This window comes from Micromonospora sp. LH3U1 (genome assembly GCF_028475105.1).
GTDB lineage: Bacteria > Actinomycetota > Actinomycetes > Mycobacteriales > Micromonosporaceae > Micromonospora.
The window spans coordinates 3,864,958-4,326,330 of the sequence record NZ_CP116936.1; the positions used below are offsets into that span (position 1 = coordinate 3,864,958).

A 461,373-nucleotide genomic window follows, 5' to 3' on the forward strand; every position below is an offset into this window, starting at 1 on the left:
ACGGCCGGTTGGCCACACGACCCCACCCGCCGGTGACGCCGGGTCCCACCGGGCTCGTGCCGATGACCGGCCCCGACGGTGGCCGGGTGGCTCTGGCGTACGTCCCGGAGCCGGCAGCCGACGCTTCGCCGTACCGGTTGGTGCTGCTCCTGCACGGTGCGGGCGGCTCGGCGCGGCAAGGGCTGGACCTGCTGCTGCCCGTCGCGGACGCACATCACCTGCTGCTGGTCGCTCCGCAGTCGTCGGCGGCCAGTTGGGATCTGATCGCCGGCGGCTTCGGGGCGGACGTCGGGCGCATCGACGGGCTGCTGGCGACCGTCTTCGACGGCTACCCGGTGTACGACGTGACGCTCGGCGGCTTCTCCGACGGCGCCTCGTACGCGCTGTCGCTGGGCCTGGCCAACGGCGACCTGATCGATGCGGTGGTGGCCTTCTCCCCTGGTTTCGCCGCGCCACCGGTCACCGACGGCCGTCCACGGATCTTCGTGTCGCACGGTGTGGACGACCGGGTGCTGCCCATCGACGTGTGCAGCCGCCGACTCGTCCCCCACCTGCACGACCTCGGCTACGACGTCAGCTACGAGGAGTTCCACGGCGGCCACGACGTCCCCACCCCGATCCGCGATGCCGCCACCACCTGGCTCACCACCCCACCCTGACCCGGTCCAGCCCCCACCCCCGCCCCGCCCCCGTCCCCATCCCCATCCCCGTCCCCGTCCCCGTCCCCGTCCCCGTCCCCGTCGATCATGGAGTTGTGGTGGGCGATTGACGGCCTTACGCGGCTTATGCGAGGCACCACAAGTCCATGATCGACGGCGGCGGGGCGGGGCAGGGGCGGGGCGGGGCGGGGGCGCGGGGAGGCGGGGCCTGGTCAGCGGCCAGGGCAGGCGCTGGGAGAGCCTCGCGTGGTCTTGGTCAGACGGCGGGGAGGCCCAGGGCTTCGTCGACGCGGGCGAGGACGGCGACGTCGTCCTCGGGGTTGACGCCACGCAGCAGGTCGATTGCCGTAGCCCGGACCTGACCGATGATCATGGCTAGTGGGAGGGTCTGCGTCGAGCCGAAGAGCTGCCCGGCGGTGTGCACGGCGGCCAGCGCCGATTCGTCGGCCCGGGTGGCGTGCTGGTCGGCGGTCTCGTCCTGCCCGTCCAGGTCGGCGGCGAGGGCGGCACCGGCCTGGCGGACCGCCTCGGCCAGCGACCGCAGGGCGGCGCCCAGTTCGGGCGGGGCCGGGGTGCGCAGCCGGCTGAGTGTCACACCGGCTCGGGCCAGCACCCGCACGTTGCGGACCGCGTAGTCGATCTGCCGGATCGACTCGTCCACCGACCTCAGCCGACCGATGTGCCGGCGCCGCCGTACGTTGAGCCGCAGCGCCTCACCGGCGGCCAGCACCCCGTCGCGCAGCCCGTCCACCCGGGCGTCCATCCCCCGGGCCTGCGTCAGCGCGGCGACCGCGGCGGCCTCGTCGCGGTGGTCCAGCGCGTCGGCGACCCCGCCCAGCAGCCCGGCCAACTCGTCGAAGGTCCGCCGTACCTCGGCGACAAGCGGTGCCAGCGGGCGTCGGGCGTCGACCAGCAGGCTGGCCGCGAGTGCTACCGCGCCACCGATGAGCGCGTCGACGAAGCGGAACGGCACCAACGACCCGTCCGGCGGTGCGACCACCACCAGGTAGAGCGCGGAGACCGCGGCCTGCACCAGCGTCACGCCGGTGGCGCCGAAGGCCACCGCGAGCAGGACGGTGAGCAGGATGACGGTGAAGACCGTCCAGGTGCTGCCCGGGCCGAGCGCCTGCACCACCAGGTCCGCGACGAGCACCCCGGCGGCGACCCCGAGGACGACCTCGACGGCCCGGCGGATGCGTTGGCCCCGGGCCTGACCGAGAACGATCAGTGCTGCGGCCGGCGCGAAGAAGGGCTGCGGGTGCCCGAGCAACCGGGTGGCCAGCAGCCAGGCCACGGTCGCGGCGACGGTCGCCTCCAGCACCGGCCGCCAGCCGTGTCGAAGCCGCCCACCGGCCGTCCGCAGGCCGCTGAACCGCCTCATCGCCACCCACCCTCCAACGCGCTGGCCGGTCTACCGCAACCCGGCCCGGCACCACGCCGCCAACCCACGGCACCCGAGGCGATCGTCTCCGATCACGCGACGGACCTGCTCACCGGGGGGCTGCTCCGCGCCCCGCCCGGCGTGCCAGCGACACGATCGCCAACCGGGCATGGCCCGCTACGCGGACTGGCGACCTCCGGCGGGTTGAGCCGACCCCGTGGGCGTCCGGCCGGTGACCGCCGCGGCGTACTCGGGTGAGGCGAGGAACTCGGTCAGCACCTCGACGGTGCCCGGAGTCCAGGCGCGGCCGTCGAGCACTTCGTCGCCGGCCACGAAGACCATCGCCGCGCCCTCACCGAGGACGACGTCCTCCTGCCGTGCCCGGGTGAGACCGAGGAAGTAGTGCTTCACCCGATCCAGTTCGGGCAGCGGTTGCACGGCGATCGGGTGCAGCGGCCCGTCAGCGTGCAGGCCGGTCTCCTCCCACAGCTCCCGCTCGGCGGTCTGCTCCGGCGTCTCCCCCGGCTCGCCGTGGCCGCCGGGCAGCCCCCAGACGTTCGGGTGGTGCGTCGCGTTGCCGTCGCGCAGTTGCAGCAGCAGTTGCCCGTCGGGATCCACCAGCATTACGCACGCGATCACGTTCATCCGATCACCCTACGGCCGACGAGGAACCGTCGTCGGCCCAAAACTCCAGAATAGCCATTCGGGCCTTCTTCGGGCTCATTCAAAGATGACAGTCCGTCGGTACAATCGGCGACTGCGTTGTGACCGATCGCTGACTGCTCATGGTGAAAGCGATCACACACACTGAGCCCATGAACAGGAGAGTCAACCGCGGTAAGGCACTCCGCGTCGCGGTGTGTCTTCTCCTTCTCGCCGCGCTGAGCGGCTGCATGCAACTCAACATGGGTCTCACCGTCAACGCCGATGACACGGTCGACGGGCAGTTGCTGCTGACGGCCCAGAAGTCCCTGCTGAGCTCGCGGAACAAGAACATCCCGGCGGCCTTCGCGGAGCTGCGGCAGAACATTCCCGCCCTGCCGGCAGGCGAAGAGACCGGCTACCAGGACGACAAACTCTTCGGCACCCAGATCGCTTACCGTAAGGCGCCGCTGGCAGGTTTCGACACGGAGAGCGTGAAACTGGTCCGGGACGGCGATCTGTATCGCTTCACGTTGCCGCTCGATCCGTCGAAATACGGCGGAAAGGTGGCGCAGCAGAATCCGCAGCAGCAGCAGGCATTCCTCAAGTTGATGTCGTTTGAGATCTCGGTGACGTTTCCCGGCCGAGTGATCGACAGCAATGGCACAGTCAACGGCCGGTCGGTCAGCTGGAAGGTGGACTCCAACCAGGACAAGCCGACCGAGCTGCGTGCCGTGGCCGAGGCGCCACCTCGACCGTCCGCCTCGCCGGCCGCCGCCGGCGACGGAGGCGGGTTCCCCTGGCTGCTCATCGTCGGCGGAGCGCTCCTCCTGCTGCTGCTCGCCGCGGTGGTCGTACTCCTGTTGCGCCGCCGTCACCCCGCGGCGCCGGCTGCGCCGGGACCGACCGCGCCGGGCCCGCCCGCCGGCGCCCCGGGGCCCGGCTGATCCACCTGGTGGCCGGCTCAGCCGGCCACGCCCGGCCCCGGCCGCCCCCGAGACGACGGCGACCGGCCCCGGTGCTCCCCGCCCGGAGCACCGGACCTCACCACCACCACATCCCGGTCGCACCATCGCAGAAAAGGGGGATCGCCGTGAACGATCTCTTCACCTGGGCAGCCCTGGGGAGCATCGCCGGCGCGAGCGCCGCCACCCTGCTGGCCACCAACGTCATCGGCGGGCTGATCGGCCCGAGCGGCGACAAGCTCCGCAAGTGGATCGCCATCGCCATCGCGCTCCTGCTGTCCTACGTGACAGCGGCGTTCGCCGACGACGCCGGCGGCGAGAAATGGGTCATCGCGTTCTTCAACGCGCTGGTCATCTTCTCCGCCGCGCTCGGCGTCAACCAGTTCCCGCCCGGCAACCGGCAGGCGACCCAACCGTCGCCGACGCAGGTCGCGCAGGGTCGTGAGCCCCGAGTCTTCCGTTCCTGGGTCTGAGGGGTGACGTCATGGTCTTCGGAATCATCAGCGCGGCGGTCCAGGTCGGCTTCGGCGCCCTGTTCGGCTTCCTCGCCGGCGGCCCGATCGGGCTGCTGATCGGCGCCGTCGTGGGCCTGCTGGTCGGCGCGGTCTTCGGCTGGTCGGTGGCCTCCGCCGGGGTGTACGCGGCGGACGCCCGCGGCATCTTCCTCTTCGTCGTCGACCACACCTGGAGCCTGCTCAACACGGTCGTCGGCGCCATCTACCTGGCCGTGCACCTGATCTTCGGGCACTCGCTGGACCGGCCCACCTCGTCCGGCAGCGGCCGGGTCAGCGTGGTCGAGGGGGTCTCGCCCCGCTACGCCACCACCATCGGCACGGTCTGCGCGGGCTCCAGCTCGGGCATCCAGCGGCACGAGGACGTGCACATCTTCCAGGGTCGTCTGCTCGGCCCGCTCTACATCCCGCTGGTGCTGGCCAACTATGTCCTGTTCACCATCGCCCCGGTGTGGCTGCTCTACCACGACCACACCAACGCCCCGATCAACCGGTTCACCCGGTACTTCGAGATCGGCGTCTACCCGCACGTGTGGAACGAGGCCATCGCGTACCGGATCCAGGGGACGCCGCCGCGATGACCACTGACGGGCGCGGACCGATCGAGACGGCCACCGCCGAGCTGGCCGCCTGGCTGACCAGCGCGGCGGGGGAACCCGTCCCGATCGGCCCGCCCCGCGCCGACGGCGACGCCGCCGGGCTCACCCTCTGGCCGATGGAGCTGCGCCCGGCCCGGCAGACCCGCTCCAGCGGCGCGGTCCGCGAACCGTACCGGTTCACGGTCCGCTATCTCCTCTGCGTCACCGGGCCGGCCGGGTTGCCCCGGCTGGACCGGGTGCTCACCGCCGCGACCAGCGACGGCAGCTACCCGGTCGTCCTGGAGGCGGGCGACCCACCACTCTGGACGGCGTTCGGCGCGACTCCCCGCCCGGCGCTGCTGATCGACGTACCCGCGCAGGTGGACCACCCGACCCCGGCCGCTCCGCCGGTGCTGCAACCGCTGCGGCTGCGGCAACTCGAGGTGCGCACCCTCAACGGCCGCGTCGTCGGTCCCGAGGACCAACCACTGGCGGCGATGCGGGTCGAACTTCCCGGCACCGGGTCCGCCACCCGCACCGACCCCGACGGCCGGTTCCTGATCGTCGGCGTCCCGCACGACCCCGAGCACCCGAGCCCGATCCGGCTCCGGCTGACCGGGCGCGGGCTCATCCTCACCGCCGACGTCGATCCCGCCGAACCCGACATCGTCATCGTCTGCGCGCCACCGACCCACTGACGCCCACCCGCACTGGAGGACCGATGCCCAGCTACTTCTCCCCCGGCATCTATGTCGAGGAGGTCCCCAGCGGCGCCCGACCGATCGGCCCGGCGAGTACCAGCATCGCCGCCTTCGTCGGCGTCGCCCCGGACCGCTCTGCCCAACTGGGCAGGGCGGTGCCGGTCAACAACTGGACGGAGTTCCTGCGGCTCTTCGCCGGCGGGGAGCGGGTGGAGAGCACCCCGTTGGCCCGGGCGGTCTTCGGCTTCCTGGACAACGGGGGCGCCCGCTGCTGGATCGTCAACGTCGGCGAGGGTGGCGCGATCACCGGCACCGGACAGCGGCGCGGCGGCCTGCAACTGCTGGAGGCCGTCGACGAGATCTCCATCATCGCCGCGCCCGGCTTCCACGACGTGGTGTCACACGAGGCTCTGCTCAGCATGGCCGAGCGCACCCGCACCATGGTCGCGATCTGCGACCCGGCACCGGACATCGACGACATCTCCGCGTTGACCCGGGTCGCCACGCCGTCCTCCGGCAAACCCCCCAAGCCCGCCGAGGGTACGGGCGGCGGTGCGGCCGGCGCTCCTGCCGGCTCGGGCGGCGGCTCGGCCGGGCCTGGCGGCTCGGGCGGACACGAGGGAGCGGCGTACCGGCCCCGGCAGTCCGAGTTCGGCGCCTTCTACTACCCGTGGCTGCGGGTCCGCGACCCGATCAGCGGCGAATTGGAACTCACCCCGCCGAGCGGGCACCTGGCCGGCATCTGGGCCCGCACCGACGCCCTGCGCGGGGTCCACAAGGCACCGGCCAACGAACCCGTGCGCGGTGCCGTCGATCTGGGCTACCTGGTCACCCGACCCGAACACGACGTGCTCAACCCCAAAGGCGTCAACGTGATCCGCTACTTCGCCGGCGAGGGCATCCGGGTCTGGGGTGCCCGTACGCTCGCCGCCGAGGCCAGCGAGTGGCGCTACCTCAACGTACGGCGACTCAGCATCGCCATCGAACAGGCCATCGCCAACGGCACCCGGTGGATGGTGTTCGAGCCCAACGACTTCACCCTCTGGCGCTCGATCCGGCGTGACATCGGGGCGTTCCTCACCCGGGTGTGGCGGGACGGCGCGCTGCTCGGGCGCAGCCCCGAGGAGGCGTTCTTCGTCAAGTGCGACGAGGAGACCAACCCGCCGGACGTCCGCGACGCGGGCATGGTGATCGCCCACATCGGCATCGCTGTCGTGAAGCCCGCCGAATTCGTGGTGTTCAAGCTGAGCCAGTGGGCCGGCGGCACCGAGACCGAGACGATCGGAGGCTGACATGCCCACCACAGCCACCCCACAGCCCGGCGCCCCGGTCGACCCGTACCGGGCGTACAACTTCCGGTTGCTCATCAACGGCGTCACCAACGGCCACTTCACCGAGATGACCGGGCTGGAGGTGAACATCCCCGGGCAGGCGTACCGGGAGCACGGCCTCGGCCGGATGCGGATGGTGCCCGGGCAGGCCGAGTACGAGCCTGTGACGCTGCACTTCGGCCTCACCGCCTCCCGCGAGCTGTGGGACTGGGTGAACGCCACCGCGCAGGGCACCCTCAACCGTCGCAACGTCTCGGTGGTGCTGCTCGACTCGGTCGGGACCGCCGAGGTGCTCCGGTGGAACCTGATCGACGCCTGGCCCACCCGGTGGCGCGGCGCGCACCTCAACACCCTCAGCCACGAGATCGCCATCGCCTCGTTGACCCTGCGCTACGAGGGCCTGGAGCTGGAGACCGGCGGTGCCACCGCGCCGACACCCGCGTAGCTGGCTGGCCGGCCGGTTGCGCTCGGCCGCCGGGGCCGTACAGCGCCTCGCCGGGCGGGTCGAGCCAGCCGGGCAACTCCCGCCGTCGGAGGCGCCCACGGCAGCACCCCGCCGCTTCGGGGAGCCCCCGCAGCACTGGCTGGACCTGGTCACCGCCCACGCGCCCGGCCTGCTGCACGACCTGGACCTCGACAGGTCCCCGGTCGGCTCGGACGACGCGAGCGTCCACGACGACCGGCCGGGCGGATCCGCCTCGATCGGTCCGGAGGGAGTGGATGCTGCGGGCCCAGCCACGGACCCCGCGTTCGACGGCACCGCCCGCGCGGACGGCACTGGCGCGGCCGGCGGGAGCGGTCCTGGTGCGAGCCGGGTCGGAGGGGCGGACGGGTCGCGCTCACCGGGCGCGACCGGGAGGCCGGGCCGCAGGTCACGGGCCGCTGACGGAGCCGACGGCACGAAGATCAGCAACGCCGGCCCGTTCGGCACGGGTGCGGCGTCACCGCCCGAAGCCGACCCACCGACCGGGCCGGACGCGACGACCGGGTCGGCGAGATCGGCACGGTCGGCGGGATCGGACGCGGCGGCGGGACCGGACGGATCGGTGCGACGGGGTACGGGGGACGACACCTCGGCCGTGGGCGGCGACGGGCCGCCCCGGGCAGGCGAACCGCCTCAGACAGTCCGCCCGCTGATCCGCCCCGCGAACCCGGACCCGCTCGACGCACCCACCAACCACCTCCTGCATCGCACCGACAACCTCGAACCCACCCGGATCACGCGGCGCGCGACCCGCGCACCCCGCAGCGGCCCTCCGGCCAGCACCGGTGCCGACGGGCTCTCGACTGATCGCGACGGACTCCGGGGCGGATCGGCGGACGGCCACACCTGGAGCAGGGACGGCCGGCCCGGGGCCACGGGCGACCGCCGCGCGGGTGAACCGGGCCGGGCGCGGACGTCGCGGCTGGGCGGGGCGACGGGTGCGGCACCGGATGGACGACACCTGGACGGGCCGAGCCTGGGCCGGGTTGCATCGGGGGCCGGCTCGGCTGGTGCGACGGTGGCAGCCGGGGGCACGACGATGAATCCACGCGGTGACCTGGCCAGCGCCACGGGCGGCGGACCCTGGCCGGCCCTGCCCGACGAATCGGCGCGGGTCGGGCAACCGGCCAAACATCCGGCCGGACATCCGGCCGGACCGCGAGTCACCGAGGCAGGCACGATCAGCGGGACCTGGGCCGATGAACGGCGGTCGGCGAGCACCCGGCCGTGGTCGTCCGTGATCGAGGCGAGGGTCACCGACCCGTGGCCGGCCCTGCCGGACGACGCGACGCTGTGGACCGTGCCGGGTGACGCGCTGGACGCTGTCCAGCTGAGCCGGCTGGATCGGGAACAGGCGGGCGACTGATGGAACGCGTCGCCTTCCTCATCGACTCCTCCGGCGAGCGGGTGGACTGTCTGCTCAACCCGGAGACCGTGCAGGTGACCCGGCTCGCCGGCGTACGCCAGCGGGGTGCCGCCGGCGGACAGCTCACCGGGTCCGGGCTGGCCGACGACCCGCTGGTCTTCACCGGCGGGGGCCGGACCGAGCTGGTGCTCGACCTGCTCTTCGACGTCGACTTCGTGGAGGCACAGGTCCGTCCGGCCGACGTACGGGTGCTCACCCGTCCCCTGTGGATGCTGGCGGAGAACTCCACCGCCGAGCATGGTTGGTTACGACCGCCGCTGGTCCGGTTGGTCTGGGGCAAGACCTGGAACGTGCCCGGCGTGATCATCGCGGTGGCGGAGCGGTTCGACGCGTTCACCGGCACCGGGTCGCCCCGACGTTCCTGGCTGCGGCTGAAGCTGGTCCGGGCTGCCGAGACGGCCGATCAGGCCGAGGCCGGCTTCGCCGAGGAGCTGGCCGCGGCGAGCACCCCGACCGCCGCACCGGGCAGCGCGGTGATCGCCGCCGGCGACGGCGCGGCAGAGCCGGGTCGTTCCGGTGTGCGCTTCGACCTGCTCGCCAACGACGCGCTCGGCTCGCCGCTGCGCTGGCGCCTGCTGGCCGAACACAACCGGATCACCGATCCCCTCGCCGTGCCGGCCGGGACCACCCTGGCCGTCCCACCACCCGGTGCCCCGGGCGGCGGTGGGTCGACAGTGGCGGGTGCGGTGGCCGGAGTCGCGCGGGCGGTGGCCGGCGCGGTAGGTGCCGGCGCATCGTTCGTGGGCGCCTCCATCGCCACCGCGCCCGCCGCCTGGGGCGCGTCGACCGGAGCGTCGACCGGGCCCGCACCGACCAGCACCAACCCAGGCCCCGGGGGTACGCCGTGACAAGCGTCGCGCCCCGAGCGTTGATCGTCCTGCTCGACGGCGCCGAACTGGCCGGTGCGGCCCGTCAACGGGTCCGCTCGCTGCGGGTGGCGGCGCGCCTCGACCAGCCCACACAGGCCGAACTGGTGCTCGCCACCACCGCCGGGGCGGGAGCGTTCGACCCGGCGGTCCGCCCCGGTACGACGCTCGACGTGCGACTCGCCGATCACACCGACGCCCTGTTCAGCGGGGAGGTCACGTGTGTGGAGGTCGAGTACGCCGCCGACGGGGCGGCGGTGCTGCGGCTGCGGGCGTACGACCCGCTGCATCGGCTGCGTAAGCGACAGGGGCTGCGGGTCTTCACCTCGGTGACCGCCGTCGAGCTGGCCCGGGAGCTGTGCGGCGAGGTGGGGCTGGACGTGACGGCGGAGGTCGACGGGCCCCGGCTGGAGCGGCTGCTGCAGCACCGGCACAGCGACCTGGAGCTGCTGCGCGAGGTGGCCGGCCGGGCCGGGCTGCACCTGGCCGCCGACGACGGCGGGGTCCGGCTGATCACGCTCGCCGGCTACGGGGAGCCTGTCCCGCTGGCCCTCGGCGCGAGCGTGCACACCCTGCGGCTGTCCACCAACGCCGACCAGGCCAGCGGTGCCAGCGCGGCGCTGGGCTGGCACCCCCAGCGGGCCGAGGTGATCAGCCAGCAGGCCGACGAGGCGCGCTGCGGACGGCCGGCGGGTGACCGCCCGGACCCGGCTGACGTGGGAGCCGACGGGGTCCGCACCGCCGTCGACCAGCCCGGCCGCAGTGACGACGAGTTGGCGGCGCTGGCCCAGGCGCGACTGGACACCCGCGCGGCGGCGCTGGTCACCGCCGAGGGCGTCGCCGCGGGTGATCCGGCACTACGACCGGGACGACGGGTCGACCTGAGCGGTGTGCCCGACCCGGTCGCCGGGGCGTACGTGCTGACCGAGGTGGTGCACACCGTCGACGGCAACGGGCACCTGACCCGGTTCTCCACGGTGCCACCCGCCGCGCCGCCCAGCGTTTCGAGCGCCGGTGCCGTGGTGACCCTCGGCACCGTCACCGACGTCGCCGACCCGGACGGGCTGGGCCGGGTCCGCCTGACCCTCCCCGCGTACGGGGACCTGGACGCCGGCTGGCTCGCTGTGCTCTGCCCCGGTGCCGGGCGCGGCAAGGGACTGGTGGCACTCCCCGATCCGGACGACACCGTGCTGGTGGTGCTGCCCGGCGGCGAGCCGGCCTCGGGCATCGTGCTCGGTTCGCTGTTCGGTGCCGTCGAGCCGTACGACGCGGGCATCGACGACGGCCGGGCGCGGCGCTGGACGTTGCGCACGGCCGGCGGGCAGTCGATCGTCGTCGACGACGTGCAGCGCAGCCTGCGGCTGGCCACCGAGGGCGGCAGCTTCCTGGAACTGACCCCCGATCTGGCCACGCTGCACGCGGCGTCCGACCTGGTGATCTCGGCGCCCGGCCGGGCCATGGTGGTGCGTGCCCGCAGCGTGGACTTCCTGCACGCCGAGTCGACCGAGGACCCGACGACCGCGGCGCGGCAGGCCCGTTCGCTCGCCCGCGCCCACCACGAAGGAGGCGGCTGATGCGCTGGATCCACCGTGACTCCGTGATCCTCTGCGATCACGACGGCCGGGTCGAGAACCGGCCCTCGCAGCAGTGGGTGACCGTCACCGAAGTGCCCGTGCTGGTGGACGACGACCCGGAGGGACGCAAGATCATCGCCTGCCCGAACTACGGCCCGACCATCAAGCCGTGCACGAAGACGCTGACCGTCCGGGTCGGCTACAGCGACTGGATCCGCGTCGACGGGCACCGGGTGGTGCTGTCGCACCTGGAGGGGTTCACCAACGGCACACCGCCGGGGCTGATCAAGCACACGGTGCGGGACCCGCGACAGCAGTTCCTGGGGGCGGACCGATGAGGGCCTTCCGCTTCGTCGGCGCCGGCTTCGACGCCGGCCGTGCCGGCGGGTTGGCGCTCACCGCGGCCGGCGGCCTGGCGATGACCGAGGGCGACGAGAGCGTACGACAGGCGCTGTTCCTGCTCTTGTCGACAACGCCGGGCGAGCGGCTGATGCGACCCGGGTACGGCTCCCGGCTGCACCGGCTGGTCTTCGCGCCCAACGACGACACCACAGCCGGCCTGGCCATCCACTACGTCCGGCAGGCCATCGCCCGCTGGGAGCCTCGGGTCGAGGTGATCGACGTGGACGCCGGGCCGGACCCGGACGACGCGTGGAGGCTGGTGATCCGGTTGGACTACCGGGTGCGGGCGAGCCTGACGCCCGGGCAGTTGGTCTTCTCCGTGGACCTGCTCGGAGTCGACGAGCCCGCACAGGGAGGACCGTCATGACGCTGCCCGTGCCGCACCTGGACGATCGCGGCTTTCTCGACCTGGTCACCGAGGCCCGGGAACGGATCCGGCAGTCCTGCCCGGCGTGGACCGATCTGTCGGCGCACGACCCCGGCATGGCGCTGGTGGAGGCGTTCGCGCACCTGACCGAGGTGATGATCTACCGGCTGAACCAGTTGCCGGAGAAGGCGTACGTCTCGTTTCTGAACCTGCTCGGGGTCGCCCGACACGCACCCACCGCGGCCTGGGCGGACGTCCAGTTCACCCGCAGCGGCACCGACCGCGCGGCGATTCGGATCCCGGCCGGTCTGCGGGTCGCGGCGGCCCGTGGCGCGGATCCCCGCCCGGTCGTGTTCGTCACCACCGAGCCGACGCTGCTGGCCGCCGGCGAGGCGTCGGTGACGGTACGGATGCACCACTGCGAACCGGTCGAGGCGGAGTTGCTCGGTGTGGGCACCGGCCAACCGGGTCAGGTGCTGCGGGCCGCCCACGCCCCGCTGGCGCACACCGCCGAACCGCTGGACCTGCTGCTCGGCGTGGAGGTGCCGGCCGGCACCGTCGAGTTGGGTGCGGCGGCCCGCGAGCACGACGGCCGCACGTTTGAGATCTGGCGACCGGTGGACAGCTTCGCCGGGCTGGGTCCGCAGGCCAAGGCGTACCTGGTGGACCGCTGCTCGGGCACCGTCACCTTCGCCCCGGCCCTCGACCTGCGACCGCCCGCCGCCGCGACCCACGCCGCACCGGGCGACGCCGCGCCCGAACCGGCCGCGGTGAGCGGCCTGGCGCCGGTGACCGTGGCGGCCGTGCCGCCGGCCGGGCGGCAGATCCGACTCTGGTACCGGGCCGGCGGCGGGCCCACCGGCAACGTGGCGGCGGGCACGCTGACCAGCCTGCGCGACCCACTACCGGGGGTACGCGTCGACAACCCCGCGCCGGCGGCCGGTGGGCGGGAGGTGGAGGCGCTGGAGTCGGTGCTGCTGCGCGGCCCGTACGAGTTCTTCGCCCAGCAGCGGGCGGTCACCGCCCGCGATTTCGAGGTCCTCGCGACCAGCTCAGGCGCGGTGGCGAGGGCACGGGCGTTCACCCGCGCCGCGGTCTACAGCTTCGCGCGGCCGGGCGAGGTCGAGGTGGTGCTGGTGCCGTACGTGCCTCCGGCGGCCCGACCGGGTGGCCGGCTGCCGGTGGCGGTGCTGCGCGAGCACGAGGTGCCCGAGGCGCGGCGCCGGGTGGAGTCCGACCTGGAGGAACGCCGGATGGTCGGTATCCGCTCCCGGGCGACCTGGGCCCGCTTCAAGGCGGTGTCGGTACGGGCCCGGGTGGTGGTCCGCCGCGAGGAGGACGTGGACGCGGTCCGTCGCCGGATCCACGACCGGCTGCACCAGACGTTGAGCCCGCTGCCCACCGCGCTCAACCCGACCGGCTGGCCGTTCGGCGAGCCACTGCGGGCGTCCAACGTCTATCGGCTGCTGGAGCACGCCGAGCCGGGTGTGCGCTACGTCGAGTCGGTCCGCTTCGTGGTCGACGAGGCGCCCGACGCGGAGGTACGCGCCCTCGCCGTCGACCAGTACCAGCCCCGCACCTGGTATGCCGGGCGCGGACCGGTGCTGTTCCGCTCCAGCAACGGCGGCGCGGGTTGGGAGCCGGCCGGCCGCTTCGACGGTGAGACGGTGCTGCGGGTGGCGCCCGCGCCCGCGCCGGTACGACCGGGCATCGTGGCACGCCCCGGCTCGGTGGCCGTGGTGACGCTGCGCGCCTCCGGCGGCTCCCGGGTGCACCTGAGCACCGACCTGGGCGAGACGTGGTCGCTGCTCACCGACCTGGACGCGCGGATCTCCGACGTGGCCTGGTTGGACCGCGACGGCGCGGGCGCGCTGCTGGTGGCCACCGACACGGGCCTGTACGAGGTGTCGCTGCTGCCCGGGGCGGTGCCGTTGCAGATCCTGGTCGACCCGTCCGACGCCGACCGGGGGTTCTACGCGGTGCGTGCGTTCGTCTCGGAACGGGGCGTGCCGGGCGTGGCGGTGGCCGCGCAGGCCAGCTTCGGGGTGTACCTGTCGACCGCTGGCGGGCGACCCGGCAGCTTCACGCATGTCGGCCTCTCCAACGTGGACAACCGGGTGTTGGCGGTGCAGTACGACGGCCCGGCCACCCTGCTGTGGAGCGGCGCGGGTGAGCCGGACCCGAAGAAGCCCGGCCAGGGCTGTCACCGCACCCGGCTGTTCGAGTCCGACGTGAAGTGGCAGTCGATGCAGGCCGGCTGGATCGGTGGCACCTGCCGGGATCTCGCGTTCGCCGGCCAACAGGCGGTGGCGGCCACGCAGAGCGGCGGGGTGCTGCGGCTGGACACCCTGGCCGCTCAGCCGCAGTGGCAGGCGGTGATGGTCAACTGCGGTTTGCCGCTGCGGGACCGGACCCGGTTCGTGCCGGTCGACGCCATTGCCGTGAGCGGGGGCGCGGGCGGCCACGCGACCGGCAGCTCCGGCGCGGCGGAGCGGCTGATCCTGGCCGGCGGCGAACGCGGCGTGCACCGCAGCGCCGACGCCGTCGACTGGATGCCCAGCGCCAACCAGGCCACCGCCGACGTGGTGACCGTCCCGGATACCTGGCTGCTCTGCTCCGGCGAGCACGACATCGAGGTGGTGCGCCAGGATGCGACGCTCGGCGATTGAACGGTTGCTGCCCGCCGCCTATCAGCGGGCCTGCGTGCCGGGCAGCGTGCTCTGGGCGCTGCTGGACGTGATGGAGGGGCTGCACGCCCCGGACGAGGCGATCCTCGCCGAGGTGGACGCCCTGTTCGACCCGTACCGGGCGCCGGACGGGATGGTCGTGCAGTTGACCCGCTGGGTGGCGATGGACCACGTGGTGGCCTCGCCCCGGCCGGACGCCCCGCTGCCGCTGCCGGTGGGCCGGCTGCGCGACCTGGTGGCCAACGCCGCGCTGCTGGCCCGGTGGCGCGGCACCCCGTACGGGATGCGCAGGGCTCTTGAGCTGGCCACCGGGATGCCCGGCTTCGCGATCGACGAACCGGCCGAGCAGCCCTTCCACGTCGTGGTACGGGTGCCGGCCGCCGCCGCCGGCCAGCTCGCCGTGATCACCCGCATCGTCGAGGCGGAGAAACCGGCCTCGACCACCGTCGAGATCGTCCTGGAAGAGGAGTCATCATGACCACCGAGTGGGCGGTCGTCGCCGCCGCCGAGCAGTTCACCCTCGACCCGCGCAACAGCGGCGAGCTGACCTTCACCGTCTCCAACCCGGGCAACGCACCGGACACGGTGGTGTTCGACGTGGCGCCCGGTGACGGCTCTCAGCGGGCGTGGTTCACCGTCGCCGAGCCGCAGCGGGTGGTCCCCGGCCAGGGTTCGGTGTCGTTCCTGGTCAAGCTCGCCGTGCCGGCGGGTACCCCGCCTCGCCGCTACGACATGACCGGGTTCGCGTACTCGGCGAACACCGCGCCGGAGGAGAGTTCCCGCTCCAGCGGGCGGGTCACGTACGAGGTGCGGGCGGTGGCGCCGCCACGGCGTACCCCGTGGCTGTGGATCGCCGCGGCGGCGGCGTTGGTGCTGGTGGTGGTGACCGTGGGGGTGGTGTTGCTGACCCGCGACGGCGAGCCGGCCCCCGGCGAGCCGCGGGTGGTCACCGTCGAGGCGGAGAGCCTGGTGGACGCCGCGGTGGTCGAGTCACCGCAGAGCAGCAAGGCGGCCGTGGGCGCCCAGCCCAACTGCTGCGGGGTGACCTGGTCCGAGAACAAGCAGTTGTTCTTCACGGGGCTGGCGATCGGCGATCAGGTCACCGTGACGGTGCAGATCCCGGCCGACGGCACCTGGCGGTTCGCGACGGTGCGCACCACGGCCCCCGACTACGCCAACACCGTCTTCGCCATCGACGGCAGCCAGATCGGCGGCACGTTCCTCGGCTTCACGCCGACCGTGCAGAAGACGGAGTTCCTGGACGTCGGCACGGTCCAGCTCACCAAGGGCGCGCACCGGGTCACGCTGCTGGTGGTCGGCAAGACGCAGGGCACCAGTTCCTACTTCGCCGGGGTGGACACGTTCCGGTTCACCGAGATCGTGGCGCAGGCCGTGGCGCGATGAGTGGCCGACAGAAGGCGCTGCTGGGGCTGTTCGCCGTCCTACTGGTGGCGTTGTTCGTGGTCGCGGTCGGCGCGGGTCGTGGCGACCGGGGCGATCCGGGTGCCCGGCACGGGTTCGTCGACCGGTTGGGCGCGCTGGGTGGCGAGCGCGCTTCGGTGGACCCGGCCACGGTCAGCGCCGACTGCTTCGAGGAGCCCGGTCAGCTGGTGTTCTCCGGCAGTTGCGTGCTGCGGGTCGCCGACCCGGGCGGGCTGCGCACCCTGGTGCTGCGCAGCCCGGCGCGCTTCACGGTCACCGCGCCGGCACCGGGCGATGCCGACCTGACCATCAGCGACGAGGTCGAGCCGGCGTCGGACGGCACCGGCGCGGTGGCGAAGGTCGCCGTCGACCAGGCCACCGAGGTCGCCGTGCGCTGTCCCGGCCTCGGTGGCTGCACGGTCACCGTCGCCGCGTCCTGAGGCGAGAAGCATCGAGAGGGAGGTGCCGACGTGGGAGACCTGCGCAAGCCGTTCCTGCTGCTGGCCATGCTCGCCATCGTCCTGGCGATCGGCGTGGAGCTGGGTGCCGGGCTGCTGCTCGGCGGCGCCGACGCCGGCGCGGCGCTGGCCGACAGCGCCGGAGCGCTGGACGTGGAGCTCGGCGACGTGGCCGGGGTCAGCGAGCCGTCCGGCCGGGGCACCGGCTACCTGGCGTTGATCGACGCGGTGGCGGTCTGGAGCACCGGGCTGTTCTGCCTGGGCCTGCTGCTGCCCGAACGCGTTCAGGGCCGGGTGCAGGGCGTCGCCAGCCTGATCTTCTCGATCATTTTGATCATCGTCGGGCTGATCGCACTGATCATCGCGTTCGTGGAGCTGATGATCATGGTCTCGCTGTTTCTGGCCGTCCCGTTCGGCACGCTGGCGTACCTGGCCCTGTGGGGGTTCTTCCCGGTCGGCGAGGCGGCGGTGCTGCTCGGGCTGGTGCTGCTGCTCAAGCTGCTCTGGGCCGGGCTGCTGGTGCTCGCCCAGCCGCGCTTCCTGCAGAACAAGGGTCTCGTGCTGCTGATCCTCACCACGCTGCTGTGCACGGTCGTGCTGGAGTTCCTGCACAACCTGGTGCCGGTGATCCTGGTCAGCATCGTCGACGACGTGGCGGCGCTGATCTTCGCGGTGATCGCCATCATCTGGGGGCTGGTGCTGCTGATCGGTTCGATCCCGGCGATCGTCAAGGCCATCCGGGTCACCGCCGCACTGCCCGCCCGTTGACGTTTGCGGTATCGGCAGCGGTCGGCGGGATTGTCTGTGACCCTGACGGCGTGGAGAGGACGCCGGAGCGCGACGCCGTGGAGCTGCGCGTACACGGCATCTCCGGAGTCACCGCGGAACGGATCCTCGACCACCCGATCGTGGTCCGCGTCGCGGGGGACGCGCGCGCGGGCTTCTTCCGGCCCCGGCCGGGGAGCGGCACCGCCGGCGGGGCCACGGCCGGGGTCGCCGTCGAGGCGTACCGCTGGGGTTCGCTGACCGCCGGGACGGCGGTACGGACGGCCTCGATGTTGCTGTTGCTGCCCTTCATGCTGAGCAACCTCGCGATCTGGCTACGACCGCCGGGACGCGACCGGTGGGGGCTGCTCAGCATGCTGTGCCGCCTGCTCGCCGGCACCCTCACGGCCACGTTCGTGCTGGCGATCGTCGGCGTCACCCTGGACCTCGTCGGCTGGCAGTGCGTGCCGTACGCCGGGTGCCGGGCCAGCCGCCCCTACCTGGCCTGGCTCTACGCGCTCCCGTCCGGCCCCCGGCTGGCACTGCTGTCGGTCGTCCCACTGCTGGCACTGCGGGTCGTCTGGGCCATCGGCACCCGGTCGGCGCGGGCCTTCGAGGGGTTCGGTCCTCCATCGGCGCAGCCGCCCGTCGGCGGCCGGACCGAGAACCTCGCCGACGCCGGCTTCTGGCACGACGAGCAGACCATCGGTTGGCTGCGTCAGATCCACGTGGCGCTCGGCATCGGGACGCTGAACGTCGCCCTGCTCGCCGGCGTCTCACCGGGCGGGGTCGGCGCGCCCGGTCAGGTCGCGCTGGTCGGCGTGGCCGTCGGGCTGCTCGTGTTCAACGTGGTCCTGCTCTGCCTACCCGTGCCGGCCGGCCCGGCGGGGGCCCGCCGGTTCCTGCGCCCTCTGTGGGCGGCCACCGTGGGGGTGAGCGCGCTGTGCCTCGGGTCCGCCACGCTCGCGGGCGCGGCGCCGTCCGGCTTGGGCAAACTGCCCGGGTACGAGGGCGCTGCCGCCGGGGTGGTCGCCGCACAGGGTGTCCTGCTCGTGGTGCTCACCGTCGTCACCTACAGCCATCGTCATGCTCGGAGCGAGGACCAACCCTTCCTGCGCGGGCTCGGAACCCCGATCATGGCAGCGGCGGCGGTGAGCGTCGGTGCGGCCTTCACCGCGACCCTGGTCTATCGCGTCGCCGACGCCCTCGACCACGGCGACATCCCCGACCCGATCCGACCCAACCCGCCGATCGTCGGCCCGCTGGAGCCGCCGGTCGCCTACTGGTGGGCCGCGCTCGCCGGGCTCGCCGCGTTGCTGATCGGCACGGCGGTGACCTCTGCGACCCTCCTGATGAGCCGGCGGCGGCGACGCCGGCTGGCAGCGCGCATCATCGAACGGGACTACCCGGATGTGCCGGCGGAGGACGCGGGCCGGCTGGGCCTGGTCCGGGAGACCATCGCCCGGTCCCGGATCACCGAGGAACTCGGGCCGGTGCTGATCGCGTTCCTGGTTATCGCGTCACTCGGACTGGCCACCGTCGCATTCGACGTGATCGGGATCGGTCCCACCCAGCTCGCCGCCCGGCTCGGTCGACACGGTGGCGAATTCGCCGTGCTCGCCGCCTACGTCACCGACGTGGGTGTCTGGGTGATCAGCCTCCTGGTCATCTGCCTCATGGTGCTCGGTTTCCGCTCGTACCGGTCGTCCCAGACCCGGCGGGTGGTGGCGGTGCTGGGGGACCTCGGCACCTTCTGGCCCCGCACGGTCCACCCGTTCGCGCCGCCCTGCTATGCCGCCCGCGCCGTCCCAGAACTGGCGAAACGGATCACCGGACTCACCGCGCGAGGGCCGGTGGTCCTCTCCGGCCACAGCCACGGCTCGGTGCTCGCCGCCGCCACCATCCTGCAACTGCCGCCGTCCGTGCTGGCCAGGGTCTCGCTGTTGACCTACGGCTCACCGCTGCGGCGCACCTACGCCCGGCTCTATCCGGCGTACCTGGGACCGGAGACGCTCTGCGACCTGGGCGGGCGGGTCGGGTGGCGATGGCGCAACCTGTGGCGGGACACCGATCCGATCGGCGGGCCGATCTTTCCCCGCGCCCCGGACGCTGGGCCGCCCTGCGCCGACCCAGCGGCCGGAGACGTCGACATCCGGCTCCGTGATCCCCGCAGCCTGACCATCGACCCGGCGGACACCGTGCCACCTCCGATCGAACGGCACTGGCCGTACCACAGCCAGGCCGCGTACCAGGTGGCGGTCCGTGAGCTGACCGACCGGTCCCGCTGAGTGCACCGCCCGGCCCGTCGGGGCGTACACGCGGGAGTCACGGCGCCGTCCCGACCAGCGCGGCGGCCCGGTCCCGGTCGAGGATTCCGTCGGCCACCACCACCGTGTACCGGCCGTGCCGGCTCTCGCCGGCCGGCACCACGGCAGGGCGGTCGAACGCGAACGCCACGCAGACCCCCGGATACATCCCGGTCCGCACGAACCACCGGTCGCCCCGGCCGAGGCCGGCGAAAACCAGGGTGTACGCCCCGCCGCCCGGCCCGGCTGCGGTCAGCGCGAGCCACGGCGCCGCGCTGCCGTTGACCGTCTCCTCCCCGGCGGCGTCGGCGGTGAACACCGCCGATTCGCCGTCGGCGGCAGCCCGCCAGAAGAACCCGCCGTAGCCGGCCCCGCCCGGGCGGCCGTTGGTGGCCGGGCTTCCCAGGCGCACCTCTCGATCGGCCGGGGCGGTCAGGACGGTATCCAGGTCGAGCCGCCAGGCGCCCGACGCGACCACCGACGCGGCGAGCCACCGCCGCTCGGTCAGCAGCACCTGGCCGGCTCGGTCGCGCCACTGGAGATCGTGCGCGTACCGGCCCGGGGAGCGCTCGACCTCCCCGGTGTGCGCGATGACGCCGTGGTCGTCGCGCCAGGTGTAACCGACGTCGCGGACGTAGGTGCGCCCGCCCCAGAGATTGGTGCCGTTGACGTCCTGCACGGCCAGGGACGCGCCGAGGTGCCACACGTGGTCGGCGGGCAGCTCGTCGGTGACCACCGTCCCGCCGAGGGTGCGCACCGGGTGCAGGTACGGCCGGGGCCCGTGCCGCGCGTCCAACGCCGGGTCGAGCACGTACCGGGCCACCTCAGTCCCGTCGACCGACAGCCGCGCCGGCTCGCCGGCGAGGTCGGCCGCGCGCCCCACGCTCACGGCAACTCCGGGTGGGCAGGGACCGGCCGGCGACGGCCGGCGGCGCGGGCACGGACCGGCCGGCGACGGCTGGCGGCGCGGGCAGAGGCTGGCCGGCGTCCGGCGACACCGTCATGGGCCGGCCGGCGGCGGCTGGCGGCGCGGGCAGGCCGGCCGACGACGGCGTGCAGGGCGGCCACGGTGTATCCGGCGAGGATCGGCACCGCGACCGGGGTGACCAGGACGGCGAGCAGCCCGGCCAGCACCGTCACCCCGGTGAGCGCGGCCCAGCGGGCGGGCGCGTCGAGGCAGGCCCGGGCGGCGGACCGGGCCGCCGCCCGCCACCGCCCGCCCCCGTTGCCGCCCACCTCGACGACGACCAGCCCCGCGTATCCGGTGAGGCCGGCCGCGACAAGTACGGTCACCAGCAGCGCGGGCGAGCCGCCCGGCACCCGGCCGGTGGCCAGCGCCGCCAGGTCGGCGGCGAGCAGCCCGGCCACGGTGAGCGTGAGCAGGCTGACCGGCACGCCGGGCAGCACCGAGCGGCCGAACCGGCGCACGGTGGCCCGCGCCGACGGCCAACTGCCGGTACGCGCCCAGTCGTGCACCGCCGCGCTGGCCGTGCCCGCCGCCGCGGCGGCGGTGAACAGGGCGCCGCCGCCAGCGTCAGCAGGATGCCGAGCAGCGCCAGGTCGGCGGCGTCGCGGGCGACGTCGCGCCAGTCCCGCCGCCCGCCGGTCTCGACGGGCTCACCCCTTGATGCCACTGGTGTTGATCCCCTCGACGAGCATCCGCTGGAACGCGACGAAGAACAGGAAGACCGGCAGCAGCGACAGCACCGACATGGCGAACATCGGTCCGACCGCGCTCTGGCTCGTCGAGTCGATGAACAGGGTCAGCGCGACCGGCACGGTGTAGTCCTCCAGTTGGGACAGGAAGACCAGTTGCCGGAAGAAGTCGTTCCAGGTCCAGATGAACGAGAAGATCGCGGTGGTGACCAGCGCGGGACGGCTCAGCGGCAGGATGATGTGCCGGAAGATGCCGAACGGGCCGGCGCCGTCGATCCGGGCCGCCTCGTCCAGCTCGCGTGGGACGCCCCGCATGAACTGCACCATCAGGAAGACGAAGAACGCCTCGGTGGCCAGGAACTGCGGGATGAGCAGCGGCAGGTACGGCCACTCGCCGCCGACCAGCCCGAGCGTCCGGAACAGGATGTACTGCGGCACGATCAGCACGTGTTGGGGCAGCAGCAGCGTGCCGATCATGACGGCGAACCACATGCCCCGCAGGCGGAACCGCAGCCGGGCGAAGGCGTACGCGGCCAGCAGGCAGGAGAGCCCGTTGCCGACGACGGTGAGCAGACTGACCATCGCGCTGTTGAGGAAGAACCGACCGAAGCTGACGTCGAAGTTGGACCAGCCGGCTGTGTAGTTGCCCGGGGTGAACCGCTCGGGCAGCAGCCCGACGTTGTTGACGATCTCCTCCTGGGACTTCATCGAGGTGCCGATCATCCAGATCAGCGGGTAGAGCACCACGGCGACGATCGCCACCAGGATGAGCAGCCGCAGCACCGACCGACCGCCGGGCCGGCGACGCGTGGTCGGCGCTGCTCCGGTGGGCGCGTCGGCCGTCGGGGTCGCCGTCACCATCACCGGTCCTCACCGTCGGAGTAGTGCACCCAGAACCGCCCGGTGCTGAAGAAGATCGCGGTGATCACCGCGATGGCGAGCAGGAACACCCAGGCCATCGCCGAGGCGTAGCCCATGTTGAGGTCGGTGAAGCCGGTGATGTAGAGGTTCAGCGTGTACATCAGGGTGGAGTCGACCGGGCCGCCGGTGCCGTTGCTGAGCACGAACGCGGCGGTGAAGCCCTGGAAGCCGTTGATCGTCTCCAGCACCAGGTTGAAGAAGATCACCGGGGAGAGCATCGGCAGGGTGACGTTGCGGAACTGGCGGAACCGGCCGGCGCCGTCGACCGAGGCGGCCTCGTACAGCTCGGTGGGCACCTGCTTGAGGCCGGCCAGGAAGATCACCATCGGTGCGCCGAACTGCCAGATGGCCAGCACCATCAGCGTCTCCAGGGCCCAGTCCGGGTCGTTGACCCAGGGCTTGCCCTGAATCCCGAAGAGGCTCAGCAGCGAGTTGAACGCGCCGTCGCGGTTGAACATGTTGACCCAGACGATGGCCAGCGCGACGCTGCCGCCGAGCAGCGACGGCAGGTAGAACAACCCGCGGAACAGCCCGACCCCACGCCAGGCGCGGTTGAGCAGCAGCGCCACGCCGAGCGCCGCGGCCAGCTTCAGCGGCACGGCGATCAGGGCGAAGGTCAGGGTCACCCGCACCGCGTGCCAGTACGACGGGTCGGCGGTGAACATCCGTTCGTAGTTGGCCAACCCCACCCACTCCACCTCGGAGAAGGGGGTGAGGATGTCGTAGTTGGTGAAGCTCAAATAGAGCGACAACAGCATGGGGACCGCCGTGACACCCATCAGGCCGATGAGCCACGGCGACAGGAAGACGTACCCCGCCAGACCTTCGCTGTGCCGGAAGCGTCCGGGCCTACGCCTCTCGGCATGGGCCCGGACGGATCCGGGGCCGCGTCGGGTCGGGTCGGGCGCCGTGGTCAACGCCACGAACAGCTCCTCTCCTCGCCTGGTGGGGCGGTCAGGCGATGGCGGACTTGCACGCTTCGATGAACTGGGCGGCGGCCTGGGCGGGCGTGGCCCGGCCGTACTGCGCGTTCTCGGCGGCCTTGATCAGCTCGGACTTGACCTTGCTGTGCCCCTTGATCGGCACCTGCGGTGACGTGCCGAACTTCTGGGTCAGCTCCGCCTCGACGGCGATGGACTGCTTCATGGCCGGGTCGGTGGCGTCGTCGCTGACCACCCGGCGCAGGTCCAGGTTGGACGGCAGACCGCGGTCGGTGCCGAGCAGTTTGACCACCTCCTGGTCGTTGTTCAGGAAGTTGATCACGTCGACCGCGACGTCCTTGTTCTTGCTGCCCTTGAACACCGACCAGTACATCGAGGCCCGGGCCCACTGCGCGCTCGGGTCACCGGGGTAGGCGACGACACCCAGCTCGTCCTTGGTGTTCTTCTTCAGGTCGGGCATCTGGTTGGCCCAGACCCAGGAGGTCGCCGACTTGCCGGTGACCACCAACTGCTTGGTGATGTCGCTGGAGTTGCCCTCGTGGATGACGTCGGCCGTCGGGGTGGCCTTCCGGTCCCGGGCGCCCTTCCACAGGTCGAACCACGTGGTCACGTCCTCGGCGGTGAAGCCCAGTTCCTTGCCCTTGTAGAGGTCCTTGCCCTGCTGGCGCAGCCAGACCCAGAACGCCTTGTAGTCAGCGCTCGGGTCCTGGGTGCCGGGCACCTTGGTCTTGGCGGTGACCTGCTCGGCCCAGGCGATGTGCTGCTCCCACGACATCCCGGTGGTCGGCTCGGGCAGGTTGTTCTTGGTCAGCAGCGTCTTGTTGTAGACCAGGCCCTGGGTGTTCTCCCCGGCAGCCAGCCCGGCGAGCTTGCCGTCGACCACGCCGTACTGCCAGAGGCTCTCGGGGAACTTGGAGGTGTCCAACTTTCCGGACTTCTGGTACGAGGTGAGGTCGAGCGTGGTGTTGCGGGCCGCGTACTCGGCGAGGTAGTTGTCGTCGATCTGGAAGAGGTCCGGCGGGTTGCCGCCGGCGGTGAGCGTGGCCAGCTTGTCGAAGTAGCCCTGGTTGGCCTGCCAGGTCTTCTCGAAGGTCACGTTCGGGTGCTTCTTGGTGTAGAGGGCCAGCGCGTCCTCGGTCAACTTGGCGCGGGCGTCGCCGCCCCACCAGAAGATGGAGAGCTTGACCGGCGCGTTCGGGTCGGCGGCGCCGTCGTCGTCTCCGCAGGCCGCGGCCCCGAACATCAGCGGCGCGGCGACGGTCACGGCGAGCAGGCCGCGCAGCAGGCGCCGCCGAGGCAGCGCGGTACGGTGGGTGCGCCCGACGGGCGCGTCAGTGGTGGGGGGCGTTGCGGGGTGCATGTGCGCTCACTCCTCGGCATTAGGAGGCGACGGCGTCACCGGTGGCCGCGGTCGGGATGCCCGGGCCCGCAGGGCAATGCGGGTCCGGGCTTTGCGGCGCGGTCAGGGGACGTGCCGGTCGGGCGTACGGGCCCGGGCCGGTCGAGTCGCGGATGACCAGGTCGGTCTGCAGCATTACCTGTGCGGTGGTACGACGAACGCCGAGCGCCGTGCCGGCACCGGACCCCCGCGCACCGCGCGGTGACTCGATGCCCTGTTGCAGCAGCATGTCGACGGCCGTCCGGCCGGCGGCCCCGGTGGGTGTGGCCACCGTCGTCAGTTTGGGGCGGGTGAGCCGGCTCAGGGCGATGTCGTCGACCCCGACGACACTCACCTCCTGCGGCACCCGGACCCCGAGCGCGTCCAGCCCTTCGATGAGGCCGATCGCCATCAGGTCGTTGTAGGCGAGCACGGCCGACGCACCGCTGCGCCGCACCTGCTCGGCGGCGGCCGAGCCGCCGATCTCGGTGGGCGGGTTCGGGCCGAGCACGGTCAACTCCGCGCCGCCAGCTCGGGCGGCCGTGCCGGCGGCTCGGCGCATCTCCCGGTTGGTCCAGGAGCTGCGCGGGCCACCGAGCAGCGCGATGCTGCGGTGACCCAGGCCGACCAGGTGCTCGATAGCCGCCCGGGCACCCTGCCCGACGTCCATCAGCACGCAGGGCAGGCCGGTCACCTGGCGGTTCACCACCACCAGCGGCACCTCGCGGCTGAGCTGCTCGATCAGGCTGTTGCTCATCCGAGGACTGCACAGCAGCACCCCGTCCACCTGTTTGGCCAGCGCGTGGACCAGCTCCTCCTCGACGGTCGGGTCCTCGTTGGTGTCGGCCACGAAGACGTGGTAGTCGCGGTGCCGGGCCTGACTCTCCGCCGCTTTGATCAGCGGCGGGAAGAACGGGTTCGCGATGTCCGCGATGATCAGCCCGATGTTGTGCGTACGACCGGTGATCAGGGCCCGGGCGGCCCGGTTCGGCCGGTAGCCCAGGTCCTCCGCACACGCCAGCACCCGGACCCGGGTCTCCGGGTTGACCAGGTGTGGAGCGGAGAACGTGCGGGACACGGTGGAGATGTGCACACCGGACGCTCGGGCGACGTCCCGGATGGTGACTGGCACGGCGGCCCCTTCGTCCGATGTGGCGGCGGTCACGTGGGTGTGGCCCATTAATGCAAACGGTTGCTCCAGTGTCAACGGTGAATGGTTACGGCTTCGTTGCGTCCACGCTCCCCTTGGTGATCTGCTGCCCCGCAAACACTGACATTTACCACCGATTGTGGTGTCGTCGTTGACGCGATCGGATCGATCGTGATTACTTCACTGCAAACCTTTGCAGGATCATCGGGGAGGCGACCGTATGTCACCGAGAGCCGACGGCCGGGTCCGGTACGCCGTCGTGGGCACCGGCGCGCGGGCGGAGATGTTCGTCCGGGCCCTGGTGCTCGACCACGCCGACACCGCCGAACTGGTCGCCTTCGCCGACGTCAACCAGGCCCGGATGGATGCGCACAACCGCTGGCTGTCCGAGCTGGGCCACCGTCCGCTGCCCACGTACCCGGCCGCCGACTTCGCCGCCATGCTGGACAAGGAACGCGTCGACGTCGTCCTCGTCACCAGCGTGGACGTCACCCACGACGAGTACGTGGTGGTCGCGCTGCGCGCCGGCCGCGAGGTCGTCACCGAGAAGCCGATGACCGTGGACGCGCCGCGCTGTCGACGCATCCTGGACGCGGTCACCGAGACCGGCGGTCGGGTGACGGTCGCGTTCAACTACCGCTACAACCCGTTGCACGAACAGGTCCGCCGGCTGCTCGCCGAGGGCGCGGTCGGCGAGATCGGCTCGGTGCACTTCGAGTGGCTGCTCGACGTCCGCCACGGTGCCGACTACTTCCGCCGCTGGCACCGCGAGAAGGCCACCTCCGGTGGGCTGATGGTGCACAAGGCCAGCCACCACTTCGACCTGGTCAACTGGTGGCTGGCCGCCACCCCCGTCGAGGTGTACGCGGCCGGCCGGCTCTTCTTCTACGGCGAGAGCGGCCGCCGGCACGGCTACGCCCGCGACTACGACCGGGCACACGGCTCCCCCGCCGCGGTCGACGACCCGTTCGCGTTGCGGCTGGACGCGCACCCCCGGCTGCGCGAGCTGTACCTCGACGCCGAGGCCGAGGACGGCTACCAGCGCGACCGCAACGTCTTCGCCCCCGGGGTGAGCATCGAGGACGACATGGCGGTGCTCGCCCGCTACTCCACCGGCGCCACGATGACCTACCACCTGACGGCGTACGCCCCCTGGGAGGGCTACCGGGTGATGGTCAACGGCAGCCGGGGCCGGCTGGAGCTGGAGGTCACCGAGAACGACTTCGTCGACCGGGGCACCGCCGGTGCGGTCAAGGGCGCCGCCCTGCACGGCACCGAGGCGCCGGCCGAGGGCGGTGGTGCGACGCTCACCCTGCGCCCGTTCTGGGCGCCGCCCCAGCAGATCCCGGTCGAGGGTCGGACCCGGCACGGGCACGGGGGCGCGGACGCCCGGATGACCGGCGTGCTCTTCGGCGGCCAACCCGACCCGCTGGACCGCGCCGCGACCGCCGATGACGGCGCGTTGGCCCTGCTCACCGGCCTGGCCGCCAACCGGTCCTTCGAGACCGGTCAACCGGTCCGGGTCGCCGACCTGCTCACCCCCCGCTGACACAGGAGACGAGGAGCCCATCCCCGTGCCGACGTTCGACCACACCGACCTGCTCCTGCCGCCCGAACCCGGCCAGCGCGCGCTGGCCCGGGAGCTGTACGCGCTGGCCGCGGCGCAACCCATCATCTCGCCGCACGGGCACGTCGACCCGGCCCTGCTCGCCGAGGACCGCCCCTTCCCGGACCCGGCGCAGCTGCTCATCGTGCCCGACCACTACCTGACCCGGATGCTGCTCAGCCAGGGCGTACCCCCGGCGGAACTGGGCGTGCCCACCCGCGACGGCAGCCCGGTGGAGACCGACGGCCGGGTGATCTGGCGACGCTTCGCCGCGCACTGGCACCTCTTCCGGGGCACCCCGTCGCGGCTCTGGCTGGAGCAGACCTTCCGCACCGTGTTCGGGGTGCAGACCCCGTTCGGCCCGGCCACCGCCGACACCCTGTACGACGAGATCGCGGCCCGACTCGCCGAGCCGGGCTTCCGCCCCAGGGCGCTGTTCGAGCGGTTCGGCATCGAGGTGCTGGCCACCACCGAGTCGCCACTGGACGACCTCGGCCAGCACGCCAAGCTCGCCGCCGACGGCTGGGGTGGGCCGGGCGGCCGGGTGGTCACCACGTTCCGCCCGGACGACGTGGTGGACATGGAGTTCGAGGGTTGGTCGACCAACGTGGACCGTCTCGGTGAGCTGGCCGGCGAGGACACCGGCACGTACGCCGGCTACCTGGCCGCGCTGCGGGCCCGGCGCGCCGCGTTCATCGCCGCCGGCGCGACGTCGTCGGACCACGGCCACCCCACAGCGCGCACGCTGGACCTGGCACCGGAGGAGGCCGAGCGGCTGTACGACCGGGGCCGGCGCGGCGCGGCCGACGCCGCCGACGCGGAGGCGTTCCGGGCGCACATGCTCGTGGAGTTCGCCCGGATGTCCCTCGACGACGGCCTGGTCATGCAGCTGCACCCCGGCGCGGTACGCAACCACAACCGCTGGCTGCACGCCCGGCACGGCCGCGACGTCGGCGGCGACATCCCACAGGCAACCGAGTACGTGCACGCGCTCGCCCCGCTGCTGGAGCGTTACGGCAACGACCCGCGGCTGCGGGTGGTGCTCTACACCCTCGACGAGGACACGTTCACCCGGGAGCTGGCGCCCCTCGCGGGTGGGTACGCGGCGCTGCTGCTCGGCGCGCCCTGGTGGTTCCTGGACTCCCCCGAGGTGCTGCGCCGGTTCCGGGAGACGGTCACCGAGAGCGCCGGTTTCTACAACACCACCGGGTTCGTCGACGACACCCGGGCGTTCTGCTCCATCCCGGTACGCCACGACGTGGCCCGCCGGGTGGACGCCGGCTTCCTGGCCCGGCTCGTCGCCGAGCGCCGGCTGCCGATGGACGAGGCGGCCGAGACCATCGTCGACCTGGCGTACCGGCTACCCAAGCGGGTCTTCAACTTTGGGCGGGCTGACCGGTGAGCGCGAGGAGTGCAGCGCAGCGGAGCCCCGCAGTCACGAACGAAAGGCAGGCTCAGTGACGGTGACCATCACCTCGGTCGAGGTGCACGACGTGCGGTTCCCGACCGCCGCCCGGGGCGACGGCTCCGACGCGATCAACCGCGGTGACTACTCGGCGACGTACGTGGAGCTGGGCACCGACGCCGGGCCGGCCGGCGCGGGGTTCACCTTCACCAACGGCCGGGGCAACGAGATCACCTGCGCGGCGGTCCACGCGCTGGCCCACCACGTGCGGGGGCGCACGATCGAGGAGATCGCGGCCGAGCCGGTGGCGTTCTGGCGCTCGCTCAGCGCCGACGTGCAGCTGCGCTGGCTGGGCCCCGAGAAGGGCGTCATCCACATGGCGACCGGGGCGCTGGTCAACGCGGTCTGGGACCTGCGGGCCACCCTGGCCGGCAAGCCGATGTGGCGGTTCCTCGCCGAACTGCCCACCGACGAGTTGGTGGCCAGCGTCGACTTCCGGCACATCACCGACGCGCTCACGCCGGCCGACGCGGCCGCCATCCTCGACAAGGGGCGCGACGGGCTGGCCGACCGGTTGGCCACGCTGGAACGTGACGGCTTCCCCTCGTACACCACCTCGGTCGGCTGGCTCGGCTACCCGGACGACAAGGTGCGCGCGCTGACCCGGCAGGCGTACGACGACGGCTGGCGGGCGGTGAAGATGAAGGTCGGCGGCCCGCTCGCGGACGACCTGCGTCGGGCTCGGATCATCCGGGAGGAGATCGGCCCGGACGCGCTGTTGATGATGGACGCCAACCAGGTTTGGGACGTCGACGAGGCAATCTCGGCGATGGCCACGCTGGCCGAGGTGGATCCGTACTGGATCGAGGAGCCGACCCACGCCGACGACATCCTCGGGCACGCCCGGATCGCCCGCGCGGTGCGCGAGCTGACCGACGGCCGGTGTCGAGTGGCGACCGGTGAGGTGGCGGCCAACCGGGTGATCTTCAAGCAGCTGTTGCAGGCCGAGGCGATCGGCGTGATGCAGGTCGACGCGTGTCGGGTCGGCGGCGTCAACGAGGTCCTGGCCGAGCTGTTGCTGGCGGCGAAGTTCGGGGTGCCGGTGTGCCCGCACGCCGGTGGTGTCGGCCTCTGCGAGTACGTCCAGCACCTGGCGATCTTCGACTACCTGCGGGTGGGCACCGGCCTGGACGGTCGGATGATCGAGTACGTCGACCACCTGCATGAGCACTTCGTCGATCCGGTGCGGACCCGCGGGGGCCGCTACCTGCTGCCGGAGCGGCCCGGTTACAGCGCCACCATGAAGCCGGCGTCGATCGCCGAGTTCCGCTTCCCGGACGGTCCGGCGTGGCGGTGACCGTCGGCGCCTCCCGGCTCGGCCTGGGCATGCTGCGCCGGCTGCCCGCCGAGGCCCGTCCCCTGATCCGCCCGGGGACCGTGCCGGCCGGTGTCGTGCATCTGGGGTTGGGCGCGTTCCACCGGGCGCACCAGGCCGTCTACACCGAGGCGGCGATCGGCGCGGCCGGCGGCGACTGGGGCATCGTGGCCGTCGCCCCGCGCAGCACCGCCATGGTCGAGGCGCTCACCGCGCAGGACAACCTGTTCAGCGTCAGCACCCTCTCCGCCGCCGGCAGCGCCACCCGGGTGGTGGGCGCCCTGAGCGGGGTACGGCACGCGGCCAGCGACCCGGACGCCGTGGTGGCGTTGCTCGCCGACCCGGCGGTGCGGGTGGTGACGCTGACCGTCACCGAGAAGGCGTACCAACTCGACCCGGTGACCGGTCGGTTGTCCCCGGATTCGGCGCTCGCCGCGGACCTGGCCGGTGGCCGTCCGCCGAGCACCGTGCCGGGGCTGTTGCTGCGCGGGCTGGCCGCCCGGGCCGCCGCGGACGCCGGGCCGGTGGCTCTGGTCAGCTGCGACAACCTCCCAGCCAACGGCCGACGACTGCGCGGAATGCTGGACCAGGCGGTCGGCCGGGCCTCCGGAGTGCCCGCCGGGCTGGTCGAGTGGGTGGCCGGCAACGTCACCTGCCCGGGCACCATGGTGGACCGGATCGTGCCGGCCAGCACGCCGGAGACGATCGAGGCGGCAGGCCGGGCGCTCGGCGTGACCGACCTGGCAGCGGTGGCCGCCGAGCCGTACGCGCAGTGGGTGATCGAGGACGACTTCCCCGGTGGCCGGCCGGGCTGGGAGCACGCCGGGGCGGTGCTCACCGACGACGCCGGCCCGTGGGAGCGGTTGAAGCTGCGCGCTCTCAACGGCGTGCACTCGGCCGTGGCGTACCTGGGTGCGTTGGCCGGTCGGGAGACGATCGCCGACGCGCTGGAGATCCCGCACCTGGGCGACGTGCTGCGTCGGCTGATCGCCGAGGACGTCGCGGCCAGCTTCACCCCGCCGGACGGGGTCCGGGTGGTCGACTACGGCGAGCAGGTCCTCGCCCGGTTCGGTAACCCGGCGATCCGTCACCGCACCCTGCAGGTGGCGATGGACGGCTCGCAGAAGCTGCCGCAGCGGGTCCTGCACACCATCGTCGACCTGCGCGCCGCCGGCCGCTCCGCGCGTTGGGGCGCACTGGTGGTGGCCGCGTGGCTGCGTTTCGCGCTGGGCCACGCCGACGACGGGCATCCGTTGCCGTTCCAGGACCCACTGGCCGGGCCGATCCGCGCCGCACTGGGCGCCGGCACGCAGAGCCCGGCGGGCGCGGTCGACGCGGTCTTCGCGCTGCGCGACGTCTTCCCGGTCGAGGTGGCCGAGGACGACGAGGTTCGCGCCGACGTGATCGCCTGGCTGACCGCGCTGCAACGGCACGGCGTCGAGGCCACCCTGGCCGGTGCCCGGTGACCGGGCCTGCGCTGGCCGGTGCCCGGTGACCGGGCCGACGTCGCCGCCCCGGGTGGCGGTGATCGGCGCGAACGGGCACGGACGCTGGCACCGGCGGGTGCTCGCGCCGCTGCACGCCGCCGGACGGTTGCGGCTGGTCGCCCTGGTCGACGTCCGGCCGGTGGAGGACGATCCGGCGGCGCCGGTGCCGCCCGGCGTCGAGGTGTTCACCGACCACCGGGTGATGCTCGCGGCCACCCGGCCGGAGGTGGTGGTGATCTGCACGCCGCCACACACCCACCTGGCGATCGCCCGCGACGCCCTGGCCACCGGTGCGGACCTGCTGCTGGAGAAGCCGCCGGTGCTGTCGCTGGCCGAGCACGAGGAGCTGACCTGGGCGTTGGCCGCCGCCGGCCGGGTGGCCCAGGTCGGCTTCCAGGCGCTCGGCTCGGCGGCCCTCACCGCGCTGACCGACGCGCTGGCCGCAGGCCGGCTGGGCACGGTCACCGGCATCTCCACCGTCGCCGCCTGGCAACGGCCGGACGCCTACTACGCCCGCTCCCCCTGGGCCGGTCGACGGAGTCTCAACGGTCGGCCGGTGCTGGACGGCGCGCTGGCCAACCCGCTCGCGCACGCGGTGATGCAGTGCCTGGCGATCGCCGAGGCGCTCGGTGGGGCGACGCCCTGGCCGGTCGCGATCGAGGTGGAACGCTACCGGGTCCGGCCGATCGAGGTGGAGGACACCGCTGTGCTGCGGGTCCTGTTCCGCGCCGGCCCACCCGTGCTGGTGGCGGTGACCCTGGCCGCCGAGGAGTTCGTGGCGGGCGAGGTGGTGGTGACCGGTTCGGCGGGGCAGGCGGTGCTGGAGTACCCGACCGACCGGTTGCGGCTGCCCGGGGACGTGGTGACCCGCCGCGTCCCGGGGCGGCAGGGGCTGCTCGAAAACCTCCTCGCACACCGGGTCGACCCGGTGGGGGTGCCGTTGATCGCCCCGCTGGCCCGTACCGCGCCGTTCACCGCGCTGCTGGACGCGTTACGGGCCGCGCCGGAGCCCCGACTGCTCGACGGCGACCTGGTGACCGCGGTGGGCGAAGGCGGGGACCGGGTCCGCCACCTGCGGGGCGTGGTCGACGTGCTGCGTCGGGCCGCCGCGCGGGGCGCGCTCCCGAGCGAACTGGCGGTGCCGTGGGCAGCCGCCGCGTACCGCGCCGAGCTGGCGTGATAGCAGAATGGAGAGAGTCGATGCGCAGAATCCTCACCGGCGCTACGGTGATCGCGCTCCTGCTCGGTGCCGCCCCGGCCACCGCCGCTGCCCGCCCCGACGTCCCGTCCGCCGATCGGCTCTCCTGGTTGGCCCGTCAACTCGGCCGGCAGGCCCTGCCCGAGCGCGACGGATGGGCGGCCGAGGGCCCCGGCACCAGCGGCGGCTCGGCGGCCACCCCCGAACGGACCCGGGTGGTGCACAGCCGGGCCGAGTTGGTCGCCGCGCTGGGCGGTGACAACGCCAGCAACGCCACCGACGCCACGCCGAAGCTCATCTACGTCGACGGCGCCATCGACGGCTTCGAGGGGCCCGACGGTGCGCCGCTGAGCTGCGCCGAGCTGGCCGACCCGGCGTACGGGTTGGACGCCTACCTGGCCGCGTACGACCCGGCGGTGTGGGGACGGGTGCCACCGAGCGGGCCACTGGAGGAGGCCCGGGTGCGCTCGGTGACCAACCAGACCCGGCAGACCCAGGTGAACGTCGGCCCGAACACCACGATCGTAGGGCTGCGGGGTGCTCGACTGAGCGGCCTCACCCTGATGATCGACCGGGCGTCGAACGTCATCGTCCGCAACCTGACCTTCGTCGACGCCCGGGACTGCTTCCCCGCCTGGTCACCGACCGACGGCGAGGCCGGCAACTGGAACAGCCAGTACGACCAGATCTCCGTACGCCGCAGCGAGAACGTCTGGGTCGACCACAACACCTTCACCGACGGCGACAACCCGGACAGCGCCCAGCCGGTCCACTTCGGCCGGCCGTACCAGGTGCACGACGGGTCATTGGACATCACGCACACCGCCAGCCTGGTCACCGCGTCGTGGAACCGCTTCACGGGACGCGACAAGCTGATGCTGATCGGCTCGTCCAACACGGTCGGACCGGACGTGGGGCGGCTGAAGGTCACCCTGCACCACAACCTCTTCGACAGCGTCCTGCAACGGCTGCCCCGGGTGCGCTTCGGTCAGGTCGACGTCTACAACAACCACTACCGGCTCGGTGGGGACGACTTCCAGTACGCGCTCGGCGTCGGCGTCCAGTCGGCGATCTACGCGCAGAACAACTTCTTCACCCTGGACGCGACGGTCGACCCGGCCGACCTGCTCTACGACTGGGGCGGCACCGCGCTGACCGAGCGGGGCTCCTGGGTGCGCCAGGGCGGCGGCCTGGCACGACCGGTCGACCTGCTGGCGGCGTACAACGCGACCCACGATCCCGACCTCGGGGCCGACGCGGGCTGGACGCCCGCCCTGCGCCGCGACCCGGTCCTGCCGGCCCCGTTGGTCCCCCTCCTGGTGGACCCTCTCGCCGGCGCCACCGTGATCAGGTGATCATCGAGCCGTTCTGGTAGTCGGCCGGAACTTGCGGTCGGGTCGGCGACGTACGGGCTCATCGATGTGGTGAAGATCGGCTATAAGTGACGCATGGACTTCCCGCCGCACCTGGGCAGCATGCCGATGCACGCGATCACCGAGATCCACGGCGAACCGGGCCTGCTGGAACGTTTCCGGTTGGAGGTCCAGCAGTTCGACGATGCCGCCCGGACACGGCTGACCGCCGCGCTCGACCTCGCCGCCGAGCTGCACCGTGACGACCGACGCGTTCGCGAGCCGTACCTCAATCACCTGCTGCGGGTGGCGATCCGGTTGATGCACCACTACCAGGTGCGTGACGTGGACGTGATCGTCGCCGGTCTGCTGCACGACGCGGTGGAGGACCACCCGGCCGAGTTGGCCGACGGCGACCCGGGGGCCGACCCGACCGGTGCCGCGCTGGCCGCGCTCGCCGCGCGGTTCGGGCCGCGGGTGGCCACCCTGGTCGCCGCCGTCACCAACCCGGTGTACGACCCCGAGCGGGACCGCAACGCGCAGTACCGGGAGCACCTGGCGGTGAGCCTGGACCGGGAGCCCTGGGCCCGGGTGATCAAGGTGTCGGACTTCACCGACAACGGCGTGGGGGTGATCCACACGGTCGGGCCGAAGGTCGTCTCGTCGGCCCGGAAGTACCGGCCGCTGGTGCCGCTCTTCCGGGACCTGATCGGCCGGCCGGACACGCCGTTGTCACTGGCGGTGAAGCGGCACATCTTCGGTCAGCTCGACCTTGCCGAGGAGCGGTTCAGCGCCATCCTGGACCAGCCCGCCCCGAACTGACCGACCCGGCGCCGCATCACCCGACCGGGTTCCGTGACAAGTTCTCAGATCTTCGAAGAAGCCTCCAGCATTACGGTTGGTTTGCGCCGAATGAGAGGGAAAGTCCCTCTTGGTTCACATTCTCGGCGTGACACCGATCGAGAGGATTCGACCATGCGCGACCTTTCTCGTCGCGATCTGCTCAGGGCGACGGCCGTCGGCGCCGGAGCGGTCGCTCTCCCGAGCATGATCGCCGGCAGTTCGGCAATCGCGGCCGATGGTCCCGCGTGGCCCTCCGACGCGAAGTACCCGCCGGCGGAGCTGACCGGCCGCATCGTCCGCCCCCAGAGCCCCAACTACGCGAGTGCGAGCCTCGGCTGGGACGAGCTGTTCGTTCACTATCCGCTGGTCATCGTCTTCGCTCAGGAGACCCGGGACGTGGTCAACGCCCTCACCTGGGCGCGGCAGAACAACGTCGCGCTGCGGGTGCGCAGCGGCCGCCACAGCCTTGAGGGCTGGTCGAACGTCGACAACGGCATCGTGATCGACGTCAGCGAGCTGAAGGATGCCCACATCGACCCCGCCAGCCGCACCGCCCGAGTCGGCGCCGGGCTCAACCAGTCGGAGGCGGTGACCGCGCTCGGGGAGTACGACCTGGCGGCGACGACGGGAACCGAGGGCACCGTGGGCCTGTCCGGCGCGACCCTCGGCGGCGGCTTCGGCTTCCTGACCCGCTATCTCGGCATGGCCTGCGACAACCTGATCGGAGCGGAAATCGTCGTCGCGGCCGGCGCCGACGGCGCGAAGGTGCTCGAGGTGGACCCGTGGAACCACTCGGACCTGCTCTGGGCGCTGCGCGGAGCGGGAAACGGCAACTTCGGGATCGTCACCTCACTGACCTACAAGGTGGCCCCGCTCAAGAGCGTCGCCTACCTGCAGGCGACCTGGGAGGGCCTCGACGACCTGCAGGGGGTCTTCGACTTCTGGCAGCGCAGCGCCCCGTTCGCCGACCCCCGCCTCGGCAGCCAACTCGAGGTCCACCCGAACGAGATCCTGCTGTTCGGGGTGCTCGCGGAAGGCTCGGAGGCGGAGGCCAGGAAGCTGCTGGCGCCGATCCTCTCGGTCGGCAACCCCACGGTGACGGTGCAGATCGGTGGTTGGAGCGACACCTACGCCGGCTTCCAGATTCCGACCGAGGACGAGCCCGCGAACTGGAAGTTCTTCTCACAGTTCACCCGCGAACCGTTCCCGCAGAAGGCGATCAGCGTGATTCGCGCGTTCATGGAGGACGCGCCTTCCGCCGACAGCAACTTCTTCACGCAGGCCTTCGGCACTGGGGCGCAAAGGCGGGAACCGTTCGGTGGCGCGGCGTTCCCGCACCGCGACGCACTCTTCTACTCCGAGCCCGGCGCCGGCTGGGGCACGCGCGGAGAGCCGGACAGCGGTGACGCCGTCACCCCGATCGCCCAGACCTGGATCGCCGAGTTCAGCCAGGCGCTGCGGCCCTACGTGGACGGCGCCTACGTCAACGTGCCGAACATCGGGATGGCCGAGTGGGAGACCGCCTACTGGGGACGCAACTTCGACCGGCTGCGCCGGATCAAGGCGAAGTACGACCCCCACAACGTCTTCCAGTACGAGCAGAGCATTCCGCCCGCAACGCACTGACCCGGGCGGTGGGCAAGGCGGGCCACCGCGCCGACCCCACCACCCACCACCCCCGGTCACCGCCTTTGCTCTGCTTCAGCGGAGGCAACACTGAGCGGCCCTTACTGTTGCCTCGGTTGAAGCAGAGCAAAGGTGGCGCGGGGGTAGGTCGGTCACGGATGCTGGGCTGCACCGCCGGCCATGCCGGCCCGCACCAGGTGCTCCAGCCAGGGGGTCGGGGCGACGCCCAGCTCCCGACCCAGGTCGGCGCGGAACAGCTCGAACCGTCGTACCGCCTCGTTGATGTTGCGCTCCGCCAGGTGCACGGCGATCAACGTGCGGGTGGCGCTCTCCCGCAGCGGCTCCAACTGCACAGCGGTCAGCGCCACCTGCACCGCCTCGCTGAAGCGGCCCTGCGTGGTGAGCCGCTCGGCGAGGGCCTCCAGCGCGTACAGCTGCGTCTGGCGGAGCCGTTCGCGCTCGGTCAGCACCCAGTCGTCGTACCAGCCGGGCAGCAGCTCGCCGGTTGCCAGCACCGGCACGCCGGGACCGCCGCCAACCGGTGACCCGCCAGCCAGCAGTGTGGTGGCCGCCGCGCCCAGGGTGGCCACGTCGCTGGTCACCCCGGCGGCCAGGGTCAGCCGGTCGTCCTCCTCCACCAAGGGCTCGGGGGTGACCCGGTGCAGCCGCCAGAGCATGGTCCGCAGGTTGGCCCGGGCCCGCTCCTCGTGCGAGCCGGGCCAGAGCGTGCCGGCGGCCTCAGACCGGGCACACCGCTGGCGTACGCCGAGGTAGGCCAGCAGTCGGCGAGCACCCTGCGGCACCGCCACCAGCCGCCCGTCGCGTTCCAACCCGAACCCGCCGAGCAGCCGCAACGCGTACCGGGGAGGCTGCCCCGCGTCGGTCTCCGGCGCCCCGGTGCGAAGCTCGTGCGTTACCTCGTGAACAGCCATGCATGCGCCCTTCGCACCGATCGCCCCGTGGCAGTTCCACGGTCGGGTGTGGACGATCGACACGCCAGCGCAGTGTCGTCACACCGACCCGGCGAACGGCGTGGATCAACCGTTCGCCGGATTCGGTACCGGCCGTTCAGCGCAGCTTGCTCAGCGTCCGGGCGTACCCGGTCCACTCGGCGGCGTCGCCGGCCTCGGCGCGTACCCCTGCTTCCTTCATGATGCCGAGCACCCGCTCGGCCGGCGTGTCGGCCAGCTTGCCGAGCGTGCTGATCCCGGCGCGGGTCAGCGCCGCTCGGGCCTTGGTCGGCACCCCGGCGAGCATGGCGATGTCGGCGTCCCCGACGTTCTCCAGCTCGGTCTCGATGCCGAGCGCGGCGGCGACCGCCGACTGGGCGCCGACAGTGGTCCGGACGATGGCCGCCTCCCGCTCGCTCACCTCGCCGAACATCGCGTCCACGCTCTGATAGGCGGTCTCCGCCGGCAGCACCTTGAGCACGTCGCGGACCGTCCGGCCGTCGGCCAACTCATCCTCGCCGAAGGAGCGGATGAACTCCGTCAGCTTCACCTCGCGTGGGAAGCGCTGCCGGACGTCCCCGTTCTCGGCCGCGTACCGCTCCAGATAGGCGGCGCCCCGGACCTTCGGGCCGGCGACCACGTCCACGCCGAGGGTCTCCACGGCGGGCAGCACGATGGTGCCGGCCTTGGTCTGCCAGATGCTGACCTTCTTGTCCAGGAACATCGTGGTGCCCATGTACTTCCCGAAGTCGAGGGTGCTCATGTAGTTGGGGATCTGTTCGATGTGCATCGGGCCGCCCTCGACCCTGTTCTCGTGCACCGTGGAGTGCAGTCGGTTGATCTCGGCGCGGATCTCGTCGAGCAACCGGCGCAGGCTCACCCGCATCACCGCCATGCAGGAGAACGCCTTGGCCAGGTCGGTGCCGAGGTGGTCCAGGTCGTGCTCGATGCGGTGGAAACGTTCGTTGAAGCCCTGCTCGCCGGGGGTCTGCCCGGCCTGCACCACATCCTCGCCGTCGACCCAGTCCGCGTGGGCGAAGGTGCGGGCGAACGGCGGCGGCGCACAGCCGGGCTCCACCGCCGGGAACGACTCGGCGTAGTTGAACACCCGCTTCGCGGTGCCCACGTTCTCGTAGATCCAGGACGAGACCAGCACACTGGCGTCCGTCTGCGGGATGCCGTGTTCGGTGAACATCCGGTAGAGCTCGGTGACGGTCAGCCCGTCGTAGTTGATCTCGCTCGCCATGATGATGTCCCTCTCAGAGCTGGTCGTACACGCCGCGGTGCCGGCGTTGCTGGAAGGTGCGGTAGGTCCGGGCCACCGCCGGGCGCAGCGGCTCGGCGGCGCCGTCGGCGTCGAGGTCGACGTGGTCACGGCGAATGCCGAACGTGTTGATCTCCACGCCGAGCGGGCAGACCCTCGTCAGCGCGTTCATCAGCCGCTCGTACTGCGCCAGGGTCAACGTCACCCCGTCGGGCAGTTCCACCCGGAACTCGTAGGGGTCGGTCAGGCCGGTACGCACATAGGCGAGCGCCACCACGGCGACCAACCCGGCGTGGGTGGGCCGCAACGTGGTCCGCGCGCCCACTGCCTTGATCTCCGCCGTGCCGCCGCCGAGCCCGACCGTGTACCAGCGGAACCCGGTGGCCCGGCGCTCGGACAGGTTCAGCCCGGCCTGCGGCAGACCGATGAGGCTGCACACCAGCAGCACCCGGTTGCCGGTGTCGACGAGCGGCAGCGCGGCGGCGAGGTGCTGGTCGCGTAGCAGCCCGACCAGCCGAGCCAGCCGGTCGCCGGCGGCCGGCTGCCCGGCGATCAGCGCGCTGGCCAGCGCCGCCGGCAGCTCGATGGTCTCCACCAGCTCGTCGGGAAGCCGGTTCAGCGCGGCCACCACCGGCGCCGGATCCCGTACCGCCGGCAGGCCGGCGGCGGCGAGCACCTGGTCCACGGGCTGCCCGGCCGGCCGGGTCGGCACCGCCGCCCACCGGGTCCGGGCCGCCGCGTCGGTCAGCTGTGCCCATCCCGGCTCGCCACCGCCGGTCCAGGCGGCCGCGGCTCCGGCCAGGGCGGACAGCAGCAGCGCGTTGCCGCCCGGGTCGCCCGGCGCGTGGAACTGCGCCTCGACCGCCGTGTCGGCGCCGACCGCGGCGCTCACCGGCGCGGTCACCGCCAGCCCTCTCGTGGGCAGGTGGGACAGGTACACCGAGGCGGTGCTGATCCGGTGGACGGTCTGCAACCCGCACACCTGCCACAGCCACGCCAGCGCGCCGTCGGCGCCGACCGTGGGCACGCCACGCGCGCGGGCGGCGGCGATCAACGCCTCGGCGGTACGGTCGTCGGTGGCCGCCCGGCCGGTGTCCAGCACACGGTTGCGCAGGTCGGTGGCTTGCGCACCGGTCGGCGGGGTGATGTCCACGCCGAGACCCAACTCGTAGCGGCTGGCACCGGCGTCGTCCTGGGCCCGGGTCACCTGCCACACGACGGACGAGCCGAGCGCCCGACAGACCCGCCCCGCCCGGTCCAGGGCGGCGGCCAGCGGCGGCGCGACGCCGTGCGCGCTGCCGAAGGCGTACGACTGGCGCAGGCTGGCCCGCAGCGCGGTGACCTCGGTCAACCGGCTGGCCGGTGACGCCCGGCCGGCGTGCACGGTGTTGTTCGGCGGTGTGTTCGCGGGCAGGACGAGGCGGTCCCGGCGCAGTTGGGCGAGGAAGTTGGTGCGGTGTTGCGGATCACCGGCGGCGACCAACCGGATCGCCACCGCGAACCGGTCGTCGTCCTCGCGCAGGGTGAACCGTGCGCCGCCGGGCAGGTCCGCGAAGAGCCCGGCATTCGGGTCGGTGTCCCTGCCGGGGCCGTTGAGCAGTTGGCGCACCGCACCCGGAGTGGGCAGCAGGAACCGCCGGTAGAGCCCGAGCCGGTGGGCGTACGCGGGGTCCGGCTCGCGGGCCGGCGGGGCCAGCCGGCGGGCGTAGACCTCCCCGCTGGCCGGCTCGTGCACCAGTTCGTCGACGAAGCGGGCCACCCCGACGTCCGCGCCGATGCGGTCCAGCGCGTCGCGCCGCGCGTGGGCCAGGGTCCGGTACGCGTGCACCTCCCGGGCCGCGCGGCGCAGCCGGTGCTTCTCGTACGACGTCAGGTAGAGCAACCGGCCCAGGTTGCCCTCCACCACGGCCAGTTCGACCAGGGCGGTGAGCGCCGCACCGGTGACCGCCGTGGCGGCGGCGGCGTCGACGGCGCGCTCGGCCTTCACGGCGACGGTGAACGACGCGACCAGCGGCTCATCGGCGGTGTCCGGCACGTACGCGGGCACCGACGCCCCGGCGGCCGACCAGGGCGCGAAGACCACCGGGGGCAGCACCCGCTCGGCGGTGCCGCCCGGATCCACGGTGACCGTCACCCGGACGGTCTCCTCGACGAGGTCGCGGCGCAGCACCACGGTGAGCAACGGGTGGCGGCTGGTCCAGTCCACCGCGGCGGCGCCGGTGGTGGCGATCGGCACGACCACCCGCCGGACGGTCCCCGGATAGGGGCCCTCCAACTGGTCGACGAGGTTTCGTTCGACGGACGGGTCGGCCCCGTCCACGGGTACCCGGATGTCGGTCATCGCGCCCCCGCTCAGACGATCCGGAACGGCCGGGGGTCGTCCCGGTCGACGTAGACGGGCACCTGGTTCGCGGCGAGCACCGCGTTGTCGCCGACCGGCAGCCGCTGCACCCCGTCGCCGGTGGGCACGCTGCCGGTCACCACCACCGCCGAGTCGGCCGGGAAGCGGACCAGCCGCAGCGAGCGGACGTCCGCGACACCCGGCTCGTTCATCAGCGTCCAGATCACCTCGGCGGCGCGGACCGGCTCGCCGAACGGCAGCTCGTCGACGTAGCGGCGCAGTCGGGCGTGCAGTCGGGCGCGCAGTTCGGTGGCCGCGGTGGAGGCGTTCACCGTCTCCTTCGAGCCGGTGGGCAGCGGCAGGCCACGGATCACCAGGTCGGCCTCGACGCCGATGCCCACCTCGTCGGCCCGGTCCACCGAGGCGAAGATGCCCACCGGGCGCAGGTCCTCGATGACCGACTCGACGGCGGCGTGCAGCCCGTCCGGGCCGTCCCAGATGGCCGCGGCGGTGGGCGCGACCAACACCGTGACGTAGTACGGGTTGCCCAGGTCGCGTTCGGTGCTGAAGACCCGTTCGATGAAGTTGAAATTGCCGAAGATGGACTGGTTGAGGTCCAGCCCGCCCCGCCCGTCGAAGACCTGCACCTGGCGTACGCCGGGCACGGTCGCGACGGCCAGGCCGATCGCCTCGGCCGTCCAGATGGAGCGGGGCGCGGCCAGCAGCAGTTGGCGGTAGCGGGCGTCGGGGACCTGCTGTTCACCCCCGGTCAGCGCGACGGTGTGGGTGATGTCCACCAGTTCCTTGCCGGCGGCCTGCTCGGCGTCGTCCAGGTCGGCCAGCAGGGTGTCGGCCCGGTTCCACCGGTCGATCTTCTGGCTGGGCTGGGCGGGGTCGAGGTTGTGCGCGGGGCCGGGGTAGAAGGCGGCGACGGCCGGCACGCGTTCGCCGACGGCGGCGGAGAGCACCACCGTCTCGTCCAGTGCCACGTGGTGCCCGCCGGGTGTGGACAGCCGGGCGCCCCGGGGCAGCGTGAGCTGGGTGCGGCCGGTGGGTAGCGCCGCCTTCAGTTTCAGCTTCACGGTGCCTCGCGCCGGCAGGTACGGCCGGGGTATGCCGAGTTCCTCGCCGAGGCGGGTCAGCGCGTCGGCGGTCGCCGACACCACGTACGAGTTGTCGTAGACCGCGCCGAGGGCCGCCCACAGCCGGGCGTCCTCCAGCGCGGCCAGTTCCAGCACCTTACGCAGCACGGCGCCGCTGGTCAGGTCGATGTCGTCGCCGAAGAGCAGTCGGGCGGTGGCCAGCTTCTCGGCGAGCAACCGGGCGAAGGACTTCGGCACGAAGCCGCTCTCGACGATGCCGAAGCCGGTCGAGCCGGTGGCCCGCAGCGCGGCGGCGTCGACGGCCAGGACGTCGGCCAGCTCGGCCGGAAGGGTGGGATCAGACACTGGGTAGCTCCCCGAGATGCACCGAGAGCCGGTCGTCGGTGATGGTTTCGAACTGGACCTGCACCTGCAGGGTGCGAGAGGCACGGAGTGCGGACCGGGCCGCGTCGTCGGTGCCGTTCGCGCCGAGCCGACCGTCGTCGAGGTTGACGTCGACGATCTTGCGGACGCGAGGGTCGCGGTCGAGCAGCGTGATGATGCCGATGCGCACCTGCTCGCGGATCAGGTTGGGCTCGATCTGCTCGGCGAGGGCGTTGAGACCGTCGAAACCGAACGTGGCGTCGAAGACGTTCGAGCCGCGCAGCGTGGTCAGTGCCACCGCGAGACTCTGGGCCACGTTCTCGGTGCCGGCGACGAGGGCCAGCACCCGGCCGTTCGGGCCGTCGTCGAAGACGACGTCGCGGGCCAGGTCCACGCCGGGCATGGTGGGTTCGAAGGCGAGCCCCCAGCCGAGGTAGCGGCGCTGGGCGGCCTGCCGTTCCCGCTCGGTCCGGTCCACCTCAGGCCGCCTTCAGCTTGCTCTGCCCGGCGCTGGCGGAGAGGCCGGGGCTGGAGCCGTCGGTGGCGCCGCTGAGCGAATCCAGTGCCACCCCGGCACCGCCGACCTTGAGCTTGCTGGCGGCTCCGGTCGCCGTGGTCACCGTGCTGCACTGCTTGGTGGAGTTGCTGGTGGTGATGGTGCACCCGGCCACCGACTTGCCGCTGATTCCGTCCGGCCGGGTCACCGCGATGTGGTCGACAGTCAGCTTGCCCTGCCCGGCCGGAGAGACCTTCCCCTGGTTGGGGCAGTGCACGTCGCTCGACGTGGTGAGCACGAAAGCCATGTCGCTCTCCTCAGTGGACGTTCATCGCGTTGCTGACCTGGACGTCGACATCGTCGGCGGCGATGTTGACGCTGCCGCCGCTGATGTTGACCGCGCCGTTGCCCGCGTCCAGGTCGATCTGGGTGGCGGTGATGGTGATCGAACCGTCCTGCTTCATCACGATCGACGACCCACCGGCGGCGTGCTCGATGGTGATGCTGTCGGCCTCGTCGGCGCGTTCCGGGCGGTGACCCCGACCCTGCAGCTGGGCCCGGCCCACCCGCACGGTCAGCTCCCCCAGCTCGATGACCCGGTTGCCGTCGCCGTCGGTGAGGTCGTGCGTCACCTTGCCGTCGTGGTCGGCGGGCACCACCGTGTCGCCGATCGACGAACGACTGTTGGTGGCCACACCCACCGGCAGGGACAGCCACCAGTCCCCCGGCTCGGAGACCGGGGCGTGCCCGGTGGGCCAGAGCGCGCCCACCTCGACCGGGTCGTCCGGCGCGCCGTTGCGGTAGGCCAACGCCACCCGAGTGCCCGGGTAGCGGGGCAGGATGAGCCCACAGCCACCCCAGGCGAACGGGGTCAGGTAGGTCACCCCGGGTAGCGGCGCGGGCTGCTCCCGGCGAACCGGCAGGCGGCGGGCCCCGTTGGGTCGGCCGTCCGCACGGGCCAGTCCCTCCCACACCGTCTCGGTCTGCGCCGGCGGCTCGACGGCGCCGCTGGCGTTGGTGGCCACCGCGCGTACCTCGCCGATCTCCAGGCCGCGTGTCTCGCCCCGGGCCGCGCGGGCCGCCCGACGGACCGCCTCGGCGGCGGCGACGCCGGGCGACGACGCCGGGCCGGCCGGCTCGGCGGTGCCCACGCCGGAGGCGTCACTCCAGCTGTCCCAGGCCTGGGTGCCCGACGTGACCTCGACGCCCTGCACCACCGTGACGAAACCGGCGGTACGCGACAGGGTGTGCCGGGCCGCGCTGAGGTAGAGCAGCTTCGCCCCCGCGCCCAGCTCCCCGGTCGACGGGGCGAACGGGGCGGCGAACGAGCCGAGCAGTGCCGCGCCGACACTGCCCAGCGTGGTGGCCTCGTCCACAGCCGGCGGGTCGAAACACACCAGGTCACCGGGCTTCAGGTCGGGCCGACCCTTGAGGGTCAGCGTCCACGCTCGACGGCGCGGAGCGGCCGTGCCGCCGGACTCGGTGGCCGCGTACGGGTCGGTGTCCTGGCTGCCGTTCTCGGTGCACGCCAGCAGGCCGGTGGCGAGGGTGAGCGGCTTCGGTTCTCCCTCCGGGTACGGGATGGGCCGCTTGCCGACGTGCACGGTGCCGTCGCGGATCAGCAGCATCCCCCGCCCGTACGCGTTGAGCGACTGCTGCAACGCGCCGCCGATCCGGTCCAGCGCGGCGCGGTAGAGCAGGCCGGCGCCGAAGGCGACCCGCTCGTCACCGGCCGCCTCGCTGGCGCCCCGGGTCATCGTGCCGTCCGGGTTGGCGCCCCAGGTCGCGATGTCCACTCTGCTCCGGTCGGCGACGGCTCGGATCGCGGCGGTGAAGTTCTCCGCCTCGAACCGCTCGGCCACCCGCTGCCCGAGCCGGGCGTACGCCTGCTCGACGAGGGTCAGCTCGGTGTCGTACGTCCGTTCCCCGGTGAGCCGGCGCACCTTCGTCACCCGCAGCACGGCGACCAGCGCCTGGGTCAGCTCGGCCGGTGACGGGCCGGCGTTGACGCCGACCAGGTTGGTGAAGAAGGCGCCGACCGAGGTGTTGGCGTCACGCCAGTACAGGTGCAGCTTCGCCACCAGCGGCGGTTGCCCCTCGGCGGTGCGCAGGGCGGCGAAGTGCTCGTCGATCAGCCCCTGCACGGTGATCGTGTACGCGCCGGGGCCCAGCCCGTCGGGCAGCGCGGCGTCGATGGCCGCGTAGTAGTCCGCGCTGGACAGGGTCAGCGCGGCGTCCTGACTCAGCCCGGTCGGGGTTTCCCGGTGGAAGGTCAGGGTCCAGCCGGCGTCGTTGCCCACCGCGCCCTGGCGTACCTGGCCGGTCTGGAACGGCGTGAGCGTCATCGCAGAACCCTCCGCAGCTTCTTGTCGAGCAGGTAGCGGTAGCGCAGCTTGCCGGGGCCCAGCTCGGATTCGACGCGCTGCGCGGGCGGGCGGCGACGCCAGACGAACTCGTTGATCGGCGGCGGCCCGAACTGGTCCACCGCGCGGTCCGCGGGCCGCCACGCGAGGGCCACCGACGAGCCGTAGTCACCGGAGCCGCGTACCGTCCCGGCGTGCAGCAGCCAGGTGAGCACCACCACCTCGACGGCGATCGGGGCGGCGCCGGTGGTGGTCGACGGTCCGGCGTCGGGGCAGACCCGGCGCAGGCCGGCGGCGAGCGGCACCGAGCCGAGGATCCGGGTGCCCTGGCGGACGACCAGGCGCAGCGGCACCCGACCGACCAGCGCCGGTGCCCGGGGCACGGCCGGGGGCGCGGGCCTGGGTGCCAGGTCGTCGGCGGAGCTGCTGACCACCGCGAGGGGGTCGGTGTCCAGCCACTGCCGGGCCAGCCCGGTGGGCAGGATCAGCACCGCGTGTACGCCGGCGCCCAGCTCGATGCGGTGCGGGAGGCCGGCGGTGAGGCTCTGCCGCACCTCGGTGAACCCGTCGGGCACCTCGATGGGTGTCTCCGGCAGCAGGTAGCGGTCGATCGGGAACGGTGGCATCAGTTCCCCAACCCGTCGGCGAGCGCGCCGACTCCGATGCTGGCCACGTCGAGCAGCTTGCCGAGCAGGCTGGGACGGGGCACGTGAACGAGGGTGATGGTGGTGTCCAGGACGTCCCGGCGGGCGGCCGAGGCGTTGAAGGTCAGCGACTGCACCTGCATGTCGGTGCGGATGGTCATCGAGGTGACGAGGATCAGCCCGCCAAACCTCCCACCGGAGTACGCCGCGAGGGCGGTGCCGCGTTTGCTCGCCTCGGCCATCGTCTCCAGGGCGAACTTCCAGGCGTACCGTTCGGGGCCGACCAGCACACCGGTGAGGGTGATGGTGTCGTCGTGGGTGGCCACGATGGCCTTGTGCGCGGTGGAGCCGATCGGCGGCAGGTGGTAGGTCTGGGCCAGGGAGATGGCGGTGACCGCCCAGATCGGGATCGGCAGGATTCCGTCGCTGATGATCGCGGACGGCACCGTGCCGTACCGCATGAAGCTGGTGGTGGCCATGCTCAGCGCCCTCCGGTGGGTGGCAGCGGCACCGGCGTACCGGTGGGTTCGACGGCCAGGCCGAGGTCGCGCAGCGCCTGGGTGATCTCACGGACCTCGCCGGCCGCGCTGGTCACCCGCAGCCGCAGCCGGCGCTCTTCGAGGGCCCGGCTGATCCGCGCCGGCCGGGTGGACGCGGAGCCGCGCCGGTTGATCCGGTCGATCTCGGCGGCGGCGTCCTCCATGCGGGAGATCGCGTCGAGGATCCGTGGGTCGGGGGTGAAGCCGGGGTCGTCGCGTTGCAGCCGGGCGATCGCGTCGCGGAAGTCGGCGGCGTCGCGGCGCAGGTTGGTGACGAGGTTGTCGGTGAGCGCGCTGACCCCACCGACGCTTGTGGCGCGGTGCGACTTGTCGTCGATCAGCCACACCCAGCCGTCGTGGCCGATGCCGACCAGGTCGGTGCCGGCGACCTTGACGTTGGCGTCCGGGCCCTTGAGGAACAGCTCGATGCTGCTCAGCGAGAACGCCGCGCTGTATTCCCCGAGCACACCCCGGCCGTAGGTGACCATGTCGTGGCGCAGGTAGGCGCGGAAGCCGGGGCCGTCGTCGGCGCGGCCGCCCCGGTCGCGGAAGCGCCGCCACAGGGTGGCCAGCGCCTCCGGGTTGTGCACGGCGAGCTGCTGGGTGAGCCAGACGTCGCCACCGGCCACCACGGCCCGCAGGTCCGGGTCGGCGATCCGAGCGAGAGCCTCGGCGAGTCGCGCCTCGCTCATCTGCAGGCCGCGCGAGCGGGCACGACCGAGGTCGTCGACGGCGGTCCGCAGCCGGGCCAGCTCGTCGGGGGTGAGCCGGCCCCCGAGCCGGGTTTCCAGGTCCGCCAGGGCGGTCCGTTTGCCGGCCTGCGACTCGGCGGCCACCGCGTGCCACAGCGCGGTCGGTTCCAGCTCGGCGGCACGGCGCAGCGCGGCCTGCCGGTCCGCCGGCATGGCCCGGAACGCGTCGCCGACGACGGCGGCGGGCTCCACGTGCCGGCCGCCCGCGCCGCCGCCGGCGTCGAACTCGCGCAGCAGCGAGTCGGCGTACGCGGCGGAGTCGTCGGCCAGCCGCAGCGGCGCGTCCCCGACGATGCCCTCGCGGGGTCGGCTCAGCTCCCGCATCTCCGTGTTGAGCTGGTCGAAGTACTCGCCGAGGGTGGCCACCCGCACGCCGTCGGGCAGAGTGCCGCCCTCCAGCACGTGGTCGAGGATGGCGGCGATGTTGTCGCGCAGCACGGCGATGCGTTCCAGCCGGTTGATGGCGTTGTTCAGGTGCAGGTCGGCGACGTCGTCGATCATGCGCCGGACGAGGTGTTCCAGCAGCCGCCGGGAGCGCACCTCGCCGGCCTCGCTGTGCGCGGCGACGGTCCGCATGAACCGTTGCAGCCGCGGGTTGGCGTCGGCGGCGGCGTGCACGGCGGCGGCGTCGAGGAACCGGCCGGCGCGGAACCGGCGCGGCCCGGTCACGGCCGCACCACCGGAACGCGCGGTCCGGCGGCGCCGCCGGGTTGCGAGTCGAGCACCATGAGGATGAACCGGGCGCCCTCCGGGCCGCCGACCGCGCCGCTGAGCATCGCCTCCCGTTCCACGTACGCGAGCACCGGCTCCATCAGCTTCTGCACGACCCGTTCCAACACCTCGTTGAGCAGGATCTCGGTGAGGAACGCCTGGAGCAGGTCGCGGGAGGCCGCCTCGATGATCTGCCGGGTGACGCGGCGCACCACGTACCCTCGGGCGGCGCGCAGCCCGGCGCGGACGCCGAAGCGCAGGGCGACCCGGCCGCCGCGCACGGCAGCGCCGCCGATGGTGCCGACCTCGGGGATCAACGACAACGCCAACCCGAGGTACGCGGCGAACAGCTCGACCTCGACCTCGGTGCGGGTGAGCACCAGCTCCGGGTCGAGCATCGAGGAGTACAGACGGGCGCGTTGGTGTGCGTGCGCCACGTCGACGGCGGCGACCGCGACCCCGACCACGAAGCCCAGCGGCGGGCAGAGCAGCGACAGGACGATGATCCCCACCATGATGCCGAAGGAGCTCAGCGCCTCCCGGCCCAGCTCGGTGCTGAACAGGTCGTCGACGCCGGTGGCGTAGTAGAGGTTGCCGCCGAAGAACTCGCCGATCTGCTGGTGGGTGACCAGGTGGATGCCCTGCAGGGCGAAGCGTCCACGGGGGATGGTGGCCGAGGGAATGTGCTCGCTGATCCGACTGGACTTGAAGGCGAACCGGGCGTCGGTGCGGGCGCGACCGAGCATCTCGGTGTTGTTGCGCCGCATGTCCTGCAGCACCCGCCACAGCTCGTCGCGGATCGCCGACCGGTTGCCGGCGAAGCGGGCCAGCAGGTCGGGCAGGTCGGTGATCTGCTTGACCAGCGGGTCGATGCCTTCGGCCTCGCCGCGTTGGATGACCAGGGCCTGTTCGATCTCGGCGAGGGTCCAGAGCACCGCGTGGGCGTCGCGGATCCGCGTGGTGCCGTCGGTTTCGACGATCTCGCCGGCCGCGCCGGGGCTGGTCAGGGCGGCCTCGGTGGCGAGGAACGCGCTGGAGATGGCCCGGGCCGCCCCGTACCAGGCGGTGGACGGGTTGGCCATGCTCACCGTGGCGAGGGTGCCGCCGCCGACGTCGGTGTGTTCGGCCGTCCACCGGGCGGCCTCGTGGCGGCGTAGTCGCTCGCGCAGCCCCTGAAGTTCGGCGTAGTCGGTGAGCTGGGAGACGATCAGCCGCTCGAAGATGGGCGCGTACTGATCGAAGTTGGTGATCCGGGCGTCGATGCCGGTACGCGAGGTGAGCAGCAGTTGCACCAGCATCGCCTGGCTGCCGACGATGAAGAGCTGCCCGACGGCGCCCTTGATCGCGCCGCTGAGCGCCTGGATGAAGTGCAGGTTCCAGGACGCCGACGAGTCGATCCAGCCGCCCTGGATCCGGGCGAAGTGCTCGGGCTGGCTGTAGCGGCCCATGACGAGTTGGGCGAGGTGGTCCAGGCGGGGCACCACCCCGGCCAGGTGGCGCAGGAACTGCACGGCGGGCGAGGCCACCGGCCGGAAGTCCAGCGGGCCGAGCCCTCCGGTGCCCGCCGGCACGGGCCGGCTGAACGCCTCACGCTCGGCGGCGCCGACCAGCAGGCTGATCGCCGCGGCCCGGCCGCGCAGCATGGAGGCGGCCTGGAGGCAGAAGTTCGCCGGATAGCGGCACGGCTCACCCATCTGCAGGCGGAACGCGATGTCGTCCATGAGCCGGCGCAGCTCGTCGCCGTCCGGGCCGAGCGCGGCCAGTTCCGGTTCGCCGTTGAACGGGGCGCAGGCACGCATCTCGGAGTGCTCGCCGGTGACGGCGGGAAACCGTCGACCCTCGCCGGTCGCTGGTGCGCTGGGGCTGCTCGGGTCGAAGACGAACCCGCCCCGCCGGGCGCCGCCGGTGCCGTCCCCACCGGTGCCACCGGCGCCACCACCCGGCCCGGTGCCCGTGCCAAGGCCGCCGGTGCCGGTGCCGCCCGGTCCACCGTTCGCGCCGGAGCCGGTTCCACTGCCGACGCCGGTTCCACTGCCGGTGCCCGCACCGGTTCCGGTGCCACCGCCGATGCCACCGCCGGGGGGTGCGTTCGGGTCCGGTGGGGCTGCCGGGTGCTGCTCGACGCTGATCGGCAGCAGGTTGGCCGTGCCGGTCCAGTGCATGGTGGCGTCGGTCTCCTCGGTGCCCACCAGCAGCAGCGACACCCCACCGATCTGGACCACCACCAGGCAGGTCGGCATCGCCCCGCCCACCGAGGCGAGGATCGCGTCGACCCGCCGGGTCACCTCCCCGTCGACGGCCCGCTCGATCTGCGCCTGGTACTCGTCCACGCTGGTCGTCTCGCCGCGCGGCTGGGCGGTCCGCAGCCGCTGCCGGATGTCGGCGCTGAGCTCCTCGTCCACCATGGCGACGAGGGCGCTCCGATCGGCGACGGGCCGCCGCTGCACCGTTCCGGGCTGCGGGCTGGGCACCCGCTCCTCCACCTCGAAGTGCGGCTGTGGGGTGGCCCGGAACACCGTCTCGCCGAACCGCTCGAAGGTGAGGACCGACCACGGTGTGGTGTTCACCAGGATCGCCCAGGCCGGGCGTCCGTCGGAGCCGACCACCCGGGCGATCACACCCTGCGGGGTGCCCGACGGCAGGCCGCCGTGCTGGCGTACCGCCTCACGGCCCAGCTCGGCGATGTGGTTCACCACGTAGGTGGCTGGGCGCAGCAGCCACTGGTAGGTCACCGGGGGCGGCTCGTCGCCGTCCACCGGCACCTCGGCGGCGTCCCCACCGTCGTCGTAGGACGGCACCCGGTAGACGGCCAGCAGGTGGCGCATCCGCTGCGGGTCGAACAGCTCGGTCGCCGGTCGGCTCAGCGGCGCAGCCACCCCGGGGGGCAGCCCCGGGTCCAGCCGTGCGGCGGTCACCATCTCGTCGATGCGCCGGCGCAGCCGGGCCTCGAAGGCCCGCCGGTCGTCCGGCGACACCCGCTCGCCGGCCGCGCCGGTCCAGCGGAAGGTCGGCGCTTCGGCGCGTACCTCCAGGTAGCCGCCGCGGGCGCGACCACCTCGCGCCGGGAGCGTTCCAGGGCGCGGGCCAGGGCCGCGCCGAGCGCCTCGGTCACCGCCTCCGGTCGCTCGGTCACCGACCGGGCGTCCAGCCGGATCCGCACCGGCACGTGCACCGAGATGGCCACCGTCAGACCCGCCCGTCCAGGTGCTCGGCGAGGCGGGCCAGCGCGAGGTCGGCGAGCGCGTCGGCGTCGACCGCGCCGCCGGCCGCGACCACCTCGATCTCCACCGGGAAGTGGTACGCGATGACCGCGCGGTCGTCCTCGGCCACCTGCTCGGCCTCCGCCTCGCTACCGGCCGCCGGCAGCACCAACTCACCCGCGTGCACCAGGGCCAGCCCGGTACGGGTGACCCGGGCGGCACGGCCAGCACCGGTCGCCATCTGCTACCTCCGGTTGATCGTGGACGGGCTGACGTTGGCGCGCTGTCGTTGACGGGTCAGGGCAGCACGGACTGGTCGCCGGTCTTCGGGTCGACCGTGGCGGCCAGGCTGAAGCCGCTGAAGGTGGCCGCCGGTGCGCCGGAGATGGTGGCGGTGGTCGGCGTCGCGCTGGTGATCATGCAGTCCTGGAGCACGAAGGACGAGAACGCCCAGTCGTCGCCGGTGTGCTCCAGCAGCGCGATGTCGAACAGCTCACCGTCGAGGGCCAACTTGGTGAGCCGGCCGGCGACGTCCCCGATCGCCTTGACGGTCATCGTGAAGTTCATCGACACCGGCGCGTGGATGACACCCATGTGGGTCACCTCGCACGAGTGCAGCGCCTCGACGTTGAGCGAGAAGGACGGACTGAACGAGTCGATCGGGCTGATCAGCACCGTCTCGGTGCCCTTGGTGTACTGCACCGCGAGGCGGGTCTTCCACTCCATGGTCTGGTTCCTCCGGGTCAGAACTTGGCCACGAGCGTGACCAGCAGGCGGCTCACGGCCGGGCCGTACGTGACGGTGACGACCAGGTCGACGGTGCGGTCGGCCCGGGCGGCGGTGACGATCGAGGTGTCGGTGGCGGTACGCGCGACCTCGGGGATGCTGAGGATGTCCAGCACCGGGATCTCGATGCGGTAGTCGTCGATGACCGACTGCCGCTTGAGGGGGCCGAGGATGCCGTCGACCTGGGTCTTCAGCAGGGTCATGCCCGGCTTGGTGATCCGGGCGTCGCCGACCAGGCCGATCAGGCCGGCGCGCAACATGAACTCGATCTGGTCGAGGGTGCGCACCAGGTCGACGTGCAGCAGGCTCGCGTCGGAGGTGAACAACCGCCCGTCGGCGAAGTGCAGGCTCTCCCCCGTGATCAGCGTGGGGTCGATGATCGGCGTCAGGTTGGCCTCGGAGAGGCCCTTGATCTCGGCCGGGCTGTACTGCTTGGCCACCGGCATGGCCACCCCACGGATCTTCTTCAACACGATGCTGTGGTGCACCGGCAGTCCGGCCACGGCGGCCATCGCGGCGGTGGCCGCGTCACCGTCCGCACCCCGAGCCGCGATCATCAGCATCCGGCTGGTGCTGCTCTTGAGCGGGTTCGCGGCGGCGATGATGTCCGCGACGTAGGTGGGCCCCTTCTCGGTGGCCGGGTTGACCATGGCGAAGCCGATCCGCCGCTGGCCGGCCGCGGACATCGTCTCCACGTGCGCCTTGAGCGCGTGCAGCCCGGTGGGCGCACCGGCACCGGCGGGATTGCCGACGCTCGACTCGTTGGCCAGCGACACCATGGTCACGTCGTCGGCGGCCTCCAGACCGCCGAGCGCGGCGGCGTAGTCGTCGCCGGACACCTTGACCCCGTACACCTTGGCCGGGCGTGGATCCTGCAGGAACGCCAACTCCAGCGAGTTGTAGAGGGCGTTGCGGACCACGTTGCCAGCCTGCCGCCGGGCGAAGTTGGTCACCGCGTCGTCGAGGGTCTCGATCCGGACCGGCGTGTTCGCCGGTGCCGAACCGCCGTCGGCCGTGGACGGCGCCTTGCCCACCACGGCGATGACGCCCGGCGAGCGCTGGGCCAGCGGCGCCGGTGGCGGCACGATCCGGACCTCGATGAACGGGAATGCTGCTGTCGGTGCCACGGGTCCTCCCGGACGAAGTTGCTGCTGTGGTCGTTGGGCGGCGCCCCGCCGCTGAGGTCGTTGGGCGGCTCCGCGCCGCTGGTGTCGTTGGGCGGCTCCCGGCCGCTGCGGCTGCCAGTGGCCGGGGGTCTCAGGTCGCCAGGGCGGCGAGCCCGATGCCGCTGCGGGCGAGCCACTGGCCGGCCCGGGCGAACCGGGCGGCCCGTTTCTGTGCGTCGGTGCCGGTGTCGCCGCCGGGCCACCCGTCGTCGTCGAACGTCTCGATGGGGACCACCCACACGGCGACGACCCGGTGCCGTCGCCGGACGTCGTCCGGTGCGGGCACGTCCAGCCCCAACTCCTCGGCACGGGCCCGCACCAGGCGGGTCTCGACAAGCAGGTCGGCCAGGGAGAACCCCTGGTCGCGAATCAGCACGGCGGCAGCGAACGGCAGTGGGCGCGGAGTGGGTGGGGCGGCCGGCGGGGCGGCGTAGCGCAGCTTCACGGTGGCACCGGCGGCCTGCCCGCTCATGCGCGTCACCAGGTCGCCGGCGTTCGCGGCGCCCACACCGGCGAGCAGCCGGTCCAGGTGCGCGTCGGTGAACGCGGCCGGCTGGTGCAGCCCGGCCCGCAGGCGCGCCACCAGCCGGGTCCGACGCTCGGTCTCCAACTGCGCCGGGTCCACCGGCAGCGCGCCCAGGTCGGCGACGATCTGCGGGTCCACGTCGAAGGCGGGTACCGCCACGTCCAGGTCCTCGACCCGGTCCCGGGCAGTGCTGGTCCGCACCACCAGGCTGCCCCGCCACAGGGCGTCGATGCGCAGCGCGGAGCCACCGAGGCCGTGCAGGCGTACGCGCAACTCGGTGCGGGTGGTGCCGCCGGAGCCCAGCCACTCCCCCTCAGCCAGGGTGACCGGGGCGGCGGCGAAGCCGAGGGTCAGCTCGTCGAAGACCGCCGCGTACGGCGGCGCGACCGGCATCGCCTCGGTGTCGTACGCGGCCTCGACCAGGTGCGCCAGCGACGCGTCATCGAAGAGCGCGGCGCGGGTGCCAGGATCGGCCAACCGCACCAACACCCCGTCGACGAAGTCCACCGCACGGCCTCCCCGCTGCCCGCGCCGGTGCACCCTGCCCGGCTCGGCACGAGGATCGCGAAGGGCCCGTCACCCGACCGTCACCGCCACCGTCACCGCACCCTCACGCTGCCCCGACTGTCGGGAACTGAGCACCCACACAGCCATCCGCTGCCGTCAGGAGGGCGTGGGGTCGTGGAGGACGACGCGGAGGGGGTGCGGGGCGGTGGTGGCGAGGTCGCCGAGCACGGCGAGCAGCAGGGCGGACTGACCAGCCGGCTCGTCGACGAGCAGCTGACCGGCGTCGTTGATCAGCAGGGTGAGCGGGCCGACGTCCAGCCGCTCCCGGAGCACGTCGGCGAGGGCGTCCCAGGTGTCCCCCAGGTACGTCGGCAGTGCCAGCGCGGCGGCCAACGCGGCGAAGAGCGCGGGCCGGGTCCGGGTCGCCGCACCGGTCAGCACCGCCGCGCCGGGCACCTCTGGGGCGCCGTCGCGGCACATGGTCAGCCAATCGGGCAACCGACCATTGTCCTCATCGATCATCATGTGCCTCCTGGTCTGCCCGACAGGCGGGGCCGACCGACCGCAGCCGGTCGGCCCCGGGTCGGTCAGAGCCGGTAGAAGTCGGTGTAGTGGTTGGGCGAGAACCAGGTGACCCCGGTGCTGCGGTTCACCACGATCCGGTACGCGTCCCGGGCGGCGCCCTGGGTACGCGGGTAGACGTCGTACTCGTAGTAGGTGGCGTTGGTGGGCAGTTGACCCTCGTAGTTGTAGAACCGGCCGCCCGCGAAGTTGGATTTGCCGCCACTCCAGGAATACCAGGCACGGCTGGTCGGAAAGCCCTTGGCGGACCATCCGGAACGGGCGGTGCGGGCGTCCGCGCATCGGCTGATGGTGCAGGAGCTGTAGACCGCAGCCGAGGCGGAGTCGGTCAGCCGGGGGGTCACCACGGACGGGCCGACCAGGGCCGCGGCGACCAGGGCGAGGAGCAGGGCGAGAGTGCTGGTACGCCGGCGGATCGCGCCGAGCGTGGCCAACGGGGACACGAGGGTGGACACAGGCTGCCTCCAGACCATCCGATCCATCGATCCGCGTCACTATCGGATCGGACCCAGTCTCACCGTTACGGGCCGGCGGCAACACCCCTCGGCACCTCAATTGCTCCAGAATGCTCGGTGAACCCCGGACGATCCCCTCCCTCGACAGTCTGCGCATCTGGGCAGGATGTCGCCCCGGCTGACCGGCACAGGACAGTCCGACGATCACCTAGCGACGGCGCGGTGTCGTACCGGCTCGGGCCGTACCAACCAGGCTCTGCCGGCGGCGACGGCGCGGTGGTCCGGTTCGCGTCGGTATGTGCGGTCGGTGACGGCGTGGCGGCGGGCATATCGGTCACCGGTTGTTAGCGTGAGACGCGGATCCGTGACCGTGGAGGGGTGCCATGACGGACGCCCCCGATGGGAGGCCGAAGCCCGCGGACCAGTGGCGGCACCGGGGCATTCGTGGGCTGACCATCGCCCGCGACGTCAGTGTGCGCAGTTGGCGGTGGTGGGCGCGAAGCTGGGATCGACTGGTCGCCGCGCTCCAGGACGAGGCGCCCGTCGGCTCCGCCGCCGCACCGTCGCCGTCCGGCCCGCTCGTCGAACAGCGCGACGCGCCCCGGCTGATCGCGGTCCCCGCACGCGGGTACGTGTACTCGTTCTACATCCGCGCCACCTTCGCCTGGTCGTCGCCGACGAGCATGCGGGCCGAGGTGCTGAGCTGGTACGTGCAGTACTTCCAGCCCAACGCGATCCAGCGCCTGACCCGGCTCGCCGCCGACGCCGCCCGGGACCTACCGCCGCACCGGGCCGGGGACCTGGAGTTGGCGTTGCAGCAGGCGCTCGCCGAGGACCCCCTGTGGCACTACCAGCGAGGCGAAATGCTCATCACCTGCCGCCCGGACGCCGCCGTCCGCCTCGACGAACGGATCATGCCGGCGCTTCAGCCGCACGTCGACCGCCTGGTCAAGCTGGAGTACCAGTTCGACGAGCAGCTCCGCAAGGCCCGGTACGCGGAGGAGCTGAGCCGTCAGTGGGCAACGATTCTCGGCGATAACGTCGACGTCGAAGACCAGGACGTCGCCGACGCCCGCGACCACATGCTCGCGGCGCAGAAGGAAGCGGCCCGCTGGATCACCGAGCTCCTCCGCCGCCACGCCGAGCACCCCACCGACTCAATGAGCGCACCCCCGATCCCGCCGCAGCAAACCCGCCCCAGCCCAGCCCCGCCGCGCCCGCCACCCTGAGTCGCCACCCCTCCCCTCCACCCTCCCCGTCCACCTCTGCCCACCATGATCAGTGGTTGAAAAGTAGGTCTGTGCGGCCTCTGAGACCTACTTTTCAACCACTGATCATGACCAACGGCGGCGGGCGGCGAGGATGGTGAGGGTTTCCTGGCGGACTTGAGCGGGATGCGCCGTGAGGCGGCGGTGCGTGAAGCGCACGACGAGGATGCCGATGGTGGCGAGCAGAGCGTCGCGGCGCAGGTCGATCTCGCGTTCGGTCGGATCGCCGTGGCTGGTCGCGCCGTCCAGCTCGATGTCGACCCGCTCCGCCTCGGCGAACATGTCGAGATAGGTCGTCCGCGCGCCGACCTGCACCCGCGCCTGCCGGGTGAAGGTCGGCATGCCCGGGCCGGTAAAAACGTGGTCGTGGCCCCAGATCTCCAACGGGCTGCGGCAGCCCGCGGCGAGCCGGTCCAGCAAACCGCGCAGTACCGAACGGTCGGTCATCCTCGGCACCTCGGCGAGAGCGGCAACGAGTCGCTGTGGGGTGGTCAGCCGGTCGTTGACCGCGCGAATGAGCAGGCCAGACCGGTCAACCGGCGGCAGCAGCGGCCAACAGTCCACCAGGGTCCGGTCGAGCCGGGTAACCGGCAGCCCGCCCCGCATCACCGCCTGCGGCGGCGCAACCGCGAAGCCGGCGCGACGGCGTACCACGAGATGTGGCCGAGCCCGCAGGCCCGACCGGCTGGGCAGGTCGAGATACACCCGCTCCCCTGGTAACTGGCGGCGTAGGCCCCACACCTCGAGCGCGGTCAGGCGACTGAGCGCCGCATGCCCGCCGGCGTACGCCAACGCCGCGCGGCGGGCCAGCTCGGGCTCGACCCGGGCCAGAATCGGCAGGTCGGCACTGGCATCGCGGATCAGCGCGGCGTCACCGTAGATCCCGGGCAGCAGCCGTACCAGCCGACCAGCCCGCCAGGCAGTCTGAATCGTCCACGCCGGCGCCACTCGCGTCAGGTCTCCTCGAGTGACCAGCCCATTGTCGCGCAAGAGCAGAGCGCGCAGCCTCGGGTCCACCGGCCCACCCTGCCTCGACCGGCCGCCGAGCGCTGCCCGCGCGGGGGCCGCTGTGGACAGCGGGAGCACCTGTGGACGGCAACCCACGCCGCCGTCGGTTGTGGTACGCCCGTCAGGTCCCGCGGTGCCGCGTCCGGGTCAACTCACCCTGGGCGTTGAAGGTCCGCCACTCACGGCTCCCGCATCCAGGTCCCGGGATCGGTGACGAACACGCCCTTACCCTGCTGTCGCCGGATCACCCGCAACGCCTCAAGCCGGGCGTAGGCCATCTGCACCGTCCCGTGGCTGACGCCGTAGGTCGCGCGCAGCTCGGAAATCGAGGGCAGCCTGTCCTCCGGCTTCAACTTCTTCGATCTGACGTCGGCGATCACATCATCGGCGATGCGCCAATAGTCCGGCACTTCTCGCATGGCACTCCTCGCGTGGCGATCCGATTCGATCACACCGCGACGCGCCTAACAAGCAGCGTTGACTCATCTGACATGTCTAGCTATGTTGATTCCGAGCCAGTCCTCGCGTGGCAACGAGTTCGGCTCATCCCCCGGTCGGGGCGGGTGCGTGTGCCCGTCCCGACCCTCCGGCCCAACTCAGAACCGTCCACGCTGCCGATTGTCTGAGAGAGGATCGCTGTGGCTCAGGTGTATCGGGGTGGCCAGCCCTACCCCGCTGGCTACCCGGCGCGGCTGACGCCGCACGAGGTGCGGACACGCGAGTTCGCCGGGTGCCGGCGCGGCGTCGACCCCGTTGAGGTGCGCGAGTTCCAGGCCCGGGTGGCCGACGAGCTGGCCACCCTGAACGAGGCGGTGCGGCTGCTCAACCAGGAAAACGGCCGGATCAAGCGGGCGCTGCGTGACTGGCAGACCATGCACGCGCAAGAGTGCCGGCAGCCGCAGGAGCGCCACGACAACTCCGGCCACTGGTGACCGCTCGCCCCTCACCCGGTGACCTGCTCGTCATCGACGGCCGCGCTTCGGTGCAGTTCCCCGGAGTTCGCGCCCTGACCCTCCGCGTCGTGTCGGTGTCCGACCAGCCGACGTATCAGGGCTGGATCTGGCTTACCGGCTACGTCCTCAACCGCCGAGGCGACGCCACCGCCAGACGCGAGGTCTACGTCCAACTCGCCGGCCTGGCACCAGCCGGGCCCGAAAGACTCGCTCAGTGCGGGTGAAGCGCCGTCAGGCGGCCTTGTAGACAGTGTCGAGGTGCCATTCCAGGAATTCAGCGCGCGGCCGATCACTGCGCCGCTCGGGAAGGGCGATCCGCTCGCCTGCTTTCGCGTAGAACTGGTCGCCGTTGCCGAACTCGGTACGAAGCCGTGGGCTGACCAGGAGCCGATGCTTCGGATCGACGCCCAGGTAACCCCGATCGAAGAGGATGTGCACGTCGGACTTGAGCAGCAGGCCATTGTCTACCCGATGCTCGCCACCCTTGGGCAGCGGACGGATGTGCGCGGCCTGCAGCACAGGCTGGACCCTGTTGCCGGTGATGGCACAACGCCGGCCGTAGGCTCCCAGGACCACCGCCTTGAATGACTGCTGCCCGAGCCGCTGAGGCACCAGTCGGGGATCGCCATAGACGGGACCAGGGCGGTGCCACGGCCCACTCAGATCCACCTCTGCCGTGGTCCCGAGCAGGCGGTGGATCAGCAGATCGAAGTACGCCGACGTGTTGGCGTCCGCCAGGTTGTAGGTCTTGCCCTGCACGACGTTCGACGCGAACCCGGGCGGCGGGTCGGCGGTCGAATCGTCGTGGAAGAAGGTGACGTCACGGACGAATATGCAGCCGATGACGGGGTCCTCGCCCGGGCCGATCGCCTGCTTGCGGTACCGCCCGACACTGTGCCGCATCTCGTCGATGCTCACAGCACCATTGGCCTCCCCGAAGAGTTCCCATGCCTCCGAGATTTTGAGCTGCGTGAAGCCGCTGAAGAAGCCGCCGCCAACGACCCGGTTCAGCGGAAAATGCGCCTTGAAGAGGAACGGCTCTCCTGGGGTGAGAGCGCGGAAGGCGCCGCCGGACGGCCGCCAGAAGTTGACCTCATTCAGCTCGGGACGCTCAGCGAGGAAGCGGTACCACCGCTCGTCCGTCACACCCACGAAGGCCTTCACATCGATCAGGTTCCGTGAAAGTTGATCTCAGCACCACTATCCGAACGGTCACCTGCACCCGTACCACGAAGGCCGCTGCTCTCAGCTTGCGCGTACGTCCGACGCCGGGGCGGACCGCTCGAGCAGCGCCTGCCGCAGCGCCGCGGACTGCTCCACCGACCCACCCCGGACGCCGAGACTCCGCCGGGCCGCCCGGTAGTAGCCGTCGCGGGCCTCGTTGACCCGGGTCAGCATCTCGGAGATGTCCGGTGGCGACTCGACGATCCCCCGGGCGAGTCTCTCGACCTGCCAGACCGCGTCCCGCCAACCAGCGGCGGCGACGACCGTCGGCTCGTCGCCGAGCAGCAGCAGGTTCTCCCAGACGATGGTGCGCCGCGCGTCCGCCTCAGCCAGCCGAGCCAGGCCGTCGTCCCGGTCGATCGGATGGCTGTGCGATCCCGGCCGGTGGTCGGCTGTCATCCGCAGCGCCACGGCGTGACTCTCCTTGATGGCGTGCGCGTATTCGACGTACGCGTCGAGCCGCCGTTCGTCCCAACGGACGTTCTGGCTGCGCCGCCACCGGGCCCGGTCGGCCAGCGAGGTGGCGAGGATCGTGCCCAGGGTGCCGACCAGGACGCCGAGGAGCGCCGGAAGCTGTGTCAGAAACGTGCTCACGCCGCCGAGGTTGCCACTACCGGGCAAGGCCGGTCAGGGCGTCTGGTAGAAGTTGACCAGCACGTCGAACGTGAGCTTTTCCAGCAACGCGGAGCGCGCCAGTGCGACGTCCACCCCGGCCTGACCGAGGGCGCTCGCCTCCAGGTCGAACGCCTCCCGGAACATGATCTTGAACTCCTCGGCGAGCTCCTCGTAGCCCTTGGGATCGAGCAACCACACCAACTCGTCGAACGTCTGGTCGCCGCCGGTGGCGTGCCGGACGAGATCCTTGCGCATCTGCCGGACTAGCTTCGCCCGACGCTCGGGGTCCAGCACCCCGCTCGGGTACGTCTTGATCTCCGCTTCCAGCTTCAGCACCAGCCGACGGACCATCCGGCCGTTCTCCACGGTCGCCTGGAGCTCGTACGCCACGATGTCGACGACCCGGCGCAGCTCGCCGACCTCGAAGCGCAGCCAACTGCCGGGATGGGTGTCGAGAATGCTCTTCGCCGCCATCAGCGAGCCGGCGGCGCCGGTGGTCCGACCGCCACCGCCGAAGAACTCCGAGATGACGGTGGCCAGCCCTCCGTCGGAGTACTGGATCCGGTGCCCGACCGCGCCGAGCAGATCCACCAGCAGCGCCACGGCCTCCTCCAGCCCGTCCTCGGCGAGGAACTCGGCCCAGGTGAACTGGGAGTAGTCCCTGCCGCCGCGGACCGGGGAGTGCGGCGGATGCTGGGAGAGCAGAAGCAGGCCCCGATACTGCTGGTCGGTGAACCCGTCAACGGCAGCCAGCACCTTGGTCAGGGTCTCCTTGCCGTGGTACAGGTCGGATTCGATCAGGTCGCGGAGGTCCTCGAACAGCTCCGGGGTCCGCTCCCGGGCCATCAGCCGGGTGAACTGGCCGAGCGCGTCCCCGCCGATGTCGTCGAGCATCGGTTGGAAGTACCGCAGGGCCGCGCCCGCCCGGTCCTCGATCAGCCGCACGATCTCGCGGGCGCCCTCCGTGTTGGGCAGCGCCGGTTTCATCGTCTCGACGAGAGTGAGAGCCCGGGTGGCCCGGGCGCTGCCCTTGGCCGCCATGCTCATCGTCGACGCGCCGGTGGCCATCAGGACGGCCTCCAGGAACGCTGGCCCGATCAGCCGGCCCAGCAGGTACAGGAACGGCACCCCGGTCGCGGCGTCGTGCAGCTTGCCCAGCGGTTCGGTGGCGAGGCCGGCCAGCCCGCGGCCGAGCGCTTCGGCCAGCGCGACCGCGCCGGCCTGCCAGGCCGACCAGAGCACGTACGTCAGGAGCGCGATCAGGACCGGTCCGGAGGAGAGCACCAGCACCAGGGCCACCAGTCCGACGATGTCGCCGACCACCGACTCCACGATGCCCACCACCATTCCGGCCTGGAGCACGGTGGTGGCGACCAGTGCGTGCTGGAGCATGCTGGCGGAGAACTTGTCGTAGATCTCGGCGTAGAAGCTCGCGCTGAGCAACCCGGCCCCGGTCAGCTCGTCGGTCATGCCGCGGACGAAGGCGTCCAGCGCGTCCCACGCCACCTGGAGCTCGGTCGGGTACTCGGTGATCGGCGGCAGCGCCGGGCCGTACTGGTCGAGCAGGGCGGTGGCGACGTCGGCGAGGACGGGTGCGAGCAGCCCGAAGGGCGCCAGGCCCAACCGCAGCGCTCCGGCCTCGGACCAGAGCCGGCCGGACATGGCGTGGTCGCTGAGATCGGTGGCCAGCTCGATCGCCTGGTCCCAGACCGACTGCAGCACCGCGGCCAGTGCCGCGGGTCGGGCGACAGCCCGGTTCGCAGCGCGGTCAGCAGCGGCGACAGGTCGGGCCGCCCGGCCGCCACGTCGCGCAGCGCGTCGGCGATCGGGTCGGCGAGGTCGTCGACGGTGAGTCGGGCCGTGTGGTCGACCGCCCCCGGGGGCAGCGAACCTGGTGGCCGCAACGCGTCGCTGACGGTGACGTCCACGCCCGCAGCGGGCGGTGCGGTGACGTCGGCGACCTGGGCCGCCCCGGTCAGCGCGGCGGTCGCGGTGACCTGGGCGTCGGCGGCCCGGACACTCGCGGCCATCAGGAGGTCGGCGCGGGCGTAGCGGGGCTCGGGGGGTCGGTCGGCGCGAAGACCGTGGCGTACCGGTCGGCCTGTTCGGTCGAGCCGGTGCCGACCACGTGCTGCGCCAGGCGCTCCCGGCTGTTGGCCAGCTCGGCGGCCTCGTTGGCGATGCGTCGCTCGCGCAGCGCCTCGTCCTGAAGGTCGCTGTTGTACGGGTCGAGCGCGAGCGCCTGCCCCAGCACCGCCTCCACGATGATGCCCTCGGTGCGCATCACGTTCTTCTGCACCGACATGATCACGCCCGGCACGGTGAACGACGTACCGGTGACCGGGTCGCTGTATTCGCTGACCCGCTCCCGGTTGAACTGCCAGACGGTGGTGACCGAGCCGTCCCGCTCCGGGTACCGGCTGCGCTTGAGCGCGTCGGTGACCGGCTCGCCGCGCCAGTCGAACAGGGTGTTGAGCGAGTGCAGGACCTCCTCCCGTACCTCGGTCTTCTTCGCCCGGTTGTCGACCATCACCTCGTCCAGCAGGGCGTCGAGTTCGGGCAGGGTGCGCTCCCGCTTCGACTCGGCGAAGTTGTTGAAGAAGGCCACCCGCACGTCCACCAGGTGCAGGAACGTGACGAATTCCTGGTTCATCTGGCGGAAGACGTAGTTCAGCGGCGCCGACAGGTTGATGTTGGAGATCTCCCTGGTGATGGCGGTCTCCTCGCCAACCTCGGTGGACACCTCGGAGCTGGAGTTGACCTGTACGTCCCGTTTCGACGAGGCGCTGGCGGCGTGCGTCTCGGTGGCCGAGGAGACGTTCTTGGCGAACTCCTGGCGCGAGGAGTTGGTCGAGCCGGCCACCCCGCCGGACACCTTGACCGAGCCGAAGCCCCAGCTCGCCGATGCCTCGGCCTCGGCGTTGTACTCGAAGCTCTTGGCGTAGTCGCTCTGGTCGGACTGCTCGGCCTGGACCGCCGTCTCGAAGCCGGTGGCGCTCTCCTCGGAGAAGGAGTCCAGGATGCTGGACGCCTCAGCCTGGGTGCTGCTCGACCGGGTGTACGTCTTGACGCTGATCGTGGTCTTCTCCCCCGGTAGCAACGTCATGGTCTGCACCACCCGACCCGCCCCGTACGCCCCGAGGTAGGTGGAGAGGCGGTACTCCTCCACCAGCATCAGCCGGGGTTCGGGCGCTGCGGGCTGGGGGACGAAGACCGGAACCTGGTTGCCCCACAGGTCGGTGTAGACGGCGACGCTCATCCCGGCCTGGATATGACCGGCGATCTCGAAGACGCTGTCGTCCGCCGGGGCGCCACCCCCGGATCCATTATGGCCCCCGCCGGAACCACCAGGCTCGTCCTCGACCGGGAGCTCGGGTTCGTCCACCTCGCCGGTCTGCGGGTTCCACTGCTTGGCGCTGCCGACGGTGCGAATGCGTGCGCCGGCCCGGCGGACTCGTGCCGCGCCGGAGAGCGCGTGGCCACCACCCTGGGCGAGCGGGAACACGCGCGGATCGAGGTAGCCGGTGGTCAGCGAGTCCCGCACGATGCCGATCACCTCACCGATCGGCCGGCCCTCGAGGGTCAACCGGTCGGGCGCCTGCGCCACCGCGGAGGTGAAGTAGCTCGCGTCGAAGGGCAGGTCGATGAGGTTCCGGCCGGGGTACGCGGTCGGCTCGGGCACGTTGTAGCTCAGGACGGTGGCCACCCCACCGGTCTCCAGGGCCACCAGTGGGCGGCGGTTTCTCTCGCCGGACGGCCGACTCACATCGACCTGCAACTATTCATGTCGCCACGCTAGACGGGGCTGACCAGTGACTCAATCAGATCGTGGACAACCCGATCCCGGACATCGGACAACGGTCAGGCGGCCAGGGTGGCGTAGCGGCCGTTGCGGTCCAGCAGGCTGTCGTGGGTGCCGGCCTCGACGATTCGGCCGTGGTCGAGCACCGCGATCTGGTCGGCGTCGCGGACCGTGGAGAGCCGGTGCGCGATGGTGATCGTGGTCCGCCCCTCGGCGAGCACGTCGAACGCGCGTTGCACGGCCCGTTCGGTCTCGGTGTCCAGTGCGCTGGTGGCCTCGTCGAGGACCAGGATGCGCGGGTCGCGCAGCAGCGTACGGGCGATGGCCAGCCGCTGCTTCTCGCCTCCGGAGAACCGGTGGCCGCGTGAGCCGACCGTGGTGTCGTACCCGTCGGGCAGGCCGGAGATCAGGTCGTGGATCTGTGCGGCGCGGGCGGCGTCCTCGATCTCCGCGTCGGTGGCGTCTGGCCGGGCGTAGCGCAGGTTCTCCCGGACGGTGGTGTGCAGCAGGTACGTCTCCTGGCTCACCACGCCGACGATCGCGGCCAGGTCGGCCAGGCGCAGGTCTCGCAGGTCTACTCCGTCGACGGTTACCCGGCCGCCGATCGGGTCGTGCAGCCGGCTGATCAGCCCGGCGAGGGTGCTCTTGCCGGAGCCGGTCTCACCGACCAGAGCGAGGCTGGTGCCGGCGGGAACGTCCAGGGTGATCCCGGCGAGCGCGGCGGTGTCGCTGCCCGGGTAGCCGAAGGTGACGTCCTCCAGGCGCAGGTGGCCGCGCACCCGGGTGGGGTCGACGCGGACCGGCTCGGTGGGGTCGGCGACGTCGACCGGCAGATCCAGGTATTCGAAGATCCGGGCGAAAAGCGCCAGCGACGCGGTGAGCGAGACGCCCACGTTGAGCAGCCCCATCAGCGGCCGGAACAGGCCGCCCTGCAGGGCGGTGAAGGCGACCAGGGTGCCGATGCTCAGCGTGCCGGCGGTGCCGGGAAGGCCGGCGGCGAGGTAGATGACCGCCGGTACGGCGGCGAAGATGATGCTCATCGAGGCCATGCGCCAGCGGCCGGCCAGCTCGCTGCGCAGCTCCAGGTCGACCAGTCGGGCCGACGAGGCGGTGAACCGGTCGATCAGCGCGGGGCCGGTGCCGAGGGTCTTGGCCAACTGCACGCCGCTGATCGAGAGCCCTTCCTCGACGGTGACGTTGAGGTCGGCGAGTTCGCGTTGCCGCTGGGCGGTGATCTCGCGGCGCATCCGGGCGACCCGGCGGGTCAGCCAGATCGCCGGTGGCAGCACCACGAGCGAGACCAGGGAGAGCTGCCAGGAGAGGGCGACCATGGCGACCGCGGTGGCGACCACGGTGGTGAGGTTGGACGCGACGGCGGTGGCGGTGGAGGTGACCACCGACTGCATGCCGCCGATGTCGTTGGTGATCCGGGACTGCACCTCGCCGGTGCGGGTGCGGGTGAAGAAGCCGAGCGACTGGCGCTGGAGGTGGCTGAAGACGTCGGTGCGCAGCCGGTGCATGACCTGCTGGCCCACCTGGGTGGAGATCCAGGTCTGTACGACGCCGAGGGCGGAGGTCACCGCCGCCACGGCGACCATGCCGAGGACCAGCCAGACCAGCAGGGTCACGTCGCCCTGCGGGAGGGCCTGGTCGATCACGGCGCGCAGCAGGAACGGACTGGCCATCGCGATGATCGAGGAGATCACGATGATCGCGGTGACGGTGGCCAGTGCGGGCCGGTGGGGGGTGAACAGGCGGCCGATGCGGCCCAGCGACACCTGACGGGCCTGCGTCTTCTCTTCGGCGCTGACGGTGCGGTGGCCACGGTCGCGGCCCATGGGGGTGGGTTCCAAGGGGGTACACCTTTCGCGGTGGGATATATGCTGAGGTTACCTCATCATGAGGGAACAACCGTATCGACTGCTACGGTATTCCGGTGACCGAGGACACCACCGACAACGCCGACCACGAGAGCCTGGCCGAGACGTTCTGGGCCGTGGCGTCCCTTTTACGCCGCCAGACGCGGGAGTCGTTGGCACCCTGGGACATCACCCCCAGCCAGTCCCGGGCGCTCGGCGTGCTGGGCCGGCACGGCGAGGTCCGTCCCGGCACGCTCGCCGAGCACCTGCGCATCGCACCCCGCTCGGCGACCGAGGTCGTCGACGACCTCCAGGCCCGTGGGCTCGTCGAACGCCGACCCGACCCCGCCGACCGGCGGGCCACCCTGGTCGCGCTCACCGAGGAGGGCGACCGCGTCAGCGCCGCCATCCGGACCGCCCGCCGGGCCGAGGCCGATCGCTTCTTCGGCCACCTGGGCGACGCCGACCGCGCCGAACTGGCCCGCATCCTGCGCACCCTGCGCGCCTGACGGGTTTGCCCACCCCAGGCACGGGTAGCCAGCGGCCCCGTCCGGTCGGCGGGACCGGCCGGTACCGGTCGGGGGCGAGGTGACAGGAGGCCCGGCTGATGTGCGGGATCAGCGGGGAGGCGCGCTTCGACGGCCGGTCGCCCGACGCGGCGGCGGTCACCCGGATGACCGAGGCGATGCGCTCGCGCGGCCCGGACGACGAGGGCCTGTTCAGTGACGACTGGGTGACCCTCGGGCACCGCCGGCTGACCATCATCGACCTGTCCGACGCGGGCGGGCAACCGATGGTCCGTGACGACCTGGGCCTGGCGCTGGTCTTCAACGGCTGCATCTACAACTACCCGGAGCTGCGCGAGGAGTTACGCCACGCCGGGTACGCCTTCCACTCCACCAGCGACACCGAGGTGATCCTGGTGGCGTACGCGCACTGGGGTGAACGTTTCGTCGACCACCTGGTCGGCATGTTCGCGATCGGGCTGGTCGACCGGGTGCGGCGGCGGCTGATCCTGGCCCGCGACCGGCTCGGCATCAAACCGCTCTACCTCGCCGAGACACCCGGGCGGCTCCGGTTCGCCTCCACCCTGCCCGCGCTGTTGCGGGCCGGCGACGTCGACACCGGCATCGACCCGGTGGCGCTGCACCACTACCTGTCCTGGCACTCCATCGTGCCCGCCCCGCGCACCGTGCTGCGCGGCGTGCGCAAACTGCCGCCGGCCACCCTGCGGGTGATCGAGGCGGACGGGCGCAGCCGCGAGGAGGTGTACTGGCGACCCGACTACGTGCGGGAGTCCGCAGACGCGGGGATGGACGCCGCAGACTGGCGGGCCGCCATCGGGGACGCGCTGCGCGCGGCGGTACGCCGACGGCTGGTCGCCGACGTGCCGGTCGGCGTGCTGCTCTCCGGTGGACTGGACTCCAGCCTCATCGTGGCGCTGCTCGCCGAGGCGGGCCAGCAGCATCTGCGGACGTTCAGCATCGGCTTCGACAGCCGCGACGGCGAGTCCGGCGACGAGTTCCACTACTCGGACCTGGTGGCCCGCGCGTACGACACCGACCACCACCGGATCCGGCTGTCCAACGGCGATCTGGTGCCCGCCGTGCGACGTGCCGTGCTGGCGATGACCGAGCCGATGGGCAGCCACGACGTGGTCGCCTTCCATCTGCTCTCCGAGCAGGTGGCGCGGCACGTGAAGGTGGCACAGTCGGGGCAGGGCGCCGACGAGGTGTTCGCCGGCTACGGCTACCACCAGCCGCTCACCGAGGCACCCCGGCACGGCGCCGCCGAGACGTTCGCCGCCGCCTTCTTCGACCGCGACCACGACGAGCTGCGCCGCATCGTCGGCCCGGCGTACGCGCTGGACCACGACGCCAGCCGGGACCTGCTCGCCGGGCACCTCGCCGCGCCCGGGGCACAGACCGCGCTGGACGCCGTGCTGCGCCTGGACACCCACCTGATGCTTCCCGACGACCCGGTCAAGCGGGTGGACAGCATGAGCATGGCGTGGGGGCTGGAGGTGCGCACTCCCTTCCTCGATCAGGACCTGGTCACCCTGGCCGCACACTGCCCGCCGGAGCACAAGGTCGCCCAGAACGGCAAGGGCGTCCTCAAGGAGGTTGCCCGGGAGGTGCTGCCCGCCGAGGTGATCGACCGTCCCAAGGGCTACTTTCCGGTGCCGGCGCTGCGCAATGTGGACGGCCCGGTGCGCGAGCTGGTCGCCGAGGCGTTGCAGGCGCCGGCCGCGCGCGAGCGAGGGCTGTTCCGCCCGGAGTACGTGGCCCGCCTGCTCGCCGAGCCGGACCGGGCCGAGGCGGCGGCCGGCAGCAACAAGCTGTGGCAGCTCGGGCTCCTGGAGCTGTGGCTGCAGACGCACGACATCCGCTGAGCCGCAACCGCGAGGCCGCGGGCCGCCGCGACAGTCGGTCAGCCCGCGGTCGTGCGGGCGGCCAAATCGTCGATGACCGCACGCAGGTCACCGGTACGCTCCAGCACCCGACGCTGTCGGGTCGCGCCCGTGCCGTCACGGCGTAGCCGGGCCAGTTGTGCCAGCACGTACCCCAGGTCGCCGTGCCGCAGCAGGGCCGGGGCGATCACCGCCATCAACTCGTCGACGAGCGCCCAGGCCGGTCGGGTGCCGCCGGCGCGCAGGTCGATCAGCTCGCCGTCGAGGCCGTCGTGGGCGGCCCGCCAGTGCGCCGCGGCGACCAGACAGTCGCGGGTAGGCGGGGCGGTCACCCCGGCGCGTACGTCGTCGGCGAGGGTGGCGACGAGTGACCGGACCAGCGCGGCGACCAGCACCGCGTCGTCCACGTCGGGGCACACGTCCCCCACCCGCACCTCCACGGTCGGGTAGGCCGACGACGGCCGGGCGTACCAGTAGACCATCGCGGCGTCGAGCATGATGCCGGCGGCGATCAGCTCGTCGACGGTCCGGTCGTAGTCGGCGGCGGAGTCGAAGTACGGCGTCGGGCCGATGCTGGGCCAGCGTTCCAGCTGCATGGACCGCCAGCTGGCGTGGCCGGTGTCCTGCCCGTCGTGCAGCGGCGAGTTGGTGGTGATCGCCTGCACCACCGGCAGCCACGACCGAAGGTGGTTGCAGACCTGCACGGCCAGTTCCCGGTCCGGCAACCCGACGTGTACGTGGCAGCCGCACACCGCCGGGTCGTGTGCCACCGGGCCGTACCGGCGTGACATCGCGTGGTAGCGCGGCTTGTCGGGCACCGTCCGGTGCGGCTCGGCTACCGGGGTGGCGCCGACCGCCACCAGCCGGGCCCCGGCCGCCGTGGCGGCCTCGGCGGCGGAGCGGCGCAGCGCCACCAGGTGCGCGCGTAGCTCGGTGAGGTCGGCGCAGACCGGCGTGACCATCTCCACCATGCTGTGCCGGAACTCCTGGCGGCTCTGGTCCCGGGCGGGGCCGCGCAGCGCGGCCAGCACCTGGTCGGCCACCGGCAGGTTCCGCCCGCTGTCCGGTTCGAGCAGCAGGAACTCCTCCTCCACGCCGAGCGTGAGGGTGGACAGGTCGGGCACGGTGTCGGCGATCGCCGGACGGTACGCCATGGCCACCTCCATCCGCTCCTACGGCCGAGGGTGGACCCACGGCCGGGGCGGCACGGTTTCCCGGCCCGACGCCGGGGCAAACGCGCGCTCAGGATGTCGCCAGCGCCGCCGCGCGGGCGGTGAGGAAGGCCCGTTCCGCCGCGTTGTCCGTCAACGCGACGGCCGTCCGGTACGCGTCGACGGCCTCCACGTCCCGGCCGAGCCGGGCCAGCAGGTCGGCGCGGACCGCGTGGTGCACGTGGTAGCCGTCCAGGTCGAGCCGATCCACCTCGGCCAGCGCCACCGCCGGCCCGGCCACCTCGGCGAGCGCGACGGCCCGGTTCAGCGCCACCACCGGACCGGGGGCGACCGCCGTCAGTTGGTCGTACAGCTGAAGGATCTGACCCCAGTCGGTGTCGGCGCCACGCGGCGCGGCGCTGTGCACGGCGGCGATCGCGGCCTGGATCTGGTACGGCCCGGGCTGGTCGCGGCGCAGGCAGCGGCGGACCAGCGCCTGCCCTTCGGTGATCAGCTCGGTGTCCCACCGGCCCCGGTCCTGCCGGGGCAGCGGCACCAGCTCACCGTCGGCGGTGGTCCGCGCGGCACGGCGGGACTCGGTGAGCAGCATCAGCGCGAGCAGGCCGAGCGCCTCGGGCTCGTCCGGCATCAGCGCGACCAGCAGCCGGGTCAGCCGGATCGCCTCGGCGCACAGCTCGGCGCGGACCAGATGTCGCCCGGCGCTGGCCGTGTAACCCTCGTTGAAGATCAGGTAGAGCACCGCGAGCACGGCGTGCAGCCGGTCGGGCAGGTCGGCGTCGCGCGGCACCCGGTACGGGATCCGCGCGTTACGGATCTTCGACTTGGCGCGGACCAGCCGCTGCGCCATCGTGGGCTCGGGCACCAGGAAGGCGCGGGCGATCTCGGCGGTGCTCAGGCCACCGAGCAGGCGCAGGGTGAGCGCGACCCGGGCGGTCGGGGCGAGCGCCGGATGACAGCAGGTGAAGATCAGCCGTAGCCGGTCGTCGCGCACAGGCCCCTCCTCGACGGGTTCGCGAGCGGCGAACAGCAGGGCCGCGTGGGCGTGCCGGTCGGCCCGGGACGCCTCGCGGCGCAGCCGGTCGATCGCCCGGTTCCGGGCGGTGGTGATGATCCAACCGGCCGGACTGGGCGGCGGGCCGGTGGTCGGCCACCGCGCCACCGCGACGGCGAAAGCCTCCTGGACGGCCTCCTCGGCGAGGTCGATGTCGCCGAGGAGGCGAACCAGGACGGCGACCGCGCGCCCGTACACCGCGCGGAACACCGCCTCCACATCCGGCACGGTCAGTCTCCGGCCGCACCGTGGAAGGGGCGGACCTCGATCGGCAGCGTGGTGGCCAACGCGTAGCGGCGGCCCCAGTCGAGGGCGGCGTCCAGGTCCGGCACGTCGATGATGGTGATGCCGCCCAGGTGTTCCTTGCCCTCGACGAACGGGCCGTCGGTGATCAGGACCTCGCCGTCGCGAGCGCGCAGCACGGTGGCGGTCTCCGGGCCGTGCAGACCCTGCCCGAAGACCCACGACCCGGTGGACGCCAACTCGTCGCGCAACTCGCCGAGTTGGCGCATCACCCCGGCCAGGAACTCCGGGTCCGGGGGTAGCTCACCCTGGGGCTGGTGAAGGCTGAGCAGGTAGAGCGTCATCGGTCCTCCTCGCCGGGTCGGTCCGTCGCCGACCTCTCATCCTCCACACGTTCGGCCCGTGCCCGGATCGACAGGCCGGCGCGAGAAATCTCGCGGGCCGCCGCCCCGGCCCCGGTGTTCGCGCCTCCTTTGCTCTGCTTCAGCGGAGGCAACGATGAGGGGGGTCGAGTGTCTCCTGGGTTGAAGCAGAGCAAAGGACGCGGGACAGGGGTGCGACCCCGCGCTGCCGTGGCGTGATCAGCCGTTCGATCAGCGCCGGGAGTCATGCGTCGGGCGGTTGCGGGTAAGCGGCGCCGTGACCGACGGCATCCGGGTGGTCGTGGTCGGCGCCGGCTTCTCCGGCCTTGCTGCCGCGCAGGCGCTCACCCGCGCCGGTGCCCAGGTGCGGGTGTTGGAGGCCCGCGACCGGGTGGGCGGGCGGGCGCTGACCCGTTGGCTGCCCGAGCTCACCCAACTCGATCTGGGCGCGCAGTGGATCGGCCCGACCCAGGATCGGATGTACGCGCTGGTCGCCGAGCACGGACTGGCCACCTTCGCGTCGGCGGCGGTCGGCGCGCCCACCCTGCTCTGGGCCGGCCAGCGCCGGGCCGAACCGCCGGCGCAGGCCGGCCGGGTGCTCAGCCTGCTCGACGAGTACGCCGCACGGCTGGACCCGGCCGCACCCTGGCAGACGCCGGAGGCCGCGCAGTGGGACCGGACGATCCTCGGCGGCTGGCTGGCCACCACGGCCGGCGACGGCGACACCGCCGACTACCTGGGGCGACTGCTCGCCGGAGGGCTGCTGGCCACCAGCGCGGACGAGCTGTCCCTGTTGCACCTGCTGTTCTATCTGCGCAGCGCCGGCGGGACCGGGCCGTTGCTGGGCATGGCCGGCGGCGCGCAGCAGGACCGGATCGTGGGTGGGCCGCCGGCGCTCGCCGAGCGGATGGCCGCCGCCCTGCCGCCGGGGACGCTGACGCTGGCCACACCGGTGCGGGCGATCGAACAGACCATCGACGGGGTGACGGCGTGGACCGACACCGGGCGCGTCGACGGCGACGCGATGGTGGTCGCGCTGGCACCGGCGCTGGCCGGCCGGATCCGGTACGACCCGCCGCTGCCCGCGCTGCGCGACGGGCTGACCCAGCGGATGCCGATGGGTACGGCGCTAAAGGTGCACGCCGTCTACCCGGAGCCGTTCTGGCGTGCCGACGGGTTCTCCGGCGTGGCCACCAGCAGCGCCGGTCCGCTCACCGAGACGGTCGACAACTCCACCCCGACCTCGCCGCTCGGAGTGCTGACCGGGTTCAGCTACTCCTCGGACGCCGCCGCGCTGCGCGAGATGTCCCCGGGGCAGCGTCGGCGGTGCCTGCTGGACGCGTTCGCCGCCCTGGTCGGGCCAGGAGCCGGCAATCCGATGGAGCTGGTGGAGTACGACTGGTCAGCCGAGGAGTGGACGCGCGGCTGCTTCTCCGGTGCGCTCACCCCGGGGACCTGGAGCACGTACGGCCCGCAGTTGCGGGCACCGGTGGGGCGGGTGCACTGGGCGGGCACCGAGACGGCGACCCGCTGGAACGGCTACCTCGAGGGCGCGGTGCGGGCCGGTGAGCGGGCGGCGGCCGAGGTGCTGGCGGTGTGAGCGGGCACGACCGAGGCCGGCCCGGTCTCGGCGGGACCGGGCCGGCTCGGCCCACGGTGGCGACCCGGCCAACCCGGTCGGTGGTACGACCGGGCCGGCGCGGGCGCCCCGGTCAGGGGTAGGTGGTCAGGTACACCTGCTGGTTCGCCGCGTTCGCGGTGCCACCGGCGTTGTTGATCACCCGATTGATGGTGCCGACGCCACCGAGCGAGACGGTGACCATGTTGGTGAACCGCACGTTCGGGTTGGTGGGCACCTCGAAGGCCCGCTCCTCGACCACCGCGGGGTTGACGTTGAAGTAGCTGTAGCTGCCCAGTCCCCACGCCTGGTGGCTGGTCACCGAATCCGCGACCTTGTACGCGGCATAACCCCGGGTCGACCCGTTCATCCAGGCCGCCTGGTTGGGCGGGTCGTACGGCAGTTCGTTCTGGTAGAAGTACGTCCGGCCGCCGTTGCCGTTCCAGATCGTCTGGTATTTCTGGTAGTGCTCGACGAAGAGGCCGTACATGGTGACGTTGTCGCCGTTGACCGTGAGCCCGGTGTCGGCGGTGTTCAGCGTCCACCCGGTGGGTACGCCGGAGGCGGCGTGGTCGGCCCGCCACAACCACATGTGGTCGCCGATCACGTTGTCGCTGTTGACGGTCAGCGTGTTGGTGGCCTTGCCGACGTGTGGCCCGCCGATGCGGAAGAACACGTCGTGCAGCGAGGTCGGGTTCGCGGCGTGGCTCGCGGACGAACCGGACGGCCCGACCTCCATCAGCACCGGCGAGTTGGTCGTGCCGGCCTCGAACATGAGGCCGGCCACCTTGACGCCGTCCACATCGGCCACCCGCATCGCGACGGTGCCGTTGTCGGCCTGGATGGTGGCCAGGCCGAGGCCGAGGATCACCGTGTCGGCCCGGTTGACCTGGATGGGCTCGGTGACGTGGTGCACGCCCGGGGTGAAGAGCAGGTGCTTGCCCTGGGCGAGGGCCGCGTTGATGGTGGCGGCACTGGTGCCGGCCTGGACGACGAAGAACTGCGACAGCGAGATGGACGAGCCGGCCGGGGTCTTGTTGTACCAGCTGGTGCCGACCGAGTTGGTCCGCAGCGCCGGCACGAAGACCCGGTACTCACCGGTGCCGTCGACGTAGAGGAACGGCTTCTCCCGTACCTGCGGGGTCTGGCCGATGACGGTGTGCGACGGGTTGGGGAAGCTCGGCGGCGGGGCGCCGGTGACGCCCTGGAAGACCATGTTCCACACCGAACCGGTCCAGCCGTTGCCGAACTCGCTGTTGCGGGAGTACCACTGCTGCTGCGAGCCGGAGACGACCAGGCCGTCGATGCGGGTGTCGGCCAGCAGACCACCGCTGGACCAGCCGTCGCCACCGTTCCAGAGCTGGATCTGGTTCTGCGCGCCGCGCAGGTGCATCCGCCGGTACGGCGCGGCCTGCGACACCGCCCAGCGTTCCACGGTCTGCCCGGCGGGCAGGGTGACCGAGAGGTTCTCGGCGGCCCGCCAGAAGTTCTGGGTGGCGTTGCCGCCCATCCAGAACGCCTCGGTGCGGACGTGGCCGTTGAGGTTGACGTCGTCCGGGCTCAGGCCGAGGCCGGCAACCTGGGTGAAGAAGCCGAGGTTGACGTCCGCGGTGTAGGTGCCGGGCTTGAACAGCACCGCGTAGCGCTGCGGCCCGAACTGGTTGGTCTCCTGCTGGGTGAAGAGGGTGTTCAGTCGGCTCTGGATGGTGGCGGTGGGCGTGCTCGGGTCGAAGACGAACGTGTTCGGCCCGAGGTTGGGGTTGCGCGGGTCGGTCGTGTCGACCGGGGGCTCGCTGGTGCCGCCGGTCGTGTTCACCGCCAGCTCCCAGAGTGAGTAGCCGTAGGCGGTTCCCCGCGCGGTGCCGTACATCCGCAGGTAGCGGCCGCTGCCGGTGACGGCGAGGGACTGCGTCCCACCGGTGCCGGTGGTGGTCGAGTAGATCGTGGTCCAGGTGGCACCGTCGGCCGAGGTCTGGAGCTGGAAGGCCCGGGCGTACGCGGCCTCCCAGGTGAGCACCACCCGGCAGATCGTCCGGGTGCTGCCGAGGTCGACGCGCAGCCACTGCGGGTCGCTGGCGGCGCTGGCCCACCGGGTGCCGGGGTTGCCGTCGACGGCGGCGGACGCCGCGAGGCCGGCATCCTGAGTGGATGAGGCGGTGGCCGGGCTGCCCTGGGCGACGTTGGTGCCGCCGCAGGTCGGCGTGCTGCCGCCGGTCTCGCCGTAAACCTGGAACTCCCAGAGCGAGTAGCCGTAGCCGGTGCCCCGGGCGGTGCCGTTCATCCGGACGTAGCGGCCGGCACCGGTGACGGTGAGGTTCTGCGTGCCGCCGGTGCCGGTGGTGGTCGAGTAGATCGTGGTCCAGGTGGCGCCGTCGTCGGACGTCTGAAGCTGGAAGGCGCGACCGTAGGCGCCCTCCCAGAGCAGGTTCACCTGGCTGATGGTGGCCCGGGCGCCCAGGTCGACCTGGAGCCACTGCGGGTCGCTGAACGCACTGGCCCAGCGGGTGCCGGTGTTGCCGTCGACGGCGGCGGCGGCTGGCGTGCCGGCGTTCTCGGTGGACGAGGCGGTGGCGGGGCGGCCCTGGGAGAGCAGGGTGGGCGCGGCCTGCGCGGGTGTGGTGGCGCCGGTCGGGGTGAGCGCCGCGACCAGGGCGACGGTGAGCCCGACGAGCAGGTGCCGGACTACCCGTCGGGGACGCGGGCGTACGGATGTAGCACGAGATGTCATGACATCGCCTGTCGATAGGGGGTTACGGATGCCGCGCGGGTGGGATCTGGCTCGCCCCGTGGTGCCGTGGGTGGTGCCGCCGATGCGGCGCAGCGGGTAGGAGAGCGCTCTCGTAGGAGTGTTGCGGCGAGATTGCGGCGGCGTCAAGACATCGATCTATAACACTGTTATTTATCCCGAGGATTCTTTTTGTGTAATTTGCCGTCAGCGCTGGCGTCGTTCCCGCTCAGCGACGGACGCCACCCTCGGTGAGAAACCGGGCGATCGGCAGCGTGGCGGCGCCCAACGCCACCGCGTCCACCCCGAGACGGCACAGCTCGATCGACGCCTGCGCGTACGGCTGGCGCAGCGCCTGCCGTCCGGCGGCCTCCCGGACGGCCGGCAGCAGGTCGCCCAGCGCCATCGCCGCCCAGCCGCCGAGCACCACCCGCTCCGGGTTGAACAGGTTGATCAGGTTGGCCACCCCCGCGCCGAGGTAGCCGGCGGTGTCGTCCAGCACCCGCCGGGCGGTGGCCGAGGTCTCGCCGGCGGCGACCAGCGCGGCGATCTGGGACTCCTCGTCCTCACCCGGCACCGCTCGACCCCGGCGCGCCTCCCGGTACCGGTCGATGATCGCCTCCGCACCCACGTACGCCTCCAGGCAGCCGCGCGCGCCGCACCGGCAGGCCCGGCCCCCGTACACCAGGGTGGTGTGCCCCCACTCCCCCGCGCTGCTGGAGGCGCCCCGGTAGGTGGCGCCGTTGGTCACCACCGACGCGCCCACGCCGCTGCCGACCAGCGCGAAGACCGCGTGTCGCGCGCCCCGGCCGGCGCCGAACCACATCTCGGCCTGGCCGAGGGTCTTGGCGCCGTTGTCGATGTGCAGCGGCACGTTGGTGCCGGCGCCGATGAGACGCTCCAACGGCACCCGGTCCCAACCGAGCGCCTGGGCGTCCACGACGGCCTCGATGCCCTGCTCGACCACCCCGGAGACGCCGATGCCGACGCCGAGCACGTCGCCCGTCGCCACCCCGGCCTGCCCGGTCACCGCGTCGATACCGGCCAGCACGTGCCCGGCCACCAGGTCGGGCTCGGTGCGGGCCGGGTCGAGCGGGTACTCGATGCTGGCGAGCAGGGTCATCGCGAAGTCGAACAGCTCCACCCGGACCCGGGTCTCGCCGACGTCCACGCCGATCACGAAGGCGAAGCGGGGCGCGATCCGCAGCATCATGCTGGGCCGACCGCCGTCGGATTCGGCAGCCCCGGCCTCGGCGACCAGCCCCTCGTCGATCAGGTCGGCCACCACGTTGCTGACCGCCGGCTGGCTCAGCCCGGTGCTGCGGACCAGGTCCTGCCGGGTGAGCGGGCCGTCGAGGAAGAGCTTGGTCAGCAGGGCGGACCGGTTGCGCAGCCGCACGCTGCGGTTGGTGGCACGCACCAGCTCCACTCGTCACCTCGTTCCCGTCGGCCGTCCGAGGCGACTGTAACCGCCTCGTGCTTGACGACCCACCAGCCAGCAACTTTAATGACGACATAATTTAAGCCGTGATGTAACTCCCGGGAAACGCCGACGGACCCCGACGGCGCACCCCCGAACCCTGTCCGCAGCCGGCCGCCCGTCGTCCCCGACCCCTATCGGCGACGGAGGCCGGCGGACCCCCACCACGCACCGGAAGGGCTGACCGTGTCGAGACGACACCTCGGGATATTCACCGCCGCCGTACTGGCCGCCGCCTCACTGACGGCCTGCGGCGGCTCCGGCGACGACTCCGCCGCAGCACCGAAGACGCTCACCTACTGGGCCAGCAACCAGGGCGCCAGCCTGGAGGCCGACAAGACGACCCTCCAGCCCGAGCTGGACAAGTTCGAGAAGCAGACCGGGATCAAGGTCACCGTCGAGGTGGTCCCCTGGTCGGACCTGCTCAACCGCCTGCTCGCGGCCGCCGCGTCCGGCAAGGGCCCGGACGTGGTCAACATCGGCAACACCTGGTCGGCGTCGTTGCAGGCCACCGGCGCGCTGGTCGAGTTCGACGACGCCGCGTTGCAGGCCGTCGGCGGCAAGGACCGGATCGTGCCCGCCGCGCTCGCCGCCGCCGGCGCCCCCGGGAAACCGCCGGCCGCCGTGCCGCTCTACAGCATGGCGTACAGCCTGTACTACAACAAGAAGGCGTTCGCCGACGCCGGCATCACCGCACCGCCGACCACGTGGGAGCAGCTCGCCGAATACGGCAAGAAGCTGAGCACCGGCGGCAAGTGGGGCCTGGCGATCGAGGGTGCCAACCCGTCGGAGAACGCCCACCACGCGTTCACCTTCAGCCAGCAGTACGGCGGTGAGTGGTTCGACTCGGCCGGCAAGCCGACCTTCGACACCCCGCAGAACGTCTCGGCGATCAAGCGCTACATCGACTTCATGGCCGCCGACAAGATCACCAACCCGAGCAACGCCGAGTACGCGCAGAACCAGTCGGTCTCCGACTTCGCCAACGGCAAGGCCGCCATGCTGCTGTGGCAGTCCGCCGGCTCGAACCTGAAGACGCAGAACATGCCCGCCGACGCGTACGGGGTGGCCCCGGTGCCGTTCCTGGCCAGCCCGCCGGCCGGCGGCAAGAAGGTCAACAGCATGGTCGCCGGGATCAACATGGCGGTCTTCAAGCACACCAAGAACAAGGACGGCGCGCTGAGCTTCGTGAAGTTCATGACCAGCGACGAGGAGCAGACGATCCTCAACAAGACGTACGGCTCGCTGCCGGCGGTGAAGACCGCGGCCTCCGACCCGGCGTTCAGCGCGACGGAACAGAAGACCATCCAGGAGACCCTGGCCACCACGGCGGCCCCGCTGCCGCAGGTGCCCGAGGAGAGCACCTTCGAGACCCTGGTCGGCACCGCGATGAAGGAGCTGTTCGCCGACGCGGCCAGCGGCAAGCCGGTCACCGAGGAGTCGGTGAAGGCCAAGCTGACCGACGCGCAGCAGAAGATGCGCTGACCCACGCGTCACCGGTGGCCGTGGTCGGGTGCTGAGCCCGACCACGGCCACCGCCTCCGAGAGGACCCCGATGGCAACCAGCACCACCGCGCCGGACGCCGACCGGCGCGAACCCCAGGCCGGGTCACCGGCCCGGAGGCCGGCCCGCCGGCCCCGCGGCCCCCGCCGCTCGCTCCTGCCGTACCTGCTGCTCGTACCGGCCATCGTGCTGGAACTCGCCATCCACGTCATCCCGATGGTGGTCGGGGTCTGGATGAGCCTGCTGGAGCTGACCCAGTTCCACATCCGCGACTGGTCCACCGCCCCCTTCATCGGGTTGGAGAACTACCGCGCGACGCTCGACCTGAACAGCGCCGCCGGCAAGGAACTGCTGCACTCGTTCTGGGTCACCCTGGCCTACAGCCTGCTCTCGGTCGGGTTCGCCTGGCTGCTCGGCATCTCGGCGGCAGTGGTCTTGCAGAAGCCGTTCCGAGGGCGGGCGATCCTGCGGGCGCTCTTCCTCACCCCGTACGCCCTGCCGGTCTACGCCGCGGTGATCACCTGGAGCTTCCTGCTGCAACGCGACACCGGCCTGGTCAACCACGTCCTCGTCGACCAGCTCGGGCTGCTGAACGAGCGGCCGTTCTGGCTGATCGGCGACAACAGCTTCTGGTCGCTGCTGGTGGTGTCGGTGTGGCGCAACTGGCCGTTCGCGTTCCTCTGCCTGATGGCCGGTCTGCAGAACGTGCCCGGCGAGCTGTACGAGGCCGCCGCGATCGACGGCGCCGGGTTCTGGCGACGCCTGCGCTCGGTCACCCTGCCGATGCTGCGGCCGGTGAACCTGGTGCTGCTGCTGGTGCTGTTCCTGTGGACCTTCAACGACTTCAACACCCCGTACGTGCTCTTCGGCGGCTCCGCACCGGAGCAGGCCGACCTCATCTCCATCCACATCTACCGCAGTTCCTTCAAGACCTGGGACTTCGGCTCCGGCTCGGCGATGTCGGTGGCGCTGCTGCTGTTCCTGCTGATCGTCTCGGCCGCGTACCTGCTGATCACCAACCGTCGGAGGGACGACCATGCGTGAGACCGCCGGTGAGCGTTGGGGCCGGCGCATCGTGCTGACCCTGCTCACCCTCTTCGTCGTCATCCCCCTCTACGTGATGGTCACCTCCGCGGCGAAGCCGTTGCAGGACGTGCAGAACGGCTTCACCTGGTGGCCCAGCCGTCCCACCCTGCAACCGTTCATCGACATGTGGAGCACCGTGCCGCTGGCCCGGTACCTGGTGAACAGCCTGGTGGTGTCGAGCATCGCGGCGGTCTGCTCGGTGGCGGTGGCCATCTTCGCGGCGTTCGCGGTCAGCCGTTACCGGTTCCGTGGCCGGGGCGTCTTCTCGGTGACGGTGCTGTCCACCCAGATGTTCCCCGGCATCCTGTTCCTGCTGCCGCTGTTCCTCATCTACGTCAACCTGGGCAACGCCACCGGCATCGAGTTGTACGCCAGCCGGACCGGCCTGGTGATCACGTACCTGACCTTCTCTCTGCCGTTCTCGATCTGGATGCTGGTCGGCTACTTCGACTCGATTCCCCGAGGGTTGGACGAGGCCGCGCAGGTCGACGGGGCCGGGCCGCTGCGCACCCTGTTCCAGGTCATCCTGCCGGCCGCCGTGCCCGGCGTCGTCGCGGTCACCGTGTACGCGTTCATGACCGCCTGGGGTGAGGTGCTCTTCGCGTCGGTGATGACCGACGAGGGCAGCCGCACCCTGGCCGTCGGCCTGCAGGGCTACTCCACCCAGTTCAACGTCTACTGGAACCAGATCATGGCCGCCTCGCTGGTGGTCAGCATCCCGGTCGTCGTCGGGTTCCTGGCCCTGCAGCGCTACTTCGTCGCCGGCCTCACCGCTGGCGCGGTCAAGTGAGTCATCCAACCCCAGAGGAGAACCAACCCGTGCCCGACCTGTCCAAGCTGCCACCCGACTTCCTCTGGGGCGTCGCCACGGCGGCGTACCAGATCGAGGGGCCGTCGACGTCGACGGCCGGTCGCCGTCCATCTGGGACACCTTCTCGGCGACCCCCGGCAACGTCGACAACGGCGACACCGGCGCGGTGGCCTGCGACCACTACCACCGGTGGCCGGAGGACCTGGCGCTGCTGCGTCGGCTCGGCGTGGACGCGTACCGCTTCTCGGTGGCCTGGCCCCGGGTGATGCCCGACGGCGTCGGGCGGGTCAACCCCGCCGGGCTGGACTTCTACGACCGGCTCGTCGACACGCTGCTGGCCGACGGGATCCGGCCGTTCGTCACGCTCTACCACTGGGACCTGCCGCAGGCCCTGCAGGACAAGGGCGGCTGGCCGCAGCGCGCCACCGCCGAGGCGTTCGCTGACTACGCGGCGGTGGTCGCCACCCGCCTCGGCGACCGGGTCGCCGACTGGAACACGGTCAACGAGCCGCTCTGTGTGTCCTGGATCGGGCACCTGGAGGGGCGGATGGCCCCCGGCGAGCGGGACCTCACCCGCGCGGTGCACACCTCGCACCACGTGCTGCTCGGGCACGGCCTGGCCACCCAGGCGATCCGCGCCAACGCCGCCCGACCGGCCTCGGTGGGACTGGTGCTCAACCTCAGCCCGATCGAGGCGGCGACCGACCGGCCCGAGGACGTCGCGGCGGCCCGACGGGCGGACGGGCACGTCAACCGGTGGTGGCTGGACCCGATCCACGGGCGTGGCTACCCCGCCGACATGATCGCCACCTACGGGGTCGAGCCGCCGGTACGCGGCGACGACCTGACGGTGATCGCCACACCCACCGACTTCCTCGGGGTGAACTACTACTTCCGTCAGCTGGTGGTCGACGACCCGGCCGGGCCGCCGCCGTACGCCCGGCAGGTGCCGGTGCCCGGCTCGGTGGAGACCGCGATGGGTTGGGAGATGTACCCGGCGGGCCTGGAGCGGCTGCTGGTCGAGGTGAGCGAGGAGTACCGGCCGGGCCGGATCATCGTCACCGAGAGCGGCTCGGCGTGGCCGGACGAGGTCACCGCGGACGGCACCGTGGAGGACAAGGAACGCACCGACCATCTGGAGCAGCACCTGGCCGCGTGCGCGTCGGCGGCGGCCCGGGGTGTGCCCCTGGACGGCTACTTCGTCTGGTCGCTGCTGGACAACTTCGAGTGGGCGTACGGCTACGACAAGCGCTTCGGGCTGGTGCACGTCGACTACGCCACCCAGCGCCGGACGGTGAAGGCGAGCGGCCTGCGCTACGCCGAGTTGATCCGCGCCCACCAGCGACTCGCCGGGGCGACCAGCACCGCCACGCAGGTGGCCTGAACGGGGGCCGGCGAATCCGGAGGCCCTGGGCGCCGTGTCGAGCGGCGCCCAGGGCGTTCCGTCCGCCGACCGGCGCTCAGTCCAGGACGCGGCGGGACAGCGACGGCGGCAGCCGACCGGCGAGCAGCCAGCCGGCACCGGCGGCGACCAACGGCAGCCCACCGGCGGTCGCGACGAGGTGGACGACCGGCACGGCACCGAGCGGGTCGAGGTCGCGGTGCAGGGCACCAGCCAGCGCCAGGTAGGCACCGGCCACGCCCAGCACGGCTCCGAGCAGTGCGAGCGCTCCGGCGGTGGTGGCGGTGAGGGTCCGTCGTACCCGCCTCGGTGCCCCGGTCGCGGTCAGCGTGCGTAGGTCCGCTGCCGCCTCGCCCCGGATGAGCCCGACGGTCGTCGCCAGCACGCCGAGTGCGAGCAGGACTCCGGCGCCGGTCGCACCGGTCCGCAGCGCGGTCAACGACTCCTGCTCCCGACGGGACTCGATGGTGAGACCGGCGGCGGCGGCCACCTCCCGGGCCGTGGCCAGCTCCGCGCCGGTGAGGGGGTGGTCGGCCGTGAGGAACCAGCCGACCCGGGCCGACTGCCAGCCGTGCCGGCTGAGCGCGGCGGAGGTGATCAGCGAGTCGGGCAGCCCGGTGTAGCCGGACCGGGGCAGGGTGCGCACGATCGGACGTACGCCGCGGGCGGGAATGTTCAGCAGCTCCAGCTCGCCGGTGCGGGTGCTGAGCACATCGGTGTCGGGGGCGACCGTCATTCCGGCCACGCCGTTCAGTAGGAGCAGCCCGGGATTGACGACGTAGAGCGGATAGGAGGTCGTAAACTCCCCGGCCGCAGCCGGTGCGCCGATCTCGACGGCGGGGTGACCGCTCGGTCTTCCCTCCCGGCCCGGCTCGAGGTGCGCGGCCACCACCGCCATGTCCAGCGGGATGACGGTTGCCGCACCCACGGCGGTCGCGATGGTGTCGGTCCGGGCCTGAAGCGCGGCGATCTCGGCCGCCGTTCGTTCCGGGATCACCGGATCCCGGTGACCGATCCTGATCACCAGTTGGCTGGCGGCGAGGTTGCCCAGCCCGGCCGCCTCCCGGCTGCGGTAGTCCGCTGCGGCGGAGCCCACCACGATCGCCGCCGACAGCCCCACCGCGAGGCTGATCGCGGCGAGCGCGGCCCCGGCCCGGACGCGGTACCGGGACAGATCTGCCAGGGCCAGCCGCACCGCCACCGGAAGGCCTCCCCGGGCCGCCGCCAGCGCCGGGATGGCCAGCGGACCGACGAACAGCACGCCGAGCGCGGTGCCGACGGCACCCACCCCGATGAGCAGCGGGTTCGACCCGTCGGAGAGCACCAACGCCGTCAGACCGGCAGCTAGCAGCACGGCGGCCAGCGCGGCGGTTCGCCGCGCGGGCGGCGGGATCGGCGGCCGGGCCGACAGGGCGCTCATGATCGGGGTACGGGCGACCGCGCGGGCCGGCCACCAGGCCGCGGCGGTGGCCGTGGCGACGGCCAGCAGCATGCCTGCGCCGATGGTGAGCCAGGGCAGGTCGAATCGGTCGATGCGATGCCCGGCGGAGGTTTCGACGAAGCCGGCGGTGACGAGCCAGGTGACGACCCCGACCGCGGTGCCGCAGACTGCGGCGACTGACCCGACCGCAGCGCCGTTGACCAGCAGCACCAACCGCAGGTGTCGACGGGTGGCGCCCATCGCCGCCAGCATGCCGAGCTGACGCAGCCGGCGCTGGGCCAGCACCACGAACCCGGCGGCGGCCACGAGAGACACCAGCAGCAGGCCGACGGTGGCCAGCGCCAGCGTGGCGATGGCGAGTGTGGTGCGCTCGGCCACCGGCCGGGACTCGCGCACCAGCGGGCCGTCGATGGTCCGGCGGAACTCCTCCAAGCTGTCGCGGTCGCCGGCCGCCAGGACGGTCACCGACTGCGGTCGGTCGGCGGACGCCGGGTCGGTGAGGGCGAACTCGTCGTGCAGGTCCGCCGGGTTCTCCACCACCCCGACGATCAGGCGGTCGGAGTCACCGAGCTGGACCCGGGTGCCGAGCCCGGCACGCAGGGCCCGCTCCACCCCGTCGGTGACCGCCACCTCGGCCGGCCCGACCGGATAGCGGCCCTTCCGGAGGCCGAGCATCGGGCCGCCGTACGCGCCGGCGGGGTCCTGGGCCCGGACATCGACCGGGTCGAACAGCCCCGGCACCGGCACGGGCCGGTGACCGATCACGTCGACCGTGCCGAACCACGCTCGTGCGGCGGCGACCTGGGCATCCAGCCCGGCCGGATCGTCGCCGGGGATCCGGAGGAGCTGGTCGGCGCGACCGAACGTGGCGTCACTCGACGCGGCCAGGTTCCAGGTGGCCGCCAGGCCGAAGGTGGTGCCGGTGACCGCGACGGTGAGCAGCGCGATGGCCAGCAGTTGCTGCCGCCACTCGCGACGGAACAGCCGTACCGCCCAGCGGATCATCGCGCGGCGGGCCGGGAGTCCGCCGCCAGCGGGCCGGGCGGTCATCCGGGTGCGGCCCGGGTCGGCGGTCACGGCGTCGGGTCCGGGGAGAGCAGGGCGTCCGGGCCAGCCGACGGCGCGGTCTGGTCGACCACCCGGCCGTCCCGAATGAAGATCACTCGGTCGGCCCAGGACGCGAGCTGGGCATCGTGGGTGACCAACACTCCGGCGATGCCGCGCTTACAGGCCGAGCGGAGCATCCGCAGGACGGCTTCGCCGTTGGCGGCGTCGAGAGCGCCGGTGGGCTCGTCGGCCAGCAGCAGTCGCCGGTCCCCCACCACAGCTCGGGCGATGGCGACCCGTTGGCGCTCGCCCCCGGAGAGGTCATCGGGGAAATGGCCGGCACGGTCGGTCAGCCCCAGTTCGCCGAGCACGTGCAGGGCGGCGGCCCTCGCCGGACGTACTGCCATGCCATCGAGCTCCAGTGGCAGGGCCACGTTCTCGACGGCGGAGAGGCCGGCGAGCAGGTTCAGGTCCTGGAAGACGAAGCCGAGCGAACGGCGGCGCAGCCGGGCGGTGGCGTCGGCGGAGAGCGTGGCGGGGTCGGACCCGCAGACCGTCACCTGGCCGGCCGTGGGCTCCTCAAGGGTGCCCGCGATGGTCAGCAGGGTGCTCTTGCCCGAGCCGCTCGGACCCATGATCGCGACCAGCTCACCGGCGACCACGTCCAGGTCGACCGCACGCAGGGCGTGCACGGCGGCGGCGCCAGTTCCGTACACCTTGGACACCTGCCGCAGGCGGAGCACGACGCTCATCGTCGGGCTCCTGCCGCGTCGTCCCGGGCTGGCTGGGCCGGGCGACTCTCCTGGCTGGTGGCCGGCGACGGGTCCGTGGGTGGTGCGGTGGAGGGCAGCGTCGAGTGACTACGCAGGCGCGCGTCCGCCGCGTCGAGCCAGCGGACGATCGCTTCCAGGCGGAACAGCTCGGCGTCGACGACGAGGCCGAGGCCGATGTCCTCCGGAGCCGCATCGGCCTTGAGGTGGGTGTAGCGCTGCATCTCCTCGACGATCCGCCGCCGGTGGGTCTGGAGGATCTCGGTGACGTCGACCTGGGTCAGGCGCATCGCCACCTGCACCTTCATCACGAGCTCGTCGCGGGGTGGCGGCCCGGCCTGGGGTGGCGTACGCAGCCAGCTGAGCAGCTCCTGTTCGCCGTCGGCGGTGAGCCGGTAGCGCTTCTGTGCGCCGTCGCGGCCAGCGTCGTCGGTCTCGACGTGTCCCTCGCGCTCCAGACGTTGCAGGGTGGTGTAGACCTGCCCGACATTGAGCGGCCAGACCTCCCCGGTGCGCGCCTCGAACTCCTGCCGGAGCTGGAGACCGTACTTCGGTGCCTCGGTGAGCAGCGCCAGCATGGCATGGCGAATGCTCACGATCCACTACCCACAGTCAGCATACTCGGTATAATACACAGTATTATCGAGATGGCACTCCCCCGTGCGACGTCCGTCCACATCGTCATTTCGTTCGGGCGAACCGCGGTGGCCGGATCGCGCCGGCGGTTAGCCTTCCCCAATGGCCGCAGCCCCCGACGAGGTCGAGCAGCCCGACACCGGGGCGCGGGTGTCCGGCATCGACCGGATAACGGCCTTCAGCGACGGTGTCTTCGCCATCGTCATCACGCTGCTGGTCATCGAGTTGCGGGTACCGGAATACCACGAGGGCGAGTTGCTGACCGGGCTGCTCGACGAGGGCGCCTCGTACCTCGCCTTCGTGGTGTCCTTCGTCTACGTCGGAGTGCTCTGGCTCAACCACCACGCGCTGCTCAGGCTGATCCGCGCGACCACCCTGCCGTTCAGCTGGATCAACCTCGGCATCCTCTTCGGCGTGGTGATCATTCCGTTTCCCACCGCGGTGCTGGCGTCGGCGTTCACCCATGGCGACACCGACGACCAGCGCGCCGCCGTCGCCCTGTACGCGCTGGCCGCGGCGTTGATGTCGGCCCCCTGGCTGATGTCCTTCGGCTACCTGCACCGACACCCGGCGCTGCTCCACCGCCGGGTCAGTCCCGAGTACGTGCGGACGCAACGACTGCGACCAGTCACCGGCCTGGTCCTGTACGGGCTCAGCGGTCTGCTCGGCTGGTTCGTCAATCCGGTGCTGGGCCTGATCGGTGTCATCGTCATGATCACCTATCACGCGGTGACCAGCGAGGGGCTGCCCCGGTGGCTCACGCGTCGCTGACCGTTCGCCGCCGCGGCAGGTCGACCGGGGTGTCCACGTCGACCGGTGAGCCGACGTCGTCGCAGGGCACCTCGACCACCAGATCCGGGCGGTCGCGCAGCAGGTCGCGGGCACCCCGGTCGCCGACGGCGTAGCCGTCCAGCAGCGGCCAGGTCTCCCGACCCAGCAGCACCGGATGCCCCGGGCGGCCGCCGTAGGTGGCGACCGCGACGACCGCGCCGTCGGCGTACGCCCCTCGCACCCGGCGGACCGCGACCGGGCTGAGCAACGGCTGGTCGACGAGGACCACGACAGCGGCCGGCACGTCGGCCGGCAGCGAGGCCAGGCCCCGGCGCAACGACGAGCCCAGCCCGTCGGGCCAGCGGTCGTGGCGAACCGGCACGGCGCCGGGCAGATCGGGCACCTCGTCGGCGCCCGCGCCGAGCACCACGTGCACGGGTGTGCAACCTCCGTCGCTCAGCAGTCGGATCCCCCGCCGCACCAGCGGCTCGCCATCCAGCTCGACCAGCGCCTTCGGTCGGCCGTACCGCCGCCCGGCACCGGCGGCCAGCAGCAGCCCGGCGGTCACCGGCAGGTCCAGCACCGGGGTCACCTCCCGCGTTATTCGCCCTCATTTGTACCGATAAAGCTAGTCTGGGCCGGTGCAGGGCGGACCGGAGAACGCGACGACGACCAACGAGCGGCACTCGTCCCGGGTGGCGTTCGAGGTCAACGGCACGTCACACGAGGTGACGCTCGACAACCGCAGCACACTGCTCGACACGTTGCGCGAGCACCTGGGCCTGATCGGGGCGAAGAAGGGCTGCGACCACGGCCAGTGCGGCTCCTGCACCGTGCTGCTCGACGGCCGCCGGGTGAAGAGCTGTCTGGTCTTCGCGGTCACGCTGGACGGCCGGTCGGTGCTGACCGTCGAAGGGCTGGCCGGGCCGGACGAGCTGTCCCCGTTGCAGGCCGCGTTCATCACGCACGACGCGTTCCAGTGCGGCTACTGCACCCCCGGGCAGCTCTGCTCCGCCCGCGGCATGCTCGACGAGGTCGCCCGGGGCTGGCCCAGCGCGGTCACCGACGACCTGAACGCACCGGCCGAGCTGACCGACGCGGAGATCCGCGAGCGGATGGCCGGCAACCTGTGCCGCTGTGCCGCGTACCCGCACATCGTGGCAGCCGTGCGCGAGACGGCGGCGACGCGATGAGGGCGGCCACGGCGTGAGGGCCTTCCGCTACCACCGACCGACCGACGTGGCCGACGCGGTCGCCGTGCTCACCGCGGAGCCGCAGGCGGCGTACCTGGGTGGCGGAACCAACCTGGTGGATCTGATGAAACTCGGGGTGCAGCGCCCCGACGTGCTGGTGGACGTGACCCGACTCCCGCTGGACGCTGTCGAGGAGCTGCCCGACGGCGGGCTGCGGATCGGCGCGACCGTCCGCAACAGCGACCTCGCGGCCCACCCGGTGGTGCGCCGGGACTACCCGGTGCTGGCCCGCGCCCTGCTCGCCGCCGCCTCCGGGCAGCTGCGCAACATGGCCACCACCGGCGGCAACCTGTTGCAGCGCACCCGCTGCGTCTACTTCCAGGACACCGGCAAGCCGTGCAACAAGCGTGAGCCGGGCAGCGGTTGCGCCGCGCTGCACGGTCAGAACCGCGACCTGGCGGTGCTGGACTGGTCCGAGCAGTGCGTGGCCACCCACCCGTCCGACCTGGCCGTCGCGCTGGCCGCCCTGGACACGGTGGTGGAGGTGTACGAGGCCGACGGCGCCCGCGACATCCCGATCGCCGCCCTGTACCGCTCCCCCGGCACGCACCCCGAACGGGAGACCACCCTGGCCCGGGGCGCGCTGATCACCGCCGTACGGCTGCCGCCGCTGCCGGCCGCGCGCCGCTCGACGTACCTCAAGGTGCGCGACCGGGCCTCGTTCGCCTTCGCCGCCGGCTCGGTGGCCGCGGTGCTGGACCTCGACGGCGACGTGGTCCGCGACGTGCGCCTGGCATACGGGGCGGTGGCGCACCGGCCGTGGCGGGCCTACCGGGCCGAGGAGGAGCTGCGGGGTCGACCGTTCAGCCCGGAGCTGGCCGCACGGGCCGCCGACGCGGAGCTGGCCGAGGCACGCCCGTTGCGGCACAACGGCTTCAAGGTGCCACTGACCCGGGCCATCACCGTCCGAGCGCTCAGCGAACTGGCCGAGGGGACGACGTCGTGACCGCCGACGCGGTCGGTCGGGCGTACCCCCGGCTTGAGGGTCGCGAGAAGGTCACCGGCACGGCCCGGTACGCGGTGGAGTACCCGGTCGACGGCGTCACCTATGGCTGGGCGGTGCCGGCGGCGGTGGTGCGGGGCCGGATCACCCGGATCGACACGACGGAGGCGCTCGCGTCGCCGGGCATGCTGGCCGTGCTGCACCACGGCAACGCGCCCCGGCTCGCTCCCGCCCAGGAGCCGGACCTGTGGCTGTTGCAGGAGCCGACGGTGCACTACCGGGGGCAGTACATCGCCGTGGTGGTGGCGACCAGCCTGGAGGCGGCCCGCGAGGGCGCCCGGCTGGTCCGGATCGACTACGACGCGGGACCGCACAGCACCGTGCTCACTGATGATCACCCCGGCCTGTACCGGCCGGACCACGTCAACCCCAGCTATCCGACCGACACCGCGGAGGGCGACTTCGACGCCGGGTACGCGGCCGCCCCGGTGCGGGTGGACGCCACGTACCGGACGCCGGCCTACCACAACAACCCGATGGAGCCGCACGCCACCACGGCGCAGTGGCGCGACGGACGACTGCTGGTGCACGACTCCAACCAGGGCGCCTCGTCGGTGCGGGCCACCCTGGCCGAGCTGTTCGCCCTGCCCCCGGAGGCCGTCCGGGTGGTCACCGAGCACGTCGGCGGCGGCTTCGGCAGCAAGGGGTATGCCAAGGCCGCGGTGGTGCTCGCCGCGCTCGCCGCCCGACACGTGGACCGACCGGTCAAGCTGGCGTTGACCCGCCAGCAGCTGTTCGGGCCGGTCGGTTACCGCACCCCCACCATCCAGCGGGTCCGCCTCGCCGCCGACGCCGACGGGCGACTCACCGCGATCTGCCACGACGCGATCAGCCAGACCTCGACCATCCGCGAGTTCGCCGAGCAGACCGCCGTCTACACCCGCAGCATGTACGCCGCACCCCATCGACGCACCACGCACCGGCTGGTCCGCCTGGACGTCCCCACGCCGTTCTGGATGCGCGCTCCGGGCGAGTGCCCCGGCGCGTACGCCCTGGAGTCGGCGATGGACGAGCTGGCGACCGCCGTCGGCATCGACCCGGTGGAGCTGCGGATCCGCAACGACGCGGAGGTCGACCCCGACCAGGGGCAGCCGTTCACCAGCCGCAACCTGGTGGCCTGTCTGCGCGAGGGTGCTCAGCGGTTCGGCTGGACGGACCGGGACCCGACGCCCCGCGCGCGGCGTGACGGACGGTGGCTGATCGGCACGGGGGTGGCCGGGTCGAGCTACCCGGCCCGAGCCAGGCCGTCGTCGGCCACGGCCACCGCCCGGCCCGACGGCGGCTTCCTGGTCCAGGTCAACGCCACCGACATCGGCACCGGCGCCCGAACGGCCATGTGGCAGGTGGCCGCCGACGCGCTCGGGGTGCCACCGGAGCGGGTGGAGATCCGCATCGGTGACAGCGACCTTCCGACCGCGCCGGTGGCCGGAGGCTCGATGGGCACCGCCAGTTGGAGCTGGGCGGTGATCCGCGCGTGTCAGGCGTTGCGCGACAAACTGCGGGACCTCCCCGGTGGGGTGCCGGCGGACGATGCGGTGACCGCCGAGGCGGACACCACCGACGAGGTGGGCGGGCAGCCCGCGCTACCTCGGTACGCGTACGGGGCCCAGTTCGCCGAGGTCCGGGTGGACGCGGACACCGGCGAGGTGCGGCTGAACCGGATGCTCGGGGTGTTCGCGGCCGGCCGGGTGGTGAACCCGACGACGGCGCGCAGCCAGCTCATCGGCGGCATGACGATGGGGCTGTCGATGGCGCTGCACGAGGAGGGCCTGCTCGACGAGCGGTACGGCGACTGGGTCAACCACGACCTGGCGACCTATCACATCACCGGCTGCGCGGACGTGGAGTCCATCGAGGCGTACTGGCTGGACGAGCAGGACGGCGAGCTGAACCCGGCCGGCGTGAAGGGCATCGGTGAGATCGGCATCGTCGGTGCCGCGGCGGTGATCGCCAACGCGGTGCACCACGCCACCGGCGTACGGATCCGGGACCTGCCGATCCGGTTGGACAAGCTCATCGGAGCATCAGCCTTGGCTTAAATAAGCCAGCAGTGATATAAAGATCGTCGTGCACGCCTTCGACGTGCTGGGCGATCCGGTCCGGCGCCGCATCCTGGAACTGCTCGCCAACGGCGAGCAGACCGCCGGCGCGGTCAGCGCGGCCATCCGCGACGAGTTCGGCATTTCCCAGCCCGCCGTGTCCCAGCACCTCAAGGTGTTACGCGACAACGGCTTCGCCACCGTGCGACCAGAGGGCACCCGGCGGCTGTACGCGGTCGACCCGCGCCCACTACGCGAGGTCGACGGCTGGCTGGAACACTTCCGCCGGTTCTGGACCCCGCCCCTGGCGGCACTCGCCACCGAGCTGGCCCGGGGCCGACGTGAGCGTCGGCTGCGCGGGCCCGCCGACCCACCCGACGAGAGGAACACCTGATGTTCGACGCGACCGAGCAGATCAACGCCGTCCAGCGGCAGGTCGGCAGCCGCACCTTGGCGGCCGGCGAGGCTCGGGTGACCACGATCAGCCAGACCTACCAGGCGACGGCCGAGGATCTGTGGGACGCCTGCACCAACGCCGAGCGCATCCCGCGCTGGTTCCTGCCGGTCTCCGGCGACCTGCGGCTGCACGGCACGTACGAACTCCAGGGCAACGCGCACGGCACCATCGAGAGCTGCGAGCCGCCGCACCGCTTCACCGCCACCTGGGAGTACGGCGACGAGGTGAGCTGGATCGAGGTGCGGGTCACCCCGGTCGGCGACGAGCGGGCCCGCCTCGACCTGGACCACATCGCCCACGTCGACCAGGACCGGTGGGCCCAGTTCGGCCCGGGCGCCGTCGGCGTCGGCTGGGACCTCGGCCTGCTCGGCCTAGCCTCCCACCTGGCCGGCGACGGCAGCGGCGTGACCCCGGAGCAGAGCGCCGAATGGAGCGCCTCCGACGAGGGACGACGGGCCATGGAGCTGAGCAGCCACCTGTGGGGTGAGGCGAGCATCGCCGCCGGCACCAACCCCGACGAGGCAAAAGCCGCCGCCACCCGCACCACAGCCTTCTACACCGCCACCCCCGAAGCCTGACCGCGCCCCGCCCCCGCCGCCCGCCCGCGCCCGCCGCGCCCCCGCCGCGCCCCCGCCCCCTTGCCCCGTCGATCTAGGGAGAATCGCTGCTAGTTGATCTACAAACACGGCGATTCTCCCTAGATCGACGGGGTAGCGTGCTGCGGCATGACCCGGACGCCGTACTCGCACTGCTCTTACTGCGGCGCTTCCTACCCGGTGGGGGTTGGGTGGCCGCGGGTGTGCGTGGTTTGCGGGGGGACCGTTTGGCGCAACCCCTTGCCCGTCGCCGTGGCGGTGCTGCCGGTCCGCACGGCCGAGGGCCTGGGCGTGGTGGTGGTCCGCCGGGACATCGAGCCGGCCCGCGGCCTGCTCGCGCTGCCCGGCGGCTTCATCGAGTACGGCGAGGAGTGGTCCGACGCGCTCGTCCGTGAGCTGCGGGAGGAGACCGGACTGATCGCGGCGGCCGAGGACGTCGAACTCTTCGCGGTGCACGGCGCACCGGCAGGCGGCACGATGATGATCTTCGGGGTGCTGCCCGAACGGGCGGCCGAGGACCTGCCACCGTCGGCGCCGACCGAGGAGGCGACCGAGTGGCTGGTGCTCACCAACCCGGCCGAGCTGGCGTTCTCCACCCACACCCGGGTGCTCGCCGACTTCCTCACCCTCGGTCGCACCGCCTGACCGCGCTGGCCCGGCTCCGCCGAACGGATGCCGCCGGGTGGTCACGGCGTCAGGGCGTCAGCTCGGCTGCCGGCGCTCGGCACGGTAACGAAGCCCGTCGACGAGGACGGCGACCGCGCGTCGGCCGTACTCGACACCTCCACCACGCGCGGGTTGACAGAGCAGGGCGACGGCGGTCAACAGGTCCTCGGCGCTGATGTCGGCGCGGATCTGGCCGGTCGCCGCCGCCGCTTCGAGCAGCGACCGGAGAGCGGGTTCGACGCGTTGCAGGAAGTGGCCGGGCAGAGCCTCAAACGCCGGATCGCCCGAGTGCAGGGCTGAGGCGAATCCCGGCTTGGTCGCCAGGAAGTCGATGTACCGGTCGATCCACTTCGCGAGTGCCTCTCCCGGCTCGTGCTCCACCACCAGGGTCCGGGCCGCGTCGGCGACGGCATCCATCTCACGGTGAAGCACGGCCACGATCAGGTCGGAGCGCTGCGGGAAGTGTCGGTACACCGTCCCGACCCCGACGCCGGCCAGATCGGCGATCTCCTTCGCGGGCGCGTCCACCCCCGAGGTGCCGAAGACTGCCTTCGCCGCATCGAGCACCGCATCGATGTTCCGCTGCGCATCGGCGCGGATCCGGCGCGGAGCGCGCTCGCCGGCACCCGTGCTCTCCGTCACCACACACCTCCCCCTTGCATAAGTGGAAAGCCTTTCCGTATGCTTCCGGAATAGCTTTCCGGTTATGTGAGCTTACGACATCGAAGGTGGGAAGCCCATGCAGTACCGCACCCTCGGCCGCACCGGAATCAAGGTCAGCCCTTACGCACTTGGCGCCATGATGTTCGGCACAGCGGCCGGCGTCGGCAACCCCGACCACGACGACTCGATCCGCATCATCCACAAGGCGCTCGACGCGGGGATCAACGTCATCGACACCGCCGACGTCTACTCCTACGGCGAATCCGAGGAGATTGTCGGCGAGGCGCTCAAGGGCCGTCGGGACAGCGTGGTCGTCGCCACCAAGTTCAGCCGCCCGATGGGTGACGACCCCAACCAGCAGGGCATGTCACGCCGCTGGATCATGAACGCGGTCGAGAACTCCCTGCGCCGCCTGCAGACCGACTACATCGACCTCTACCAGATCCACCGCCTGGACCCGTCCACCGACGTCGAGGAGACCCTCTCCGCGCTCACCGACCTGATCCGCAGCGGAAAGGTCCGCACCATCGGGTCCTCCACGACGCCCGCGTCCGAGATCGTCGAGGCCCAGTGGGTCGCCGAGCGGCGCGGCCTGGAGCGGTTCCGCACCGAGCAGCCGCCGTACTCGATCCTCAACCGCGGCATCGAGAGCGAGGTGCTGCCGATCGCGCAGCGCTACGGCATGGGCACGGTCGTGTGGGGTCCGCTCGCACAGGGAACGCTCACCGGACGCATCCGCAAGGGCCAGCAGACCGACCTACGCCGCGTCGCCTTCTTCAAACACATCAGCGACGAACGCCGGCTCGACGCCGTCGAGAAGCTCATCCCGCTCGCCGACCAGGCGGGAATGCCGCTGACACACCTCGCGATGGCGTTCGCGATCGCTCACCCCGGCGTGACCAGCGCCCTGCTCGGTGCGCGCACCATGGAGCAGCTCGACGACCTGCTCGGCGGCCTCGACGTCACGCTCACCGACGAGATCCTCGACCAGATCGACGAGATCGTCCCGCCCGGCACCGACGTCGGCGCGCTCGACCAGGCCTACGTACCTCCGGCCCTGCAGAGCCCGAGCCTGCGCCGCCGGCCGATCGGCGAACGCGCCGCCGTCTGACCTCCCTCGTCCCACCCAGCCCCGCCACGCCGAACACGCCACAGCGGGCGCCGCCCCGCCGGAGCCGCCTCGTACACCGCGAGGCCCTGCCCGCCGCGATCGGCACGCCGCCAAGATCGCGCTGCATCCCGGGTCGGGTCGGGCACGGCCGCGCGGGCTACCGGGTGTCAGCGGGGTGGCGCGTCTCGGTGCCGTCGAGGTAGCCGGCGGCCTGCAATTCGAACAGCTCCCGGTAGAGGCCACCGACCGCCATCAGCTCGTCGTGGTTGCCCTGTTGGACAAGGCGACCCCGGTCCATGACGAAGATCCGGTCGGCGTGTCGGACATTGGCCAGCCGGTGCGTGATCAGGACGACCGCCCGGTCGGGGCGACGGCGCAGGTGCTGGAAAAGGGCGTGTTCGGCGCGGGCGTCCAGGGCTGCCGAGGGTTCGTCACAGATCAGCAGGGCGGCGTCGCGGTAGAGCCCGCGGGCGGCGACCAGCCGCTGCCACTGCCCGCCGGACAGCTCGTGGCCGTCCTTGAACTCCCGGTCGAGCAGGGTGTCGTAGCCGTGCGGCAGGCCGACGATCATGTCGTGCGCGGCAACCGCGCCGGCCGCCTCCTGCACGCTGGGGCCGGATCGTTCCGGCGGGCGGTCGTGTCGGCCGACGCGGATGTTCTGCCCGGCGGTGAACGGGAACTTCCAGTATTCCTGGGTCATCACGGCCACGTGGGCGCCGAGGGCACGCGGGTCCAGCTCGGCGGCGTCGACCCCGTCCCAGCGGATCACCCCACCGGTCGGCCGGTAGAGCCCGGCGATCAGCTTGGCCAGGGTGGTCTTGCCCGAGCCGTTCTCGCCGACCAGCGCGATCACCTCGCCGCGCCGGACGGTCAGGCTGACCTGGTCCACCGCCGGGGCGTCCGTGTCCGGGTAACTCAGGCTGACCTCGTCCAACTCGATCGCGTCGACACCGTCGGCCACCCGGTCGCCGCCGCTCGGCACCCGGGCATGGGCGCGGGCCAGGAAGTCGCGATAGTCCTGGTAGTAGAGGGCGTCCTCGTACAGTGAGTTGGTGGCGATGACCGCCACGCCCAGGCTGGTCCGCGCGGACTGCAGGGCGAGCAGGGCGGTGGCCGCGGCCGCGAGGGCGACCATTCCGTTGAGCAGCAGCCCGCCGAGGACCGCGTACACCCCGAAGGTGGCCAGCCCCGCCACCGTCGCGCCAGCCACCCGCGTGCCCGTCTGTGAGCGGACCAGCCGCAGCTGGGCCCGGGTCTCGACGGCCATCACCCCGCGATACTCGGCAAGCAGGAAATCGCGCATCTGGTACGCGCGCACCTCGGCCGCGGTGTGCCGGTTGGCCATGAGGTGAGCCAGCATCCACATCCGACGCTGCCGGTTGATCCGGGCCAGCATCGCCAGGTACTCACGGCGAGCCATCCGCACCGCGGTGATCGCCTGGGGAATCGCAGCGAACAACAGGCAGGGCAGCAGCAACGGCTGGATGACCGTCACCGCCACGGCCGTTGCGAGCATCCCCACCACGCCGGTGACCAGGTTGACCGTGTGGTCGACGATGTACGCGGCCTCCGCCATCCCCCGGTCCCGCGCCCGGTCCATCTCCTCGGCGAAGCCCGCGTCGTCGAACGCGGCCAGCTCCACCGCGGTGGTGGCCTCGAACAGCCGCAGCTCCACCTGGTAGTTGATCTGCGGAGTCAGCCGGGCCTGTGCCCAGCCGGCGGCGATCGCCAGGCCGCCGCGCGCCGACACCGCCGCCGCGGCCACGATCAGCGCCGGCAGGGCCGCACGGACCCGGTCCGGCGTGGGACCGGCGGCGAACAACTCACGCAGCACGCTGGTCGTGGCCAGCAGACCGAACGTGGTCATCACCCCGGCGGCGATGTTCAGGCCGATGGAGGCGACCGTGTCCTGACGGTTGGTGGCCCAGGCCAGGCCGACCGCCTCCCGGACCAGCCGGGGCAGCCGGCGGGCCACCGCCCAGAAGCTGGTGTGCGCGAACTCCTGCGCGTGATGCAACCATTCGCGCTCCTCCAACTCCGGCAGCATCGTGCCGGCCGGCGGGTCGCCCGGTTGATCGTCGTCCTCGGCAGCGGTGCGCTGGCGGGCCATCGACTCCACGGACCCTCCTCGGGGGCGGGGATCACGGACGCCGCCCGAGACTACTGCCAGCAACCGCCTGATGTCTCCAGGTAGTCGGCGCGTCGTCTGGAGCATCAGGACGTCGTCGGCGCGCCCTCCGTGATCGGCAGCAGCACCCGGAAGGTGGTCCGGCCGGGCTCGGTCTCCACCCGGATGTCGCCGTGGTGCTTGTTGACCACGATCCGGTACGAGATGTCCAACCCCAGCCCGGTGCCCGCACCGACCGGCTTGGTGGTGAAGAACGGCTCGAAGATGCGCGGGCGCACCTCGGGTGGGATGCCGGGACCGGTGTCGGTGATCTCCACCGTCAGCAGGTCACCGATACGTCCGGTGCGGACGGTCAGGACACCCTTCTCCCCCATCGCGCCCAACGCGTTGTCGATCAGGTTGGTCCACACCTGGTTCAGTTCGGCCGCGTACGCCGGGACCGATGGGAGGTTGCGGTCGTACTCGCGGACCAGCTTGACCTCGGCGGGGATCTTCCCCTTGAACATGACCAGTGTGGCGTCGAGCAGGTCGTGCACGTCCACCACCCGGTGCGGCGCGCGGTCCAGCTGCGAGTACTGCTTCGCGGCGCCCACCAGGCCGGAGATCCGAGTGACAGCATCGCCGATCTCGCGCATCAGCAACTCGGTGTCGACGGTGTAGGTGAGCCAGCGCACCGCTGCCTCCAGGTCCGCGGCGCCGACCGCCGCCTTCACCTGCGCCAGCCAGGCCGCGTCGAGCCCGCCACCGACAAGAATCGGCGCCAGATCCCAGGCATTGCCGACCCCGTGCTCCTCCAGCCAGTCGGTGAGGGTGTCCTCGGCGTCGGCGGTGGCCATCGGGGTCAACTTCGGCGCGGTGGCGACCCGGGCGACCGCCTCCTCCTGCAACGCGACGAGACCGTGCAGGGCGGTGCCGTCGAGCCGACCGTCGGCGATCATGGCGAGCTTGTGCCGCATCCCGGCGACACGGTTGCGCAGCACCGACGTGGCCCGCACCGCCGCCGCGGCCGGGTTGTTCAGCTCGTGGGTCAGACCCGCCGAGAGCGAGCCGAGGGCCAACAGCCGCTCCCGTTCGCCGACGATGGTCTGGGAGGCCCGCATCCCGAAGAACAGCCCCTCCAGCAGGTGCGTGGGCATCGGGAACCACGACCGCAGGGCATGCGCGAAGTCCTCCGCCGGCAGCACGAAGAAGTCCGCGTCGGTCACCGCCCGCAGACTGTTGCGGTAGACCTGCTCGACCTGGTCACCGAGGTACGCCTGAACAGCCCCGCCGTACACCCCGCGCTGGTCGGTCCGGCTGACCTCGACCTCGTCGCCGTGCACCTGCCGGCTCAACGCCACCGCACCACGCACCAGCACGAAGAAGCAGGTCGCGGGCTCGCCCTCGCCGTACACGAGGGTGCCCCCGGCGCGCTGCTCGACCCGGCCATGCTCGGCCAGCCAGTCGAGCTGCCCGTCGTCGAGGGACTCGAACAGGAACAGGGTGCGCAGCTGCGCGGGTGTCAGCCGGTCAGACTCGATGCTCACTGGGCCTCCTTCATTCGCGACTGCGGGGCTCGCAAACCCGGCTCACTCCTCGCGCTCACTGGGCCTCCTTCGTTCGCGACTGCGGGGCTCGCAAACCCGGCTCACTCCTCGCGCTCACTGGGCCTCCAGGTAGCGGTGCACGAGCGAAACGGCCATCGCACCTTCGCCGACGGCCGAGGCGACCCGCTTGACCGACTCGGACCGCACGTCCCCGGCGGCGAACACCCCCGGCACGCTGGTCTCCAGGTGGTACGGGTCGCGCGACAGCGACCAACCGGCCGGCCGCCGCCCCCCGGCGAGCAGATCCGGGCCGGTGACGATGAAGCCGCGCCCGTCGCGGACCAGCACCCCGTCCAGCCAGTCGGTGCGGGGCTCCGCGCCGATGAAAATGAACAGCCAGGAGGTGTCGACCGAGCGGGCCTCCCCGGTGCGGGTGTCGCAGAGGGTGAGCCGTTCCAGGTGGTCCTCCCCCGCCCCGCCGACCACGGCGGTGTGCGGGTGCACGGTGATGCGGTCGATGCGTTCCAGCTGGTCGATCAGGTAACGCGACATCGAGGCGGTCAGGTCCGCGCCTCGGATCAGCAGGTGCACCCTCGACGCGTACCGGGAGAAGTGCACTGCCGCCTGGCCGGCGGAGTTGGCCCCGCCGACGATGTAGACGTCCTGCTCGACGCAGCTCGGCGCCTCGGTGGCGGCCGCACCGTAGAACACCCCCCGGCCGGTGAAGTCGGCCAGTCCGGGGGCGTCGAGAACCCGGTACGACACCCCGGTGGCCAGCACCACCGTGTGCGCCGCGATCTCGGAGCCGTCGCCGAAGCGCAGCAACCGGGCACCGCCGGCCTCGCTCAGACCGACCACCTCCCGGGCGCTGAGCAACTCGGCGCCGAACTTGACCGCCTGCCGCCGGGCCCGATCGGTCAACTGCGCCCCGGAGACGCCGTCCGGGAAGCCCAGGTAGTTCTCGATGCGGCTGCTCTGCCCGGCCTGCCCGCCGGTCGCCCGTCGCTCGACCAGCACGGTGCGCAGCCCTTCCGACGCGCCGTAGACCGCCGAGCCGAGGCCGGCGGGACCACCGCCGATCACGACCAGGTCGTAGAAGTCGGACGCGGGCACCACGGTCAACCCGGCCAGCGCGGCCAACTCGGCCTCGCTCGGGGCGATCAACGCCTTGCCCTCGGAGGTCACCACCAGCGGCACATCCGCCTCGGTGGCCCCGGCCGCGTCGAGCAGCCGGACGCCCTCCGGGTCGTCGGACAACAGCCAGCGGTACGGCACCAGGTTGCGGGCCAGGAAGTCGCGGACCTTGAACGACGGTGCCGACCAGCGGTGCCCGACGACCCGGATCTCGGCGCTCGCCGCGTCCGGGGTGACCGCCCACGCCTCCAGCAACCCGTCGACCACGGGATACAGCTTCTCCTCCGGCGGATGCCAGGGCTTGAGCAGGTAGTGGTCCAGGTCGACCACGTTGATCGCCTCGATCGCGGCGTCGGTGTCCGCGTACGCGGTGAGCAGCACCCGGCGGGCGGCCGGGAAGATGTCCATCGCGGCCTCGAGGAACTCGACGCCGGTCATCTCCGGCATCCGGTGATCAGCCAGCAGCAGCGCCACCTGCTCGCCGCGCAGCTTGACCTCCCGTAGCGCGTCCAGCGCCTCCGGCCCGGAGGAGGCACGCAGCACCCTGTACCGGTCGCCGTAGCGGCGCCGGATGTCCCGAGCCACCGCCCGCGACACCACGGGGTCGTCGTCGACGGTCAGGATCACCGGGTTCGCCATGTCGCCCATGAAACCACCCGCCAGGGGGCGACCGCACCACCGCCCAGGCCGCGAAGCGCGGTTGACCAGGCCCGGGATGGGTAAGCCGGTGAGCCGCGCGGGCGGTCGCACACCGACGACCCGCCCGGATGCCGCGCACACCTCGGGGGGCCCATGGCGGACGCGTCGCCGACCGAACCGACGACGTCGGGCCAGGTCGTGGAGTTGCGTGTGCACGGCGTTTCCAGGGCGGGCGCCGACCAGGTGCTGAACCGGCCGCACCTGCAGCAGGTCGCCGGGGACCGCAACGGCGGTTTCTACCGTCCGCGCGCCGGCTATCCGGGCGCCACCGGGCCGGGCGGGGTGACGCTGGAGGCGTACCGCTGGAGTGACCTGCCGTCCGGCACGGCCGTGCGGACCCTGTCGTTGGTGTTTCTGCTGCCGTTCATGCTCTGCAACGTGGCGCTCTGGATGCGCCCGGGAAACCCCGGCTCGAAGCACGTCGTCCTCGCGCTGTGCCGGGTGCTCGCGCTCACCCTCACGATGCTCTACGTCCTGTCCATCGTCGGGGTGGCGCTGGACCTGGTTGCCTGGCGCTGTATGGGCACCCCGTCCTGCATGGCCGGGCGGAGCTGGCTGTCCTGGCTCGGCGGGCGCTCGCCGGGGCTGCGCCTGGGCGTGCTGTCGGTGGTGCCGGTCGCCGCCATCGGGATCGTCTGGTGGCTGGGTTCGCGCCAGGGCCACCCGTTCGACGCCTTCCGAACCCCGGTGGAGCAGACCTCGGCGCACCGGTTGAGCGGCGTCGGTCAGTGGGACGCCGCGCCGCTGGTCGGCCGGCTGCGCTCGGTGCACGTGGCGGCCTCGTTCGCCACCCTGGACGGCAGTCTGCTGGCCGCCCGGGCAAGTCAGCACTCCTCGCCGGTGATGGTGGCGCTGGTGGTGGCCTGCGGGGCGGTGCTGCTCACCTGCCTGGCGCTGCTCACCTCCGTGCGGGTCATCGACCGGCTCGGTCGGGAACGCCGGGTGGACGGGTTCATCCGTGCACTGCGCACGGTCACCTGCGGTCTGACGATCCTGGTGATCGTGCACGTCATGAGGAGCCCGGCACCGTGGCCGCAGGGCGGTTCGCTGCCCGGGTACGGCGCGATCATGGCCTGGCTGTTCGTCAGTCAGACCGTGCTGGTGGCCATCCTCGCCGCCGTGGTCCTCTGGTGCCGGGGCGGACGGCAGCGGAAGGGTACGCCCCGGAGTGGGCCGCTGCGCGCACTGGGCGCGCCGGTCTTCGTGACGATCGCCGCCGGGTTCGCCGTGGCGTTCTCCGCAGAGTTGGTCTATCGGGTGTCGGACCTGCTGGACCGCGACGGGGACACCGCGGACTCACTGGAGACCAGCCCGCCACTGGCGTACAAATGGGCGATCTTCGGGTTTTTCCTGGCGGTGATGAGCGCGTTGCTGCTCGCGGGCGTGATCACCGTGCTGACCCGGCGACGCCGGCGACGGGCGGCGGCCGCCATCGTGGCAGCCGACTTCCCGGTTGCGCCGCCGGAGGCCGCCCAGCGGCTCCGGCAGGTCGAGCAGGCGGTGGCCCGAGCCCGGTTCACCGAGCGGCTGGAACCGCTGACCCTGGTCTACGCCTGCCTGGCCGCGCTGGGCCTGGCGACCAGCGTGCTGGGCCTGGTCCAGCTCTATCCCGGCGACGTGCTCCAGCGCTTCATCGGGGTGCCCGCCGACCTGGTCGACTTCCTGATCGGGCTGGGCAGCTACACGATCGCCGCCATCATCGTCGGCCTGGTGCTCGGCGGCATCTTCGCCTACCGGACGGCGCCGTTCCGCCGGTACGTGGGCGTGCTGTGGGACCTGGGAACCTTCTGGCCCCGAGCGGCGCACCCCTTCGCCCCGCCCTGCTACGCCGAGCGGGCCGTGCCGGAGCTGACCAAACGGATCACCTACCTCGTGGATCAGGGCAACGGGGTGCTGCTGGCCGGGCACAGCCACGGCTCGGTGCTGCTCGCCGCAACGGTGCTGCAACTGCCGCCCCGGATCACCGACCGGGTCGCCCTGTTGACCTACGGGTCCCCGCTGCAACGGTTGTACTCGCGCCTGTTCCCCGCGTACGTCGACGAGGAGGCGCTGCACGAGATCGGTCAGCGGGTCGGCTGGCGCTGGGTGAACCTGTGGCGGGACACCGACCCGATCGGCGGCTGGATCTTCGCCTCGCACCGCCCGGGCGACACCGAGACGTCGACCGGCCCGCCGGCGTCGGTGGACCGCCGATTGAAGGACCCGCAAGGCGTGGTGCCGCCGCCCAGCGACAGCGTGCCGCCCCCGATCCTGGCGCACCTGCCCTGCGAGTCGCAGGAGGAGTTCGCGAGCGCCGTGCGGGACCTGGCCGAACGGTTGCGCGCCGGACGGCGGCGCACCGGCTGACCCGGCGGCCGGATATCGTCGCCGCGTGAGCAGGTCCCAGCAACCCGAACGCCGACTGATCGCCTCCAACAAGAAGGCCCGGCACGAGTACACCGTGCTCCGCACCTACGAGGCGGGCATCGTGCTGGTCGGCACCGAGGTGAAGTCGCTGCGCGAGGGTCGGGCCTCGCTGGTCGACGCGTTCGCGCACGAGCGCGACGGCGAGATCGTGCTGTACGGCCTGCACATCGCCGAGTACACCTATGGCACGTGGACCAACCACGCCCCCCGCCGCAACCGCAAGCTGCTGCTGCATCGGGCCGAGATCGACCGGATCCTGGACAAGGTCCGCGAGGGCGGGGTGACCCTGGTCCCGCTGTCGATGTACTTCGAGAACGGCTACGCCAAGGTCGAGCTGGCCCTGGCCAAGGGCAAGCGCTCGTACGACAAGCGGCAGACGTTGGCCGAGCGGGACGCCAACCGGGAGATCGCCCGCGAACTGGGCCGGCACCTCAAGGGCCACCCCCGCCGGCCCTGACCTCCCAAGGTCACCCGTCCGGGTCGCGGGCGGTTCCTCAGGGTCGGGCAGGTCGGGCGAGGGTGCCCCGAGGTCACCTTCGACGTCCTCGGGGCTAGCGGCCGATCTTGTCCAGCTCGGCGACGTCGTCGTCGCAGAGGGAGAGCGCCGCGCCCGCGATGTTCTCGCGCAGGTGTGTCGTGGACGAGGTGCCCGGGATCAGCAGGATGTTCGGCGAGCGCCGCAGCAGCCAGGCCAGGGCGACAGACATCGGTGTTGCCTCCAGCCGGGCGGCCACGGCCGAGAGCGCCGAGGACTGCAGCGGGCTGAAGCCGCCGAGTGGGAAGAACGGCACGTAGGCGATGCCCTGGTCGGCGAGGGCATCGATCAGCTCGTCGTCCTGGCGGTGCGCGAGGTTGTACATGTTCTGCACGCACACGATCGGCGCGATCGTCTGCGCCTCGGCGACCTGTTCCGGCGTCGCGTTGCTCACTCCGAGGTGCCGGATCAGGCCCTGCTGCTGAAGTTCGACGAGTGCCTCGAGCGCCTCGGCGACCGAACCGGGCTGGGGTCCTTCGGCATCGCCGAGCCGGAGGTTGACCAGGTCGAGCACGTCGAGACCGAGGGTCGTGAGGTTCTCGTGCACCGATCGGCGCAGGCTTTCCGGGTCACGGGCCGAGGGCCAGCCGCCCTGCTGGTCGCGGTTCGCGCCGACCTTGGTCACGATGTGCAGCGCGTCGGGGTACGGGTGCAGCGCTTCCCGGATCAGCTGGTTGGTGACATGCGGCCCGTAGGCCTCGGCGGTGTCGATGTGGGTGATGCCGAGTTCGACGGCCTCGCGGAGGACGGCGAGTGCGCCGTCGTGGTCGGCCGGCGGTCCCATGACCCAGGGGCCGGCGAGCTGCATGGCGCCGTAGCCGAACCGGGTGACGGTCAAATCTCCCAGCGTCCTGGTGCCGCCGGGAAGGGAAGTGGAGGCCATGCTCATACCTCTGACTTTCGTGTCGCGCTGAGCGTTCCGGTGTATCGCGGATACCTGCTCCACTATCAGGCGGTAACTTCATAACGGGAAGTAGGCACCCAGAGGTTCGTAACGCACCGAGGAGCGGTTCGATGGCAACGACGACAGCGGCGCAGAAGAGGGCACAGGCCAAGGTGGAATATGACGCTTTCCTGGCCCAATGTCCCAGCCGCAAGCTGCTCGACCGGATCGCGGACAAGTGGGTCACGTTGGTTCTGGCCGCGCTGCGCACCGACGGCTCGCAGCAGTTCAGCGCCGACTGCGCCGGTGAGCCCCGGTCGATGCGGTACTCGGAACTGTCGCGCCTGCTGGCCGGCGTCAGCCAGAAGATGCTGACTCAGACGCTGCGCTCCCTGGAACGCGACGGTCTGGTCACCCGCACTGTGGTGCCGACCGTGCCCGTCACGGTCACCTACGAGCTGACCGACCTCGGCCTCTCCCTGCATCAGGTGATACGCGGCTTGAAGGGCTGGGCCGAAACGCACATGGACGACGTGCTCGCCAACCGCGCGACGTACGACCACCACGTCGCCTGAGAGGACGGCGCATGGTCGCGCAACTACGGCCGGAAAAACCCACAGGAGTACGCAGACACAATCCTTTCCGGGCTTTCCAGCTCGCAGATGCGGACGCTAGGGTGGGCCGGTGACGACGTTCCGGATCGGTGAGGCGGCCGACCTGCTCGGTGTCAGCGCCGACACGATTCGCCGCTGGGTGGACGCCGGGCGGCTGGCCGCCGGGCGCGACGAGCACGGCCACCGGATCATCGACGGCGTCGACCTGGCTGCGTTCGCCCGCGCACAGGCCGCCGACCCGGACGCGGGCGCCGAATTCTCGTCGGCCCGCAACCGGCTGCGCGGCATCGTCGTCGATGTCCGCAAGGACACCGTGATGGCACAGGTCGACATCCAGGCCGGCCCGTTCCGCGTCGTGTCACTGATGAGCCGGGAGGCGGTCGATGAGCTCGACCTGCGGGTCGGGTCGGTGGCCGTCGCGGTGATCAAGTCGACCACGGTGGTGGTGGAGCGGGCCGCTCCCCCGGCAGCGAGAGGAAGGGCCGGCGGATGAGCACGCCGAGACTGCGTACGACCCTGGTTGCCCTGGTGGCGGTTGCCGGGCTGGCGGTGGCGGGCTGCGGCGCGGGCGACGACCGGGCATCCGGTGGTGTCGCCGACGGCCGGGTCACCGGCGCGGTGACGGTGTTCGCGGCCGCCTCGCTGACCGAGTCGTTCACCCGGCTCGGGAAGGACTTCGAGGCCGCCAACCCGGGCAGCACCGTGACCCTCAACGTCGCCGGCAGCTCCGCCCTCGCCAACCAGATCAACCAGGGTGCGCCGGCGGACGTGTTCGCCTCGGCCGCTCCGGCGAACATGACCACGGTCACCGAGGCCGGCAATGCCGACGGCACACCGAGCACCTTCGCCCGCAACCAGTTGGTGATCGCGGTGCCTCGGGGCAACCCGAAGGGGGTGGCCGGGTTGGCCGACCTGACCCGGCCGGGTGTGAAGGTGGCGCTCTGCGCGACCCAGGTGCCCTGCGGAGCGGCGGCCCGCACCGCGCTGGACGCGGCCAGCGTCGCGCTGACACCGGTCACGCTGGAGCAGGACGTCAAGGGCGCCCTGGCCAAGGTGAAGCTCGGCGAGGTCGACGCGGCCCTGGTCTACCGCACGGACGCGCGGGCAGCGAGCGCCGACGTGACCGGCGTGGAGTTTCCCGAGTCGGCACGAGCGATCAACGACTACCCGATCGTCGCGCTGAAGGACGCGCCGAATCCGGCGGGCGCGCGGGCCTTCGTCGCGTACGTCCGGTCGGCGTCGGCGCAGGCGGTCCTCGCCGAGGCCGGCTTCCAGGCTCCGTGAGCCAGGTCCTCGACCGCGCCGCGCCGCGACGGCGGGGGCGGGTGCCGGCGGCGCTGCTGATCCCCGCCGGGTTGGGGCTGCTCTTCCTCGTCCTGCCACTGGCCGGGCTGGTCATCCGGGCGCCATGGGCGACGCTGCCGGAGCGGCTCACCGAGCCGGGCGCGCTCACCGCTCTGCGGCTCTCGGTGCAGACGGCGACCCTGGCCACCGTGCTCTGCCTGCTGCTCGGGGTGCCGCTCGCCTGGGTGCTGGCGCGGGTTGAGTTCCCCGGCCGCCGACTGGTACGCGCGCTGGTCACCGTGCCCCTGGTGCTGCCGCCGGTGGTCGGCGGGGTCGCGCTGTTGCTGGTCTTCGGCCGGCGTGGGCTGCTCGGCGGCTGGCTGGACGCCACGTTCGGTATCACCCTGCCCTTCACCACCGCGGGTGTCGTGTTGGCCGAGTCGTTCGTGGCCATGCCGTTCCTGGTCATCGCCGTGGAGGGTGCGTTACGCGCCGCCGACCACCGCTACGAGGAGGCCGCCGCGACGCTGGGCGCCAGCCGATGGACCACCTTCACCCATGTCACGCTGCCGCTGGTGGCGCCCGGGTTGGCCGCCGGCGCGGTGCTGTGCTGGGCGCGGGCGCTCGGCGAGTTCGGTGCCACCATCACCTTCGCCGGCAACTATCCCGGCCGGACGCAGACCATGCCGCTCGCCGTCTACCTGGCGTTGGAGACCGACCTGGAGTCCGCGATCGTGCTCAGCCTGGTGCTGCTCGTCGTCTCGGTGGGCATCCTGGTCGCGTTGCGGGACCGCTGGATGACCAGCGCATGAGCGGTGCACTGCTCGATGCCCGGCTGGTCGTCGACCGGGGGGCCTTCCGGCTCGACGTGCCGCTGCGGGTCGCGCCCGGCGAGGTGGTCGCGCTGCTCGGCCCGAACGGCGCCGGTAAGACCACCGCGCTGCGCGCGCTGGCCGGGTTGCATCCACTCACCGACGGGCACGTCACTCTCGACGGCACCGACCTGGACCGCCCGGCGACGCGAGGCTGGGTGCCCACCGAACGCCGGTCGATCGGCGTGGTCTTCCAGGAATATCTGCTCTTTCCGCATCTCAGCGCTCTGGACAACGTGGCCTTCGGGCCGCGCCGGCACGGCGTCGACCGGCGGGCCGCACGTGCCACGGCCCGAGACTGGCTCGAACGAGTGGGGCTTGACGCGCAGGCGCAGCGCCGCCCCCGGCAGCTCTCCGGCGGTCAGGCACAGCGGGTGGCGCTGGCCCGCGCGCTGGCCGTCGCGCCTGCGCTGCTGCTGCTGGACGAGCCGCTCGCGGCACTGGACGCCCGCACCCGGCTGGACACCCGCGCCGAACTGCACCGCCACCTGTCCGCCCACCCGGGCGCGACGGTGCTGGTCACCCATGACCCGCTGGACGCGCTGGCGCTGGCCGACCGGCTGGTCATCGTCGAGGCCGGCCGGGTCGTGCAGGAGGGCGACGGGCCGAGCGTCACCGCCCGCCCGCGCACCGACTACGTCGCCCGGCTCGTCGGGCTCAACCTCTACCGTGGTCGGGCCGAAGGGCATGGGGTACGGGTCGCGCCGGAGCTGACCCTCACGGTCGCCGACCGGCTCGACGGCGAGGCCTTCGTGGCATTCCGCCCGGCCGCGGTGGCCCTGCACCCGACCCGACCGGAGGGCAGCCCGCGCAATACCTGGGCGGGCACCGTGGCCGGCGTCCAGCGGCACGGCGACAACGTACGGGTGCAACTCGACGGGCCGATCGGAGTGGCCGCCGACGTGACGCCGGCCGCCGCCGCCCAGCTGCGGCTGATCGCCGGCCAACGGGTCTGGGTGGCGGTCAAGGCGGCCGAGACGCACGCCTACCCGGCCACGGGCTAATCCCCGGGGTGACGTCAGCCGGCGAGCAGGTCGGCGTGCGCGGCGCGCAGCCGGGCCAGCGTCGGGTCGCTGCCCGGGATGACCCGCCGATCCAGCTCGGCCCACGCCTCGGCCAGCGCCGCGCGGACCGCACCCAGCTCGGCGGCGTGCCGCTGACTGCTGCGCCGGTGCTGCTCTTCGAGGCGCCGGGCCCAACCGGCGGTGACCGTGGCGAGCCGGTCGGCGTCGGCGCGGGCCTGCGCACCGCTGCGGGCGGCTGCGGCGGGGACGATCGCGGCAACCGGGCGGGGATCGCCGTCGCGGGTGACGACGGTGACCGCGTCGGTCAGCTCGGCCAGCGCGACGAGCTGGCTGAACCGGGTGCGCGCCTCACGCAGCGGCACGGAACGCGGCGGGTTGGAATGAGGGGTGAGCGCGGGGACGGCCATGGATGCATGGTGCCGCCGGGGTACGACAGAAATCCGCTGTCGTCAGTGGACGGTCGGTTCCGGGCCAGCCGGCGGAGCAGTCCACTCGTCGGCCAGCACCGACCAGATTTCGAGGTCCATGCGTCCGTGCGGGCTCGGGTAGACCTGCCGGAGCGTGCCGTCGAGGCGCAGGCCGAGCCGGCGGGCGAGCGCGATGCTGCGGGCGTTCTCGGCGTTGGTCCGCCACTCCACCCGCTGGATGCCGCGCTCGCGCACCGCCCAGTCGATGATCCGGCGGACCGCAGGCGCGACCATGCCGCGCCCCTGCGCCGACGGCTCCACCCAGCAACCAACCTCGCAGACGCCCAGCGCGACGTCGAACGACACGAACATGACGCCGCCGACCAGCGTGCCGCGCCACCACAGCCCCCAGATGCCACCGGTGTCGCTGGCCCACCGGTCGGCGTACCGCTGCAACACCGCCCGGGCCGACGGCAGGTCGGTGGCGACGAAGGACGGCGACACCCAGGGCTGGATGTGTTCCCGGGCCCGGTCCAGGTTGGCGAGGAACTCCTCGGCCCGCCACGGGTCCAGCGGGCGCAACTCGACCTCCTCGGTCAGCGGCAGGGCGAACACCGGGCCTCCAGTCGAGTGCGCGTCGAACGTCGGTAGCAGGCTCGCACAGCCACGTCGCTCGTCCCACGCCGGGCAGGCCGCCCTCGCGTCAGGCCGGCCGCACCCACGGCTCGAACCTTGCCTCATCCCGCCCCGACGGCGGCCGGGTCAATCAGATGATCGTGTGGGTCCAGTAGCTGAGCCAGAGCACGAACAGCGCGCCCTGCACCACGGCGAGCGCCGCGGTCAGCCACACGTCGACGCTGGCGCGACGGGCCCAGCGGGCCAGCACCAGGGCCACCGGGAAGGCTGCGAGCAGGTAGCGCAGCAGGCTCTTGTACACCGCCGGGCCCATCGAGAGGGGCACCAGCACCATGAGTACGCCGTACATCAGGTAGGCCAGCTCCCGGCGGCGGAACCCGGCGACCAGCACGGCCAACACGGCCACCGCGAACCAGACCCGGGCGGCGTCGCGCGGCTCTCCGGCCAGCCCGTTGAGCAGCACCGGCAGCGGGTTCTGCACCCTGATCCCCCAACCGGTCTGCTGGGCGTGCTGGTAGGCGAACCAGTCCCCGCCGCGCCACCGACAGAACGCCATGAAGGTGAACCACCCGGCGGGCAGCAGCAGCAACGGCCAGCCAGTCCGCAGGTAGCCGAGCAGGGCGCGCGGGCCGAGCCGCCAGTCGTGTTGGCGGAGCAGCACCAGGGCCAACGGCAGCGCGACGAGCAGGCCCACCGACCGGCTCATCGCCAGGAAGTAACCGAGCACACCGACCAGCAGCCACTGGCGCCGCTCGGCGTGGTAGAACGCGGCCAACGCGAGGCAGACGAAGAGCGACTCGGTCAGCGCGGCCTGGAAGAGGAACGCGGTCGGCAGCAGCACCAGGTACCGGGTGAAGCGGCGAGCCGCGTCCGCGCCGCCGAGCAGCAGCTCGGCCAGCCGGTAGCCGTACCAGAGTGCCAGCAGGAACGCGACGTTGCTGATCAACAGCAGGGCCAGCGCGTTGTCGCCACCGAGCAGCGCGCCGACCGGTCGGGCCAGGAACGGGTAGAGCAGGGGGAAGCCGAAGTCTCCCCACGGCCCGGTCAGGGGCAGCTCGCTCAGCCGTAGGTAGAGCAGCGCGTCCCAGGCGAACCAGAAGGAGATCCACCGGTGCCCGGAGACCTCCCGCTGCTGCGCCCACATCAACGCCTCGTCCGGCGGCGGCGCTCCGGGGATGCCGTCCCAGGCGTGCAGGACCAGCAGCCCGAGCAGGGTCAGCAGGACCTTCGCGCCGAGGAACAGGCCGATCACGTACGGCCAGGGCGTCGGCACCCGACGGGCCGCGCGCGCTGCGACCTGGCCAGCCGGGGTCAACCGGGCGGCCAGCGCCGCCGCGCCGCTCCGCCACCGGTGCATCCGCCCCGCTCCCCCGGTCCGCCGGCCCGCCCGCCGCGCGGAGGGTGTCGCCCCTCCCGTTGTACGCCGCCGCGCGACCCGCCGAAGCGGAAACGACCCATCACCAAGGGTGACATTCGGTGCAGAACGGGTACGCGCCGCGCCTCAACCATGACGGTGAGCAGGGAGCGCGGCAGCATGACTGAGCAACACGGCACGGTGGTCATCGGCGCGGGGCCGGCCGGGCTCACGGCGGCGTACGAGTTGCTGCGGCACGGTCGGCCGGTCCGGGTGTTCGAGGCGGACGACGTGGTCGGCGGGATCAGCCGGACCGTGGAGCGCGACGGGTGGCGGTTCGACATCGGTGGGCACCGGTTCTTCACGAAGGTGCCCCGGGTGGAGGCGTTCTGGCACGAGATCCTGCCGGACGAGGACTTCCTGACGCGGCCCCGGATGAGCCGGATCTTCTACCGGGGTGCGCTGTTCAACTACCCGCTCAGCGCCGTGAACGCGCTGCGCAACCTCGGGCTGCCGGAGGCCGCCCGCTGCCTCGGCTCGTACGCCCGCGCCCGGCTGCGCCCGCCCAAGGACCAGTCGCACTTCGAAGGCTGGGTGTCGGCCCGGTTCGGGTGGCGGCTCTACTCGATCTTCTTCAAGACGTACACCGAGAAGGTCTGGGGAATGCCGGCGGACCGGCTGCAGGCGGACTGGGCCGCGCAGCGGATCAAGAACCTGTCGCTGGCCAAGGCGATCCGCAACGCGGTGCTGCCCCGGCGGCGGCGAACGGACGTGACCAGCCTGATCGAGCAGTTCCAGTACCCGAAGTACGGGCCGGGGATGATGTGGGAACGCTGCGCCGAGCAGGTGCGCCAGCGGGGCGGGCAGGTGTCGACCGGCATCTGGGTCACGGCCGTGCACCGCGACCCGGCACAACGGCGGGCGATCAGCGTGACGGTCAACGGCGCGGGCGGGCAGCGTACCGAACCGGCGGACCACGTGATCTCGTCGATGCCGATCTCGGAGCTGGTGGCCGCGCTACGCCCTCCGGCGCCGCCGGAGGTGCTGGCCTGCGCCGCCGACCTGCGCTACCGCGACTTCCTGACGGTCGCCCTGGTGGTGCCGGCGGAATTCTCGTTCCCGGACAACTGGATCTACGTGCACGACCCGGGGGTACGGGTGGGCCGGATCCAGAACTTCGGCTCCTGGTCGCCGTACCTCGTCAAGGACGGGCGCACCTGCCTGGGCCTGGAGTACTTCGTCTTCGAGGACGACGAGATGTGGCGTACCCCGGATGCCGACCTCGTGGCGTTGGCTACCGCGGAGCTGGAGCGGTTGGGGTTGGCCCGGCCCGGCGTGGTGGAGGCCGGCTACGTCGTGCGCATGCCCAAGGCCTACCCGGTGTACGACGAGCGCTACCAGCACAACGTGGACGTGATCCGGGCCTGGCTGACCGAGGCCGTGCCGAACGTGCACCCGGTGGGGCGCAACGGCATGCACCGCTACAACAACCAGGACCACTCGATGCTCACCGCGATGCTCACCGCCGAGAACATCGCCACCGGCAGTACGCACGACGTGTGGTCGGTCAACGTGGAGCAGGACTACCACGAGCAGTCCTCTGACCGCGACGGCCGACGGGGCACGGGCCGGGACGCGCCGGTGCTGCCCAGCCGGGTCATCACCGCTCCCGAGGGTGTCCGTGCCGCTGGAACCGGTGATCGGCCGGCGCAGGTGCCGCTGGGCTGACGGAACGGAACGCGAGCGGCCGGTGGTGTGCCTCGGCGGAGGCGGTGCGCTCCGCGTCGACCAGAGCGCGGCCTCGCTGAACGCGGGCATCCGTGCGCTAGCGTGTCGCCCCATGGGACCCGTGGACCTGGTCTTGGCCGTCGTCGCCGCCGCCGCCAACCTGGCCATGGCCGCCGTGCTGCTCGCCAGGAGCCGTGGCGGCACGGCGGTGCCCCGGATCTTCGGCCGCCCGCAGCCCCTCCCGCGCCTGCGGGCCGTGATGCACACCTGCCTGGGGCTGGGGATGGGCGTCGGCTGGCTCGCGAAGGACATCTTCCCGCCCCACTCCACGGGCGACACGGTGCTGTTCCACGTGGTGAGGATCCTGCTGGTGGCTGCTTGCGTCACCGCCCTGCTGGGCGCCTTCCGGCACGCGCGCCCCAGCCACCACCTGGGCAAGCCTCGCATCGGGATGCGGCCGCGAGCCGGCCGGCCACATTGAGAAGCCTCGAAGGACGCCGTCCGGTCCCGCCGACCGTGCGAACCAGATCTCGGGCAGGACGGATCGGCTGCGTCACAGCGCGAGTTTCTCCGGGGGGTGTGTCGATCCGCGGGCCGCTCGTTCGACGTGTGGGTGCGAGGGTCGAGAGGCGGCCCCGCCGGATGAGGAGAACGCGATGCCGAAGTACATGCTGATCATGCGGGGCACCGACGAGTCGAACGCGGCCATGATGGCGTCGATCGACGAGGCGATGGCCGCGACCGGTCGGTTCATCGAGGAGATGATCAAGGCTGGTGTTCTCCTCGCGGCCGAAGGGCTGGACGATCCGGCCCGAGGCGTCGTGGTCGACTTCAGCGGCGAGGCCCCGGTGGTCACCGACGGGCCGTACGGCGAGACCAAGGAACTGTTCGGGGGCTTCTTCCTGCTCGACGTCGCCTCGCAGCAGGAGGCGGTCGAGTGGGCCAAGCGGGTCCCGGCGACCCCCGGGTCCAAGATCGAGGTCCGGCGGGTGCCCGGGAGCGACGAGGTTCCGCAGGTCGACGAGTGATTGTCAAGGACTGGGCCGGGCGCGAGAACAACGCCCAGATCTGATGGGTACGACCGACGTCGAGGCCGTCTGGCGGATCGAGTCGGCGCGGATCGTCGCCGCGCTGACCCGGTTCACCGGCGATTTCGGGCTGGCCGAGGACGCGGCCCAGGAGGCGGTGGCCGAGGCGCTGGTGTCGTGGCCGCTCACCTCCCCGACGAATCCGGCCGGCTGGCTGATGGCCACGGCCCGGAGGCGGGCGATCGACGCGATCCGCCGCCGGACCGCCCTCCAGGACCGATATGCCCTGCTGGCGGCCGACGTGGCGGCCGACTCGACGGTTGACGAAGAAGTCGATCCTGACAAGATCGATGACGACGTGCTGGCGCTGATGTTCGTCAGTTGCCACCCGGTGCTCTCCCGCGAGGCCCGGGCGGCGCTGACCCTACGCGTGGTCGGCGGCCTGTCCAGCGAGGAGATCGCCCGCGCGTTCCTCGTATCCGTGCCGACCGTGCAGGCCCGCATCACCCGGGGCAAGAAGACGATCGCGGCGGCCGGGGTGCCGTTCGAGCTGCCGCCGGCCGCCGAGCGCCGGGAGCGGCTGGGCGGCGTACTCAGCGTCCTCTACGTGATCTTCACCGAGGGATCGACGGCCACGTCGGGCGACCGGCTGCTACGCCCCGACGTCGCGTACGAGGCGATCCGGCTGGCCCGCACGCTGGCCGCGCTGCAACCGGCCGAGCCGGAGGTGCACGGCCTGCTCGCGTTGTGCGAGCTGACCGCCGCGCGCTTCCCGGCCCGGACCAGCCCGGACGGCTCGCCGATCCTGCTGGAGGACCAGGACCGCCGGTTGTGGGACTTCTCGGCGATCCGCCGTGGGCTGGCCTCGCTGGCCAGGGCATCGACTCGCGGCCTCGGCCCCTACGGTCTGCAGGCGGCGATCGCGGCCACCCACGCGTCGGCGCCCTCCGTCGAGGCGACCGACTGGGACCGGATCGTGGTGCTCTACGAGGCACTCGGCCGGGTCGCGCCCTCGCCGGTGGTCGAGCTCAACCGGGCCGTCGCCGTGGCCATGGCCTCGGGCCCGGCGCAGGCCCTGGCCATCGTGGACGAGTTGATCGCCTCGGACCGGCTCCCCGGTTCGCATCTGGTTCCGACCGTACGCGGTGAGCTGCTGGTCCGGCTGGGACGGCGACCGGAAGCGCGCGCCGAGCTGGAGCTGGCCGCCCGGCTGTGCGCCAACCAGCGTGAACGGTCTGTGCTGCTGCGCAAGGCGGCCACGCTGGGCTGACTTCTCCGGCTCGGCCAGCCGGGAGTCGAGCACGGCCCGGATGCCGTCGATCGCGGCCGGCGGCTATGGATTCACCGACGTCGGAGCAGTCCGCGTTCGGCCATGTAGCCGCGTAGCGTCTCGGCATCCTCGGCGGACATCAACCGGCGTGGGATCACGGTCGCCGGCATCCGACCGACGTACACGATCCAGAACTCAGGGGTGTCTTTTACCTCGGCGACCCCGTCCCAGGCGATGCCGCCGGACTCCGAGCCGCTGCGCATCATGATGTTGTCATCGGTGATGTCGTAGGCGCCCTCGACAGCGTAGCCACTGGAGCGGCGCCGGGCGCGCAACCGCACCCACGGCCAGTACAGCATCGACAGCAGGCCACCCACGACCATCGCCATCCACAGCGGCGAAATCTGCTCGCCCCACGCGAACCCCCGCGAGAGGGCGAGGCCGATCGCCCCGACCGCCGCCAGCGTCGCGCCGATATAGCCGTACCTGCGCAGCCGAACACTGCCGAGCGCAGCGGCAACGCGGCCGGGATAGGCGGGATCGGCGGGGACGTCAAAACGGATGTGCACGCCAGAACGATAGTGCCCCCACCCGCCCCTGGCGGCGCCGAACTCCCGCTCCCCTGGCCGGGTCGTCGAGCAGGGTCGGCGGCAGGTCACTACGCCTGACCCTCGTCGACGCTCAGCCGCGGGTGAGGCAATGCGCCCGGCAGCTACCGAACGCATTGACATCGACGGGGTGGCGAACCGGCCGTCTCCAGCCGGTGGCGATCAGTTTCCCGATCAGAAGGGGGGTGCGTCCTGGCCCATCAGTGCCAGCACGACGCCGCCCTTCCCGCTCTTGAGGCCTTGGACGACGACCTTGCCGGTGCTGCCGTCGGGCAGCTCCAACGTGAAGGTCTTCCCGACCGCGTTCTTGGGGCCATTGCCGGCACTGTTGGCAGGTCGGAAGTCGCCCGCCCACGGCGGAATCCCACCCTTACGAGCGGGCTCGGCGAAGAGCGCGGCGGTGCCAGGAGTCCTGGTGCCATCGGAGGAAAGAAGCACTGAGGCGCTGCGAAAGGTAGCCATATACACCAAGGATATCCCGGACTGCGCTCGATCGCGCCACGACACCTGCCCCGAAACGCCGACGGCCACGGTGAGCGACAGGCGGTGAACGCGGCGGACGGCCCGGTAGCGCTGCGATGTGCCTACACATCGTTGTGCCGAGCGCCACCCGTCGGGGCCGACTCTTGACGCGGCAGGTGTGTGCAGTGGGCCACCGTGGCGTCGTCGGGCAGCTGCGCTAGAGGTCCGCCGGCGGCCTGGGCTTCAGCTTGCCGGACCCGGCGGATGACACCGGCTGGTCCGTTGGCGGCGAGCAGATCCAGGACACCGGACCAGTCGGTCAGGCCGTACGGGCTGACGATGCGGCTGGCGCCGTTGCTGAGCAGCGCGACGCCGGTCAGGTCAGCGAGGGACCGGCTGCCGGTGATCGCCTCCTGCGCGGCGCGCGGGTCGTCCTTGGCGATCCAGTAGCCGCCCGGCTGGTTCCGGCGGGCGCGCATCGCCGTGACGCAGGATTCGCGGACGCGGTCGTACTCCGGCGTGCCCTGGGGAACCCCGGCCAGGGGCGCGGAGCATGCGCGCCTGGCGATGACCTCGCGCTCATCGGTGATCACCTGCGGGCCAGCATGGGCCTGGTCGAGGACGAGGAAGGAGTCCGCGAGCAGGAGATGGTCCAGGCGGCCCCGGCGGGCGCGGACCATCAGGACGGTGGCCTGCGGGCTGCTGGGGTCCGTGATGTCGCAGGTGTCGCCGTGCGCGGCGGCCAACTCGCCGATGGCGGTGGCGAGGATGGACCCGAGGTCTCGCCCGTCGTCGCGCGACAGGTGGCCGAGCAGCGCTCCGCCGAGGCGGTGCGTGTACCAGGCGACACCGTGGAAGCAGAGCGACTCGGATCCCGGGATGCCGGCACCATCCAGCAGAACGACAGCGCCGGGAACAGCACCGACGAAGTCCTCGTTCGGCCGATTGGCCCTACCGGCGCTCGTCGCCAGGCTGACGTACACGGGTGGGCTCCCTCGGTGGGCGAGAGCAGGGACGATGGCGTGCCGCCAGTGCCGCGAAGCCCGCCGCGTCGGCGGGGGGGGAAACTCGATGTGCGGTTGCCGGAGCACGCTGATAGACAGTCGGCGTGGCAACGAGTCTAGAGTTCCCCGCTCTGCTGCGGCTGATCGACGAACGGGCGGTCGTGTTCCGGTGGACGCCCTGAAGCTCGACGGCGATCGGCGTCTCTTCGACCTGCTCCTGGCCTGGGACCCGGATGAGTAACACGTGACGATGCGCCCGCGACTCAAGCGACGCGGACGTCTTCGGCCAAGACGGCCGGCGCAGGGGCGGAAAAATGGTTCCGTTTGGGCAGCAGGAGCGGGGTGGCGAGCAGGAGAACGCCGGAGGCGGCGATCGCGGCGAGCGGGCTGGTGAGCGTGGCGAGAATGCCCCAGATCACCGTCAGGGCAGCCTGTAGGAGTCTGCTGGTGGCACTCCACGTGCTGAGGATTCGAGCGGTGTGCTGCGCGGGAGTCCGTTGCAGGCGTTCGGTCGCGTAGATCGGATTGAAGATCCCCATGCAGGTGATCAGCAGGCCCTCGACGACGATCACGGTGATGAGTCCGGGGATGCCGGGTTGAACGAACGTGAGACCGAGCGGGAAGAGCGAACGCAGCCAACCAGAGCTGATCATGACCCGGTGCCGGCCGTAGCGGGCCACGAGGCGCGCGGACAGCCGGGCGCCCACGAAGCCGCCGAGTGCCGGGATGCCGAAAGCAAGACCGTACTGCCAGGGCGGGAAGTGGTATTGACCCAGCAGGAGAACGGCCAGGAGCGGGGCGGTGGCCATGATGAGGCCGCCGACCAGGATCGAGTTGAGGAACAAGCCCCTGAGTACGCGGTCGCCGAGGATGAACCGCCAGCCGTCCAGAAGGTCGGCTCCGCGCAGCCTGGTGGTCGGGTCGCGGGGTGTGGCGCCGTCGCCGGCACCGATGCGGAGGATCCCGAACGCGGACAGCAGGTAGCTGAACGCGTCGGCCAGGACAGTGATGACCGGGCCGAGCAACCCGATGAGCGCCCCACCGAGGGGCGGACCCGCGGCGGTCGCCACCCAGTTCGTGCCCTCGAATCTCCCGTTCGCCACGAGGAGGTGATCGCTGCGGACGAGATACTTCAGGTACGCGCCGGATGCGGCAGCGAAGGCGATGCTCGCGGTCCCGGAGATGACCGAGACGACCAGCAGTTGGCCGTAGGACAGCCTGTCGAGGACGTACGCGATCGGGACACTCGCCATCGCGACGAACCGGATCAGGTCCATCGCGATCATCACGGGCCGCTTGGCCCGGTGCTCCACCCACGGTCCGAGCGAGAACGCGACAATCGCCGCGACGGCAAGCCCGGCCGCTTCCAGGAGCGACACGGCGAACGCCGGCGAGTGCAGCACGTGAACTGCGATCAGCGGAAATGCGCCGAAGGCGATCCACGTACCGTAGGTGCTGGCGGCGTAGGCCGACCACAGCCAACCGAAATCGGGCCCCAACCGCACGCGCATGCGACTCCCTCGCGACAACCGATTCTTTGGGTCTCCGCATCACACCGACCGCACCGCCGCAGATCAAACAACCGCCTTCCGGGCGAGCCACAACCATCAGTTGTGCGTATGCATACTGTGTCAGTGGATACCGAGGCGGTGCGATCGTTCGTCCGCGCGTCCGAGCTCGGACAGCTGCAACACGCGGCCGACGAGCTCGGCGTCACGCAGCAGGCCGTGTCGAAGCGGATCGCGACCCTTGAGCGCGAACTCGACGTCCGCCTGTTCACCCGCACCGCCCGAGGGGTTGAGCTGACACTCGACGGCCAGGCGTTCCTCCCGCACGCCCGGACCATCGTCACGGCTGTCGATCGCGCCATCGCCGCGATCAGACCGGGCTCGCGGGCCCTTCGCATCGACGTTCTCGGCCTGCGCAGCGCGCAGGCCGTCGTCCTGCACGACTACTGGCGATCACATCCGGACACCAACCTCGACGTGGTGACCCTCAGGGTCAACGACCCTCGCGCGGCGGTCGCCGCCGTCCAGGCCGGCGATATCGACGCGTCGTTCCGCTCGGTCACCGACCCGGCCACACTGCCGCGCGACGTGCAGATGATCCACGCGTTCGACTCGCCGCTGGAACTCCTCGTCGGCCCGAGGCACCCGCTGGCCTCCGCACGGACACTGACGCCGTCCCAACTGCGTCAGCACCGGATCTGGGTGCCGGGTATCGCACCGCGAAGCGAATGGGCAGAGTTCTACGATCAGCTCGCCACCGACTTCGACCTCCGCGTCGACGCCGCCGGGCCGAACTTCGGCAACGAGGTACTCCTCGACATCCTCGCGGACTCCACTGACGTGGCAACCCTCGTGGGCTCGCGCGACCGGTACATCTGGCCGACGAACTACGACCTACGCCGCATCCCGATCGTGAACCCGACGCTCGCGTACCCGCTCTCGCTCATCCTTCCCCGAGCGAACCCACACCCGGGGCTCCGGGCGGTCATCGCGCACTTCGCGAGCCTGACACCGCTCCCCGAGACGGCCTGGCGCCCATCCTGGGCAGCGGCACCACGTCCCTCCGACGGAGACAGCTAGCATCGTCGGCATGGCAACCCGGCTCGTGCAGATCAACATGAAGGCTCGCGACGACTCCGCGCTGGGCGGTTTCTGGGCGAAGGCGCTCGGCTGGGGAGTCTCCAGCGAGGGACCCGGCGTGACCAACCTCGAACCTGAGGGCTTCGTCTACCCCGACCCCATCGCTGTCTGCCTCGACCTCGTCGTCTCCCCGGAACCCAAGACGGTGAAGAACCGGGTACACGTCGACCTCGCCACCACCTCGGCGGCCCATCAGGCAGAGGTGGTCACGCGCCTGAAGGATCTCGGCGCGACACCCGCCGACGTGGGCCAGGGCGACGTCCCATGGACGGTCATGGCCGACCCGGAGGGCAATGAGTTCTGCGTGCTGGACCCCCGACCGCTCTACCGAGACACCGGACCGATCGCCGCGGTAGTGGTCGACTGCGTGGATCCGCGAGCCATGGCCCGCTTCTGGGGCGAGGCCACGGATTGGACCCTGCACGAGGTGACCGACCACAACGCGGTATTGCGCTCCGCCAAGGGCGTCGGCCCATACCTGGAGTTCCTCCGCACACCCGATGTGAAGACCGTGTGGAACCGCGTCCACCTCGACGTCCGCCCATACCCGGGTGACGACCTGGCGGCCGAGGCGGCCAGACTGCGGAGTCTCGGCGCCACCGCCATTGACCTGGGCCGCGATGTCCCGTGGACGGTCCTCGCCGACCCGGAAGGCAACGAATTCTGCCTCCTCACCCCAAGCTGACCCAACCCCTCGTCACGGCACCGTCACGAGACCTCCCCAGGCCTGAAGGACACTCCGCATCCGCAGCGTCACAGGACGTGTCCAGAGGACATCGTAAGCCGCACTCGTCGAAGGTCGAACCGCCCACCGCGGAACGTCGCGTCGATCCTGCAGTTTCGGCCGCCGATGCGCGTGAAATGCCCCCTATGCCGAGGCAGCAATTGCAAGATCGCGGAAGAGCACAGTGCGGCCCCGTCGATCATGGAGGCGTGGTGCCCGATTTGCTGCTCTTACGGCTATTTCTCCCCCACCACAACTCCATGATCGGCGAGGCGGTGCGGGCCCCAGGAGACGGCTAGGAGCATCACCTCCAGCAGGACCGGCCAGGCCCACCCGCCGGCCACCGCCGGCCGAGAGCCTCAGACAACGTGGCTCAGGTAGCCGGCAATCGCCGCGTCCAGCACCTCCGCGCCCGGACGCGCCCACACCTCGGCGGAGAAGACCTCCACCTCGATCGGGCCGACGTAACCGGCCGCGTCCACCGCCTCGCGCAGCCGACGCAGCTCGATGCAGCCGTCGCCGGGCAGGGCCCGACCGAGCAGCACCCCCTCCGGCAGTGGCGTCACCCAGTCGCAGACCTGGAACGCGGCGATCCGGGCCCCCGCCCGTGCGATCTGCGCGTACACGGTGTCGTCCCACCACACGTGGTACGCGTCCACGACCACGCCGACCACCGTTGGGTCGAACCGTTCGGCGATGTCCAGCGCCTGGCTGAGAGTGGCGATCACACAGCGGTCGGCGGCGAACATCGGGTGCAGCGGCTCGATGGCCAGTCGTACCCCGGCCGCCGCCGCATGCGGGGCCAGCTCGCCGATCGCGTCGGCGACCCGACGCCGAGCGCCGTCGATGTCCCGGCTGGCGGACGGCAGCCCGCCGGACACCAGCACCAGCTCCGGGGCGCCGAGCGTCGCCGCCTCCTCGATGGCCCGCAGATTCTCCGCCCGCCAGTCGTCGGTGGAGAAGAAGCCGCCCCGGCACAGGGAGGTCACGGCGAGGCCGGCGTCGCGGACCAGCTTCGCCGACCGGGCCAGCCCGTGCTCGGCGACCGGCTCCCGCCACAACCCGATGCCGGGTACGCCGGCAGCCACGCACCCGGCCACCACCTCGGTCAGCGGCCAGCGCTGAGCGGTCGCCTGGTTGAACGAGAACCGCTCCAGCCCGCTCACTGCTCAACACCCGCGACGGTGAACAGCGCCCGGGCGCGAGCGGCGGCCAGGTCGGCGTCGGGCAGCAGACCGGCGGCGTCGGCCAGGGTGAGCAGCGTCGCCAGGTGCGCCGGGGACCGGCCGGCCTGCGCGCCGGCGACCATCGTGAAGTGGTCCTGGTGCCCGGCCAGCCAGGCCAGAAACACGATCCCCGTCTTGTAGTGCCAGGTCGGCGCTGCGAACAGGTGCCGGGCCAGCGGCACGGTCGGCGCGAAGATCTCGGCGTACGCCGGCAGGTCCCCCCGGTCGAGGGCGGCCAACGCGGCGGCGGCGGTTGGCGCGATGGCCGCGAACACACCGAGCAGCGCGTCGGAATGACCCACCTCGTCGCCACGGATCAGCTCCGGGTAATGGAAGTCGTCACCGGTGTAGAGGCGCACCCCGGCCGGCAGGCGACGGCGCAGTGCGACCTCCCGGCCGGCGTCCAGTAGTGACACCTTGATGCCGTCCACCGTGGACTGATGCGCCTTGATCAGCTCGATCACCGTGTCGGCGGCCAGGTCCAGGTCGACCGCACCCCAGTAGCCGGTCAACGCCGGGTCGAACATCGGACCCAGCCAATGCAGCACGACCGGCTCCTCGGCGGCGGTCAGCAGCTCGCCGTACACCCGGAGGTAGTCGTCCGGGCCGCGGGCAGCGGCAGCCAGGTGCCGGCTGCACATCAGCACCGGTCGCGCGCCGGCCGCGCGTACGTCATCGAGCTGTTCCCGGTAGGCGGCCGTGACCGCCGCCAGGGTGGCCGGGCCGGTCGGCAGTTGATCTGTGCCGACCCCGGCGACGATGCGCCCGCCCACCGCGCGGGCCTCGGCGGCGCTGCGGCGGATCAGCTCCCGGGTGGCCGGGTAGTCCAACCCCATCCCCCGCTGGGCGGTGTCCATCGCCTCGGCGACTCCCAGCCCGTACGACCAGAGGTGCCGCCGGAACGCGAGGGTGGTGTCCCAGTCCACCACCGCTGGGGCACCCGGCACGTTCTCCCCGCGCGGGTCGGCGACCACGTGCGCGGCGGCGTACGCGATCCGGCTGGTTGCCGGCGCGTCCGGTCGGGCGAAGCCGCTCCCCCGGCCAGCCGGTGCCGCCGCCCGCCCGGCAGCACCACGTCGGCCGCGCTCATGAGTGCAGCTCCGGCACCTCGACGCGGCCGCCCTCGCGGGCCGAACGCAGGCCCAGCTCGGCGAGCTGCACGCCGCGGGCGCCGGACAGAAAGTCCCAGCGGAACGGCTCACCGGCCACGACGTGCCGCAGGAACGCCTCCCACTGCACCTTGAAGCCGTTGTCGAACTCCTCGTTGTCGGGCACCTCGGCCCACTGGGCGCGGAAGTCCTCGGTGGCCGGTAGGTCCGGGTTCCACACCGGCTTCGGGGTGACCGCCCGGTGCTGCACCCGACAGTTGCGCAGCCCGGCGACCGCGCTGCCCTCGGTGCCGTCGACCTGGAACTCCACCAGCTCGTCGCGGTACACCCGGACGCACCAGGACGAGTTGAGCTGCGCGATAACCCCACCGTCGAGTTCGAAGATGCCGTACGCGGCGTCGTCGGCGGTGGCCGGATAGACGTGACCGGCCTCGTCGACCCGTTCGGGCACATGGGTGGCGGTCACGCAGGAGACGGCGGTGACCCGACCGAACAGCTCCTCCAGCACGTAATGCCAGTGCGGGAACATGTCGACCACGATGCCGCCGCCGTCCTCGGCCCGGTAGTTCCACGACGGACGCTGAGCGGGCTGCCAGTCGCCCTCGAAGACCCAGTAACCGAACTCGCCGCGCACCGAGAGGATCCGGCCGAAGAAGCCGCCGTCGATGAGGCGCTTGAGCTTGCGCAGACCGGGCAGGAAGAGCTTGTCCTGCACGACACCGGTGCGTACGCCGGCCGCGTCCGCCGCCCGGGCCAGGTCGAGCGCGGCGGCGGTGTCCTCGGCCAGGGGCTTCTCGGTGTAGATGTGCTTGCCGGCCTCGATGGCCTGCCGGATCGCCTTCTCCCGTTGTTGGGTGACCTGGGCGTCGAAGTAGATCTCGACGTCGTCGCGGGCCAGCGCCGACGTCAGGTCGGTGGTCCAGTCGGTCAGCCCGTGTCGTTCGGCGAGCTCCCGGAGCTTGGTCGCATTGCGCCCGACAAGGACCAGTTCCGGCCAGATGGTGGTGCCGTCGGCCAACGCCACGCCGCCGGATTCGCGGATGGCCAGCAGCGAGCGGACGAGGTGCTGCCGGTAGCCCATCCTTCCGGTCACGCCGTTGACGATGATGCCGATCGACCTGCGGGTCATGGTGTTCCCTCCGTCGTGCTGGTCGTGCCGATCCGCGCACAGTGGTTGGCGGCCGCGCTGCCGAGCAACCCGCGCAGTCCGGGAGCCGGTCGAAGGGGGTCCGACAGCACCTGCGCGTGGTCGCGGTGTGCCGGAAGCTCGACCGGACAGGTACGCTCCTCGGCGTAGCAGGCAAACGCTTTCCTGTGGAGCGTAGGTCGATCCCCCGACGGCAGACAAGGCCCTTCCTCGATCCGTTTCCAGCCCTCCAGCGGCATACCCGCGACCCAGGACCTCCCTGCGGGAAAGGGCTTTCTCTGCGGTACGGTGACGCTAGCCGGCACGGCGAAACGCCGTCAACAGACCGAGGGGGCGGGCCATGGCGACCCTGTCCGATGTGGCACGCCGAGCGGGCGTCTCACCCGCCACCGCCTCCCGTGTGATCAACGGCAGCAGCAAGCCGGTGACCGACGAGCTGCGCGAGCGGGTGCTCGCCGCCGTCGCCGAGCTGCAGTACGTGCCGAACGCACACGCTCAACTGCTGGCCCGCTCGCACCGCAGCGCGGTGGGCGTGATCGTGCACGACGTCTCCGACCCGTACTTCGCCGAGATCACCCGTGGGCTCCAACGCGTCGCCACGGACCAGGGCCGGTTGCTGATGATCTGCAACAGCTACCGGGACCCGGACCGCGAGCTGGAGTACGTGGAGCTGCTGCGCGGTCACCAGGTGGCGGCGTTGATCCTGGCCGGTTCCGGCTATCACGACGAGGCGTTCACCCGGCAGCTCAACGAGAAGCTCGCCGCCTACGAGGCCACCGGCGGGCGGGTGGCGGTGATCGGCCGGCACGAGCACTCCGGCGACGCGGTGATGCCGGACAACCGGGCCGGCGGCTACCTCGCCGGGCGGGAGCTGTGCGGGCTGGGGCATCGGGCGATCGGCGTGGTCGCCGGCCCGCGCATCCTGACCACCACGACCGACCGGCTGGACGGCCTCCGGCAGGCCCTCACCGAGCAGGGCCGCGACCTGCCGGACCGGCGGATCCGGTACGCGGAGTTCGACCGCGACGGCGGCGCCGAGGCCACTGACCGTCTGCTCGACGCCGACCCGGACCTGACCGCGATCGTGGCACTCAACGACTCGATGGCCATCGGTGCGCTCGCCACCCTGCGGGCGCGTTCACTGGCCGTGCCGCAGCGGGTCTCCGTGGTGGGCTTCGACGACATGCCGATCGCCCGGGACGTGACCCCGGCGCTGACCACCGTGCGACTGCCGCTGGTCGAGATGGGAGTGCGGGCGATGTCCCTGGTGCTCGGTGCGGAGGTCCCGACGCCCCGGGTCGAGGTGCTCCCCGCCGAGCTGGTCCGCCGTGACACCGCCGGTCCCGTCCCGCGTTCCACCACCGGCTCGGTGCCGCGCGCTCGGCGGGGTGACACCGCGTCGTGACCGGCGTCAGCCCGACGCAGCGTCCCCTCACGAGCGACGACGTGGCGTACCTGCTCCGCGCGTCGTTCGGGCCGCACGCCCGGGTCCGGGACGCCGGTCCGCTGGCCGGCGGCGGGTACGCGACGGTCTGGTGGGCGCTGCTCGACGACGACCGCCGGGTGGCGCTGAAGCTGGCCCCGCCGGCCGGAACGCCGCTGCTGCGCTACGAACGAGGACTCTGCGCGGCCGAGGCTCGATACTTCCAACTCGTCGCGAAACATGCGCCGCAGGTTCCCGTGCCCCCGGTGTTGTGGCACGGCAGCGACCCCGCGTACGGCGAGTGGTTGGTCACCACGATGCTGCCCGGCCGGTCGCTGTCCGAGCTGGCCAAGGCCGACGTCGCGGTCGATGACAGCCTGGCGCGGTACGACCTCGGGGTGGCCCTCGCCGCGTTGCACCGGGTCACCGGCGATCGGTTCGGGTACGACGGCGGCCGGGCCGGCGGGCCGACCTGGCGGGCGGCGTTCACGGCGATGCTCGACGCGCTGCTCGCCGACGCGACCGACTGGCACGTTCGGCTGCCGGTGACCCCGGACCGCCTGCACACGCTGGTGGGGCGGCACGCCGACGTGTTGGACGAGGTACGCCGCCCGGCGCTGCTGCACTTCGACTGCTGGGACGGCAACGTGCTGGCCGCGCCCGACCCGGACGGCCGGCTGCGGTTGCACGGCCTGGTGGACGGTGAACGGTTCCTCTACGGCGACCCGCTGCTCGACCTGGTCTCGCCGCTGCTCTTCCGGCGCGTCGAGGACGAGCCGGAGCATCCTCTGCTGCGCGGCTACCGCAGCGCTGCCGGCGAGCCGCTGGTGCTGGACGCTTCGGCGCGCCGCCGGCTCGGCCTCTACCGGCTGCACCTGTACCTGCTGATGACGGTGGAGATGCCCAGCCGTGGCATGACCGCGCGGAGCCATCCCGGGCGGTCCGCGCGGCTGGCGGCTCTGCTCGACGGGGAGATCGCCGTGCTCGACCGGGGTTGACGCGCGGGTGGCGTCCGACGTGTGGTCGGACGCCACCCGGCCTCGGTCAGGGCAGGTCGATCGGGCGCAGCACCCGGTCCACGGCGTGGGCGATCTGCCGGTTGCCCTTGTTGACGTCGTAGGAGATGACGCGCGCGTCACGGTCGTTGGTGTCGGCGTCGACAAGCCGCACCTGGCGGAAGAAGTACAGGTAGGTGCGCACGTCGACCTCGACGGCCGAGCCGAGCGCGGTGGTCAGGTCCGTGCCGTCGGCCCGGATCGCCGTCTTGCGATCGATCGTGGCGCCCGGCACCACGTGGTAGAGCAGCACCGACTCGACAGTGTCGATGCCCAGCCCGGCGACGGCGGTGAAGGCGGCGCTCTCACTGGGCAGCTTCCGGGACTGCGTGATCTCGCGTACCAACTGCTGGAAGGCGGCGTCGTTGGGAATGAACGCGGTCAACGCGACGGTGCCGTCGGTGAGCACCTTGACCGGGGAGTTCGGCTTGGCCTCCAGCACGGCCAGCACGGCCGCCGTCAGCACGTCGAAGTCCCGCGAGTTGCGGTCGAAGCCGCTGGTGTCCTTCGTGAGCACCGCGGCGAGTGAGGTCGTGCCGAGCGGCTTGGCCTTGCCGGTCGCCTGAGCGGCCGGCACAGCGATGGCCGTGGTGGCCAGCGCCGTGGCCATGGCGCCCACCGCCATCCTGGCGGCGAGTCGTGCGATCTTCATCAGCGGGCCTTTCGTCGAAGCGACGGATCCGTGACATCTCGTCACGATCCATGCTTCGCACCAGGTAGGCCGCGTGGATGCACCTGCGGATAAACGGATTGTCCGGGGCTCCTGCCAGCGCCTAACCTCCCCCGGTGCTGATTCGGGAGTTCGTCGACCGGGACTGGTCGCAGGTGTGGCCGATCGTCGAGGAGGTGATCCGGGCACAGGAGACGTTCCCCTACGACCCGGCGATGACCGCCGAGCAGTCGCACGGCATGTGGGTCGAGGCGGCGCCGGGGCGGACCGTCGTGGCGGTCGACGGCGAGCGGGTGCTGGGCACCTCGAAGATGGGCACCAACCGGCCTGGGCCGGGCGCGCACGTGTCCACCGCGAGCTTCATGGTCGCCGCCGACGCGCGGGGCCGGGGCGTGGGCACCGCGCTGTGCCGCGACGCCCTGACCTGGGCCCGCCAGCAGGGGTACGCCGGCATGCAGTTCAACGCCGTGGTGGAGACCAACCGGTCGGCGGTGGAGTTGTACCGGCGGGAGGGCTTCGAGGTCGTCGGCACCGTGCCGGGCGCGTTCCGGCACCCCACCCTCGGCCGGGTCGGCCTGCACGTGATGTACCAGGAGTTCTAAGCCCGAGCCCCGCCCGCCTGCTCGCGCCCCGCCCGAGCCCCGCCCGCCTGCTCGCGTCGATCATGGACTTGTGGTGGTGTGCAAAAGGGGCGTGCATTCACAACGCGCCCACCATAAATCCATGATCGACCAGGAGGGCTCAGCCGCCGGTTGGGGCCGGGGCCGGGCGCAGTCCGGGCTGCCCGGCGGCCGGCTCCTCGCCGGCGCGGCGGATCGGGGTGAAGAGGCCGCCGATCGCGACCAACAGGCATCCCGCGCCCGCCGCGAGCGTCACCGCCGGAGCACCGTAGCGGCCGGCGGCCCAGGTCAGCACGACAGCGCCGGCCGGACCGAGGGCGTAGTGCGTGCTCCAGAACGCCGACGTGACCCGGCCCAGCAGGTGATCGGGGGTGATCTCCTGCCGCAGGGACATCGAACAGATCCCACCGATGCTCAGGCAGCACAGGTACACCGCGGTCAGCGCGGTGACCGCCGGCACGGTCGCCGCGAGGCCGACGCCCGCCACCGCGAAACCACAGATCGCCTGCGCGCCGATCCAGGTCGCGCCGAAGCCGCGCCGACGGCGTAACGGGGCCACCAGCAGCGCGCCGGCGACAGTGCCCAGCGCGGCCAGGCCGAGCACCGTGCCGACGGTGCCCTCGGAGCCGCCGAGGTCGTGTGTGACGTGGTAGATCAGTACGTCGATGAAGCCGTAGGTGAGGAAGATGAAGACCGACAACAGGACGGTCAGCGCGCGCAGCACGGGCTGCCGCCACAGGAACCGCGCCCCGGCCAGGAACTCGGCCAGCGGGCGCTGCCGGGTCACCCCCTCGTCCACCTGGACGGGGCGCAGTCGGATCAGCCACAGGCCGGCCGTCGAGAGCGCGAAGCTCGCCGCGTTGACGGCGATGGCGGTCGCCGGGCCGAAACGGGCCGCCACCACACCGGCGAGCAGCGGCCCGAGGACGGCCGCCGCCGCGTACGTCGCCTGCAACCGGCCGTTGGCCTCGGTGATCCGGTCGGAGTCGACGAGGTTACGGACCGCGGTCACCGCGGCGACCTGGAACACCATGCCGGCCGCCTCGCAGATCGGCAGCACGACGAAGAGCAGCCAGACCTGCGGGCCGGCGAGCCATGCCAGTGGCACCAGGGCGTAGAGCACCATCCGGATCAGATCCGCCACGATCATCAGGGTGCGACGGTCGTACCGGTCGACCAGCACCCCGCCGAAGATCCCGGCGACGACGGACGCCGCACCCGCGACGGCGGTGAGCAGGCCCATCTTCGCCACCGACCCGGTCGCCTGGAGCACCAGCAGCGGCACCGCCAGGTAGGCGAACGAGTCGCCGGCCGCCGAGAGTGACTGCGCGACCCAGTACCTGCCGAAGGTCCGGTCCCGCCACAGCGGACCCCGACCAGCGGCGGCAGATCGGCTCATCGCGCCAAGGGTAGTGAACGCGGGCGTCCGACGCTGGCCGTGGCGGGCGTCACAGGGCTGCCATGTCACGAACCGGCGAGCGGCACGCATCTCGTGGTCGTCACACCGATCAGAGAGGCGAAACGATGAGCACATCGCAGGGCACGCACGGCGTGCTGATCCTGGGCGCGGGCTACGCGGGCATGGCCGCGGCGACCCAGCTCGCGGCCCGGACCAGGCGGGCCGACGTGCAGGTGACAGTGGTCAACGCGCAGGAGCGATTCACCGAGCGCCTCCGGCTGCACATGACGGCGACCGGGCAGCCGCTCGCCGAGCTGAACATCCCTGAGCTGCTGGCGGAGACGGGTGCGCAGTTCGTGCGCGGCTGGGTGACGGCGGTGGACGCCCACGCGAAGACCGTCCGCATCGACGACAGCCGCGTGCTGCGCTACGACACCCTGGTCTACGCGTTGGGCAGCGTGACGGACACGGCGGCGGTCCCGGGCGTCGAGGAGCACGCGTACGCCCTGGACAGTCCGAGCGGCGCGACCACGCTGGCGGACCGGCTGGCCCGGCTCGGCACCGGCACGGTCGTCGTCGTCGGCAGCGGGTTGACCGGGGTCGAGGCGGCCGCGGAGATCGCGGAACGGCACCCGGAGGTCGCTGTCACGCTGGTGGGCCAGCAGGATCCGGGGGCGAGCATGAACCCGAAGGCCCGGGCGTACCTGCGGGCCGCGCTGACCCGCCTCCGCGTCCAGGTGATCACCGGGGTGGCGGTCACCGGGGTCCGACCCGACGGGGTCGAGCTGGCCGGCGCGGAGACCTTGGCGGCCGACGTCGTCCTCTGGACGGGAGGTACCCGGGTGGCGCCGCTGGCGGCCGCCGCCGGGTTGACCGTCGACGAACGCGGGCGCGTCGTCACCGACCCCGCGTTGCGGTCGGTGTCGCATCCCGAGGTGTACGCGATCGGCGACGCGGCCGCGGTCCGGCAGGGTTACGGGGTGCTGCACGGCACCTGCCAGAGTGGCATGCCGACCGGCGTGCACGCGGCGGTGTCGATCGCCCGCGTGCTGCGGGGCAGGCAACCCCGGCCGTTCCGGTTCGGTTATTACCACACGCCGGTCAGCCTCGGCCGACACGACGCGGTCGTGCAGTTCACCCACCCCGACGACAGCCCTCGCCGCGGGTGTCTGACCGGGCGGATGGCGGTCTGGTACAAGGAGACCGTGAGCGCCTCACCCTGGCCGACCTACCGTCGCATGTCGCGGCTGCCCTCCACCGGTGCGGTCTGGCCGCGCGGCGGCCGCTTCACCCGTCTGCGGGACGCGCGGTGACGCACCCGCCGGACGCCGACGAGCAGGTGTTCCACCGTCATCGCAACCTGCTGTTCTCGGTCGCCTACCGGATCCTCGGCAGCGCGGCGGACGCCGAGGACGCGGTGCAGGACGCCTGGATCAGATGGTCCTCGGCAGACCGCGCCCAGGTCGCCGACCCCAAGGCGTACCTCGCCCGCATCGTGTCGAACCTCGCGATGCAGCGCCTGCGCTCGGCTCGGCACCACCGCGAGACCTATGTGGGGCCGTGGCTGCCCGAACCCGTCCTGACCGATGCGGACGCCGCCGACGCCGTCACCGACGCCGAGTCCGTGTCGATGGCGATGCTGGTGGTGCTGGAGACGCTCAGCCCGCTCGAGCGTGCCGTGTTCGTCCTGCGGGAGGTCTTCGACTTCAGCCACGCGGAGATCGCGGCGGCGGTGGAACGGTCCGAGGCTGCGGTCCGTCAGACCGCTCACCGTGCTCGTGAGCATGTGCAAGGCCAGCGGCCACGCTTCACCGCGGACCGGTCGCAGCAGCGCGGAGTCACCGAGCGATTCCTCGCCGCCTCGACCGGTGGCGACATCAACACCCTGCTGGAGCTGCTGTCTCCGGACGTCGCATTGTGGACCGACGGTGGCGGTAAGGTCCGCCAGGCCCTGCTTCCCATCAGGGGTGCGGGAACGGTCGCGGCCTGGTTCGCGGCCATCAACACCGTCACCTACCAGGGCGTCGCGCCGCACGACATGCACGCCGCCCTGGTCGAGATCAACGGGGGGCCGGGTCTGGTGTTCAGCGGTGCGGGCCGGGTGGTCGCCACCGTCTCCTTCGACATCGACGCGGGCGGGCGCATCACCACCATCCACAACATCGCCAACCCCGACAAGCTTCGCGCCGTCGCCGACGGCACCACCCACCACCTCGTCAGGCGCTGAGCGGGACGCCGCACCGTCAGCCGGTGCTGGTGAGGTCGGTCGTCGCCGCGAGCTCGGTGACCACGTCCAGGAGCCGGTGCAGGGCGGGCGGGGTGTTGCCCGCCAACCACACCATCTCGGTGTACGCGTAGGCGCCGGCCAGCGGGACGAACACCACGCCGGTGCGGCGGAGGCTGGCCGCCGAGCAGGCGAGCCGGGTGACGCCGAGTCCGGCGGCGACCAGGCCGAGGAGGCTCTGCACGCCGGTCTCCTCCTGGACGACGGTGGGTGCGAAGCCCGCTTCCCGGAACTGGTCCTCGTAGGCGCGGTGCCAGGGTTCCCAGGAGCTGCGCGGCGTCATGACCCAGGGTTCGTTCGCCAGGTCGGCGAGGGTCAACTCGTCGCGCCCGGCGAGCGGATGGCCCTCGGGCAGCACCGCGCAGACCGGTTCGGTCGTCAGTCTCCTGGACTCCAGGCCGGGAACGAGCGGGGTCCGGGTGAAGGCGACGTCGAACCGCCCGTCGAGAACGCCCTGGACCAGGGGCGCGATGCTGGTGGACTCGGTGGTCAGGTGCAGGTCGGGGAGATGGTGGCGGACCGCTCGGACCACCGGGGGCAGCAGGTGGTTGGCGACGGTGGTCAGGAAGGCGAGCCGGAGGGTGCCGACCTCACCCCGCTGGGCCCTTCCCACGACGGCGACGGCCTGCTCGGCGCGGTCGATCACGGCGCGCGCCTCGGGCACGAACAGGGCGCCGGTCTCGGTGAGGGTGGTGCCGCGGCTGTCGCGGTCGAACAGCTTCACCCCGAGGACGCGTTCCAGGGCGGTGATCTGCTGGGACAGCGACTGCTGGGCGATCATCAGCCGGGCGGAGGCCCGCGTGAAGCTCAGTTCCTCCGCGAGGACCAGGAAGTATCGCAGTTGCCGCAGCTCAGGCGTGGCCACAGGAACAGACTGTAGCCATGTCAGGTAGCGCGTGTTGGCCGTCTCGCAGACGCCCCGCGCAGGATCTAAGGGTTGCAGGTCACCTAACGACACATACCGGGGGAATCAATCATGGACGCCACACGCGTCACTACGCCTTTCAACGCCCGATCCACCGCCGCTGACGTCGTGGCGGGTGTCGACCTCACCGGGCAGCGCGCCATCGTCACCGGCGCCTCGTCGGGCATCGGCGTGGAGACCGCCCGGGCGCTCGCGAGCGCGGGCGCCGAGGTGACCCTGGCCGTGCGGGACGTAGAGGCCGGAGAGCGGACAGCGGAGGACATTCGCTCCACCGCCGCGAACGGGCTGATCCGGGTCGCGCCGCTGGACCTTTCCGACCAGAGGTCGGTCGCCGCCTTCGTCACCGCCTGGGAAGGTCCCCTGCACATCCTGGTCAACAACGCCGGGGTGTCGGCGACCCCCGAGATGCGGACGCCGGAGGGCTGGGAGTTGCAGTTCGCCACCAACCACCTCGGCCACTTCGCACTCGCCAACGGGCTGCACCGGGCGCTCGCCGCGGCCGGTCGGGCCCGCGTGGTGTCGCTGAGTTCCATCGCCCACGTGCAGGCGCCAATGGTCTTCGAGGACGTCAACTTCCGCGAACGTCCCTACGACCGTCTCCTCGCCTACGGCGAGTCGAAGACCGCCACCGCGCTGTTCGCGGTCGAGGCGAACAGGCGCTGGGCCGACGACGGCATCACCGTCAACGCGGCCAACCCGGGCGCGGTCGCCACCAACCTGGGGCGACACCTCACCGAGGAGGACTACGCGCAGCTTCCGGACTTCGACTTCAAGACCCCGGAGCAGGGTGCCGCCACCTCCGTGCTGCTCGCCGCCTGGCCGCAGGTGGAGGGCGTCGGCGGCCGCTACTTCGAGGACTGCAACCAGGCTGCGCGCTTCAACCCGGAGACGCCGTTGCAGGGCGTCGCCGACCACGCGACCGATCCCGCAGCGGCAGCGCGACTGTGGCAGGTGTCGCTCGACATGCTGGCCGAAGCGCAGCCTGCCTGACCGCACCCGGCACCGGCCGCGGGAAGAATGCCCGCGGCCGGTGCCGGAAGCTCGAAACGGTCAGCCCTGGCGCAGCGGAGCGAGCGCGGTGCTCCAGGAGACCACCTGGTCGAGGGTGGTGTTCAGCGAGTCCTGGTGGAACTGGTTGGGCTTGAAGACGCTGAAGTTCTCGAAGTCGGTGAAGAGCGACAGCGCGACCTGCGAACGCACGTCGGCCATCTGCAGCTCACCGGAGATCAGACGCAGGTGCTCCACAGCGCGCGCGCCGCCAACCGAGCCGTAGCTGACGAAGCCGACGGCCTTGTTGTTCCACTCGGCGTACAGGAAGTCGATCGCGTTCTTGAGGGCACCCGAGGTGGAGTGGTTGTACTCCGGGGTGACGATGATGAAGCCGTCGTACGAGGCGATCGTCTCGGCCCACCGCAGCGTGTGCGGCTGGGTGTACTGGCCCATTGACGGCGGGTACGCCTCGTCGAGGTGCGGCAGCTTGTAGTCGAGCAGGTCGATCAGCTCGTACTCCGCGTCGGAGCGCTGCTTGGCGATCTCGAGCACCCAGCGGGCGACGGCTTCCCCGTTACGCCCCGGGCGGGTGCTTCCGAGGATGATCCCGATCCTGGTCATGTGTGGCGCCTTTCAGAGGGTCCTTGCCTGGCGACGGGAACGCTAACCGGTCCTTGCTTGGTCAAGCAAATACACCTCCTATGGTCGTGGTCACACGGAGGGTAAGCAATTGCTCAGTCAAGCAAGTATGATATGAGGATGTCCGAGACCTCCCCAGAGACGCTGCGACCCCTCACCCGTGATGAGGAGGCCCTGGTCCGCGCCCTGGGCCAGGTGATGCACGTGCTGCCCCGCACGATCGACGCCGACATGGTCGGTGACCGTCAGCTACCGCTCACCGAGTACACAGCCCTGATGAACCTGTCCGAGGCACCGGCCCGACGGATGCGGATGAACGAGCTCGCCCTGGCCTGCCACCTCTCGCTCAGCGGCATGACCCGCACCATCATCCGGCTGGAGACGCAGGGCCTGGTCAAACGGGAGCGGTGCGAAGAGGACGCCCGCGGCTGGAACGCCGTCCTCACCGACGCGGGCTTCACCCGCCTGGAAGAGTCCTGGCCCAGTCACCTGGCCGCCGTACGCCGGCGGTTCCTCCAGCACTTCGAGAGTTTCGACCTCGCCCAACTGGCCCGCGCGTTCCGACAGGCCGGCACGGCTCAGACGACCGACTGAGCCCAGCCCGGCTCAGCCGGGCAGCCGGCCCTCGGCCACCAGCGCCCAGGCCAGCAGCCCGAAGGCGCCGGTCGACGCGACGGCACGGACCACGTTGCCACGTACCCAGGTGACCTCGAAGCGCGTCCGCAGGGCCGCGAGGTCGGCGGCATCCTCGACGTCGCCGGCGCGGGCCAACACGTTGTTGAGCGGCACGTTGACCACGGCGGTGACGCCCAGCACCACCAGGTACAGCAGCAGCGCGGCGACGATCCACGGCAACACCGCGCGGCGCCCGGCGCCCAGGTGCAGCGCCGCCGCCAGCAGCGTGAACAACAGCGCTCCCCCGAAGCACACGGCGAACCACCCGTTCAGGATGGACTCGTTGATCCGTTGCATGGCGAGCACCAGCGAGCGGTCGTCGGTACGGCCCAGGCCCGGCATGACCGCGTACGCGAAGGCGGCGAACAGCCCGGCGGTCAGGCCGGTGGTCAGGGTGGCGGCGAGCAGGCTCGCGGTACTCAGGAATCCCATGCCCACCATTGCACCCGGTGGTGTACGCGCTGACCAAACGCGACCGCGGTCACCGGGCCGGGGCGTGGGCCGCCAGCGGGTTGGTGAGGGTGCCGACGAACTGGAGCGCGGCCGACGGGTCGGACAGGTCGATCATCTGCTGGTTGTCGCGCAGCTGGAGCCGGTTGAGGCAGGACAGCGTGAACTCCGGCGCGAACAGGTCGTAGTGGCGTACCCGCTCGGCCAGGTGCGGCACCCGGTCGAAGTAGTCGGCGGCGCAGGCCGCGACCGTACGCCAGAAGTCGTCCTCGGCGAGCACGCCGGCCTCGACCAGCACCGCGTTGAGGTGCCGCAGGAAGCAGTCCACCACGTCGGTGAAGATGGTCAGCAGCTTGGTGTCGTCGGGCACGTCGACCCGGATCCGTTCCACCGCCGCCGGCAGCTCGACCTCGCTACTCATCACCGCGATCTCCTCGGCGATGTCCTTGAAGATCACCCGCTCGACGGTGTCCCGCTCGTCGAGGACCAGGATGACGTTCTCGCCGTGCGGCATGAAGGCCAGGTCGTGGGCGTAGAAGCTGTGCAGCAGCGGGGTGAGGTAGGCGTCCAGGTAACGACGCAGCCAGACCTCGGGCGCCAGCCCGGACCGGGCGATCAGTGTCGCCGCCAGTGAGCCGCCGTCGTTGTCCACGTGCAGCAGCGCGGCCATGGTGGACAGCCGGCGTCCCGGCGCCAGATCGGGCACCGGGCTCTCCCGCCACAGTGCGGCCAGCATCTTGCGGTACGGGGAGGTGCGGTCGGTCGCCGCCTCGTACTGCCGGTGCCGGTAACCCACCGCGGCCCGCTCCCGGATGACGGTCAGGCCGGTGCCGGTCAGCACCTCGTCCTCGGCGATCAGATCGGCCAGCCAGTCGTTGATCGCCGGGGTCGCCGCCATGTACGCGGCCGACAGCCCGCGCATGAAGCCCATGTTCAGCACCGACAGCGCGGTCTTCACGTAGTGCCGGCCCGGCTCCGTGACGTTGAAGAAGGTACGGATGGACTGCTGGGCGAGGTACACGTCCGGCCCGGGGCCGAGGTGCACCAGCCGGCGTGCGGCCAGCTCCCCGGCGAAGGTGACCGCCAGCTTGTTCCACCACTGCCACGGGTGCGCCGGGATCAGGTGGTAGTCGGCAAGGTCCAGGCCGAGGTCGGTCATCGTGGCCGCGAACCGGGCGAGGGTCTCCGCGTCCAGCTCACTGTCGATCAACGTGTCGTAGTCGAGGTCGGCGGCGCTGCTGAACGTCGAGTGGTCCCGGTGCGCGGCCAGCCACTCCAGCCGGACCGGGGCGGCGGCCTCCGGGGCGTACCTGTGATATTCGTCGACGCCGAAGCCGAGCCGACCGTTGTTGGCCACGAAGCAGGGGTGGCCCTCGGTCATCGACGTCTCGATGGTCTGGAAGTCCGCTTCGGCCAGCTCGGCGGCGCTCGGCGCGGACGGAGCCAGCTTGTACGCGGTGCCGGCCAACGTCGAGGTGATCTCCTCCAGGTAGACCGGGAGCACCCGCGCGGAGAGCCCGAGGGCGCCGCGTAGCTCGACGATGAGGTCCACCGCGTCCGGTGCCAGCGACGTGCCGTCGCGGTGCCGGGTGATGCTGTCCGCATCGATCTGCCAGTGCTCCAGGGCGAGCACCCGCGCCGCGAACCGGTAGGTGACCGCGCCGTCGTCGCTGCGGACCTCGTACCACTGCCGGTTGTCGGGTCCCGACACGGGTTCCGGGGCGAGGAGCCGTTCGTGGGCGAACTCGGCGAGCGCCTTGCGGACCAGCAGCCGGTTGGCCCGGGCCCAGCGCTGCGGGGTGAGATGCCCGACCGGATCGCCGGTGGCGGCAGGCGTCTGGGTGGGGACGGCGGTGGTGGTCACGCCGGGGCTCCTTCGGTTCTGGTGGCGGCAGCGCCGTCGGCGGCGGCCTGAAACTGGGCTCGGGTGCAGACGCTGAGCAGCGCGTCCTTCTCGGGCTTGGCGATCGGGCCGACGACCTCGAAGCCGACGGCGGCGTTCAGCGCGTGCACGGCGGTGTTGCGGACATCCGGCTCGACCACCACCCGCCTGGTCGTCGGGTCGTCGAAGAGCCAGGCCATGACGGTGCCGAGCACCGCCCGGGTGAAGCCGTGCACGGGAGTGCCGACGGGCGCGCAGAGGAAGTGCATGCCCACGTCACCGGGCTGGTGGTCGTAGAGGCCGACCAGCTCGACGTGGGCCGGGTCGTAGCGTTCGGCGAGGAATGCGGGACTCCCCCGCCACAGCCCGAGGTACGCGTCGTGGTGCGGGTGGTCGGCGATCCGCTGGTATTCCTCGGTCACCTGGGCCAGGTCGGCGTCCTGCATCAGCCAGAAGGCCGCCTTGGGGTGGGTCACCCAGGTGTGCAGCAGCGCGGCGTCGGCGTCCGGGTCGAGCGTCCGCAGCGCGAACTCACCGAGCCGCTCGTCGGCGCGGGTGAAGACGACGCTCACGATGTCATCCCGGCGGGAGCGCCGAACTCCTGGAAGGTGATGCTCTTCTCGATCGGGTAGTGCTCCCGGCCGAGCAGCTCACGGATGATCCACGAGTTGCGGTAGGCGCCCATGCCCAGGTCCGGTGAGGTGACGCTGTGCGTGTGGGTGCCCGCGTTCTGCAGGAAGATGCCCCGCCCGCTGTGGTCGATGCTGTAGTTGCGGGCCACGTCGAAGCGGCCGTGCGCGTCCCAACGGATCCGCTCGTGCACCGGCGCGAGGAACTCCGGCACTCGATAGTGGTAGCCGGTGGCCAGCACCAACCCCTCGGTACGCAGGGCGAAGTCGCGCTCCTGCTCCACCTGACGCAACCCCAGCGTGTACGCCCCGTCCTGGTGACCGGCGCTGACCAGCTCGGTGTTGGTGAGCAGGCGGGTGTTCACCGGCCCGTTGACGCTGTGCGCGTAGAGCAGGTCGAAGATCTCGTTGATCAGGTCGGCGTTGATCCCCTTGAACAGGCCCTTCTGCTCGGACTCCAGCCGGTAGCGGGTCTCCTCGGGCAGGCCGTGGAAGTAGTCCACGTAGTCCGGTGAGGTCATCTCCAGCGTCAGCTTGGTGTATTCGAGTGGGAAGAACCGCGGCGAACGGGTGACCCAGTTGAGCTGGTAGCCGTACCGTTCGATGTCGCCGAGCAGGTCGTGGTAGATCTCGGCCGCGCTCTGCCCGCTGCCCACCACGGTGATGCTGCGCTTGGTGCGCAGCGCGGTCCGGTGCTCCAGGTAGCGGGAGTTGTGCACGGGGTCGCCGGGGAGCCCGGCCACGGCGTCGGGCAGGTGTGGCGGGGTGCCCGTGCCGAGCACCAGGTGCCGGGCCCGATACTCGACGGTCTCCCCCGTGCCGGTGCGGGCCCGCACCACGTACCGCTCGTCGGCGGAGTCGTACGCCACAGTGGTCACGGTCTGACCGAAGCGCAGGTTCGGCAGCTTCGCCGCCGCCCACCGGCAGTACGCGTCGTACTCGCTGCGCAGTGGGTAGAAGCTCTCCCGGATGTAGAACGGGTAGAGCCGGCCGATCTCCTTGAGGTAGTTGAGGAAGGAGTACGGCGACGTCGGGTCGGCGAGGCTGACCAGGTCGGCGATGAACGGGGTCTGCAACCGGGCCGACTCCAGCAGCATGCCGGGGTGCCAGGCAAGGCTCGGCCGGGCCTCCAGGAACACCCCGTCCAGCTCGTCGATCGGCGCGGTGAGGCAGGCCAGGCCCAGGTTGTACGGGCCCAGCCCGATGGCGATGAAGTCGTGGGTGGACATCGGAGTCTCCAGGCGCGGGTTCGTGGTCACCGGCGTCAGCCGACGTGGCAGGTCAGGTCGACGGTGGCGTGGTCGTGCACGTACCGGCCTGCGTGGGTGGCGATCAGGTCCAGCACGTAGCCGACGTCGTCGACGGTGGTGGCCGGGTTGAGCAGGGTGAACTTCAGGAAGTGCCGGCCGTCCACCCGGGTCCCGGCGACCACGGCGAGGCCGGAGGCGGCCAGCGCCTCCCGGGCGTGCAGGTTGGCGGCGTCGGCCAGCTCACGGCCCGGGCCGGTGGGCAGGTAGCGGAAGACCACCGTGCTCAGCTCGGAGCGGGTCACCACCTCGAAGCGGGGGTCCTCGCTGACCAACTGCCAGGCGTCGGCGGCCCGGTCGACCACCTCGTCGAAGAGCGCGCCGAGCGCGTTCGGGCCCATCACCCGCAGGGTGAGCCAGAGCTTCAGCGCGTCGAAGCGGCGGGTGGTCTGCAGGCTCTTGTCGACCTGGTTGGGGATGCGCTGCTCGACCATCCGCGCCGGGTTGAGGTAGTCGGCGTGATAGGTGGCGTGCCGCAGCACCCGCCGGTCGCGGACCAGCAGCGCGCTGGAGCTGACCGGCTGGAAGAACGACTTGTGGAAGTCGACGGTCACCGAGTCGGCCCGCTCGATGCCGTCGAGCAGGTGCCGCCGCGTCGGTGAGACGAGCAGACCGCAGCCGTACGCGGCATCGACGTGCAGCCAGACGCCGGCCCCCGCGCAGATCCCGCCCAGGTCCGTGAGCGGGTCGATGGAGCCGAAGTCGGTGGTGCCGGCGGTGGCGACGACGGCCATCACCACCAGCCCGGCCTGCCGGCACCGAGCGATCTCCTCGCGGACGGCGGCCGGCCGGATCCGCCGCCGGGCGTCGGTGGGCACCGCGATCACCGCGTCCGGGGCGAGGCCGAGCAGCTTGGCCGACTTCTGCACGCTGAAGTGACCGGCCGCGGAGGTGAGGACGCGCAGTCGGGGCAGCAGGTCGGCGCGCGCCGCCGCGCCGATCGCCTCGGCGCACGCCTCCTCCCGGGCCAGCAGCAGCGCCTGGAGGTTGGACTGGCTGCCGCCGCTGGTGAAGACGCCATCCGCGCTGGGGCCGAGGCCGATCCGCTCGGCGGTCCAGTCGATCAGTCGCCGTTCGATGAGAGTGGCCCCGGCGCTCTGGTCCCAGGTGTCCAGCGACGAGTTCACGGCGGTCAGCACCGCCTCGCCGAGCAGCGCAGGAATGACCACCGGGCAGTTGAGGTGGGCGAGGTAGCGGGGGTGGTGGAACCAGACGGCGTCGCGCAGGTAGACGTCCTCCAACTCGTCCAGCGCGGCGCCGGCGTCGCCCAGCGGCCGGTCCAGGTCCACCCGGTCGACCAGGGGGGCCAGCTCGGCCGGGGTGATCCCGGTGACCGGGCGGTCCACGGAGGCCACCCGGCGGGCAACCCGGTCGACGCCGTCGGCGATCGTGCGCCGGTACTGCTCGACCGAGCCGCCATGCAGCAGGTGGGCTCGCGCGGCGGCGGGCGCCGTCGGCGGCGCGGTGGTCTCGACGGGGTACGTCGGCACGGTCATGGCGTCAGCTGACCTTCTTCGCGTTGCGGATGGCGGTGGCGAGGTTCTCCAGCAACGGCGCGGAGCCGGCGTACGAGAAGCGGGGCACCGCGTCCCACGGGGTCACCTGGTTGGCCTTGACCGCCGGCAGCTGCTGCCAGGTCGGCTTGGCGGCGAGGTCCTTGGGTTGAAGCGCGGTGCTGCGGTTGTCCAGGAGGATCAGGTCGGCCGGGAACTTGCCGGTGCTCTCCCAGCTCAGCGCCTCGAAGTAGTCGCCGGCTTCGAGCTTGGTGGGGACCACGATGTCGACGCCCAGCTCGGCGAAGTACATCAGGTCGGTGCTGACCTTCGGGTTGGAGACGTAGAAGAGGTCGGGGCTGCCGGAGCAGGCCATCACCTTGATCCCGGGGTTGGCCTTGACCGCCTGCCGGACCGCCTCGGCGGCGGCGTCGAAGCGGGCCTTCGCGTCGGTGACCTTCTTCGCGGACAGGTCCGCGCCGAGCGACTCGGCCAGCGCGGCGTACCGCTCGATGGGCTTGGTCATCGGCACGCGGGCGGTGGTGATCGCCACGCTGGGCGCGAGCGGGAGGATCTTGTCCTTGCTCTCGTCCGGCACGTACCAGAGCGCGTCCGGGTCGTACATGTGGGTGACCAGCAGTTCCGGGCGCAGCGCCGCGTACTTCTCCAGGCTGAACTCGCCCCACACGTTGCCGAGGATCTCGACGGCTTCGACGTTCAGGTCGCCGGCCTGCGGGTCGGCCGTGCCGTCAGCGCGCTTGGTCTCCCCGAACACGCCGACGATCTGCTTGTCGAGACCGAAATCGATCAGAGCCGCCGCCACGCCGGTGAAGGCCACCACACGGGCCGGGCGGGCCGCCGCCTCGACCTTCTTGGTGCGGTCGTCGGTGAACGACCAGGGGCCACTTCCGTTGCTGGTGGCGGGCTTTGCGGTGTCGTCCTTGCCGCAGCCGGCGAGCAGGGCGGCCAGGGTGGCGGCGCCACCGGCGGCCAGGAGGCCACGGCGGGAGAGGCGACGGGCGGACAGTGCGTCGGGCATGGTTGTTGTCTTTCGATCAAGGGGTGGCCGGGGTCGACCGGGGCAGCGGGGTTAGGTTAGCCTAACCTCGGTCATTGTCAACAGCGGTACGCCGTGTCGCCACAACCCCGGAGCCCACACTGGACGCCACACCCACCGTCACCAGGCCGGCACTACAAGTGCCGGACAGGAGTACGGTCGCACCCCCGGTCCGGCGCGGCCGTCAGGCGGCCCGCGCCGCCGGCCTGGTCGCCGCCGTGGCACTGCTCGGCGTGATCGTGGTGCTCAGCATCGCGGTCGGGGCGAAAGCCATGCCGCTCGCCGACGTCTGGTCCGGGTTGCTGCACCAGGACGCCACCGAATACGCCGTGGTGCACCGGATGCGCCTGCCGCGCACCCTGCTCGGGTTGCTCGCCGGCGCCGCGCTCGGCGTCGCCGGGGCGGTCATGCAGGCCCTCACCCGCAACCCGCTGGCCGACCCGGGGCTGCTCGGCATCAACGCCGGCGCGTCCGCGGCCGTCGCCACCGCCGCCGCCTTCCTGGGCGTCACCGCCGTCGGCGGGTACGTCTGGTTCGCGCTGCTCGGCGCGGCGGTGGTGACCGCTCTCGTCTACGCCGTCGGCGGCGGGCGGGGCGCCACCCCGGCCCGCCTCGCGCTGGCCGGCGCGGCGCTCAACGCCACCCTCTACTCGTACGTGAGCGCGGTGATGCTGCTGGACACGGCCTCGCTGGAACGGCTGCGGTTCTGGACGGTCGGATCACTGGCCAGCGCGGACTCCGCGACCGTGACCCGGGTGCTGCCGTTCATCCTGGTCGGCCTGCTGGTCGCGCTCGGCGCCGCCCGCCCCTGAACGCGCTCGCGCTCGGCGACGACGCGGCGCGGGCACTGGGCGCTCGACCCGCGCTGATCCGCGCCGCCGTGATCGTCGCGGTCACCCTGCTCTGCGGCGCGGCGACCGCCGCGTGCGGCCCGATCGTCTTCGTCGGGCTGCTGGTGCCGCACCTGGTGCGCGCGCTGACCGGCCCGGATCTGCGCTGGCTGCTGCCGTACTGCGCGGTGCTCGCGCCCGCGCTGCTGCTCGGCGCCGACGTGCTCGGTCGGGTGCTGGGCCGGCCCGGTGAACTCCAGGTCGGCATGGTGACCGCCGTGCTGGGCGGCCCGCTCTTCCTGTGGTTGGTCACCCGTGGACGGGTGGCCCACCCGTGAGCGATCGAACCAGCGAACTCAGCACTGTGGCGCGTCGCGCCATCGCGGAGCGAAGCGGAGCAATGGCGTGACTGTCATCCGTACCGCGGGCGGGTTGTCCCTGCGGTTCCGCCCCCGCGCGCTGGCCGTCGGCGCGGGCGCCGCGCTGCTCGCGGCCGGGCTCGGCCTGATCGCCGTGGGCAGTGGTGACTACCCGATGGGCCCGGCCGACGTGCTGCGCACGCTCGTCGGCGGCGGCTCACCGGCGGAGCAGTTCATCGTGCACGAGCTACGACTGCCCCGACTGGTCACCGCCCTGCTGGTCGGCGCCGCACTGGCTCTCGCCGGCACGGTGTTCCAGTCGCTGGTCCGCAACCCGCTGGGCAGCCCGGACATCCTCGGCTTCACCCAGGGCGCGTCGACCGGAGCACTGGTGGTGGTCGTCCTCGGCGGTAGCAGCCTGGCGCTGGCCGGCGCGGCGGTCGTCGGTGGGCTCGGCACCGGCCTGGTGATCTACGCGCTGGCCTGGCGGCGCGGAGTGCACGGCTACCGGCTCATCCTGGTCGGCATCGGCGTCGCCGCGATTCTGACCGGCGTCAACGGCTACCTGCTGACCAGGGCGCCGCTGATGGAGGCCGCCCGCGCGGTGCTCTGGCTCACCGGCAGCCTGGACGGGCGGGGCTGGGCCAACGCCGGGCCGCTGCTCGCCGTCATGGTCGTGCTGGTGCCGCTGGTGCTCATCGGCTGTGCCCCGGCGCTCCGGATGATGGAGTTGGGCGACGACACGGCCAGCGCGCTCGGCGTTCCGGTGCGCCGGCTGCGCCTGGTGCTGCTCGCCGCGGCGGTGCTGCTGGTCTCGTTCGCGGCAGCCGCCGCCGGGCCGGTGTCCTTCGTGGCGCTCGTCGCGCCACACGTGACGAAACGGCTGACCCGGGCGCCCGGCCCGAACCTACTGCCGTCGATGGCCGTCGGCGCGGCACTGCTGGTCGGCGCCGACCTGCTGGCCCAACGCGCGTTCCCCGGACACCAACTCCCGGTCGGGGTGGTGACCGGAGTGCTCGGCGGCGGCTACCTGGTCTGGCTGCTGGCGATGGAACGCCGGGCGGGCCGGCTGTGAACACTCGCGACGCCCTCGAAGGAGTTTCAATGCACCCCGGCAGTTCCCGGCTCGGCGGCACCGCGCTGACCCTCGCCTACGACCAGCGCACCATCGCCGAGGACCTGACCGTGGCGGTGCCCGACAACTCCTTCACCGTGATCATCGGCCCGAACGCGTGTGGCAAGTCGACTCTGTTGCGTGCGCTGTCCCGGATGCTGCGCCCCAGCGCCGGCACGGTGCTGCTGGACGGGCGGGACATCCACGACCTGCCGGCCCGCAAGGTGGCCCGCACACTCGGCCTGCTGCCGCAGTCGTCGATCGCGCCGGACGGGATCAGCGTCGCCGAGTTGGTCGCGCGGGGCCGTTACCCCCACCAGGGGCTGCTCCGGCAGTGGTCGCGCGAGGACGAACGGGTCGTCGACGAGTCGATGGCCGCGACCGGCGTCGACGATCTCGCCGACCGGCCGGTGGACGAGCTCTCCGGCGGGCAACGGCAGCGGGTCTGGATCGCCATGGCGCTGGCCCAGCAGACCCCGCTGCTGCTGCTCGACGAGCCGACCACGTTCCTCGACATCGCCCACCAGATCGAAATCCTGGACCTCTGCGCCCGGCTGCACGAGGAGCAGGGGCGCACACTCGTCGCGGTGCTGCACGACCTGAACCACGCCGCCCGCTACGCCACGCACCTGATCGCCATGCGCGACGGACGCGTGGTGGCCGCCGGAGAGCCGGCGTCGGTGGTCACCGCCGACCTGGTGGCGGAGGTGTTCGGGCTGCCCTGCCGGGTCATCGACGACCCGGAGACCGGCACCCCGCTGGTCGTCCCCGCCGCCCGGCGCCGAGCCACCGCGCCGGAGCGGACATGAGTGCCCGGCGATTCCGCGACCCGTGGGGCGTACCGCACCTGCGGGCCGACGACCCGCTCGCGCTGGCGGCGGCGCAGGGCCTGGTGACCGCGTACGACCGGGCCTGGCAGATCGAGGTGGAACGGCACCGCGCTCAGGGCACCAGCGCGGCGTTCCTCGGCGTCGACGCGCTCGGTTGGGACCGGTTCGCCCGGCAGGTACGGCTCGACGACACCGCACGCCGCTGCCACGCGGCGCTGGATGCGGCGACCGCCGAGTGGGTGGGCGCCTACGTCGGCGGAGTCAACGCGGGTCTCGCCGCCGGGGCGTCCCGCGCGCCGGAGTTCGCCGCCACCGGGCTGAGCCCGGGCCGGTGGGAGCCGTGGACACCGCTCGCGGTCTGGCTGGGCCACCACATCCTGTTCGCGGGGTTCCCCGGCAAACTCTGGCGCGAGCACGTGGCGCAGCGGCTCGGCCCGGACGCGGTCGAGGCGTTCGCCACCGACGGGCTGGCCGTCGCCGGCAGCAACGGGTGGCTGCTCGCCGCCGAGCACACCGGCACCGGAGCCGCGCTGCTCGCCGGCGACCCACACCGCTTCCTTGAGGATCCCGGTGTCTACCAGCAGATCCGGCTGGCCTGCCCAGAGTACGACGTGGTCGGGCTGGCGGTGCCGGGCGTCCCGGGGATCGCGCACTTCGGGCACACCGGCGGGGTGGCCTGGTCGATCACCAACGCGATGGCCGACTACCAGGACCTGTACGCCGAGCGGTTGCGCCGCCACGGCCACCAGGTGCAGGCCCTCGGCCCGGACGGTTGGCGGGAAGCCCACCGCCATGTCGAGACGATCGAGGTGGCCGGGGCGGACCCGGTCGAGGTCGAGGTGGTGGAGACCGACCGGGGTCCGGTGATCGTCGGCGGGCCGGACGACGAGACGGCCATCAGCCTGCGCTACCCGCCTCGGGTCCGCGCCGAACTCGGCTTCGCGACGCTGCCGGAGCTGCTGCGCGCCCGTACCGTGACCGATGTGGACCGCGCACTGCGGCACTGGGTGGAGCCGGTCAACGTGGTGCAGGCGGCGGACACCGCCGGAGGGCTGCTGCACCGGGTCGCCGGTGCGGTGCCGGTACGGCATCCGGACAACGGCCGACGGGTGGTCCCCGCGTGGGACGCCGCGTACGCCTGGCAGGACTGGTACGCACCGATGCCCCGCGCCGACGTGATCGGTCGGGCGGTGATGGCCAACGAGCGGGGACTCGCGGCGCCGCTCGGGGTCGAGTTCGCCCCGCCGCACCGGGCGCACCGCATCGCCGAGCTGCTCGACGCCGGTCGGGCCTGGACGGCCGACGAGATGGCCGCGGTGCACACCGACACGTACCTGGGCTCGGCCGGGCCACTGCTGGCGGTGCTGGCCGCGTCGACCGGGCTCGGCCCGGCCGCCGCCGCGCTGCGCGAACGGCTGCTGCGCTGGGACCGACGGATGGCCGCCGACAGCACCGACGCGGCGGCCTTCGCCATCCTGCGGGCGGCTGTCGTACGCCGGATCGCCGCCCACCCGGCGCTGGCCGCGCTGGTCGATCCGCCCGCGTACCCGGAGGTGTTCGCGCCCTGGTTGGCGCTGACGCCGCGCGTCGGTTACGCGCTGGAGCATCTGCTGGGCGCGACCCCGCTGCCCGGCGTGGACGTGGCCGCGCTGGTGAGCGCGGCGGCCGAGGAGGTCGCCGACGAAGCAGCCCGGCAGGTGCGCTGGGGGGACCTGCACCGGCTGGTGCCGTGGCGTGCGCTGCCCGACCCGGACGAGGGGCCCGGCCCCCGGCTCGACGGTGACCACGACTGTGTGTTGGCCACCTCGAGCGTGCCCGGGGTCACCCACTGGTGCTTCCGGGGGCCGGCGGCGCGCTTCGTCTGGGACCTGGCCCAACGCGCGGACAGCCGCTGGGTGGTTCCACTGGGGGCCTGCGGGGTGCCCGGCGACTCGCACCACGACGACCAGAGCCCTGCCTGGCTGGCCGGAGACCTACTGCCGGTGATCACGGACTGGGACCAGCTCCGCGAGGAGCGCGGCTGACGCGAGCGGAACGCGAACCGGCCGCCGGCCGGGATGCGCGAGGCACCCCGACCGGCGGCCGGTGCGTCGATCTTGCACTTTCGGTCACCGATGCGCCCCGGTTCGGGGCTTTCGTCGGGACAGCAAGTGCAAGATCGGCGCGGGGGTTGGCGCGGGGGGTTAGCGCGCGGGGGTTCCGAGGGTGGTCAGCTCGGCGAGTTGGTCCAGCTGGTTCGGGTCGGACAGGGCTGAGCCGACCGCTACCACCCGTACGCCTGCTTGTAGGAACGCGGCGGCGTTGCCGGCGTCCAGGCCGCCGGTCGCGACGAAGCGTAGTTGCGGCAGCGGGCCGGCTACGGCCTTGAACCAGGCCGGCCCGAGGGAGATCGCGGGGAACGCCTTGAGCCAGGTGAGGCCGTGCCGCAGCGCCTGCTGGGCCTCGGTGGGGGTGGCCACACCGGGCAGGTGCGGCAGACCACGCGCGGCGGCGGCGTCGGCGACCGCGAGGTCCAGGCCGGGCGCGACGGTGAACGTGGCGCCCGCGTCGGCCGCGGCGGCGACCTGGTCGACGTCGAGCACGGTGCCGGCACCGACGATCCGGCCACGCTCGGCACCCGCCTCGACGGCGGCGCGCAGCGCCGGCACCGCGTCGGCGGTGGCGACCGGCACCTCCACCACGTCGATGCCGAGGTCCCAGGCACGCTCGGCGAGCCGGACGGTCTCGCCGACCGGCAGGCCGCGCAGGATCGCCATCACCCGGGCACCGCCGAAGATGTGGTCGAAGTCCGCTGTGGTCATGGTGCACTCCATCCGAGGTCGCGGTGAAACTGCTGCGTGGTGGCCCAGTCGACACCAGGCGACACGACTCAGGCCTCCGCCCGCGCGCCGGTCAGGTCGAGCGGCGACCAGGCGTCGGCGGGGGCGTCGAGCAACCGCTCGAACCAGGCCCAGGGCGGCAGCGGCGCGTTGTCTCCGGTGCTGCCCAGCGCCTGCGCCGCGACCAGGTGGCCGAGGCGCAGCCGCCGAAGCGTGTCGAGGCCGCGCAGCAGCCCGGCGAGGTAGCCGCCGGCGAACGCGTCTCCGGCGCCGACCGGCTCCACCACCGTCACCCGGGGAGCGGGTACGAAGACCGGTTCGGCGTCGCGGCACAGTGCGGTGGCGCCCACCGAGCCGTCCTTGACCACCACCGTCTCCGGGCCGGGCAACAGCTGGCGTACGGCCATCGGGTCGGCGGTGCCCCACAGCGTTTCTGCCTCGTCCTGACCGACGAAGACCAGGTCGCAGCGGTCAGCGAGGTCGCGCAGCACCGGCGCGGCCTGCTCGGCGGGCCACAGCCGGGCCCGGTGGTTGACGTCGAAGCTGATCAGCGCCCCCGCCAGTGGCCGGTCGGCCACCGCGTGCTCGACCAGCGCCCGACAGGAGGCGGAGAGCGCCGGGGTGATCCCGGACAGGTGCAGCACACGGGCACCGGCCAGCCTCGGGTCGGCGAGCGTGCCCGGGTCCATCCGGGAGGCCGCCGACCCGGCCCGGTAGTAGTGCACGGTGGTGCCCTCCGGGCCCGGGTCCTTGACGTACAGACCGGTGGGGGCGGCAGGGTCCACGCGCACCTGGTCGACGCGGACGCCGGCGGCGGCGACGTGCCGGACGACGGCCCGGCCGAAGGGGTCGTCGCCGACCCTGCTCACCCAGCCCGCCCGGTGCCCCAGTCGGGCCAGGTAACCGGCCACGTTGGACTCGGCGCCGCCGACCGACACGGCGACCCGCTCGGCGTGCTCCAGCGGCTCACCGGGGTCGGGGCAGAGCACCACCATCGTCTCCCCCACCGTCGCCACCTCAACCGCAGGGGCACCGGCCGGGACGGTCGCTCGATCATGTCGAGGGTCGGTCGGCATGGGGGCACACGTCCTCGCGGCGGGGTCCGGGGCGCCGCCGAGCCTAGGTGCGTTGCGCGGGACGGGCAACCCCGTCCCGCGCACACCGACGGTCAGGGCAGCGTCAGCCCGTACGCGGCCAGCACCTCCCCGATCGGCTGGTAGTAGGTGGTGCCGCCCGAGGTGCAGTTGCCGCTGCCACCGGAGAGGATGCCGATGATGGTGCCGGTGGACGCCACGTAGAGCGGTCCGCCGCTGTCTCCCGGTTCGGCGCAGATGTTGGTGCGGATCAGGCCGGTGACCGCGCCGCCGGCGTAGTTGACGGTCTGGTTGAGGCCGGTGACGGTGCCGCACCGCACCCCCGTGGTGACGCCGCTGCGGCACACCGCCTGACCGACGTACGCGTTGCCGGCGCCGTAGATCGTGAGCAGCCCGGGGTAGGTGTAGACCGCGCTGGGATGGGCGATCCGGCCGGTGTAGCGGATCAGGCCGTAGTCGTTGCTGGGATAGCTGGTGGCGGTGCGGGTGCCGAGCACGGTGGTCTGCGCGCTGTCGGCGTACCAGGTGCTGGCGGTGGTGGTGCAGTGCCCGGCGGTGATCACGTAGTAGGTGCTGCCGCTGCGCACGTTCGCACCGAGCGAGCAGCGAGCGCCGCCACCGTAGATGCCCTGCCCGGCGGCGATCAGGGTGCGCAGCGTTCCGGGCTCTCGGCGCAGCAGGGCGCCGGCCCGCTCGGCCGTCGCCCGCAGCGTCGCCAGGTCGGTGGGGGCCACGGTGTCGTCGACGGTGAGGGTCATCCGGCCGGTGGCCGGGTCGAGGCCCCAGGCGGTGCCCGCTGTGCGTACCCCGGCCAGCACCGCCGCCGCGTCGGCGGCGGGCGCGGCGGCCCGGTCGGGCACGGCGGCCTGCGCCGCGCCGGGCGCGACGAGCAGGAGGATGGTCAGGACGAGGGCGGCGAGCGGAGAGCGGCGCATCCGAACCTCCGAAGAGATCGAGATCGATGGATGCCGCCAAGCATCGCCCGTCGTGTGACGCCGTGGCAACCTCAGGTCGCCCTCTTCCCCGATCGGCGGGAATCGCCGATCCGGGGACGGGCCACGCCGGCGCCGCCGATAATCCTCGGAGACACGGCGGGAGGCCGGGCATGACCACCGGAGGCACCGCGGCACTGGTACGCCGGCCGGACGGGTCGACCCGGGCCACGCTGCTGGAGTTGCTCTTCGACGTGGTCTTCGTGGCCGCCCTCGCGCTGACCTCCAAGCTGCTGGCCGAACGCGACTCCTGGGCCGGCGGAGCGTCGGTACTGCTGATGCTGACGGCGATCTGGTGGACCTGGTCGGTCACCTCCACCACGACCGAGTTCTACGACCCGCAGCAACGCCCGATCCAGGCCATCCTGATGGTCGCCATGGTCGGGTCGGTGGGGATGGCGGCATCGCTGCCCCTGGTCTCCAACGGGCACGCGATGGTCTTCGCGATCGCGTACGTCGCCACGCACGTGATTCGCGGCATCGTCCTGGTCGCCACGTTGCACCGCCAGGGACACCGGGCGGCCATGGAGCGGGCCACACGTTTTGTGTTCTGGTTCGTGGTGTCCGGCGTTTTCTGGATCGCCGGCGCGCTGTCCGGCACGGCGAACTGGTGGCTCTGGACGGCCGCGATCGCGATCGATCTGATCTCCGCGGCGGCCCGCTACCCCACACCGTGGCTGGGCCGGGTGCCTGTTGCCCAGTACCAGGGGACAACCGGGCACCTGGGCGAGCGGTACCAACAGTTCGTCATCCTGGCCCTCGGCGACATCATCCTCGTGCCCACTCTGCAGGTCAGCCAGACCGATTTCGACAGCCTCCGGGTCACCTCCCTGCTCTGCGCCTTCGCCACCATGCTGCTGCTCTGGCAGATTTACGTCTTCCGGGCCGCCGAGTTGGTCCGCGACCTCGACCCTCCGGCCCGCGGCCGGGCATCCCGGCTGGCCCCGTACACCCACTTGGTGATGCTGGCCGGTGTGGTCGGTACGGCGGCCGCCTTCGACCTGGTCGTCGCCCGGCCGACCGGAACGACGCCGGCGCGGTGGCTCATGCTGATCGTCGGCGGCCCGACGCTGTTTGTGATCGGCCGCGTCCTGTTCACCCTGCTGGTGTCCACGGTCGTGCCGTGGCGACGAATGGCCTGGCTGCCACTGCCACTGCTGGTGCTGCCATGGGCCGGCGGCTGGCCGCCGGTGCTGGTCACCGCAACCGTGGCGCTCGGGCTGGCAGGTCACTGTTTGGTTCCCGCCGGCACTCCCCGGGCCACCACGTCCGGGCTGGAGATGAGGCGGCCCGACCGCTGACCGGACCGGATCAGACGAGCTGTCGACCGACCCACTCGGCGAGGTCCCGGGCGCATGCGTCCACCGACTCCCGCCAGGTCCGGGCCGCGCCGTCGCCGGCCTCGTCGCTGACCTGCTTGACCAGCCGGCACGGCACACCGGCCTGCGCGGCGGCCCACGCCACCGCGTACCCCTCCATGTCGACCAGGTCGGCACGCTGCGCCAACCGGTCCCGCGCCGCGTCGTCGGCCACGAACGTGTCGCCGGTGGCCAGCACCGCGCCCTCGGTGGCCAGCGACAGCGGGGCCCCGTAGGTCTCGCCGGTGAGCGTCCGCAGCAGGTCGGTGTCCAGGTCGTGCTGAAGCACGGTGGCGACCTCGTGGATGCCGGCCCAGCCGGGGCGCAACGCGCCGGCCGTACCCAGGTTGAGCAGCAGGGAGGGACGCGGCCCGGCGGCCAGCACCGCGGCCACCGCGCTGGCGGCGTTCACCTTGCCCATGCCGGTGAGCAGCACCGGCAGCTCGGGCGGCAGGTAACGCGCCTCTTCCCCGACGGCGAGCACCACCAACGGATGATCGGCGCGGACCATACCCCGAAGATTCACCGGAGCATCGTACGGGCGCCCCGATGGCGACGCTCGACCGGTTCGGCGGCGTCAGCCCCCGGCGGTGACCGTGGTGGCGGTTACCGTGCCGTCGGCCGCCGGGCCCCCCTGCACGGTGACGCTCTGCCCGGCCTTGAGGCCGCTCAGCTTGCTGACCTTGGCGGTGCGGACGGCGGTGTCGTCGGTGGTACGCACGGTGATCACGGTGCCGTCGGCGGTCTCCAGGTAGAGCGTTCCGCCGTCGACCAACTTCACCTTCCCGCTGGTGGTCGTCGGCGCGGTCGCGCCACCGGTCGCACCCGTGCCGCTCGGCCCGGCACCGCTCTGGCCACGCCCGCCGGCGCCCGGGAACGCGGTGGGAACACCACCCGGGAAGCCGGCCCGGCCCGACCCGGCGGTGCTCGACGACTCACCCCAGCGTTGCTGCACGTGAACCCCGCCGAGGAAACCGGCCAGCACCAGCACGAGCGCGCCGAGCGCCAGGGTCGCCCGGTTCCACCAGCGGCGCGGCGCCGCTGCGGCGAGCGCGGCGGTCAGGTCGCGATCCGGGGCGCCCGCCGAGGCCGTCGGGTGGTCGGCTACCCGGTCGAAGATGACGGTGTCGCTGCTGTCCATGTCGGTTCCTCGCATGTCGGCCTACTCGTAGCGCAGGGCGTCGATGGGGCGCAGCCGGGCCGCCCGGGCTGCCGGAAGGCCGCCGAAGAACAGGCCGATCGCGACCGAGACCCCGAGGGCCAGCCCCACCGAGCTGGGCACGATCACCGGGTGGACGCCGACAATGGTGAACCGGGCACCGATCAGCGCCGCCGCCACGCCGAGCGCCCCTCCGAGGAGGCTCAGCAGGGTCGCCTCCACCAGGAACTGGGTCAGCACGGTACGTCGGCGGGCGCCGAGTGCCTTGCGGATGCCGATCTCGCGGGTCCGTTCGGTCACCGTGACCAGCATGATGTTGGTGATGCCGATGCCGCCGACCAGCAGGCTGATCGCGGCCACCGCGCCCAGAAGCACGGTGAACGTCTCGGCCGTCTCGGACTGGGTCTGCAACAGCTGCGCGGCGTTCTGAATCCGGTACGGGGTGCTGCCCGAGGTGGACGCGGGCAGGCGCTGGGCGAGCACCGTGGAGATCTGCCCCTGTGCCGCCGTCACCCGGTCCGGATCGGTCGCCTCCACCAGGATGGAGTTGAGCGGCCCGTATCCGGTGAGCACCTCACGTACCGCCCGCAGTGGGGCGATCGCCGTGTCGTTGGCGTCCTGGAAGCCGGTCGAGGACTTCGCTGCCAGCACCCCGACCACGGTGAAGAGCGCGCCGCCCACGGTGACCTGCCGGCCCACCGGGTCCACCCCGGCGAACAGCTCGTCGGCCACGGTGCGGCCGAGCACCACCACCCGGCGGCCCTGCGCCTCGTCGTCGGCGCTGAAGGCGGCGCCGCTGGCGACCGGCGAGTTGGCCGCGGTGAACCAGCTGGACCGGGTGCCGACGAACTGCGGCACCTCGTGCTCGGCCCCGTCGAACGTGACGGTGGTGCTGGTGGTCATCAGCGGGGAGACCGATCGTACGTCGGGCGCGAGCACCGGGTCGGCGAGCGCGTCGGCGACCTGGAGGGTCAACCCGCCACCGCTGCCGCCCCGGCTGGTGCCGGTCACCGTCAGCGTGTTGGTGCCCAGGGCCTCGATCCGACTCGTGATCGCTTGAGCGGAGCCGTTGCCGACCGCGACCAGCAGGATCACCGCGGCGACCCCGATCAGGATGCCCAGCATGGTCAGCGCCGAGCGCAGCTTGTTGGCGGCCACCCCGCGCAGTGCGAACCGGACGGTCTCGGCGAGGCTCATCGCCGCACCCCCGCCGCCGAGTGCCGCCCGCTCTGCCGGACGTCCGAGCGGACCTGGCCGTCGAACAGCCGGATCAGCCGCCCGGCCCGGGCGCCCACCTCCGGCTCGTGGGTGATCAGCACGATGGTCCGGCCGGCCGCGTTGAGCTGATCGAAGACCGCCAGGATGTCGTCGGTGGAGCGGCTGTCCAGGTTGCCGGTCGGCTCGTCGGCGAGCACCAACGCCGGCTCGGTGACCAACGCCCTGGCCACCGCGACCCGCTGCTGCTGGCCGCCGGAGAGCTGGTTGGGCTGGTGGCCGGCCCGGTCGGCCAGTCCCACGGCGTCCAGCGCGGCGAGCGCCCGCCGCCGCCGCTGGCCGGCCCGCACCCCGGCGTACGCCAGCGGCAGCTCGACATTGGCCAGCGCGCTGGTCCGCGGGATCAGGTTGAACGCCTGGAAGACGAAACCGATGAGCCGGTTGCGGACCAGGGCGAGCTGGCGGTCGGCGAGCTGGCCGACGTCCACACCGTCCAGTAGGTACTGCCCGTCGGAGGGCACGTCGAGGCAGCCGAGGATGTTCATCAGGGTCGACTTGCCGGAGCCGGAGGATCCCATGATCGCCACGTAGTCGCCGGCTGCGACGGCCAGCGAGACCCCGCGCAGGGCGTGCACCGCCGCTGGCCCCTCGCCGTACACCTTGGTCAGCGCGCGGACGTCCAGAACCGGGCGGCGCGCGGCGTCTCCGGGGGTCATCAGCGGGTTCCGTTCCCGCCCCGGGCACCGCCGCCGTTGAGGCCGCCGCCGCCCGGGAAGCCACCGCCGCCCGGCAGGCCGGCCCCACCGGGGAACCCGCCGCCGGTGCTGCCCGTGCCGCTGCTCTGCGGCAGCACCACCCGGTCCCCCTCGGTCAGCCCTTCGGTGATCTCGTACGCCTGGTCGCCGGCGAGACCCACCGTGACCCGGCGGCTCTCCTGCCCGGTCTCGGTCACCACCGAGACGGTGTGCCGGTCGCCGGTGCCGGAGACCGCGGCCGAGTTGACCAGCAGCACGTCCTGAGCGGTGCCGGTGACCACGCTGACCCGTACGGTCTGCCCTGGCTTGGCGCCGATCGGCAGCTTGGTCACGCTGACCGTGACCCCGTAGGTGGCCACGTTGTTGGTGGTGCTGGCCTGCGGGTCGACCGCGACCACCGTCCCCGGGGCCACCGCGCCCTGCAACGCGTTCCAGGTGATGGTGGCGGCCTGGCCATCCTTGAGCTTGGTCGCGTCCGCCTCGGCGAAGCCGGCGGTGACCTGGAGCTTCGTCAGGTCGGCCAGCTCGACGAACCCGCTGGTGGAGCTGGAACCGGAGCCGGTGGAGCCGGTGCCGCCCTGCTGTCCGCCGGAGGAGCCGCCGGTCGCGCCGCTGCTGGCGGACCCGCCGGAGGAACTGCCGACGGTGCCGTTGACCGCGACCACCGTGCCGGCCATCGGCGCGGTCAGGCGGGTACCGCTCACCCCAGCCTGTGCCTCGTCCACCGCCAGCTCGGCCTGGGTGACCGAGTTCTCCGTCGACGAGGTGTCCGAACCGCCCTCCTCGGCGCGGTCCAGGGCGTCCCGCGCGGCGGTCAGGTTCGCCTTCGCCACGTCGAGGTCGCGTTGGGCGGCAGCCGGATCGACGGTGGCCAGTAGTTGGCCCTTCTTCACCAGATCGCCGACCCGCACAGAGATCGCGGTGACGGTACCGGCGGTGGCGAAGCTGGCGCTGGCCGTCGACGCGCTACGCACCGAGCCGTCGGCGGCGACGGTAGCGGTCACGGTGCCCCGGGAGACACTGACGGTCCGGGTGCCGCCGGGCCGGCCGGCCTCCGCCGAGTCGCCGCGCACGGACAGCCAGGCCCAGCAGCCGCCGCCCGCCAGCAGCAGGACCAGGGCGGCGTTGACCGCGACGGGAGGCCGGCGCAGGACGTCCGGCAAGCGCACTCGCATGCCGGCCAGCCTCGCCGGCACGCCTGGGAGGATCTTCGACGCAACCTCAGAGCTGGCTTGGAATCGACGCCGCCGGGTCGTCGGGCGGCGAGGTCGACTCCGGCGGTACGGCGGGCAGCAGCACCCGGAAGGTCGTCCCCGCGCCAGACCCGGTCTCCAGCTCGATCCAGCCGCCGTGCGCGTGCACGATCGACGCGGCGATGGACAATCCCAGCCCGGAACCACCCCCGCTGCCCCGGCCCCGGCTCGGGTCGGCCCGGTACAGCCGCTCGAAGACCCGGCCGGCGTGCTCGGCGGGGACCCCGGGCCCGTCGTCGTGCACCTCCAGCACGGCGAGCCCGTCGGCGACCGACGCGGGCACCGGCCCGGAACGGACCACCGACCCGGCCGGCGGGGTGGCCAGCCGACCGATCCGGACGGTCACCCGGGCCGACGGCTCGGTGTGCTGCACCGCGTTGCCGATCAGATTCGCGGCGACCTGGCGCAGCCGGTGCTCGTCACCGAGCACGGTCGGCGTCTCGAAGGTCGGGTCGTCCTCGGCGAGTGTGCTCAGCCGTATCGGCCGGCCGGGCGTACGGGCGTGCGTGTCCCGGATGGTGTCGACGGCGATCTCCAGCAGATCCACCGGACGCAGCGTGGGCGTACGCTGCCGGTCCAGTCGGGCCAGCAGCAGCAGGTCCTCCACCAGCACGCCCATCCGGGCCGCCTCGCTCTCGATCCGGCCCATCGTCTCGTCCAGCGCGACGCCGGCCGGGGCGCCGCCGCGCCGGTACAGCTCGGCGAAGCCGCGGATCGAGGTCAGCGGCGTCCGCAGCTCGTGCGAGGCGTCCGCGACGAACTGCCGTAGCCGGCGTTCGGACGCCGCTCGGGCACTCATCTCGGTGCCTATCCGGTCCAGCATCAGATTCACCGCCGCACCCAGCCGGCCCGGCTCGGTGTGCGGGTCGGTGTCGTCCACCCGGTGGACGAGGTCGCCGCCGGTGATACCGGCGACGACCCGTTCCATCCGGGTCAACGGGCGCAGCCCGAGCCGAACCACCGAGGCGGCCAGCAGCCCGAGGCCGAGCAGTACCCCGCCGGTGACCGCGACGTCGATGAGCAGCAGCCGGTCGGCGGTCTGGGTCGCCTCGGCCAGGGAGGTGCCGACCACCACGACCGCGCCGGTCCCGCCGGCCGACACGGCGTACAGCCGCCAGTCCGCGCCGCCGTCGCCCCCGGGGACGGTGTACGGGCGACCGGTGCGGGCGCGGGCCGTCACCTCAGCCAACGGGCCCGGGTCAGGCGCCGCCTCACTGGGGGTGCTGCTGTGCTCGGCGTCGCGGGTGCCATCGGCCCGGTAGTACAGGAACAACTGGTCCGGCCCGAGCCGGGCGAGACGGCCGGGCGGTGCGCCGGGAAGCCCGCCGCCCGGCCAGGTGCCCGTCGGGGCCGACGAGGACATCGACGGACTGGGCGCCATCGGGGCGGGCGCGGCCGGCGGGTAGGTGGTGGCGAGGGCCGGGCGTGGCCCGCCGGTGAACGGGCGAACCTGCCCGGCGAGCTGCTCGTCGACCCGATCCAGGAGATAGCTGCGCAGCAGCATCAGGCCAGCGGCGTTGGCCCCGATCAGAGCCAGCGTGGCGAGCGCCCCGACGGCCAGGACCAGTCGGGACCGCAGCGTCCAGTGCGACCACGGACGCACCCGAGGCAGCAGGTTCACTCGTCGCCGCGCGGCAGCCGCAGGGTGTAACCCACCCCGCGTACCGTGTGGATCAGCGGCGGACCGGAGCGGTCCACCTTGCGCCGCAGGTAGTAGACGTACGACTCGACGATCCGCCCGTCGCCGCCGAAGTCGTAGTTCCAGACCCGGTCCAGAATCTGCGCCTTGCTGACCACACGACCGGCGTTGAGAAGCAAATAGCGCAGCAGCCGGAACTCGGTGGGCGACAGATCGACCGGCCGGCCGGCGCGACGTACCTCGTGGGCGTCCTCGTCCAACTCCAGGTCGGTGTAGCGCAGCAGCCGGCTGTCCGGAGCCGGGGGCAGCTCCGACCGGGTACGGCGCAGGATCGCCCGGATCCGCAGCACCACCTCCTCCAGGCTGAACGGCTTGGCCACGTAGTCGTCCGCACCGGCCACCAGGCCGGCAACCCGGTCCTCGACGGTGTCCCGGGCGGTGAGGAACAGCACCGGCACCGGCCGACCGGCGGCCCGCAGACGCCGAGCCACCTCGAAGCCGTCCAGGTCGGGCAACATCACGTCCAGGATGACCAGGTCCGGAGCGAACTCCTCCACGGCCGTCAGCGCGGCCCGCCCGGATCCCGCCACCCGCACGTCGTACGCGACCAGCCGCAGCGTGGCGGCCAGCAGAGTGGAGATGTTCGGCTCGTCGTCGACCACCAGCAGGCGGGCGTGGGCGGGTTCGCCCTCGGCGGTCGGGGTGGGGCCTGCCGTGGGCGGCCGGAGGATGTCGATGTGCACCCGAACTGCGTACCGGACCAGCCTCCACGCTGACTGTGCCGCACCTGTGCGCCGGCTGTCACCAGGAGCGCAGCACCAGCTCACCGGCGGCGAGTCCGGAGGTTATCTCGGCGTACTGGTTGCCGCGCAGCCCGAGGGTGACGGTGCGGGCCGGGCCGCCGTCAGCCGGCAGCACGGTGCCGGTGCGGTCGGGGCCCTCGTGCACGGCGGTGGACGGCACCCGCAGCACGTCCGGCACGGCACCGGTCCGGACCGTCACCGCGGCGCTCTGCCCGACCAGCAGGTTCTCCGGGGCGGCGGTGAAGGACAGCACCACGCCGTAGCGGACCATCGTGCCGTCGACGGCGCCGACCGGGTCGACCTGCACCACGGTCGCCGGGAACGTCTGCTCCGGCCGGTTGGCCAGGGACAGCGTCGCGCTCTGCCCGACGGCAAGGGCTCCCGCGTCGGCCTCGGGGAATCTGGCCGACACCTGCATGGCGTACGTGTCGGCAAGGGTGATGAAGGCGGCCCCGCGAGTGACCGGGCTGCCCACCGGCCCGGCGACGGAGAGCACGGTTCCGGCCATCGGCGCGGTGATGGTCGCGCCAGCGACTGCTTCCCGCGCTTCGCTGAGGGTCGCCTCGGCCTGGTTGACCCGGCGTTGGGCGGTCAGGATCTGGTCCGTACCCCCGGTGGCGGTTCCGGCGTCCGCGCCGCAGCCCGGGCCGCCGCTCTGCCCGGGGGCGACCGGCGGCCGGGGAGCGCTCGGTGCGCCGGTCACCGTCGACGTGGGACGGCCGGGTGTGCGGGTCGGCGTGGCGGAGCTTGCGGTGGGTCGGGGCGTCGGGCTGGCGCTGGCGGTGGGCGTGCCGGTCGTCGGCGTCGCGGTGGGCGTGCCGGAGGGCTGCGGCGAACGCCACGCCACCGGCCGGACCCTCGAATCGGTGCCGGCCGGGCAACTCGGCACCGGATCGTCGACGGACTCTCGGGCCTTGGTCAGAGCGGTGCGGGCCTCAGCCAGGTTGTCCTCGGCATCCTGGACGGCGTCCGCCGCCTCGGCGGCGTCGGCGTCAGCGACCGCGGCGAGCCGCTGGCCCACCGTGACCACACTGCCCGGCCGGACGTCGACCGTCTGCACGGTGCCCGCGACCGTGAATCCGAGACTGCGGGTGGTGGCCGGCTGAACGGTGCCCGAGGTCGCCACCTCGACCGCGACCGGCCCCCGGTCGACGGCCACGCTCAGCGGCCGGGCTGGCGCGTCCCCGGCGTCCGCGGACCAGACGCGCACCCCGGCCACGCCGAGCAGCAACACGCCGACGGCACCGGCCGCCCACCACCGGGCTCGCCGGGTACGCCAGCGTCGCTTCAGGCCGATCCCCATGGTCGAGCAGTCTGCGCACCCCGCCTCGCGGTGGGCTCGACCCCACCTCAGAGTTGGCTCGGAACGAGGCGCCCGAGAGTTGGCTCGGAACGGGGCGCCCGGTGCCGCTCGCCCGCCAGGCCGATGGGCCGGCGCACCCGGGCCGCTCCGAGGAAACTCCGAGCCGGGTCCGAGCCGCCGACGAGGTACGACCGGTTCGCTGAGCAGGTCCCGGAGAAGGCCTGAGGAGTCCCTGTGCTGTTGACCGCACGATGCCGCCGGTTCGCGGCCGTAATGACCACCGCCGCCTCGGCCATGCTGCTGCTGGCGGCCTGCGGTGGCGGATCGGGCGAGAGCGACGCGTCGAGCACCCCGGGTGGGGCGGGGAACGCGTTCGTCGCGTACCAGGACTGTTTGCGGGACAACGGCGTGGCGCTGCCGACGATGGACCCGTCCCGCGGCCCCGGTGGCGCGCGCGGCACCGCCCGCCCGTCCGGCTTCCCGACCGCCCGCCCGTCCGGCTTTCCGACCGCCCGCCCGTCGGGCTTTCCGACCGCCCGCCCGTCGGGCAGCGCCGACCCGTCGCGCGGCGCGGGGCGGGGCTTCCCGGGCGGCGGTCGGCCGGAGGGGGTCGACGAGCAGACCTGGCAGAAGGCGCAGGAGGCTTGCGCGTCGGTACGGCCCAGCGGCCGGCCGAACGGCTTCGGTGGCCCTGACGCGTCCGGCGCGCCGGACGGCCGGCCGGCCGGGGCGGGCGACGGGCGGGCCACCGCGTACCGCACCTGCCTGAGCAACCGCGGCCTCGATCCGGACCGGCTCGACAGCGGCGACGCCAAGACCCGCGAGGCGGTGACCGCCTGCGCGGTGCTCAGTCCGTCCCCGACACCCTGACCGCCGCTCCCACCTCGATCAACTCAGGACCGCGCCGTACGTCCAGCCAACATCCAGCCTGGTCGCATCGCGCGTCCAGCCAGGTGGGGCAGGCTGAGCCGGCGAGCCACCGGACCTGTCCGGTGCGCCGACGGAAGAGGTGAACCAGGATGTACGACGGGCAGGAGTTCCTCCGCGACAACCGCTGGTGCCTGAGCCGGCGCGGGTTGTTGACCGGGGTGGGCGCCCTCGGCGCCGCCGGACTGCTCAGCGCCTGCGGTGCCGGTGACAGTCCGACCGACAATCAGGCGGCCGCTACGCCCGGCACCGTGCTGGCCCGCACCGGAGACGTCCCGGTCGGCGGCGGCACGGTCACCGCCGGTGTGCTGGTCGTCCAGCCGGAGGCCGGCACCTTCAAGGCGTACGACGCGACCTGCCCGCACCAGGGCGTCCGGGTAGGCGCACCCCGCGACGGGGTCATCACCTGCCCCGCGCACAACTCCACCTTCTCCCCCACCGATGGCGCCCGCCTGAACGGCCCCGCCCCGAAAGGCCTGACAGAAATCCCCATCCGCGTAGAAGGCGAAAGCATCACCCGCGCCTGACCCCGCGACGCCCCGACATTCCCCCGCGATCTTGCAGTTTCGGTCGTCGTTTTGTCCGGTTGACCGCATTCGCACGGGCAGAACGTGCAAGATCGCGGGGGGTCAGTTGTCGGCGAAGCGGTACAGCACGAAGTCCTTCTCCGCCCCGCAGGCGATCACCTGGGTGTTCCATGAGCAGGACGTGCTGCGGACGTCCTCCAGCTCGCCCAACTCGTCGACCTCACCGGACTCGGCCCACACGCCGGCCAGCACACGGTTGTCCGAGACCGTGCTGGGGGCCTTGGCGAAGACCAGCAGGTTGCCCTCGTCCAGCCGGACCGCCACCCCGCCGCGGTCCCGCAGCACCGGCTTGCCGGCGGCGTCGAAGAGGGTGACGGTCGACTTCGGGTACTCCCGTTGGGCGAGCACCTGCTCACCCAACGGGACCAGGCTGGTCACGCCCGGCGCCGGCCAGCGCTTCGTGCCTTCGCCCTCGGTCGCCGCCACCACCTCGGTACGCTCGACGTCATTGTTCGGCACCTGCAACAGGCACGCCCGCCGCTCACCGCAGGCCACCAGGTCTTTCGGGCGAGGCTCGTCGCTCCCGGAACGGTAGAGCACCACCGGTTCCGCGTCGGATTCCAGGTCGTACGCCAGCAACTGGTACCCGCCCTCGTTGGTGGCCACGTACAGACGATCCTCGTGTGCGACCACCAGGTCGTCGAGGTCGGCGACGTTGCCCCACCGGCGCAGCACGCTGCCGGAGGCCATGTCGATCAGCCGCACCGACCGGTCCGCGCCGACCTGGACGAGTCGCCGCCCCTTGCTCCTCCACGGGTCGCGGGGCGTGCCGTCGAGGAAACCCGGGCCACCCGACGCCTCGTCGCTGCCCACCGGCCGGACCTTGGTGCGGCTGCCGTCGTACTGGTCGCGGGGGTTGGGCTCGGTCCACTTGACGCCGCCGTTGGTCAGGCGCAGGCCGACCAGTTGGGCCGCGCCCCGGTCCACCAGCACCGCCGTGTCATCGGCGAAGTAGACGTCGTCGTCACCGCGCACCGGGCGCTGCCAGCGCTGCGTGCCCGAACGACCGTCGAGGACAGCCAGCGGACGGAGGGTGCTGTCGCCCGGGGCGTCGGCGCGAACCACGACCGCCCCCGGAACGGCGACGAGGCCCTCCCAGTCGTCGGCCCGCACGTCGGTCGGCTTGCGCCACAGCTCGTCGCCGGTCCTGGCGTCGACGGCCACCACCTCCAGCCGGTCGTCCGGCAGCGGGTACCCGAGGTAGGCCCGGTCGCCGAGCACCGCCGTCCACATGTCGGCGGGTCGCTCGGCGCCGGCCGGTGGCCGAGACAGCTCGCGCACCGAGTCGAACTCCAGATCCGGGTAGCGGTCACGGGTCACGTAGAGGGTGGTCGCGGTGGCCACCCCGACCAGGGCCAGCACCGCGCCGAGCACCACCCAGCGCGCCCGCCGCCAGCGCGGTCCACCCGGCGCCGACGGCAGGGTGGCACCGGCCCAGCCCGGCCCGGGAGGCGGCCCGCCGGCGGCGTCGACCCCGGCCAGGGCTGCGCCGGTACGACCGCTCCGGCCGGCGCGGGCGGGCTGACGGGAACCGGTGCGGGTGGGGCGATCTGCGGTCCCGCGTACGCCGGTGCGGGCACCGGTCGGCGCAGCGGCAGATCGGTCAGGGCGCCCTCCGCCACCGGCAACTCCGGCTGGTCCAGCACCGTCGGGGCGACACCCAACTCGGCGTGCAGCATCCGGGCCACCAGCGGCATCCGCGACGAGCCGCCGACGAGGAACAGCCCGGCGAGCTGATCGGGGCTGAGCCCGGCGGCGGCGATCACCTCACGGGCCCGCTCCACCGCGCGGCGCAACAGCGGCGTGGCCACCCGCTCGACGTCCGCCCGGGTCAGCTGGACCGTTTCGGCCACTCCCGGCACCGCTACCGGCGCCACAGTGGACCGGGACAACGTCTCCTTCGCACCTCGTACCTCGTCCCAGAGCCGCACCTGGTCGCGGCGCTGCGCCGGGTCGGCCGGTCGGGTCAGCCGGGCCCACTGCGCGGCGTGCCGCTCACCGACCAACTCGCCGACCCGCCGCACCAGCGCGGCGTCGAGGTCCAGGCCGCCCAGGTCGGGGAGGCCGCCGTCGGCGACCACGCTGAAGCCGGAGTCACCCCAGGGGTCCGCACCCTCGTTACGCAGCACCGCGACGTCGAGCGTCCCGCCACCGAAGTCGAACACCGCGATCGCGTCGCCAACCGGCACCGGACGATGCAGCACCTGCGTGTAGTAACGGGCGGCGGCCACCGGCTCCCGCAGCAGCCGGGTGCCCGGTGGCGTCGGCCCGACGAGGGTGTGCTCGGCGGCCTGCGGCCAGCCCGCCCGCAGCAACGCGTCGGCGAGCACCTGCCGCCGCGTCGGGTCCCAGGCGGCCGGGCAGGTGAGCACGGCCGGGGGCAGGAACCCAACGGTGTCCACCGCGGCCCGCGCGACCGCCGCCAGCACCGCGGCGAGCAGGTCAGCCGGTGGGTACGAATGGTCACCGAGCAGCACGGTCGGCTCGTCCACCCGACGCTTCGGGTTCGCCTCGAACCGGGCCGGGTCGGCCTGCGCCAACCGTCGGGCGTCCCAGCCGACGTGCAGGGTGCCGTCCGGGTCGGCGTACACAGCGGAGGGACTGACCGGTTGCCCGTCCATCAGCAAGGGACGGGTCCGTCCGTCCGGCCAGCGCAGCACCGCGACCGTGTTGGACGTGCCGAGGTCGACGCCGAGGGCGAAACCCTCGTGCTGGCCTGCCATCTACCCGATACCTCCGCCGCGACGAGGGAACTCAGCCCCGCATCGTACGCAGGTCGCGCTGCCCCGCTGATCACTCGGTCAGTTGCCGCACTCCGACGACCTCACCCTCACTGGTCTCTCCGGTCGGGCGGAAGCCGAGCTTCAGGTAGAACTGCTCCGGGCCGTCCGCCCCCGGTTCCCACGTCGTGTACACGCGGTCGTGCCCACGTCGGCGGGCCTCCTCGCAGACGGCCTGCACCGCGAAGCGGCCGTACCCCTGGCCCTGATGCTCGGCGGCGATGTTCAGTCGCCACAGGCCCGAGCGCAGGTCGTCAGGTCGGTCCGGGTGCCACACGATGTCGAAGAAGCCCATCAGGAAGCCGACGATGTCGTCACCCTCGATGATCAGACGTGGCCACGCGATCTCGGGCTGCGCGTACGCCTCGGCGAGGGACCAGGCGACCGGGGACGAGAACTTCTCCTGGTCCGGCCGCACGTTCACCCGGCACGCGGCCTCGACGTTGTCCTGATTGATCTTCACTAGTCGCGGCACGCCAGCCACATTACGAGTCGTTCGAGGTGGTAGTCGAGAACAGCGACCACGTCAGGTCGAACTGCCAGCGCAGCAGAGCAATGAGCGGTAGGGACATCCCGGGATTCTGTCGCAGCGCAGCACCGCCGTCGACAGAATAATCATTTGCTGGCCCCACCTCTCCCGGTGTTCGGCGGTGATGTTCCGTTGGCCTATAGCCCGACATTGTCATGAGTGACCGTCGCCAGCGATAAGCTCCACCCGTCGATTCTCGGCGCGGTTGGCCGCGTTGGTGTCGGGGACCTTGAGACGCGTCTCCCCGTACCCCTTGGCGCTCAACCGGTCCGCGGCGACGCCCTGCGCGGCCAGGAAGTCCAGCACCGCCTCGGCCCGGGCGCGGCTGAGGAGGAGGTTCGACTCGGCCGGACCGGTGGCGTCGGTGTGGCCCTCGATACGCAGCTGGGTGCTCGGATTGGCCGTGAGGAGTTGCCTCACCGTGACGAGGCTCGCCTCGGAGGTGGTGGTGAGTGAGTCGCCGCCGGAGGCGAAGGTGAGCTGCGGCAGGTCACGCAGTTGCTGCTGAACGTCCGGAACCCCGAGCTGGTCGACGACCGGGGCGCCGGTTGCCCGGGCCGCCGTCAGCACCGTGTTCTTGTGCGCCTCGGAGGAGACCGTGCCGCGCACCGTCAACGTGCCGCCGTCGAGCTTCACCGTCGTACCGGCGGCGTCCTGGCCGAATGCGCGCAGCACATCTGCCACGCCGGGAAGCGCGGTGTCGGTCACGCCGGCGTCGATCGTCAGGTTGTCCTCGACGCTCTCGGCGCCGAGGCTGGCCGCCGCGCCGACCAGCACGGATCGGGCAGTCTCGCTCGGCACGGTGCCACTGACCGATGCCGTGCGGTGGCCCATGACCACCAGCGCGGACGGCGGTACGGGCCCCCTCTTCTGCGGCGCGGGAGGCACCTCAGCTTCGGCGACCCGTACGCCTTCCAGCGGCCGGACGATGTCGAGGGCCTGTTCGGCTTCGGCGGACGAGCCCGCCGTCAGCCGTCCATCGCGTCCGGTGAAGGTGACCCGCACGTCGGAGAGACCGGCCTCGTGCAGCGCCTGCGTCGAGCGCTGGGTCAGATCGGCCTCCATCCGGTGCCGGTTGGGCAGTTGCTGCGCCGCCATCAGGACGCCCAGACCGAGAACGGAGACGATCAGCCCGAGCAGGATGCGACGCTTGTTGGGCTTCTGGTTCCTCTTGTGTGACAGCAGGTTCCTGGTCATCAGGCCCGCCCGGTGTCGCGGCCGGCCACCAGCAGCTCGGTGAGCTCGGCGAAGCCCTCTTCGTCGCCGTCGGCGAGCAACTGCGCCTGGCGACCCCAGGTGACCAGGCTGGGGGCGAAGGTCAGACCCGCTCCTTCGATGGCCGCGCGCCGGGTGGTGTCGTCGGCCTCGGCGAGCTGACGGAAGGTGTGGATGCCGGCGGCGCGGAGCGCGTTCGCCATCTTCGGGCCGATGCCTTCGATGCGTTCCAGCTCGTCGCGCGGGGGTTCGACGGGCTCGGGCCTCGCGACGACGGGCTCGGTGACCCGTCGGCTGCCGCGCGCACCCGTCGACCGGTACGACCGGCGCGGTTCGGCGTGCGGGGTTGGCGTCATCGCGGCGCGCGTTTCCGCCGCAGTGGCGGGCTGGGGCGCGGACGTCTCACCGGACGAGGGTGGTGCGGTCCTCCGGTTTCCCCAGAGGAGCCAACCGACGAGCAGTCCCAAAAGAAAAGCCGCCAGGACAACGAAAAGCGACTGGTTGATGAACCAGGCCACGGACAGCCTCCAGAATGGGCATACGAAAAATGGGAAGCAAAAGCGCCGACGCGCGATTTGCATGATCATCCTAAGTGGACGCTAGCGCCTTTGCCAACCCCTTTGACACCAGGACTCGACTCGCATTGCGTAACATCCGGGCACCCTACGGCGGTGAATTTCGCAGTCACGTTGACTCTTTCGGTAAATCCACGCAATTGGATCCCGTCGACAGTTCTTCAGCTGGTCGGCAGGACGTAAGAAGATCGCAAGATCTGCGGGATCGTCGAGCGCGATGGCGCTGGCTAGGCTGGCCGGGGAGGTGGCCGGTGGCGCAGCGGGTGCTCGTGGTCGACGACGATCGGACCGTCAGCGACGTGGTCTGCCGCTACCTGGAGCACGCCGGGTACGACGTGAGCCACGTCGGGGACGGGCTCGCCGCCCTGGACGCCGTACAGGACCGGGCGCCGCACCTGGTGGTCCTGGACCTGATGTTGCCGGGGCTGGACGGCCTGCAGGTGTGCCGGCGGTTGCGGGAGCGGCCGGACGGCGTACCCATCATCATGTTGACCGCGCGTGGCGACGAGGCGGATCGGGTGCTCGGCCTGCAACTGGGCGCCGACGACTACCTGGGCAAGCCGTTCTCCCCGCGTGAGCTGGTGTTGCGTGTCGGTTCGGTGCTGCGCCGGGCCGGGGAGCCGGCCGCGCCGGCGGCCGAGTTGCTGGCCGACGCGGGGCTGGAGGTGGCCACCGGGCCACGGGTCGCCCGGCTGCACGGCGTCGAGCTGGCCCTGACGCTGCGCGAGTTCGACCTGTTGGCGCACCTGATGCGACACCCGAGGCGGGCGTTTCGCCGCACCGAGCTGCTGGAACGGGTGTGGGGATGGAACTTCGGTGACCAGTCCACCGTGACGGTCCACGTGCGGCGGCTGCGGGAGAAGATCGAGGACGACCCGGCCGAGCCCCGTCGGATCGTCACGGTGTGGGGCGTGGGTTACCGGTACGAGCCCGCCGGTGCGTGACCTCGCGCTGATCTTCGGGGCGGCGCTCGCGGCGGCACTCGGCGTGGGCCTGCTCGGGGCGTTGACCCTGCGACTGCTGCGCCACCGGTCGATCACCGTGCACGTGTGCGTCCTGCTCACGGTCACCGTGGCCGCCGTGGTGGCCGGTGTGGTGGTGGTCGCCCAGGCGATGTTCCTGTCTCCACACGATCTCCAGGTCGTGCTGCTCACGGTGGCCGCCGCGGCGGTGGTGAGCCTCGGCGTGGGTTGGTATTTCGGGCGCCGGCTGGCGACGGCCGCCGTCTGGGCGGATCAGGCCCGGGAGCGGGAACGGCGAGTCGAGAAGGGCCGCCGCGACCTGGTCGCCTGGGTGTCGCACGACCTGCGTACGCCGCTGGCGGGGCTGCGGGCGATGGCCGAGGCGCTGGAGGACCGGGTGGTCGACGATCCGGCGACGGTCGCCGAGTACCACCGGCGCATCCGCGCGCAGACCGACCGGATGACCCGGCTCGTCGACGACCTGTTCGAGCTGTCCCGGATCAACGCGGGGGCACTGCGGCTGACGCTGTCGGCGGTGCCGCTCGGCGAGGTGGTCTCCGACGCCTGGGCCGGCACCGCGCCACTGGCCGAGGCCCGACGCATCCGCCTCGTGGCCGCCGAGTCGGGCTGGCCCACCGTGCTGGCCAGCGAGCCCGAGCTGGCCCGGGTGGTGGGCAACCTGCTGCTCAACGCCGTGCACTTCACCCCGAGCGACGGCACCGTCCGGGTGGACGCCGGGCGTGACCGCGACGCCGCGTGGCTGGCGGTCGCCGACACCTGTGGCGGCATTCCCGAGGACGACCTGCCGCGACTGTTCGACGTGGCGTTCCGGGGCGAGCCGGCGCGTACGCCCCGCCCGGGTGGGGAGGGCTCCGGCGGGCTGGGCCTGGCGATCGTGCGGGGCCTGGTCGAGGCGCACGGTGGCCGGGTGGACGTGCAGAACGTGGTCGGTGGCTGCCGTTTCGTGGTTCAGCTCCCGGCTGCCTGACCGTTGGCGTCGTCAGCGGCCCGGCCCCAGTTCGCCGAACCAGCGCCGGCCCTGCCGGAACACCTCCCGCACGACCAGCCCGGCTGCACTGGCGACCGGGTGGACGGCGCGTACGTCGAGCCGGGCCCACCGGAACGCCGGTCCCAGCAGCAACCGGCCGGCACGGTGCGCGGCGGCGACGCGGGCCTGGCCCTGCCAGAGCCCGGCACCGGGCGACTCCAGCTCGACCAGCACCGTGCCGCCGGGTACGAGCAGCTCCCGGCACCGGCGCAGCAACGCGACCGGCTCGCCGCCGATGCCGATGTTGCCGTCGATCAGCACGGCGTGCGTCCACCGGCCCTCACCGGGCAGCGCGTCGAACAGGTCCCGGTGCAGCGCCACCGCCCCTCGGGCCCGCGTCAGCCGCACCGCCACCGCCGAGATGTCCACGCCGACAGCCGTCAACCCGGCCCGGGCCAGCGCGACGGTGAGCCGGCCCGGCCCGCAGCCGAGGTCGAGCGTCGGCCCGACACAGCGGGTGACCAGCCCGGCGACCGCCGGCTCGGCCGGGCCGTGCCAGCGGTCCACCGGCAGCGGGCTGCGGACACCGTCGCCGTACATCAGCCACCGCCCGCCAGCCGAACGTTGGGCGAGTACGGCACCGAACCCGTCCACCCCGACGCCCCCGGACGGCCCGTCGGGAACGGCGACCCGCAGGGGCGTGTCGACCGGGTTCACCGTCGGCCGCCCGGCACCAGGGTGAGCCGGACCGCCGCGACCTGCCGGGCGAACCGACCACCGGGCACCTCGACCGCCACCGCGAGCGCGTCGGGCCACTCGTCGACGTCGCGCAGCATCGGCAGCGGCGCGGTGCGCAGCCCTCGCCCGGTCAACGCCCCCCACGTGTCGCGGCCCGTGTCGGGCGTCGACATCCGCACCGCCCGCAGCACCGTCGCGTGTCGGGGGTCGCGCAGGCCCAGCGACCACCAGCCTCCGTCGCGCGCACGGCCGAGGACCGCGTCGGCGGCACGCAACCGGCGGACCGCGGTGGCCAGCCGGGCCGGGGTCACCTGCGGGGTGTCCATCCCGATCTGGAGCACCGGCCGGCCCGGGTACGCGGCCGCCACCTCGGCGTACGCGTTGGCAAGCCGGTCGCCGAGCCCCACGCCCCGCTGCTCCAGCACCGGCCAGCCGGCCAGCGCGGTGGTCAACTCGGCGGCGTCCTCCGCTTCGGCCAACCGGCCCGCGCAGGCCAGGACGGGGGTTGCCCCGGGGTGGCGCGGACCGCGTCGAGGGTGTCGCGTAGCGCGGCGGCGGCGATCCGGGCCGCCTGCGCGGCGGTGGCGGGCGGGCAGAGCCGGGTCTTCACCGCCCCGGGTATCGGCGCCTTGGCGACCACCAGCAGGACCGTCACCGCGGGCCGTCCACGGCGCGCAGAACTCCGGCGAAGTCGCGGGTGGCGCGCAGGGTGCCCCGGACCGAACCGGAGACCTTGGAACGGGTGCCGGCGGCTCGGGGCGCGTAGGTGACGTCCTGCTCGTGGATTCGCCAGCCGGCGGCGGCGGCCCGGATCAGCAGTTCGAGTGGGTAGCCGAAGGCCCGGTCGGTGACCCCGAGTGCGAGCAGCCCGTCGCGACGGGCCACCCGGATCGGGCTGAGATCCCACAGGGGTACGCCCCGACGGCGCAGCAACGCGGCGACCAGCGCGGTGCCGGCACGGGCGTGCCACGGCCAGACCCCGGCGCCGACCGGCCGGCGCCGGCCCACGCTGAGATCCGCCGTACCGGCTGCCACGGGGGCGACCAGCGCGGGCAGTTCGGCGGGGTCGAACGAGCCGTCGGCGTCGAGGACGCAGACCAGCTCACCGTCGGCCGCCTCCAGGCCGGCGTGGACCGCCGCGCCGTAGCCACGGCGGGGCTCGTGGACCACCCGGGCACCATGTCGGGCAGCCACCTCGGGCGAGCCGTCCCGGGACCCGTTGTCCACCACGATGGCCCGGTAGCCGGGCGGCAGTGCGGTGAGTACGCCGGGCAGGGCGGCCGCCTCGTCCAGGCAGGGCAGCACCACGTCGATCTGAGTCGGCATACCGCCGACGCTAGGACGGCACTCGGGCGGTGGAGGCCGGAATCTGCTTACCGAACACTTACCACCTGCGCATTTCTTACCGTCCGGTGACGGGCCGGCCGTTCCGCTCCGCAGCGGCCAACGCTCGCCGTACCGTCCGAGGGTCATGACCTCGACCACCGCTCCCCCTGCCACCCCCGGACGGACGCCGACCCGCCGCTCTCCCGGCGACGTGCTGGTGCTGGGCGTGGAGGTGGCGCTGCTCGCGACGGCCGTGCTGGTGGGGGCGCTGCTGAACGCCCGCGGCACCGGCCTGTACGCCGACGCCGCCCCGCTCTACGGGACCTGGGGACCGCACGTCGGCTGGGGCAGCCCGGCCGCGCTGCTGGTCGCGATCGCGGTGGTGGGCTGGGGTACGCGGTGGGCCCGGACCGCCCGGTGGGGCGTCCTTCTGGTCACCGGGTGGATGGCCGCCGTGGCGTGGACGGTGGCGTTGGCCCTGGTGGACGGCTGGTCGACGGGGCTGGCCCGGCGGCTCACCCCACAGGCCGAGTATCTGCACGAGGTCCCCGGGGTCACCGACATCCCGGCGATGCTGGCCGGGTTCACCGACCGGATCCTGGACTTCCAGCCGGACGCCTGGTCCACCCACACCGCGGGGCATCCCCCGGGCGCGCTGTTGATCTTCGTCTGGCTGGACCGGGTCGGCCTGGGTGGGGGCGCCGCCGCCGGGCTGGCCTGCGTGCTGGTCGGGGCCACGGTGGCGGTGACCGTGCCGGTGACTCTGCGGGCGCTCGGCGCGGCCGATGCGGCCCGCGCGGTCATCCCGTTCCTGGTGCTGCTACCGGGTGCGGTCTGGGTGGGCGCCTCCGCCGACGGGATCTTCGCCGCCGTGGTCGCCGCCGGCCTGGCCCTGCTGGCCGTGGGCGGTCGGGCCACCGCCGCGGTCGGCGGCGCGATGCTCGGCTTCGCGCTACACCTGTCGTACGGATTCCTGCTGGTCGGAGTGTTGGCGCTGACCGTGCTGGCGCTGCGCCGTACCCACCGGTGGGGCGCGCTGCTCGCGGCCTGCGCCGGGGTGGCCGCCGTGACCGGGGTGTTCGTCGCCGCCGGTTTTCAGTGGTGGGTCGGCTACCAGTTGGTGGTCGAGCGGTACTACCAGGGCTGGGCGGCCGACCGCCCGTACGGCTACTGGGTGTGGGCCAACCTGGCCGCGCTGCTGCTCAGCGCCGGGCCGGTGCTCGGGCCGGCGCTGCGCCGGGCGCTGGTCGCCAGGTCGCAGTGGCCGCCGCCGCGCGGTTGGCGGGCCGTCGGCCGGCTGGCCATGTCGGCGGCAGCGGCGGTACGCGGCGCCGGCCCGACTGTGCTGCTACCGCTGGCGGCCGGGGTCGCGGTGCTCGGCGCGGACCTGTCCGGACTGAGCAAGGCCGAGGTGGAGCGGATCTGGTTGCCGTTCGTCGTGTGGCTGCTGGTGGCCACCGCCTGGTTGCCGGCGGGATCGCGGCGCTGGTGGCTGGCCGGGCAGGCGGCTACCGCGCTGGCGGTGAACCACCTGCTCTGGACGGTGTCGTAGCAGCCGTTGGGCTCTCCCAACGGCTGCCCGACGGCGAAACCGGTCAGCGGGGACTACTGCCCGGTCGTCCGACCTTCCAGGACGCGGTCCCAGTCGACCGTCCGGGCCCACTCGGCGTAGCTGTGCCAGGCCACCTCCGGGTACCTGGCACGCAGCTCGTCGATGTCGACGAAGTCGGTGTTCACCTCGAAGCGCTGGAACATGTCGGCAATCTCGTCGCCGGCCCACTGACGGACCTGACCCAACGGCATCTGCTGGTACGGGATCTCGCGGCCGAGCACGTCGCTGAGGATTCGGGCCGCCTCTGCGCCGGTGACCCGGTCGGAAGCGATGTCAATCCGTTCGCCGGCAAACCGGTCCGGGTGCTCGATGGCGTGCACGGCGAGGCCTGCGATGTCCCGTACGGTCACCTGGTCCAGCGGCTTGCCGGCAGAGAGTGGGTTGGCCAGGACGCCGTCGGTCAGGCGGCTGAACCCGACGTTGAGGACGTTCTCCATGAAGTACACGGGCCCGAGGACGGTCGCCCGGACTTCCTGATCCCGCAGATATGCCTCGACGAGCTGCTTGCTGTCGGCATGGTCGAGATCGGTCTCCACCATCCGATCGGCACCGCGCACGGATGAGTAGACGAGGTGCGCGTCGACACGCGCCGCGACATCGGCCAGGAGGCACCCCTGGGCAACCTCCTCGTCCTTCCCGCCGGATCCGAATGGTACGGACAGGCCGAAGATCGCGTCGACGCCCTTGGCGGCGCCGGCAAGGGCCCCGGGGTCGGCCAGGTCGCCGGTTACGAGCCGGACTCCGGCGGTGGACAGCGCCACAGCGGATGGCGGCTCGGGTGATCGCACGTAGGCGACGACGTCGTGGCCGTGCTTGAGCAGCAGTGTGGCGACGGCACCGCCCTGCTTGCCAGTGGCACCGATGACGAGAACGTTGGCCATGAGGGTGCTCCCTGCTTCGCGGTTCTGGACGCCGCCGATTGTCTGGCCTCAACCTCTGTTGAGGTCAAGCTCTACGGTTGGTCCCATGCCAAGGGCTCGCACCACGTTCCACGAACTCACCGTCGGGCAGGTTGCCGACCGCAGCGGCGTCGCGATCTCCGCGCTGCACTTCTACGAACGCAAGGGCCTCATCCGCAGCAGTCGGACAGCAAGCAACCAGCGCAGGTACAGTCGCGACACGCTCCGCCGGGTCGCGTTCATCCGTGCATCCCAACATGTTGGCATCTCGCTCACCGTGATTCGGAAGGCCATGGACCAACTGCCGAGCGAACGCACCCCGACGCGCGACGACTGGGCTCGCCTGTCCGCCGACTGGCGCAGCGTCCTCGACGCTCGCATCGCGCACCTGAAGGCACTTCGGGACGACCTGACCGCGTGCATCGGATGTGGCTGCCTGTCGCTGCGGGCCTGCCATCTGACCAATCCGCGCGACGTGTTGGGCCGTGAGGGTCCGGGCGCACGCCGCCTGCCATCGGCGGAACAAGGTCGAGATGGCGACCACGCGCGGCGGTCAGCGGACGAGCGCGGCCGACTCGCGTAGCGGGTCGGTGGCGAAGCCGACCACCCCTTCGGCGAAGCCGACCCGGGCGGTGTAACCGAGGAGGTCGGCGGCCCGGCGCGGGTCGGCCACCACGTGCCGCACATCGGCCGCCCGGGCACCGCCAACCACCTGCGGGGCTGGCCCGCCCATCGCCTCGGCCAGGGTGACCGCCAACTCCCCGACGGTGTGGGGCTCGCCCGAGCAGACGTTCACCGGCATCAGGGTGGCCGGCGGCGCGGTGTTGGTCAGGGCCAGCAGGTTGGCGCGCGCCACGTCGGTGACGTGCACGAAGTCACGCCGTTGCCGGCCGTCCTCCAGCACCCGGGGGGCCTTCCCGGCGGCCAGCGCGGACCGGAAGATCGACGCGACCCCCGCGTACGGGGTGTCGCGGGGCATTCGGGGGCCGTAGACGTTGTGGTAGCGCAGCGCCCAGACCGTGCCGCTGGTCTGCCGGGCCCATGCCGCGGCCAGGTGTTCCTGGGCGAGTTTGCTCGCCGCGTACGTGCTGCGGGGTTCGAGTGGGGCGTCCTCGGGCACCAGCACCGGGTCGAGGCCGAGGTCGCAGCGCGGACAGGTCGGGTCGTACCGGCCGACCGCCACGTCCTCGGGTCGTCGAGGCGCGGGACGCACCGTGCCGTGGCCGGGGCAGGTGTAGCGCCCCTCGCCGTAGACCACCATCGAGCTGGCCAGCACCAGGCGCCCGATCCCGGCTCGGTGCAGGGCCGCCAGCAGCACCGCCGTGCCGTAGTCGTTGTGCGTGACGTAGTCGGGAGCGTCCGACGGGTCCAGGCCGTGCCCGACCATCGCCGCCTGGTGGCAGACCGCGTCCACCCCGGTCAGGAGCCGGTCCAGCAGCGGGCCGTCGCGGACGTCGCCGCGTACCACGTCGTGCCGTCGCGACCAGGCGGGCAGTTCCCCGCCATGCGCCTGGGGCAGCAGCGCGTCCAGCGCCACCACCTGGTGTCCCTGCTCGACGAGCAGGTCGACGACCTGCGATCCGATGAAGCCGGCCGCGCCGGTGACCAGTACCCGCATTCCGGTCACGGTAGGACGGTTCGGGTGCCCGGCGGGCCGGTTCGGGTGACCCGTAAGGAGTTCGCAACAGCTGGCGCCCGGTAAGCGTTCGGTAATGCGGCAAACCCGTCCGAGCCGTACCCGCGCGGTCTAGCCTGCCCGCAGTGCACCCGCCGCCGACCCACGGCAGCGAGGAAGGAGCCGCGGTGTCCCCGAGCAGATCCGGTCGGCGCGACGGCGTGCGAAAGCCACCGGGGGTGGACGCGGTCGAGCGGAGCTGGCGCAGCCCGCTTCGCGGTCCCTGGCTCACCGCCGTCTACGGATCGGTGCTGCTCATCGCACTGCCCCTGGTGATCATCACCGGGTTGCTGGACTACGCCGCCTACGGCCCCCGGTTCGACCAGGCGTTCCCGACGAATGTGGGCTGGTTGCGGCTACCCACGTTCGATTGGCCGACCCGGCCGTCCTGGCTGTTCCGGGTCACCCAGGGGCTGCACGTGGCGCTCGGGATCATCCTCATCCCGGTGGTGCTGGCCAAACTCTGGTCGGTCATCCCGAAGCTGTTCGCCTGGCCGCCGGTCCGCTCGCTGGCTCAGCTGCTGGAGCGGCTCACCCTGCTGTTGCTGGTCGGCGGGATCCTGTTCCAGATCGCCACCGGCCTGCTGAACATCCAGTACTCCTACATCTTCGGCTTCGACTTCTACACCGCCCACTACTTCGGCGCCTGGATCTTCACGGGCGCGTTCGTGGCGCACGTGGTCATCAAGTTTCCCCGGCTGTCGACCGCGCTGCGGTCCCGCCCGCTCGGCGCGGAGCTGCGTACCCCGCGCGCGGCGACCCGACCCGAGCCGCCGGACCCGGACGGCCTGGTCGCCCCGGCACCCGGGCCGGCCACCCTCAGCCGACGCGGTGCGGTCGGCCTCGTCGGCGGTGGTGCGCTGCTGCTGGGCGCGCTGACCATCGGGGAGAGCCTGGACGGTCCACTGCGCCACACCGCGCTGCTGCTGCCCCGGGGCCGGCAGCCCGGCACCGGGCCGAACGGCTTCCCGGTCAACCGCACCATCGCCGCCGCTGGCGTACGCCCCGAGCAGACCGGCGCCGGCTGGCGACTGACCCTGCGCGGCGGCGGACGGACCGTGACCCTGGACCGACCCGGGCTGCTGGCCATGGCACAGCACACCGCCGCGCTGCCGATCGCCTGCGTGGAGGGTTGGTCGACCCGGCAGACCTGGACGGGGGTACGGCTACGCGACCTGGCCGCGCTCGCCGGTGTCGCCGACCCGACCTCCGCACACGTGTCGTCGCTGGAGCAGGCCGGGCTGTTCCGCACCGCGGTCCTCGCCCCCAACCAGGTCCTCGACCCGGATTCGCTGCTCGCCCTGCGGGTCAACGGCGTCGACCTCTCCCCCGATCACGGCTACCCGGCCCGGGTCATCGTGCCGGCCCTGCCCGGGGTGCACTGCACGAAGTGGGTCGCCGAGATCGACTTCCGGGGACGGGCCGATGGCTGACCGCCTACGCGCCGGCTACGGCGCCGCGCCCTGGCACCTGATCGTGGTCACGGCCGCCATCGTGCTCGCCGGCTGGGTGGCGCTGCGGGTGGCCGGGGAGGCGACGGCCGGCCGGATGCTGCTCTGGTTCCTCGGCGCGGTCATCGCCCACGACCTGGTGCTCTTCCCGGTGTACGCGGCCGTCGACCGCGTGCTGCGTCGGCTGGTACGCGGCCGGGTCGCCCTGCTCAACCACCTGCGGGTGCCAGCGCTCGGCAGCGCCCTGCTGTTTCTCGTCTACTCCCCCGGCATCCTCCGCCTGGGCGAGACCACCCACCTCGCGGCCACCGGCCAGGACCAGCGGCCGTACCTGGTGCGGTGGCTCCTGCTCAGCGCGGCGCTGTTCCTGCTCAGCGCGCTGACGTACCTCCTGCGCCGCCGTCAGGTCTCGCCGAAGCGGTCGGAGAGGGCGTAGCGGAGCAGGACCACGTCGCCGATCTGGCGGGCCTCGGCCAGCCGGGCCCGGCGACCCGGGTGCCAGGGGAAGTTTCCCTCGCCGACGAACCGGGGCGCCCGGCCGTCGCCGACGAAGAACGGGGCGACCACCAGGTGCAATTCGTCGGCGAGACCGGCGGCGAGGAACTGGGCGTGCACCGTCCCGCCGCCCTCCACCATCAGTCGCCGTACGCCCCGCTCGACCAGGTCGGCCAGCACCCATCCGGGCTCGACCGGCTCGCCCGCGTCGATCACGGTGGCCAGTCCCCCGACACGTTCCTGGGTCTTCTCCAGCGCGCCCGTGGCGCAGTAGACGAGCCGGGCGGAGTCGCCGGCGGTGAAGAACCGGGCGGTCGGGTCGAGGTCACCCCGGGCGGTCAGAGTGACCTTGGTGGGCGAGGCGGGCCGGCCAGCCGCCACCCGCTCGGCCCGGCGGCTCGGGGAGCGCACCAGCAGCCGGGGATCGTCGCGGCGGACCGTGCCGGCGCCGACCAGGATCGCGTCGCAGCTGGCCCGGACCGCGTCGACCCGGTCCAGGTCGTCCTCGTTGGACAGCAGCAGCCGCTGGTTGGAGGCGTCGTCGATGTACCCGTCGATCGAGGTGGCGCAACTCAGCAGCACGTACGGTCGCGTCGTGCAGCTCATTGGGAGACCGACCGGTCGGGGGTACGACCCGCGAGCGCCTCCGCCGCCTCGGTCTCCGCCGCCTTGGCGGCCTTGGCCGCCAGGTAGTCGGCGTTGGCCGGGGAGAGGAAGACGCTGGTGGGCACCCGTTCGGTGACGTCCACGCCCAGCCGGGTCAACTGCTCGGCCTTGTCCGGGTTGCTGCTCAACAGTCGGACCCGCGGCACGCCCAGTGTGGCCAGCATCTGCGCGGCGGCGGTGTAGTCGCGCTCGTCCTCACCCCGGCCCAGCGCGACGTTGGCCTGGTAGGTGTCCAGCCCGGCGTCCTGCAACGCGTACGCGTCGAGCTTGGCGTACAGGCCGATGCCACGGCCCTCCTGCCGCAGGTAGAGCAGGAAACCTCCGGTCTCGGCGATCCGGTGCACCGCCTCCCGCAACTGCGGCCCGCAGTCACAGCGTTGGCTGCCGAACACGTCGCCCGTGAGGCACTCGCTGTGCGGACGGACCAGTGGGGGTTCGCCCCCGACGGCGAGCCGGTCGAGTGCGCCGGCCCAGTCGCCGAGACCGAGGGCGAGGTGCTCCCGACCGTCCACCAGACCCTTGAACGAGAACACCCGGACGGTCGTGGCGTAGCCGTCGGGGAACGTCAGCGGCACCGTGACCTGCGTACGGATCGTGGCGACCGGCAATGCTTCGGGCATGGGACTCCTTTGTCCGGCGCCACCGACGCGCGGCGACGCGTACGTCTCACCACCGACTCAACAGCCGCCGCCGGAGGCGGCTTCCCGGGTGACCGGAATCCGATTTCGCCGGGTCAACAGCACGGCGGCGCCGGGCAGGCTCGCCACCAGCACCAGTGCACCGTAGACGGTGGCGGTGGCGACACCCTGGGCTGCGCTCAGACCGGCCGCGCCGAACACCCACGCGGCCACTCCCTCGCGCGGTCCGAAACCGGCGATGTTCAGCGGCAGGCCCATGGCGAGCAGGGCGAGCAGCGTCAACGGCAGCAGCCGCGACAGGGGGGCGTCCGATCCGGCGGTGCGGGCGGCCACCAGGAAGGTGGCCAGGTGACCGGCGACCATCACGGCGGAGGCGATCAGCACCCCGAGCCAGGTGCGCCGGGCCAGCAGCCCGGACCGCACGTCCGCCACGGCGGTACGCATCGCCCGCGCCCACCGTGAGCGACCTGCGGTCGGCACGACCCGGGCCAGCAGCACGGCGACCAGCGCACCCGCGACGAGCAGCGCGGCGGCGACCGGCAGGTACGGCCGCACCGGGGACGGGAACGCGGCGAGCACCACCAGCGCGACTCCCATCAGGACCACCTGCCCGGCGGTACGTTCCCAGATCACCGCGCGGATGCCCCGGCTGACGTCACCGGCGTCGCGGCCGTGGCGTACCGCCCGGTGCACGTCGCCGAGCACCCCGCCGGGCAGCGTGGCGTTGAGGAACACCGCCCGGTAGCAGTGCGCCACCGCGGTCGCCAGCGGCAGGCGCACGCCCAGGCCACCGGCGACCAGGCTCCACCGCCAGGCCGCGCAGACCGTGGTGAGCACGCCGATGACCAGCGCGGCGGCCAACGCCGGCGCGTCGATCAGCCGCAACCCGGCGAGGAACGGGCCGCCGCCCACCTGCCACAGCAGGACGGCGAGCAGACCCACCCCGCCGACCACTCGTGCCCAGGCCCAGAACATCGGCGCCGGCCTCCCCTTGAAGATCGTCCACTTGCCCTAGTGCACGTACCCAGGGCGTGAACGGTTCATCCACCCGCGAGGAGGTCACTGTGCTCGACAAGCACGGTGAGCCGGCCGGCCGCCGCGTCGGCGAGCCGGCGCTGGGCGTACGCCTGGGCCGGTCCGGTGAGGTCGGGGCGCTGCGCGCAGGCCGCGCCCAGCCAGCCCCGGAACCACTCGGCGGCCAGGTCGGCCTGGTCCGGGCCGAGGCGCCACGGGCTGGGCCGCTCGCGGACGTCGACGCCTCGCCGGGCGAACGCGGCGGCGGTGGTGGCGGCGGCGTCCGGGCCGAGCAGTCGCCGGCCGTCGACGGTACGCCGCTGGTGGTCGTTGAAGGCGGCCTCGACCTCCTCGTCCAGCGGATCGGCCGGGGTGAACCGGACCCGCCCGGTCACCGAGATCGCGAAGAGGGTGGGTCGGCCGACGCAGGCGGCCACCACCCGATCGATCTCCTCGACGGTGAGCATGTCCAGCAGCGCGGACGCGGTGACCAGGGAACCGTCGGCCAGGTCGGCGGCGGTCAGCCTGGTGAGGTCGCCGCACCGGGTGCGGACGGTGACCGGGGCGCCGTCGGCGGCGGTCACGCCGGTCATGCCCTCGGCGGCGCGGGCCAGCAGGTCGGCGTCCCGGTCATGCAGGATCCAGTGCTGCGGGCCGGACAACCGGGCGGCCAGCCAGCGGCTCATCGAGCCGGTGCCACTGCCCAGGTCGTGGATCACCGTGGGACCGTCACCGGTCAGCCGGGAACGGACGGCGTCCAGCAGGTCCTCGGCTCGCGCCGCCGCGTCGGCCGGCTCGCGCAACCGCAGCCAGTCGGCGAACGGCAGGGTCTCCTCGACGGTCATTCCGCCACCTCCATCAGCACGTCGGCCAGCAGCGCGGTCGTCACCGGCCAGTCGGTCAGGGTGTCGCGCCGGGCGAGAGCCGCACGCCGCAGCCGGCCCGCAGCGCGTCGTCGCCCAACCACCAGCTCAGCGCGCCGGCCAACGCGGCCGGATCGTCCGGCGGGACCAGCAGCCCCGGCAGGTCGCCATCGGGGGCACGGCCGAGTGCCTCCGGTAGGCCACCCACCTGGGTGCCCAGCACCGGCAGGCCGCGGGCCAGCGCCTCGGTGACGACCATGCCGTATGTCTCGCCCCGCGACGGCAGCACCAGCAGGTCGGCGGCGGCGTACGCGGCGTCGAGCGCCGCCCCGGTCAGCGGGCCGGCCAGCCGGACCCGGTCGGCGAGGCCCGCGCCGACGAACCGGTCGCGCAGCCGGTGCACCAGCTCGGGCTCCCGGGTCAGCGTGCCGGCGCAGACCAGCGTCCAGGGCGTCTCGGCCAGGACGCTCAGGGCGTCGACCAGAACGTCGTGGCCCTTGTGGCGGGTGACCGCGGCCACGCAGAGCAGCCGGTCACCGGCGGCCGAGCCGGGGGTACCGGCGCCGCTGGCGTCACCCCCGGCGGCGCGACCCGAACGCGGTCGGCGGGCAGCGGATGGCGGAGCAGCAGGCGGCGGCGGGTCCACTCGCTGGTGGTGACGACGGCCCGCGCGGTGGCCAGCGCTCGCGCCTCGGCCTCGTCGTCGAGCGGCATGTGCACGAGGACGACCAGGCGCAGCCGGCGGGCGTGTGGGGCGAGCAGGTCCGGCACGGCCGAGGCGATCAGGCCGTCGAGCAGCACCACGGCGTCGTCCGGCGCGGCGGCCAGCAGAGCCGCCAGCGCCGCCCGGTCGGCCAGGTCGGGGTGCGGCCACGCCCCGGGCACCGCGTGCTCGTGCACCGCCCAGCCGTGCTCGCCGAGGCCCGCACAGATCCGCCGGTCGTAGGTGTTGCCGCCGCTGGGCGTGGCCGGGTCGTCGATGTCACCGGGCAGGACGACGTGGACCGTGCGGCGGCGCTGGCCGGGGTCCGGGGCGCCACCGGGCGCTCCGGGCTGGTCGAGCGGCTCCGCCCGGCCCGCGTCGGTCACAGCGACCGTTCGTAGCTGGCCCAGGCGATGTGCGACTCGTGCAGGGTCACCGTGATGCCGGTCAGGTCGCGCGCCCCCGCGCCCAGGTCGCCGGCGTGCACCCGCTCGACAAGTCGGTCCGCGACCGTACGGGCCAGCACCTCGGTGGTGGTGTTCACTCCGGCGAAGGCCGGCTCGTCGTCGAGGTTGCGGTAGGTCAGCTCGCCCAGCACGGCCCGCAACTGCTCGGTGGCCAGGCCGATGTCGACCACGATGCCGTCGGCGTCCAGGTCGGTCCTCCGGAACGTCGCGTCCACCACGAACGTCGCCCCGTGCAGGCGTTGGGCGGGGCCGAACACGTCGCCCCGGAAACTGTGGGCGATCATCATGTGATCTCGAACGGTCACGCTGAACACGGTCACTCCCCGTCGTCGTAGGTGATGAGGTGGCAGAGCGCGGGCAGGTCGCCCGTGCTCAGTCCGGCGAGCACGTCGGGCAGCTCCGCGAACCGGGACGCGCCGGTGATCAGCGCGTCGAAGGCCGGATCGTCGAGCAGGTCCAGGGCGAGAGCCAGCCGGTCGGTGTAACTGCGCCGTCCCCGGCGGGCGGGTGCGACCATGCCGACCTGACTGCTGCGTACGGTCAGCCGGCCGGAGTGGAACGCCCCGCCCAGCGACACCTGCACCGGGCGGTCGCCGTACCAGCTCAGCTCGATGACCGTGCCCTCCGGTGCGAGCAGGTCCAGCGAGCGTTGCAGCCCGGCGCCGGTGGCGCTGGCGTGCACGACCAGGTCCCGGTCGCCGGTCGCGTCGGCCGGTTGGGCGAACGAGACGCCGAGCGCGCCGGCCACCCCGGCCCGGCGGACGTCGGTGTCGACCAGTTCGACCTGCACGCCGGGGAACCGGGCGAGCAGCGCCGCGACGCAGCAGCCCACCATGCCCGCGCCGATCACGGTGACCCGGTCACCGACCAGCGGCGCGGCATCCCACAGCGCATTGATCGCCGTCTCCACCGTGCCGGCGAGGACCGCGCGGGCGGGCGGCACCCCGTCCGGCACCGGCACCACGGCGGTGGCCGGCACGACGTACGCGCTCTGGTGCGGGTACAGGCAGAACACCGTCCGCCCGAGCAGTTCCGGCGGGCCCTGCTCGACCACGCCGACGCTGAGGTAGCCGTACTTCACCGGGCCGGGGAAGTCGCCCTCCTGGAACGGCGCGCGCATCGCGGCGTACTGGTCGGCGGGCACCCGGCCGGCGAAGACCAGCGTCTCGGTGCCCCGGCTGACCCCGGAGTAACGGGTCCGGACCAGCACCTCGTCGGGGCCCGGGGTGGGCAGCGACACCGGCCGGATCTCGGCCGCGCCGGGCTCGCGCACCCAGCAGGCGTACGCCTCGCGGATCACCGTCGCGCACCTCACCTCTTGCTCCGGGCCGAACCGAACGGCCGTGTTTCCGTGTTACCGGTCAGGGTCGTCGATCATAGACACGGAGGTACGGTGCCCACAGTTCGAAGTGGTCCGATGATCGGGCTCCACTACCAGCGGTTGCGCGCCTCTTCGGCCCAGCCGACGAGCCCGTCGAGGCTCACCTTCGTCCCGTCGTCCGTCTTCGCCCAGCCGGAGAAGTGCCCGAAACACTGGTGCGTCTCGTTCGCGACGACACCCAGGTTGGTGCGGGCCACCTTCTCGTGGAACGGCTGGAACTCGGCCTCGACCCGTTCCCCGCTGATCCGCCACGGGCGAAGCCAGTCCGACCGGTCGTAGGTCCAGCGCAGTTCCTCGCCGATCTTGTGCAGCCGGCCGTCGACGAACAGGCCGTTCTCGGTGACCCCGGTGCCGTCGGTCCACTGACCGCCGAGCTGGATCGCCCGTCCCGGTGCCGCACCGGCGGCCCAGTTCCACCTGATCGAGTACGGCCACCTGCCGCGACCGTGGTCCAGCACGGCGAACGCGTCCGGCCCACCGATCTCGTACGTCTGGCCGTGCAGTTCCAGTGTGCCGAGGACAGGGCGGCCGACGTCCTTGACCGTGTACTGGAATCGCGTGGGGCTCCACGGCACGACCACGCCGAGCGACTCGTGGCCGGCCGGCAACGGCACGTCCACCTCCAGCCGTACTCCGGGGGCACTCGCCGAGATGGCGGTGCCGTCCGGGCGCTGAGCGATCCGGATCGCCAGGCCACCGCCGTGCGCACGAACCTCGCCCACACCGCTGTGCGGCGGCAGCACCGTCCCACGGGCCAGCGGCACCACCACGTCGGCCGTCGTCTCGGTGCCGCTGTCCCGGTCGAGCACATAGACGCTGTGCACACCGGCGTAGTCCAGCGACGAGGCGACCACCCCGACGATGTGCCGTGGCGTCACGATGCCCCAGTACTCCCACCGCTTGGTCCGGCCCCAGCCGCGCAGGTTCGCGGTGTGCAGCGGGCGGCGTGTCCAGCCGACCGCCGCGGGATTGAGCCGCCCGTCCAGTTGGCACAGATCGACAGGTGAGGTCAGCTCACGTTCGTGCGTCACGAGGTGCACCATAGCCCCGCCGTCATCCCAAGCACTCGACCACGCGCCGAGACTGCGCGCCGCGTTCCCGCCCGGGAAGCACCCCGCCGGCTGCGGGTGCTACCAGCTGCGCACTCGCCAGAGTTCCACCACAGCTGGCCGCATCCCGCAGCCGGCCGGCAGGCAGGTCCGTGACTTGGCCGGGCCATCAGACCTGTCCGCCGATCGGCGTCCGGCTCGGCCTGCCGGAGCACCTTTTGACTCAACTCGTTCTAAGTGAGCCATAACGGAGGCTATCCGGACCAAGAAGTCTGGTCAACGGCAGCATTTAAGACTGTTTCCGTCCTTAAAAGGGTATGCTCGGCCCATGACGCCGCGTGCTGTCCCCGCCCTACCGAGCGGCACCACCGGCAACGAGCGACTTGTCCTCGCCGCGTTGCGGGGCGGAGCCGTTCTCAGCCGGACCGAGTTGAGTGCCACGACCGGCCTGCCGAAGACGACGGTGACCGGCATCGCCAATCGCCTCCTGCAACGGGGCATGGTCGTCGAACACACCGCCGACACCGGACGACGGCATCGCAGTCGCGGCCGACCCGCGAGTGGCCTCGCGCTGGCGGACCCCGGCGGCCTGGTCGCCGCCCTGTGCTTCAGCCACACCACGATCCGGGCCGCGGCGGTCGGCTGGGACGGCACGTTTGCCGCCCACCGGCAACGCGACATCGGTGGCGATCGCGACCAGCAACGCGTGCTCGACCGAGGGCTGCGCCTGCTTGAGGAGGCGTTCGCCGAGGCGGGGTCGACGCCGGAGCAGGCCGACTTTGCCGTCATCGGCGTTCCGGCAGCCTTCGAGCGGGGGGTCGGGGCGGCATTCGGCCGGATGCCCGACGCAGCCCGCGAGGCCGTACCCGAGCTCGCGAAGGTCTTCGGTTGGTTTCGCTCGGACCCGCAGCCCATGGTCACCGAACGCCTGGGCATCCCGACGGCGGCGGAGAACTACGCCAACCTCGCAGCGCTGGGCGAGGCGACCGCCGGGGCGGGGCGCGGCCTGGACGACCTCATCTACATCAAGCTGGTCGAGGGGGTCGGCGCCGGGCTGATCCTCGGTGGCCGACTGCACCGGGGTGCGCGCGGCCTGGCTGGGGAACTGGCGCATGTGCAGGTGCTCCCCAACGGACGATGGTGCCTCTGCGGAGGCCGCGGCTGCCTCGCGGTGACGTACGGCGACTTCGTGGAAACGATCGGCTCGACCTACCCGCAACCGTTGACTGTCGCCGACATCCGCGAGCTCGCGGCTGCGGGCGAGGTGGGCACCAGACGCATCCTGGCTGACCTCGGTCGGGGGTTCGGGCGAGTGCTCGCTGACGTCTGCGTGCTGCTCAGCCCGGAAGCAATCATCGTGGACGGAGCGCTCGGGGCGGCGGCAGAGCCGTTTGTCGCCGGTATGCGCGAAGCGATCGACCATCGCATGCCGAGCGTCATGGCGGAGGCCGTGCAACTGCTCACCGGCGAGCTCGGGGAACGGGCCGAGATGCTCGGAGCGGTCGCGCTTGCCCGGGCGGGGCAACTGCCCACCGCGACCGTCAACCGGTAACGGATAGGTTTCGGCCGCGGCGTCTCCGCAACAGGAATTCGCCCCTCGTGTTGCGAAGTCCCCTGGTAGCGGTAATGTTCTGCCCGACAACAAGCCTTCCTCCGTCCTCGGCCGGTCGGGGGAAGCGCCAGCGTCGCGACCGTTCCACTCCGGCTCCTTGCCCGGTACTCGCCTGAACCGTCGCCTGGCCTCCTTCACGGGCCGGTGCACTCGTTGATCCGATGCACCTCCCGTTCACGTGGACTCCCCCGTCCACGACCACCTGCGGCACCGGACCGGTGCGAGCCGGGGACCTCCCCTGCCGCAAAAATGGAGGTACGACCACCGATGAAGATCCGACCCACCGCTCGATGGGTGGCGGGGGTGTCAGCCGCAGCGGCTGTTGCCCTGGCCGTCACCGCAGGCCCACCCGCCATGGCAAACTTCGCCAGCGCCTCACGCGGCGCCAGCACCTACCCCGGTCAGTCCCCCGTCGTCCAGACCGACAAGGGTGCGGTCCGTGGCGAGGCCAAGAGCATGGTGACCTCCTTCAAGGGCATCCCCTTCGCCGCGCCGCCGACCGGTGACCTTCGCTGGAAGGCACCGCAGCCGGCCGCCAAGTGGAAGGGCACGAGGGACGCGACACAGTTCGGGGCTTCCTGCGTACAGGGCACCGGCTGGGACCCCGGATATGACAAGCCCACGCTGACCGAGGACTGCCTCTACCTCAACGTGTACCGCCCCAGCACCGTCTCGAAGAAGAACCTCCCGGTCTTCTTCTGGATCCACGGCGGCGGCAACTTCGCCGGCGCAGGGCGCGACACCAACCCGGACAAGTTCGTGACGCGAGAGGACGCCGTCTACGTCACGATCAACTACCGGCTCGGCGCCATGGGCTACCTCGTGAACCCGGCCCTTGAGGCAGACAACCGCGACGGCTCGGCCGGCAACTTCGCGATCCTGGACCAGCAGGCGGCCCTGCGCTGGGTGCAGAAGAACATCAAGGCGTTCGGCGGCAACCCCAACAACGTCACCGTCGCCGGGCAGTCCGCGGGCGCCGGCAACACGGCCGTGCAGCTTGCCTCGCCCACCGCGCGAGGTCTCTTCGACCGCGCCATCCTGCAGAGCGGAGGCGGCAGTCCTCTGCGGACGTTGCCGGCGGCCCGAGAGAGCGGCGAGCAGTTCAGCGCCGAAATCGGCTGCCCGACGGGCGCGGGCCAGGTCGACTGCCTTCGCTCGAAGAGCCCCACCGAGATCCTCGCGGCGCAGGCCAAGGTCCGTCAGTCGGGCGCCGTCGCCGGCACTCGCGTCGTGCCGACCGATCCGATCGAGCTGATGAAGACCGGCAAGCTGACCGACCTGCCGGTCCTGGTCGGCGGCACCTCCGACGAGTCGCAGCAGAGTGTCTTCGCCGCCTACGACTACCTCGACAAGCCGCTCACCACCGCACAGCTCAACACCCTGATCACCACCACGTACCCGAATGGTGCCGACCAGATCCGTGCCACCTACCCGGTGGTGAACTACAAGTCGCCCACCGTCACCTGGGGTGCGATCCAGAGCGACCAGCGTGCGTGTCGGGACCAGACGCTGCGCGAGCGGCTGGCGAAGGACACCAAGACCTACGCCTACGAGTTCGCCGAGAAGAACGGCCCGGCCTTCGTCTCGATCTGGCGCCTCAACACCGACTACCCCTTCGGTGCCACCCACGTCAACGACCTCGGCTACCTCTGGGACTACCTCGGCACGGCCCTGCCCTTCAGCGGCGAGCAGGTCGACCTGTCCAACCAGATGATCAGCTACTGGGGCAGCTTCGCCCGCGACGGTAACCCGAACGTGCAGTTCGCGCCGACCTGGCCCCGGTACGCCCCGCAGGGTGACCTCCTGCAGTTCGCGGCACCCAGCGCCCAGCGGGTCGCCGACACCAAGATCGGCGAATCGCACAACTGCTCGGTGTGGGACGCGGTCAGTCCCGCTGTCTGACCATGTCAGCGAGGTCCGCGAGGTGGTGCCTCGGCACCACGTCGCGGATCCCGGCAACGAGTGCTTCGGGCAAGCAACAGCTGCGTACACCCCCTTCGATCGACCGAAAAGGACCAATTCGTGAGAAGTTTCCCCAAGCGTCGCCTGGCCACCTGGGCTGCCGCCGTGATCGCCCCTGTGCTGCTGCTCGGCGCGGGCGCCGGCGCGGTCGCCCAGGCGGACAGCAAGGGCGACGGACGTGGCGGTGACCCCGTCGTGCAGAGCCGGAACGGACTCGTCCGTGGCGTCGCGACGAACCAGTTCGACCAGTTCCTCGGCCTGCCGTACGCGGCACCCCCCGTACGCGACCTGCGGTTCGCCCCTCCGGCCGCGCCGGAGTCGTGGCGGGGTATCCGGTCGGCCGATCAGCAGGCCCCGGCATGCGTGCAGTTCGAGCCGACCGGGATCCGCGAGGAGCAGGCAGTCAGCGAGGACTGCCTCTACCTCGACGTCTACCGGCCGAGCAAGGTCGCGAAGAACGCCAAGCTGCCGGTCATGCTCTGGTTCCACGGCGGCGGTCACACCCAGGGCACCGGCGTCATCTACGGCGGCGGAACGATGGCGGCCAAGACCGACACCGTCATCGTCTCGATCAACTACCGCCTCGGGGCGCTCGGCTTCCTCGCCCACCCCGCGCTCAGCGCGGTCACGGACGGCGGCTCCGGCAACTACGGCCGGATGGACCAGCTCGCGTCGATGAAGTGGGTCCGGGACAACATCGCCAACTTCGGCGGCGACCGGAACAACGTGACGATCTACGGCCAGTCCGCCGGCGGACAGGGCGTGTGCGACATGCTCGCCATGCCGGCCGCCAAGGGGCTGTTCCACAAGGCGATCGTGCAGAGCCAGCAGTGCCTGGCCACCCGCAACACGCTCGCGGTCGGCGAGCAGCGGGGTGTCGGGTTCGCCGAGTCGGTGGGTTGCACCGACGCCGCCACGGTCGTCAACTGCCTGCGCGCGGCCTGGCCCGGAAAGCTCGTCGCCAACCAGGCGAACTACCTCGGTAACTCCAAGGTGGGCGGCTCGCTGCTGCCCAAGTCGTTCGCCGACGCGTTCGCCGACGGCACCTGGAACAAGGTGCCGGTGATGTCCGGTACCACGCGCTCCGAGAACCGGCTCACCGAGACCGCCCTCGCCGGAATCACCGCGCAGGGCTACGTCGACACGATCAAGCGTGAGTACGGCGAGAAGGCGGACCGCGTCCTTGAGGCGTACCCGCTGAGCAAGTTCAAGAGCCCGTGGGACGCCATCACGCAGGTGCACACCGACGCTGGTCGCGCGTGCCAGACCGAGCAGGCCGCTCGGGTGATCTCGACCAAGACCCCGCTCTACCGCTACGAGTTCAACGACCCGACCTCGCCGACCCTCTACGGGTTCCGCGTTCCGGGTGAGGACGTCTCCAACGGCCACAGCGGCGAGCTTGCCTACCTGTTCGACTTCACCCTCGGCGAGCGGCCCCTCACCGCGCAGCAGAGGAAGCTGTCGGACCAGATGATGCGGTACTGGGGCGCCTTCGCCCACAACGGCAACCCGAACTACCGGGGTGCCCCGTCGTGGCCCACCTACGGTGGCGACGAGAACGTCATGCAGTTGCGTACCGGCGGAGCGAGCCGAGTGATCAACACCTTCGCGGCGGAGCACAACTGCGGCCTCTGGCTCAGCTGACCTCCTACCGCGCGCACCAACAAACAGAACAGTGCGGGCTCGCCCTTCAGAGGGCGGGCCCGCACTGTTGCATCGCACCGATCAACTGCGGTCGAGGCTGCCTGCGCGGCGCCGCGGCGGTGCGGTGACCGCGCTGGATCTGGTCGCGGCCCACCCCGGCGATGTGTTTGGTCTGTCGACAAAGGACGACGGCACCCGCGACGACCACTGTTGTCGAAGAGCTCGTGGGCGATCACCGACTACCGCACTTGACGGACACATCGATGCGCTCTACGGTCGTACGACATCGGACATACGATGTCATCGGATGTGGTGCATGCGACAGCTTCGGCTGTTCCTGACTCTTTTCCTCCCAGTCGTCCTCTTCGCTGCTCGGCCCTAGTCCACTGGTCCAGCTCGGGCGGCCTGCCCGGCCCCACCTGCGGCCACGGCTCCATCGCGAACCTGGACGAGACCGGCAGGACTCCCTCGTCATCAGCCGCTTCAGCTCCGCCGGGCTGGCGCGGCCCGACGCTGCCGAACCCCGTCGTACCGCCACGGACATCGGCGTCCCTGGCCGCCCGGCATCCCCCTTGAAGGAATAGGACCCCATGAAGCTGTCTGCCCTCGGCCGTATCGCTCTGGCCACAGGCATCGCCGTGCTGGCCACCGCCACACTCCCCGGCACCCCCGCGGCCGCCGCACCGGTGAAGAGGAAGATCCTCCCCGTCCTGGTGGAATTCAGCGACGCGTCCTTCCAGTTCCCGGACAAGGTGAAGGCGTCCACGCCGGACACCTACTTCGGGGCGAAGAGCGACTCGGCCGCGTCGTACCTGTCCGAGGTGTCGCGCGGGCAGTACACGGTGGTGCCCGCCGTCAAGGAGCAGTTCCTCGGCCCGATCAAGCTGAATCTGAGCGCCGCCGGCTGCCCGCAGGGCAAGATCAATCAGATGACCCGGGAGGAACTCACCAAGCGGGGCCTGGTCGCGGGCAAGGACTACGAAAGCCTCTCGATCGTCTTCCCGGCGCAAAAGACGAACTGCCCCTGGGCCGGCCTCGCGACCATGCCCGGCCCGACCACCTGGATCAACCTGTACGGCACCGCCAGTGGCATCGACGTCGTCGGCCACGAACTAGGGCACAACCTGGGCTTCGGGCACCAGGGTCGATTCCTGTGCACCGGCGGCGACCTGGGTTCCTGCAAGTCGGACGGCAGCAGCTACAAGAGCATCATGGGCGCCGGCTATCGGGCGTCCGGCTTCTCCGCGCCCGAACTGATCCGCGCCGGATGGCTCCCCGGCGGGGCGTCTCTCAAGGTCACCAAGTCGGGGGTCTACACGCTGCGTTCCCTGCACGGCAAGGGCAGCGGAACCCGCGCCCTGGACATCGCATTGGGCGGCGACCGGCTCGTCATCGAGTACCGCCACGCGGCGGGCACCCTGGACGCGAAGATCGAGGGCGTACACGCCTACCGCGTTCCCAAGGGTTCCTACGGCGCCTCGTCACTCATCGACACCACGGTGGAGAACAAGACGGCCGCCAACGACGCACCGAGCAACACCGACGCGATCAAGAAGCTGACCGACAAGGCGAACAAGGTGTCCGTCGCCGTCGTCTCCTCCGGCGGCGGCCAGGCCAAGGTCAAGGTCGCGCTCAACGGCGATTCGCTCTCTGCCATCGACGCGACCCCCTCGAAGTCCGCGACCCCGACGCCCAGCGCCGCCACCCCCACCCCCAGCGCCAGCACCGACACCGAAGCCGTGACCGACGGCTCCGAGCCGGTCACCGAGTTCGGCTCCGGGGAGCTCACCGCCACTGGCGGCCGCTCGACCACCTTGCCGCTCGCCGTCGGCGGCGGTGCCGCCCTCCTGGCGGCCGGCGCGGGATTCCTCCTGCTGAAGCGTCGCCGCAAGCGCGCCTGACCGGCCTATCGGGCCCCGGACGACCGCCCGCACGGCGGACGACCGGGGCCCGGTCGCACTGTCGCTCATCACGCCTGTCCGGCGAACCGTCAGTCCGGCGCCGTACGCCCGCTGGTCGTCTGCCAGTGGTCAGTCGAACTCCTCGACGTATTCCTCGGTGGGGCCCAGCTCAGGCTGGTCGCGCAGCTCCAGGACCGGGCCGAGCCGGTCGGTCTCCAGCACGACGACGGTGTTCTCGCCGGTGTGCAGCAGTGGTGCGGGGCAGTAGAGGGTCACCTGCGGGCCAATGTCCCAGTAGCGGCCGAGCAGGAATCCGTTGACCCAGACCAGGCCGTGCACCGAGCCGGGTAGGGCCAGGAAGGTGTCGGCCGGTTTGTCGATGTGCACGGTCGCGACCGCGAAGCCCGCGCCGGTGCTGGCCGGTCCGGCACTGGTCGCGAGGCGCAGGTCGTCCGGTGTCCACTCGGCCAGCACGATCGGGCTGCTGGTCCAGCCGTGCACGATCCTGCGATCGACGAGCACCGGTCCGAGCAGGCCCTTGTGCTGCCCGACCAGCGGGCCGTAGTTGATGCGGCCGAGGTTCTCCACCAGGACCTCGAGGCGCACGACCGCTCCGGTGCCGCGGATCGGTAGCTCCGGGTGCTCGGCGTCGGCCACGCCGATCGGTACGCCGTCGGCGAGGACGACCGCCCGGTCGCGTACGTCGGTCAGGATGATGGTGTGGTCGCCCGTGGGGATCCTCGGGTGGGCGGTGAGCAGCACCATCCCGGCGTCCAGACCGAGCTGCTCGAAGGTGGCCGGCCGTGGAGCGGTCGACTCCGGCGCCGGCACGGCGCGCAGACCGGCGATCAGGTCGGCGCGGTGGGTCAACGGCACCTGCGCCGGCGGGAGCACCGGCATCCGTTCGGATACCCGCAGCGGCCCGGTCGCGCCGAGTGCCGCGCGCATGGCGTGGAACTTGGCGGTGAGTGTGCCGTCCTCGGCGATCGGTGCGTCCGAGTCGTAGCTGGTGATGGTGGATTGCAGCCGGCCCCGGTCCACGTTGGCGCCGGCCCACAGCCCGAAGTTGGTGCCGCCGTGCGCCATGTAGAGGCTGACGCTTCCGCCCTCGACGATGATGGCGTCGAGAGTGCGTACGGCGCTGTCCACGCCGCGGACGTGGTGCCGCTCGCCCCAGTGGTCGAACCAGCCGTTCCAGTACTCGGCGACCACGAACGGTTCGTCGGGCCGGCGCTGGGCGAACAGGGTCCGCGCGGCCTCGGGCTTCGAGCCGAGGGTGGCCGCGGCAAGCGTTCCGGGCACCGTACCCGCGTCGTGCATCAGTTCGGTCGGTCCGTCGGCGGTGAAGAGCAGCTCGGTGATGCCGCGATCGACCAGGGCTGAGCGATTCCAGTGCAGGTATGCCTCGTCGTCGCCGTAGCTGCCGTACTCGTTCTCGACCTGTACCGCCACGACCGGCCCGCCGGCATGCGTCTGCTGCTGCGCGATACGGGGGATCAGCTCGTCGAACCAACGCTCGACCGGCCCGGTGAACGCCGGGTCGGAGCTGCGCAGGACCACGTCGCGGGCGGTGAGCCAGGCTGGCAGGCCACCATTCGACCACTCCGCGCAGATGTACGGGCCGGGCCGCAGGACGACGTCGAGGCCCTCTTCGCCGGCGAGTGCGATGAACGCCTCGATGTCGCGCCAGCCGTCGAAGCGAGGTGCGCGGTCCGCGTGCGGCTGGTGGAAGTTCCAGGGCACGTAGGTGTCGAGGGTGTTGAGACCGAGGTCGGCCAGCCGCCGAATCCGGTCGCGCCACAGCTCCGGGTGGACCCGGAAGTAGTGCAGGGAGCCGGAGAGGATGCGGTGTGGGACGCCGTGCCGGTAGAGCTGGCGGTCGCTCCAGCCGAGCGCGGGCGATGGCCGGGTCGACGATGTCACTGTGCTGCCCGGCCGGGTCGTCTCGATCATGGCGGAAGCTTATGTTACCCGTGCCATCCGTAACAATGGCGCTAGGATGCCGCCGTACCGGGTTCTCAGGAGGGCGGGGACGGATGACCGAGGCGACAATGCGTGGCAGGCAGCCGAGCATGGCTGACGTGGCACGCGCCGCCGGTGTATCGGCGCAGACGGTCTCGCGTACGCTGCGCGACTCGCCGAACGTCAACGCGGAGACCCGACGTCGCGTGCTCAACGCCGTCGAGCAGCTCAGATACCGGTACAACGGGGCTCCCCGGCTGCTGTCCTCGGGACGGAGCTTCACGCTCGGCCTGGTCCTGTTGCAGGCCGGCGGCTACTACTCGCGCTCGGCGGTGACCGCCGGGGTGGAGGCGGCGGCCGGTCAGGCGGGTTACTCGGTGAGCATCGCGACCATCGCCGAGCTGGACACCGCGCTGATGGAGAAATCCCTTCTCAAGCTCTCTGACCAGGGCGTCGACGGCATCATCATCGCGGTCCCGCTGATCTCCGTGACCCAGCGGATGGAGGACATCACGCGGGACATCCCCACCGTCACGGTGGATGGTTCCCGCACCACCGGGGCGCGGGTGCTGGGCATCGACCAGCACGAGGCGGGGCGCACGGCCACCCAACACCTGCTGGACTCGGGGCACCGCCAGGTGTGGCACGTGGCCGGGCCGGACGAGTGGATCGAGGCACGGCAGCGCCGGCAAGGCTGGCAGGAGTGCCTGGCGGCCGCCGGGATCGATGCGCCGCCAGCGCTGGAGGGCGACTGGTCGCCCGAGTCGGGCTACCGCCAGGGACAGATCCTCGCGATGATTCCCGAGGTCAGCGCCGTCTTCGTGGCCAGCGACGAGATGGCGTTCGGCCTGATCAAGGCGTTGCGGGAGCGCGGGCGGTCGGTGCCGCAGGACGTGTCGATCGTGAGCGTGGACGACATCGAGCTGGCGGCGTACTGCCACCCGCCGCTCACCACCGTTCGGCAGGACTTCTACCGCTCCGGGGCGGCTGCCGTCGCACTCCTGCTCGGCACCGATCCCGAGGGCGAATCGCTGACGCACGCGAGCCTCATCGTCAGGGAGTCGACTGCGGCGCCACGGTCCCGCTGACCGCTCGCGCCATCGACATATCGTTCTTGACGACTCATGTTACGGGTGCCACAGTAACAACGCGCGGCCCGCCCAGCGATCTAGCGGACCACGCCCCGTGCACGCCGCTAACTTCCGCACAGATGTGCGCACCGCCCATGGAGGACCACCCCATGTTGAGAAAACCCATCGTCCTAGCGGTCGCCGTCGCGACGTCGCTCAGCCTGCTCACAGGCTGCTCCGGGGGCGACGACGACGCTGACGGCAAGAAGACTCTGAAGATCGCGGCCTTCGAGGGCGGCTACGGCCGGGACATGTACGTCCAGGTCGTCGAGGCGTACAAGGCGAAGCACCCCGATGTGGACGTGCAGCTGCAGCTCTCGAAGACCCTCGAGGACGAGATCAGCCCGAACATGAAGGCCGGCAAGTTCCCCGACGTCGTGGTGCTGCCTCAGGGCCGCAAGGCCGCGCTCGCCGAGACGCTGGTCAAGGACAAGGCGCTGGAGGACCTCACCGGTGTCCTGGACATGACCGTGCCGGGCGAGCAGACCACGGTGCGGGCCAAACTCGCCGACGGGATCGTCGGCAACCTCAGCACGAACCCGTACAACGACGACAAGACCTACCTGATGCCGATGTTCTACGCGCCGACCGGCCTGGTCTACAACAAGAACCTCTTCGCGCAGAAGGGCTGGCAGGTCCCGACCAACTGGGACGAGATGTTCAAGCTCGGTGACACCGCCAAGGCCGAGGGCATCGCGCTGTTCACCTACCCGACCGCGGGCTACCTCGATTCGTACTTCTTCGCACTGCTCGGCGACGTGGGCGGTGACCAGTTCTACAAGGACGTGATGACCTACTCCGAGGGCGTCTGGAAGACCGCGCAGGCCCGCCAGGTCCTGGACGTCACCACCAGGCTGCTGAGCTACGCGTCGAAGACCACCGTCGGGTACGCGAACGAGCAGGACTTCACCAAGAACCAGCAGTCGATCCTCGACAACAAGACGCTGTTCATGCCGAACGGCACGTGGGTCGTCGGTGAGATGAAGGACGCGCCGCGCGCCAACGGGTTCGAGTGGGCGATGGCTCCGCTGCCGGCGGTCACCGCGGGTGGCAAGCGCTACCTGACCACCATCGTCGAGTCGGCCTGGGTTCCGAGCGGTGCCCAGAACAAGGACGCCGCGAAGGACTTCGTCGCGTACCTCTACTCCGACGAGGCCACCAGCATCTTCGCCAAGTCCAACGCGATCCAGCCGGTCAAGGGCATCGCCTCGACGCTGCCCGCCGAGATCACCGACTTCTACAAGCTCTACGAGGACCCGAGCGTCACCGCCCTGGTCGGCGGCTTCGCCAGCACCGCGCCGGTCGAGGGCGTGAACATCAAGGGGACGCTCTTCGACACCGCGAACAGCATCATCAGCGGCGACAAGACCGTGGACCAGTGGCAGACCGCGCTGAACGACGCCAGCGAGAAGCTGCGCCAAGCGGGCAAGTGACGCCCCGGCGGCAGCCCGGTTCCGGGCTGCCGCCGATCCCCTCCCCCGCGAGAGCCAAGGACTGGTCACGGTGACGACGACCCTCACTCCATCACCCCCGGGCGCCAGCAAGCGTGCGCCCAGCCGATTCCCGGCATCGGCGCGCGGTCCCGCCGCACGCGGCCGGCGCGGCGACGGTCGGTTCGTCGCCGCCTGCCTGCTCCCGGCGCTGGCACTGTTCGCACTGTTCATGATCTGGCCGACCATCAGCGTGTTCCGGATGTCGCTCTACACCTGGAGCGGCTTCTCGGCGCAGATGAAGTTCGTCGGCCTGGACAACTTCACCAAGCTCCTCGACGACGAGCAGTTCCTGCGCGCGTTTCAGAACACCGTCGCGCTGCTCGTGGTCGTGACCGTGGTGACGATGGGGATGGGCCTGTTCCTCGCGGCCGTCATGACCCGGCAGCAGCTGCGTGGCCACACCTTCTACCGGTTCGTGCTCTACATCCCGAACGTGCTCTCGGTCGTGGTCATCGCGGCCATCTTCTCGGCCGTCTACGACCAGGAGAATGGCCTGCTCAACGGCACACTCCGGCTGCTCTCGCTGGACGGACTGCAGCAGGTCTGGCTGGGTGACCAGAAGCTGGTGCTCTACTCGGTCGCGATCGCGATGCTGTGGCAGTCGCTCGGCTACTACATGGTCATCTACATGTCGAGCATGGCGAGCATCCCGGAGGAGTTGTACGAGGCCTCCGCGCTCGACGGCGCCTCGGCCGGCCGGCAGTTCTTCGCCGTCACGCTGCCGCTGATCTGGCAGAACCTGCGGACGACGCTGACCTTCTTCATCCTCAGTTCGGTCAACCTCAGCTTCGTGCTGGTTCGGGCGATGACCGGTGGCGGTCCGGACGGCGCCTCCGAGGTGCTGCTCAGCTACATGTACAAGCAGGCGTACACGAACTCGGCCTACGGCTACGGCATGGCCATCGGCGTCGTGATCTTCGCTTTCTCGTTCCTCGTGTCGCTCCTGGTGAGCCGCGCGACCCGGCGTGAGCCCCTCCAGTTCTAGAGGACAGTCCCATGACCACGATCAACAAGTCCGGTTCGCGGCCCGGCCGCGGCCTCACCCATCTGCTCGTCGGTGTGATCACGCTGCTCATCGTGATCCCGGTCGGCTGGGTGCTGGTGGCCTCGCTCAAGCGCAAGAGCGAGTTCTTCGGCAGCCCCTGGACCCTGCCCGAAGGCCTGCACCTGCAGAACTACGTCGACGCGTTCGGCGGCGCGCACATGGGCCGCTACTTCGCCACGTCGGTGCTCGTCACACTCCTTGGCCTGGTCTTCGTGCTGGCGGTCTCGGTGCCGGCGGCCTACGTCGTCGCCCGGTACGAGTTTCGCGGCAAGAGCATCGTCGAGGTGGCGCTGCTGGCCGGGCTGTTCGTCAACGTCAACTACATCGTGGTGCCGATCTTCCTGATGCTGGTCGACTGGGACCGCGCGCTGGTCGACGTGTTCCCGGACGGATTCTTCCTCGACAACCCGGCGATGCTCTCGCTGGTCTACGCGGCGACCTCGATCCCGTTCACGATCTATCTGCTGACCGCGTACTTCCGGTCGATTCCGGGGGAATTCGAGGAGGCGGCGCTGCTGGACGGGGCATCCCGGTTCCGGATCATGACGCGGGTGATGCTGCCGATGGCCCGGCCGGCGGTCACCACGGTGATCCTGTTCAACTTCCTGGCGTACTGGAACGACTTCGTCATCGCACTGACGCTGCTGCCCGGCGAGGGCAAGACGTTGCAGGTCGGCCTGCTCAACCTGATGGCCGCGCAGAAGGCAGCCGCGGACCCCGGGCGGCTCTACGCCGGCATGGTCATCGTCATCGTGCCGGTGCTCCTCCTGTACGCGCTGATCCAGCGTCGCCTGATCCAGGGCATGGCCGCCGGCGGCGTGAAGGGCTGAGGCCCGAGAAAGGGATGTCATGAAGGAATCGACGCGTACCACTCTGGTGGTCGTCGCCCGGCTGCTGATCGCGCTCGCCTGCGTCGTCACCGTGGTGGTCATCCGGCCCACGGTCGGGTGGGGCAGTCTCGCGATCATGCTCGTGGCGCTCGCCGTCCTGATCGGTCTTCTCGCGGACTACAACCGGAAATTCCGATGAGTCGGCCCGGCGACGGCCGACGAGCCCGCGGTCCACCGGGGCCGTCATCCGGCGATCCGTCCCCCGGTCGTACGAACACGACAGCTCCACGAGATTGCAAGGACTCCCCCACACCCCCACGGTTAGGACTTTCGATGCGCCTGTTCAGGTCCTCGTTGGTGGCTTTGACCACGCTAGCCACCGCAATACTGGTCGCCGCGCCCCCCGCCGCGGCAGCCGCAACGAACTACTACGTCGACTGCTCCGCGAGCTCGCAGGGAAGCGGCACCCAGGCCAGCCCCTGGAACAGCTTCGCGCCCGTGAACGCCAAGACGTTCGCGGCCGGCGATCAGATCCTGATCCGGCGCGGCACGACCTGCGCCAACCAGGAACTCTTCCCCAAGGGATCCGGCACGGCCGGCGCACCGATCATCATCGACGCGTACGGCAGCGGCGCCAAGCCGGTGCTGGCCGGCAACGGCGCTGTCGTCGACGTGGTCAAGCTCTACAACCAGCAGTACTGGGAGATCCGCAACCTGGACATCTCCAACAAGGGGTCTGCGGCCGCCACCCGCCGTGGCGTGCACATCATCCGCGAGAACTCCGGCACCGGCACCTACTACCGGGTGACCGGGCTCAACGTCCACGACGTCAACGGCAACCAGACCAAGAAGGACGACGACGCCAGCGCCGGCATCTTCTTCGAGGTCCTCGGCTACACCACGCAGACGAAGTTCGACGACGTGTTGATCAACAACAACACGATCGCCACCGTCGACCGCTACGGCATCCACTTCTGGACCCGCTGGATGGTCCGGCCGGAGCTGGCCAACCCCAACTGCGGCTCCACCTGCGGAAACTGGCTTCCGCAGACCCGGGTCGTCGTACGCGGCAACACGGTCACCGACATCGGCGGCGACGCCATCGACGTGCACCACACGCAGAGCGCCCTGGTCGAGAACAACCGGGTCGACGGCTTCCGGGTCCGCGAGCCCGCGCAGTGCGCCGCCGGCATCTGGGGCTGGAACATCAACGACGCCCTGTTCCAGTTCAACGAGGTCAGCGGCGGGCGTAGCACCTGTGACGGGCAGGGCTTCGACCTGGACGAGGGCAACATCCGCACCATCTACCAGTACAACTACAGCCACGACAACGAGGGCGGCTTCATCCTGCTCTGCAACGGTGGGGGTTCGACCACCCGGGACAACATCGTGCGCTACAACATCAGCCAGAACGACCGCGGCCAGATCTTCGACCTCGTCTGCGGGAAGCTCACCAACACGAAGATCTACAACAACGTCTTCTACGTGGGTGAGGCAGCCCAGATCATCAACAACGCCAACGGCTCGGCTGGTGCCAATGTCGAGTTCTACAACAACATCTTCTACGTGACCACGACCCAGGCCAGCTACAACGCCGGGGCTCTGCTGTTCGACTCCAACGTGTTCTACGGCCAGCACCCGGCCGGCGAGCCCACCGACCCGAACAAGATCACCGCCGATCCGCTGTTCGTCTCGCCGGGCACCGCCACCTCGATCAGCAACGCCGGTGGCTACCGGCTCCGCGCCGGCTCCCCGGCGCTGGCCAGCGGCCAGGTCATGACCACCCCGGGCAGCCGCGACTACTTCGGCGGCGCCGTCACCCAGGGATGCCGTCCCGACCGGGGCGCACACCAGCTGAGCACGGTCTGCGTGCCCAGCGCCGGCGTCATCCCCCGGACCGGCTGGTCGCTGAAGTACACGGACAGCCAGGAGACCGCCGCCGAGAACGGGGCGGCCACCAACGCCTTCGACGGCAATGTCAGCACGATCTGGCACACCAAGTACACCGGCGGCAACGCCCCGATGCCCCACGAGATCCAGATCAATCTCGGGGCGAGCTACTCCGTCTCCGGAATCCGCTACCTGCCCCGGCAGGACAGCGGCGGCGGCGCCGCCAACGGGCGCATCGGCCAGTACGAGGTCTATGTCAGCACTGACGGCGTCACCTGGGGAACGGCCGTGGCCACCGGCACCTTCGCCAACAACGCCAGCCAGAAGGAGGTCCGGTTCACCGCGAAGACCGGGCAGTACCTGCGGCTGCGTGCCCTGAGCGAGGTCAGCGGCAACCCGTGGACCACCGCCGCGGAGATCTACGCCCTCAACTGACCGGGCACACCAGGGAGCCTCCGGCATCGCGCCGGAGGCTCCCTCACGAGTACATCAGGTGCAGCGTCATCCCGGCTTCGGCGTGCGCCAGGTTGTGGCAGTGGTTGGCCCACATACCTGGGTTGTCGGCCCGGAACGCCACCTCCCACACGTCGCCGGGGCGTACGTCGAACGAGTCCAACCACAACGGACTGCCCGTCGCCCGCCGGTCGTTGCGGGACAGCACCAGGACGTGATGGCCGTGCAGATGCCACGGGTGCACGATCTGGGACCGGTTCACGATCGTGAACGTCACGGTGTCACCGAGGCGTACGACCTGCGGTGGGATGTCCGGGTCGGCCGCGCCGTTGACGGTGTGGGCGTATCGCGGGAGCAGTCCACGCAGGTCCAGGCCGCGGTCGAGAACGAGGGTGAACTCCCGGTCGAACCGGGACCACGGCATCGCAGAAGGGCCACCGTAGGTGAGCGGATCCAACACCGGCCAGGCGGTGGTCGCCGCCGACACCGGTCCGGTCGAGTAGACGGCCCGACCATCGACGAACAGGGCGACCGGCGTGGCGGGCGCGGTGAACACCAGGTCGTAGCGTCCCCCAGCCGGGATCAGCACGGCAGTGTCCACGAGCGGGGTCGGGCCGTGCAGGTCGGATCCGTCGATCGCGGAGACCCGGAACGGAGTGCCGGCCAGCCCGTACCGGTGCGTCGTGCTGTCGGTGTTGATCAGCCTCAGCCGCACGGGCACCCCCGCCTCGACCGGCTCCGTTCTCGGCTCGGGTAGCGCGACACCGGCCAGGGTGTGCACCGGCACGGTGACGTCGACGCCGGTCACCGGCGTCGGGCGCACCACCAGGACACCGTAGAGGCCCATCCGCACGCCGACGTCGGAGACCGAATGCGTGTGGTACCAGTACGTGCCGACCTGATCGGCACGGAACCGGTAGACGAACTCCTGCCCGGGCCGAACCGCCGCCTGGGTCACTCCGGGCACCCCGTCCTGGCTGTTCGGCACGTCGTACCCGTGCCAGTGCAGCGTGACGCCCTTGGCGATGTCCCGGTTGCGCATGGTCGCCTCGATGACGTCGCCGACGGTGGCCGTCAGCTCCGGCCCGGGGACCTGCGCGTTGAACGCCCACGCCGCGACGTCCCGGCCGCCCGCCCGCACCGTGGCGGTCCCGGCCGTCAGGGTGAACCGCCTGGTCGGTTCGCCGACGGTCCGCGCATCCCCATATTCATGATCATGGGGTACGCCGGGCGCGGCGGCCGGGGCGACGACCAACCCGGTTCCGGTCACCAGCGCCGCGACCGCCACCGCGAGGGCTGCCCGGGACACCGTCCGGGACGGGCGCGCGCCGAGGGCGCGCCACGAGACCGCGGTTGCCGCCAGCACCCCGGCGACCGCCAGCAGTCCCACGCCCGCCGACGCCGGATAGCCGTGCAGGAGCGTCACGAGCAGGGCGCTGCTCTGCGCGTACCCGGCGAAGAGGAGCGGGACCGCGACGGACCGGATGTCGCCCGCGCCCGCAGCAACCGCGCCCGGCGACGGCCACCGCCGCGAGCGACAGTGGGGCGGCGATGAGGACCTTCTCCGCCGCGAACAACCAGCCGGCGCGGGCGAGCGCGGTGATCGTGACGGCGCGGGCGAGCGTGGCGAGCAGCGCGAAGGCCGCCAGCCCCAGCGCGAGCGGGCGACGCCGAGCGGCGGACGCCGCGCCACCGCCCAGCCATCCGGCGGCAGCCAGGAGCGCGATCACGAGGTCGGCCGCGAGCAGCGAGCCGGTGGTCACGCCGGCTCCCCCTCGCGAACGGTCACGGGTGCGGCGGCGACAAGTTCCGGTCGGTCCAGCTGTCGCGCTGCCCTCACCACGGCGACCACGACGTGCACCGCCACGATCCCGTTGACCGCGTGCAGCCCGGCGATGGTCAGGCCGAGCGGAGTGCTGACGCCGGCGGCGTCGGTGGACGCGTTCGCGAGCATGGCGATGAGCGCCTGCACGACGACGAGCCCGATAGGCAGGACCGCCAGTCCGATGATCCGGCCCGGCGCCTTCGCCAGCGCGGCGAACAGGGCGGTGAGCACTGTGAGAACGGGGATGACCGCCATGCCGTTGACGCTGTGCAGGGCGTACGCGCCGTCGCCGGCGGGCTTCGTGAACCCGCCCACGGCGGCGAAGACGAACTGCAGGACGAACGAGACGAGCAACAGGATGCTGACGATGACGAATGCCTTGCGCATGGTGACCTCCTAGAGGTGCGCCGAGGTCAGGGCCCGGGCGACGTGATCGGTGGCCGTGATCGCCCCGTACGCGACGAGCCGCACGAGGTCGGCGTCGGCTGGATGGGAGAGCCGCCAGAGGGCCACGTCGCCCACGCTGATCGCGCCGGGCGCGAACGCCGCCAGCAACGCGATCCGGGTCCCGACCCGGTCCGTGCCGGGTACGTCCCGGACCAGGTCGACGGCCCAGTCCGAGGGCCGGGCGGGGTAGCGGCCGTCCTCCCAGCGCACTGTTGCCGTGACGGTCTGGCGCGCCACGTCGCCCAGCAGGTCCCCGCCCTGGGTGGCGGCGTTCCTCAGGGCCGCGTACGCGGCGCCGACCGGGCTCTCCCCCGCCCAGGCTGGTGGTTCCGTCGCACCGACGTCGAGCAGCGGGAGGCTGCGGCCGGGCTCCTTCGGCTCCCGAGCCGTCCTGGCGTAGAGCCGGCCCCCGACCGACCGCACCAGCGGGGAGCGTTGCAGGCCGCCGGGCAGCAGATCGGGGTCGAGCAGCGCCGAGACGACCCGGTTGATGAAGTGGAAGACGAGCAGGGTGCCGGTGACCTCGGGGCCGTACCGACTGGTCCAGCCGGCGGCCATCGGGCTGCGGCTCGCCTCCGCCCAGGCAGCGAGCTCAGCGTGCCTCGGCTCTGATGGCGTCCCGCCACGGGCAATGGCCTCGGCCACCTCGTGCTCACCCAGCGCGTGCAGCAGCATCACGTGGGCGTCGACACAGAACCGGCAGCGGTTGGCCCGGGACACCGCCGACGCGACGACCTCGCGGTCGACCCGGGACACGTCCCCGGCGAGCAGGGCCTCGCGCATCAGCGCCCAGGTCGCGGCCAGCACCTCCGGCACGGCCGCGAGCGCCTGGAAGGTGGGCGCCGGCCCGAGGAACTCGTCTCTCAGCTGCCGGTAGACCTCACCGGTCAGACCGGTCGCCGTATTCGCTGGAGCGGGGGTGAAGAAGCGGTATGTCATGGGCTCGATGCTTGACCCGAGGGGCCGGAAAAGCGTCGTGCCACCGCAGGCACTTGGCTGGCCGCCGATACCGCGTCCGCAGTACGCCCACCTACCGCAGGCGGTGGATGCTCCCTGATGGCGGCCCGTTCTACAGTGCGACCATGCGTCGCGACCTGCCGTACGCCCTCAGCGGCCTCGCCCTCGGTGGACTCCTGCTCGGCAACGCCGCGCTCGCGCCGGACGCCGCTCCGGTGCGAGCGGTCGACGTCTTCCTGGTCCTGGCCATGGCGGCGGCCCTGGCGGTATGCCGGCGTCACCCGGCGGTGGCGTTGGCCGTGGTGACCGCCGCCATGCTGGCCCTGCACGTCCGGGTGCACCCCGGGGTGTCCGCGGCGTTCCCCGTCCTCGGCGTGGCGTACGTCGCCGCCTGGCGAGGGCACCGATCGGCCGCCGCCCTGGCCAGTCTGGTCTTCCTCGGCGGCTTCCTGGCCCGCGACATCTCGGTCGCGCCCGCCGACCGGCCCGGCCAGCTGATCGTCGAGCGGACCGCCCTCCTGCTGGGCTGGTTTGTGGCGGCCAACGTCGCCGGGCTCGTCGCCCGGCAGCGTCGGGCGTACCTGGAACAGGTCGAACAACGCGCGATCGAGGCCGAACGCACCCGCGAGGAGATGGCGTTGCGTCGTGCCGGGGAGGAGCGCCTGCGCATCGCCCGGGACCTGCACGACTCGCTGACCCACAGCATCTCCGTGATCAAGGTCCAGGCCGGGATCGCCGTGCACCTGGCCCGCAAGCACGGCGAGGAACCGTCGGCCACGTTGCTGGCGATCCAGGAGGCCAGCGGCGCCGCGATGCGGGAACTGCGCACGACGCTCGACGTTCTCCGCTCCCCCACCGACGGAGACCGCGTCGGACTGGCCCGGGTGGACGAGCTTGCCGAGCGGACCCGGGCGGCCGGCGTACCGGTGCAGGTGACCGTCACCGGTCGGCCCCGGGACCTACCCACCGAGGTCGACCAGGCCGGGTACCGCGTCGTCCAGGAGGCCCTGACCAACGTGGCCCGCCACGCCGGTCCCGCCACCGCGCGGATCCACGTCGAGTACGCCCCGGCGCAGCTGACCGTCTCGGTCGCCGACGACGGCCAGGCGTCGCCGGACCGGACGACGACGCCGGGCGTGGGCCTGCGCGGCATGCGGGAACGGGTGACCGGGCTGGGCGGCACGCTGCGGGCCGCCGCCCGCGACGACCACGGATTCACGGTACGGGCGACGTTCCCGTTGGACGGCCCCGCATGATTCGAGTCCTGCTCGTCGACGACCAGGCTCTGATGCGGGCCGGATTCCGGGCACTACTCGACGCCGAGGACGACCTGGAGGTCGTCGGCGAAGCCACCGACGGCACCTCGGCTGTCCAGCTGTCGCGACGCCTACGCCCGGACGTCGTGCTCATGGACGTCCAGATGCCAGGGCTCGACGGTATTGAAGCCACCCGGCGCATCGCCGCTGATCCCGACCTCGCCGCGGTCCGCGTCCTCATCCTCACCAACTACGGGCTCGACTCCTACGTGTTCGCCGCACTCCGCGCCGGCGCCAGCGGTTTCCTCCTCAAGGACGCCGATCCCGCCGACCTGCTGCAGGCCATTGCCGTCGTGGCTCGCGGCGACGCGCTACTCGCCCCGGCCGTCACACGTACGCTCATCAGCGAGTTCGTGGCCGGCCCCCCGCCGGCCGAGCCGGCGGCCGGACGCGAGGTGCTGACCGCGCGCGAACAGGAGATCGTCGAACTCGTCGCCCGAGGGCTGGGTAACGACGAGATCGCCCTGCGAATGGTGATCAGTCCGTTGACCGCGAAGACACACGTCAACAGGGCGATGGCGAAGCTGCACTGCCGCGACCGCGCCCAACTGGTCGTGTGGGCGTACGAGTCGGGACTGATCACCCCCCGTCGCCGGTGATCACTGGTCTTGTGGCGCGGACGTGTAGCCGTTCCCCCTGCGGGCCGAAGAGGCTGAGGGCCTCAGCGGTTCCGGGGCCGGGGTTGAGGACGAGGTGCGGAATGCGGGTGTCGAACTCGGCCACCTCGCCCGGGTTGAGCGTCAGGTCGCGGTCGCCGAGCAGCAGGCGCAGCCGGCCGGAGAGCACGTAGAGCCACTCGTACCCCTCGTGGGTCTGCGGGGTTCGCTCCCCGGCGGACGGGTCCGGCGGGAAGATCTGTTTGAACGCCTGTAGGCCGCCCGGTCGGCGGCTCAGCGGCAGGAACGTGATGCCGTGGATGACGATCGGTTTGGGGCGTACGCGAGGGTCGCCGGTGGCCGGGGCGTCGACCAGTTCGTCCAGCGCCACCTGGTAGGCCCGGGCCAGTGGGAGCAGCAGCTCCAGGGTGGGCCGGCGGCTGCCGGATTCCAGCCGGGACAGGGTGCTCACCGAGATGCCGGTCAGCTCGGCGAGCTGGGTGAGCGTGGTCCCGCGTTGGTGGCGCAGGGCGCGCAGCCGTGGGCCGACTGCTGCCAGCGCGGCGGTGTCCTCGTTTGCCATAACGGCAAGGATAGTTGCCACTTGGGCGGCGACGACGGATGGTGGGCTCAGCCGACAAGTCAGAGGGAGATTCCGGTGGATGAGACATACGACGTGGTGGTGGTGGGCGGCGGCGCCGCGGGGCTCAGCGGAGCCCTGGCGCTGACCCGGGCCCGCCGGTCGGTGCTGGTGATCGACTCCGGTGAGCCGCGCAACGCTCCGGCCGACCAGGTGCACAACTACCTGGGCCGGGAGGGGACCCCGCCGGGCGAGCTGGTCGCGGTCGGGCGGGCCGAGGTAGCCGGGTACGGCGGGCAGTTCCGCACCGGACGGGTGGACATCGCGACCCGTGACGACCAGGGATTCCAGCTCGCGCTCGACGACGGTAGTGCGGTGCGGGCCCGTCGGCTGCTGGTGACCACCGGGCTGACCGACCAGCTGCCCGACGTGCCCGGTCTGGCACAACGGTGGGGCCGTGACGTGCTGCACTGCCCGTACTGCCACGGCTGGGAGGTCCAGGACCAGCGGATCGGCGTGCTGGCCACCGGGCCGCTGGCCGTACACCAGGCCGAGATGTGGCGACAGTGGAGCTCCCACGTGCTGCTCCTGCTGCACGACGCCCCCGCCCCGGACGAGGAGACCGCCGAACGGCTCGCCGCCAGGGGCATCGCGGTGGTGCCGGGTCCGGTCGCCGAGGTCGAGGTGACCGGGGACGCGCTGACCGGCGTACGACTGGCCGACGGCCGGGTGGTGGCGCTGGACGCGATCGTGGTGGCGACGCGGCTGACGCCGCGTGCCGATCTGCTGGTGGGGCTGGGTCTGGCCCCCGAGGAGGTGATGATGGGTGAGCACGTGATCGGTGCCCAGATCCCGGCCGACCCCACCGGGGCGACGACCGTCCCCGGTGTCTGGGTGGCCGGCAACGTGGCCGACATCCGTGGCCAGGTCATCACGTCCGCCGCGGCTGGCCTCACCGCCGGTGCGGCGATCAACGCCGACCTCATCGCCGAGGACACCCGCGAGGCGGTGACCGCGTACCGGCAGTTGGTGGCCACGACGTTCGAGCAGCCGGCGTGGGAGGAGCGCTACCAGTCCCGGCCCTCGGTGTGGAGCGGCCGACCGAACCCGCAACTGGTCACCGAGGCCGCCGACCTGACCCCCGGGCACGCGCTGGACGTGGGCAGCGGCGAGGGCGCCGACGCGGTGTGGCTGGCCGAGCGCGGCTGGCGGGTGACGGCGGCGGACATCTCCAGCACCGCGCTGGACCGGGCCGCCGCCCACGCCGACACCGCCGGGGTCGGCGACCGCATCGAATTCACACACGCCGACCTGCGCGACAAGCCACCCGCCGAGGAGGCGTACGACCTGGTGTCCGCGCAGTTCATGCACCTGCCCCCGGTGCAGCGGCGGGAGTTGTTCGCCCGGCTGGCCGCGGCGGTGGCGCCGGGCGGCACCCTGCTGATCGTCGGGCACCACCCGTCGGATCTGTGGACGTCGGCGCACCGGCTGCACATGCCGGACATGATGTACACCGCCGAGGACGTCGCTGCCGCTCTGGACCCGGCCCGCTGGGAGGTGCTGGCCGCCGAGGCCCGCCCCCGTCCCGCCACCGACCCGGAGGGCCAGGACATCACGCTGCACGACGCGGTCCTCGTAGCTCGCCGCCGTTAGTCAGCGACCCGCGTCGATCATGGAGTTGTGGTGGGTGACGAAGGTGGCGGATCACCACCTTCCCGGCACCACGCGTCCATGATCGACGCGGGAACGGGGTGCCAGGGCGGGGCGGGATGCGAGGTGGTGGGGCGGGACTTCGCAAGAGGTCGGCTCGGCGGTAGCGTTGCGCCACACTGACGGCCCGCGCGGGCGGTCGACCGTTGGCCCTACCGCCCAATCGTACGGAGGATGGTGCATGTCCATCGGCGCTGAGCCGCACGCAGTACGCGACGATGCGGCCTCGCGGCCGAGCTTCGAGCTCGCCCTGCGTGGCTACGACAAACGTCAGGTGGACCGGCACCTGGAGCAGCTCGACGGTCAGATCACGATGCTGAGCGGAGAGCACGGGCGCTCCGCCGTCCGGGTCCGTGAGCTGACGGCCGAGGTGCAGCGGCTGCGTGCCGAACTGGCCGAACTCCAGGAGCAACCAGTGCAGGTGGACCGCGCCTCGTTTCACGATCTGGGCCCGATGGTCGGTGAGATCATGGCGCTCGCCGAGAAGCAGGCCAACATGATCACCGAGTCGGCCACCGACCGGGCGAACGAGCTGCGCAGCGAGTCGGAGCGGATCATCGCCGACACCCGTGAACGGGCCGCGCAGGCACGCCAGGACCTGTCGGAGGAACTGGCGGCCCGACGAGCCGAGCAGGAGCAGGCGCACGAGGAGCGGCGCACCCACGCCGAGGCCGAGCTGACCGCCATTCGCGAGCACGCCGAGCAGTTGCGCGCCGACGGTGAGGCCGCGCACGAGCGCGCCCAGCACGAGGCGAAGCGGATCACCGAGCAGAGCGGGCAGCAGCTCAACCAGACCCGGGTCGCCGCCGACGCGCTGATGAAGTCGGCCCGCACCCAGATCCAGCAGGAGCTCCAGTCGGCCCGCGCCAAGAACCAGCAGGAGATGGCCCAGTGGCAGGCCAACGTGGAGCGGGAGGTCAACGAGCGGCGGGCTGCCGCCGAGCAGGAGATCGCCGAGCAGCAGGCCGCCGCTGAGCAGGAGCTGGACGAGCAGCGCAGCACGACCGAGCAGCAGATCGCCGCACTGCTGGCCGAGGCGCAGCAGCACGTGACCGAGCTGCGCAACCGCGCCGACGAGCAGGCCGCCAGCCACCAGGAGCAGCTGACCGTCCTGCAGCAGGAGCTTGAGGAGCGCCGGCAGGAGGCCGCCCAGCTGAACGCCGAGCTGGACACTGCCCGCCAGCAGCTCGCCGAGGTCCGCCAGGAGGGCGAGACGCTGGAGGACGAGCTGTCGCGGATGCAGCAGCGGCTCAGCGAGGTCCGCCGGGACCTCACCGCCGAGAATGCCCGGCTCGACGAGGCCCGACGGGCCGGGGACTCCGCCGAGCGGCACGCCAAGGAGGTCCGCGCCCGGGTGCAGCGGGAGGCGAAGCGGGTGGCCGACCTCGCCTCCGCCGCGGTCATGGCCGCGGCAGCCGGCGGTACGGAGACCGCCGAGTACCCGATGGTGGGTGCCCGTTCCAGCGCCGATCGACCCGCTCCCGACCGGTACCCCGCCGAGCGGACCGGTGGTACGCGGACCGAGGTCGACCGACCCGCCGACGACCAGTCCGCTGCCGACCAGCCCAGCGCTGGCCAGCCCGCTGCCGACCAGTCCGGTGGCGAGCGGACCGGTGGTGACCAGTCCGGTGGTGAGCGCTCCAGCGAACCGACCACCCTGGACGAGCCGGTGGTCGCGTCTACCGACCGGACGGCCGCCCCGGACGTGCCGGCCGTTGAGGTCGAGCGAATCTTCACCCGACCTGACGCCCCGACGCCCGTGCCGTTCCTGGCCTTCGGGCAGCCGGTCAGCGAGAACGGCGCCGGCCGGCACTGACCTCAGCAGCGGTTGACCCGGGTCCGGGGCGAATCCACACGGGCCCGGGACGACCGCCGGGTGGTCCCGCGCCGACGCCGCCCCCCTTGCTGAGATACGCGCGGCAGCGAAGCTGGCCGTCATGGAGTGGATCGTCCACCCGCCCGGCTGCCTACGCGGCGATCTCGTCGCGTACCCGCTGCTGGAAGGCGCGGGCCTGCGCTCCGGTGGGCGGCGGCCCACCGTGCCGGGCGTCGACCGCGCGGTGGATCACCTCAGCCGGGTCACCGGTGTCGATCAGCCGCTGACCAGCCGCCACCTTCGCAAGCCACATGCCGTCGCGGTGCCGCACCAGCGATCGGCAGGCGCCGAGCACCGCGTCCTCCGTGCCGGGCGCGGGCTGGTCGTCCGGCGGTGTCGGCAGGGCCAGCCACCAGGACAGCGCCTCGATGAGCAGGCGGCGCAGGTCCGCCGGGGTGAGGTCGGCGAAGACCTCTCCGGCCGGCGGTCCGAGCAGCGGCAGCCCACTCTGGTGCAGGATGCTGCGATCCAGCCCGTACCAGAAGCGGCCGTCGGCGGCCGGCCGGTCGGCGGGGTCGAGGGTGCACCGGAACGGCATGCCGGACCCGGTGTTGAGTTCGACCTCGAAGCCAGGCTCCGGTGTTCCGGAGGCGGCCACCGCCCGGCTGTAGGCCACCAGCTCCAGCCCTCGCGCCGGGCAGGGCAGCACCTCGTGACGCAGGCACGCCACCAACGCCTGTTTGGCGGCCTCGGTGAGCGGCCCGGCGCAGAGCAGCGCCACGTCGACGTCGCTGCGGCCGGCCTGGTACGCGCCGAGCCCCACGGAACCGGCCGCGTACGCGCCGACCAGGTCGGCCCCGAGCACGTCCCGGGCGGCGGTGACCAGGTCGTCGAGGTAGCGCTGAAGATCGGAGTCCACGGGCCATCATGACTCAGGGGTCGGAACCGGGCTGGACTACCCCGCGTAGAGCAGCAGCAGACCGGCGACGGTATACGCGACCATCAGCGCCAGCAGCGGTAGCTGACCAGCGACCGCCCGGGCCCGGGGAAACAGGTACAGGGCGCGGTCGTGGGCGAGCAGCGTGCCGAGCAGGTGTCCGAGGATGATGACGGTGATCTGGAGGCTGGCCACCCCGGAGGGCGTGACCAGCCCGGTGTGCGGCTCCCAGCCGGCGGTGCCGAGCCAGTTGGCGCCGGTGCCCAGGGGGTCGGAGAGCAGCGCGATGGTGCGCTGGCCTTCCAGGATCAGCAGTGAGTAGTAGTGCGCCACCACGTAGCCCACCGCGATCGGCACGATCGAGTGGGCGATCTCGCCCGGCACTCCTCGGGCGTCGGCCGGGTCGGCGCGGCCGATGCGCGCCGCGCCCCGGTGGCGGCGAGGTACGCCACCGCGACGGCGGCGACGACGAGGATCAGCCCGGCGCTGCCGGTGACCGCCGGATGCAGGCCGTTCTCCTGGCTGAAGCGCAGCCAGCCCGGCGCGTTGGAAAGGCTGTCGTACATGGTCGAGCCGAGCAGCACGATCACCACGGCGACCAGCCCGGGGCGGGGCCGCAGCCCGGCGATCCCGTCGAGCGGGTTGCGCCACACCAGCACGCCGTCCGTGGCCCGGCCGATCGGGGCGAGCTGACCGATCAGGGCGCTGTACGCCTCGAACGGGTCGGCGCGGTCGAACCAGCCGGCGCCGAACAACGCCGCCCCGGCCAGCATGACCACCGCGTACGCGGCGAGCCAGGCGGTGATGACGGGCAGGGTGGCCCGTTCGGGTGCGACCAGTTCCAGCCAGACGAACCCGAACAGGGTGGCGGCGGCCGGCCACATTCCCACGCCGGCCGGCAGCTCACGGACCCCATGGTCCGGGTCGCGCCGCGCTGTCAGCGCCGCGAGCAGGTGCACCGTCCGTAGCGGGTTGACCGCCCGCCAGACCGGGCCTAGCAGCAGCGACAGCGGTGCCAGCCCGACCCAGAGCAGCACGTAGAGCGCGCCGGCCGTCGGGTTGTCCGCAGTGTCCGGCCCACCCAGCAGGCCGAGGCAGAACCAGGCGGCGGCGAGCAGACCGAAGCCGCGCAGCACCCACCGACAGGTGGGTGCGTCGACGAGTCGGGCGAGCCATTGCGGCACGGGGCGGCCACCGGTCGCGTCCCGGTCGAGTCGGGGTTCGCGCCAGAGCAGACCGAGCGCGAGGAACGTGACGACGAGGGTCAGCGCGGCGGCGATGACGAGTTGCGGCAGCGTGATCGGCAGGTCCTGCCGGCCGCCGACGCCGTGTGCCAGCAGCGTGGGAGCGGCCGTCATGTCGCTCAGCGGACGACGAGCTGGAACAACACCAGCTCGGTTTCGTGCGTCTCGACCTCGAACAGCCCGGTCTTGTCGGCCCGGAACTCCACCGAGCCAGGCGTGCCGGCCGGAAGTCGAGCGCCCAGGTCGTACCCGTGTACGTGCAGTTCGTCGGACACGTCCGAGGTAACCGTGATCCGGACCAGTTGCCCCTTACTCACGGTGACCCGTCCGGTCGGCGGATCGACCCGCCGCTTCGCGATCGTCACGATGATTTCCTTGTCCACGGCCGGGGTGCTGGCGGTGGCGCTGGGTGTCGAGCTGGTTGTCGGAGTCGACGCGGTGGCGGTGGCGCTCGGCGGCGCGGCGGACGTCGGCGTCGTCGAGGGGCTGGCCACGGAGGGGTCGTCGTCCTGCCCGCAACCCGTGACGAGCAGGGCGGCGAGGACGCTGGCGGCGAGGGCGGCGGAGGTGCGGAGGGCGGGGGTACGGACGAACACGGGCGGACTCCGAACGACGCGAGGGGGACGGGTGTCGAGTTGATCGTCGGGGAGGAGAACTCTACGTCTTGTTCGGCGGCGGGGAAATGACCATGATGAACGGATGCAATCGAGGCTGGTCACTGCGCGTAACGTCCTGAGCCGCACCATGGCGGCACTGGCCGCGACGCTGGTGGTGTCGCTGTTGCTGCCCGTCGCTCCGGCGTCCGCGCACGGGCAGTTGGCGACGTCCACCCCGTTGACCGGCACCGTGGTTCGCGAGCCTCTGACGCAGGTGGGGTTGTACTTCACCGAGAAGCCGGCCTCGAACGCCCACTTCACCATCACCGGGCCGAACGGGTCGCGAGTGGACAGCGGCTGGTCGTACGGCGAGCCGAAGCGGCTGGACAAGCCGGTCCAGGAGTACTTCATGGTCAACGGCGTGTTCGAGCCGCGGCTGTACCACACTGGCTTCCCGGCCATGGTGACCGTCGCGCACTGGCCGGCGAAGGGCCGCTACACCGCCACCTACCTCTCCGCGGCCTCCGATGGTGAAGCGGTGCGAGGCAACGTCACCTTCGATTACCAGGGGCCGAGCACGGCCGCGCCGGCCGGTTGGTCGGCGCCGACAACGGGGCCGGATGCGGCACTGCTCGCCCAGGTCGAGGGCACGGCGTCGGCGAGCCCGGGCGCGGCTGCCAGCCCGGCGGGCGTTACCGACGCCCCGGCGAACGATCCAGCCGGTGCCACGGAGAAGAAGCAGGGTGGTGGGTTCCCGGCCTGGTTGGTGCCGCTCCTGCTCGTCGTCGTGGTCGCCGCGATCGTGCTGGTGGCGGCTCGCCGTCGACCCGCCGCGCGCGGAGCCTCCGCCCCGGGCCGCCGGCCCTCCGGCTCAGGCTCGGCAGGCAAGGCCGGTTCCCCGGCCCGCAAGTCCGCCAGCCCCACCCGTAAACCCGGCAATCGCGCCGGTGGTCCGGCCCGGCGCGGACGGCGATAGGTCCGCCGAAGCCGGCATTTTCCGCGTACCACCACGAACTTTCGCACGAACATCGGGAACTTTTGATGTATCGACGCGAAGCCATGGACAGTCCAATCGAAACACCCTAATGTCTCGACCCATCAACCCGGTGTTTCCGCAACGTCACTCGTCGGCGTCGAGGACGTTTCGGACCCGGGCCGGCGGCCACCCCCACCCCTGCTCCGCGCCGGCCGTCGGACACTCCGCTCCCTTCTGGAGGAACGATGGGCACACGCCTGCAACGCCGACTCCGCAGTCCAATCCTGGGTGCGCTGGCACTCGTCCTCACCGCCGGATTCTGGACCGCCCCGGCCACCGCCGCTCCCGCACAGGAACCGGGCGTCACGCTGCGCGTCTTCGACGTGCAGGTGCCGCTCTCCGAGATCTGCACACTCAAGCCCGCGCAGACCCCGAACGTGGACAAGCTGATGTCGACGATCAACTGGACGTCGACCGCCGACTTCGGCTTCGACAACTACTTCGTCTCGCAGGTGCTCGGCAACATCACCACCACCCAGGCCGGCAGCTACACCTTCCGGCTCAGCAGCGACGACGGATCCAAGCTGTCGATCGACAACGCCGTGGTGATCAACCACGACGGTCTGCACGGTGCGACCCCGCCCAAGGAGGGCACCGTCACCCTCACCGCCGGCCTGCATGCGCTGCGCATCGATCACTTCGAGCGCGACGGCGGGCAGCAGATCACCCTCGAATGGAAGACGCCCGGCTCGTCGTCCTTCGTGGTCGTACCGAACTCGGCACTGAGCACCGACGCCGGCGTGGTCCGGGTGACCGCACCCGGCCGCAAGGAGTGCGAAGGGATCGCCGACTCACCCGGCGACGGCCTACCGCTGACCACCGTGCACCCCGGCTACACGCTGACCAACCTGCGGCCCACCGGCTTCCAGCCGAAGGTCACCGGCATGGACTGGCTGGCCGACGGCCGCCTGGTCATCTGCACCTGGGGCGGCAGCGACCAGTCCGGCACCTCCCAGGACGGCGAGGTCTGGATCCTCGGCAACACCGGCGGGTCGACAAGTCCGGGAAACGTCACCACCAAGAAGATCGCCGGCGGCCTGAAGGAGCCGATGGGGCTGAAGGTCGTCGACGGGGTGGTCTACGTCTCGGAGAAGCAGCGGCTGACCCGGCTGGTGAACACCGGCGGCGACGAGGTGGCCGAGCGCCTGGACACCGTCGCCACCTGGCCGTACGGCGGCAACTTCCACGAGTTCGCGTTCGGCCTGCTCTACCAGGACGGGTTCTTCTACGTGAACCTGTCGGTGTCGATCAACTCCGGCGGCGCCACCACCAACCCGCAGCCCGCCGCCAACCGGGGCAGCACCCTCAAGATCAACAAGGACACCGGCGCGGTCAGCTACGTCGCTGGCGGCCTGCGTACCCCGCACGGCATCGGCTGGGGCCCCGAGGGCGGCATCTTCGTCACCGACAACCAGGGCGGCTGGCTGCCCTCGTCGAAGCTCGTGCACATCAAGCAGGGCCGGTTCTTCAACCACTACACGAACCCGGCCGGCCCGTTCGACGCCAACCCGGTCACCCCACCGGTGCTCTGGATGCCACAGAACGAGATCGCCAACTCGCCCAGCACCCCGCTGTACCTGACCAGCGGCCGATACGCCGGCCAGTTCGTCATCGGTGACGTGACGTACGGCGGCCTCCAACGGGCGAATGTGGAGAAGGTCAACGGCGAGTACCAGGGCGCCCTGTTCCGGCTCACCCAGGGCCTGGAGGCGGGCGTCTCCGAGGTCAACATCGGCCCGGACGGCGCGATCTACGTCGGCGGGCTCGGCGCGGGCGGCAACTGGGGCCAGACCGGCAAGCTGTCGTACGGCCTGCAGAAGCTCACCCCGAACAGCACCACCGCGTTCGAGATGCTCGCCATGCGGGCCACCACGGCCGGGTTCGAGGTGGAGTACACCCAGCCGGTCTCGACGGAAACCGCCGCCAACCTGGCCGCGCACTACAAGGTCAAGCAGTGGCGGTACCAGGCGACGGCCAGCTACGGCGGCCCGAAGATCGACGAGGAGACGCTGACCGTCACCTCGGCCACCCTCTCGGCGGACGGGAAGAAGGTCACCCTCGCGGTGGCCGGTCGCAAGGCCGGGCGGGTCGTCCACCTGCGCTCCCCTCGCCCGTTCACCTCCACCAGCGGCCAGTCACTGTGGAGCACCGAGGCGTGGTACACGCTCAACTCGATCCCGGGTAGCCCTCCCCCGCCGACCAGCGGGACCATCACCGGGGTGGGCGGCAAGTGCCTGGACGTCGACAACGCCGGCACCGCCGACGGCACGAAGATCCAGCTCTGGACCTGCAACGGCACCGGCGCGCAGTCGTGGACCCGGGTCGGCGAGACGTACCGGGTGCTGGGCAAGTGCCTGGACGTGGACAACGGCGGCACCGCCAACGGCACGAAGGTTCAGCTCTGGACCTGCAACGGCACCGGCGCGCAGGTCTGGCAGCCGCAGACCGACGGGTCGATCCGTAATCCGCAGTCCGGCAAGGTCCTGGAAGCCGCCGGCGGTGGCACCGCCGACGGCACACAGATCCAGCTCGGCACGTACGCGGGCGGCACCCACCAGAAGTGGGTGGTCAGTAGCGGGGTAACCGGCTGACGTTGCACGAGGGCGTGGTCTGACCGCTGGTCAGGCCACGCCCCGGCACGACAGGTCGTGGAAAGACAGATCGGTGAAGACGCCGGTCAGGGGCCGTGCGGCAGCGGTTGTGCCAGCGCCCGCAGGTCCGCCGGGAGTTGGGCCAGCGCGTCCTCGAACTCCCGATGCCCGACCACCCGGTGCATCGTCTGGAGGACGGCCCGGGTGCCCCGCTCGGCGGCGGTGCGGTCGATCCCGGCGCGGTCGGCCACCCGGCGCAGGAACTCGTCGTAGCCGAACGCTTCCGGCGGCTCCGCGGCCTTGACCAGCAGCGGGCCCAGCTCGTCGGCCAGGTGGGGGGCCAACGCGCCCGCCTCACCGCCGCTGAGCCGCTCGGTGAGGGTCCGCAGAACGGCCTCGGTCAGTGGGCGCGCCTGCTCCGGCGGCACGCCCGCCCGTGCCGCAACCTTGTCGACGAACGTCAGCTCGGCCATGCCCCCGCCCTTCGTTCCGGAAACGCGTGGCTACCCGGGCCCACCGGCAGCAAACCCGGCAGCCGGAGCGGGATGGGTCTGTTGGTTGCTCCGCGCGGTGGCGTCCCGTTCTCGTACGGTGAGGTCGGACCGGGAACCCGGCGGCTGCCCGACGGCGGCCCGCGCCGCAGGAGGAGCAGATGGCGGTCGACCTGCCCGACGTGATCGACCGGTACTTCCGGGCCAGCAACGACCGGGATCTGGATGCCTTCGTCGCCTGTTTCGCGGACACCGCGAGCGTTGCCGACGAGGCCCGGCTGTACGACGGACGGGCCTCGATCCGCGCCTGGCGGCAGAAGACGATGGATGCCTACGCGTACACCGCCGAGCCGGTCCGTGTCACACCGCAGGCGGGCGACTCGTACCTGGTCCTCACCCGGGTGTCCGGTGACTTTCCCGGCAGTCCGATCGAGCTGCGGTACCGGTTCACGCTGCGCGACGACGTGATCGGCGCCCTGGACATCCGCCCGTAGCAGCGGTTGACCCACCGAAGCGGAGGCGACCTCGTGCCACGAGTCTGGCTCATCACCGGATGTTCCCGCGGCCTCGGCCGAGCCCTCGCCGCGTCGGACGCGCGCTGGCGGGAGCTGAGCGAGTCCATTACCTTCGACGCAGCTCCCTGACCCCCCGGAAACGGAGGACGGCACGATGCCGGACAGCGCACGCGAGGCAGAGCTGCTGGATGCCGAGCGCACTCTGCAGGCGGCCCAGCGGGCCGGCGACGTCGCCGCCCTCGACCAACTGCTCATCGACCAGCTGATCGCCATCGGCCCGGACGGCCGTGTGCAAACCAAGCAGGAGGACCTGGCCGCGCACCGGGACCGCCGCTCCGTGGTGGAGGAACTGGTCGAGGAGGAGCTGGACCTGCTCGTCGTCGGGTCCACCGGGGTGACCTTCTTCCTGGGCCGGGTGGCCGGCGTGTTCGAGGGGGCCGCGTTCGCGGCGCGCCTGCGCTACACCCGGACCTGGGTCCACGACGACTCGCACGGCTGGCGGGTCCTGGCCGCGCACATCAGCCCGGCCTGACCGCCGTCTCCGCCAGCCTGGCCGCCACCACCAGGTCGTTGAGCTGAGCCGACCCGGCGGGTTGCTCGGGCAGCCGGGTGTCCTGTTGCGCCTGATCGAGCCGTACCGCCAACACGGCGAGGTCACGGTCGAGGACCGAGCCGGCGACGAGGTCGTCGATGCCGGCCGGCAGGCCCGCAGCCTCCCAGGCCGTCACGCCGAACACCGCACGGAACGGTCCCGGACCGAGAACAACCACTGCTCGACCCTCTGCTCGTCGGGCCGGTCGGGCAACGGGCTGGTGGCGAGGTCCGCCGTCATCCGGCTCACCAGCCGGTCCCGCCAGGCGACGATCTCGTCCCAGGGCACCGCACCGGCCTTGACCGCCAGCAGACGGTCCCGATCGGCGCCCACGTCCAGCACCAGGCGACCGGTGCGGACCAGGTCACCCCCGGCGGTCAGCAGCCGGACCAGGTGCATCACGTGCCGCCACACCGGAACGCCGGAACGAGCGATCCCGCGCTCGGCCTTGCCGAACTGGGCAGTGGCGTACCGCAGGTAGGTGTCGGCCACCCGCCGGGACAGGAAGGCCGGCGCGAGCGCCCGAAGCTCCGCACCCAGTGGGGTGCACGTCTCGACCAGCGGCGAGTGCAGCACTTCCAGGACCGTGGGGTTCGCCGCCAGCCCCAGCACGCAGACCCGCTCCACCTCCCACCGCATCTGCTCTGGGAGCGGCCCCTCGTGATGCCACGCGGGTTTCCGCAGCCCCCAGAACGCCGAGGCCGGCAGGGCGTACACCCCACGTCGGTCGGTGTCCGAGGCTGCACCGGACAACCCGAACGCGCGGGAGCCCACGACCACCTGCAGGATCGTCCGGTCGTCGACCAGCTGATCCGTCAGCGCATGCTCCATTGCCGCCTCCCCCGAGCGCTGCGTTGGCCGCCCCGACCCTGGCGGTGTCCGGTGCACACCATGCCTGTTCCGGGGGCCAACGTCGAGCCCTTTCCTCAGCTCACGACGGCATCGACCGGGCCGACGCGCAGGGTGCCGTCGTTGAGTGGCGTGCAGCGGATACCACCCGTGGTGCGCAGCGCCTTCCACGCCCCCGGGCCGACGGTGACGTCCATCCAGGCGCAGGGCCGGGCCGCCCGGTTGACCCGCAGACTGACCGGGCCGTCTCCGGTGTCCAGGATCAGCACTCTGCCGATCAACTCGTCCACGGCGATGCCGGTGGTGAGGATGTTGCGTCGGACCTGCGCCAAGCCGACGCCGACCGGCAGCGACTCCTGCGCGATGACCGTGACGCTGGCGTCGCGGTGCGCCTGCTGGCCGAAGTACCGGTCGCCGACGATGCCGAGGCCGGCCCGGATCTGGACCACGTCGACCAACTCGCCGGGCAGGGCCGGCGCCGGGCCGTCGGCGGGCCGGCCCTGGAAGCGGTGTACGGGCGAGGCCAGCAACTCGACGATATCCGGCATAGCAGGCATTCTACGAACCGGACAGGGTCCTCCGGGGCAGCGGGCCGAGCTGACGGCTTTCCAGGATCACGGCGGACGGGCCGCGGCCCGCGCGATGGGCAACCGGCGGTGTCCGGTCGGATGCGGACCGCACCGCCCACTACTGAGCAGACCGTAGAGGATCTCACCGGCCGGGACAACAGTCGATCCGGGAGCGCGGCGGCCCGCGTCTGGGTACCGGTGCTCATTCCGCTTCCGCGCGACCCGGGGCATGATCACCGGATGACGGCGACGAGGGGTACGCGCTCACTGCTCGGTGTTCTGTTCCTGGCGGCGGCCACGGTCGGGGTGTGGCTGCTCTGGTTGGGCCGGGACACGCAGTACACGGTGGATGCCCAGACTGGCGCGACCAGCGGGCCGTACGAGCCGTGGCAGGTGATCGGCTGCGTGCTGACGCTCGTGCTGCTGGCCGCGCTCGCCGGCACGCGACTCAGCCCGTGGCTGGTGGCGCCGGTGATGACGGTGGCCTTCACAACCGCCTGGTCCTGGCAGGCGGCGTCCAGTGACGACAGCGGGCTGTGGGCCGTCGGGGCGGTCCTGGTGCTGCTCGGGATGGCGGCCGGCAGCACGGTGGTGTGCCTCGCGGCGCGGCGGCTCAGCCGTCGCCCGACCGGCCGCCCCAGCTAGGGCCTGTCCGGCCGATCAGGCCGGACAGGCCCGTGGTCCCGAAGAGGGCTCAGCGCTTGAGCGTGAAGGTGAAGTCGCCGGAGAGCTTGCCGCTCAACCGGACTGCCGAAACGAGTCTCCCCTCCGTGATCAGTCTGTCCACCTCGGCCCGCGAAAGACCGCACCCTTCAGCGATCAGTCGCACCGGCCGGACCGGGATCCGCGCCGCAAAGCGGACCGAGACGTCGATTGTCTCGCTCGCCAGGTGATCCGTTTCTCCGGTATCGAGGCGCCAGGAATTGCGCCAGTCGAGGGAAAAGCGATTACGGCGTTGCACGACTGGATCCTGGAGCAGTGCGGCTGTCAGGCCAGGATCGTTGTCGTGCAGTCGGTCGAGCAGCTCAGGTCGTATGGAGCGCACGGTCATCCGCTCCAGGATCGTGAGCTTTGCGGTTTCCCCGCAAGCGGTACAGAGCGCGAGGAGCCAGGCGTCGATGAGCTTGTGGTTTGCGTTGACACGGAATTTGCCGCTTGCCCTTAAACGCTCGGATGGGCACGCGTGGCAACGGCGGCGAACGAGCGGCAGGCAGGTGGGCGCGACCGCCCAAATTATGAGCACAGAAGTACACCGGTTTCAGTGAGAAGTCCGCAGCAAAAAAGAGCGCGGCGCACATGCGCGACGCGCGACAAATCAGCGCTCGGGAGGTCTCACAGGGTGTACAACGGGACGCCCTTGACTAGACGACGTGGTTCGGCGGCACGGTAGCGGCGCACCACGGCGCGGCGCCACCGGTTTTGATCGCCGTACCGCCAGGTTCCATCGTCCGCGCGGTCAGCGGGCGGCGGGCACCGGTGCCGGCGACCCGGCGAAGGGGACGTCGACGGGTGCCGCCGCGCTCTCCTCACCGTCGGGGTGCCGCCACAGCCCGCGGTCGCGCAGGATCGGCAGCACGCCCTCACCGAACCAGTACGCCTCCTCCAGGTGCGGATAGCCGGAGAGGATGAACTCGTCGATGCCGAGCGCGTGGTATTCAGCGATCCGGTCGGCGACCTCGGTGTGGCTGCCCACGAGCGCGGTGCCGGCCCCGCCGCGGACCAGCCCGACCCCGGCCCACAGGTTGGGTGCGACCTCCAGGCCGTCGCGGGAGCCGCCGTGCAGGTCGAGCATCCGCCGCTGCCCCTCGGACTCGCTGCGGCGCAGCCCGTCCTGTACCGCCCGGATGTCGGCCTCGGAGATCCCGTCGAGCAGGCGCTGGGCCTGCACCCAGGCCTGCTCGGCGGTGTCCCGGACGATGACGTGCAGCCGGATACCGAAGCGCAGCTCGCGCCCGGCGTCGGCAGCCAGCGCCCGGACCCGCTCCAGTTTGGCGGCGACCAGGGCCGGCGGCTCGCCCCAGGTGAGGTAGACGTCGCTGTGCCGCACCGCCACCGGTAGGGCGGCGGCCGAGGAGCCACCGAAGTAGACCGGCGGGACCGGGTCGGGCAGGCGGTGCAGCCGCGCCTGCTCGACGCGTACGTGGGTGCCGGCGTGGTCGACCGTCTCGCCGCGCCACAACGCGCGCACCACGTGCAGGAACTCGTCGCACCGCGCGTACCGGGCGTCCTTGTCCAGGAAGTCGCCGTAGGCCCGCTGTTCCTGCGACTCACCGCCGGTGACCACGTTGAGCAGCAGTCGGCCCCGGGACAGTCGTTGGAAGGTCGAGGCCATCTGGGCGGCCAGCGTGGGGGCCAACAGCCCGGGCCGGAAGGCGACGAGGAACTTGAGGCGCTCGGTCACCTCGGTGAGCATCGCCGTGCTCAGCCAGGCGTCCTCGCACCAGGCCCCGGTCGGGGTGAGCGCGCCGACGAAGCCGAGTTGCTCCGCCGTGCGGGCGATCTGCCCCAGGTACGCCACGCTGGCCGGACGGGCACGCCCGGCGGTACCGGCCGGGACGCCGTGTCCACCACCGACGATGTCTCGGCTGTCGCCGTTGGTGGGCAGGAACCAGTGGAAGGTGAGGGTCATCTCGGCTCTTTCCTCGAGTGCGCGGCGGGTGCGGGGACGGGTGCGCGCGCGGCGAGCGGGCACCTCCTGAGGGGTGGGACGATCCCGCCGACAGCCTACCCATAAAACCTATCGGGTTAGTAGGCTACCGCCCACGGCGCCGGCACCCGTCGATGCGTCCGGACCTTCATGCCCAGCCAAGGAGCCGCCATGCGCAACCCGTCGACGAGCCGCCCCCCGCATCGCCGCCTACTGACGGCCGTGCTCGCCACCGTGGCACTGCTCGCCACGGCCGGAGTGAGCGCGTGCGGTGGGTCCGCCGATGCCGCCGGCGACGCGAAGACCCTCCGGATCGGCTACCAGCGCTTCGGCGGCCTGAGCCTGGTCAAGGCACGCGGCGCGACACCGGGCGTCGAGTGGTCGCTGTTCGAGAGCGGTCCGGCGCTCACCGAGGCACTCAAGGCAGGGTCCATCGACATCGGCCAGGTCGGCGAAGCGCCACCCGTCTTCGCCGCGGCCGGGAAGATCCCGTTCTCCATCATCGGGACCTCGGAGCCGATCCCGCAGGGTGAGGCCGTGCTGGTCAAGGCCGACCGCGGCTACCGCAGCTTCGCCGACCTCAAGGGCAAGACGGTCGCCCTCAACAAGGGCTCCAATGTGCACTGGCTGCTGGTCCGGCTGCTCGAAGCGAACCAGATGACCTTGAAAGACATCCAGGTCAAGTACCTCAAGCCCGCGGAGGGGCGGCCCGCGTTCGACAGCGGGCAGGTCGACGCCTGGGTGATCTGGGACCCGTACTTCGCGCTGGCCGAACAGCCGGGGGTCCAGGTGCTGGCCGACGCAACCGGTCTGGCCAGCAACCGTGAGTACGTCCTGGCCGCCCCCAACGCGGTCACCCAGCGGTCGGACGAGATCCGGGCGTTCCTGCAGCGGTACCGCGAGGTGACCGACTGGGGCATTGCCCACCCCGAGGACCGGGCCAGCACGCTCGCCCCGGAGCTGAAGATCGCCCAGGACGTCACCAGTCGCGCCCTGGCCCGCAGCGCCAAGCCCCTCGCCCCGGTAACCCCCGCCATCGGCGACGAACTCCAGGCGATCACCGACAGCTTCATCGCCCTGGAACTCATTCCGGGTCCGGTCGACATCCGTTCCCGAATCGACGACCGGTTCAGTGCGGTCTTCCAGTGAGCCGTACGACGCTCACCGAGGCACCCGCCGAGGTCTCGGCCCCCACGCCGGTCGCACGCCGACCCCAGCGGACGGCGAGGCGGTGGCGACGGTTGGTCAGCCCGATCGTGTTGGTGCTGGGCTGGGAACTGGCCGCCCGGACCGGGCTGCTGGCACCGGAGAAGCTGCCCGCGCCCAGCGACGTGCTCGCCGCAGGCTGGCGACTGGCCCGTGACGGGACGCTCGCCATCCATCTGCTGGACTCCCTCACCCGCGCCGGGGCCGGGCTGTTGATCGGCGGTCTCCTGGCGCTGATCCTGGGCACGGTGGCGGGGCTCCTCCGGCTCGGCGACGACCTGGTCGACCCCCCGGTGCAGATGGCCCGGATGCTGCCGCACCTGGGCCTGGTCCCGTTGCTGATCATCTGGGTCGGCATCGGCGAATCGCTCAAGATCAGCCTGGTGGCCCTGGGCGCGTTCTTCCCCATCTACTTCAACACCTACGCCGGCATCCGGGACATCGACGAGCGGTTGGTGGAAGCGGCCCGCACCTGCGGGCTGGGGCAGGCGGCCCGACTGCGGCACGTGGTGCTGCCCGGCGCACTGCCGTCCCTCTTCCTCGGCCTGCGACTGGCGATCGGCGCGGCCTGGCTCAGCCTGGTCGTCGGCGAGCAGGTCAACGCCCAGACCGGGATCGGCTTTCTGATGATGGAGGCGCGGGAGTTCAGCCAGACCGACGTGGTGGTGCTCGGCCTGCTCGTCTACGCGCTGCTCGGGCTGATATCCGACCTTGCGCTGCGCGTCCTGGAGAGGAGGATGTTGACATGGCGTCGCGGACTGCGGGCCACCTGATCGGCGCGACGCCGGTGTTGACCGCCCACGCGGTGCACCGGGCGTTCGGGCCGACTGTTGTGCTGGCCGGGGTCGACCTGACCATCGCGCGGGGCGAAGTGGTGGCCCTGCTCGGCGGCAGCGGATCCGGCAAGAGCACGCTGCTGCGGATCCTCGCCGGGCTGGATGGTGACGCCAGCGGTGAGATCGTCGTGCACGGCACCGCCGCCGTGGTCTTCCAGGAGCATCGGTTGCTTCCCTGGAAGCGGGTGGCGCCCAACGTCGGGCTCGGGCTGTCCGGAGCGGACACCTCCGGGCGGATCCAGCGCGCGCTGGCCGAGGTCGGTCTCGCCGAACGGCACCGAGCCTGGCCGGCCGAGCTGTCCGGCGGGCAGGCGCAACGGGTGGCTGTCGCGCGGGCCCTGGTCCGTGAGCCGGACCTGCTGCTGCTCGACGAGCCGTTCGGCGCCCTGGACGCGCTGACCCGACTACGGATGCAGGTCCTGCTGCGCCGACTACGCGCCGAGCACGGCTTCGCCGCCCTGCTGGTCACCCACGACGTGGAGGAGGCGCTGCTGCTCGCCGACCGGATCCTGCTCCTCGACGCGGGCCGCATCGCCGCGGACCTGCCCGTCGACCTGTCCCCCACCCGTACGTCGGACGACCCGGCGTTCGGTGCGCTGCGCCGGCACCTCCTGGACCGACTCGGCGTTCCCACCACCTGACGAGCGGAGACCCGATGACCCGCTGGACCCCCGATCCCACGTTCTACCCCTCCCCCCGCGAGGCGGTGACCGCGCCAGCTGAGAAGCTCGCCTACGTGGCGGCCTTCGACCGGACGGCCAGCCGTCCGGACGCCATCGTGGTGCTGGACACCGACCCCGACTCCCCCGACTACGGCAGCGTCGTCGGCTGGACCGACCTGCCGCACCTCGGTGACGAGTTGCACCACTTCGGTTGGAACGCGTGCAGCAGCGCGCTCTGCCCGACCGCTCCACACCCGCACGTCGAGCGGCGCTACCTGATCGTGCCCGGTCTGCGGTCGTCGCGGATCCACGTTCTCGACACGCAGCCCGACCCGCGCCAGCCACAGGTCATCAAGGTGATCGGGCCGGAGGAACTGGCGAAGCGGGCCGGCTACTCGCGTCCGCACACCGTCCACTGTGGGCCGGACGGCATCTACCTCTCCGCCCTCGGTGGCGCGGACGGCGCGGAGGGCCCGGGAGGCATCGCCATCCTCGACCACACCACGTTCGAGGTCCGCGGGGCGTGGGAGGCCGACCGGGGCCCGCAGTTCCTGGCGTACGACGTGTGGTGGCACCTCACCCAGGACGTGCTGGTGACCAGCGAGTGGGGCACCCCGTCGATGATCGAGGACGGCATCATCGGTGAGCTGCTGCTGGGCCGACGCTACGGCCACGCCATCCACTTCTGGGACCTCGCGAAACGTCGGCACGTGCAGCGGGTCGACCTGGGCGATCAATACCAGATGCCGCTGGAGCTGCGCCCGGCGCACGACCCGACGAAGTCGTACGGGTTCGTCGGCGTGGTGATCAGCGTCGAGGACCTGTCCGCCTCGATCTGGCTGTGGCACCGGGACGGCGATGCCTGGGCGGTCACCAAGGTGATCGACATTCCGGCCGAACCGGCGGACCCGGCGGACCTGCCCGATCTGCTCAAGCCGTTCGGAGCGGTGCCGCCGCTGGTGACCGACATCGACCTGTCGGTCGACGACCGGTTCCTCTACGTCTCCTGTTGGGGCACCGGGGAGCTACGCCAGTACGACGTCAGTGACCCGCTGCACCCCGTGCAGACCGGCTCGGTGCACCTCGGAGGCATCGTCCGCCGCACGGCACATCCGTCCGCGCCCGACGAGGCCTTGGCCGGCGGCCCGCAGATGGTGGAGGTCAGCCGGGACGGCCGGCGGGTCTACGTCAGCAACTCCCTCTACGGCGCGTGGGATGACCAGTTCTACCCCGACGGGGTGGGCGCCTGGTTGGCCAAGCTCGACGTCGACGTGGATGCCGGAGGGCTCACCCCCGATGAGAGGTTCTTCCCCCACGGTGACGAGTTTCGAGGGCTGCGGGTGCACCAGACCCGGCTGCAGGGCGGGGACGCGTCCTCCGACTCGTACTGCTTTCCGTGACCGTCGCCACCTGGGCGACGCTCGCCGCGCTCGGCGCGTTCCACGGCCTGAACCCGGCGATGGGCTGGCTGTTCGCGGTGGCCCGCGGCCTGCAGGAGCGCAGTCGGATGGCCCTGCTGCGGTCGCTGCTGCCGATCGCGGCGGGGCACCTCGCCTCGGTGGGGATCGTCGCCGCGCTGGTGACCGCGACCCGGTCGGTCACGGCGAGCACCGCCCTGGCGGTGGTCGGCGGGGTGGTGCTGGTCGCCTTCGGGCTGTGGCGGCTACTCTCCGAGCGGCACTTCCGGTGGGCGGGGATGCGCTTGTCCGCGGCGCAACTCGCGGGCTGGTCGTTCCTCATGTCGTCGGCGCACGGCGCGGGGCTGATGCTGCTGCCGGTGCTGGTCGCCGAGCCGGTGCCCGGGGGCCACTCCGGGCACCTGACCGCCGCGCCGGTGGGTGCGCTGCCGGGTCTCGCCGCGGCCGGGGTGCACACGGTGGCCATGCTCGGCACGGCCCTGGTCATCGCGATGCTGGTCTACCAGGTGTTCGGGGTCGGGGTGCTGCGTCGAGCGTGGTTCAACGTCGACCGGCTCTGGGCCGGCGTGCTGGTCGCAGCCGGGCTGGTGACGCTGATCCGGGCCTGACCGGCGACCGCCGGCCGCCGGTCACGCGGCCATAGTGGACGGACCACATCTGTGATCTCATGTCGCCATGATCACTCCGACTCCCCTCATGCGCCTGGTGGCCGGTGTGTGGGGGTTCAAGACCCTCGCGGTCGGCGTCGAGCTCGGCCTGTTCACCCGCCTCGCCGGTGGCCGAACGCTCACGGTCGAGCAGGCCGCCACCGAGTTCGGTCTGGCTGACCGCCCGGCGGACCTGCTGCTGTCCGCGAGCGCCTCGCTCGGCCTGTTGGAGAAGTCCGGCGACGGCTACCGCAACTCCGAGTTGGCCGAGCAGTTCCTGGTCGAGGGGAGCCCGTACTACTTCGGGGCCCAGGTCCGCTACTCCGACCTGCGCACGTACCTGCCCTGGCATCGCATCGGCGAGGCGCTGCGCACCGATCGGCCGTTGACCTGGGATCCGCAGGCGCAGCAGTCGATGTTCGACACCACCGACCCGGAGATGCTCGCCCAGTTCTGGGACGCCATGTTCTCCACGTCCAGCTTCACCGCCGCCGCGTTGGCCGACGCGTACGACTTCTCCGGCTACAGCCGGCTGCTCGACGTGGGCGGCGGGGCCGGCGCGTTTCCGATCGAGTTCTGCCGACGCCTGCCCGAGCTGCGGGCGACCGTCCTGGACCTTCCGCACGTCTGCGTACGGGCGCAGGAACGGATCGCGGAGGCCGGGATGACCGGGCGGATCGGCACGGTCTCCGGTGACTTCCTCGCCGACCCGACGTTGCCGGGCGGGCACGACGTCATCCTGCTCAGCATGATCCTGCACGACTGGGACGAGCCGACGAACCGGGCGCTGCTGGCCCGGTGCCACGCGGCGCTGCCGCCGGGCGGGGCGGTCGTCGTCTGCGAACTGCTGCTCAACGACGAGCGCACCGGGCCACCGGAGGCAGCGCTGATGGGCATGAACATGCTGGTCGAAACCGAGGGCGGCCGGAACTACTCGGGTGCCGAATACACGGCCTGGCTCACCGACGCCGGCTTCGTCGACGTCCGCACCGTGCCGTTCGACGCTCCCGGTGCCAACGGCGCGGTGGTCGCGCGCCGGCCCTGACCGGCGACGACACCCGGCCCAGGCAAGGGCCGGGTGTCGCATCGTCCTCACGGCGCTGGTGTCCGATCGGCTACCGGTACGGGTCAGGCGCGAGCCTTGGCCGGCTGCTTCATGAAGTCCATGATCGCCTTGTTGACGTCGTCGGCGTTGGTCCACGGGATACCGTGCGGAGCGCCCTTGAGCGTGATGAGCTGCGCGTTCGGCATCATCGGCGCGAGCCGCTGGCCGGTCACCGGATAGGGCAACACGTTGTCCTTGTCGCCCTGCACGATCAGCAGCGGCACATCGATCTTCGGCAGGTCGGGGCGGAAGTCCTCCTGCCAGGCGTCCACGCTGTCGTGGGTGCCCTTGGCGGAGGCCGTCGCACCGATCTGCCAGTGCGCCCGGTACGCCTCTTCGCTGACCAGCTTGCCCTTGTTCTCGCTGTAGTTGAAGAACACGTCGCAGAACTGGGTCAGGTACGCGAACCGGTCCTTGATGATGGCCTGCTGGAAGCCCTTGAAGAGGCTCGGGTCGACGCCCTCCGGGTTGTCCTTGGCCTTGGCCAGCATGGGTTGCAGCGGGCTGAGCACCACGGCCCGGCTCACTCGCTGTGAGCCGTAGTTGCCCAGGTAGCGGATCACCTCGCCGGTGCCCATCGAGTGCCCCACCAGGGTCACGTCGCTCAGGTTCAGCTCCGTCATCAACACGTCCAGGTCCGCGGCGAACGTGTTGTAGTCGTACCCGAACGTCGGTTGGGCCGAGTTACCGAAACCGCGCCGATCGTAGGTGATCGTCCGGTATCCGGCGTTGAGCAACGAGGTGGTCATCTTTTCCCAGGTCGCGCCGTTGAACGGGAACCCATGGATCAGCACCACCGGCTTACCGGAACCGTGATCCTCGTAGTACAGGTCGATGGGCGCGGAGTTTTCCGTCCCCACGGTGATGAAAGGCATGTTTGTCTCCTGCTCCGGTTTCGGGCTGTCGGACGTCAGCGCGCTTTCCCGCCGGGTCGACGGATATGCCGGCCGTCAAAAGCGTCCGTCCCGGGTCGCCGGTCGACCGCGAAGCCCTCCGTCCCATCGACGAATATCGACGCTCTCAGACGTTCCTGGTCGAAGGTTCCCGCAGCGGAGGCTACGTCTACGGTTTCGCCTACGGGTACATCAACCGGGACGGCCGGGCGCAGGACGGCTGGTTCTGCTGATCGAGCCCGTCGCCGGACGCACTCCGCCACGGCCCGGACAGGGGTGTCCGTACCGGGCCGCTCGGGCCTAACCTCGGGGGCGTGAATCACTCCCCCCGGTTGCGGGCCGTCAGCGACCTGCACGTCGGGCACCCGGAGAACCGGTCGTTCGTCCAGGAGCTACGCCCGGAGCACGACGGCGACTGGCTGCTCGTGGCCGGCGACGTGGCCGACCGGTACGCCGACATCGAGTGGGCGCTCAACCTGCTGAGCAGCCGGTTCGCGCGGGTTGTCTGGGCGCCGGGCAACCATGAGCTGTGGACGCCGCCCGGTGACCCGGTCACGTTGCGCGGCGAGGAGCGCTACCGCGAGTTGGTCAAGCTGTGCCGACGGCTGGGGGTCGTCACCCCGGAGGATCCGTACCCGGTGTGGGACGGCGACGGCGGGCCGGCCCTGATCGCCCCGCTCTTCGTGCTCTACGACTACACGTTCCGGGTTCCGGAGGCGCGCACCCAACAGGAGTCACTGGACCTGGCGTACGCGGCCGGGATCGTGTGCACGGACGAGGCGCTGCTGCACCCCGACCCCCACCCGAGCCGGGAGGCGTGGTGCGCGGCCCGGGTCACCGAGACCGAACGCCGGCTGGCCGAGCGCGATCCGGCGCTGCCGACCGTGCTGGTCAACCACTACCCGCTGGTGCGGGCACCCACCGACGTCCTGCGGTACCCACTGTTCGCCCAGTGGTGCGGCACCGTACGCACCAGCGACTGGCACCTGCGCTTCGGTGCCTCCACCGTGGTGTACGGGCATTTGCACATACCCCGTACCACGTTCCACGACGGGGTGCGCTTCGAGGAGGTCTCCCTCGGTTATCCGCGCGAGTGGCAGCGGCGTGGGCCGGTGCCCCGCCCGATCCGCACCATCCGCCCCGCCGACGACGTCCACCGGATGGCGCAGCCGGACGTCTGACACCCGGCCTCTCCGGACGCGTCCTTGATCAACACGGGATTGGCGATATCGCGGTGTCCCATCGGCGTGGATACCCCGATATCGCCAAAACGGAGTGGATCATCACGGCGTTTCCCGGCAGGCGGATGCCACCAGCGCGCGGCCACCGGTCTCCCGGTGGCCGCCCGACTGTCGCTCAGCTCTGGTAGACCTCCAGCGCCGACAGTTGCCCGGCCGGCCAGCCGGTGTTGCCGGTGACCGAGATCCGCACGTAGCGGGTCTGCGCGGCAGTGAAGGTGAGGCTCACCTGGTTGCCGGTGGCCGGGTCGAAGGTCCGCCCCGCAGAGGAGAGCAGCGTGCCGAAGCTGCTTCCGTCGGCGCTGCCCTGCACGGAGAGGGTCTGCGTCCGGCTGGCCCAGGCGGTGGCCGGGGGCAGCTTCAGCACCACCCGACCGACCGTGCGCGACGCGCCCAGGTCGACCTGGACCCACTGCGGGAACGCGCTGTTGGCGCTCTCCCAGTAGCTGTTCGGGTCACCGTCGACCACGTTGCCCGACGCGTAGCTCTGGACGTGGCTGCTCTCCGTGGTGGGTCGACCCCGGGCGAGGTCCGCGTTGGCCGGGGCGTCTGTGGTGACCGTGACCGTGTTGGACGCGGCGGAGGTGTTGCCTCCGGCGTCGCGCGCGGTGACCGTGAAGCTGTACGCGGTGGACGGGCTGAGCCCGCTCACGGTCGCCGTGGTGCCCGTGACGGTGGTGACCACCGTGCCACCCTGGCGTACCTGGTAGCCGGTCACCCCCGTGTCGTCGGTCGACGCCGTCCAGGCCAGCGACACGCTGGTCGACGTCCGGCCGGTCACCGTGAGGCCGCTCGGCGCGGTCGGCGGGTTGTCCGGTGCGGTGGTCCCGGCGTACACCTCGACCTGGGCGAGTTGGGCGGCCGGCCAGCCGGTGTTGCCGCTGAAACTGAGCCGGACGTAGCGGGTCGCGGTGGTCGGCAGCGTTTGGGTGACGGTGTTGCCGGTGGCCGGGTCGAAGGTGAAGCCGGCGGCCGGGGTGATGGTGGCGAAGGAGCCACCGTCGACGCTGCCCTGCACGGTGATGGTCTGGGTACGGGTCCCCCAACCGGAGGGCAGCCGCACCACGAGTCGACTGACCTGGTAGCTGGCACCGAGGTCGACCTGCCACCACTGTGGGAAGGTGCCGTTGCTGCTCTCCCAGTAGCTGCCGGCGTTCGAGTCCACCGCGTTCCCCGCCGGGAACCCGCCGCCCTGGCTGCTCGCCGAGGTGGGCCGACCGGCGGCCAGGTTGCCGCCGGTCGGTGGGGGCGGCCCGCCGACCACCGGTGGCGTGGGACGCACCGCGGTGAGGGCGAGCTGCCCCTTGAGCATCCGGCCGCCGTCGGCGGTGATCCGCAGGTAGTAGTCCGAGGAGCAGGCCACGCCGTCCTCGTCCAGCGAGCGGATGTTCGCGCCGGCCGGGGTGGTGGCCTGGGTCTCGGACGTCTTGGCGATCTGGTTGCCCTCGTTGTATTCGTCGAACATGGACACGTACAGGCCCTGGGAGCCGAGCCGGACCATGTTGTAGATGTGCCGCCAGTAGAAGTCGCCGTGCCGGCGGTGACCCCCGGCGAGGTCACCGGGCATCACGCACGGTTGGTAGTCGATGCCGCGCGCCACACAGTCGGCCATGTCACCGATGTTGACGTTGTTGTAGTACGAGTCGAGCCCTTCCAGGGTGGTGGTCCGGTAGACCATCCACGGCGAGATCATGTTGAAGGCGTGGTAGACGTCGAGGAAGCCGGGGCGGGAGTCCTCGATCCCCTGCCGCCACCAGGTGGGCACGCCACCGATGACGTAGCAGCCCTGTGCCTTGAACCAGTTGATGACCTCCAGGCAGGGCGCTGGCGCGAAGGGCCGACTGGGTTCGCTGAAGCCGAAGCCCCAGATGCAGACGACCGGCTTGCCGTTCTGCCGGGCGTACGCGCTGGACGCGGTGTACGCCGACATCTTCGTCGTCCAGTCGGTCTTGATGTCCGACTGGAAGGTCAACCAGTCGGTGACGTCGTACATGATGTAGAACTTGCGGCCGTAGCGCTCGGCGGCGGTGCGGACCTTCTGCGTCATCGCGTCGCGGGTCGGCCCCTCGTCGCCCATCGGGTTGAACCGTTGCAGCGCGGCGGTGTCGCAGCCATACTCCTGCATCCACCGGAAGTGGGTGTCCACGGTCTGCTGGTCGTACGACGAGAACAGGGTGGCCGGCGAGCCGTTGCCCAGGTTGGGGTACGCGGTGGGATAGCTGCGCGTGTACTCGCGCATGTCCGGCCAGGACACGATCGTGGTGTTGGCGGGCGAGGGCGGCTGGAACCTGTCGCGGCTCCAGTGCCACCAGCCACCGATCGGTGCCGAGTCGCCGGGGGCGCTGAACCAGCCCTGGTAGCCGACCGTCACCTTGCCGACCACGTCCCCGGGGGGACTGGCGGCGGAGGCGGGGCGGGACGAGGTGGTGAGCAGTTCGGTGGTGGAGGCGGCGGCGAGGGCGGACCCCGCCAGCACCGACGTGACGAACCTGCGGCGGGAGACCGCCATGACGACCACTCCTTCGGGACGGAAGGCATTGACGGTCATCGTGGCAGCACCGAATGCCGGCCCGCAAGAGTTCGACTTATCGGTGAAAATATTCGTCAACGGATCGGAAGGAAGCGAGCACCCCGCCCTCCGAGTCCGGAAGGCGGGGTGCGACGCGGGTCAGGCCGAGAAGTTGCGGAACAGCAGCGACGCCAGGCCGAGGGCCAACGCCAGGTTGAACACCGTGGCGCTGGCGAACACCGCAACGGGCCGCCAACCAGCCTCCCGCAGGGAGGCGACCCGGACCTCCAGGCCGATGCTGACGAAGGCCAGGATGAGGAACCAGACGCGCAGGTCGTTGACGATGGCGATGGTGGCCTTGCCGTCCGCGCCCGCCGAGTCGAGGTACCAGGTGGCGATGACCGAGGCCGCGATGAAGCCCAGGACGAACTTCGGGAAACGCCGCCACAACTCGCCGAGGCCCGGTCGCGCCGCGCCGGGCCGTCGCTCCACCCGCAGCGTGAAGTACGCGGTGAGCGCGACCGCGACCACACCCATCAGGGCGTTCTGGGTGACCTTGACGATGCTGGCGATCTGGAGCGCCTCCTCGCCGGCGAGCGCCCCCGCGGCGGTGACCGCGGCGGTGGTGTCGATGTTGCCGCCGATCCACGCGCCGGCCACCGCGTCGGACAGCCCGAACACGTCGGCCAGCCAGGGCAGGATGAAGATGGACGGCAGCGCGAAGATGATGACCAGACTCGCCGTGTAGGCCAACTGCTCGCGGCGCGCCCGCACCGCGCCCGCGGCGGCGATCGCCGCGCTGACCCCGCAGATCGACACCGCCGCGGCGAGCAACGCCCGCAGCTTGTCGTCGAGACCGAACTTGCCGGCCAACCACCAGGTGAACAGGAAGACCCCGCTGATCAGCAGGATCGCCTGGGCGATCGCCGGGCCGGCGGCACTGGCGATGACGGCCAGGTTGATCGACGCTCCGAGCAGCACGAGACCGGTCTTGATGAAGAACTCGGTCCGGAACGCGGCGGCGATCCGATCCCGCCAGCCGAGCAGCGTGACGGCGACGTTGCCCAGCAGGCCGAGCAGGATGGCGTAGACCGGGTACTCGATCGCCGCCCCGAAGTCCTCGATGGCGGTGCCCTCGGCCCACGCCGGGACGTTCTGCTCCAGATAGCGGGTGAGCGCGGCGAGGCCGACCACGATCACCAGGCCCAGCACCGTCCAGGCCCAGAAGGCGCCATCGCGCGCGACGCCGGGACCGGTGGGATCAGCCGTGTCGACCGTGTCCGGCGTGTCGGCCGTTTCGACGGTGTCAGCCGTGTCGGTCGGGTCGCCCGTGCGGGTCGCGTCCGCGGTCATCAGGGCACCAGCCCGGCGGGGATGGCACCGAGCAGGACCAGGGCGAGCAGGGCCAGGCCGAGGATTGTCGCCAGCCAGTCCTCGTTGAACGCGAGCCGGGACGCCCCGGCGGTTGGTGGGGTGGACGGCGACTGTTCGGTTGTCATGTCACAACTCCAGCGATAGACCGATCCGGCCGTGCCGGATCGGTTGAGGGGGTAGGACGCGAGTGCGCGGGATGGCGACCAGACAGGGCCGCGAGTCGGCGCGGAGTCCCGGCGGCGATGCCGGGTGAGGGATGCGGGTGGCGACGTCGCTCAGGCGGTCGTCGGTGAGCCCGGACAGAGCTCGGAGGCGACCCGCATCAGGTCCACGACCCGACGGGAGGTGAGGAACGGACCAACCGGCATTCACCTATATTCCTATCACTTGAATAGGAATTCAAGCCTCGGATTCTCCTGCGCCCCGGCACGACGACGGGGGCCGGAGCCTTGTCGGCTCCGACCCCCGTTCAGTACGCCCGATCCGTTAGGGAGCCGGGTACTGCGTGACGTAGACCGGCGCCCCGACCTTCGTCATGTCGGCGGCGTCGCCCACCCCGTTGACCACGTGGTCGATCGTGCCGGCGCTGAGGTTGACGGTCATGATGTGGTGCAGCTTCACGCCCGGCCTGTTCGGGACCTCGAAGCCGTTCTCGGTGTGGATCGACGGGTTGTTCTGGTTGAAGACGTACACCCCGCCGCCGTACAGGGTGTGGTGACGCACCCGGTCACCGACCTTGTATCCGGCCCAGCCCTCGACCGGGCCGTTCATCCAGTCGGCCTGCGTCGGCGGGTCGTACGGCAACTCGTTCTGATACAGGATCGTGGTGCCGTGCTCGCCGTTCCAGACGGTGTTGTAGCGCTGGAAGTGCTCGACGAACAGGCCGGTCGCGGTCACGTGGTCGCCGTTGATGACGGCGCCGTAGCGCCCGGTGTTGGTGCGCCAGCGGTCGGTGTCACCGTTGACGCCCTCCGTGAAGCCCTCGACGCCGTGGTCGCCGCGCCACACCCAGGTGTGGTCGATGAGCACGTTGTCGCTGTTGACCTCCAGCGCGGTGTTCGTCCGGCCGATGTGTGGGCCGCCGACGCGGAAGTACACGTCGGACAGCGTGGTCGGGTTGTGCGGGGTGCTGGAATTGTGGCCGTGCTGCCGCCCGACCCGCAGCAGGACCGGCGACTCGACGAGGCCGGCGTCGATCGTGACACCGGCGATGATCACACCGGGGACACCGGCGACGTCCAGCGGGATCGCGCCGTTCACCGCGGTGAGCGTGGCATGCCCGATCCCGAGCACCACGGTGCCGGGACGCCGGACCTCGATGCTGCGCGCGATGTCGTACGTGCCGGGGGTGAGCAGCAGGTGCTTCCCGCGCGCGAGTTGACTGTTGATGACGCGCACCGAGTCGGACGGCTTGGCGATGAAGAAGTCGCCGATCCCGATGGTCCGTCCCGGCGTCATGCCGTTGGCCCAGGAGACGCCCCGGCTGTCGCGTTGCGCCGCGGGCACGCGCACGTTGTAGCGACCCTTGCCGTCGACGAACAGGTACGGCTTCTCCCGGCTGAGTGGGGTGGTCTCCAGGGTGGTGTACGGCGGGTCCGGGAACGTGGCGTCGTCCGGCGCGCCCTCGACCCCCGCGAAGACCTGGTTCCACACCGCGTTGGACCAGCTGCCGACCTCGCTGTTGCGGGTCAGCCACTGCTGCTGGGAGCCGTTCGTGGTGGCCGGCAGACGGGAGTCGGCGATGAAGCCTCCGCTGGCGTACTGCGGGCCGGCCGTGCAGTAGTCCATCAGCGACAGACCGCCACCGCCGATGTTCAGCCGGCGCATCGACACCGCCTGGGACACGGCCCAGAAGTTCGCCGACGACCGGCAGCCGTCCTGGCCCGCCGCGTTGATGGTGAGCGACAGGTTGGACAGGGTGCGCCAGAAGTTGACCAGCGCGAGACAGTTACCGGTGCCGCCGTCGGCGAGGCAGCGGTTGTAGACCTCCAGCTTGCCGTTCACGGTGACGTCGGTGGGTGAGGCGCCCAGACCGGACACCTCGGTGTAGTAGCCGACTTTGGCCTGCAACGGCTGCTCGGTCGTGCCGTACGTGCCCGGCTTGAACAGGTAGGCGTGCCGCTCGGTGCCCATCTCGTTGTCGACCTGCCGGGCGTGCGCCGCATCGAGCGTCTGCTGGATCGCGCCGACCGGCATGCTCGGGTCGAAGATCGTCACGTTGGGGCCGAAGTCGGGTGCGCCGCCCGTCGGGCGGCCGGCGGTGGCGGCGGCGCTGGTCATCGTGACGGAGGTGGTCAACACCAGAGCAAGGATGAGGGTACGACCGGATCTCCGGCGTACGCCTCGGGACGGGACTGCCATGTGGTTCGTCCTCTCCGCTGGCCGGACCGTACTCCCGGCGCAGCTGGGGCGGTGAGAGCGCTCTCTTGCCTCTGCGTCCGGAGGTTGGGCCGGGACAAAGGGTTGACATGTTTCTACCCGTTAAATCGGCCGCACGCTACGCGCGCCACACCGCGAATGTTGGCGTGCCTGAACATCGCCCGTGCGATCGGTCGACGCCGCGTCGAGGCGGAGGCTCTGGCCACCCTCGGCACCGTCGCGCTCGGCCTGCACGGCCCGGCGCCGGCGCTCGAACTGTTGCACCAGGCGCTGCGGCTGGGCCGCGAGATCGGCTACCGCCGCGCCGAGGTCAACGCCCACCTCGGCCTGGCGGGCGCGTACCGGGTGGCCAACAGGCCTCAGGAGGCGGCCAGCCACGCCCGGTTGGGCGAACAACTCGCCCGCGCGGCCCAACACCACCTGCTGGCCCGGCAGGCCCGGGCGCTGCTCGGTGACGCCGAGCCCGAGTCGCTGCTCCGGCCGGCCTGCTAGTCGTACGACGGTAGGTGGCTTAGCGGTCAGCAGTTTGACCGGTGTCCTTACGCTGCGCTCATGCAGCGCACGGAGATAGACGGAGTGCTGGTCATCCAAAGCGATCTGCCTGGCCCGCTGGCCGCGTCGCTGACGTTCGGTTGCGGTGCCCGCGACGACGAGGTCGACTCCATCGGCCTGACCCACCTGGTGCAGCACCTGGTCGAATGGGACGAGCTGCACGACACGGACGAGTACACGAACGACGTCTGGATGATCGAGACGTCGTTCAGCGCGGCCGGCCCACCGGACCAGGTCGCGGCGCGTTTCACCGACATCTGCTCGGCTGTCAGCAATCTTCCGCCGGAGGATCTGTCCGACGCCGTCGCGGACCTCGACGCGGACAGCCTCTACGTGCTGAACATCGACAACGGCCTGCTCGACCCCTGGGGATCGCTGCTCGCGCGGCGTTACGGGCCGCGCGGACACGGTCTGTCGCGCTGGCCCGCGGTGGACTACGGGCTCTTCACGGCTGACGAGATCCGACGGCATGTGGAGAGGTTCTTCACCAGCGGCAACGCCGTCCTCTCCGTGACCGCCGAAGCGCCGCAGGCGATGCGTCTCCGGCTGCCGGCTGGTCCGCGAGTCACCCGCGGCACCTCGCTCGCCAACCACCGGTCCGGTCCGGTCTGGTACGCCGACGAGGTTCGCGGCGTCGCTCTGGTCGTCGGCGTCGAACCCAGCGTGGAAGCGGTTCTGCTGATGCGGGCGCTGCGGTCGCTGGTCGTCGACGCTCTGGATCAGGCAGGGATCGCCGAACACGCGGAATTCCTGTTCGAGGTCGTCGACGCTACCCGGCACGAACTCGGGATAAGGGTCATCGTCCCGGAGCGCGGCAGGAAAGCCAAGAACTTCGATGCCAGCGTGGCCGCCGAGCTGCTCTGGACCGAGTTGCGGAAACTCGTCTCCGCTGGGCTTGATCCGGCGGACATAGTTGGTCTGGTGCCGAGCGGGGACGCGCCCATACCGACAGATGTGGTGCCCGTGTTCGAGAGCGTGGCCTGGATGGCGTCGATCCGGAAGCTCGAAACCGCGACCCACCAAGAGTTGTTCGGCACGGCCGAGAAGGACTACTCGGATCCGCTCACCGAGCTGGCCGGGTTCTCTGCGGCGACGGCCCGGGACGTCATGTCCGACTGGCTCTCCTCCGCCATGATCGTCGTGCCGTACGGGTCGAGGCCGAACCTTCCTGGCGTCACGGACGACTCGTGCCCCCGCACCCGTTTCGTGCCGGCCGGCGAGGTGATCAGGCAGCCGTTGCTGAGGCGGTTTGGCAACAAGAGCTCGCTGGTCATCGGCACCGATGCGATCTCCACGGTCGATGGTGACGGCAACGTGCACACCGTTCCGCTGTCCCAGGCGCTCGTGGCCGGGCGGTTCGGTGCACTCTGGCTCGCCCACCTCGGCCATGGCTGCGTCACCAACATCTCGGACTTCGCTCATGCCGCCGACGAACTCCGCTCGCTCCTGCCTCCACGTCGGTTCCGCCAGGCACCAGCCAGTCGATTGCCGTGGTGACCGACGGTTGCGGGCACTCCGAGCGTCAGCCCTGATCCCTAGCGCCGTCCGGGTCGGTCAGTGGGATCGGTAGTGCCTGGGCGTCCGCGGTGCCGCCGCCGACCGAGTGCGCCGGCGCGGGGCGGTCACCGGTGCGGCTGTGCAGCCGTCCGCGCCCCGGAGGCCCCGCACGCCGGGTCACCTCGATGGTCACCATCCGCACCGGCGGTGGCGGCGCGGTGAACCGCCCCACGCCCCACCGCACCCAGATCGGAATCCGGCCGGCGTCCGCCTCGGCGCGCAGCTTCTGCACCGTACGGCCCCGGTCGGTGTGGTCCACCTCGACGACGACCGGCGGGCCGTCCGGGCGGGCACACGCGACGTCGAGCACCGAGTGCCGCTGCTCCAGCGGCGGTGGCAACGGCAACACGCTGGGCGCACGCCGGTAGACCCGCCAACCCTGGGCCTCGGCCCACCGCACGACCGAGTCGATGACCTGCGCGGTGACCTCGTCGGTGTCCAGGTCGACGAAGGTCAGCTCGGTCAGCCAGCCCACCAGGTCCGCGGCCAACCGCTCGCCCTGCGCCGTGACCTCCACCGGCGCAGGATATCGCCTCAGCCGACGGTGGTCGCGGTCACGGCGAGGTGCCGAGCGCGTTCCGATGACGTGTGGGTCACGCGTGGGTTACACCGTCGACTGGTCGGCTCCGCCGAGCAGCCAGGTGTCCTTCGATCCACCGCCTCGTGACGAGTTGACGATCATGCTGCCGGCCGGCGCCACCCGGGTCAGTGCCACCGGCGCGACCTCGGCCTTCTCGCCGAGGAACACGAACGCCCGCAGGTCGACGTGGCGGGGAGCGAGAGCCGTGCCGTCGAAGACCGGGTGGGTGGTGAGCGCGACCACCTCCTGCGCGATCCACCGGTGCGGGGCGGCGAGGATCTGGTCCCGGACGGCGTCCAACTCCTCCGCCTCGGCCCGCGGGCCGATCACCACCCGGTCGCCGCCGTACCCGTCGACCGGCTTGAGCACCAACTGGTCGAGCCGGCCCAGCACCTCGGCCCGCTGCTCGGGCAGCCCACACAGGTACGTCGGCACGTCCCCCAGCAGAGCCTTCTCGCCCAGGTAGTACTCGATCAGCCGGGGCACGTACGCGTACAGCGCCTTGTCGTCGGCGACGCCGTTGCCCAGCGCGTTGGCCAGCGTGAGTCGCCCCGCGTGCACCGCGGCGAGCAACGGCCAGCCCAGCGGCACCCCGTCGGCGCCCGGCGCGTGCAGCAGCGCCTCCTCGTCCATCCGCAGGTAGATCACGTCGACCTCGCTGCGGGAGCCCGCACGGACCAGCCGGACCCGGCCCTCCTCCACCAGCAGGTCGCTGGTCTCGGTCAGCGGCACACCCATCTCGTCGGCGAGCAGCCGGTGCTCGAACCAGGCGGGGTCACCCGGGCCGCTGCTGAGCACCACCACGGCGGGATCGTCGGCCGAGGCGGGCGCGGCGGCGACCAACGCCCGGTACAGCATCGCGGGCGTCTCGTCGGCGGGCAGCAGATCCTCTGGCACCGGCAGCTCCGGCAGCACCGCCTGGGTCAGCCGGCGGTTCTGCACCGCGTAGCCGATCCCGGAGGGCACCCGCAGGTTGTCCTCCAGCACGTACCAGCCGCCGTCCGGGTCCCGGACGAGATCGGTTCCGGACACCTGGGCGCGGGTGCCCCGCCGGCCCATGAGAGCTCCGGTCGGACGAAGCCCCGGTGAGGACTCCACCACCCACGCCGGTACCACGCCGTCGGCCACCACGGCACGGTCGCCGTAGACGTCACGCAGGAACGCGTCGAGGGCGCGGGCGCGTTGCACCAGGCCGGTGCGCAGGGCCCGCCAGTCGGCGGCGGGCACCACGCGCGGCACCAGATCGACCGGGAAGAGCCGGGTGCTCGCCTCGCCGGCCACGCTGAACGTCACCCCACGGGCACGCTGCTCCTCGTCCCGGTCGTGCTCGCGCTGACGCAGGGCGCCGGCACCGAGCTGGCGCAGGGCGGCAAGCACCGGGCCGTACGCCGGTTCCGGCCCGCTCGGGCGGAAGACCTCGTCGCCGGCGTCGACGTACGTGGGTAGCGCCGGGGGTGTGGGCGCACCGGGCTGCGGTCCCCGGACCCGACCCCGGGTCTCGTCGAGCAGCAGGTCGACGACGTCGGCCAACCGGCCGCGACGCTCGTACGCCCGCCGCTGCCGCGCCGCGGAACTGCCGCGTTCCAGCGCGTATCGGGTCAGCTCGTGGATCTGCTCCCAGTCGCCGGTCGCCTCCAACTGTGGGCGCAGGTCGGTCACCATGCGGCGGACCGCCTCGTCCGCCGGCACCGGTCGGGCCGACCGGGGCAGGTCGAGCAGGTCACCCTCCAGCCCCGAGCGGGCCGCCCGCCACACGGCGGCGCGCAGCACCGGTGGCCGTACGGCCGTGCGCTCCACTCCGGCCCGCAGGGCGGCGACCTCCCGCCGGACGAGCGCCCGGAACAGGCCGGTGAGCAGGACGATGATCTCCACGTCGGCGTTGGCGTCGGTGATCCGCAGTTCCACGGTGGGCACGTGAGCCGACGGCCGGACATCGAAATAGATCATGGCTGGGTCGGTAATGGTGCCGGATGAGATCAGCTCGGCCACAAGCGCCTCGTGGTCGGCCGCGCTGGTCACCTCGCCCGGGTCACCCGCGGTGGGCCAGCGCTGCCAGACCAACGATCGGACGCTGGCGTAGCCGCTGTCCTGACCCATCCAGTACGGCGAACTGGTGGAGAGGGCGAGCAGCACCGGCAGCCACGGCTGGACCCGGCGGGTGACCGCGACGGCCAGGTCCCGGTCGGACACCCCGACGTGCACCTGCGCGCCGCAGATCAGCTGCTCCCGGGCGAGCATCTGATATTCGTCGAGCATCCGCCGGTAGCGGGAGGTGGGGGTGACGCTCGGGTCGCCGTCGGCGCGCAGCGGCACCGTACCGGCCGCCACGATGCCCAGCCCGGCCCGGTCGGCGACCTGGACGGCCAGCTGGCGCAGCCGGGTCAGCTCGTCGCGGATCTCGTCCAGGGTGCGGCAGACCGCGGTGTTGGTCTCGACCACGCTGCGGTGCAGCTCCGCGGTGAACGAGTCGGCCGGCAGCCGGTCCAGCAGCTCCCCGGCCCGGGGCACCAGCTCCCGGGTGTGCAGGTCGACGACGTGGAACTCCTCCTCCACGCCGATCGTCGCCAGGTCCGCCGGGTCATCGTCGTCGAGCGGTACGACCGCGCTCGGGCGGGGCGTGGGCAGCGTCCGGCCGTTGCCGGACCGGCCCATCGGCCCGTCGAACGTCGGCGCGTTCGTGGTGTTGTCGGCCATGGTCACCCCGGTTCGCGTGTCGGTGGTGTCGACTGTCCGACGAGCGTTCCCAGGGTTGGTACCGGGTGTGTTTCCGGTGCGTTAAGGTGACGCGCCGTTCTGCTCGTGCGGGTCAGCGGTGCGCACGACGGGAGCAGGGCCGTCGTGCTCGGTCCGGAGCACGCAGCGCCGACCGGCAGGCAGCAGCAGGTCGCGGAAGACCCGTTCCGTTAGCCACAGTCCCAGATCGAGCCCGGCCGTGAGCGCGCCCGCCATGACGCGGTCGCCGCCGGGCGTCGGCGTGCGGTCGGTCGTGGCTTGCCGTACGTGTCCTGATCGTCAGTTGCTGATGGCCGGCGCCGCGTTGTGGAACCGGTCATCGGTGAGCTGGGCGGCGGTGAAGGCGGCGATGTCGGCGCGGGTCACAGCCATGCCGATCTTGTCGGTGCCGAAGAACCCGTAGCGGTTCACGCCGCGTGCCGGGCCGTCCTTGGGTGCGCTGAACCGCACGATGGTCCAGTCGAGGCCGCTGTTCATGATGAGGTCGGACATGCCCAGCATCTCCCGGTAGGCGCGGCCCAGCAGATTGCGGGCCATGAACCCGATGAGTGTCTGCTGAAGGTTCGGCTTGTCGCGCTTGTCGAGGATGCTGGGCGTGCCGTTGCCGATGAAGCGCTCGACGCCGTGGCGCTTCATCGCCTCGATGATCAGCCGGGTGCCCTCGATCAGCGGCAGGCCCGTGGCTTTGCGGTCGATGCTGGGGCCGAGGGCGGAGATGATCGCGTCCGCGCTGGTTACGGCCTGGTCGATCACGGCCGCGTCGGTGATCTCACCGACGATCAGGCGCACGTCCTGCCGCCATGTGGACGGGACCTTGCCAACGTTGCGCGCGTAGGCGGTGACGGTGTGCCCGGCGACGAGCAGGTCGGCGACGACGAGTTGGCCGATGGCACCGGTGGCACCGAAGACAGTGACGTTCACTGGCTCAGGCCTTCGACCAGGGACATGGTGGGGTGTCCGATGAGGCGGTTGAGGTCGTCGCCGGCGTACGCCATGATCCCGGCGCCCATGTTGGCATCGAGGGCGGCGAGGAACCCGGCGGTGCCTGCGTCGAGCCCGGCGTCGGTCAGGATGGCCTGGTACTGCTCGGCGCTGACCGGCTGGTACTGCACCGGCTTGCCGAGAACTTTCGCCATGGCGTCGGCGAGATTGGCGTACGTGTAGTCGGTGTCGCCGGTGAGGCTGTAGGTCGTGTTGTCGTGGCCGTCGGTGGTGACCGCGGCGGCGAGGGCTTCGGCGAAGTCGCGTCGGCCGGCCGGGGCGACGCGGCCGTCGCCGACGGCGGCCGTGAAGACGCCGGTCTGCGCGGCACCCTGCATGGCCTGGATGTAGTTCTCGATGTACCAGCCGTTGCGCAGGATGGTGTAGCGCAGACCGGACTGCTTGATGGCGTCCTCTGTGGCCTTGTGGTCGGCGCCGAGCGCGAAGCTCGCGTCGTCGGCGCGGACGCCGCTGGTGTAGTAGAAGTGCCGCACGGCGGCGGCCTTGGCGGCGTCGACGACGGCACGGTGCTGCTGCAGCCGGTGGGGGTCCTTGCCCGAGATGAGCACCACCTGGTCGTGTCCGGCGACCGCGGCGCGGGTCTGGTCGGCGTCGTCGAGGTCGACGCGGACAGTCCGATAGCCGTCGGCAGCCAGGGCGTCGAGGACCTGGGGGTTGCGGCCTGCAGCGGTGACGTCATCGGCAGCCTGGCCACGCTTCCGCAGTTCGGGCAGCAGCAGGCGGCCGAGGGCGCCGGTGGCACCGATGACGAGGACGGACATGAATGGGTCTCCGTTCAGATTTACCGGGGCAGTAGCAGGCGTCATTGCTGATGGCGGGGTTGCCGGTCGCCGTTGGGGCGTGGGACCGGCAGCCCGGCAGGCGCGTCGCCGGTCAGAAGTTCCAGGGCCCGAACCGGCCCCAGGCGACGAACGCGCGGAGAAGGAACAAAACGGCGTTGATCGCGACTCCGGACGATTCCTTGCGGCGGATGTGAGTGATGGCCGCCAGCACCATCACCACCGCCAGGCAGGTCGCGGCGATCGGGGTGAGCACCGGGGCGATGCCGGTGGCCGCGGGCAGGATGAGGCCGAGGCCGCCGAGTAGCTCGGCCCAGCGGGGGTCTCCGGGGGTGTGGTGGTCAGGAGACGGTGATGGCGATCTTGCCGCGGGTGCCACCAGTGAACTCGCCGAACGCCGCGGGCACCTCGGTCAGGGTGAAGGTGCGCTCGATCGGCACGCTCAGCCGGCCCGCGGCGAGGTCAGCGGCGAGCCGCTCCAGGGTCTCCGGCGTCGGGTTGGCCATGATGAACGTGGCCGCCGGATGCTGGTCGGCACCAAACCCGACGGTGCTGGCGATCCGGCCCTTCTCGGTCAGCAGCCCGGCCAGGACGGAGCCGTCGCCGGCCAGGTGCACGATCACGTCGACACCGTCCGGGGCGGCTGCGCGGATCTGCGCGGGCAGGTCACCGGTGTGGTCGACGACCTGGTGCGCGCCGAGGCCGCGGACGAAGTCGGCCTCCTCGCCGGGCTTCGCGGTGGCGATGACCGTGGCGCCGGCCGCGGCGGCGTACTGGATCGCGATCGCGCCGACGCCGCCGGTCGCACCGCTGACCAGCACCGTCTCGCCCGCCTGCGGGCCGGCCGCGTCGAGCGCGTCGACCGCGGCGGTGCCGGCCAACCCGACGGTGCCGGCGGTGGTCACGTCGACACCCTCGGGCAGCTTGGCGATCCCGACCGCCTCAGGAACGCTCACGTACTCTCCGAAACCACCGTCACCCAGGTACGCCTTCGTGACAACGCCGAAGACCTTGTCACCCACGGCGAAGCGGGTGACGCCCTCGCCGACCGTCTCCACGGTCCCGGCGAAGTCCTTGCCCAGCACGACCGGGAAACGGTGCTCCATCATCCCGACGACGTAGCCGGCGGCGACCGACAGGTCGAACCCGTTGATCGACGACGCCTGCACCTTGACCAGCACCTCACCGGCGGTCGGCTGGGGGGTCGACACCTCGGCGACCTCGGGCTTCGCACCCTGCTCGGTGGTAACAACAGCCTTCATCGTCATCTCCTTCATGGAAGTGGAAGGTTTCCTCCACTACGCCTACCGACCGTAGCACGGAAGTGGACGACACCTTCCACTTGCCCGTATGGTGATCCGTATGACCTCGCCACCCGCACCGCGGCCCTCAGGCGGCGCTGGCCTGCGCATCGACGCTGAGCGGAATCGGCAGCGCATCCTCACCGCCGCCCGTGAGGTCTTCGCCGAACTGGGCCTCGATGTGCCGATGGAGGACATCGCCAAGCGGGCGGGCGTCGGTGTCGGCACGCTCTACCGCCGCTACCCGACCCGGGCGAATCTGATCGCGGCGGCGTTCGAGATCAAGATGACCGCGTACGCCGAGGCCGCCCGCCACGCGCTGGCCAACCCGGATCCTTGGCTGGGCTTCTGCGGCTACGTCGAGCAGATCTGCGCCATGCAGGCCGGCGACCGGGGGTTCACCACAGTGCTCACCATGACGTTCCCCACCGCGAAGCAGTTCGAGGCCGAGCGCGCCCGAGCCTTCGCCGACCTGACCACCCTGGTCGAGCAGGCCAAGGCCGCCGGGAAGCTTCGTGCCGACTTCGTGACCGAGGACCTGCCAATGTTCCTCATGGCCAACGCTGGCGTCCTCACCGCGACCGCGGACGCCGCCCCCGATACCTGGCGGCGGCTCGTCGGCTACCTCATCCAAGCCTGCGCCGCACAGGCCGCGCAGCCGCTACCCGAACCACCCACACCCCGGCAGATGTACAAGGCCATGCTGCGCGCCACCCGGCACCAACGCGAACAGCCGCGAACCAAGGAGCGCCCCGCGTGACACTCGAACTCGGCGTCTACTCGTTCGGCAACACCCCGCCCACCACCGGCGGTAACACCGCCCAGGCGATCCGCAACGTGCTTGAAGCCGTGCACGTCGCCGAACAGGCGTGCTGTCCACCGACGACCCGCTGCGGGTCTTCCAGCAGCTGGCCACCGCCGCGGCGAACGCCCCCGGACGCATCGAGGTTGTCGCCGGCCGCGGATCCTCCGACATCACCTTCCCGCTGTTCGACCTCGACATCCGCGACTACGACATGCTCTACCGCTCCAAGCTCGACCTGCTGATCGCCGCCAACACCCACGACCGCATCACCTGGAAAGGCCCCCACCGGCGGCGGCCCCTCACCGACACGCTGATCGTGCCCCGACCGGAACAACCCCTGAAGATCTGGTTGGGCACCGGCGGCAGCCCCGAGTCGGTGCTGCGGGCCGTCGAGCTCGGCCTGCCGATGTTCCTCGGCATCCTCGGTGGCACCGCAGAGCACTGGGCGCAGTACGGCACCGCCTACCGCCAAGCCTGGGCCGAGGTCGGGCACCCCGCCGAAGCCGCCGACATCGCCGTCGCCGTACACGGGTTCGTCGCCAACGACGACCGGGCGGCGAAGGCCACCTACCTCAAGCACGAGCTGCGCATGTTCACCACCGGCGCCGCCGAGATCGGCCGCGCCGGGTTGCCAGCGACCGGTCGGGAAGGCAACTACGAGCCGGGCGGGATGGTTTTCGCCGGCGGACCCAACGAGATCGCCGACCGCATCCTGCGCCTGCACCGGCTGCTCGGGCACAGCCGCCAGATCCTGCAGATGGACGTCGGTGGCATGCCGCACGCCATGTTCCTCAAGAGCATCGAGTTGCTCGGCAGTGAGGTTCTGCCGCAGCTCCGCAAAGAACTCGGATAGCAGCGACCGCTGCGGCGACATGCGCGACCGGAGGCTCACCCGAGCGCCGGCCGTCTGTACCGATCGGCGGGGCCGGTGATGTCGGGGTGTCCCACCGGCCTGGACACCCCGACATCCGCCGATCTGGAGTCGATCACGGCATGGATCGCCGCTCTGGGTCACCTCATGTTCGTCACCACGAACGGCGCGTGGCCGTGCAGGTAGTTGTTCCACCCTCCGGTCACCGGCGCGCCAGGGCTGAGCAGGTTCGTGGTGTCGGTGCCGACGTCGAGCTTCCACGCCGTCCAGGAGATGCCGTTCGCCTTCATCCAGTCGATCCAGGACTGCGCCTCCGGCAGGCAGGACCTGCCGTCGAGGCCACCGTCGGCGTGGCTGGCGCCCCACTCCGTGACGAACAGCGCCAGACCCGCGCGGATAGCGGCGTCGCCCTTGGCGCGCAGCGACGCCCCGTGCGTGCACGAGTAGAAGTGCAGCGTGTACATGAGGTTGGTGCCGGCGACCGGGCTGGCCGCCGCGGCGTCCACGTCCTGGGACCAGGTCGGGGTGCCAAGCACCACGATGTTGTCCGGGTCGGCGGCGCGGATGGCGGACACCACCGCCTGGTGGTACGGCTTGATGACGCCGGTCCAGCTGACCTGCAACGGCTCGTTGTAGGGCTCCCAGATGACGTTGGGCAGGTTGCCGTAACGGCGGGCCAGGTCGCCGAAGAACGCCACCGCCTGGGACTGGTTGTTCTGCGCCTCGTGCGCGTGCCAGTCGACGATCACGTACACGCCGGCGGTGACCGCGTTGTTGATGATGGTCTCCACCTGCGTCCGCGCCTTGGCCGGGTCACTGAGGTACGCGCCGGCCGGCTCAACGCCCATCGCCGCGCGGATCACCTGGAGGTTCCAGTTGTCCCGCATCCAGGTCAGGGCGGAGAGGTTCTCGGCGTACGGGGCGGTCTCCCAGTTGAGCCACATGCTGCTGATGCCGCGCAGCTGCACCCGCGTGCCGTTCTTGTCGCACATCGTCGTGCCGCAGACCCGCAACTGCCCGTACCGCTCGACGGGGGTGCCGGTGGTCGGCGGCGGCACGGTCGGGGTTGGCGTCGGAGTGGTCGGCGTGGGCGTCGGGGGCGGACCGCCGGCGCAGGACGCGCCGTTCACCGTGCAGTTGACCGGGGTGCCGGAGCCGTTGACGAGGAAGCCGAACGAGGTCGAGGCGCCAGCGGCCAGTGTCCCGTTCCAGGACACGTTGGTGAAGGTGTAGCGGCTGCCGGAGGTCGTCTGCTGCGCGTTCCACGACTGGCTGACGCCCGACCCGGACGGCAGGTCGAACTCGACCCGCCAACTGGTGATCTGTGTGGAGGTGTTGTTGGTGACGGTGACCTGTCCCTGATAGCCACTGCCCCAGTTGTTCGTCACGGAGAACACGGCGGTAGCCGCGCTGGCCGGTGTGGCGACCATCGCCACCCCACCGGCGAGCAGGCCGGCGACGGCCAGAGTCGTGACAAGTCTCAGTTTGCGCATGCTGAACCCGCTTCGGTCAATCGACGGTGATGGCCTGAGGCGGGGCGGCGCCTACGGCTGACAATATCGATCATCAGCTATGCATCTCAAGACCGGGCCGCCGACTTCCCGATGGCCGGGAGGTCAGCGTGGCGCAGATTCAGGGCCGGCCGCCGCCCGATCTAGGTCGGCCCGATTGTCACCACCCGCGCCCACGCTGGCGGCGAATCGGGAACCTGGTCCGCGTCCTCGTGCCACGACGCCCGGTGCCGGGGAAACAGGCCCACCACCGTCCGGGCCGCCGGACGGGCGGCCGGCCAGGGCGTCTGCCCGTCAGTCAGGGCCACGATGACGTCCGGTCGGGGGCGTAGCCGCAGCGCACGGGTGAAGGCGGTGCGCAGATCCGTGCCGCCACCGCCGACCAGCGGAATCTCCTCCGCGCGGCACAGCGAATGGACCCGCTGGACCGCCGCGTCGCACGGCAGCACGGTCACCAGGTCGCGCCGACCGCCCACGGCCCGGGATATCGCCGCCACCTCGAGCAGCGCGCTGCCCAGTTCAGCGTCACTGACCGAGCCGGATGTATCGACGATGACGCAGACGTTGGGGGGCCGGCGGCGAAGGCTGGGCAGGATCGCGTCGGGCACGCCGGCGGACCGTCGAGACGGTCGGCCGTAGGTGTGGTCCGCACCGACCCCCGTAGCCACGGCCGCCGAGCGGACCGCCGCACCCAGCAGGTCCCGCCACGGCTGCGGTGGGTGGAACGCCTGCTCCGCCCACCTTCGCCAGCCCCGGGGCACGGACCCCGGTCGGCCGGTGATGCCCTCCGCCACCCTGAACCGGACCGCGTCGCGCTCCTGTGCGCTGAGGCCGTGCGCGCCGTCCGGTCCCAGGTCCCACTCCCGCGCCAACCCGTCCGCGCCGCTGCCGCAGTCCAACCAGACCAGATCCTGGGTACGCGGACCAAGTCCGAACTGGCGCAGGTAGTCCTCCATCAGTTGCCCGGGGGCGAGACCCAACGACGTCGGTTCGACAGCGCCCTCGGGCATCGGCAGCCCGTCACCGAACACGTCGTCGTTGATCTCGCAGTCTGCGGCGATGTTCATCCGCAGCCGCTCCCCCGGGCCGGTCAACCCTCGGTCCCGGGCGACGCGATCACCCCGGCCGTGGTGGTCGCGCAGCAGATGCGAGACCTCGTGCACCCACACCCCGGCAAGTTGCTCCAGCGGGGTGCGGTCCACGAACGGCGGCGAGACGTAACAGCGCCAGTGCCGGTCCACCGCCATCGTCGGCACCTGCCCCGACACCACCGGGTGCAGGGCGAACAACGCCGTCGCCAGGTAGGGCCGGACGCGTGCGGCGTACAACCGGGCCGCGTACAGCTTGTCGGCGTCCAGGGTCGCAGTGTCCACGCCGTTCATCGTCCGACCCCGGCGGCGGCCGCGACCCGGGCCACCGCCCGGTCCGTTCGCTGGGACAGCGACACCGCCCCGGCAAGACCTTCGATCGTGGCGGGCACATCCCAGTCCTCACGACGCAGGGTGGCGAGAGTGGTCGCGGGAACCACCACCAGATCCGGGGCGCCGGTCTCCACCGCTCGGGCCAGCAGAACCCACGCCGCATCCCAGCGGGACCGTTCCGGGCGATTGCGGACTGCCGCCACCACGGCGTCCAACACGGCCTGCCGCAGGTCCCCCCGCTCGGGCAGGACGGCCGCTGCGGGGTCCGCCAGCAGGTCCTCCGGGTCAGGCAGATCCATCCGGTCCATGCTGGCCAACAGCTCCAGCCCGGGACCGTCACCGACCGTACCCCTGACCAGCATCGACAACACCTCGCGGGAGACGCCCGCCGCAGTCGCGAAGGCGGTCAGCCGCAGCGTCATCTCCCAACTCCGCGGCGACGGCCAGGCCCCGCCCCGGCCGATGTCGGTACTGGGCAGCCGGTGCACGAGGTCCGGGCGGACGGAGAGCAGGCCGCACACCGCGCGGCGGGCGAAGGCGACTGCCTCCGGCAACAGTTCCGGGTCGAGCCGGGGCAGCGCCGCACGGGGCCACGTACCGCCCAGCCCTCGTACGACGACCTCGTGATCGTGGGTCCATTGGACGTGCACGAAGCGGTTGGCCAGCGGCGGGCTCAGCTCCCACCCGTCAGCAGTCGTCGAACGTGGATTGGCGGCGGCCACGATCCGCACGCCCGCCGGCAGCCGCAGTGCACCGACGCGCCGCTCCAACACGAGGCGCAGCAGGGCGGCCTGAACGGCGGGCGGCGCCGTGGACAACTCGTCGAGGAACAGCAGCCCTCGACCGGCGCGTACCAGGCGCACCGCCCAGTCCGGCGGGGCCATCGGGACACCCTGGGTCGCTGGATCGGCACCGACGATCGGCAATCCCGAGAAGTCGGACGGCTCGTGGACGCTCGCGACCACCGTCGTCAACGGCAGGTCCAGGGTGGCCGCCAGGTGGGTCAGGGCGGCGGTCTTGCCGATGCCGGGCTCACCCCACAGGAGTACGGGGAGGTCGGCGGCGACGGCCAGGGTCAGGGCCGCCAACTGCGTGTCGGGGCGGGGTTCGGTGGTGGTCGCACCGAGCAACGCGAGCAGGTCGCGGGCGACGTCGAGCTGGGGACTGGATGCAGGCATGGTCATCACCTTTGGGTTCGTGACGAGTGGGGGGATGGAGCCGTACCGGGGCGAGGCCCCCTGCTCAGCGGAATGTCGCGTGGCGCGAGCGACGGCGGCGCCCGCCGGCGCGGCGGGGTTCATCGGCGGTCGGACCCGGTCCGGCACCGATCAGGCCAGCCCGGAACAGACTGTGGATGATCCGCCGTTGCGCGGCGGTCTCGAGTTCGTCGCGCAGGGCGCCGTCGCGCAGGAGCGCGTCGGGGCCGAGCAGGGCTTCGACGGTGGCCAGTGCGCCGGAGGCGTCCCCGTGGTCCAGGCGTGCCCGCACATCGGGGAGACACTCCGGCTGTCGGTGCGCCTCGTCGATCGCCCGCAGGCAGGGCAGCGGGGTCCCGGTGAGCGCGGCCAGCAGCTCCTCCCGGCGGATCTCTGCCGGGTCATGGTCGAGCGTGGCGAGCACCCCGTCGACCAGGCCGATGCGATGGTGGGCACCCCGACACGGCACCATGCGCGGCAGCGTGGGCGGGTTCGGCGCCGTCGAGCGGGTGGGCGCCGAGTGCTCCGGCACGAGCGCCGACGCGACCAGAGGGTGCAGCCGATCGGGCTCGATCAGCCCACAGCGGAGCAGCGCCAGATCGGGGAGAAGCCAGGTCGCCGCGTCGGGCAGCACCGGCAGCCCTGCGCCGCCAGCCGGAGTGATGACCCGCGCCGTGGGCCGCTGGCCGCCGCCCGCGCCCGCGGTGACGACGCCGTTCCCGCCCGTGGTGACGACGCCGTTCCCGCCCGCGATCACGTCCAGGACCAGCCGACGTCGGCCGCCGAGCCGCACCGCGACAGTGCCGCTGACCCGCCCCCGTCGCCGAGGAGGAGCGCTGCCTCGGCCGCCCACCTGTCGGTCGCGTACCCGAATGCCCGTGCCGTCGGCCCCAGCCCGTCGAGAACGCCTTCGGGTGGGGCGTCGGCCGGCAGCCGGTCCGCACCGGATCGGGTCCGCAGCTCAGCGGCCCGGCGGGCGTCCCACAGGTGACGGTGCAGGTCGAGGCGGAACCGCTGGTTGGGGTGGAAATGCGGACCCGACCCGCTGCGGGACCCGTCCCACAACCCGAGGCTGATCCGCTGCCCGGCGTCGGCCCAGGCCGGCGGGGTCCGGGCCACCAGGTGCACAACGCCGCCGACTCGCTGCTCCGCGTCGTACCGGGCCAGCGAGACGATCAGGCCCGGACGCAGCAGGCCGTCGGGGGCCACCCTCGGTAGGTGCCAGCGCAGCAGATCAGGCGCCAGGTGGCGGAGGTCGGCGCGGAGCTGAGCCGCCAACTCCCGGCCGTGAACGTCGGCGACGGCGCGCAGGCTGATGTCGGCATCGACGCGCGCTGCGGCGCACGCCCCGGCCCAGTCACCTGAGCGGCGACGAGCGGTAGCACGATCGATCATGGACGGCGGCACGGCGAACTCGCGCACGCGCCGCCAGATGGACAGTCGAGAATCCGCATCCGCGGCCCGGGAGTGCATCAGCACTCACCGTTCGCGGATCGGACCCCCATTCTGAGACGAGAGGAGGTGATCATCGCGCCGGAGCATACCGCCGGAGACCCAGGTCCGCCAGAGCGCAACCTCACGAGGTCGCGGTGACGATGCAGCGGCGCAACAGTGCGAGGGCCTCGGGTGCACCCTGCACGCTGACGCCGCTCGACTCGCCCGGCAGCTCCCGGCCCCACGCCCAGCGCAGCAGCGCCGCCGGCGGGCCGGTGACTGTCACATCGGCGGTGTCGGCCACGCCGTCGGTCACGCTGAACAACCCCGGGCCGGTGCGCACCGACCACGCCCCACCGTCGGTGCGCAACGCGTACGTCCAGCCCGGCGAATCGGCCAGGATCTCGTTGAAGTAGTCGGCCCACTCGACCGCCGAATACTCCACGAACACGCGGAGCAGTTCGTCGACGCCGTCCACGGCGAGGTCGTCCGGGATGGGTGCGACCGGGGCCCGGACGCCCAACTCGGCGTCGATGCGGTGGATGACGGTCTCCTGTGCCATCCGGCGGATCCAGAAGCCGACGGTCTGGCCGGGCTTGTACCAGGAGCCGGCCGGATCGTTCGGGTCGTGGGCGGCAAACTCGGCCAGAAGCGCGGCGTGCGCCCGGTCGAGCAGCACCAGCGGCTCCTCGGTGGCCAGCTCCGCCGGTGGCCATGGCTCGGGTTCGGCCCCGTGGCGGATGGCCAGGGTCTTGTGCAGATAGACCTCGCCGACGTGGCGGGTGAGGTCGGCGACGCTCCACCCGGGACAGCTGGGCACCGCCGCGGTGGGGTCGGTCGTGGCGACGGCGCGCAGCCTGGCGAAGTCGGCCGCCAAGCAGTCGAGGAATCGGGAGGGCTCCATGTCGGTCAGTCCAGCACACACCACCGACACACGTGTGGCACCGCTCCCGAGCCACCGTGCCAGAAATAGAGCGCTCAGTGCGACTTCATGAGGTCGACCAGCTGGTCCAGGGCCGCGCCCCAGCCCTCGTGGAAACCCATCTCCTCGTGCGACTTCTTCGCCGACGCGTCGGCGTGGATCGCGATGGCGGTGTACTTCGTGCCGGTGCCGTGAGGCTCGATCCGAATCACCGCGGTGAACGGGAAACCGTCCTCGGTGATCTGCGGGCGGAAGCCGGGGCCGAGGCCGGAGGTGAAGACCAGCGTCGAGTTCTCCTCGGCCACCAGGATGCACCCGCTGTGTGGGAAGTCCTGGCCCTCGGGCGAGCGCATGGTGTTGTCGAACCTGCCGCCGGGCCGCAGGTCGATTTCGCAGGCGACGGTCGACCAGGGCTTCGGGGTGAACCACTGCATGAGCAGCTCGGGCGTGGTCCAGGCCCGCCAGACCAGCTCGGGTGCCACGTCGACGGTGCGCTCCAGGACGAGGTCGAGCTCGGGATTCACGGTGTAGACGGTCATTGCTGTTGCTCCTTGAGGTCGTAGAGAAGAGAGTCGAGTTGGTCCAGGCGTCGGGTCCACCGCGCGCGCTGCACGGCGAGCCAGGTGTCGAGGTGTTCGAACGGCTGGGGCGCGAGCCGGTAGGTGCGCACCCGGCCCGCCTTCTCCGACGTCACCAGACCGGAGCGCTCGAGGACGTGCAGGTGCTGGGTGAACGACGGGAGTGCCATCTCAAACGGACGAGCCAGATCGCTGGTCGTGGCCGGCCCCTGGGCGAGGCGCTCGACGACCTGGCGGCGCGTGGGGTCGGACAGCGCGTGGAACACACCGTCCAGTACGCCGCCCTGCCCCTCCGCATGCTTAGGCATGTGCCTAACTATTGCGCCCCGCATGACCGACGTCAAGGGGGTCACTGAGCAGTTTTGGATAAGCGGTCCGCCCGGGTCCCCCATAGCGTGAACTGCATGTTCACCGCAATCACGCACTCACAGATCTACGTCCTCGACCAGGACAAGGCCCTCGACTTCTACGTCGGCAAGCTCGGCCTGGAGGTCAACGCCGACGTCGACATGGGCTTCATGCGCTGGCTGACCGTCAACGTCCCCGGTGAGCCGGATCGCCAGATCCTGTTGGAGAAGCCCGGCCCACCGGCGATGTCCGAGGAGACCGCACAGGAGGTTCGCGCCCTGGTCAGCAAGGGCGCGATGGGCGGCTCACTCATCTTCGCCACCGACGACTGCCGCAAAACCTACGAGACGCTGCTGGGTCGGGGCGTCGAGTTCACCGAGGAACCGACCGATCGCCCCTACGGGATCGACTGCGGCCTGCGCGACCCCTTCGGCAACAGCATCCGCTTCACCCAGTTGAAGTCCTGAGGGTCGGCGCGGCAGCCTGACGTCGGGGCGGTCGGACCGACCGCCCCGACGCCCTACCCGCTCGGGGTGACGCCCCATCGGCTAGGAGCAGAGGACGTCGGGCACGAACCACGAGGCCTGCGGCGCGGGGGCGCAACCCGGTGGCCGGGACGCCCGGCCGGTCGTAGCGTAGGGCGCATGCGAACCACCACGCTGGGCAGCGCAGGTCCCCAAGTCGGCGTCATCGGCCTCGGGTGCATGGGCATGAGCCACGGATACGACATCACCGGCCCTCGCGACGACGACACGTCGATCTCCGTCATCCGACAGGCACTGGACCTGGGCGCCACCCTGATCGACACGTCGGACGTCTACGGGCCGTACACCAACGAGGAACTTGTCGGGCGAGCGTTGGCCGGCGGTCACCGGGAGCGGGCCGTCCTGGCGACGAAGGCCGGCCTGGTCGTCACCTCCCCCACCGGCGGTCCCGGCAACTCACCGAAGATCGGCAACAACGGCCGCCCGGAGCACATCCGCACGGCGATCGACGACAGTCTGCGCCGGCTCGGCACCGACCACGTCGACCTCTACCAGCTGCACCGCGTCGACCCGGAGGTGCCCATCGAGGAGTCCTGGGGTGCCATGGCCGAGGTCGTGGCCGCGGGCAAGGCGCGGCAGATCGGCCTCTCCGAGGTGACGGTGACCCAGATCGAGCGCGCCCAGGCGGTGCACCCCGTGGCGTCGGTGCAATCCGAGCTGTCGCTGTGGACCCGCGATCCGCTGGCCGAGGTGCTGCCGTACTGCGTCGAGCAGCGCATCGCCTTCCTGCCGTTCTCGCCGCTCGGCCGCGGTTTCCTCGCCGGCCGGTTCAACTCGTTCGACGACCTGCCCGCCGACGACTTCCGCCGCGGCCTGCCGCGTTTCCAGCAGGATGCGCTCCGCGCCAACCTCGCCATCGTCGCCCGGGTCCGGGAGATCGCCGACCGGGCCGGCGTCAGCCCCGCGCAGGTCGCGCTCGCCTGGGTGGTCGCCCAGGGTGACCAGGTCATTCCGATCCCCGGCACCAAGACCCCGAAGTACCTGGTGGACAACTGCGCCGCCGGCGACGTGCGGCTCAGCGCCGAGGACCTGGCCGACCTCGACGCCCTGCCCGCACCGGAGGGCGGCCGTTACTGACGCGACGCCGACCGGGAACGGTCACCAGGCCGTTCCCGGTCAGCCGGGCCGACGCACCGGCACCGGCGGGCCGAACCGCACCCCCACACCGGGCGAGTAGAGCACGCTGGCCGGCGGCCCGACCGGTGCCGGCAGCCCGGCGGCAACGACCAGCTCGTCGTCGAGGTGCAGCAGCTCGGCCCGGTGCAGCGGCCAGCGCGGATGCCAGTTCGGCAGGTGCAGCGTGCGCCCGTACGCCCGGGTGTGCAGCCCCCAGCGGGCGGTGACGAAGTGCTCCAGGGGAGTCGGCTCGGCAATCGGCTCCCCCACCCGCACCACCATCCGGCTCGTCGCACCCGCCGGGCCGGGCCAGCGTCGCCGGCACCGGTAGGTGAGTCGGTCACCGTCGCGGTCCAACCGCATCGACGACCAGAGGTACGGCAGACGCAGTGTCGCCCGTGCGACCAGCACCGGCACGAGGCGGGACGCGTCGAGCGACCGGAACACCACCGCCCGCCGGCCGGTGTCGTCGACCGAGTACAGCCGGACGTTGGTCTCCCAGAAGGTGCCGAGGTACGGCACCCCGGGGCCACGACCGAAGCCCAGCCCGACCATCCGGAAGCCGATCAGGCCGACGTAGCTGACGCCGTCCAGTGTGTCCGGACGAGTGCCGGCGGGCAGCAACGGCGCGACGAGTTCCGGTGCGACGGCCCAGTGCAGGAAGGTGAGATCCTCCCAGCGCTGCCGCAGGATCGCCCACGGAAACGCCTGTCGGGGCGCGTAGTCGACGGGTTCGATGTGCACGACCTCATCCTGGCTCATTGAACGCCCCCGTCAGGCATGTGGGCCGACGGCGACCGTGCCGACCGTCAGCGACGGCGTCCCCTCCATGATCTCGCCGACCCGCTCGACCTCCTGCTCCAACTCCCGCAGTCGGCCGGAGTCGAGCGCCCGCAACGGCTCGACCGTGACCTGGATCGTGCGGCCCGAACGGCGCTGGTGCCACACTCCGGCGACCTCCCCGTCCACCAGCAGCACCGGATAGTTGCCGGCCTGCCCACGGGCCAACGCCCGCTCGGCGGCGGCACCGGGAAAGAGCCGCTCACGCGGGTGGCAGCCCACGGCGTACGCGTCGAAGTAGGGCAGTAACCGCAACCCGGACGGCCGGTCGTCCGGGAAATCGGTGTCGTCGACTGCCACCCACGCTCGCGTGCCCTCCACGGTCACCTCGCTCAGGTCCAGTGAGTCGAACAGCGACGTCGTCCACCGCACCGGCGTCGACAGCCACTGGGCGAACTGTGCCGGAGTGGCCGGCCCGTACGCGTACAGGTAGCGGCGGACGAGATCGGCCAGCGCCGCCGGACCGGACATCGGCGTGAACCCGGGCAGCCAACGCGCCGGGCTCGTGTAGGTGGTGGCGCGGCCCCGGTTGGGACCGAAGCAGATCACCCCGCCCCGGCTGGCGGCTGTCATCGCCGCGATCCACCGGGGCCAGTTGTCCTGGAACGCCTCCATGACCCGCTCGCCCGCCCACGGGCCGGTGCGGGCTACGATCTCATCGGTCAACTCGGCGGTGGTCAACTCGGCCTCGGCCAATGCGTCGGCGATGGCGGCGAGGACCTGGCCAGTCTGCGCGGGAGTCAACAGGTCGCGGCTCTGCTCCCACGACGGAGCCGGCAACGCGGTCAGCGCGCCGGTCCACATCGGCAGGTCCGCAGCGGCGAGCAGGTGCACCGTCCCGCGCGGCCCACGGGTCTTGACCAGGGTGCGATCCCTCCACAGCGCCTGGCGCACCAGACCACGAGTGACGCCACGGACCCGGAGCCCGACGGACAGCTCGGCGGCGGAGGCGACCTGGGCGTGCGCGCCGCACATCGCCGACACCACGTCGGCGACGCGCTCGGCGTCCGGTGCGGCGTCCGGCCCGGAGGCCGGTGCCGAGAGCCCGTGCCGCTGAAGACGCCGGGCGGACACCTGCGCCCAGCTCAGCTCGGTCATCGCAGGGCCTCGGAGAAGGCGCGGATGTCGGCCGCGCGCGACCACAGGGCTTCGCCAACACAGGTCCTCATGCCACGCACGCTACGACCGACGTATGTCACTTTCCGGCAGCCGTCGCCGGCATCGGTGCCCGGACGGTCGGTCAGCCGGGACTCCCCCTCAGCGCTGGCCGGCGAACCCCACCTTCACCCGTCGTAGGCTGGTAGCGGCGAAGGGCAGCAAACAAAACCGCCCAAAGCGCCGCAGATGGGACGCCCCGGGACGTGCAGGAGGACGTACGCGTGACGCAGGGTGACGTGGAGCTGGTCGTGCTCGCGCAGGCTGGAGACGCGGCGGCGCTCGGTGCGCTGCTGGCCCGTCACGAGGCCGAGATGCGGGCCGTCGCGCTGGGCGTCCTCGGTTACGGACCGGACGCCGAGGACGCGGTGCAGGACGCGATGGTGGTGGCGTTGCGTCGCATCGGCGAGGTCCGCGACCCGGCAGCCGTCGGCCCGTGGCTGCGTGCCATCGTCCGCAACAACAGTCGGATGACGTTGCGCGGGCCCAGAGCTGTGCCGGTCGCCGAGCCGGAGTGGTTCGCCGGCCCCGCCGACACACCCACCCCCGAGGAGGCCCTGGACCGGGGCGCGATGCGCGACTGGGTGTGGCACGCCATCGGGCAGCTGTCCGAACCTGACCGGCTCGTCACCCTGCTGCGGTACTTCAGCGACGCGTCCTCGTACGAGCAGATCGCGGCCGTGTGCGGCGTGCCGGTCGGCACTGTCCGCAGCCGCCTCAGCCACGCCCGCCGTGCGCTCGCCGGTGGCCTCCGGACGGCGGCGAGCGCGGCGCACACGGATGTCACCGCGTCGAGCGAGTCGCGGTGGCGTGAGGGCCACGACATGATCGCCACGGCGATGGACGGCGGCTTCGACCGGGTGGTCCGCGAGAGCTGGTGGCCGGACGCCGAGATGATCGTGCCGGGTGGCCCGCGCGGCGGCCGTGACCTCGCGATCGGTGGCATGACCAGAGACCTGACCGCCGGGGTACGCCAGCGGCTGCGCAACGTCGTGGCCAGCGGCGACGTGCTGATCTGGGAGACCGACCTCATCAGCCCGCCCGACGACCCGGAGCACTGCCCGCCGGCGGCGCTGTGGTTGCAGGTGCTGCGCGAGGGCCGGGTGCGCCAGCTGACCCTCTTCCACCCCGTCCCGGCGCGGGCGGTCCGCCAGCCGGCGCTGGTCTGAGAAAAACTTTCCGCACCGAGCGAACTTTTCCCTCGACCCCCGCATCTGGTTCGCGTCATTCACCAGCTGCCGCGGGAGATAGTTCATGGGTTCCACCAGCCACGACACCAACGCCCTCGCACCGGGCGCCCACACGGTCACCGTCGACGGCGTTCGGCAGGTCTACCACGTCGCCGGCACCGGCCCGGTGTGCGTTGCGCACTCCGGCGGCCCCGGCATCGAGTGGGCCTACCTGCGGACGCCCAGCCTCGAAGAGCACTTCACCATGGTGTACGTCGAGCCGGTCGGCACGGGTGCCTCGGGGCAGCTCGACAACCCCGACGACTACCGTCTCGAAACGTACGTCCGGTTCCTCCACGCGGTCGTCGAGCACCTCGGCGAGCCCCGGGTGTACCTCCTCGGCCACTCGCACGGCGGCTTCGTCGTGCAGCGGTACGTGCTGGCACACCCGGACCGGGTCACCGGTCTCGCCCTGTACGACACCTCACCCGTCACCGGCGCGGAGTTCTGGGCCGAGGCGATGGCCGGTCTCGCCGCGTACCCGCAGCGGCACCCGGACCGGCCGGAGGCGGCGGCGGTCCCGGCCGCCTTCGCGCAGATCGGCGGCGCGACGGACGACGAGTCGTTGGCGACCGCCCTGCGGGCCGCCCTTCCGGTGTACTTCGCGGACTTCTGGGACCGACAGGACGAGTTCGCCCCGTTCCAGGCCACCGTACGGATCTGGTCGGCGCCGGCGGGCGCGCAGGACCCCACGCCCTTCGACGTGCGGGAATCGCTGGGCGAGATCACCGTGCCCGTCGTGGTCATCGTGGGGGCGCACGACTTCATCTGCGGTCCCCGCTTCGCCGAGCAACTGCACGCGGGCCTCAAGGACTCGCGCCTGGTGGTGCTGGAGCAGAGCGGGCACTTCGCGCACATCGAGCAGCCGGCGGAGTTCACCGCGGCCGTGGTGGAGCTGCTGAGCCGCTGATCCTCGTGTCGCGCCCCGAGGTCCGTTCGTCACAGCGGGCAGGCCTCGGGGTGCGGCGGCGTTGGACGGTCATAGGCGTGGCACATTCGCTGCGCCGTGACGCGGGAGAGACCGCCACCGCCGCGCTCGACACCTCGTGTGGTGTCGAGCGCGGCGGGCGGGTCGCTCAGTGGATGACGACCGGTGCCTTGACCTGATCCGCCTGCTGGTCGTCGAGCTGCGCCGGCTGACGTCGGCGCGGCAGCAGGGCAGCCGGAACGAACGTGAGCAGGACCAGCGCGAACGCGACCCAGAACGTGGTCGCGAACGACTTGGCGGCGAAGTCGAGCCCGCGCTCGATGACCGACGGATCCACCGGCATCTGCTGGAGCAGCTCCGGCCGCTGCTGGGAGGCGATGGCCAGCCCGGCCTCGGTGATCGGCTTACCGCTCGGGTCCACCAGGCCGGGGATCGGCCGGGAGCCGTTCAGCTCGTTGGTGAGGATCACCGACATCACGGCGGCGCCGACCGACCCGCCGATCTGCTGGAGGATGTTGACCAGCGTCGAGCCGCGTGCCACCTCCTGCGCCTGCAACGTCCGCAGAGCCGATGTCATGATCGGCATCATCGTGCCGCCCATGCCGAGGCCCATCACGAACAGCGAGCCGCCGAGCAGCCAGTACGAGGTCTGCGGGTCGACCTGCGTGAAGCTGAAGAACCCGGCGACGATGAGCGCCAGCGCGAACGGAACGGTGCGCCCGATCGGCACCCGGTCGGCCAACGTGCCGGCGATCGGCATGGTGATCATCGCGCCGAGGCCCTGCGGGGCCATCAGCAGGCCGGCGGCCAGCGTCGACTCGCCGCGCACCTGCAGGAAGTAGCTCGGGAACAGCAGACCGGCGCCCATGAACGCGATGATGAACACGAACAGCGTCACCGAGGCGATGGTCAGGCTGCGGTTGCGGAACAGCCGCAGGTCGAGCAGCGGGTGCTGGGGCTTGAACGAGTAGAGCACGAACGACACCACCAGCGCGCCGCCGACCAGCATCGGTGCCCACACCTTGGCCTCGGCGAACGTGCCCGCCTCCGGCAGTGACGAGACGCCGTAGAGGAAGAGGGCGAGGCCCGGCGAGAGCATGAGCATGCCGATGAAGTCGAACGACTGCGACGGCTCGGGAGCGTCCTTCGGCAGCGCCATCTGCGCGTAGATCAGCGCGACGACACCGATCGGCAGGTTGATCAGGAAGATCCAGTGCCAGCTCGCGACGTCGATCAGCCAGCCGCCGAGGATCGGGCCGCCGATCGGCCCGAGCAGCATCGGGATGCCGAGGACGGCCATCAGTCGGCCGATCCGGTGCGGGCCGGCCGCGCGGGTCATGATGGTCATGCCCAGCGGCATGAGCATGCCGCCACCGAGGCCCTGCAGGACCCGGTAGCCGATCAACTCACCGATCGAGTCGGCCGTGGCGCAGAGACCGGACCCGATCGTGAAGAGCGCCAGCGCCACCATGTAAAGGCGTTTCGTGCCGAACCGGTCAGCCGCCCACCCGCTGAGCGGGATCACGGTGGCGAGCGCGAGGGTGTAGCCGGTCATCGTCCACGCGACGCGCGCGTAGCTCGCGTCGAACTCACTCTGGAAGGTGGGCAGCGCCACGCTGACCACCGTCACGTCAAGGATCGACATGATCGCGCCAAGGACGACGACGCCGGCCACCTTGAGCACCGCGGCGTCGAGTTTGTCTGACGTCGCGACGGATTGCTGTGTCACAGACTCTCCTGAAGTCGATTGAGCCGGCCAATGGTGGGCGGTGGCGGAGATGCCGCGCCGACCAGGCGCGGGGCGCGACGTACCGAGGCAACGACGCGCGGAGGCAGACTAACTGCCAGTTGTGACGATTCGCCGCCGGATTTCGTGACCGGTCGTAGGCGGATCCGAACAGCCGTCCGATTACAGCCGGTCGTCGGTGTGTCGATCAGCCAGCAGAACCGCGAGCTAGAGACGCGTCGCGGTCCGAATCAGCCCGGCGAGGGCCAGGGATCGGCTGTGCGGCGGCCACGCGATCACCGTCGTCACCGTCGGCGCGTCCAAGACCGGCACAGCGGCGAGATCGCGGCGCAGGTCGGCCCGGCACGACTCAGGCAGAACCGCCGAAGCCCGGCCGAGCGCAATCAGCTGGTACAGCTGCGTGCTGTTCCGCGCCTGCGGACCGGGTCCATCCGGGTACGTGCCGTCGGGGCTGGGGAAGCGGGGCATCGGCAGGCCGGTCAGCGTGCTGACGTCGGCCATCCGCACGTGGGCCTGGGCGGTGAGGGGGTGCCCGGCCGGCAGGACCACAACCTGCCCCTCCGTGCACAGCTCCTCGGTGTCCAGTCCGACCGTCGAGTCGAACGGCCGGTGCAGCAGCGCCACGTCCGCCCGCCCGTCGCGCAGCAGTCGCTCCTGCTCGCCGATCCCGCACAGCAGCACGTCGACGGGGACCGCGCCGGGCTCGGAGGCGTACGCGTCGAGCAGCTTCGACAGCAACTCGCCGGACGCTCCGGCCTTCGTGACGAGGACCACGCCGGGATGGCCGGTGGCGGCGAGGGCGGCTCGGCGGGTACGGCGGTCGGCGGCGTCGACCGCGTCGAGGGCTGCTCGGCCCTCGACGAGCAGTACCGCACCGGCCTGGGTCAGCGCGACGGTGCGGCTGGTGCGTTCCAGCAGCGTCACCCCGAGCCGCCGTTCCAGCTGCGCGATCGCCCGTGACAACGGTGGCTGCGTGATCCCGAGCCGCTGCGCCGCACGGCCGAAGTGCAACTCCTCGGCGACGGCTACGAAATACCGCAGCTCACGCGTCTCCATGCCCCAACGGTACCGGCGGCACGGCCTGCGCCACCCGTCGCAAACCTGGGTCGATACCCGGGAGGTATCGGTGCCCACTCAAACGGTGTTGGCGGCCTGCTGGGGCGCGGACAACATCGAGTGCATGAGCGAAACGACAACCGCGCTGGTCACCGGCGCGAACAAGGGAATCGGGTACGAGATCGCGGCCGGCCTGGGTGCCCTCGGTTGGAGGGTTGGCATCGGCGCCCGGCACGACGGGCGGCGGGAAGCCGCGGTGGAGAAGCTGCGCGCGGCCGGCGTCGACGCGTTCGGTGTGCCGCTGGACGTGACCGACGACACGAGCGTGGCCGCCGCCGCTCGACTGGTCGAGGACCGTGCCGGCGGCCTCGACGTACTCGTCAACAACGCCGGCGTGACCGGTGGTGGGCCGCAGGAGCCCACCACGGTCAACCTCGCGGCCGTACGGACGGCGGTGGAGACCAACGTGATCGGCGTCATCCGCGTCACCAACGCGATGCTGCCGCTGCTTCGCCGCTCAGCGTCACCGCGGATCGTCAACATGTCCAGCAGCGTCGGCTCCCTCACCCGGCAGACCAGCTCCACCGACGAGTTCGTGACGGGCCCGGTGGCCGTCGCGTACGCGCCGTCGAAGACGTTCCTCAACGCCGTCACCGTTCAGTACGCCAAGGAGCTGCGCGACACGAACATCCTGATCAACGCCGCCTGCCCCGGCTTTGTCGCCACCGACCTCAACGGCTTTCGCGGCGTCCGTACCCCGGAACAGGGGGCGGCGATCGCGATCCGACTCGCGGCCCTGCCCGACGACGGCCCTACCGGCGGGTTCTTCGAGGACGCCGGTGTGGTGCCCTGGTGACGTGCCGTCGGCCGGGAACCGCACTAGGCGGTGACCACCGGCACGGCGGCGGTCAGCGCCCAGTCGTGTCCGATGTCCGCGGCGGCGCGCAGCAGCCTCGGGAGGTGCTCTTCCCGCAGGGTCTCCAGCGAGGTCTCGGCCGCGTGCACGGTCACGTTGATGGCGGCGACGACGCGGCCGTCGCCGTCGCGGACGCCGGTGGCGACGGACCGGATTCCCGGGGCCAGGTCCTGGTCGGCGAGTGCCCAGCCCTTCGCCCGGACCTCGCGTAGCACGGCGTCAAGCTCGCCCGGCGAGGGCTGCCAGCGCGGCGTGATGCCGGAACGGGTCGGCTCGGCGAGCACGTCGGCCAGAGTGTCCGGTGGCAGCGCCGCGAGCAGCACCTTGCCCATCGACGTCGCGGGGGCCGGGAATCGGGTGCCGATGGTGACACTCAGCGTGACGATCTTCGGGACGGCCACCCGGGCGACGTAGACGATGTCGCTGCCGTCAAGTTGGGCCATCGAGGTCGACTCGTTGGTCTGCGCGACCAGTTTCTCCATGTGCGGCCGGGCCACGTCCCACATGTTCAGCGCGTTGACGTATGCCATCCCCAGTTCGAGGACGCGCGGGGTGAGGGTGTGGCCACGGCCGACCGCGCGGACGTAGCCCAGCGATTCGAGCGTGATGAGGATGCGGCGGACCGTGGGGCGGGCGAGGCCGGTGGCGGCGGCGATCTCGCTGAGCGTCATCGACGGGCAGGCCGGACGGAAGGAGCGCAGGACGTCGAGACCACGGGCGAGAGCCTCGATGAAGTCGGGTCCGGCGCCCCTTCCGTTGTCACTCATGTCCTAATGCTTCCATTGCGCCGAGCCGGCGTCCCACTCGGTGTACTGGTACGGGTTCTCCAGGATCGCGGTCTCGGGGATGTCCGGGTTCATGCCCCGCCGCCACGCCTCCTCCCCCATCGTCTCGCGGAGGTGGTCGATGGTCGAGGCCACCTTGGCCCGCGCGGCGGCGAGGTCGACGCCGACGAGGCGACCGTCCTGCTTGACGACCCGGCCACCGACCAGCACGGTGTGCACGTCGCCACGCTGGGCCTGGAAGACGACGTGACCGTGTGGGTTCAGGATGGGGAACATCGCCGGCGAGGCGTCGTTCTTGATCAGGACGACGTCGGCCTGCCGGCCGGGGGTGAGGGCGCCGATCGTGGAGTCCATACCGAGCGCGCGGGCGCCGCCCCGGGTGGCCCACTCGACGACCTGCTCGGCGCGCAGGTGGCAGTGGGTGATGGTCTCCTGCTTGGCGTGCGCCTCCAGGTGCTCCCGGGAGCGGTCCGCGCCGAGCGTGGTGCGCATCGCGGAGAAGAGGTCACCGCTCCACCACACGCTGGTGTCCATCGACAGGGACACCGGGATGTCGTGGTGGCGCAGTTGCCAGGTGGGCGGGTAACCCTGCCCGGCGCTCTGCTCGCTCTCGGTCGAGACGGAGACGGAACCGCCGGTCGCGGCGATCCGGTTGTACGAGTCGTGGGTGAGCGTCGCCGCGTGCACGTAGACGGTCGACGGGTTCATGAACCCGTTCTCGTGCATCAGCCGGATGCCGTCGTCGTTGGTGGCGCCCCACACGCCGGCGTGCGTGGTCACCGCGGCGCCCAACTCCCGCGCCACCTCGAAGGCCGCCCGCTCCGGAAAGGCGGGGTCGCCCGTGACGTCGAACGCCATCTGGAAGCCGGCCAGCTTTCCACCGTCGATGCGGCGGCGGTGGAAGTCGCGGAACTCCGGCGAGGTGGCCCACTGCCACGGCCCCTGCTGGATGTTGCCGTAGGCGAGCACGAACCGTCCGTCGACCGCCTCCAGGGCGTCCACGGCCGCGTCGGCGTGCTCGGGCGTCTGCAGCCCGTGTGACCAGTCGACGGTGGTGGTGACACCCGCGTCGATCGCCTCGATCGCACCGAGCAGGTTGCCGGCGTAGACGTCCTCGGGCCGGAACAGCTTGCCGGATTCGAGGTAGTACCAGACGAAGTACTGGGTCAGGGTCCAGTCGGCGCCGTAGCCGCGCATCGCGGTCTGCCACATGTGCCGGTGGGTGTCGACCATGCCCGGCATGAGGATGCCGTCGGTGGCATCGATCTCCAGGGCGTCGTCGGGTGCGGTGAGGCCGACGCCGACCTCCGCGATCCGGTCGCCGATGACCAGCACGTCGGCGCCGGGCAGCACCATGTGCGCGTCGTCCATGGTGAGAACCAGGCCGTTACGGAAGACCACCGGCCGGTCGGTTGCGCTCATCGCCACCCATTCCTTTCGGGTACGAGGGGATCCGGACCGTTGTCCGCTGTGCGGCCAGCCCGAGTGGCGCAAGTGTGGCCCCGGTCACGAGGCGTGTCAAGACTGTGTTTCCGGGTGGTAAACCAGCCGTTGACAGGGACCACGACGTGTCGCAAGCTGTCTCGGCGGACAGGTGTCCGCAGAACGGGCGGAAACATCGTGCAGCATTCGACAGGGCCGCTGGCCGGCCTGCTCGTCGCGGACTTCTCCCGGATCCTCGCCGGGCCGTACGCGACGATGCTCCTGGCAGACCTCGGCGCACAGGTGATCAAAGTGGAGAGCCCCGGCGGCGACGACACCCGCACCTGGATGCCGCCCACCCGCGACGGCGTCTCGACGTACTACCTCGGCATCAACCGCAACAAGCGGTCGGTCGCCCTGGACCTCAAGAAGCCGGACGACCTGGCCGCCGCGCAGGAACTGGCCCGCCGTGCCGACGTGATGATCGAGAACTTCCGGCCCGGTGGCCTCACCCGGTTCGGCCTCGACTACGACACCGTCACCGCGAGCAACGAGAAGATCGTGTACGCGAGCATCAGCGGCTTCGGCACCGGCGCCGGCAAGGACTTCCCCGGCTACGACCTCATGGTGCAGGCGATCTCGGGCCTGATGAGCCTCACCGGCGACCCGGACGGCTCGCCGTACCGGGCCGGGATCTCCGTCTTCGACGTGATGGCCGGGCTGCACGCCAGCATCGGCATCCTCGCCGCGCTGCACCACCGTGGAGAGACCGGCCGGGGCCAGCACGTCGAGGTCAATTTGCTCAGCTCGGCGCTGTCCGGGCTGGTCAACCACTCCAGCGGCTACGTCGCCGGCGGCACCATCCCCTTCCGGATGGGCAACGCCCACCCCAGCCTCTTCCCGTACGAGCCACTGCCCACCGCCGACGGCGAGCTGATCGTCATCGCCGGCAACGACGGGCAGTTCCGTAAGCTCTGCCAGGTGCTCGACCTGCCCGGCCTGCCCGACGACCCGCGCTTCGGGCGCAACCAGGACCGCACGGCCAACCGCGAGGAACTGCGGCCCCTGCTGGTCGAACGACTCGCCAAGCGGACAAAGGACGAGTGGTTCCGTGACCTGCTCGCCGCCGGCGTCCCGTGCGCGCCGATCAACACCATCGACGGCGGTGTGGCACTCGCCGAGGAGCTGGGGCTCGACCCGGTCGTCAACGTCGGCGACGTGCCCGGTGTCCGCAACCCCATCACCTTCTCCGACACCCCGGCCCGGTACGAGCTGCCGCCGCCCGGGCTCGACGAACACGGCGAGGAGATCCGCGCGTGGCTGAAGAGCTGAGCTTCCCGACCGGGATCGGCACGTCCGACCCGACGACCATCTCCCTGCTCGGGCAGGACCTGGCCGGCGACCTGATGGGCAAGGTCGGCTTCGGCGAGCTGGCGTACTGGCTGGTCGCCGGCCGCCGTCCCACCCGGGGTGAGGTACGGGTCTTCGAGGCGGTGCTGGTGGCGCTCGCCGACCACGGCTTCACCCCGACGGCGATCGCGGCCCGGCTGACGTACCTGTCCGCGCCCGAGTCGTTGCAGGGCGCGCTCGCCGCCGGCCTGCTCGGCGGCGGCTCCCGCTTCCTCGGCGTCACCGAGGACTGTGGACGATTCCTCGCCGACACGCTCGCGCGAGCCGGTGAGGTGACCGACTACGACGCGGTGGCACTCGACGCGGTCACCCGGGCCAAGCAGGAGCGCCGACTGGTCCCCGGGCTCGGGCACCCCGTGCACAAGGAGCAGGACCCCCGCACCCCCGTGCTGATCCGGATCGCCACCGAGGAGGGTCTGCACGGCCCACACCTGCGGCTGTTCGAGGCGATCGGCAGGGTGCACCCGCAGGTGCTCGGCCGAACCCTGCCGCTCAACGGCGCCGGAGTCTGCGGCGCCGCGCTCGCCGACCTCGGGCTTCCCGTCGAGATGCTGCGCGGTTTCGCCCTGCTGGCCCGCGCGGCGGGGCTGCTCGGGCACCTCGCCGAGGAACGGCGCCGCCCGCTCGGCATGGACATCTACCGCACGGTGGACCGCAACGCGGTCTACGAGCCCTGACATCCCCTCGTCTGCAGCGAAAGGAGCGGAATGGCCACCGTCGTCGCGGTCATCGCCTCCACCCACCACCCCTTCTACTACCGGGCCAGCACGGCCACCGGCGAGGATCGGCCACCGTTCGCCGACGAGTGGACCAGCAAGATCCTGGCCTTCCGGGAGACGCTGACCCGGGCCCGGCCCGACGTGCTCGTGATGGTCGGCTCCGACCACTTCCACCAGCTCTGGCTGGACAACATGCCGCAGTTCCTGGTCGGCAAGGCACCCTCGTACGACGCCAACTGGTACAACGAGGAGCGCGAGTTCGGCCTGCCCCGGATGCTACTCAAGGGCCAGGAGGACCTGTCCGGGCACATCCTGCGGGCGGGGCTCGACTCCGGTTTCGACCTCGCGTTCAGCAACGAGCTGCGGATCGACCACAGCATCACCTGCCCGATCATCACGCTACGGCCCGAGGCCGACCTGCCGATCGTGCCGATCTACACGAACATCTTCGCGCCACCGTTGCCGCAGCCCAAACGCTTCGTCCAGCTCGGCCAGGCCATCCGGGAGATCGTCGAGTCGTGGCCGTCGCACCTGCGGGTGGCCGTCATCGGCACCGGCCATCTCTCGCTGGAGCTGGGCGGCCCCCGGCAGTTCGGCCCGCACGGCCCGGACCCGGAGTTCGACCAGCGGGCCGTCGAGTGGATCGCCAACGGCGACCTGGACGGGTGCCTGCGCGAGGTCACGCTGGACAGCCTGCACTCGCCGGGCAACGCCACCCACGGCTTCATGGACTTCATGCTCATGATGGGTGTGGCCGGCGCCGGCGCGAAGGCCGACTACGTCGACACCTTCGATCTGTTCCACACCATGGAGGCCTACTTCACCTGGTATCCGAACGGAGCGCCGGCGGCATGAGCAAGTACCTGCTGAACAAGTTCCTGTTCATGGTCGACCGGGACCCCGAGCTGGTCGAGCGCTACCGGAGCGAGCCACGCGAGCTGGTCGCCTGGTGGGAGGCCGAATGCGCGAACACGGTGCTCAACTGCCACACCGGCGAGGCGAGCACCTGGCTGCGCTTCGACGACGTGGAGCGTGAGGCGTTGGCCAACCACGACCACGTGAAGCTGTTCGAGTTGGGGGCGCACCCGTTCCTCACCCTGACCCTCTTCATCGCCCTCTTCGAGCGGGACAACACCGAGCCGCTGGAATACCAGAAGTCGTACGGCGCACGGCTGGCCCACTTCTCGATGCCCTACCCGGACATCGCGACGTGATCCGGGCAGCCCTGCTCAGTGCCTGCGGCACCCCACCGACGATCGCCGAGCGGCCGGCCCCCGTGCCGGCCGACGGCGAGGTGGCGGTCACCGTCGAAGCCGTGCCGATCACCCCGCTGGACGTGCTCTGCGCCAGCGGCACCAGCTACTTCGGCACGCCGACCACCCCGTACGTGCCGGGGGTGCAGGGTGTCGGCCGGCTCGCCGACGGCACCGCGGTCTGGTTCGGCACGTCGGCCGGAATGAAGCCCGGTGTCGACGGCAGCATGGCGACCACGGTCGCCGTTCCCGCCGTCGATGTGGTGGCGCTGCCGCCCGGCGTACCGCTGACCCTGCTCGCGGCCCTGGGCCTCTCCGCGGTCGCCGCGCACGCGGCGCTGACCCACGCCGGCGGTCTGGCGGCCGGCGAGCAGGTCATCGTGCTCGGCGCCGGGGTGTGGTTGGCCAGGCCGCCGTCCAGTTGGCCCTGCTCGGTGGCGCACGCCGGGTCATCGCCGTGGCCCGCTCGGCCGCGGCGCGCGCCCGCGCCGAGGAGTTAGGCGCCGCCGTCGCCATCCCGCTGCTCCCCGACGACGACGTCGCGTCGATGGCCGACCGGCTGCGCCACGTCGCCGACGGTCCGGTCGACCTCGTCCTCGATCCGGTCTTCGGTGTTCCCGCCGCGGCGGCGCTGCGGGTACTGCGCCCGGATGGCCGCCTGGTCAACCTGGGCAGCGCCGCAGGCGCTACCGCACCCATCGAGTCCGCCGTGCTGCGCAGTGGCTCGCTGCGGATGATCGGCTACACCAACAACGGGTTGTCGACCGAGCAGCGGGCGGCGGCGCTGGGCGTGGTCGCCGCCCACGCGGCAGCGGGCCGGCTCACCGTCGACCACGAGATCGTGGCGTTCGACTCGATCGCGGACGCCTGGGCCCGGCAGGACGCCGGCACCGCCGCCGGCCGGATCGTCCTGACGCTCTGACTCCGCCGGGCCCCAGCCAGGGATCGCACCGACCACACCGATCGGCTCGCGGACGAGCAGCGAGCGTCCGCCGTCGGCGCCGGGATGGCATGACGTACGTTCCCGGTTCTGGCCGGTGCCGGTAGTGCCCGGGGGTGGTTACCCCCCAGGAACCCGGACGGACGCCCCCGCACCCCAGCCTCGATGCCAGGACACCAGCGGAACACCGCACCCGGGCCCGCCTGTTGCACTCGACGTGCCGGTCCACCGCCGGCGCCCAGCGATCGGAGACACCGTGGACCGCGCCCAACTGGCCAGCTTCCTGCGTACGCGACGGGAGGCGCTGCAGCCCGAGGACGTGGGGCTGCCCAGGGGCCCTCGTCGGCGCACCGGTGGGCTGCGGCGCGAGGAAGTCGCCACGTTGAGCGGGATGTCCACCGACTACTACAGCCGGTTGGAGCAGCAGCGCGGGCCACACCCCTCGGAGCAGATGCTCGCCGCCCTCGCCCGTGGCCTGCGGCTCTCCCTGGCCGAACGGGACCATCTGTTCCGGCTCGCCGGCCACGCTGTCCCCCACCGCCCGGTGCGGGCCGACCACGTCAACCCGGGGATGATGCGGATCCTCGACCGGATGCACGACACCCCGGCCCAGGTGGTGAACCACCTCGGCGAGACCCTGGCGCAGACCGCCGCGGCCGTCGCCCTGCTCGGTGACGAGACCCGGTACACCGGGCTGGCGCGCAGCGCGCACCACCGCTGGTTCACCGACCCGAAGGCACGGCAGTTGCACCCGGCGGAGCACCACCAGACGCAGAGCCGCCTGCTCGTGGCGCACCTGCACGCGTCATACACCCGCGATGGCCGGGGATCGCGGGCGGCGGCGCTCGTCGACGACCTGCTGGCCGCGAGCCCGGAGTTCGCGCAGCTGTGGCGAGAACACCCGGTACCGGCCGGCTACTGCCCGCAGAAGCACTTCGTGCACCCGGAGGTGGGTCCCTTGGAGCTGCACTGCCAGACGCTGGTGGACCCCGACCAGTCGCAGACGCTGCTGGTCTTCACCGCCGTGCCCGGGTCGGAGAGCGACGAGAAACTGCGGCTGCTCGCCATGATCAACTCCGTAGAAACGCGAGCAGGTCCTTGTGAGAAGGTGACTACCGGCCCCTCCCCCCAGTCCTTGTTATAGACGTCGGTGCCGTCGGGCGTGGCGGAGCCGGGTAGCGGGCCGGGCTGACGCCCAGGTACCGCTGGAAGTGGCGGGTCAGGTGCGCCTGGTCGAAGAAGCCGACCGCGGCGGCGGCCTCGGCGGGCCGCTGACCGGCGAGCAGAAGGCGACGCGCCAGCTCGACCCGGCGACCGGTCAGGTACGCGTGTGGCGGTACGCCGTGCACATGGGTGAACGTCCGTACCAGGTGGGTCGGGTGGGCGTGCAGCAGCTCGGCGGCCTCCCCCAGCGTGACGCCCTCGATGGTCCGGGCGTCCAGCAGCTCCCGCAGTCGGACCGCGAGGCCGCGTACGGTCGGTTGGACGCTGGCCTGGGCACGCTGGTGGAGCTGCTGGCGCAGCCGGTCGAGGATGAGCGCGAGCCGACTCTCGGCCTCGAACTCGTCGCCGGGTGCGGCGAGCGCCTGGTGCAGGTGGTGGATCCGGTCCCGTAGATGCGGATCGGCCACGGCCGGCTCGTCGACCGCCCGGCCGACCAGCTCGGCACCGAGCGCGGAGGTCTCCAGGTACAGGACCCGTTTGCGGAAGCCGTCCGCTGTGGCGGATCGGCCGTCGTGCGGCACGTACGGCGGCAGCAGGGTGACCGACGTGCGTAGCGCGCCGTGCCGGTGCCGGTCGAGGTCGAAGCGGACCGCGCCGTCGTCGACGATCAACAGCGTCCACACGTCGTGGATGTGCCGCGGGTAGGCGTGGTCCACGAAATGGGCGTGGAAGACCTCGGCGACCCCGGCTACCGCGGGTCGCCACGCGCTGACGTGCGAGCCCGCCGGGCGGGTGGCCACGCTAAGAACGTACAAGACCGCGCGGCGTCGGGGCGGCCAGGCTCGACGCCATGACCGAACCCATCCGATTTCCCACCAAGATCGCCGTGCTGCTCCGGAACGACCTGGCGAGCTGGCAGCGGCTGAACGTCACCGCCTTCCTGGTCAGCGGCATCGCGAACGCCGTGCCGGAGCTGCTCGGCGAGGACTACCGCGACGCGGACGGCACCCGGTACCTGCCGATGTTCGGCCAGCCGGTGCTGGTCTTCGCCGGCGATCGGGCGGCGCTGGTCGGCGCGCACACCCGCGCACTCGCCCGCGGGCTACGGCTGTCGATCTTCACGTCTGAGCTGTTCGCCACCGGCAACGACCGGGACAACCGCGCCGCCGTTCAGGCGATCGGGCGGGACAAGCTCGACCTGGTGGGCCTGGCACTGCACGCCCCCCGCAACGTGGTGGACAAGGTACTCAAGGGCACGACCATGCACCCCTGACCGGGCGGATCCGGGTGCCGAGATCATCGGCTACTGGCAGGACCAGTCCACCTTCCTTGCTTGGGAGACGCTGACCCACGCCAACAACCCCAACTGACCGTGCCGCCACGGGGCTCAGCCGTCGGCCCCCAGGGCCACCACCGGGCTGACCCGCGACGCCCGCGGCTTCGGCCTGATCGGCCTCACCGAGCGGGTGCGTGCCCTCGGCGGCACGATCTCCGCCGGGCCCGGCGTCGCCGGTGGCTGGGTGCTCGGGGCCTGGGAACGCCGCCTCGTCGGCTGACGGGCCCGCCGAGGCGGGGTCTGGCGCGCGGAGCGACATCTTGCGAGGCTAACGGTTGTGTATGACTACGACCTGTTGGTGCTGGGCTCCGGACCCAGTGGTCAGAAGGCCGCGATCGCCGCCGCCAAGCTCGGCAGGCGGGTCGGCATCGTGGACCGCCGCGACATGATCGGTGGGGTGTGCATCAACACCGGCACCGTCCCCTCCAAGACGCTGCGTGAGGCCGTTCTCTATCTGACCGGGTTGAGCCAACGGGACCTGTACGGCAGCAGCTACCGGGTCAAGGACGAGATCACGGTCAGCGACCTGGCCGCCCGGACCCAGCACGTGATCACCCGGCAGACCGACGTCATCCGCAATCAGCTGGCCCGCAACCGGGTCGCGATGATCACCGGCACCGGGCGCTTCGCGGACCCGCACACGATCTGGGTCGACGGTGGCTCCGGCCGCGAGTCCAGAGTGACCTTCGACAAGATCATTATCGCTGCCGGCACGCGCCCGGCCCGCCCGGACAGCGTCGACTTCGACGACCGGACGATCGTGGACTCCGACGGCGTCATCAACCTCCAGGCCGTACCCCGCAGCATGGTCGTGGTCGGTGCCGGCGTGATCGGCATGGAGTACGCCTCGATGTTCGCCGCCCTCGGCACCAAGGTGACAGTGGTGGAACGCCGCGACCGGATGCTCGAGTTCTGCGACGAGGAGGTCGTCGAGTCGCTGAAGTACCACCTGCGCGACCTGTCCGTGGCGTTCCGCTTCGGCGAGGAGGTCGCCGCCGTGGAAAAACACCAGACGGCGGCACTCTGCATCCTCAAGAGTGGCAAGAAGATCGTCGCGGACACGGTGATGTACTCGGCCGGCCGGCAGGGCCAGACCGACGACCTCGCGCTGGAGGCGGCCGGGCTGGAAGCGGATCGGCGCGGCCGGATCGCGGTCGACGCCAACTACCGCACCCCGGTCGACAACATCTACGCCGTCGGCGATGTGATCGGCTTTCCGGCCCTCGCGTCCACCTCGATGGAGCAGGGCCGGTTGGCCGCGCAGCACGCCTGCGGCGAACCGATCCGGGAGATGCACGGGCTGCAACCGATCGGCATCTACACGATCCCGGAGATCAGCTTCGTCGGGCAGACCGAGGCGCAGCTCACCGACACCTCGACACCGTTCGAGGTGGGCATCGCGCGCTACCGGGAGCTGGCCCGGGGCCAGATCGTGGGCGACTCGTACGGCATGCTGAAACTGCTGGTCTCCCCCGACGACGGCCGACTGCTCGGGGTGCACGTGTTCGGCACCGCCGCCACCGAGATCGTCCACATCGGGCAGGCGGTGATGGGCTGCGGCGGCACGATCGACTACCTGGTCGACGCGGTGTTCAACTACCCGACGCTGGCCGAGGCGTACAAGGTCGCCGCTCTGGACGCCTCCAACAAGATCCGCAACATAACCCGCATCGACGGCTAGCCGCGGCCCCCGACCTCCACCAGTTCCGCCAGCTTGGTGCGGTAGTTCGGGCAGGTCGAGATGTCCTCGTGGGAGCAGTTCAGCCCGGCCTCAAGCAAATCGAGCGCCGACCGCAGCGCCGCCATCCTGGCCTGGAGCGCGCCATGGTTGCGGCGCAGAACGTCCTTGCGGGCGGCCGGGTCGCCCGCGGCGAGGAACGCCCGGATGTCCGGCAGCGGCAGGCCGGCCTGCTTCGCGCGCAGGATCGAGGCTACCCGGAACAGGTCGTCCGCGGGTGTAGCGGCGACGGCCGCTGGTGGCCCGGGCGGGGCGGAGCAGGCCCACCGATTCCCAGTGCCGCAGTACGTGCGCTGGCAGGCCGAAGTGGTCGGCCACGTCGCCGATCGTCATCGCGCTTGACTTCATGTCGACATTAGGTCCGACCATGGCGGGCATGTCCAGTCTTCTAGCTGTCCTCGATGCCATCGAGACCGAGCCTGCGGCCGTCGAACTGCGTGCCCGTTCCTACGAGTTGTTCGGCGATCTCACTGGCCACGTCGTCGACGCTGGCTGTGGCAGTGGCCGCGCCGTCGCCGAGCTGGCCGAGCGCGGAGCCCACGCGGTCGGCGTCGACCTCGACCCCGAGATGATCGCGGTGGCCCGGGAGCGCTGGCCTGCCGGCGAGTTCCATGTCGGCGACGCCACCGAACTGCCGCTAGAGACCGGATCGGCCAGCTACTACCGGGCGGACAAGGTGTTGCACGTGCTCGACGACCCGGCGCGGGCCGTGGCCGAGGCCCGGCGAGTGCTCACACCGGGCGGCCGAGCCGTGCTGATCGGCCAGGACTGGGACCTGATCGCCATTGACTCGGACGAGCCGGAAGCCACCCGCCGGCTGGTCCACGCGAAGGCGGACTCGCTCCCGTCGCCGCGTGTTGCCCGGCGGTATCGCAACCTGCTGCTCGACGCCGGCTTCACCGACCCGACCGTCGAGGTGCACACCGCCGTGTTCACAGACGACACCGCGCTGGACCTGGTGAAGCGGATCACCGACGAGGAGACCTGGCTCGCCGAGCAGACCGAGCGCGCCCGCGCGAACCGGATCCTCGTCATCGTGCCGATGTTCCTCGTCGCCGCCCAGGCCTGACAACGAACGGGGACGGACTCGGTGAACTGCTCCTCCCCCGATGTCGGTGCTGCCCGCTACCGTGCCGGCACTGTTGACACGTGGAGGAAAGAGGCAGTGGTGGGCGCATCCGGGTGGAGCTACTTCGTCGCATACCAGCCAGACCTGGACGCGGCGTTGGACGCCCTGCGGGACAGGGTCTTCGCCGAGGGCGAGTACTGGTGGGCCCGGGGTGAGACCCCCAACTCGGCGAGCGACTATCCGAACCGCCCGGCCACCATGGAAGAGCTGTTCAACGACGAGTGGGTGCAGGAGTCGGGAACCCACTCCATCCTCGACGTCTACCGGGTCCTCAACGAGGGCGAGAGGCCCGACTACGGCACGGTTGAGCCGGTGAACGCCGCCGAGGCGCTGCGCCACGCCGGCACCGAGCGGCTCACCCGCGAGCACCTGGACGCCATCAAGGGGCTGGCCGCACGGAGGTGGTTCGGCCGCTGCGCGGTCCTGCACGACGGGCAGAGCAAGCCGGAGGAAATCTACTTCTGGGGCTTCTCCGGCGACTAACCAGGGCACCCCGCACCACGCCCGCACGCCCGGTGATCAAGAGGTTTGCGTCGGCCGGTCTGGCGTGTCGTGACGCAAACTTCTTGATCACCGAGGGCTGGGGGCCGGTGCGGGGTTCGGGATCGCCCCGCACCGGCCGGTGGGGCTTTAGCGGGCTGAGCAGGCGGGGCTGAGGGTGCCGGCGGTGCCGTTGGCCTGGAAGCCCCACTCGGTGGCTTGTCCGGCGCCGACCTGGCCGTTGTAGGCCACGTTCGTCCAACTCGTCGAGCCGGTGTTACCGCTGCGGTTGGCGTTCCAGGCGTTGGTGACCGTCGCGCCCGACGGCAACGCGATGCCGACCGTCCAGCCGTTGATGGCCGACGAGCCGGCCGTCACCTTCACCGTGGCGACGAAGCCACCCGTCCACTGGTTCACCGACACCGTCGCGGTGCAGCCGCCTTGGCCTGGAGGCGGGGTCGTGGGCGGGTCGGTCGGCGGGTCGGTGGGCGGGTCGGTCGGCGGGTCGGTCGGCGTGGTGCCGTTGTTCAGTGCGGCGAGGACCGCGTCGTACGCCGGCTTCTTGGACCCGTTGCTGTTGAACAGCAGCGGGGTCTGCGAGGCCCGCCACGAGTCGCTGTCGCGGATGCCCCAGACCGTGATCCCGTTGCACCGGGCGACCGCCAGGCAGTCCTCGACCACACTGCGGTAGGTGGTCGCCGACGCGCCCTGGATGTCCAACTCGGTGACCTGCACATCCACACCCAACGCCGCGAAACTCGACAACGTGGTGCGGTAGTTACTCACGTACGGCGAATCGTTGTTGAAGTGCGACTGGAACCCGACGCAGTCGATCGGCACACCCCGAGACTTGAAGTCCCGGACCATGTTGTAGACAGCCTGCGTCTTGGCGTGGGTCCAGTTGTCGGTGTTGTAGTCGTTGTAGCAGAGCTTCGCGCCCGGATCCGCGGCACGCGCCGCCCGGAACGCGGCTTCGATCCAGTCGTTACCGGTCCGCTGCAGGTTCGAGTCACGACGAGCACCGGAACTGCCATCGGCGAACGCCTCGTTGACCACGTCCCAGGTCACGATCTGGCCCCGGAAATGCGTCGCCACCTGCGTGACGTGATTGAGCATCGCCTGCCGCAACGCACTGCCACTCATGTTCTGCATCCAGCCCGGCTGCTGCGAGTGCCACGCCAGGGTGTGACCGCGCACGCTCATCCCCTGACTCCGGGCATGACTGACGATCCGCTCTGCCGAGCTGTAGCTGAACTGGCCCTGCTGCGGCTCGGTCGCGTCGATCTTCATCTCGTTCTCGGGCGTCACCGAGTTGAACTCACGATTCAAAATCGTCGTGTACGCACCATCGCTCAACCTGTTCGCCGCCACCGCCGTACCGAAATACCGGCCCTTCTCCGTGGCGGACGCACCCAGGGTCGTCCCGGCGCTCGCTGTGCCGGGCAGGAGCATCGCCATGCCGGCGGCGAGGGCGCCCACGCCGGTCAGCGCAAAGGCGGCTCTGGTTGCCGCCTTCCATTTCGCGTTTCTCATCGTGCGACTCCGTTTCTGACGTGGTGGTGGTGTGGGAGGGGATCAGGAGACCGAACAGGTGGCCCCGTTCAGGGCGAAGGACGCGGGCTTGCCTGTGCCGCCGGCGTGGGTGGCCTGGAAGCCGATGTCGACCGACGTGTTCGGCGCGATGGTGGCGTTGTAGGAGACGTTGCGGGCGGTCACCGCGCCGCTCGCCGGCGAGTACTGCGCGTTCCAGCCGTTGGTGATGCTCTGGCCGGAGGGCAGCGTGAAGGTCAGCGCCCAACCGTTGACGGGCGTGGTGCCGGTGTTGGTGATGGTCACGCTCGCGGTGAGCCCGGAGTTCCAGGCGTTGACCGTGTAGCCGATCCGGCACCCACCCTCAGTCGGCGGCGGGGTCGTCGGAGGCGGAGTGGTCGGGGGTGGGGTGGTCGGGGGCGGGGTGGTCGGAGGTGGAGTGGTCGGGGGCGGTGTGGTGCCGTCCAGCCCGAAGAAGCGGATCACCTGCGCGGCGTCGACCGGCAGGTTGTGCGTGACACCCTGCATGCTGATCGCCTCGACCGGGGCCATCGGACCGCTGCTGCCGTACCGGGTGCGGGTGTAGCCGGACTGCGGGGAATCGGTGTACGTCGGGCTCTGGCTCAACCCGTGCACGTTGGTCCACTGCTTGACCTGCTCGCCGAAGTTCGGGTAGCGCAGCGTCTCATCGTTGGTGCCGTGCCAGATCTGCATCCGTGGCCGTTGGCCGGTGTAGCCCGGGTACGCACCACGCACCAGGTCCCCCCACTGCTGCGGGGTCCTGATGAGCTGCCCGTTCGCGCACTCGCTGTTCCACTCCGAGCTGCCCCCGGTGGCGAAGCAGCTGAACGGAACCCCGGCGAAGGACGCACCCGCCGCGAACACGTCCGGGTAGTCGCCCAGCATGACGTTGGTCATCATCGCCCCGGAGGAGGTGCCGGTGGCAAAGATCCGTGCCGGGTCGGCGGCGTAACGCTGCCGCACGTAGTCGACCATCGCCATGAGCCCGACCGGGTCGCTGCCACCGCCACGGCGTAACGCCTGCGGCGAGTAGACGTCCCAGCACTTGCTACTGCGGGTGGCCGACGGGTAGATCACGATGAACCCGTACCGGTCCGCGAGGGATGCGTACTGCGTGCCCGAGTGGAACGCCGGGCCCGTTCCGGTGCAGTAGTGCATGGCCAGGAGGATCGCCGGTCGGGACGCCACCCGGTCCGGAACGTACAGGTGCATCTGCAGGTTGGTGGGGTTGGTGCCGAAGTTCGTCACCTGCGTGAGCGTCGCTGCCGACGCGGGCGTGGCGAACGTCAGCGCGGCGGCGGCCAGCGTCACGACCGCCATGACGACGCCAAGCATCCTTGTTTTCAGTGTCATCGTTTGCGATCCCTCGGAAAATAGGCGCGTGGAAGGGGACTTAAGTCGAGGACTGCCCTTCGCCCGACCCTGACCGCGGCTCGCGTGACCATGCCAGCTTCAATCGAGAACACTCGATTGTCAAGAGTTCCGGAAACCTTCCGCCGCAACGGATCCGGCGGCTACCTGCGTACCGATGGGCATCGGCGGGCATGAGCACCGCCGACTGGTTGCGAGCAATTACCGGGACGTTCTCGAAACGTGCCGGGCTTAGCGGAGACACGACGGGGAGACCCGGCCCGATGGCCGCGCCTCCCCGTCGTGCCGATCAGTAGATGGTGCGCCCTCGCTCGTCGGGCACCCCGGACTTGCGGTAGAAGTACGTGTTGATCTGGTCGCGCCACTCGGTGGCACACCGCACCTGCTCGTCGAGGCGTTCGGCCACCCGCTCGTACACGGCCGGGTCGATCATCCCGTTCAGCGTCTGCCACCGCCGTCGCATCGCCACCACCTCCTCGACGCCCGCGAAGTGGGTGTCGTAGATGTGCTGGATGACGGTCGACCCGCTGCGCAGGACGTGCCCGTACGGCACATGGTGGAAGAAGAGCAGCAACTCGTCGGGGCAACTGTCGGGCGATTCGTACACCTCGGACCAGTGCGGCGGGTACTGGCCCGCGAACCCGGTGCCCGACGCGCGGCTGCGGTCCACGCCCACACCATCGCGGTCGGCGAAGTGGTAGGTGCCCCACCGCGTGTACTCGTACCCGTCGACGCCGGGGCCGTAGTGGTCGCCGGGATGAACCATGAAGCCGACGCCCAGCGGGGCCGTGTACCGCTCGTAGGTACGCCAGGAGTCGTCCATGATCTCGTGCAGCGTCCGACCGACCAGCTCCGGGTCGGCGGTCGCCGACGGCGGGAAGGTCAGCGCGATCCATTCGTCGAGGACCGCCCGCGCGTCCAGCCGGGGATCCCAGGCGAGCCGCCCGAAGGTGTACAGGTTGGCCTGGGCCAACGGGTGTCCCGTCCAGAAGAGGTCGTCGCCCACGTTGGCGACCGCGACCAGGCCGCCGCCCTTGCCCGCCTCCCCGGCGGCCACGTCGGCCACCGACCGACCGCCCGGACCCCAGGGCGCGAACCGCAGCACCTCACTCCACCACGGACCGAGGTGGCAGACGTGTCGCTGCTGGCCGGTGTACTCCTGGGTGACCTGCAACTCCACCGCCAGCCGGGTCGCGGGCATCGCGGCGATCACCGGGGAGACCGGCTCACGCGTCTGGAAGTCCACCGGACCGAACTTCACCTGGAGGACCACGTTGGTGCGGAACCGCCCGTCGAGCGGGACGAAGTGGTCGTACGCGGCGCGTGCCCGGTCGGTGGACCGGTCCCGCCAATCCTGATGGTGGTTGTAGACGAAGGCCCGCCAGTGCACCACTCCCCCGTGCGGGGCGAGCGCCTCCGCCAGCACGTTCGCCCCGTCGGCGTGGTCACGCCCGTAGGTGAACGGGCCAGGTTGCCCCTCCGAGTCGGCCTTCACCACGTAGCCGCCGAAGTCCGGGATGCGCTCGTACACGTTCCGGCTGGTCGCGGCCCACCAGCTCCGCACCGCCCCGTCCAAGGGGTCCGCGGTCGACAGTCCACCGAGGACCACCGGCGCGGCGAAGGTGACCGACAGGTGCACCCGAATGCCGTACGGGCGTAGCACGTCCGCGATCTCGGCCACGTCGCCGAGTCGGTCGGTGAGCAGCAGCGCCTCTGTCCTGGCGACGTTGACGTTGTTCACCGAAATCGCGTTGACGCCACTCGCGGCCAACAGTCGCCCGTACTCCCGGACACGGGCCAGGTCGCCGCGCGGCTGGCCGTCCTGCCAGAAGATCGAGCCGCCCGCGTACCCCCGTTCGACCTGGCCCATCACCGGGTGCACGGCCACGTTGTCCCAGTGGTTCAGCATCCGTCGGCGCAGCGCGGGCCGGTGCCGTTCCGGCGGACGGGCCGGGTCGAAGGCCGCCGCACAGAGCCGGACCAGGTGGAACAGCCCGTACAGCAGGCCGGCGGGGGCGTCGGCGAGCACCACGGTCACGTTGTCCGCCCGGGCCAGCAGGAACCCCTCGTCGCCGAGCGTCTCTCCGTCGCCGATCTCCGTCAGTGCCGACTCCCCCACCGCGCGCGCCGCCTCCGCCCCCGGGCTCGGCAGCGGGGCCGCAGCACGCAGGGCGAGCACCAGGTCGACGTCCACATCCCAGGAGGGGGAATGCCACACCCGCCCGCCGTAGCGTGCGCAGGCACGCGCGACCTCGTCGAGGACGGTAGCGACGAGCAACCCGTCGCCGTGTACGAGAACGCGGCGCGCGCCAAGCGCCCGGAACGCCTCCGGGGGCAGCCAGGCCGCGTGTACGCGGGGCTCGTCACTGTCCACCGGCTCCTCGACGAACACCAGTTTCTCCAAATCCACGAACTCATCGGCGTTCACGTGTCCTCCCGCAGCACGACGACGCCGTACGCCGGCAGCCGCAGGGAGGAGCCTTCCGCCGTCCGGTCACCGGTGAGCAGGTCGACGCCACGGCTCCGGGCGGTCACCTCGACCGGCTCGGCCCGGTGGTTGAGCAGGAACAGCAGCCGCGACCCGTCGGGCGCGACCCGGACGGCGGATTCCAGGTCGGGTGTGTCCGGGTAGGGCCCGAGCACGTCGTGCCGGGCCAGCACCTGCCGAACCACCCAGGACACCCCGGCCTGGTCCAGACCGGCAGCCACGTACCAGCCGTCGCCGGCACCGAAGGAGTTGCGGGTCACCGCCGGGGTGCCCGCGTAGAAGTCGGCCTGGTAGGTGCCGACCACCTCGGCGCCCTGCGGAATCACCAACTCGAACAGCAGCCGCGCCTCGACGTCGACCTGATCCGCGTCGTCGCCGAGGCGGACCGGGTTGACCACCTCCGGGCCGCGCGCGTCCCACTCGTCGACCCGGACACCCATCAGCTGCCCGAGCGGTCCCGGCACGTCCATCAGGAAGGCCTGGTCGTTCTCGTCCACCCGACCTGACAGGTAGGTGGTCAGCACCGAACCGCCGCGCGTCGCCACCGCCTCCAGGCGCTGCGGCAGGTCACCCTTGAGCATGTGCAGGGCCGGGGCGACGACCACGGCGTAGCCGGACAGGTCGTGGGTCACCGGAACGACGTCCAGGTCCACGCCGGCGTCCCAGAGTGCCCGGTGGTAAGCGAGCACGACCTGCTGGTAGCGGACCAGTCGGGACGGGCCGTCGGAAATCTCCAACGACCACCAGCTGTCCCAGTCGAACAGCAGCGCCACCCGGGCCGGGGTCCGCGCGCCCAGCGACGCCGCGCCGAGCCGGTCCAGCTCGGCGCCCAACTCGGCGACCTCCCGGAACACCCGGGTGTCGGAGCGGCCGGCGTGACCGATGATCGCGCCGTGGTACTTCTCGCTGGCGCCCCGGGAGGCGCGCAGTTGGAAGAACAGCAGCGCGTCCGCCCCATGCGCCACCGCCTGCCAACTCCACAGCCGCATGAGGCCCGGCCGCTTCAGCGGGTTGACGTCACGGCACGCGGTGACGCTCGGGGACTGTTCCATCAACCAGAACGGCTGGCCGTCCTTGAGCCCGCGCATCAGGTCGTGGGTCAGCGCCATCCGGGCCGCCGACTCGTCGTCTGGCGGGTAGTTGTCCCAGGAGGCGAAGTCCAGGTGCGCGGCCCAGCGGTGGTAGTCGATCGGCCGGTACATGCCCATGAAGTTGGTGGTCACCGGCAGGTCCGGGCTGGACTCCCGGATGGCGACCTTCTCGTCGTGGAAGTTGATCAGCATCGCGTCGGAGGAGAACCGCAGATAGTCGAGGGTGATGCCCTGGAATGCGGTGTGGTCCGGGCCGCGCCAGTGCTCGGTCAGCGCCGACGGCGGCTCGATCTCGTCCCAGGCGGTGAAGGTGTGCGACCAGAAGGTGGCATACCAGGCCGCGTTCAGCTCGTCGAGGGTGCCGTAGCGGTTGCGCAGCCAGTCACGGAAGCCAGCCGCGCAGAGCTCGCAGTAGCAGGCGCCGCCGTACTCGTTGCCGACGTGCCACGCGATGACGGCCGGATTGTCGGCGTAGCGGCGGGCGACCCGGCGGGCCAGCTCGGCGGAGAGCCGGCGAAAGGCCGGGGAGCTGGGGCAGGAGTTGTGCCGCTGACCGAATCGGTGTTTGCGGCCCTCGAAGTCGGTCCGGGTCACCTCCGGGTACGCCTTCGCCAGCCACGCCGGGTGGGCCCCGGTGCCGGTCGCCAGGCAGATCCCCCGCCCTTCCGCGGCGGCCCGTTCGACGATCCGGTCCAGCAGTGCGAAGTCGTAGACGTCCTCGGCGGGCTGGGTGAGCGCCCAGTCGAACACGCCGATGGTGACCAGGTCGATCCGGGCGCTGTCAAAGAGACGGTAGTCCTGCTTCCACACGTCCTCGGGCCACTGTTCCGGGTTGTAGTCGCCTCCGAAGGGCACCTTGACGATGACGGGCAGGCTCATGCGGTGAACTCCTTCCGGATCAGGTGGATCATCGGGTCACTGACGCGTAGGAACGCCAGGACCGCGATCGAACCCAGCATCGCCAGCACCGCCTCGGAGAAGACCGCGGTGATACCGACCGCCGCGGCCACCAGCAACGCGTTGCCGAGGGTGACACCGGGGGTACGCACGAGGAAGTGCGCGGCCAGCCGGAGCACGTCCCGGAGGCGGAAGTCGAACAGCGAGGTGACCACCAGGGCGTTGGCCGCGCAGAGCGTCACCCCCACTCCGATCAGGACCAGCGGCACCGCCCACCACCCCGCAAGGCCGACCGCACCCAGGTAGGCGAGGTTCACGGCGAGGACGGTCAGCCACAGCAACGTCGGCACCCAGACGCGCAGCACGCTGGACAGGTTGGCCCGGTACCCGCGCCAGAACAGAACGGCGGGCCGCAGGTCGGTAAGGTCGGGGCGCTGGTGGCGCAGGGCGTACAGGGCAGCCGAGATCGCGGGGCCGACCGGCACCAGGAAGGCCGCGACCAGCGGCAGGTTGCTGGGGTCGCGGCCCAGCAGCAGCATGGGGAGCAGGGCGGGCAGGGTGGTGAGCAGGAGCAGCAACTCGACCACGAGCAGGATGTAGACCCGGGAGGCGATCCGCGACAGTGGCCCGTCGCCAAGCTGTCGCCGGGCATGGGCGGCGCCGCTCACAGATGCTCCTTCCGGTCGCTCCCGACCGGAGGTCCGAGTAGGCGGTCGGCGTTCCACCACGGCGGGGTCTCGTCCACCACCGCGCTCAGTTCCAGGAGGGTGACCTCGTGCCGGCTGAGGGTGAGGTCCACCTCGACCCGGCCGCCGTTGCCCGCCTCCTCGCTGGCCGCGTACAGGTGGTAGGTGGGTTTCTTGATCTGGCGGTGGGTGAGCAGGCCGTACCCGCCGTGGCCGATGTCGCGTTGGATGAGGGCCAGCGAGTCCTGATAGTCGCGGCGCAGGGCCAACTCGAAACGGCCGGTGCCGACGCAGTGCCGCCCGGCGTCGGTGAGGCGGCCGGAGGGCTGGTCGGAGACGGTGATGCGCATTGCTGTCCTCTGGTCGTCCTGCGGGAGGGCGGGCGGGTCGCGCGCGTCGCACCGGCCGGTGGTCGCCGGAAAGTCCGGTCGGGCCGCGTTGCGCTGCCCGACCGGATCTCCCGCTGCTCAGCCGTTGTTCTTCTGGAACCGTTCGTACGCCTTGTTGACCATGTCGATGTACTGCTCGGAGTTCTTGGCCTTCAGCTCGGCCACGTACGCGTCCCACTCGCTGAGGGGCCGCTGGCCCAGGGCGAACTTCAGCGTGTTCTGCGAGACGAAGTCCTTCAGCGGGGTCTCCCAGAGCGACACCTGCTCGCGCTCCTCATCGGTGAACGGGTACGGCGGCGGCACCTCGATCGGCTTTCGAGCGTCCATCACCTTCTGGAACTCGAGCTCCTCCGGGGAGAAGAACCCGCGAACCAGGTCGGGGGTGCCGCCGTAGGTGAAGACACCGTTGTAGAAGCCGAAATCCTTCTGCAGGTGCTTGGTGCCCTTGGGGTTGAGCCCCAGGACGTCGACGTCGGCGGTGACGGAGTGCTTGCCGGACGCGTCCTTGGTGAAGGTGGTGCCCTCGACGCCCCAGCGGGCGAACTCCATGCCGGCGTCGGAATACCACAGCCAGTCGATGAACTGCATCATGGCCACGAAGTTCTTGCTCTCCCTGGCCTTCGAGGAGATCATGATGCCGTTCTCCAGCCGCGGGAAGGGATTGATCTCACCAGCCGGGCCGACCGGCAGCGGGATCTTGGTCATCTTCGCGTTCGGCAGGGTCTTGGCCAGGTCGGGCCGGTGGTTGTTGACCAGGGTCTGCGCGTTGCCGGTGACCACGAAGGACTTCCCGTTGGCAAGCTTCTGGCGCGCCTGGTCATCGGTTTGGGTGAAGCTCTCCGGGTCGAGCAGGCCCTCGGCGACGAGCTTGTGCAGGTACGTGAGCATCTGCTTGTACTGCTCGGACGCGCCGGTGTAGTTGAACTTCTTCGCGGCCGGGTCCCACGTGGCGTGCTGGTAGTTCCAGCCCGCCTGGGTGCCGTACGACGTGCCGAGGATGTTCAGCAGGGCGCCGGTCGGGGTGGGCTTGCTGAACAGGTCGGAGTACGGGTAGACGTTCGGGTACTTCGCCTTCATCGCCTTGAGCGCGGTGTACAAGTCGTCCCAGGTCTTCGGGACCGGCAGGTTCAGCTCCTGCAGGATATCGGAGCGCACCAGCACGGTGTAGTCCTGCGTGGGCTTCTCGTGGACCCCGGGCAGCAGGTAGAACTTACCGTCGGACTGCCGCAGGTTGTCGATCTCCGGCTTGAGGTTCCACTTGGCGATCTTGTCCTTGAGGTTGGGCATCAGATCCAGGTAGTCGCTCACCGGGAGGATCGCCCCGGAGGACACGAACGCGTTCTCCTGCGGGTGGTACGTCTTCGGGATGATCAGCGGGGCGTCACCGGCGCCGATCAGCAGGCTGCGCTTCTGCTCGTAGTCGCTCAGCGGAACCGCGACCGGATCGATCTTGACGTTGGTCCGCTTGGTCAGTTCCGACCAGAACAGCCAGTCTTCCTTGAGCGGGTAGAACGTGTGGTTGTTGTAGAGGGTGGAGAAGGAGAGTGCCTCGGTGGCCTTGAACTGCTCGCCGACGCCGTAGTTGGCCATCGCGCCGGCCCGGTTCTCCGAGAGGTCCGTCGACTCGGCGGGGTCCTCGGAACAGGCGGTGGTGAGGGTGAGTGCGAGCAGACCCGCGGTGGCTATCGCCACGCGGCGCCACGTCTTGTGGAGCATGGCTCGTCCTTTCGGTGGTGGGGTTCGGGAGTGGAGCAATGCGGCACTCGCCTCATCCCTTGACGGCGCCGAGCATCACGCCGGAGACGAAGTACCGCTGGACGAAGGGGTAGACCGCCAGGATCGGCAGGGTGGTGAGCACGATCGTCACGGCCTGGAGGGTGGCCGCCGCCTGGACCTTGTCGGCGTCGGCGGCGGCCGACTCGGCGCTGGTGGCACCCGCGATGAGGTTGCGCAGGTAGACGGTGACCGGCAGCAGGTCCTGCTCGTCGAGGTAGAGGAAGGCGGTGAACCACGAGTTCCAGAAGGAGACCGCGTAGAAGAGCACCATCGTGGCGATGATCGCCTTCGACAGCGGCAGCACGATCCGCAGCAGGATGCCGTACGTGTTCAGCCCGTCGACCGCCGCCGCCTCCTCCAACTCGGTCGGCAGGCTCTCGAAGAACGCCTTCATGACCAGCAGGTTGAACACGCTGATGGCGTTGGGGATCACCACGGCCCAGATGGTGTTCTTCATGCCCAGGCTGGTGACCAGCACGTAGTTGGGGATCAGGCCACCTGAGAAGAACATGGTGAACAGCGCGACGCCGACGAGGATGCCGCGCCCCTTGAGCTGCGGCTTCGACAGCACGTACGCGTAACACGTGGTCAGCACGATCGAGATGAGCGTGGCGACCACCGTGTAGACCACCGTGTTGCGGTAGTTCGTCCAGAACATCGCATCGGACATGAGCAGCTTGTACGCGGTCACGTCGAACCCGCGCGGGACGATGCTCACCTTCCCGGCGATGATGTACGCCTCCTCGCTGAGCGAGCGGGCCACGATGTTGAGGAACGGGTACAGAGTCACGATCACGACGCCGATCAGGACGACCGTGTTGACGACCCGGAAGATCCGGTAGCCCCGGCTGTCCACCGGCCCGCGCGTCTTCGGCGCCTCGCTCTTCGTACCGAGGGTCACCACAGGCTCGTCCCTATCGTGCGACGGGAGATGAGGTTCGCCGACAGGACCAGGACCAGCCCGATCACCGCCTCGAAGAGACCGATGGCAGCGGCGTAGCTGAAGTTGCTGGACTGGAAGCCCATCCGGAACAGGTAGGTGGAGATGACGTCCGCGGTCGGGTAGGTCAACGGGTTGTAGAGCAGCAGGATCTTCTCGAACCCGACCGCCATGAAGCTGCCGATGTTGAGGATGAGCAGCGTCACCATCGTCGGCCGGATGCCGGGCAGCGTCACGTGCCAGGTCTGGCGCAGCCGGCTGGCGCCGTCGATCCGGGCGGCCTCGTACAGGTCCTCGTCGATGGTGGTGAGGGCGGCGAGGTAGAGGATCGTGCCCCAGCCGACGGTCTGCCAGACCTCGGACGAGACGTAGATGGTGCGGAACCACTCCGGTTGTTGCAGGAACGCGACCGCGTCGCCGCCGAACAACCGGACGAGTTGGTTGGCCGTGCCGTCGATCGAGGTCAACTGCATGACCATCGCCGCCACGATCACGATCGACAGGAAGTGCGGCAGGTAGGAGACGGACTGGACGAACCGCTTGAACCGGCGGGCCCGCACCTCGTTCAGCAGCAGCGCCAGCAGGATCGGCAACGGGAAGCAGAACAGCAGGGTCAACGCCCCGAGCACGAGGGTGTTGGTGAAGACCTCCCAGAACGTCGGGTCGGTGAAGAACATCCGGAAGTACCGCAGCCCGACCCAGTACTCACCGAAGATGCTGCCGCCCGGCTTGAAACGGCGGAACGCGATGATGTTCCCGATCATCGGCAGGTAGCGGAAGACCAGGAAGAACAGCAGCGGCAGGACGGCGAGCGAGTAGAGCTGCCAGTCCCGGCGCAGCGCCTGCCGCCAGCTTCGACGACGGCGCGGCGACTGCCGGGTGGGGCGGGGATCCGCCGCCGGAGAACCGGGCGGCGCCGGCCGCAACGTCGATGTCATCCTCGGCCTCCTAGGCGGAGTGCGGGACGGCCACGAGGGGCTCCACCCGCACCGACGTGAGCAGTTCCCGCTGGTGGCCGACCTGGCGCTCGGCGCCGGTCAGCCGTAGCGGCAGGGTCGCCGCCGCGTCGCCGCTCGACCGGCCGAACCGCAGCTCGACGTCGCCGGGCTCGATGACCCGCCGGCCGGACAGCCCGACGAACGACGCCACGTCAGCCGGGACGCCGAACGTCACGTGTGCCACCTCGCCGGGCTCCAACGGCAGTCGGGTGTAACCGATCAGCCGGACAACCGGGCGGGTGGTCTGCGCGACCGGGTCGTGCAGGTAGAGCTGCACCACCTCGGTGCCGGCCCGGTCACCGGTGTTGGCGACGGTGATCCGCACCCGCACCTCGCCGTCGACCGGCCAGGCGGCCGGCTCATCCTGCGTCTCGCCCGCCGGCTCCACGACCGTGGCGTCAGACCACTCGAAGGTGGTGTAGGTCAGCCCGTGGCCGAACGGGTACGCCGGGCTCGGATCGATCGAGGAGACCTTGTTGCGCTGGCCGAGCGGCGGCGACAGGTAGGTGCTCGGCATTCCGCCCGCGTCGCGGGGAACGCTGACCGGCAACCGACCGGACGGGTTCACCGCGCCGGTCAGCACCTCGGCGAGCGCCTGCCCACCGAGCTGACCGAGGAAGAACGCCTGCACCACGGCTGCCGCGGAGTCGAACTCCGGGCCGAGCGCGTAGGGGCGACCGGTCATCAGCACCAGGACGACCGGGGTGCCGGTAGCGAGGACGGCCCGGACGAGGTCGGCCTGCACGCCGGGCAGCTGAAGGTCGGCCGCGTCGCAGCCCTCGCCGGAGGTGCCCCGGCCGAACATCCCCGCCCGGTCACCGACGGCGAGCACGCACACGTCGGCGGCGGCGACCGCGGCGACCGCGGCCGGGATGCCCGAGGTGTCCTCGCCGGTGATGGTGCATCCCAACTCGTAGCTGAGCAGCGGAACGCGTCGGGCCAACTCGTCGCGCAGCGAGAAGATGTCCAGGCCGAGCCCGTACTCGCTGTGGTTGACGCCCACATGGTTGGGGAAGGAGTAGCAGCCGAGCATGGCCATCGGGTCGTCGGCAGCCGGGCCGACCAGGGCGACCCGGCCGCCAGCGGGCAGCGGAAGGACACCGGTGTTGCGCAGCAGGACGACGGATTCCTGTGCCAGGCGTAGGGCCACGTCCTGGCTGATCTCGTCGTCGAGGCGCAGGGACGCCACATCGTCGGGCAGTTCCTGCCAACCCTCGTCGAGCAGTCCGACCTCGATCTTCTGGATCAACACCCGACGGAGCGCGCGGTCGATCAGCGCCTCGTCGACCTCGCCGCAGCGCACCGCCTCCACCAGCGGGGCGCCGAAGGTGTCCACGGTGGGCAACTCGACGTCGATCCCGGCCCGCAGGGCAAGCCGGGCCGCGTCGACGCCGCGATCGGCGACACCGTGCAGGGTCTGCAGGAAGCGCACGGAGAAGTAGTCGGCGACCACGGTGCCGGTGAAGCCCCACTCGTCGCGCAGGAGGCCGGTCAGCAGCTCCTCGTCGGCGGCGACGGGCAGGCCGTCGATCTCGGCGTAGGAGTTCATCACCGAACGGGCGCCACCGTGGCGCAGCGCCATCTCGAACGGCGGCAGGATGACGTCGGCCAACTCCCGGCGACCCATCGACACCGGCGCGAGGTTGCGTCCGCCGCGGGAGGCGGAGTAGCCGGCGAAGTGCTTCAGCGTGGCCACCACGCCGGCCCTCTCCAGGCCCCGCACGTACGCGGCACCGGTCGTCCCCACCAGGTAGGGATCCTCGCCGATCGTCTCCTCGGTGCGGCCCCAGCGGTAGTCGCGGGTGACGTCGAGGACCGGGGCGAGCCCCTGGTGCACGCCGGCAGCGCGCATCGAGCGCCCGATGCGGTCCGCCATCGCCTCGACCAGATCGGGGTCGAAGGACGCGCCCCAGCTGAGCGGGGTCGGGTAGACGGTGGCGCGCCACGCCGCGAACCCGGTGAGGCACTCCTCGTGCACCTGTGCCGGAATGCCGAACCGACTGGCGGCCACGATCTGCGCCTGCGAGGCCGCCAGCGACCGGGCGCCGAGCACGGGGTCGACCGGTGCGGTGCCGAACGGTCGGGTGAGCTGGCCCAGCCCGTGCTGGATGATGCTGCTCCACGGGACGGTGTTGTCGATCATGTCGGATTGATGTGGGGCGACACCCTCACCGGATGCCTCGGCGCCGACCCAGACCCCGACGAGCTGGGCGACCTTCTCCTCCAGCGACATCAACGGCAGGAGCGCCTCGGCCCGTTCGGTCGGCGACAACCGCGAATCACGCCACGGCGCGGCGCCGCTGTCCACAGGCAACTGACTTCTCATGCCAAGACCCCTTAGCTCCGGCCACTTCCCCGTGTCCTCGTGGAACCAGTTCCGTGGCGGACATTTTCACGATCCGAAACTTTCCGGAAACCCGCGTAACCTTTTCGGCAACCTAAGGGCGTCCATCGATGTGTGTCAAGAGTCCCGTCTGCCGGATCGGCTGGCATGGACGGCAGACCGTGTTAAGGTCCTCCGAAACTTTCGGATGCTGCATGAGGCCGCGATGACAGAGCACCGCCCGCTCGACCCACCCGCCTCCACCACCATCGCCACCATCGCCACCGATGTCGGTGTCTCGGTCGCGACGGTGTCCAAGGTCCTGAACGGACGTGGCGATGTCGCCCCCGGCACCCGAGCCCGGGTGGAGGCGAGCCTCGACCGCCACCAGTACCAGCGCCGCACCCGGCGACCCTCGACGAGCGGCGGACGGATCAATCTCGTGTTCCACGAGTTCGACACCGGATGGGCGATGGAGATCCTGCGTGGCGTCGAGGCGGTGACCACCGCGGCCGGCGTCGGGTTGTCGGTCGCTCAGCTCGACGGCGCGCACCGCCCGCCGGCACGATGGCTGGAGGCGTTACTCGCCGACCGCCCGTTGGGCGTGTTGTTCGTCCTCTCCCATCTGGCCGAGGCCCAGCAACAGCACCTGCGGCGCCAGGGCATACCGTTCGTCGTCGTCGACACCGACAGCGCGACTTCGGCCTCCGTGCCCACCGTCGGTTCGAACAACTGGAACGGCGGCCTGCTCGCCACCCGGCACCTCCTGGAGTTGGGACACCGGCGGATCGCCATCATCTCCGGGCCACCCGACATGCTCTGCAGTCGCGCCCGCGCCGCCGGCTTTCAGTCTGCCCACGAGGAAGCCGGGCTCGCGGTCGACCGCGAACTGGTCCGCTACGGCAGTTTCTCCGCGGGCGCCGGGCACACCCACGGGCTGCAACTGCTACGCCAGCCGTCCCGGCCCACGGCGATCTTCGCCGGTTCCGACATCCAGGCCATGGGGGTGCTCCGGGCCGCCCGCCAGTGCGGCCTCCGTGTGCCCGAGGACCTTTCGGTGATCGGGTACGACAATCTGCCGGTCTCCGCCTGGACCGACCCGGCCCTGACCACGATCAACCAGCCGTTGCGCGACATGGCTGGCATCGCCACTCAGATGCTGCTCGACCTGACGCGAGGCAATGAGCCGCCGACCAGCCGGATCGACCTGGTGACCGAGTTGGTCGTCCGGGAAAGCACCGCACCACCCGCCACCCCGCACTGACTCCGGCCCCTGCGAGGACCCGTGTCCCACTCCCCGTCCATTCCCGACGAACTCCGGCGGTACGCGCCCCAGGTCGTCGAACCCGACGACTTCGACGAGTTCTGGCGTGACACGCTCGCCGCTGCGACCGCTCGGCCGGTGCTCGTCGACGTCCGCCCGGAGCCGACCGATCTGCGCCTGCTCGACTCCTGGGACGTCACGTTCGCCGGCTTCGACGGCGACCCCGTACGGGCCTGGTACACCCGCCCGGCTGGCGTTCGAGAGCCGCTGCCTGCCGTGGTCGAGTACGCCGGCTACGGCCGCGGCCGCGGCCTGCCACACGAGCGGCTGACCTGGCCGGTGGCCGGGTACGCGCACCTGCTGATGGACAACCGGGGTCAGGCGGGGCAGTACGGTGCCGGGGACACCGCCGACCCGCACGGCGCGCCCGGCGGGCCCTGGCCGGTCACCTGGGGGATCCTCGACCCGCGTGACTACCACTACCGCCGCCTGATCACCGACGCGGTCAGGGCCGTCGAGGCGGTCAGGGCCCTGCCGGGGGTCGACGCAGACCGGGTGAGCGTGGTCGGTAACAGCCAGGGCGGCGGCCTCGCCCTGGCGGTGGCGGGCCTCGTCGACGACCTCAGCGCGGTGCTGACCACCGCACCGTTCCTCTGCGACATGCAACGGGCCGTCCAGCTCTGCGAACCCGCGCCGTACGGCGAGATCGCCCGGTATCTGGCCGTGCACCGGGAGGCCGAGGAGGCGGTGTGGCGCACTCTGTCCTATGTCGACGGTGTCAGCTTCGCGCGACGTGCGACGGCGCCGGCGCACTTCGGCGTCGGTCTACGTGACACCGTCTGTCCACCGACAACCGGCTTTGCCGCCTACAACCAGTACGGTGCGGCGGCCCGGCTACCGGTCCCGCCCGCGCGCGAGATGTACGTCTACCCGTTCAACGGCCACGAGGGCGGCGAGGCGGTGCACGTCCGGCGTCAGCTGCGCTGGCTCGACGCGGTGCTCCACCCGGCTCGCGCATCGGGGCATTGAGGTCGCCGGGAGCAGGTGGCAGGCTCATGCCCCATGATCGATGAGTTCGCGAAGACGCACCTGCACAGCGATCTCCGGGAGATTCGTGAGGCGATCCTCTGGAAGCTCGATGGGCTCGGCGAGTACGACGTTCGCCGCCCCCTGACCGCAACCGGCACGAATCTTCTCGGCCTGGTCAAACATCTGTCGGCCTGGGAGGCCAGGTACTTCGGTGAGGTCTTCGGGCGGCCGTTCCCGGAGCCCCTGGCCCGCTGGGACGACGCCGAGGCGGTCGGCGGCGAGATGTGGGCGACCGAGCACGAGACGCGCGAGGAGATCATCGACCGTTACCGTCGTGTGTGGGAGCACTCGGATACGACGATCATCGCCCTGGACGCCGACTCCCCCGGTCACGTGCCCTGGTGGCCGCGCCCACAGGTCACGCTGTTCACCATCCTGGTCCACCTGCTCGCCGAGACGAACCGTCACGCCGGACACGCCGACATCCTGCGCGAACAGCTGGACGGCTCGACAGGAACGGCAGCGCAATACGTCGACCAACAGGGCGACGCGGCCTTCTGGAACGCCAGACGAGCGCAGATCGAGCGGGCCGCCAAGACAGCTTTGCCTGAGGGACGTTCGTAGGACGGACATCGTGATGGCATAGCCGAACGCCGATCTATTGCTGATGTTAGCGATAACACGCTATGGTGCGTCAGGCGAGGTGCAGGGCACACCTCCGCCACGGCTCATCGGCCTGTCGCGTCCGACCGTCGATGGCCAGATACAGCGCTACGACCACCAGTGAAGACGTCCGGGTTTCTGGTCGTTCCGCGCCGCCCCCTCCGCATGCCGCGTCATGGCGCGGGCATCCGTCCCTTCGGTGCCCGCTGCTGTCGCGCACCCACCACCTGAGGAAGTCCCATGAGCAGTTCGACGCTCGACCATCCCGTCCCTCCCTCCCCTACCGCCATCCCAGCGACGTCGAGGCCCCGACGGGCCCGCCTGTGGTGGGCCGCCCTGGCCGCCGTCGCCGCCATGGTCGCCGCCGTACCGATCGCGACCACTCCCGCGAGCGCGGAATCCAATGGCGGCGTACGCGTGATGCCCCTCGGTGACTCGATCACCGACGGATTCAACGTCCCCGGCGGTTACCGGATCGAACTCTGGCAGCGGTTCACGACCGGCGGTTACCGGATCGACTTCGTCGGCTCCCAGTTCAATGGCCCAGCCAGCCTCGGCGACCACGACCACCAGGGCCATTCCGGATGGACGATCGCCCAGATCGACGCCAACGTCGTCAACTGGTTGCGGGCCACGAATCCCCGGACCGTGCTGCTGCACATCGGCACCAACGACATGTACGGAGACACGTCCGGCGCCCCGGCCCGGCTGGCCACCCTGGTCGACCGGATCACCACCAACGCCCCGAACGCGGAGGTGTTCGTGGCGACGATCATCCCGAAGTCCGGTGCGGACAACCAGGTCCGGGGCTACAACGCCGCGATCCCCGGGATCGTGCAGACCAGGGCCGCCGCCGGCAAACGCGTCCACCTGGTCGACATGTACGGCGCCCTGACGCTCAGCGACCTGGCCGACGGCGTGCACCCCAACGCCACGGGCTACCGCAAGATGGCCGCAGCCTGGTACGACGCTCTCCGGACGGTGCCCGGCAGCATCGGGGGCGACACTCCTCCGACCACCACCCCTCCGACCACGACCCCACCGACCACCACGACCCCGCCGACCACCCCGCCGGCGTCTGGCGGGTGCCGCGTCGCGTACACCGTCAACGCCTGGAACAGCGGTTTCACCGCCTCGGTCTCGGTGACCAACACGAGCAGCGCACCGGTCAACGGTTGGGCCCTGGCGTTCACGCTGCCGGGTGGGCAGACCATCACCAACGGCTGGAACGCCACCTACTCCCCGTCGAGCGGAGCGGTGACCGCCCGCAACGTCTCCTACAACGCGACGATCGCGCCGAACACCTCGGTCGACATCGGCTTCCAGGCGACCCACACCGGCAGCACCGCCCGACCGTCCGCATTCACCCTCAACGGCACCGCCTGCGCGATCGTCTGACACCACCCCTGGCGACCTGCACCTGCTGATCCAGCTACCCGCACAGATGATGGGGCGGCGACGGAAACCGTCGCCGCCCCTCAGCGTGCGGTGCTGCTCAGGAGGCGGTGCAGGATTGCACCACTGGGCGCGTCCAGTTGCCGTTGGCCATGGTGGTGAAGCCGAAGACGTTGCCGCTGCCGTTCGACCGCATGGTCATGACGTTTCCGCTGCCGTCCCAGCTCGGACTGCCGTTCCAGGTGGCCGACACCTTCTGCGGCGGGGTGACCGAGACCACGACGGTCCAGCTGCTCGCCCCACTGACGGTCACCTGACTGTTGAACCGGTCGCCCCACCGGGTGCTGTCCTGCAGGGTCGCGGTGCAACTGCCGCTGGGCGGGTCGGTCGGTGGCGGGGTGGTGGTAGGCGGGGTGGTGGTGGGTGGGTTGGTGGGTGTGGTGCCGTTGTTGAGCGCGGCGAGGACCGCGTCGTACGCCGCCTTCTTCTGACCGCTGCTGTTGAACAGCAGCGGGGTCTGCGAGGCCCGCCACGAGTCGCTGTCGCGGATGCCCCAGACCGTGATCCCGTTACACCGGGCGACCGCCAGGCAGTCCTCGACCACACTGCGGTAGGTGGTCGCCGAGGCGCCCTGGATGTCCAACTCGGTGACCTGCACATCCACACCCAACGCCGCGAAACTCGACAACGTGGTGCGGTAGTTACTCACATACGGCGAATCGTTGTTGAAGTGCGACTGGAACCCGACGCAGTCGATCGGCACACCACGAGACTTGAAGTCCCGAACCATGTTGTAGACAGCCTGCGTCTTGGCCTGGGTCCAGTTGTCGGTGTTGTAATCGTTGTAGCAGAGCTTCGCGCCCGGATCCGCCGCACGCGCCGCCCGGAACGCGGCCTCGATCCAGTCGTTACCGGTCCGCTGCAGATTCGAGTCACGACGAGCACCGGAACTACCATCGGCGAACGCCTCGTTGACCACGTCCCACGTCACGATCTGACCCCGGAAATGCGTCGCCACCTGCGTGACGTGATTGAGCATCGCCTGCCGCAACGCACTGCCACTCATGTTCTGCATCCAGCCCGGCTGCTGCGAGTGCCACGCCAGGGTGTGCCCCCGCACGCTCATCCCGCGGCTCCGGGCGTGGTTGACGATCTGCTCCGCCGCACCGTAGCTGAACTGGCCCTGCTGCGGCTCCGTCGCGTCGATCTTCATCTCGTTCTCGGGCGTCACCGAGTTGAACTCACGATTCAAAATCGTCGTGTACGCACCATCGCTCAACCTGCTCGCCGCCACCGCCGTACCGAAATACCGACCCTTCTCCGTGGCAGACGCACCCAACGTCGTCCCGGCGCTCGCTGTCCCCGGCAGGAACGCGGCGCCGGTTGCGGCGAGTAGAGCCGCGGCGGCGAAGCCAATCGCCGTACGTGCTCGGGGGCCCATTTTTGGACGGCTGTCCCCGTGACACCTTTCGATCATGTTTTTTCCTTCCGTGGGGCCCGGGACGGCGCAGCTGACACACCGCCCCGGCGGTGGTGGGGTCTCGGGTCGGGACCGCGCACGGGAAGGCGTCCAGGAAGAGGCGCATACCCCTCGGTCATCGACTCCAATGGATGAGGAGTATGTCAGCGCCGCTCATCGACGGGCAAGAATTTCCGGAAGTTTAACGAGACGCGGTTCAGCCCGGTCATCGCGACAAGATACGGCTGCCCAGGCAGCACCCATGTCACCCGACAGCAACGTGTTGATGCATCGACCGTGGAGGAGCAGAGGGAGACGGAGTCGCGCAAGTTCCGGAACTACTTCCGCAACGCGGACACGCTGGCACGACCGCGTACGAGCTGACCGATCATCGACCTGCGGCTCGGTAGAGTCGGCTCACAGATTCGGCCACGCAGACGGGCTTGCCACCGCTGTCGCTCTCGACGGTGACCGCCGCGACCATCTGCACGCCGCCGGTCACCGGCGACACCTCGGCGATGGTGGCGGTGGCTCGTACGGCGGCGCCGACCCGAACGGGGGCGGGGAAACGCACCCGGTTCAGCCCGTAGTTGACCCCCATCGCCACCCCCTCGACCCGATAGAGCTGGCCGGCCAGCGCCGGCAGTAGCGACAGGGTCAGATACCCGTGCGCGATCGTCCCGCCGAACGGCCCCGCCGCGGCCCGAGCCGGGTCGAGATGGATCCACTGGTGGTCGTCGGTGGCGTCCGCGAAGAGGTCGACGCGGCTCTGCTCGATGCGCAGCCACGGACCGGGCCCGATGGTCTCGCCGACCGCGGCGGCCAACTCCTCGAACGAGCTGAAGACTCTCATGCCAGGTCTCCTTGGAGCTAGAAGGCGTTGACGCCGGTGAGCGCGCGTCCGATGAGGAGTTGCTGGATCTGGCTGGTGCCCTCGTAGAGCGTGGCGACCCGGGCATCACGCAGATACTTGCCGACGGGGTACTCGTCGATGTAGCCGTACCCACCGAACACCTGGACCGCGTTGTTGGCCGCACGGACGGCGGCCTCGCTGGCGAACAGCTTGGCCATCGACGCCTCGGTGGCGAACGGCTGCTCGCGGTCGATCAGGTCGGCCACCTGCCACACCAACAGCCGGGCGGCGGCAGCGTCGACCGCGATGGCGGCGAGAAGTTGCTGGACGAGTTGGTGGCCGGCGATCGGCTTGCCGAACTGGGTCCGCTGCCCGGCGTATTCGACCGCGGCGTCGAGGCAGCCCTGGGCGATGCCGACGCAGCCGGCGGCCACTGACATCCGGCCCTTGGCGAGGGTGGCAAGGGCCAGGCGGAACCCGGCGCCTTCGTCGCCGAGGCGGGCCGTGTCGGGCACGCGTACCTCGTCGAAGCGCAGCTCACCGGTGGCCTGACCGCGGAGGCCCAGCTTGCCGTGGATCTCCCGTCGGGTCAGCCCGGGACTGCCGGTGGGCACCAGGAACGCGGTGATCCCGCGGTGCCCGGGGCCGCCGGTGCGGGCGAAGACGAGCGCGACGTCGGCGGTGGTGCCGTTGGTGATGAACGTCTTCGTGCCGGTGAGCAGCCAGTCGGCGCCCTCGCGGACCGCGCGGGTCCGCAGCGCGGCGGCGTCCGAGCCGCTGTCCGGCTCGGTCAGCGCGAAACAGCCGAGTGCGGTGCCGGCGCAGAGTCGCGGCAGCCACTCGGCCCGCTGGGTGGCCGAGCCGTGGGCGGCGATCGACTTCGCGACCAGGCCGAGTGAGACCGAGACGATGCCGCGCACGGACGAGTCGCCCCGGCCGAGCTCCTCCAGAACCAGGCAGTACGCGAGGTGGTCACCGCCGGAACCGCCGTCGGCCTCGGCGATGGTCAGCCCCAGGAAGCCCAGGTCGCCGAGCATGGCGACGATGCCGGGGTCGACCGACTCGCGCCGATCCCAGGCGGCCGCGTGCGGTAACAACTCCCGGTTGGCGAACTCGGCGGCCAACTGGCGGACCGCGGCCTGCTCGGCGGAGAGGGTGAGCTCCATGGCCTTTAAACTAGCGGTGATAGTTAAACGCGTCCAGACCGGACGGTCACCGGTCGGAGGCCAGCCCGACGTGCCGTTCGGCGGCGAAGGCACAGGCCAACTCGGTGCGCGACCGGATGCCCAGCCGGTGGAACACGTTGCGCAGGTGATGATCGACCGTACGGGTGGAGAGGAACATCCGGGCGGCGATCTCCCGGTTGGTGGCGCCCTCCGCGACAAGTTCGGCGATCCGCAGTTGCTGGCCGGTCAGCAGTCGCGCCGCCGGCAGATCCGGCGGACCGACCGACTCCCCGGCCGCGCGCAGCTCCCTGGTGGCCTGCTCAGCCCAGCACGCCACCCCGAGCAGGCTGAACATCTCGCGGGCCTGGTGCAGGTGCGTACGCGCGTCGCGAGGGCGTCGGCTGCGGCGCAGCTCCTGGCCGAAGAGCAGCTCGGTACGGGCCCGCTCGAACGTGCCCGCATCCGTCGGGTGCAACCGCAACGCTGTCTGGAATTCCCGTTCTGCCTCGGTACCGCCTCGCGATGCGAGCAGCGCGTGGCACCGGGCGGACAGGGCCCGACGCAGCGGGCTCACGGTGCTGCTGGCCCACCGGTCGAACACGGCGAGGGCGGCCGTTGCCGCTGGTCGGTGCGCCAGGTGAGCCGCCGCTTCCACCAGGTACGGGGTGGCCATCACCTGCACGAGGACCTGACCTCGACCGGTGCCGAGCCGGGCCAACGACGCCAGTCGGTCGGCGGCCTCGGCGTGGCGGCCGTCGACCAGGTCGAGCACCGCCAGGGCCCACCCGGCGAGCGCGTGCGGACGGCTGCCCGGCGTCGGCGACTCGCCGATCTCGCGGATCCGCCGCAGGCTGGTGTCACGGTCGGCCCGCATCGCGGCGAGCACGGCCAGCATGCCCAAATGGATGTTGCCACAGTTGACCTGACCCGTGGCGCGAGCGACCCGTAGCCCGTCGCGGGAGGTTTCCGCCGCCGCCTCGTGCCGACCCAGCCAATACTCGGCGATCGCCCGCAACTCCAGTGCCCGGGACAGCATGGACAGCTCGCCCCGTTCCCGGGCCAACCCGACGGCGCGCTCGGCGAGCCGGTGCGCCGCGCCGTCCACGGCCACCAGCAGACCGGCCGCCGCCGCACAGGTGAGCGCGGTGGGGGTCAGCGCCGACCCGGTCAGCCGGCCACCCAGCACGACGGCGCGGCGCAGCGCGGGCCCGGCCCGCTCATGGTCGCCCCGCAGGGTCGCGGCCACCCCAGCAAGCAGGCAGCTCATCAGCTCCATCGCCGGCGGGTCGCTCGGGTGTCGCAACGCCAGCGCCTGGCGGGCGACCTCGGCGTACCGGTACTGGTCACCGGCGTAACAGACGGCCTCGCCGGCCCGCACCAGCCCGGACAACGCCAGGGCGCGGTCGGCGCCGGCCACCGCGTTGGCGGCGGACAGCAACGTGGCCGACGCACCTGAAGCGGCACCGCACCGCAGCTCCAACTCACCGCGCAGCAGATCGGCGCGCCCCCTGACGACCGGGTCCGTGGACACCGCACGGAGGCGGTCGAGCAGCAGCCGGGCCACGTCGGGTTGCCCCCCGACCCAGGCATAGTGGGCGGCGGTCAGCAGTCGGGCTGCGCTCTGGGTCGGATGATCGCTGAGCTCGGCCGCCCAGCGCAGCGCCGCCGAGGCGACCGCCCAGCCGCCGGCTCCACCAGCCGCCGCCTCTTCCAGCTCGGCGGCGAGAGCCGGATCGGCACCCGCCGTCGCGGCGGCGAGGTGCATCGCCCGGCGCAGCCGCTGCCCGTCCGCGACCAGCACCTCGGCGAGCAGCCGGTGCGCCGCCCGGCGCTCCGCGAGTGGCGCGCTGGCCGCGATCATCGTGCGCACCAACGGCTGCGGGAAGGTGACGCCCGCGGTTCGACGCGGACCAGGCCGGCGACCTCCGCCGGGGCGAGCGCCTCGACCTCGGTGCCGGCGGCTCCGGCGGCCCGGATCAGGGTCCCCGGCTCACCGTCCTCGTCGAGCGCGGCGAGCAGCAGCATCCGCCGGGTGTCCGGCGGCAACCGGTCCAACCGAGCCCGGTACGCGCGGCCCAACGCGCCGTCCGCCGGCGGCGCGGCGGGCAGCGACTCCTCCCCCCGCCACTGCCCTGGGCTGAGCACCTCGGCGAGATCCACCAGGGCCTGTGGGTTGCCGCCGCCGATTCCGGCCAGCGCGGTCAGGACCGACGCGGCGGGCCGCTCGGGAAGCCGGTCGGCGCTCTCCCGCTCGCCCAGTGGCCGGAGCTGGTCGGTGAGGACGGCGACGCTCTCGCTCTCGGTCAGCGCGCGGAGTCGGTACGCCGGTATCCCGTCGACCATGGTGGTGACATCCGCGGTGAGCAGGACGGCGATCGGAGAGTGCCGCAGTCGGCGGGCCACGAAGGCCAGCACCTGCGCGGTCTGCGGGTCACCTCGGTCGACGTCGTCCATGGTGGCGAGCAGCGGGCGGTCCCCGGCGGCGGCGACGAGCAACCCGAGCACCGCCATCGACAGCGTCAGTTGGCGGTCCGCCGGGCAGCTCTCCCCGGCCAGCGCGCGCCGCAGCAGTTGGCGCTGCTCGTTGGGCAGGGCGGCGGCCCGATCGAGCACCGGGTCGACCAGGCGCTGGAGGCCGGCGTACGGCAGGGCGGCCTCCTCGGTGAGGCCGGTCCCGGCGAGCACGGTGCAGGCCTCCGCGTGCCGGTGGGCGTAGCCGACCAGCGCCGTCCGGCCCGATCCGGGCTCCCCGTACACCAGCAGGGCACCGCCGCCGTCGGTCACGCCGTCGAGGAGGCTCCGGACAGCCCGGCACTCGTCGTCCCGGCCACGCAGCGCGGTTAGTTGCACTCTTGATGCAGTAACCATGCCTGCCAGTGTCACCCATTGGTAACCGGATGGAAAGAGGGGGCGATATCGGGCCGAGCCGGAATCAGTCGGCCGCGACCTCGGCCAGCAACGCGCCCACGGTCCGGGTCATCACCGCGCGGGCCTGATCGACGCCCAGCCCGAGGCCGTAGCGCAGCATCGACCAGGCTGGCCACATGCTGGCCGCCACCAGGGCATTGAGCAGTTGGTCCCGACTTCGACCGGCCTGGGTCAGCTCCGTGGCGAAGAGCTCCTCGACCTCGTCGCGGACCCGGTCGACGTGCTTGAGGCGGTTACGGTGCAGTTGGTCGGAGACCGGTTCCCGCATCTGGGCGGCCCGCGCCGACGGTGTGATGAGCTGCAGCAGCCGAGCCCGTTGCCGGCAGTACGCGTCGACCCGCTTCGCCAGCGGCAGCCCGGGTGAGATCGGCCGGTAGGCGGCGTCCTGCTGGCGGAGCACCTCCACGCCACTCGCCTCGAAGAGCGTCTCCATGTCCTTGAAGTTGGTCCAGAGCGTCCGCAGCGAGATGCCGGCCCGTTCGGCGATGCGCTCGCCGGTTGGGCGCAGGTCGCCCTCGGAGATGAGTGCGAGGTGCGCCTCGACGATGGCCGCGCGGGTGCGCTCGGCCCGGGCGGTACGCCCGTCGACCCGGCCCACGACCTCGACCCCGTCCATCCGCCCCCGCCCCTTCATCGCCACGGCGTCTCCCGACGCACCGCCGAGTCTAGACAGGCGATGATCAGGGACCCGGGACCGACCGTCGGCGTTGTCATGCGGCCCGGCCGGTCAGCGAGACACCGCCGTCGCAGACGATGGTCTGCCCGGTGATCCAGGTGGCGTCATCGGAGGCGAGGAAGGCGACCGCGCCCGCCACGTCCTGCGGCAGACCGAGGCGCCCGAGCGGGTACCGTGCGGCGACCTCGTCCTCCCGACCCTCGTAGAGCGCGGCGGCGAAGCGGGTCTTCACCACGCCGGGCGCGACCGCGTTGACCCGGATCGTCGGCCCCAGTTCCACGGCGAGGTTGGCCGTGAGGTGATCGAGCGCGGCCTTGCTCACCCCGTAGAAGGCGATGCCGGGCGACGGCGCGAGACCGGCGATCGACGAAACGTTGACGACGCACCCGCCGCGCTCGGTCATGCCGGCGGCGCAGACCTCCTGCACCCAACCGAGCGTGGCGACCACGTTCACATCGAGGATCTTGCGGGCCGCGGCCAGGTCCAGCTCGACCAGCGGGCCGTGCACCGGGTTGATGCCGGTGTTGTTGACCAGGAGGTCCACCGGCCCGAACGCGGCGCTGACCTGCTGGACCGCGGCAGCCCGATGCTCGGGATCGTCGGAGCGGCCGGGCACGGCAACGGCGTACGCCGGCCCGCCCAGGGCGGTGACCGCCTCGGCCAGCGCCTCGGGACGTCGAGCGGTCAGACCCACCCGGGCGCCTTCGGCAACGAGACGCTGGGCGATGGCCAGGCCGATGCCCCTACTGGCGCCGGTGACGATGGCGACACGATCCACGAGCCGGCCCGAATATGCATCCACAGTGCAGATAGTAGGAGCAGTGATCGGTGTCGGTCAACGTCCGGAAGACCGCTTCGACACTCGCCCGCCCGGTCCGGCAACGGGCACAGCCGTCCGACCGGACGTGGTCACGCGCGACCACGCCCGGTCGGACGCCGGTTGTACGACGGATCCTCAGGAGCCGGTCGGCACCCCGTTCGCCGGCGGCGCGGCCGGCGTGGCCGTGTACTCCTTGACCGGCCCGTCCGCCTCGTCGGTCTCGTACGTCGGGCCGAAGTAGCTCTGCACTCCCCCGCTCACCCGCGCCAACCGCTGTCCGCCGTAGCCGGAGTGGTCCTTGGCGGAGAAGCGCAACGGCGCGAGCCCGGGGCCCTGGAAGCCACCCTTCTGCACGGCGTCGAGCACCTTCTCCCGGGTGACATCCTTGCCTGCGGCGAGCAGCACCTGCACGAAGAGGTAACCGACCGACATGCCGTAGACGGTGTTGCCGTCGAACGGCGCGCCCCCGTTGTGCTCTTTGTTGATCTTGGTGAAGAGCTGGATCCACGGGTTCGCGGTGTCGTTCTCCATCGGCAGGTAGTTGGTGCCGACCATGCCCTCCAGCAGCGGGGCGGCGGCGCCGAGCTGCTTGGCCAGGGTCTGGTAATCGGAGCCGACGTTGGAGACCAGCCACTGCGGCTTGAAGCCCAGCCGCGCGGCGGTGCCGACGGAGAGCGCGGTGAAGCCGGGCACGGTGGCGAGCACGACGACCTGGCAGCCGGCCGCCTTGAAGGCGCCGATCTGCGGCGCCACGTTGGTGTTGCTGGTGACGTAGGTCTGCTTGACCGCCACGGCCCCGGCGCCGAGCACCTTCTCCACGCCGACCAGGCTGTCGCGGCCGAAGTCGTCGTCCTGACCGAGGAAGCAGACCTTCTGGCCGGCCAGGTTCGCCTTCGCGTAGTTGGCGAGGATCTTGCCCTCGATGGTGTAGTCCGGGTTAAACCCGAACGTGCCCGGATACTTGTCCGGCTGGTCCCAGCTGCGGCTGCCGGAGGCGACGAAGAGGTCGGGCACCCGGTTGCTCTTGAGGAAGTCGAGCACGCCGGTATGCGTCGGCGTGCCGAGGCCGTTGAGGATGGCGAAGACCTTGTCCTGCAGGACGAGCTGGCGGACCACCTGCTGCGTGTTCGCCGGGTTGTAGCCGTCGTCCATGATCTTGTAGGTGAGCTTCCGGCCGTGCACACCGCCGTTGGCGTTGACGTAGTCGAAGTACGCCTTCGTCGCCGGGGCGATCTTGGAGTAGCCAGCCGAGGCGGGCCCGGTGAGCGGCATGTGCGTGCCGACGGTGATCTCGGTGTCGGTGACGCCCGGCACCGACGCGCCGCCGGAGCTGGGGCCGTCGTCGCCACTACAGCCGGCGGCGGTGATGAGCAGGGCGATGGTGCTGGCGATCGCGAGACCGCGTTGCGCCTTACGGTGCATGGGAAACACCGACCTTTCTCGGTCCGGTTTTCAAGGGAACGGTGTGGTGGTGGAGCGCCCGGCCGAAGCCGGGCCGAGGACAGCTCAGGAACGCCGCGCCGGCCACCGGGCCAGCAGGGCCCGACCGAGGCGGGACAGCAGGCCCTGCACGCCGCCGGGTGCGGCGATCATGACGACGATCAGGGTGAGTCCGAAGATCGCCAGCGGGAGGTTTCCCTCCAGCCGCTGCGCCACCGCGGGCGAGAGCGTGAGCAGCTCGGTCGCGGAGTGAGTGAGATCGGGCAGGGCGACCAGCAGGACGGCCCCCCACAACGCTCCGGTGAGGCGACCGAGACCACCGATCACCACGGCCATCAGCAGGAAGAGCGACAGGGTCAACGAGAACGCGCCGGGCGAGACGCTCTGCGCGAGCACCGCGAGCAGGGCGCCACCGAGCCCGGCGGTGGCGGCACTGACCACGAACGCGATGACCTGGGTGCGGGCCACATGGATCCCCGCGAGGCGGGCCGCCACCTCGTCGTCGCGGACCGCGCGGAAGGTCCGCCCATACCGGCTGCGGATCAGATTGGCCAGCAGCAGCAGGGCGAGCAGGGTTGCCGCGCCGGTGATCCAGAGCTGCCACCGCTCGTAGGGGAAGTACGGGCCGAGCGACATCGGCGGCGGCTCCACCGGCACCGACAGCCCCTGCTCGCCGTTGAACACGCCGTCGAAGGTGACCGCCAACGCCGGCACGACGACGGCCACCGCGAGAGTGACCCCGGCCAGGTAGGGGCCGCGCAGCCGGGCCGCGGCCACACCGACCACCGCGCCGACCACGACCGTACCGACGATCGCCGCCCCCAGCGAGAGCGGCAACAGCCAGCCGCCGGTCATCCCCCGGTCGGCGAACGCGTTCTGGCACAGAGCCACGGTGTACGCCCCGGTGGCCATCAACGCGCCGTGCCCGAGCGACAGTTGACCGTTGAGCCCGGTGAGGACGGTCAGCCCGGCGGTCGCACAGAGGTAGGCGGCCACGGTGGCGAGCTGGAAGTTGCGGAACGGCTCGACGGCGTAGCTGACCGCCACCAGCAGCAGCCCGGCAGCGAGCACCACCGCGAGGTGGCGCAGCAGGGTGGAGCCCCGTCGCCGGTCGACCGGCCGATCGCCGGTGTCGGCCAGCTGGCGCTTCGGCGGCAGGGCCGCCCGGGTGGCGCTCACACCCGCCTCGCCACGACCGGGGCGAACAGCCCACCGGGCCGGACCAGCAGCACCGCCAGCAGCAGGACCAGCACCGCGAGCGGAGTCAGGTCGCTGCCGGCGTAACCGCTCACGTAGGAGAGCAGCAGACCCACCAGTAGGCCTCCGACCACCGCCCCCGGTGGACTGTCCAGCCCGCCGACCACCGCCGCGGTGAACGCCGAGACGAACACCAGGTCCATCGCGTGCGGGTGCAGGCCCAGCTCTGTCGGCATGACCAGCATGGCGGCCAGTGCGCCGACCCCGGAGGCGAGTGCCCACCCGAGGGTCAACATGCCACCGACGTTGACCCCGAGCAGCCGGGAGACCTCGGGAGCGAAAGCCGCCGCGCGCATCCGCAACCCGACCGGGGTGCGGGCGAACATCCAGGCCAGGCCGCTGACCACCACGCCGATCGTGGCGAAGACGAACAGGTCGTACGGCGACAGCACGGCGACCCCACCCACGGTGAGGGCAGTCCGGCTGAACGGCGCCTCCGCGGGGCGGAACTCGTTGCCGTACACCATTCCCAGCACGGCCTGGATCAACAACACCAGCCCGAGCGCGACGATCACCGGGTTGAGCGGTGAGGCGTGGTCGACGTGCCGCATCACGACGCGGTCCACCAGCGCACCGAGCAGCAGGCCGGCGACGATCGCGACCACGAAGCCCAGCCAGTAGGAGCCGGTCGCGGCGGAGACGGTGTAGGCGACGTACGCGGCGGCGACGGCCATCGCCCCCTGGGCGAAGTTGACGACCCGCGCCGCCCGCCAGATGAGCACCAGGGCCAGCGCGAACGCGGCGTATACCGCGCCCCGGGACAGGCCGTCGATGGTGAGGAAGACGAAGCGGTCCAACAGTCCTCCCTCCGGGGGACGAGGTGGTGGTCAGAAACCGAGGTACGCGTGGCGCAGGTCGACGTCGTCACGCAGTTGCGCCGCCGGGGCAGCGATCACGACCCGACCGAGGGACATCACGACACCCTGGTCGGCGACAGCGAGTGCACTACGGACGTTCTGCTCGACCAGCAACACGGTCAGGCCGGTACGGTCGCGCAGCTGGCGAAGCAGGGCCATGGTCCGGGCGACGACCCGGGGAGCCAAGCCGAGCGACGGCTCGTCCAGCAGCAGCAGGCGGGGCCGGCCGACCAGGGCCCGGCCGAGCGCGAGCATCTGCCGCTCACCGCCGGAAAGCTGGTGGCCGAGGTGCCGGCGACGGTGAGCAAGGGGCTCGAAGAGCTCGTAGACCTCGTCGAGGGCGCGACCGGCGTCGGCCCGGTCACGCCGCCACAACCCGCCGAGCCGCAGGTTCTCGTCGACCGTCAACTCGCTGATCACACCCCGCCCCTCCGGCACGTGCGCCATGCCACGCCGGACGAGTTGCTCCACCGGCGTACCGCGGAGGTCCTCCCCGGCGAGGAGCACCTGGCCAGCGGCCGGGCGGATCATGCCGGAGAGCGCGCGGAGCAGCGTGGTCTTGCCGGCGCCGTTGGCGCCGACGACCGCGGCGATCGTGCCGGCCGGGACGGTGAGGTCGATGGCCTGCAGCACGGGCGCGGCACCGTAACCAGCCACCAACCCGCGCACGACGAGCAGGTCCGGGGCGCTCATGCGGCTTCCTCGACGGTGGCACCGAGGTAGGCGTCCGTGACCGCCGGGTCGTCGCGGATCTCGTCCGGGGTGCCGGCGGCGATCACCCGGCCGAAGTCGAGCACCACGAGCTCGTCGCAGACGGCCATCACCAGGTCCATGTGGTGCTCGACGAGCAGCACCGCGCACGGGTCCTCGTCGCGCTTGGGCAGCTGGCGGATCAGGTCCGCAAGCTCGGCGATGTCGTCCGCGCCGAGGCCACCGGCGGGCTCGTCGAGCAGGAGCAGCCGGGGCCGGGCCGCGAGTGCACGGGCCAGCGCGACACGCTGACGTATGGCGAAGGGCAGTGTGGTCGGCGCGGCGTCGGCGTGTTCGGCGATCCCCAGGTCGTCGAGGATGTCGAGAGCGTGCCGACGAAGCCGGCGCTCGTCGCGGTCGCTGGCCGGCAACCCGAGCAGCGCCGAGACGAAGCCGGCACGGGCGGTGTGTGCGGCGCCGGTCATCACGTTCTCCAGCACGCTCAGCCCGGCGAAGAGCCCGGTGCCCTGCAACGTCCGGGCGATGCCGAGCCGGGTCAGCCGGTGCGGCCGTGGCCGTAGCGGCCGGCCGTCGAGGGTGAGCGAACCCGTCTCCGGCGCGACGAAGCCGCAGATCACGTTGAACAGCGTGGTCTTGCCGGCACCGTTGGGCCCGATCACGCCCACCACCCGGTTCGGGGGCACCCGCAGGGAGACATCGTCGAGGGCGGTGAGGCCGCCGAACCGGACGCCGATGTGGTGCAATTCAAGGCCGCGCTCCATCACCCATCCCTCTGTCGTGGCGGGTGTTATTTACACTCGCAGTGTACGTTTCTCGGGTATCGCGTCAAGACCTTCAATACCCCGCTTCCCGCATGCGGACGGGGCGGCCGCCATCGGCGACCGCCCCGGGACCACGGTCAGGCGCTGGGGCAGGTGTTGCGGTACTCCTGGATCTGCGAGCCGTTCGGGCCCGGGCAGAGGAACTGCTCGTAGCGGGTGTCGTCGTCGACGAACCGCTTCAGCCAGGCCACCATCTGCCGCGCGGTCGGCGTGTTCGTCGTCTGCGGGAAGAAGTGGCTCGCCCCGTTCAGCTCCAGGTACGCCTTCTCGGCGGAGGCCGGGATGCTGTTGTAGAACGGCACCGAGTGCGACGAGACCGGCGCGACGGTGTCGCTCTCACCGCCGATGATCAGTGTCGGCACCCGCAACTCGGACCAACTCTTGTCCGTGTTCCATGGTGCGAGCGGCACCGCGGCCTGCAACGACGGTCGCGACGAGGCCGCCTCCAGGCTGCCACCGCCACCCATGGAGTGGCCGGCGACCGCGAGCCGGCTGCTGTCGATCCGAGTGCGCACCGAACTGCGCTGGGTGAGGTAGTCGAGCGCGGCGAGGAGCTGCCGGCCGCGGCTGGCCGGCTGGTCCAACGTGCTGTTGGTCTCGATACCGATCACCACGAACCCGTGCGAGGCGAGCCTCGGCCCGAGCCAGCTGATGCTGGACCACGCCGCGGTGAAGCCCGGCGAGATGGCGATGGCGCCGAAGGTGCCCTCGCTGGTGCTGGTCGGGTAGTAGATGACGCCGCCGCCGAAGCCGGTGACGCTCAACGACGACACGCTCTGTGAGGAGGTGGCGAACGGACCGCGACTGGCCTCCAGGATCGCGGTGGTCGGGGCGGGGCCCCGCTCGTACGGACCCGCGGCCTGCGCGGCGCCGGTCGAGCCGGTCAGGACGCCGCCAGCGACCAGGGTGGCGGCCAGCGCGAACCGGGCGGCTCGGGCTGCGATGGAACGGGGACGGGTAGTGGTTGGTGACGACACGTCGGGCACTCCCTAGAGTCGAGGGATATCGACGTGTGTCAGTTTTAGCCTCTCCGCCGATCCACGCATCGGTGAAATCACCAGTCCCGGCTGAGGACGCCTAGATCAGTTGTGTTTCGACCCTCTGACCAGGGGTAGCAGGGCAGGCGTCTGCTCGCACACGCTCCATGGAGAGGTTCGTCCAGTGGATTCAAGCAAGCCCGCCAAGGCGGTCAAGAACGCCGTGAAGACAGCCTCGGGAAAGATCGCCGACGCCCTGAACCCGGAGATCCCCGGCGCACCGGGTAGCGCACCGCCCACCGTCGAGGAGCCGACGACGCCCCACGACCCGCTGCCGCCGAAACCGGAACAGGGAGCGCCGCAGACGCGTACGCCGACCGGCGCGGAAACTGGCGCACCGACGACCACGAACGGGCAGCAGGGCGCCTACCTCACGACCGCGCAGGGGGCGCGGCTACGCGACACCGACCACTCACTGAAGGCCGGCCCGCGCGGCCCGGTGCTGCTCCAGGACCACCACCTACGCGAGAAGATCACGCATTTCGATCACGAGCGCATTCCGGAGCGCGTGGTGCACGCCCGTGGCGCCGGGGCGCACGGTGTGTTCACCGCGTACGGCACCGCCGAGGCGGTCACGAGGGCCGGCTTCCTCAAGAAGGGGCGGGAGACCGAGGTCTTCGTGCGGTTCTCCACCGTGCTCGGTTCGCGCGGTTCGGCCGACACGGTCCGCGACACCCGCGGCTTCGCCACGAAGTTCTACACCGACGAGGGCACCTTCGACCTGGTCGGCAACAACATGCCGGTCTTCTTCATCCAGGACGCGATCAAGTTCCCCGACATCATCCACGCCGCCAAGCCGCACCCCGACCGGGAGATCCCGCAGGCGCAGAGCGCCCACGACACCTTCTGGGACTTCGTGTCGCTCCACACGGAGGCACAGCACCACACGCTCTGGAACATGTCCGACCGGGGCATCCCGCGTTCGTACCGGACCATGGAGGGCTTCGGTGTGCACACCTTCCGCCTCGTCAACGAGGCCGGAGAGACGGTGCTGGCCAAGTTCCACTGGAAGCCGAAGCTGGGTGTGCACTCCCTGACGTGGGAGGAGGCCCAGATGCTCAGCGGTATGGACCCGGACTTCCACCGCCGGGACCTCTACGACGCCATCGAGGCCGGCGCGTACCCCGAGTGGGAACTCGGCGTCCAGGTCCTGCCCGACAGCCCCGAGGAGACCTTCGACGGGATCGACCTGCTGGACCCGACGAAGATCGTGCCGGAAGAGTTGGCCGAGGTGCAGCCCATCGGGAAGCTGGTGCTCAACCGGACGCCGACGAACTTCTTCGCGGAGACCGAGCAGGTCGCGTTCCACCTCGGTCACCTCCCGCCGGGCATCGACGTCACGAACGACCCGCTGTTGCAGGGCCGGCTCTTCTCGTACGTCGACACGCAGCTCACCCGCCTGGGCGGGCCCAACTTCTCGCAGATCCCGATCAACCGCCCGCATGCCGCGGTGAACGACATGCTGCGGGACGGCTTCCACCAGCACGCCGTGCACGCGGGCGTCGCGCCGTACCGACCGAACTCGCTCGACGGCGGCAACCCCTTCCCCGCCGGCGACGACGAGCACGCGTTCCTCGACGTGCCGGTCACGGTCGCGCAGGCGCCGAAGGTACGGGCGAACCCGGCCTCGTTCGACGACCACTACAGCCAGGCACGCCTGTTCTGGCTGAGCATGTCGCCGGTCGAGAAGGAGCACATCATCCGGGCGTACACCTTCGAGCTTGGCAAGTGCTACCACCAGGCGATCAAGGAACGCCAACTGCAGAGCCTCGCCAACATCGACCCGGTGCTGTGCGCGGAGGTCGCCACCGGCCTGGGTCTGCCCGCTCCGCAACCGACCATGCCGCTCGCCGACGTCACGCCCAGCCCGGCGCTGTCGCAGCTCGGCCGGGAGTGGCCGAGTGACGGGCGCACAATCGGGATCGTGGTCGACCCCGACGGTGACCTCGATGGCGTCGACGACGTCCGCCGAGCCGTGTTCGAGGCCGGCATGGTGCCGCTGCTGATCGCCCCGCACGGCGGCATGGTGGCGGACCTCCCGGTGCAGCGCACCTTCGCCACCGGACGGTCGGTCGAGTTCGACGCGGTCCTGCTGGCCGGAGCGCCAGCACCCGCACCGGATGCCATTCCCGCCCGCGACGACAAGGCGGGTACGCCGCGCCCGGCCGCCGTGGATCCCCGCGTGCTGCTCCTCGTCGAGGAGTGCTGGCGGCACGCCAAGGTCGTCGGCGCCTGGGGTGCCGGCGTCACGGTGTTGGAGCAGGCCGGGGTGGTCGGCACTCCCGGCATCGTGACGGCGGGCTCCGGCGCCGAGGCTCTGACGGCGGTGCAGCAGTTGATGGCCGCACACCGAGTGTGGGAACGCTTTCCGGCCTCGGTCGCCTGACGCAGGGTCACCTGACACCGCCGCTCACTGACGAGGGCTGTCCTCCGCTTCGCCGGGAGGGCAGCCCTCGTTCTCGTGGACGAGCAGCAGCCGGTCGATCAGCCGATGTCGGCCAGCCGGGGCAGCACCTCGTCGCCGAGCCGCTGGGCGAACTCGACCGGGTGCCGATCCGGCGTGACCTGCACCTCGGTCACACCGAGCGCCGCGTAGTCGGACACCTCGGCGAGGAACGCGTCGACGTCGTCCAGTGGTGACCTGGAGGCCACCACCGTCTTCTCGATGGTGTCGTAGTCGCGGCCCTCGGCGTCGCAGTGCCCGCGCAGCACGTCCAGCTTGCGAGCGACCTCCTCGGCGCCAGCGCTGGTGCCGAAGAGGTTGCAGGCGTCGGCGTACCGGGCGACCAGCAGCAGGGTCTTCTTCTCGCCGCTGCCACCGATCATGATGGGCGGGCGCGGACGGCTCAACGGCTGCGGCGAATTGATCGTTTCGGTGAGCTGGTAGTGCCGCCCGTCGAACGGCCCGTTGTCGTCACCCCACATCTGCAGGCAGATGCGTAGCGTCTCCTCCAGTCGCTCGAACCGCTCGGCGACCGGCACCACCGGCACGCCGAGGCCGCGCTGCTCCCGCTCGTACCAGGACGCGCCGATGCCGAGGCGAGCCCGGCCGCCGGAGAGCACGTCGAGGGTCGTCACGGTCTTGGCGAGCAACCCCGGGTAGCGATACATCACGCCGGTGACCAGCACACCCAGCGTCATCCGCTGAGTCTTCGCCGCGACGTAGCCCAGCGTGGTGTACGCCTCCAGCATCGGCTCCTCGGCCGGGGCCATCGCCTCCATCTGGAAGAAGTGGTCCATCACCGTGAAGGAAGCGACGCCGGCCTGCTCGGCGGTGGTCGCCGCCTCCGCCAGGGTCGGTGCGATCGCGGCCGGGTCGGCCGGGGTCGAGTAATTCCAGTAGTGCAGCCCGAGCTTCATGTGTTCGGCACCTCCGCGACGAGCCTAGTGCTGCCTCTCGCCGGCGGCGTGGCGATCGACGCCGCCGGCGAGAGAGGCCCGGCTCAGTCCATTACCGGTTCATGACAATTCGTGCATCACGCGAGGATATCCGGCTGGCAGCTTCGGACGAGTGATCCAAGAGCTGTCATCCACCGAGTTCCGGCCCATCGACAACGAGCCCGATGAGCGGGTCCGGTTCCGGCACAGGTACCGGACCGGGACCAGCCCCGCCGGGGGCCGGTCACACCGGGCGGAGTGGGCCGATGCCGCGAAGGGCGGCTGCATCATCCTCGTCGTCCTGTGGCACGTCGTCGTCAAGGACTACCTGCAGATCGCCTGGCACGTCGGCGTACCGGTGCCGGGCCTGTGGGGAACGCTGGGTGAGCAGTTCCTTCCGCTGCGGATGCCGCTGTTCTTCACCATCTCGGGCGTCTTCGCGGCGAACGCCGCCCAGCGGCCCTGGCGGGTCGTCGCCCGCAGCCGGATCGCCGGGTTCTACTACCTCTACGTCGTCTGGCTGCTGATCCACACCGCGATCCTCGCCGCCGCTCCGGAGCTGCCGACCGACCGCGCCACCTCGGCCCTCGGCCTGCTGGAGCAGCTCACCATCACGCCGTCCAACCTCTGGTACCTGTACGCCCTGGCGCTGTACTTCACGATCGCCAAGGCGACCCGCCGGTTGCCCCGGGCGCTGGTCCTCGTACCCGCCGCAGCGCTGTCCGCCGTCGCCGCCGCCGGGCTGCTCGACACACCTGGCAACCGCGCCGGCCTCTACCAGAACCTGGTCTTCTTCCTCGCCGGCCTGTACCTGCGCCCGCAGATCCAACAGTGGGCGACCACCGCCAGCCGACGCCGCCTCGTGCTGACCTCGGGCGCCTACGTTCTCGCCCTGACCGCGATGGCAGTGGCCGGCGCCCACCAGTGGTTCGGCGTATGGACGACGGTCTCCGTGGTGGCGGTCGCCTTCGGCATCACCGCTGCCGCCCGGCTGGCCCGGTGGCCGGCTCTCAGTAACCCGCTGGCTAGGCTCGGCCGCATCACACTGCCGATCTACGTTATCCACATGCCGGTTCTGGCCCTGCTGCATCGGCTGTTGCTCATACCGGTTTCCGGATTGGACCGGCCCGTTCAGGGCCTGATCGTGCTCGGTTATCCGATTCTGCTGACCGGGCTGGTGATCGGCCTGAGTCTGGCCATCCACCGCGGGCTGCTGGCGGCGCACGCGCGCTGGCTGTTCGCGCTCCCCGGCTCCCGTCGGGTGGAGGCGGCCCGATGAGCACCCTGGCCGAGGCGGTTGTCGACCTCGGGGCAATCGTCAGCAACGTGCGGGCGATCGCGTCGGTCACCGGCACCGACCTGATGGCCGTGGTGAAAGCGGACGGTTTCGGCCACGGCGCGGTACAGGTGGCCCGGGCCGCGCTGCGCGCGGGCGCCAGCTGGTTGGGGGTGACCTCGGCGGCAGAGGCCCTGGCCCTCCGCGACGCGGGTGTGACCGCGCCCACCCTGAGCTGGCTGCACGCCCCGAACGACGACTTCGGTAGGTTGATCATCGCTGGCGTCGACGTCGGCGTGTCGACGACGACGCACCTGCACTCCGTCGCCGACGCGGCCCGATTGCTCGGCGTACCAGCGATGGTGCAGCTCAAGGCGGACACCGGGTTGTCCCGCAACGGGGCCTCGGGGGACGACTGGCCCGAACTGGTCGCCTGGGCCCGCAAGTACGAACGGGAGGGCGGGATCCGGGTGCGCGGGGTGTGGTCCCACCTCATCGACGCGGACCTGCCAGGCGCCCCCGAACTGGACCGGCAGGTGGCGACCTTCGAGGAGGCGCTGCGGGTCGCCCGATCGGCCGGCCTCGACCCCGATCTGGTCCACCTGGCGAACTCGGCGGCCGCGCTGTCCGCACCGCGAACCCGCTTCGACCTCTGCCGGACCGGGATCGCGCTGTACGGCGTGGATCCGTTCGGCGCGACCGGTCCGGGCGAGTTCGGGCTGCACGCCGCGATGACCCTGCGTACGAACGTGGTCAACGTCAAGCGGGTGCCGGCCGGCACGGGCGTCTCCTACGGGCCCGAGCATGTCACCGGCGCGCCGACCACGCTGGCGCTGCTGCCGCTGGGCTACGCCGACGGGCTGCCCCGCGCCGTCGGGGGCCGCGCCGCCGTGTGGCTCGGCGGCCGACGGTGCCCGATCGTCGGGCGCATCGCCATGGACCAGTGCGTGGTCGACGCCGGGGACCTTCCGGTGACGATCGGCGACCCGGTCGTGGTGTTCGGCCCCGCCGAGGGTGACCAGATCCCACCGACGGTCGTCGAGTGGGCCCGGTGGGCCGGCACCAACCCGCACGAGATCTTGACCGGAATCGGGGCCCGGGTGGCCCGCGACCACCTCCACGAAAGGGCACGGATTTCATGACGACCCGACTGGCAGTGCTGTACGGCGGGCAGAGCGGCGAGCACGACGTGTCCTGCCGCTCGGCGGCGAGCATCCTCGCCAACCTGGACCGTGAGCGGTACCAGGTCACCGAGGTGCTCATCGACCGCGACGGCGGGTGGCATGTCGGCGGCCGTCCGACACCACTCCCCCAGGCGCTGCGCGTCCTACGCGCCCAGGACGTGGTGTTCCCGGCCCTGCACGGCCCGTACGGCGAGGACGGCACCGTGGCGTCGCTGCTGGAATGGCTCGGCGTGCCGTACGTCGGCAACGGCGTCTTCGCCAGCGCCGCCGGCATGGACAAGGGTGTCACCAAGCGGCTCCTCGCCGTGGAGGGCCTGCGGGTCAGCCCCGGGGTGACCCTGCGTCCCGGCGAGGACCTGTCGCCCGACGACCGGCGACGGCTGGACCTGCCGGTCTTCGTCAAGCCGGCTCGGGCCGGGTCCAGCCTGGGCGTCGTCAAGGTGAGCGACTGGGCGGGACTTCCCGCCGCGCTGGAGCAGGCCCGCCAGGTCGACCCGAAGGTGCTGGTCGAACAGGGGGCGCGGGGGCGTGAGATCGACGTGGCCGTCCTCCAACACCCGGACGGGCGGGTGCAGGCCGGCCCGCCGCTGGAGATCCGGGTGACCGGTGCCGGGTTCTTCGACTACGACGCGAAGTACGACGGCGGCGCGGTCTTCCAGATCCCCGCGCCGCTCGACGCGGCAACCACCGAGGTGCTTCAGGACCGCGCGATCCGCGCCTTCCGCGCCCTCGACTGCCGCGGGCTGCTCCGGGTCGACTTCTTCCTGCCCGCAGAGGGTTCGCCCGAGCCCATCGTGAACGAGGTCAACACCTTCCCCGGTTTCACCGCCGCCTCGCAGTTCCCCCAGATCTGGCAGGAGGCCGGGCTCGGGTTCGCCACCCTGATCGACATCCTGATCTCCGGCGCGCTGGCCGACCAGGACCGGATCGGCTACAGCGGGTTGCCCCGGCAGGCACGAGCGGTCGACCTGGTGTGAGGCAGTGCCTGGTCACTCGATCGGACAGGGCCGAGGCGGTCGGGCGCCGTCGGGCCCGACGATGGTGACCTGGACCAGATTGGCCGCCACGCCAGCCTGTGCCGCCGCGGCGGCCACCGTGCAGATGATCTGGTCGGCCGCGTTCGTCGACAACGGCTGCGCCGCACCGGTCGTCCGCACCGTGATGCCGGCAGATCGATCGGCTCCCGCCTTCACCGTCACCGGGACGAGCCCGGCCGGCACCTCGCTGGTGAAACCGGCGCTGCGCTCGTTCTCGTCCGGACCGGCCGCGAGCACGGCGAGCGCCTCGGCGGGCGAGGGGGCTAGCTTTGTCGGGCGCAGGACGAGCACGAGTTCGCCCCGTGCGAGCAGGTAGAGCCCAACGCCCGTCGATGGGCCGCTGACCGCGGGGCGGCCGTGGATGACGCCGCTGGGCCGTACTCCACAACCCGCTGCGAGCAGCGTGACAAGCAGTCCACCGGCGAGCAGCGCGCGGCCCGCCCTCCGGCCGGTCACCGGGCACCTCCGGCGTCCGCCGTGTCGCGGGGCAGTCGGAGCGTGAACACCGCGCCGCCACCGGGGCCGTTGCCCGCGACGAGACTCCCTTGTCGCTCGCCATGGCGGTGCAGGCGCGCGTTCTCCCAGGCGATGGCAAGGCCGAGGCCGCTGCCCTCGGAGCGGGTTCGCGCGGTGTCGGCCTTGTAGAGCCGGTCGAAGACGTGGGGCAGCACGTCCGGTTCCAGTCCGGGCCCCTGGTCGCTGACCTCGATGGTGACCCAGTCCGGGTCGGCGCCCAGGCGCACGGACACCGGCTCGGCACCGTGCCGGAAGGCGTTGCCGACCAGGTTGGCGACGATGACGTCCAGCCTGCGGGGATCGAGCCGGGCCACGACTCCGGGCGGCAGCTCCGTCCGTACCCGGTCCACCCAGCCCCGGATCCGCAGGGTCGCGGTCAGCGCCGCGGCCACGTCCACCTCATCGAGGGCGAGCCGGGCTGTGCCGGAGTCGAACCGGCTGACCTCGATGAGGTCGTTGACCAGCTGGGTGAGGTTCTGTGTCTCCTGGCTGACCAGCCGGGCGGCCCGGCCCGCGTCGCCGGGCAGGTGGTCCGCCTCCTCGTCCAGAACGTCGGTGACCGCCGTCATCGCGGCCAACGGCGTGCGGAGTTCGTGCGAGACGTCGGCCACGAAGCGGCGAGCGTCGGACTCCATCCGCCGCAGCTCACCAACCTGCTGCTCCAGCGTGCCCGCGGTGTCGTTGAAGGTCCGCGCCACATCGGCCAGCTCGTCGGCGCCCCGGACCGTCAGCCGGGTGGTCAGGTCGCCCTCGCCGAGGCGGCGCGCCGCGCGGCCCAGGTCGCGGACGGGTCGCAGCACACCGCGGGCGGCCAGCAGGGCCAGCAGGACGGCGAGGACCAGGGACAGCCCGCCGGTCAGCCATGCCCGGGTGGCGAGCTGGTCGATGCTCTGCTGCTCCGGCAGGAGGTCGCGCACCGAGTAGACCTCCAGCCCGGACGATCGGGACGTGCCGTCGGGCTGGTCGAGCTCCAGTTGGGTGCCGATGAGCAGCATGGGTTGTCCGTCGAAGGAGACACGTTGCCAGGCGATGCGACCGTCGCCGACCTCCTGCCGCAGCTCGGGGGTGAGGGGGTCGGGGTCGGGCCCCGTACTGCCCTGCGACCGCATGTCCCGGTAGACGACCACCGCGGAGCTCTCGCGGTCGGAGAGGCGCTGGGCCAGCAGGTTGAGTTCGTCCTGGGTCGGCGGGAGCTGGGCTATCGGGTAGACCTTGGTGAGTTGATCGGTCAGCGACATCACCGCGGCGTCCTGCGCCTGCTGGAGGATGACGGTTCGGGCCTGGAAGTAGCTGCCGCTGGCTACGACCGCCGTGGTGGTCACGCCCAACAACACGAACGCCAGGAGCAGCCGGACCCGCAGACCGGAGACCCTGGCGGCGGCCCAGCGCCAGAATGTCACAGCGGCCCGAACCGATATCCGAAACCGCGCACGGTCTGGATGAAGACCGGCGCCGACGAGTCGGCCTCAATTTTGGCGCGCACCCGCTGGACACACGCGTCCACGAGCCGCGAGTCGCCGAGATACCCGTGCTCCCACACGGCCTCCAGCAGTTGCTGGCGGCTGAGCACCTGGCCTGGCGTGTGCGAGAGCTCGAGCAGCAGACGCAGCTCCGTCGGCGCGAGGCTGACCGGCGTCCCGTCCTTGCTGACCACCAGTGCGGCGCGGTCGATGGTCAGTACGCCGTGCTGTTCCAGGCCGGACCGCTCGCCGCCGGTACGCCGGGACTCGCCACCGGTCCGTCGCAGCACCGCGCGGATGCGCGCCTCGAGCACCCGGGCCTGCACGGGCTTGACCACGTAGTCGTCGGCACCGGCCTCCAGACCCGCCACCACGTCCATGTCGTCGTTGCGGGCGGTGAGCATGATGATCGGCAGGTCGCCGAGCTGCCGGATCCGGCGACAGACCTCGAACCCGTCCATCCCGGGCAGCATGAGATCGAGAACCACGACATCGGACGCGGTGGTGCGCAGCCGCGCCAACCCCTGCTCACCAGTCTCCACGGCATGCACCGTGTGACCCTGTCGGGTGAGCGCCAACTGCAGTCCCTCACGCACCGTCTGGTGGTCTTCGATCAGCAGGACCTGGGACATGTCGTCAAGTATCCCATCATCAGATATCTCGGGGTTCGGTCGATGACTGCACCTGCGGGTGACGCCGCCCGCAGAGCGGGACCGCGAAATCCGTCGAACGCACCAGGAACACCACCGAACCCACCAGGAACATCGTCGAAGCGCCGGCCGCCACGATGGCAACGAGCGCACCGCGCTGCACCGAACCGGCCAGATCGGGTACGACCACCACAAGCGCCCAGACCAGCACGACCAGCCCGAGCGCCGCCTCGGCCAGTCCGCGCCACAGGCTCGCGCCGTCCGACCCGCCGTCCGCGTCCCGATCACCACTCCAGGCCGCCAACGCGGCCGCGGCCAGGTAGAACATCGCCGCCCCCAGCAGTACGCCGCCGAGCGCGTCACTGAACCGGTGCCAGCCCGCGATCATCGTGGCCGAGGCGATGACCGTGACGCCTGCCGCGCCCGGCACCGCCAGCCAACGCCGGGCCCACCCGGGCAGGACCAGCATGAACGCCAACAGCAGGGCCGTCGCCGCCGCGACGTGACCGCTGGGGAAACTGTTGTGGGTGGTCGAACTCTCGATCTGGAGATCCGGGCGGGGCAGCGCCGACTTCACCGCGCCGGCCACCACCACCGCGCAGAGAACCATGCCCACGCCGACGACCCCCGCCACCAGCCGTCGGCGGAGCACACCCACCAGCAGCACCCCGCCAAGCAGGGCGGCGATGAGAGTGGGGCTGCCGAAGGTTGCCAGCACGGTCTTGGCCGGACCCACCAGGGCCGTCTCCTGCTCGTACCCCCCGCCCCGCTCGGCGCGGGGCAGGAGCATCCCGTCCAGCCACTGACCGGGGTACGTCCGCACGAAGACGATGGCGGTGAGAGCCAGGGCGAGCAGACAGCACAGCGCCGCCGCGAGCAGACGAAGACCCAGCGGCACCGCCGCGCGGGCGTGTGGCAGCGGTCGCGCCGGCTGCGGGCCGGGTGACCGCCCGACGGGATACAGCGATCCGATGGACATGGCGACCATGCTCGCCCCGGCAGGTCCGTACGCCGTACACGGATTGTCTTGGTTCTGTCACAACTGCCCGCGTTGCCTCCGGGAAGCGGATCGTCGGCGGGAGGGCCCGACGAGCCTCGACGGCGCGGTGGGATTCACATGCTTACATGCAACTATGTTTTACCCAGCCGAGATCAGTCACCACTAGGGTCAGGGCGCCGATCGATGTTTCGGTCGACGTTGCGAAAAATCCATCCGGAGTGAGTTGGGAACCGGAAGGGGTTGGGGAATGCAGGGAACTCCAGTCGCCAGCCTGGTCATCGGCATCGCGTCCTCGCCGGCCGAACGCCGACATCTGGCCCGGCTGCTCGGCGCAAGTGATGCCTTCCTGATCGTCTCTAACGTCGACCAGGCACGAGAGTTCCTCGGGGTGGTCGAGACGCCTCCCGTCGCGGCTCCACCGACCCGAGCCATGCTCGCCGAGGTTGCGCCGAGCCCGCAGCCGCCGCCACCCGACCTGGCCGTCGACTCCGACCGCCGGGTGCTGCGGTGGCGCGACCAGGAGATCGACCTGACCCGGTTGGAACACGACGTCCTGCTCTGCCTGGTGCACGCGCCCGGGCAGATCTGGACCTACGAGCGCCTGCACCTCGAAGTCTGGGGCAACCGCCACCTCGGTCGCGGCTCCGACATGCACTCGGTGGTCCGCCGGGTGCGCGGCAAGCTCGCCAGGCTGAACGCGGCGGCGACGATCCACTCGGTACGCGGAGTCGGCTTCCGGCTAGCCCCCGTCTGATCCGCCGGACTTTTTCGCTACCGCTCAGGCGTCAGCACCGGATGGGCGCCAACCCGAAGTTCTCCACCGTGGGAGTGGTGGTGTCGATCCTCGTCTGACGGGTCTGAGGCTTCCAGCCGTCCTTGGCGACGATCATCGTGAGCGGGTTGTTGCGGCGGTCCACCCAGTAGGCGTACTTGCCCTCCGCGTCGGTGGCGAAGGTCAACGACGACGCCCACGAGTCGACCTGGACGACCGCGCCGGTGAGCGGCGAGGTCGCACCCTGGCAGCTGGTGCCGGTGACCGTACCCATGAGCTTGCCCCAGGTCTTCGGGGGGTTCGCGGTCATGGTCACCGCGACCGGCGCCACCGAGTACGGCGTGTTCTCCGAGATCGCGACCGCGCCGGAGTAGGTGCCCGGCTGGTCCACGTTCGCCGCCAGTCCGACGGTGACCGTGACCTTCGCACCCGGCGCGAGGGTGACCGCCGACTTGTCGATGGTCATCCAGCTGACGTCGGCGCCCGCCTCGGCACATCCCTCGAAGCCCGGCAGGACCTCGCTGTCCGCAGCCGCGTTGAAGCTGCCGGACGAGCCGCCGACCTTGTAGAAGCCGCACGCCGCGCCGCCACGGTAACGCGCGGTGTTGGAGTTCGGCAGGTTGGACCACGAACCGGCGGCCGGGTCGAAGGCGAAGCCGGCGTTGCTGATGGCCCCACCCTGCGAACCACCGACGACGAGCAGCTTGCCGCTGGCGACAGCGTACGAGCTGGCCCAGTTGTCGGACGGCGCGTCGGCGATGGCGGTCCAGGTGTTGGCACCCGGGTCGTAGGCGTAGCTGGACTTCTGCGCGGCGGCACCGTCGTTGCCGCCGGTGCAGTAGACGATGCCGTCGATCCCGCCGCAGGAGGCGAAGGCCACCGACTTCGGGTAGTTGGCCAACGTCTCCCAGGTGTCACTGCCCGGGTCGTACCGGACGACGCTGTTCGACATCGGCAGGCAGCTCGCGGTGGTGCAGCCACCGATCGCGTACAGCTTGCCGTCGACGACGGCCTGACCGGCGGCAGCCCGCGGTGTCGGGTTGTCGGCCAGTTCGGTCCAGGTGTTGGCACCCGGGTCGTACGACCAGGTGGCGGAGTCCGGGCCCGCGTCGGCCCAGCCACCGCTAGCGATGATCTTCCCGTCCACGACGCCCACCGTCAGGGCGTTGCGGGCGCCGGGAAGGTCGGCGATCGCCGTCCAGGTCTGCGCGGCCGGGTCGTAGGCGTAGTTCTTGGTGGTGGAGGCGGTACCGTCGCCACCACCGAGCGAATACACCTTGCCGTCCAGGCTCACCACCCGGTTGTCCATGATCGCGGCCGGGTAGTTGGCGATGCCGGTCCACGGTGCCGCCTGCGGGACGACCCCAGCGGCGGCGGCCTTGGCCTCCTTGCCGGACGCCTTGGCGGCGAACGACGTCGGGACGGTGAGCCGCTGCTCCGGCGCGCCGCTGGCCCCGAGCACCTGCTGCCTGGTGACCTTGGACCCGTCCGCCCGGAGGAGTTCGAACCCGTTGTCACGCTCACTGAACTTGACCTCGACCGGCGCGCCGCCGGTGTTGGTCACCGTGAACGTCTTGTTGGCCTTGCCGTTGGGGATCTGGAGTGTCGCGCTCAGCTGCGTCGGTGTCACCTTCAGTCGACCGGCCGCGAGCTGGAAGTTCGCGACGGTCGCCCAGTCGGCCTCGATGTCGACCTGCTTGGTCTCGCTGACGTAGTTGCCGGCGGTCGCGGTGAACGGGTGCTCCCCGGTCAGCGTCGAGTAGATCCAGTAGAAGCCGTCGGCAAGCCCCGGGTCGTCCGGCGTCGCCACCGTGACGGCCTTCTCGGCGGGCCGGTCCTTGCTGGTGACGGTCGCACCGTTGACGTAGCTGTCGTCGTTCTTGTCGCGGACGTTACCGACGACCAGACCGCCGTCGACCGGCACGCAGGTGAGCTGGCTGCCGATCAGAACGCTGTCGACCTCCCACCACCACTCGTACGAGGCGTCGTAGTAGTGGAACCGCACCTGCACCTGCGCCTTACCGGCCGCCTGCGGGATCGGGATCTCGGTCAGCTTCGGGCCCCGGACGTCGGTCTCCTGGCGGAGCACGTTGGTCCAGGTGGCGCCACCGTCGATGCTCAGATCGACATCGGCGGTGTCGTCGTTCAGCTGGTTGAAGTCCTGGTTGAACCGGATGACCGGGGCCGTAACGGCCGTCAGGTTGACCACCGGGCTGACCAGGGAGGTGTCCTGGCTGGTGCCCGCTCCGTAGGCGTCGCTGTCGATCATCGCGAAGTTGCCGCTGCCGCCGGTCAGGTTGCCCCGGTCGCCGTCGTCGGTGAACTTCCAGACCTGACCGCTGCCCGCGTTGTCCACGACAGTCCAACCGGCCGGCGTGGTCGTGCCGTCGAACGTCTCGTACTCACCGTCGGAGCCGAACGCGTATCCGGGCGCGGTGGTGCAGGAGGTGGTGTCCACCGGCACGGCGACGTTGGCGGTGACGTTGCCCGAGCCGACCACGACCTGCTTGGTGACGGTCTGGTAGCCCGGGTACTGCGACTCGTACGTCAGGGTGTACGTCTGCCCGGCCGGCAGCTTGAGGCTGTAGCGGCCGTTCGACGGCGTGGTGTAGTCGTAGACGCCGGACACACCGGACACGGTCACCTTCGCGTACAACGGCCAGCCGTGGCCGGAGCCGTCGGTGACCGCTCCGGTGACGTTGACACTCGGCACCGGCGTCAGCGCGACGTTGAGCGTCGTGGTCGCCGCCTTGGCGACCGTCGCCGACTTCGAGGTGTTGGCGTACCCGAACGCCGCCACGGCGACCTGGTAGTCGCCGGTGGGGAGCTGGGTGGAGTACTTGCCGTCGGCACCGGTGGTCAGCTCACGCGCCGTCGGGCCGGTGAGCGTCAGGGTCGCGCCAGCGATGGGGGCGCCGGTGGCCGCGTCGGTGACCGTGCCGGCCAGGGTGCCGATGTCGCCGGTCGGGGCGGCGTTGAGCAGTGCGAGCGCGTCCAGCCGACCTTCGCCGTAGACATTGTTGTCGGCCGCGGTGCCACCACACTGGTCGTCGGCCTTGTCGACCGCGGCGCCGTTGAGCAGCGCGCGGGTCGCGTCGATGTCACCGACGAGCGACGGAGCCGCCGAGTACAGCAACGCGATCGCACCCGCGAGGTGCGGTGCGGCCATCGAGGTGCCGCTGATGCTGCCGTAGGCGTTGCCCGGAATGCTCGACCGGACGTTCACGCCGGGCGCCGAGATGTTGGGCTTGATCTCGCCGTTCTGCCCGGCACCCCGGGCGGAGAAGCCGGCGACGTTGTTGTTGACGTCGTACGCGCCGGTGGAGTAGTTGCTGGCGAGGCTGCCCGGCGAACCACTGGTCTGGCATGCCGGCCCGCTGTTGCCGTTGGACCAGACGCCGAAGATTCCGGACGCGGCCCAGGCCAGCGTCACGTCCTCCATGAAGGGCTCGTTGGACGGGTCCCGGGTGCCCCACGAGTTGTTGATGACGTTCGGTCGCTTGCTCGCGTCCGCGTTCTGGCCGTTGAGGTCCAACGGCTCGAGCATCCACTGACCGGACTCGACCAGGGCGGCGTCGCTGGGGCAGCAACCGTTCGCCGCGATCCACTTCACCCCGGGTGCGACACCGATCTGGTTCGCGCCGTCGGAGCCGGCCATGGTGCCCATCGTGTGCGTACCGTGGCCATCGTTGTCACAGGGTGCGGCCGCGCAGCTGTCGGCGGCGTTGAACCAGTTGTAGTTGTGGTCGAAGGTCCCGTCGCCGTTGTTGCCCCGGTAGGAGTTCACCAGCGCCGGGTGGTTGAACTGGACCCCGGTGTCGATGTTCGCGATGGTGATGCCCTCGCCCTTGACGCCGTACTGGGACCAGACGTCGTCGGCGTTGATGTTGGCGACGCCCCACTCGAGGGCGTTCACGGTCTTCTCGTCGGTGCCCTTGGTGGTCTCGGGCACCTTGTAGGCAACCGGGGCGTAGAGGCCCTCGACCTCCGAGTGGCCGGCGAACTTCTGCGCCATCGCCAGCGAGCCACTGCTCACCTTGATCGCGTTGGTGGCCCAGAAGGTCTGGTACTTCGCGCCCGAGCTGTCGAGGTCGGCCCGAATCTTGCCCTGGCTCGCGGCGGCGGTCGTACGCAGAGCGTCCGCAACCGCCGTGCCACGCTTCGACCAGTCCTTGATGGCACTGGCCTTGCTGAGGTCCGCCCGGTCCTTGAACCGGATCCAGAAGTCCCCTTCACTCTTGGCCTGGAGCTGCTTCGCGAGCTCTGGTCGGATCTTGTCCCCCGTGGGGGCGCCCGCCCCCATTCCGCCGCCCGGCGCCGCCTGCGCGCCTGAGCTGATGGTGGCCAAGCATGTCGCGGCGAGGATCGTCGCCGCTCCGGCGCTCACCAGTGATCTGGCTGTGCGCCGCCATTGTGGACGTCTGAACATTGGTGCTGCCTCCCTCAGAACGACCCAGGGTGTAATGGGCCACGGTGGAGGTGCGGAAGGTTCGCCTCGATGGAACCGAGCGAACGAACCCCCTCCATGCCTCCCCATGCACCGCGCGGGTCACGCCGGTTGCCCGAGTGGACACTATGATCGATAAGAACGGACGATCAAGAACTTGCCGTGAGCAACTTGTCGCTAAGGGTTGCCCTGCTGGCGGCGCGCTTGCCAATCATTGTCAGGACCATGACGAGAGCTGGGCAGGGATGCCCATCGATCCCGGGCGGTGCTGTGGCCGAGGACGACGAGGCGACGTTGAACAGGGGTGATCCGGCCGACGAGCCGTTCCCACTGCTGATCGCGGTGACCCCGTCGCCGGCCGAACGCATCAGGCTCGCGGAGCTCCTCGACGGCATCGCACCGCTGCTGCTGGTGGCCGACCTCGACGAGCTACGCCGACTGATCGCTGCTCCGCAGCAGGTGGCCGCCGCCCCGGCCGAGCCGGCGCCCGCTGCCGCCCTGGTGATCGATTCGGCCCGGTCCAGCGCACGCTGCGGGGGCCGCGAAGTCGACCTCACCCGACTGGAACACGACCTGCTGACCTGCCTGATCACCGAGCCCGCCCGGGTCTGGAGCTACGCGGAGTTACACCGGTCGGTGTGGGGTGACGAGGGGCGGGAACGCAAGGCGGACGTGCAGTCGCTGGTGAAGCGGCTACGCCGCAAGCTCAACGACCTCGGCACCGGCGCCACCATCGATGTCGTTCGAGGTGTGGGGCTGCGGCTGACCGATCACCAGCAGGCGCGGGTCGAACGAGCCTGACGGCCGGGTCAGATCAGCCCGGCCCGCGCCCACAGCAGACGCCCCGGCCCGGCCACCAGGCCAACGTCCGCCAGGTTGGCGTACACCCGCGCCGCCGACCAGCGCAGGGTGGCGCGCCAGTGCGGGTTGGCGCGGGCAGCGGCCCGGCCGACCGCCGGTGGGATACCCACTGCCGCGTACGCGTCGGGATGGACCAGGCGGTTCGCGATCGTGTAGGCGGCACGACCGACCAACAGTCGGGCGTACTCCATACCCACCGGGCCGGTGTCCGCGACCGCGGTGGCCAGTTCCTCGCGGGCGAATCGGACGTGTCGCGCCTCTTCCACCACATGGATGCGGGAGACCATCCGGATGAGGGGTTGGAGCGACTCGTCTGCCATGATCTCGCGCTGGAACGCGTCGAGGATCTCCTCGGCGATGAGGATCGCGGCGTACATGCGGGGGCCGCTCGCGGTGGCCTTGAGGAAACGCCCGAGGTGGTGGTCCACCGTGCTCGCCCGGTAGACCGGGCAGCCCATCGCCTCGATCAGCCGGCCGAACATGATGGAGTGCCGGCACTCGTCGGCGACCTCGGTCAGCGCGTACTGGGCCTGCCGACTCGTCGGGTCGGCGCCGTAGTACTCCCGGATGAGCATCTGCATGAGGATCGTCTCGAACCACAGCCCGGCGCTGGCCGCGCTGGCCACCTCGTGCTTGGTGAGCTCGACGCGCTGCTCCTCACTGAGCTGCTCCCACAGCGACGTGCCGTAGAGGCTGCTGCGGTGCGGCGGGAGCCAGTAGGCGCCCGGAGTGTGCGGGGCGTCCCAGTCGATCTCGACGGTGGGGTCGTAGCTGGTGCGCAGTGACGACGCGAGCAGTCGCTCGGCGACCGCAGCGCCCTCGGGGTCCGCCGTCTCCATGGTTCCTCCATATTGACGTGACGTCTGGTAACTGTTACGAGTAGTAGCATGCAATCGCCGCGCAAGGATGTCAATGGATCCGACCCGCCGGCCGCGTCCCCCGACGGCGGTCGGAAGGCGACGGGCAACGGCCGCCGGGACCGCTGGGCCGGCCATCGTGAGCAGCGCAGGCAGGCACTGATCGGCGCCGCCGTGCAGGCGTTGCTGCGGCACGGGCCGGAGGTCGACATGGACCAGGTGGCCGCCACCGCTGGCGTCAGCAAGCCGGTTCTCTACCGCTACTTCGCCGACAAGTCGGAACTCTGGGTCGCGGTGAGCGAGGTGGTGGCCGCCCGGGTCGTCGACGCCATCGCGCCCGCGATCGAGCAGGTCCGCGAGGAACGCGCCCTCGTCGAGGCGACGATCGACGCGTACCTCCGCGTGATCGAATCACAGCCCACGCTCTACCGGTTCCTGATGCGCCAGTCCGGTCAACCCGGCATCCACCAGGTCGTCGCCGGGACCAGCCGGCAGGTGGCCGCCGGGCTCGCCCGGGTGATCGGCGACCGGCTGCGTTCACTGGGCCTGGACGCCGGCCCCGCGGAGCCATGGGCGTACGGCCTGGTGGGCTTCGTGCAGGCGGTCGGCGACTGGTGGACCACGCACGGCCAGCCGATCGGCCGGGCCGCCCTCACCGACTACCTGACCGCTCTGCTGTGGAGTGGAATCGAGGGGGTGCGGGCCAGCGCCGACCTGCCGCGCGAGCTGACCCGCGCCCACGAGCGGATCGTGCCGTGAGCTACCACGGCCCGGCGGGCGTCGAGGGCACCTCGGTCCGGGTGCACCTCAGCGGGCGGTGGGAGCCGGTCGACGGCCGCTACCACTGGGGTGGGCGGATCGAGCCCGAGCCACGGGTGGCCCGCCTACTGCGCTCCGGTCGGCGCGACGTCGAGTTGCGCATCGCCGACCGCGTCCGACCCGCCCGGCTGGCCGAGGTCGATCCGTGGGGCGGCGTACGAATCACCGGCGTGGGCGATCCACCCTGGCCGCCCGTGGCCGATCCGACTGCCGCACCCGAGCTCACGGAGGAGTGAATGGAGACAGACGTTGCCATCATCGGCGCCGGCTTCGGAGGCCTGGGCGCCGCCATCCGCCTACAGCGGGCCGGTTTCACCGACTTCCTCGTCTTCGACCGGGGTGAGGACGTCGGCGGTACCTGGCGTGACAACAGCTACCCCGGCTGCGCCTGCGACGTCCCGTCGCACCTCTACTCGTTCTCCTTCGCTCCCAACCCCCGCTGGTCGAACACCTTCTCCGGTCAGGCGGAAATCTGGGACTACCTGCGCGGCTGTGTCGACCGCTTCGGCATACGCCCGAAGTTGCGGATGCGCCACGAGGTGCTGGAGGCACGCTGGGACGACCAGCGCCAACGCTGGCTGCTGCGCACCTCCGGCGGCGACCACACCGCCCGGGTCCTGATCTGCGCCGCCGGCCCGCTCAGCGACCCCGCCATCCCCGACCTGCCCGGGATCGACGAGTTCGCCGGCACGGTCTTCCACTCCGCCCGTTGGCGGCACGACCACGACCTGACCGGACGCCGCGTCGCGGTGATCGGCACCGGCGCCTCGGCGGTCCAACTCGTGCCACAGATCCAGCCGACGGTCGAGAAGCTGGCGCTCTTCCAGCGCACCCCCGCCTGGATCATGCCGCGGCTGTCGCGCCGGATCAGTCGGGTCGAGAAGGCCGCGTTCCGCACGGTTCCCGGGGCGCAGCGGGCCGTCCGGGCAGGGCTCTATCTGGTACGCGAGAGCATGGGCCTGGGCTTCCTGCACCCGGCGGTCAACCGCCTCGCCTCGCGCCTGTCCCTGCGTACGCTGCGGCGTCAGGTCACCGACCCGCACCTGCGGGACAAGCTCACCCCGCGGTACGCGATGGGCTGCAAGCGGGTCCTGATCTCCAACGACTACTGGCCGTCGCTCGCCCAGCCGAACGTCGACGTGGTCACCGCCGGCATCGCCCGGATCGTGCCGGATGGCCTGCTGACTGCCGACGGCGTACACCACCCGGCGGACACCATCATCTTCGGCACCGGCTTCCACGTCACCGACTCCCCCGTCGTGCGGCGCATCCACGGCCGGGGCGGGCGCAGCCTGGGCGAGGCGTGGACCCCGAGCATGCACGCGTACCGGGGCACCACCATCGCCGGCTTCCCCAACCTGTTCTTTCTCCTCGGCCCGAACACCGGGCTGGGGCACACCTCCGTGGTGCTGATGATCGAGGCGCAGTTGCGCCTGGTGGTCGCGGCGCTGCGACACATGCGGGCCAAGGACATCCAGGCCATCGAGCCCACCGGTGATGCCCAGCGGCGCTGGACCGAACAGATCGATCAGAAGATGACCGGCACCGTGTGGGCGACCGGCTGTCAGAGCTGGTACCTCGACGCCACCGGCCGTAACACCACCATCTGGCCGGGTTTCGCCACGAGCTTCCGGCTGCGGCTGCGCCGGTTCCGCCCGGCCGACTACCGGGTGGCGACGACCGGTAACACCCCTAACGAGACAGAACGGGAGCACGCCGATGCGGTATGACCTGGCGGGCAAGACGGTGCTCATCACCGGCGCGGCGCGCGGCATCGGGGCGCAACTGGCCCGCGAGGCCGTCGCCCGCGGGGCCCAGGTTGCCCTCGTGGGCCTGGAAGCCGAGTTGCTCAAACAGCTCGGTGCCGACCTCGACGCGCACTGGCACGAGTGCGACGTCACGGACCAGGCGGCGCTGGAGGCCGCGGTGGCCTCCACGGTGGACCGTTTCGGCGGTATCGACGTGGTCGTCGCGAACGCCGGTATCGCCAACCTCGGTACCGTCGCCGTCGGACCGGTCGACGCGTTGGTCCGTACCGTCGAGGTGAACCTCTGCGGCGCGATCCGCACGGTCAGCGCGGCGCTGCCCCACGTCATCGCCGCTCGTGGCCACGTAATGATCGTCTCGTCGGCGGCCGCCTTCACGGCGATGCCCGGCATGGCTGCCTACTGTGCGTCGAAGGCGGGCGTGGAGCAGTTCGCCAACGTACTGCGCCTGGAGACCCGCCCGGCCGGCGTCACCGTCGGCACCGCGCACCCGATCTGGATCGACACCGACCTGGTCCGCGACATCCGTGACGACCTGCCGTCGTTCCGCACCGCGCTGCGCCGGCTGCCGTGGCCGCTCTCCACCGTCGTGCCTGTCGAGCAGTGCGTCGAGGCCCTGCTCCGCGGCATCGAGCGGCGCAAGCGCAAGGTGTACGTGCCACGGTCGCTGGCCATGGTGCAGGCGCTGCGCCCGGTGGTGCTGAGCGGTTTCTCGGACTCGTTGATCACGCGGTTCGGCGGCCAGACCATGGTCGGTCAGATGGAGGACGAGGTACGCCAGCTCGGGCGTTCCTTCGGCAGGACGTCGGTGGGAGATCAGTCATGACCGTTCACTTCCGTCGCGCGGGCAGCGGCGAGCCGCTCGTGCTCATCCACGGCATCGGTCACCGTCACGAGGCATGGGAGCCGGTGTTCGACCGGCTCACCGCCCACCACGACGTGATCGCGCTAGACCTGCCCGGCTTCGGGAATTCCCCGGTGCCCGGCACCGGCATGCCCGCTGACATGGCCGCCACCGTTGCCTCGGTCCTGCCGGTCCTGGCCGAGTGGGGGCTGGAGCGTCCGCACGTCGCCGGATACAGCCTCGGTGGGGCGATCGGCCTGGAGCTTGCCGCCACCGGGGCGGTCGCTTCGGCCACCGCCTTCTCCCCCGCCGGGTTCTTCACCCCGGCGGAGCGCCGGCGGGCACTGGCCATCCTCAGGATGTTGCGGGCCAACTCGTACCTGCCCACTCCGATCATGCGGGTCGCGCTGCGCTCGGCGTACCTGCGGGCGTTGTGCTTCGCGCCGCTGATGGCCCGCCCGACGCTGTTGGACGTCGACCGCGCGCTGGGTGACGCGCTCGCCCTGCGGCGCGGGCTCGGTTTCAACGCCGTGGCCCGAGCCGCCCGCCACTACCGCTTCGACTGCCTCCGGTTGTCCGACGCGACGGTGCCGGTGACCGTCGGCTGGGGCGACCGCGACCGCATCTTCGGCGTCCACCAGGCCGAGCGCGTCCGGGCCGGCCTGCCGGCAGCCCGGGTCGTGACGCTGCCCCGTTGCGGGCACGTGCCGATGAGCGACGACCCGGACCTGGTGGCCGGGCTCATCCTGGAGACCACCGGCGCCGTGCCCCGCACCGAACGACCGGACCCGTCGGTGGCCGCCTAGCAGCGCGGTCAGGAAAATCACTTCACAGACTAAAAACTTGCAGCCTCCGCAAGTTTGACCCTAGCCTCGCCCGCGTGATCGACACCGACCAAGCTGCCACCGGGCGTCGGGACCGCAAGAAGCGGCTGACGCGGGCCGCGCTGACCGCCGCCGCGCTGCGGCTGGTCGCCGAACGCGGCCTGGAGCACGTGACGGTGGAGGAGATCAGCGAAGCGGCGGACGTCTCCTCGCGTACCTTCTTCAACTACTTCGCCTGCAAGGACGAGGCGCTCACCGACGACCCGGCGCTCGACGGCAACCCGGTCGTGGCGCGTCTGGCGGCCGCCCCTCCACAGGTGCCGGCGTTGCAGGCCGTCCGGCTCGCCCTCGACGAGGCGATCGACGCGATTCAGGCCGACCGGGAGTTGTGGCGGCTGCGGCTGGCGGTCATCGCCCAGAACCCGACGCTGCTGCCCCGACTGATAGCCGGCAACATCGCGACCGAGCGGGCCATGGTCACGGTCATCGCCACCCGCCTGGGCGTGGGCCCCGACCACTGCCACCCGCCGCTGATCACCGCTGTTTCCAGTGCCGCCTTCCGCACCGCGATGCTGCGCTGGGCGGCCGGCGACGACACCCGGCCTCTGCGCGACTTCGTGGACGAGGCGTTCGCCGCGGTCGCCGCCGGCCTGCCGGATCCGCCACACCCCTCCTGATTCGCCAGTCCCCGCCCCGTTGCATCAGCTCCGGGGCCAACCACTCCGCTGAAACCCCGACAAGGGAGCGTCAATGACCACAACCGTCCCGCCCGCCGACACCGCCGACGTCGGCACGCGCATGTCGCGTCGGGAGGTTCTCCAGGCCCTCTCCGGCCTGATGGTCGGCATGTTCGTGTCCATCCTCGCCTCCACGGTGGTCGCGAACGCGCTGCCGCGGATCATCGCCGATCTGAACGGCAGCCAGACCGTCTACACCTGGATCGTCACCAGCGAACTGCTCGCCATGACGGCGACGGTGCCGCTGTGGGGCAAGATGGCCGACCTGTACAGCAAGAAGCTGCTGATCCAACTGTCGCTGGGGCTGTTCGTGGTGGGTTCACTCATCGCGGGCTTCACCCCGAACGTCGAGGTGCTGCTGCTCAGCCGCGTGGTCCAGGGCATCGGCGCCGGCGGCATGACGGCACTGGCCACGATCGTCATGGCGGCGATGATCCCGCCGCGTGAGCTGGGCCGCTACGCCGGTATCTTCGGCGCGGTCTTCGGTGTCGGCACCATCGCCGGTCCGCTGATCGGTGGCCTGCTCGTCGACACGTCGTGGCTGGGCTGGCGGTGGTGCTTCCTGATCGGGGTCCCGTTCAGCATCATCTCCATCGCCCTGCTGCAGCGCACCCTGCACCTGCCGGTCGTCCGCCGCAAGGCCAGGATCGACTGGCTTGGAGCGCTGCTCATCACCTCGGGCGTCTCCACGCTGCTGATCTGGTCGTCCCTGGCCGGCAACAAGTTCGACTGGGCCTCCGGCTGGACGGCCCTCATGGTCATCGGCGGTCTGGTCCTGCTGGCGCTGGCCGTGGTCGTCGAGTCGCGGGCGGCCGAGCCGATCGTTCCGCTGGACATCTTCCGCAACCGCACCGTCTCGCTGGCCACGGTCGCCAGCGTGCTGGTCGGTGTCGCGATGTTCGGCGGCACCGTCTTCCTGTCCCAGTACTTCCAGATCTCGCTGGGCAAGTCGCCCACCGTCGCGGGCCTCATGAGCCTTCCGATGATCTTCGGTCTGCTCGTCTCGTCGACGGTGGCCGGCCAGCTCATCACGAAGTACGGCCGGTGGAAGGCCTACCTGGTGGCCGGCGCCGCGGTGATGACCGTCGGAATGCTGCTCCTGGGCACCATCGACGCCAACACCAGCGTCGTCGTCCTGTCGATCTACATGGCCGTGCTGGGCGTCGGCGTCGGCATGCTCATGCAGAATCTCGTGCTCGCCGCGCAGAACGACGTGCCGGCCCACGAGCTCGGCGCCACCACCTCCGTGCTGACGTTCTTCCGCAGCATGGGCGGCGCGATCGGGGTCAGTGCCCTCGGCGCGGTCCTGGCGAGCCGGGTGACCTCGATGACGGCCGAGCGACTGGGCCCGGCGGCGACGGCCGGCGGCGGCTCCGCTGAGGTGCCCGACCTGTCCACCCTGCCGGAGCCGGTGCTCCGCATCGTGCAGGACGTGTACGGCACCGCCACCGCCGACCTTTTCCTGGTCGGCGCGCCGATCGCGCTGCTCGCGCTGATCGTCGTGCTGTTCATCAAGGAGAAGCCGCTGCACACCCTCAGCGGGGACGAACGACGCGCCCAGGAGGAGGCGGCCGAGAAGGCCGCGATCCACTGAGCTGTACGACAGCAGTCGGGGGCGGGCCGGTTGGCCCGCCCCCGTTCTGCGTCCACCGGCGGACCGGCGGACCGGCGGACCGGCGGACTGGCGGACCGGCGAGGGCACCCTCTGTCGCCGCCTTTGCTCTGCTTCAACCCAGGCAACGGTTTCGGGCCGCGAGTGTTGCCTCGGTTGAAGCAGAGCAAAGGGCGCGAGCGAACCCCTGACCCCTCCGCCGGGGGACGAGCCGACGTCTTCGTCCCCGCGTTTTCCGGTAACTACAAGGCGCGAACCCGTTGCCACGTAACGTGAGAAGCAGCCGGTCAACGGCCTACAGCCAGACGCGGGCCGGGCCGCCACCGTGGCGGCGCCGCTCGGCCAACTGTCGGGACGGACAGCTCCGCACCGCCGCCGGCGTACTCAGCCGCAGGAGGAGCGGACGATGCCCATGCTCTCGGTATTCGATCCTCGGCACACTGTCGCTCCACCGGGATACAGCCGCTGGCTCATCCCGACCGCGGCACTGGCCGTGCACGTGTGCATCGGCCAGGTCTACGCGACGAGCGTCTACAAGAACTCCCTCATCGCGCACTTCGACACCAGCCAGACGGCGATCGGGGCCATCTTCAGTATCGCCATCGTCATGCTGGGCTCGTCCGCGGCCGTGGGTGGCCGGTGGGTGGAGCGGAACGGACCACGTCGGGCGATGTTCGTCTCCGCCTGCTTCTGGGCCGTCGGGTTCCTGGTCGGCGCGCTCGGCATCGCGACCCAACAACTCTGGCTCCTCTACCTCGGATACGGCGTCATCGGCGGCATCGGGCTCGGCATCGGCTACATCTCGCCCGTCTCCACCCTGATCAAGTGGTTCCCGGACCGGCCGGGTCTCGCCACCGGGTTGGCCATCATGGGGTTCGGCGGCGGCGCGCTGGTCGCCGGCCCGCTCGCACGCCAGCTGCTCTCCCTCTACGACTCCGGCTACAACCCCGCCAACCCTGCCGCCGTGGCGTCGGGACGTGCCCTCGTGGGGCTCTTCGTCACGTTCGGCATCGGCTACTTCGTGATCATGATGTTCGGCCCGTTCAACGTCCGGGTTCCGGCACCGGACTGGCGGCCCGCCGGATTCGACCCCGCGACCGTTGCCAGTCGACCTCTGGTGACGAAGGCGAGCGTGTCCGCCACGAACGCCGTGCGTACCCGGTCGTTCTGGCTGCTGTGGATCGTGCTGTTCTGCAACGTCACCGCGGGCATCGGCATCCTGGAGCAGGCCAGCCCGATGATCCAGGACTTCTTCCGGGACAACGGATCCACCGCCGTCTCCGTGTCGGCCGCGGCTGGTTTCGTGGGTGTGCTGTCGCTGTTCAACATGGCCGGGCGGTTCGTCTGGTCGACGACGTCCGACCTCATCGGCCGCAAGCCCATCTACATGGTCTACCTCGGTGTCGGCATGGTGCTGTACGTGCTGCTCGCCGTGGCCGGCCACTCCGCGACCGCGGTCTTCGTGCTGATCGCTGCGGCGATCATCTCCTTCTACGGCGGTGGCTTCGCCACCATGCCCGCCTACCTGCGTGACCTGTTCGGCACCTTCCAGGTCGGCGCGATCCACGGCCGGATCCTGACCGCCTGGTCGGCCGCGGGTGTCGCCGGCCCGCTGATCGTCAACGGGATCCTCGACTCGCAGGGCAAGCCCGGCACTCTCACCGCGTCGGCGTACCGGCCCGCGCTGTTCACCATGGTCGGCATCCTGGCCATCGGCTTCATCGCGAACCTACTGGTCCGTCCCGTGCCCGACCGATTCCACGAGCCGGACCGGGGGCCGACGTCGCCCGTGGCGAAGGCCAGTGTCACCGAGCCGGTCGCCCTCGGCCCGCAGAGCAACCCTCCGGTGCCGCAGCACGTCGGTAGCCAGACTGGGCGGCTCTGGTTGTCGTGGCTGCTCGTCGCGGTGCTCCTCGGGTACGGCATCGTCCAGACCGCCATCACCGCCGCGAAGCTGTTCACCGGCTGACGCGAGCGTCGTCGAGCCGCTCCCGTTGTGGCACGACCGTGTACTTCGGATCGCGTGCCGACACCCTTCCGGCCTCGAAGACGCCGAACCGGGTGGCGACGGACGATGCCACGAGGGCCACGCCGGAGATCGTCGACAGGACTCGGCTTCCTCGGCTGACCAGCGCCGCGGCGGTGCCCACGGCGAGCAGGGCGCGCCCCGCCTTGACCAACCGGCCGCTGCGTCCGTGCCTGTAGGGCTCGGCCGTCAGTCCCTGCCGCTCCAGCTGGTGCCCTCCGCCCAACTCGATGGCCGCGGCGGCCAGGACGAGTCGTCGCAGTGGGGCGGTCTCCGCGGCCGGTGCCGCGATCAGTCCGACCCCGGACGCGGCGGCGAGCGCGCTGCCGGCAAAGACGAACGGCAGCGACGGGTACGCGTCGTGCCAGGACGGTACGGCCGTGTCGGCGAGCAGCACCCCGGTGTACGTGGCCAGCGCCGGCGCGGTGGCCGCCGCGGCCAGGCCGGCGACGCTGCCGATGGGCGGTGCGATCCGGCGGGCGAGGCCGAGCGCACCGTGCTGCGGAAGCAGTGGCGCTAGTTCGGCGATCGCCGCCACGCCGGCCAGCGGCCCGAACGCGGCGAGGATCCAGGTGCCGACCGACATCGGCGAGGTCAGCTTGGCTACCCGGAGCATGTGGTGGAACCGGGTCGGCCGCCCGAGGTCGTGGACCAGCAGGTACGTGCTGGCGGCGACGCCGCCGAGGGCGGCCCAGCGGCTCACCTTGCGCAGCCCGGGTCGTCCGGTCAGTTGGGCGCCCGCGCCGATCAGCGCGCTTCCGGCGGCGAGGCCCCCGGTGAACAGGTAGCCGGCGATGTCGTGCTTCCACACGGGCGGTTTGAGGACCGGCCGGCCGTAGTAGGAGGCGAAGTCGGCCGGCGGCACGGTGAGCTGCTCGCCGCCGTCGCCGCCCCGCCTGCCACGCCGTCGGTGGCGCTTCCCGTCAGGCTGGTCGACGCTGGCCTGAAACTCGCGGAACCGGGCGCCGACCGGCTCGTTCGATGGCGTCGCGTCAGTCATTGCCGCCTACCCAGGAACGCGACCGCCGTGGCGACGGCCATCGTCATCGCCGCCAGGCCCGCGCGCTTCCACATGGCCGGCAGGTCCCGCGTGGTCACAATCGGATCCGGTGGCAGGCCGTACACCTCGGGCTCGTCGAGGAGCAGGAAGAACGCACCGTCACCGCCCACCCCATCATTCGGGTCATGCCCGTACAACCGCGCCTCGGGGACCCCCCGCTCGTGCAGCGTCTCGACCCGCGCGGCAGCCCGCTCCCGCAACTCGTCCAAAGCCCCGTACTGAATCGACTCGGTCGGACACGCCTGCGCACACGCCGGAGTCATCCCCGCGCCAAGCCGGTCGTAGCACAGCGTGCACTTCCACGCCCGCCCATCATCCTTACGCTGATCAATCACACCATAAGGACAGGCCGAGATGCAGTAACCACACCCATTGCAGATGTCCTCCTGCACCACCACCGTCCCGAACTCCGTCCGGAACAACGAACCCGTCGGGCAGACATCCAGGCACGCCGCATGCGTGCAGTGCTTGCACACGTCGGACATCATCAACCAACGGAAATCACTACGCCCCTCCGCGCCGGTGCCCCGACCCGGCGGCTGCGCACCCGGCATCCCGAGGAATTCCGGCCCACCCGACATTCGTGCTGCCGCCGCTGGCGAGCCGCTCGGCAGGCCCGGGGTCGTCCCGGTGTCGGTGCTGGTACGCGCGCCGACCGCCGCGGTCGCCGGGCTGACCGCAGGCCCGTCCGGGTTCTCCGCGAACGCGGGGGTGGACCAGCCGGAAGGACGGGGCTGCTCTATGAACGCCACGTGCCGCCACGAGTTCGCGGTCAACGCGCCGGTGTTGTCGTACGACATGCCGAGCAGGTCGAGGCCGCTCTGCGGGACGCCGTTCCACTCCTTGCACGCCACCTCACAAGCCTTACAGCCGATGCAGACGCTGGTGTCGGTGAAGAACCCCATCCGCGGCGGCGCGTCCACGTAACCGGCGTCGGGCGCCGGGTCCAGCGGGCCGTACAGGGCGTTGGCATGTGGCATCGGTCAGACCTCCTGGTCGTGGCCGCTGTCGGGGTCGTCGGTCGTGACCTGCGGCGGATAGTGCGGGCTGAGGTCCCCGGACCGCCGCCGGTAGTCGACGAGGAGTTCCAGTAGTGCCAGTCCTCTCGGGCGCCGACCGGGCCGCACGTCGCAGGTGCCGACCTTGCTCTCCTGGATCAGGACGTTCGGGTCGAGGCTGATACCGAACAGGTCGTTGGCCGAGTCACCGGTCACCAGGCCCTCCGGGCCGAAGTGGTACGGCAGCCAGAGCTGGTGGATGATGCGGTTGTCGACCCGCAGCGGGGTCAGCCGGTCGGTCACCAGCACACGCGCCTCGATGGCCGCGCGGGTGGTGATCAGGTGCGTCCAGCCCAGGTGGTTGAGGCCACGTTCCGCCGCCAGCTCCGGCGACACCTCGACGAACATCTCTGGTTGCAGCTCGGCCAGGGGCGACACGTTGCGGCTCATCGCGCCGGCGGTGTGGTGCTCGGTGAGCCGGCTGACCGTGAAGATGTACGGGAACACCTGGCTGTGCGGCTCCGGTGGGCTCGGGTTGAGCGTGTTGATCGGGTGTGTGTAGACCTTGCGGGTCGGATTGGACTGCTGCCGGTAGAGCGGGTTGCGCACCGGTGACTCGACGGGCTCGTAGTGGGTGGGCATCGGCCCGTCGAGCACGCCGGTGGGCGCGTACAACCAGCCCTTGCCGTCGCCCTGAAGGATGAACGGGTCGTCGCCGGCAATGCCCGCCACGCCCGAGGCGTCCGGGCCCGGTCGGTAGGACGGCGGCTTGTTCTTCTCGAAGTCCGGCACGTCGTAGCCGGTCCACTCGCCCTTGTCCGGGTCCCACCAGACGTACTTCTTCCGCTCGCTCCACGGGTTGCCGTCGGGGTCGGCGGAGGCACGGTTGTAGAGGATGCGCCGGTTTGCCGGCCAGGCCCAGCCCCACTCCAGGGCGACCATGGACTGCTCGCTGGCGGGTTTGCGGCGAGCGGCCTGGTTGACGCCGTCCGCGTACACCCCGCTGTAGATCCAGCATCCGCAGACGGTGGAGCCGTCGTCCTTCAGCTCGGTGAAGGACGACAGTGGCCGACCGGTCGCCACCTCGTACCCGTTGATCTCGCGCAGCACCGACTCGGCGCTCGGCTCCGCGTGCGGACCGTGCGTGGGGTAGTCCCAGGCCAGGTCGAGCAACGCGCGGTCGCGGGACACGGTCGACGTCGCCAACCGTTCCCGGATGACGCGCCCGAGGTGGTAGAAGAACCACAGTTCGGAGCGGGCGTCGCCTGGCGGCTCGACGGCCTTCTCCCGCCACTGCAACAGACGTTGGGTCTGGGTGAAGGTCCCCTCCTTCTCCACGTGCGAGGCGGCGGGCAGGAAGAACACCTCCGTTCGGCACTCCTCCGGCACGATCTCACCGGTCTCGATCTCGGGCGCGGTCTGCCAGAACGTCGCGCTCTCAATCATGAACAGGTCCCGGACCACCAACCAGTCCAGGTTGGCCATCCCGAGCCGCTGCGCACGACCGTGCGCCGAGCCGACGGCCGGGTTCTGGCCGAGCAGGAAGTAGCCCTTGATCTTGCCGTCGATCATGTCGAGCACCTGCTGGTAGGTGCCGTGATCACCGGTCATCCGCGGCATGTAGCCGTAGCAGTAGTCGTTGTCGGCGGTGGCGGCATCACCCCAGTACGCCTTGAGCAGGTTGACGCCGTAGGCGCGGGCGTTACCCCAGAAGCCCTTCTGGCCCGGGTGCCGGATGCTGTCCACCCACTCGTCGAAGGTCGGGTGGTCGGCGTGGTGCGGCATCGGCAGGTAGCCGGGCAGCAGGTTGAACAACGTCGGGATGTCGGTGGAGCCCTGGATGCTGGCGTGCCCGCGCAGTGCCATGACCCCGCCACCCGGGCGACCCATGTTGCCGAGCAACAGCTGGATGATCGCGCCGGTGCGGATGTACTGCACACCCACACTGTGCTGCGTCCACCCGACCGAGTAGACGAGCATGCTGGTCCGTTCCCGGCCGGAGTTCCGCGTCCACGCCTGGGCCAGCTCCAGGAACTTGTCCTGCGCGATGCCACAGACCCGCTCGACCATCTCCGGTGTGTAGCGGGCGTAGTGCCGCTTGAGGATCTGGTAGACGCAGCGCGGGTGCTGCAACGTCTCGTCGCGTTCGGTGTCGCCGTCGACCGGCGCGCCGTGCGACTCGTGCTCCAGCCCGGCCGCGGTCTCCCGCTGGGTCTCGGTGTCGCGGGTCGTCACGTTCTGCCCGTTGCCCGCGTACCGCCAACTGGCCTGGTCATAGCTGGCGTTCTCGATCTTGAAGCCGGAGAAGAGCCCGTGCAGGTCCTCGGTGTCGGCGTACTCCTCGGTCACGATGGTCGCCGCGTTGGTGTACGAGACCACGTACTCCCGGAAGTCGAGCTCGTTGTCCAGGATGTAGCGGATCACGCCACCGAGCAGGGCGATGTCGGTGCCTGCCCGGATCGGCAGGTACGCGTCCGCCACCGCGCTGGTGCGGGTGAACCTCGGGTCGACGTGGAAGACCTTCGCGCCGCGGCGCTTGGCCTCCATCACCCACTGGAAGCCCACCGGGTGCGCCTCGGCCATGTTCGAACCCTGAATGACGATCATGTCGGAGTTCGACAGGTCCTGCTGGTACTGGGTGGCGCCCCCACGGCCGAAGCTGGTCCCCAGACCGGGGACGGTGGAGGAGTGTCAAATACGGGCCTGGTTCTCGATCTGGAGCGCCCCCATCGCGGTGAACAACTTCTTGATGAGGTAGTTCTCCTCGTTGTCCAGCGTCGCCCCACCCAGGCTGGAGATGCCCAGCGTCCGGTTGAGCGGCCGACCCTCGTCGTCGACGTCCTCCCAGGTTTCGTCCCGGGCGGCCAGGACCCGGTCGGCGATCATGTTGAGCGCCGTGTCGAGGTCGAGGTCCTCCCACTCGGTGCCGTACGGCCGGCGGTAACGGATCTTCGTCTGCCGCAGCGGGCTGGTCACCAGACTCTTACTGGCCGAGCCCTTCGGACAGAGCCGACCCCGCGAGATCGGGCTGTCCGGGTCGCCCTCGATCTGACTGACCTGCCCGTCCTTGACGAACACCCGCTGGCCACAACCCACCGCGCAGTACGGGCAGACGGACCGGGCCACTGAGTCGGCGGTTTCCGTGCGGGCGGTGAGCGCCCGGGATCCGTCGGACTTCGCCGCGGCGCCCCGGCCGAGCGGGTCGGTGCCGGTGAGCTGGCGGTAGACCGGCCAGCCCTCGATCCAGCTCCGCACCCCCATCGGCGCACCTTCCCGACCAATCTCATCAAATATGAACACTCTGACGTTAGATGAGATGCCGACCCGGTCGCAGCGGGATCACAAAGAGTCGCGCCTCCCCTGGCCTTTTCGAGCAGGCCAGGGAGGGCATGGTGTATGGCGGTGGTCAGTTCGGCTGGAGCTGGCCGATGCGATGGTCGCTGAAAGTCCGGTAGCGGTGCAGCTCCCAGAACAGCCAGCCGATGCTGACGATCGCCAACACGATGAAGACCAGTGAGCCGGAGAACGTGTCCCAGAGGGTGTGCAGGACGACGACACCCAGGAACGTGCCGATGAACCCGAACAGCCGGCGGACGCTCGGGCTGGCCAACAGCGCCCACAGCGCGCCGGCGGTGAGCCCGGTCCAGGCGGTGTGGCCGGCGGGCGCGGTCAGACCGCGGATGAACAGGGTCTGCTCCACCGCGCCGATGTTGCCCTGCGAGCTCAGCAGAGCCGTGAAGGCGTAACCCATCGTCTCCAGCGCGGCGAACCCCATGCCGGCGGCGACGCCGATGATCAGCCCGTCGGAGGGCACCCGACGACGATGCTGAGCCACGACCGTGAACAGCAGCACCACCGGGACGATCAGCTTCGCCGACTCCTCGATCAGTGCCACGAACAGCATGGGCAGCGTGCCGAGCCCACGCAGGGTGTCGTACTCCAGCGTGCCGGCGACCACCGTGCCGATCACACCACCGAAGAACGCGGACGTCACCAGCACCGACGCCGGCACCTGCCACCGCCCGGTACGTGCCTGCGCGAACGTCAGGAACGTCAGCGGAACCAGCGTCGCCCCGAGCAGGATCAGTGCCGGCACGAAGTTCGGATTTTGCGTGCTGACCAGGGTCCGCAGCACCGCTACATAGAGGATCAGCCCGATGACGAGCACTCCGACCCACGCCGACCGGCGCGAACGATCACCCATACCGCGCAGTCTGGCGGATCCAGGTTACGAAGGCTAGCCACTGCTAGAAGCATCTGCCCGGCGGCCTCTGCGGCCCGCAGCGGCTGAGGGTCTCGTTGATGCGCACCGGTACCTGGTGCGCAAGGCTCATCTTCGGGCGGCCCCGGGCCTGCCGTACCCGGCGGTGTTCCACGCACCCGGCGTACAAACTTGCTTGCGCTGGCCCCGGCTTGGGCCGCCCAGACGGGTACGGCCACCGCGGCGCCGGTCGGGTACCCCGGCCAGACCTTCCAGGTCGTGGCGGCGATCCATCGCCGAACGTGAAGTCCTTGGGATGAGCGGCCCCGCATGGGTTGGCCGGCAAGCGGTGGACGGGGCTTTTGCCGTTGATCGTAAATAAAATCCACTTTGTCTGAAATCTGCCTAGATACAGCTAGAACCCTCCTTATTCGACGAATCGCTCTAATACGCTATGAATCGCCCACGAGCTAACGGTGCGTAACTCGCAAGCAGCTCCGGGTGTATCCGAGGCGGCTCTCTGGAGGGGTCATGAGCAACAACCGACGGCTGCGGCGGGGGCTGAAGCGTGGCCGCGCCGCTTCCGGGCTGAGTTCTGCCCTGATGGTGGTCGGGATGACGGGTGGGCCCGCAGCCGCAGCGCAACCCGTGGAAGCGAAATCGCCTGCCCAGGCCGTGCACATGGGTACGCCCGGTCCGCTCGGCCAGTACGGCGGGTGGCCGTCCTCTTGGTCGACTGTCCGCCAAGACGGCGGCGGACCTGACGATTCGCCGGGCCACTACCCTGGCGGACCACCGGACCACGGCCCGCAGGGCTGGCAGGGCCCGTGGCACGACGGGGGCAAGCGGCCGAAGCCGGCCTACCCGCATGGCTCCAAGGGCAGTAAGGGCAAAGGCCCTCAGGGCGTTCAAGGCGCACAGGGCGACACCGGCGCTCAAGGCGTTCAAGGTGCTGAAGGTGCCCAAGGCGACACGGGCTCCCAGGGCAACACCGGCGCCCAAGGCAACCAAGGCTTCCAGGGTGCTCTAGGCGCCCAAGGCAACACCGGGGCACAAGGCAACCAAGGCGACACCGGCTCCCAAGGTTTCCAAGGTGCTCAAGGCGCCCAAGGCAACACGGGCGCTCAAGGCGCTCAAGGCTTCCAGGGTGCTCAAGGCAACACCGGCGCACAAGGCTCCCAAGGCAACACGGGCGCTCAAGGCTCCCAAGGCTTCCAAGGTGCTCAAGGCAACACGGGCGCTCAAGGCTCCCAAGGCTTCCAAGGTGCTCAAGGCAACACCGGCGCACAAGGCTCCCAAGGCAGCACGGGCGCTCAAGGCTCCCAAGGCTCCCAAGGCTCCCAAGGCTCCCAAGGCAACACCGGCTCCCAAGGTTTCCAGGGTGCTCAGGGCGCTCAGGGCGACACCGGCTCCCAAGGTTTCCAGGGTGCCCAAGGTGCCCAAGGCAACACCGGTGCACCAGGCAACACCGGCGCACAAGGTGCCCAGGGCAACACGGGCGCTCAAGGCGCTCAAGGCGCTCAAGGCGCCCAAGGCGCCCAAGGCGCCCAGGGCAACACCGGCGCCCAAGGCTCCCAGGGCGCTCAGGGCGCCCAAGGCGACACCGGCGCACAAGGCACCCAAGGTTTCCAAGGTGCTCAAGGCGCCCAAGGCGACACCGGCGCACAAGGCACCCAAGGTTTCCAAGGTGCTCAAGGCGCCCAAGGCGACACCGGCGCACAAGGCACCCAAGGTTTCCAAGGTGCTCAAGGCGCCCAAGGCGACACCGGCGCACAAGGCACCCAAGGTTTCCAAGGTGCTCAAGGCGCCCAAGGCGACACCGGCGCACAAGGCACCCAAGGTTTCCAAGGTGCTCAAGGCGCCCAAGGCGACACCGGCGCACAAGGCACCCAAGGTTTCCAAGGTGCTCAAGGCGCCCAAGGCGACACCGGCGCACAAGGCACCCAAGGCAACACCGGCGCACAAGGCAACCAAGGCGACACCGGCTCCCAAGGTTTCCAGGGTGCCCAAGGTGCCCAAGGTGCTCAAGGCAACACCGGCGCACAAGGTGCCCAAGGCAGCACGGGCGCTCAAGGCGTTCAAGGCTTCCAAGGTGCTCAAGGCGCCCAAGGCGACACCGGCGCACAAGGCACCCAAGGTTTCCAAGGTGCTCAAGGCGCCCAAGGCGACACCGGCACACAAGGCACCCAAGGTTTCCAGGGCGACACGGGCGCCCAGGGGGCTCAAGGCGCGCAGGGGTTGCAGGGCGTACAAGGATCCCAGGGCGCGCAGGGTCTGGCGGGCAACGGGATCGACTCAGCATACATCCAGGGCCCGCTGACCGTGATTGCGGACACCCCCGTCAATTTCGGGTGCGTGCCCGGAGACATTGCTGTCGGAACCGGATATCAGCTCTCGGGTGCGGGCGTCAACCCGGTGCTGATCCAGCCGCTCTCGATCAGTGGCTACCAGTTCACCTTTACCGGCGGAGGCGCCGACATCTGGGTGTCCTGTATCTCACCCACCAATCCCGTGGCGTAGGCACCTGCCGCCAACAGTCGGCCCGAACGGCGCCAGCAGCAGCAATGCCAGCCGGCGGAAGAGCAAGTCGCCGCCTCGTTACTGTCAAGGAGAAGAAATGAGCACGCGTCAGATATTCGGGTCACTCGCCTGTGGTGCGGTCCTGCTGGCCGGAGTCCCGGCATGCAGCGAGAAGCCTGCTGACAAGCCGCAGACGAGCAACGCCGGCAACAGCGACAAGGCGAACGGCGACACCAGCACCGGAACCGCGCCGGCGGATCTGCTGAAGCTCGGTGTCGAGCAGGGCCAAGCCGGCAACTTCGACGCGGCGAAAGCCACCTTCGAGAAAGTGCTGGCCGCCGAGGACAACAACAAGTTCGCCTGGTTCAACCTGGGCTTCATAGCCCAGTCGCGCAACCAGGCCGACGAGGCGATCAGCAACTACGACAAGGCATTGGCGGCCGACGCCAACTACAAGCCGGCCCTTTACAACAAGGCCATTGCACTGGAAAGTAAGGCCCCAACGACGTCGATGGACATCTACCGCAAGGTCGTGTCGATCGACAACAAGTCGTCAACGGCCTACCTCCGGCTGGGCATGCTGCTGTCCCAATCCGGTGACGACGCGGCGGCGCGGGACGCCTTCAAGGCGGCGATGCGGCTGGACAAGGGGCTCACCTCAGCCGTGCCGGCGAAGTACCGTGCGGTCCCGAAGGCTCCGTCCTCGGCTCCGGCGGGTAGGTGATTGGCTCAATGCGTACACCGCGCGTAACGGTCTTCACAGGGAGCAACCGCACCCGTTTCATCGATGAATGTTTCCGATCACTGGTCGAGCAGACTTTTACCGACTGGGAGTGGGTGGTCGTTCTCAACCAGGGGTCTCGTTGGCGGCCCGAGAGGCACGACGATCGGATCCGGCTCATTGTCCAGGACAACCTGAACGGCGTTGGCGCCGTGAAAGGGTACGCCTGCGCCGAGGCTGCCGGGGACATCCTGGTCGAGCTTGACGACGACGATCTGCTCAGCAGCGACTGTCTGCAAGAAATCGTCGACGCCTTCGACTCCAACCCGGAGGTGGGGTTCGTCTACAGCGACACCGCGCAGATCCAGGAGGACGGTGGCCGCTGCGAGGACCGTTTCGCGAGTTCATTTGGTTGGCGGCACTACGACGAGAAGGTGGACGGCCGCGAGGTGCTGGCCTGCCGGGCGTTGCCGCCGACGCCGCACAATGTGAGCTACATCTGGTACGCACCGAACCATGTGCGGGCGTTCCGCCGGGACATCTACGAGAAGGTCGGCGGATACGACGAGTCGCTCGACGTCGCGGACGACGCCGATCTCATGGCTCGGATCTACCAGGTGAGCGAGTTCCATCACATTCAGAAATGCCTGTACCTGCAGCGCATACATGCCAAGAACACGCAGCGCATTCCGGATGTCAACGCCCGTATCCAGCAGCGCACGGTGGAGATCTACGACCGGAACATTCAACAGAATGTGCTGACCTGGTCACGGCGGCAGGGACTCCTGGCGCTCGACCTGGGTGCGGCCCACAACAAGCCGGAAGGATATCTCGGTCTGGACTACCACGACGGGTCGGGCGTCGACATGGTCTGCGACGTGACGAAGGGGGTCGATCTACCGGACAACAGCGTCGGGGTCATTCGGGCTGTGGACTTCCTGGAACACATTCCGGACAAAATCGCACTGTTCAACGAGTTGTACCGACTGCTCGCGCCGAACGGGATGCTGCTGTCGCTGACACCCAGCACCGACGGTCGGGGTGCCTACCAAGATCCGACGCATGTGGCGTTCTACAACGAAAACTCGTTCTGGTATTTCACAGACGCCAACTACTCTCGGTTCGTACCTGAAATCAATTGCCGATTCCAGGCGTCGCGGTTGGTCACCTACTTCCCGAGCGAATGGCACCAGACGCACAACATCCCCTATGTCTCAGCGAATCTCATCGCGATCAAGGACGACGCCCTACGTAACGGCGGTCTGCTGAATATATGACTATCGCATCTCGCTGGGAGAATTCCCGCCCGGCTCCAGCTGCCCAGCCGAAGAGAGTTGATCGAGCACGATGGCATGACCGAGCCGGTGATTGATCGCGCCATGCAGGTGCTCCGAATCAAAGGCGTGACCGGAACATTGCCGGGCGTTGGAGTGTTCGTCGCGATTAGCTCAGTCCGGTACGCGACCAGGGCACCGAAGCCAGCGCACCCGGCTTCAGACATCGCAAGGTCAGTACGGTCAGGACAGGCCCGTACGACGGCGCACTACTCAACTTCTCGCGGTGGGTAGGCTCCACCTCTGTGCGCCCGTTGCTGATCGCCGAGACAGTGGTGCCGCCCTCGACCTCTGTTGAGTGGGTGTCTGGTGCGGGGCTACTGGCCTGGGACGATCGCTCGCTGCGGGTGTTGAGCCCGGATCTGACCGTCGCGCTTGCGTGGGAGGCGGTACCCCCCGACGCGGATCCGATCCTGGCTGTCAGCGTTGCACCGGACCGGTCGCAGTTCGCGCTGGTGGGACCACGACAGGTGCAGGTCCGCAGCGCCGCCGGCCGCGTCCGGTGGACGGCCGAACACGGCAGAGCGCTGTCGACCGGGTGGCCACAGCCAAGTTGTCACCTGGCCGGCGATGACCTTCTCTGGCTGTTCCTGCCCGACGGTTCCGGTGACCAACTCGTCGTGTTGGACTCCAGTGCAGGCGGAACCGAGGTTGGCCGGCGCCCGCTTGAGACCATAGAGGGCGGTGCCACCTTCATCGTGCACGCCGATCAAGGACGCGTCGGCATGCACATCGCGGTGGGCCCGGAGACCTGCCTCAGCCATTGGTTGGCAGCCCCCGATCGACGGCTGGTCGCCGAGCAGACCATGGACGGCTGCCTGGCCGACATGAACGCCGCTGGAAACTTCTATCTCTCGATGCCGCACGGCAGCGGCCGGATCGCGGTACGCGATGTCGTCGACGACACCGTGCGCGCAGAGCGCCACTACGACGACATCCCCGGATTCGGTGACTCCGAGGACTACGCGATGTACGAGGCCGCAGCGGTCATATCCGACGACTGGGTCATGGTCGGCATCACGACCGGCCAGGACGACGGCGAGCAACACCTCCTGCTCTCCACCCGCACGCTGCGTCCCCAGACCGTCATGGAATACGGCATCGACATGCCGCAAAATTCCATCCGGTCGGCAGGTGGGCATGGACGGTGGTTGACGCACGACGTCCGTGGTGGCGTAGTCCGGCTGTGGCAGTTGCGGGAGCCGCACACGGACGAGGTCGAGGGCCAGCTCGGCCTGTGGTAGGGCTCCAAGTTGTTTTACAGTTCCACGAGTGGATTGCCCACCCCGCCTTTCACGTCGTCAAGTAGGTATCACCCGCGCCTAATCCGCCGTCTCGGAGGCAGGTCGGGCGCGGGGAGAACCGCTTGGCTGCGGTCGACGATCCCACAACACCAGGCCGACGAGCAGCATCGCACCGCCCAGAGCGACCATTCCCAACCCCACCGTGGTGTGCGCGGCCCCCTCCAGGTGACCCGCCAGGATCCACCCACCGTCGATCCCGAACGCCAGCGGCATCACCCCCTGCGGGATCACCGGGATCCACCCCACCGTCAGCAACGCGAGCGCCCACGCCGTCGCCTTGTTGTCCCGATACCACTCCGCATCCCACTTCAGCGGGATCACCGTCTCCGGGGGCCGGCTCCGCTGGCCGGCGGCGGCGAGTACCTCGGTCCCGCGCCGGGCGAGGCGGTCGTCTGCGAGCCAGAGGCCACCCCACCAGGCCGCTGCACCGCACAGCAATCCGACCAGCGGCATCAGCGGCGCCACCCACGGCGGACCCCAGATCACCAGCGCGAACACCGGCGCAGCGGCGAGCAAGCCTCCCCCGGTGGCGACCAGCACGCTGACGATGTCGGTGGGGTTGTCGGCCGAGGTGGGATGCCGCGGGTCGACTGCGGGGCGCACCCGCAGCAGCGACACCCACACCGGCACGGAGGCGCCCGCGCCGAGCAGGGCCGGCAGGGTGGAGAGCGCGGCCAGCGGGTTGACGTCCGGCGCGAGGAGGACACCGGCGACGGCGAGCAGCACCCCCATCGGGGTGACCAGCACCAGCCAGGCCAGGGCCCGGCCCCGGACCTCGGCCCGTTCGCCGGCCGGCGTGGTGAGCGGCAGCCACAACGCGGTGCCGTCCAGTCCGACCAGCCCGGCCGACATCGCCGCCGCGCCGAGCACGGCGAGCGGCCCAGCCCACGGCACCAGCAGGTCCACGTCGGACAGCAGCGGCAGCCCGGCGAGCAGCGCGCCGTACACCACGGCGAACGCCAGATACTGCAACCGCAGCGGATGCCGCGTCCAGGCCCGCAGCTCGCGGCCCGCGACCGCCCGCGTCGCGGCCGGCACCCACGCCCGCCAGCCGCGCTGGGCACGACCAACTCCGGCCGGTGACGCCGCCGTGGTCCCGGGCCGCGCGGCCGGCTCGTCGCCGCCGCGCCGGACGAGCGGGGGCACGGTGGTCCGGCGCGGCCGGAACGGCACGCCAGCGGCGATCACCCTTCGCACCAGCATGAGGTACGCGGCGGCGCAAAGCGCCACGATGCCCACCAGGGTCGCCATCAGGCGCACCCTTTGCTCGATTGGTCCGGACCCGGCGGAGATTGGCCAGGCGCTCGGCACGTACGCCATGGCCCGGACCACCTCATCCGGCGCTGCCACGAGCAGGACCGACACCCAGGGGAAGACCGCCCAGAGCGACCCCGCGACACCCATCGCCGTACCGGTGAAGATGCCGGTGAGCAGCGCCCCGGCCGGGCCGCCGGCGTGACCGACGACCTCCAGCGCGATGGCCGAGCCGATCAGCCCGAGCAGCCAGAGCAGCACCGCGCCGCAGGCGGTGACGAGGACCGCGACGGTGCCGTGCCGGGCGGCGTGCACCGGCAGCGCGGCGAGTGCCACCAACGAGACGGCCGGGCCGATACCGATCGCCGACGCGGCCAGCAGACCGATCGCGGCCGGAACTCCGCCGATCGGCTCCAACCGCAGGTGGGCCGGACGGACCCGGCCGCGTCCGCCGCCGAGCAGCAGCGGCAGGACGATCCAGCCGAGAACCCAGGCCCCGGCGAGCAGGCCGAGGGTGTGCTGGTCGCCGCGGAGCGCGTACCGGATCAGCCAGCCGGCGGCGAGCAGACCGACCAGCCCGGCCACCGTGGGTCCGGGGTGCTCGCGCAGCGAGCGACGCAGCATTGTCGCGCGCATCCGAGCCGGCACCGCGATCGCGCCGAGGGTGCCGGCCAGCCGGCCAGGGGTGGCGGGTTGCGCGCTCATCGTGCCTCGGTCAGCCAGTCCAGGCCGGCGCTGCCGGAGGCTTCGGCGCCAACCAACTCGACGAACCGGTCCTCAAGGCTGCTGCCGGCGGCGACCTCGGCGACCGGCCCGGCGGCGACCACCCGGCCCTGATGGATCACGGTTACCTCGTCGCACATCTGCTCGACCAGCAGCATCGAGTGGGTGGACAGCACGCAGGTGCCGCCGCCGTCCACGAACCGGCGCAGCACCCGGCGGATGGTGGCGGCGGAGACCGGGTCGACCGCTTCGAACGGCTCGTCGAGCACGAGCAGCCGGGGCGCGTGCAGCAGCGCCTGGGCGAGGCCGAGCTTCTTGCGGGTGCCGGTGGAGCAGTCGGCGAGTGGGGTGCCGGCGCCCTTGGCCAGGCCGAGCACCTCGATCAGCTCGGCGGCCCGGTCGGCGGCCGCTACCCGGTGCAGCCCACGCAGGCCGGCGCTGTAGCGCAGCAGCTCGGCGCCGGTGAGGCGCTCCGGGAAGTCGAGGCCGTCCGGCAGCACGCCGGTGAGCGCACGGGTCAGGCCACGGTCACGAAGCGCGTCGTGGCCGAGGATCCGGATCTCCCCGGCGTCCGGAGTGACCAGTCCGACCGCCATCCCGATGGTGGTGGACTTGCCGGCGCCGTTGGGTCCGACGATGCCGTGGAACGTGCCGGAGCGGACGGTCAGATCGATGTCGTTCACCGCGCGATGCGCCGCGAAGGCCTTCACCAGACCGCGGATCTCGAGTGCTGGGGGGATCACCCGCCGAGCATAGGTGACCCCTTCACAACGGCGCGGCCGGCGAGCCGCGAGGGACCGCCGTCGACAAGCCCTCGGTGGCATGGCACGGTCTCGTCATGGCCACCTATGACGTCGCCCTCGTGCTGCTTGTCGACCCCTCGGGCGCGGTGCTGCTGCAGCACCGCGATGAGGACGCCGCCGCCTCGCCGGGCCAGTGGAGCTTGCCGGGCGGTCATGTGGAGCCCGGCGAGTCGCCGGAGGAGGCGGCCCGCCGCGAGCTGCTGGAGGAAACGGGTCTCACAGCGGGTGAACTCCACCCGCTGTGGAGCGGTCCGCGTCCTTACGAAGCCGGCTTTCCCCACACCGTGACCGTCCACGTGTTCCGTGGCACCACCAGGGCTCGACAGGAGGACGTGGTCCTCGGTGAAGGGCAGGCCATGGTGTTCGTTCCCCCGGACCAGGTGCTCGATCGGGAACTGGCAGTCTCCGCCGCGCTGGTCCTGTCCATGATCTAGCGCCTCCCCTTCGACAGGCTCTCGCTGGCCCTGGTAGTCGGGGTGCTCGCACGTCCTTTGCTCTGCTTCAACGGAGGCAACACCCGGTGTCCGAATATCGGACGCGGGGTGTTGCCTGGAGTGAAGCAGAGCAAAGGAGGCAGTGCAGAGGTCGCCCCCGTCGGCACTCCGAGTCAGGTGTGGTGGATCGGGGTCTCCACGTCGCTGAGCGGCCGACCCGAGCCACCCCACGCCTGAGCGGTGATCTCGGCTGCGATCGCCACGGCCGTCTCCTCCGGTGTCCGGGCGCCCAGGTCCAGCCCGATCGGCGAGCAGAGTCGGGCCAGCGCGGCCTCGCTCACACCCGCCTCGCGCAGCCGGCGCATCCGGTCGTCGTGGGCGCGGCGGCTGCCCATCGCGCCGATGTAGCGGGCGGGTGTGTGGAGGGCGACCTGGAGCAGCGGCACGTCGAACTTGGGGTCGTGGGTCAGGACGCAGAGCACCGTGCGGTCGTCGACGGTCGTCGACTCCAGGTACGTGTGCGGCCACTGGACGACGAGGTCATCGGCGTCGGGGAACCGCGCGCGGGTGGCGAACACCGGGCGGGCGTCGCAGACCGTGACGTGGTAGCCGAGGAACTTGCCGATCCGGGCCGTCGCGGCGGCGAAGTCGATCGCGCCGAAGATGATCATTCGGGGCGGCGGCACGTACGACTGGACGAACACGGCCACGTCATCGCCGCGCCGCTCCCCCTGCCAGCCCAGGTGGATCGTGCCGGTGGCGCCGAGGGCGAGCATCCCGGCCGCCTGCCGGGCCGCCGAGTCGTCCAGGTCGGGTGCACCGAGGCTGCCCGCGACCCGGTCGGGCCAGATCACCAGTTGGGCGTTCTCGACCGATGCGGTGGCGACCGGGTGGCCGTCCCGGATCGCGGCGAGCACCTCGTCGGGCTCGGTCATCGCGACACTCGGTTGGACCAGGATCTGGATGGTGCCACCGCAGGTCAGGCCGATGTCGAACGCGTCGTCGTCGCTGACACCGAAGGTCTGGGTGTGGGCCGTTCCGGTCTCCAGCGCGCTGAGGCAGAGCTCGTAGACGGCACCCTCGACGCAGCCTCCCGAAATGCTGCCCAGGACCTCGCCGTGGGCGGAGACGGCCATCGCCGCGCCGGGCTGCCGGGGCGCGGACTGCCAGGTCCGCACGACGGTCGCGACGGCGAACGCGATGCCGGCGCTGCGCCAGCCCGTCAGCCCGTCGACGATGTCCCGCATGGCCGCACGATCCGCGAGCCTCGGCGGCACCGTCAACGGCGACCTAAGCAGTTGCTTAGGTCGTTGTTGACTTTGGCCACCGCCGGGCAGAGATTTTGCCGGACTGCGGAGGTGCGACATGCAGGTGCCGGCACCGTTCGAGTACGAGCGAGCCACCAGTGTGGACCATGCGATAAGCCTTCTGGAGCGACTGGGCGGCACGGCCCGCCTGATCGCCGGCGGGCACAGCCTGCTGCCGATGATGAAGCTTCGGCTGGCCAACTTCGACTACCTGATCGACATCAACGATCTGCACGCCGAGCTGGGCTACATCGAGAACGGCCCGGACGAGGTACGCATCGGTGCGCTCACCCGACATCGTGAGCTGCTTGAGTCCGCCGCGCTGGCGGCGGCGTTCCCCATCTTCGCCGACGCCGAACGGGTGATCGCCGATCCGGTGGTGCGTAACCGGGGCACGCTGGGCGGCTCGCTCTGCCAGGCCGACCCGTCGGAGGATCTCTCGGCGGTCTGCACGACGCTGGACGCGCGGTGCGTGATCCGTGGTCCGGGCGGCGCGGAGCGGGTCGTGTCGATGGAGGACTTCCACGTCGGGCCGTACGAGACGGCCGTCGGGGACGACGAGATCCTGGTCGAGATCCGGCTGCCGGTGCGACCCGGCTGCGGCAGCGCGTACGCCAAGGTCGAGCGCCGGGCCGGCGACTGGGCCGTGGTGTCGGCCGGCGCGGCGGTGTGGCTCGACGGCGGCGCGATCGTCGACGCCCGGGTCGGGCTGGCGGCGGTCGGCCCCAACACGACGGGCATCCCGGAGATCTCGGCGGCCTTGCGCGGGCAGGAGCCCTCGGAGGACCTCTACGAGCAGGCCGGGGCGATCGCGGCGCGCAGCTGCGACCCGGTGACCGACCAGCGCGGCAGTGCGGACTACAAGCGGCATCTGGCCGCCGAGCTGACCAGGCGGACCCTGCGCCGGTCCGTCGAACGGGCGAGGAGCTGAGCATGCAGGTCACCATGACCGTCAACGACGTCGAGGTCACCCGGGAGATCGAGGCCCGGCTGCTGCTGGTGCACTTCCTGCGGGACGTGCTGGGTCTCACCGGCACGCACTGGGGCTGCGACACCAGCAACTGCGGCACGTGCGTGGTCTGGCTGGACGGCGAGCCGGTGAAGTCGTGCACCGTGCTCGCGGCGATGGCCGGCGGCCACCAGGTGCGTACCGTCGAGGGTCTCGCCAAGGGCGCTGAGCTGGACCCGATCCAGCAGGGGTTCATGCAGTGCCACGGTCTGCAGTGCGGCTTCTGCACACCGGGGATGATGATGACCGCGCGGGCGCTGCTCGACCGCAACCCCGACCCGAGCGAGACGGAGATCCGGGAGGCGATCTCGGGTCAGATCTGCCGGTGCACGGGTTACGCCACCATCGTCCGCTCGGTCCGCTGGGCCGCCGTGGCCGAGGCGCAGGCCGCGGCTCAGGTCACCGAGACCACCGAATCCACCGAGGCCGGCGAGATCGACAACGCCGGCCAGCCCGCGGAGGCCGTCGCATGACCACGGTGCACGAGCGCGTGGACACGTTCCACGACAACGACCAGAAGCCCGTCGGGTACGGCCGGATGCTGCGCAAGGAGGACCCACGGTTCCTGCGTGGCCGCGGCCGGTACGTCGACGACGTCCAACTGCCCGGAATGCTCCACCTCGCGATCCTTCGCTCGCCGGTGGCGCACGCCCGGATCGTCAGCATCGACACGAGCGCCGCCGAGGCGTCGCCCGGCGTCAAGGCCGTGGTGACCGGGGCGATGCTGGCACAGCAGAACCTGGCCTGGATGCCGACGCTCTCCAACGACGTGCAGGCCGTGCTCGCCACCGACAAGGTGCGTTTCCAGGGCCAGGAGGTCGCGTTCGTCGTCGCCGAGGACCGGTACGCGGCCCGTGACGCGCTGGAGCTGATCGACGTCGAGTACGACGTCCTCGACCCGGTGATCGACGCGCGCCGCGCGCTGGAGCCGGACGCCCCGCTGATCCGCGACGACCTGGACGGCAAGACGAACAACCACTGCTTCGACTGGGAGACCGGCGACGAGGCGGCCACCGAGGCGGTCTTCGCCCGCGCCGACGTCGTGGTCAGCCAGGATCTCGTCTATCCGCGGGTGCACCCGGCGCCGATGGAGACGTGCGGGGCGGTCGCCGACTACGACGCCGTCGACGGCAAGCTGCGGCTCTGGTCGACGACCCAGGCGCCGCACGCGCACCGCACGCTCTACGCCATCGTGGCGGGCCTGCCCGAGCACAAGATCCAGGTGATCGCGCCGGACATCGGCGGTGGGTTCGGCAACAAGGTGCCGATCTACCCCGGGTACGTCTGCGCGATCGTCGCCTCGATCGTCACCGGCAAACCGGTGAAGTGGATGGAGGACCGCTCGGAGAACCTGATCAGCACCGGCTTCGCCCGCGACTACATCATGCGCGGGGAGATCGCCGCGACCCGCGACGGTCGGATCCTCGGCATCCGCACCAACGTGCTGGCCGACCACGGCGCGTTCAACGGCACCGCCGCCCCGGTGAAGTACCCGGCCGGCTTCTTCGGGGTCTTCACCGGCAGCTACGACATCGAGGCCGCGTACTGCAGCATGACGGCGGTCTACACCAACAAGGCGCCCGGTGGTGTCGCGTACGCCTGCTCGTTCCGCATCACCGAGGCGGTCTACCTGGTCGAGCGGATCGTCGACTGCCTCGCCGACGAGCTCGGCATGGACCCGGCCGAGCTGCGGTTGAAGAACTTCATCCAGCCGGAGCAGTTCCCGTACACGACGAAGACCGGCTGGGTGTACGACTCGGGCAACTACGAGCCGACGATGCGGCTGGCGATGGAGATGGCCGGCTACGACGAGTTGCGCCGCGAGCAGGCGGAGAAACGGGCCCGGGGCGAGCTGATGGGCATCGGCATCGCGTTCTTCACCGAGGCGGTCGGCGCCGGGCCGCGCAAGGACATGGACATTCTCGGGCTGGGCATGGCGGACGGCTGCGAGCTGCGCGTCCACCCGACCGGAAAGGCCGTGGTACGCCTCAGCGTGCAGTCCCAGGGCCAGGGGCACGAGACCACGTTCGCGCAGATCGTCGCCGAGGAGATCGGGATCCCGCCGGCGGACATCGAGGTGCTGCACGGCGACACCGACAACACCCCGTTCGGCCTCGGCACATACGGCAGCCGTTCGACGCCTGTCTCGGGCGCGGCGGCGGCTCTGGTGGCTCGTAAGGTCCGCGACAAGGCCCGGATCATCGCCTCGGGGATGCTCGAGGTGTCGGTGGCCGACCTGGAGTGGGAGAAGGGCGCGTTCCACGTCGCGGGCGACCCGGGCCGGTCCGTCACGATCCAGGACATCGCCCTGCGCGCGCACGGAGCGGGTGACCTGCCCGAGGGCATCGAGGGCGGGCTGGAGGCGCAGATCTGCTACAACCCGTCGAACCTGACGTACCCGCATGGCGCGTACATCTGTGTGGTGGACATCGATCCCGGCACGGCGCAGGTGACGGTACGACGCTTCATCGCGGTCGACGACTGTGGCACCCGGATCAACCCGATGATCATCGAGGGGCAGGTGCACGGCGGGCTGACCGACGGGGTCGGCATGGCCCTGATGGAGATGATCGCGTTCGACGAGGACGGCAACTGCCTCGGCGCGTCCCTGATGGACTACCTGATCCCGACGTCGCTCGAGGTGCCCGACTGGGAGACCGGTTTCACCGTGACGCCGTCGCCGCACCACCCGATCGGCGCGAAAGGGGTGGGCGAGTCCGCGACGGTGGGATCGCCGCCCGCGATCGTCAACGCGGTCGTGGACGCCCTCAAGCCCTTCGGCGTACGACACGCCGACATGCCGCTGACGCCGTCGCGGGTCTGGGACGCGATGCGCGGCCAGGCCCGGCCGCCGATCTGAGGGAGCCGAGGATGACCACCATCGCGGAACGCGCCCGGGAGTTGACCGTCTCCCGGGAGCCGTTCGTGCACGCCACCGTGGTCCGCGCGCAGGACCCGACGTCGGCCCGGCCGGGCGACGACGCGGTGATCCGGGCGGACGGCTCGATCGAGGGCTTCGTGGGCGGGGTGTGCGCCGAAAGTTCGGTGCGGGCGGCGGCACTCGACACGCTGCGCGACGGCACCGCCCTGCTGCTGCGGGTGCTGCCGGACGGTGCAGCCCCGTTTCCGGAGACGCCCGGGGCCCGGGTGGTGGTCAACCCGTGCCACTCCGGTGGCGCGATCGAGGTCTTCCTCCGACCGATGCTGCCGGCGCCGGCACTGCGCGTGGTCGGCAGCACGCCGATCAGCGCGGCAGTGGCGACTCTCGCCGCGTTCCTCGACTTCGACGTCGTCACCGCTGACGACTCCACCGGCTGCACCGCGGTCGTCGTGGCCGGGCTCGGCAAGGGCGAGCAGGAGGCGATCCGGGCCGCACTGGACGCTGGCGTGGGATTCATCGCGCTCGTCGCCAGCGGCAAGCGCGGCGCAACCCTGCTCGACGAGCTGGGGTTGACCGACGCGGAACGGTCCCGCGTCCACTCACCGGCCGGGTTGGAGATCGGCGCGCGTACGCCGCAGGAGATCGCCCTGTCGATCATGAGTGAGGTGGTCCGGGCGATCCGGGTGGACGGGTTGGTCCCGGCCTCGGGCGCACCGGCCGCCCGACCGCAGCAGGCCGTCGATCCGGTCTGCGGGATGACCGTGCTGGTCTCATCGGAGACCCCGCACGCGCGAGTCGACGGGCAGGACGTCTGGTTCTGCTGCGCCGGCTGCCTCGCGAGTTACACGGCGGCGTAGCCCGTGTTCCTGACCGGCGTGGTGCTCGCCGCGGGCGCATCGGTGCGGCTCGGCGAGGCGAAGCAGCTGCTCCCGTACCGGGGGCGGACGCTGCTCGACGCCACCCTCGACCTGGCCCGCTCGTGCGGCTTCGACCAACTGCTCGTCACCCTGGGCGGCGCGGCGAGCGACATCCGCGAGCGGGTGGACCTGACCGGCTGCCAGGTCGTGGAGAACCCGGGGTTCAGCACCGGCTGCGGGTCGTCGGTCAGCACGGCAGCGCGGGCGGTGGACCCCCGCGCCGACGCGCTCGTGCTGCTCCTCGGCGACCAGCCCGGCGTCCGTGCCGCAAACGTCCGCCGGGTCGCGGCGGCGGCCACCCCGCTGGCCGTCTGTCGGTACGCGAACGGGCTCGGCCATCCCTTCCGCTTCGGCCGTGCGGTCCTTCCCGAGCTGTACGACCTGCACGGCGACAAGGCCGTCTGGAAGCTGCTGCACTCCGGGCGCCACCCGCTGACCGAGGTGCCCGTCGACGGGCCCGTGCCGATCGACGTGGACACCCGGGCGGACTACGAGCGCCTGCTGGCGGGCGAGGCATGAAGGACGCCCTGACCGTGCGGCACCGCCTCGACGCCGTCGACTACCTGGTCGACGACGGCATGGCGATGGCCCTGTTCCTGGCGTTGCGCCTCGGTCGGCCCCTGCTGTTGGAGGGCGAGCCGGGTGTCGGCAAGACCGCCGCCGCGAAGGCGTTGGCCCGCGCGCTGGAAACGCCGCTGATCCGGTTGCAGTGCTACGAGGGGCTGACCGCAGGCGAGGCGCTCTACGAGTGGAACTACCAACGACAGCTGCTGGCGATCCGGCTCGCCGAGGCACAACAGGCGCGGCTCACCGACGCGGACCTGTTCAGCGCCGATTTCCTCCAGGAACGGCCGATCCTGCGGGCCGTACGCCACCGAGGACCGGTCCCGCCGGTGCTGCTGATCGACGAGATCGACCGGGCCGACGACGAGTTCGAGGCGCTCCTGTTCGAGTTCCTCGGCGAGGCCGGCATCACGATCCCCGAACTCGGCACGTTCACGGCACGCACGCCGCCCATCGTGGTGCTCACCTCCAACCGCAGCCGGGAGCTGCACGACGCGCTGCGCCGCCGCTGCCTGTACCACTGGATCGACTTCCCCGAACCGGCCCGCGCCGTGGAGATCGTGCGCCGGGCCGTACCGGGCGCCACCGAGCCTCTGATCCACACGGCCGTCCAGTTCATCGGCGGCGTACGCGGCCGGGAGTTGGAGAAGGCACCCGGGATGGCGGAGACCATCGACTGGGTGGCGGCGCTGTCCGTGCTGGGCGCCGCCGACCTGGCCGCCGACGACGTCGTGCGAACCATCGGCACCATCGCCAAGACCCCCGACGACCGTGCCGTGGTTGCCGCCGCGCTCGGCGCCTACCAGGAGAGTCAACCATGAAGATCACCAATGAGTTCGCGGTCACGGTCCCGATCGAGCGGGCGTGGGCGGTGCTCACCGATCTGGAGGGGATCGCGCCGTGCCTGCCGGGCGCCCAGTTGACCGGCGTCGACGGCGACGTCTACCGGGGCCGGGTGAAGGTCAAGGTCGGGCCGGTGATCTCGGAGTTCGCGGGCACCGCCCGGTTCGTCGAGAAGGACGACACCGAATACCGCGGGGTGATCGACGCGAAGGGCCGCGACGCCCGGTCGACGGGTAACGCGTCCGCGCTGGTCACCGCCCACCTGCGGCCGGACGGCGACCGGACGTTGGTCACCATGGACACCGATCTGAAGATCTCCGGCAAGCTGGCCCAGTTCGGCAGCGGCATGATCAAGGAAGTGTCGGGCAAGTTGCTGGCCCAGTTCGTCGCCAACCTGGAGGCCAAGCTGGCCGCCGAGGAAACGCCGTCGGCGGCACCGGCCCCGCGACCCGAAGCCGAGCCCGTCCCGGCCCCGTCCGCCACGCCCACCGAGCCCGCCCTGGCCGCCTCCGCCACCGCTGTCGCGACCACGCCCAGCACCGCTGCCGTCGCACCGTCACCCGTCGAGCCGTCGCCAGTCTCGCCGTCACCCGCCGAACCCGCGCCGGTCTCGCCGTCACCGGTCGAGCCGTCGGCTGACGTCACGCGTGTCACGCCGGCTGCCGAGCCAGAGGCACTCGACCTGCTCAGTATTGCCGGCGGTTCGATCACCAAGCGCCTCGTACCCGTGGTTGTCGGTCTTGTCGCGGTCGGTGCGGTGATCGCCTGGCTGGTCGCACGCCGGTGAGCCCGGTCGTGCTGCGCGGGATCGACCGGGCCGCGTTCGCGGTGACGCTCGCCGGCCGGTTGCGACGAGCCGGTGTGCCGGCCGGGCTCACCGACGTCGACGACTTCGTCCGGGCGCTCGCCGCGAGTCCGCCCGACTCGATGTCCACGCTCTACTGGACGGCTCGGATCAGCCTGGTCCGGCGGCACAGCGACCTTGCCGCGTTCGACCGTGTCTTCGCAGCGATCTTCGCGGATCCCCCGCCGCTGCCCCGGCCGTCGCGGTCCGCCCCTCCGGCGGCCGGTCACGACGACGTGTACGCCCGGGTGCCCGCCGACACCGACGACGCGGGGTCAGGCGGCGGCCTGCCGTGGGCGACCCTGCCGCCAGCCGTCGCGGAGACACCGGAACACGACACCGCACTGCGGCTGCCCGAGCGACGCCCCAGCGCCCTCGCCGGGCTCGCCGACCGCCCCTTCGACGAACTCGACGCCGCACAGGTCACGCAGCTCGGCGACGCCCTACGCGCCGCCGTCACCGCCTGGCCGACCCGACGCACCCGGCGGCATGCCGTCGGCTCGGCCGGTGCCCGGATCGCGCTGCGACCCACGATCGCCCGGGCCCGCCGCACCGGCTGGGAACCTGTCGACGTCGTTCGCGAGCGGCCGGTACGGCGACCACGCCGGGTCGTCCTGCTCTGCGACGTCAGCGAGTCGATGCGGGCGCAGGCGACCGCTTACCTGCATCTGATGCGAGCGTTCGCGGTGGTCGCCGACGCGGAGGTGTTCGCGTTCGCGACGACGCTGACCCGGCTCACCGTGGTGCTACGGCACACGTCGGCGGCCGAGGCGGTCGCGCAGGCCAGCGCCGCCGTGACCGACCGGTACGGGGGCACCCGCATCGCCACGAACCTGCGCGCCCTGCTCACCTCCCACCACGCGGACGCCGTGCGCGGGGCGGTGGTGGTGATCGGCTCGGACGGCTGGGACAGCGACCCGCCGGACGAACTGGCCGCGGTGATGGCCCGGCTGAGCCGGCGCGCGTACCGGATCGTCTGGTTGAATCCGCGCGCCGGCGCACCCGGCTTCACCCCCCGGGTCGGCGGCATGGCCGCCGCTCTCCCCTACTGCGACCGGATGTTGCCGGCCGGCACCTTCCAGGACCTGCTGGTCGTCGCCCGTCAGCTCCAGAGCGTCACGTGCACCGACGGCCGGAAATGGCCGACGCTGACGCCCGCGCCGCGCATCATCGCCTGAATCGCCCTCGGCGTCGACGAGAAGCGCGACAGCTCGTCGGCGGCCGACATCGCGTCGGGGGTGGCGAGCACCTGCGAATGCCACACCGCCTCCATCGTCGCGTGCGGCCCCGCCACCTGTACGAAATGCCCCTGGCGGACGTCCGGCGCGACGGTGAACGCGAGGGCCGGCGAGACGCCCTTGCCTCGCTTGGCCTCCCCCAGTGCCGCCGCGTGGCTCTGGAAGATCTGCTGCCGCTCGTCCGGCACGGCCAGACGACGCAGCATCGCCGGCACCCCGCCCAGATCCGTGGTGGCGGACGGCCCGAGCAGCCAGGTCTGCTCCCGCAGCTGCCCGGGGGACGCCGGCACACCGGCCAGCGGGTGGTCCGGGCCGACGACGAGGACGAGGCGGTAGTTCATCACCGGCCGGCTGGCCGTGGCGCTGTCCACCACCGGCGGTTGCGGGCCGATCGCGATGTCCACGGCCCGGGCCAGCAGTAGCGACCCGAAGGCGCCCGGGCTGCGTACGCTCAGCTCGACGTCGAGGTCGGCGGCCCGCTTGGCGAAGAGTTCGATCAGGCCCGGCGCGGCGAACTCGGCGAACAGGCTCGACGCGGCGACCCGCAGCAGCCGCCGGCCGCGCGTCGCGGCGCTCACCTCCCGGATCGTGCGGTCCTGGAGCCCCAGCAGCTCCGCGGCGCGACTGGCCAGCCGCAGCCCACCCGGGGTGAAGGCGAGGCCACCCGCCGTCCGGGAGAAGAGCTTGTCGCCGAACTCCCTGCGCAACTGGGCGATGTGGAGCGACACCGCCGACTCGGAGACCTGAAGCTCCGCAGCGGCCTGCTTGACGGACCCCAGCCGAACCACGGCGACGTACGCGCGAAGCTGCGTCGGGGTCATCGGCGTCCCCTCTCCCCCGACTGATCGCGTCGTTCGGCTCCCCGTCGAGACGAACCTCGATCATCCCCGCCGAGCGACCATGCCGCCAGCAGCCGATCAGGTGGTGGCCACCCCATTGCGGGACACGCAGTACACGTCGCCGGAGTTTGTCTGGTGTGGCAGTTCGAGGAGGTGCGCTGCCATGTCGTTGGCGGGAACCCAGCGCTGGAACGTCATCGACTTGATGTCGCCCAGCGCGACGTCGAAGCCGTCGAAGCCGAGCGCGGTCAGGCGGTCGAGACACCGGTAGGCAACCGCGCGCGCGATCGTGGTGAACTCGAATGAGAGGACCGGCAGCGGGCGGCTCAGGCCGGCGAGCACCTCGTCCTCGAAACCCTCCACGTCGATCTTGGCGAAGCTCGGTACGCCGTACTCGTGGATCAGTGCGTCGAACGTGACCACCGGAACCTCGATGTCCGCGTCCCACACCTCGCCCTCCCAACCGCCCGCGCCGTGCGCCGCCAGCACGAAGTCGGACGAGGCGGTCGACACGGTGGGGTTGGCGGAGTTGACGTGCAACCGTGTGCTCCCGGCGGCCGCGCCGCATGCCGCTCCGACCAGGGTCACCTGGTCGTCGTCGGCGTAGATCGCCCGCAGGGCGCGGAGGCACAGCGGCTGCGGTTCCACGGCAATGACCCGGGCCCCGAGGCGGCGGAAGCTGCCGATGTGGTCACCCACGTGGGAGCCGATGTCGAAGACGAGATCCCCACTCGTGACGAACCGGGAATAGAAGGCGTCCATCCTCGCGTCGCGCTCGGCGTCGCCGTAGTAGACATCCAACGACCGGTGCAGGAGGGACATGGCCGGATCGGTCCTGAGCGCCGCGATCCTGGTGCCGATGGAAACCGTCATCTGTCTGTTTTCCCGTCCGTGAGAGGGGCGCGGGGTGGGCCGTGGTTATGGCCCGAAGGCGGTCAGGAACCGGTCCCGGAAGGTGTCCATCCGGAAGACCGGGGCCTGGGGGCCGGGCTTGAGCCCGTCCTGCCAGCCCCACCCGGAGATGCGGTCCAGTACCGCCCGGTCCCGGGTGATGATCGTGATCGGGACGTCGTGACTGGCGTTCTCGCCGGTGACGACCGCCGCGGGCTGGTGATCTCCGAGCACGATGAGCACGAGATCGTCGTCGCCGTAGGTTTCCACGTAGGAGATGAGCGTGCTCAGCGTGTACTGGATGGACTGTCGGTAGTCGGCCCGAATCTGGGCGGTGGTGCGCCGTCGCTCATCCTCCTCGCCGGCGGTGCCACGGAAGATCGCCCCGTCGCCGATGGTGGTCCAGTCGATCAGCCGTGGAACGGGCGTCCAGGGCGCATGGCTGGACACCAACGCGAGTTCCGTCATCACGGGCTTGCCGTCGCGCTTCGCCTGCTCCAGGCGCTGCCAACTGGCCAGGGTGTACTGGTCGGGCATGGTGCCGAAGCTGAACTTGGGGCCCCGGTAGGCGAGCGTCCTGGCGTCGTAGAACCGGTCGTAGCCAAAGAAGGAACCCTCCGGCCAGGCCCTGGTGACGGCGGGCATCACACCCACGGTCTCCCAGTTCGCCCGCCGGAAGGCACCGTTGAGGGTCATCCGGTCGCTCGCCAGCAGGGTGCGGTGACGCTGGTCGTTGTCGATCCAGAGACCCGAGAGCAGCGTGGCGTGGGCGAGCCAACTGCCGCCGCCGAACGTCGGCGAGGTGAGGAAGCCGCTCTGCGCGGCGAAGCCCGCCGCGTTCAGCCGGCTGGTGCCGCCGTCGAGGACCGCACCGACCTGGGGGGCGAACTCCGGGTCCTCGACGGCGTCCCGGCCGTAGCTCTCCACGAACGAGATGACGACGTTCTTGCCCCGCAACGCGGTCAGTAGTTGGTCGTCGGGAACGTCGCGGAACCTGTCGGCCCCGACCAGGGTCGAGAACGTCTTGCGGTCGTTGAGACGCAGGCGCACCTGGAATCCGTGACCGTTCACCAGGGTCGTCGCGGACGTGTCGGCAACCGGCACACCCGGGCTCACCCGCACGTTGAACGCGGCGCACACCACCCAGAGGACCACCAGCGCCGCCACGATCCGGGTGGTGCCGGTGCGGTGCCGGATCACCAACCGCCTCGATCGCCGCACCGACAGCGTGACCAGGACGGGCAGGCCGACAGCCACCACCGCCAGGACGATTGCGGTGCCGATAGCGCCGGGCCGGCCGTACGACTCGCTGAGGAAGGCGAACGCGTCGTCGAGCAACGCCCAGTCGAGCACCGGGTCGAACGCCCGGCTGAGCGACGCGGAGAACCCCAGATCGAGCAGCTTCAGCAGGCCGAGCAGGCCGAGGGCCACGCCGACGAGCGTCGCGACCAGCCGGCTCCCGCGCGACGGCAGAGCCACCAGCAGTGCGACGACCAGCAGTGCCTCCAGGGGGATCCGCACGAACGCCCCCGGGGTGAGGCGGCCGAAGTCGTACGGCGCGGTGAGCACGAGCAGCGCGAACACGACGGCCAGGACGGTCGTCAGCCGGGCCCCGATGGAGGGCTTCGGCCGACCCTCGGCGTCGGTGCCGTCGTCGGCGGTAACGCCGGGGAGTTCGCCCCTCATCGCCTTCCGTCCCTGGCTCGGCAGCTGACGTACTCGTGTCCAGAGCGACAACCCGGGCATCCTTCCATGATCGCTGACGGGTGCGGAATGCGGGCCGGCTCAGACTCGGGCGCTCCCGCTCCGGGCCGCGGCGACCTTCGGGCGTGGCTGCCAGGGCAGCACATCCGTCTTCCCTGCGCTCAGCCCGCCCAGCGGGGAGCCGGCGCTGTGGCTCGCCTGACCGCTCGGGTAGACGAAACGGAGGTGCCGGGTCGTCCACAGCCAGGTGACGTCGCGCCCGAACGACTCGATGAGCAGCGCCAGTGACACCACCAGCATGGCGGTCGTCAGCGGCCCGGGCAGCGCGTCACCCATCGCCACCGTCAGCACCACGCCCTGGATCGCCGCGACGACCTTGCGCCAGTAGCGCGGCGGCAGCGACCCGCGCATCCATCCCAGCACCCAGCTCGCGGCGACGAAGACGTACCGCATTGCGCCGATCGCGAGCACCCAGCCGCCCACCGAGGGGGCCACATGGAGGCACAGCACCAGCACCAGGAACGAGTCGATCTCCATGTCGAAGCGCGCGCCGAGCTCGCTGGTCGTCCCGGTGCGTCGGGCCGTGTAGCCGTCCACCGCGTCGAGGACCAGCGCCACGGTGGTGAGGGTGACCATCAACGCAACCGGCGCCGGCCGGGTGAACGAATCCGCTGCCAGGGCCGTCACGCCGCCGACGAGGATCGCCCGGCTCAGGGTCACCCGGTCGGCCGGGCTCAGACCAGGTGCGGCCGACCGGGATAACCCCCGGCTGAGCAGGACGCACAGGCCCGCTCCGTAGGCCAGCCCCGCCAACCATCCCGCCGCGCCCAGACCGACTGTCTCCGCGAGCACCGCCAGCACGACGATCTGCACGATCAGTCCGACGAGTGGACCAGTTCGAACCGTTGACATCGTGCCTCCGTGACTCTGGTGTGTGACCCTGACCGTCATCACGGAAAACATGACCGATCGGTTCATTCTGAACGCCACCCAGCAGGGTGTCACGGAGGGAGGTGCCCCTTCGGTGGTCGGTTAATCGTCCACCGTGAACGCAGCTCGTCGCAGTTGACCGGCACCACGGACGCGACGGGGTCAGCCGGCCGCGGGCGCGCCGAGGGCGTGGAGCGCGGCGGCGGTCACCGGGTCGGCCGGAAAGAATGCCTCGACGGCCAGCCCGGAGACGGTGACGTCCAGCGGGGTGCCGAAGAGGGTGGTCGTGCTGATGAAGGTCAGCTCCCGGTCGCCGTGGCGGTAGCGCAGTGGGATGACGACACGCGACAGGTCGTCGCTGGTCGGCGCCACGACGTCGTCGCCACTGGGATAGCCGCGAAGCTCGTCGAGCAGGTCGGACAGGACCGGGTCGTTGGTCGTCGCGGCCTGCTGGCGCAATCGAGCGAGCAGGTGGGTCCGCCACTCGGGGAGGTTGAGAATTCGCGGGGCCATGCCGTCGGGGTGAAGGCTGAGCCGCAGCACGTTGACCGGTGGGGTGAGCAGGTGAGGTTTCGCGTCGGCGGTGAACAGGGCGACTGCGGGGTTGCCCTCGACGAGCTGCCAGTGCTGGTCGACGAGCACTGCGGGGTACGGGCTGTGCCCGTCGATAATCTGCCGTACGGCGGTCCGGAACGGGGCGAGTTCCGGGTCGGTCAGCTCGTGGCGGGGGTAGGCGGGGGCGTAACCGCCGGCGAGCAGCATCGTGTTGCGCTCGGCCAGGGGCAGGTCGAGCCGCTCCGCCAGCCGCAGGATCAGGTCCGGGCTCGGCCGGGATCGCCCGGTCTCCACGAAACTCAGGTGCCGGGCCGACACGCCCGCCTCGATCGAAAGGTCGAGCTGGCTCATCCCGCGAGTTCGACGCCAGTCGCGCAGCAGTTCCCCCACCGGTCGGCCCGGCCTGGTCCTGGTCGTCACCCCCCGACCCTAGCGACCGCACCGGGGTACGCCCCATTACCTGCGACGTAATCGACAACGCGCACCGGCGCTCGCGATCATCTTTACGGAGGCATCCACAACGATCGGAGAATCATGACCGCGTACGGGCTCGCTCATCTGCGTAGGGCACCTGTCCATGCCGAGGTGCTCGAATATCTGGAGCGCATCGATGCCACCCTGGCGCCCTTCGAAGGTCGGTTCATCGTCCACGGTGGGCCCGTCGAGGTGCTGGAAGGCAGTTGGCCGGGCGATCTGGTCGTCATCGAGTTTCCCGACTCGACCAGGGCCCGCTCCTGGTACCAGTCAGCTGCGTACCAGGAGATCAAGCCGTTGCGGACGAGGCACCTGGCCGGCGACGTGATCCTCGTCGAGGGGGTCGACGCCAACCACAGCTCGGCGGAGATGGCTGCCGCGATCCGCCGGGCCGACGGTTCCTGACGTCGGGATCGGGGCTTCGGCAGGGTGAGCACGTCGGCTCCGTCGTTGGTGATGGCGATCGTGTGCTCGCTGTGCGCCGTCCGGCAGCCGGTCACGCTGCGCAGCGTCCAGCCATCGGCGTCACGCAGCCCGGCGACGGGAGTGGATACCCCCCGAGCGTGCGTCGAATGTTCCCGGAGCGGTTGGCAGAAGCTGTCCTCGACGATGACGGCAGTCTGCGCCCTTGAGCGATGCGGTCGCAGGGTCCGTCGGATGATCAGCTCCGTGCGGGCAGCCACGGTTCGAGTACGGCCGGGTCGGCGACGTACTGCTCCACCTGCGTACGCTCCGGCTCGGTCAGGGACAGCGCCTGGAGACGGGCGCCCCACTCGGGCACACGCTCCGCCTTCTCCAGCGCGACCGACAGCTCGATCAGCCCGGCGAGCGCCATCGCCTGTTCGACCGTCGGCGCGTCGTCGGCGCGGCGGCGCATCCCCGAGTCGAGAGCCCGGTAGGCCGCCCGGTCGTCGGACTTGAACTCACGCAGGATGCGCGCGTTGTCGAGCACCCGCGCCAGGCCCTGCAACTCCGCCGACCCGCCGTACTCCAGGTCCTCCGGCTCGTCGCGCTGGATGAAGGTGATGGTGTTGCCCGACGGGTCGACGATGCTGAACCGCGACGCCCCGGCACGGTAGCGGGTCATCCGGGGCAGACCCTTGACCAGCACCTTGCCGTAAGCGCGGCGCATCGCCTCGGTGAACGTCGCGTGGTACGGCGCGACCGCGTCCACCATCACCAGGCAGCCACCGGACGCTTCCTTCGCGGGGTCCAGGTCTTTCGGCGCGGGGCCGTAGTGCAGTTGGAACCCGCTCCACTGGAAGGCCAGGTACACGTACGGCTTGTGCTGCTCGTAGGTCACCTCGAACCCGAGCGCCCGCCAGAACGCCAGGGTCTCCGCCGGTGCGGGGCAGGGCAACAGCGGCACGGTGGTCTCGTTCGGCTGGACACGGTCCTCATTGGTCGTCATGGTCACTCCCGGTCCCGTCGGCAGGTCGGCCATTGTGCCAGCACCGGCGACGCCTTCTGCGGCATTTCGCCTCCTACCCAGGGAGGAGGCCCGCTCCGACCGCCGGCCGTAACCGGGGCTCGCGGTCGGACGCGAGAGGCGGGTACGAGCACCAACATCTACAGACATGACTACCGTTCTGCGCCGGGCGGCTCACTGGCACCGCCCACTGATCGTTCTCGTGCTCGCGATGGCGGCGCTCGCCGTCGTCGCCCTGGTCGGCATTGTCGTCGACTCGCGCGTCCTCACCGGATCGCCGATCTGGCTCAAGCCGTTCAAGTTCGCGGTGTCCTTCGTGCTGTACGGCACCACTCTTGCCTGGATGCTCTCCCTGCTGCCACGCCGGGCCCGGGTCGCGGAGTGGGCGGCCACGGTCATCGTCGCGATGGCGGCGATCGAGATGGTGTGGATCGTCGGGCAGGTCATCCGCGGTACGACCAGCCACTTCAACGACACCACGCCGTTCAATGCCGTCCTGTTCTCGATGATGGGTGCGGCGATCATGGTGCTGTTCGCCGCGCACTTCGTCGTCGGGATCGTGGTGCTGATCCGGCGGATCCCGGACAAGGTCGCCGCGTACGCCGTCGGGTGGGGCCTCGGTCTGTCGTTGCTGGGCATGCTCGTGGCGGTGCCTATGGTGCTACCCATGCAGGAGCCGGGGATCGAGGGGATCAGCGGGGCGCACAGTGTCGGCGTCCTCGACGGCGGGGACGGGCTGCCGCTGGTCGGCTGGAGCACCACCGGTGGGGACCTCCGGATCGGGCACTTCGTGGGGCTGCACGCCCTGCAGGCGCTGCCGATCCTGGCGATCCTGCTGACCCGGTTCCTCGGCACCCGACTGGACGAGCACACCCGCGCCCGGCTGCTGGTCGTCGCGGGTGGCGCGTACGGCGTACTCACGCTGTTGTTGACCTGGCAGGCCCTGCGCGGGCAGCCGCTGCTGCGCCCGGACGCCCTCACGCTGGCCGCCGTCGCGGCCCTGGTGGTCGCGACCACGACCGCCACCGCGACGGTGCTGGCTCGCCGGACCCGGCCGGAACTGGCACTGGCCGCATGACCGCGACGCTGTTCACCCTGACGTTCGCGGTGGCCGCGCCGTTCTGGGCGCTGATGATCCTGCTGCCGCGCTGGTCGTGGACCGCCCGGATCATCTCCTCGCCGCTGATCGTGCTGCCGGTCGTCGCGATCTACGGCCTGCTGGTGGTCCCGGCGTTCGGCGAGGTGCTGCCGACCGTGACGTCGCCGACCCTGGACGGGGTGCGCGACCTGCTCGGTACCTCCGACGGCGCGGCGGCCGGTTGGGCGCACATGATCGCGTTCGATCTGTTCGTCGGTCGCTGGGCGTGGCTGGACAGCCGTGAACGGGGGGTGCCGGCGCTGGTCATGGCTCCGGTGCTGGTGCTGACCATCCTGCTCGGACCGCTCGGCCTGGCGGCCTACCTGGCCGTGCGACCCCGGTGGCGCGGCGCTCGTGCCGTCGAGCCGCAGCACCTAGGCTGACCCGATGGGGTGGGCAGGGCGACTGTTCGACACGCGGGACACGCTCGTGCGGACGTTGCTGCTCGACCTCAGCGGGGTGGGCTACCTGCTCTTCGGCACCCAGGCCGGCCGCGAGCCGACGGTGACACAGTGGATCCTCGCGGTGGCCGCGTTCGCGGTCGCCCTGGTGTTGCACCGCCGGCCGGTGGTCAACCTGGTGGCGCAGGCGGCACTGCTGGCGGTCGCGATCTGCCTGATCGACGACATCATGATCAACCAGGTGGGCGCGAGTTGGGCTCTGCTCGAGGTCACCATGCGGGCACGTCCCGGACCCACCATCTGGCTGTCCGCCGCGCTGCTGGCCATGGTCGACCTGACCGACTCGATCGGCGACCCACCTGGCAGGATCGCCTCCGGCGTCGTCGGGTTGGCCCTGGAGGTTGGCGTTCCCGTGCTGCTCGGGCTGGTCATCCGCACCAACCGGGCGCTCAGTCTGCAGGCCGTGGAGCGGGCGGTGGCCGAGCAGCGCCGGCGCGAGTCGGAGAGCCGCGCGACGCGCGCCGACGAACGCAGCGCCATCGCCCGCGAGCTGCACGACGTCGTCGCGCATCACGTGGCGTCGATGGTGTTGCGGGTCGGCGTGGCCCGGCACGTGCTCACCGACCTGGACCCCCGGGTGGGTGAGGTGTTCGACGACGTGCACGGCACGGGCACCGCGGCCCTGGCGGAGCTGCGCCAGCTGGTCGCGGTGCTGCGAAACCCCAATGGGGTACGCGGTGACGCGGCGCTGACCGCGATCGAGCCCTCGGCGCTGCCGGCGGCGATCGGCGCGGCGATCGACCGGGCCCGTCAGGCCGGCGTCACCGTGGAGGCCGACCTCGACCCGGCGATCGGTTCGCTCGACGCGGTGCGCGGCATGGCGGTGCTGCGGCTGACCCAGGAGGCGCTGACCAACGTGGCCAGACACGCGGGGACGTCGGCGCTCGCGCGCCTCGTGGTCGCCGTTCGCGACGGGGCCGTGCACTGGGAGGTCGCGGACGACGGGCGCGGTGGGGTGCCGGCGGGCATGCCGGCCGGTGGCGGGCACGGCATCACCGGAATGCGCGAACGTGTCGAGGTGCTCGGCGGCCGGCTGGAGGCGGGCCCGACCGGCACCGGGTGGCGGGTACGTACCGTCCTCCCGGCCGTCGCCGTCGGGACGCCGGTCCTGTCGGTGCCCCGTGAGCGCGAGGCCCCGGCCGGGTCGCCCGCGCCGGAGCTGGCGTGATCCGGGTGCTGCTGGTCGACGACCAGCACCTCATCCGAGCCGGGCTGCGCATGCTCTGTGACGCCCAGCCCGACATCGAGGTCGTCGGGGAGGCCGACAACGGTCGCGAGGCGATCCCGCTCGCCGCGCGACTCCTCCCCGATGTCGTCGTCATGGACCTGCGCATGCCCGGTGTCGACGGGATCACCGCGACCAGCCGGATCCTCGCCGAACGCCCCGCCACCCGCATCCTGGTGCTGACCACGTTCGGCGACGACGACCACCTCTACCCGGCGCTGACGGCCGGCGCCTGCGGGTTCCTGCTCAAGGACGCGCCCCCGACCGAGCTGCTGGACGGCATCCGCCGGGCCGCCGTCGGTGACAGCCCGTTCAGCCCTGAGGTGCTGCGACGCCTCGTGCAGCGTGCGGTGCACGCCCGCTCCGAGACACCGCGACCGGTGCAGGGCCTGACCGCCCGAGAGCAGGACGTGCTGCACCTGGTCGCCGAGGGCCTGTCCAACACCGAGATCGCCGACCGGCTCCACATCGGGGTCACCACGGTCAAGACCCACATCACCAGCCTGATGACCAAGACCGACAGCCCCAACCGGGTACGCCTCGCCCTGTTCCAACGCGGCGGCTGACGGTCAGGCCCTCATCCGCGCGGACACGGCGATGACGAGCACCAGAGGCACGATCAACAGCGCCGGGGCGACGACCGGCAGGTGCAGGGCGACCAGAGCGCCGACCGCGGCGCCGACCATGAGGCCCAGCAACACCTGAGCCTTGGGGCGCAGGTCGGCCCATGGGCTGCGCGCGGCGACGCCGGCGATCAGGCTCGTGAGCGTGCCGGTCAGGTACGTGGAGGACAGGCCGGGTACGCCGAACCGTTGAATCGCACTGCTCTGCACGCCCAGCGCAGCCGCGGACAGCATCAGCAGCGCGAGATGGACACGTGCGTCGGGGGCGCGAAACGTGACCTCCCAGACGACGAGGAACACGACGAACACCAGCAGCTCCAGGACCAGCGCCCAGGTGACCCGCCGTGGCCAGACCGGATCGTCCGGCTGCGCCGAGCCGACGACGCGAGCGCCCGCGAGGACGCCGACGATGAAGCTGATGATGGCGCAGCCCGACGTCAGGGCCAGCTCGCCGTCACCTCTGCCCGCCGAGAGTCCGAGCAGGACCATGTTGCCGGTCATGACGCTGGCGAAGGCCCCGCCGAGGGAGAGGAACCCGATGGCGTCGGCACTCCCGGTCAGGAAGGTGAGTACGACGACGAGCGCGTGTCGTCGCCGCAGCAGGTGCTGGTCCTCCTGAGCTGCGACGTGGGGGTGGATGACGTGGGGCACTGTGCTCGACACTGTCGGCTACCCTCCAGGGATTGTTCTTCGTATACATTTGTCCCGGACACGTTCACGGAGAGGCGACCAGGTGGCTGAAGACCTACGGGACAAGCTCGGCGCGCAACACCTGCCGTTACGCGATCAGGTCCTCGCCGCGCTGCGGACCGCCATCATCGACGGCGACTACCTTCCCGGAGAACGGCTCACCGAGGACCGGCTGGCCGAGGACTTTGGCGTCTCCCGCAACCCCGTCCGGGAGGCTCTGCGCGTCGTGGAGGCGGAGGGCTTCGTCGTGATCCTCCCCCGCCGGGGAGCTGTCGTCGCCTCACCGAGCAGCGGGACGATCGCCGACATGTTCGCCGTCCGCGAGCGCCTGGAGACGCTGGCCGCCCGGCTGGCTGCCGAGCGGGCGACCGCAGCGGACGTGGCGGCCCTGCGCGCCCTGCTCGACCAGGGCCGCGAGGCGACGCAGCGGCAGGACCTGGCCCGGGTCGCCGAGCTGAACAGCGCACTCCACCTGCGCATCCTCCAGATCAGTGGAAACCCCTGGCTGTCGTCGATCGCCAAGTCGCTCTACCTCCATGTCCAGTGGGTCTTCCGGCTCGGCGCGGCGGAACGCGCACCACACTCGTGGGCCGAGCACATCCAACTCGTCGACGCCATCGAGTCAGGTGACGGTGACCGCGCCGAGCGGGCCGCTCTCGACCACCTCGACGCGGCATCCGCCGCCGCCTACGAGAACGCCGAGGGCGGCTACGGCACCCGCTAACGGCCGCACGCGTAGCCCTGCATCCCCCGGGGGTTCGCACCGGCGGAGAGCACGCCCGTCGCCGGGTCGCGGGTCACGGCGCAGAGCCGACCGAGGCTCCACCCGTCGACGACCCGCACCTCGTGCCCGTACGCCCGCAGGGCGGTCAGGACACCCTCGTCGAGCCGGTCCTCCACCACCAGGACGCCGGGTTCCATGTCCCGTGGATAGAACGACCCCGGCAGGCTGACCGTGTGCCACGCCGGCGCGTCGATGGCCTCCTGCAGGGGTTGACCGCCGACGAGATGCCGCAGCAGGAACGGCAGCTGCCACTGGTCCTGCTGATCGCCGCCGGGTGTGCCGCACGCCAGCACCGGCACCCCGTCGCGGTGCACCATCGTCGGGCTCAGCGTCGTACGCGGCCGACGGCCCGGTGCCAGCGATGAGGCGAGCCCCTCCTCCAGCCAGAACATCTGCAGCCGGCTGCCCAGCGGGAAGCCGAGCTCCGGAATCGTGGGCGAGCTCTGCAACCAGCCGCCACTCGGGGTCGCGGAGATCATGTTGCCCCAGCGGTCGACCACGTCCACGTGGCAGGTGTCGCCACGGGTCACCCCGTCCGCCTGCACCGTCGGCTCCCCCGTCGTCGGATCCGTCGGGTCGGCGCGACGCCCGGCACCGGGTCGGACGTGGGCCGGCAGGCGTGGCTGCGCCCCGTCGGGATGCCCCGGCCGCAGTTCCGCCGACGCGTGATCGCCGATCAGGGCCGCCCGCTCCCGCGCGTAATCCCGGGAGAGCAACGCCTTGGCGGGCACGTCGGCGTCGTCGCCGTACCAGGCCTCCCGGTCGGCGAAGGCGAGCTTGAGTGCCTCGACCTGGGCGTGGACGCCCGTCGCGGTCCCCGGGTCGTACGCGCCGGGGTCGTCGAGCGCGTCGAGGGTGGCCAGTGCCTCCAGCAGCACCGGGCCCTGACCCCAGAACCCGGTCTTCGCCACCGAGTAGCCGTGCCAGTCGAGGGTGGCGGGCGCCTCCCAGGTCGCCGAGTACGCGGCCAGGTCGTCGCCGGTGACGAGCCCGGCATTCGGACGCCCGCTGGAGTCCTGGAACGGTTTCCTGCTGAACCGGTCGATCGCGTCGGCGACGAAACCCGTGCTCCAGGCCCGACGGGCGGCCTCGATCTGCGCCTCCCGGTCGGCGCCGGCCGCCTGCCCCGCCTCGACCAGCCGGCGCAGGGTGCCCGCGTACGCCGGGTTGGTGACCATCTCCCCGGCGGCCGGTGGCCGGCCGCCGCGCAGCCAGAGCGCGGCGGAGGTTGGCCAGTGTTCCTCGAACAACGACCGCACGGCGGCCACGGTGTCACCGACCCGGCCGACCAGCGGGTGGCCGGCGCCGGCGTAGCCGATCGCCGGCTCCAGCACCTCGGCGAGGGTGAGCGTGCCGTGCTCGCGCAGCAGCAGGAGCCAGGCGTCCACGGCACCGGGTACGGCGGCCGCGAGCGGCCCGGCCCCCGGGATGAGGTCCATCCCGAGGGACCGGAAGTGCGCGATGGTGGCGCCGGCCGGCGCGGGCCCCTGCCCGCACAGCACCTTCGGCCTCGGGTCCTGCGCGGTGGCCACGATGGCGGGCACCTCGCCGCCCGGCCCGTTCAGGTGCGGTTCGACGACGTGCAGGACGAACCCGGCGGTGACGGCGGCGTCGAAGGCGTTGCCCCCGCGTTCGAGGATGCCCATCGCCGCCTGGCTGGCGAGCCAGTGCGTCGAGGACACCATGCCGAAGGTGCCCTGCAGCGTGGGTCGGGTGGTGAACGTCATGACAGGACCTCACTCGGATCTGCGGTGCGAACGTCGGGGCCGGTGCCGTCCGACTGAACCAGGTGGCACGCGGCCATGCCGTCGCCGATCGCCGTCTGCTCCGGCACCTCCGTCGCGCATCTGTCGAACGCGAGCGGGCACCGGGTACGGAACCGGCAGCCGGACGGCGGGTCGAGTGCGGACGGCAGGTCGTCGCCGAGCAGCACCGGCTGACGCTGCCGTTGGCGCACCGGGTCCGCCACCGGCGCGGCGGAGAGCAGTGCCTGCGTGTACGGGTGGGCGGGCCGGGCGAAGATCCGCTCGCGGGAGCCCTTCTCGACGAGTTGGCCCAGGTACATCACGGCGATGTCGTCGGCCAGGTACTCGACCGCCGACAGGTCATGGGTGATGAAGAGGCAGGCGAACCCGATGTCGCGTTGCAGGTCGGCGAGGAGGTTGAGCACCGACGCCTGGACGGACACGTCGAGTGCGCTGGTGGGTTCGTCCGCGATGAGCAGCATGGGCTCGGAGATCAGCGCCCGGGCGATGCTGACCCGTTGGCGTTGCCCACCGGACAGCTCGTGGGGGTAGCGACGCGCCACCTCGGCGCGCAGGCCCACCCGTTCGAGTTGCGGAGCGACGCGGGCGTCCCGGTCGCGCCGTGAGATCCGCTTACCGGCCAGCCGCAGAGGCTCGGCCACGATCTCGCCCACCAACATGCGCGGGTCCAGTGACGCGGCCGGGTCCTGGAAGACGATCGACACCGCGCTGCGGTGTGGGCGCAGTCGCCGTCGGGACAGATGGGTGACGTCCGTGCCGGCGATCCGGACCGTCCCCGCGGTCGGCTCGACGAGCCGCACCACGCATCGGCCCACGGTCGACTTCCCGGAACCGCTCTCCCCCACCAGGGCCGTGACCCGGCCTCTCGGGATCGTCAGGGACACTCCGTCCACGGCGCGTACCGGGCCGAAGTGCATCACCAGGTCCTCGATCTCCAGGGCGTTCGGCTGCGGCGTCATCGGTTCGCCTCCTGGGATGTCATGGAGCAGGGGTGCCAACAGGCCGCGAGGTGGTCCGTGCCACCGACCCCTTCCAGGGGCGGGGCGGCGTCGCGGCACTGCGCGTCGGCGGCCGGGCAGCGGTCCGCGAAGGTGCACGCGTCGGGTTGGGTCGACAGGACGGGCACCAGCCCGGGGATCTCCGTCAACCGATCGGTGCCGGCGTGCCTGCCCGGCTGCGGTGACGCCGACAGGAGCCCGGCCGTGTAACGGTGTCGCGGGTACGCGAACAGGTCGTCCACCGGTGCCCGCTCCACCACCCGCCCCGCGTACATGACGACGACGCGGTCCGCGATGTCGGCGATCACGCCGAGATCGTGCGTGATGAAGAGGACGCTCGTGCCGAGCCGGTCACGCAGGTCCCGCAGCACCTGGAGGATGCCGGCCTGGACCGTGACGTCCAGTGCCGTGGTCGGCTCGTCGGCCACCAGCACCTTCGGGCCGCAGGCCACCGCCATCGCGATCATCACGCGCTGGCGCATGCCGCCCGAGAGCTGGTGCGGGTAGGTGTCGACCCGTTGGGCCGCGGACGGGATTCCGACGAGCGTCAGCAACTCGACGGCGCGAGCCCGCGCCGCCCGTCGGGACATCCGCTCGTGGACCTGAAGCACCTCCCCGATCTGACGCCCGACGGTGAGCACCGGGTTCAAGGACGTCATCGGCTCCTGGAAGATGTAGGCGATCTCCTGGCCGCGTATCCGGCGGAGCGCCGACTCGCGGGCACCGACCAGTTCGGTGCCGTTGAGGCGCACCGAACCGGAGACCCGGGCGCTGCCAGGCAGCAGGCCGGCGAGGCTCATCGCGGTGACGCTCTTTCCGCACCCGGACTCGCCCACCATCCCGACGATCTCCCCGGGTGCGAGATCCAGGCTGACACCGTCGACTGCCGAGACGGTGCCGGTCTCGGTCGGAAAGGACACCGAGAGATCGCGTATCGCCAAGACTGGGGCGTCCCGTTCGACAGTGGTCATCGCCGGTCTCCCTTCGGGTCGAGGGCGTCGCGGAGGGCATCACCGAAGACGTTGAACGCCAGTGCCAGACCCATGATCACGACGCCGGGGAGGACCGCGGCCCACGGTGCCCGGGCAGCGAACTGCTGGGCGGTGGCCAACATGGTGCCCAGACTGGGCGCCGGTGGCTGGATGCCGAGGCCGAGGAACGACAGCACCGCCTCGCCGAGGATCGCGGCCGGGATCGCGACCGTGGCCTGCACCAGGATCACCGACGTCGCGTTCGGCAGGATGTGCCGGGCCAGCACCCACAGGTCACTCGCCCCGTCCACGACGGCTGCCGCGACGAAGTCCAGCGACTTGAGGCGCAGCGTGTCCGAGCGGACGACCCGGATCACCCCGGGGATCTGGGCGATGCCGATGGCCACCGCGGCGTTGCCGAGGCTGGCTCCCCGGATGGCCGCCAGCCCCACCGCCATGATCAGGAACGGGAACGCCAGCAGCAGGTCGGTGAAGCGCGAGATCACGGCGTCCCACGCCCGGAAGTAACCGGCCGCGAGCCCGAGTGGCACCCCGATGACCAGGGAGGTCGCCACCGCCAGGAGCCCCACCTGCAACGACGCCCGCGCACCGAGCATGATGCGGGAGAGGACGTCCCGACCGAGGTCGTCGGTGCCGAGCACGTGCCCGGGGGTGCCGGGAGGTGCGAACGTACGGGCGAAGTCGGTCTGGTCGACGGAGTAGGGCGAGATCCACGGCGAGAGCAGCGCGATGACGGCCGCCAGCGCGAGCACGACGAAGCTCACGACGGCGAGCGGGTTGCGGCGCAACCGCCGCAGCACGCGTGTTCGCCGGGTGATGCTGACGCCGGTCTCCGCCATCGGTACGGTGAGGACGGTCATGCCGGATCTCCCGTCACCCGGATCCGTGGATCAATGACCGAGTAGAGCAGATCCACGAAGAAGTTGATCACAATGTAGGCCGTCGCGGTGAGCAGGACGACGGCCTGGATCACCGGGTAGTCCCGTTGGAACACCGCGTCGATGGTCATCTTGCCGAAGCCCGGCAGCCCGAAGATCTGCTCGGTGACGACCGCGCCCGAGATCAGGCCGCCGAGTTGGAGGCCCACGACGGTCACCACCACGATGAGGCTGTTCCGCAGGGCGTGCCGGGTGATGACAGCGCGCGGTCGCAGACCCTTCGCCTTCGCCGTACGCACGTAGTCGGAGGAGAGCGAGTCCAGCATGGCCGACCGGGTCTGCCGCATGATGATGGCGGCGAGGCCGGTCCCGAGGATCACCGCCGGCAGGACGATGTGGTGCAGGTTGTCCACCGGATCCTCCAGGATCGGCACGAAGCCGGAGGCGGGGAACAGCCCGGTCGCCACGGACAGGTAGAGGATCGCGAGCAGCCCGAGCCAGAAGTGCGGCACCGACAGGCCGATCAGGGCCAGGCCGTTGGCCAACCACTCCGCGGGGCGCCCGCGGCGCACGGCCGCGAGCACCCCGGCGCCGACGCCGAGCGCCGTGGCGATGAGGATGGCCAGGACGGCGAGTTCGACGGTGACCGGCAGGGCCGTCGTGAGCATCGACGAGACCGGTGTTCCGGTACGGATCGACACTCCGAAGTCGCCCTGCGCCATGCGCTCCACGTACTGCGCGAACTGCAGTGGCAGCGGCTGGTCCAGCCCGTAGTGGTGACGAATGGCCTCCAGCGCCTCCGGTGACCGGTCCTCCCCCGCCAGCGCGAGGGCCGGATCACCGGGGAGCGCCCGGACACCGAAGAACACCACGATCGTCGACAACAGCAGGGTCAGCGCCGACTGCCAGGCGCGGGTGAGGAGATACCGGGCCACGGCGCCCTACTTGGTGAAACCGGCGAAGGCCGCGCGGATCACGCCGTCCGGGAACACCTGCAAGCCCTGGATCTGCTTGCTGACGGCGGTCAGGTTCCGCTGCCGGTAGAGGTAGATCAGCGCGTCGTCCTGCTGGAGCAGCGCGACCGCCTGCCCGTACAGCTTCTTGCGCTCCTCGACGTCGCCGGCCTGGCGGGCCTGGGTCAGCAGGGTGTCGAGCTGGGGGTTGCTGTAGCCCGAGACGTTCTGGCTGGCCCCGGTGCCGACGAAGTTCGTGATGTTGGCGTCCGGGTCGATCCGTCCGCTCCAGCCCAGCTGCAGCAGCTCGAAGTTGCCGCGGTCCTGCTCGTCGAGGAGCGACGAGTACTCCACGGGGTTGATCTTCAGTTCGAATCCGCCGTCCTTGACCATGGACTGCAGCGCCTGCGCGAGGCGCAGCGTGTCGGGCGTGTTCGACGCGAGCATCGTGACCGCGTACGGCGTCTGCACGCCCGCCTCGGCCAGCAACTGCTTGGCCTTGGCGGGGTCGTGCGCCGGGCAGTTCTGCGCCTCGGGGGACGAGAACGGGCTCGCGGGCGAGATGGGTGAGCAGGCAGCGGTGTGGACGCCGTTGAAGACGGCGCCGACCAGGGCCTTGCGGTCGATGGCGTGCTCGAAGGCCTGCCGCACCTTGGCGTTCTGCGCGAGAGGGCGGTTGATCGGCTTGGGTGCGGTGCCGACACCGTCCACGTTGCCGATGTTGATGGTGAGGCCCTGGTAGCCGAGGGACTGCGACTGCAGGACGGAGAGCGAGGCGTCCTGCCGCAGGGAGCCGACGTCCTGGGTGGAGACGCTGTCGGCGACCTGCGCGTCGCCGGAGCGCAGGTTGGCGGCGCGGATGCTCGCGTCGCTGAGGATTCGCCACGAGATGGCCTCGAGGTGGACCTTGTTCGCCTCGTAGTAGTTCGGGTCCTTCACGACGTCGATCGAGTTCTGCGGCACCCGCTTGGCGAACTTGAACGGGCCGACGCAGACCGGCGCCGAGGCGAAGTCGTCGCCGAGGCTCTGCAACGCCTTGGCGCTCATGACCATGCCGGCCCGGTCGGCGAGGGCACCGAGCAGGGGCGCGAACGGCTGCTTCAGGCGGAGGACGACGGTCTGCGCGTCAGGGGTGTCGACGCCGTCGATGGGACCGAGTTCGCTCTTGCGCGCGGACCGGGCGTTGGTGAGGTGTCGCTGCAGGGTGGCCTTCACCGCGGCCGAGTCGAACGCCGTCCCGTCCGCGAAGCGCACGCCCTGACGCAGCGCAATGGTCACCGTCCGGCCGTCGCTGCTCGTGGTGGGCAGGGCGGTCGCGAGCTGCGGTACGACCTGCGCCTGTTCGTTGACGTCGTAGAGCTTCTGGCACATCGCCTGGAAGACATAGCGGGAGTAGAGGCTCCTCGACAGCGTCGGGTCCAGCGCGTCGGGCTCTGCGGAGAGGGCGATGACCAGTTTGCCGCCCTGCTTGACGGCGGCGGGGTCCGCCGGCGTACCGAAGGAATCTTGCCCGGCCGACTGGTTGTCGCCGGGTTGGTCGCCGCTACCGCCGTTCGACACCGGTGAGCAGGCAACGACCGTGCAGACAGCAGCGGCCGCCGCCACGGCGGCCCGGAGTACACGGCGGCGAAGCGGGCTCGTTTCGCTGACGGAGAGGTTCGTCATGGAGAGCTCCTCGAGTGGGCGATTCGGGGAGCGTATGTTGTATACGATGACCGCCGCAAGACCTCCACGAATGACTCTCGAGGCACCCCGCGCAGGCCTGCACCATGGGCGAACCCGGCCCAGGATCAGCCGGCGGGCCGCGCCCGACTGCCCCGGAAGAGGCTGAGCAGGACGACCAGAGCGAGCACCGCCACCACCGCGCTGAAGATCTCGCCAGCGGGACGCAGCCCGATCGTCTGAATCAGCAGGCCGACCCCGACCGCGGGCACGCCGAGCATGGCGAACAGGATGGCGAAGAAGGTCGACACGGCCTCGGCCTGGTGCTGCGGCGCGGTCTTCATCGTGATCGTCGCGATGCCGTCGCCGACCGCGACCCCGGACGCCACCCCGATGATCGCCGCGCTGATCATCAGCGTCGCCAGCAGCGCCATCCACATGCTGAACGCGAGCAGGCCGGCCCCCACGATCAGGCCGGCGCAGGCGCTGGCCAGCGCGGCGCGCGAGGCCAGGACGCGGGTCAGCAACTGACCGAACGCGGCACCGGCGAAGGCCACGAAGACCACCAGCGCGGCCCGTGTGTGAGAGGTCTCGTGCAGGACCATGCCGAGGAACAACCCGCTCACCGACGTGAGCACCCCGAGAGCGGCGAAGCCCGCCCCGCCGGTGATCGCGGAGCGGACGAAGGCGCCGCGAATGTCCGCCGGCACGTACAACCGTTGCACTCGTAGGGTCACCGGCGAGCGCTCCCGCACCGTCTCCGGTACGCCGCGCAGCGCGATGATCGCGATCACCGCCAGGACCAGCACGATGGCCCAGGGCAGGCGAAGCGGGTCGGGCGCCACGTCCGACACGATCCCGGCCAGCAGAGTGCCGGTGGCGAGACCACCGAGGTTCGCGAAGATCGACACGGTGGCGGCTCGTTTCGGATGCCGCGGGCTGATCAACTCTGCCAGCGCCGCGGTAGCCGCGCCGATGATCAGCGCGGCGGAGAACCCGGCGAGGATCCGACCCACCACGATCATCGCCAGGTCCACGGCAGCCAGGAAGACAGCGTCCGCGGCGACGGAGAGGAGCAACGCCGCGAGGATGACCGGACGCCGGCCGATCTGGTCGGAGAGCCGACCGAAGACCAGCAGCCCGACGACCACGCCCAGCGCGTACAACGCGTAGACCACGGTCACGGTCAACGACGAGAAGCCGAACTCCATCTCGTAGAGCGGGTAGAGCGGGGTCGGCACGGTGGTGCCCACGAGCGTGATCCAGAAGGCGAACGCGACCCGCACCGCGCCGGACGTGGAACTGGACCGTGTCACTCGTACAGCTTGGGTCTCGGTCCTGATCTGAGGTGCGGTAAACGGACCTAAACGCCCGCATCAGGTGGCGCGCGGGTCGCGGTGGGAAGCGGCTCTCGGCGAACCGCCTCCCACCGCGTACTCCTAGGAGTTGTACGCCTGCGCCGTCACCGTGACCTGGCGGGCGAGGCCCGAACGCGCCGGCCAGGAGATCACCACCTGACGGGTCTCCCCCGGCAGCAGCCAGAAGTAGTTGTCGTCGTAGCGGACCGGAAGGACCCGGTTACCGCGCTGGTCGCGCACGGCCAGCCGAACCAGGGCGGCGACCGTACGGCCCTGGTTGCGGACCGTCGTGGTGACGGTGTTCCGGCCGTCCACGACGCGCACGGTGCTCGACGACGTCGAGAGTCGGGTGCTCGGAACGTCGTTGAGCGCCCGCATCTGCTCGGCCTTGTCGTACCGCCAGTAGGTGTTCTCCGTGAGCAACCGGTCGCGGCTGTCCCGCAGCTCCAGCCGGACCAGGTGCAGGCCGCCACCGTCCGGCGCGGCGAGCGGAAAGACCGGCGTGGTGGCCGAACGGGCCACGTCCACCCGCTGACGCTGGGGTGTGCCCAACAACCGGCCGCTCAGGTCGTAGCGTCGGGCGGTGACCGTGACGCCGGCCAGCGCCGCAGCGCTGTGGTTGACCACCCGGACCTGCCAGGTGCCCGGGTCGGCCTGGACGTGCAGCGGCTCGCACCCCTTGCGGGCGCCGTAGTAGGCGCCGTTCACGTCGAGGTCGTAGTCGTAGGTCTGCCAGACCGTGCTGTGCCACGCCGGGTGCGACATCCACAGCAGCAGGCCGGTGGCGTCCTGCCACAGGTTGGCGTTCCACGCCTCGAACATGGCGCGGTGGCTCTCGTAGTTGACGAACTGCGCCCGGGTGGCGAACTCGTCGAGCGAGTCGGACTCGCCGAGCCGCGCGTCGATCGCCGCCTGGTACGTGCCGACCCGTTGGTTACCGATGGTCGACCAGTCGTGGTAGTTCCACACCTCGCCGATCGGCCACTCCGGCGCGTCACCGACGAGGTTGCGCATGCTCTCGACCACGGACACCACCGGCATGCCGATCTCGGTGTGGAAGCCGAACGCACCGGTGTCGTACGTGTTCCTGTTGTTGTAGGTCTCCGGCTCCACCCAGTGGTACGGGCCGTGGCCACTGACGATGCCGCCGGCCGAGTTGGGGATGTAGAGGATCTCCGGGTGCTCGGTGGCCGCGGCCTGCTTGAGCCCGGCGTCCACGATCGGCGGCGGGTCACCCTCGTTCGCGCCGCACCACACCACGATGCTCGGGTGGTGGCGGAACCGCCGGATCGTGTCGGCGGCGATGTCCACGTAGCCGGGCGGGTTGGGCAGGAACGCGCCCGCCTGCCAGAAGTCGTTCCACACCAGGATGCCCTGCTCGTCGCAGGCCTGGTACAGCTCCTCGCGGTTGCTGCTGCCGAGCCAGTTGCGGATCATGGTGAAGTTCATGTCGCGGTGCATCTCGACCGTGTCGGCCAGCCGGTCCGGCAGCACCCGGCGCAGCAGCTCGTCCCAGCCCCAGTTGCCGCCCCGGGCGAACACCGGCACGCCATTGACGCTGATCTTGAGCTGGGTGACGGCGTTGCTGACCGACCTGACGTCGGTCCACCGCTGCCCGTCGTCCGAGACCTGGATGACGAAGTCACGGGCGTACGCCTGCTCCCAGACGATCGTGACCTGGTCGAAGCTGACCGGCTTGCCGAGGTCGACCTGGATCCACTGGTTGTCCTCGAACTTCGAGGACCACCGGGTCCGTGGGTTACCGTCGACGGCCCGGTCCGGGCCGTTCGAGTCGCTGTCGGACGACGAGGCGGTGGCGGTGGCGTGCAGGGCCAGGTCGACGCCCGGCTCGGCCTGCCGCTGCACGGAGAGCGCCCACATGGACACGCCCCACGAGGTCACCCGCGCGCCGGTCTGGATCCGCAGGTGCTGCGCGGTCTGGCTCGCGAACGTCTCGACCTGGGTGGCACGGCTGCCGAGCGGGGTGTCGTTGCTGACCGCCGTCGCGTCGCTCCAGGCGTCCCCGTCGGCGGAGACCTGGATGCGGTAGTCGAGCGCGTACGCCTGCTCCCACACGATGGTGACCCGGTCGAAGTCGACGGCCGTGCCCAGGTCGACCTGGATCCACTGGTTGTCCTCGGCCTGCGAGGCCCAGCGCGTCGCGGGGTCACCGTCGACGGCCTTGCCGGGCCCGTTGGTGTCGTTCTCCGACGACGACGCGGTCGCGTCCCGACGCAGGGCCAGATCCGGGCCGGTGCCGTCGGCCACCGACAACGCGAACATCGAGATGCCCCAGCCGGTGGCGCGCTGGCCGGCCTGGATGCGCACGTGCCGCGTGTGCTGCCGGTCGAACGTGACGGTCTGGGTCGCGGCGCCGTCGACGAACTCCAGCGGAGGCTTGCCGGGCGGCGAGATCACGATCGGCTGGTGCCAGTCGTAGGCGAACTCCCGGATACCGAAGCGGAGCTGACGTCGGTCGCTGACCGACCGCTTGACGGTGGCGGTGAGCGTGAGGTCGTACAGGTGGGGGTCGCCGTAGCCGTTGGGCCACCACAGCCGGGGGTTGTGCAGGCGCAGCGCGCGGAAGCGCTCCGGCGCGAAGGTGACCGTGGTGCTCCCGCCCGCGGGGACGGTCACCGTGGACTCGACCCGCACCTTGTCGAACTCCGCCCGCACGGTGACCGTGCTGGCGGTGGTCGCCGCGTTGCGTACCGGCACCCTGATGGTGACCTCGGCGGTGTCGGTGCCGGGCAGGTCGGGAAGCGTGGTCTGGACGTGCGGATCGCCGACGACCACCGCGCCGGTGCTGCGCAGGCGGACGTGGTCCCACAGGCCGGTGACCCGGTCGCGGACAGCGGGCATCCAGTCCCACCCGGACACCGCCAGGTAGGTCGGCGCGTCGAGGTAGTGGTGGGCCGACTGGAGGAAGGTACGACCGTCGGTGCCCTTGTCGCCGGGGGTGCCCGGGTGCGGCATCGGGGTGACCCGGACGGCGAGGACGTGCTCGCCCCGGTGACCGGCGAGGGCGTCGGTGATGTCGAAGGCCGCCCGCGCGAACGGGTGCTTGACGCTGCCGACCTGCACGCCGTTGACCCAGGCGGTGGCCTCGTGGTTGATGCCGTCGAACTCGAGCCAGATCCGGCGACCGGCGGAGCCGTCCAGCTCGCGCGGCAGCCGCAGCGCACGCCGGTACCACCACGTGTGCCGGGACAGCGCCTCCGGGATGCGCATGTTGTTGAAGCCGGCCACCGGGTCGGGCAGGTGGCCCTGGTCGACCAGGGTGCCCAGCACGGTGCCGGGCACCGTCGCCGGCAGCCAGGACCGGACGTCGACGCCAGCCCGGGAGAGTTCGGCGCCGTCGGCGGTGCCGGCGAAGTCGTCCATCGTCAGCGACCAGCCCGACTCCAGCGGCACCGTACCGTCGGCGGCCACCGTGAGCTGGGGTGTCGGGCCGGTGTTGCTGCCCTCCCAGCTGGTCCAGCCCTCGGCCTTCGGCCGGCCCGCCAGGGCGACGCCGTAGACCTGGAAGCCGTTGAGGCCCACCGGGTTGCTGTTCGAGCGCTTCGTGGCCGTCATACGGATCCACCGCGCGGTGACCGGCTGCGGCAGCTTGACGGCCTGCACGCCGCCCTGCCCCTCGGTGGTCTCGTACACCGACCGCCAGTCGCGGCCGTCGGTGGAGACCTCGATCCGGTACGCCGTGGCAGCGCTGGAGAGGATCTCGTCGCCGTCGGTGTCGGTGTAGTTGCCGTCGAACGGCCCGTCGGTGAGCGTGGCCTCGAAGACCAGGGTGACGGCCTCGATGCGGCACGGAGCCTGCAGGTCCACCGAGATCCACTGTGGATCGTTGTTGGCTGCTCGCCAGCCACTCCCCCGAACACCGACCTGCGGCAGACCATCCACGGCGAAGGTGGCGGCCGTCGGCGCGTAGTCGGTCGAGGAGACCGCCACCGGGCGGTACCGGGCAAGGTCGGTGGCCGGCGGGGTGGCGGTCGGCGTCGCCGGAGCGGCGGCTGCGACGGCGTCCGGTAGGACCGCGGCAACCCCGACCGACGCCAGCAGAGTGGCTCCGGCGGAGAGGAAGGTACGCCGCGATACGGGCGAAAGCTCGGACATCTTGCCTCCAGATCTGACAACGTTGTCAGATGAAGGTCGCTGACAACGTTGTCAGATGGTGGCCCCATGTTTCACCTGAGTCAAGGGCCGGCGTCCGTCGTGATTCCACGAACACGGTGCGGCACCAGGGAGTCCTGGTCTCCCCGTCAACTAACCCGGTGGCCGACACCGGCAGCCTGGTCGGGCGGCGACCCGCTCCCGCGGTCAGCCGGCCGCCGATCCGCCCTCGTCGTGCCCGGGTTCCCGGCGGTGGTACTCGGGGCGAAGCTCCGCGCTGGCGAACGCCGCCTGCACCGCCGCCGAGAGCGCGACCATGTCGTACGCGCCGTGGTGGCGCCGGCCGTTGATGAAGAAGGTCGGCGTCCCGGTGACGCCGCTGAGATCGGCCGAGTCGACGTCCTCGGCGATCCGGTCGACGCCCATTCGCTTGACCATGTGCTCCCGGAACCGATCGAGGTTCAACCCGAGCTGTTCGGCGTATCCGAGCACATCGTCGGGGTTGAGTGCGTCCTGGTGCGCGAGAAGCAGGTCGTGCATTTCCCAGAACGCGCCCTGCTCGCCCGCCGCCTCGGCTGCCTCAGCGGCGAGTTGGGCGTTCGGGTGGACGTCCGTCAGAGGCAGGTGCCGCCAGACGTACCGGACGTTGGCGAAGGCGGCCCGCAGTTCCCGGACCACCGGCTCGGCCTGCCCGCAGTAGGGGCATTCGAAGTCGCCGTATTCCACCACCGTCACCGGCGCTTCGCTCGACCCGCGCACGTGGTCGCGCTCCGAATCGACCGGAAGCATCAGGTCGACGATCCCCTCGGCGACGCCCAGGAGCGCGCGCGCACGCCGCGCCGGCGAGAGCCGGGCGGCAGAGCGGAACACCAACCAGGTGACGACGGAGGCACCAACCGTCGCGACGAGGATGCCGAGCTTCGCCTCCTCCAGCGCCGGGCCGTGCAGCGCATGGTTGGCGATCAGCAGGGCGACGGTGAACCCGATGCCGGAGACCGCGCCCACCCCGGCGACGGCGAGCCAGCCGACCGGTGGCCGGAACCGGTTGCCGCTCAGCCGCGCGACCAGCCACGAGACGGCCAGGATTGCGGCCGGCTTGCCGACGACGTACGCCGCCACGACGCCGAGCGTGACCGGCGACGTCACGGCCCTGGCCAGGAGCTCGCCGTTGATCACGATCCCGACGTTCGCCAGCGCGAAGAGCGGCACGACCACGTAGCTCGCCAACGGATGGTAGAGGGTCTGCAACCGCTCGTTCGGCGACAGCGCCGAGGTGAGCCCGGCATGGGCCGAACGGGCGAGCTGTGGGGTGGGCTGTTCCCGGAAGAGGCGGAACTGGTCGCTCGCCCGCTGCAGTTCGCTGCGGCCGGGGGCGTAGGCGTAGGTCAGCAACCCCATCACCAGGCCCACCACGACCGGGTCGACACCGGACTCCGAAACCGCGACCCAGGCCGCCACCCCCAGCAGCGCATAAACCGGCCCGAACCGCACGCCCCGCGCCCGGACGAGCAGGACGACGCCGAAGATCCCCGCCGCGACGAGCAGCGCGGTCGGCGCAGGATGTTCCGGGTACGCGATCGCCAGCACCGCGATCGCGACCAGGTCGTCGACGACGGAGACCGTCAGCAGGAAACCCCGCAGCCGATCCGAGAAACGCGGCCCGAAGACGGCCAGCGCGCCGAGCGCGAGCGCCGTGTCCGTGGCCATCACCACGCCCCAGCCCGCGGCGGTGGTGCGTCCGGCGTTGATCGCGAGATAGATCCCGATCGGCAGGATCATGCCGCCGAGCCCGGCCAGCATCGGCAACGCCAGCCGACGCCGTTCCCGCAGCTCGCCGATGTCGAATTCGCGGCGCAGCTCCAGCCCCGCGACCAGGAAGAAGAACGTCATCAGGCCGCTGTTGACCCAGGTACGCAGGTCGTGTGACACGGGCCAGTCGCCGAGCTGGATCGAGAGGGGGGTGTTCCAGACCGACTCGTACGACGACACGTGCAGGTTGGCCCACACGAGAGCCGCCACCGCGGCGACCAGCACCACGCGCGCACCGCCGGTCTCGGTGCGCAGGAACGAGCGCAGCGGAGCGTTGAACCGGCCTCCCCAGGTGGTCCGCGCGGACCATCCCGGGCGCGGGTTGTTGCTCGTCACGGGGACAATCTTCGTTGACCTGATGGTCACGTGGTTCGGATTCGGGCACATGGCGACCGGCCGATACGAGCACGGGGCTGAATCCCCTACTCCTCCTCGGCGAACACGACCGCGCGGCGCTGACGAATCGTCGGGAGGACGGCGACGACGAGCGCTGCGAGGGCCAGGACCAGGAGCACCGCAGAGATCGGTCGGGTCAGGAAAACAGACGGGTCGCCGCGGGAGATGATGAGCGCGCGCCGCAGGTTCTCCTCAAGCAGCGGGCCGAGGACGAAGCCGAGCAGCAGGGGCGCCGGCTCGCAGCCACACTTGATCAGGACGTAGCCCAGGATCCCGAAGAACGCGATCGCGTAGACGTCGTAGGCGTTGAAGCTCAGTGAGTAGGTGCCGATCGCCGCGAACAGGATGATCATCGGGAACAGCACCTGGTACGGGATGCGCAGCATGCGTACCCAGAGGCCGATCAGCGGCAGGTTCAGCAGCAGGAGCAGCACGTTGCCGATCCACATCGACGCGATCAGGCCCCAGAACAGCGCCGGTTCTTCGTTGATGACGTTCGGGCCGGGGGTGATGCCGTGGACGATGAACGCGCCGATCATCAGTGCCATGACCGGATGGGCGGGCAGACCCAGGGTGAGCAGCGGGATGAACGACGTCTGCGCGGCGGCGTTGTTCGCCGACTCGGGGCCGGCGACACCCTCGATCGCGCCGCGCCCGAACTCCTGTGGCCGCTTCGAGACCCGCTTCTCGACGGCGTACGAGGTGAACGAGGCCAGCACGTGGCCGCCGCCGGGCAGGACGCCGAGCGCGGCGCCGAGACCGGTGCCTCGCAGGATCGGGGCGACCATGCGACGCCGGTCCTCGCGGGTCGGCCAGAGGTTCGTCACCTTGCTGACGATCGCCGTACGGGTCTGCTCGTTCTCCAGGTTGCGCAGGATCTCGGCCACCCCGAACAGGCCCACGGCGACCGACACGAAGTCGAGGCCGCCGTACAGCTCGCGCTGCTCGAACACGAAGCGGGGCGTTCCGGTGTAGATGTCCTGGCCGACCGTGCCGAGCAGCACGCCGAGCGCGATCATCGCCAGTGCCTTGAGCGCCGTGCCCCGCGCCAGCGCGATCGACACGATCAGGCCGAACAGCACGAGCGAGAAGTATTCGGCCGGGCCGAACTTCAACGCGACGCTGGCCAGTGGCGGGGCCGCGGCAGCCAGCGCCAGAGTGGCGACCGTACCCGCGAAGAAGGACCCGATCGCCGCGGCCGCCAGGGCCGGGCCGGCCCGGCCCTGGCGGGCCATTTCATGCCCGTCCAGCGCGGTGACCGCCGCGGACGACTCACCGGGCAGGTTGATCAGGATGGCGGTCGTCGAACCGCCGTACTGTGCGCCGTAATAGATACCGGCCAGCATGATCAGCGCCGTCACCGGCTCGAAGCTGAACGTGATCGGCAGCAGCATCGCCACCGTCGCCGTCGGCCCGATGCCGGGCAGCACGCCGACCGCGGTCCCGAGCAGCACTCCCACGAAGCAGTAGAGGACGTTCTGGACCAGGAGGGCCGTCGAGAAGCCCAGCGCGAGGTTGTCGAGGAGTTCCATGCCTCAATCCGGATGCCGCGTCAGAACCCGAGCCACGGGCCCCATAGCGGGATCCGCAGCTGAAGTCCGACGACGAAGATGAGCGTGCTGGCCACGGTCAGCCCGGCGGCCACGGCCACGGCCGTGAGTAGTCGTACGCGTGCGCTGGCCAGCGTGGTGAGCAGTGCGGTCACCGCCGTCGTCGGTACGAATCCGAGGCGCCGGATGGTGAATCCGAAGAACAGGACCGCGAGCACGATGACGGCGACCGCTCGCCATGGGATCGGTCCGAACGGGATCACCTCACCGGCGATGAGTCCCTTGCCGACGATCGCCAGGCCCAGGGCGACCACGGTCGCGCCGACCAGCAGCGGGAAGGCGCCGGGGCCCATCCGTGTCGGGGTGCCCAGCTCGTAGCCGAGCGCCCCCACCACGAATGCGCCACCGATCAGGACGAAGATTCCCCCGGCGAGGACGTCCGGGAACGACCGACGGCCCTCCACCTCAGGAGACCTTGACCCCGGAGTCAGCGATGATCTTCGCCCAGGTGCCGAGCTGCTCGTCGAGCTTCGCCCGGTGCGCGTCCGGGGTCGCGTCCTGCGCTGGGACCGGCGCGGTGCCGAGCTTGGCCATCTGGTCGATGACCCCCTGGTCGGCCAGTGCCACCTTCAGCGCCTCGGACAGCTTCTGGACGATCTCCTGCGGCGTGTCGGCCGGGACGTAGAGACCGTGCCACACGCTGACCTGGAGCTGGGGCAGCCCGGCCTCGGCCGTGGTGGGCAGGTCGGGAAGGCTCTTCACCCGCTCGGGTGTGGTGACCGCGTACGCCTTCACCTTTCCCGCGGCGATCTGGCCGCTGGTGTTGGTCGTCTGGTCGCACATGAAGTCGACCTGGCCGCCGACGAGGTCGGTCAGCGCGGGGCCGGTGCCCTGGTACGGGACCTCCTGAAGCTTCACACCGGTGGTGGTCTGGAACAGTAGGCCGCACAGGTGGGACGCGGCGCCGATACCAGCGTTGGCCAGCGTGACCTTGCTGGCGTTCGCCTTCACGTACGTCACGAGGTCCTGGAGTGTCGCGGGCGCGAAGTCCTTGCGGGCGACGATCGTCATCGGCACCTCGGTGACGAGCCCGACCGTCTCGAAGTCGTCGAGCGGTTTGTAGCCCAGGCTCTTGTACAGGGCGGGCGCCGTGGACATGCCGATGTGGTGCATGAGCACGGTGTAGCCGTCCGGCTCGGCCCGCGCGACCTCGCCAGCGCCGACCGTGCCGCCGGCACCCTCGACGTTCTGGACGACGATCTTGCCGCCGAGCTTGGCGGCCATCGGCTCGGCGATCATGCGGGTGACCGTGTCCGTCGGGCCGCCCGCGCTGAACGGCACGACGATCGTGATGTTCTGGTCCGGGTAGCTTCCGGCGTCGCCTCCGCCGGTGGCGCCTCCGTTACCGGAACAGGCGGCGGCGAGCGAGACGACACCGATCGCGGCGATCATCCGCGCGGTGGCCCGGTACCTGCTGGTCGTTCGCATACGGCGGCCTCCCCATCAGCACATGCACATTCCTCGGTGCGTGACTGGCCCCAGTCTCGGCTGGTCGGAGCGCGGATGGTGTCAGAAAAGTCCCAAGAACTCGGGCCGGCACGAGCGCCGGTCCGGGCCGTACAATCCGCTGGTATGCGGATAACCGTCGTCGAGGATGACGACCGCGTGGCGCGGGGTCTGGTGACCGTACTGACCCAGGCGGGCTTCGAGGTCCGCCGAGTCGCCACCGCCGCCGAGGCCGTGCGCGCCGCGCCGTCCGACGTGGTCCTCGTCGACCTGGGTCTCCCCGACGGCGACGGGCTCGACGTGATCCGCAAGCTGCGTGACCACCCGCAGACCGCCGTCATCGCCGTGACCGCGCGATCCGAGGAGCACGAGCGGGTCCGTGGCCTGCGCGCCGGCGCCGACGACTACATCGTCAAGCCGTTCGGCATCCCGGAGTTGCTCGCCCGGATCGACGCCGTCCTACGCCGCACCCGGGCAGCTCGTGCCCTCGGCCAGGCAGACGAGTCGCTCGTCCTCGGCCCGATGCGGATCGGCGTCGGCACCCGCGAGGTCACCGTCGACGGCACACCTGTGTCGTTGACCCGCAAGGAGTTCGAGTTGCTCCTGCTCCTGGCCCGGCGGGCGCCCAACGTGGTCAGCCGCGACGTCATCCTCGACCAGATCTGGGGCGCGACCTGGGAGTCGTCGAGTCGGACCCTGGACACCCACATCGCGGCGCTACGGCACAAGCTGGGGCCGAACGTGGTCATCCGCACGATCCACGGCGTCGGCTATCGGCTCCTGGCCGACCAGCCGGAGCTGATCGGCTGACGCGCCGTGCACCGCCGCATGCTCGTCGTCCTGGTGCCCCTCGCGGTGCTGCTCGTCGCGGCGCTCGGGGTGCCGCTCAGCGTCACGGTGGCCGAACGGGAGATGCAGGAGACCTACGTCAACCGGCTGGACGACGTCGGCCGGTTCGCCTCGCTGGCCGAGACCGCGCTGTCGACCGGGCGCACCGAGGCGCTGCAGCAGGAGTTGACGCGGTACCACGAGCTCTACGGCATCCCGGTCGCGCTGATCGACACGTCGGGCACGGTGCTGCTCGGACCGGCCGACGCGTACGACGAGGCGGCGCGCGCCGAGCCGGCATTGCCCCGGATCGTGACCGCGGCACTGGCCGGGGCGCGGTCCGAGCCGTCCTGGGACTGGGCTCCGTGGGACGACTCGGCACTCGTGGTAGCGGAGCCGGTGGGTCGGGACAGTGAAGTCGTCGGCGCCGTCGTGACGATCTCCGACCTGTCGAAGACGCGCGAGCACATCCTCGTACGCTGGGCCCGGTTGGCCGGGCTCGGGCTGCTGCCGTTGATAGCGCTGGCGGCCGTCGCCTGGCCGGTATCGGCGTGGGTGCTGCGGCCGGTGCGGAAACTGGACGCGGCGACCTCGCGGATCTCCGAGGGCGACCTGACGATCCGTGCCGACGCCGAGGCCGGCCCGATCGAGCTGCGGCGGCTGGCGACGTCGTTCAACACCATGATGGACGCCGTCGAGAACGCCGCGCAGCGGCAGCGCGCGTTCGTGTCCGACGCGTCGCACCAGTTACGCAACCCGTTGACCAGCCTCCGGCTCGCGGTGGAGAGCCTCGCACCACACCTGCGGCCAGAGGGCGACGGGCAGCAGATGTACGACGTCGCCGTCGACGAACTGAAGGCGATGCAGCGGATGCTGAACTCGCTACAGGCCAGTGCGCGGATGGAGAGCATGCGGACGGCGTCGACGGTGGATCTCGACGAGGTGCTGGCCACCCGGGTCGACCGGTGGCGGGCACTGACAGCCACGGCCGGGCAGACACTGGCGGTCGACGTGCCGCCGGGGCTGCGGTTGCTGGAGCCGCCGGGCGGACTGGGCAGCATCCTGGACGAGTTGATCAGCAACGCTTTGCGGCTGTCCGACGCGCGGGTCGTGGAGGTGACCGCCCGAGCTCTCCCCGGTGGTGTGGACGCCCGACGCCGCAACGCCTCCGTGGCCGAAGGCGTGGTTACGGTCACCGTCCGCGACGACGGGCAGGGAATCGACGCTTCCGAGCGGGCCCAGGCGCTACGACGGTTCTGGCGGTCGCCGCGGCACCAGAACGTGTCCGGGACCGGCCTGGGACTGGCGATCTGCGCAGACCTGATCGGGTCGGCCGGAGGCGAACTGCGGCTGGAGGAGGGCCTGCCGCGTCCGGACGGGTCCGGGCACGGGTTCGCCGCGGTGATCGCGTTGCCGGCCGTTCAGCAGGTGGCGTCGCCGTCCAGCGCTCCCGCGTCGGCGCCGGTCTGACGACCCGGGTCCCTGTCGTGGGTCAGCGTTTGCGATCGCGGAACCAGGCCGCCGCGCCCGGATGGAGCGGGACCGATGCGGTAGATATACCGGTACGCACATTGATCTGCCACGCCTCGGGGAGGGCTTCGGCGTCGTCGCGGCCAGCGGAGGTGATCGCGCCGGTGTGCGTGAAGACTGTGTCAGTGATGGCGTAGACCAGGTCGGCGGGCAGGTCGTCGCGCGCGAGCAGCACGTTCGGTACGGCGACGGTGCGAGTGGCCGGGACGCCGGCGTAGGCAGTCGCGTGGATCATTGCCGGAGCGTAGGGACCGGGGTAGGTCGTGAAGAGCCCATCCGCCTGTGCGTCCAGCGGGATCAGCCGGATCGGGTGCCGCTGCGCCAGCTCACTGATCGCGGGTGTCGGGACGCCGGTCAGGGAGAACATCGCGTCGATCGTGCCGTCGCGCAGCGCCGCCGCCGATTCGGCCTGGCTGAGATACCGGCCGTCGGCGTTCACCGGGCCGAGCTTCAGAACCCGCCGCGACGTAAACTCCGTGCCAGAGTCGTGCGAACCGAGGGATATGCGCTTGCCCTCAATCTCCCGGAACTCGCCAATCGCCGAATCGGCCATGACCACGAGATGCAGGTGACTGTCGTAGAGCCGGCAGATCGCCGAGAGCCCCCCGGGCGCGCTGCCGTCGGTCGTGATCAACGCATCCAGGCTCGTCAACCCAAGCTGCACCTCGCCGGCCCGCAGCATCCGGATGTTGTCGGTGGACGCCCCGCTCGGCACAGTGGTCACCGTCGCACCCGGCACCTGCTCGGAGATGTGTTCGGCCAGCGCACCACCGATGCGCCGGTAGACCGCCCCCGCCGGCCCGGTGGCCAGTCGCAGGTGGACCTCACCAGCGTCGGGCTTCCGCGAGCAACCGACGAGCAACCCTCCGGTGGCCAGGAGCATCGCCCGCCGGCCGAACCGCACCTCCAGGCCCAGCACCATGCCGAGATGATACGGACGGCTGACCCAGGTTCGTCTCTCCAGGAATTCCCCGCCGCGCCGATCTTGCAGTTTCGGTCGCCGAGATCTGCCCCCGTGCCAAGCCAGCAACCACAAGATCGCGATCCGGCTCCGTCGATCTCGGAGTTGTGGTGCCTGGTTTGGCGTTACAACGGGTGCTTTGTCGCCCACCACAACTCCATGATCGGCGGGCGGTGGGGGTTGACCGCGGCCCTCGTTGACCACTCGGGCGGGCATGCACACAGCGCCACCGGTTGGTAGCGTGCCGGTGATGTCGCCGGCCGCCGCCGGCGGTGGTCCTCTGGGGAGGGTCAGCATGTGGGCGGACGACGCTGCGCTCGACGCGGCGGGGCGCCGGCTCGACGAGTGGGAGTCGTCGCTCGCTGCGCGGGCGGAACGGGCGAAGACGCTGTCGGCGACGATGCGGGATCTGACCGGCAGCGCCCGCAACGCCGACCGGACGGTCGAGGTCACCGTCGACTCGTCCGGCCTGCTGATCGACCTACGGCTCGACGAACCCATCCGGCAACAACCCGCGGCGCACACCGCCCGGCAGATCCTGGACACCACCAGAGCCGCGCGCGCCGACCTGCTCCGACAGGTCACCGACGCAGCCACGCAGTCATTGGGCGACGACGCGAGCGCCCAGGCCATCATCGACTCGTACCGTAGCCGGCTCATCCACGACCAGGGATCAAGCGATGCCCGACGGTGACGGCATCCAGGTCGACCCAGACGACCTGACCGCCCACGCCGCACGCCTCGATCGCCGCGCCGGCAGCCTCGATACCGCCCAGCAGGCGGGCCAGCACGTCCGGTTGGGCGCCGACGCCTACGGGCAGCTCTGCGCGATGATGCCGACGCTGCTCGACGGCCTGCAGCGGACCCTGGTCGACGGCATCGGCGCCGCTGCCGGGTCGGTGCGGGACACCGCCGGGAAGCTGCGGACCGGCGCCGACCGCTACCGAAGCTCCGACGCCCGCGCCAAGCAGCTCCTCGATGGGGTGCGTCAGCGCCGGTGACGTCCAACCCACTGGTCGCCGCCGCAGCGGACACCCCGCCCAGCGCCTGGGCGGGTGTGTGGATCTGCGAGGACATCGAGCTCATCGCGCAAGGTGTGCGCAACGGCAGTTGGATCGACGGCAGCCTCGGTGTCGCGAGTGCCGGTCTGGACGCCCTCGCCTTCGTCTCCGACCCGGTCGGCGCCCTGCTCCAGTACGGGATCGCCTGGCTCATCGAACACGTCAAGCCACTCAGTGAGGCATTGGACTGGCTCGCCGGCGACCCCGCGCAGATCACCGCCCACGCCCAGACCTGGCGCAACGTCGCCGCTTCTCTCCGCGAGGAAGCCGCCGCGCTGGCCCGCGACGTCCGCACCGACGTCGCCGGCTGGGGCGGCAGCGCCGGCCCCGCCTACCGGGCCTGGTCCGCCGAACAGCAGCAGGCCATCACCGGCCTCGCACACGGCGCCGACACCATGGCCGCGATCACCGAAGGCGCCGCCGGCCTGGTGGCCGCCGTCCGGCTCCTCGTCCGCGACGCCATCGCCACCTGCGTCTCCCGCCTCATCGTGTACGCGGGCGAACTCGTCGTCACCGGCGGACTGGCCGCACCGCTGGTCGTCGAGCAGGTCACGACGACGGTGGCGTCGTGGGGGGCGCGGATCGCGCGGCTGCTGCGCGGGCTTCTGGCCAGCCTGCGGCGGCTGATCCCGGAGATCCGCCGGCTCGGCGACCTCATCGATAAGCTCAAGCAGGCGCTGGGGCGGCTCCAGAAAGGTGAATCACCACCGAGCCGAAACACGCCAGAACCTGAACCGCCTCGCGAGACCCCGTCCCAAGGGGTGACGGAGCAGCAACGAGTCCACGATCTCGGCATGGATCCGGCGACCGGGAGGTTCCGCCCGGGCGAGGCAGATACCGCGGTCCGGTTGGAGCACGAGATGGGCGTGAGACTGAGCCGCGCCTCGGCGGACTCCTCTGCCGACTGGGTCGACGAGGCCGGACGTACGTACGATGCGGTGGGCAACTTCCCGGCGCAGTTCTTTGACCGTCAGTGGCCCCAACTGCAGTATCAGATCGAGCGACACTTGGACAAGGCGGACCTGGTGCCGGTGGACGTTTCGCAGTTCAACCCGGAACAGGTTGCCCGGATCGAACAGTTCATCACGGACGGAAGCTTCGGTCCGCGAGTATTCATTGTGGGGAAGTAATGGCTGGCCTCATCGTGCTGAAACCCGGCGTCGACTGGACCGCAACGGGAGGGCTGTTCGACTGGACGCTGGAGTTTCTGATTTCCCGCCTCTCGGACAGACAGACCGCTAACCGCTTGCAGGAGATCGTCGACAACAACCTCGGGTCGTTGTGGATCGACGACCTGCCCGCAGCAGCACAGCGGGAGATCGTCAGCCACTGGCGCAACGGACTGGTGACGGCTGGCGAACGGCAGCTGCCGGAGACCGAGCACAAGGTTGAGGTCCTCCGCCATCTCCAGGAACTGGTGGATGCAACCTACTCAGTCGGGTTCCCCGGGTCGAGCGCTCCTGGTAGTCGATGACGCTCTGCGGTCCCATCACCGCCGGGGCCGGGCGACGAACCGGTACGATGCGCCCATGAGCTCAGAGGCGGTTGGCAGGTACATGCCCCCGGTCGTGACGCTCGATGACCTGACGGCGATGATGGCCGCAGACGAGAACCACCGGTACGAAATCAGCCCCGAGGGAGTCGTCTCGATCATGCCGCCGCCGGGGTACAACCACGCGATCATCGCGACCCGGCTCATGGTGTGGCTCGCTCAAGGCGGTGTCCCGGCGGAACACATTGCCCAAGCGGTCGGGCTACGCATACCGGGCCGTGACGGCGGTGTCGGCGGACGCATCCCCGACCTGGTCGTATGGAGCAAGGCTCAGACAGACGGTGTGTGGCTGCCGGTCGCCGACGTGCTCCTTGTTATCGAGATCGTTTCACCTGGTTCCGAGGGTGTCGACACCGTGACCAAGCGCAGTGAATACGCCGCCGCCAGCATCCCCCAATATTGGGTGGTCGACCAGGATGCGGCGCAGACCGTCACGATGCAGCGCCTCGACGGCGACCAGTACGTCGCCCGTGCGACCATGCCGCTCGCCTGGGTCCTCAACACCCGACCCGACGAGCACGGCCTCGGCTGAAGCGGCCCAGACCTCGCCCATTCTGCCGCGACCGACTCAGCTCACGCCTGTTACCGATACGAGTGGTGACTCTCGTCAGCCGCGGGTGACGCGACCCTCCTGGTCGAAACGGAGGCGACCGCTGGTCACGGCCACGTGCAGCCCGTACCGGAGTAGCTTGTCAATCTTCTCGGTGCGGCGGCGGTAGCCGAGCCTTTCCAGGCCGGCGCGCAGCAGCCGCTCCTCGTCCATGCTCGGCATGCCCTCAAGCACGTGCACGAAGGCGTTCGCCATCTCCTCGGGTGGCACCTCCTCGAACGCGCGGTCGTTGCTCGCCTGCGTGACCCGGTACGCGTGGTACGTCTGCGGGTCGGCGCCCTCGGGCCAGGCATACCGGCTCACGGTCGGGTGCGTGTACAGGCGGCGGGAGTCGACGAGCGACAGCACGGCGGTACGCCGGTCCTCCCGGGTCCGGAGGAAACCGAACCGCGCGAGGGCGAGGCGTGCGAGCCGGTGCTGCTCGATAGGCCCCTCAGCCTCGATGATCTCGCGGAGCGCGTTCCGCATCAGATCACGTACGAGCCGGTCGGTCGCCAGAATGTCGAGGTCGGCCTGGTCGCCGAGCGAGGTTGGGACGTACGGAACGAATGGGCTCACCGTGATGGTGTCTGCGGCCGAGGTTGCCGTGGTCGCGGCGGCCAGTGCAGTGACGGGTGCTGACGATCCGCCCCGGAAGGGCTCCTCGTCCACCGCGAGACGCGGCTGCGGCAACTCGGCGGTCGGTGCCGAGCGTGGCTGCTCCACGTCCGTTGCGGGGCGCGGCTGTGGCAGCTCGGTGCTCTCTGCGACCGCCGACGGCTCGGATTCGGGTTCGGCGGTCGTGGGGGCCTTGGCTCGGGTGACCGCTTCGTCGACCCGGCCGAGTAGCGCCGACCGGTCGTGGATCCAGGCCGGCAGCCAGAACCGCACGACCTCCGGCCAGCCCATGATCGAGCGGAGAAGCGTCGGTGCGGAGTCCCGGTCGGCCACCGTCGGGCGGGCACTCCAGTCCGGGCCATCGAGCATGACGGCCACCTGCCACCGAGGTGAGCCCGGCTCGCGTACGGCGATGTCCACGGTGAAGTCGGAAAGTCCGTGTGAGGTGCGGACCTCGTGGCCGCGGTCGCGCAGCGCCGCGGCCACCTCCTCGCGGATCCGACTGCGCCGCTCGGTGCGGTCGGTGGCGAGGTCGCCCAGGCGGTCCGCACCGGCGGCGGCCATTTCGCAGTACGCCCGCAGGTGCTGCGTGCCCAGCGCGGACGTACGGGACAGGTCGATGTCGGACGGGTCGAAGGACGAATAGAGGACGACCTGGCGGCGGGCGCGGGTGATGGCCACGTTGAGCCGCCGCTCGCCGCCGGCCTGGCTGAGCGGACCGAAATTCAGCGGGAGCTGGCCGGTCTCCAGGTTGGTGGAGAAAGCCAGGGAGAACAGGACGACGTCCCGCTCGTCGCCCTGCACGTTCTCCAGGTTCTTGACGAAGATCGGCTCCGCAATCGCACCGGAGAGGTGCTCGCGGATGATCGGATCGGTGCTCTCCTCCAGCAGGTTGAGGATGAGGTCCCGCTGCTGGATGTTGAAGGTGACCACGCCGACGGACTGGGTGGCGGTCGCCGGGTCGCTCAACCGCCGGGTGATGTCCGCGAGGATCGCCCGTGCCTCGACCTCGTTGGTGCGGGATCCGCCCCGGTCGTACTGGCCTTCGACGCGCCGCCAGCTGACGCCCGCCGAGCTGGCGGCACCGGGCGACGGGAGGCTGGAGAGCTTGTTGTCGTAGTAGTAGCGGTTCGAGAAGGCGATGAGTGACTCGTCGTGACTGCGGTAGTGCCAGGACAGCCACCGTTGCGGCAGTCCCGACTCGACGGCCTCACTGAGAATGCTCTCCAGGTCCTCCGGCACCGGGCCGTTGCCCTCGTCGACCTCGTCGACGCTGTGGCTGGCCTGCATGATGCTGCTCGGCGGCATCTGCCGGGAGTCGCCGACCACCACCACGGCGCTGCCCCGGCCCATCGCGCCGATCGCCTCCGCCACGCGGATCTGCGAGGCCTCGTCGAAGATGACCAGGTCGAAACGTTGGCTCCCGGGTGCCAGGAAGTTCGCCGCGGACGCGGGGCTGACCAGCACGCACGGGGTCAGTGCGAGCACCGCGTCCGGGTACTGCTCGAACAGTTCCCGGAAGGACCGCCCGCCCCGCTTACGGCGCAGCTCCGCCGCGAAGTCAGCGAAGCGGCCACGCCGGTCGGCCGGGCTGAAGGGGCGGCGACGGACCAGCACCGACGGCAGCTGCGTCGGCAGCGCGGACCGCAGCTCGCCGGCGGCCGCCTCGAACTGGCTGATCTCGTCGTCGTGCAGTTCCGGGTCGAAGTACTGCAGGCCGCCGGCCCGTACCCGCTCGGCGAGGGACGCCGTCGCGACTCCCCGCCGGTAGGCCTCCTCGGCGAGATGCGCGGGCACCTCGGCGCGCAGCAGCTGGTCCCGATAGTCGGTGAGACCGGCCGCGGCGAGCACGTCGGCGTGGGCCAGGACGGTCGCCCATCGGCGCAGCGGGAACAACTCCTCGCTCTGCAACTCGTGCAGCCAGGCCGCGCCGTCGCGCTGCCAGGCGTCGGTCCAGTGCGAACCGGCGGCCCACAGTGCCAGCTCGGCCTCACCGGAGCGCAGCACTCCGCGCCAGGCCCGCCACCGGGAGGCGAACCGGTCGAGGAGCACCGCGTCCACATCGGTGAACCCGCCGTGAAACAGCTCCCAGGCCTGCGGGTGCCGGGCCAGGAGCGTCCGGCCGACCCGGGTCGCCTCGATCGCTTCGGTCAGCCGCTCCTGCGTGTTGGGATCCGTGGGCTGCCACTGCGAGAGCCGCAGCCCGCCCACCGCCACAAAATGCTGGTAGAGGGCCGCCGCCTGGGCCTGGGCGGCCACCAGCCGACCGGTGGCAACCTCCACCCGCTCGACGTCGAGCGTCGCACCGGCAACCAGGTGCACCGCCAGCCGATCCACGATGGCCTGCCGACGCTTGCGCTTGCCGAGCAGCTTCTTCGCCGCCTCCTGGGCCTCACCGTGCCAGGCAGTCAGCTCCGGTCGGGCGAACACGTCGGGCCGGAAGGTCGCCAGCTCACCGGCGAAGCCCTGCCGGAAGGCCGCCAGGTCCGCCTGGAGCCGGGCCATCGACTCGTCCCATCGTCGATCGCTGGCGTGCAGGGTGGTTTGCCGGTCCGGCAGCAGTCCGCGTACGGCGAGCCAGGCACCCGCCTGCAGCTCGCTCACGGTCTCCGGGGCGGGCAGCGTCCGCAGCAACTCGACCAGGTGCGGGTGGGCGGCGAGGTCGGCGCGGAGGCGTTCGAGCTCACCGGCGATCTCGGTGACCGCGGCGCCGTGCAGCCCGTCGAGGGTGCGGCAGCCGCTGAGCGCCCACGTGTGCGCGGCCCGGAGTCGGGCCGATCGTGCGGCCGCCGGGAACTCCCGCAGGGTCGTCTCGACCTGCGCGCGTGCCTCGGCGGGTGCGTGCAGGTAGGCAACCGGAATCGGGGCGACCGGGCCGTCCCCGTACGCCAGGCTCTGCTCGTAGGCCGACCAGAGCGACATCCCGACGGGGTTGGTGGTGTGCACCTGGGCCGGGTACTCGGTCAGTGGGGCGAGCCGCGTCCGGTAGGCCGTCTCGACGGCCGTCCACGTGCCGTCGCCGCCCTGGTCGTACTGGTCGAGCGCGTCGCGCAGCTGCTGGCGGATCGCGTTGAGGGACTGCTTGCGCCCGTGCAGGTCGAGCGCGAACGGCCCGAGGCCGATCTGCTTGAGGCGGCGCTTGACCACCTCCAGTGCGGCCTGCTTCTCGGCGACGAACAGCACTGACCGGCCCGCGCTGACCGCCCGGGCGATCATGTTGGTGATGGTCTGGGACTTGCCGGTGCCCGGCGGACCCTCCAGGACGAAGGAGTGACCCCGCTCGGCGCGCACGATGGCCTGCATCTGCGACCCGTCGGCGGGGATGGGCAGGTGCAGGTCGGCCTCGTCGACAGCGATCTCGACGTCGTGCTCCGGGCGGGCGGGATCGTCGAACGTGGCGCCCGAGGACTCGACCAGATGCCGGACGACCGGGTTCTCCATGAAGCGTGGCCAGTGGTCGGTGAGGTCCCGCCACATCTGGAAGGTGGAGAACTGCAACAGTCGAAGGCTGGCGGTCTCGTCGATGCGGTAGTTGAGCCGGTTGTCGAGCAGCCCGGTGTTGATCGCGGCCAGGGTCTTGGCGATGTCGATGCCGTGCTCGTCGAGGACCGGTCGCTCCAACTCCGGGATCCGCACGCTGTGCTTGACCCGCAACCACTCAATCAGGCAATAGTTCGGGCTGGCGACCTCGGTGCCGTCGATGACCATCGCGTACGGGCGACGGCCGCTGCCGCCCTCGATGCGCACCGGCAGGAGGAACAGCGGCGCGTACGCCTCTCCCCCGGTCGTCTTCGTGTGGACCAGGGTGCCGATGGTCAGGTAGAGGTAGTTGCTGCCGGTCTCCTGCTCCATCGTGCGCGCCTCGCGCTGCAGCGCGCGCATCGCCGTCTTGTAGCGGGCGTCGGTGACCGCGCCGTAGACCCGCCGGTCGGTACGCAGCTCCCGGGTGAGGATCTCGGCGTCGAGGTCCTGCGCCCGACGTGCCCCGGCCAGCTCGTGGACGTGACTGATGTCGTCCTGCGGGATGACCTGCACCTGACGGCCATCGTGGATGAGGTCGTCGAGCAGGGCCAGCGCGCCCGCCGGCACGTGCAGGTCCAGGCCACGGCCACGCTTGGGCAGGTTGAGCAGCGGGTTGCGCAGGCTCAGGTCGAGCAGCGACTTCTTCCACTGCTGGACGCGTGCCGGCGACCCGTCGGACTGCTGCGGCACCTCATCGCCCTCGTCGGCGAGCTGGCGCAGCTTCGCGGCGGCGACGCCGGGCGGAAGGTCGAGGGACGCTTCCGCGTCGGCGGTCGCTTCCTTGAGCAGCGGCGCGGTGACCAGTTCGTCGGTTGACGGCAGCGGGCGGATCCCCGAGCGATGGGCCAGGTGCACGTCGACGACGCCCTGCATGCGCTCGCCGTCGCCGCGGAAGTGGCCGAGCCCGACCCGTACCGCCTCGGTGAAGGTCGCCGACTGCGCGCCCGGCCCGATGCGGGTCAGCTCGACCGGCACGGCCCGGCCGGAGTCGACCATTGAGATCAGCAGGTTGCTCTCGGTCACCGCGGACGAGCCCAGCCGCTCCTCCTCCAGCAGGAAGCCACCGAAGGCGTGCCCCGCGTTGATGAAGATGAGCGGGTGCAGCCCCGCCGCCTCCAGACACGCGGCGTACGTGACGGACAGGTCGAGGCAGTTGCCGAGCCGACCGTCGAGCACGGCGGCCGTCGTCCGCACCTTCTGCCCGGTGTTCTCGAAGGAGGCCGGCAGGGTCTGGTAGGTGATCTCGAGTTGGCGCAGCGCCTCGTACACGGCACCGGCGATCAGCGCCGCCCGCTCCGAACCCTCCTGATAACCCTGCAACGAGCCGGAGCCGGTCCGCGCGAGCAGGATCTGGGCGGCCGCCCGCAGGACCGCCTCCACCGCGCGGGTGTTCGGCTGCACGAAGGCCGCCAGGCTGTCGTACAGGGCGGGGCTGTTGAACCACTCGTTGTGCGCCAACACTCGTGACGGAGCAACCAGCCGCAGTGCCTCCTCCTGCGCTTGCACCCGGAGGGTGTAGTCGACCGGGAACGCCTCGTCGGTGCGATACAGCAGCACACGGTCGGGCGTGAAGTCCCGGAAGTCGTCCCAGCTCGTGCTCGCCCCGGGGCGCAACGGCGCAGCGAGGGTACGCGTCCACGGCTCGGTCAGCGCACCGTCCGGGCCTCGCAGTTCCAGCGTCAGCGTCACGTCGGTCAGCGGCACCGCCCCACGGTTGACGAGCGTGAGGTGACGGACCAGCGGCACCCGGTTGTGCACCAGGGCGGCGTTGATCGCCGGCTGCACGATCAGCCCAACTTCGAGCTGCTCGTCGTCGGCGGTGCACTGCGCGAAGACGCTGTCGGACATGGGCGTTTCTCCAGGTGGGGAGACCAGGGAGGGCCAGCCTAGCGGTCAACCGACCGGTGGAGAGGGCCCCGGCCGTACGACGATCTTGGAAGTCGTACGTCTGAGGCAGGATGTGCGCCATGACGACGCAACACCAGCACCTGGTCTACGGCCACGCCACGGCGCACGACTGCCTTGCCTTCGCCGACGCCGGCACCGCGACCGAGGAGGCCGCAGAGATCCGGGCGCTCGCCGCCGCGCGAACGTGGGGCGAGGCCCGCCAGGTCCGAATGACCCACCTGTGGAACCCCGCCGGCCCGGAGTACCACGAGCCGGAGGACGGGTACGCCGACGACAAGCCCTTCAACATCACCGAGGTGGCTGCGGTCGAGGACGGAACCTGGCCGCGGATGGTCACCGAGCAGGCGTTCACGGTGCTGCCGCAGGACCTGCAGGACCGGTACGGCAAGCGTCAGGCCACGGTCCATAACGGCGACTACCTCGAGATCCCGGTCGCCGGCGAGAGCGAACTGCTGGCCGAGCTGCGCCAGCGTGGCTACGAGGTGAGCCGCGACGACGAGCTGATCAACCTGCTCGACGGCTTCAACCTGGGCTCCCTCGCGGGCTGACCGTCGTCGGTTCAGTTAGCGGCGCCGCTGGGTCGGACTCCTGGGTACCGAACCAGCGGCGCATCCGCTTGGCCTACGGATGCTCACGTAATGGCGAGTGCGGCGGTCAGTAGCGGAAGGTCGTAGGGGGCGACCAGCCGCAGCGGCATGTCCGTCGTCCGGCCGTTCTCAGTGATGATGAGCGCCGTGCTCAACTGGCCGGCCTGCCTTCCACTGCTCAGCCGGTCGATCGCCTCGACCACGGTGATCGCCCGGGGTACCAGAACCGCATTCTCGCCCGGCTCTGCGAACCTCAGCACGTGGCTGACCGGTTCTTCCTCGGCGATGCCCGTGTTCTTGGTCAATTGGTCGGCGAGCCACCGAGCTATGGCATTTGTGGTCAGGACACCGGCGTAGCCGTCGCTGTCGTACACGGGCAGCTGCGAGAAACCGAGCGTCCGAACCAGGTCCAGCGCGATGCCTACCGGGTCACCCGGACGCACCGTGCGTACCTCGCCGTGAGGCAGGACGTACAGCGCCCGCGGTGGTTCGAGCATCAGCTGCCGGAGCCGCTCGATCTCCTGGACAACCGCCTCGACCGGCTCTGCGATCGGCCGACCACCGTAGTAGGTGCCGTGGCTGATCGCGTTCCGCAGCGAGGCGAACGCGACCAAGGCGCTCTTGTGTTGGCTCGGCAGTCGCCTCTTCTCGGCATATTCCCGAGCGAGCTGGGTGAAGCTGATGCGCTCGTCGGCCTTGAGGTGGCCTCTGATGTGCTTCTCAATGTCGTTGAACGCCGCGAGGAACCGCGAGCCGAGCGTCGTGATCGCCACCGGCGGAGCCTGCCACAGCCCAGGGCGCGTACCGGGACGGCCTGCGGTGCTGTTCACCTACTCACATGCCGGCGGCGCCCATTCGCTCCCCTCATCGGCGCAAGCGGCGGGAGCAGTCGCCGTCGTGGCCGTCGCGCAGGAGGCAGCGCCGACCGCCGGGCAGCCGCAGGTCGCAGAAGACCCGGTGGCGCAGGAACTGCTGGTCCTCGTCGGAGACGGTGGTCTCCCCCGGGTCAGCCATCGGCAGCACCAGCATCCAGCGACCGATCACCCGGGCCAGGCGTTGCGCGGCAGCCAGGTCATTGGCAACGACGGGCAGGTGGATGACGTAACGCTGGCTCATCGGGTGTGGCCCCGCTCGTTGCGGGCGCGGGCCTGATCGGTCTGCCAGCGACGCAGCCCGGCCTTGATCCGGGCGGTCTCGCGGCGGCTCTCCGCGAGAGCGGCGTAGACGGCGGCCATGCCGACGGCGACCCGGTCGAGGAAGGCGTACACGTCGTCGGGGTTCAAACCGCGACGTCCGAACCCGACTGGCGCGAAGCGGCGCTCACGGACCTGCCACGGCAACAAACTTGTGTACGCGGCGGAGCGGTAGGTAACGCCACCGCTCGCCGTCCCTGGTCGCTGGTTCTTGGCGTTCAGTCTGCCTGCCTTCCTGACGCGGAGGGGCGAGGGGTGTTCGGGGAAACACGGCGGCCGTTCGGGGGGACCGGCCGGCCGCCGTGCTGTGACCAGCCTGCGACAGTCCGCAGTGGAAACGCAACGTTCCAAACCGCAATTTCGCTGTTGTGCATTGACTTTCTTTGCTGAAACCCGTAGGAGCTGCAGGAGCGAGTCACGCAGTGTTGCGTGATGGAACCAGGGAGTGTGCGGATGCCCGAAGACATCGGATCGACCGTGCCGCGTCGGCAGCTCGGCCGGCTGCTGCGGCAGTTCCGCAACGAGGCCGGCGTGACGCTCGACGCCGCCGCAGAGGCCCTCGAATACAGCCGGCAGAAGATCTGGCGCCTCGAATGCGGCCAGGGATCGGTCCGAGTGCTCGACGTCAAGGCGATGTGCGAGCTGTACGGGGTGTCGCCCGAGATGACCGAGGCGATGCGCGGGCTGGCTGTGGAGACGAAGTCGAAGGGTTGGTGGCACGCGTACAGCGATGCGGTGCCGAACTGGTTCGAGCTCTACGTCGGCCTGGAATCCGCCGCTTCGCGGCTCAGAGGCTTCGACGAGTCTCTGATCCCCGGCATCCTGCAGACCAAGGGCTACGCCGACGCGCTGTTCCGACGCGGCAGGATCCTCAGCGACGAGGAGAGGGAGCGGGCCGTCCAAGTAAGGCTTCAGCGGCAGGCGCTCCTCGTCCGGCGGCTCCCTCCGGCGCCACGACTGGAGTCGGTGTTGTCAGAAGCAGTGCTTCGACGCACAGTCGGCGGCCCCAACGTCATGACCTCACAACTCGACCACCTACTCAAGGTGTCGGAGCTACCAAATGTGTCCGTCCGAGTACTGCCACTGACTGCGGGACCACACCCCGGCGCGGTCGCCGGTACCGTCATGATCCTCGACTTCTCGCCCACCAAGGGCGGCAGAGCAGCCCCGGAACCGTCGGTCGTCTACAGCGAGTCGCTGACCGGGGCGCTCTACCTCGACAAGCCTGACGAGTTAGCCGCGTACGAACGCGTCTGGGGAGGGCTGGATGCGATGGCCCTCGGCGAGGCAGAATCGAAAGACATGATCAAGAGGATCTCCGGAGAGTTGCGGCATGACTGACCTGACCGGCGCTGTCTGGCGCAAGAGCACCCGCAGCGGCGACAACGGCGGCGCCTGCGTCGAGGTCGCCGACAATCTCGTGGGTGTCGTCGGCGTACGCGACAGCAAGGACCCCACGGGTCCGACGCTGGCGTTCCCACCGCCAGCTTGGGCCGCCTTTGTCTCGGCCCTCAAGATCAGCGTTGTCACGCCCTGATCGGCGAATGCCCTACGAGTAGCTCGTGCGTCTCAGTCGTCGCCACTACCGAGAAACCTGTCGGTGCAAAGTCCAACCCCGCTCAGTGAGGGCCCATCGCCCACGTCCCGCCTTCTGCATCGGCAGCAGTAACCCCTCCCGAACCATCTCGCCGCGCTCGAATGACGTGCGGTTTTCCCAGTTGGCCTCGAAAGGTCGCTTGGGCGGCGAGCGCCAGTCGTCGTCAGTGAATTGGTCCTGGAACGCCTTCGCCATCGCTCGCAAAGCCGATCGCCGCTCCGCCGATCCACCCAGATCGCCTAGCGCCTGGATGAGCCAAAGGCGAAGCTGCGATTGTGGCGTCAGTGGCATGGAAACCCCCGTGATCAGGTGGATACGCCGGCTACGGCCGACGCGAGGTGACAAGAGGAACCACTGGAAGCTTGCCCGAGCTACGGCCCTTCCCAGTCCGGAGGCAGCGCCGAGGCCCAGGGATGGCCTGGCGGCAAACCGACCCGAGGCTCTTCTGCACGCTCCCGGACCCAATGGGGAAGTAGCACCGGAACGGAGCTGGTTGAGTGTTCCAGCAGATCCCAACGGCCCTCGTAACCCTTCCAGACCTCCGCGTTGATCCGGGCCTGCGCAAGCTTCGTGTTTCGGGTCCCGGGTTGCGCGTCTGGGTGGGTAAGCCAGTTGCGGTGAACAATCCACGTTGCTGCTGCCACATGGAGCCGCGGAACGATGTAGCAGGTGGGGCCGTGCATCAGGTCGCCCGTGAGAGCGATGAAGACGTACCACTCGTGGTCGAATGCTGGCGTGACGGCCTTCGCTCCAGGCATCCATGACACCTTGCCGGCTGGCGCGGCAGCCTTCACTTGAAGTTCGACCATACGGCGGGAGAGGGTACTCACGGCGAGGATGTCCGTGCGCTCAAGTCCTTCCCTGGTGAGGGTTGCGACCCAGCCCTGACGAGCCAAGGCATAGCAGACGTAGTGCTCACCACTCGCTCCGGTCAGCCTACGATCAGCCACTCTTCTCCTCCGCGCGCTACCGGAACTGCCGCTGCTGGGCGATTCGGATCCGCTCGCGCCACTCGGCCGATAGATCGACAACCATTACGTCCACGTGGTGAGCCTTTAGCGCAGCCGCGTACCAGGTCCGCGCCTCGGGCCGGAAGGACCGTGCCGCCTGCTCATCACTGAAGCAAAGAATCAATCGGTGATGGCCGCCCAACTCCCTACCGACGTGAATGAGCTTGAGCGCGTCCGTCAAGACCTTCTGCTTCTGCCCGCCCTTGGGCGGCCCCTGGTGCGCCCAGGCCTCCACAAGAGTCGGCGGGGCATGGCTCACACCATCTACGTCCACGTATTCGCCACCAGCAAGGTGAAGTCGCTTCGGGATGACCTCGTAGCCCAACATCTCGGCGAGCCCGTCCAGGATCGCCGTCTCTGCCTGCCGCTGCACGGCGCTACTTCCAGCGGGAACCTCCGGCAGTGGCTCTTCGTCACCACGAGTGGTAGCACTGGTTCCCGCAGCGAGCGGGGCCACCGACGTCCCAATCCGCTGAGCCATCTCGACAAGGCGGTAGCGCCCGCCGCCGTCGCGAATCAGGTCAGGGTAGCGGACAGCGTGGTGGGCTGGAGCATCCACGCACATACGCGAGACGACGTGAGCCCCTATCGTGCTCTCTGCGAAGGTGCTTCCTCTGCCGATCAGCAGGCGCACGACTTCCTCCGCAGTGAAGCTGCCGTCGGCGCTTCGGGCAGCCAATTCATGGGCAGCCTCGAGCACCTCATCACGACAGGTTCGGGCGAGCATGCCGCCGACCGTATCTCCCGGTGCACCAACGGGTACACAGCCTGTAGCACGATCCTTCATGACCGCTACGCCTGATCTTCTACGTACGTACGGGTCTGCTTGAGCACCAGCTCGACGGCCTCAGGTCGGGCGTCCGGTGGGTAGCCGTACCGGGCCAGCAGTCGCTTGACCTTGCTGCGGACCAGGGCCTGGGCTTGCTCCCGGATCCACCAGTCAACCGGCAAGTCCTGAAGCTCCTTGACGAGGTCCTTGGCGATCTGCCCCAGCACTCCGTCGCCAAGCAATTCCTTCGCTGACTCGTTCTGTGCGACAGCCGTGTAGAAGGCGTACTCATCCTCCGTCAGGCCGATCTCGGCAGCCTTGCCACGATCGGCCGAGACCTCCTTGGCCAGCGCGACCAGCTCGGCGATGATCTCGGCGGCTGTCAGCCCGCCCGAGGTGTAGCGCTGCATCATCTTGAGCAGCTTCGCGGTGAACCCTTCCTGGGCGACGACGTTGTGGGGGTGCGCCAACCTGACCTCGCGCTCGATCGCACGGCGCAGCGCCTCAATGGCCAGGTTAGGGCGCTGGCTTTCGCGCATTCGACGCATGAAGCCTTCGTCCAGGTGCGACAGGTCGGGGCGCTGAATGCCCGCCGCCTCATAGATGTCGACCACCTCGTCCACTGCAATCGCGCTCGCCGTGAGCTGCCGGATCGCCAGTTCCACGTCCGCCGCCGTCGCGAGACCCCGCTCCGCCCGCTCCTCGGCTCTGAGCTTGGCCAGATACAGGCGTACGGCTTCGAAGAATTCCAAATCCGTCCGCAGTGGCCGAAGCTTGTCCTCACGCGGGCAGTTACTGTAGGCGCGAGCAATCTTCCGTGCGGTGTCGGCGTAGCGATCGGCGAGGGTGGGCTTGCCCTCCTCCAGGTCTGGTTCGGGGCTTCGGAGGTAATCCACGACGTCGAGCGCGGCATGGTAAAAAGCACGCGGTCTGCCCGAGTCGCGCTTGGCCTTCCAGTTGATGCCATGAAGCTGGCTGCCGATAACGCCGTGCAGCTCAACCACCATGTCGACTGCGGCGCTGATGTCCCTCCCGATCGGTTTCTCGTCGATGTCGGTCCGGGTGTACTCGGCGAGCGCCTTGGTGAGGTCGTCGGCGATGCCAAGGAAGTCCACCACCAGACCGCTGGGCTTCTCGCCCCATCGACGGTTGACTCGGGCGAGGGCCTGCATCAACGCCGCCCCGCGCATCGGCTTGTCGAGGTACATCGTGTGCAGCGGCGGCGAGTCGAACCCGGTGAGCCACAGCGACTGAACAATCACCAGCTCGAGCGGATCGTCGGCATCCGTGGCTCGACGCTGGATCTTCTTGATCATGCCGGGCGAGCGGACGTGGGTGGCAATCGGCTCCTGGTCCTTGGCACTGCCGGTGTAAACCGCCTTGATCAGGCCTTCGTCGTCGTCTTCCCGGTGCCACTCCGAGCGGATCGCGGTGATCTCCTTGTAAAGGTCAGCTGCGACCTTCCGGGAGTAACAAACGATCATGCCCTTGCCGGGCTTGCCGGTCAGCTTGACCATCTCGGTCCGACGCCGTTCCCAGTGCTCGACAATGTCCTGGGCTAGCGTCCGCACCCGATCAGCGTGGCCGACGACATCCTCGTACTGCGCGAACGCCCGCCGGACGCGCTTGATCTCCTCCTCGTCGAGGTCGACGGTCAGGTCCTCGGCCTCCTCGTCCAGCTCCACCGGGTTTACACCCTCGGGAAGGTGCACGGGAATGTGCCGGTTCTCGTAGTAGACCCGCACCGTGGCGCCGTCACGGACCGCACGGGTCAGGTCGTACACGTCGATGTAGTCGCCGAAGACAGCACGGGTGTTTGCCTCGGCGTGGGAGATCGGCGTGCCGGTGAAGGCGATGAACGCCGCGTTGGGCAAGGCGTCATGCAGGTTCTTGGCGTAGCCGTCGAGAAAGTCGTAGTGGCTGCGATGCGCCTCGTCCACGACGACGAGCACGTTGCGCCGCTTTGAGAGTAGCGGGAAGTCGACGTTGGCTTCCTTGTCCGCCTTGGAGCGGTTGAACTTCTGCAGCGTGGTGAAGATGATCCCGCCGGACGGCCGATCCAGCAGGCGCATCAGCTGCTCCTTCGTGTCCACCTGCACGGGCGTCTCCGGCAGCAAATCGCTGGCCGCGAAGGTGAGGAAGAGCTGGCTGTCTAAGTCGATCCGGTCGGTGAGCACCACGATCGTCGGATTGCGGAGCGCCGGCTCCTTCATCACCTTCGCGGTGTAGTACGCCATCTCCATGCTTTTGCCGGAGCCCTGGGTGTGCCAGACGACACCAATCTTGCCGTCGCCGCCCACCGCGGTGATCGTCTTGTCGACCGCTGTGTTGACCGCGTACATTTGGTGGGCCTTGGCCAACCGCACCGTGTCGATCGCGCCGCCCCGCTCTCGAGAGAAGGCGGTGAAGTTGACCAGCAGGTCCAAGCAAAGCTTGGGGTTAAACGCCCCGCCGATCAGCGTCTCCAGTGCACGACCGTCAGTGACGTCAACAGGCTCACCGCGCTCGTCGATGTCCCACGGCGCCATGTGCTCCCACGGCGTGAACAGCGTCCCGATTCGAGCTGTGATGCCGTCGCTGGCGACGGCGAAAACCGGCACCGCGAGGGCGCTCGCGCCAAATTCACGCCGATAGGTCATCAGCTGGTCGTACGCTTCCCGGGTCCCGTCGGTCGCGCCAGCCTTCTTAAGCTCGAACACCGCCAGCGGCAGACCATTGACGTAGGCCACCACATCCAGCCGGCGTTTGCGGCGAGCATCCTTGATCGTCACCTGGTTGGCCGCAATCAGATCATTGCCGTACGGGTCAAGAAAGTCGATCACCCAAGCGGTGTCGGTGCGGTTCTGCCCCGACGCCGCGTCGACGTAGGCGACCTTCACCCCGCGCGTGAGCAACGTGTGCACGCGGTACCGCTCCGTGAAGGCGTCTGCCGACGTCCGCTTCTCGAACTCGGCCACCACCTCGTCCACGGCGTCATGCGGCAATTGCGGATTGATCCGCGCAACCGCCTCGCGGAGCCGGCCATACAGAACCAAGTCGCCCCAAGACTTCCGCGCGCCATCGCCCCTGCGCGACGGCGCCAACTCGGTGCCGGTCATGGGCTGCCACCACTCGCCAAGCTGGTCCTTGACGTGATGCTCCCACTCCGCCTCGGATTCGTCCTTCGGGAAGGCCGGGTCGTCCGCCAGGGTCATGACTTCTCCGCTGTTCGAAGGGCGTGGGCTGGGAAGTAGCTGCAGTTGCTAGGCAAGCGGAATGTCAGGCCGCGTCGGAGATCACATGATCCGCGTCCTCGACCCGCAGTTCCCCTGAGATCAGTTTCGGTAGCAGCAGGTCTCGAAGTTGGGCGAGAGCGATGCTCTCCTCGCGAGCCTGCTCAGCTCGCTCCACAAGCGACACAACCTGCTGCCTCGTCGTTTCATTGGTCGCCCTGGGGTCGACAACATCAGAAGCGAGGATTTCATCCGGGCGCACGCGTTGGTGGCTCTTCGACGTTCCCGTCACGCGTGCCGCAAGGCGACAGAGGAATTCACCCTGGCGAGCAACGGCCCAGAGTTCTGCGGTGGTGATGGTCGGATTTGGCAGAAGCACAAGAAACTCGGTTGACGCGAGCGCCGGCACACCGGCCTTTGGCTCAACGCGCCAGACTCTTGGAATATCCGGGTTGAGCTTTGACAGCAGGACACCTGGTTGATCGACCAGGAATTTTGCACTCAAGATCTTATCCGGGGAACAGATGTCCGGAACTTGGCCGTTGTCGAAAGCAGGAAGACTATAATGTGCGACCGCCGGAACGTTGAGGGTGGAAGGCATAACTTGCGATTTTCGCAAGCTGCACAGCGACGAGAGACTAGTTCGAGACGACCACCTCTCTTCAGAAAAGAGCGAAAGTGCCAACTCGCAACTCGTATCGGCGGTCCGCTGGTTGACCGCGATCTTGTCATCCAGCGCCCCAATCAAGGCACTTATCGCCTTCTGCTCACGCAAACCAGGAAGGCTAACAGAAATGCTCGCAATGTAATTGCGATTTAACGAAGGCTGGGCGCTCCCTGAGTCAAATCCCTTGAAGTCCAATTGCCGCAAAAGATAGTATACAAACCTAGGATCATTCCCTAAAAAATCCTCCACGAACAACGTCGTGTTGAGTGGCCAGAACCGCCCTGGGTAATAAGTAGCGACTCCAATAGACGAGCCACTGCGCCCAATTGTGACGCCAGGACCAGCAATCGGGCCTTCGTCGTGCCACCCACTGATTCCTGCTGAGCCCATGACGGGGTAGCAACCAGGCCGACGGACGGGTTCCGGCAGGTCGAATCCACGCTTGAGTCTTACGATCTTGTCCAGGGCTAGACGGCGCCGTTCAGGCATTGATCCTCCCGAACTGGTCGCGAATGACGGACTCAAGTCGGGCCGACTCCTCGAAGTGCACGAAGAGTTCTTTGGTCAAGCGAGCGATCTTCCCCTCGATCGGTTCGTCGTTGCTGGTGTCGACATCGGCGGCCCCGACGTAGCGGCCCGGCGTAAGGATGAAATCATGCTCGCGAATTTCGTCCAAACTTGCTGATTTGCAGAAGCCGGGCACGTCCGCGTACTCCGTCGTCTTACGGGTGCCGCGCCAAGCGTGGTAGATATCGGCGATGCGACGGATGTCCTCGTCGGTGTATTCGCGCTCGGTTCGGTTCACCATCACGCCCATACTGCGGGCATCGATGAGGAGGACTTCGTTGGTGCGGTTGGCAAGACGCTTCGCCCCTTGAGGGCTCTTGTCTCGGGAGAGGAACCACAGACAAGCCGGGATCTGGGTGGAGCGGAACAGTTGGCTGGGAAGCGCGACCATGCAGGCTACGAGGTCGCCTTCGACCATGGCTCGGCGGATGTCGCCTTCACCGGACTGCTTGCTGGACATCGAACCGTTGGCGAGCACAATTCCGGCTCGCCCCTTCGGAGAAAGCTTGTGGGCCATGTGCTGCAGCCACGCGTAGTTGGCGTTGCCAACCGGTGGTATGCCGTATTCCCAGCGCGGGTCCATGACGAGCCGGTCGCCGCCCCAGTCGGAGATGTTGAATGGCGGGTTGGCCATCACGACGTCGGCGCGCAGGTCAGGGTGCTGATCCTCGTGGAAACTGTCTGCCCACCTGGTGCTGAGGTTGGCTTCGATGCCGTGGATGGCGAGATTCATTTTCGCCAGCCGCCAGGTGTTCTGGTTGAGCTCCTGACCGAACACCGAGATGTCAAATGCCTTGCCACCGTGGGTCTCGATGAACTTCTCGGCCTGGACGAACATGCCGCCGGAGCCGCACGCCGGGTCGTAGACCCGCTCGCCGGGTTGCGGTTCGAGGATCTCGACAATGAGCTTGACGATGCTCTTTGGGGTGAAATATTCGCCGCCGCGTCGGCCCTCGGCGAGCGCAAACTTCTCCAGGCAGTATTCGTAGACCTCGCCGAGGACATCTCGGGCGCTGCGGCGCTTGCCGTCAGCGTCGAACTGGTCGCGGAAACGGAGCTTGTGGATCAGGTCGACGAGTTCGCCGAGGCGCCGCTCGTCGACACCTCGGCCGTTGTAGAGGCCCTGCGGCAGGGCACCTTTGAGGTCCGGGTTGGCGTCGCCGACGGCCTTCATCGCGCCGTCGAGGAGTTGGCCGATGCTGGTCTGACCGGCGGCGGTCTTGGCGCGATGCGCGAGAGACTCCCAGCGCGCGGCTTGCGGCACCCAGAAGACGCCGCGGCCGGCGTACTCGTCCTGGTCCTCCAGCAGTGCGGGCCGGTTCGCCTCGGGGATGCCGTCTGCCTCCAGCTCAGCTTCGATCTGCGCCCGCCGCTCGTCGAACGCGTCCGAGGTGTACTTGAGGAAGATGAGACCGAGCACGAAGTGCTTGTACTCGGCGGCGTCCATGCTGCCGCGCAGCTTGTCGGCCGACTTCCACAGGGTGTCTTTCAGGTCAGCCGATTGCGGCTCTACCGGCTTGCGCGCGCGTGGGGGCACTATGTCGTCTCCTCAGATATTCGTGTTCGACGTCTTGGGCTTGAAGCGCAGGTTCATCGCTCCGTCGGCGACGCCGGCGGCGATACGCTGACGGACCAGATCCAACGCCGAAGCCTGGTTGCGGGCTTGCTCTGCCAGGTCGTTGAGCATCATGGACGCCTGATCGAGGTGGCCGTAATCGACCGCGGTCAGTACGGGGATCTCTAGCTGGTGCAGGGTCACGCTGCGCACGCGTGGGCCGGTGCGTGCGGCGTTGCGCGCCGCGCCGAGCAGGGCCGCCAGCGCGTATGGCCCAATCCATGCCTGCTGGGGCTCATCACGGTAGAGCGACGAGTGTTTGACGTAGCCGGGGATGCGCAAGCCTTGTACGGGGGTGAGCAGGACACTGCCGCCGATAGCGTCGACCATGACGCGAAGCTGGTCGCCGGCCATGACGACCACATCGCCCGGTTCGGTGATCGCGGCTGCGGCGTACTGTCCGAGGGTCAGAACGTCGATGCGACGCTCGCCGACGCGCACCTCTCCGAGCAACTCTTCGCGACCGAGAATCCGTTGTCCGCTGCGACCCAGGTCAGCATCGGGTATGCGATGGCCCGGCAGTCGGATGAGCTGCCGGCCGCGTAGCAGCTCGCCGACCGTGCGGTATGCGATGCCCTGCGCGCGGGTGGTCACCCCGATCCGTTCCAGCGTGGTGATCGCGTCATCCGGGGACATCTTGAAGGTTGCCGCCGCGGACTCACGTGCCCGCATCGCCTCCACTACGAGGTCCTCAGGTGCCGCGTTGGGTGCCAACAGATGTGCCGGCAGGAGCGACCGCCTGCCCATTAGCTCGGACACGGGAATCGCCGCGAATGGCTCAGCTTCGCGCGACTCTCGCGACCCGCACACGAGCCGCGTTGTCTGTTCGATCCATGACCTGCCGTACCGGAACCGGACCAGATCGGCGTCGCAGACAACGACGTCTCGCGTCGTGTCGCCCTCGTCGGGTGCCAGCACCAGCAGCACAAGGTCCGTGCCGCCGATGAAGCGGTGAATGTGGCGGGGCAGTTGGATGATCGCGCGGACGCAGCCTCGACGCACGAGTTGCTCGCGTACCCACGTCACCGGAAGTCGACGCGACGTCCCCGTGCGCGTCAGCGTCCATTCTGGCACGACGGCGAACCCAATGCCCTCGTCGCTGAGACACTCCGCGACTCGAGAGGCCCAGGACAGCGGGTGTTCCTCATGGTGTTCTTGCTCGCCGGGCTGGAATGGCGGGTCAACAAAGACAAGGTCCGAACCCGAGAGGCTGCCCGTCTCCTGCCCGTCTGTGAGGACCGTGACCGCGTGGTGGCCGTGGCAGAAGAGCCTCAGACGCAGCCACCTTGCCGTCACCGGGTCTGCCTCGGCGCACCGGATCTTGCGTGGGCGACCGGCGGCCATCATGGCGGTGAGCATCTTCCCTGGGCCGGCCGCGAGATCAGCTACGGCAAGCTCGGCGAGATCTCCCAGCATCTCGATCGCCAAGCGCATGATCAGGTCGCAGATCTCGGCGGGCGTCTCAACCGGGCCACCGGACCAGCCACGACGACCAGCTGCGGAAAGCACCTCCTCGGCCGCGGCCGCCGCACCAAGCCCTGACACCAGACGCTCGACATCATCAAGCATCGACAACGCGCTTTGGCCTCGAGCGCTGACATGGCTGAGCAGGCCGATGAGTTCGGGGTGCTCAGCCTCGGCTTTGACGCACAGCTCCGCGAGAGCGGCAAGGTCGGCGGGCAGTGGGCGTTGATGGGCCACTCTCAGCGCGATTAGCTCGAGCGCGACGTCGGCAAATGTGTCGGGATCGAGCTGGGTCTGATCGAGACTGCCACCACGGTCCATGCTTGCCCGGAATCTGTCTCCATAGGTGATAGCCGCTGAGCCACCCTCACGCGGAGCCGGCACTGGCCGATGGTCCAGCCACCGGGCTACTTCATCCGAGTCAAAGAGTGGCTGCCCAGACGGACCGCCTATCGGGTCAGGAAAGTCAGGATGTCGGCGCCTCCAGTTGCTGACGCTCGGACGGCGCACCTGGGCAAACCTGGCGATCTGCCCCAGCGTGACCGTCGACGACATTTGTCCCCACCTCCTCCCACCCGTCCGGTTGTCCGCGCCGCGACACTACCGACGAAGAACGAACTTGAGCAAGCCTAGTTCGGTGATAAGGGGGGTTATCTGACCCAACCGTAGGAGCGCTGATAGCTGGGTTTCTCACGACATGTTGTCGTGTTTCTGTGGGCCTGCCGCTCTTATGAGATGCGGCACCGGGGCGGCCGCCAGCGCCAGCCCTAGCCGACGCCATCAGACACGTCAAGGAGAACAGAATGCGCAAGACCACCACCCTTGCCCTGATCGCCACCGGCCTCGTCGCGTTGGGTTGCGGCTCTGGCACTACCGACAACGCCAGCAGCTCCGGCGGCGGTGAGGGCGCCAAGGGCGACGACAAGCCCGCCAAGACCGCGAAGGTCGGCCAGCCGGCCCGCGACGGCAAGTTCGAGTTCACGGTGAAGTCGTCCAAGTGCGGCGTCGCCAAGATCGGCAGCGAGCCGCTCGCCCAGAAGGCGCAGGGGCAGTTCTGCCTGGTCACGGTGAACGTGAAGAACATCGGTAAGGAAGCGCAGATGTTCGACGGCAGCAGCCAGAAGGCGTACGCGGCCGACGGCACCGAGTACTCCGCCGACTCCGGCGCGGCGATCTACGCGAACAAGAACGCCGAGACGTTCCTCAACGACATCAACCCCGGCAACCAGGTCAACGGCGTCGTGGTCTTCGACATCCCGAAGAACGTCAAGCTCACCAAGCTCGAGCTGCACGACTCGATGTTCTCCGGCGGCGTCACCGTCGCCCTGAGCTGACACCTCGCGCCGAGGGCGGGGCCCGCGAAGCCCGTCCTCGGCGTACCCCTCCCCCGCACCACCGCCACCCCGATTCTCAACGCGAGGAGATCGACGTGCGCCGTGCGAGCCAGCCGACCACGAGCAGGGCCACCACGACCAGACCGACCAACCGCCGTGTCGTCCGCAAGGACGTCACCCATCCGCCGTACGAAGCACCCACCCTCTTCGACCTCGACCTGCCCGAGCGGCCGGAGGGCACCTATCTGACGTCGGTCTACCAGCTCGAACGGGTGACGCCGACCATCGAGGGCCTGCATGACGCGGTGAACCACCGCTACGTGCGACAGCACGACTTCCTGGTCGAGGAGCGCTTGGTCGCCGGTGCGCCGGCGCTGCTGGTGCACGGGACGGTGCCGCGCGAGCGGGCCGACTGGTGCGATGTGCTCGCCTCGTTGACCGGGGAGACGATCGACCTGGGTTTCAGCAGTGGCGGTGCCGCGCTGCTCGTCGCGGTCGACGACCACGTCTACGCACTCGCCTATGGCACCGTCGGCCGCCACATGGTCGACCTGGACCTGGCCAACTCGGGCTTCGGGATCGGCTTCGCGGTGCGCTCGCTCGCCCCCGACGAGATCAAGCAGGTACGCCGGCGGGTGTTCGGCACCACCGGCCGCGTCGACCGCAACATGGTCCCGGGCGGTCAGCACATCCGGATGTACGGCATCGACAAGTGGGGCGAGATCGTCGGCCAGGTCTGCGGGCGGACCTTCAACCCGAACCTCACCATCTGCCGGTCCACCGGCAAGGCCACCCCGGTCGAGGGCAGCGACACCCTGCGCATCCACCTCGGTGTCGAGCCCGCGAGTCTGCTCGCCGACCTGCGGGAGATCGACCGGGTCTGCAAGCAGGAGGCACCCTTCGCTGACCTGGAGTTCATAACCCAGATCCGACCGGTGCCGGCCCGGGACCCTCGGCTGTCGACAGTGGAGGAGCAGCTGGACCGGCTACTCCGGTTGCCGGATCCGGCGGAGGTCGGGCTGGCCGTACCGGGCCGGGTCTTCAGCGAGATCGAGCGGGTCCGGTCGTACAAGCTTCGGGTGCCGAAGTCCGGCCTCCGCCCGGTGCACCTAACGGAGCTCACGCTGGCAGACGTCCTCGCGCAGACCGAGGGCGTCCCGGACGGCGAGCGGTGGGCGTCGCTCTGCAACGGACGCGTCACCCTCTACGCCGACGCGGCTGGCGACGAGGAGATCGGCTCGACGTCCGCGTCACGGTGGATCACTGCGCAGCTCGCCCACGGTGCGAGTCGGCTCCTGCTGCACGAGGGCGGCTGGTACGAGATCGGCGACCGGCACCGCGCGTTCCTCCGCGACGAGATCGAGCAGATCCTGGCCAGGCCGGCCAGCATCGCACTCCCGGCCTGGACCACCGACCTGGCGGACGAGGCGAAGTACAACGTCCACGCCGCCGAGGTCTGCGGTCTGACCCTGCTGGACCGGCAGCTGCTGCAGACAAACCAACACCCGCGCCGTATCGAGGCCTGTGACCTACTCGGACCCGACAACGAGCTGATTCATGTCAAGCGGGCCAAGGGCAGCGCGGCCTTGAGCCACCTCTTCGCGCAGGGCGCGGTGTCGGTTGACGCACTGCGGTACGAGGCTGACGCCCGCAACGCGCTCGTCGAGATGGTCGAGCGGCAGAGGTCGGGGCGGGTCGTCGACCTGAACTTCCAGCCCCGCAAGGTCATCTACGCGATCGCCCTCGGCTCCGGCAAGCCGCTCACCGTGGAGTCGCTCTTCACCTTCGCCCAGGTCGCGCTTTACCGGGCGATGAAGTCCCTGCGCAACGAGGGCGTCGAGGTCGAGGTCGTCGGCATCCCGTCCGCCTGATCCGTTCACGACATCAGCTCCACAGCATCCCGCTCAACAAAGGAGAGAACCATGACCGAGCCCCACCACCAGCCGGACCCGTCGGCCGAGCCCTCGGCTCAGCCCGAGACCGTGGGCGCAACGAGCCCGCAGCCCGTCATCCGCAAAAGGTCCCAGGTCCGGTGGGTCATCGCCGGTGCTGCCGTTCTGGTGCTGCTGCTCTGCTTCGGCGGCTGCGGCGTGCTGCTGGCGACGACGAACGGTGAGGAGTCGCCCGACCAGGGCAAGGCCGCCCCCACCGCCGCATCCCAGTCGCGCCCCAGCACGTCCGCCCCGACCAGTGCTGCGGCGCCGACCACCGCGCCCGCGACGACGCCGCCGCCCGCACCCGTCTACGACACCCCGACGAAGGGCGACTTCAAGCTCAAGGTCAAGACCTTGCGGAAGCAGTGCTTCGGCAGTGCCGGCTGCAACATCACCTACCGGATTGACGTCACCTACACCGGCGATGGCCTCGACCCGTCCAGCACCTACGAGGTGACGTACGAGGTCAAGGGCGCGGAGGACCCGGTCATCAACACCTTCGAGGTGACCGGCGACTCCGCCGCCGTTCAGCAGGAGGAGACGGCCAGCACGAAGCGCTCCGGCGACAAGCTGACCGCCGTCGTGACCGACGTGTCGGAGCTGTGAGAACTCAGTGAACCTGTCCCCATCACTAGACGTCAGGAGGCGTCGTGCGCCCCGATGAGTTCCTCCGCGCCCTGACCCTGCTTCCCCCGCCCCTGCGCGACCGCGTCCTCATCCTCCGTCCCTACACCCGCGCTACCCGTTGCGACGACTGCCAGGGCATCGGTGATGCGGTCCACCTCGCCCTCACCGCCGCCCACTACGACGAGCTGATCTCCGCCGGCGAGCTGCTCGACACCGCCGAGCGCCTCGCCGCCGCGCACACCGAACACTCTGGGCGCAAGGCGGACTGCCTGCCGCTTCCCGACCAGGACCGTGGGCGCGGCAGGGTGCTCCGCTGGGCGCAGGCACCGCTTCCGTTGGTGGCGGCGACCGATGCCAGCTGGAAGGGCCGCGCCGGTGGCATCGGGTACGTGGTCAGCGACGGTCACTACGGCCTGCTCGGGCGGGGCACCGGCCGGCTCGACCCGACCGGCAGGTCCCGAGTGCTCGTCGACGAACTCCGCGCCGTCGACTATCTCCTCGCCGGGTATGACGAGGTGCCAGCGGGCGTGACCGTGCTGCTGGACAGTCTGACGGCCGTGCGGTACCTGCACCGCTGGCAGGCCGGCGAGACCGACGCGATGCCCACCGGCTACAGCCTGCGGCAGCGCCGCTGGTCCAACAAACCGACCCTGGTCCGGCTCGCCGACCAGGTGGCCCACCGCCCCGACCTGACGTTCGCGCACGTCAAGGGGCACAGCGGTCACGCCCTCAACGAGGCCGCCGACGGCCTGTCGCACATGGCCCGCCGCCGGCGGGAGGAGTCCTTCGACCTGCGTCCTCGTGCGCACGCCCTGGTCGACGCGTTCCTGCGTGACTGGCACGCGAACGCCACGCTCTGAACCCTCCCGGGGCGCCCGGAGCGGCCGGCGCTGGACCACTGATTCGTATGCGACATCAGCTCTACAGCGTCCAACCACCATCACCGGCTCCCGACTCTGCTGCTCGCCCCAGCCGGGCCGACAGCAGCCTCCCCCACTTCCACCGCTCACCCCGGGCGGGCCGACGAGCCATCGGCCCGCGGACACCACACGCCTGGAGACGACCATGACGCAGCCCTCGCAGCCCACCGCGCCGCTGATCGAGCTGATCTTCGACCGGCTCGCCGACGCTGACGGCGTACCGGCCGAGACCGCCGAGCTTGTCCTCGCCGCGCTGAACAGCGAAGACGACCTGACCGCCGCCCTCGCTGGCACTCCCACCCGGCTCGACCCCCGTTCCCCGACCGGAGACAGTCCAGCGGAACAGATCTGGTTGAAGTCGGTGACCGTAGCCGGCTTCCGCGGCGTCGGCCCGGAACGGACCATCCAGATCGGCCCTGGACCCGGTTTCACACTGGTCGTCGGCCGCAACGGCTCCGGCAAGTCCAGCTTCGCCGAGGCGACCGAACTCGCCCTCACCGGTGACAGCGCCCGGTGGGCCGACAAGACCAGCGTCTGGCGGACCGGGTGGCGCAACCTACACAACCCGGACCCGTGCTGGGTTGGTGTGGAGCTGCGGGTCGACGGGGTGGTCACGCCGACCCGGGTGAACCGTGCCTGGCCGGTAGGGGCTGAGCTGGCCGACGCCGAGGTGACCGTCACTAGCGCGCAGGGCCGGCATACCGGCCTTTCCGAGCTGGGTCTGGCCCGTCCGCTGGAGCTGTACCGGCCATTCCTCACCGCCGCCGAACTGGGCAAGCTCGCCGCCGGCACGCAGAGTCAGCTCTTCGACGCGCTCTTCGCGATCCTCGGGCTGGACGCGCTCACCGACGCCGACCAGCGTCTGCTGCGCGCCGCCCGGCCGCACGACACCACCATCAAGGAGGTACGCGCACAGCGCACCGCCCTGGTCGGCGCACTCGAAGGGATCGCCGACGACCGTGCCCAGCGAACCGGCGCACTGCTGCGCGGCCGGGGCGCGGTCGACCTCGCCGCGGTGACGGTGATCCTCGACGAGCCGGACGAGGCGACCACCGACCAGGCGGTGCTGCACTGCCGGGAACTTGCCGCCCTCGCCCCGCCGCCGGTCGATGAGGTGACCCGGCTGGCCGGTCAGCTGCGGGACGCGGCGGTCGAGGCCCAGCGGTACGACGGCGGCCGGTCCCGGGCCGCGCTGCGCAGCGCCGAACTGCTCCGCCTCGCCCTCGAACACCACGACGATCAGGGCGACGGGTCGTGCCCGGTCTGCGCCACCGGCACCCTCGACGGTGGGTGGCGTGCTGCCGCCGCGCAGTCGCTCACCGACCTTCGGCAGCGCAGCGTCGCCGCCCAGACGGCGACGACCCGACTGACGGCCCTCTTGCGGCAGACGCACCACCTGATCGACGACCTCGTGGTGCCCGAGGGCCCCGGGTCGGAGCTGCCGGTCGGGGCACTGCGCGACGCCGTGACCGCGCTGCGGCGCGTACCCGGGAAGCCGGCCGAGCTGGCCGACCACCTGGCCGCGCTCTACCCGGCGGTGGTGGAGGCGACGGACGCGGCTCGCGCGTACGCCGAGGGTTTCTGCGGCAGCGCGACACCGGCTGGCGGGCGGCGGCGGCCGACGTGCGCGAGTGGGTGGCGGCTGCCGGCGGGTTGCCGGCGCGGGAGGCGGCCCTGACCCGGTTGAAGGCCGCGCGCGCGTGGCTGAAGGATGCCGGTACGGAGATTCGCAACGAGCGGATCGCGCCGTTCGCGGGTCACTCGCAGCGGATCTGGGCCCAGCTGCGGCAGGAGAGCAACGTCGAGCTGGGGGCGATGACGCTCGAAGGCGCGAACACCCGGCGGCGGGTGGTATTTCCGGTCAGCGTGGACGGCGCCGACAACGGCACCGCGCTGGGGGTGATGAGCCAGGGTGAGATGCAGGCGCTCGGGCTGGCCACCTTCCTGCCGCGCAGCTGCGCCCCGGAGAGCCCGTTCCGCTTCATCGTGGTCGACGATCCGGTGCAGAGCATGGATCCGTCGAAGGTGGATGGTCTCGCACGGGTGCTCGCCGAGCTGGCCGAACAGCGGCAGGTGGTGGTCTTCACACACGACACCCGGCTGCCCGACGCGGTCACCCGGCTCGGTCTCGGCGACGCCCGCATCATCGAGGTGACCCGCGCGGAGCGGTCGGTGGTGACGCTGCGGCCCGGCTCCGACCCGGTGACCCGCTACCTGGACGACGCGTCCGCGTTGTCGCGCAACGACGAGATCCCCGCCGAGGTACGCGGGCCGGTGGTCGCTGAGCTGTGCCGCGCGGCGGTCGAGGCGGCCTGCCACCGGGTGGTCTGGCGGGTGCGGGTCACTCGGGGCGTCCCGCACGACGACATCGAGGCGGTCATCGAGGCGGCGTCGCGACGGCTCACCACCATCGTCGCGTTGGCGCTGTTCGACGACGCCGATCGAGGTGGTGACGTGCGCAACGAGCTCCTCCGCCGGCACGGACGACGGGCGGTGAACGCGTACCAGGCGTGCAGGGAAGGTGTGCACGGCGCGTACCTGGTGGACCTGCCCGGCCTGGTCGCGGACGCCCGCCTCCTCGCGGGGGCGATGTCGTGACTGCGCCGACGCCACAGCGCTGCCTGGCGGCGGCCGATCAGCTGCTGCGCGGGTCCGGTCTGCTCGGTGCCACGGCGGTGACCGCGGGCTGGTGGCCGCGGGCCTGCGCCTGCCTGATCCGGCTCGCCCTCGAAGGCGCCATCGACGCCTACTGGCGGCGGGTGAAGCCGACCGTGGCGGCGTGCCGGCAGGGCCGCGCGAAGCAGTTGATGCTGCGTGGCCGGCTGGGCCCGGGCAGCGAAACCGCCCGTCGGGTGGCGTTCGCCTGGGCGACGCTCTCCGCCGCCACGCACCACCACTGCTATGAGCTGGCCCCGACGGCGGCGGAGCTGCGTCGCTTGCACACCGAGGTGAGCACCCTGCTCGCGCGACTCCAGCCCGCCGCCAGCACCACGAGCTGACCCCCGATAGATGACTCGACCAAGAGGGATACCGCCTTGTCCTACCAGCCTGGTTACGACCCGACCCGCCCGCAGCCACCGATCTCGGCCGTCCCGGCCGGTCCCTATCCGCCGGTCCACTATCAGCCGCTGCTGCCCCAGATGGTCGTACAGGCCGCGCCGTCGTCCGACCTCGCCACCGCGTCGATGGTCCTCGGCATACTCGGTTTCCTCGGCGGCTGGTGCCTGTTCGGACTGCCGTGCATCCTCGCGGTCATCCTCGGCCACATCGGCCTGCACGAGACTCGAGACGGCAGGAAGTCCGGGCGGGGCATGGCCGTGACGGGTCTGATCCTCGGGTACGTCTTCGTCTTTCCGATGATCGCGCTCACGATCCTGGTCTTCTTCGGCGGCGTTATCGGCGCCGCTACCCCGGCCCCGTGAGTACGGAAGCCGCCGCCGGCCCAGGCGACGTCCCCACCGGCGCGCGTGATCTGTTCAGTCACTTGCGTGTGGACACTACGCGCGATGAGGTGCCGCTCCGGATGAGCCGGGGTGACCACGTTGACACCTACTGTGATGCTCTCGTTGTCGATCATGAAGGATGTGGGATGGCGCCTGAAGCCGAGGGATCCGAGAACGAACTCTCCACACCCGTTGACAACGGCACCCTCGACGCCACTGTGCCCCCTGACGATGAGCCGACCGTCAGCCTGGTCGAGATCGAGCCGGGATTGGCCGTGCTCTTCGCGGACCAGCCGCCCGTCGGCCTCGACTTGATCCCTTTCGACGTGATGAGTGCTCAAGCAAACCAAGGCCTGACCGACAAGCTCGCGATGGCCTCGGGCATCGGCAATCTCGCGGCGCAGGGCGCACAGGGTGCGACCACCGTGCAGGGGCTGGTGCGTTTGGCGCCCGAGACGTTGCAGGCGCTCAAGACGGCGCAACCGATGACGTCGGGCGGCTGGAACCTGGGTGCGCTCGTCACGAGCAACGGGAAGATCGCCAACTTGGTGCGCTGGGCACCTGTGACAGGGGCGCAGACCGCATCCATACTCAGCGCTCTCGGACCGGCCGCCGCGCTCCTGGCGCTGCAGGTACAGCTGGCGTCGATCTCACGTCGTATAGACGAGAACGTCCAACTAACTCGTGACGTTCTTCGGGCCCTGCACGAGGATCAGTGGGCGACGCTCCTCGGCCTGCACGAGACGACGATACGTGCTGTGCGTGAGGCCCAGGCGGTCGGTAGCGTCAACGACCACGTCTTCGCCTCCATCACGACCAGGGATGCAGATCTACGCAAGCAACGGCTCCTCTTCACGTCGCTCGTCCGCAGGCACATCACGGCGCTCGATACCGACGGACAAAGCCGTCGCGCCTACATTCAGCAGAACGTCGACCAGATTCTCGCCGACGCTCACGGCATGCTCATGGCGGAGTGGTCCTGGTATCGCTATCAGGTGTTGCGCGCTGGTCACATCAGCCGCGACGAGGCGAATGCTGTCGAAAATGAGCGACTTCTGGCCGAGCTGGTCGCCGAGACTCAGCGCGAACACACTCAAGCCATGGACGACGTGGCGAGTCTGCTCACCGGCCTTGAACGTCAGTGCCGTTTGATGGCCGAACTCCCGGCCGAACGCAGTCTGCCGTTCACCACCAAGCGTCAAAATATCCGAGACGCCGTTGGCATGGCCGAGGCGTTGGCCGAGCGGGTGGCGGCCCTCCGCAACCGTGTTCGCACGCAACCCGCTCCGCTGGATCCGCCTGTCACAGTGTTCGCCGAGGCTGTACCAGATGAGGTGCTGCGAATCCTCCGGTGGGTCGTGCCTGGCGAGGAACCGTTGCTGGCCATCGCCGATGTCAATCTCGACCGTCTCGTCGGCGAGGACGCCTACCTCGGAGTGACACCCGCACGTCTCTTCATCTCGGCACAGAGCTCAGTTCGCAAACAAGGCACGATCGAGCGCGAGTTCCCTCTCACGGACGTTCGCTACGTGCGGTTCCGCGAGCGCGACAAGCGAGGCCCCGTTCTGGACATCATCACCACGGACGAGAACATCAGGCTCACCTTCGACGACTGGGCTGGCAAGGGGCAAGGGTTGGATGACACCCGCCGGCTCGCCAACCTCCTGGCCGCAGCGATGGATCTACCCGAGACCGAGCGGCGTACCGACCCGCTGCTGAGCGGCGGGTCCTCGACCGAACGGGCGATCACCCGGTAACCGCAGGGCGCTCAGCATCGAGCCTCCGTCGGCGCGCAGCTCGTACGGGTAGGGTCCCAATCATGACAATTCCCCACCTGACGGCCGCCGACGGCACCACCCTGCCGGCGATCGGGCTCGGCACGTACCGCCTGAACGGCTCGGCGGGTGTCAAGGCGATCGGGCAGGCGATCCGGGCGGGCTACCGGTTGATCGACTCGGCCGTGAACTACGAGAACGAGGGCGCCGTTGGCCGTGCCGCCCGTGCGGCGGGTGACGTGCGGGACGAGCTGGTTGTCACCTCGAAGCTGCCGGGGCGACACCACCGCTACGACGAGGCGCTGACCACCATCGAGGAGAGTGTGTTCCGCACGGGCCTCGACCGGGTCGACCTGTACCTGATCCACTGGCCGAACCCGAAGGTCGACCTGTACGTGCAGGCGTGGCGGGCGCTGATCGAGGCTCGCGAGCGTGGTCTGGTCACGCACATCGGCCTCTCCAACTTCCTGCCGGAGCACATCGACCGGCTGGTGGCCGAGACCGAGGTCGTCCCGGTGGTCAATCAGATCGAGGTGCATCCGTACTTCCCACAGCAGGAGGCGATCGACTACCACCGGGAGCACGGGATCCTCGTGCAGGGCTGGAGCCCGCTCGGTCGTGGCAACGACCTGCAGGAGCACCCCGTCGTGGTGGAGATCGCGACCGCCCACGGCGTCAGCCCGGCGCAGACCATCCTCGCCTGGCATGTGGCCCGCCAGGTGATTCCGCTGCCCAAGGCGGCGTCCCCGCAGCGGCAGGTCGAGAACCTGGATGCCTTCGGCATCAAGCTCACCGACGCGGAGGTTGAGGCCATCACGGCGTCGGGCCGCCCGGACGGGCGCCTCGCGGACCAGGACCCGGCGGTGTACGAGGAGTTCTGACGACGATGTCGTGTCACCCGGGCCAGCGGCGGCCCGGGTGACACGGCGTCGCTTAGACGAGCCCGCCGAGGGACGGGTCGCTGATGCTGTCCTTGCCGTTCTCGACGTGGCCCGCGTAGCGGTACGCGAAGTCGGCGTCACCCGCGACGCTGAGGGTCAGGTCGTACCAGCCGTGGGTGCGGGTGAGCGCCCACGTCGCGCGCTCGGCCTGGCCGGGCCGCAGCGACAGCTTCACCGGGCGGGAGTTGTACCGGTCCCGGACGGTCACCTCGATCCGCTTCGACCCGCGATTCTTGAGCGTGAGGGCGACCTGATAGTCGCGCTCGTCGTACGAGGGTGTGACGTCGAGGTGTGACCGGCCGCCCGTGAACCGGCGGAAGAACCCGTTCGGTCCATGCACCGACAGGTCGTACCCGGACTCGATCGTCCAGGTGTCCGTCAGGTGCTTGCCCGGCTCGACGGTATAGCTGCGCGGGGCGTCCGCGCTGCCGGCCTGGCGGACCTGGAAGACCGCGGCGACCCCGCCGGAGTTGCGGAGGTCGATGCGGAACGAGCCGTGGCTGAGGTTCCCGTCGGCGTGCAGGGTGTACGGGATAGCCCGCGCCGGGCGTACCCCACGCTCCTGCTTCGGCAGCCGCTGGTCCACCGGCGGGACCGGCACCTCGTCGGGGTGCCGGACCAGTTCCTCGGGCTTGAAGTCGTCGGTGTCGGGCAACCTGACCTCGCGCGAGCGGTTCGGGTGCCGGAAGTCGAACGCCGTGGTCAGGTCGCCCACGACGGCGCGCCGCCACGGGGTGATGTTCTTTTCGATCAGGTCCGGCCGGCCGTGCCCGAACCGCGCCTCGAGGAACTTGATCAGCGAGGTGTGGTCGAAGACCTGCGAGTTCACGTAGCCGCCGCGCGTCCACGGCGAAACGATGACCATCGGTACCCGCAGGCCGAGGCCGTACGGCCCCGCCGGGTGGTCGGCGTCGCCGGGGAAGATCTCGTTGGTGGTCGGCACGGTCGACTGCCCGTGCTCGCGCGTCTGCGGGGGCGTCGGCGGCACCACGTGGTCGAAGAAGCCGCCCTCCTCGTCGTACGTGATGAAGAGCGCCATCTTGCTCCACACCTCGGGGTTCGACGCCAGGATGTCGATGACCTGGGAGATGTACCAGGAGCCGTACGCCGGCTCCCAGTTCGGGTGCTCGGTGTACGCCTCGGGCGCGGTGATCCAGGAGACCTCCGGCAGGCGTCCCGCCTCGACGTCGGCGCGGAAGTCGGCCAGCAGCGCCTCGGGGTCGCGGCCCTGGGTCCTGACCTCGGTGCCGGTCTTGGCCTTGTCGGCCAGCGGTGTTCCCGGCTGCGCGTTCTGGTACTGGTGGAAGTAGAGCAGCGAGTTGTCGCCGTAGTTGCCGATGTACGGGTCGTTCGTCCAACCCCAGGAGCCGGCGGCGTTGAGGCCGGTGCCGACGTCCTGGTAGATCTTCCAGGAGATCCCGTTGCGCTCCAGCCGCTCCGGGTACGTCGACCAGTCGTAGCCGGCCTCCGCGTTGGTGATGACCGGGCCGCCGCCCTTGCCGTCGTTGCCGACCCAGCCGCTCCACATGTGGTAGCGGTTCGGGTCGGTCGGGCCCATCAGCGAGCAGTGGTAGCTGTCGCAGACGGTGAAGGCGTCGGCGAGCGCGTAGTGGTACGGCAGGTCCTGTCGGGTGTGGTAGGTCATCGCCGTGACGCCCTTGTTCGGCACCCACTGGTCGAACCGGCCGTCGTTCCAGGCAGCGTGCCCGTCGTTCCAGCCGTGCGGCGGGTCCGGCAGGAAGGTCTGGCCGAGATCCTTCACCTCGGGGCGGAAGGGCAGCAGCTCGTCGGCGCCGTTGGGCTGGTGCCACACGTCCTTGCCGGACGGCAGTGTCGCCGGATGCGGGTCACCGAAACCGCGTACGCCCCGCATGGTGCCGAAGTAGTGGTCGAAGGAGCGGTTCTCCTGCATCAGGATGATGACGTGTTCGACGTCCTTGATCGAGCCCGTCCGGTTGTTCGCCGGGATGGCGAGCGCTTTGCTGAGGTCCAACGGAAGCGCCGCGCCGATCGCGGGAACTCCCATCGCCTTGAGGAATGTGCGCCGATCCACCGTGCCCATAACTCCCCCATCGCGTGCTGTGTTCGGGAAACTGGCGACCGGACGCTACCGACGGTGGGTTGACACCAGATGGCCACAGTTGGATGGTTTTGCAACCTCTCGACGACCCGCCGGCGAGCCCGCGAGACGCGCGGGGCCGGCGCAAGAGGGTGATCTGCCCGCACACCGGGAGCACCCCGACGTACCGTGAGATCGTGCCGACGAGAGACGTACTGACCAAGGCTGACCTCGCCGAACTTCGCCGCTCGGCGCTCGGGACGGCCAACCCGTTGGGCGTGGCCGCCGATCTCGCCGAGGCGGCGGAGCAGGGTCGGCTGGAAGATCCGGACGACGCCGGGGACGCTCTGAGCCTGGCCGCCGAGATCGCCGAGATCCGGGCGAGACCCGATGCCGCCCTGCGGTACGCGGAGCAGGCTCTGGCGGCGTACCCGTCCGGCGATGACCCTCGGGCCGGGTTCGCCCGGGCGCTGCGGGCCCGGGCCCTGTTCCGGGCCGGCGGTCGGGACGACGAGGCGATGGCGGAGCTGACCGCGCTGCGTCCGTTCCTGCTCGTGCAGCCCGACGCCCCCGCCTACGTGAGCGCGGCGCTGGACGCCGGTGGTCGTTCGGCGACCGCCGAGACGTGGCTGAGCGAGGCGGTCGACAGCCTGCTCGGCGAGCGCGCGAGCGCGGCCGGGAAGCCCGCGCAGGCGATCACCGCGATCGACCCGGTGGTGGATCTCGGCCCGCCGGAGGCACCCGGTGTCCTCTTCTTCCTGCTGCAACAGCGGCATCGGGTACGCCGGGATCTGAACCTGCCGCACGACCGGCAGGACGATCTGGCGGACCGGCTGGAGACCCAGCTCGTCCGCCGGGCCGGGGAGCGCAGGGGCGCCGGGTCCGATCTGCTCTTCTGGCCTCGGGCCGAATTCGATCGTCTGCTGTCCGAGCATGCCGGGCTCGCCGAGGTGTACGGGTCGGACTGGGACGCGCACCGGGCTCTGCTGGAGAAGGAGCTGGTGCGGCTGACGGGTGCCGGTCAGGCCGGGTTGGCGGTGTTCAGCGCGACCGTGGACGGGCTGAACGCCTTCGCCGGTCGACGTGACGGCGACCCGACCGATGCGGCGGTCCGGGCGGGCTACGCGGCCGAGGTGTCGGCTCGACCCAGCGCGCGGATCTCCTGGCCACCGGAGCGCAACGACGCCTGCTGGTGCGGATCGGGCCTCAAGTACAAGAAGGACTGCCTGCCGCGCTCCCGTAGCTGAAGGCCCGGAGTAGCTTCCCTAACGGCTTTGACAGAAATAGCCATTAGGAGGCCCTCGTGCTGGTCATCGCGCATCTCAGTGACACCCACCTCGACAGCCATCCTCGATCGGCCGAACGGACCGCCCGGGTCATGGACCACCTGCACGCCCTGCCGCGACCGGTCGACGCGATCCTGATCACCGGGGACGTCGCCGACCACGGCGAGGTGGCCGAATACGAGACCGCCGCGAAGCTCTTCGAATCACCGCTGCCGGTCATGATCTGTCCCGGCAACCACGATGTGCGCGACGCGTACCGCAAGGGTCTGCTCGGTGACGACCGCGGCGGCGCCGGCCCGATCAACACCCGTCACGACGTGGCCGGAGCGGTTTTCCTCCTCGCCGACTCCTCCGTGCCGGGCGCGGACGACGGTCACCTGGACGAGGAAACCATGGCGTGGCTCGCCGACGAACTGCGCTCGGTGCCGGCCGAGACGCCGACGTTCGTCGCCTTCCATCACCCGCCGGTGGTGCTGCACCACCCGGTCATCGACCCGATGCGGCTGCTGCCCGCCGATCCCCTGGCCGAGCTGGTCGCCGCCCATCCGCAGGTGGTCGCCGTGCTGACCGGGCATTTCCACACCGCCGCCGCGAGCACCTTCGCCGGCCGCCCGCTGCTGATCGCACCGGGTGTGGTCTCCACCCTCCGGATGCCCTGGGAGGGCGACGGGCCGCTGACCACGCAGGCCCAGCCGCCCGGCGTCGCATTCCACGTGTACGACGACACCGGTCTGCTCACCACCCACTACCGGGTGGTGGTCTGAGAATGCGGGGAGTCGCGGCGGTGACCTGAGCCGGAGGTGCGCCGCTGGCAATCTTGGGGGCTGACACGCCCCGGCGGTACCGATAACGTCCATTCCTGGACGATCGACGTCCACCCGATGTCACCGGAGGAGACGCCGATGTTCGAGGAGTTCATGGGCATTCCCGCCCACCCTCTGGTGCTACACGCCGCGGTCGTGTTCGTGCCGCTGCTGGCCCTCCTGGCGGTCGGCTACGCGCTCGTCGCGCCGATCCGGCCGCACACTCGGTGGGTGCTGGGGCTGCTCGCCCTGGGCGCGCCGGTCGCCGCCCTGCTGGCGAAGCTCTCCGGCGATGCCTTCTTCGAGCGCATGCGCGCCGCCAACCGGGTCACCCCCGAATTCGTGCCGACGATTGAGGCGCACCAGGAGTTCGGCGACCTCACGCTCTACGCCACCATCGGGCTGGCGATCGTGGCGCTGGCACTGGTCTGGTTCGTCCCGCCGAGAGCCGCCGCGCCGAGCGCCGCCGCGCCGGGAGCCACGGACGAGAGGCGGCCCGGTCGGGCGCTGACCCTGGCGTTGCAGGTCTTGTCGTTGGTGGCCGCCGGCATCGCCGTGTATTACGTGATCCGCACCGGCGACTCCGGGGCGAAGGCGGTCTGGACGGGGCAGTGACGGTCAGGCCACCTCGTCGCGTGCTCGCCAGGAGAGGGCCACGAGCCAACCCGAGATGAGCACCGCTCCGACAGCGAAGCGGATGCTCGCACTCTCCTCGCTCCACGGCAGGGCGGTGAGCACGAACGCGACGGCACCGCTCGCAGCGCTGTAGAGCGCCCAGCCCCGGCGGCCCTGGCCGGCGAAGCGCCGAGCGAGCAGCAGGCCGGCCGCGATGAGCGACAGGAACGCCGCCGCGCCGCAGACCGTGTGCAGAATGCTGCCCGTGCTGGCCTGCTCGGGCAGTCCGGTCGGGGCACCGGGTGGCCAGCCGAGCGCGGGATCGGGGACGAAGATCCCGCCGCCGACCATCGCCACCCCGTAGACGCCGACCAGTAGCGGCCCCACCGTGCCGGCCCGGCCCGGACGCAGCGCCCGCCACAGGCCCGCCGCGAAGGCGATGGCCAGCAGGCCGGTGCCCACGAACGCGATGAACTGCAGCCAGCCGAGGTCCCCGAGGGTGAGTGCGCTCAACGCGTGTCGGCGCAGGTCGAACCCGGATCGGGTGAACGCCTGCCCGAACGACAGGGCAGGGAAGAGAAGGCCGGCGACCGTGCCGCAGCCCAGCAGGAACCGGGTTCGGCGGAGCCGGGTCTCGGGGACAGTCGTCAGGGACGTCATGGGGGCACCTCTCGTGTCGGCGTCACGTTCTATCGTCACGACGAACGAGGCAGGGCCGGATCGACACCACCGGTGGACGAAAGTGGGGGTGCTGGTGCGGCCCGGTTAGGGGGCCGGGCCGCACCAGCGGGATGACCATCAGCTGGCGTGGTACGCCCGGATGATGGTCTGGTCGATGCCGCTGCCACCGTTCGCGGCGGCCTTCACCCGCAGCGAGACGGCCTGCCCGGAGGCGGCGTTCGGCAGCGCGACCCGGTAGCTGTCAGCACTACCGGTGACCCGGGCCGACTTCCAGGTGGCACCGTCGTCCGTCGAGGTCCACACCTGGAACGACGTCACCTTCTGCGCCTTGACACCTCGCGCGTGCCGGACGGTCAGCTCGGCCGTTCCGCCGGTGGCGTGGTTGTTGGTGTCCATCGGCAGCGCGTAGTCCACCGCGAGCAGCGACAACGGCACACTCCCGGTCCCGTCCGGCCCGGCGGACCGGAACGTCCACGAGGTGTTCACCTTGGTCGAGATCGGCAGGATCATGCTCGTGTCGACGTCGAGGGTCAGCCGGTAGTCCGACATCTGCTGCGGAACGGTGAAGTCGGCGAGCGGCCTGTTCCGTTCCTCGACCAGCTTGCCGTTGCGGTACAGGGACAGCTTGCGGTTCACGCCGATCGAGTTGCCCTGCAGGCAGTCGGCCCGCTGCTGCTGATCGGTCAGCGACACCAGGTCGATGTGCAGGTTGCCCCGGGTCCGCGACGGTGCGGTGGCACAGCTCCAGGTGGCACCGGCCGGGTCGTCGTAGAAGCCTGAGTGCAGCGGCTGCCGCGCCCAGACCTTGGACTGCCGGCTGCCCGGCTGGTAGCGGCGGGGCGCCTCCTGGGCCGACAGGCCACCGTAGACACCCTCGTCGGCCCAGAGGAAGCCGGGCGAGAGGTAGTCGGTGCGGTACGGGGGCAGGTTCCCCTCGTGGGTCTGGGTGAGCTCCAACCCGTCGGGGGTGAGGCCGCTGCGGATCAGCTGGGTGACCATCCCCTCCGAGTCCGCCTGGTGGAACCGCTCCTCGATCCGAGCAAGCTTGGCCTGCTCCGCCTTGGTCACCCGGTAGGCGGGGTCGGCCGGCACGCCGTCCGGGTACTCGTGGATGAGGTTGTAGCGGTACGGCTTGGCCGTGCCGGCCAGTGAATCGAGGTTGACGGCCGCCCAGCTGCGCCGGGACCCGACGCCCGGCTTCGGCAGCGCGGAGGTGCGGACGGTCGTCGCGGCCCCGTAGCCGCTGATCTGGTTCCGCCAGGACAGGCCGTTGGGCGCGGTCTGGAGGCTGGTGAGGTCGATCTTGGTGGGCGTGGTGGCGACCCCGTCGACCGTGGCCTGCACTGGCTTGGCGCGCGCCGGGTCGAGCGTCACGCTCCGGTTGCCGGTGACGCTCAGGTCGGTCTCACCGACAATCGTCGTCTGCAACACGTCACTGTCGGCGTAGTAGGCGACGGAGGAGCCGAGGATCGCGTACCGGCCGGCCGGCACGCGCGTGGTGAAGGTGTCTCCGGGGGCCCCGCCCACGCCACCGTAGTAGATCACCGGGTCGGCGAGGTTGGTGATGAGGATGTCGATCCAGCTCTCCGCGCCTTCCGTCAAGCCCGACAGCGGCTTCGTGTGGAGTGTCAGGTCATAGCTGGGCTGCTCGACGGAGAAACTCACCGGTGTGGTCGAGACCAGCTTGCGGGCGGCGGTGCGGGCCGTGACGGTGGCCAGGTAGAAGCCCGGCCGGGCTGCCAGCGCCGCGCGGTTGATCCGCAGGGTCGCCCCGGCGGTGCCGCCGCGCTTGAGCGTCACCCGGCTCGTCGACAGCGACGCCGCGCCGCGCGGCACCGGCTTGCCGTCGTGGTTGACGACCGCCACGTCGAGGTCGAGGACGTCCGTCGCCGAGGTCGCCGCACCGGTCCAGCTCAGCTTCGCCTCGCTGGTGCCGGACTGCGGGTACGCGAACGTGCCGAGGTTGACCACCGGCTGGTCGCTGGTCGGGCCGCCGAGGGCCCGGGCCGCGTTGAGCCGGCCGGCTCCGACGGCGTACGCGTCGACGCCGGTCAGCGGGTCGGCGGCGCCGACGAGCGCGGCCTTGAGCTGTGCGCCGGTCCAGTCCGGGTGCCGCTGGGCGAGCAACGCGGCGGCCCCCGCCACGTGCGGGCTGGCCATCGACGTGCCGGTGGAACCCTCGTAGTACTGGTCGATCGGGTCCTGCAGGTCGGTGCCGGCGGCACGGGCGGCGACGATGTCGACGCCGGGCGCGACCAGTTCCGGCTTGGCCACGTTGCTGGTGACCAGCGGTCCGCGGCTGGAGAAGTCGGCGAGCTTGTCGTCACGGTCGACGGCACCGACGGTCAGCGCGCTGGCGGCGGAGCCGGGCGAGGAGATGGCGCCGCCGCTGTTGCCGGCGGCGATGACGAAGAGCGCGCCGGTGGACGTGCTCAGGCCGTCGACGGCGAGCGAGAGCGGGTCGTTTCCGTCGTCCGAGTCGCTGCCGCCGAGGCTCATGTTGATGACGTCGGCCCGGGTGGCGGCCCACTCCATGCCGGCGATGATCCCGGAGTCTTCGCCGGAGCCGTGGTCGTCGAGGACCTTGCCGATCACCAGCTTGGCGTCCGGCGCCACGCCGTGGCGCTGGCCGTGTGCGGCCGCGCCGGTGCCGGCGATGGTCGAGGCGACGTGCGTACCGTGGCCGTTGTGGTCGACGGCGTCACCGCCCTCGGCGGTGAAGTCGGCCCGGTCGGCGACCCGGCCCACCAGGTCCGGGTGGGTGAAGTCGGCACCGGTGTCGAGCACCGCGACCCGGACGCCCTTGCCGGTGTAGCCGGCCTTCCAGGCGTCGGGCGCGGCGATCTGCCCCAGGTTGCGGTCGAGGTCACCGTGCTGTCCGCCGCCGGTGAGGGCGCTGGCGCGGACCTTACGGTCGAGCCAGACCTTCTTCGCACCGGCGAGCAGCGAGTTGGTCGCGAGCTTCGCGGTGGCCGGGCTCTTCTTGGGTACGTGGCCGGCGACCGCGCCGATGCTGGGCAGCGGCAGCACGTCGCCGAGCGCGGCCACCCGGGCGGACGCGGTGGCGGGCTGCACGATGACCGGCAACTCGGAGGTGTTCTCGTCGTCGTAACCGTCCGCGATCAGCGTGGTGACGTCGAAGAGGTCGGGGTCGAGGACCGAGCCGATCTGGGAGGCGACGCGGGCGGGGATGACGTGCAGGTGTCCGTCCGGCCCGCAGGTCTGGCGGATCACCGCGTTCGCGTCGGCCGGCCGCACCGTGGCCTGCGGGCATCCTGGTCCGGTGGTCCGTACGGTCACTACGTCCCCGGTCAGCAGGGTGACGGTGTGCGTCTTTCCGCCGACCGAGGCGGTGGGTGTGCCGGTCGTGCCGATGCCGCTCGGCCCGGCCGTGGCAGAGCCGCCCGGTAGGGCGGTCAGTGCCGTGGCCGTGACGGCGACGGCCAACAGCCATCGCGTTTTCCTGAGCATGTTGCTCCTCGTCTAATGTGGACGAAAGCGCCTCTTCGGGCGACTTCCTGCAAGATCATATGCACGGGAGCATGATCTTCGCGGGCCCTCGACGAGGGGATTTTCACCCGTGCAGCAGCGGAAGCACCCGCCGGCCGAGCAGGTCGATGCCGTGGTGCGGCGTCAACCCGTGCGGGGTGCCGAACTCGACCCGGGTCGCCCCGGCGTCGAACACCGCCGCGGCCTGCGCCGCGACGTGCTCGGGGGTGCCCGAGAAGGCGAACAGGTCGAGCAGGTCGTCACCGATCAGCGCACCGGCCAGGTCGTCCTCCCGGCGGCCGACGTGCTGCTGGATCCGCGCCAGCAACTCCGGGTCCACCTCGATCGTCGGGTCGAGGGCGGCGACCACCGCGAGGTACATGGCCACTTCCCGGCGCGCCACCCGACGCGCCAGCACACCGTCCTCGTCGACGACGGTGACCGCCCCGAGCACGACACCTGTTCGGTCGCGTTCCACGGGGGCCGCGTCGTCCAGCCAGGCTCGCATCGTCCGGGCCATCGCCGGGTTCGCCGACCCACCGACCTTGACCTCGCTGGCGAACCCGGCCGCCGCCCGCGCGGTCTGCCTCCCCCAGGTGCCGACCAGGACGGGCACGTCGGCACGGGCCGGGGTGTACCGCAGTGACGTGCCCGGCGCCACGGTGAACTCCCCGCCCTGATAGCCGCTGTCGTCGCCGGCGAGCAGCAGTCGGACGACGTCGACGGTCTCGACGATGCGCCGGATGGGCCGGACCTGCGGCACACCGACCTCGTTGAGCCAGGTGCCCCGGGCCAGCCCGAGGTAGGCCCGGCCATGCGAGGCAAGGTCCAGTGCGGCCACCTGACCGGCGACCTCCACCGGGTGCATGGTGAACGGGTTGAGGCACGCCGCGCCCAGGCGGATCCGCCGGGTGTGCCGGGCCGCCACCAACAGCGGGAAGATCGGCGGTTGGTACATCAGGTCACCGAAGACCGACAGCACGTCGAAACCGTGCCGTTCGGTCAGCTCGGCCAGTTCGGCGTACTCGTCGGCGGACTTGTCGGACTGCAGGCCGATGCCGACCAGCCCAGCGCTCACGTCAGCTCTCCGGTGGGGATCCGCCGACGGCTGGTCCGCTCGATGCGCATGACGACCCGCTCGTCCGGGTCCGGGCAGGCGACATGGCTGTCCCGGGCCATCCAGTCGCCCTCGGCCAACTCCCGCTGCTTCGCCGGCAGCAGGGGCAGGCACGCGGCCAGGGCGTACAGGCAGAAGTGTTTGCCTTCGGGAATGGTGAGCCGGTTCGAGCCGGTCACGTCGAAGTGGTCGCCCGGCGTGAGGCCACACACCGAGCGGCCCTCGATCCGCTCCACCACGACCCGTAGGTCGTACAGGTCGGTGGTTGGTTCCTCGGCGCTCATCGCACGGCCTCCGCGTGGTGGTGCACGATCCGCCAGGTGCCACCCTCGCGGCGCAGCACGTCGGTCACCCGGAAACACTCGTCCGACCGCGTGTCGCCGTAACGGGCTCGCAGCACGTAGCGCACCAGGCCGGTGTCTCCCCAGGCGTCGGCGTGCAGATGTTCCGGCGCCACCGAGAGCGGAGGTGACCCGGCGGCCACCCGGGTCGCCCGCCGGTCCCGCAGGTCGTCCAGCGCGCCCAGGCCGGACAGCAGGCCGTCCGCGTCGGACTCCCAGAACGTCAGGTCGGGGTGCAGGTGCGCGTCGAAGGCGGGCCGGTCGCCGAGCGACCGGTACAGATCGGTGATGGTGGTGGTGAGCTCATCGGTGGTCATCGGTGGTCACTCCCGATCGGGGTGTGGTGGTGCGGTGGTCAGGGCAGGTCGGCCATGCGGGCGCGGAGTGGGTCCAGTCCCATGGGTCCAAGCGCCAACGCGGTGTGGTGAAAACGTTTCCGGTCGAATGTGGCGCCCTCGCGCTGCTCGGCCTCCCGGCGGGCCTGCTGCCACAGCCGCGCCCCGACCTTGAAGGCCAGGGCCTGCGCCGGCCAGCCGAGGTACCGGTCGACCTCGAAGCGCGCGGTCTCGGCGTCCAGGCCGGCGACACGGGTGAGAACGTCCACCGCGAGCGCGGGAGTCCACCGCCGCTCCTGGGTGAAGCCATTGCCGGTCGGGATCGGCAGCCCGAGGTGCAGACCCAGGTCGATGACCACGCGGGCGGCACGCCACATCTGGCCGTCGAGCATGCCGAGCCGCTCGGCGGGGCCGGCGTACAGGCCGATCTCGTCCGCGAGCCGCTCGGCGTAGTGCGCCCACCCTTCGGCGTACCCGTGCACCTGGCAGAGGTGGCGTTGCCAGGGGTGCAGATTGGCGGTGGTGAGGGTGAGGGCGTGCTGGAGATGATGGCCGGGAAGCCCTTCGTGGCAGAGCGTCCCGACGTGCCGCCACACCGGCACGGTCGGCTCGCCCGAAGGCACCGACCACCAGATCGCGCCGGGACGGGTCAACGCCGGGTCGGGTGGCGTGTAGTACATGACGCCGGACGTGGCGGGGCTGATCCGGCACACCACCCGACGCGTGGCGGACGGGATGTCGAAGTGCGTGCCGTCGAGCGCGTCGGTCAGCTGCTCGGTGCGCTGTCGCAGCCACTCCTCCAGCGCGGGACCGGCCGGCACCCGGCCCGCCGGGTCGGCGTCCAACGCCGCCCGCGCGGCGGCCACGTCCGGGTGGCCGAGCTCGCCCGCGACGGTACGCAGCTCGCTGGCGGTGCGGGCCAACTCCGCCCACCCGTAGGCGTACACCTCGTCGAGGTCGACGGTCGCACCGAGGAAACTGCGGGCGGTGACCCGGTAGAGGTCGGCGCCGACACCGTCCACCTCGGACGCGACGGGTGCCAGTTCGGTGCGGAGGAACGCGGCGAAGTCCGCCGTGGCGGCGGTTGCCAGCCGTGCGCCCAGGTGCAGCTGCGCGCCGAGAGACCCGCCGGGACAGCCGTCGACCAGCCGTCCGTAGAAGTCGGCGACGGTCCAGGCCGTGCACTGGTTGGCGACCACGAGCACCTGCCGGCGGGCGACCACGTGGCCACGCTGTGCCGACCGGCGCAGCGTCGCGGCGTACCGGTGGAGGGCGTCGGGCACCTGGCGCAGGTGGGCGGCGACCACCGCCCAGTCGTCCTCGGTGTCCCTGGGGAGGTTGTCGAAGACCTGCCGGAGCAGGTGCACCGGGGTGGCCAGCGGGGCGAGCAGCCGGGTGGTGAAGCCCGCGTCGTACAGGTCGACCTCGCTGGCCATCCGGTCGAGCAGGGCGTCGGCCAGGGCCCGCTCGCCGGGGCCGTGCGTGGTCGCCGCGGCGGCGGCCGTCGCGGTGCGTCGGGCCAACTCCGCGCGTGCGTCGAACCCGTCCGGTGAGAGATCCGGGACCTGCGATTCGGGTGTACGCCCCGCCGCTTCGGCCGCCTGCGGGTCCAGGTCGGCGAGCGCGTCGAGGTACCCGTCGGCGACGTCGGTGATGCTGGTCATCGCGGTACGCCTAGTCGGCCGTGGTCGTCGCGGTACGCGACGCCGCCCTTGAGCACCGCGTGCAGCGTGCGCAACGCGGAGACCGAGCGGGTCGGGTCGTCGCGCAGCACCAGCAGGTCGGCGTGCTTGCCCGTCTCGACGGTGCCGAGGGTGTCGGCGCGGTCCAGCCACTGCGCGGGGCGGGTGGTGGCGGCCTTCAGGGCGTCCGCGACGGACATTCCCGCGTCCACCATGAACTCCAGTTCGCGGACCGTGGCCGTCGTCTCGTCGTAACCCGCGTGCGGGGGCATGTCGCTGCCCAGGGCGATCGGCACGCCGTTGCGGATGGCGTGCTGGAGGCTTTCCCAGTGCCGGGGCCCGGCCGCGAGGGCCCGGTCCATCAGCCAGCCGGGCACCCCGGAGTCGCGGAAGAACTGCTCGCAGCGGCTCACCACGATGGTCGGCACGTACCAGACGTTCCGCTCGGCCATCAGCCTGGTGACGTCGTCGGTCAGCTCGTAGCCGTGCTCGACGCAGTCGAGGCCGAGCTCCACCGCGCGGCGGACCGAGTCGGCCGGGCCGGCGTGCGCGGTGACCTTGCGCCCCCAGTCGTGGGCGACGCGGATGACGGCTGCCATCTCGTCGTCGAGCAGCTGCGGGGTGTCGATCGCCTCGTGCTGGCCGGCGATGCCGCCGGAGATGCAGACCTTGATCAGGTCGGCGCCGGCGCGGAGCTGTTCGCGGGTGGCCCGGCGGAACCCGTCCGCGCCGTCGGCCTCAAGTGCGTCGGCCTCCCAGCCGTGCCCGCCGGTGCAGCAGAGCGCGTGACCGGCGGTGAAGATGCGCGGTCCGTCGACGGCACCGGCCTCGATTCCCTTGCGCAGGGCGAAGTCCGCGTAGCGGCTCTCCCCGACGAGGCGGGCGGTGGTGACGCCGGAGTGCAGGGTGCGCCGCGCTGAATCGGCCATCAGCAGCACCAACTCGGCCAGGTTGGAGCTGTGCACCGTGTCGGCGAGGTGGCCGGGGAGCCCGAGCGAGAGGTGCACGTGCATGTTGGTCAGGCCGGGCATGACGTGGTCGCCGCCGAGGTCGACCACCCGGGCGTCACCGGCCTCGGCGAGGACGTCGTCGACCTGGCCGACGGCGCGGATCATCCCGTCGGCGCCGATCCAGATGCCGTGATCCGGCTGGAGGGCGTCCTCGACACCGTCGTAGAGGGCGAGGTTGACCAGGACCTGTTCGGTGGGCATGCGCATGGGTGCGTCCTCAGAGTGAGCGCGCGACGGTCGGTGCCGTGGCGGGGTCGGTGAGCCAGCAGGCGACGCTGCGGCCGCCCAGGTCGACGGTGGGCGGCTGGTCGCCGCACGGGTCGAAGGCGTGCGGGCAGCGCGGCCGGAACCGGCACCCGGTGGGGGCGTTGGCCGGGTCGGGCACCTCCCCGGCGAGGACGGCGGGCAGACGCGGAGTGGGACCGATCTGCGGCACCGCGTCGATCAGCGCCCGGGTGTACGGGTGCTGGGGCTCGCGCCACAGCTCGCGGGTGGGCGCGGCCTCGACGATCCGGCCCAGGTACATCACGGCGGTCACGTCGGCGATCTCGTGCACCAGCGCCAGGTCGTGGGAGATGAACAGCATGCCCATGTCGAGGTCGCGGACCAGCCCGACGAGCAGGTTGACCACCTGGGCCTGGGACGAGGCGTCCAACGCGGTAACCGGCTCGTCGGCGATGATCATCCGGGGTTCCGGGGCGAGCGCGCGGGCGATCGCCAGGCGCTGCCGTTGACCGCCGGAGAACTGGTGCGGATACCGCTCGGCGGCGCTTGCCGGCATCGCCACCCGATCGAGCAGGTCGCGCACCCGGGCCTGGCGGGCCGCGCCGGTGACCGCCGCCGGCACACCGTCGAGGAGTTGGGAGCCGATGGTGCGTCGAGGGTTCAGCGAGGCGTACGGATTCTGGAAGACCATCTGGAGACCGACCTCGGCGCCGGGCCGGGGTCGCCAGCCCAGCGGGGTGACCGGTCGGCCGGCGTACTCGACGGTGCCGGCGCTCGGTGCGCTCAGCCCGACCGCGACGCGCGCCAACGAGGACTTGCCGCAGCCGGACTCGCCGACCAGGCCGACGATCTGGCCGGGCAGCACCTCCAGACTGACCCCGGCGACGGCGCGCACGCGCCCACGCCCTCGGGAGCGGTACTCGACCTCGACGTCGGTGAAGGACAGCCGGGCGGGCGCTGGGGTGTTCATGCGGCCACCTCCAGGTGCGGACGGACCACGCAGGCCACCGACCGGTCCACACCGGCGGGGGTGAGCGGGGGCGGGGCGGTGCCGCAGGACGGTTCGGCGTACCCGCATCGGGGTTCGAACGGGCATCCCGGTGGTGCCTCGCCGGGTGCCGGTGGGGCGCCCGGGATGGGCCGCAGGGTCCCGCCGGTCTGGGTGCCGTGCGGTCGGGCGCCGAGCAGCGCCGCCGTGTACGGGTGCGTGGGGGCGGTGAGCAGAGCGCCCGTCGGGCCGGTCTCGACGACCCGACCGGCGTAGAAGATGTATCCACGGGTGGTGAGGGCGCTGAGCACCCCGAGGTCGTGGGTGATGAACGCGACGGCCAGCCCGGTCTCGGCGCGCAGCCGATCCAGCAGGGCGAGGATGCCGGCCTGCACGGTGACGTCGAGGGCGGTCGTCGGTTCGTCGGCGATCAGCAGTCGGGGACGGGCGGCCAGGGCGATGGCGATGGCGACCCGCTGCCGCATGCCGCCGGAGAACTGGTGCGGGTAGGCGCGCAGGGCCTGCTCCGGGTCCGGGATGCGGACCTGGTCGAGCAGCTCCACGGCACGGCGGCCGGCAGCCCGGCGGTCCATTCGCAGGTGCACCCGCATGTGTTCGGTGAGTTGCCGGCCGACGGTGAGCATCGGGTGGAGTGCGGCGCTGGGATCCTGGAACACCATCGCGATGCCGGCCCCACGGACCCGCTGCCAGCCTCGGCTGTCCAGGCTCAGCAGTTCGGTGCCGGCGTACCGGGCTGAGCCACTGACCGCCGCACCCGGGGGCAGCAACCCGAGCAGGGTCTGCGCGGTGAGGCTCTTACCGCAGCCGCTCTCCCCCGCGATGCCGACCAACTCCCCCTCGTCGACGGTCAACGACACGTCGTGCAGGATCGGCAGCGGGCCACGGGGCGAGGGCAGGGTGACGGCCAGGGAGTCGACGTCGAGCAGCGGTGCCACCTCAGCGTCCCTTCGCGTAGCGGGGGTCGAGCCGGTCACGCAGTGCGTCGCCGAGCACGTTGAAGGCCATCACCACGGTCAGGATGGCCAGACCGGGAAACACGCTGACCCACCACATCGACAGGTCCTGCGCGCCGAGGGCCACCATCGAGCCCCACTCGGCGGCCGGTGGGCGGGGCCCCAGGCCGAGGAACGACAGCGCGGCGAGCAGCAGCACCGCGTTGCCGAGCTCCAGGGTGGCCAGCACGATCGCCGGGCCGATGCTGTTGGGCAGCACGTCGCGGCGCAGCGCGCGGATCGGCCCGACGCCGAGCAGTCGGGCGGCGTTGAGGTAGTCGTCGCCGCGCATACTCAGCACGGCGCTGCGGATGACCCGGGCATAGACCGGCCAGGAGACGATGACCAGCGCCAGCACGGCGTTGCGGGTGTTCGGGCCGAACGCCGCGGTCACCGCCATGGCCAGGATGATCTGCGGGAACGCGAACACCAGGTCGGTCAGGCGCATCAGCGCCTCGTCGACGAACCGGCCGACGTATCCGGCGACGAGTCCGAGCAGCCCGCCGACCAGCAGGGCCAGCGAGACGATGGCCAGGGCCAGCGGGATCGACAGGCGGGCGCCGTGGATGACCCGGCTGAGGATGTCCCGGCCGAGCGAGTCCGTGCCGAACCAGTGCGCCCCGGAGGGCGGTGCGTAGGTGTCGGGGCTCTGCGCCAGTGGGTCGTACGGCGCGAGAACTCCGGCGAGCAGCGCCAGCAGCAACCATCCGCCGAGGATGGTCAGCGCCACCACGGTGATCGGCTGACGCCAGACCGGCCGGCTGGTCGAGCCGCCACGCAGTCGGCCGAGCCAGCGGCGCCGGCCCAGAGCCCGCTCGGCCTTCGGGTCTGCAAGTGTCGTCATGACAGGCGGATCCTCGGGTCGATGAGCCCGTACAGCAGGTCGACGGTCAGGTTGACCAGTGTGTAGACAAGCGCCACGAACAGGCTGACGCCGAGGATCGCGGGCAGGTCCAACGCCGTGGCGCTGCGGTACGCGTACTGGCCGACGCCGGGCCAGCCGAAGATGCTCTCAACCAGCACTGTCCCGGAGAGCAGTGAGGCGAAGGCCAGCCCGGAGACGGTGACCACCGGGACGAGGCCGGCGCGCAGCAGGTGCCGGCGCAGCACCACCCGGGTCGGCAGACCCTTGGCGTACGCCGCACGGATGTAGTCCTGCTGAAGCACCTCGAGCATCGCGGAGCGGACGAACCGGACCAGCATCGCCACGGTCAGCGAGGTCAGCACGAGCACCGGTAGGGACAGGTGCTGAGCGGCGTCCCAGGCGACGTCCCACTGCCCGGCGAGCGCCGCGTCGACGGTGTACATGCCGGTGACGGTGGGCGGTGGGCTGAAGTCGGTGGAGAGGCGTCCGCCACTGGGTGCCAGGCCGAGCTGGTAGAAGAAGACGTAGAGCACGACGAGGGACAGCCAGAACGGCGGGGTGGAGAGCCCGAGCAGGGCGCCGATCCGGACGAGCTGGTCGGTGAGCCGACCGTTGCGGACCGCCGCGAGCATGCCGATCCCGGTGCCGATCAGCAGCGCCAGCACCATGCTCGGGATGGCCAGTTCCAGGGTGGCCGGCACGTAGTGGAGCAGGTCGTCCAGGACGGCCCGGCCGGTCTGCTGGGAGTGGCCCAGGTCGCCGTGCAGCAGGTTGCCCAGGTAGTGCAGGTACTGGGCCCAGAGTGGCTGGTCCAGACCCCACTTCTCGCGGAACGCGGCCACCGCCGCCGGGTCGTTGAGCGCCTGGTCGGACAGGTTGGCGGTCACCGGGTCACCGGGGACCACGTTGACCAGCCCGAACGTCACCACCGTGACGCCCAGCAGCAATCCGGCGGTGATCGCCACCCGCTTGGCCAGGAAGATCAGCAGCGGGTGGGCACCCCGGGGCCGGGACGCGGTCGTGCTGACCGCGCCCGGCTCACCGTCGTGGACTGTCGTCATGTCGTCGCGACTACTTGCGGCCGACGGCGGCGATGTCGACCTGCCAGCCGGCGGCGTTGTAGTCCGCCCCGGTCAGATCGCTGGTCGCCACCACGATGGAGGAGTTGCTGGCCAGTACGAGGTACGGCGAGGACTGATTCATCAGCCGCTGCCACTCCTGCATCGCGGCGGCCCGACCGGCCAGGTCGAGGGTCTCGGTGACCTTCTTGCCGGCGGCCACCACGGCCGGGTCGGCCCGTTCGACGGTCCAGCCCGAGCGCAGCGCGGTCGCCTGCCCCGGCGCCATGTTGTTGATCAGCGAGTCGGCGACGGGGTAGTTCAGGCTCTGCGGGGTGAAGCCGAGTGGCGACTTCCCGCCGCGCATCTCGTCGAGGAAGGTGGTCAGCGGCTGCGGGTTCAACTCCAGCTTGATGCCGGCCTCGGCGGCGTCGCCCTGCACCTTGGTGGCCACAGTGCCCAGGTCCACGCCCTTGTAGGTGATGGCCGGGTAGGTGAACTTCACCGTGGGGTTGGTCAGGCCGGCCTCGGCGAGCAGCGCCTTGGCCTTGGCCACGTCTCGCTTGGACTCCTCGCCGGCCGGCAACGTGCCCGGGAACGCGGGTGCGACCAGTCCGGCGCCCGGGGCGGCGCCCTTGCCGTAGAGGGCGGCGATCCCCTGGTAGTCGATGGCGGCCCGCAGGGCCTGGTTGAACTTCGGGTTCGACGTCACCTTCGACACGGCCGGGTCGGCGTTGAGGAAGAGGAAGTAGACGGTGTCCTGCACGCCGGAGGTCTGCAGGCTGCCCGGCAGCCCGTCGAGGAGCTTGCCGGAGATGTCCAGGGAGATCTCGGCGCTCTCGGCGCGCTGCATGGTCAGCTTCTGGGTCTGCACGTCCATGTTGCGCAGCACCACCCGGGAGAACTGGGGCTTGGTTCCCCAGTACTTCGGGTTGGCCTCCAGCACCACCTGCGACGAGGGGTCGTACGACTTCAACACGTACGGCCCGCTGCCGAGCGAGTTGGTGTCCAGATACTGCTGGGCGGTGTCGCCCTGGGCGGCGTCAGCGCCGTCGGTGGCGCCGTGCTCCTTGGCGGCCTTCGAGTTGAGCACCGCGGTCGACGGCATCGACAGCACCACCGGGATGTTCGGGTCCGGGGTGTTCGAGGCGACCACGACGGTGCTGTCGTCGGTCTTGGTCACGGTCAGGCCACTGACGGTGACCGCCGGGCTGGCCTTGATGTTCTTCAGGCGGTTGAGGGAGAAGACGACGTCGTCGGCGGTGAGTGGGCTGCCGTCGGCGAACGTCACGCCCTGCCGGAGCTTGAAGGTGAAGGTCTTGGCGTCCGGAGATGCCTCGTACGACTCGGCGAGTGCGGGCGCGGGCTTGCTCACGTCCGAGCCCTTGAAGGTGAGCAGGGTGTCGTAGAGGGCGTGCACGGCGGTCAGGCCGGTCGCCTCGTAGACCCGCCCGGGGTCGAGGGTCTTGAGCACGAACGACGTGTTCACGGTAAGGGTCTTGGCGGCACCGTTCGCGTTTCCACCGCTGCCGCCGGCGCTACAGGCGCTGACGGACAGGACGGCCAGCGTCGCCAGAGCGGACGCTCCGGCGAGGAGCCGGCGGGGGGACACCGACATGCTGTTCCTACCTTCGTATCGCGCGGCCCGCTGCGCGGGTCCGCGGGGCGTCGATGCCCCGACAAGGCGACACCATCCACCGGCCGGGCCGATGGGATGACGGCGACGCGGGGTTTCTCGGGAGCATCGTCTCGGGGTTGGATGTAGGCCGGACTGACAGTCGTCCGGTTTGCGCCTCGGCGCGGCTTGTTCAGTCGTGTCGAACATTGCCGCCTGATGTTCAGTAACCCTAAACAGCGCCGTATAGTTTGGTCAATCAAGATTCAGTCACACTGTTGGAACGAGGAAACATGCTCGGTGACCGGCTCCGCGACCTGCGCCAGCAGCACTCCCTCACGCTGCGACAGCTCGCCACAGCCGCCGACGTGTCCCCCGCGCTGCTCAGCCAGATCGAGAACGGCGCGACCGATCCCAGCCTGTCCACCCTGCGAAAACTCGCCCAGGTCTTCGATACCTCGATCGCGGAGCTGTTCTCCGAGCCCGAGGCGCCGCCGGTGCACGTCAGCCGGGTCGGCGCCCGGACCCGACTGGCCGCCCCACCCGGCCAGATCACCTACGAGCGACTCACTCCCGGCCGCGGCGACCTGGAGGTGCTCCAGGCGCACCTCGCGCCCGGCGACGCCAGCTCGGCCGAACCGTGGGCACACCCGTCGACCGAGTGCGCGATCGTCATCAGCGGTGCGGTCGTCGCCGAGATCGACGGGGAGTCGTACACCCTCACCGTCGGCGAGTCGGTCACCTTCGACTCCCGCCTGGCGCACCTCTATCGCAACGCCAGCGACCAGGGCGCACACCTGATCATCGCGGTGACGCCGCCGACTCCCTGAGCGCACGCCGCCGACTCCCTGAGCGCACATTGTGGACGGATGGTGCATCCCTACCCGAAGGGATCGACGGAACGCCGGCTCCGACCTAGCATGTCGACGAATGGATCTTCGAGATTGGCCCCTGCCGACCCCGGCAACCAGCCCAACCGAAGGGAGACGCGCGTGCGTCGACCCCGCCATCTGGCACTACTCAGCGTCGGTGTGTCCGGCGCCCTGGTCCTGAGCGCAGCCCCGACAGCGGCCGCTGCCCCACCCACGGCGCCCACGCCCACCGGCATCGTGGTCAGCGACGGCATGACCCAACCCGTGTTCTCGCTCGCCGACGCGATCGAGGAGCGGGTATTCGTCCAGACCCCTGTGGACACCGATCACGACGGCCGGCTCGACCGGGTGGCGATCGACATCTCCCGGCCCCGGGAGACCGCCACGCAGGGCTTCAAGGTGCCGGTCATCTTCGAGCACAGCCCGTACCGCAAGGGCACCTGGGGCGACGTGCCGTACCCGAGCGTGCTGGTCGACGACCTGCCGCAGAACGGCCTGACCGACCGGTCCGGGCGTCGCTCGCTCGACGCGGACGCACAGCGAGCCCAGGCCAAGGCCAACCTGCCCGGCTCGCTCGACGACTACTACGTGCCACGCGGGTACGCGGTGGTGCTCGGCCAGAGCGTCGGCACCGGCGACTCGGACGGCTGCCCGACCAGCGGCGACCAGGCCGAGACGCTCGGCACCAAGGCCGTCATCGACTGGCTCAACGGCCGGGCCAAGGGGTACGACGCGAACGGCGCCCCGGTCACCGCCGGCTGGACCACCGGCGCGGTCGGCATGACCGGCGTCTCCTACAACGGGACGCTGCCCAACCAGGTGGCCACCACCGGGGTCAAGGGACTCAAGACCATCGTGCCGGTCTCCGCCATCAGCAGCTGGTACGACTACTACCGGGCCAACGGCCTGGTAGTCGCACCCGGGACGTTCCAGGGCGAGGACCTCGACATCCTGGCCCAGTACACCGCTGGGCAGGCACGGGCCGAGGGGCCCTGCGCCGACGAGCTCGCGACGATCACCGAGGAGCAGGACCGGGTCACCGGTGACTACTCGGACTTCTGGCGGGATCGCGACTACCTCGACGCCCGCAACGTCAAGGCGAGCGTCTTCGTCGTGCACGGCCTCAACGACTGGAACGTGAAGACCGAGCACTTCGCCGGCTGGTGGGACCAGCTCGCCAAGCGCGACGTACCGCGCAAGATCTGGCTGCACCAGGGCGGGCACGGCGGCCCGGGTAGCAACGCCTCGGTGACCCTGCCGAGCGGGCAGACCTGGACGTACAAGCAGACCGAGAACCGCTGGTTCGACTTCTGGCTGTGGAACGTGCGCAACGGCATCATGGACGAGCCGACGGCGGTGCTGCAGCGCGAGGACCGCGCGTACACCACGTACGCCAACTGGCCCGACCCGGCAGCGCGTGAGGTCGGGCTGCGGTTCGCCGCCACCGACGCCACCGCCCCGGGCGCGCTCACCACGGGCAAGCCCCCGAAGGGCAAGGTCGAGCAGAGCTTCGTCGACGAGGGCCGGACCATCCACCCGGACACCCTGGTCGCCAACCCGGACACGGCGAGCCCGAACCGACTCGCCTACCGCTCCCCCGCGCTGACACAGGACGTCCGCATCTCCGGACGTCCAGAGATGCGGCTGCGGATGGCGATCGACAACAAACCGGACGCGAACCTCACCGCGTACCTCGTCGACTACGGCCCGGCCGGGTCGACCGCCGCGCCGACCGTGGTGACCCGTGGCTGGATGGACCCGCAGAACCGCAAGAACGCCGCGCGCACCGAGCCGGTGAAGCAGGGCAAGCTGTACGACTACCGGTGGACCATGGAGCCGAAGGACTACGTCTTCCCGGCGGGGCACCGGATCGGCGTGGTCGTGTTCTCCAGCGACCAGGAGTACACCCTGCTGCCGTTGGGCGGCACCGAGCTGCGGGTCGCGCCGAACGACAGCGAACTGCGACTGCCGGTGGTCGGCGGACGCGGCGTCCTCGGGTTCTGATTCCGGTTCTACCCACACAGGTGGGGCAGCCCGAATGACAGGGCTGCCCCACCTGCGCATCCAGGCCTCAGATGATCGTGCTCGATCCTGGATGTAGTGGCCTCGTCCACCCGCGAAGGGCCTGTTTCCTGGATCGAGCACGATCTTGGGTCGGCGAGCCGCAGCTCGGTGGCGTCCGACCGGGTCCCGAGGGCGGGTGGTCCGAGCCTCGACGGTGTGGTCCGGGCTGAACCCGAACGTGCCGGGAGAGGCCCTCGATCGAGCCCGGCCAGGAATGGGCGGTTTAGCAATTTTTGTCCGACTCCGCTTGCCTGGGAGCCCCGAATCGGACCCCCGGGGCCCAACTCGACGGCGTCAACCGGACGTCCCAGACGTGACGTGATCGACTCGGTTTCGCCGATACGGGGGCATCCCTGGCCGGTGGATACCGCGATATCGCCGAACCGGAGTGGATCACCGCCCGGTCGGCCGCTGCGCCGGCTCGACCCGTCGGTTTGTTCCGTGTGGGGGTTTTGTCCTGTGGCCGGTGGCACCCTCAGGGTGGAATCGTGGGCCGGCCGGAGTCGTTATACCTGGCAGACGACCGCAGCCCCCGGGCTCTGGTGTGCGGCGCCCAGCCGGGAACACCCGCCGGGCCGCCACGGTTACATCCCCCTGAGACACCCGACGCCGGCCCCCGGGCCGCCGGGCAGATCCCCTTTGAACTTCTCCGCACGGTCGCCTTGACCCCCCTTGAAGTGCCGTGCGCACCCCCGATGCAGAGGAGCACGCCATCATGCGTACCGATCTGATCCGTAAGACCGCACTGACCGCTGCTGGACTCGCCTTCACCGGCGGCGCCATCGCCGGCCCCATCACCGCCGCGTACGCCGCGTCGGACGCCAAGCCGACCACCCAGACGCAGACCGACCGCAAGCCCTCGGGCGAGCGGCAACTGGGCGTGCGCTACGAGGCGCAGCCGAACTTCTACTACTGCGGCCCCGCCGCCGCGCGTAACGCCCTGAGCGTGCAGGGCAAGAACATCAGCGTCGACGACATGGCCAAGGAAATGGGCACCACCGAGGACGGCACCAACTCCATCAACGACATCACCCCGGTCCTGAACAAGGAAACCGGCAAGAACGACGCCTACCACTCCGTGGAGATCAGCAACCCCAACGCCGATGACAAGCAGACCGACAAGCTGCGCACCGACATCGTCAAGACCGTCGACGACGGCCGCGCCGTGGTCGCGAACATCGCCGGCACCACCACCGACACCGACGGCACCACCCACTCCTTCGAGGGCGGGCACTACATCAGCGTCGTCGGCTACCGCGACAACGGCACCGTCGTCACCATCGCCGACTCCGCCAACCCGAACACCGCCTCCTACGAGATCAGCGTCGAGCACCTCGCCGACTGGATCGCCACCCGCGGCTACTCCACCAGCTGACCCACCAACACAACACCGAAGGGCCGGACCCCCACCACGGGGGCCCGGCCCTTCGGCGTCGTCATTTCCACCAACTGCGGCACGTATTGACAAGCTTCGACATCGGGGTGAGGCTTGGATTGCTGAGAGCGCTCTCTCGCACCTGCTCAACCGGCCACCACCAGTCTGGCCAGGGCAATCTCCGATGTCTTCGGCGGCGGCGCCGGAGCTGCCCCTGACCCGTCCCCCCGACAGGAGTCACGAGATGGACAGGGCCGCACCCCTCTCCGGCATCCACCGCCGGCTGCGCCTCGCCACGGCGATCGGCGCACTGCTGGTGCTACTCGGCACGTACCTCGTTTCCACCACCGCACGGGCCGACGCCGCCCCCGGCGTCAACGCCATCCGGGTCGCCGAGTTCCCCGCCGACTGCACCTACAGCCACCGGCTGCCGGACGACCCGATCGTCTTCCCCGGGCTGCCCGGGGCCTCGCACATGCACAGCTTCTTCGGCAGCACGGTGACGAACGCCCACACCACGCTTCCCGACCTGGTCCGTTCCTCCACCACCTGCAACCCGCGAGTGGACGTCTCGTCCTACTGGGTGCCGACCCTGTACCGCGACAACGTGCCGGTGGAGCCGGCAATCTCCACGTTCTACTACCTGGGCGAGGGTGTACGCGCCGACGTCGTCGCGAACACCCAGCCGTTCCCGTTGGGACTGCGACTCGTCGCCGGCAACGCGCGAGCCACCGGACCGAACGACAGCATCGCCCGCTGGTCATGCCTGCACGCCGGGCAGGTGCCGCCGTCGAAGGACTTCGTCAACTGCCCGGCCGGCACGATGCTGGAGTCGTACCTGGACTTCCCGCAGTGCTGGAACGGCCGGGACCTGGACTCGCCGGACCACAAGAGCCACCTGGCGTACCCGGTGAACCAGGCCTGCCCGAGCACCCACCCGGTGCACGTGCCGAAGTTGCGGCAGGTCCTGCGATACCCGGTCACCGGTGATCCGTCGCGGTTCCGGCTGGCCTCCGGGCCGGGCTACACCATGCACGGCGACTTCTTCAACGCCTGGCCGGTGGCGGAGATGGCCCGCCGGGTCCAGGACTGCATCCGTCCCGTCATCAAGTGCGGTCACGACGGCCGACCGATCTGAGCCGACAGGTTCACACCGCGGAGGCGGGCCCGGCCACACCGGGCCCGTCGTCCGGGGCGAGAGGAGGCCGGATGCGGACCCCCGTGACCGCACCCATGCCCCTACTTCTCGTGGCGCTGCTCGTCAGCGGCTGCGCCCCCGGATCGCCGGGGCCTGCCGAAACCGCGCCACCGACCGCCGCGCCGTCGACTTCCGCGCCACCGACCGCCACGCCACCGACTGACGCGCCAACCGGCCGGATGCCGTCCACCGGGACGGCCGGCCAGTTCAACGCCACCGACATCGCGTGGCTTCAGCTGACAGTGGCGATGACCGAACGCCTGCTGCCAGTGCTCGACATGGTGCCGAGCCGGACCACCGACCCGGCCTGGCGACAGTTGGCCGCTCAACTCGGCGCGGCACACCGTGAAGACCTGGGCCGGGCCCGTCGGCTGCTTGCCGAATCCGGTGCCCCGGCGACGAACCCGCACGAGGGCCACGACATGCCAGGCATGGTCACCGACGAGGAGTTGGCCGCGTTGCGGTCGGCCACCGGTGTCGCGTTCCACCGGCTGGCAGGCCAGCACGTGCGCGCGCACCTGGCACAGGCGGTCCGGATCGGCGCCGCCGAGCAGCGGAGCGGGCTTCATCCCGCGACCACCGCCCTTGCCACGGCGGTGGTCCGGACGGGCAGCGCCGAGGTCGCCCGGCTCGATCGGATGGGACAGGAACGGGGAGTGGGAGGACTCGATTCGCCGCGGTCCAGCTGGTAGGCCGTCAGGTAGACGAGGTGTCGACCTCGGACAGGCTGGTGGCGGCCTCGGCTCAGCTTCCGCCCATGCTCGACGAGCTGTTGTCCGACGAGTTGCCCGGCCGCGAGGTGTATCGGCCCGTCCGCCGCCCGGCCCGCGCCCGACGCCCCAGCGCGCCAATGATCGTCAGAAGCAGCAGGGCGAAGAGCACGATCCCGCCGCCCAGCAGCGCTGCCATCGTTCCTGCCGTCATGCTGGACCGCCGTGCGGCATCACCAACGGTGGGCGGTTCTCGTCGTCATTCATCGACGTGCCTCTCCTGCATCCCGGTCACCCGGACGCTTGCCCGAAGGGAGTCGATGGTGAGGTCGAGGACCGCCTCAAGGTGATCGATCTTTCCGGTGGAGAGCAACAGCAGCACGCCGCCCTGGATGCCGGCCAGCAGCGCCGCTGCGGCGCGGTCGGCGTCCACCTCGGGTGCGATGTCGCCGGTCGACTGCATGTGCCGGATGCCCTCGGTGATCGCCTTCTGCCAACGCCACATGAGCCCGGTCACGATCGCCTGCGCGCCCGGCGCGCGTCGGCCGGTCTGACCGAGCAGACCATTGAGCGGGCACTTCACGCCCTGCGCGAGGTAGCGCTCGATGAGCCGGTCCCGCCACGCCAGCCAGGCCGGCCACGACGTCAGGTTGCTGAGCATCGGCTCCTGGTCGATGAGCACCTGGTCGGCCTCGTGCTGGGCCACCGCGAGCAGCAGCCCCTCCTTACCCTCGGGGAAGTAGTGGAAGAGCTGCCCCTTGCTGGTGCCGGTGTGGGCCATCACGTCCTCGAGGCGTACCTCGTCGACACCGCGCTCGCGGATCTCGGCGGCCGCGCCGGCGACGATCCGCGCCCGGGTCGCCTCGCCCTTGCGGGTCAACGCCCGTGTCATGGGACCTCCGTCACCAATTCTCGTCCGGACCCGCCGCTGCAAACCCTAGCTCGAACTTTGGACTTGCAGGTCCATTTTTGGCGAGCAAAGGTCTGCAACGCGCGGTCCGCTCGGGGCCGACACACGATCAGGGGGACGCAACGATGAACAACTACTACCTGCTCGGGCGGTCCGGTCTGCGGGTGAGCCGACTGGCGCTGGGCACCATGAACTTCGGCGTCGACGGTTTCCACGCCGCGTACGGCAAGACCGAGGAGGAGGCGGAGCCGATCTTCCGCCAATATCTGGAGGCGGGCGGCAACTTCATCGATACGGCGGACTTCTACACCGCCGGGGAGAGCGAGAAGATCCTCGGCCGCCTGATCGACCGGGCCGGTGTTCGCGACCGGCTCGTGCTCACCAGCAAGGCCACCAACACCGTCGACCCGACCGACCCGAACGCCAGCGGCAACGGCCGCAAGCACATCATGCGGGCCGTGGAGGCGTCGCTGAGTCGGCTCGGCACCGACTACATCGACCTGTACCTGCTGCACACCTGGGACCGGATCACCCCGGTCGAGGAGGTCGTGCACACCCTCGACGACCTGGTACGCGCCGGCAAGATCCGGTACGCCGGGCTCTCCGACGTACCAGCCTGGTACGCGGCCCGGGCGCAGAGCTACGCCGAGGCGCACGGGTTGGCCCCGATGATCAACCTGCAGCTTCCGTACTCCCTGGTCAGCCGGGGCATCGAGGCGGAGTTCGTGTCGATGGCCCAGACGCTGGGCATGGGTCTCACCGCGTGGAGCCCGATCGGCGGCGGTCTGCTCAGCGGCAAGTACAAGCGCGACGGCGACGGCATGAGCGGGACCGGCCGGTTGACCAACCCCGACGCCGGCGGTCGGGAGATCAGCCCCAGCGACTGGAAGGTCATCGAGGTCCTGGACGACGTGGCCGCCGACCTGGGCCGCAGCATGGCCCAGGTCGCGATCAACTGGGTGGCCACCCAGCCCGCCGTCGCATCGGTGATCATCGGGGCGAGCAGCCCCGAGCAACTCGCCAGCAACGTCGGTGCGCTCGACTTCGAGATCCCGGCGGACGCCCGTCGCCGACTGGAGGACGCCAGCGCCCCGAACGTCGGGTTGCCGTACGCCATGTTCACCCCGCAGTACCAGTCCTGGGTGGTGAGCCCCGGCCTCGGCATCGGCGACAAGCCGGCCGGTTACGCCCCGCCGGTGTTCAACGGCGCCACCCAGCCCACCAGGTGAAGGAACCTGGCGGCCGGCCATCTGGCCAGCAGGGTGACGAACAGTTCCAGGGCGTCATCACCAAGGCGAAGGAGATCGCGATGCGCTACCCGCGCCTGCCTGGACACTTCAGGTGAGCTGGTTGCCGTAGTAGGCGCCGGCGCCGTGCTTACGGGTGAAATGGCGGTCCAGCAACCACTGTGGTGCGGTCGCTGTGGGGTTCAGCGACAGCGTCTTCAGGGCCATCTCTGCGACCGCCTCGCAGACGATCGCGTTCTCCACGGACTTGAGTGGGTCCGCCGCCCAGGTGAAGGGGCCGTGGTTGGCGGCGAGGGCGGCAGGCCCGGCCAGCGCCTCGGCTTCTCCCCCGACGAGCTCGATGATCGCGCGAGCCGTGTTGAGCTCATAGTCGTGGGCACATTCGTCGGCCGTCAGGTCCCGGGTCACCCGGATCGGGCCGGCGAAGGTGTCGGCATGCGTGGTGCCGAGCACCGGCACGTCCCTCCCCGCCTGCGCGAAGGCGACGGCGTGCGTCGAATGCGTGTGGGTCACTCCGCCCACGGAGGGCCATTGCAGGTAGAACGCGCGATGGGTCTCGCTGTCCACGGAGGGCTTGAGCTCTCCAGCGGTGACCCGCCCGGTCTCCAGATCCACGGGGACGAGGAGGTCGGCCGTGAGGTCCCGGTATGCCACGCCGGAAGGCTTGATCACATAGATACCCGCCTCTCGGTCGACCCCGCTCACGTTGCCCCACGTCAGCGCGGCCAGGCCGGCCTCGGGGATGAGGCGGTTCGCGGCGAGGACTGCGGTGCGCAGGTCGGCTGATCCGGCCGTACTCATTGAAGGTGGCGCCTCTCAGGTCGGGGGTGCGGATCGGCGGCGACACGGGCGGCGTACCCCATTGCGGTGTGCCACGGTGTCGACCGGATAGAAGCTGGGTGCGACAAGTTAGCGCTAACATGCCGCCGCGTCAATAGCTGGATTCACCGCGATCGCCCGCAGATTCTGGTGGCCTACTCGCGGCCGGACGAGACCCCGTCCTGCGCCGTCTCCCCCTCGTAGAGCGCGATATACAGCCGGCGCAGCTCAGACCCCTCGGCGCCGAGGGCTGCGAGGTTGAGGATGTTGTGGCCGACGCCCAACACCTGCGGCAGGGTGCGGACCTGGAGCGGGATCGCGTTCGCGTCGGCGATCCGGCGTGGCACGGTCACCGCCGCGATGCGGTCCACCACGCCGTCGAGCGGGCTGATCACGACCGCCGCGGTCCGCAGACCGGTCCGCCGCGGTGGATTCGGCAGACTGCGCGCGATCGTCAGGTACTGGGCGACGGCCGAGAGCGAGTACCCGCGCGACGTGACGCGATCCGGGAGGATGCGGCGCCCGTACAGCACGATGAGCGGTTTGACCGCGAAGGCCGGCGCCTGGCGGGGGTCCGGGCCGAAGAACGGCGACAGCAACAGCAGATGCCGTACGACATTGCCTGGCACCTGGGCCAGCCCGGCGGCCAGCACGGCACCGCCGGAGATCCCCACGACGCCCACCTCGTCACCCAGGCCCGCCGCGACGGCCAACGCCTGCGCGGCGTACGTCCTCAGCTCACCGGCCTCGACCCGGTGGTGGGCCCGCCGGTCGACGGTCCCGTGCTGGGGAGCCCGCGGAATCCAGACGTTGTACCCACGGTCGAAGAACTCCTCGGCCAGTCCGTCGTACTGGTCGGGCGCGAGGGTGTAACCGTGCAGCAGAAGCACGACCTTGCCGGTACGGGAGCCGTGGCTCAGCAAGCGGCTCCGCGACTCCGGCCGGACCTCCGGATCCGCCGCCTCGGCCGCGATGATGGCCTTCGCGGCACGGGTGGCGGTGTCGAAGTCGAGCGGATGCGCCGGTGCGACCCGCAGCTCACGGCGGCGTATCGGCCAGAGGTAGAGCCCGGCGACCGCCGCCACGACCAGCGCCAACCCGCCGACGATGAGCGCGATGATCTCCGGCATGGTCAGATGCTGACAGGGCAGGAGGCCGGCGCTGGCTGAGGGGTGCGCCCCGGTGACAGGGCGCACCCCGATCAGCTATTCCTGACCGTTCGGCGGCGCGAAGAGGATCCGGGAGCGCAGCTGCCGGAACCCGGTCCGCTCCAGCTCCGCCAGCACCGCCACCCGGTGGGCGTCCGCGTCGGCGAGGACCTCCCGGGCACCGCCGTCAGCCAGCACCCGGACCGCCTCGGCCAGCAGCTCGGGCCGGGCCGCCTCGTCGAGCAGACCGAGGTAGGCGATGAGCGGGTAGCAGGCGTCCCCGGCCGGGCCGACCAGCCCGACCGGCTTCCCGGACTCCAACGCGATGCGCCATTCGTCAACGCGGTCCGGCCGCCAGGCGAGCGGGTCGGTGGCGAGGTCGACGCCGCTGACCGCCCACGCGGTCTCGGCGCCGGTCAGCACGTCCGGCTCGGTGATCCGGGCGACCAAAGCGTTGATCTCCGCCGCGTCGACGGGTGAACGGAAGTCGTAGCGCCCGGAGGGCGCCGGCAGGGGCGTGCCGGTCCAGGAGCACCGGATGCGCTCCCCCCGCTCGATCAGCCCGGCGAGCTGGGCCGCCGCCATCGGTGCCCGCACCACGGCCAGCACCTCGGGGCGACGCCGCCAGTGTGCCGGCAGGGCCGCGTAGTACAGACCGGGACCGCCCAGCGCCTCGTGGGCGGAGCGGAGCAGCTCGGCGCCCACCTCCGGCTCGGCGTCCAGATCGAACCGCTCCAGCCATGGGGCACCGACGGCACCCGGCGGTAGGAGCCAGGCAGCCCGGCCAACCACCCGGCCGGCGCGGAGGGCGACCCAGGTGGTCTCGGGCCGGTAGCCGCCGCCGGCGATCCCGTCGGCGTAGGGGACCTGACGTAGTTGGGGCAGCGGATCAGGCATGGAGTCGAACAGATTTTCCTCGCCCGCGACGAGCGGACGAATGACCAGATCAGTCATGGCTTGGTCCTCCGGGAAGCGAGCGCCCCGGTCAGATCCGCGCGGACGCCGGAGCGCGGAGGGGGCGCAGAACATCGGACATTGTTCTGACCTCCTCCCGGCTCGACGGCGTGCCCGACGAACATACGCGCAACGGTCGCCGGCCCGCAACGGATTGTTACAGCGTCGGGTTGGTCTCCGACCCACGCCGGTGTGCTCTCTGGTCGAAGACGGCGATGCCGACCAGGATCAACCCCGCTGCGGCCCCGACGGCGACCGGCGGGAGCAGCACCATCGGTAGCGCCGCCACGACCAGCACCAGCGCGCCGATGTAGAGCGCCCGGCAGCGCGGCGCGGTTCGGCTTTCCTGCTCCAAAAAGCTCCGCCCGACCAGGAACAGAACCGGGCCGCCGAAGATGATGGCCACCAGGGCCCAGTCGATCGGCGGGTGTGGATCCTCGATGATCTGGCCGAAGCCGACGGCGGTGCAGATGATGCCGCCGACGATGAGCAACAGGCTGTAGCTCGCCCATCGGGACAGGCGTATCCCCTCCCCTCCCGAGGTCGAGGCCTGACCGGACCCGACGTGGTAGAAGTAGATCCGCCAGAACGAAACCGCCGCCACGAACGCGGCGACGAGGGTGATGGTCCCCTCGGTCGAGAAGCCCGGAAAGCTGACGGCCGCACCTGCTTCGAGCACCACCTCGGCGAGCGCGATCATGAAGAACTGGTTGTACCGCTCGGCGAGGTGCTCCTGGGAGACGGTGACTCCCGTGCGGCCGAGCCGTTTCCCGCCGAGGCGGGGCACGGGCCAGGTGATGGCGGCGCCGGTCAGCTCGATGGCGAGAGCGAGGGTCCAGAAGACACCCCGACCGAGACCACCGCTGATGCCGCCGCTGATCCAGAGCACGCCGGACGCCATGTGCCAGATCAGCACCCGGACCGCGAATGAATGACCGGGGTGACCCCGCAGGGCGAACGTCAGGAAGAGCGGTCGGCCGATCTGGATGACAACGTAGGTGCAGGCGAAGATCACGCCGCGCTGGCCGAACGCCTGCGGCAACGAGACAGCCAGCACCAGCGTGCCGAACATCGTCGCCAGCAGAACGGCCTGCAGGTCGGCGCGCCGAGGGTCGTAGGTGCTGGCCAGGAGAGCGTTGAGCGACCAGATCATCCACATCGCAGTGAAGAACAGCACCGTCTGGCCCGCCTCCGACAGCAGCGTCTGCCGGACGATGGTCAGGTCGTCCGTGACCCGCCCGGCGAGGCGGGCGAGCGCGAAGACGTAGACGATGTCGAACAGCAGCTCCAGGACCGTCGCCGAGTTCGGGCTCCTACTGTCTCCGAGCCCACGAAACGCGGTGCGCGTCAGCACGGACGGCGGGACAGCTCAGCCGGCCAGGGGTGCGCCGAGGTGGTGACGGCGTTCGGCGATCTGCCCCGCTGTCATCGCTCCCGAGCCTCCCCGCCAACCGGTCCCGCCTGACACTGTCTGCGCATTTTATCCGCATATAGGGCAGGGACAGACATGATGGGCTAATTCGGAGTTGGCGTATCGACGGCGTGAAAACTCGCGCATCGGCCGTCTAGTGCGCGTGAAGATCCTTGTCCCGGGCCGAGCGGATGCGATGTGCTGGACGACGTCGGGGTGAAGGACCACCCCGAGCGAGGTGAGAAAGGACGACGGTGGCAAGGTCCAAGCGGCGCAACCCGGCGGGCAGGTGCGAGCCCGACCACGGCGTACGGACGGTCGGTGCGGCCCAGACAGCGCCCGAGCGTCCCCCGTATCCGGGCTGCGTCCGCCCGTAGCCCTGTCGCTCTCACCGCGTCGCGCGCGCGGGCCGGGTCGGTTCGACCTGGCCCGCCGCGCCCTCATCGGCGGTACGCCGGATCATGCGCGCCGTCACCCTCCGGTAGGAGCGCGGGTCGACGGGGAACAGCCACTGCCGGGCCCGGGTCAGCGGGCCGACGTTGAGCCCCAGTTCGTTGAGCACCTCGTCGACGTTGTGCATCGAGAACGGGATGATGTTCGTGCCACGGGCGTGCCGCCCCTTGGTGCGTTCCGCCATCCAGGCCAGGCGGGCGCGCACCTCGTCGCGCATCCGGCCCTCGGGCGGCAGGGTGATCCCGCCCCGCAGGTGCACGGCCGTCCAGACCGCCGCCATCTCCGCGCTGAGCGGGCTGAAGAACGACGAGTTGTAGCCGGCGAATGTCAGGCGTGGCACGCCGATCGGCAGGATCTGACGGTAGAGCATGAAGTTGCCCGCGCCGTCCTGCAGCCGGGCGTGCAGCGCGTCATCGAAGAACGGTACGTGCTGGCGGAAGCCGGTGCCACAGATCACCAGGTCGGCGGGGAGCACCGTGCCGTCGGCCAGGCGGGCGGCGGGCCGGCCACCGTCGACCAGTAACTCTGTGATCACCTGGTCCCGGTGCACGGCGATGCGGCCGTCGGCGACGCGCTCGAAGAAGCCCTCGGTGGCGAGGCTGACCGTGCTGCGGGCGATGTCCTCGAAGCTGCCGTTCGGCACGAGACCCAGTTCGCGCAGCTTGAGCTGCCTGGTCGCGACCGAGCCGACACTGTCGACCATGTTTCGGCGCAGACCGTTTCCCGGGCCGTGCAGGAACCGCTCGAATCCCTTCAGGTCGATGTAGCGGAACAGCGCCTCACCCATCCGGGTGAGCAGCAGGTATTTGTAGTTGAGCGCCCCGCCGAGCTTCCTGGGCATCTTCCAGAGCAGTTCGCGAGCCACGACGTGGGTCTGGGCGGCGACCTCGCTCAACGGGATCGCGACGTCGCAGGACGACTTGCCGTACCCGACGACGAGGACGTTCCTCCCTCGGGCCGCCTCGATGTCGTGGAACTCCCCCGCCGCCAGCACGCGTCCTCCGGCGGCGGTGAAGTCCGCGTGACCGTCGAAGGACGGGACGACCGGGTCGGAGAAGATGCCGTTGGCGACGATCAGGTGGTCGTACCGTTCGACCGTCAGGGGGGCCTGGGCGCCCGCCGGCCGCGACGCGATCAGCCACCCGGTCTCGTCGTTGACGAGTTCGGCGGAGACGACCTCCGTGGACAGCCGCAGCACGGCGGCGAGCCCGAACTTCTCCACGTAGCTCTCAAGGTACTGCTGGACCTGCTCGCCAGACGGCCACTGCGGGTAGTGGGCGGGCATCGGCAGATCGGACAGGTGATAGGTGCCCTTGTCGTTCTGGGTGTGCAGACCGGGATAACGCCGGGTACGACTCCACACCCCACCGACGTCGGGTGCCTTCTCGAACACGGCGACGTCGAATCCGCTCTGCCGCAGCACCTTCGCTGCGCTCAGGCCGGCGAACCCAGCGCCGACGACGGCAATCCTCATGGCTTCCTCCGAAAGGCGTGAACCGCTGCCGGGAACCGCACCAGCGTTGACCGCACGCTAACGAGCAGACCGGAAAGGTCGCTATCCGTGGGACGCGGGCAGTATCCGCTGTACGCAGCCGGGCCGCCGGTTGTCGGGTCGGCGGCTTTCGCACGCTGTCCTGCCCGGTCACGCCTTATGGTCAGCGCATCAGGACGCCCGGGAGGTGTCGGATGGATGCTGTGACGGTCCGGACGGACGACGTCGAGCAGGCTCGCGCCGAGGTGGGCCGGGTCTTCTGTCCGCACCGGCTCACCCCCCAGACGGGCGTACGCAGCGTCCAACTGCGGATGGCGGCACGCCGGGTGGGCGGGGTGGGTGTCGTCGACCTCGACTACGGGCAGGCGGTGCGCATTCAACCGCCCGCACTGGAGACCTTCTACCTCGTTCAGATCCCCCGCGCCGGCAGCACGGTGGTCCGGCACGCCGGTCACACCGTGACCTCGACGCCCGGGGTCGCCTCCGTCCTGTCCCCGTACGACTCTTCGGACATGCAGTGGTCCGAGGGGTCACCGCACCAGATCTTCTACGCCGACCGGCGCACCGTCGACCGGGAACTCGCCCGCCTCCTGGGCCGCCCGTTGGACGAGCCGGTCCGCTTCGACATCGGCATGGTCATGACCACGTCGACCGCGCGGGCGTGGGCACGCGGGGTGGCGTTCCTCGCCGACGAGTTGTCACAGCCGACCGACGCGTCCCTGTTCGACCACCCGCAGGTCGCCGCCCGTTTCGAACAGGGGCTCATCGGCAAGCTGTTGCTGGCCCACCAGCACACCCATTCCGACCTGCTCGCCGAGCCGGGCCGCCACCCCAACCCCGGGCGCCTCGTCCGCCGGGCCTGCGCCCTGATCTCCGACCACCACAGCGAGGCACTGACCGTCGGTGATGTCGCGGAGGCGTTGCGGGTGAGCGTACGAACGCTGCAGGACTGCTTCCGCCGCGAGTTGCACACCACGCCGACGGCGTACCTGCGTGCCTGCCGGCTCGACGCGGTGCACCGCGCGCTGCGCGCGGGCGATCCCGGGGCGTCCGTCACGAGCATCGCCCTGCAACACGGCTTCGTGCACCTCGGCCGGTTCGCGACCGACTATCGGACGCGATTCGGCACCTCACCATCCGCGACGCTGCGCCAGTGACGGGCGGTCTCTAGGGATGACATACCGGACGCTCAGTCCTCCCATCCCAGGCGTCGGGCAGCCGCCCGCCATGCCGTCACGTCGGCGTGTGGCTCGTACCGCACGATCTGTTGCGTCGCGCGCAGCACGGACCGCAGCTCCGCCAGGCCACCACCGATCACGCCGAGGGCCCGGGCCTGCACCAGGGCGTTGCCCAGGGCGGTCGCCTCGACCGGCCCGGCGAGCACCGGCAGGCCGCAAGCGTCGGCGGTGAGTTGACAGAGCAGGTCGTTGCGGGCGCCACCGCCGACGACGTGCACGGCGTCGACGTGCCGCCCGGAGAGCTGCTGCGCCTGCTGGACAGCGCGCCGGTGCGCCAGCGCGAGACTGTCCAGGATGCACCGGACCGTGGCCGGCGGGCTGTCCGGCACGGGCTCCCCCGTACGCCGGCAAGCCTCGGCGATGCGGGCGGGCATGTCGCCGGGTGGCAGGAAGGTCGGGTCGTCCGGATCCACGACGGAGCGAAAGGCCGGTTTCTCGGCCGCCTGCCGGAGCAGAGCGGGCAGGTCCGTGGTGCCCCAGGTACGCAGCGACTCCTGCAGTGGCCAGAGGCCCATCACGTTACGCAGGTAGCGGATCGTGCCGTCGACACCGGATTCATTGGTGAAGTTGGCCCGCCGACTCGACTCGCTGAGCACGGGGGCGTGCAGCTCGACGCCGACCAGTGACCAGGTGCCGCAGGAGATGTAGGCGAAGTGCTCACCCTCCGCCGGCACCCCGACCACCGCCGAGGCCGTGTCGTGCGATCCCACCGCCACCACGTCGGGCGATCCGGGTAGGTCGAGCGTGGGCAGGACCGGGCCGATCCGGGTGCCCGGCTCGCGCAGCGGCGCGAACAGTTCGCCGCGAATCCCGGCGTCGGCCATCAGGTCGGTCGCCCAGGCGCGGCGACACAGGTCGTAGAGCTGGGTGGTGGAGGCGTTGGTGACCTCGGCGCCGACCTCACCGGTGAGCCAGTACGCGATGAGGTCCGGGATCAGCAGCAACCGGTGCGCGGCCTCCAGTTGGGGCGTACCGGCGGCGGCGGCGAGCTGGTAGAGGGTGTTGAACGGCAGGTGTTGCAGCCCCGTCGTGGCGTAGAGCCGCTCCGGTCCGAGTTGCTTCGCCACCCGGTCGCCGACGCCCTCGGTGCGCCCGTCGCGGTAGTGCACGGGGTTGCCGAGCAGAGCCCCGGTGGCGTCGAGTAGCCCGTAGTCCACCGCCCAGGTGTCGATGCCGATCCCGGCGACCGGGCCAGCGGCGCGCAGCCCTTCCAGGACGCCCTGGTAGAGCGCCAGGACGTCCCAGTGCAGGGTGCCCGCCACCCGCACGGGCTCGTTGCGGAACCGGTGGGCCTCGGTGAGCTCCAGCGTCCCCGGCCCGACGCGCGCGAGCATGACCCGGCCGCTGGACGCGCCCACGTCCACAGCGGCCAGTCGCAGCGCGGTCATCAGCGGAGGAAGGCCGCGGCGACACCGGCGTCCACCGGGACGTGCAGTCCCGTGGTGTGGGACAGCTCGCCGCCGGTGAGCACGAAGACCGCGTTGGCGACGTGCTCGGGCAGCACCTCGCGCTTGAGCAGCGTGCGCTGGGCGTAGAACTCGCCCAGCTTCTCCTCCGGCACGCCGTAGACGGCGGCCCGCTGGGCACCCCAGCCCCCGGCGAAGATGCCGGAGCCACGGACCACCCCGTCCGGGTTGACACCGTTGACCCGGATGCCGTGCCCGCCGAGTTCGGCGGCGAGGAGCCGGACCTGGTGCGCCTGGTCGGCCTTCGCCGCGCCGTACGCCACGTTGTTCGGACCGGCGAACAGGGAGTTCTTGCTGGAGATGTAGACGATGTCCCCGCCCATCCCCTGCGCCAGCAGCACCCGCGTGGCCTCCCGGGAGACGAGGAAGGAGCCCTTGGCCATCACGTCGTGCTGGACGTCCCAGTCCGCCTCGGTCGTCTCCAGCAGCGACCTGGACAGCGAGAGCCCCGCGTTGTTCACCACCAGGTCCACCCCGCCGAAGGCGAGCACGGCCTCGCGCAGAGCGTCAGCGACAGCCGTTGCGTCGCTGACGTCGGCCGCGACGGCGACTGCCACGTCCGCGCTGCCGATCTCGGCGGCCACGGCGGCGGCCGCCTCGGCGTCACGGTCGGCGACCACGACACACGCGCCCTCCGCGGCGAGCCGGTGGGCGATCGCCCGGCCGATCCCGGAGCCACCTCCGGTGACGAACGCGACCCGTGTGGCGAGGGCCTTCGGCTTCGGCATCCGCTGAAGCTTCGCCTCCTCCAGGGCCCAGTACTCGATCCGGAACTTCTCGGCCTCGTCGATCGGCGCGTAGCGCGACACGGCTTCCGCGCCGCGCATCACGTTGATCGCGTTGACATAGAACTCGCCGGCGACGCGGGCGGTCTGCTTGTTGGCGCCGAAGCTGAACATGCCCACACCGGGCACCAGGACCACGGCCGGATCGGCGCCCCGCATCGGCGGGCTGCCCGCGCTGGCGTGCCGCTCGTAGTAGGCGCGGTAGTCGTCGCGGTAGGAGGTGTGCAGCTCCTGGAGGCGGGCGATCACCTCCTCGGTGGGGGCGGTGGGCGGCAGGTCGAGCACCATCGGGCGGACCTTCGTGCGCAGGAAGTGGTCCGGGCAGGAGGTGCCGAGGGCCGCGAGGGCTGGGTGCTTCTCCCGCGCGACGAAGTCGAGCACCACGTCACTGTCGGTGTAGTGGCCCACCTGCGGCCGGTCGGTGGACGCCAGCCCCCGCAGCACCGGAAACAACGCCGCCGCCCGACGTCGGCGTTCGTCGGTCGGCAGCGGCGCGTAGCCGGCGATGACCGGGCCGAGCGGCTCGGCCCGGCCCCGCTCGTCGAGGTACGTCTGCGCGCTGCGGACGATCTCCAGCGAGTGGCGTTCGCACTCGTCGCTGGTCGTGCCCCACGCCGTGATGCCGTGCCCGCCGAGGATCACGCCGATCGCCTGCGGGTTGGCCCGTGCCACCGCGGCGATGTCGAGGCCGAGTTGGAAACCGGGCCGCCGCCAGGGGACCCACAGCACCCGGTCGCCGAAGATCTCCTTGGTCAGTTCCGGCCCGTCGGCGGCGGCGGCGATCGCGATGCCGGCGTCGGGGTGCAGGTGGTCGACGTGCGCGGCGTCGACCAGTCCGTGCATGGCCGTGTCGATGGACGGCGCGGCTCCGCCCCGGCCGTGCAGGCAGTAGTCGAACGCCGCGACCATCTCGTCCTCCCGCTCGACGCCGGGGTAGACGTCCACGAGGGCGCGGAGCCGGTCCAGCCGCAGAGCGGCCAACCCGGACCGGGTGAGGGTGCCGAGGTCGCCGCCGGAGCCCTTGACCCAGAGCAACTCGACCGGACCGCCGGTGACCGGGTCGGTGGCCGCACCCTTGGCGGAGGTGTTGCCCCCGGCGTAGTTCGTCGTGGTCGGGTCGGCGCCGAGCCGGTTGCTGCGCGCGATCAGCGCCTGCACCTCGTCTTGCATCGTCCTCACGTCCCCAGTCTGAGTTTCTGCAGTGATGGTCAGGCGCCCCAGCCGGCCTGCTGGCCACCGGCGCGTTCGGCGCGGATCCTGTCGAAGTAGCCGGAGCGGGCGTACGCGGTCATCGGGTCCGGATCCAGGCCCAGGTCCGTACGGAGCTCGGCGAGCAGCGGCCGGACGTCGGTGTTGTACGCGTCCATCAGCACGGCGTTGGCGGCGAGCACGTCACCGCTGCGCTGCGCGGCGGCCAGTGCGTCCGCGTCGACGAGCAGCGCCTTCGCGGTCGCCTCCTGCACGTTCAGCACCGAGCGGATGATGGCCGGGATCTTCGCCTCGATGTTGTGGCACTGGTCGAGCATGAACGCGATGCCGGCCTCGGGCGCCAACGCGTCGCCACGGACGATCTCGTACATGATCCGGAACAACTGGAACGGGTCCGCCGAGCCGACCATCAGGTCGTCGTCGGCGTAGAAGCGCGAGTTGAAGTCGAACGCGCCGAGCTTGCCGACGCGCAGCAGGAACGCCACGATGAACTCGATGTTCGTGCCCGGGGCATGGTGCCCGGTGTCGATGACCACCTGCGCCTTCGGGCCCAGCTCCAGGCAGTGCGCGTACGCGGTGCCCCAGTCCGGCACGTCGGTGGTGTAGAAGGCCGGCTCGAAGAGCTTGTACTCCAGCAGCAACCGTTGGTCGTCGCCGAGCCGGTCGTAGGTCTCGCGCAGCGCCGCCGCGAGCCGGTCCTGCCGGGCA

General features: G+C 71.0%; 412 protein-coding genes and 8 pseudogenes (2 of these 420 cut by a window edge). 192 read left to right on the forward strand and 228 right to left on the reverse strand.

Features of this window, described 5'->3' with window-relative positions:
• On the forward strand, positions 1–659 hold the 3' portion of the coding sequence (locus tag PCA76_RS17735) for an alpha/beta hydrolase (RefSeq protein WP_272611541.1). The gene continues 49 nt to the left of window position 1, outside the view; 659 of the gene's 708 nt are visible here — the last part of the coding sequence; the start codon falls outside the window, past its left edge; the stop codon is at positions 657–659.
• Positions 660–915: 256 nt separating this feature from the next.
• On the opposite strand, the gene PCA76_RS17740 is transcribed toward PCA76_RS17735, so the two are convergent.
• Positions 916–2,040: an FUSC family protein gene (locus tag PCA76_RS17740; RefSeq protein WP_272611542.1), complete on the reverse strand. Its 1,125-nt coding sequence runs from the start codon at positions 2,038–2,040 to the stop codon at positions 916–918.
• A 177-nt stretch (positions 2,041–2,217) separates the two neighbouring features.
• Positions 2,218–2,685, reverse strand: coding sequence for an NUDIX domain-containing protein (locus PCA76_RS17745; protein WP_272611543.1), 468 nt, complete (start codon positions 2,683–2,685; stop codon positions 2,218–2,220).
• A 248-nt stretch (positions 2,686–2,933) separates the two neighbouring features.
• Here PCA76_RS17745 and PCA76_RS17750 point away from each other — a divergent pair, with 248 nt between their 5' ends.
• The 17 genes from PCA76_RS17750 to PCA76_RS17830 all read left to right on the forward strand — a co-directional run bounded on the left by PCA76_RS17750 (position 2,934) and on the right by PCA76_RS17830 (position 19,508).
• A complete protein-coding gene (locus PCA76_RS17750; protein ID WP_272611544.1) occupies positions 2,934–3,629 on the forward strand; it encodes an LppM family (lipo)protein in 696 nt (231 codons plus the stop codon).
• Positions 3,630–3,775: 146 nt separating this feature from the next.
• The gene (locus tag PCA76_RS17755) at positions 3,776–4,120 is read left to right on the forward strand and encodes a hypothetical protein (RefSeq protein ID WP_272611545.1); all 345 of its coding nucleotides are present in this window, start codon (positions 3,776–3,778) and stop codon (positions 4,118–4,120) included.
• 11 nt (positions 4,121–4,131) lie between these two features.
• Positions 4,132–4,740 (forward strand): glycine zipper family protein, encoded by a 609-nt coding sequence (locus tag PCA76_RS17760; protein ID WP_272611546.1) that lies wholly within the window; start codon positions 4,132–4,134, stop codon positions 4,738–4,740.
• Complete coding sequence (locus PCA76_RS17765; RefSeq protein ID WP_272611547.1) at positions 4,737–5,435, forward strand: carboxypeptidase-like regulatory domain-containing protein; 699 nt, start codon at positions 4,737–4,739, stop codon at positions 5,433–5,435. The genes PCA76_RS17760 and PCA76_RS17765 overlap by 4 nt, the downstream gene beginning before the upstream one ends.
• A gap of 23 nt (positions 5,436–5,458) precedes the next feature.
• Positions 5,459–6,730, forward strand: coding sequence for a phage tail sheath family protein (locus PCA76_RS17770; protein WP_272611548.1), 1,272 nt, complete (start codon positions 5,459–5,461; stop codon positions 6,728–6,730).
• A 1-nt stretch (position 6,731) separates the two neighbouring features.
• Positions 6,732–7,214 (forward strand): phage tail protein, encoded by a 483-nt coding sequence (locus PCA76_RS17775; protein WP_112680064.1) that lies wholly within the window; start codon positions 6,732–6,734, stop codon positions 7,212–7,214.
• A complete protein-coding gene (locus tag PCA76_RS17780) occupies positions 7,189–8,619 on the forward strand; it encodes a hypothetical protein (RefSeq protein WP_272611550.1) in 1,431 nt (476 codons plus the stop codon). Before PCA76_RS17775 ends, PCA76_RS17780 begins: the two co-directional genes overlap by 26 nt.
• Entirely contained in the window at positions 8,619–9,527 is a 909-nt protein-coding gene (locus PCA76_RS17785) for a CIS tube protein (RefSeq protein ID WP_272611551.1), read from the forward strand. The genes PCA76_RS17780 and PCA76_RS17785 overlap by 1 nt, the downstream gene beginning before the upstream one ends.
• A complete protein-coding gene (locus PCA76_RS17790; protein ID WP_272611552.1) occupies positions 9,524–11,119 on the forward strand; it encodes a contractile injection system protein, VgrG/Pvc8 family in 1,596 nt (531 codons plus the stop codon). Before PCA76_RS17785 ends, PCA76_RS17790 begins: the two co-directional genes overlap by 4 nt.
• Entirely contained in the window at positions 11,119–11,457 is a 339-nt protein-coding gene (locus PCA76_RS17795) for a hypothetical protein (RefSeq protein WP_272611554.1), read from the forward strand. The genes PCA76_RS17790 and PCA76_RS17795 overlap by 1 nt, the downstream gene beginning before the upstream one ends.
• A complete protein-coding gene (locus PCA76_RS17800; RefSeq protein ID WP_272611555.1) occupies positions 11,454–11,888 on the forward strand; it encodes a GPW/gp25 family protein in 435 nt (144 codons plus the stop codon). The genes PCA76_RS17795 and PCA76_RS17800 overlap by 4 nt, the downstream gene beginning before the upstream one ends.
• Positions 11,885–14,557, forward strand: coding sequence for a putative baseplate assembly protein (locus PCA76_RS17805; RefSeq protein WP_272611556.1), 2,673 nt, complete (start codon positions 11,885–11,887; stop codon positions 14,555–14,557). Before PCA76_RS17800 ends, PCA76_RS17805 begins: the two co-directional genes overlap by 4 nt.
• Entirely contained in the window at positions 14,538–15,053 is a 516-nt protein-coding gene (locus tag PCA76_RS17810; RefSeq protein ID WP_272611557.1) for a phage tail protein, read from the forward strand. Before PCA76_RS17805 ends, PCA76_RS17810 begins: the two co-directional genes overlap by 20 nt.
• Positions 15,050–15,979 carry a hypothetical protein gene (locus tag PCA76_RS17815; RefSeq protein WP_272611558.1) on the forward strand — a complete coding sequence of 310 codons (930 nt, stop codon included), beginning with the start codon at positions 15,050–15,052 and terminating at the stop codon, positions 15,977–15,979. The genes PCA76_RS17810 and PCA76_RS17815 overlap by 4 nt, the downstream gene beginning before the upstream one ends.
• Entirely contained in the window at positions 15,976–16,437 is a 462-nt protein-coding gene (locus PCA76_RS17820; RefSeq protein WP_272611559.1) for a hypothetical protein, read from the forward strand. Before PCA76_RS17815 ends, PCA76_RS17820 begins: the two co-directional genes overlap by 4 nt.
• Before the next feature lie 30 nt (positions 16,438–16,467).
• Positions 16,468–17,223 (forward strand): hypothetical protein, encoded by a 756-nt coding sequence (locus PCA76_RS17825; RefSeq protein WP_272611560.1) that lies wholly within the window; start codon positions 16,468–16,470, stop codon positions 17,221–17,223.
• 50 nt (positions 17,224–17,273) lie between these two features.
• Positions 17,274–19,508: a hypothetical protein gene (locus PCA76_RS17830; RefSeq protein WP_272611561.1), complete on the forward strand. Its 2,235-nt coding sequence runs from the start codon at positions 17,274–17,276 to the stop codon at positions 19,506–19,508.
• A 37-nt stretch (positions 19,509–19,545) separates the two neighbouring features.
• Here PCA76_RS17830 and PCA76_RS17835 read toward each other — a convergent pair whose 3' ends face one another.
• From PCA76_RS17835 to PCA76_RS17860, 6 genes are all read right to left on the reverse strand, one after another.
• Entirely contained in the window at positions 19,546–20,415 is an 870-nt protein-coding gene (locus PCA76_RS17835; RefSeq protein ID WP_272611562.1) for a PmoA family protein, read from the reverse strand.
• A complete protein-coding gene (locus PCA76_RS17840; protein WP_272611563.1) occupies positions 20,412–21,002 on the reverse strand; it encodes a hypothetical protein in 591 nt (196 codons plus the stop codon). Before PCA76_RS17840 ends, PCA76_RS17835 begins: the two co-directional genes overlap by 4 nt.
• A 141-nt stretch (positions 21,003–21,143) precedes the next feature.
• Positions 21,144–22,043: a carbohydrate ABC transporter permease gene (locus PCA76_RS17845; RefSeq protein WP_272611564.1), complete on the reverse strand. Its 900-nt coding sequence runs from the start codon at positions 22,041–22,043 to the stop codon at positions 21,144–21,146.
• Complete coding sequence (locus tag PCA76_RS17850) at positions 22,043–23,026, reverse strand: carbohydrate ABC transporter permease (RefSeq protein WP_272611565.1); 984 nt, start codon at positions 23,024–23,026, stop codon at positions 22,043–22,045. Before PCA76_RS17850 ends, PCA76_RS17845 begins: the two co-directional genes overlap by 1 nt.
• Before the next feature lie 31 nt (positions 23,027–23,057).
• Positions 23,058–24,404 carry an ABC transporter substrate-binding protein gene (locus PCA76_RS17855; protein WP_272611566.1) on the reverse strand — a complete coding sequence of 449 codons (1,347 nt, stop codon included), beginning with the start codon at positions 24,402–24,404 and terminating at the stop codon, positions 23,058–23,060.
• Positions 24,405–24,423: 19 nt separating this feature from the next.
• Positions 24,424–25,554 (reverse strand): LacI family DNA-binding transcriptional regulator, encoded by a 1,131-nt coding sequence (locus PCA76_RS17860; RefSeq protein ID WP_272611567.1) that lies wholly within the window; start codon positions 25,552–25,554, stop codon positions 24,424–24,426.
• 238 nt (positions 25,555–25,792) lie between these two features.
• On the opposite strand from PCA76_RS17860, the gene PCA76_RS17865 reads away from it, so the two are divergent.
• From PCA76_RS17865 to PCA76_RS17900, 8 genes are all read left to right on the forward strand, one after another.
• Complete coding sequence (locus PCA76_RS17865) at positions 25,793–27,121, forward strand: Gfo/Idh/MocA family protein (RefSeq protein ID WP_272611568.1); 1,329 nt, start codon at positions 25,793–25,795, stop codon at positions 27,119–27,121.
• Positions 27,122–27,146: 25 nt separating this feature from the next.
• Positions 27,147–28,580, forward strand: a complete 1,434-nt coding sequence (gene uxaC / locus PCA76_RS17870) for a glucuronate isomerase (RefSeq protein WP_272611569.1) — start codon at positions 27,147–27,149, stop codon at positions 28,578–28,580.
• A 55-nt stretch (positions 28,581–28,635) separates the two neighbouring features.
• On the forward strand, positions 28,636–29,940 hold the full coding sequence (locus PCA76_RS17875; protein WP_272611570.1) for an enolase C-terminal domain-like protein: 1,305 nt from the start codon (positions 28,636–28,638) through the stop codon (positions 29,938–29,940).
• Complete coding sequence (locus PCA76_RS17880; protein ID WP_272611571.1) at positions 29,931–31,424, forward strand: mannitol dehydrogenase family protein; 1,494 nt, start codon at positions 29,931–29,933, stop codon at positions 31,422–31,424. Before PCA76_RS17875 ends, PCA76_RS17880 begins: the two co-directional genes overlap by 10 nt.
• Before the next feature lie 25 nt (positions 31,425–31,449).
• Positions 31,450–32,625 (forward strand): Gfo/Idh/MocA family protein, encoded by a 1,176-nt coding sequence (locus PCA76_RS17885; RefSeq protein WP_272611572.1) that lies wholly within the window; start codon positions 31,450–31,452, stop codon positions 32,623–32,625.
• Between the two features lie 20 nt (positions 32,626–32,645).
• Positions 32,646–33,998 (forward strand): pectate lyase family protein, encoded by a 1,353-nt coding sequence (locus PCA76_RS17890; RefSeq protein ID WP_272611574.1) that lies wholly within the window; start codon positions 32,646–32,648, stop codon positions 33,996–33,998.
• Positions 33,999–34,091: 93 nt separating this feature from the next.
• Positions 34,092–34,817 carry an HD domain-containing protein gene (locus PCA76_RS17895; protein ID WP_272611575.1) on the forward strand — a complete coding sequence of 242 codons (726 nt, stop codon included), beginning with the start codon at positions 34,092–34,094 and terminating at the stop codon, positions 34,815–34,817.
• A 153-nt stretch (positions 34,818–34,970) separates the two neighbouring features.
• Positions 34,971–36,464: an FAD-binding oxidoreductase gene (locus PCA76_RS17900; protein WP_272611576.1), complete on the forward strand. Its 1,494-nt coding sequence runs from the start codon at positions 34,971–34,973 to the stop codon at positions 36,462–36,464.
• A gap of 152 nt (positions 36,465–36,616) precedes the next feature.
• Here PCA76_RS17900 and PCA76_RS17905 read toward each other — a convergent pair whose 3' ends face one another.
• The 17 genes from PCA76_RS17905 to PCA76_RS17985 all read right to left on the reverse strand — a co-directional run bounded on the left by PCA76_RS17905 (position 36,617) and on the right by PCA76_RS17985 (position 55,200).
• Positions 36,617–37,396: an AfsR/SARP family transcriptional regulator gene (locus PCA76_RS17905; protein ID WP_272611577.1), complete on the reverse strand. Its 780-nt coding sequence runs from the start codon at positions 37,394–37,396 to the stop codon at positions 36,617–36,619.
• 136 nt (positions 37,397–37,532) lie between these two features.
• Positions 37,533–38,660, reverse strand: a complete 1,128-nt coding sequence (locus PCA76_RS17910; RefSeq protein WP_272611578.1) for a hypothetical protein — start codon at positions 38,658–38,660, stop codon at positions 37,533–37,535.
• A 13-nt stretch (positions 38,661–38,673) separates the two neighbouring features.
• The gene (locus PCA76_RS17915) at positions 38,674–41,019 is read right to left on the reverse strand and encodes a hypothetical protein (protein WP_272611579.1); all 2,346 of its coding nucleotides are present in this window, start codon (positions 41,017–41,019) and stop codon (positions 38,674–38,676) included.
• Positions 41,020–41,030: 11 nt separating this feature from the next.
• On the reverse strand, positions 41,031–42,467 hold the full coding sequence (locus tag PCA76_RS17920; RefSeq protein WP_272611580.1) for a baseplate J/gp47 family protein: 1,437 nt from the start codon (positions 42,465–42,467) through the stop codon (positions 41,031–41,033).
• Positions 42,460–42,963, reverse strand: coding sequence for a hypothetical protein (locus PCA76_RS17925; RefSeq protein WP_272611581.1), 504 nt, complete (start codon positions 42,961–42,963; stop codon positions 42,460–42,462). The genes PCA76_RS17920 and PCA76_RS17925 overlap by 8 nt, the downstream gene beginning before the upstream one ends.
• A 1-nt stretch (position 42,964) precedes the next feature.
• Complete coding sequence (locus PCA76_RS17930) at positions 42,965–43,288, reverse strand: hypothetical protein (protein ID WP_272611582.1); 324 nt, start codon at positions 43,286–43,288, stop codon at positions 42,965–42,967.
• Between the two features lie 10 nt (positions 43,289–43,298).
• A complete protein-coding gene (locus PCA76_RS17935; protein ID WP_272611583.1) occupies positions 43,299–45,326 on the reverse strand; it encodes a hypothetical protein in 2,028 nt (675 codons plus the stop codon).
• Positions 45,323–45,970, reverse strand: coding sequence for a hypothetical protein (locus tag PCA76_RS17940; RefSeq protein WP_272611584.1), 648 nt, complete (start codon positions 45,968–45,970; stop codon positions 45,323–45,325). Before PCA76_RS17940 ends, PCA76_RS17935 begins: the two co-directional genes overlap by 4 nt.
• Positions 45,970–46,467, reverse strand: a complete 498-nt coding sequence (locus tag PCA76_RS17945; protein WP_272611585.1) for a hypothetical protein — start codon at positions 46,465–46,467, stop codon at positions 45,970–45,972. Before PCA76_RS17945 ends, PCA76_RS17940 begins: the two co-directional genes overlap by 1 nt.
• Before the next feature lie 2 nt (positions 46,468–46,469).
• Positions 46,470–47,948, reverse strand: coding sequence for a hypothetical protein (locus PCA76_RS17950; RefSeq protein ID WP_272611586.1), 1,479 nt, complete (start codon positions 47,946–47,948; stop codon positions 46,470–46,472).
• Complete coding sequence (locus PCA76_RS17955; RefSeq protein ID WP_272611587.1) at positions 47,945–50,965, reverse strand: hypothetical protein; 3,021 nt, start codon at positions 50,963–50,965, stop codon at positions 47,945–47,947. The genes PCA76_RS17950 and PCA76_RS17955 overlap by 4 nt, the downstream gene beginning before the upstream one ends.
• Before the next feature lie 211 nt (positions 50,966–51,176).
• A complete protein-coding gene (locus PCA76_RS17960) occupies positions 51,177–51,431 on the reverse strand; it encodes a hypothetical protein (protein WP_272611588.1) in 255 nt (84 codons plus the stop codon).
• A 56-nt stretch (positions 51,432–51,487) separates the two neighbouring features.
• A complete protein-coding gene (locus PCA76_RS17965; protein WP_272611589.1) occupies positions 51,488–51,916 on the reverse strand; it encodes a hypothetical protein in 429 nt (142 codons plus the stop codon).
• 17 nt (positions 51,917–51,933) lie between these two features.
• Positions 51,934–53,103, reverse strand: a complete 1,170-nt coding sequence (locus PCA76_RS17970; RefSeq protein ID WP_272611590.1) for a hypothetical protein — start codon at positions 53,101–53,103, stop codon at positions 51,934–51,936.
• A gap of 130 nt (positions 53,104–53,233) precedes the next feature.
• A complete protein-coding gene (locus PCA76_RS17975; RefSeq protein WP_272611591.1) occupies positions 53,234–54,175 on the reverse strand; it encodes a hypothetical protein in 942 nt (313 codons plus the stop codon).
• Between the two features lie 156 nt (positions 54,176–54,331).
• The gene (locus PCA76_RS17980; protein ID WP_272611592.1) at positions 54,332–54,697 is read right to left on the reverse strand and encodes a barstar family protein; all 366 of its coding nucleotides are present in this window, start codon (positions 54,695–54,697) and stop codon (positions 54,332–54,334) included.
• 65 nt (positions 54,698–54,762) lie between these two features.
• Positions 54,763–55,200 carry a ribonuclease domain-containing protein gene (locus PCA76_RS17985; protein ID WP_442930268.1) on the reverse strand — a complete coding sequence of 146 codons (438 nt, stop codon included), beginning with the start codon at positions 55,198–55,200 and terminating at the stop codon, positions 54,763–54,765.
• Positions 55,201–55,595: 395 nt separating this feature from the next.
• On the opposite strand from PCA76_RS17985, the gene PCA76_RS17990 reads away from it, so the two are divergent.
• Complete coding sequence (locus PCA76_RS17990) at positions 55,596–56,441, forward strand: hypothetical protein (protein ID WP_272611594.1); 846 nt, start codon at positions 55,596–55,598, stop codon at positions 56,439–56,441.
• A gap of 105 nt (positions 56,442–56,546) precedes the next feature.
• Here PCA76_RS17990 and PCA76_RS17995 read toward each other — a convergent pair whose 3' ends face one another.
• Both PCA76_RS17995 and PCA76_RS18000 read right to left on the reverse strand, forming a co-directional pair.
• Positions 56,547–57,497 (reverse strand): DUF559 domain-containing protein, encoded by a 951-nt coding sequence (locus tag PCA76_RS17995; protein ID WP_272611595.1) that lies wholly within the window; start codon positions 57,495–57,497, stop codon positions 56,547–56,549.
• 170 nt (positions 57,498–57,667) lie between these two features.
• Positions 57,668–57,907 carry a winged helix-turn-helix domain-containing protein gene (locus PCA76_RS18000; protein ID WP_272611596.1) on the reverse strand — a complete coding sequence of 80 codons (240 nt, stop codon included), beginning with the start codon at positions 57,905–57,907 and terminating at the stop codon, positions 57,668–57,670.
• 219 nt (positions 57,908–58,126) lie between these two features.
• On the opposite strand from PCA76_RS18000, the gene PCA76_RS18005 reads away from it, so the two are divergent.
• The gene (locus PCA76_RS18005) at positions 58,127–58,420 is read left to right on the forward strand and encodes a DivIVA domain-containing protein (RefSeq protein WP_272611597.1); all 294 of its coding nucleotides are present in this window, start codon (positions 58,127–58,129) and stop codon (positions 58,418–58,420) included.
• Complete coding sequence (locus tag PCA76_RS18010; RefSeq protein WP_272611598.1) at positions 58,417–58,665, forward strand: hypothetical protein; 249 nt, start codon at positions 58,417–58,419, stop codon at positions 58,663–58,665. The genes PCA76_RS18005 and PCA76_RS18010 overlap by 4 nt, the downstream gene beginning before the upstream one ends.
• 7 nt (positions 58,666–58,672) lie before the next feature.
• On the opposite strand, the gene PCA76_RS18015 is transcribed toward PCA76_RS18010, so the two are convergent.
• The 3 genes from PCA76_RS18015 to PCA76_RS18025 form a co-directional block, all read right to left on the reverse strand.
• Positions 58,673–59,605: an HNH endonuclease gene (locus PCA76_RS18015; protein WP_272611599.1), complete on the reverse strand. Its 933-nt coding sequence runs from the start codon at positions 59,603–59,605 to the stop codon at positions 58,673–58,675.
• A gap of 81 nt (positions 59,606–59,686) precedes the next feature.
• The gene (locus PCA76_RS18020) at positions 59,687–60,259 is read right to left on the reverse strand and encodes a hypothetical protein (protein WP_272611600.1); all 573 of its coding nucleotides are present in this window, start codon (positions 60,257–60,259) and stop codon (positions 59,687–59,689) included.
• A gap of 33 nt (positions 60,260–60,292) precedes the next feature.
• On the reverse strand, positions 60,293–62,002 hold the full coding sequence (locus PCA76_RS18025) for a hypothetical protein (RefSeq protein WP_272611601.1): 1,710 nt from the start codon (positions 62,000–62,002) through the stop codon (positions 60,293–60,295).
• 126 nt (positions 62,003–62,128) lie between these two features.
• On the opposite strand from PCA76_RS18025, the gene PCA76_RS18030 reads away from it, so the two are divergent.
• Complete coding sequence (locus PCA76_RS18030; protein WP_272611602.1) at positions 62,129–62,332, forward strand: hypothetical protein; 204 nt, start codon at positions 62,129–62,131, stop codon at positions 62,330–62,332.
• On the opposite strand, the gene PCA76_RS18035 is transcribed toward PCA76_RS18030, so the two are convergent.
• Positions 62,310–64,046, reverse strand: a complete 1,737-nt coding sequence (locus PCA76_RS18035; protein ID WP_272611603.1) for a hypothetical protein — start codon at positions 64,044–64,046, stop codon at positions 62,310–62,312. The two genes, PCA76_RS18030 and PCA76_RS18035, sit on opposite strands and share 23 nt — an antisense overlap.
• A 95-nt stretch (positions 64,047–64,141) precedes the next feature.
• Complete coding sequence (locus PCA76_RS18040; RefSeq protein WP_272619457.1) at positions 64,142–65,920, reverse strand: ABC transporter ATP-binding protein; 1,779 nt, start codon at positions 65,918–65,920, stop codon at positions 64,142–64,144.
• Positions 65,921–66,018: 98 nt separating this feature from the next.
• On the opposite strand from PCA76_RS18040, the gene PCA76_RS18045 reads away from it, so the two are divergent.
• Positions 66,019–66,450, forward strand: a complete 432-nt coding sequence (locus PCA76_RS18045) for a MarR family winged helix-turn-helix transcriptional regulator (protein ID WP_272611604.1) — start codon at positions 66,019–66,021, stop codon at positions 66,448–66,450.
• Positions 66,451–66,548: 98 nt separating this feature from the next.
• A complete protein-coding gene (locus PCA76_RS18050; RefSeq protein ID WP_272611605.1) occupies positions 66,549–68,333 on the forward strand; it encodes an N-acetylglutaminylglutamine amidotransferase in 1,785 nt (594 codons plus the stop codon).
• A 38-nt stretch (positions 68,334–68,371) separates the two neighbouring features.
• On the opposite strand, the gene PCA76_RS18055 is transcribed toward PCA76_RS18050, so the two are convergent.
• The 3 genes from PCA76_RS18055 to PCA76_RS18065 all read right to left on the reverse strand — a co-directional run bounded on the left by PCA76_RS18055 (position 68,372) and on the right by PCA76_RS18065 (position 71,161).
• On the reverse strand, positions 68,372–69,505 hold the full coding sequence (locus PCA76_RS18055) for a carboxylate-amine ligase (RefSeq protein ID WP_272611606.1): 1,134 nt from the start codon (positions 69,503–69,505) through the stop codon (positions 68,372–68,374).
• Positions 69,506–69,593: 88 nt separating this feature from the next.
• The gene (locus PCA76_RS18060) at positions 69,594–70,802 is read right to left on the reverse strand and encodes an RNA polymerase sigma factor (protein WP_272611607.1); all 1,209 of its coding nucleotides are present in this window, start codon (positions 70,800–70,802) and stop codon (positions 69,594–69,596) included.
• 2 nt (positions 70,803–70,804) lie between these two features.
• Positions 70,805–71,161 (reverse strand): YciI family protein, encoded by a 357-nt coding sequence (locus tag PCA76_RS18065; protein ID WP_272611608.1) that lies wholly within the window; start codon positions 71,159–71,161, stop codon positions 70,805–70,807.
• Between the two features lie 295 nt (positions 71,162–71,456).
• Between PCA76_RS18065 and PCA76_RS18070 the strand changes: the two genes are divergently transcribed.
• Positions 71,457–72,779, forward strand: a complete 1,323-nt coding sequence (locus tag PCA76_RS18070; RefSeq protein ID WP_272611609.1) for a flavin monoamine oxidase family protein — start codon at positions 71,457–71,459, stop codon at positions 72,777–72,779.
• Between the two features lie 112 nt (positions 72,780–72,891).
• Here the strand turns inward: PCA76_RS18070 and PCA76_RS18075 are convergent, their stop codons facing one another.
• Positions 72,892–75,525, reverse strand: a complete 2,634-nt coding sequence (locus PCA76_RS18075; RefSeq protein ID WP_272611611.1) for a discoidin domain-containing protein — start codon at positions 75,523–75,525, stop codon at positions 72,892–72,894.
• A gap of 226 nt (positions 75,526–75,751) precedes the next feature.
• A complete protein-coding gene (locus tag PCA76_RS18080; protein WP_272611612.1) occupies positions 75,752–76,951 on the reverse strand; it encodes an ROK family transcriptional regulator in 1,200 nt (399 codons plus the stop codon).
• Positions 76,952–77,188: 237 nt separating this feature from the next.
• On the opposite strand from PCA76_RS18080, the gene PCA76_RS18085 reads away from it, so the two are divergent.
• The 4 genes from PCA76_RS18085 (at position 77,189) to PCA76_RS18100 (ending at position 81,787) form a co-directional block, all read left to right on the forward strand.
• Complete coding sequence (locus PCA76_RS18085; RefSeq protein WP_272611613.1) at positions 77,189–78,487, forward strand: ABC transporter substrate-binding protein; 1,299 nt, start codon at positions 77,189–77,191, stop codon at positions 78,485–78,487.
• A gap of 70 nt (positions 78,488–78,557) precedes the next feature.
• Positions 78,558–79,550, forward strand: a complete 993-nt coding sequence (locus tag PCA76_RS18090; protein WP_272611614.1) for a carbohydrate ABC transporter permease — start codon at positions 78,558–78,560, stop codon at positions 79,548–79,550.
• Positions 79,543–80,382, forward strand: coding sequence for a carbohydrate ABC transporter permease (locus PCA76_RS18095; RefSeq protein ID WP_091398610.1), 840 nt, complete (start codon positions 79,543–79,545; stop codon positions 80,380–80,382). Before PCA76_RS18090 ends, PCA76_RS18095 begins: the two co-directional genes overlap by 8 nt.
• A 64-nt stretch (positions 80,383–80,446) precedes the next feature.
• Positions 80,447–81,787 (forward strand): GH1 family beta-glucosidase, encoded by a 1,341-nt coding sequence (locus PCA76_RS18100; protein WP_442930269.1) that lies wholly within the window; start codon positions 80,447–80,449, stop codon positions 81,785–81,787.
• Between the two features lie 76 nt (positions 81,788–81,863).
• Here PCA76_RS18100 and PCA76_RS18105 read toward each other — a convergent pair whose 3' ends face one another.
• Genes PCA76_RS18105 through PCA76_RS18115 form a run of 3 tightly spaced genes read right to left on the reverse strand, consistent with a single transcriptional unit; the run spans position 81,864 to position 85,659 of the window.
• Entirely contained in the window at positions 81,864–84,323 is a 2,460-nt protein-coding gene (locus PCA76_RS18105; protein ID WP_272611615.1) for an FtsX-like permease family protein, read from the reverse strand.
• On the reverse strand, positions 84,320–85,045 hold the full coding sequence (locus tag PCA76_RS18110; protein WP_272611616.1) for an ABC transporter ATP-binding protein: 726 nt from the start codon (positions 85,043–85,045) through the stop codon (positions 84,320–84,322). The genes PCA76_RS18105 and PCA76_RS18110 overlap by 4 nt, the downstream gene beginning before the upstream one ends.
• The gene (locus PCA76_RS18115; RefSeq protein WP_272611617.1) at positions 85,042–85,659 is read right to left on the reverse strand and encodes a PadR family transcriptional regulator; all 618 of its coding nucleotides are present in this window, start codon (positions 85,657–85,659) and stop codon (positions 85,042–85,044) included. The genes PCA76_RS18110 and PCA76_RS18115 overlap by 4 nt, the downstream gene beginning before the upstream one ends.
• A gap of 142 nt (positions 85,660–85,801) precedes the next feature.
• Between PCA76_RS18115 and PCA76_RS18120 the strand changes: the two genes are divergently transcribed.
• The gene (locus PCA76_RS18120) at positions 85,802–86,470 is read left to right on the forward strand and encodes a TMEM175 family protein (protein WP_272611618.1); all 669 of its coding nucleotides are present in this window, start codon (positions 85,802–85,804) and stop codon (positions 86,468–86,470) included.
• Here the strand turns inward: PCA76_RS18120 and PCA76_RS18125 are convergent.
• A complete protein-coding gene (locus PCA76_RS18125; protein ID WP_272611619.1) occupies positions 86,457–87,053 on the reverse strand; it encodes a nucleotidyltransferase family protein in 597 nt (198 codons plus the stop codon). The two genes, PCA76_RS18120 and PCA76_RS18125, sit on opposite strands and share 14 nt — an antisense overlap.
• Before the next feature lie 112 nt (positions 87,054–87,165).
• On the opposite strand from PCA76_RS18125, the gene PCA76_RS18130 reads away from it, so the two are divergent.
• The 6 genes from PCA76_RS18130 to PCA76_RS18155 all read left to right on the forward strand — a co-directional run bounded on the left by PCA76_RS18130 (position 87,166) and on the right by PCA76_RS18155 (position 92,463).
• Positions 87,166–87,663: a 2Fe-2S iron-sulfur cluster-binding protein gene (locus tag PCA76_RS18130; protein ID WP_272619459.1), complete on the forward strand. Its 498-nt coding sequence runs from the start codon at positions 87,166–87,168 to the stop codon at positions 87,661–87,663.
• 13 nt (positions 87,664–87,676) lie between these two features.
• Positions 87,677–88,669 (forward strand): FAD binding domain-containing protein, encoded by a 993-nt coding sequence (locus tag PCA76_RS18135; RefSeq protein WP_272611620.1) that lies wholly within the window; start codon positions 87,677–87,679, stop codon positions 88,667–88,669.
• Complete coding sequence (locus PCA76_RS18140; protein WP_272611621.1) at positions 88,666–90,765, forward strand: xanthine dehydrogenase family protein molybdopterin-binding subunit; 2,100 nt, start codon at positions 88,666–88,668, stop codon at positions 90,763–90,765. The genes PCA76_RS18135 and PCA76_RS18140 overlap by 4 nt, the downstream gene beginning before the upstream one ends.
• Before the next feature lie 28 nt (positions 90,766–90,793).
• Positions 90,794–91,159 carry an ArsR/SmtB family transcription factor gene (locus PCA76_RS18145; protein ID WP_272611622.1) on the forward strand — a complete coding sequence of 122 codons (366 nt, stop codon included), beginning with the start codon at positions 90,794–90,796 and terminating at the stop codon, positions 91,157–91,159.
• A complete protein-coding gene (locus tag PCA76_RS18150; protein WP_272611623.1) occupies positions 91,159–91,800 on the forward strand; it encodes an SRPBCC family protein in 642 nt (213 codons plus the stop codon). The genes PCA76_RS18145 and PCA76_RS18150 overlap by 1 nt, the downstream gene beginning before the upstream one ends.
• A 258-nt stretch (positions 91,801–92,058) precedes the next feature.
• On the forward strand, positions 92,059–92,463 hold the full coding sequence (locus tag PCA76_RS18155; RefSeq protein WP_442930139.1) for an NUDIX domain-containing protein: 405 nt from the start codon (positions 92,059–92,061) through the stop codon (positions 92,461–92,463).
• 57 nt (positions 92,464–92,520) lie between these two features.
• Here the strand turns inward: PCA76_RS18155 and PCA76_RS18160 are convergent, their stop codons facing one another.
• On the reverse strand, positions 92,521–93,126 hold the full coding sequence (locus PCA76_RS18160; RefSeq protein ID WP_272611625.1) for a TetR/AcrR family transcriptional regulator: 606 nt from the start codon (positions 93,124–93,126) through the stop codon (positions 92,521–92,523).
• A 97-nt stretch (positions 93,127–93,223) separates the two neighbouring features.
• On the opposite strand from PCA76_RS18160, the gene PCA76_RS18165 reads away from it, so the two are divergent.
• Entirely contained in the window at positions 93,224–94,258 is a 1,035-nt protein-coding gene (locus PCA76_RS18165; RefSeq protein WP_272611626.1) for an aldo/keto reductase, read from the forward strand.
• Positions 94,259–94,415: 157 nt separating this feature from the next.
• On the opposite strand, the gene PCA76_RS18170 is transcribed toward PCA76_RS18165, so the two are convergent.
• The 3 genes from PCA76_RS18170 to PCA76_RS18180 form a co-directional block, all read right to left on the reverse strand.
• Positions 94,416–96,368, reverse strand: coding sequence for an ABC transporter ATP-binding protein (locus PCA76_RS18170; protein WP_272619461.1), 1,953 nt, complete (start codon positions 96,366–96,368; stop codon positions 94,416–94,418).
• A 104-nt stretch (positions 96,369–96,472) separates the two neighbouring features.
• Complete coding sequence (locus tag PCA76_RS18175; protein WP_272611627.1) at positions 96,473–97,912, reverse strand: ATP-binding protein; 1,440 nt, start codon at positions 97,910–97,912, stop codon at positions 96,473–96,475.
• Between the two features lie 114 nt (positions 97,913–98,026).
• Positions 98,027–99,694: an FAD-dependent oxidoreductase gene (locus PCA76_RS18180; protein WP_272611628.1), complete on the reverse strand. Its 1,668-nt coding sequence runs from the start codon at positions 99,692–99,694 to the stop codon at positions 98,027–98,029.
• A gap of 144 nt (positions 99,695–99,838) precedes the next feature.
• Between PCA76_RS18180 and PCA76_RS18185 the strand changes: the two genes are divergently transcribed.
• Positions 99,839–102,091: a hypothetical protein gene (locus tag PCA76_RS18185; protein WP_272611629.1), complete on the forward strand. Its 2,253-nt coding sequence runs from the start codon at positions 99,839–99,841 to the stop codon at positions 102,089–102,091.
• Between the two features lie 25 nt (positions 102,092–102,116).
• The gene (gene smpB, locus PCA76_RS18190) at positions 102,117–102,608 is read left to right on the forward strand and encodes an SsrA-binding protein SmpB (protein WP_272611630.1); all 492 of its coding nucleotides are present in this window, start codon (positions 102,117–102,119) and stop codon (positions 102,606–102,608) included.
• Between the two features lie 94 nt (positions 102,609–102,702).
• On the opposite strand, the gene PCA76_RS18195 is transcribed toward smpB, so the two are convergent.
• The gene (locus tag PCA76_RS18195; RefSeq protein WP_272611631.1) at positions 102,703–103,569 is read right to left on the reverse strand and encodes an aldo/keto reductase family oxidoreductase; all 867 of its coding nucleotides are present in this window, start codon (positions 103,567–103,569) and stop codon (positions 102,703–102,705) included.
• A 131-nt stretch (positions 103,570–103,700) separates the two neighbouring features.
• On the opposite strand from PCA76_RS18195, the gene PCA76_RS18200 reads away from it, so the two are divergent.
• From PCA76_RS18200 to PCA76_RS18220, 5 genes are all read left to right on the forward strand, one after another.
• Positions 103,701–104,144 carry a winged helix-turn-helix transcriptional regulator gene (locus tag PCA76_RS18200; protein ID WP_272611632.1) on the forward strand — a complete coding sequence of 148 codons (444 nt, stop codon included), beginning with the start codon at positions 103,701–103,703 and terminating at the stop codon, positions 104,142–104,144.
• 109 nt (positions 104,145–104,253) lie between these two features.
• Positions 104,254–104,676 (forward strand): TOBE domain-containing protein, encoded by a 423-nt coding sequence (locus tag PCA76_RS18205; protein WP_272611633.1) that lies wholly within the window; start codon positions 104,254–104,256, stop codon positions 104,674–104,676.
• On the forward strand, positions 104,673–105,467 hold the full coding sequence (gene modA, locus PCA76_RS18210) for a molybdate ABC transporter substrate-binding protein (RefSeq protein WP_272611634.1): 795 nt from the start codon (positions 104,673–104,675) through the stop codon (positions 105,465–105,467). The genes PCA76_RS18205 and modA overlap by 4 nt, the downstream gene beginning before the upstream one ends.
• Entirely contained in the window at positions 105,464–106,279 is an 816-nt protein-coding gene (locus tag PCA76_RS18215) for an ABC transporter permease (RefSeq protein WP_272611635.1), read from the forward strand. The genes modA and PCA76_RS18215 overlap by 4 nt, the downstream gene beginning before the upstream one ends.
• On the forward strand, positions 106,276–107,343 hold the full coding sequence (locus PCA76_RS18220) for an ABC transporter ATP-binding protein (RefSeq protein ID WP_272611636.1): 1,068 nt from the start codon (positions 106,276–106,278) through the stop codon (positions 107,341–107,343). Before PCA76_RS18215 ends, PCA76_RS18220 begins: the two co-directional genes overlap by 4 nt.
• 14 nt (positions 107,344–107,357) lie before the next feature.
• On the opposite strand, the gene PCA76_RS18225 is transcribed toward PCA76_RS18220, so the two are convergent.
• The 3 genes from PCA76_RS18225 to PCA76_RS18235 all read right to left on the reverse strand — a co-directional run bounded on the left by PCA76_RS18225 (position 107,358) and on the right by PCA76_RS18235 (position 109,764).
• Positions 107,358–107,771, reverse strand: a complete 414-nt coding sequence (locus PCA76_RS18225; protein WP_272611637.1) for a type II toxin-antitoxin system Phd/YefM family antitoxin — start codon at positions 107,769–107,771, stop codon at positions 107,358–107,360.
• A 42-nt stretch (positions 107,772–107,813) separates the two neighbouring features.
• Positions 107,814–108,386, reverse strand: a complete 573-nt coding sequence (locus tag PCA76_RS18230) for a GNAT family N-acetyltransferase (protein ID WP_272611638.1) — start codon at positions 108,384–108,386, stop codon at positions 107,814–107,816.
• Positions 108,387–108,537: 151 nt separating this feature from the next.
• The gene (locus PCA76_RS18235; protein WP_272611639.1) at positions 108,538–109,764 is read right to left on the reverse strand and encodes a hypothetical protein; all 1,227 of its coding nucleotides are present in this window, start codon (positions 109,762–109,764) and stop codon (positions 108,538–108,540) included.
• Positions 109,765–109,941: 177 nt separating this feature from the next.
• Between PCA76_RS18235 and PCA76_RS18240 the strand changes: the two genes are divergently transcribed.
• The 4 genes from PCA76_RS18240 (at position 109,942) to PCA76_RS18255 (ending at position 113,787) form a co-directional block, all read left to right on the forward strand.
• The gene (locus tag PCA76_RS18240) at positions 109,942–111,489 is read left to right on the forward strand and encodes an NAD(P)/FAD-dependent oxidoreductase (RefSeq protein ID WP_272611640.1); all 1,548 of its coding nucleotides are present in this window, start codon (positions 109,942–109,944) and stop codon (positions 111,487–111,489) included.
• Between the two features lie 112 nt (positions 111,490–111,601).
• A complete protein-coding gene (locus PCA76_RS18245; RefSeq protein ID WP_272611641.1) occupies positions 111,602–111,970 on the forward strand; it encodes a hypothetical protein in 369 nt (122 codons plus the stop codon).
• 175 nt (positions 111,971–112,145) lie between these two features.
• Positions 112,146–112,517, forward strand: coding sequence for a YciI family protein (locus PCA76_RS18250; RefSeq protein ID WP_272611642.1), 372 nt, complete (start codon positions 112,146–112,148; stop codon positions 112,515–112,517).
• A 43-nt stretch (positions 112,518–112,560) separates the two neighbouring features.
• Positions 112,561–113,787, forward strand: coding sequence for an RNA polymerase sigma factor (locus tag PCA76_RS18255; RefSeq protein WP_272611643.1), 1,227 nt, complete (start codon positions 112,561–112,563; stop codon positions 113,785–113,787).
• A 71-nt stretch (positions 113,788–113,858) separates the two neighbouring features.
• On the opposite strand, the gene PCA76_RS18260 is transcribed toward PCA76_RS18255, so the two are convergent.
• The 4 genes from PCA76_RS18260 to PCA76_RS18275 form a co-directional block, all read right to left on the reverse strand.
• Positions 113,859–114,356, reverse strand: a complete 498-nt coding sequence (locus PCA76_RS18260) for a YcxB family protein (protein WP_272611644.1) — start codon at positions 114,354–114,356, stop codon at positions 113,859–113,861.
• Positions 114,357–114,569: 213 nt separating this feature from the next.
• Positions 114,570–114,857: a hypothetical protein gene (locus PCA76_RS18265; protein ID WP_272611645.1), complete on the reverse strand. Its 288-nt coding sequence runs from the start codon at positions 114,855–114,857 to the stop codon at positions 114,570–114,572.
• 122 nt (positions 114,858–114,979) lie between these two features.
• The gene (locus PCA76_RS18270; RefSeq protein ID WP_272611646.1) at positions 114,980–115,840 is read right to left on the reverse strand and encodes a hypothetical protein; all 861 of its coding nucleotides are present in this window, start codon (positions 115,838–115,840) and stop codon (positions 114,980–114,982) included.
• Between the two features lie 284 nt (positions 115,841–116,124).
• On the reverse strand, positions 116,125–117,372 hold the full coding sequence (locus PCA76_RS18275) for an MFS transporter (RefSeq protein ID WP_272611647.1): 1,248 nt from the start codon (positions 117,370–117,372) through the stop codon (positions 116,125–116,127).
• Between the two features lie 123 nt (positions 117,373–117,495).
• Here PCA76_RS18275 and PCA76_RS18280 point away from each other — a divergent pair, with 123 nt between their 5' ends.
• Together PCA76_RS18280 and PCA76_RS18285 are read left to right on the forward strand one after the other, a co-directional pair.
• On the forward strand, positions 117,496–118,449 hold the full coding sequence (locus PCA76_RS18280; RefSeq protein ID WP_272611648.1) for a LysR family transcriptional regulator: 954 nt from the start codon (positions 117,496–117,498) through the stop codon (positions 118,447–118,449).
• A gap of 10 nt (positions 118,450–118,459) precedes the next feature.
• The gene (locus PCA76_RS18285; protein WP_272611649.1) at positions 118,460–119,194 is read left to right on the forward strand and encodes a VOC family protein; all 735 of its coding nucleotides are present in this window, start codon (positions 118,460–118,462) and stop codon (positions 119,192–119,194) included.
• A gap of 398 nt (positions 119,195–119,592) precedes the next feature.
• Here the strand turns inward: PCA76_RS18285 and PCA76_RS18290 are convergent, their stop codons facing one another.
• From PCA76_RS18290 to PCA76_RS18300, 3 genes are all read right to left on the reverse strand, one after another.
• Positions 119,593–120,390 (reverse strand): sugar phosphate isomerase/epimerase family protein, encoded by a 798-nt coding sequence (locus PCA76_RS18290; protein ID WP_272619463.1) that lies wholly within the window; start codon positions 120,388–120,390, stop codon positions 119,593–119,595.
• A 5-nt stretch (positions 120,391–120,395) separates the two neighbouring features.
• Complete coding sequence (locus PCA76_RS18295) at positions 120,396–121,433, reverse strand: dihydrodipicolinate synthase family protein (RefSeq protein ID WP_442930141.1); 1,038 nt, start codon at positions 121,431–121,433, stop codon at positions 120,396–120,398.
• 112 nt (positions 121,434–121,545) lie between these two features.
• Positions 121,546–122,697, reverse strand: a complete 1,152-nt coding sequence (locus PCA76_RS18300) for a Gfo/Idh/MocA family protein (RefSeq protein ID WP_272611650.1) — start codon at positions 122,695–122,697, stop codon at positions 121,546–121,548.
• Positions 122,698–123,055: 358 nt separating this feature from the next.
• On the opposite strand from PCA76_RS18300, the gene PCA76_RS18305 reads away from it, so the two are divergent.
• Both PCA76_RS18305 and PCA76_RS18310 read left to right on the forward strand, forming a co-directional pair.
• Positions 123,056–124,120, forward strand: coding sequence for a LacI family DNA-binding transcriptional regulator (locus tag PCA76_RS18305; protein WP_272611651.1), 1,065 nt, complete (start codon positions 123,056–123,058; stop codon positions 124,118–124,120).
• Positions 124,117–125,136: a phosphotransferase family protein gene (locus PCA76_RS18310; RefSeq protein ID WP_272611652.1), complete on the forward strand. Its 1,020-nt coding sequence runs from the start codon at positions 124,117–124,119 to the stop codon at positions 125,134–125,136. Before PCA76_RS18305 ends, PCA76_RS18310 begins: the two co-directional genes overlap by 4 nt.
• A gap of 46 nt (positions 125,137–125,182) precedes the next feature.
• Here the strand turns inward: PCA76_RS18310 and PCA76_RS18315 are convergent, their stop codons facing one another.
• On the reverse strand, positions 125,183–125,845 hold the full coding sequence (locus tag PCA76_RS18315; protein WP_272611653.1) for a fasciclin domain-containing protein: 663 nt from the start codon (positions 125,843–125,845) through the stop codon (positions 125,183–125,185).
• Between the two features lie 134 nt (positions 125,846–125,979).
• Between PCA76_RS18315 and PCA76_RS18320 the strand changes: the two genes are divergently transcribed.
• Positions 125,980–126,465 (forward strand): GNAT family N-acetyltransferase, encoded by a 486-nt coding sequence (locus PCA76_RS18320; protein WP_272611654.1) that lies wholly within the window; start codon positions 125,980–125,982, stop codon positions 126,463–126,465.
• 139 nt (positions 126,466–126,604) lie between these two features.
• On the opposite strand, the gene PCA76_RS18325 is transcribed toward PCA76_RS18320, so the two are convergent.
• The gene (locus tag PCA76_RS18325) at positions 126,605–127,882 is read right to left on the reverse strand and encodes an MFS transporter (RefSeq protein WP_272611655.1); all 1,278 of its coding nucleotides are present in this window, start codon (positions 127,880–127,882) and stop codon (positions 126,605–126,607) included.
• A gap of 125 nt (positions 127,883–128,007) precedes the next feature.
• Between PCA76_RS18325 and PCA76_RS18330 the strand changes: the two genes are divergently transcribed.
• Both PCA76_RS18330 and PCA76_RS18335 read left to right on the forward strand, forming a co-directional pair.
• Positions 128,008–129,195 carry an NAD(P)/FAD-dependent oxidoreductase gene (locus PCA76_RS18330; protein WP_272611656.1) on the forward strand — a complete coding sequence of 396 codons (1,188 nt, stop codon included), beginning with the start codon at positions 128,008–128,010 and terminating at the stop codon, positions 129,193–129,195.
• Complete coding sequence (locus PCA76_RS18335) at positions 129,192–130,109, forward strand: RNA polymerase sigma-70 factor (protein WP_272611657.1); 918 nt, start codon at positions 129,192–129,194, stop codon at positions 130,107–130,109. Before PCA76_RS18330 ends, PCA76_RS18335 begins: the two co-directional genes overlap by 4 nt.
• Before the next feature lie 16 nt (positions 130,110–130,125).
• Here the strand turns inward: PCA76_RS18335 and PCA76_RS18340 are convergent, their stop codons facing one another.
• On the reverse strand, positions 130,126–131,031 hold the full coding sequence (locus PCA76_RS18340; protein WP_272611658.1) for a LysR family transcriptional regulator: 906 nt from the start codon (positions 131,029–131,031) through the stop codon (positions 130,126–130,128).
• A gap of 111 nt (positions 131,032–131,142) precedes the next feature.
• Here PCA76_RS18340 and PCA76_RS18345 point away from each other — a divergent pair, with 111 nt between their 5' ends.
• Complete coding sequence (locus PCA76_RS18345) at positions 131,143–132,081, forward strand: SDR family NAD(P)-dependent oxidoreductase (RefSeq protein WP_272611659.1); 939 nt, start codon at positions 131,143–131,145, stop codon at positions 132,079–132,081.
• Positions 132,082–132,141: 60 nt separating this feature from the next.
• On the opposite strand, the gene PCA76_RS18350 is transcribed toward PCA76_RS18345, so the two are convergent.
• Positions 132,142–132,702, reverse strand: coding sequence for an NADPH-dependent FMN reductase (locus tag PCA76_RS18350; RefSeq protein ID WP_272611660.1), 561 nt, complete (start codon positions 132,700–132,702; stop codon positions 132,142–132,144).
• A 138-nt stretch (positions 132,703–132,840) separates the two neighbouring features.
• Here PCA76_RS18350 and PCA76_RS18355 point away from each other — a divergent pair, with 138 nt between their 5' ends.
• On the forward strand, positions 132,841–133,314 hold the full coding sequence (locus tag PCA76_RS18355; protein ID WP_272611661.1) for a MarR family winged helix-turn-helix transcriptional regulator: 474 nt from the start codon (positions 132,841–132,843) through the stop codon (positions 133,312–133,314).
• A gap of 12 nt (positions 133,315–133,326) precedes the next feature.
• Here the strand turns inward: PCA76_RS18355 and PCA76_RS18360 are convergent, their stop codons facing one another.
• From PCA76_RS18360 to PCA76_RS18385, 6 genes are read right to left on the reverse strand one after another with little or no spacing between them, the layout of a single operon-like run.
• Positions 133,327–133,827: an anthrone oxygenase family protein gene (locus tag PCA76_RS18360; protein ID WP_336297999.1), complete on the reverse strand. Its 501-nt coding sequence runs from the start codon at positions 133,825–133,827 to the stop codon at positions 133,327–133,329.
• 49 nt (positions 133,828–133,876) lie between these two features.
• On the reverse strand, positions 133,877–135,709 hold the full coding sequence (locus tag PCA76_RS18365; RefSeq protein ID WP_272611663.1) for an IucA/IucC family protein: 1,833 nt from the start codon (positions 135,707–135,709) through the stop codon (positions 133,877–133,879).
• Positions 135,706–136,299: a GNAT family N-acetyltransferase gene (locus tag PCA76_RS18370; protein WP_272611664.1), complete on the reverse strand. Its 594-nt coding sequence runs from the start codon at positions 136,297–136,299 to the stop codon at positions 135,706–135,708. Before PCA76_RS18370 ends, PCA76_RS18365 begins: the two co-directional genes overlap by 4 nt.
• Positions 136,296–137,585, reverse strand: a complete 1,290-nt coding sequence (locus PCA76_RS18375) for a lysine N(6)-hydroxylase/L-ornithine N(5)-oxygenase family protein (protein ID WP_272619466.1) — start codon at positions 137,583–137,585, stop codon at positions 136,296–136,298. Before PCA76_RS18375 ends, PCA76_RS18370 begins: the two co-directional genes overlap by 4 nt.
• Before the next feature lie 35 nt (positions 137,586–137,620).
• Positions 137,621–139,159 (reverse strand): pyridoxal phosphate-dependent decarboxylase family protein, encoded by a 1,539-nt coding sequence (locus tag PCA76_RS18380; RefSeq protein WP_272611665.1) that lies wholly within the window; start codon positions 139,157–139,159, stop codon positions 137,621–137,623.
• Between the two features lie 4 nt (positions 139,160–139,163).
• A complete protein-coding gene (locus PCA76_RS18385; RefSeq protein ID WP_272611666.1) occupies positions 139,164–140,195 on the reverse strand; it encodes an ABC transporter substrate-binding protein in 1,032 nt (343 codons plus the stop codon).
• Positions 140,196–140,431: 236 nt separating this feature from the next.
• Here PCA76_RS18385 and PCA76_RS18390 point away from each other — a divergent pair.
• The 4 genes and pseudogenes from PCA76_RS18390 to PCA76_RS18405 all read left to right on the forward strand — a co-directional run bounded on the left by PCA76_RS18390 (position 140,432) and on the right by PCA76_RS18405 (position 145,370).
• A pseudogene (locus PCA76_RS18390) lies at positions 140,432–141,381 on the forward strand (FecCD family ABC transporter permease).
• Between the two features lie 67 nt (positions 141,382–141,448).
• Positions 141,449–142,477 (forward strand): FecCD family ABC transporter permease, encoded by a 1,029-nt coding sequence (locus tag PCA76_RS18395; protein ID WP_272611667.1) that lies wholly within the window; start codon positions 141,449–141,451, stop codon positions 142,475–142,477.
• A 29-nt stretch (positions 142,478–142,506) separates the two neighbouring features.
• Complete coding sequence (locus tag PCA76_RS18400; RefSeq protein WP_272611668.1) at positions 142,507–143,325, forward strand: ABC transporter ATP-binding protein; 819 nt, start codon at positions 142,507–142,509, stop codon at positions 143,323–143,325.
• Positions 143,322–145,370, forward strand: coding sequence for a penicillin acylase family protein (locus PCA76_RS18405; RefSeq protein WP_272611669.1), 2,049 nt, complete (start codon positions 143,322–143,324; stop codon positions 145,368–145,370). The genes PCA76_RS18400 and PCA76_RS18405 overlap by 4 nt, the downstream gene beginning before the upstream one ends.
• Positions 145,371–145,529: 159 nt before the next feature.
• Here PCA76_RS18405 and PCA76_RS18410 read toward each other — a convergent pair whose 3' ends face one another.
• The 3 genes from PCA76_RS18410 to PCA76_RS18420 form a co-directional block, all read right to left on the reverse strand.
• Entirely contained in the window at positions 145,530–146,147 is a 618-nt protein-coding gene (locus tag PCA76_RS18410) for a bifunctional 4-hydroxy-2-oxoglutarate aldolase/2-dehydro-3-deoxy-phosphogluconate aldolase (protein ID WP_272611670.1), read from the reverse strand.
• A gap of 68 nt (positions 146,148–146,215) precedes the next feature.
• Positions 146,216–147,172 (reverse strand): sugar kinase, encoded by a 957-nt coding sequence (locus PCA76_RS18415; protein WP_272611671.1) that lies wholly within the window; start codon positions 147,170–147,172, stop codon positions 146,216–146,218.
• A gap of 161 nt (positions 147,173–147,333) precedes the next feature.
• Entirely contained in the window at positions 147,334–148,194 is an 861-nt protein-coding gene (locus PCA76_RS18420; RefSeq protein ID WP_272611672.1) for a S1 family peptidase, read from the reverse strand.
• 170 nt (positions 148,195–148,364) lie between these two features.
• On the opposite strand from PCA76_RS18420, the gene PCA76_RS18425 reads away from it, so the two are divergent.
• On the forward strand, positions 148,365–149,552 hold the full coding sequence (locus tag PCA76_RS18425; RefSeq protein WP_272611673.1) for a low temperature requirement protein A: 1,188 nt from the start codon (positions 148,365–148,367) through the stop codon (positions 149,550–149,552).
• Positions 149,553–149,562: 10 nt separating this feature from the next.
• Here the strand turns inward: PCA76_RS18425 and PCA76_RS18430 are convergent, their stop codons facing one another.
• The 8 genes from PCA76_RS18430 to PCA76_RS18465 form a co-directional block, all read right to left on the reverse strand.
• Positions 149,563–150,135: a nucleosidase gene (locus PCA76_RS18430; RefSeq protein ID WP_272611674.1), complete on the reverse strand. Its 573-nt coding sequence runs from the start codon at positions 150,133–150,135 to the stop codon at positions 149,563–149,565.
• A gap of 51 nt (positions 150,136–150,186) precedes the next feature.
• A complete protein-coding gene (locus tag PCA76_RS18435; RefSeq protein WP_272611675.1) occupies positions 150,187–150,750 on the reverse strand; it encodes a hypothetical protein in 564 nt (187 codons plus the stop codon).
• A 21-nt stretch (positions 150,751–150,771) separates the two neighbouring features.
• Positions 150,772–151,965 (reverse strand): ABC transporter permease, encoded by a 1,194-nt coding sequence (locus PCA76_RS18440; RefSeq protein ID WP_272611676.1) that lies wholly within the window; start codon positions 151,963–151,965, stop codon positions 150,772–150,774.
• Positions 151,962–152,699, reverse strand: coding sequence for an ABC transporter ATP-binding protein (locus PCA76_RS18445; RefSeq protein WP_272611677.1), 738 nt, complete (start codon positions 152,697–152,699; stop codon positions 151,962–151,964). The genes PCA76_RS18440 and PCA76_RS18445 overlap by 4 nt, the downstream gene beginning before the upstream one ends.
• The gene (locus PCA76_RS18450; protein WP_272611678.1) at positions 152,699–153,913 is read right to left on the reverse strand and encodes an efflux RND transporter periplasmic adaptor subunit; all 1,215 of its coding nucleotides are present in this window, start codon (positions 153,911–153,913) and stop codon (positions 152,699–152,701) included. The genes PCA76_RS18445 and PCA76_RS18450 overlap by 1 nt, the downstream gene beginning before the upstream one ends.
• A 46-nt stretch (positions 153,914–153,959) precedes the next feature.
• On the reverse strand, positions 153,960–155,612 hold the full coding sequence (locus PCA76_RS18455; RefSeq protein ID WP_272611679.1) for a sensor histidine kinase: 1,653 nt from the start codon (positions 155,610–155,612) through the stop codon (positions 153,960–153,962).
• Positions 155,609–156,361 (reverse strand): response regulator transcription factor, encoded by a 753-nt coding sequence (locus tag PCA76_RS18460; RefSeq protein WP_272619468.1) that lies wholly within the window; start codon positions 156,359–156,361, stop codon positions 155,609–155,611. The genes PCA76_RS18455 and PCA76_RS18460 overlap by 4 nt, the downstream gene beginning before the upstream one ends.
• Before the next feature lie 70 nt (positions 156,362–156,431).
• Positions 156,432–157,736, reverse strand: coding sequence for an efflux RND transporter periplasmic adaptor subunit (locus PCA76_RS18465; protein ID WP_272611680.1), 1,305 nt, complete (start codon positions 157,734–157,736; stop codon positions 156,432–156,434).
• A 234-nt stretch (positions 157,737–157,970) separates the two neighbouring features.
• Here PCA76_RS18465 and PCA76_RS18470 point away from each other — a divergent pair, with 234 nt between their 5' ends.
• Complete coding sequence (locus tag PCA76_RS18470; protein WP_272611681.1) at positions 157,971–158,606, forward strand: hypothetical protein; 636 nt, start codon at positions 157,971–157,973, stop codon at positions 158,604–158,606.
• A gap of 149 nt (positions 158,607–158,755) precedes the next feature.
• Positions 158,756–159,190 carry a Rieske (2Fe-2S) protein gene (locus tag PCA76_RS18475; protein WP_272611682.1) on the forward strand — a complete coding sequence of 145 codons (435 nt, stop codon included), beginning with the start codon at positions 158,756–158,758 and terminating at the stop codon, positions 159,188–159,190.
• 102 nt (positions 159,191–159,292) lie between these two features.
• Here the strand turns inward: PCA76_RS18475 and PCA76_RS18480 are convergent, their stop codons facing one another.
• The 5 genes from PCA76_RS18480 to PCA76_RS18500 form a co-directional block, all read right to left on the reverse strand.
• Positions 159,293–160,627 carry an outer membrane protein assembly factor BamB family protein gene (locus PCA76_RS18480; protein WP_272611683.1) on the reverse strand — a complete coding sequence of 445 codons (1,335 nt, stop codon included), beginning with the start codon at positions 160,625–160,627 and terminating at the stop codon, positions 159,293–159,295.
• Positions 160,567–161,973, reverse strand: coding sequence for an Hsp70 family protein (locus tag PCA76_RS18485; protein WP_272611684.1), 1,407 nt, complete (start codon positions 161,971–161,973; stop codon positions 160,567–160,569). Before PCA76_RS18485 ends, PCA76_RS18480 begins: the two co-directional genes overlap by 61 nt.
• Before the next feature lie 70 nt (positions 161,974–162,043).
• Positions 162,044–162,505: a GNAT family N-acetyltransferase gene (locus PCA76_RS18490; protein WP_272611685.1), complete on the reverse strand. Its 462-nt coding sequence runs from the start codon at positions 162,503–162,505 to the stop codon at positions 162,044–162,046.
• 207 nt (positions 162,506–162,712) lie between these two features.
• Positions 162,713–163,756 (reverse strand): OmpA family protein, encoded by a 1,044-nt coding sequence (locus PCA76_RS18495; protein WP_272611686.1) that lies wholly within the window; start codon positions 163,754–163,756, stop codon positions 162,713–162,715.
• The gene (locus tag PCA76_RS18500) at positions 163,756–164,361 is read right to left on the reverse strand and encodes a helix-hairpin-helix domain-containing protein (protein WP_272611687.1); all 606 of its coding nucleotides are present in this window, start codon (positions 164,359–164,361) and stop codon (positions 163,756–163,758) included. Before PCA76_RS18500 ends, PCA76_RS18495 begins: the two co-directional genes overlap by 1 nt.
• Positions 164,362–164,600: 239 nt before the next feature.
• On the opposite strand from PCA76_RS18500, the gene PCA76_RS18505 reads away from it, so the two are divergent.
• Together PCA76_RS18505 and PCA76_RS18510 are read left to right on the forward strand one after the other, a co-directional pair.
• On the forward strand, positions 164,601–165,293 hold the full coding sequence (locus tag PCA76_RS18505; protein WP_272611688.1) for a response regulator transcription factor: 693 nt from the start codon (positions 164,601–164,603) through the stop codon (positions 165,291–165,293).
• Complete coding sequence (locus PCA76_RS18510; protein ID WP_272611689.1) at positions 165,286–166,299, forward strand: sensor histidine kinase; 1,014 nt, start codon at positions 165,286–165,288, stop codon at positions 166,297–166,299. The genes PCA76_RS18505 and PCA76_RS18510 overlap by 8 nt, the downstream gene beginning before the upstream one ends.
• 12 nt (positions 166,300–166,311) lie before the next feature.
• On the opposite strand, the gene PCA76_RS18515 is transcribed toward PCA76_RS18510, so the two are convergent.
• From PCA76_RS18515 to PCA76_RS18530, 3 genes and pseudogenes are all read right to left on the reverse strand, one after another.
• Positions 166,312–167,016 carry a class I SAM-dependent methyltransferase gene (locus PCA76_RS18515; RefSeq protein WP_442930143.1) on the reverse strand — a complete coding sequence of 235 codons (705 nt, stop codon included), beginning with the start codon at positions 167,014–167,016 and terminating at the stop codon, positions 166,312–166,314.
• Positions 167,013–167,692 (reverse strand): annotated as a pseudogene (locus PCA76_RS18520) (TIGR04282 family arsenosugar biosynthesis glycosyltransferase). Before PCA76_RS18520 ends, PCA76_RS18515 begins: the two are co-directional and overlap by 4 nt.
• Positions 167,689–168,363, reverse strand: a complete 675-nt coding sequence (locus PCA76_RS18530; RefSeq protein ID WP_272611692.1) for a glycosyltransferase family 2 protein — start codon at positions 168,361–168,363, stop codon at positions 167,689–167,691. The pseudogene PCA76_RS18520 and the gene PCA76_RS18530 overlap by 4 nt, the downstream one beginning before the upstream one ends.
• Before the next feature lie 145 nt (positions 168,364–168,508).
• On the opposite strand from PCA76_RS18530, the gene PCA76_RS18535 reads away from it, so the two are divergent.
• Positions 168,509–169,915: a hypothetical protein gene (locus tag PCA76_RS18535; RefSeq protein ID WP_272611694.1), complete on the forward strand. Its 1,407-nt coding sequence runs from the start codon at positions 168,509–168,511 to the stop codon at positions 169,913–169,915.
• A gap of 53 nt (positions 169,916–169,968) precedes the next feature.
• On the opposite strand, the gene PCA76_RS18540 is transcribed toward PCA76_RS18535, so the two are convergent.
• Positions 169,969–170,856: an NmrA/HSCARG family protein gene (locus tag PCA76_RS18540; protein ID WP_272611695.1), complete on the reverse strand. Its 888-nt coding sequence runs from the start codon at positions 170,854–170,856 to the stop codon at positions 169,969–169,971.
• Positions 170,857–170,941: 85 nt separating this feature from the next.
• On the opposite strand from PCA76_RS18540, the gene soxR reads away from it, so the two are divergent.
• Positions 170,942–171,457, forward strand: a complete 516-nt coding sequence (gene soxR, locus PCA76_RS18545; protein ID WP_272611696.1) for a redox-sensitive transcriptional activator SoxR — start codon at positions 170,942–170,944, stop codon at positions 171,455–171,457.
• On the opposite strand, the gene PCA76_RS18550 is transcribed toward soxR, so the two are convergent.
• Positions 171,428–172,492 (reverse strand): NAD-dependent epimerase/dehydratase family protein, encoded by a 1,065-nt coding sequence (locus PCA76_RS18550; RefSeq protein ID WP_272611697.1) that lies wholly within the window; start codon positions 172,490–172,492, stop codon positions 171,428–171,430. The two genes, soxR and PCA76_RS18550, sit on opposite strands and share 30 nt — an antisense overlap.
• A gap of 185 nt (positions 172,493–172,677) precedes the next feature.
• Here PCA76_RS18550 and PCA76_RS18555 point away from each other — a divergent pair, with 185 nt between their 5' ends.
• Both PCA76_RS18555 and PCA76_RS18560 read left to right on the forward strand, forming a co-directional pair.
• Complete coding sequence (locus tag PCA76_RS18555; protein ID WP_336298000.1) at positions 172,678–173,982, forward strand: molybdopterin-dependent oxidoreductase; 1,305 nt, start codon at positions 172,678–172,680, stop codon at positions 173,980–173,982.
• Complete coding sequence (locus PCA76_RS18560) at positions 173,975–174,436, forward strand: hypothetical protein (protein WP_272611698.1); 462 nt, start codon at positions 173,975–173,977, stop codon at positions 174,434–174,436. Before PCA76_RS18555 ends, PCA76_RS18560 begins: the two co-directional genes overlap by 8 nt.
• Here the strand turns inward: PCA76_RS18560 and PCA76_RS18565 are convergent.
• The 8 genes and pseudogenes from PCA76_RS18565 to PCA76_RS18600 form a co-directional block, all read right to left on the reverse strand.
• Positions 174,403–175,101, reverse strand: coding sequence for a RibD family protein (locus PCA76_RS18565; protein ID WP_272611699.1), 699 nt, complete (start codon positions 175,099–175,101; stop codon positions 174,403–174,405). The two genes, PCA76_RS18560 and PCA76_RS18565, sit on opposite strands and share 34 nt — an antisense overlap.
• Positions 175,098–175,781: a GTP cyclohydrolase II gene (locus tag PCA76_RS18570; protein ID WP_272611700.1), complete on the reverse strand. Its 684-nt coding sequence runs from the start codon at positions 175,779–175,781 to the stop codon at positions 175,098–175,100. Before PCA76_RS18570 ends, PCA76_RS18565 begins: the two co-directional genes overlap by 4 nt.
• A 57-nt stretch (positions 175,782–175,838) precedes the next feature.
• Positions 175,839–176,774, reverse strand: coding sequence for a lysylphosphatidylglycerol synthase transmembrane domain-containing protein (locus tag PCA76_RS18575; protein ID WP_272611701.1), 936 nt, complete (start codon positions 176,772–176,774; stop codon positions 175,839–175,841).
• A gap of 65 nt (positions 176,775–176,839) precedes the next feature.
• A complete protein-coding gene (locus PCA76_RS18580) occupies positions 176,840–177,658 on the reverse strand; it encodes a class I SAM-dependent methyltransferase (protein ID WP_272611702.1) in 819 nt (272 codons plus the stop codon).
• Positions 177,655–178,669, reverse strand: a pseudogene (locus tag PCA76_RS18585) (glycosyltransferase family 4 protein). The gene PCA76_RS18580 and the pseudogene PCA76_RS18585 overlap by 4 nt, the downstream one beginning before the upstream one ends.
• A gap of 92 nt (positions 178,670–178,761) precedes the next feature.
• Positions 178,762–179,160 (reverse strand): 6-pyruvoyl trahydropterin synthase family protein, encoded by a 399-nt coding sequence (locus PCA76_RS18590; protein ID WP_272611703.1) that lies wholly within the window; start codon positions 179,158–179,160, stop codon positions 178,762–178,764.
• Between the two features lie 2 nt (positions 179,161–179,162).
• Positions 179,163–180,146 (reverse strand): zinc-dependent alcohol dehydrogenase, encoded by a 984-nt coding sequence (locus tag PCA76_RS18595; RefSeq protein WP_272611704.1) that lies wholly within the window; start codon positions 180,144–180,146, stop codon positions 179,163–179,165.
• A gap of 131 nt (positions 180,147–180,277) precedes the next feature.
• Positions 180,278–181,258 carry a DUF2804 domain-containing protein gene (locus PCA76_RS18600; RefSeq protein ID WP_272611705.1) on the reverse strand — a complete coding sequence of 327 codons (981 nt, stop codon included), beginning with the start codon at positions 181,256–181,258 and terminating at the stop codon, positions 180,278–180,280.
• Between the two features lie 346 nt (positions 181,259–181,604).
• Here PCA76_RS18600 and PCA76_RS18605 point away from each other — a divergent pair, with 346 nt between their 5' ends.
• From PCA76_RS18605 to PCA76_RS18620, 4 genes are all read left to right on the forward strand, one after another.
• Positions 181,605–182,828 carry an ROK family transcriptional regulator gene (locus PCA76_RS18605; RefSeq protein ID WP_272611706.1) on the forward strand — a complete coding sequence of 408 codons (1,224 nt, stop codon included), beginning with the start codon at positions 181,605–181,607 and terminating at the stop codon, positions 182,826–182,828.
• 363 nt (positions 182,829–183,191) lie between these two features.
• On the forward strand, positions 183,192–184,790 hold the full coding sequence (locus PCA76_RS18610) for a carboxylesterase/lipase family protein (RefSeq protein WP_272611707.1): 1,599 nt from the start codon (positions 183,192–183,194) through the stop codon (positions 184,788–184,790).
• A 120-nt stretch (positions 184,791–184,910) separates the two neighbouring features.
• Entirely contained in the window at positions 184,911–186,494 is a 1,584-nt protein-coding gene (locus PCA76_RS18615; RefSeq protein WP_272611708.1) for a carboxylesterase/lipase family protein, read from the forward strand.
• A 590-nt stretch (positions 186,495–187,084) separates the two neighbouring features.
• Positions 187,085–188,395: an LPXTG cell wall anchor domain-containing protein gene (locus tag PCA76_RS18620; RefSeq protein WP_272611709.1), complete on the forward strand. Its 1,311-nt coding sequence runs from the start codon at positions 187,085–187,087 to the stop codon at positions 188,393–188,395.
• 129 nt (positions 188,396–188,524) lie between these two features.
• Here the strand turns inward: PCA76_RS18620 and PCA76_RS18625 are convergent, their stop codons facing one another.
• A complete protein-coding gene (locus PCA76_RS18625; protein WP_272611710.1) occupies positions 188,525–190,348 on the reverse strand; it encodes a glycoside hydrolase family 35 protein in 1,824 nt (607 codons plus the stop codon).
• Positions 190,349–190,467: 119 nt separating this feature from the next.
• Here PCA76_RS18625 and PCA76_RS18630 point away from each other — a divergent pair, with 119 nt between their 5' ends.
• From PCA76_RS18630 to PCA76_RS18655, 6 genes are all read left to right on the forward strand, one after another.
• A complete protein-coding gene (locus PCA76_RS18630) occupies positions 190,468–191,445 on the forward strand; it encodes a LacI family DNA-binding transcriptional regulator (protein WP_272611711.1) in 978 nt (325 codons plus the stop codon).
• A gap of 152 nt (positions 191,446–191,597) precedes the next feature.
• Complete coding sequence (locus PCA76_RS18635) at positions 191,598–192,920, forward strand: carbohydrate ABC transporter substrate-binding protein (protein WP_272611712.1); 1,323 nt, start codon at positions 191,598–191,600, stop codon at positions 192,918–192,920.
• Positions 192,921–192,990: 70 nt separating this feature from the next.
• Positions 192,991–193,965: a carbohydrate ABC transporter permease gene (locus PCA76_RS18640; protein ID WP_272611713.1), complete on the forward strand. Its 975-nt coding sequence runs from the start codon at positions 192,991–192,993 to the stop codon at positions 193,963–193,965.
• A gap of 11 nt (positions 193,966–193,976) precedes the next feature.
• Positions 193,977–194,855, forward strand: coding sequence for a carbohydrate ABC transporter permease (locus PCA76_RS18645; protein WP_272611714.1), 879 nt, complete (start codon positions 193,977–193,979; stop codon positions 194,853–194,855).
• 19 nt (positions 194,856–194,874) lie between these two features.
• Positions 194,875–195,054 (forward strand): DUF6903 family protein, encoded by a 180-nt coding sequence (locus PCA76_RS18650; protein ID WP_272611715.1) that lies wholly within the window; start codon positions 194,875–194,877, stop codon positions 195,052–195,054.
• Positions 195,055–195,212: 158 nt separating this feature from the next.
• The gene (locus PCA76_RS18655) at positions 195,213–197,180 is read left to right on the forward strand and encodes a discoidin domain-containing protein (RefSeq protein WP_272611716.1); all 1,968 of its coding nucleotides are present in this window, start codon (positions 195,213–195,215) and stop codon (positions 197,178–197,180) included.
• Between the two features lie 43 nt (positions 197,181–197,223).
• Here PCA76_RS18655 and PCA76_RS18660 read toward each other — a convergent pair whose 3' ends face one another.
• The 3 genes from PCA76_RS18660 to PCA76_RS18670 form a co-directional block, all read right to left on the reverse strand.
• Positions 197,224–198,624, reverse strand: coding sequence for a multicopper oxidase family protein (locus PCA76_RS18660; RefSeq protein ID WP_272611717.1), 1,401 nt, complete (start codon positions 198,622–198,624; stop codon positions 197,224–197,226).
• 333 nt (positions 198,625–198,957) lie between these two features.
• A complete protein-coding gene (locus PCA76_RS18665; RefSeq protein ID WP_272611718.1) occupies positions 198,958–199,410 on the reverse strand; it encodes a DUF6220 domain-containing protein in 453 nt (150 codons plus the stop codon).
• Between the two features lie 9 nt (positions 199,411–199,419).
• Positions 199,420–200,409, reverse strand: a complete 990-nt coding sequence (locus PCA76_RS18670; RefSeq protein ID WP_272611719.1) for a carboxymuconolactone decarboxylase family protein — start codon at positions 200,407–200,409, stop codon at positions 199,420–199,422.
• Positions 200,410–200,552: 143 nt separating this feature from the next.
• On the opposite strand from PCA76_RS18670, the gene PCA76_RS18675 reads away from it, so the two are divergent.
• Both PCA76_RS18675 and PCA76_RS18680 read left to right on the forward strand, forming a co-directional pair.
• On the forward strand, positions 200,553–201,683 hold the full coding sequence (locus PCA76_RS18675) for a sensor histidine kinase (RefSeq protein WP_272611720.1): 1,131 nt from the start codon (positions 200,553–200,555) through the stop codon (positions 201,681–201,683).
• Positions 201,680–202,342: a response regulator gene (locus PCA76_RS18680; protein WP_272611721.1), complete on the forward strand. Its 663-nt coding sequence runs from the start codon at positions 201,680–201,682 to the stop codon at positions 202,340–202,342. Before PCA76_RS18675 ends, PCA76_RS18680 begins: the two co-directional genes overlap by 4 nt.
• Here the strand turns inward: PCA76_RS18680 and PCA76_RS18685 are convergent.
• Positions 202,323–202,922 (reverse strand): helix-turn-helix domain-containing protein, encoded by a 600-nt coding sequence (locus PCA76_RS18685; protein WP_272611722.1) that lies wholly within the window; start codon positions 202,920–202,922, stop codon positions 202,323–202,325. The two genes, PCA76_RS18680 and PCA76_RS18685, sit on opposite strands and share 20 nt — an antisense overlap.
• A 75-nt stretch (positions 202,923–202,997) precedes the next feature.
• On the opposite strand from PCA76_RS18685, the gene PCA76_RS18690 reads away from it, so the two are divergent.
• Both PCA76_RS18690 and PCA76_RS18695 read left to right on the forward strand, forming a co-directional pair.
• Complete coding sequence (locus tag PCA76_RS18690; RefSeq protein WP_272611723.1) at positions 202,998–204,572, forward strand: bifunctional NAD(P)/FAD-dependent oxidoreductase/class I SAM-dependent methyltransferase; 1,575 nt, start codon at positions 202,998–203,000, stop codon at positions 204,570–204,572.
• Between the two features lie 238 nt (positions 204,573–204,810).
• Positions 204,811–206,445 carry a hypothetical protein gene (locus tag PCA76_RS18695; RefSeq protein WP_272611724.1) on the forward strand — a complete coding sequence of 545 codons (1,635 nt, stop codon included), beginning with the start codon at positions 204,811–204,813 and terminating at the stop codon, positions 206,443–206,445.
• A 151-nt stretch (positions 206,446–206,596) separates the two neighbouring features.
• Here PCA76_RS18695 and PCA76_RS18700 read toward each other — a convergent pair whose 3' ends face one another.
• From PCA76_RS18700 to PCA76_RS18715, 4 genes are read right to left on the reverse strand one after another with little or no spacing between them, the layout of a single operon-like run.
• A complete protein-coding gene (locus tag PCA76_RS18700; protein ID WP_272611725.1) occupies positions 206,597–207,364 on the reverse strand; it encodes a nucleotidyltransferase domain-containing protein in 768 nt (255 codons plus the stop codon).
• A 36-nt stretch (positions 207,365–207,400) separates the two neighbouring features.
• The gene (locus PCA76_RS18705) at positions 207,401–207,739 is read right to left on the reverse strand and encodes a hypothetical protein (protein ID WP_272611726.1); all 339 of its coding nucleotides are present in this window, start codon (positions 207,737–207,739) and stop codon (positions 207,401–207,403) included.
• A complete protein-coding gene (locus PCA76_RS18710; RefSeq protein WP_272611727.1) occupies positions 207,691–208,740 on the reverse strand; it encodes a hypothetical protein in 1,050 nt (349 codons plus the stop codon). Before PCA76_RS18710 ends, PCA76_RS18705 begins: the two co-directional genes overlap by 49 nt.
• 5 nt (positions 208,741–208,745) lie before the next feature.
• Positions 208,746–209,222, reverse strand: a complete 477-nt coding sequence (locus tag PCA76_RS18715) for a hypothetical protein (RefSeq protein ID WP_272611728.1) — start codon at positions 209,220–209,222, stop codon at positions 208,746–208,748.
• Between the two features lie 103 nt (positions 209,223–209,325).
• On the opposite strand from PCA76_RS18715, the gene PCA76_RS18720 reads away from it, so the two are divergent.
• Together PCA76_RS18720 and PCA76_RS18725 are read left to right on the forward strand one after the other, a co-directional pair.
• Complete coding sequence (locus PCA76_RS18720) at positions 209,326–210,198, forward strand: copper resistance CopC family protein (protein WP_272611729.1); 873 nt, start codon at positions 209,326–209,328, stop codon at positions 210,196–210,198.
• A gap of 245 nt (positions 210,199–210,443) precedes the next feature.
• Positions 210,444–212,849 carry a ricin-type beta-trefoil lectin domain protein gene (locus tag PCA76_RS18725; RefSeq protein WP_272611730.1) on the forward strand — a complete coding sequence of 802 codons (2,406 nt, stop codon included), beginning with the start codon at positions 210,444–210,446 and terminating at the stop codon, positions 212,847–212,849.
• A gap of 86 nt (positions 212,850–212,935) precedes the next feature.
• On the opposite strand, the gene PCA76_RS18730 is transcribed toward PCA76_RS18725, so the two are convergent.
• On the reverse strand, positions 212,936–213,322 hold the full coding sequence (locus tag PCA76_RS18730) for a DUF2267 domain-containing protein (protein WP_272611731.1): 387 nt from the start codon (positions 213,320–213,322) through the stop codon (positions 212,936–212,938).
• A gap of 179 nt (positions 213,323–213,501) precedes the next feature.
• On the opposite strand from PCA76_RS18730, the gene PCA76_RS18735 reads away from it, so the two are divergent.
• On the forward strand, positions 213,502–213,834 hold the full coding sequence (locus PCA76_RS18735) for a nuclear transport factor 2 family protein (RefSeq protein ID WP_272611732.1): 333 nt from the start codon (positions 213,502–213,504) through the stop codon (positions 213,832–213,834).
• A gap of 175 nt (positions 213,835–214,009) precedes the next feature.
• Complete coding sequence (locus tag PCA76_RS18740) at positions 214,010–214,387, forward strand: nuclear transport factor 2 family protein (RefSeq protein ID WP_272611733.1); 378 nt, start codon at positions 214,010–214,012, stop codon at positions 214,385–214,387.
• Here the strand turns inward: PCA76_RS18740 and PCA76_RS18745 are convergent.
• From PCA76_RS18745 to PCA76_RS18755, 3 genes are all read right to left on the reverse strand, one after another.
• On the reverse strand, positions 214,374–214,583 hold the full coding sequence (locus PCA76_RS18745) for a hypothetical protein (protein ID WP_272611735.1): 210 nt from the start codon (positions 214,581–214,583) through the stop codon (positions 214,374–214,376). The two genes, PCA76_RS18740 and PCA76_RS18745, sit on opposite strands and share 14 nt — an antisense overlap.
• Positions 214,580–215,278 (reverse strand): nucleotidyltransferase domain-containing protein, encoded by a 699-nt coding sequence (locus PCA76_RS18750; RefSeq protein ID WP_272611736.1) that lies wholly within the window; start codon positions 215,276–215,278, stop codon positions 214,580–214,582. The genes PCA76_RS18745 and PCA76_RS18750 overlap by 4 nt, the downstream gene beginning before the upstream one ends.
• 95 nt (positions 215,279–215,373) lie before the next feature.
• Complete coding sequence (locus tag PCA76_RS18755; protein ID WP_272611738.1) at positions 215,374–215,844, reverse strand: molybdenum cofactor biosysynthesis protein; 471 nt, start codon at positions 215,842–215,844, stop codon at positions 215,374–215,376.
• Between the two features lie 261 nt (positions 215,845–216,105).
• Here PCA76_RS18755 and PCA76_RS18760 point away from each other — a divergent pair, with 261 nt between their 5' ends.
• Entirely contained in the window at positions 216,106–216,510 is a 405-nt protein-coding gene (locus tag PCA76_RS18760; RefSeq protein ID WP_272611739.1) for a hypothetical protein, read from the forward strand.
• A gap of 49 nt (positions 216,511–216,559) precedes the next feature.
• Here PCA76_RS18760 and PCA76_RS18765 read toward each other — a convergent pair whose 3' ends face one another.
• Together PCA76_RS18765 and PCA76_RS18770 are read right to left on the reverse strand one after the other, a co-directional pair.
• Positions 216,560–217,108, reverse strand: a complete 549-nt coding sequence (locus tag PCA76_RS18765; protein ID WP_272611740.1) for a DUF1062 domain-containing protein — start codon at positions 217,106–217,108, stop codon at positions 216,560–216,562.
• Positions 217,109–217,321: 213 nt separating this feature from the next.
• Positions 217,322–218,494, reverse strand: coding sequence for an LLM class flavin-dependent oxidoreductase (locus PCA76_RS18770; protein ID WP_272611741.1), 1,173 nt, complete (start codon positions 218,492–218,494; stop codon positions 217,322–217,324).
• 189 nt (positions 218,495–218,683) lie between these two features.
• On the opposite strand from PCA76_RS18770, the gene PCA76_RS18775 reads away from it, so the two are divergent.
• From PCA76_RS18775 to PCA76_RS18800, 6 genes are all read left to right on the forward strand, one after another.
• Positions 218,684–219,661 (forward strand): aliphatic sulfonate ABC transporter substrate-binding protein, encoded by a 978-nt coding sequence (locus PCA76_RS18775; protein WP_272611742.1) that lies wholly within the window; start codon positions 218,684–218,686, stop codon positions 219,659–219,661.
• A complete protein-coding gene (locus PCA76_RS18780) occupies positions 219,658–220,491 on the forward strand; it encodes an ABC transporter permease (protein ID WP_272611743.1) in 834 nt (277 codons plus the stop codon). Before PCA76_RS18775 ends, PCA76_RS18780 begins: the two co-directional genes overlap by 4 nt.
• Positions 220,464–221,195, forward strand: a complete 732-nt coding sequence (locus PCA76_RS18785) for an ABC transporter ATP-binding protein (RefSeq protein WP_272611744.1) — start codon at positions 220,464–220,466, stop codon at positions 221,193–221,195. The genes PCA76_RS18780 and PCA76_RS18785 overlap by 28 nt, the downstream gene beginning before the upstream one ends.
• A gap of 14 nt (positions 221,196–221,209) precedes the next feature.
• Positions 221,210–222,616 (forward strand): selenium-binding family protein, encoded by a 1,407-nt coding sequence (locus tag PCA76_RS18790; RefSeq protein ID WP_272611745.1) that lies wholly within the window; start codon positions 221,210–221,212, stop codon positions 222,614–222,616.
• Entirely contained in the window at positions 222,613–223,242 is a 630-nt protein-coding gene (locus tag PCA76_RS18795) for a hypothetical protein (protein WP_272611746.1), read from the forward strand. Before PCA76_RS18790 ends, PCA76_RS18795 begins: the two co-directional genes overlap by 4 nt.
• 67 nt (positions 223,243–223,309) lie before the next feature.
• On the forward strand, positions 223,310–224,326 hold the full coding sequence (locus PCA76_RS18800) for a methyltransferase (protein ID WP_272611747.1): 1,017 nt from the start codon (positions 223,310–223,312) through the stop codon (positions 224,324–224,326).
• Between the two features lie 83 nt (positions 224,327–224,409).
• On the opposite strand, the gene PCA76_RS18805 is transcribed toward PCA76_RS18800, so the two are convergent.
• Entirely contained in the window at positions 224,410–225,261 is an 852-nt protein-coding gene (locus tag PCA76_RS18805; protein WP_272611748.1) for an alpha/beta fold hydrolase, read from the reverse strand.
• A 332-nt stretch (positions 225,262–225,593) separates the two neighbouring features.
• Here PCA76_RS18805 and PCA76_RS18810 point away from each other — a divergent pair, with 332 nt between their 5' ends.
• Positions 225,594–226,460: a metallophosphoesterase family protein gene (locus PCA76_RS18810; RefSeq protein ID WP_272611749.1), complete on the forward strand. Its 867-nt coding sequence runs from the start codon at positions 225,594–225,596 to the stop codon at positions 226,458–226,460.
• A gap of 175 nt (positions 226,461–226,635) precedes the next feature.
• Here the strand turns inward: PCA76_RS18810 and PCA76_RS18815 are convergent, their stop codons facing one another.
• From PCA76_RS18815 to PCA76_RS18830, 4 genes are all read right to left on the reverse strand, one after another.
• Entirely contained in the window at positions 226,636–229,026 is a 2,391-nt protein-coding gene (locus PCA76_RS18815; protein WP_272611750.1) for a galactose-binding domain-containing protein, read from the reverse strand.
• 159 nt (positions 229,027–229,185) lie between these two features.
• A complete protein-coding gene (locus tag PCA76_RS18820; RefSeq protein ID WP_272611751.1) occupies positions 229,186–230,379 on the reverse strand; it encodes a YeiH family protein in 1,194 nt (397 codons plus the stop codon).
• Entirely contained in the window at positions 230,379–230,525 is a 147-nt protein-coding gene (locus PCA76_RS18825) for a hypothetical protein (RefSeq protein ID WP_272611752.1), read from the reverse strand. Before PCA76_RS18825 ends, PCA76_RS18820 begins: the two co-directional genes overlap by 1 nt.
• Before the next feature lie 361 nt (positions 230,526–230,886).
• Entirely contained in the window at positions 230,887–232,761 is a 1,875-nt protein-coding gene (locus PCA76_RS18830) for an adenylyl cyclase (RefSeq protein ID WP_272611753.1), read from the reverse strand.
• 156 nt (positions 232,762–232,917) lie between these two features.
• On the opposite strand from PCA76_RS18830, the gene PCA76_RS18835 reads away from it, so the two are divergent.
• Together PCA76_RS18835 and PCA76_RS18840 are read left to right on the forward strand one after the other, a co-directional pair.
• On the forward strand, positions 232,918–233,271 hold the full coding sequence (locus tag PCA76_RS18835; RefSeq protein WP_272611754.1) for a hypothetical protein: 354 nt from the start codon (positions 232,918–232,920) through the stop codon (positions 233,269–233,271).
• Positions 233,272–233,331: 60 nt separating this feature from the next.
• Complete coding sequence (locus PCA76_RS18840; RefSeq protein ID WP_272611755.1) at positions 233,332–234,828, forward strand: hypothetical protein; 1,497 nt, start codon at positions 233,332–233,334, stop codon at positions 234,826–234,828.
• 25 nt (positions 234,829–234,853) lie between these two features.
• Here PCA76_RS18840 and PCA76_RS18845 read toward each other — a convergent pair whose 3' ends face one another.
• The 6 genes from PCA76_RS18845 to PCA76_RS18870 all read right to left on the reverse strand — a co-directional run bounded on the left by PCA76_RS18845 (position 234,854) and on the right by PCA76_RS18870 (position 241,244).
• The gene (locus tag PCA76_RS18845; RefSeq protein WP_272611756.1) at positions 234,854–235,405 is read right to left on the reverse strand and encodes a hypothetical protein; all 552 of its coding nucleotides are present in this window, start codon (positions 235,403–235,405) and stop codon (positions 234,854–234,856) included.
• An 87-nt stretch (positions 235,406–235,492) separates the two neighbouring features.
• Complete coding sequence (locus tag PCA76_RS18850) at positions 235,493–238,162, reverse strand: carboxylate--amine ligase/circularly permuted type 2 ATP-grasp protein (RefSeq protein WP_272611757.1); 2,670 nt, start codon at positions 238,160–238,162, stop codon at positions 235,493–235,495.
• A gap of 318 nt (positions 238,163–238,480) precedes the next feature.
• Complete coding sequence (locus tag PCA76_RS18855) at positions 238,481–239,122, reverse strand: NAD(P)-dependent oxidoreductase (RefSeq protein ID WP_272611758.1); 642 nt, start codon at positions 239,120–239,122, stop codon at positions 238,481–238,483.
• Positions 239,119–239,964, reverse strand: coding sequence for an NAD(P)H-binding protein (locus tag PCA76_RS18860; RefSeq protein ID WP_272611759.1), 846 nt, complete (start codon positions 239,962–239,964; stop codon positions 239,119–239,121). The genes PCA76_RS18855 and PCA76_RS18860 overlap by 4 nt, the downstream gene beginning before the upstream one ends.
• Positions 239,965–240,076: 112 nt before the next feature.
• Positions 240,077–240,361, reverse strand: a complete 285-nt coding sequence (locus PCA76_RS18865) for a DoxX family protein (protein ID WP_272611760.1) — start codon at positions 240,359–240,361, stop codon at positions 240,077–240,079.
• Positions 240,324–241,244, reverse strand: a complete 921-nt coding sequence (locus PCA76_RS18870) for an NADP-dependent oxidoreductase (protein WP_272611761.1) — start codon at positions 241,242–241,244, stop codon at positions 240,324–240,326. The genes PCA76_RS18865 and PCA76_RS18870 overlap by 38 nt, the downstream gene beginning before the upstream one ends.
• A 100-nt stretch (positions 241,245–241,344) precedes the next feature.
• Between PCA76_RS18870 and PCA76_RS18875 the strand changes: the two genes are divergently transcribed.
• Together PCA76_RS18875 and PCA76_RS18880 are read left to right on the forward strand one after the other, a co-directional pair.
• Entirely contained in the window at positions 241,345–242,043 is a 699-nt protein-coding gene (locus PCA76_RS18875) for a TetR/AcrR family transcriptional regulator (RefSeq protein ID WP_272611762.1), read from the forward strand.
• A gap of 109 nt (positions 242,044–242,152) precedes the next feature.
• A complete protein-coding gene (locus PCA76_RS18880; RefSeq protein ID WP_272611763.1) occupies positions 242,153–242,941 on the forward strand; it encodes an LLM class flavin-dependent oxidoreductase in 789 nt (262 codons plus the stop codon).
• 158 nt (positions 242,942–243,099) lie between these two features.
• Here the strand turns inward: PCA76_RS18880 and PCA76_RS18885 are convergent, their stop codons facing one another.
• From PCA76_RS18885 to PCA76_RS18915, 7 genes and pseudogenes are all read right to left on the reverse strand, one after another.
• Positions 243,100–244,452, reverse strand: a complete 1,353-nt coding sequence (locus tag PCA76_RS18885; RefSeq protein ID WP_272611764.1) for a cellulase family glycosylhydrolase — start codon at positions 244,450–244,452, stop codon at positions 243,100–243,102.
• Positions 244,453–244,613: 161 nt separating this feature from the next.
• On the reverse strand, positions 244,614–245,843 hold the full coding sequence (locus tag PCA76_RS18890; RefSeq protein WP_272611765.1) for a vWA domain-containing protein: 1,230 nt from the start codon (positions 245,841–245,843) through the stop codon (positions 244,614–244,616).
• A 5-nt stretch (positions 245,844–245,848) separates the two neighbouring features.
• Positions 245,849–247,075 carry an AAA family ATPase gene (locus PCA76_RS18895; RefSeq protein ID WP_272611766.1) on the reverse strand — a complete coding sequence of 409 codons (1,227 nt, stop codon included), beginning with the start codon at positions 247,073–247,075 and terminating at the stop codon, positions 245,849–245,851.
• A 58-nt stretch (positions 247,076–247,133) separates the two neighbouring features.
• Positions 247,134–248,560: pseudogene (locus tag PCA76_RS18900) on the reverse strand (hypothetical protein).
• 103 nt (positions 248,561–248,663) lie between these two features.
• Positions 248,664–249,425, reverse strand: coding sequence for a maleylpyruvate isomerase family mycothiol-dependent enzyme (locus PCA76_RS18905; RefSeq protein ID WP_272611767.1), 762 nt, complete (start codon positions 249,423–249,425; stop codon positions 248,664–248,666).
• A gap of 74 nt (positions 249,426–249,499) precedes the next feature.
• The gene (locus PCA76_RS18910; protein ID WP_272611768.1) at positions 249,500–249,982 is read right to left on the reverse strand and encodes an SRPBCC family protein; all 483 of its coding nucleotides are present in this window, start codon (positions 249,980–249,982) and stop codon (positions 249,500–249,502) included.
• Complete coding sequence (locus tag PCA76_RS18915; protein ID WP_272611769.1) at positions 249,979–250,329, reverse strand: ArsR/SmtB family transcription factor; 351 nt, start codon at positions 250,327–250,329, stop codon at positions 249,979–249,981. The genes PCA76_RS18910 and PCA76_RS18915 overlap by 4 nt, the downstream gene beginning before the upstream one ends.
• A gap of 96 nt (positions 250,330–250,425) precedes the next feature.
• Between PCA76_RS18915 and PCA76_RS18920 the strand changes: the two genes are divergently transcribed.
• Both PCA76_RS18920 and PCA76_RS18925 read left to right on the forward strand, forming a co-directional pair.
• Entirely contained in the window at positions 250,426–250,836 is a 411-nt protein-coding gene (locus PCA76_RS18920) for a VOC family protein (protein ID WP_272611770.1), read from the forward strand.
• Between the two features lie 177 nt (positions 250,837–251,013).
• A complete protein-coding gene (locus tag PCA76_RS18925; protein WP_272611771.1) occupies positions 251,014–251,991 on the forward strand; it encodes an aldo/keto reductase in 978 nt (325 codons plus the stop codon).
• A gap of 39 nt (positions 251,992–252,030) precedes the next feature.
• Here PCA76_RS18925 and PCA76_RS18930 read toward each other — a convergent pair whose 3' ends face one another.
• Positions 252,031–252,774, reverse strand: coding sequence for a YqjF family protein (locus PCA76_RS18930; protein WP_272611772.1), 744 nt, complete (start codon positions 252,772–252,774; stop codon positions 252,031–252,033).
• 30 nt (positions 252,775–252,804) lie between these two features.
• Positions 252,805–253,968 carry a winged helix DNA-binding domain-containing protein gene (locus PCA76_RS18935; protein WP_272611773.1) on the reverse strand — a complete coding sequence of 388 codons (1,164 nt, stop codon included), beginning with the start codon at positions 253,966–253,968 and terminating at the stop codon, positions 252,805–252,807.
• Positions 253,969–254,249: 281 nt separating this feature from the next.
• On the opposite strand from PCA76_RS18935, the gene PCA76_RS18940 reads away from it, so the two are divergent.
• Both PCA76_RS18940 and PCA76_RS18945 read left to right on the forward strand, forming a co-directional pair.
• Positions 254,250–255,194 (forward strand): RNA polymerase sigma factor, encoded by a 945-nt coding sequence (locus PCA76_RS18940; protein WP_272611774.1) that lies wholly within the window; start codon positions 254,250–254,252, stop codon positions 255,192–255,194.
• Between the two features lie 85 nt (positions 255,195–255,279).
• Positions 255,280–256,164 (forward strand): alpha/beta fold hydrolase, encoded by an 885-nt coding sequence (locus PCA76_RS18945; RefSeq protein ID WP_272611775.1) that lies wholly within the window; start codon positions 255,280–255,282, stop codon positions 256,162–256,164.
• Between the two features lie 166 nt (positions 256,165–256,330).
• Here PCA76_RS18945 and PCA76_RS18950 read toward each other — a convergent pair whose 3' ends face one another.
• Positions 256,331–257,911: a DHA2 family efflux MFS transporter permease subunit gene (locus tag PCA76_RS18950; RefSeq protein ID WP_272611776.1), complete on the reverse strand. Its 1,581-nt coding sequence runs from the start codon at positions 257,909–257,911 to the stop codon at positions 256,331–256,333.
• Positions 257,912–258,136: 225 nt separating this feature from the next.
• Positions 258,137–258,985: a LysR family transcriptional regulator gene (locus tag PCA76_RS18955; RefSeq protein WP_272611777.1), complete on the reverse strand. Its 849-nt coding sequence runs from the start codon at positions 258,983–258,985 to the stop codon at positions 258,137–258,139.
• A 124-nt stretch (positions 258,986–259,109) separates the two neighbouring features.
• Between PCA76_RS18955 and PCA76_RS18960 the strand changes: the two genes are divergently transcribed.
• The gene (locus tag PCA76_RS18960) at positions 259,110–259,841 is read left to right on the forward strand and encodes an SDR family oxidoreductase (protein WP_272611778.1); all 732 of its coding nucleotides are present in this window, start codon (positions 259,110–259,112) and stop codon (positions 259,839–259,841) included.
• A gap of 23 nt (positions 259,842–259,864) precedes the next feature.
• Here the strand turns inward: PCA76_RS18960 and PCA76_RS18965 are convergent, their stop codons facing one another.
• Both PCA76_RS18965 and PCA76_RS18970 read right to left on the reverse strand, forming a co-directional pair.
• Positions 259,865–260,668 carry an IclR family transcriptional regulator domain-containing protein gene (locus PCA76_RS18965; RefSeq protein WP_272611779.1) on the reverse strand — a complete coding sequence of 268 codons (804 nt, stop codon included), beginning with the start codon at positions 260,666–260,668 and terminating at the stop codon, positions 259,865–259,867.
• Positions 260,669–260,671: 3 nt separating this feature from the next.
• Positions 260,672–262,108 (reverse strand): amidohydrolase family protein, encoded by a 1,437-nt coding sequence (locus tag PCA76_RS18970; protein ID WP_272611780.1) that lies wholly within the window; start codon positions 262,106–262,108, stop codon positions 260,672–260,674.
• A gap of 198 nt (positions 262,109–262,306) precedes the next feature.
• On the opposite strand from PCA76_RS18970, the gene PCA76_RS18975 reads away from it, so the two are divergent.
• From PCA76_RS18975 to PCA76_RS19005, 7 genes are all read left to right on the forward strand, one after another.
• A complete protein-coding gene (locus tag PCA76_RS18975; protein WP_272611781.1) occupies positions 262,307–263,440 on the forward strand; it encodes a CaiB/BaiF CoA transferase family protein in 1,134 nt (377 codons plus the stop codon).
• Positions 263,425–264,195: a citryl-CoA lyase gene (locus tag PCA76_RS18980; RefSeq protein WP_272611782.1), complete on the forward strand. Its 771-nt coding sequence runs from the start codon at positions 263,425–263,427 to the stop codon at positions 264,193–264,195. The genes PCA76_RS18975 and PCA76_RS18980 overlap by 16 nt, the downstream gene beginning before the upstream one ends.
• Positions 264,196–264,225: 30 nt before the next feature.
• Positions 264,226–265,092 (forward strand): extradiol ring-cleavage dioxygenase, encoded by an 867-nt coding sequence (locus PCA76_RS18985; protein ID WP_272611783.1) that lies wholly within the window; start codon positions 264,226–264,228, stop codon positions 265,090–265,092.
• Complete coding sequence (locus PCA76_RS18990) at positions 265,089–265,451, forward strand: hypothetical protein (protein ID WP_272611784.1); 363 nt, start codon at positions 265,089–265,091, stop codon at positions 265,449–265,451. Before PCA76_RS18985 ends, PCA76_RS18990 begins: the two co-directional genes overlap by 4 nt.
• Positions 265,448–265,990, forward strand: coding sequence for a hypothetical protein (locus PCA76_RS18995; protein WP_272611785.1), 543 nt, complete (start codon positions 265,448–265,450; stop codon positions 265,988–265,990). The genes PCA76_RS18990 and PCA76_RS18995 overlap by 4 nt, the downstream gene beginning before the upstream one ends.
• Entirely contained in the window at positions 265,948–266,412 is a 465-nt protein-coding gene (locus tag PCA76_RS19000) for a zinc-binding dehydrogenase (RefSeq protein WP_272611786.1), read from the forward strand. The genes PCA76_RS18995 and PCA76_RS19000 overlap by 43 nt, the downstream gene beginning before the upstream one ends.
• Before the next feature lie 274 nt (positions 266,413–266,686).
• Positions 266,687–267,574: a helix-turn-helix transcriptional regulator gene (locus PCA76_RS19005; RefSeq protein WP_272611788.1), complete on the forward strand. Its 888-nt coding sequence runs from the start codon at positions 266,687–266,689 to the stop codon at positions 267,572–267,574.
• Here the strand turns inward: PCA76_RS19005 and PCA76_RS19010 are convergent.
• Positions 267,543–268,394 (reverse strand): AraC family transcriptional regulator, encoded by an 852-nt coding sequence (locus PCA76_RS19010; protein WP_272611789.1) that lies wholly within the window; start codon positions 268,392–268,394, stop codon positions 267,543–267,545. The two genes, PCA76_RS19005 and PCA76_RS19010, sit on opposite strands and share 32 nt — an antisense overlap.
• Positions 268,395–268,444: 50 nt before the next feature.
• Here PCA76_RS19010 and PCA76_RS19015 point away from each other — a divergent pair, with 50 nt between their 5' ends.
• On the forward strand, positions 268,445–268,867 hold the full coding sequence (locus PCA76_RS19015; RefSeq protein WP_272611790.1) for a DUF2000 domain-containing protein: 423 nt from the start codon (positions 268,445–268,447) through the stop codon (positions 268,865–268,867).
• Positions 268,868–269,207: 340 nt separating this feature from the next.
• Positions 269,208–270,611, forward strand: coding sequence for a Si-specific NAD(P)(+) transhydrogenase (gene sthA / locus PCA76_RS19020; RefSeq protein ID WP_272611791.1), 1,404 nt, complete (start codon positions 269,208–269,210; stop codon positions 270,609–270,611).
• Here the strand turns inward: sthA and PCA76_RS32860 are convergent.
• Together PCA76_RS32860 and PCA76_RS32865 are read right to left on the reverse strand one after the other, a co-directional pair.
• Positions 270,608–270,874: a MerR family DNA-binding protein gene (locus PCA76_RS32860; protein WP_442930270.1), complete on the reverse strand. Its 267-nt coding sequence runs from the start codon at positions 270,872–270,874 to the stop codon at positions 270,608–270,610. The genes sthA and PCA76_RS32860 overlap by 4 nt on opposite strands.
• A gap of 19 nt (positions 270,875–270,893) precedes the next feature.
• Positions 270,894–271,076 (reverse strand): annotated as a pseudogene (locus PCA76_RS32865) (MerR family transcriptional regulator); the annotation flags it as partial.
• On the opposite strand from PCA76_RS32865, the gene PCA76_RS19025 reads away from it, so the two are divergent.
• Both PCA76_RS19025 and PCA76_RS19030 read left to right on the forward strand, forming a co-directional pair.
• Complete coding sequence (locus PCA76_RS19025; RefSeq protein ID WP_272611792.1) at positions 271,045–271,737, forward strand: methyltransferase domain-containing protein; 693 nt, start codon at positions 271,045–271,047, stop codon at positions 271,735–271,737. The pseudogene PCA76_RS32865 and the gene PCA76_RS19025 overlap by 32 nt on opposite strands.
• A 99-nt stretch (positions 271,738–271,836) precedes the next feature.
• Positions 271,837–272,280 carry a hypothetical protein gene (locus PCA76_RS19030; RefSeq protein WP_272611793.1) on the forward strand — a complete coding sequence of 148 codons (444 nt, stop codon included), beginning with the start codon at positions 271,837–271,839 and terminating at the stop codon, positions 272,278–272,280.
• A 147-nt stretch (positions 272,281–272,427) separates the two neighbouring features.
• Here the strand turns inward: PCA76_RS19030 and PCA76_RS19035 are convergent, their stop codons facing one another.
• The 10 genes from PCA76_RS19035 to PCA76_RS19080 all read right to left on the reverse strand — a co-directional run bounded on the left by PCA76_RS19035 (position 272,428) and on the right by PCA76_RS19080 (position 286,790).
• Positions 272,428–273,810, reverse strand: a complete 1,383-nt coding sequence (locus tag PCA76_RS19035) for an endo-1,4-beta-xylanase (protein ID WP_272611794.1) — start codon at positions 273,808–273,810, stop codon at positions 272,428–272,430.
• Positions 273,811–273,852: 42 nt separating this feature from the next.
• Positions 273,853–275,181, reverse strand: a complete 1,329-nt coding sequence (locus tag PCA76_RS19040; protein ID WP_272611795.1) for an extracellular catalytic domain type 1 short-chain-length polyhydroxyalkanoate depolymerase — start codon at positions 275,179–275,181, stop codon at positions 273,853–273,855.
• A gap of 307 nt (positions 275,182–275,488) precedes the next feature.
• On the reverse strand, positions 275,489–277,627 hold the full coding sequence (locus PCA76_RS19045; RefSeq protein ID WP_272611796.1) for an alpha-glucuronidase: 2,139 nt from the start codon (positions 277,625–277,627) through the stop codon (positions 275,489–275,491).
• Positions 277,624–279,657 (reverse strand): beta-galactosidase, encoded by a 2,034-nt coding sequence (locus PCA76_RS19050; RefSeq protein ID WP_272611797.1) that lies wholly within the window; start codon positions 279,655–279,657, stop codon positions 277,624–277,626. Before PCA76_RS19050 ends, PCA76_RS19045 begins: the two co-directional genes overlap by 4 nt.
• On the reverse strand, positions 279,654–280,343 hold the full coding sequence (locus tag PCA76_RS19055; protein ID WP_272611798.1) for a DUF624 domain-containing protein: 690 nt from the start codon (positions 280,341–280,343) through the stop codon (positions 279,654–279,656). Before PCA76_RS19055 ends, PCA76_RS19050 begins: the two co-directional genes overlap by 4 nt.
• Positions 280,340–280,711, reverse strand: a complete 372-nt coding sequence (locus PCA76_RS19060) for a hypothetical protein (RefSeq protein ID WP_272611799.1) — start codon at positions 280,709–280,711, stop codon at positions 280,340–280,342. The genes PCA76_RS19055 and PCA76_RS19060 overlap by 4 nt, the downstream gene beginning before the upstream one ends.
• Before the next feature lie 117 nt (positions 280,712–280,828).
• Positions 280,829–282,466 carry an ABC transporter substrate-binding protein gene (locus PCA76_RS19065; RefSeq protein WP_272611800.1) on the reverse strand — a complete coding sequence of 546 codons (1,638 nt, stop codon included), beginning with the start codon at positions 282,464–282,466 and terminating at the stop codon, positions 280,829–280,831.
• Positions 282,467–282,518: 52 nt separating this feature from the next.
• Positions 282,519–283,427, reverse strand: coding sequence for a carbohydrate ABC transporter permease (locus PCA76_RS19070; RefSeq protein WP_272611801.1), 909 nt, complete (start codon positions 283,425–283,427; stop codon positions 282,519–282,521).
• Positions 283,424–284,404 (reverse strand): ABC transporter permease, encoded by a 981-nt coding sequence (locus tag PCA76_RS19075; RefSeq protein ID WP_272611802.1) that lies wholly within the window; start codon positions 284,402–284,404, stop codon positions 283,424–283,426. The genes PCA76_RS19070 and PCA76_RS19075 overlap by 4 nt, the downstream gene beginning before the upstream one ends.
• Before the next feature lie 10 nt (positions 284,405–284,414).
• Positions 284,415–286,790: a glycoside hydrolase family 3 N-terminal domain-containing protein gene (locus tag PCA76_RS19080; RefSeq protein ID WP_272611803.1), complete on the reverse strand. Its 2,376-nt coding sequence runs from the start codon at positions 286,788–286,790 to the stop codon at positions 284,415–284,417.
• A gap of 223 nt (positions 286,791–287,013) precedes the next feature.
• On the opposite strand from PCA76_RS19080, the gene PCA76_RS19085 reads away from it, so the two are divergent.
• The 4 genes from PCA76_RS19085 (at position 287,014) to PCA76_RS19100 (ending at position 291,141) form a co-directional block, all read left to right on the forward strand.
• Complete coding sequence (locus tag PCA76_RS19085) at positions 287,014–288,051, forward strand: LacI family DNA-binding transcriptional regulator (protein WP_272611804.1); 1,038 nt, start codon at positions 287,014–287,016, stop codon at positions 288,049–288,051.
• Positions 288,052–288,072: 21 nt separating this feature from the next.
• The gene (locus PCA76_RS19090; RefSeq protein WP_272611805.1) at positions 288,073–289,080 is read left to right on the forward strand and encodes an acetylxylan esterase; all 1,008 of its coding nucleotides are present in this window, start codon (positions 288,073–288,075) and stop codon (positions 289,078–289,080) included.
• Positions 289,081–289,113: 33 nt separating this feature from the next.
• Entirely contained in the window at positions 289,114–289,704 is a 591-nt protein-coding gene (locus PCA76_RS19095; protein ID WP_272611806.1) for a DinB family protein, read from the forward strand.
• Positions 289,705–289,983: 279 nt separating this feature from the next.
• Positions 289,984–291,141, forward strand: coding sequence for a cellulose binding domain-containing protein (locus PCA76_RS19100; RefSeq protein ID WP_442930145.1), 1,158 nt, complete (start codon positions 289,984–289,986; stop codon positions 291,139–291,141).
• A 97-nt stretch (positions 291,142–291,238) separates the two neighbouring features.
• Here the strand turns inward: PCA76_RS19100 and PCA76_RS19105 are convergent, their stop codons facing one another.
• From PCA76_RS19105 to PCA76_RS19165, 13 genes are all read right to left on the reverse strand, one after another.
• Complete coding sequence (locus PCA76_RS19105; RefSeq protein ID WP_272611808.1) at positions 291,239–292,579, reverse strand: endo-1,4-beta-xylanase; 1,341 nt, start codon at positions 292,577–292,579, stop codon at positions 291,239–291,241.
• A gap of 406 nt (positions 292,580–292,985) precedes the next feature.
• Positions 292,986–293,450, reverse strand: a complete 465-nt coding sequence (locus PCA76_RS19110; protein WP_272611809.1) for a MaoC family dehydratase — start codon at positions 293,448–293,450, stop codon at positions 292,986–292,988.
• Positions 293,451–293,467: 17 nt separating this feature from the next.
• Positions 293,468–294,616: an acyl-CoA dehydrogenase family protein gene (locus PCA76_RS19115; protein WP_272611810.1), complete on the reverse strand. Its 1,149-nt coding sequence runs from the start codon at positions 294,614–294,616 to the stop codon at positions 293,468–293,470.
• A 46-nt stretch (positions 294,617–294,662) separates the two neighbouring features.
• Positions 294,663–296,477 carry a LuxR family transcriptional regulator gene (locus PCA76_RS19120; protein ID WP_272611811.1) on the reverse strand — a complete coding sequence of 605 codons (1,815 nt, stop codon included), beginning with the start codon at positions 296,475–296,477 and terminating at the stop codon, positions 294,663–294,665.
• The gene (locus tag PCA76_RS19125) at positions 296,474–297,484 is read right to left on the reverse strand and encodes an AAA family ATPase (RefSeq protein WP_272611812.1); all 1,011 of its coding nucleotides are present in this window, start codon (positions 297,482–297,484) and stop codon (positions 296,474–296,476) included. Before PCA76_RS19125 ends, PCA76_RS19120 begins: the two co-directional genes overlap by 4 nt.
• A 64-nt stretch (positions 297,485–297,548) precedes the next feature.
• The gene (locus tag PCA76_RS19130; protein ID WP_442930271.1) at positions 297,549–298,160 is read right to left on the reverse strand and encodes a TetR/AcrR family transcriptional regulator; all 612 of its coding nucleotides are present in this window, start codon (positions 298,158–298,160) and stop codon (positions 297,549–297,551) included.
• Between the two features lie 94 nt (positions 298,161–298,254).
• The gene (locus PCA76_RS19135; protein ID WP_272611813.1) at positions 298,255–299,022 is read right to left on the reverse strand and encodes an SDR family oxidoreductase; all 768 of its coding nucleotides are present in this window, start codon (positions 299,020–299,022) and stop codon (positions 298,255–298,257) included.
• Between the two features lie 153 nt (positions 299,023–299,175).
• Entirely contained in the window at positions 299,176–300,462 is a 1,287-nt protein-coding gene (locus PCA76_RS19140) for an ABC transporter substrate-binding protein (protein WP_272611814.1), read from the reverse strand.
• 84 nt (positions 300,463–300,546) lie between these two features.
• Positions 300,547–301,659: a branched-chain amino acid ABC transporter permease gene (locus tag PCA76_RS19145; protein WP_272611815.1), complete on the reverse strand. Its 1,113-nt coding sequence runs from the start codon at positions 301,657–301,659 to the stop codon at positions 300,547–300,549.
• Positions 301,656–302,534 (reverse strand): branched-chain amino acid ABC transporter permease, encoded by an 879-nt coding sequence (locus PCA76_RS19150; protein WP_272611816.1) that lies wholly within the window; start codon positions 302,532–302,534, stop codon positions 301,656–301,658. The genes PCA76_RS19145 and PCA76_RS19150 overlap by 4 nt, the downstream gene beginning before the upstream one ends.
• A 30-nt stretch (positions 302,535–302,564) precedes the next feature.
• A complete protein-coding gene (locus PCA76_RS19155; RefSeq protein ID WP_272611817.1) occupies positions 302,565–303,287 on the reverse strand; it encodes an ABC transporter ATP-binding protein in 723 nt (240 codons plus the stop codon).
• A complete protein-coding gene (locus PCA76_RS19160) occupies positions 303,284–304,066 on the reverse strand; it encodes an ABC transporter ATP-binding protein (protein ID WP_272611818.1) in 783 nt (260 codons plus the stop codon). Before PCA76_RS19160 ends, PCA76_RS19155 begins: the two co-directional genes overlap by 4 nt.
• A 137-nt stretch (positions 304,067–304,203) precedes the next feature.
• Positions 304,204–305,103 (reverse strand): alpha/beta hydrolase family protein, encoded by a 900-nt coding sequence (locus PCA76_RS19165; RefSeq protein WP_272611819.1) that lies wholly within the window; start codon positions 305,101–305,103, stop codon positions 304,204–304,206.
• 184 nt (positions 305,104–305,287) lie between these two features.
• Here PCA76_RS19165 and PCA76_RS19170 point away from each other — a divergent pair, with 184 nt between their 5' ends.
• On the forward strand, positions 305,288–307,549 hold the full coding sequence (locus tag PCA76_RS19170) for a catalase (protein WP_272611820.1): 2,262 nt from the start codon (positions 305,288–305,290) through the stop codon (positions 307,547–307,549).
• A 98-nt stretch (positions 307,550–307,647) separates the two neighbouring features.
• Here the strand turns inward: PCA76_RS19170 and PCA76_RS19175 are convergent, their stop codons facing one another.
• Entirely contained in the window at positions 307,648–308,523 is an 876-nt protein-coding gene (locus PCA76_RS19175) for an LLM class F420-dependent oxidoreductase (protein WP_272611821.1), read from the reverse strand.
• 151 nt (positions 308,524–308,674) lie between these two features.
• On the opposite strand from PCA76_RS19175, the gene PCA76_RS19180 reads away from it, so the two are divergent.
• The 3 genes from PCA76_RS19180 to PCA76_RS19190 are packed head-to-tail and all read left to right on the forward strand — an operon-like array spanning position 308,675 to position 311,978.
• Entirely contained in the window at positions 308,675–309,820 is a 1,146-nt protein-coding gene (locus PCA76_RS19180) for an acyltransferase family protein (protein ID WP_272611822.1), read from the forward strand.
• A complete protein-coding gene (gene alr, locus PCA76_RS19185; protein WP_272611823.1) occupies positions 309,817–310,959 on the forward strand; it encodes an alanine racemase in 1,143 nt (380 codons plus the stop codon). The genes PCA76_RS19180 and alr overlap by 4 nt, the downstream gene beginning before the upstream one ends.
• The gene (locus PCA76_RS19190) at positions 310,956–311,978 is read left to right on the forward strand and encodes a D-alanine--D-alanine ligase family protein (RefSeq protein ID WP_272611824.1); all 1,023 of its coding nucleotides are present in this window, start codon (positions 310,956–310,958) and stop codon (positions 311,976–311,978) included. Before alr ends, PCA76_RS19190 begins: the two co-directional genes overlap by 4 nt.
• Before the next feature lie 12 nt (positions 311,979–311,990).
• Here the strand turns inward: PCA76_RS19190 and PCA76_RS19195 are convergent, their stop codons facing one another.
• The 4 genes from PCA76_RS19195 to PCA76_RS19210 are packed head-to-tail and all read right to left on the reverse strand — an operon-like array spanning position 311,991 to position 315,643.
• Positions 311,991–312,494, reverse strand: a complete 504-nt coding sequence (locus PCA76_RS19195) for a hypothetical protein (RefSeq protein ID WP_272611825.1) — start codon at positions 312,492–312,494, stop codon at positions 311,991–311,993.
• Positions 312,491–313,954, reverse strand: coding sequence for a sensor histidine kinase (locus tag PCA76_RS19200; protein ID WP_272611826.1), 1,464 nt, complete (start codon positions 313,952–313,954; stop codon positions 312,491–312,493). The genes PCA76_RS19195 and PCA76_RS19200 overlap by 4 nt, the downstream gene beginning before the upstream one ends.
• Entirely contained in the window at positions 313,951–314,646 is a 696-nt protein-coding gene (locus tag PCA76_RS19205) for a response regulator transcription factor (protein ID WP_272611827.1), read from the reverse strand. Before PCA76_RS19205 ends, PCA76_RS19200 begins: the two co-directional genes overlap by 4 nt.
• Before the next feature lie 19 nt (positions 314,647–314,665).
• The gene (locus PCA76_RS19210) at positions 314,666–315,643 is read right to left on the reverse strand and encodes a phosphatase PAP2 family protein (RefSeq protein ID WP_272611828.1); all 978 of its coding nucleotides are present in this window, start codon (positions 315,641–315,643) and stop codon (positions 314,666–314,668) included.
• 268 nt (positions 315,644–315,911) lie between these two features.
• Between PCA76_RS19210 and PCA76_RS19215 the strand changes: the two genes are divergently transcribed.
• Complete coding sequence (locus tag PCA76_RS19215; protein WP_272611829.1) at positions 315,912–316,418, forward strand: winged helix-turn-helix domain-containing protein; 507 nt, start codon at positions 315,912–315,914, stop codon at positions 316,416–316,418.
• 31 nt (positions 316,419–316,449) lie between these two features.
• On the opposite strand, the gene PCA76_RS19220 is transcribed toward PCA76_RS19215, so the two are convergent.
• A complete protein-coding gene (locus tag PCA76_RS19220) occupies positions 316,450–320,823 on the reverse strand; it encodes a S8 family serine peptidase (RefSeq protein WP_272611830.1) in 4,374 nt (1,457 codons plus the stop codon).
• A 285-nt stretch (positions 320,824–321,108) separates the two neighbouring features.
• Here PCA76_RS19220 and PCA76_RS19225 point away from each other — a divergent pair, with 285 nt between their 5' ends.
• Complete coding sequence (locus tag PCA76_RS19225) at positions 321,109–321,684, forward strand: winged helix-turn-helix domain-containing protein (RefSeq protein WP_272611831.1); 576 nt, start codon at positions 321,109–321,111, stop codon at positions 321,682–321,684.
• 8 nt (positions 321,685–321,692) lie between these two features.
• On the opposite strand, the gene PCA76_RS19230 is transcribed toward PCA76_RS19225, so the two are convergent.
• Positions 321,693–322,583 (reverse strand): AurF N-oxygenase family protein, encoded by an 891-nt coding sequence (locus PCA76_RS19230; protein WP_272611833.1) that lies wholly within the window; start codon positions 322,581–322,583, stop codon positions 321,693–321,695.
• Between the two features lie 48 nt (positions 322,584–322,631).
• On the opposite strand from PCA76_RS19230, the gene PCA76_RS19235 reads away from it, so the two are divergent.
• The 8 genes from PCA76_RS19235 (at position 322,632) to PCA76_RS19270 (ending at position 331,172) form a co-directional block, all read left to right on the forward strand.
• Positions 322,632–323,360: a TetR/AcrR family transcriptional regulator gene (locus PCA76_RS19235; protein ID WP_272611834.1), complete on the forward strand. Its 729-nt coding sequence runs from the start codon at positions 322,632–322,634 to the stop codon at positions 323,358–323,360.
• Positions 323,357–323,656 (forward strand): DUF4873 domain-containing protein, encoded by a 300-nt coding sequence (locus tag PCA76_RS19240; protein WP_272611835.1) that lies wholly within the window; start codon positions 323,357–323,359, stop codon positions 323,654–323,656. The genes PCA76_RS19235 and PCA76_RS19240 overlap by 4 nt, the downstream gene beginning before the upstream one ends.
• Positions 323,657–325,150: a flavin-containing monooxygenase gene (locus PCA76_RS19245; protein ID WP_272611836.1), complete on the forward strand. Its 1,494-nt coding sequence runs from the start codon at positions 323,657–323,659 to the stop codon at positions 325,148–325,150.
• A complete protein-coding gene (locus PCA76_RS19250) occupies positions 325,140–326,012 on the forward strand; it encodes an SDR family oxidoreductase (protein WP_272611837.1) in 873 nt (290 codons plus the stop codon). The genes PCA76_RS19245 and PCA76_RS19250 overlap by 11 nt, the downstream gene beginning before the upstream one ends.
• Positions 326,009–326,836, forward strand: a complete 828-nt coding sequence (locus PCA76_RS19255; RefSeq protein ID WP_272611838.1) for an alpha/beta fold hydrolase — start codon at positions 326,009–326,011, stop codon at positions 326,834–326,836. The genes PCA76_RS19250 and PCA76_RS19255 overlap by 4 nt, the downstream gene beginning before the upstream one ends.
• A gap of 74 nt (positions 326,837–326,910) precedes the next feature.
• The gene (locus PCA76_RS19260; protein ID WP_272611839.1) at positions 326,911–327,531 is read left to right on the forward strand and encodes an acyl-CoA-like ligand-binding transcription factor; all 621 of its coding nucleotides are present in this window, start codon (positions 326,911–326,913) and stop codon (positions 327,529–327,531) included.
• Positions 327,532–327,604: 73 nt separating this feature from the next.
• Positions 327,605–329,185 carry an MDR family MFS transporter gene (locus tag PCA76_RS19265; protein ID WP_272611840.1) on the forward strand — a complete coding sequence of 527 codons (1,581 nt, stop codon included), beginning with the start codon at positions 327,605–327,607 and terminating at the stop codon, positions 329,183–329,185.
• A 430-nt stretch (positions 329,186–329,615) separates the two neighbouring features.
• The gene (locus tag PCA76_RS19270; RefSeq protein ID WP_272619476.1) at positions 329,616–331,172 is read left to right on the forward strand and encodes an OFA family MFS transporter; all 1,557 of its coding nucleotides are present in this window, start codon (positions 329,616–329,618) and stop codon (positions 331,170–331,172) included.
• Here PCA76_RS19270 and nrfD read toward each other — a convergent pair.
• The 4 genes from nrfD to PCA76_RS19290 form a co-directional block, all read right to left on the reverse strand.
• Positions 331,162–332,229 (reverse strand): NrfD/PsrC family molybdoenzyme membrane anchor subunit, encoded by a 1,068-nt coding sequence (nrfD, locus tag PCA76_RS19275; protein ID WP_272611841.1) that lies wholly within the window; start codon positions 332,227–332,229, stop codon positions 331,162–331,164. The two genes, PCA76_RS19270 and nrfD, sit on opposite strands and share 11 nt — an antisense overlap.
• Positions 332,226–333,269: a 4Fe-4S dicluster domain-containing protein gene (locus PCA76_RS19280; protein ID WP_272611842.1), complete on the reverse strand. Its 1,044-nt coding sequence runs from the start codon at positions 333,267–333,269 to the stop codon at positions 332,226–332,228. The genes nrfD and PCA76_RS19280 overlap by 4 nt, the downstream gene beginning before the upstream one ends.
• Positions 333,270–333,272: 3 nt before the next feature.
• Positions 333,273–336,548 (reverse strand): formate dehydrogenase, encoded by a 3,276-nt coding sequence (fdh, locus tag PCA76_RS19285; RefSeq protein ID WP_272611843.1) that lies wholly within the window; start codon positions 336,546–336,548, stop codon positions 333,273–333,275.
• A gap of 145 nt (positions 336,549–336,693) precedes the next feature.
• Positions 336,694–337,491, reverse strand: coding sequence for a PrsW family intramembrane metalloprotease (locus PCA76_RS19290; RefSeq protein WP_272611844.1), 798 nt, complete (start codon positions 337,489–337,491; stop codon positions 336,694–336,696).
• Positions 337,492–338,581: 1,090 nt separating this feature from the next.
• Here PCA76_RS19290 and PCA76_RS19295 point away from each other — a divergent pair.
• The 5 genes and pseudogenes from PCA76_RS19295 to PCA76_RS19310 all read left to right on the forward strand — a co-directional run bounded on the left by PCA76_RS19295 (position 338,582) and on the right by PCA76_RS19310 (position 343,307).
• Entirely contained in the window at positions 338,582–339,808 is a 1,227-nt protein-coding gene (locus PCA76_RS19295; protein ID WP_272611845.1) for a hypothetical protein, read from the forward strand.
• A 297-nt stretch (positions 339,809–340,105) separates the two neighbouring features.
• Positions 340,106–340,732 carry a tetratricopeptide repeat protein gene (locus PCA76_RS19300; protein WP_272611846.1) on the forward strand — a complete coding sequence of 209 codons (627 nt, stop codon included), beginning with the start codon at positions 340,106–340,108 and terminating at the stop codon, positions 340,730–340,732.
• An 8-nt stretch (positions 340,733–340,740) separates the two neighbouring features.
• A complete protein-coding gene (locus tag PCA76_RS19305) occupies positions 340,741–342,006 on the forward strand; it encodes a glycosyltransferase (RefSeq protein WP_272611847.1) in 1,266 nt (421 codons plus the stop codon).
• Positions 341,999–342,171 (forward strand): annotated as a pseudogene (locus PCA76_RS32655) (GntR family transcriptional regulator); the annotation flags it as partial. The gene PCA76_RS19305 and the pseudogene PCA76_RS32655, both read left to right, overlap by 8 nt.
• 137 nt (positions 342,172–342,308) lie before the next feature.
• Positions 342,309–343,307 carry a hypothetical protein gene (locus PCA76_RS19310; protein ID WP_272611848.1) on the forward strand — a complete coding sequence of 333 codons (999 nt, stop codon included), beginning with the start codon at positions 342,309–342,311 and terminating at the stop codon, positions 343,305–343,307.
• Positions 343,308–343,385: 78 nt separating this feature from the next.
• Here the strand turns inward: PCA76_RS19310 and PCA76_RS19315 are convergent, their stop codons facing one another.
• A complete protein-coding gene (locus PCA76_RS19315; protein WP_272611849.1) occupies positions 343,386–345,326 on the reverse strand; it encodes a hypothetical protein in 1,941 nt (646 codons plus the stop codon).
• Entirely contained in the window at positions 345,323–346,087 is a 765-nt protein-coding gene (locus PCA76_RS19320) for an ABC transporter ATP-binding protein (protein ID WP_272611850.1), read from the reverse strand. The genes PCA76_RS19315 and PCA76_RS19320 overlap by 4 nt, the downstream gene beginning before the upstream one ends.
• Before the next feature lie 95 nt (positions 346,088–346,182).
• On the opposite strand from PCA76_RS19320, the gene PCA76_RS19325 reads away from it, so the two are divergent.
• Complete coding sequence (locus tag PCA76_RS19325; RefSeq protein WP_272611851.1) at positions 346,183–346,581, forward strand: NUDIX hydrolase; 399 nt, start codon at positions 346,183–346,185, stop codon at positions 346,579–346,581.
• A 173-nt stretch (positions 346,582–346,754) separates the two neighbouring features.
• Here PCA76_RS19325 and PCA76_RS19330 read toward each other — a convergent pair whose 3' ends face one another.
• Positions 346,755–347,828, reverse strand: a complete 1,074-nt coding sequence (locus PCA76_RS19330) for an XdhC family protein (protein WP_272611852.1) — start codon at positions 347,826–347,828, stop codon at positions 346,755–346,757.
• Positions 347,829–347,946: 118 nt separating this feature from the next.
• Here PCA76_RS19330 and PCA76_RS19335 point away from each other — a divergent pair, with 118 nt between their 5' ends.
• The 8 genes from PCA76_RS19335 to PCA76_RS19370 are packed head-to-tail and all read left to right on the forward strand — an operon-like array spanning position 347,947 to position 356,124.
• The gene (locus PCA76_RS19335) at positions 347,947–348,819 is read left to right on the forward strand and encodes an FAD binding domain-containing protein (RefSeq protein ID WP_272611853.1); all 873 of its coding nucleotides are present in this window, start codon (positions 347,947–347,949) and stop codon (positions 348,817–348,819) included.
• A 2-nt stretch (positions 348,820–348,821) separates the two neighbouring features.
• Positions 348,822–349,370, forward strand: a complete 549-nt coding sequence (locus PCA76_RS19340; RefSeq protein ID WP_088948676.1) for a (2Fe-2S)-binding protein — start codon at positions 348,822–348,824, stop codon at positions 349,368–349,370.
• Positions 349,367–351,757 carry an aerobic carbon-monoxide dehydrogenase large subunit gene (locus tag PCA76_RS19345; protein ID WP_272611854.1) on the forward strand — a complete coding sequence of 797 codons (2,391 nt, stop codon included), beginning with the start codon at positions 349,367–349,369 and terminating at the stop codon, positions 351,755–351,757. The genes PCA76_RS19340 and PCA76_RS19345 overlap by 4 nt, the downstream gene beginning before the upstream one ends.
• Before the next feature lie 11 nt (positions 351,758–351,768).
• Positions 351,769–352,635 (forward strand): XdhC family protein, encoded by an 867-nt coding sequence (locus PCA76_RS19350; RefSeq protein WP_272611855.1) that lies wholly within the window; start codon positions 351,769–351,771, stop codon positions 352,633–352,635.
• Between the two features lie 3 nt (positions 352,636–352,638).
• Positions 352,639–353,214, forward strand: coding sequence for a nucleotidyltransferase family protein (locus PCA76_RS19355; RefSeq protein WP_272611856.1), 576 nt, complete (start codon positions 352,639–352,641; stop codon positions 353,212–353,214).
• Complete coding sequence (locus tag PCA76_RS19360; protein WP_272611857.1) at positions 353,211–354,080, forward strand: AAA family ATPase; 870 nt, start codon at positions 353,211–353,213, stop codon at positions 354,078–354,080. The genes PCA76_RS19355 and PCA76_RS19360 overlap by 4 nt, the downstream gene beginning before the upstream one ends.
• Positions 354,077–354,889, forward strand: a complete 813-nt coding sequence (locus PCA76_RS19365) for an SRPBCC family protein (protein WP_272611858.1) — start codon at positions 354,077–354,079, stop codon at positions 354,887–354,889. Before PCA76_RS19360 ends, PCA76_RS19365 begins: the two co-directional genes overlap by 4 nt.
• Entirely contained in the window at positions 354,886–356,124 is a 1,239-nt protein-coding gene (locus PCA76_RS19370) for a vWA domain-containing protein (RefSeq protein WP_272611859.1), read from the forward strand. Before PCA76_RS19365 ends, PCA76_RS19370 begins: the two co-directional genes overlap by 4 nt.
• Here PCA76_RS19370 and PCA76_RS19375 read toward each other — a convergent pair.
• The 5 genes and pseudogenes from PCA76_RS19375 to PCA76_RS19395 all read right to left on the reverse strand — a co-directional run bounded on the left by PCA76_RS19375 (position 356,049) and on the right by PCA76_RS19395 (position 361,523).
• A complete protein-coding gene (locus PCA76_RS19375) occupies positions 356,049–357,005 on the reverse strand; it encodes a LysR family transcriptional regulator (protein ID WP_272611860.1) in 957 nt (318 codons plus the stop codon). The genes PCA76_RS19370 and PCA76_RS19375 overlap by 76 nt on opposite strands.
• A 96-nt stretch (positions 357,006–357,101) precedes the next feature.
• The gene (locus PCA76_RS19380; RefSeq protein ID WP_272611861.1) at positions 357,102–357,896 is read right to left on the reverse strand and encodes an FkbM family methyltransferase; all 795 of its coding nucleotides are present in this window, start codon (positions 357,894–357,896) and stop codon (positions 357,102–357,104) included.
• 45 nt (positions 357,897–357,941) lie between these two features.
• Positions 357,942–359,600, reverse strand: coding sequence for a sulfatase-like hydrolase/transferase (locus tag PCA76_RS19385; protein ID WP_272611862.1), 1,659 nt, complete (start codon positions 359,598–359,600; stop codon positions 357,942–357,944).
• A gap of 237 nt (positions 359,601–359,837) precedes the next feature.
• Positions 359,838–360,530: pseudogene (locus tag PCA76_RS19390) on the reverse strand (CDP-alcohol phosphatidyltransferase family protein); the annotation flags it as partial.
• Between the two features lie 180 nt (positions 360,531–360,710).
• Positions 360,711–361,523, reverse strand: a complete 813-nt coding sequence (locus PCA76_RS19395; protein WP_272611863.1) for a helix-turn-helix domain-containing protein — start codon at positions 361,521–361,523, stop codon at positions 360,711–360,713.
• Positions 361,524–361,637: 114 nt separating this feature from the next.
• Here PCA76_RS19395 and PCA76_RS19400 point away from each other — a divergent pair, with 114 nt between their 5' ends.
• Entirely contained in the window at positions 361,638–361,982 is a 345-nt protein-coding gene (locus PCA76_RS19400) for a DUF1330 domain-containing protein (RefSeq protein WP_272611864.1), read from the forward strand.
• Between the two features lie 14 nt (positions 361,983–361,996).
• Here PCA76_RS19400 and PCA76_RS19405 read toward each other — a convergent pair.
• Both PCA76_RS19405 and PCA76_RS19410 read right to left on the reverse strand, forming a co-directional pair.
• Positions 361,997–362,104 (reverse strand): annotated as a pseudogene (locus PCA76_RS19405) (type I methionyl aminopeptidase); the annotation flags it as partial.
• A 134-nt stretch (positions 362,105–362,238) separates the two neighbouring features.
• The gene (locus PCA76_RS19410) at positions 362,239–362,988 is read right to left on the reverse strand and encodes a glyoxalase (RefSeq protein WP_272611865.1); all 750 of its coding nucleotides are present in this window, start codon (positions 362,986–362,988) and stop codon (positions 362,239–362,241) included.
• 166 nt (positions 362,989–363,154) lie between these two features.
• On the opposite strand from PCA76_RS19410, the gene PCA76_RS19415 reads away from it, so the two are divergent.
• Genes PCA76_RS19415 through PCA76_RS19430 form a run of 4 tightly spaced genes read left to right on the forward strand, consistent with a single transcriptional unit; the run spans position 363,155 to position 366,396 of the window.
• Positions 363,155–364,084 (forward strand): hypothetical protein, encoded by a 930-nt coding sequence (locus PCA76_RS19415; RefSeq protein WP_272611866.1) that lies wholly within the window; start codon positions 363,155–363,157, stop codon positions 364,082–364,084.
• A complete protein-coding gene (locus PCA76_RS19420) occupies positions 364,081–364,527 on the forward strand; it encodes an ABA4-like family protein (protein WP_272611867.1) in 447 nt (148 codons plus the stop codon). Before PCA76_RS19415 ends, PCA76_RS19420 begins: the two co-directional genes overlap by 4 nt.
• 4 nt (positions 364,528–364,531) lie before the next feature.
• Positions 364,532–365,773 (forward strand): sensor histidine kinase, encoded by a 1,242-nt coding sequence (locus PCA76_RS19425; protein ID WP_272611868.1) that lies wholly within the window; start codon positions 364,532–364,534, stop codon positions 365,771–365,773.
• Positions 365,770–366,396 (forward strand): response regulator transcription factor, encoded by a 627-nt coding sequence (locus PCA76_RS19430; protein ID WP_272611869.1) that lies wholly within the window; start codon positions 365,770–365,772, stop codon positions 366,394–366,396. Before PCA76_RS19425 ends, PCA76_RS19430 begins: the two co-directional genes overlap by 4 nt.
• A gap of 3 nt (positions 366,397–366,399) precedes the next feature.
• Here the strand turns inward: PCA76_RS19430 and PCA76_RS19435 are convergent, their stop codons facing one another.
• Positions 366,400–367,116 carry a YoaK family protein gene (locus PCA76_RS19435; RefSeq protein ID WP_272611870.1) on the reverse strand — a complete coding sequence of 239 codons (717 nt, stop codon included), beginning with the start codon at positions 367,114–367,116 and terminating at the stop codon, positions 366,400–366,402.
• Positions 367,117–367,186: 70 nt separating this feature from the next.
• Between PCA76_RS19435 and PCA76_RS19440 the strand changes: the two genes are divergently transcribed.
• A complete protein-coding gene (locus PCA76_RS19440; RefSeq protein WP_272611871.1) occupies positions 367,187–367,867 on the forward strand; it encodes a GntR family transcriptional regulator in 681 nt (226 codons plus the stop codon).
• Here the strand turns inward: PCA76_RS19440 and PCA76_RS19445 are convergent.
• From PCA76_RS19445 to PCA76_RS19500, 12 genes are all read right to left on the reverse strand, one after another.
• Positions 367,864–369,654 carry a gamma-glutamyltransferase family protein gene (locus PCA76_RS19445; protein ID WP_272611872.1) on the reverse strand — a complete coding sequence of 597 codons (1,791 nt, stop codon included), beginning with the start codon at positions 369,652–369,654 and terminating at the stop codon, positions 367,864–367,866. The two genes, PCA76_RS19440 and PCA76_RS19445, sit on opposite strands and share 4 nt — an antisense overlap.
• Entirely contained in the window at positions 369,651–370,652 is a 1,002-nt protein-coding gene (locus PCA76_RS19450; RefSeq protein ID WP_272611873.1) for an ABC transporter ATP-binding protein, read from the reverse strand. The genes PCA76_RS19445 and PCA76_RS19450 overlap by 4 nt, the downstream gene beginning before the upstream one ends.
• Entirely contained in the window at positions 370,649–371,662 is a 1,014-nt protein-coding gene (locus tag PCA76_RS19455) for an ABC transporter ATP-binding protein (protein ID WP_272611874.1), read from the reverse strand. The genes PCA76_RS19450 and PCA76_RS19455 overlap by 4 nt, the downstream gene beginning before the upstream one ends.
• Positions 371,659–372,543 (reverse strand): ABC transporter permease, encoded by an 885-nt coding sequence (locus PCA76_RS19460; RefSeq protein ID WP_272611875.1) that lies wholly within the window; start codon positions 372,541–372,543, stop codon positions 371,659–371,661. The genes PCA76_RS19455 and PCA76_RS19460 overlap by 4 nt, the downstream gene beginning before the upstream one ends.
• Positions 372,540–373,496 (reverse strand): ABC transporter permease, encoded by a 957-nt coding sequence (locus PCA76_RS19465; RefSeq protein WP_272611876.1) that lies wholly within the window; start codon positions 373,494–373,496, stop codon positions 372,540–372,542. The genes PCA76_RS19460 and PCA76_RS19465 overlap by 4 nt, the downstream gene beginning before the upstream one ends.
• Positions 373,497–373,502: 6 nt before the next feature.
• A complete protein-coding gene (locus PCA76_RS19470) occupies positions 373,503–375,179 on the reverse strand; it encodes an ABC transporter substrate-binding protein (RefSeq protein WP_272611877.1) in 1,677 nt (558 codons plus the stop codon).
• A gap of 125 nt (positions 375,180–375,304) precedes the next feature.
• Positions 375,305–376,492: an MFS transporter gene (locus tag PCA76_RS19475; RefSeq protein ID WP_272611878.1), complete on the reverse strand. Its 1,188-nt coding sequence runs from the start codon at positions 376,490–376,492 to the stop codon at positions 375,305–375,307.
• A 123-nt stretch (positions 376,493–376,615) separates the two neighbouring features.
• Positions 376,616–380,650 carry a discoidin domain-containing protein gene (locus PCA76_RS19480; protein ID WP_272611879.1) on the reverse strand — a complete coding sequence of 1,345 codons (4,035 nt, stop codon included), beginning with the start codon at positions 380,648–380,650 and terminating at the stop codon, positions 376,616–376,618.
• Positions 380,651–380,854: 204 nt separating this feature from the next.
• Positions 380,855–382,792: a Na+/H+ antiporter NhaA gene (locus PCA76_RS19485; RefSeq protein ID WP_272611880.1), complete on the reverse strand. Its 1,938-nt coding sequence runs from the start codon at positions 382,790–382,792 to the stop codon at positions 380,855–380,857.
• Between the two features lie 86 nt (positions 382,793–382,878).
• Positions 382,879–384,384: a tripartite tricarboxylate transporter permease gene (locus PCA76_RS19490; protein ID WP_272611881.1), complete on the reverse strand. Its 1,506-nt coding sequence runs from the start codon at positions 384,382–384,384 to the stop codon at positions 382,879–382,881.
• Between the two features lie 20 nt (positions 384,385–384,404).
• Positions 384,405–384,866 (reverse strand): tripartite tricarboxylate transporter TctB family protein, encoded by a 462-nt coding sequence (locus PCA76_RS19495; protein ID WP_272611882.1) that lies wholly within the window; start codon positions 384,864–384,866, stop codon positions 384,405–384,407.
• 1 nt (position 384,867) lies between these two features.
• Positions 384,868–385,890 carry a tripartite tricarboxylate transporter substrate-binding protein gene (locus PCA76_RS19500; RefSeq protein ID WP_272611883.1) on the reverse strand — a complete coding sequence of 341 codons (1,023 nt, stop codon included), beginning with the start codon at positions 385,888–385,890 and terminating at the stop codon, positions 384,868–384,870.
• Between the two features lie 144 nt (positions 385,891–386,034).
• Here PCA76_RS19500 and PCA76_RS19505 point away from each other — a divergent pair, with 144 nt between their 5' ends.
• Together PCA76_RS19505 and PCA76_RS19510 are read left to right on the forward strand one after the other, a co-directional pair.
• The gene (locus PCA76_RS19505; protein WP_272611884.1) at positions 386,035–386,718 is read left to right on the forward strand and encodes a response regulator transcription factor; all 684 of its coding nucleotides are present in this window, start codon (positions 386,035–386,037) and stop codon (positions 386,716–386,718) included.
• Positions 386,719–386,736: 18 nt separating this feature from the next.
• The gene (locus PCA76_RS19510) at positions 386,737–388,206 is read left to right on the forward strand and encodes a sensor histidine kinase (RefSeq protein WP_272611885.1); all 1,470 of its coding nucleotides are present in this window, start codon (positions 386,737–386,739) and stop codon (positions 388,204–388,206) included.
• A gap of 22 nt (positions 388,207–388,228) precedes the next feature.
• On the opposite strand, the gene PCA76_RS19515 is transcribed toward PCA76_RS19510, so the two are convergent.
• Positions 388,229–389,188: a TAXI family TRAP transporter solute-binding subunit gene (locus PCA76_RS19515; protein ID WP_272611886.1), complete on the reverse strand. Its 960-nt coding sequence runs from the start codon at positions 389,186–389,188 to the stop codon at positions 388,229–388,231.
• Between the two features lie 334 nt (positions 389,189–389,522).
• On the opposite strand from PCA76_RS19515, the gene PCA76_RS19520 reads away from it, so the two are divergent.
• The 5 genes from PCA76_RS19520 (at position 389,523) to PCA76_RS19540 (ending at position 392,372) form a co-directional block, all read left to right on the forward strand.
• On the forward strand, positions 389,523–389,921 hold the full coding sequence (locus PCA76_RS19520; protein WP_272611887.1) for a YbaB/EbfC family DNA-binding protein: 399 nt from the start codon (positions 389,523–389,525) through the stop codon (positions 389,919–389,921).
• Positions 389,908–390,228: a type VII secretion target gene (locus PCA76_RS19525; RefSeq protein ID WP_272611888.1), complete on the forward strand. Its 321-nt coding sequence runs from the start codon at positions 389,908–389,910 to the stop codon at positions 390,226–390,228. The genes PCA76_RS19520 and PCA76_RS19525 overlap by 14 nt, the downstream gene beginning before the upstream one ends.
• A 56-nt stretch (positions 390,229–390,284) precedes the next feature.
• Positions 390,285–391,418 (forward strand): WXG100-like domain-containing protein, encoded by a 1,134-nt coding sequence (locus PCA76_RS19530; protein WP_272611889.1) that lies wholly within the window; start codon positions 390,285–390,287, stop codon positions 391,416–391,418.
• On the forward strand, positions 391,418–391,762 hold the full coding sequence (locus tag PCA76_RS19535) for a hypothetical protein (protein ID WP_272611890.1): 345 nt from the start codon (positions 391,418–391,420) through the stop codon (positions 391,760–391,762). Before PCA76_RS19530 ends, PCA76_RS19535 begins: the two co-directional genes overlap by 1 nt.
• A gap of 94 nt (positions 391,763–391,856) precedes the next feature.
• The gene (locus tag PCA76_RS19540; RefSeq protein WP_272611891.1) at positions 391,857–392,372 is read left to right on the forward strand and encodes a Uma2 family endonuclease; all 516 of its coding nucleotides are present in this window, start codon (positions 391,857–391,859) and stop codon (positions 392,370–392,372) included.
• Between the two features lie 75 nt (positions 392,373–392,447).
• Here the strand turns inward: PCA76_RS19540 and PCA76_RS19545 are convergent, their stop codons facing one another.
• Positions 392,448–398,417 carry a DUF4011 domain-containing protein gene (locus PCA76_RS19545; protein WP_272611892.1) on the reverse strand — a complete coding sequence of 1,990 codons (5,970 nt, stop codon included), beginning with the start codon at positions 398,415–398,417 and terminating at the stop codon, positions 392,448–392,450.
• A gap of 119 nt (positions 398,418–398,536) precedes the next feature.
• Here PCA76_RS19545 and PCA76_RS19550 point away from each other — a divergent pair, with 119 nt between their 5' ends.
• Positions 398,537–399,025 carry a hypothetical protein gene (locus tag PCA76_RS19550; protein WP_272611893.1) on the forward strand — a complete coding sequence of 163 codons (489 nt, stop codon included), beginning with the start codon at positions 398,537–398,539 and terminating at the stop codon, positions 399,023–399,025.
• A gap of 83 nt (positions 399,026–399,108) precedes the next feature.
• Here the strand turns inward: PCA76_RS19550 and PCA76_RS19555 are convergent, their stop codons facing one another.
• From PCA76_RS19555 to PCA76_RS19565, 3 genes are all read right to left on the reverse strand, one after another.
• Positions 399,109–399,837, reverse strand: a complete 729-nt coding sequence (locus tag PCA76_RS19555; protein WP_272611894.1) for a CBS domain-containing protein — start codon at positions 399,835–399,837, stop codon at positions 399,109–399,111.
• Positions 399,838–399,928: 91 nt separating this feature from the next.
• A complete protein-coding gene (locus tag PCA76_RS19560) occupies positions 399,929–400,180 on the reverse strand; it encodes a hypothetical protein (protein ID WP_272611895.1) in 252 nt (83 codons plus the stop codon).
• Positions 400,177–400,479 (reverse strand): DivIVA domain-containing protein, encoded by a 303-nt coding sequence (locus PCA76_RS19565; protein WP_272619478.1) that lies wholly within the window; start codon positions 400,477–400,479, stop codon positions 400,177–400,179. Before PCA76_RS19565 ends, PCA76_RS19560 begins: the two co-directional genes overlap by 4 nt.
• A 231-nt stretch (positions 400,480–400,710) precedes the next feature.
• Between PCA76_RS19565 and PCA76_RS19570 the strand changes: the two genes are divergently transcribed.
• Together PCA76_RS19570 and PCA76_RS19575 are read left to right on the forward strand one after the other, a co-directional pair.
• Positions 400,711–401,598: a helix-turn-helix domain-containing protein gene (locus PCA76_RS19570; RefSeq protein WP_272611896.1), complete on the forward strand. Its 888-nt coding sequence runs from the start codon at positions 400,711–400,713 to the stop codon at positions 401,596–401,598.
• A complete protein-coding gene (locus PCA76_RS19575; RefSeq protein ID WP_272611897.1) occupies positions 401,591–401,794 on the forward strand; it encodes a DUF397 domain-containing protein in 204 nt (67 codons plus the stop codon). The genes PCA76_RS19570 and PCA76_RS19575 overlap by 8 nt, the downstream gene beginning before the upstream one ends.
• 431 nt (positions 401,795–402,225) lie before the next feature.
• On the opposite strand, the gene PCA76_RS19580 is transcribed toward PCA76_RS19575, so the two are convergent.
• From PCA76_RS19580 to PCA76_RS19605, 6 genes are all read right to left on the reverse strand, one after another.
• Complete coding sequence (locus tag PCA76_RS19580; protein WP_272611898.1) at positions 402,226–402,804, reverse strand: hypothetical protein; 579 nt, start codon at positions 402,802–402,804, stop codon at positions 402,226–402,228.
• A 16-nt stretch (positions 402,805–402,820) separates the two neighbouring features.
• The gene (locus PCA76_RS19585) at positions 402,821–403,591 is read right to left on the reverse strand and encodes a DUF7669 domain-containing protein (protein ID WP_272611899.1); all 771 of its coding nucleotides are present in this window, start codon (positions 403,589–403,591) and stop codon (positions 402,821–402,823) included.
• 65 nt (positions 403,592–403,656) lie between these two features.
• Positions 403,657–406,827, reverse strand: coding sequence for a type I restriction endonuclease subunit R (locus PCA76_RS19590; protein WP_272611900.1), 3,171 nt, complete (start codon positions 406,825–406,827; stop codon positions 403,657–403,659).
• Between the two features lie 64 nt (positions 406,828–406,891).
• The gene (locus tag PCA76_RS19595) at positions 406,892–408,001 is read right to left on the reverse strand and encodes a restriction endonuclease subunit S (RefSeq protein ID WP_336298002.1); all 1,110 of its coding nucleotides are present in this window, start codon (positions 407,999–408,001) and stop codon (positions 406,892–406,894) included.
• Positions 407,994–409,616, reverse strand: coding sequence for a class I SAM-dependent DNA methyltransferase (locus PCA76_RS19600; RefSeq protein WP_272611901.1), 1,623 nt, complete (start codon positions 409,614–409,616; stop codon positions 407,994–407,996). The genes PCA76_RS19595 and PCA76_RS19600 overlap by 8 nt, the downstream gene beginning before the upstream one ends.
• A 12-nt stretch (positions 409,617–409,628) precedes the next feature.
• A complete protein-coding gene (locus PCA76_RS19605) occupies positions 409,629–411,479 on the reverse strand; it encodes a hypothetical protein (RefSeq protein WP_272611902.1) in 1,851 nt (616 codons plus the stop codon).
• A 482-nt stretch (positions 411,480–411,961) separates the two neighbouring features.
• On the opposite strand from PCA76_RS19605, the gene PCA76_RS19610 reads away from it, so the two are divergent.
• From PCA76_RS19610 to PCA76_RS19655, 10 genes are all read left to right on the forward strand, one after another.
• The gene (locus tag PCA76_RS19610; protein WP_272611903.1) at positions 411,962–412,492 is read left to right on the forward strand and encodes a DUF4352 domain-containing protein; all 531 of its coding nucleotides are present in this window, start codon (positions 411,962–411,964) and stop codon (positions 412,490–412,492) included.
• A gap of 95 nt (positions 412,493–412,587) precedes the next feature.
• A complete protein-coding gene (locus PCA76_RS19615) occupies positions 412,588–414,363 on the forward strand; it encodes a DUF6119 family protein (protein ID WP_272611904.1) in 1,776 nt (591 codons plus the stop codon).
• Between the two features lie 51 nt (positions 414,364–414,414).
• Complete coding sequence (locus tag PCA76_RS19620) at positions 414,415–415,032, forward strand: hypothetical protein (protein WP_272611905.1); 618 nt, start codon at positions 414,415–414,417, stop codon at positions 415,030–415,032.
• Between the two features lie 44 nt (positions 415,033–415,076).
• Complete coding sequence (locus PCA76_RS19625) at positions 415,077–415,913, forward strand: ribonuclease HI (protein WP_272611906.1); 837 nt, start codon at positions 415,077–415,079, stop codon at positions 415,911–415,913.
• Between the two features lie 205 nt (positions 415,914–416,118).
• Positions 416,119–417,651, forward strand: a complete 1,533-nt coding sequence (locus tag PCA76_RS19630) for an ATP-binding protein (protein ID WP_272611907.1) — start codon at positions 416,119–416,121, stop codon at positions 417,649–417,651.
• Positions 417,597–418,571 carry an AAA family ATPase gene (locus tag PCA76_RS19635; RefSeq protein WP_272611908.1) on the forward strand — a complete coding sequence of 325 codons (975 nt, stop codon included), beginning with the start codon at positions 417,597–417,599 and terminating at the stop codon, positions 418,569–418,571. Before PCA76_RS19630 ends, PCA76_RS19635 begins: the two co-directional genes overlap by 55 nt.
• Positions 418,568–418,972, forward strand: a complete 405-nt coding sequence (locus PCA76_RS19640) for a hypothetical protein (protein WP_272611909.1) — start codon at positions 418,568–418,570, stop codon at positions 418,970–418,972. The genes PCA76_RS19635 and PCA76_RS19640 overlap by 4 nt, the downstream gene beginning before the upstream one ends.
• A gap of 36 nt (positions 418,973–419,008) precedes the next feature.
• Positions 419,009–419,395, forward strand: a complete 387-nt coding sequence (locus PCA76_RS19645) for a DUF4190 domain-containing protein (RefSeq protein ID WP_272611910.1) — start codon at positions 419,009–419,011, stop codon at positions 419,393–419,395.
• A 167-nt stretch (positions 419,396–419,562) separates the two neighbouring features.
• Positions 419,563–421,173: a hypothetical protein gene (locus PCA76_RS19650; protein ID WP_272611911.1), complete on the forward strand. Its 1,611-nt coding sequence runs from the start codon at positions 419,563–419,565 to the stop codon at positions 421,171–421,173.
• A gap of 62 nt (positions 421,174–421,235) precedes the next feature.
• The gene (locus tag PCA76_RS19655) at positions 421,236–422,072 is read left to right on the forward strand and encodes an aldo/keto reductase (protein WP_272611912.1); all 837 of its coding nucleotides are present in this window, start codon (positions 421,236–421,238) and stop codon (positions 422,070–422,072) included.
• A gap of 52 nt (positions 422,073–422,124) precedes the next feature.
• Here PCA76_RS19655 and PCA76_RS19660 read toward each other — a convergent pair whose 3' ends face one another.
• Positions 422,125–424,194: a phosphocholine-specific phospholipase C gene (locus PCA76_RS19660; protein ID WP_272611913.1), complete on the reverse strand. Its 2,070-nt coding sequence runs from the start codon at positions 424,192–424,194 to the stop codon at positions 422,125–422,127.
• A gap of 194 nt (positions 424,195–424,388) precedes the next feature.
• On the opposite strand from PCA76_RS19660, the gene PCA76_RS19665 reads away from it, so the two are divergent.
• From PCA76_RS19665 to PCA76_RS19675, 3 genes are all read left to right on the forward strand, one after another.
• A complete protein-coding gene (locus PCA76_RS19665) occupies positions 424,389–425,438 on the forward strand; it encodes an SEC-C domain-containing protein (RefSeq protein ID WP_272611914.1) in 1,050 nt (349 codons plus the stop codon).
• Positions 425,439–425,494: 56 nt separating this feature from the next.
• Positions 425,495–426,241, forward strand: a complete 747-nt coding sequence (locus tag PCA76_RS19670; protein WP_272611915.1) for a metallophosphoesterase — start codon at positions 425,495–425,497, stop codon at positions 426,239–426,241.
• A 138-nt stretch (positions 426,242–426,379) separates the two neighbouring features.
• Entirely contained in the window at positions 426,380–426,895 is a 516-nt protein-coding gene (locus tag PCA76_RS19675; RefSeq protein ID WP_272611916.1) for a DUF2231 domain-containing protein, read from the forward strand.
• 3 nt (positions 426,896–426,898) lie between these two features.
• Here the strand turns inward: PCA76_RS19675 and PCA76_RS19680 are convergent, their stop codons facing one another.
• The 12 genes from PCA76_RS19680 to PCA76_RS19735 all read right to left on the reverse strand — a co-directional run bounded on the left by PCA76_RS19680 (position 426,899) and on the right by PCA76_RS19735 (position 441,317).
• Entirely contained in the window at positions 426,899–427,555 is a 657-nt protein-coding gene (locus PCA76_RS19680; protein ID WP_272611917.1) for a DUF998 domain-containing protein, read from the reverse strand.
• A 138-nt stretch (positions 427,556–427,693) separates the two neighbouring features.
• Positions 427,694–431,047: a S8 family peptidase gene (locus tag PCA76_RS19685; RefSeq protein ID WP_272611919.1), complete on the reverse strand. Its 3,354-nt coding sequence runs from the start codon at positions 431,045–431,047 to the stop codon at positions 427,694–427,696.
• A gap of 103 nt (positions 431,048–431,150) precedes the next feature.
• Positions 431,151–432,143 (reverse strand): LLM class flavin-dependent oxidoreductase, encoded by a 993-nt coding sequence (locus PCA76_RS19690; RefSeq protein ID WP_272611920.1) that lies wholly within the window; start codon positions 432,141–432,143, stop codon positions 431,151–431,153.
• The gene (locus tag PCA76_RS19695; RefSeq protein ID WP_272611921.1) at positions 432,140–432,466 is read right to left on the reverse strand and encodes a TIGR04076 family protein; all 327 of its coding nucleotides are present in this window, start codon (positions 432,464–432,466) and stop codon (positions 432,140–432,142) included. Before PCA76_RS19695 ends, PCA76_RS19690 begins: the two co-directional genes overlap by 4 nt.
• Positions 432,463–432,840, reverse strand: a complete 378-nt coding sequence (locus tag PCA76_RS19700) for a nuclear transport factor 2 family protein (RefSeq protein ID WP_272611922.1) — start codon at positions 432,838–432,840, stop codon at positions 432,463–432,465. Before PCA76_RS19700 ends, PCA76_RS19695 begins: the two co-directional genes overlap by 4 nt.
• Positions 432,841–432,878: 38 nt before the next feature.
• Positions 432,879–434,522, reverse strand: coding sequence for a DUF885 domain-containing protein (locus PCA76_RS19705; protein WP_272611923.1), 1,644 nt, complete (start codon positions 434,520–434,522; stop codon positions 432,879–432,881).
• Positions 434,519–435,757, reverse strand: coding sequence for an amidohydrolase family protein (locus PCA76_RS19710; protein ID WP_272611924.1), 1,239 nt, complete (start codon positions 435,755–435,757; stop codon positions 434,519–434,521). Before PCA76_RS19710 ends, PCA76_RS19705 begins: the two co-directional genes overlap by 4 nt.
• 10 nt (positions 435,758–435,767) lie before the next feature.
• Entirely contained in the window at positions 435,768–436,745 is a 978-nt protein-coding gene (locus tag PCA76_RS19715; RefSeq protein WP_272611925.1) for an ABC transporter ATP-binding protein, read from the reverse strand.
• Entirely contained in the window at positions 436,742–437,719 is a 978-nt protein-coding gene (locus PCA76_RS19720) for an ABC transporter ATP-binding protein (protein ID WP_272611926.1), read from the reverse strand. Before PCA76_RS19720 ends, PCA76_RS19715 begins: the two co-directional genes overlap by 4 nt.
• 1 nt (position 437,720) lies before the next feature.
• Positions 437,721–438,620 carry an ABC transporter permease gene (locus tag PCA76_RS19725; protein ID WP_272611927.1) on the reverse strand — a complete coding sequence of 300 codons (900 nt, stop codon included), beginning with the start codon at positions 438,618–438,620 and terminating at the stop codon, positions 437,721–437,723.
• Positions 438,617–439,702, reverse strand: coding sequence for an ABC transporter permease (locus tag PCA76_RS19730; RefSeq protein ID WP_272611928.1), 1,086 nt, complete (start codon positions 439,700–439,702; stop codon positions 438,617–438,619). The genes PCA76_RS19725 and PCA76_RS19730 overlap by 4 nt, the downstream gene beginning before the upstream one ends.
• 10 nt (positions 439,703–439,712) lie before the next feature.
• The gene (locus PCA76_RS19735; protein ID WP_272611929.1) at positions 439,713–441,317 is read right to left on the reverse strand and encodes an ABC transporter substrate-binding protein; all 1,605 of its coding nucleotides are present in this window, start codon (positions 441,315–441,317) and stop codon (positions 439,713–439,715) included.
• A 290-nt stretch (positions 441,318–441,607) separates the two neighbouring features.
• Between PCA76_RS19735 and PCA76_RS19740 the strand changes: the two genes are divergently transcribed.
• From PCA76_RS19740 to PCA76_RS19760, 5 genes are all read left to right on the forward strand, one after another.
• Positions 441,608–442,144, forward strand: coding sequence for a helix-turn-helix domain-containing protein (locus PCA76_RS19740; RefSeq protein WP_272611930.1), 537 nt, complete (start codon positions 441,608–441,610; stop codon positions 442,142–442,144).
• 162 nt (positions 442,145–442,306) lie between these two features.
• Positions 442,307–444,190, forward strand: a complete 1,884-nt coding sequence (locus PCA76_RS19745) for a Xaa-Pro dipeptidyl-peptidase (RefSeq protein WP_272611931.1) — start codon at positions 442,307–442,309, stop codon at positions 444,188–444,190.
• 775 nt (positions 444,191–444,965) lie between these two features.
• Positions 444,966–445,625 (forward strand): C39 family peptidase, encoded by a 660-nt coding sequence (locus PCA76_RS19750; RefSeq protein WP_272611932.1) that lies wholly within the window; start codon positions 444,966–444,968, stop codon positions 445,623–445,625.
• Positions 445,626–445,869: 244 nt separating this feature from the next.
• Positions 445,870–446,763: a DUF1996 domain-containing protein gene (locus PCA76_RS19755; protein WP_272611933.1), complete on the forward strand. Its 894-nt coding sequence runs from the start codon at positions 445,870–445,872 to the stop codon at positions 446,761–446,763.
• Positions 446,764–446,834: 71 nt separating this feature from the next.
• The gene (locus PCA76_RS19760; RefSeq protein ID WP_272611934.1) at positions 446,835–447,515 is read left to right on the forward strand and encodes a DUF305 domain-containing protein; all 681 of its coding nucleotides are present in this window, start codon (positions 446,835–446,837) and stop codon (positions 447,513–447,515) included.
• Between the two features lie 52 nt (positions 447,516–447,567).
• Here PCA76_RS19760 and PCA76_RS19765 read toward each other — a convergent pair whose 3' ends face one another.
• On the reverse strand, positions 447,568–447,747 hold the full coding sequence (locus PCA76_RS19765) for a hypothetical protein (protein WP_272611935.1): 180 nt from the start codon (positions 447,745–447,747) through the stop codon (positions 447,568–447,570).
• Positions 447,748–447,792: 45 nt separating this feature from the next.
• Positions 447,793–448,425, reverse strand: a complete 633-nt coding sequence (locus tag PCA76_RS19770; RefSeq protein WP_272611936.1) for a TetR/AcrR family transcriptional regulator — start codon at positions 448,423–448,425, stop codon at positions 447,793–447,795.
• Between the two features lie 143 nt (positions 448,426–448,568).
• On the opposite strand from PCA76_RS19770, the gene PCA76_RS19775 reads away from it, so the two are divergent.
• Positions 448,569–449,672: an aldo/keto reductase gene (locus PCA76_RS19775; RefSeq protein WP_272611937.1), complete on the forward strand. Its 1,104-nt coding sequence runs from the start codon at positions 448,569–448,571 to the stop codon at positions 449,670–449,672.
• Between the two features lie 108 nt (positions 449,673–449,780).
• On the opposite strand, the gene araD is transcribed toward PCA76_RS19775, so the two are convergent.
• The 5 genes from araD to PCA76_RS19800 form a co-directional block, all read right to left on the reverse strand.
• Entirely contained in the window at positions 449,781–450,491 is a 711-nt protein-coding gene (gene araD / locus PCA76_RS19780) for an L-ribulose-5-phosphate 4-epimerase AraD (RefSeq protein ID WP_272611938.1), read from the reverse strand.
• 173 nt (positions 450,492–450,664) lie between these two features.
• On the reverse strand, positions 450,665–451,639 hold the full coding sequence (locus tag PCA76_RS19785) for an alpha/beta hydrolase (RefSeq protein WP_272611939.1): 975 nt from the start codon (positions 451,637–451,639) through the stop codon (positions 450,665–450,667).
• Positions 451,640–451,714: 75 nt separating this feature from the next.
• A complete protein-coding gene (locus tag PCA76_RS19790) occupies positions 451,715–452,611 on the reverse strand; it encodes an acetyltransferase (RefSeq protein WP_272611940.1) in 897 nt (298 codons plus the stop codon).
• Positions 452,612–452,768: 157 nt separating this feature from the next.
• Positions 452,769–453,965 carry a low temperature requirement protein A gene (locus tag PCA76_RS19795; RefSeq protein ID WP_272611941.1) on the reverse strand — a complete coding sequence of 399 codons (1,197 nt, stop codon included), beginning with the start codon at positions 453,963–453,965 and terminating at the stop codon, positions 452,769–452,771.
• Between the two features lie 445 nt (positions 453,966–454,410).
• A complete protein-coding gene (locus PCA76_RS19800; RefSeq protein ID WP_272611943.1) occupies positions 454,411–455,949 on the reverse strand; it encodes a flavin-containing monooxygenase in 1,539 nt (512 codons plus the stop codon).
• 212 nt (positions 455,950–456,161) lie between these two features.
• Here PCA76_RS19800 and PCA76_RS19805 point away from each other — a divergent pair, with 212 nt between their 5' ends.
• Positions 456,162–457,124: an AraC family transcriptional regulator gene (locus PCA76_RS19805; protein ID WP_272611944.1), complete on the forward strand. Its 963-nt coding sequence runs from the start codon at positions 456,162–456,164 to the stop codon at positions 457,122–457,124.
• Positions 457,125–457,156: 32 nt separating this feature from the next.
• Here the strand turns inward: PCA76_RS19805 and PCA76_RS19810 are convergent, their stop codons facing one another.
• The 3 genes in view from PCA76_RS19810 to rhaI are tightly spaced (at most 38 nt apart) and all read right to left on the reverse strand, a layout consistent with a single transcriptional unit that may run on beyond the window.
• Positions 457,157–458,593, reverse strand: coding sequence for a rhamnulokinase (locus PCA76_RS19810; RefSeq protein ID WP_272611945.1), 1,437 nt, complete (start codon positions 458,591–458,593; stop codon positions 457,157–457,159).
• Positions 458,593–460,626: a bifunctional aldolase/short-chain dehydrogenase gene (locus PCA76_RS19815; protein WP_272619482.1), complete on the reverse strand. Its 2,034-nt coding sequence runs from the start codon at positions 460,624–460,626 to the stop codon at positions 458,593–458,595. The genes PCA76_RS19810 and PCA76_RS19815 overlap by 1 nt, the downstream gene beginning before the upstream one ends.
• Positions 460,627–460,664: 38 nt before the next feature.
• Positions 460,665–461,373 carry the 3' portion of an L-rhamnose isomerase gene (gene rhaI, locus PCA76_RS19820; RefSeq protein WP_272611946.1) on the reverse strand. It continues 473 nt past the right edge of the window, so the window shows 709 of its 1,182 coding nt (coding positions 474–1,182); the start codon falls outside the window, past its right edge — the gene reads right to left on this strand; its stop codon occupies positions 460,665–460,667.

Coding starts and splice junctions, on each gene's coding strand:
- PCA76_RS17740 (WP_272611542.1), bottom strand. CDS start 2,040: ATGAGGCGGTTCAGCGGCCTGCGGACGGCCGGTGGGCGGCTTCGACAC.
- PCA76_RS17745 (WP_272611543.1), bottom strand. CDS start 2,685: ATGAACGTGATCGCGTGCGTAATGCTGGTGGATCCCGACGGGCAACTG.
- PCA76_RS17750 (WP_272611544.1), top strand. CDS start 2,934: ATGCAACTCAACATGGGTCTCACCGTCAACGCCGATGACACGGTCGAC.
- PCA76_RS17760 (WP_272611546.1), top strand. CDS start 4,132: ATGGTCTTCGGAATCATCAGCGCGGCGGTCCAGGTCGGCTTCGGCGCC.
- PCA76_RS17765 (WP_272611547.1), top strand. CDS start 4,737: ATGACCACTGACGGGCGCGGACCGATCGAGACGGCCACCGCCGAGCTG.
- PCA76_RS17770 (WP_272611548.1), top strand. CDS start 5,459: ATGCCCAGCTACTTCTCCCCCGGCATCTATGTCGAGGAGGTCCCCAGC.
- PCA76_RS17775 (WP_112680064.1), top strand. CDS start 6,732: ATGCCCACCACAGCCACCCCACAGCCCGGCGCCCCGGTCGACCCGTAC.
- PCA76_RS17785 (WP_272611551.1), top strand. CDS start 8,619: ATGGAACGCGTCGCCTTCCTCATCGACTCCTCCGGCGAGCGGGTGGAC.
- PCA76_RS17795 (WP_272611554.1), top strand. CDS start 11,119: ATGCGCTGGATCCACCGTGACTCCGTGATCCTCTGCGATCACGACGGC.
- PCA76_RS17800 (WP_272611555.1), top strand. CDS start 11,454: ATGAGGGCCTTCCGCTTCGTCGGCGCCGGCTTCGACGCCGGCCGTGCC.
- PCA76_RS17805 (WP_272611556.1), top strand. CDS start 11,885: ATGACGCTGCCCGTGCCGCACCTGGACGATCGCGGCTTTCTCGACCTG.
- PCA76_RS17810 (WP_272611557.1), top strand. CDS start 14,538: ATGCGACGCTCGGCGATTGAACGGTTGCTGCCCGCCGCCTATCAGCGG.
- PCA76_RS17815 (WP_272611558.1), top strand. CDS start 15,050: ATGACCACCGAGTGGGCGGTCGTCGCCGCCGCCGAGCAGTTCACCCTC.
- PCA76_RS17820 (WP_272611559.1), top strand. CDS start 15,976: ATGAGTGGCCGACAGAAGGCGCTGCTGGGGCTGTTCGCCGTCCTACTG.
- PCA76_RS17845 (WP_272611564.1), bottom strand. CDS start 22,043: ATGGTGACGGCGACCCCGACGGCCGACGCGCCCACCGGAGCAGCGCCG.
- PCA76_RS17855 (WP_272611566.1), bottom strand. CDS start 24,404: ATGCACCCCGCAACGCCCCCCACCACTGACGCGCCCGTCGGGCGCACC.
- PCA76_RS17865 (WP_272611568.1), top strand. CDS start 25,793: ATGTCACCGAGAGCCGACGGCCGGGTCCGGTACGCCGTCGTGGGCACC.
- PCA76_RS17890 (WP_272611574.1), top strand. CDS start 32,646: ATGCGCAGAATCCTCACCGGCGCTACGGTGATCGCGCTCCTGCTCGGT.
- PCA76_RS17895 (WP_272611575.1), top strand. CDS start 34,092: ATGGACTTCCCGCCGCACCTGGGCAGCATGCCGATGCACGCGATCACC.
- PCA76_RS17900 (WP_272611576.1), top strand. CDS start 34,971: ATGCGCGACCTTTCTCGTCGCGATCTGCTCAGGGCGACGGCCGTCGGC.
- PCA76_RS17905 (WP_272611577.1), bottom strand. CDS start 37,396: ATGGCTGTTCACGAGGTAACGCACGAGCTTCGCACCGGGGCGCCGGAG.
- PCA76_RS17910 (WP_272611578.1), bottom strand. CDS start 38,660: ATGGCGAGCGAGATCAACTACGACGGGCTGACCGTCACCGAGCTCTAC.
- PCA76_RS17915 (WP_272611579.1), bottom strand. CDS start 41,019: ATGACCGACATCCGGGTACCCGTGGACGGGGCCGACCCGTCCGTCGAA.
- PCA76_RS17930 (WP_272611582.1), bottom strand. CDS start 43,288: ATGGCTTTCGTGCTCACCACGTCGAGCGACGTGCACTGCCCCAACCAG.
- PCA76_RS17935 (WP_272611583.1), bottom strand. CDS start 45,326: ATGACGCTCACGCCGTTCCAGACCGGCCAGGTACGCCAGGGCGCGGTG.
- PCA76_RS17940 (WP_272611584.1), bottom strand. CDS start 45,970: ATGCCACCGTTCCCGATCGACCGCTACCTGCTGCCGGAGACACCCATC.
- PCA76_RS17945 (WP_272611585.1), bottom strand. CDS start 46,467: ATGGCCACCACCAGCTTCATGCGGTACGGCACGGTGCCGTCCGCGATC.
- PCA76_RS17960 (WP_272611588.1), bottom strand. CDS start 51,431: ATGGCGACCGGTGCTGGCCGTGCCGCCCGGGTCACCCGTACCGGGCTG.
- PCA76_RS17965 (WP_272611589.1), bottom strand. CDS start 51,916: ATGGAGTGGAAGACCCGCCTCGCGGTGCAGTACACCAAGGGCACCGAG.
- PCA76_RS17980 (WP_272611592.1), bottom strand. CDS start 54,697: ATGATCGATGAGGACAATGGTCGGTTGCCCGATTGGCTGACCATGTGC.
- PCA76_RS17990 (WP_272611594.1), top strand. CDS start 55,596: ATGACGGACGCCCCCGATGGGAGGCCGAAGCCCGCGGACCAGTGGCGG.
- PCA76_RS18000 (WP_272611596.1), bottom strand. CDS start 57,907: ATGCGAGAAGTGCCGGACTATTGGCGCATCGCCGATGATGTGATCGCC.
- PCA76_RS18040 (WP_272619457.1), bottom strand. CDS start 65,920: ATGGGCCGCGACCGTGGCCACCGCACCGTCAGCGCCGAAGAGAAGACG.
- PCA76_RS18050 (WP_272611605.1), top strand. CDS start 66,549: ATGTGCGGGATCAGCGGGGAGGCGCGCTTCGACGGCCGGTCGCCCGAC.
- PCA76_RS18055 (WP_272611606.1), bottom strand. CDS start 69,505: ATGGCGTACCGTCCGGCGATCGCCGACACCGTGCCCGACCTGTCCACC.
- PCA76_RS18065 (WP_272611608.1), bottom strand. CDS start 71,161: ATGACGCTCTACCTGCTCAGCCTTCACCAGCCCCAGGGTGAGCTACCC.
- PCA76_RS18075 (WP_272611611.1), bottom strand. CDS start 75,525: ATGACATCTCGTGCTACATCCGTACGCCCGCGTCCCCGACGGGTAGTC.
- PCA76_RS18090 (WP_272611614.1), top strand. CDS start 78,558: ATGGCAACCAGCACCACCGCGCCGGACGCCGACCGGCGCGAACCCCAG.
- PCA76_RS18095 (WP_091398610.1), top strand. CDS start 79,543: ATGCGTGAGACCGCCGGTGAGCGTTGGGGCCGGCGCATCGTGCTGACC.
- PCA76_RS18110 (WP_272611616.1), bottom strand. CDS start 85,045: ATGAGCGTCGTGCTCCGCCTGCGGCAGGTGTCCAAGGTGTACGGAACT.
- PCA76_RS18120 (WP_272611618.1), top strand. CDS start 85,802: ATGGCCGCAGCCCCCGACGAGGTCGAGCAGCCCGACACCGGGGCGCGG.
- PCA76_RS18150 (WP_272611623.1), top strand. CDS start 91,159: ATGTTCGACGCGACCGAGCAGATCAACGCCGTCCAGCGGCAGGTCGGC.
- PCA76_RS18165 (WP_272611626.1), top strand. CDS start 93,224: ATGCAGTACCGCACCCTCGGCCGCACCGGAATCAAGGTCAGCCCTTAC.
- PCA76_RS18170 (WP_272619461.1), bottom strand. CDS start 96,368: ATGGCCCGCCAGCGCACCGCTGCCGAGGACGACGATCAACCGGGCGAC.
- PCA76_RS18180 (WP_272611628.1), bottom strand. CDS start 99,694: ATGGGCGACATGGCGAACCCGGTGATCCTGACCGTCGACGACGACCCC.
- PCA76_RS18185 (WP_272611629.1), top strand. CDS start 99,839: ATGGCGGACGCGTCGCCGACCGAACCGACGACGTCGGGCCAGGTCGTG.
- PCA76_RS18195 (WP_272611631.1), bottom strand. CDS start 103,569: ATGGCCTCCACTTCCCTTCCCGGCGGCACCAGGACGCTGGGAGATTTG.
- PCA76_RS18200 (WP_272611632.1), top strand. CDS start 103,701: ATGGCAACGACGACAGCGGCGCAGAAGAGGGCACAGGCCAAGGTGGAA.
- modA (WP_272611634.1), top strand. CDS start 104,673: ATGAGCACGCCGAGACTGCGTACGACCCTGGTTGCCCTGGTGGCGGTT.
- PCA76_RS18220 (WP_272611636.1), top strand. CDS start 106,276: ATGAGCGGTGCACTGCTCGATGCCCGGCTGGTCGTCGACCGGGGGGCC.
- PCA76_RS18225 (WP_272611637.1), bottom strand. CDS start 107,771: ATGGCCGTCCCCGCGCTCACCCCTCATTCCAACCCGCCGCGTTCCGTG.
- PCA76_RS18235 (WP_272611639.1), bottom strand. CDS start 109,764: ATGCACCGGTGGCGGAGCGGCGCGGCGGCGCTGGCCGCCCGGTTGACC.
- PCA76_RS18240 (WP_272611640.1), top strand. CDS start 109,942: ATGACTGAGCAACACGGCACGGTGGTCATCGGCGCGGGGCCGGCCGGG.
- PCA76_RS18245 (WP_272611641.1), top strand. CDS start 111,602: ATGGGACCCGTGGACCTGGTCTTGGCCGTCGTCGCCGCCGCCGCCAAC.
- PCA76_RS18250 (WP_272611642.1), top strand. CDS start 112,146: ATGCCGAAGTACATGCTGATCATGCGGGGCACCGACGAGTCGAACGCG.
- PCA76_RS18255 (WP_272611643.1), top strand. CDS start 112,561: ATGGGTACGACCGACGTCGAGGCCGTCTGGCGGATCGAGTCGGCGCGG.
- PCA76_RS18265 (WP_272611645.1), bottom strand. CDS start 114,857: ATGGCTACCTTTCGCAGCGCCTCAGTGCTTCTTTCCTCCGATGGCACC.
- PCA76_RS18275 (WP_272611647.1), bottom strand. CDS start 117,372: ATGCGCGTGCGGTTGGGGCCCGATTTCGGTTGGCTGTGGTCGGCCTAC.
- PCA76_RS18285 (WP_272611649.1), top strand. CDS start 118,460: ATGGCAACCCGGCTCGTGCAGATCAACATGAAGGCTCGCGACGACTCC.
- PCA76_RS18300 (WP_272611650.1), bottom strand. CDS start 122,697: ATGACCCGCAGGTCGATCGGCATCATCGTCAACGGCGTGACCGGAAGG.
- PCA76_RS18305 (WP_272611651.1), top strand. CDS start 123,056: ATGGCGACCCTGTCCGATGTGGCACGCCGAGCGGGCGTCTCACCCGCC.
- PCA76_RS18315 (WP_272611653.1), bottom strand. CDS start 125,845: ATGAAGATCGCACGACTCGCCGCCAGGATGGCGGTGGGCGCCATGGCC.
- PCA76_RS18325 (WP_272611655.1), bottom strand. CDS start 127,882: ATGAGCCGATCTGCCGCCGCTGGTCGGGGTCCGCTGTGGCGGGACCGG.
- PCA76_RS18330 (WP_272611656.1), top strand. CDS start 128,008: ATGAGCACATCGCAGGGCACGCACGGCGTGCTGATCCTGGGCGCGGGC.
- PCA76_RS18345 (WP_272611659.1), top strand. CDS start 131,143: ATGGACGCCACACGCGTCACTACGCCTTTCAACGCCCGATCCACCGCC.
- PCA76_RS18350 (WP_272611660.1), bottom strand. CDS start 132,702: ATGACCAGGATCGGGATCATCCTCGGAAGCACCCGCCCGGGGCGTAAC.
- PCA76_RS18355 (WP_272611661.1), top strand. CDS start 132,841: ATGTCCGAGACCTCCCCAGAGACGCTGCGACCCCTCACCCGTGATGAG.
- PCA76_RS18360 (WP_336297999.1), bottom strand. CDS start 133,827: ATGGGATTCCTGAGTACCGCGAGCCTGCTCGCCGCCACCCTGACCACC.
- PCA76_RS18375 (WP_272619466.1), bottom strand. CDS start 137,585: ATGTCCACCCACGACTTCATCGCCATCGGGCTGGGCCCGTACAACCTG.
- PCA76_RS18380 (WP_272611665.1), bottom strand. CDS start 139,159: ATGACCGTGCCGACGTACCCCGTCGAGACCACCGCGCCGCCGACGGCG.
- PCA76_RS18385 (WP_272611666.1), bottom strand. CDS start 140,195: ATGCCCGACGCACTGTCCGCCCGTCGCCTCTCCCGCCGTGGCCTCCTG.
- PCA76_RS18400 (WP_272611668.1), top strand. CDS start 142,507: ATGCACCCCGGCAGTTCCCGGCTCGGCGGCACCGCGCTGACCCTCGCC.
- PCA76_RS18405 (WP_272611669.1), top strand. CDS start 143,322: ATGAGTGCCCGGCGATTCCGCGACCCGTGGGGCGTACCGCACCTGCGG.
- PCA76_RS18410 (WP_272611670.1), bottom strand. CDS start 146,147: ATGACCACAGCGGACTTCGACCACATCTTCGGCGGTGCCCGGGTGATG.
- PCA76_RS18420 (WP_272611672.1), bottom strand. CDS start 148,194: ATGCGCCGCTCTCCGCTCGCCGCCCTCGTCCTGACCATCCTCCTGCTC.
- PCA76_RS18425 (WP_272611673.1), top strand. CDS start 148,365: ATGACCACCGGAGGCACCGCGGCACTGGTACGCCGGCCGGACGGGTCG.
- PCA76_RS18435 (WP_272611675.1), bottom strand. CDS start 150,750: ATGGACAGCAGCGACACCGTCATCTTCGACCGGGTAGCCGACCACCCG.
- PCA76_RS18440 (WP_272611676.1), bottom strand. CDS start 151,965: ATGAGCCTCGCCGAGACCGTCCGGTTCGCACTGCGCGGGGTGGCCGCC.
- PCA76_RS18445 (WP_272611677.1), bottom strand. CDS start 152,699: ATGACCCCCGGAGACGCCGCGCGCCGCCCGGTTCTGGACGTCCGCGCG.
- PCA76_RS18450 (WP_272611678.1), bottom strand. CDS start 153,913: ATGCGAGTGCGCTTGCCGGACGTCCTGCGCCGGCCTCCCGTCGCGGTC.
- PCA76_RS18465 (WP_272611680.1), bottom strand. CDS start 157,736: ATGGGGATCGGCCTGAAGCGACGCTGGCGTACCCGGCGAGCCCGGTGG.
- PCA76_RS18475 (WP_272611682.1), top strand. CDS start 158,756: ATGTACGACGGGCAGGAGTTCCTCCGCGACAACCGCTGGTGCCTGAGC.
- PCA76_RS18485 (WP_272611684.1), bottom strand. CDS start 161,973: ATGGCAGGCCAGCACGAGGGTTTCGCCCTCGGCGTCGACCTCGGCACG.
- PCA76_RS18495 (WP_272611686.1), bottom strand. CDS start 163,756: ATGACCAGGAACCTGCTGTCACACAAGAGGAACCAGAAGCCCAACAAG.
- PCA76_RS18500 (WP_272611687.1), bottom strand. CDS start 164,361: ATGATCATGCAAATCGCGCGTCGGCGCTTTTGCTTCCCATTTTTCGTA.
- PCA76_RS18530 (WP_272611692.1), bottom strand. CDS start 168,363: ATGCCGACTCAGATCGACGTGGTGCTGCCCTGCCTGGACGAGGCGGCC.
- PCA76_RS18535 (WP_272611694.1), top strand. CDS start 168,509: ATGACCTCGACCACCGCTCCCCCTGCCACCCCCGGACGGACGCCGACC.
- PCA76_RS18540 (WP_272611695.1), bottom strand. CDS start 170,856: ATGGCCAACGTTCTCGTCATCGGTGCCACTGGCAAGCAGGGCGGTGCC.
- soxR (WP_272611696.1), top strand. CDS start 170,942: ATGCCAAGGGCTCGCACCACGTTCCACGAACTCACCGTCGGGCAGGTT.
- PCA76_RS18550 (WP_272611697.1), bottom strand. CDS start 172,492: ATGCGGGTACTGGTCACCGGCGCGGCCGGCTTCATCGGATCGCAGGTC.
- PCA76_RS18560 (WP_272611698.1), top strand. CDS start 173,975: ATGGCTGACCGCCTACGCGCCGGCTACGGCGCCGCGCCCTGGCACCTG.
- PCA76_RS18565 (WP_272611699.1), bottom strand. CDS start 175,101: ATGAGCTGCACGACGCGACCGTACGTGCTGCTGAGTTGCGCCACCTCG.
- PCA76_RS18570 (WP_272611700.1), bottom strand. CDS start 175,781: ATGCCCGAAGCATTGCCGGTCGCCACGATCCGTACGCAGGTCACGGTG.
- PCA76_RS18575 (WP_272611701.1), bottom strand. CDS start 176,774: ATGTTCTGGGCCTGGGCACGAGTGGTCGGCGGGGTGGGTCTGCTCGCC.
- PCA76_RS18580 (WP_272611702.1), bottom strand. CDS start 177,658: ATGACCGTCGAGGAGACCCTGCCGTTCGCCGACTGGCTGCGGTTGCGC.
- PCA76_RS18605 (WP_272611706.1), top strand. CDS start 181,605: ATGACGCCGCGTGCTGTCCCCGCCCTACCGAGCGGCACCACCGGCAAC.
- PCA76_RS18620 (WP_272611709.1), top strand. CDS start 187,085: ATGAAGCTGTCTGCCCTCGGCCGTATCGCTCTGGCCACAGGCATCGCC.
- PCA76_RS18625 (WP_272611710.1), bottom strand. CDS start 190,348: ATGATCGAGACGACCCGGCCGGGCAGCACAGTGACATCGTCGACCCGG.
- PCA76_RS18630 (WP_272611711.1), top strand. CDS start 190,468: ATGGCTGACGTGGCACGCGCCGCCGGTGTATCGGCGCAGACGGTCTCG.
- PCA76_RS18635 (WP_272611712.1), top strand. CDS start 191,598: ATGTTGAGAAAACCCATCGTCCTAGCGGTCGCCGTCGCGACGTCGCTC.
- PCA76_RS18645 (WP_272611714.1), top strand. CDS start 193,977: ATGACCACGATCAACAAGTCCGGTTCGCGGCCCGGCCGCGGCCTCACC.
- PCA76_RS18650 (WP_272611715.1), top strand. CDS start 194,875: ATGAAGGAATCGACGCGTACCACTCTGGTGGTCGTCGCCCGGCTGCTG.
- PCA76_RS18665 (WP_272611718.1), bottom strand. CDS start 199,410: ATGCGCAAGGCATTCGTCATCGTCAGCATCCTGTTGCTCGTCTCGTTC.
- PCA76_RS18670 (WP_272611719.1), bottom strand. CDS start 200,409: ATGACATACCGCTTCTTCACCCCCGCTCCAGCGAATACGGCGACCGGT.
- PCA76_RS18675 (WP_272611720.1), top strand. CDS start 200,553: ATGCGTCGCGACCTGCCGTACGCCCTCAGCGGCCTCGCCCTCGGTGGA.
- PCA76_RS18680 (WP_272611721.1), top strand. CDS start 201,680: ATGATTCGAGTCCTGCTCGTCGACGACCAGGCTCTGATGCGGGCCGGA.
- PCA76_RS18685 (WP_272611722.1), bottom strand. CDS start 202,922: ATGGCAAACGAGGACACCGCCGCGCTGGCAGCAGTCGGCCCACGGCTG.
- PCA76_RS18695 (WP_272611724.1), top strand. CDS start 204,811: ATGTCCATCGGCGCTGAGCCGCACGCAGTACGCGACGATGCGGCCTCG.
- PCA76_RS18710 (WP_272611727.1), bottom strand. CDS start 208,740: ATGACGGCCGCTCCCACGCTGCTGGCACACGGCGTCGGCGGCCGGCAG.
- PCA76_RS18720 (WP_272611729.1), top strand. CDS start 209,326: ATGCAATCGAGGCTGGTCACTGCGCGTAACGTCCTGAGCCGCACCATG.
- PCA76_RS18725 (WP_272611730.1), top strand. CDS start 210,444: ATGGGCACACGCCTGCAACGCCGACTCCGCAGTCCAATCCTGGGTGCG.
- PCA76_RS18730 (WP_272611731.1), bottom strand. CDS start 213,322: ATGGCCGAGCTGACGTTCGTCGACAAGGTTGCGGCACGGGCGGGCGTG.
- PCA76_RS18735 (WP_272611732.1), top strand. CDS start 213,502: ATGGCGGTCGACCTGCCCGACGTGATCGACCGGTACTTCCGGGCCAGC.
- PCA76_RS18740 (WP_272611733.1), top strand. CDS start 214,010: ATGCCGGACAGCGCACGCGAGGCAGAGCTGCTGGATGCCGAGCGCACT.
- PCA76_RS18750 (WP_272611736.1), bottom strand. CDS start 215,278: ATGGAGCATGCGCTGACGGATCAGCTGGTCGACGACCGGACGATCCTG.
- PCA76_RS18755 (WP_272611738.1), bottom strand. CDS start 215,844: ATGCCGGATATCGTCGAGTTGCTGGCCTCGCCCGTACACCGCTTCCAG.
- PCA76_RS18760 (WP_272611739.1), top strand. CDS start 216,106: ATGACGGCGACGAGGGGTACGCGCTCACTGCTCGGTGTTCTGTTCCTG.
- PCA76_RS18770 (WP_272611741.1), bottom strand. CDS start 218,494: ATGACCCTCACCTTCCACTGGTTCCTGCCCACCAACGGCGACAGCCGA.
- PCA76_RS18775 (WP_272611742.1), top strand. CDS start 218,684: ATGCGCAACCCGTCGACGAGCCGCCCCCCGCATCGCCGCCTACTGACG.
- PCA76_RS18785 (WP_272611744.1), top strand. CDS start 220,464: ATGGCGTCGCGGACTGCGGGCCACCTGATCGGCGCGACGCCGGTGTTG.
- PCA76_RS18790 (WP_272611745.1), top strand. CDS start 221,210: ATGACCCGCTGGACCCCCGATCCCACGTTCTACCCCTCCCCCCGCGAG.
- PCA76_RS18800 (WP_272611747.1), top strand. CDS start 223,310: ATGATCACTCCGACTCCCCTCATGCGCCTGGTGGCCGGTGTGTGGGGG.
- PCA76_RS18805 (WP_272611748.1), bottom strand. CDS start 225,261: ATGCCTTTCATCACCGTGGGGACGGAAAACTCCGCGCCCATCGACCTG.
- PCA76_RS18815 (WP_272611750.1), bottom strand. CDS start 229,026: ATGGCGGTCTCCCGCCGCAGGTTCGTCACGTCGGTGCTGGCGGGGTCC.
- PCA76_RS18820 (WP_272611751.1), bottom strand. CDS start 230,379: ATGACCGCGGACGCGACCCGCACGGGCGACCCGACCGACACGGCTGAC.
- PCA76_RS18825 (WP_272611752.1), bottom strand. CDS start 230,525: ATGACAACCGAACAGTCGCCGTCCACCCCACCAACCGCCGGGGCGTCC.
- PCA76_RS18830 (WP_272611753.1), bottom strand. CDS start 232,761: ATGGCAGTCCCGTCCCGAGGCGTACGCCGGAGATCCGGTCGTACCCTC.
- PCA76_RS18835 (WP_272611754.1), top strand. CDS start 232,918: ATGTTGGCGTGCCTGAACATCGCCCGTGCGATCGGTCGACGCCGCGTC.
- PCA76_RS18840 (WP_272611755.1), top strand. CDS start 233,332: ATGCAGCGCACGGAGATAGACGGAGTGCTGGTCATCCAAAGCGATCTG.
- PCA76_RS18850 (WP_272611757.1), bottom strand. CDS start 238,162: ATGGCCGACAACACCACGAACGCGCCGACGTTCGACGGGCCGATGGGC.
- PCA76_RS18860 (WP_272611759.1), bottom strand. CDS start 239,964: ATGTCCGTCCTCGTCATCGGTGCCACCGGCGCCCTCGGCCGCCTGCTG.
- PCA76_RS18870 (WP_272611761.1), bottom strand. CDS start 241,244: ATGAAGGCTGTTGTTACCACCGAGCAGGGTGCGAAGCCCGAGGTCGCC.
- PCA76_RS18875 (WP_272611762.1), top strand. CDS start 241,345: ATGACCTCGCCACCCGCACCGCGGCCCTCAGGCGGCGCTGGCCTGCGC.
- PCA76_RS18885 (WP_272611764.1), bottom strand. CDS start 244,452: ATGCGCAAACTGAGACTTGTCACGACTCTGGCCGTCGCCGGCCTGCTC.
- PCA76_RS18895 (WP_272611766.1), bottom strand. CDS start 247,075: ATGACCATGCCTGCATCCAGTCCCCAGCTCGACGTCGCCCGCGACCTG.
- PCA76_RS18905 (WP_272611767.1), bottom strand. CDS start 249,425: ATGGAGCCCTCCCGATTCCTCGACTGCTTGGCGGCCGACTTCGCCAGG.
- PCA76_RS18910 (WP_272611768.1), bottom strand. CDS start 249,982: ATGACCGTCTACACCGTGAATCCCGAGCTCGACCTCGTCCTGGAGCGC.
- PCA76_RS18915 (WP_272611769.1), bottom strand. CDS start 250,329: ATGCCTAAGCATGCGGAGGGGCAGGGCGGCGTACTGGACGGTGTGTTC.
- PCA76_RS18920 (WP_272611770.1), top strand. CDS start 250,426: ATGTTCACCGCAATCACGCACTCACAGATCTACGTCCTCGACCAGGAC.
- PCA76_RS18925 (WP_272611771.1), top strand. CDS start 251,014: ATGCGAACCACCACGCTGGGCAGCGCAGGTCCCCAAGTCGGCGTCATC.
- PCA76_RS18935 (WP_272611773.1), bottom strand. CDS start 253,968: ATGACCGAGCTGAGCTGGGCGCAGGTGTCCGCCCGGCGTCTTCAGCGG.
- PCA76_RS18945 (WP_272611775.1), top strand. CDS start 255,280: ATGGGTTCCACCAGCCACGACACCAACGCCCTCGCACCGGGCGCCCAC.
- PCA76_RS18955 (WP_272611777.1), bottom strand. CDS start 258,985: ATGGAGACGCGTGAGCTGCGGTATTTCGTAGCCGTCGCCGAGGAGTTG.
- PCA76_RS18960 (WP_272611778.1), top strand. CDS start 259,110: ATGAGCGAAACGACAACCGCGCTGGTCACCGGCGCGAACAAGGGAATC.
- PCA76_RS18965 (WP_272611779.1), bottom strand. CDS start 260,668: ATGAGTGACAACGGAAGGGGCGCCGGACCCGACTTCATCGAGGCTCTC.
- PCA76_RS18970 (WP_272611780.1), bottom strand. CDS start 262,108: ATGAGCGCAACCGACCGGCCGGTGGTCTTCCGTAACGGCCTGGTTCTC.
- PCA76_RS18985 (WP_272611783.1), top strand. CDS start 264,226: ATGGCCACCGTCGTCGCGGTCATCGCCTCCACCCACCACCCCTTCTAC.
- PCA76_RS18990 (WP_272611784.1), top strand. CDS start 265,089: ATGAGCAAGTACCTGCTGAACAAGTTCCTGTTCATGGTCGACCGGGAC.
- PCA76_RS19015 (WP_272611790.1), top strand. CDS start 268,445: ATGACCGAACCCATCCGATTTCCCACCAAGATCGCCGTGCTGCTCCGG.
- PCA76_RS19025 (WP_272611792.1), top strand. CDS start 271,045: ATGTCCAGTCTTCTAGCTGTCCTCGATGCCATCGAGACCGAGCCTGCG.
- PCA76_RS19035 (WP_272611794.1), bottom strand. CDS start 273,810: ATGAGAAACGCGAAATGGAAGGCGGCAACCAGAGCCGCCTTTGCGCTG.
- PCA76_RS19040 (WP_272611795.1), bottom strand. CDS start 275,181: ATGACACTGAAAACAAGGATGCTTGGCGTCGTCATGGCGGTCGTGACG.
- PCA76_RS19050 (WP_272611797.1), bottom strand. CDS start 279,657: ATGAGCCTGCCCGTCATCGTCAAGGTGCCCTTCGGAGGCGACTACAAC.
- PCA76_RS19060 (WP_272611799.1), bottom strand. CDS start 280,711: ATGCGCATCACCGTCTCCGACCAGCCCTCCGGCCGCCTCACCGACGCC.
- PCA76_RS19065 (WP_272611800.1), bottom strand. CDS start 282,466: ATGCTCCACAAGACGTGGCGCCGCGTGGCGATAGCCACCGCGGGTCTG.
- PCA76_RS19075 (WP_272611802.1), bottom strand. CDS start 284,404: ATGACATCGACGTTGCGGCCGGCGCCGCCCGGTTCTCCGGCGGCGGAT.
- PCA76_RS19080 (WP_272611803.1), bottom strand. CDS start 286,790: ATGAGAAGTCAGTTGCCTGTGGACAGCGGCGCCGCGCCGTGGCGTGAT.
- PCA76_RS19085 (WP_272611804.1), top strand. CDS start 287,014: ATGACAGAGCACCGCCCGCTCGACCCACCCGCCTCCACCACCATCGCC.
- PCA76_RS19095 (WP_272611806.1), top strand. CDS start 289,114: ATGATCGATGAGTTCGCGAAGACGCACCTGCACAGCGATCTCCGGGAG.
- PCA76_RS19100 (WP_442930145.1), top strand. CDS start 289,984: ATGAGCAGTTCGACGCTCGACCATCCCGTCCCTCCCTCCCCTACCGCC.
- PCA76_RS19105 (WP_272611808.1), bottom strand. CDS start 292,579: ATGGGCCCCCGAGCACGTACGGCGATTGGCTTCGCCGCCGCGGCTCTA.
- PCA76_RS19110 (WP_272611809.1), bottom strand. CDS start 293,450: ATGAGAGTCTTCAGCTCGTTCGAGGAGTTGGCCGCCGCGGTCGGCGAG.
- PCA76_RS19115 (WP_272611810.1), bottom strand. CDS start 294,616: ATGGAGCTCACCCTCTCCGCCGAGCAGGCCGCGGTCCGCCAGTTGGCC.
- PCA76_RS19120 (WP_272611811.1), bottom strand. CDS start 296,477: ATGATCGCGGCCAGCGCGCCACTCGCGGAGCGCCGGGCGGCGCACCGG.
- PCA76_RS19125 (WP_272611812.1), bottom strand. CDS start 297,484: ATGGTTACTGCATCAAGAGTGCAACTAACCGCGCTGCGTGGCCGGGAC.
- PCA76_RS19130 (WP_442930271.1), bottom strand. CDS start 298,160: ATGGACGGGGTCGAGGTCGTGGGCCGGGTCGACGGGCGTACCGCCCGG.
- PCA76_RS19140 (WP_272611814.1), bottom strand. CDS start 300,462: ATGCACCGTAAGGCGCAACGCGGTCTCGCGATCGCCAGCACCATCGCC.
- PCA76_RS19155 (WP_272611817.1), bottom strand. CDS start 303,287: ATGAGCGCCCCGGACCTGCTCGTCGTGCGCGGGTTGGTGGCTGGTTAC.
- PCA76_RS19160 (WP_272611818.1), bottom strand. CDS start 304,066: ATGGAGCGCGGCCTTGAATTGCACCACATCGGCGTCCGGTTCGGCGGC.
- PCA76_RS19175 (WP_272611821.1), bottom strand. CDS start 308,523: ATGAAGCTCGGGCTGCACTACTGGAATTACTCGACCCCGGCCGACCCG.
- alr (WP_272611823.1), top strand. CDS start 309,817: ATGAGCACCCTGGCCGAGGCGGTTGTCGACCTCGGGGCAATCGTCAGC.
- PCA76_RS19190 (WP_272611824.1), top strand. CDS start 310,956: ATGACGACCCGACTGGCAGTGCTGTACGGCGGGCAGAGCGGCGAGCAC.
- PCA76_RS19205 (WP_272611827.1), bottom strand. CDS start 314,646: ATGTCCCAGGTCCTGCTGATCGAAGACCACCAGACGGTGCGTGAGGGA.
- PCA76_RS19210 (WP_272611828.1), bottom strand. CDS start 315,643: ATGTCCATCGGATCGCTGTATCCCGTCGGGCGGTCACCCGGCCCGCAG.
- PCA76_RS19215 (WP_272611829.1), top strand. CDS start 315,912: ATGCAGGGAACTCCAGTCGCCAGCCTGGTCATCGGCATCGCGTCCTCG.
- PCA76_RS19225 (WP_272611831.1), top strand. CDS start 321,109: ATGACGAGAGCTGGGCAGGGATGCCCATCGATCCCGGGCGGTGCTGTG.
- PCA76_RS19230 (WP_272611833.1), bottom strand. CDS start 322,583: ATGGAGACGGCGGACCCCGAGGGCGCTGCGGTCGCCGAGCGACTGCTC.
- PCA76_RS19235 (WP_272611834.1), top strand. CDS start 322,632: ATGCAATCGCCGCGCAAGGATGTCAATGGATCCGACCCGCCGGCCGCG.
- PCA76_RS19245 (WP_272611836.1), top strand. CDS start 323,657: ATGGAGACAGACGTTGCCATCATCGGCGCCGGCTTCGGAGGCCTGGGC.
- PCA76_RS19250 (WP_272611837.1), top strand. CDS start 325,140: ATGCGGTATGACCTGGCGGGCAAGACGGTGCTCATCACCGGCGCGGCG.
- PCA76_RS19255 (WP_272611838.1), top strand. CDS start 326,009: ATGACCGTTCACTTCCGTCGCGCGGGCAGCGGCGAGCCGCTCGTGCTC.
- PCA76_RS19265 (WP_272611840.1), top strand. CDS start 327,605: ATGACCACAACCGTCCCGCCCGCCGACACCGCCGACGTCGGCACGCGC.
- PCA76_RS19270 (WP_272619476.1), top strand. CDS start 329,616: ATGCTCTCGGTATTCGATCCTCGGCACACTGTCGCTCCACCGGGATAC.
- nrfD (WP_272611841.1), bottom strand. CDS start 332,229: ATGACTGACGCGACGCCATCGAACGAGCCGGTCGGCGCCCGGTTCCGC.
- PCA76_RS19280 (WP_272611842.1), bottom strand. CDS start 333,269: ATGCCACATGCCAACGCCCTGTACGGCCCGCTGGACCCGGCGCCCGAC.
- PCA76_RS19290 (WP_272611844.1), bottom strand. CDS start 337,491: ATGGGTGATCGTTCGCGCCGGTCGGCGTGGGTCGGAGTGCTCGTCATC.
- PCA76_RS19300 (WP_272611846.1), top strand. CDS start 340,106: ATGAGCACGCGTCAGATATTCGGGTCACTCGCCTGTGGTGCGGTCCTG.
- PCA76_RS19305 (WP_272611847.1), top strand. CDS start 340,741: ATGCGTACACCGCGCGTAACGGTCTTCACAGGGAGCAACCGCACCCGT.
- PCA76_RS19315 (WP_272611849.1), bottom strand. CDS start 345,326: ATGAGCGCGCAACCCGCCACCCCTGGCCGGCTGGCCGGCACCCTCGGC.
- PCA76_RS19325 (WP_272611851.1), top strand. CDS start 346,183: ATGGCCACCTATGACGTCGCCCTCGTGCTGCTTGTCGACCCCTCGGGC.
- PCA76_RS19330 (WP_272611852.1), bottom strand. CDS start 347,828: ATGCGGGACATCGTCGACGGGCTGACGGGCTGGCGCAGCGCCGGCATC.
- PCA76_RS19335 (WP_272611853.1), top strand. CDS start 347,947: ATGCAGGTGCCGGCACCGTTCGAGTACGAGCGAGCCACCAGTGTGGAC.
- PCA76_RS19340 (WP_088948676.1), top strand. CDS start 348,822: ATGCAGGTCACCATGACCGTCAACGACGTCGAGGTCACCCGGGAGATC.
- PCA76_RS19345 (WP_272611854.1), top strand. CDS start 349,367: ATGACCACGGTGCACGAGCGCGTGGACACGTTCCACGACAACGACCAG.
- PCA76_RS19350 (WP_272611855.1), top strand. CDS start 351,769: ATGACCACCATCGCGGAACGCGCCCGGGAGTTGACCGTCTCCCGGGAG.
- PCA76_RS19360 (WP_272611857.1), top strand. CDS start 353,211: ATGAAGGACGCCCTGACCGTGCGGCACCGCCTCGACGCCGTCGACTAC.
- PCA76_RS19365 (WP_272611858.1), top strand. CDS start 354,077: ATGAAGATCACCAATGAGTTCGCGGTCACGGTCCCGATCGAGCGGGCG.
- PCA76_RS19375 (WP_272611860.1), bottom strand. CDS start 357,005: ATGACCCCGACGCAGCTTCGCGCGTACGTCGCCGTGGTTCGGCTGGGG.
- PCA76_RS19380 (WP_272611861.1), bottom strand. CDS start 357,896: ATGACGGTTTCCATCGGCACCAGGATCGCGGCGCTCAGGACCGATCCG.
- PCA76_RS19385 (WP_272611862.1), bottom strand. CDS start 359,600: ATGAGGGGCGAACTCCCCGGCGTTACCGCCGACGACGGCACCGACGCC.
- PCA76_RS19400 (WP_272611864.1), top strand. CDS start 361,638: ATGACCGCGTACGGGCTCGCTCATCTGCGTAGGGCACCTGTCCATGCC.
- PCA76_RS19410 (WP_272611865.1), bottom strand. CDS start 362,988: ATGACGACCAATGAGGACCGTGTCCAGCCGAACGAGACCACCGTGCCG.
- PCA76_RS19415 (WP_272611866.1), top strand. CDS start 363,155: ATGACTACCGTTCTGCGCCGGGCGGCTCACTGGCACCGCCCACTGATC.
- PCA76_RS19420 (WP_272611867.1), top strand. CDS start 364,081: ATGACCGCGACGCTGTTCACCCTGACGTTCGCGGTGGCCGCGCCGTTC.
- PCA76_RS19425 (WP_272611868.1), top strand. CDS start 364,532: ATGGGGTGGGCAGGGCGACTGTTCGACACGCGGGACACGCTCGTGCGG.
- PCA76_RS19445 (WP_272611872.1), bottom strand. CDS start 369,654: ATGACGTTCACCACCCGACCCACGCTGCAGGGCACCTTCGGCATGGTG.
- PCA76_RS19450 (WP_272611873.1), bottom strand. CDS start 370,652: ATGACGCCGCAGCCGAACGCCCTGGAGATCGAGGACCTGGTGATGCAC.
- PCA76_RS19455 (WP_272611874.1), bottom strand. CDS start 371,662: ATGACCACTGTCGAACGGGACGCCCCAGTCTTGGCGATACGCGATCTC.
- PCA76_RS19460 (WP_272611875.1), bottom strand. CDS start 372,543: ATGACCGTCCTCACCGTACCGATGGCGGAGACCGGCGTCAGCATCACC.
- PCA76_RS19470 (WP_272611877.1), bottom strand. CDS start 375,179: ATGACGAACCTCTCCGTCAGCGAAACGAGCCCGCTTCGCCGCCGTGTA.
- PCA76_RS19480 (WP_272611879.1), bottom strand. CDS start 380,650: ATGTCCGAGCTTTCGCCCGTATCGCGGCGTACCTTCCTCTCCGCCGGA.
- PCA76_RS19490 (WP_272611881.1), bottom strand. CDS start 384,384: ATGGAACTCCTCGACAACCTCGCGCTGGGCTTCTCGACGGCCCTCCTG.
- PCA76_RS19500 (WP_272611883.1), bottom strand. CDS start 385,890: ATGCGAACGACCAGCAGGTACCGGGCCACCGCGCGGATGATCGCCGCG.
- PCA76_RS19505 (WP_272611884.1), top strand. CDS start 386,035: ATGCGGATAACCGTCGTCGAGGATGACGACCGCGTGGCGCGGGGTCTG.
- PCA76_RS19510 (WP_272611885.1), top strand. CDS start 386,737: ATGCTCGTCGTCCTGGTGCCCCTCGCGGTGCTGCTCGTCGCGGCGCTC.
- PCA76_RS19515 (WP_272611886.1), bottom strand. CDS start 389,188: ATGGTGCTGGGCCTGGAGGTGCGGTTCGGCCGGCGGGCGATGCTCCTG.
- PCA76_RS19520 (WP_272611887.1), top strand. CDS start 389,523: ATGTGGGCGGACGACGCTGCGCTCGACGCGGCGGGGCGCCGGCTCGAC.
- PCA76_RS19525 (WP_272611888.1), top strand. CDS start 389,908: ATGCCCGACGGTGACGGCATCCAGGTCGACCCAGACGACCTGACCGCC.
- PCA76_RS19535 (WP_272611890.1), top strand. CDS start 391,418: ATGGCTGGCCTCATCGTGCTGAAACCCGGCGTCGACTGGACCGCAACG.
- PCA76_RS19545 (WP_272611892.1), bottom strand. CDS start 398,417: ATGTCCGACAGCGTCTTCGCGCAGTGCACCGCCGACGACGAGCAGCTC.
- PCA76_RS19550 (WP_272611893.1), top strand. CDS start 398,537: ATGACGACGCAACACCAGCACCTGGTCTACGGCCACGCCACGGCGCAC.
- PCA76_RS19560 (WP_272611895.1), bottom strand. CDS start 400,180: ATGAGCCAGCGTTACGTCATCCACCTGCCCGTCGTTGCCAATGACCTG.
- PCA76_RS19570 (WP_272611896.1), top strand. CDS start 400,711: ATGCCCGAAGACATCGGATCGACCGTGCCGCGTCGGCAGCTCGGCCGG.
- PCA76_RS19575 (WP_272611897.1), top strand. CDS start 401,591: ATGACTGACCTGACCGGCGCTGTCTGGCGCAAGAGCACCCGCAGCGGC.
- PCA76_RS19585 (WP_272611899.1), bottom strand. CDS start 403,591: ATGCTCGCCCGAACCTGTCGTGATGAGGTGCTCGAGGCTGCCCATGAA.
- PCA76_RS19590 (WP_272611900.1), bottom strand. CDS start 406,827: ATGACCCTGGCGGACGACCCGGCCTTCCCGAAGGACGAATCCGAGGCG.
- PCA76_RS19595 (WP_336298002.1), bottom strand. CDS start 408,001: ATGCCTGAACGGCGCCGTCTAGCCCTGGACAAGATCGTAAGACTCAAG.
- PCA76_RS19605 (WP_272611902.1), bottom strand. CDS start 411,479: ATGGACCGTGGTGGCAGTCTCGATCAGACCCAGCTCGATCCCGACACA.
- PCA76_RS19610 (WP_272611903.1), top strand. CDS start 411,962: ATGCGCAAGACCACCACCCTTGCCCTGATCGCCACCGGCCTCGTCGCG.
- PCA76_RS19620 (WP_272611905.1), top strand. CDS start 414,415: ATGACCGAGCCCCACCACCAGCCGGACCCGTCGGCCGAGCCCTCGGCT.
- PCA76_RS19630 (WP_272611907.1), top strand. CDS start 416,119: ATGACGCAGCCCTCGCAGCCCACCGCGCCGCTGATCGAGCTGATCTTC.
- PCA76_RS19650 (WP_272611911.1), top strand. CDS start 419,563: ATGGCGCCTGAAGCCGAGGGATCCGAGAACGAACTCTCCACACCCGTT.
- PCA76_RS19655 (WP_272611912.1), top strand. CDS start 421,236: ATGACAATTCCCCACCTGACGGCCGCCGACGGCACCACCCTGCCGGCG.
- PCA76_RS19660 (WP_272611913.1), bottom strand. CDS start 424,194: ATGGGCACGGTGGATCGGCGCACATTCCTCAAGGCGATGGGAGTTCCC.
- PCA76_RS19675 (WP_272611916.1), top strand. CDS start 426,380: ATGTTCGAGGAGTTCATGGGCATTCCCGCCCACCCTCTGGTGCTACAC.
- PCA76_RS19680 (WP_272611917.1), bottom strand. CDS start 427,555: ATGACGTCCCTGACGACTGTCCCCGAGACCCGGCTCCGCCGAACCCGG.
- PCA76_RS19685 (WP_272611919.1), bottom strand. CDS start 431,047: ATGCTCAGGAAAACGCGATGGCTGTTGGCCGTCGCCGTCACGGCCACG.
- PCA76_RS19695 (WP_272611921.1), bottom strand. CDS start 432,466: ATGAGCGCCGAGGAACCAACCACCGACCTGTACGACCTACGGGTCGTG.
- PCA76_RS19700 (WP_272611922.1), bottom strand. CDS start 432,840: ATGACCACCGATGAGCTCACCACCACCATCACCGATCTGTACCGGTCG.
- PCA76_RS19705 (WP_272611923.1), bottom strand. CDS start 434,522: ATGACCAGCATCACCGACGTCGCCGACGGGTACCTCGACGCGCTCGCC.
- PCA76_RS19710 (WP_272611924.1), bottom strand. CDS start 435,757: ATGCGCATGCCCACCGAACAGGTCCTGGTCAACCTCGCCCTCTACGAC.
- PCA76_RS19715 (WP_272611925.1), bottom strand. CDS start 436,745: ATGAACACCCCAGCGCCCGCCCGGCTGTCCTTCACCGACGTCGAGGTC.
- PCA76_RS19725 (WP_272611927.1), bottom strand. CDS start 438,620: ATGACGACACTTGCAGACCCGAAGGCCGAGCGGGCTCTGGGCCGGCGC.
- PCA76_RS19730 (WP_272611928.1), bottom strand. CDS start 439,702: ATGACGACAGTCCACGACGGTGAGCCGGGCGCGGTCAGCACGACCGCG.
- PCA76_RS19735 (WP_272611929.1), bottom strand. CDS start 441,317: ATGTCGGTGTCCCCCCGCCGGCTCCTCGCCGGAGCGTCCGCTCTGGCG.
- PCA76_RS19740 (WP_272611930.1), top strand. CDS start 441,608: ATGCTCGGTGACCGGCTCCGCGACCTGCGCCAGCAGCACTCCCTCACG.
- PCA76_RS19750 (WP_272611932.1), top strand. CDS start 444,966: ATGCGTACCGATCTGATCCGTAAGACCGCACTGACCGCTGCTGGACTC.
- PCA76_RS19755 (WP_272611933.1), top strand. CDS start 445,870: ATGGACAGGGCCGCACCCCTCTCCGGCATCCACCGCCGGCTGCGCCTC.
- PCA76_RS19760 (WP_272611934.1), top strand. CDS start 446,835: ATGCGGACCCCCGTGACCGCACCCATGCCCCTACTTCTCGTGGCGCTG.
- PCA76_RS19765 (WP_272611935.1), bottom strand. CDS start 447,747: ATGACGGCAGGAACGATGGCAGCGCTGCTGGGCGGCGGGATCGTGCTC.
- PCA76_RS19770 (WP_272611936.1), bottom strand. CDS start 448,425: ATGACACGGGCGTTGACCCGCAAGGGCGAGGCGACCCGGGCGCGGATC.
- PCA76_RS19775 (WP_272611937.1), top strand. CDS start 448,569: ATGAACAACTACTACCTGCTCGGGCGGTCCGGTCTGCGGGTGAGCCGA.
- araD (WP_272611938.1), bottom strand. CDS start 450,491: ATGAGTACGGCCGGATCAGCCGACCTGCGCACCGCAGTCCTCGCCGCG.
- PCA76_RS19785 (WP_272611939.1), bottom strand. CDS start 451,639: ATGCCGGAGATCATCGCGCTCATCGTCGGCGGGTTGGCGCTGGTCGTG.
- PCA76_RS19790 (WP_272611940.1), bottom strand. CDS start 452,611: ATGACTGATCTGGTCATTCGTCCGCTCGTCGCGGGCGAGGAAAATCTG.
- PCA76_RS19800 (WP_272611943.1), bottom strand. CDS start 455,949: ATGAGGATTGCCGTCGTCGGCGCTGGGTTCGCCGGCCTGAGCGCAGCG.
- PCA76_RS19805 (WP_272611944.1), top strand. CDS start 456,162: ATGGATGCTGTGACGGTCCGGACGGACGACGTCGAGCAGGCTCGCGCC.
- PCA76_RS19810 (WP_272611945.1), bottom strand. CDS start 458,593: ATGACCGCGCTGCGACTGGCCGCTGTGGACGTGGGCGCGTCCAGCGGC.
- PCA76_RS19815 (WP_272619482.1), bottom strand. CDS start 460,626: ATGCAAGACGAGGTGCAGGCGCTGATCGCGCGCAGCAACCGGCTCGGC.